The sequence below is a fragment of the Kytococcus aerolatus genome, from assembly GCF_900187395.1.
Lineage (GTDB): Bacteria > Actinomycetota > Actinomycetes > Actinomycetales > Dermatophilaceae > Kytococcus > Kytococcus aerolatus.
The window spans coordinates 169,647-626,399 of sequence record NZ_FYEZ01000001.1 but is presented as its reverse complement, the minus strand read 5'-3'; the positions used below and the strand labels follow the sequence as shown (position 1 = coordinate 626,399).

The following is a 456,753-nucleotide window of genomic DNA, read 5'->3' as shown; positions in this document are numbered from 1 at the left end:
GGCCATTCGGTGGTCGTGGTAGGTGCTGAAGCGCCCGGCGTGGAGCGGCCGGGGGGTGATCTCCAGCCCGTCGGGCAGCTCGCGCACCTCGCCGCCCAGGGTGTTGATCTCGGTGGCCAGGGCGGCTAGCCGGTCGGTCTCGTGGCCGCGGAGGTGGCCGATGCCGGTGAGCGTGCTCGGTCCGTCGGCCAGGGCGCACAGCGCGGTGAGGACGGGGGTCAGCTCGCCGCAGGCGCCCAGGTCGGCCTCGATGCCGTGGAGCCCGCTGCCACCGACGTGGTGGGCGGCGGGGCCGGTGACCGTCAGCCCGTCGGCGTCGAGGACGCACCGGGCGCCCATGCGCTCCAGGAGCCCGCGGACGTGGTCGCCCCCCTGGGTGGTCCGCTCCGGCCAGCCGGTGACCGTCACCCGCCCTCCGGTCACGGCGGCCGCAGCGAGGAAGACGGCGGCGCTGCTCAGGTCGGGCTCGACGGTCACGTCCACCGGGTCGGGGCGCTTGCCCTCGACCCACCACGAGCCCTCGCCGCGCTGCTCGGTCCGCACGCCGGTGTGCGCCAGGGCGGCCCGCGTCATCTCGACGTGGGGGAGGCTCGGGACCTCGCCGGTGGCGGTGATCGTCAGCCCGTCGGGGAGGGTCGTCCCGGCCAGCAGCAGGGCGCTCACGAACTGGGAGGAGGCGCGGGCGTCCAGCTCGACCCGGGGGTCCGCGGGGTCGGGCGGCGCGAGGCGGCCGGTCAGGGTGAGCGGGAGGACGCCGTCGGCCCCGGGGGCGCTCTGGGCCCGCACGCCCAGCGAGCGCAGCGCGTCCAGGAGCCCGGTGAGTGGGCGGAACCCCAGGTGCGTCTCGCCGGTGAAGGTGACCGGTCCGTCGGCGAGGCTCGCCAGCGGGGCGAGGAAGCGCAGCACGGTCCCGGCCTGGTCGCAGTCGATCGGGCCGGCGGGGGACCGCCAGTCGGGGGAGGGGGTGACGCTCCACGGCCCGTCCGCAGGAGTGGTGACCGTGTGCCCGAGGGCGCGCAGGGCGGCGGCCATGGCGCGGGTGTCCCGGGCGTCGAGCGGGGCGTGGAGGTGGCTGGTGCCGGTGGCGAGGGCCGCCAGGGGGAGCCACCGGTTGGTCCACGACTTGGACCCCGGGACGGTCACCGTGGCCTCGACGGGGCTGGTCGGCGTGGGTGCTGCCCAGGTGTGGGGGGACGCAGCAGGGCGCGGGTCCGCACCGGAGTGCAGCCCGCGCCCTGGGGTGTGATCGGTCACTGGATCGATCAGGCGTTGACGGTCTTCTTGGCCTGCTTCACGGCGTCGTCGACGGCGTCGGTGAACCGGTCCATCATCGAGTCCTTGCGCTTCTTGGCGGCGAAGGCCTTCATGCTGCCACGGCCACCGACCTTGGCGGTCTTGGCGCCGGCCTTGGCCTGCGTGCCGAGGAGACCGGCGGCGCCGGAGGCCTTGCCGGCCTGCGCGGCGAGGGAGGCCTTCGCGGCCAGACCCTTGTTCTCGGCCTGCAGCTTGGCGATGTCCTTCTTCAGGCCGGCGATGGTGCTGGCGTGGTCCGCGCGGGCGGAGGCCTGGTCGGCCAGCATCTGGGCGCGGTAGCCCAGGCCCGGCTTGCCGGCGGTGTCGGCCGCGGCGATGAGCAGGCCGCCAGCGATCGCGAGGTCCTTCATGAACTGGATCTGGGTGCCCTGGCGCTGCTCGCCGTCCTGCTCCCAGAATCGGTTGGCGGTGAGGTTCACGGCGGTGACGTCGGCGGCCAGCGCGAGGGCGCAGAGGCGGGGGGCGATGCCCAGGGCCAGGCCGGCACCGGCGACCACGGACACGTAACCGTGGGCCTTCATGAGCGTCTGGCCGTCGGTCTCGACGCCCATCGGCTCGAGCACGTTGTCGGCGGCCTGCTGGGCCACCTCGGCACCGTGCTCGGGGCTCTTGACGTGGTTGATGCCGGAGGCGACGAACAGGCCACCGAGCATCGGGCGGGCGATTATGCGGATGAGGTCCATGCTGTCCTCCTCGGGACGGGTGATGGTGTGCTTCGAGCCTATCGTGCAGGCATCTGGACCGCCGCCGCACGCGACGTGTAACACGTCACCCGGGGGGATGGGTCGCTCAGCAGTTGCCGACGCCGAACCCGAGGGCCAGTCCAGCCAGACCGCCGAGGGCCAGGCTGCGCGCCGGCAGCGGCTCCGAGGGGGAGGTGGGCAGCGTGGCCGTCTCCAGCGGCACCAGCTCCAGCTCGGTCTTTCCCCCCTCGATCTCCACGGCGCGGTCGGCCGTCGCCTGCATAGCCGCGTTCGCGATCGCCCGGGGTGGACGCCTTGGCCGTGATCGTCAGGTTCACGCTGCTCTCGGGGCCGCGGCCGTCAGCCAAGAGGCGATGGTGGTGGGGCTCTCCTCCAGCTGGAGGGCCTCGCGCACCTGCTCGACCACAGGCAGGCTGCTCACCAGCGGCAGGTAGGGCTGGGTGCGCTTCTCCGCCAGCAGGGTGGCGGAGTACGACTGCGTGGTGGACTCGCTGTTCGTGCCGTGGACGAAGCCCACGGCGTGCGCGGTGTAGCGGACCGGTTGCAGAGCGGTTCACACGGCGGCGGCTAGGAGGCCCAGGGCCAGCAGGCGAGCAGGACGTGGGCCTGTCGCCGGGCCGGCCGCATGAGGTCGGTGGTGGTCGACGGGTTCCCTCCTGCGTGTCGTCCGGCCCATTATTTTCGGCACTGCTGTCACGGCGCTGTCACGCGGGTGGGAAGGGCTTTGTCGTGGATGCGGCTCAGCCTACGGTGGGGGAGTCAGTGTCCACAGGGGACAGACACCATGCTCTCAGAAGGGGAAACACCATGACCATCTCGCGCCGCACGCTCGTCCAGGGCGCCGCCTGGACCGCGCCCGCCATCGCCGTCGCCACCACCACCCCGGCCCTGGCTGCCTCGCCCACCCCGGAGACCCCCATCGTCATCGACGGGGAGGCGGAGGGCAGCTGCAAGTTCCCGGGCCGGAGCCGGGGCCAGAAGGCCTACCGCATCGCCGTCCACTTCTCGAATGAGTCCGAGGTCACCGGCACGGTGACCATCGTCGACATCGTCGGCCCCGACGGCAAGGAGCTCACCTGGGCGAACGACCAGAACCGGGACAGCTACACCATCCAGCCCGGCGGCGGCGACGTCGTCTTCTTCCTGCTCTCGGACAACTCGGCCAACATCTCCGTGGAGGTCACCTACACCGTGGCCGTCGACGGCAAGGTGTACACGCTCACCGAGACGGTCGCCATCCCCGCCTTCCCGCCCTGCGAGAAGGACATCTGGTCGCCCTGGGAGTGAGTCCTGCGCCCCCGCACCGCGGGTGGCTCCCCGTGGTCCCCGCGTCACCCCCGTCTCGGAGGGTGGCGCGGGGACCGCGTCGTCGCGGGCGCTGACACTGGGCCCACCGCCCGGCGGGCCCAGTGGGTCCGGAGGGTCACGGGCGAGACGGCGCGCCGAGCAGCTTGTGGGTGCCGTCGCACCAGGGGAGCCTGCCAGAGGACTCGCACCGGCACACCGCGACGACGGGGCGCGTGACCGGGTGCGTCTCACCCGCCGCGTCGACCACGTGGGTGGCGCCGCGCAGCAGCGCCGGCCCGCCGGGGCAGTCCAGGACCCGTACCCCCTCGGCGGGGAGGACCTCCACCGGCAGGCCGGGGGAGTCAGCGGCGGTCACCCGGCCACCGCGACGGGCGCCGGGCGCAACGCGCTGTCCCCTGCGTCCCAGCGGGCGATGGCCTCCTGCCCCACCCGTCCCTCCAGGTAGAGCCCCGCCAGGAATCCGAAGAGCAGCCGCTCCGGACCCTCGGCCCGGGCCACCGCGGGGCACATCTGCCGCAGGGCCACCTGCTCGTGGACCGCGTCGGCCTCCACGTGCTCGTCGAAGTACGCCCACGCCTCCCGGTCCAGCCCCAGCCGTCGGGCACCGGCCACGTACTGCTGGCAGGGCAGCGAGCTGGTCGTCTCGATCATGGCCAGGTGCCCCGCCACGGCCCCGGCCCAGTCACGCCGGGAGGCCCACCACCCGAGGGCGACGTTGGCCGCGAGCACCGGGGCGGGCCAGGCATCCACGTAGGCGCCGTAGGTGGGGTCCAGCCCGACGGCGGTCATCGCCCGGGCGAACAGCCCCGAATGCACGTCCTCGGCGCGGCAGTTGCCGTACTCGTCGACCTGGATCTCCAACATCGCCAGCTTGGCCGGCATCGGCAGGCGCGGCAGGGCGAAGGTGTGCGGGTCGGCCTCCTTGAGCTGGTAGGCGGACTTCAGGACCAGCACCTCCCGCCACTGCTCCAGGGTCAGCGAGCGCCGGGCCCGGACCGCCAGCGAGGGCGCGTCGGTGAACTCGGCGTCGGGCAGGGCGAACAGTGTGGTCGCGAGGTCCTCCCGCGCCGCGGCCAGATGCCGGGCCACGGCCGGCTCGATGAGGGGGCGCAACGCCCGCTCGAGGGCGTCCTCCAGGGCCACCCGCAGGTGCACGAGGCGGTGGTCCACCTCCCACCGACCGTCGACGCCGTCGAAACCGTGGTATGCCAGCCCCTGCAGGGTCCACAGGGCCAGCAACGCGTCCTCGTCCTGGAGCACCGCCGTCCCCGCCAGGGAGTCGGCGGCGGTGAGGGCCTCGGCCAGGGCGGCCCGGTCCTCTGGCCCCTTCTGGTGCGGGTCCGTTCCCAGGAGCGCGACCACGGTTCCGGAGAGCAGGCCGCGCGGGGTGGGCAGGGTGGGCAGGGTCTGACTCACGCCGCGAGTCTAGTGGTGATCCTCCTGGCCCGCCGCCGGGGGAACCTCCAAAGCCGTTACGTCTCAACCCGCGCCACTCCCAGCAGGAGTAGCGTGGCAGGGGCAGCGCCCGGGCCGGTCGGCGGTCGGGGTCCCACCAGCACCGGGAGAGCACCATGATCCCCTCCACTGACACCGGCAGCACCGTCGGTCAGGCCCGTGCGGACGACCAACCGCCCAGCATCCAGCTCCCCGGCATCCTGCTGGGGGTGGGACTGGGCGGGTTCCTCGACGGCATCCTGCTGCACCAGATTCTGCAGTAGCACCACATGCTCAGCGCTTCCGAGAGCGCGAACGTCGACATCGGCTCCTACCCGGTCACCTCCGTCCACGGCCTGCAGATGAACACGCTGTGGGACGGGCTGTTCCACACCGCCACCTGGTTGGCGGTGCTCGCCGGCCTGGGCGTCCTCTATGCCCGGGTGTCCCACGCGCGCGGCCGGGTCTGGGCCTCCCGGGTGCTGTGGGGGTGGATCCTCGTGGGCTGGGGGCTGTTCAACCTGGTGGAGGGGGTGGTGGACCACCACCTGCTGGGCATCCACCACGTCATCAGCGGCCGGTACCAGACGGTGGCCGACCTCGCCTTCCTCGCCCTCGGCGCGCTGCTCGTGCTGGGCGGGTGGCTGCTGCAGCGTGGGGGCCGTCCGGCCGAGCCCGCGGCAGCCTCCGCCCGGCCGTGAGCCTGTACCCCGTCAGGGGCCTGCACCCCGGCACGGACCCTGGGCACGGCGGCCACGCGCACCCCGCGGGCTCCGGCACCGACTGGGCCGTCGTGGGACCGGTGGCGGTGGTGGTGGCCGTCGCGGTCGGCTACCTGGTGCTGTCCCTGCTCCGGCGGCGGGAGCACCGTGGGTGGAGCGGCTGGCGGGTGGCCAGCTTCTCCGCCGGCTGCGCGCTGCTGGTGGCCGGCCTGGTGCCGGCCCTCATCCCCTTGCCCCACGGCTCCTTCGCCGCCCACATGTACCAGCACCTGCTCATCGGCATGTACGCGCCGCTGGCCCTCGTGCTGGGCGCCCCGGTCACGCTGCTGCTGCGCTCGCTGCCGCAGCGCCGTGCCCGGGTCCTGGGGCGTCTGCTGGGCTCGGCCCCCCTGGGGGTGCTCGCCCACCCGGTGACCGCGCTGGTGCTGAACGTCGGCGGGCTCTACCTGCTGTACCTGGCGCCCCTGTACCAGGCCACCACCGAGCAACCGGCCCTGCACCACGTGGTGCACCTGCACTTCTTCTTGGCGGGCTACCTGTTCGCGTCCTCCATGGCCGGGCCGGATCCTGCCCCGCACCGTCCCTCGGTGCCCGCGCGGCTGGTGGTGTTGGGGGTGGCCGTCGCCGGCCACGCGGTGCTTGCCCAGCTGGTGTACGCCGGGGTGCTGCCGCACGTGCAGGCACCCGCCGACGACCTGCGGGCCGGCGCCGACCTCATGTCCTACGCCGGGGACATCGCCGAGCTGCTGCTGGCCCTGGCCATGGTCAGCACCTGGCGCCCCCACCCCCGGGAGCGGGCGTGGCGTGTCCCTGGCCCCCGGCCCCGCCCCGGGCGGGATCACGGCGCCGTGGCCGAGCCGCTACCGTCCCAGGGGTGGGGTGGGGCTGAGGCGGTGCACCACGCCAGGTCCGCCCCGAGCACGCCGGGGACCGCACGTCCCTGCGGGGCGGAGTGCACCAGGGTCCACCGCAGGGCACCGTCCGGCAGGTGACCCGGCTCCGGCTCCGGAGGGGTGGCGCTGCTGGACTCCTCAGCGGTGCAGGCGGCGTCGACCAGGCCATCCAGGCGGCGGGCGTACCCGGGGTCCAGCCGGCGCCCGGGGTTGATCACCACCCGCTCCCAGTCGGGCCGCAGGAGCTCGAGCATGCGCAGCGAGCGGTCCACCTGCTCGGGGTGCTCGTCGCCGCTGCACCACTCGTCCAGCATGAGCGTGCGCAGCCCGTCACGCTGTCGCCAGGTGGCGGCGTCCGCCAGCACCGCCTCGACGGCTCGGAGCCCCCACCCGGTGTGCACGTACCCCGCGACGCAGGGGGCGGGGGCCGCCGTCGTGAGGGCACAGAGGGCGGGCTGGTAGGCCTGCCACGACCGCTGGTCACCGGGACCGTCGTGGACGTTGACCACCACCAGGCCGTCGCCCCACTGCCGCCAGCTGGCCGCCATCGCGGTGGCGCGCTCCCACACGGCGGGGTGGGTGACGGGGTGGGCGTACAGCGGCCACCCCGGCGCGGGGCGGGGCACCCGGACGTGCTCCGGCGTGGTCACACGAACACCCGCGCGTCGTGGAAGTGGCGGATGCTGTACAGCAGGCTCACCGCGGTGCACAGGGCGGCGACCACCACCACCCACAGGGCCCGGTCCAGCGCCAGGGCCGCCCAGGCGGTCACCAGGGCGCCGACGGCGGGGACCAGGGGACCCCACTTGTCACCGAACGCCGCCAGCAGGGCCGAGAGGGCCGCCGGCACGCCGAACCCGGCCGCGGCGTAGGCGGCCCCCCGCGCCCCGGGGGAAGGGATCTGCAGGAGGGGGGGCGGCCAGCAGCACGGCTCCGGCGCAGACCAGTGCGGTGGCCACGGAGGTGGCCAGCACCAGCGACCACGCGGCGCTGCGGGACCACCCCAGGGACGTGCTCCGGTGGGCGACGTTCGCGAGGCTCACCCGGACGCCGGTGATCCACGGGTCCAGCAGGCACATGGCCCCGACGATACCCGCGACCATCGCGGTGGTCGCGTTCGCGGGGGCCGCGTTCAGGGCCAGCAGGAGGGCCACCACCAGCACCAGCGCCTGCAGCAGGGGAGGCACCGCGGCGCGGGCCTCGGTGCCGGTGGGCGCGGGCACCCGCCAGACGTGGGTGGTGCGGAGCACCACGGCGCAGGCCACCCCCAGCACGCAGGTGAGGGCGACGCCGGCCACGGCCCACTGCTCGGCCCGCCCGTCCAGCGGCCACTGCAGGAGCCATGCCAGCCCGGCCGCGGCCCCGCAGGCCAGTAGCGCGCCGCCGTAGCGGTTGACCACCAGCAACAGGGACAGACAACAGGTCAGCACCATCCACCCCAGGCAGACCAGCACCATCTCCACCCGGTCCGGGACCAGCGTGGCGTACAGCAGGACCAGCACCAGGCTGCCCTGCCCCAGCCGCTGGGCCAGCCACCAGCCCACGTCGAGCGCGCGCTGGGGCTGGCCGGCACCCAGGGCGTGCCAGGAGGTCCCGGCCACGGTCTGACCGGCGACCCACCCCAACCCGCCGGCCGTGCCCATCGCCAGCACCGAGATGCCCAGGGCGTGCTGGACCGCGGCCGAGAGCAGCGCGCACGCCACGATGAGCAGGGCCCGCCGCAGGGAGGCGGTCATGAGCCGCCGCTGCACCATGGCGTGCCGCCGGGTGGGCGGGGCCTCCTGCTCTGCGTAGATCTCCTCGGCCACGGAGAAGACGTCCGGGTGCCCCCACAGTGCGCGCGCCGTGCGGTCGGTGACGCCGGCCGCCTCGATCCGCGCGGTCATGTCCCACGCGTCCACCGCCCCGGCGGCAGCCTGGGCGACGTCCGGCCCGGGGTCCACCGGGGGGCGGGGCGCGACGGAGGAGGGCATCAGCGGGTCCGGGTCTCGGCTGCGTGCAGGTACTCCTCGTGGTAGGCCTCCAGGCACTGGCGCAGGTCGAAGCGCTCGCGCGCCCACACCGCGGCGCGGCGCCCCATCGTGTGGCGCGCCTCGTGGTCGGTCAGCAGGTGGGCCAGCTCGTCGGCCAGGGCCTGCGGGTCACGGGCCGGGACCAGCGCCCCGACGGTCTGTTCCTCGTCCACGCAGTCGGACACCCCGCCGACGTCGGTGGAGACGGTGGCGCGGCCGCACATCATCGCCTCAATGAGGCCGAAGGGCAGGCCCTCGCTGATGCTGGACATGGCCACTACGTGGCCGGTCTCGAAGCCGGGGCGGCTGCCGGGGGAGGCCCCCTCGAAGGTCACGCTGTCGCCCACCCCCAGCTCGTCCACCACCTGCTCCAGGCTGGCGGCGTACTCACGGTTGGCGTCGTTCAGCGGGCCGAACAGCCGCAGCCGTGCGTCCGGCACCCGCTGGCGCACCAGGGCGTGGGCCCGGATCAGGGTGGCCAGGTCCTTCAGCGGGTCGATGCGGCCGACGAAGGCCGTGGTGGGCACCTCCGGCTCGCGCTCGATCACGGGGTACCGGTCCACCTCCACCCCGTTGTGGATGACCCGGATGGCGGACGCCGGGGCCCCAAGGCGCCGTTCCCACCGCGCGTTGAACTCGGTGACCGGCAGCAACCGGTCGGCCCGTCGGCAGGCCAGCCCCGCCAGATGCCGGTGGAAGGAGGTGACGGCCCGGCGGACCGACCAGCTGCGCTCGTCCGCGGCCGCCAGGTAGCGCTCCCGCAGCTGCACCCCGTGCTCGGTGAGCAGCCACCGGGCACCGGTGCGGGCCTCGTGCGCCATCGCCACCAGCGAGGTGGGGCCGCTGCCGGTGGCGTGGACGACGTCGATGTCGTCGGCCAGCCGCGTGTCGGCCAGGGCCAGGGTGCGGTCCACCAGGCCGCAGGCGCGTGCGGCCTCGGCCACCGAGAGGGGCGGCAGGTCCCCGGCGTGCCGGTTCCAGGCATCCAGAAGCCCGCCCAGGGACCCCTCGCGGGTGAGCAGCGCGCTCACCGACGTGTCCCGGGCCAGCTCGAGCCAGTCCGCGATCGCGGCGTCGAACTCGTCGGTGCGCTCGTCGGAGGGCGCGATGGCCGCATCCCACATCCGGGTGGTGACGTCCCGCAGGGCCCGGCGGTGCTCCCGTCGGGTGCGTGTGGGTTCCCAGCGTGCCCACACGCCCACCTGCTGCACGCTTCGGACCGAGGCCGGCAGCTCCCACCGCAGCTCCTCGGTCCCCGTCCCGGTCAGGGCGACCAGGTCGAAGGACACGTCGATGCCCTGCACCAGCTGGTCACACCACGTGCTGACGCCGCCGGTCGTGTAGGGATAGGTGCCCTCCGTGACCATCGCCACCCGCACGGGCGGCGCGGTCACGAGGACCTCGTGGCCGAAGCACCCCATCCGTCGCCGGGAACGGTGAGGGTGCGCGGCAGCCAGGTGCCAACCTCGTAGGTGCCCACGGCCTTGCCGGCGTACTCCTGGGGCAGGCGGGACCAGCCACTGGTGGTGCCGGCCGGCATCGAGACCGGGATGGTGGCGCCGTCGCCGGTGGCGCGCAGCTGCACCCGGCCGCCGCGCCAGGTGGCGCGGGCGTCGCCCTCGGCCTGCCAGGCCGCCGCAGCGCGCAGCTGCTCACCGGCCTCCGCCTGGGTGGGGTTCACCAGCGGCGTGTTGTCGGCGAAGATCGCGCGGTAGTCGGTCAGCAGACGCTCCAGCACCGGGTAGATGATGCGATCGCCGGTCTGGTTGGCCTGGTGTACGTAGTGCGGGCGGGCGTCGTTGTTCACCACGCGGGAGAGGGCGTTGGCCGCCTCCCGGGGCACCAGCACGTCCTGAAAGTCCTCCGCCCCGCTCAGCGGGGGCAGGCAGGTGGTGCGGGGGTCGGTCTCGCAGTGGCCGGAGCCACCGTCCGCCCGGGAGGAGTAGATCCAGGTGTACTCGTCCACCTGCTGCTCTTCGGTGGCCGCGTTGTAGAAGATGTTCATCGGGTGGCGGGGCACGGTAAGGGCCGGGCCCACCGGGCGCTGCCACGGGTCGCGGCTGTTGTCCGCGGCGATCCACCGCACCCCGGTGCTACGCAGCGCGCCGCCCAGGTTCGGGTTGTCGGTGGACAGCTCCGGGTCACCCAGCAGGCCGGAGTGTTCCCCGGTGATCAGCTCGGTGCGGTCCACCGGCAGGCCGTTCCAGAACGCAAAGTCCAGATTGCGCCGGATCTCCTCGACGAGGGTGGCCCGGGGCACGGTCACCACGGCGCCGGCGGCATCCCGCTGGCAGCTGGCAGCGCCGGTCACCGGGTCGTACTGGCGCTCGCAGCCCAGGTGGCGGTGACTCCAGGTGTGGTTGATGAAGCGAAAGTCGCGGGGTCGGGTGCGCAGCGCGGCCAGCAACGGGTCGGTGCCGTGGGTGGCGGCGTACTCCCGGGAGCCGGCGCCGTTGAAGGCCTGGTCGATCTTCAGGCCCCACTGCTGCTGCCAGGAGCGCATGAACTCCACGTCGGCCGCGTCCATCCGGGCGGTGGCCGGCTCGTCGGGGAGCACCTGGGCCGGGTCGCACCCGGCGCCGATGGTGCAGTTGCCGTGGGGGCTCCACAGGCTGCTGGCGCTGAACGTGTCGTCGGAGTGCACGGAGAACGCGTTGCTGTAGCTGCCCAAGTGGATGCCGCGGGTCAGCCACTCGATCTGGCCGTGGACCAGGATGCGGGTGTGAACCTGGTAGCGGTTGAAGGAGAAGGTGTTGAACATCTCCTCCCGGCCGTCGGCGCGGTGGATGCCGGTCATCACCGCGGTGGCTCCCGACGGCGCGCTGCTGGTGGCCACCGCCTCGGCGCCTCCCTCCAGCGCGGCGGCGCGGTACCCGTAGGTCTCGGTGACCGCGGGGTTCACGTCGTCCACCGGCACCGGGCCGTCAAGGTAGCTGAACGCGCCGGCCCGGGCGCTGGGGGTCACCTGGAGGGTGCTGTCGTCCAGGGGCCCGGCGGCCTCGGGGGTCTGCAGGCCGACGGCGGCCGAGGGGTAGACGTAGGCCGAGATTTGGCGGATGGCGAAGCGCGCCTGCCAGTCGCGCAGGGCGTCCGCCTCCGCCTCGGAGAGCTGCGCGGGAGCCGAGTTGGGGGTGATGACGCCCTGGAAGGCGGCGTGGTCGGCGCGACCGCCGACGGTCAGGAAGGACGCGTCGATGGTGGGCCGGTCAGCGGCGTTCAGGTTCACCAGCCGGTGGGGCACGCCCTCGCGGACCAGTCGGTCGGTGTACGCGTCCATCGTCGGCGACCCGTCATCGAGCACCAGCACCACCAGCTCGATGCTGGGGTCGGCGACGACCTGCACCGAGGGGGCCGGGGCGTCAGCGGCCTGGGCGGTGGCCGGGGTGATCAGGCCCAGGGAGGTGAGGGTCAGGGCGCTCAGGGCGCGCGAGAGCAGGGGGCGGGGGGGCATGAGGAGGGCTCCTTGCTGATGGGGGGACGCCCGCAGCGTAGGGGATCCGGGCCGCGCGGGGGATCAGCCAGCGGCCCGAGCAGCGGTGGGACTGCGTCCAGGTGTTGTTCAGTGTGACCCTCGTGCGGGCCCCGGCGCAACGCTGATTCTGTCAGCGCGCTGTCGCCCCCGTGCAAGCCTTTGCCACACAGGGGTTTTGAGCAACATCGAACCCTTGTGTGAGACCTGTCACGAACGTCCTCCCGCCCCCCCCGCCGGGGTCCCTGCGGCTCGGGGGGGGTGCGTCGTGACCCCGGCGGACGGCTAGCATGGGCCCATGCGCATCCTGGTGACGGGCGGAGCCGGCTACATCGGCTCCCACACGACCCTGCTCCTGCTGGCCGAGGGCCACGAGGTGGAGGTGCTGGACAACCTGTCCAACTCCTCCCCGGTGGCCCTGGAGCGGATGGGCCACATCGCCGGCGGGCCAATCACCTTCCACCAGGTGGACCTGCTGGACCGCGACGCCACCGACCAGGTGGTCTCCCGCGGGTTCGACGCGGTCATCCACTTCGCCGGCCTGAAGGCGGTGGGGGAGAGCGTGGAGCAGCCCCTGCGCTACTACCGCACCAACCTCGAGTCAACGTTCAACCTGCTGGAGGCCATGACCCGCCACGGGGTGCGCCAGCTGGTGTTCTCGTCCTCGGCCACCGTCTACGGCCCCGATGGGGTGTCGCCCCTGGCGGAGGACGCCCCCACCGGGGCGACGAACCCGTATGGCTGGACCAAGGTCTTCATCGAGCAGGTGCTGCGCGACCTGGCCGCCGCGGACGCCACGTGGCGGATCGCGCTGCTGCGGTACTTCAACCCCATCGGGGCCCACGAGTCCGGGCTGATCGGGGAGGACCCGCAGGGCATCCCCAACAATCTGGTGCCCTACATCGCGCAGGTGGCGGTCGGGCGCCGCGAGCACCTGACGGTTCACGGGGACGACTACGACACCGTGGACGGCACGGGGGTTCGGGACTACATCCATGTGGACGACCTGGCGCGGGGCCACGTGGCGGCGCTGGACCAGCTGGCGCGAATGGACCACCCGGTGGGCGTCTGGAACCTGGGCACCGGGGGAGGGGTCTCGGTGCTGCAGATGGTGGAGGCATTCCGCCAGGTCACCGGCCGGGAGATCCCGGTGCGGGTGGGCCCGCGCCGGGCGGGGGACCTGGCGCAGGCGTTCGCCTCGGTGGACAAGGCGGCGGACGAGCTGGGCTGGCGGGCCGAGAAGCGGCTGGCGGAGATGGCTGCCGACACCTGGCGCTGGCAGCGAGGCAACCCGCGGGGTTATGAGGGCTGACTCCCTCAGCCGATGACGCGGGCGGGTACCCCGGCCACGGTGACCCCGTCGGGCACGTCGCGGGCGACCACCGCTCCCGCACCCACCATCACGTCGGCTCGACCGTCATCCGTGTGGCCCGCTCCCGCAGCTCGTCGGGGTACTTCCATGGTGCTGGCATGCTCTGCATCCTTCCGTGGGATCAGAGCCTCCACCAAAACCGGGGCGATTCAGAGGGTGCACGTTCTTGGGACTTCCGTAGGGCGTCCACGGTGTGTGGGTAGGCTGTGACCATGCGCATCCTCGTCACTGGTGGGTTGGGGTACATCGGGTCACACACGTCCATCCATCTGCTGTACAGGGGTCATCAGGTGGAGGTGATTGACAACCTGTCCAACTCGTCCCCGGTGGTCTGGCAGCGGATCCAGGAGATCTCCGGTGAGGAGGTCGTGTTCCACGAGGTGGACCTGATGGACCCGAAGAGGCTGGACGCCGTCCTTGCGCGGGGGTTCGACGCAGTCATGCATTTCGCGGGATTGAAGGCGGTGGGTGAGAGTGTCGAGCAGCCGCTGAAATACTACCGACAAAACGTCGTGACAACGCTCAATCTTCTGGATGCGATGGCGAGCCACGGGGTCCGTTGTCTGGTTTTCTCCTCCTCGGCCACCGTCTACGGCGAGGACGGGGCGAGTCCGCTGACCGAGGAGCTTCCAACGTCGGCCACCAACGCATACGGATGGACCAAGGTCTTCATCGAGCAGATCCTCCGGGACCTGACGGTTGCGGACCCTGACTGGCGCATCGCGTCCCTGCGATACTTCAACCCGGTGGGAGCGCACAGTTCCGGGCTCATCGGGGAGGACCCACGGGGTACTCCCAACAACTTGGTGCCCTACATCTCTCAGGTCGCCGTGGGGCGTAGGGAGCATCTGACGGTGCATGGAGCTGACTACGACACGCCGGACGGGACGGGCGTGCGGGACTATATCCACGTCGAGGACTTGGCAGCCGGCCACTCAGCCGCTCTGAGGCGGCTGCAGGAGACCTCACAGCCCTTCTCGGTCTGGAATCTTGGAACGGGAGCGGGGGTATCGGTCCTTGAGATGGTGGAGGCGTTCCGGGCGGTGAGTGGTCATCCTGTTCCCGTGGTCATCGGGCCACGCCGCCCTGGGGACCTCGCGGTTGTGTACGCCTCGGCGGACAAGGCGCTGGACGAACTCGGGTGGAGTGCTCGTCATGGACTGAGGCGCATGGTGGAGGATTCGTGGCGCTGGCAGCGGTCCAACCCGCAGGGGTACTCCTCGGTGGCTGGGTGACGTGGCGGTGAGTTCTCAGATCCAGGCGGGTGCACTAACGATCGCCGAGAGGGTGGAGATTGCACATGTGGCTGTGGGGGACAGCCTGACTGCAGCCGGGATACGTCATCTGTTCATCAAGGGGCCGGTGGTCTCCCGACAGTTCCCACGAGCGGCCGATGGGATCCGGCACGTCTCCTCGGATGTGGACGTTTGGGTTGACCCACTGACGGAGAGGGCCGTCATGCGAGCGCTCGTGGCAGATGGGTGGGAGACGCCCCATCTTCATTGGCTGCCATCGCTGGCCGACCATGCAGTGGTGCTCACCCACGACCTGTGGGGCCTCACCGTCGACGTGCATCGCACCTTCCCCGGGGTGGGGGTCGCCCCCATTGTTGCCTTCGAGTTCTTGTGGGCCCGACGAAGCTGTCTGCTGCTCGCCAATCGACCGGTGCCTGTGCCGGCTCGGTCTGAGCACTGTCTCCTCCTGATGCTCCATGCACTCAGGAGCCCAGTGGACTCGAAAACCCAGATAATCGCTGATCGAGCCCTGGCTGAGCTGGGCGATGGAGAGACGGGAGATCTGCAGCGGGCAGTCCAGACTCTCGGTGCTGGTCCGGCCCTCAACGTGCGGTCTGAGTTCTGGGGTACGTGGGGAAGCGGGTGGGATGAGATGTGGGCCCTTCGCAGCGGGCAGCGCTCCGGAGCGGCGATGTGGATGATGCGTCTCAAGGCTGCCCGGAGCTGGCGTGAGCGCCTAACGCTCGCGATATCGGCCCTCGTTCCGCGTCCCAGAGGGCAGGACCGTTGGAGGACGGGGGACAGGTTGAGGGCACTGCCGGCTCACTGGGCTCGAGGCGCGAGCCAGTTGCCAGCGGCTGTGCGACAACTACGGGCTGCCCGCCAACCCAGACACCAAGACGAGAAGGGCTGAGTCGTGAAGATCATCGCCGTCCACCGCTACTTCTGGCCGGACACGCCGCCCTACGCCAGTCTTCTTCGATCCATCGCAGGCCGCTGGTCCGGGGACGGGCACCGGGTCACGGTGCTCTCCTCGCCGCCGTCGTACACCTCGTCCCAGCGAGTCGAGGACGTACCGCGCAGCCAGGAGCTCGACGGCTTCACCGTCACTCGCGTGCCCGCCCTGAAGGAGCGTGGGGGCGGGTGGCGTCAGCTGGTCAACCTGGTGGGCTTCCCGGTGACGATCGCTTCTGCCGTGGCACGCCGTGATGCGGATGTCCTGATGTGCTCCACCGTGCCGCAGGTCACCCTGGGCGTGGCCATGGCAGCCGTTGCCAGGCTGCGGGGGATGTCGTTCGTCTACCACTGCATGGACCTGCAACCGGAGATCGGTCGTCTCTCGGGGGAGTTCGCGCACCCTGTCGTGTACCGAACCCTGCTGGCGGCCGACACCTGGGCCATGCGTCAGGCCACTCGCATCATCGTCCTCTCCGAGGACATGGCAGCCGCCGTTCGTCAGCGGGACGAGACGCTTGCCGAGCGTGTGGTCATCCTGAACAACTTCTCCCTCCCGGGGGGTGACGAGCCGGTCGGGAGTCCGCTGCCCCCGCCGGAGACAGGCACCCTGCGGGTGGTCTTCACCGGCAACGTCGGGCGCTTCCAGGGGCTTGACGCAGTGGTTGACGCCATGGCGCAGATCCCGGGGGAGACACCGGTCCAGCTGGTCTTCATGGGCGAGGGGCGGGCGAAGTCCGAGCTCGTCGCCCGGGCGGAGGGGCTCGACCTGCCTGCCGGAGTGGAGATCGTCTTCCTGCCTCACGGTTCGCCGGCCAGTGCCAAGGCCCTGATGCGTTCGGCCCACGTGGGCTTGGTCTCGCTGCAGCCCGAGGTGGTCCGCTACGCCTTTCCGTCGAAGACGGCGACCTATGCTGAGCAGGGCCTGCCGATGCTGGTCGTCTGCGAGGGCGACTCCGAGCTGGCCGGGACGGTCGTCACCGAGGGCTTGGGATGGCACGCCGCCCCCGGTGACGCCGCTGCGATCGCCAGCGGTCTCATGGAGGCCGCCCGGGAGCTGCGCGACGGGATCTGGCGTGAACGGCACGAGCGTGTGCGGCGTTACGCTGTGGCGGAGTTCGACGCAGCGGTCGTGCTGGGCAGGTGGAGTCGACTGCTGGACCAGATCGCCGAGGAGAGGGCAGCGCACCAGTCATGAACAAGCTCATCATCATCGTGGGTGCGCCGCGCTCCGGCACCAACATGTTGCGGGACGTCCTCACGTCCCTCGAGGGCGTCTCGACCTGGCCCTGCGACGAGATCAACCCGATCTGGAAGCACGGCAATCTCGATGTCCCGCACGATGAGCTGCTCCCGGAGCATGCTCGGCCGGAGGTCGTGAGCTTCCTGCGCCGCAACTTCGCCCACGCGGCGGAGGAGTTCGGATGTGACGTGCTGGTGGAGAAGACCTGTGCCACCTCCATGCGGGTGGCTTTCGCGGCCAAGACCTTCCCCGAGGCGGAGTTCGTCTTCATCCATCGCGACGGTTTCGATGCAGCAGCCTCTACGATGAAGCGCTGGAACGCCCCCTTCGACCTGGCGTACACGCTGCGCAAGGTGCGCTACGTGCCGGTTGCGGATCTGCCGATGCAGATCCTGGCCTTCCTGCGTACCCGTCTGGGCAAGATCCTAAGCGGCCAGGCTGGCAGCACCGAAGCCGACCTGAAGGTCGCCACGTGGTGGGGGCCGCGGCCGCACGACTTCCGGCAGCTGCAGGAGAGCTGCACCTTGGAGGAGGTGGCCCTCACCCAGTGGGAGCGGTGCGCGTCGTTGACCCTCGACCAGCTCGCCGCCGTGGCTCCAGAGAAGGTCCACCGCGTGGCGTATGAGGACTTCGTGCAGGAGCCGGAGGCCGAGCTGCGTCGGTTGCTGGACGAGCTGGGGCTGGAGGACCGTTACGCCGCGGAGTCGGTGGCCACGGTTTCTGCGGGCAGCATCGGCAAGTCGCTCACGCAGTACCCGCCCGCCGAGAGGGAGCGTCTGGCGGACATGGTCGGCCCGACGATGCAGCGCCTGGGCTACCCAGAGGACGGCCTGGCATGACGGGACTGACCTCGCGGCAGGCGGCGGTGAAGCGGGCGTTCGACCTCACGGTGTCCTCCATCGGGCTCGTGGCTGCAGCTCCGGTCATCGTGACAGCCACGGTGGTCGCCACGGTCGACACCCGTGAGTGGGGCATCTTCAGCCAGCGGCGCATCGGGCGACACGGTGAGCCGTTCACCGTGCACAAGATCCGCACCATGCGCAGCACCACCACGCCCGGCACCACGGTGACCGCCAGTACCGACCCCCGGATCACCCGGTCGGGGGCGTTCATGCGCCGGACCAAGATCGACGAGCTCCCTCAGCTGTGGGACGTGCTCAGGGGGGCCATGAGCTTCGTGGGCCCTCGCCCCGACGTCCCCGGGTTCGCTGATCGGCTCGAGGGTGAGGATCGACTGCTGCTCTCCATCCGCCCGGGCATCACCTCGCCGGGAACCCTGGCGTTCCGCAACGAAGAGGAGATCTTGGCGGAGCAGGATGACCCCGAGCGCTACAACCGGGAGGTCATCTGGCCGGAGAAGGTTCGGATCAATCTGGAGTACATCCGGAACTGGTCGCTCCTCAAGGACGTGCAATGCATCCTCCAGACGGTGCGTCCCGGGCGCTGAGGGCCATCCACACAGGTGCGGCTCCCCACACGTCGGTGTGGGGAGCCGCATCAGCGTGTGGAACTACTCTGAGTCGCGACCTCGTGCGGCCTTGGGCCGCCCTCCGGGCAGGTGCTCGTTCTCGAAGGCAGGCAGTCCGTGGTGCATGCGCAGCAGTCCCCACACCACGGGGCCGAGGATCAGCAGGGCGGCTCCGCTGAAGCCCACCCACAGCGAGGGGACGCCCAGCATGGCCAACGAGCTGACCGTCAGGACGATGACGATGCCGCGGCGCACGATGGACTGGGGCACGACGGCGGCCAGTCTGGCCCCCAGGAAGGTCCCCGGCGCGCCACCGATCAGCAGGGGGACGAGGATGCTCCAGTCGACGCCGTTGACGATGACGTGACCGATCGCGGCCGAGACGACGAGGGGAATGGCCTGGACGAGGTCGGTCCCCACGAGCTTGACAGCGCTCAGGGCGGGGTAGAGCAGCAGGAGCAGAACCATGATGAGGGTGCCGGACCCGACGCTGGTGATGCCGACCAGGAGACCACCCAGAGTGCCGATCAGGAGGGTCGGGATCGGGCGGACCTCGGGGTCTGGGGCGTTTGGGTCGTCCAGGATTCCGCGGGCCAGCTCCAGGTACATCCGGAGGAAGTACGTGGTCGCGGTGATCAGCAGGGTGCACCCGATGGCTGTCTTGAGGAAGGTCTGCTGGACGTCGAAATCCCCCAGGTTGTCGATGATGAAGGCACCCGCAAAGGCCGTCGGCACCGATCCGATGATGAGCCATTTTGCCAGCTTGAAGTGCGGTGAGCCGTGCTTGGCGTGCACGGTCGCTCCCACACTCTTGTTGACGGCCGCAGCCACGAGGTCGTTGGCCACGGCCGTGCTCGGGGGGATGCCCAGGAACACCAGAGCAGGCGTCATGAGTGCCCCACCACCCATGCCGGTCAACCCGATGACCACGCCGATCAGGCTGCTCACGAGGAGCAGCGGGAGGAAGTCTCCGGTGAACAGTTCCGTCATGAGGCGTCCTTGTCAGGCGTGTCGGCGGTGGTCAGGCCGTGGGCAGCCAGGAGGTCCCACACCTCGGTACCGACCTCCTCGATGGTCCGGCCCGTGGTGTCGACGCGCAGGTCAGGGTGGGCCGGGGTCTCGTAGGGAGACGAGATGCCGGTGAAGTCCGGGATCTCACCCGCACGGGCTCGTGCGTAGAGGCCCTTGCGGTCACGGCGCTCGCACTCCTCCAGCGGAGTGGCGACGTGGACGAGGAGGAACTGGACGCCGTTCTCGGCGCACATCGCGGCGATCTCCTGCCGGTCCACCTCGAACGGGGCGATCGGGGAACAGATGGTCAACCCGCCGTGAGAGGCGATCTGGGTGGCCACCCAGCCGATCCGGCGCACGTTCGTCTGCCGGTCCTCGGCGGAGAAGCCGAGCCCCTTCGAGAGGTGGTGCCGCACGACGTCACCGTCCAGGAGGGTGACCCGGTGGTCGCTCGCCTCCACCAGCTGGTCCCGCAGGTGGCGGGCGAGGGTGGACTTCCCGGACCCGCTCAGGCCGGTGAAGAGCACAACCCCGGCGCCGGGCAGGGGTTGTTGCGCTCCCCCCTTTGCGGTCCGGTGGGTGCTGCCCGCCCCGAGCGCGGCGAGCACTCGTCGGCGGAGTGAGTGATCGCGGCCGGCGGCCGGCACGTGCAGCACCCGGGCGTTGGAGCACTCGCTGAGCCGGCGGAGCGTGTCGGCGCCCCGGGGGTCGATCCCCCCGTCATCGGTGCGTAGCGGGACGGTGGTCAGGACGAGGTCGTCGGCATTGAGATCCGTCACGTCAGCCGGTGGGGGCGTGGGCAGGAACCCCTCGAGCACGGTGACGGTGCGGGGAGGGGCGCTGGGCCACCGGCGGAGGTGGGCGAAGGGGAGCGGGGACGCCTCGGAGAGCCACTCGACGGTCGCTGTCAGCAGATCGTCCCCACCGCCCTCGATGGGCTGGGGGGACAGGCGCGCGACCGGTACGCCCTCGGGGTCCAGGACGACCGTGCTGCCGTCCGGGGCAGCGGCCCCTCCCGCTCGGGGGAGGTGCTCGACGCCTCCCTCCTCGGGTGCGAGCTGGCGCAGGGCGTCCAAGTGGTCCAGGAGCCGGGCGTCACCGGTCAGGGATGTCTGCGGAGAGGTACTCACATCTCGTGAGTATGGCACCTTCCGGGCCGTCGACCGAGCAGCTCCGCACGGGGTGCGACCTACCGGGGCGGGGGCAGTGATTCTGGGCGGTATGGTGAGTTGGACAACCCGCCCGCCAGCAGAGAGGTCGCACATGTCGACTCTTCCTGACTACCGGCTCTCGCAGCTCGACGAACTCGAGGCCGAGTCGATCCACATCTTCCGCGAAGTCGCTGCGGAGTTCGAGAAGCCGGTGCTCATGTTCTCCGGTGGGAAGGACTCCATCGTGATGCTCCGCCTCGCGGAGAAGGCCTTCTACCCCGCCAAGGTGCCCTTCCCGGTCCTCCAGGTGGACACCGGCTACGACTTCCCCGAGGTGCTGGCCTGCCGTGACCGGTGGGTGGAGCGTCTGGGGCTGCGTCTGCACGTGGCGTCGGTCGAGCAGGCCATCAAGGACGGCATCGTCGTGGACGACGGGAAGACGCCGCGCAACCGACTCCAGATCGGCACCCTGCTGAATGCCCTGGAGACCGAGGGGTACACCGCCGCCTTCGGAGGCGGACGGCGGGACGAGGAGAAGGCGCGCGCCAAGGAGCGCGTGTACTCCCACCGTGACGAGTTCGGCCAGTGGGACCCGAAGAACCAGCGTCCCGAGCTGTGGAGCCTGTACAACGGGCGCATCCACGAGGGTGAGCACATGCGCATCTTCCCGCTCTCCAACTGGACCGAGCTGGACATCTGGGACTACATCGGCCGGGAGAAGGTCGACATCCCGGAGATCTACTTCGCGCACCAGCGCCGTGTCTTCGAGCGCGGTGGCATGCTCTTCACCGAGACGGAGAACAACCCGCTCCGCGAGGGCGAGACGGTCTCCGAGCGCACGGTGCGCTTCCGTACCGTGGGGGACATGACGCTCACCGGCTGTCTGGAGTCCGACGCCGACACCGTGGAGAAGGTCATCGAGGAAGTGGCCGCTTCCCGTATCACCGAGCGCGGGGCTACCCGTGGCGACGACAAGTTCTCCGAGGCCGCCATGGAGGACCGCAAGAAGGAGGGCTACTTCTGATGGGCAACGAACTTGGCTTGGACCTGCTCCGCTTCGCCACCGCCGGCTCGGTGGACGACGGCAAGTCGACCCTCATCGGTCGCCTGCTCATGGACTCGAAGTCGATCTTCGAGGACCAGATGGAGTCGGTCGAGAAGACGTCTCAGGACAAGGGCTTCGACTACACCGATCTGGCACTGCTGACCGATGGTCTGCGCTCCGAGCGCGAGCAGGGCATCACCATCGACGTCGCATACCGCTACTTCGCGACCCCGAAGCGCAAGTTCATCATCGCCGACACCCCGGGGCACGTGCAGTACACCCGGAACATGGTGACCGGTGCCTCCACCGCCGACCTGGGCATGGTGCTGGTGGATGCGCGGAACGGACTCAGCGAGCAGTCGCGGCGCCACGCGGTGCTCCTCTCCCTGTTGCGGGTGCCCCACATGGTGCTCTGCGTCAACAAGATGGACCTCGTGGACTACTCCCAGGAGCGTTTCGAGGAGATCCGCGACGAGTTCGAGGCCTTCGCGACCAAGCTCAACGCTCCCGACCTGGAGATCATCCCCATCTCCGCCCTCGTCGGCGACAACGTGGTCCACCGCAGCGAGAACATGCCGTGGTACGAGGGGCCCTCCCTCCTGCACCACCTGGAGAACGTCTACGTCGGCGCTGACCGGGACATGACGGACGCCCGCTTCCCGGTGCAGTACGTGATCCGTCCGAAGTCCGACAAGTGGCACGACTACCGCGGGTACGGCGGGCAGGTCGCCGGTGGCGTGTTCAAGAAGGGCGACGAGGTGATGGTGCTGCCCAGCGGCATGACCTCGACCGTCGCGGGTGTCGACCTCGCGGAGCAGGAGATGGACGAGGCGTTCCCGCCGATGTCGGTCACCCTGCGCCTCGAGGACGACGTGGACATCAGCCGCGGCGACATGATCTGCCGTCCGCACAACGCCCCGGAGCCGATCCAGGACATCGACGCGATGGTCTGCTGGATGGACGGCGCGAGGACGCTCAAGCCGAAGTCGAAGCTGCTCATCAAGCACACGACCCGGCAGGTGAAGTGCCTCGTCAAGTCGGTGGACTACCGGCTGGACGTGAACTCGCTGCACCGTGACCTGGAGGCCGGGGAGCTGGCCCTGAACGAGATCGGCCGTGTGCAGATCCGTTCGGCGCAGCCGCTCATGGTCGACCCGTACGAGCGCAACAAGACGACGGGCTCGTTCATCCTCATCGACGAGGCCACCGGAGTCACCGTCGGCGCGGGCATGGTGAACGGCTGAGGGGTGACTCACCGCAACGATGGTCCATCGGGACTACGGGCACCGGGCGTCTCGCGACGCCCGGTGCTGGCGGCTGTGCTGGGAGCAGGAGTGACGGTCGTGGCAGCGTGTTCGACCCCTCCAGAGGAGACGCCCGACCGGCCGGGCCTCAAGCAGATTCGCGACCAGCTCCGCGGTGCGCGGCCTGGGGAGACGGTGCGTTTGGAGAGCCGCGAGGGCGGGCACCGCCTCAACAGACCACTTCAGGTCCCAACGGGGGTGACTCTGGCCGGGGACGAGGGCGCTCTTCTCTACGCCGCCGGTCGGCTGAAGTCCGCAGTGATCCTGGAGTCGGGCGCCCACTTGTCGGGTCTGAGGATCGAGTCCCGGGGGGCTCCCCTGATCTCCGGCATTCAGGTGGTGCGCGAAGCGAGGAACGTCCAGATCGAGAACTGCGAGGTGGTGGGCACCTCAGCCGCGTTGGGCATCATGGCGCACGGGATGCCGCGAGATCTGGTGGTCAAGCAGTGCCTCCTCGACGGGCCAGCTACTGGCGTGAGCCTTGTGGGCGGGGGCTCCGGGGTCCGGCTGGAGGGTGTCGAGGTCGCCAACTGGTCACAGCGGGGGATCTACCTGCAACAGAAGAGGAACCAACGATTCTCCCAGGTGAGTGTTGCCGATTGCCGCATCAGTGATCTCCGGGCCGGTGGTTCGTCCAGGTACCCGCTGGTCGTGACTGGCACCCGGGGATACGTCACCAAGAGCTTGAATATCACCCGTTGCGAGGTCACGGGGCCAGGTAGGTCATATCGAGACGAGAAGGAACCGGGCACGGCTGACCAGATCGCGGTCCGGTTCGCCCAAGATGTGGAGGTGGCGGACAACACCTCAGTGGGTGGCGGCGACGTGGGTATCACCGTCGCGCACTCTCGGAAGGTCCGCGTCGTGCGCAACGAGGTGCGCGAGAACGACACCGCAGGAATATATGTCGGCTCTCGATTCGATTCCACTGCCGCGGACATCTTGGTGGAGGAGAATGTTTTGGTTGACAACGGCCAGAATCGCATGGGTGATCGTAAGGACCACGGTCGGGTGGGCATCCGCGTGACGTCCGCCAAGGCGGTTCGGGTCCGTCGGAACAAGGTGGTGAACACTCAGGGCACCCAGATCTCGGGGGTCACCTTGGAGAATTCGCCAACCACGACGCTCGATGATAATACGATCGAAGGGGCCCAAAATCAGATCGTCCGAATCAAAGAAGTTGCGGGAGACGCAGATGGTTGATCACTCTGAGGTTGGGTCCCCCTCATACCCCCGGACCATCTACGTGACGGGTGCGGCCAGAAGTGGGTCGACCCTGATCGGCGAGGTCATCGGAACGCAGCCGGGCGTCCTGACGATCGGCGAGATCTCGCTCTTCTGGCGCGATGTGGCTCGTGGCAACAGGTGTGCGTGCGGTGAGGTGCTCACGGATTGCCCGCTCTGGTCGTACGCGCTGCAGGAGGTCTGCGCGAGGATTGGAATCTCGTCCGCCGATTACGGAGACCTGGCCGCGACACGGGCCCGACTGGCTCGGACCACTCGACCCACCGAGCTCCTGCGTCTTCGCCGTACCCCTGCTCACGCGTGGCCGGATGACGTGCGACTGCTGGTCGCGGCAACGACCTGGCTCGTGGCGGCGGCCGCCGAGAAAGCGGGGGCGGACGTCGTGGTGGACACCTCCAAGACGACGCCTGGTGCGCTCTTCCTCGACCTGTGTGGGGCTGAGTACTCACTGCTGCACGTCATGCGCCGCCCGGAGGCGGTCGTGTCCTCCACCCTCAGGTCGCGGGGGGTGGAGCGGGGGAACGCTGAGTCCGCACCGCCCGGAGGAAGTCTTGCGGTCGGGGTGGCGCGCTGGGTGTGGGCGAACCTCAATGCGGTCCTTGTTCTCAAGATCTCCAGGGCTCGCAGCGCCGTGAGATGGGACTACGAGCGATTCGTGGAGAACGCCGAGCAGATGACGCTCGAGCTGGTTGCGTCCCTGGGCATCCCCCCGGACTCGTCGCCCTTTGTCGGGCGCACGGTGGAGCTGGGGGAGAGCCACTCGGCCGTCGGAAACCCGGGCCGTGGCGGCGAGCGGATCACCCTCCGTGAGGACCACCGGTGGAGAAGTGAGCTGTCGGCAACGGATCAGAGGTTGATCCAGACCATGACGTGGCCCGTGGTGTCGTGGCTCGGGGGGCAGGTCCGATGACGGCCATCACGGCGGCGGTGGAACATGCAGAAGGTGCCCAGGAGGGCCGCTCGGTTCTCCCGAACCTGCTCCTCCTGGGCTGGTCTCTCGTCGCTGCGGTAGCGGGGATCATGGCGATGGGAAACCCCTCGCTGTGGCAGGTGTGTCTCGGTGCGGCCGCGTCGGCCATCGTCACGCTGCCCGCCACGCAGCGGGGTTACACGGCCTACGGGCCTTGGACGCTGGTGATTGCCATCACGTACGTCGCCTGCGGTATCAGGCCGATGTACGTGCTGACTGGAGATTCTCCTGGGCGCTCGGTGGACGAGCTGTTCCTGCTCGGGCAGCCGCCTGAGTTCTTTCTGGACAACGGCTTGGTCTACCTGCTCGGCATCGCTCTCTTCACCGCAGGTTACATCTTTGCGGGGCCTGAGAAGGAATTCAAGGGCTCCCCGCTGCGGATTCTCAGCAAGCCGGTTCTTGGACCCAGCACGCCCGTGGTGGTGTTGTTGTGTGCCCTCATAGGTCTCGCGGCCCTGTACATGTATGTCTCTGCCGCCGGTGGCGTCAACTTGTCCGACTTCTCCAGCAAGGCACGAAGTGGGGGGACCGAGATCTCCCAGGACTATGAGAGCCACGGGGTGGCGCGCTCCCTCACCCAGTTCTCGGTTGTGGCCTTCTGGCTGCACGTCGCCTACTCCCTTCGGCCCGGCAACAAGATTCGTCTCCTGTCGACGGAGGTGGTCGCGGGCGTGCTGCTCTTCATCCTGAGCTGCCTCTTCCCGATCATCACCAACGCGCGCTCGGACATCGCGTACACGGTTTTCGTCGCCCTCGCGATCGCGTCTCTCCTGAAGCGTCCGCCCAAGCTGATCGCTCTCTTGCTGGTCACCGTCGTGGGCATCGGCGTGATCAACTTCCTGACGCTGTCCCGCGGGTCGAGCACCTCGGAGGTTGAGCTCTCGGATGTCCTCGCGGTGAGCGTCATCGAGGAGTCAGTGATCTACAACCGGAACTTCGCGGACCTCTACAACGCATCCCACATCATTGCCAACACGCCGGAGGTGCTCCCCTCTGCGAACGGCTCCACGATCACCGGGTGGCTTGCCGCGCCCATCCCGCGCGCGCTGTGGCCTGAGAAGCCCCTGGTGAACCCGGGTCCCATCGTCGGGGAGTACATCTACGGGAACGGTCGCTCGGGCGTCCCTCCGGGCATCGTGGCTGAGATGTGGTGGAACTGGCAGTGGCCAGGGATCGTGGTGGGTACTTTCGTGGGTGGGATCTTGGTAGGGCTCGTATCGCGACTCAAGAACATCTCGAGCGCCAGTACTGCCTGGATTGCGCTCTTCGGTGGTGGCCTCCTCCGTTTCGGGGCGTTCGCCCTGACCTCAGGGATTGGGGGTGCCCTCTTCAAGTCCCTCGAGGCCTCCGTGTACATGTTCCTGGCCGTCTCGCTGTGTGCAATCGCCGCAGGGGCGTTCCGGAGTGGGGTGCACCACGGAGCCGCTGGCTCCTGAGGTGGTGTCGGCGCCCTTCCTCGTGAGGTGGCGCCGCTTCCCGGGGTCACAGAGCTAAGGGGGCTCTTCCGATCTGAGGGTGTAGCAGTGGTGGTGTGACCGGGTCGAGGTAGGGGTCGAGGTCCCCTGATGATGGGGGTTCCTACACCGACCCGACCAGAAGACCTCGACGTGCGTGAACTTACCTTTGATGCCCCTGATCTGACGACCTTCGCCCGCCTGGACGAGCTTGGCCTCGTTGCGGTTGGCCAGCGCGTGGAGCCTGACCGGGCGGTGCTGGAATGCCGGGTGGTCGCGGGCGATGACGACGCGTTCTGCCGGCACTGCGGGGCCGAGGGCGCCGCGCGGGGCACGGTGACCCGGCAGCTGGCGCATGAGCCGTTCGGGTGGCGGCCCACCACGCTGCTGATCCGGGTGCGTCGCTTCGGCTGTCAGGCGTGCCGGCGGGTGTGGCGCCAGGACACCACTGCGGCGGCGGACCGGCGGGCGAAGCTGTCGCGTGCAGCGGTGCGGTGGGCGCTGGTGGCCCTGGTGACCCAGCACCTGACTGTCGCCAGGTTGGCCGAGGCTCTGGGAGTGGCCTGGGACACCGCCAACGACGCGGTCCTCGCGGAGGGCAAGCGGGTCCTGATCGACGACCCGGCCCGGTTTGACGGCGTCACCGCGATCGGCGTGGACGAGAACGTCTGGCGCCACACCCGGCGTGGCGAGAAGTACGTGACCGACATGGTTGACCTGACCGGCATCCGTGACGGCACCGGCCCAGCACGGCTGCTGGAGATGGTCGAGGGCCGCTCCAAGCAGGCGTTCAAGACCTGGCTCGCCGAACGTCCCCATGCCTGGCGTGACCGGGTGGAGGTCGTCGCGATGGACGGGTTCACCGGGTTCAAGACCGCCACCACCGAGGAGCTACCGGACGCGGTGGCGTTGTGACGGACCCGTTCCACGTGATCCGCCTCGCCGGAGACGCGCTGGAGGAGTGCCGGCGCGGGTCCAGCAGCAGCTGCATGGGCACCGCGGCCGCAAGGGCGACCCGCTCTACTGCGCGCGGCGGACCTTGCACACCGGCGCCGACCTGCTCACCGACAAACAGACCATCCGGCTCACCGCGCCCTTCGCGACAGAGGACCACGTCGAGGTTGAGGCGACCTGGGGGATCTACCAGCGCATTATCCACGCCTACCGGCACCCCGACCGGACAACCGGACGCGTCGAGATGAACTCCGTGATCGAGGCCCTCACCGCCGGCGTCCCCGAGCCACTGGCCGAGCTGCGCAAGCTCGGCCGCACCCTGACCCGCCGCGCCGAGGACGTCCTGGCCTACTTCGATCGGCCACACACCAGCAACGGCCCCACCGAGGCGGTGAACGGTCGCCTGGAGCACCTACGCGGCTTGGCCCTGGGCTTTCGCAACCTCCCCCCACTACATCACGCAGCCTCCTCGAAGCAGGCGGCTTCAGACCCTAACTACACCCTCGATTGTGAAGAGCCCCCTAAACGTGCATCAGTCCCTTGAGGCCGGTGAGTCAGGCATTGTGTTAACAAGTTTAACGACCATTGCGAGGACCACGGCTGTTCCCAGCAGGAATCCCATGGTGAGGGAGTGGGCGGCGCCGAGCGCACCGAACTTGGGGATAAGAACCACGCTGGCCAGCGCCACTGTGGCGAGTGTGACGCTATCTACCAGCATGTAGCGGGTGAATGCAGTGGATGCTTCGAGTGCCTTGGACAGCATACGCTGGAGGGTAATCACAGTAGACGAGAGGAGCAGTGCCATGAGCAGCGGGCGATTCACATACTCCGGGCCTAGGGCGCGGGCGATTACCCAATCCCCAATCGCCCACGCTGCCACCATGGCAGCGGCAGATACCCCTGCCCCGAAAGCGACCAGCCTCACTAGTGATCGAACGAAGTATTTCCGGCGCCCTTCATGGTAGGCGCGGGACATCGGTGAGATGAGCGTAGTGGCCATGGCTGAGGTGATGCTGGAGATCAACTGGGCGAGGTAGGCCAGTGGGACGAATCCACCGAGTGCGGCGCTACCGGCGGTGGCCTGCAGAAGGTACCGCGGGGCGTTGATGGACAGGGAACTCACGCCCGCATCCACGCCCAGGGGAAATCCCTTGGTGAGCATCGCTCGAAGGGCAGGGACTGTGCGGGGCTCTTCTGGCCGGGTGGCCTGTGGGTCGTTACGGATCAATCGCTGAACCCGTGGCTTGTCGAGGAGCAGCTGGGGGATGACCCACCCGACCATCAAGCCGACGGCGGACCACGCCAGGCTGTCCGTGAGGAAGGCGGCGAGAGCGACCATCATGGGGCCAAGAAGTGCCCTGCTGAGTAGTGACTGGGCGACGTAGTCCAGTCTGTCGTGCACTTGGAAGTACCCGTAATTCAACTGCCCACGCGCCTCCACGGCCTTGGCGCCGCAGACAGCCACCAGGGCTGCGAGCAGACCCATGTCGGTGAAGGTGAACACCCCAATGAGGAAGGAGATCCCCATGGCAACGGCGTTAAGTAGGTGCCGCATTCGCTCGAATTGGGACACACTCCAGCGCCTGCGGGCATCGGTGGCCTGGATGACTCGTAGGTTGAGGCCCGTCAATAGGAAGACCGGTGCCGTCAGGGCCAGCAGCAGCGAGTACTCACCGACCGTAGCCTGGGAGAAGAGACGGCCGAGGATTGCCAGAACAAGCCATTGGGAGAAATTATAGAGTGTGGTGCCGGCAAAGTTCCAAGCGAAGGCGGAACGCCGTGATCCCGCCTCAGCCATTCGAGTGCAAGGGGCGTAGTGCGTTCACCGTGGCTTGGAGGTCCCACCATCCGTCAAGGTTGAGGAGGCTCTCGAACTGCTGAACATCCTCGCTCAGCTGGTCCTGCAGCCACTCGAGTGTCTTGCGGGACGGTGTCGCAGGGCGAGGCGGGGCCTTTGGCAGCACAGCCTTCATCAGCCGCTTCCGCCCCGCCTCGGGAACCAGAGGGCGAATCCGCTTGCGGTACAGGCTACTGTTGCTAATCACGGACCACGGGCCACGCGCCACGACCTTGGTGCCGGCTGCGTTATGGGCTATGCCGGTGGCATGTCCCAAGGTGGGGTCGACGCCCAGGAAGTTCAGCGCCTGCTTCAGCGTCTCCTCTCGACGGGTCGTGAAGTGCTCGAACCGGATAGGGAGGATTCGTTCGACCCCCACGAGGTCGATCCAAGGGGAGATCTGAAAAGCGTACCGTGAGTTGTCGACCATCTCTGGAATGGTGCGCACGGCGGTGTCTGCGTCCGCGGGGGCTCGCCCGAGCGCGTAGTCGTGGTGGTGGTGACTGAGCGTTCGGCGGAGGGGGTCCCGAACGATGTAGATGACGCGCAGGTCCCGTAGGTGGGCCGCGTTGCCGATCACCTCGGGATGCACCGTGCGCATGCTGTAGGTCGTGTCAACCTCCCCGATCAGGGCGGTCGTAGGCGTCGTCGGAATCGTTGCCAAAGCCGCGTGAACCTCGGCCGCAGACAGAGTGCGGCCTGATAGGAAGGAAGACTCCTTGTCGGGTAGCGCCAGTTGCGGGTGGGAGCGCAGGTCTTCATAAAAACTGGTGGTCCCGCATTTCTGCGCTCCGATGACCAGGAAGTGGGCGTGGCTCACAGTGAATCCTCAGGTGGTGGGCAAGGGGGCTGGCGTCGCTCCCTCAAGAGTGGAGGAGTGATACACCTCAGGCCAGCGGTTGTCCGTGACCGTCGACAGTCGGGCGCTTCTGGCGATGAAGTAGTCCATATGCGCGTCAGGCCACTCTGTCATGAGGTGCTCTCGGCGGATGCACAGGGACTCCGGCGGCCCCTCGTGACGCACCGTGTGCGCACCGCGAGTAGCCGATGCGGCCGAGACATGTCCCGCGGCAAATACATCCTTGGCCGCGCGTGATGTAAAGTGTTCCCAGCGGCCATTGGGCCACGCGAAGTGTTCGCTGGCTCCGAGTCGGCGGCGGAGGAGTTCCGCCGCCGAGTAGACTTCCTCCGTGGCTTCCGCCGGGGTCAACTCTGCGACTGTTCGGTGGGTGACGGTGTGATTGCCGATCTCGTGCCCGAGGGTCAGCAGTTCCTCGAGGTCCCCCCAAGTCATGGCCACCTCATCACAGCCTCTAGTGAAGCCGAAGAACCGCCGGGCCGCTGCGGTGGAACTCGTATCGACAAATCCTGTCGGAATATAGAACATTCCAGAAATGCCATGTTCGGCGAGGATTCGGCCTACCTGCAGGTTGCTTGCGAAACCATCGTCGAAACTGAACGATGCGATAGGATGATCGATTGGCCCCTCCTGCACTAGGCGCACAGCTTCGCTGTGGCTTACGACACGGTGCGTGGCAGCCACCCTTTGGACGAGTCTTCTAAAGGAGTCCATCTCTTGGGCCGGCACGGCATGGAGGTAGAGAAAGTGCACCCGTGGAAGGGACCACGCCTCCTCGATTTCCCCGTTGAGTCGCGCCTTTGTGGAGAGCGCATCCAGGGTGGCCTTTCTCCCGACTTTCCTTAGGGCGGAAGTCGGCTTCATGAGTGCGTTCACAAATTACTCCTCTTTGCGGGGGAGGGGGTCATGGGCGGGGAATCGGGATTTCAAGGGACTCCAGCCATCTGGCAAGCTCATCCCCCCAAACCAGCCGTTCCTGCTCACGCTGGGCGTGTGTCCTCAGGGCACGGTGCCAGTCGGCGGAGACGTCAGGAGGCGTCCACAGGGCTCGGGCCAGAGCTGCGGGAGAGTCCGGGTCGAAGAATGCCTCGTCGTCAGCGGTCTTCAGCCGCAGGAGGATCTCGCGGACACCAAGGGCTGCACTAGGTATGACTCGCGGCTGCAGGGACACGGCCTCGAGGACGGAGAACGGAGATGCCTCTACTCGGCTCGGGATCACCACGGCGTGCGCTTCTCGCAAGGCGGCCAGGGCCACGGGGCGGCTAAGGGCGCCGGGATGGAACTCCAGGTCGGGGATGCCCTGGGCCTGGGCTTGGAGGCATCTAAGTACCTCCGGGGCCTTTGGCGGCCCTGCGACGTAGAGGCCATGGGTGCCGCCACCCTCGCGGTAGCGGCGATAGCCCTCGAAGAGCGTGCTGACGTTACGGTAGGAGTTGAGCGACCCGATGGCTACGAATCGACCACGTGCGACAGGGACGCTTTCGTCCTCGCTGGCAGCCAGGGCTTCTTCGAACCCCGTGTCGAGGGGGTTGTGCATCACAGGCGAGTACTTAGCGGGATCTCCGAGCGTGGGGATTGCCCCGGAGATTCGGTGGATGGCGGAGGCGCGGCGCATGTGCCACTCGGAGGCCGCCCGGAGGAGCAAGACCCGGCGCAGTTCGGACTTCGCCGCCCCTCGGATCGCCCAAGGCCAAGCGTTCTGTGGGGCCAGCAGGTATGTCTCAGGCAGATTTCGTCCGTGGGGAACGTTCCGGGGAAACACCGGAATCGCGCCTGGGCCACCGGCTAAAATGGAGTGGCGGGCGGCAGCATGGGCTACATTGTTGAAGTAGGCGCCACCACCGCCGGACCAAGCACCATCGGAAACGAACTCGAAGCGCTTCATGCACAACTCCTCGTGGGGGTGGGAGTGGGGTTCCCGTAGGCGTGTCGATGGGACTCGTGTGAAGAGTGAGTCATGCGACTGGCACCTCGTCGACCCACGAACGGTCCTGCTCGTATCCCATGGCGACGAGGGCATCGCCTGCCAGCGAGTCAAAGACCTCCGCCGTTTCTCGAGTGTAGTGGTTCCGCCAGTCGCCAGCCTGCCCCTTGCGCTGGAAGCTTCTGCGGTCCTCCTGGCCACCGCCACGACCTGTGGCGGTGGCGAACGAGTGTCGGTCGACGGCGCAGCGAACGCGGACGGGGTCGGCCTCCTCGCCGGTCATCTCACCCATGAGTCGGCTCAACTCGGTCGTAGTGTCACGCAGGAGAGCCTCGTAGGTGGTGGTATGCACCTGAGGGCGGTCAGCCCAGTCCAGAATGTGTTGGGACCAGGTGAGTCCGCGCGTCGCCCGCGGACGGCTAAGAATATGCTCGACAAAGACTGGCATGTTACGTTGCGTATCAGATGGGTCGAAGGAGTCGCCGTAAAGATGTTGGAAGAGGTCGCGCAATTGGTGTTTGCGTGCGGGAGACTTGTCCAGAGAAAGGGCGCGCAGGTAGTAGAAGTATGTTGAGACAGTTATGTCGCGCCCGTCGCGTGCTATGTACGCAGTCGTCGGCATCCTGGGATCATAGGGCCAGTGGGCGTGAATGACCGACGACATGGCGATCGGCAACCGGTAGTTCTTCGGATAGGGGACACCCAAGTAGGTGGCCATGAGATCGCACAGCCACACGGTTCCTGACTTCGGGAAGCCACAGCCGATCCACATGGGAAGGGAGGACCCGAAGCGTAGCGCGATGCGACGCGTGGACTCAGCACTGGCGCGGCGCATTTGTTCATCGAGAGCCTGGCCCGCTTGACGTTGCAGGGATTCAATGTCCATAGTGCACTCCTTGGTGTGTGCTTTCCATGCCTCGGCTCATCATGCCCCCACCCGGATCCCCGCCCACTGGTGGTGGCGGTGCGCGGTCGAGAGGATGAACTTCACGGTCCGCTCGCTGGTGTTGTCGATGAGGTAGTCGTCCGGGGTGAGGTGGGAGACGCCGTCCCGGGTGTAGCCGGAGTCCATCGCCACCTGCACGGCGGCCACGCAGTCCTCGGCGTGCAGGCCGGTCATGATGATCCCGCCGGTGTCCAGAGCCTCCGGCCGCTCGATCGAGTCGCGCAGGGTGACCGCGGGGAAGCCGAGCAGGGAGCTCTCCTCGGCGATCGTGCCCGAGTCGCTGAGCACGCAGGCGGCCGAGAGCTGCAGCTTGTTGTAGTCGTGGAAGCCCAGCGGCTCGCTGAAGATGATGCCCTCCGGCTCCTCCCAGTCCGGCAGGGCCTCCAGTCGCTTGCGGGTGCGCGGGTGGGTGGAGACGAAGACCGGCAGGTCGAACTTCTCGTGCACCGCGGTCAGGCAGTCCAGCAGCTGCTGGAGGCGCTCCGGGCGGTCCACGTTCTCCTCACGGTGGGCGCTCACGAGGAAGTAGCCGCCCTCGCTCAGGCCCTTGTCCTCGAGCACCGTCGAGGCGTCGATCTGCTCGCGGTAGGCGTTGAGCACCTCGCGCATGGGGGAGCCGGTCTTCAGGATGCGCCGCGGGTGCAGCCCCTCCGCGAGGAGGTTGCGGCGGGCGTGCTCGGTGTACACGAGGTTGAAGTCCGAGACGTGGTCGACCATGCGCCGGTTGGTCTCCTCCGGCACGTTGAGGTCGAAGCAGCGGTTGCCGGCCTCCATGTGGTAGGTCGGGATCCGCAGTCGGCGGGCCATGAGCGCCGCGATGCAGGAGTTCGTGTCACCCAGCACCAGGACGGCGTCGGGCTGCTCCTCGCGCATGACCTGCTCGGCGGCGATGAGGGTGCCGCCCAGCACGGCGCCCAGGGAGGAGGTGTCTACTCCGAGCATGTGGTCGGGCTTGCGCAGCCCGAGGTCCTCGAAGAACACCTCGTTGAGGGTGTAGTCGTAGTTCTGCCCGGTGTGCACGAGCACGTGCTCGACCCCGGCGGTGTCGTCGAGTCGGTGGATCACTCGCGCCAGGCGGATGAGCTCCGGGCGCGTTCCCACCACGGTCATGACCTTCATCGGGCGTTCTCCTCGGCGTCGGTGGCCGGGCGGACCGGCTCGGGGAAGGTGTCGGGGTTCTCGGGGTCGAAGAACTCGTGCACCCAGAACTGGGTGATCAGGGTGTCATCCCCGGTGTTCGTGATGTTGTGGACCCACCCGACCGGCATGTCCACCGCGGTCGTCTCCTCGCCGGTGACGTGGAAGTCGAGGACCTCGTCGGTGAACATCTTGCGCAGGCTCATGCGGGCGGTGCCCTGCACGACGGCGAAGCGCTCGATCTTGCTCAGGTGGTAGTGCTCACCGCGGGTGATCCCGGGCACGGTGGTCGAGATGGACGACTGGCCCTGCCCGCCGGCGCAGCGGACGGTCTCCACGAAGAAGCCCCGCGGGTCGGCGTGGGGCTTGAGCTTGATGGGGTAGTGCTCGGGGAAGAGGGCAGTCCGGTAGCTGTTGAACAGGTCGATCCGGAAGTCGGTCGACAGGTCGGGGATCTCACCGCGGCCCACGTACGACTCGTGGAACTCCACCAGCAGGTCCCAGACCTCCTGGACGCCGACGTCCTCGCCCTTCGGCTCGAGGACCGTCTCGGTCGTCTCCAGGCCCTCCAGCAGCGCGGCGGCCGCCTTCTGCGCGTGGAGCAGGTTGACCGGGTTGTCGTTGATCGTGGGCTCCTCGCCCTTGATCACCTTGTCGATGAAGGTGGCGGTGAAGGAGTTGTAGTTCGGGCGGCAGTGCTCCCCGAAGAGGTTCGGCAGCATCACCTCGGTGAGGTGACCGCCGGTCGACTCCACCGCCTCGCGCAGGACCTCGCCCGCCCGCTGCTTGCCCGCCCCGTAGGGCGTGCCGTTGCCGGCCTGGATGGAGTTGGCGTAGACGACGCGCACGGGCCTGCCCGCGCCCCGGACCGCCTCCGCGAGCTCCTCGGCCAGGCGGACGTTGCCCAGGTTGACCTGCTCGTCGGGGGAGAGGCCCCCTTCCTCGTCCCGAGCCCGGTTGACGCCGGCGATGTGGATGACCGCGTCAGCCTCGGCCACGAGGGTCGGGAGGTCGGGCCACTCCTCTCGGCCGACAGGGGTGATCTCGTGCTGGGTCAGGGCGTGGGCGCGCAGCCGGGTGTGCCAGCCCATGAAGCCACGCGCCCCGGTCAGGACGATGCGCATCAAATGCCTCCGTTCGCGAGGATCTCCTGGACCTCGGGCAGCTGGCGGACGACCTCCGCGGTCTGCTCGACGTCCATCTGGTCGGCGTTGTTGGAGTCGAACTCCTCCTCGAGGACGGGCAGGTCCTCCCCCTCGTCGACGTACTTGGAGTAGTCGAGCTCGCGGGCGTCCAGCGGGACGCGGTAGTAGTCGCCCTGGTCGGTGGCCTTGCGCATCTCCTCACCGGAGAGCAGCGTCTCGTACATCTTCTCGCCGTGGCGGATGCCGATCTTGCGGATCTCGTGGTCCGGGCGGTCGAAGACCACGGCCACGGCCCGCGCCAGCGTCCCCACGGTGCAGGCCGGGGCCTTCTTCACGAAGAGGTCGCCGGGCTCGGCGTGGAAGAAGGCGTGCTTGACCAGGTCCACCGACTCGTCGAGGGACATGAGGAAGCGGGTCATCTTCGGCTCGGTGACCGTGAGCGGCTTACCCTCGCGGAGCTGCTTGACGAACAGCGGGATCACCGAACCGCGCGAGTACATGACGTTGCCGTAGCGCGTGATCGACACCGTGGTAGGGGAGTCGGGGTAGTTCCGGGCGAAGGCCTGGGCGGTCTTCTCCATGAGGGCCTTGCTCATGCCCATGGCGTTCACCGGGTAGACGGCCTTGTCGGTGGAGAGGCACACGAGGGACTTCACGCCGGCGTGGTGGGCGGCCTCGATGACGTGCTGGCTGCCGGTCACGTTCGTCTTGACGGCCTGGTCGGGGAAGAACTCGCAGCTCGGCACCTGCTTCAGGGCGGCGGCGTGGAAGGCGTAGTCGACGCCGACGAAAGCGCTGTCCACGCTGTGGCGGTCGCGGATGTCGCCGAGAAAGAAGCGCAGGCGCGGGTCGGCCAGCTGGTGGCGCATCTCGTCCTGCTTGGCCTCGTCGCGGCTGAGGATGTTGATCTGGTCCACGCCCTCGGTGAGCAGGGCCTTGACCATCGTCTTGCCGAAGGAGCCGGTCCCCCCGGTGATGGCGATGCGGGCTCCGTTGAGGTCAGTCATGAATGTCGTCTCCGTGCTCGTGGTCAGGCGTCCAGCAGGGTGGTGACCGCGTCGATCACGCGCTCCTGCTGCTCATCGGTCATGGTGCTGCTGCTGGGGAGGTTGAGCCCGCGCGCGAAGAGGCTCTCGCACACCTCGCCGCCCACGACCGGGGCGTCGGCGAACACCGGCTGCATGTGCATCGGCTTCCACAGGTGGCGGGCCTCGATGCCCTGCTCGGAGAGCGAGGCCTGGACGGCGTCGACGTCGAAACCGGGGCGGTCCACCACGATGGACGTGAGCCAGCAGTTGTCGAAGTGCTCGTCGTCCTCCGCTCCCAGGACACGGACCCCCTCGAGCCCACCGAGCGCCTCGACGTAACGGGCCCGGATCTCTCGACGGCGGCCGATGAGCTCGTCCAGGCGCCCGAGCTGCGCGCGTCCGATGGCGGCGAGGATGTTGGAGAGCCGGTAGTTGTACCCGTGCTCGGTGTGCTCGTACCACGGCACAGGCTCGCGGGCCTGCGTGGAGAGCTTGCGCGCATGGTTGATGAGTGCCTCGTCGTCGCTGACGAGCATGCCGCCACCGGAGGTGGTCATGATCTTGTTCCCGTTGAACGAGAAGGCCGAGGCCAGCCCGAACGAGCCGGCAGCACGGTCGCCCAGCCGGGCGCCGAGGGACTCAGCGGCGTCGCAGAACAGGGGCACCTCGAGCTCGGCTAGACCCGGCTCCAGGACGTCGTAGTCGCAGGCGCGGCCGAAGAGGTCCACGGGCACGGCGGCCACCACCTCCTCGCCGCGGTCCTTGAGGTCACGCACGGCCTGGAGCATGAGCTCGGCGTCCACATTGGCGTCGGACTCCTGCGAGTCGACGAAGACCGGGGTGGCACCGGTGTAGGCGATCGCATTCGCCGTCGCGGCGAAGGTCATGGAGGAGGTCACCACGTGGGTGCCGGGGCGAGCACCCAGGTGGATGAGGCCGAGGTGGAGGGCGGCGGTGCCGGAGGCGAGCGCGAGGGCGTGCTTCGCGCCCACCCGCTCGGCGATCTCGGCCTCGAACGCGTCGACCTCGGGGCCGAGCGGGGCGACCCATCCGGAGCGGATCGCGCGGACGACGGCGTCCTCCTCGGCCTGGGAGATGTTGGCCATGGAGAGGTGGATGCGGTCCGTCATGGGCTGCCTTTCGCGCAAGGGGGGCTGACTGTGGTCACGGTACCGCGCGTCGAGCGCCGTCCCGCACGGCCTGCGGTGCCCCGGGTGCGCCGTGGGCGAACAGCCGGGTGCGGGCAGGGATGCGGGCTCTAGCATGGGTGCGATGAGTGCCCGTGAGGAGATCCGGTGATGACGCCCACCACCCGTGAGATGCCCGCGTCGGCCGCGGCTGACGAGGTCGTCGACGTGGCCACCGAGACCCCCGAGGAGCGCGCTGCTCGCTTCGAGCGGGAGGCGCTGCCCCATCTCGACCAGCTCTACAGTGCGGCGCTGCGCACCACCCGCAACCCCACGGACGCGGAGGACCTGGTCCAGGAGACCTATGCCAAGGCGTTCGCGGCCTTCCACCAGTACAAGCCGGGGACGAACCTCAAGGCCTGGCTGTACCGGATCCTCACGAACACGTACATCAACTCCTATCGCAAGAAGCAGCGGCAGCCGCTGCAGTCCGACGCCGCCGAGGTGGAGGACTACCAGCTCGCGGCGGCCGAGTCCCACACCTCGACGGGACTGAAGTCGGCGGAGGCGCAGGCGCTGGACCACATCGCCGACCGGCAGGTGGTGGAGGCGCTCGCGGCGCTCAGCGACGACTTCCGCATGGCGGTCTACCTCGCCGATGTGGAGGGGTTCGCGTACAAGGAGATCGCGGAGATCATGGACACCCCCATCGGGACCGTGATGTCGCGCCTGCACCGGGGAAGAAAGCAGCTGCGGGAGATGTTGGCCGAGTACGGAGCCGAGCGTGGCTTCGGAACCCAGGATGCCGACAGCGAGCAGGAGGTCTCCTCGTGAATCGCATGTGTCACGAGTTCATGGAGGAGCTCTACGCCTATCTCGACGGGGAGATGTCCGCCCAGGACTGTGAGGACATCCAGCAGCACCTGCGGGAGTGCGCGCCCTGCCGCGCCGAGTACGAGCGCGATGTGCGGCTCAAGGAGCTGATCCGCCGGTCCTGTGCCTGCCAGCCGGCCCCGAGCGAGCTGCGGCAGCGCATCGTGACCTCCATCCACACCTCGGTGACCGTGGTCCGCCGCCAGGGGTGAGGGGCCCCGATCGTGGGTGAGTGAGTCGAGGATTGGTAAAGACTTGCTCAAGAAGTGCCAGAAGGGCTTGGGATCGACGGTGCCTGCGAGGCAGTATTGAGGCGTCCTGCTCCGGGTCGCCGACCTGGGGAGTTCCCTCCGAAGGAGCACACCATGTTCGCTGACATCCTCTCCGCCCTCCCGCAGGTCGCCTCCGCCGCCGGTGACATCGTGAACACGATCACCAACATCACGGTGGAGTGCTGATCTGATCCCACTGGGGAGCATCGCCCAGGGCGGGAACCAGTCGGCAGATCCTGCATGAGGCGCACACTCCAGTTCTTGGTGCCGGCGGCGTTGGCCGTCGGCACCTTCAGTTTGTTCGCGCATCCGAGCGCGCCGGTGACTCCTGGACAATGGGCGTTCGCCGGCGTGCTTCTCGTGCTCGCGGTGTGGTCCCAGACCATGACGGCAGTCACCCGGTGGTTGGGGCTCGGACAGTCCTTGATGGGTGCCGTGCAGGCAGTCAGCTGGATGGTCGCTGGCCCATGGGTGGCGGTGCTGTCCAGTGTTGCTGCGCTGTTCTGGTCCAGGGCGCCGAAGTTGAGTACACGAGCGTACAACTGGGCGGGGCTGATGATCTGTTCGTGCGCTGGTTACTGGATTTTTGTTCTCGCGGGCGGGCAGAACATCGCGTCCGTTCGTGTACCGCTGTCAGAACTCGCGGTTCCCGTGGCCCTGGGTTCGTTTGCACAGCTCTGTGTGAACCTTCTGCTGGCCTTATGGGGGCTCTGGGTCGTCAGGGGGGTCGGGATCGTCAGGGCGTTCGGTGATGGCATCCGAGCGCTCAACCTTGGTTCCCTGAACCAAGTGGTCGGTGCCGTGCTTTGGGCCCTGCTGGTGTGGGCGGTCAAGCCCGATGGAATCGGCCTCCTGCTCGGTGTTGTGCCTCTGCTGGTCCACATGGCGCTGCTGCGTCGCATCGGGCTGGCGGAAAGGACCCAGCAGCAGACGGTGGCCACGATCGTGGGTGGAGCCAACACGAGCGACCCCTACGTGGTGGGCCACGGGGAGCGGGTCGCCCGTTACGCCCAGACCCTCGGGCGGCAGGGGCGGCTGGGGCCCTTGGAGATCGAAAGGCTCGACTTGGCGGCTCGGCTCCATGACGTCGGATTCATCGCCCCGACCCCCCGTGGCCACGACCCCCGTCCCGGTCACGCGGAGTGGGGAGCGAAGGTGGTGTCGGGCCTCGACCTTCTGGAGGGGACGGCAGATCTGGTGCGACGGAGCCACCAGCCGCTCGGAGACAAGGCCGGATCGGATCGAGAGGAGCTGGTGCTGGGGATTCTGCAGGTCGCTGACGCTCTGGACGCGTGTGTGGCCGATGATCCGGCAACGACTCTGGACGAGGCGCTACGCCGGATGGCTGCCGCCGGCACGTACCACCCGATGGCCCTGCACCTGTTGGAGCGGGCCCGGCCGCCGCTCCAGCCCGTGCCCGAGGACCTGCCCGGGTGGTTCGTGCACGACCTCCCCGCGGCGCGGGAGGGCACACGATGACGGGGGCGACTGCTTCCTGCCTCCTGCTGGCAGGGCTACTTGTGGGCTGTGTCGTCGTCACTCTCCGTGGAACCGACCGTCCCCTGCTGTGGTGGATACTGGGCCGCTGGGCACAGGCCTGCGTGCTGGGTCTCCTGGCGAGCTCCATGGGCCCCTCGTGGCAGGGCCTCGCCCTCCTGGCGGGGATGGCGGCCGTCACCGGGGCGGCGGGCTGGACTCTTCACGGCCCCGGGGGCGAGCGAGGCCGGTACCTCGCGCCGGTCTGGTGGGCGGGGACGGGGACTGGTACGGGCATCGCCCTGTGGCTTGGCGAGAGGGTTCCCGGCCTGGAGCCCTGGGGGCCGCTGGTGCTCCTGGCGTGGCTCGCGCTCGCCCTGGGGCTTGAGGTGGCAGCCGGCGGCGGTGCGCCGTGGCCCGGCCGTGGGGAGTCGCTCGGTGTGTTCGACGCCGAGCTCGTGCTTGCCCTGTCGGCGACCATGACGGCCACCGTGGTCGGGGCGCCGACCGTCGGCTGGTGGTTCCTGCCACTGGTGACGGTGAGCCTCGTGGCCCTGAGCAGTGCCCTCGTCGGCCGCATTCGTGCGGTCGCGGTGGCCGACGAGACTGTGGTCGCGGCCATGCGGCTCCCGGAGGTGCTCGGCTATTCCAGGCCGGACCACGCGCAGGCGGTCGAGGGCGTGTGCGCCTGCCTTGCCGAGGAGATCGGCATCGACGCGGAGCAACGGGAGACCCTGCTCTCGGCTGCGCGCCTGCACGACGTGGGCCTGGTCTCGCTGGTGCGGCCCATCCGTGGCGGCAGCACCAGTCAGCTGGCCCCCCGCGACCAGCAGCGGGTGGCCCTGCGCTCCGCGGAGATCGCCGCCGAACTCCACTTTCCGCCGCCCGTGGTCGAGGTGCTCGAGCACCAGGCTCACGCCTACATCGACCACGTGAGCTACCGGGCGGACGTCCCCCGGCCCGCACGGATCCTCAAGGTCGCCAACGCCCTGGACGACTACACGGCGGGGGAGCGCACCCCGGAGGCCTTCGCCCGCGCCATGGAGCGCATCAACCGGCAGGCGGGGTACGAGTTCGACCCGGTGGTCGTGTCCGCCGCGCGGAAGGTGGTCGAGCGGGTCACGGCGAGTCGGGGAGGTCCACCTGCTGCAGGGCCTCCGTCAGTGCCGGGACCACGTCCGGGTGGGCCACCATGAGGTCAGGAAGCCAGGGGCTCTCACGGTTGTACTCCATCGGCGAGCCGTCCACCCGGGTGACCGTCAGCCCGCGGGATCGCGCCACGGCCACGGGGGCGGCGGAGTCCCACTCGTATTGTCCGCCGGCATGGACGTAGGCGTCGCACTCACCGGTGACCACGGAGAGTGTCTTCACACCGGCGCTGCCCATGGGCACCAGCTCGGCACCGAGCACCTCCTGCAGCGCGTGGAGGAACGCCGGAGGCCGTGAGCGGGAGACAGCCAGGCGGATCGGACGCTCCGAGCGCGTCCACAGTTCGTGCCCGGGGGAGGAGTCGTACGTGACCTCAGCAGCGGGGCGGGCCACCGCACCGGCGGTGAGATCCCCCTGTTCCCAGAGGGCCACGTGGACTGCCCAGTCGTCCCGCGGGGGCTCGCTGAACTCGCGCGTTCCGTCCAGCGGGTCGATGATCCACACCCGGTCGGCGGTGAGGCGGGCCCGGCCGTCCTCGGCCTCCTCGCTGAGGACGGCGTCGCCCGGAACGCGGCGCGCCAACTCTGCGGCCAACCACTCCTGGGCGCCTCGGTCGCCGAGGTTCTTGAGCTCCTTGGGGTCGGACCCCTTCCAGCTCTGACGAACCTGCAGGAGCACCTCCCCGGCGCCAGTCGCGAGTTCTCGGGCCATCTGAATGTCGGCGGTCATGGTCGTGATCCTACGGGGCCGCGCCCGCAACGAGAACGCGTGTCGGCCCGGCCACCGAGGTGTGGTGACCGGGCCGACACGTGGGCGGAGGCTGCTCAGGCGGCCTTCTTGGTCTCCCAGAAGATCTCGGCGATCTCGTCGATCTTGGCCAGCAGCTGGTCGGCGACCTCGGCGTCGAGGGTGCCCTTGGCGCCGGAGGCACCGGCGAGCTTGGTGGCCTCGTTGACCAGCTGGTGCAGCTGCGGGTACTTCTCGAAGTGCGGCGGCTTGAAGTAGTCGGTCCAGAGCACCCACAGGTGGTGCTTGACCAGCTCTGCGCGCTGCTCCTTGATGATGATCGCGCGGGTGCGGAAGTCGGCGTCACCGGCCTTCTCGCCGTCGACCTTGGCGATGATCCCCTTGATGGACTCCGCCTCGATCCGGGCCTGGGCGGGGTCGTACACGCCGCAGGGCAGGTCGCAGTGGGCGCTGACCTCGAGGGTCGGGGCGAACAGACGGGAGAACATGTCACACCTTTCGTCGTGAACGTGCGGTCGGCACCACGCTAGTACGCCGACCGGACACACGCGAGGGCCGGGCCCCGTGTGGGACCCGGCCCTCGCGCGGACGGCGGCGGTCAGTCGCCCTTGATGATCTGGTTGAGGCCGGTGTCGTCCGGACGGCGCTCCTTGAGGTCGAAGGTGGCCTCCTGCGTCATGTACGCCCGGGCCGACTCGTGGTCGTCGAAGCTCATCGAACCCACGACGTCGCGGTCCAGCAGGGGCACCTCCACCGCGGAGACCAGCGAGTGCTCGGTGACGCGGGCGTCATCACCCGGCTTGAAGAGCTCCTCGCTCATCTTCTCGCCGGGGCGCAGGCCCGTGTAGGTGATCTCGATGTTGCGCTTGCCCGACATGGCGATGAGGCGCTTGGCGACGTCCACGATCTTCACCGGGGTGCCCATGTCGAGCACCATGACCTCACCGTCGTGCCCGATGGCCGCGGCCTGCATGACCAGCTGGCAGGCCTCCGGGATGAGCATGAAGTAGCGCTCCACGTCCGGGTGGGTGACCGTCACCGGGCCACCGTTCTTGATCTGCGCCGTGAAGGCCGGGATGACCGAGCCACGGGAGCCCAGCACGTTGCCGAAGCGCACCGAGACGAAGCGGCCCGGCTCCTTGCGGCCGAAGTCGCTGGTGATGCGCTCGGCGAGACGCTTGGAGTACCCGAGCACGCTCGTGGGGTTGGCGGCCTTGTCGGTCGAGACGTTGACGAAGGTCTCCACGCCGGCGTCCGAGGCGGCCTTCAGCACGTTGTAGGTGCCCTGGACGTTGGTCAGCCAGGCCTCGTGCGGGTAGGCCTCCAGCAGCGGCAGGTGCTTCAGCGCCGCGGCGTGGAAGACGACCTCCGGCCGGTGCTTCTGGAAGACCTCCCGCAGCCCCTGCGGGTCGCGGATGTCCGCCAGCACCAGGTCGTCGGAGTCCAGCAGCCCGTGCCCGCGCAGCGACATCGAGGTGGCCTGGAGCGAGGACTCGTCACGCTCGAGGAGGAGCAGCTTCTTCGGGTTGAACTTGGAGATCTGGCGCGCCAGCTCGGCGCCGATGGAGCCGCCGGCACCGGTCACCAGGACCACCCGGCCGGAGAGCTCGGCGGAGATGGCGGCCTGGTCGAGCTCGATGGGGCGACGGCCCAGCAGGTCGGCGAGATTGATGTCGCGCAGGTCCGAGACCTGGGGGCGGCCGTCGGCGATGGAGGCCACCGGCGGGAGCACCTGGGTCCGCAGACCGGCCCCGTCCCCGAGCTCGGCGATTTCACGGAGCATGGCCGAGTCCGCGTTCGGCAGGGCGATGAGCAGGTGGCTCGCGTCGTGCTCCTCGGCCAGCTCCTTGATGTCGGAGCGGTTGCCGAGCACGCGAACGCCGTCGATGCGCAGCCGTGCCTTCTCCGGGGCGTCGTCGACGATGCCCACGGGCTCGAAGGCGGCGTTGGGGTCCTCGATAATCGAGCGGACCAGCTGTCGACCGGCCGAGCCGGCACCGAAGATCAGGGCCCGGTGCTCGCGCTCGGCGCGGGCCGCCTCACGGGTGTGCCGGGTCCGCACGATGAAGCGCAGTGCCATCATCGCCGCCAGGGCCAGCGGGGCGGCGATGAAGGGCACGCTGCGGGGGACGCCGTGGTTGCTCAGCAGGAAGAGGGCCAGCGCCAGCGGGATCATCGTGATGAGCACCGAGCGGCCGAGGTCGGTGACCTCCTCGAAGGATCCCCGCTGGTGGCCCACGCCGTAGGGCCCCGTCGTGAAGCCGACGACCACCTGCAGGACCGCCGCGGCGAGGGCCAGCGTGAGCGTCGGCCAGGTGAGGGTCTCCGACGGCGCGAAGTCGAAGCGCAGTCCGCTGGCCACGAAGATCGCGAGGAACCACATGAGTGCGTCGAGCGCAGCCCACGTGCGCCTCACCATCTGGTCGCGCTGACTGAGTGCGGGCACAGTGCTCCTTCGGGGTACTGGGAACGAGGAGGGGCGCCGGGACAACGCCTCAACCCCCGAAACTACCCCACCGGGGAACCCCGAACCACCACCCTCACCCGCGGGAGTAGTCGTCCTCCAAGCGCTCGATGTCGGCCTCGTCGAACTCCCCGAAGGCCACCTCGAGGATCTGGGCGGGCACCGCCCCCGGGTTGCCCAGTCGGTGGGTGGTGCCGCGGGGGATCCAGATGCGTTCACCGGCGACGGCCTCCCGCACCTCCTCACCGACCTGGGCGGTGACGGGCCCGACCGTGACCACCCACAGCTCGTCCCGGTGGGTGTGCACCTGCAGGGAGAGACGCTCCCCGGGCAGCACCGTGATGAGCTTCACAGTCGTCGCCTCGTTGTGGGTGAACTGCTCGAAACGTCCCCAGGGCCGCGCGTCCTCCACGACCTCGCTGCGCGGGTCGGGCCGGGCGGACTGTGCCTGAGCGTGCTGCACGCGGATCTCCTCGTTCGTCACTGGTGCGGAGCAGGGTAACCGTCAGGGGTTCCCCGGTGCCTCCGCCGCGAGGTGGAGGCTACGCGGCAGGCGGACGACGACGACCGCCACGACCTCCCCCTGGGGGACCGGGCCGAAGGTGCGCGAGTCCGTCCCCCGCTCGGGGGCGTCGGAGGACAGCCACCAGCACAGCTCGCCTGCGACGACGCGCCGGTGCGTGGCCCGCTTGACGCCCAGGGGGCGGGGCCCGGCGGGGCCGTCCGGCAGGCGGGCCACCACGAGCCGGCCCGGGCGGGGGCGAGCCCCGTGGAGGACGAGCACGCGGTCACCGTGCCGCAGCGTGGGCTCCATGGACCGCCCGGTCACCCGGGCCAGCCCGATGCGCACGGGGTCGTTCAGCCGCCCAGGCGCATCCAGCGCGCCCAGCCACCATTGAGGACCAGCCAGGCCACGAGCCCGTAACCGGTGCGCCCGGGGTGGCGGCCGTCACCGACGAGCAGGTCGGCCTCCCACTGCTCGTGCCCGAGCAGCGGGGTGAAGCAGTCCACGAAGGGCACCCCGCGGCGGGCGCACACGTCGGCCTGCGCGTCCACGATCGCGCGGAGCTGCTCGTTGGCGGCGTCGTTGGCCCGGGGCGTGGGGGAGACCACGAAGGTGGCCATGCCGTGGGTCGCGGCGTCGTCGAGCATGTTCGCGAGGTTCAGCCGCGAGCGGGCGGTCGTGAGGCCGGCCTCCGGGTCGTGCGCGCCGACCCCGATGACGAGGCGACGCTCGTTGCGGCCCGCCCAGCGCGGGTCGCACTCCGCGCGCCAACGGCCCAGCAGGTCCGCGGAGGTGGCGCCCAGGACCCCGAGGTTGTAGGCGGCGATGTCGACCTGGTCGAGCGGGGTGCGGGCCAGCACGCGGCCCACCCAGCCCAGCGCACGCTCGTCGCCGTAGCCGGAGACCGAGGCGTCGCCCGCGAAGCACAGACCGATGCGGCGCTGGCCCTCGGCCACCTGGAACTGCTGCTTGCTGTCGAAGGTGGGACGGCTGCTGTCGGTCGGGTAGGTGGGGCGGTCGCTCACGCCTGCTCCTCGGGTGGGGGTGATCGGGTGGTGCTGCAGGACGCCCCCGGAGGGGCGTCGTGCAGGATGACTGCGCGGCTGGCTCAGTCCACCGTCAGGGTCGCATGCCAGGTCTCGGTGACGTACTTGGTGCGCCAGCCCATCGAACTGTAGATCTCCTGGGCGCCGGTGGGGGAGTCGGCGTCGACCTCGAGGTCCACGAACTCCCGACCCCGCTCGGCGGCGTCCCGGATCACGGCGTGCAGGAGCCCCTTGGCGGCCCCGCGGCCACGGGCGGCCCGGGTGACGCCGATGTACTCGATGTACGTCCCGATCGCGGTGGGAACCTCCTGCTGCAGGCCCTCCTCGGCGCGGCGGAGCTGCTCCTGGAGGTCCCCGTCGTCGAGGATCGCCGCGGAGATCACCGCACCGGCGATGGTGCCGTCCTCCGCGAGCTCGGCCAGCCACCAGTGGTCCCAGCGGTGAGCGCGGTCCTCACGGAGCCGGCTCACGAACTCCAGGAAGGGCTCGGGGTGCGAGTCGAAGTGGTCCTGGAAGGCGTCCTCCAGGGCGGCATGGACCGCTCGGAGGTCCTCCTCGTTGGGCAGGCGCCCGGAGGTGTTCTGGTCGACCATCCGGACCACCAGACCCTCCTTGGGCGGGCCCAGCACCTCCGGGTCGGCCTCCTCCGGCGCCACCGGGCGGCGCATCTGCCACCACGTGCGGGCCTTGTGGAAACCAGCCCGCTCGAGCATCCCCAGGGTGAAGGGGTCCTCCGCGTAGGGGCTGGAGTCGAGGACGGCGCTGGAGACGCCGCGTCGCTGCGCCACCCGTTGGGCCGCGCCCCGACCCCAGGCCATGAGGGCCTGCCACAGGGCCGCGGCGTCGACCCCCGGCAGCTCCCCGGCCACGACGGCCGGGTCGAGGTGGATGTCGACCAGCACCCGGTGCACGGCGCGGTCGGCCACGCTGACCCAGCCACGGATCTCCCCGTCGGCGTCCTTGGCGATGCGGTGGAAGCGGAACTCCGCGCCCCGCCCGAGGACCTTGTCGTCCACGTCCATCCAGGCCGCGCGGCTCGTCCCGAGCACGCGCTCCTGATGCGCCGCGAGGAGCCGGGTCATCCCCGGGGTCTCCGCCGCGACGGGCTTCCGGAGAGCCCACCCCTCGGGGAGCTGGTCCTCACCGTCGGTCACCCCGTCGGTGATGTCCAGCGCCAGTGCGAGCTCTCGGTGGTAGGCCTCACGGAAGTCGTCCATCGCATCACTCCTCGAAGGCGCGACGGATGAGGTCGGCCTGCTCGATCTTGTGCTTCTTGTTGACGCCGGTGGCGGGGGAGGCGGCCGCCGGGCGGGAGACGACGCGCAGCGCACGCTCTTCCCCGTGCTCGGCCAGGGCCTCGGGCAGGTTGACGGCCATGAAGGGCCAGGCGCCCTGGTTCCTCGGCTCGTCCTGCACCCAGATCACCTCGGCGTCCGGGTAGGCGGACAGGGCCTCGGCGATCTCGGCGCCGGGCAGCGGGGCCAGCTGCTCCACCCGGATGATGGCGGTCTTGCCGTCGTCGCGCGTGGCCTGCTCGGCCGCCAGGTCGTAGTACACGCGGGCGGAGCACAGCAGCACCCGCTCGACCTTCTTCGGGTCGGGCTGGGTCGGGTCACCCAGCACCGGCTGGAAGGCGCCCTGCGTGAAGTCCTCCACCGAGCTGACCGCGGCCTTGAGGCGCAGCAGCTGCTTGGGGGTGAACACGACGAGCGGGCGGCCCGGCTCGGAGAGGGCCTGCTTGCGCAGCAGGTGGAAGTGGTTGGCCGGCGTGGACGGGTAGGCCACGGTCATGTTCTGCTCGGCGAAGAGCGTGAGGAAGCGCTCGATGCGCGCCGAGGAGTGGTCCGGGCCCTGACCCTCGTAACCGTGCGGCAGGAGCAGCACGACACGCGAGTTCTGGTTCCACTTCTGCTCCGAGGAGGAGATGAACTCGTCGATGATGCTCTGCGCACCGTTGACGAAGTCACCGAACTGGGCCTCCCAGAGGACCAGCCCCTCGGTGTTCTCCACCGCATAGCCGTACTCGAAGCCGAGCACCGCGTACTCGCTGAGCAGGGAGTCGTAGATCTCGAACTCGCCCTGCTCCTCGGCGATGTGGCGCAGCGGGGTCCACTCGTCGGCGTTGGTGGAGTCCACCAGCACGGCGTGGCGCTGGGTGAAGGTGCCGCGACGGCAGTCCTGACCGGTCATGCGCACCGTGCGGCCCTCGGCCAGCGTGGCCCCGAAGGCCAGCAGCTCGCCCATGCCCCAGTCGACATCACCCTCCCGGGTCATCTGGGTGCGGCGCTCCAGCAGCTTGGCCAGCTTGGTGTGCACCGTGAAGCCCTCGGGCACCTCGGACCAGACCTCGCCGAGGCGCGTCATGAGCTCGGCGTCCAGGGCGGTGTCGACCTCCTGGTCGTCCCAACCGTGGGTGAAGCTGGCGGCCACCTCCTCGACGTTCGCGCCGTCGCTCTCGCCGGCGGCGTTGTCCTTGAGGGCCTGCTTGGTCTCGGTGAAGACCGACTCCAGCTTCTGCTGGTAGTCCTGCAGCATCGCCTTGGCGTCGTCCTCGCTGATGTCGCCGCGACCCAGCAGGGAGTCCTGGTAGATCTTGCGCACCGAGCGCTTGTTGCCGACCAGGCCGTACATCTGCGGCTGCGTCATCGACGGGTCGTCGCCCTCGTTGTGGCCCCGGCGGCGGTAGCAGATCAGGTCGATGACGACGTCCTTGTTGAAGGCCTCGCGGTAGGCGAAGGCCACCTCGGCCACGCGGGCGCAGGCCTCGGGGTCGTCGCCGTTCACGTGGAAGACCGGGGCCTCGATCATCTTCGCCGAGTCGGTCGAGTAGCGGCTGGTGCGGCCCTCGATCGGGGAGGTGGTGAAGCCCACCTGGTTGTTCACGACGATGTGGATGGTGCCGCCGGTCTTGTAGCCGGTGAGCTGGCTCATCTGCAGCCCCTCGGCGACCACGCCCTGGCCGGCGAAGGCCGCGTCACCGTGCAGCAGGATCGGCAGCACCGGGTACTCGCCCGGGCCGGCGATGCGGTCCTGCTTGGCGCGGGCGATGCCCTCCAGGACCGGGTTCACGGCCTCCAGGTGCGAGGGGTTCGCCGCCAGGTAGACGCCGATCTCGCGGCCCTCGTCGTCGGTGAAGGTGCCCTCGGTGCCCAGGTGGTACTTCACGTCGCCGGAGCCGTGGGTGGAGCCGGTCTCACCCTCGAACTCGCGGAAGATCTGGCCGTAGGACTTGCCGGCGATGTTGGCCAACACGTTGAGGCGGCCGCGGTGCGGCATGCCGATGCAGACCTCGTCCAGGCCCTCCTGCGCGGCCTCGCGCAGGATGGTGTCCAGCATCGCGATGACGGACTCGCCGCCCTCGAGGCTGAAGCGCTTCTGCCCCACGAACTTGGTCTGCAGGAAGGTCTCGAAGGCCTCCGCGGCGTTGAGCCGGCTCAGCAGGTTGAGCTGGGTCTCGCGGCTCGGCTTCTCGAAGGACTGCTCGAGCTGCTCCTGCATCCACTGGCGCTGGCGCGGGTCGGAGATGTGCATGTACTCCACGCCGATCGTGCGGCAGTAGGAGTCGCGCAGGATCCCGAGGATGTCGCGCAGGGCGATGCGGTCGGCGCCGCCGAAGCCACCGGTGGCGAACTCACGGTCCAGGTCCCAGAGGGTCAGGCCGTGGGTGTTGATGTCCAGGTCGGGGTGGCGACGCAGCTGGTACTCCAGCGGGTCGGTGTCGGCCATGAGGTGGCCGCGCTCCCGGTAGGCCTGGATGAGCTGCTGGACGCGGGCGTCCTTGGAGAGGTCGGTCTCACGCACCGCGGCGATGTCCGGGCTCCAGCGCACCGGCTCGTAGGGGATGCGCAGCGACTGGAAGATCTCGTCGTAGAAGCCGTCCTCGCCCAGCAGGTAGCCGTGGACAAGCTTGAGGAACTCGCCGGAGCCGGCGCCCTGGATGACGCGGTGGTCATAGGTGGAGGTCAGCGTGAGGATCTTGCTGATGCCGTCCCGGGCGATGCGCTCCGCGGAGGTCCCCTGGAACTCCGCCGGGTAGTCCAGGGCCCCGACGCCGATGATGGCGGCCTGGCCGGCCATGAGACGGGGGACCGAGTGGCTGGTGCCGATGCCGCCGGGGTTGGTCAGCGACATCGTGGTGCCGGTGAGATCGGAGACCTCCAGCTTGTTGTCGCGGGCCTTGGCCACCAGGGCGTCGTAGGCGTACCAGAACTGGACGAAGTCCATCTGGTCGGCGTGCTTGATCGAGGGGACCAGCAGCGTGCGGCTGCCGTCGTCCTTCTTCATGTCGATCGCGATGCCGAGGTTCAGGGTGCCGGGGTCGACGACCTGCGGCTTGCCCTTCTCGTCGAGGCCGTAGGAGACGTTCATGTCCGGCATCGCCCGGACGGCCTTGACCAGCGCGTACCCGATGAGGTGGGTGAAGCTGATCTTCCCGCCCCGGTTCCGGGCGAGGTGGCTGTTGATGACGATGCGGTTTTCGATGAGCGCCTTGGCCGGCACACCACGGACGCTGGTGGCGGTCGGGACGCTCAGAGAGGCGTCCATGGCCTTGACGATCGCGGCAGCCGTGCCCTTGATCTTGGTGGTCTGGGCCTCGACCTCGGCCTGGACGTTCTTGGCCGCGGGGAGGTCACGGCTCAGCGGGCGGCGGCGCGGCGGGTTCAAGCCGTCGGAGAGCGGCTGGCGCTCGTCGAAGCCCGGCACGTGGGAGCGCTTCTGGGAGGGGACGACCTTCTCCGGGGCACGGCGGGCCTTGGGCTTCCGGGCGGTGCGGCCGGGGTGGTCCTGGGCCTCGGCGTCGGCGCCCTCGTCGGCACCGGTGACGCTCTCGATCTCGTCGGCCTGGGCGGCGGCGGCCTTCGTGGCGTCGTCCGACGAGCCCTTGGCGCGGCCCACCGGCACGGGACGGTCGGTCTTCGCGGTGGGGGTGGCCTTCGACCCGGTCTTCGCGGGGACGGGGGAGTCCTCGCCGGAGGGGTTCCAGGAGGCGAAGAGCTCCTGCCACTCCTGACTGACCGACTGCGGGTCCTCCCGCCACTGGTCGTACTTGTCCTCGACGAGCCAGTCGTTGGCGCCGAAGGTCGCCTGCGCGTCGGAGGTGAAGTCGTTGTCGGCCACGGTTACTGCGCCTTCTTCCCTGAAGTCGTCCGATCGAGTCGTGCGGGAGGTCCACCCGGCTGTCAGAGATCTCGTCGCAGGGCTTTCCGAGCACGTACGGAGCCAAGCCTAATGCCCCACGTCCGAGCGGTGCGGACGTGGGGCATCAGGGGCGGTGCGTGCCTCGCCGGGGCGCTCCCGACCGGGTCTCGCGGACCACCGGTGGGAGGGCTCGGCTCATGCTGTCGGGGGGATCAGTTCACGTCCCGGTTGGTGGTGAAGAGCATGCCGATCAGGGCGGCCACGGCGCCGTAGGCCAGCATCGTGAGGATCCCGCCCCACCAGGGGAGGATCTCCATTCCGAAGAGGTCTCCGAGGCCCGTCACGGCCATCGTAGCGTTCGACGGCATGTACTTCGAGACGGTTGACAGCCACGACACGTCGGAGAACGTCATGAGGCTTGTCACGATGGGCTCGACGATCAGGGCGAGCGAGACTCCCACGATGGTGGACCACAGCGGATTCGGCAGCAAGATCCCCAGGCCGACCCCGAAGAGGCACCACAGCATGATCACGGCGCCGCACCCAAGGAAGGTCTTGCCCAGCTCGAGGGGCTCCGGGAAGACGGAGATGTCGTTCATCGCCAAGGGGATGGCGCCGCCGGAGAAGGAGCCCAGCAGATAGGCGAGACCCAGCACCAGCCCGACGGTGAGGATCGCGAGGACCTTGGCGATCATGACCCGGGCCCGGCGGGGCTCAGCGAGGAAAGTGCTGGTCAGGGTGCGGTAGCGGGCGTCCGTGCCCACCACCAGCGCCCCGCCGACGAGGGCGAGGATGTAGCCGAGGGTCAGCGACATCATCTGGCCGGTGTAGACGCTGCGAGCTACTTCGAGGTGGTCCATGGGCACCTCGTTCATGTTCTGGTCATAGCTGACCGGGTTGGAGCCGAACATGAACCCGAAGAGCATCGAGATGGCGAATGCGAGGAGGAAGATCGTCAGCGCCAGCCCCCACCACATGCGGGTCGTGAAGATCTTGCGGAGTTCAGCCGTCAGGATGCCCATGTCAGATTCCCTCCGTGTTCCGGTTGCCGTGCTGCTCGGTGAGACGCACGAACATCTCCTCCAGGTCGGTGCCGGCCGAGGCCAGGCCGTGGATGGGCTGACCGGCGGCCAGGGCGGTGTCGCCGATGAGGACGAGGTCCTCGCTGGCCACCTCCACCTGGCGCGGGTCGCTCACCCGGGCCTCGAGGCCGCGCTGGGCGAAGACCGCGGCGAGGGCCTCGGCGTCGCGGGTGGTCACCCGGGTGCTCGCCCGGCCCTCGAGCTCCTTGAGCGGGCCGGCGGCGATCTTGCGACCGTTGGCGATGATCACGACGTCGTCGACCGTCTGCTGCACCTCGCTGAGCATGTGCGAGCTGATGAGGACGGTCTTGCCCAGGTCGGCCGAGAGGTGACGCAGGAAGCCGCGGAGCCAGCGGATGCCCTGCGGGTCGAGGCCGTTGGCCGGCTCGTCGAGGACCAGCAGGCGCGGGTCACCCAGGAGGGCGGTGGCCAGGCCGAGGCGCTGGCGCATGCCCATCGAGTAGCCGCCGGCCTTCTTGCGGGCCGCGGCCGGGATGCCGACCAGCTCGAGGAGCTCGTCGACCCGGCTGTCGGGGATGCCGTGGGTCGCGGCCAGGACGCGCAGGTGGTCGCGGCCGGAGCGGCCGGGGTGGAAGTTCGTGGCCTCCAGCGCCGCGCCGACGGTGTGCAGGGGCTGCTTGATGTCCCGGTAGCGCTGACCGTCGATGAGGGCGGTGCCCTCGGTGATGCGGATCAGGTCCAGCAGCATGCGCAGCGTGGTGGTCTTGCCGGAGCCGTTCGGGCCGAGGAATCCGGTGACCCGGCCGGGCTCGACGGTGAAGCTGAGGTCGTCGACGGCGCGGAAGCTCCCGTAGACCTTGGTGAGATTCCTGATGTCGACGTGGGCGCCGCGCGCATCTCCCTGCAGGGTGGACGTCCCCGGGGTGGGGGACCCCTGGAAGGCCGCTGTGCTCATGTCACCTCCTGGGGCGTGGGGACGGGCCACGCACCGGTGGGTGCGAGGCGGAGAGTTCGTCGCTGCCGACCCGGTGCGCGGTGGGCGCTCACGAGGGCGGGCGACTGGCCCATCTGATCACCGCGCCGGGCGCTGGAGTGGTGAGCCGCGGAATGAGATCTCATGACGAATGTCATCCCGTGGGAGGACGGGGCGGGGCGCCGGGCCTCGCGGTTCGGCCAGTGGGTGGGCTGCTCGGCTCGGCCAGCAGGCGGCCAGCCCTCCCTGCGGACCGGTGCGACCCATCCATGCGGCGCAGATGGTCGTATCAAGCCATCGCGGACAGCCATCTGCGTCGCATGGTGGTAGGGCGGGGGTGGGTTGTCGCGCGCCCTCATCGGTGCGGCGCAGATGGTTGCTCTTCGCCCCCTGAGGCAGCCATCTGCGTCGCATGGATGGGCTGAGCGGTGGCGAGGCAGCCATCTGTGCCGCATGGATGGTCGGCGCCGCCTGGGTGGACGCGGTGCCGGCGTGCCCGCCCCGTCCGGTGCTGTCGTCGTCAGTGACCGCCGGCCAGCCGGCGCTCCAGGTCCCGGAGCCAGGCCGCTCTCCGGGCGGGGTGCATGTCGTCCCGGGTGAGGGTCAGGTGGGACCAGCCCGCGTCCACCAGGCGCTCGCGCCGGCGCAGGGTGCGCTGCAGGTGCTCGGGGTCGTAGTGGAAGGCCCCGTCGTACTCGCACACCACGCCCTGAGCGCGCCAGACGAAGTCGACCTCTCCGAGCCAGGCGCCGTGCGCATCGCAGACGTCGGCGTTGAGCTCGGGCTCGGGCAGCCCCCACTGCATCATCGCGAACCGCGCCACCGACTCCCTCGGCGACCTCGACCCCCGCCGCACCCAGCGCCTCGCCTCGCGTGCGCGGCGGATGCCGGGCGTCCCGGCCAGCCGCTCCAGCGCCGCGTCGAGCGCCTCCAGCCGCTGCCCGTGCTGCCTGCGCACGAGGTGGTCACCGACCACGACGAGGGCTTCGGTGTCCAGGTGTCCGGGCGCGGCGAGACCCACCCACGTGTCGACGGGGGAGAGCACCCGGAGTCCCTGCACCGTCACGAGCTCGCGCCCCTCGAGGCCGGTGTGCGCCACGACCTCGGGGCGTCGGATGCGCTGTCCGGTCGGGACCATGAGGTGCACCGGCGCGGTGGGGCGGACGGGCCGGGGGAGCGGCAGCCCGTGGAGGACCGCCGCGCTGTGGCAGCTGGCTGCGGCGTCGTCGCGCACGGCTGTCATCACCGCCGCGACGTGGTGCGCGTGCTCCGTGGGGGCCGTCCGGGACCGTGCGCCGTAGGTGGGGCGGTGCCACCGGGCCGAGCGGAGCCGTGCCCGGGTCCATCCGTGGGTGCGGGCGTCGTGGACCGTGAAGTGCTCGGGTGTGCTGTCGGGCGCGGGCACGGTGCCTCCGGGCGACGGGGATGGGGCAGGGGGGGCTGGTGCCAGCGTGGCCCGACCTGCGCGTCCGGCGTCGGGAAGGCGAGCGGCCCCTGTGGACGGGCCTCCCTCGCGGGTCCGGATCCTGCGTCCGGGTCCGTCGCCCCGTCGGGAGGGTTGAGCCCCACTGGGTCATCCATGCGGCGCAGGTGGCTGTCCTCGGCGGCGTCAGACAGCCATCTCCGCCGCATCGAGGAGGGGATGCTGCTGGGGTGGTGGCAGGACGACCATCTGCGCCGCATCGATGGCCCGCGCGCCAGTCGAGTTGCGGTCTGCATCCATGCGGCGCAGGTGGCTGTCCTCGGCGGCGTCAGACAGCCATCTCCGCCGCATCGAGGAGGGGGCGTGGGTGGGGTGGGCGGGGCCCCCGTGCCGCATGGACGAGGGTGATCAGCGGGCCCTGCGGCGTACCTCCACAGGAGGTGCATGACCCACCAAAACTCCAGTGGCACAGGGTATCTCGAGCAGATTCCCCAGATCGTGGTCTCTCGCTACAGTCGCCAGTGCCCGTCCTCTACCCAGGAGAGCCATGAACCGCTCCACCTCCGCCTCCCGCTCCGTCGACCGTCGCACCTTCCTCGGCACCGCCGCCCTCGGCCTCGTGGTCGCCGGCAGCGCCTCCCCGTTCGCCTCCCACGCCCACGCGGCCCGGACCACGCGCATGGGCGCGGGGTACGGCCCCCTCCGCCCCGCCGGCCCGCTGCTCGCGCTGCCCGAGGGCTTCTCCTACACCGTGCTGGCCGAGTCCGGCACCGACACCGTCGGCGGCTACCGCGTGGCCGGCGACCAGGACGCCATGGGCTGCTTCGCCGGCCCTGACGGCGGTTCCGTCATCGTCTGCAACCACGAGGTCGGCGGCGACGCCTCCGAGGGCGTCCCGCACGTGGACGGCCTCGTCTACGACCCGGCCGGCAAGGGCGGCACCTCCACCCTCGTGGTGAACGCCGACAACGAGGTGCAGGAGCACTACACCTCCCTGGCCGGCACCGTCGACAACTGCGCCGGTGGCATCACCCCGTGGGGCACCTGGCTGACCTGCGAGGAGACCGAGGAGCGCGCCGGGACCCACGAGGACGACGGCGTCACCTACACCTTCGAGAAGGACCACGGCTACGTCTTCGAGGTCGACCCGACCAGCGCGGAGGCCAACCTCGGCAAGGCCAACGTCCCGCTGAAGTTCCTCGGCCGCTTCGCCCACGAGGCCGCCGCCGTGGACCCCGAGACCGGCTGCATCTACCTCACTGAGGACGCCGACGAGCCGAACGGCCTGTACTACCGCTGGACCCCGCCGGCCGACTACCGGCAGGGCCCCGGTGCCCTCCACGCGCTGGCCGAGTCCGGCGACCCGGAGGTGGGCACCCTGGAGGCCCTCGTCGCCTACACGCCCAGCGGCGAGCACGTCCGGGACCTCTCGCTGGCCACCCGCACCAACACCACCTACTCCGTGGAGTGGGTCGAGGTGCCGGACCGGGACGCCCGGGAGACCTCGGTGCGCGAGCAGTTCACCGACGACCAGATCACCCGCTCGCGCAAGCTGGAGGGCCAGTGGTGGGCCGACGGCGGCGCCTACTTCGTCGCCAGCTACGCCCGCAAGGACGACGGCTCCCTCCACGAGCACGACGGCCAGGTCTGGTTCTTCGACCCCGCGAAGCAGACCATCACCCTCACCACCGTCTTCGGCGTGAACCCCGACCCGGAGGCCGGCGGAGTCGACGGTCCGGACAACATCACCGTCTCGCCCCACGGCGGCATCATCCTGGCCGAGGACGGCGACGGCCTCTCGCACCTGGTGGGTGTCACCGACCAGGGCAAGGCCTACAAGCTGGCCCAGAACCTGCTCGACGACAGCGAGTGGGCCGGGCCCTGCTTCAACGCCGCGGGGGACACCCTGTTCGCCAACATCCAGGGCGAGCCGGGCCGCACCTTCGCCATCACCGGCCCCTGGGGCCGCCCGTCGAACGCCGACCCCGACCAGGTCGAGGGGCCGGTCATCGACACCGGTGCGACCGGGGGCTCGGCCTTCGGTGACGCACAGCGCCACGTCGCCGGCACGCTGGACTGACGCCGGCGCACGACGAAGGCCCCGGTCCAGTGTGGACCGGGGCCTTCTGGTGCGAGTCCTCCTCGCCGTGCGCCCCCGGCAGGATTCGAACCTGCGCACCCGCCTCCGGAGGGCGGTGCTCTATCCCCTGAGCTACGGGGGCACGTGTTGCTCCGCGGCAGCGGAACGAGGGGCGAGCATACCAGTGCCCCGGCGACCACCCAATCCGGTGCGTGCTCGACGGGGATCCACCGGCCCCCGCCACCGGCCGGGCGCCGCCACCGACGGCGGATACCCTGTGCCGCATGACGCCGGAACAGCTCGCACACGCCATCACCGCGGCCCTCCAGGCCGCCGTCGACGCCGGGGAGATCTCCGTGGAGGTCCCCGACGAGGTCCGTGTGGAGCGACCCAAGGACCGCAACCACGGCGACTGGGCCAGCAACGTGGCGCTCCAGCTGGCGAAGAAGGCGGGGATGAACCCGCGCCAGCTCGCGGAGGTCGTCGCCGAGCACCTGCGCCGGGCCGAGGGGGTGGCGGCCGTCGACATCGCCGGCCCCGGCTTCCTGAACATCACCCTCGACGCCGCGAGCGCCGGTGAGCTGGCCCGCACCATCGTCGAGGCCGCGGACACCTACGGCAGCAACGACGCCCTGGTCGGGCACACCGTCAACGTGGAGTTCATCTCCGCCAACCCGACCGGCCACCTCCACGTCGGGCACACCCGCTGGGCAGCCCTCGGTGACTCGATGCGTCGGCTCCTGGCCGCCTCGGGTGCCGACGTGACCGCCGAGTACTACATCAACGACGCCGGCACGCAGATGGACCGCTTCGGCGAGTCCGTCCTGGCCGCGGCCCTCGGGGAGCCGACCCCGGAGGGCGGCTACCCGGGCGAGTACGTGCAGGAGCTCGGGCAGAAGGTGCTCGCCGAGCGCCCCGACCTGGCCGGCCTGCCGCGGCAGGAGGCGATCACCGCCGCCCGCGACCTGGGCTACCCGCTCATGCTCGGCATGATCCAGCAGACCTTGCAGAACTTCGGTGTGCACTTCGACGTGTGGTTCAGCGAGCAGAGTCTGCACGACAGCGGCCAGGTGGACCAGGCCATCGCCCGGCTGCGGGAGCAGGGGCACGTGTACGACGCGGACGGTGCCATCTGGCTGCGGACCACGGACTTCTCCGACGACAAGGACCGGGTGCTGGTCCGGTCGAACGGGGAGCACACCTACTTCGCCAGCGACGCGGCCTACTACCTCTCCAAGAAGGACCGCGGGTTCACCGAGAAGATCTACCTGCTGGGTGCCGACCACCACGGGTACGTGAACCGCCTCAAGGCGATCAGCGCCGCCGCCGGTGACGACCCCGAGCAGAACATCGAGATCCGGATCGGCCAGCTCATCTCCATCAACGGGGCCAAGCTCAGCAAGCGTGCGGGCAACGTGGTGGACCTCGACGACATGCTCGAGTGGATCGGCGCCGACGCCATCCGGTACTCGCTCGCCCGGTACCCGGCCGACACGCCGCTGAGCCTGGACGGCGACGAGCTGCGCAAGCAGACCAACGACAACCCGGTCTTCTACGTGCAGTACGCCCACGCCCGCACCGCCAACGTCTCGCGACTGGCGGCTGCCGACGGCGTCCACCGGGAGGACGGCTTCGACCCCTCCCTGCTGGCCCACGAGACCGAGGCCACTCTGCTGGCCGCCCTCGGTGACTTCCCCCGCGTGGTGGCGCAGGCCGCCGAGCTGCGGGAGCCGCACCGCGTGGCGCGCTACCTGGAGGGCCTCGCCGGTTCCTTCCACAAGTGGTACGACGCCTGCCGCGTGCGCCCCCGTGACGGCGAGGAGGTCACCGACCTGCACCGCAGCCGGCTGTGGCTCAACGAGGCCACCGGCACCGTCCTTCGTCGGGGCCTGGATCTGCTGGGTGTCTCGGCGCCCGAGCGCATGTGAGTCGGTGGGCACCCGTCGGCCGGCGGGTGCCCCCCGTCCACCGACCCCCGCCACGCCCCAGCGCGCGTGGCGGGGGTCGGTGGTACTGTGAGCGCGTCGGTTGGGCAGTGAGTCCCTGTGGCGCCTCGGGTGCCACGCCGAATGGACGCTCCGTCCGCCGACATCTTCCGGCCGCAGGTCGTCCCCCGAGATCTCAGCGTTCGCGTTGCTCGGAGTGGTGGCGTCGACGGTTCTCCGTACTCGTCACCCCGGACCCCGCTGCCCACACGCACTGACACACGCCGCCACGCCCCGTGGGGCTCGGCGTCGGGTGCAGCAATCACACCTTCTGCGCCGCCTGCGGCGTGCGCAGTCCGGAAGGACATGCATGACTGACACCACCCAGTCGGCCGAGACCCCCAAGCGCCCCACCGCGCTGAGCGCCATGCGCCTCGCGGAGCTCCAGGAGCTGGCCGCGAGCATGGGCATCCCCACCGAGCGCAAGCGCAAGGGTGATCTCGTGGCCGAGATCCGCCAGGCCCGGGTCGAGGCAGGGTCCGCCCAGTCCGCCGGGAAGGGCTCGAGCTCCACGCAGCGGGGCGAGCAGTCCGCCGAGCAGGAGCGCGCCGAGGCACCGGCCACCGAGCAGCCCTCCCACGACCAGCCCTCCCACGACCAGCCCTCCACCGAGCAGCCGGCCGCCGAGCAGGACACCGAGGACCGGGGCCAGGCTTCCGGCGGCGATGCCGAGGACGGAGCCCGCCGCGAGTCCGAGGGGCGTACCCGCCGTGGCCGCCGTGGGGGCCGCACCCGTGGGGGAGAGGAGGGTGCGCAGCCGGAGGCCGGCCAGCAGGCCGGGAATCCGGAGCGTGGGGAGAGCTCCGCTGAGCGCGGTACCGCGTCCTCCGAGCGTTCCGAGCAGGGGGACCGTGACGACCGCCCGGAGCGCGGGGAGCGGGGCCAGCAGGGTCGCGACGACCGTGGTGGACGTGACGACCGGCACGAGGACGACGACAACGGAGGCGGCCGCAACCGGCGGAACCGTCGCAACCGTCGCAACCGCGGTCGCAACCGGGAGGACGGCGACCAGCAGGGCCGCCAGGAGGAGCGCGGGCAGCAGGGGCGCGAGGACGACGCGGACCTGGTCCAGGTGGCCGGTCTGCTCGACACCATGGACAGCTACGGATTCGTCCGCACCACCGGCTACCTCCCGGGCCCGAGCGACATCTACGTCCCGATGCAGATGATCAAGCGCTACGGGCTGCGGAAGGGTGATGCGGTCATCGGCCGCATCAAGCCGCGCCACGACCTCGAGAACGAGTCGACCCCGGCACCCTCCGGCGGCGGCCGCCGCAACCAGAAGCCGAACAAGAACAAGTTCAACGCCCTGGTGAAGGTCGACCGCGTCAACGGCCAGGAGCCCGACGAGGCGAAGCGACGGGTGGAGTTCGGCAAGCTCACGCCGCTCTACCCGCAGCACCGCCTGCGCCTGGAGACCACGCAGAAGGGTTACACCAACCGTGTGATCGACCTGGTCGCCCCGATCGGCAAGGGCCAGCGTGGCCTCATCGTGGCCCCGCCGAAGGCCGGCAAGACGATGATCCTCCAGTCGATCGCCAACGCGATCACGGAGAACAACCCAGAGGCCCACCTCATGGTCGTCCTGGTGGACGAGCGCCCCGAGGAGGTCACCGACATGCAGCGCACGGTCAAGGGTGAGGTCATCGCCTCCACCTTCGACCGTCCGGCCGACGACCACACGATCGTCGCCGAGCTGGCCATCGAGCGGGCCAAGCGCCTGGTGGAGCTCGGGCAGGACGTCGTTGTCCTCCTCGACTCGATCACCCGCCTGGGGCGCGCGTACAACATCGCCGCCCCGGCCTCCGGCCGCATCCTCTCCGGTGGTGTGGACTCCTCGGCCCTGTACCCGCCGAAGCGCTTCTTCGGTGCCGCGCGCAACATCGAGAACGGTGGCTCGCTCACCATCCTCGCCACTGCGCTGGTGGAGACCGGCTCGAAGATGGACGAGGTGATCTTCGAGGAGTTCAAGGGCACCGGAAACATGGAGCTGCGTCTCTCGCGCCAGCTGGCCGACCGCCGCGTGTTCCCCGCCGTGGACGTCAACGCCTCCGGCACCCGCAAGGAGGAGATCCTCCTGGGGGCCGAGGAGCTCAAGGTGGTGTGGAAGCTCCGCCGCGTGCTCCAGGCGCTGGACTCGCAGGCCTCCATGGAGCTCCTGCTCGACCGGATGCGCAAGACCTCCAGCAACGGGGAGTTCCTCATGCAGGTGCAGCAGACCTCCTCGATCAAGCTGGAGGACGAGGAGGACTGACCGCCTCCCGGCGAGAGCTCCTGAGCGCCAGCCCGCCCCGACCCCGATGCCGACGGCACCGGGGTCGGGGCGTTTCCGGAGGGAGCACCCGGGACCGCGGGCCGCTACCATGGGTGACATGACACCTAGTGAGCGGCTGGCAGCGAACGCGGCGACGGAGGGCGGGTTCGACCGCGACACCACCTACGTGGAGGACCGCATCACCGCGGATGCACCGCCCGGTGGGCCCACCGGGGAGCGGGTCGGGCAGATGGTCTGGCCGGTCGAGCCCGGGCGCTACCGCCTGGTCGCCGCGCGGGCCTGCCCGTGGGCCCACCGGGCCGTCATCGTGCGTCGCCTGCTCGGGCTGGAGGAGATCATCTCGCTGGGGCTGGCCCACCCGCTCCACGGGGAGCCGTCGTGGAACTTCGACCTCGACGAGGGCGGGGTGGACCCGGTGCTCGGCATCCACCGCCTCCGCGAGGCCTACGAGGCGCGCATCCCGGACTACCCGCGCGGGATCACCGTCCCGGCCCTCGTGGACGTGCCCACCGGCCAGCTGGTCACCAACGACTTCCCCCAGATCACGCTGGACCTCTCGACCGAGTGGCGGGAGCACCACCGGGACGGGGCGCCGGAGCTGTACCCCGAGGCGCTGCGACCCGAGATCGACGAGATCTCCCGGTGGATCTACACCGAGGTGAACAACGGGGTCTACCGGGCCGGCTTCGCCGCCGACCAGGAGCACTACGACGAGGCCTACGACCGGCTCTGGGCAGCCCTAGACCGGCTGGAGGAGCACCTGGCCACCCGGCGCTACCTGGTGGGGGAGCAGATCACCGAGGCCGACGTGCGTCTCTACCCGACGCTGGTGCGCTTCGACCCCGTCTACCACGGCCACTTCAAGTGCAACCGCTCCACGCTGCGGGAGATGCCGGTGCTCTCGGCCTATCTGCGGGACCTCTTCCAGACCCCCGGCTTCGGGGACAGCACCGACTTCGAGCAGATCAAGCAGCACTACTACGGCGTGCACCACGAGGTGAACCCCACCGGGGTGGTGCCGCAGGGTCCGGACATGGGCTGGCTGCTGGAGCCCCACGGGCGGGAGGCGCTGGGCGGTACCCCCTTCGGTCGGGGCAGCGCGCCGGGCCCGGTCCCTGCCGGGGAGCGGGTGCCGGCCGAGCACACCCCGCTGCCGGTGGGGTGACGCCGCCAGCTCTTCCGGCCGGCCGAGGGCGGCGGGGCAAAGAGGAAGGGCGCCTCCCTCAGGGGGAGGTGCCCTTCCTCGTCGGCAGGTTCAGGCGCGCGGCGGCAGGTCGTCCGTCGGGCCGTCCTGGCGCGGGAGGGCCTGCGTCTCACCGCCCTCGGGCGTGGGCGGCTGGGCCCCGCTCGGGGTGGAACCGCCCAGCCCGCCGGCGGCACCGCGGCGGGCGGTGCTGGAATCGGCGACCTCGTCGGTCGCTCCGCGGGCCTCGGCGCGGGCCTTGCGGAGCGCCTCGGCCGGGTCCTCCAGCGAGGCCTCCTCGATGTCGAGGCGCATCGCCTCACCCTGGGTGTTGGTCTCGTGGACCTGACCCCGGGCGCCGTCCATGCTGGCCTGGCCACCGATGACACCACCCACGCCCTTGAGGGCGTCGGTGATCTCGCTGGGGATGATGAACATCTTGTTCGCATCGCCCTTGGCGATCTCCGGCAGGGCCTGCAGGTACTGGTAGGCGAAGACCTTGGCGTTCGGGTTGCCGCGGTGGATCGCGTCGAAGACCTGCATGATCGCGCGGGACTCACCCTGCGCGCGGAGGACCGCGGCCTGGGCGTCGCCCTCGGCGGTGAGGATGGCGGCCTGCTTCTCACCCTCGGCGGTGAGGATCTGCGACTGCTTGACACCCTCGGCGTTGAGGATGGCGGCGCGGCGGTCGCGCTCGGCGCGCATCTGCTTCTCCATCGAATCCTGGACGCTGGGCGGCGGGTCGATCGCCTTGAGCTCCACGCGGTTGACGCGGATGCCCCAGCGGCCGGTGGCCTCGTCGAGGACGCCGCGGAGGCGGCCGTTGATCTGGTCACGGCTGGTCAGGGTCTGCTCTAGGTCGAGCGAACCGATGACATTGCGGAGCGTGGTCACGGTGAGCTGCTCGATGCCGCTGATGTAGTTCGCGATCTCGTAGGTCGCGGCCTTCGGGTCGGTCACCTGGAAGTAGATCACCGTGTCGATGGAGACGACCAGGTTGTCCGAGGTGATCACCGGCTGCGGCGGGAAGCTCACGACCTGCTCGCGCAGGTCGACATTCGCGCGCGGCTTGTCGATGAAGGGGATGAGCAGGTTGAGGCCGGCGTCGAGCGTGGAGCTGTAGCGGCCGAGTCGTTCGACGATGACCGCCGTGGCCTGCGGGACGATCTTGATGGATCGCACGAGGACCACGACGACGAACAGCAGGAGCAGGAGGAGCACCACTGCGGTGATCACTTCCGGCATGTCGCCTCCTTCGGTGGGGGTGGGTGCTGCGGGTCAGAGGGTGTCGGCGCGGTTCACGCGCTCGATGCGGGCGGTGGCTCCGTCGATCTCGGCGACCCGCACGACCTCGCCGACGGCGAAGGTCTCGCCGCCCCAGGCCGGGCGGGCGGTCCAGATCTCCCCGGCGAGCTTGACCGTGCCGGCCAGCTCGGTGACGGGCTCGGCCACGCGGGCCTCCTGGCCGATCAGGCCGGCGGCGTTCGTGGGGGCGTGGGGGATGGACTCGTCGAGCCGGCGTCGCAGACTGGGACGGACGAAGAGCAGCAGGAGCAGGGCGCTCAGGGCGAAGACGACGACCTGGGCGGTGAAGGGCACGCCGATCGCCGCGGCCAGGACGGCCACCAGTGCACCGATGGCCAGCATCAGGAACATCAGGTCCAGGGTGAGCATCTCGATGGCACCCAGGGCCAGGGCGGCGCCCAGCCACCAGAGCCACTGCGAGTCGGGGAGCATGTCCGTCATGGCGCCGACTCTAGGCCGCACGCGTGGTCCCCGCGTGGTCCCAGGGGTGGAGTGTCGGGAGTGCGGACCCGGCGAGACCGCCCCCGGTCGGAGCCCGTCCGGCCCGGGAGGGTGGAGACGGCGGGGTGGTCGAGATTTCCGCTGGCTGTGGTGCGCGTGGCAGAATGGCCCGTTGCATCCGGTTCACGTCACGCACGGCCCAGCCCGCTGGGCGCTGCACGCGGCGATCCGTCCACACGGGCACGCGGACGACCCGGACCCCGCCCATTCCGAGGAGATCACCATGCGCAAGGACATTCACCCCGCGTATGACACCACCGAGGTCGTCTGCACCTGCGGCAGCACCTTCACCACCCGCAGCACGAAGGAGGGTGGCCGCATGAGCGTCGACGTCTGCAGCCAGTGCCACCCCTTCTACACCGGTAAGCAGAAGATCCTGGACACCGGTGGTCGTGTCGCGCGCTTCCAGCAGCGCTACGGCAAGAAGGCCGACTGAGACTTCTCCAGCTGACGGCCGGGACACCATGCGGTGTCCCGGCCGTCGCTCGTTCCACGTCCGCAGGCGGTGGGCACGGACCCGCTGCCGACCGCACCCGTCCCACGAGGAGATCTCCCCATGAGTGAGGCCCTGCGTCGTGCTCTGGCCGAGCACGCCCGCCTCGAGGCCGAGATGTCCCGCCCCGAGGTCGTCGGTGACCCCGGGGCGCTGCGGACGGCGTCCCGGGAGTACGCGGCGCTGGAACCGGTGGTGCGGGCGGCGCGCCGGGTGGAGTCCCTGGAGGCCGATCTCGGGGCCGCACGTGAGCTGGCGGAGGAGGACGCTGCCTTCGCCGCCGAGGTCGAGGACCTGGCCACGGAGCTCGAGAGGGCGCGCGAGGCCCTCACCCGGGCCCTGCTGCCGCGCGACCCGGACGACGGGCGGGACGTCCTGCTGGAGGTCAAGGCGGGGGAGGGCGGTGAGGAGTCCGCGCTCTTCGCCGGGGACCTGCTGCGCATGTACCTGCGCTATGCCGAGCGGCGGGGGTGGAAGGCGGTCGTGCTCGAGTCCACCCCGTCGGACCTGGGTGGGGTCAAGGAGGCACGACTGGCCATCCGCGGCGGCGGGGCGTCCGAGCCGGGGGAGTCGCCGTGGGCACGGCTGAAGTACGAGGGGGGTGTGCACCGGGTGCAGCGGGTGCCGGTCACCGAGTCCCAGGGTCGGATCCACACCTCGGCGGCCGGGGTGATGGTGCTCCCGGAGGTCGACGACGACACCGAGGTGGAGATCGACCCGAACGACCTGCGGGTCGACGTCTTCCGCTCCAGCGGACCCGGCGGCCAGAGCGTCAACACCACCGACTCGGCCGTGCGCATCACCCACCTGCCGACGGGGTTGGTCGTGAGCTGCCAGAACGAGAAGTCCCAGCTGCAGAACAAGGAGGCCGCCCTGCGCGTGCTGGTCTCCCGCCTGCACCGCATGGCGGTCGAGGAGGCCGAGGCCGAGGCCTCCGAGGCGCGGCGGGCGCAGGTCCGCACCGTCGACCGCAGCGAGCGGGTGCGTACCTACAACTTCCCGGAGAGCCGCATCGCCGACCACCGGACGGGGTACAAGTCCCACAACCTCCCGGCCGTGCTCGACGGGGAGATCGACCCCGTCGTCGACTCCCTCGTGGCGGACCACGAGGCGCGGCTCCTGGCGGGGCAGGAGTGAACCCCGTGTCCGGCCCCCGCCCGGGGGGCGACGGCCCCGGGCTGCGGGAGCTCGTCGAGGACATCACTCGCCGTCTGGCGGTCGCTGGCTGCGCCAGCCCGCGTTCCGAGGCCACCCAGCTCGTGGCGGGCGTGCTGGAGGTGGAGCTCGGCGAGGTGCACCGGCTGGCCCTGCTGGGCCGTCGTCTCCCGCCGGATCTGTGCACCCCCCTGGAGGGCTGGGTCGCCCGGAGGGAGGCCCGGGAGCCCCTGCAGCACGTGCTGGGGCGGGCGCACTTCGCGGGGCTCGAGCTGGAGGTGGGGCCGGGGGTGTTCGTGCCCCGGCCGGAGACCGAGCTGCTGGCCGAGCGGGCCGCCGAGCGGGTGGAGGAGTGGGCCACGGCCGAGGGTCCCGGGCCTCGACCGGCGCTCGAGCTGGTGGACCTCTGTACCGGCAGCGGTGCGCTGGTGCTGGGGATCGCCCAGCGGGTGCAGGATCGGGGCCGGGTCCCGGTCGACCGCGAGATCCGGCTGCACGCCGCGGAGATCGACCCGGTGGCCGCCGGCTTCGCCGGTCGCAACGCGGAGCGCAGCGGGTTCACTCTCGACCTCAGGGTGAGGGATGCGGTGGGTTCCTTTCCCGAGCTGCAGGGGGCGGTCGACCTCGTGGTGAGCAACCCGCCGTACGTGCCGGCCGGCGCGGTGCCCGCCGACCCCGAGGTGCGGGAGCACGACCCGGAGCTCGCCCTGTACGGCGGGTCCGAGGACGGGCTGGCGCTCCCGCTGGCCCTCGTCGACTGGGCCCACCGGCTCCTGCGTCCGGGGGGAGCCCTGCTCATGGAGCACGACGACACCCAGGGGGAGAGCCTGCCGTCCGCCCTGCAGGACCGGGGGTGGGCAGGGGTCCGCGACCACCGGGACCTGGCCGGGCGTCCCCGCTTCGTGGAGGCCGTGCGTCCCTGAGCGGGGGAAGGGGTCAGCCTTCCAGGACGACGATCCCCAGCTGGGCGGCGACGAGGCGGGCCACCTGTGCGGGGGTGAGCACCGCCCCCTCCAGGTCGGCCAGTGCCAGGTCGTCGGGCACGCGGGCGGCGCGCAGGTCGGCGCCGTCCAGCCGAGCGCCGTGGAGGTCCGCCCCGAGCAGGTCGCAGCCGTCCAGGCGGGCCCCGCGCAGGTCGGCGCCCCGGAGCACCGCCTCGGTGAGGCGGGTGCCCTCGAAGAAGTTCTCCCGCAGGCAGGTGCCGCTGAGGTCCGCCCCGAAGGCGGTCCCGCCGCGCAGGATGAACCCGAGCCCGCGGGGGTGGGCGAGCTGCGCCCCGGTGAGCCGGCAGCGCTCGAAGCGGGTGTCGGCCAGCAGGGCGTCGGGGGCCGTCACGCCCTGGAGGTCCACCTCGGTGAAGCGTGCGTCGGTGAGGTCCGCGCCGTCCAGCCGGGCTCCCGCCCAGGTGCCTCCTCGGACGTCGAGCCCGGCCAGGTCGGCGCCGCGCAGGTCGAGATCCGCGGCGTCACCCCCGACCAGTCGCTCACCCGCGCGGGCCGTGCGCTCGAGCTGCTCGCGTGTCAGTCGCTCGGCGGCCGGGGCCTCGTCGTCACGGATCATGGGACGAGGGTAGGCGGACTGCGTCCGGGCACCGCGACGTGACAGACTGCCCCGACCGCAGTGGAGGGAACGAGGAGTGCCCGCATGAGCCCGGTGTTCGACTGCATCGACCCGACCGAGGAGCAGCGTGACGAGGCCTTCGAGGCCGCCGTCGCCTCGCTGGCCGAGGGACGGGTCGTCGTCCTGCCCACCGACACCGTCTACGGCGTCGCTGCCGATCCCTTCCACCCGGACGGCGTGCCCAACGTCCTGGCGGCCAAGCGGCGGACCGCCGCGATGCCGCCGCCGGTCCTCGTGCCCAACCAGCGCACCCTGGACGGCCTGGGCGCCGAGCTGCAGCCCTACGTGAAGCGCCTGGTCAAGGAGCTGTGGCCCGGCCCGCTCACGATCGTGGTGCAGGCGCAGCCCTCCCTCTCCTGGGACCTGGGCGACACCAACGGCACCGTCGCTCTGCGCATGCCCGACCACGACCTGGCCCTGCGCCTCCTGGCCCGGACCGGTCCGCTGGCCGTCACCAGCGCCAACATCACCGGCCAGCCGGCGGCCACCAGCGTGCTGGAGGCCGCCACCCAGCTGGGTCCGGCCGCCGAGGTCTACCTGGACGCCGGACCCACCCCCGGCAACCGGCCCTCCACCATCCTCGACTGCACCCGGCCGAGCCCCGTCATCCTGCGGCTGGGCGCGCTGTCCGTGGAGCGCCTGGAGGAGGTGCTCGGCGAGGACGTCCACCTGCGGTTGTCCCCCTCGGAGCCCGAGCCGGAGGCCGACCGGGAGGCGCTGGCCGAGCAGCTCAAGGCGGAGGGGCGCAGCATGGCCCCCGAGCCGGCGCCGCAGCCGCCGGTCGCCCAGGCCGACGGGACCGCCCCCGGCCCCGGGGTCGACCCGGAGCTGCCGCCGACCGAGGAGCTCGACGAGGAGGCCGGTCGCCGCGAGGAGGAGGAGCAGCTCGCCTGGCTGGCCGAGCTGGAGCGGCAGGAGCGCGCCGCGGAGGATCCTGCCGACGGGTCCGCCGCCCCGGACGCTCCCGAGGACGTCCCGGCCGCCCCGGCGGAGGCCGATCGCGGTGAGGACGGCATCGCGCAGGCGCACGCCCCGACCGCGAGCACCCTGCGCACGGTGGCGCTGCCGGTGGACCAGAACTTCGACATCGTGGGGGTGGACACCGAAGGGCACGAGATCCCCGAGGCCTCGCCCCGTACGCTGCGTGGTGGGCACTCGGTGACCACCGACGACGCCCCCGACACCCGCCGTGACGACGACAGGAGCACCCGATGAGCGAGCCGACCTTCTACGGTCCCGACTTCGACCTGCTGCAGAGCCAGGACCCCGAGATCGCCGGCATCCTGCTCAGCGAGCTCGAGCGCCAGCGCACGGGCATCCAGCTGATCGCCAGCGAGAACCAGACCAGTCCCGCGGTGCTCGCGGCCCTGGGCTCCACGCTCTCCAACAAGTACGCCGAGGGCTACGCCGGGAAGCGCTACTACGGCGGTTGCTCCGAGGTCGACAAGGCCGAGAACCTCGCCATCGAGCGCGCCAAGCAGCTCTTCGGTGCCGACCACGCGAACGTCCAGCCCCACTCCGGTGCCTCGGCCAACCAGGCCGTCTACGGTGCCTTCGCGAAGCCCGGCGACACCATCCTGGCGATGAGCCTGGACCACGGCGGGCACCTCACCCACGGGTTCAAGGTGAGCTTCTCCGGCAAGTGGTTCAACGCCGTCCACTACGGCGTGAACGCCGAGACCGAGCACATCGACTACGACGAGGTGGAGCGCCTGGCCAAGGAGCACCGCCCCAAGATCATCCTCGCGGGCGGCTCGGCCATCCCGCGGCTCATCGACTTCGCGCGCTTCCGGGCGATCGCCGACGAGGTCGGCGCCATCTTCTGGGTGGACGCCGCCCACTTCATCGGCCTGGTCGCCGGTGGGGTCATCCCCTCGCCGGTGCCGCACGCCGACGTCGTCTCCTTCACCACCCACAAGGTGCTGCGAGGACCCCGTGGTGGTGCCATCGTCTGCAAGGAGGAGTTCGCCTCGAAGATCGACAAGGCCGTCTTCCCGATGATGCAGGGCGGCCCGCTGATGCACGCGGTGGCGGCCAAGGCCGTGAACTTCCACGAGTGCATGCAGCCGGAGTACAAGCAGTACGCCCAGCAGGTGCTGGACAACTCCAAGAAGCTCGCGAGCGCGCTGGGTGAGCACGGTCTGCGGCCGATCTCCGGCGGCACGGACACGCACCTCTCGCTGCACGACCTGCGCGGACTGGACGTCTCCGGCAAGGACGCCGAGGCGCGCTGCGACGCCGCGGGCCTCGTGCTCAACAAGAACACCATCCCCTTCGACCCGGCCCCGCCGATGCTCGCCTCCGGCGTGCGCGTGGGCACCCCGGCCGTCACCACCCAGGGCATGGGGGTCGAGGAGATGCAGGTCATCGCCGATCTCATCCACCGCGCCGTCACCGAGGGTGACGCCGACCGCGGGTCGGCGGTCAGCCGCGAGCTGCGCGCGCAGGTCGACGAGTTGACCGCGCGCTTCCCGGCGTACGCGCGCTGATGCCGCTGCCGGTCCGGCGGGTGCGCCCGTCGGGCGGGCGCCGCAGCTCCGCCGCGGGTGAGGAGAGTGCCGGTGCGTGAGTACCTCCTCGTGCTCATGACCGCCCTCGGGGTGACCTTCTGGGTGACCCCCTGGGTGCGCTGGTTCGCCGTGCACGCGGGAGCCATCACCCCGGTGCGGGACCGTGACGTCCACGTGCGCCCGAAGCCGCGGCTCGGGGGGCTGGCGATGTTCCTGGGGCTCCTCGCGGCAGCCGTGGTGGCCTCCCAGCTGCCCTATCTCTCGCAGGTCTACCAGGACGCCCAGCTGCGCGGGGTCCTGCTGGCCGCCGGGCTCGTGACCCTCGTCGGCGCCGCCGACGACAAGTGGGACCTGGACTGGTCCCTCAAGCTCGGGGGCCAGGTGGCCGCCGCGCTCGTGCTCAGCCTCCACGGGGTCATGCTCGTGAGCCTGCCGATCTTCGGGTACACCATCCTGCCCACGCCGGTGATGGTGATCCTCACCGTGCTCGTGGTGGTCGGGACGATGAACGCGGTGAACTTCGTGGACGGCCTGGACGGGCTCGCGGCCGGGGTCGTGGGGATCGCGTCGGCCGCCTTCCTCGTGTGGAGCTACGAGCTCTCCCACACCTACGACCCGCCGAACGTGTTCTCCACGGCCACCTTCCTCTGCGCGGCGCTCGTCGGGGTCACGGCCGGCTTCCTGCCCCACAACTTCCACCCCTCGCGACTGTTCATGGGGGACTGCGGCTCGCTGCTGCTGGGGCTCCTGGTGGGGGCGGCCTCCATCTCGTTGACCGGCACCATCGACCCGGCCTCGGTGAGCGGGGCGTCCCAGGCCGCGGCGGTCATGCTCCCGGTCGCGGTCCCGGTGGCGGTCATGGCGATCCCGCTGGTGGACATGGTGCTGGCCATCATCCGCCGCACTCGGGCCGGGCTGCGCCCCTGGGACGCCGACGCCCGCCACCTGCACCACCAGCTGCTGCGCCTGGGGCACTCGCACCGGGGCGCCGTGCTGACCCTCTACCTGTGGGTGGCCGTGGTGGCCGGGGGAGTGCTCTCCTTCAACTACCTGGTGCTCGAGCTCGCCGCAGCCACCCTGGCCGGAGGCATCCTCCTGGCGGTCCTGGTCACCTGGGCGATCCCTGCCCTCATGACCCGGGGGCCCCGGTGAGTCCCGCGTGGCGGCGTGACCCCTTCGTGCTCATGGTCGGGTACGGGGTGACCGCCGGGGCCGTGGCGACGTTGGCCGGCGTCCTCGTCGCCGGGCTCGTCTCCGGTCGGGAGCAGGCGATCGCGGCGCTGGGCATCGGTCTCGTGGCGGTGATCGTCCTGACCAGCGGCCTGGTCATGGTGCGGATCATCCTCGAGGGCCCGCGGGCGCTGGTGCTGCCCATGGGGCTGCTGGTCTTCTTCGCGCAGGTGGGGCTCTTCGCGGCCGTGGTCCTGATGCTCCCGTGGCCCCGCGGTGCGGCCCAGACGCTGGTCGGCGGGATTGTCGTCGTGGTGTGGCAGGCGGGTGTGGTCCTCGGGTACGCGCGGGGGCGCCACGCGCTGACCCCCGTGGCCCCGGAGCGCCCGAGCGCGGACGGGGAGGGCTGATCCATGGCCGGACCGGACGACCGGCGGCACGACGGGCCGGGGCGCGACGACACCCGCGACACGCCGACGACCGCCCCCTACAAGGGCCCCTGGGTGGGGGACGACCAGCCGGAGGACCCCGCCGAGGCGGAGCTCTGGCGGCGCGGGGGATCGGCCGGCTCCGACCTCGGTGCCGCGGTTCTGGGGACCCTGCTCACCTCCATCCTCGCCTTCGCCGCGCTCGGGTGGTTCGCCGCCGAGCTCACCGGGTGGGAATGGCTCACCGCGGTCTGCGTCCTCCTCGGGGTGGGGATGTCCTTGTGGGTGGTGATCCTCAGGTATGGTGACCCCTGACAACGACGGAGCCTCAGGGTCGAGGCCCGCTCACCGCCGCACCTTTCCGGTGCTCGGGGGAGCGATATCGGCCCGGCCGTGAGCCGGCCGCTGGGACCCGTTCCGTCGGACCCCGTGCATCGGCGCACGTGATCGGGGTCGTGACCCATGAACCCCGTGGAGGAGTTGCACGTGAGCCACGCACCGGCCCAGCTGGCCGAGGTCGAGTTCCACTCGCCGAGCACCAACGACTTCTGGCTCCCGCTCTTCGAGGTGGGCGGCCTGGAGTTCACCCGCGGCATGCTCGTCATCGTGCTCGTCACGGGCCTGCTCGTGGCCTGGATGCTGTGGGCCGCCAAGCGTGCCGCGGTCGTCCCGAGCAAGGGCATGTTCGTCACCGAGGGCATCTACAACTTCGCCCGCAACGACATCGCCCGCGACCTCATCGGCGGCCAGAAGTTCAAGCCCTACCTGCCGCTGATCTTCTCGCTCTTCGTCTTCGTGCTGGTGAACAACCTGCTGGGTGTCATCCCGCCGGTCCAGATGCCGACGATGTCCTCCATCGCCTTCCCGCTGGCCCTCACCCTGGTGGTCTACCTGACCTACCACGTGGCGGGCATCAAGCAGCACGGCCTGGTCGGCTACCTCAAGACCTTCGTGCCCTCCGGTCTCCCGGCCCCGATCGTGCCGGTGGTCTTCCTGCTGGAGTTCGTCTCCAAGACCATCACCCAGCCGCTGACCCTCGTCCTGCGACTCTTCGGCAACATGCTCGCCGGGCACATGGCGCTCGCGCTCTTCATCATGGGTGGTTGGTTCCTCGTGAACTCCGGCCCGCTCATGGCGATCGCCGGTGCCGGCTCCTGGATCATGGGTCTGCTCATGACCTTCTTCGAGATCCTCATCCAGTGCCTGCAGGCGTACGTCTTCACCCTGCTGTCGGCCTCCTACATCGGGGCCGCCCTGGCGGACGACCACTGACCGTCCGCCCCCACCCGCGGCCCGGCCGCGACCAGACTTCCTGACCCACAACTGAACATCCCCCTGAATCCCAGCCTGCTCGGAAGGACCGCGCAGGTCCCAAGGAAAGAGGAAACAACATGGACGGCAACCTCAACCTCGTCGGTTACGGCATCGCCACCCTGGGCCCGGCCCTGGCCGTCGGTCTCATCTTCGCCGCCTACATCAACGGTGTCGCTCGCCAGCCGGAGTCCCGTGGTCTCCTGCAGCCGATCGCCATCCTGGGCATGGCCGTCGCCGAGGCGCTCGCCATCCTGGCGTTCGTGCTGACCTTCATCCTGAACTGACGGATTCACGTCCACCCGCGTGACGCCATCGGCGCCACGCACCCCCTGTCGAATCCGTTGAAGGAGTCACCGTGCACAACGTGAGTGTGCTGGCCGCCGGGGAGGGTCGTAGCGGGACCGACGCGCTGCTTCCCCACCTGCCCGAGCTGGTCTTCGGTCTCATCGCCTTCGGCATCGTGCTCTTCGTGGCCTCGAAGTTCTTCGTGCCCGCCATGGAGAAGGCCTACGCCGAGCGCCGCGATGCCATCGAGGGCGGCATGGCCCGAGCCGAGCAGGCCGAGGCCGAGGCCGAGGCAGCCCGCCAGAAGTACGAGTCCCAGCTCGCTGAGGCCCGCGCTGAGGCGAACGCCGTCCGGGACAAGGCCCGCGAGGAGGGCGACGCCATCCGCGAGGAGAAGCGTCAGCAGGCGGAGGTCGAGGCCGCGCGCGTCCTCGACACCGCCCAGAAGCAGATCGCTGCCGAGCGCCAGCAGGCGCAGGTCGAGCTGCGTGGTGAGGTCGGTCGTCTGTCGACCGACCTGGCCGGCCGCATCGTCGGTGAGTCGCTGGAGGACGAGACCCGTCAGAAGGGTCTGGTCGACCGCTTCCTGGCCGAGCTCGAGTCCGGGAAGGCCACCGGGGCCGACTCGGCTGGGGTCCGCTGATGCAGGGGACCTCGATCAGCGCATACGCCGCGAGCCGCGAGGTGCTCGAGGAGCAGGTGCGCTCCGGCGCCACCGGCCTCGAGCTGGCCGACCAGCTCTTCGGGGCGGCCGACGTGCTCGCCGAGAACGCTGCTCTGCGCCGCGCGCTGGGTGACCCGACCCGTTCCGGGGAGGACCGTGCCGGTCTCGCCGCGAAGGTCTTCACCTCGCTCTCCGAGTCGGCCCGCGCGGTGATCATCGCCGTGGCCGGTCAGCGGTGGAGCACCGAGGGGGACCTCGGCGAGGCGATCATCCGCCTCGGTGTGGAGTCCGTGCTGGCCTCCGGAGAGCAGGCGGGACACGCCGAGCGCGTGTCCGACGAGCTGTTCGAGGTCCAGGAGCGCTTCATGGAGCACTCCGAGCTGCGGTCCACCCTCAGCGACCGACGGATCGACCGGTCTCGGAAGATCGAGCTCGTCGACCGCGTGCTCGGTGACCGGGCCACCCCGGAGACCCGACGCCTGGTCGAGCAGGCCGTGGGCGGTGCGAAGTCCCTGCGCTTCGACCTCGCCCTGCAGGCCTACCGCGAGATCGCGGCGGCCCGTGCGGCCCGGCTGATCGCCGTGGCCCATGTCGCCGCACCCCTCACCGACGAGCAGCGCGAGCGCATGCGCTCCGCGCTCGCCCAGCAGTACGGCCGTGAGGTCACGCTCCACACCGAGATCGACCCTGACGTCATCGGTGGCGTCCGGGTGGAGATCGGGGAGGACGTGATCGATGGCACCGTCTCGCGCCGCCTGGCCGAGGCTCGCGAGGGGATGGTCGGGCGCTACTGAGCGCCTGGTCCGCCCCACCGACAAGAACATCGGCCGAGACACAGACCCGGGCCCGCAGCGGCCCATCAAGGAGAGATCATGACGGAGCTGTCGATCCGTCCCGAGGAGATCCGGGACGCGCTGGACTCGTTCGTTCAGTCCTACGAGCCGCAGGCGGCCGCCACCCAGGAGGTCGGCCGCGTGGCCGACGCCGGTGACGGCATCGCGCACGTCGAGGGCCTGCCCTCGGCGATGACCAACGAGCTGCTCGAGTTCGCTGACGGGACCCTGGGCCTGGCCCTCAACCTGGACGTCCACCAGATCGGTGTGGTCGTCCTGGGCGACTTCGCCGGCATCGAGGAGGGCATGGAGGTCCGCCGTACCGGTGAGGTCCTCTCCGTCCCGGTGGGCGACAACTTCATGGGCCGCGTGGTGAACCCGCTCGGTCAGCCGATCGACGGGCTGGGCGAGATCCAGGCCGAGGGTCGTCGCGCCCTCGAGCTGCAGGCCCCCTCGGTCGTCGACCGCAAGTCGGTCCACGAGCCGATGCAGACCGGTATCAAGTCCGTCGACGCGATGGTGCCGATCGGCCGTGGCCAGCGTCAGCTGATCATCGGTGACCGCCAGACCGGCAAGACCACCGTCGCGGTGGACACCATCCTCAACCAGCGCCGCAACTGGGAGTCGGGCGACCCGACCAAGCAGGTGCGCTGCATCTACGTGGCGATCGGCCAGAAGGGCTCGACCATCGCCGAGGTGCGTCGCACCCTCGAGGAGAACGGCGCGCTGGAGTACACCACCATCGTCGCGGCCCCGGCCTCCGACGCGGCGGGCTTCAAGTACCTGGCCCCGTACGCCGGCTCGGCCATCGGCCAGCACTGGATGTACGACGGCAAGCACGTCCTCATCGTCTTCGACGACCTCTCCAAGCAGGCCGAGGCCTACCGCGCCGTGTCGCTGCTGCTGCGCCGCCCGCCGGGCCGTGAGGCCTACCCGGGTGACGTGTTCTACCTGCACAGCCGGCTGCTGGAGCGTTGCGCCAAGCTGAGCGACGACATGGGTGCCGGTTCCATGACCGGGCTGCCGATCATCGAGACCAAGGCCGGCGACATCTCGGCCTACATCCCGACGAACGTCATCTCGATCACCGACGGGCAGATCTTCCTCGAGTCCGACCTGTTCAACTCGGGTGTCCGCCCCGCCATCAACGTGGGTGTGTCGGTGTCCCGAGTCGGTGGCTCGGCCCAGATCAAGGCCATGAAGTCGGTCGCCGGCCGCGTGCGCACGGACTTGGCTCAGTACGAGGAAATGAAGGCCTTCGCCATGTTCGCCTCCGACCTGGACGCAGCCTCCAAGGCGCAGCTGGCGCGTGGTGAGCGCATGGTGGAGCTCTTCAAGCAGCCGCAGTCCTCCCCGATGGACGTCGAGGAGCAGGTGGCCGTCGTCTGGGCCGGCACCAACGGCCACCTGGACGACGTGGCGGTGGAGGACGTCCGCCGCTTCGAGTCCGAGTTCCTGGACTTCCTGCGCCGCGAGCACGGCGGCATCTTCTCGAGCATCATCGAGACCGGGAAGCTCTCCGAGGACGTCGAGGCGGAGATGAAGTCCGCCGTGGCGACCTTCAAGCGCCAGTTCCAGACCTCCGAGGACGGCGGCATCCGCCCGGGCTCGGACGAGGAGAACCTCGAGGACATCGAGGACGGCGACATCAACCAGGAGCGCATCCGCAAGGCCAAGCGCTGAGACGGTGGCCGGGGTCGACCAGGCCCCGGCCACCCTCCAGCTGCGCCGGCACACGGCGCCGGTCCCCACAGGGACCATCCCGCCGCGGCGGGGACCAGACGACCAAGGCACTGACCACCGGAAGGCGGAACGACATGGCAGCGGGGCAGCGGGAGTACCGCCAACGCATCAAGTCCGTCAAGGCCACCAAGAAGATCACCAAGGCCATGGAGCTCATCGCGGCATCCCGCGTTGCCAAGGCCCGGCAGAAGGTGGCCGAGACCACTCCCTACGCGCGGGCCCTGACGCAGGCGGTCTCCGCCGTGGCGACCCACTCGCAGGAGGACCACCCGCTGACCACGGAGGTGACCGACCGCCGCCGCGCCGGTGTCGTGGTCATCACCTCCGACCGCGGTCTGGCCGGCGGCTACCCGGCGGGCCCCATGAAGTTCGCCGACCGGCTCGGCGAGCACCTGGAGGAGCAGGGCCTGGAGGTCGTGCCCTACCTGGTGGGGCGGAAGGCGGAGAACTACTTCCGCTTCCGCAACCGCGACTGGGCGCGGAACTGGGCGGGGTTCTCCGACGCCCCCACCGTGGAGGCCGCCCGCGAGGTGGCCGACGCCCTCATTGAGGCCTTCCTGACCCCCTCCGAGGAGGGTGGCCTGGACGAGGTGCACGTGGTCTACACGCGCTTCCGCACCATGGTGACCCAGGAGGTCGCCGGTGCGCGGCTGCTGCCGCTGGAGGTCGTGGAGGCCGACGACCACTTCGACGGTGACGCGAGCGCGGCCCCGGTGGAGCAGGAGGGCCTCGTCCCCGAGTACGACTTCGAGCCGAGTGCCGACGAGGTGCTGGACGCGCTGCTCCCGCAGTACGTCTCCTCGCGGATCTTCAACATGCTCATGCAGTCGGCGGCCTCCGAGCTCGCTGCCCGCCAGCGGGCCATGAAGGCAGCCACCGACAACGCGGACGACCTCATCAAGGACTACACGCGACTGGCCAACCAGGCGCGTCAGGCCGACATCACGCAGGAAATCAGCGAGATCGTGGGCGGTTCCTCCGCCCTCTCCGACTCCAAGTGACCCGAGCAGTGACGGACAAGAAGGAAACTGATCACATGAACGCCACCCCCCTTCAGGAGACGACGGCCAGCGCCCCGCAGGCCGGCGCCGTCGGACGTCTGGCTCGGAGCATCGGGCCGGTCGTCGACGTCGAGTTCCCGCCGGACGCCGTGCCGTCCATCTACAACCTGCTGCAGGTCGACGTCGAGATGAACGGCGAGACCTCCACGCTCAACCTCGAGGTCGCGCTGAACATCGGCGACAGCATGGTGCGCGCCATCTCGCTGCAGCCGACCGACGGCCTGGTCCGCGGCGCCGAGGTGCGCGACACCGGCGGCCCCATCTCGGTGCCGGTCGGCGACGTCACCCTCGGCAAGGTCTTCAACGCCACCGGTGACTGCCTCAACCTGGAGCCCGGTCAGCAGCTCGAGGTCAACGAGCGCTGGGGCATCCACCGCCCGGCCCCGGACTTCGACAAGCTCGAGTCCAAGACGACCATGTTCGAGACCGGCATCAAGGTCATCGACCTGCTCACCCCGTACGTCCAGGGTGGAAAGATCGGCCTCTTCGGTGGTGCCGGTGTCGGCAAGACGGTGCTCATCCAGGAGATGATCGCCCGTGTCGCCCGCAACCACGGTGGTGTGTCGGTGTTCGCCGGTGTCGGTGAGCGCACCCGTGAGGGCAACGACCTCATGGTGGAGATGGAGGAGGCCGGCGTCCTCGGCCAGACCGCCCTGGTCTTCGGCCAGATGGACGAGCCGCCGGGCACGCGTCTGCGCGTCGCCCTCTCGGCCCTCACGATGGCCGAGTACTTCCGTGACGTGAAGAACCAGGACGTCCTGCTCTTCATCGACAACATCTTCCGTTTCACCCAGGCCGGTTCCGAGGTCTCCACGCTGCTGGGCCGCATGCCCTCCGCCGTGGGTTACCAGCCGACCCTGGCCGACGAGATGGGCGTGCTCCAGGAGCGCATCACCTCGACCCGTGGTCACTCGATCACCTCCATGCAGGCGATCTACGTGCCGGCCGACGACTACACCGACCCGGCCCCGGCGACCACCTTCGCCCACCTCGACGCCACGACCGAGCTCTCGCGCCCGATCTCGGCGATGGGCATCTACCCGGCCGTGGACCCGCTGACCTCCACCAGCCGTATCCTCGACCCGCGCTACATCGCGAAGGACCACTACGAGACCGCGGTCCGCGTGAAGTCCATCCTGCAGAAGTACAAGGAGCTGCAGGACATCATCGCGATCCTGGGTATCGACGAGCTCTCCGAGGAGGACAAGATCCTCGTCGGCCGCGCCCGCCGCATCCAGCGCTTCCTCTCCCAGAACACCTACGTCGCCAAGCAGTTCACCGGCATCGAGGGTTCGACGGTCACGCTGGCCGAGTCGATCGACGCGTTCACCCGCATCGCCGACGGCGAGTTCGACCACCTTCCGGAGCAGGCCTTCTTCATGTGCGGTGGCCTCGAGGACGTGGAGCGCAACGCCCACGAGCTCGAGAAGAACAGCTGACCCCACAGCACCCGCGAGAGGCCCCGTCGACCAGCTGGTCGACGGGGCCTCTCGCGTGCCGGCCGGCCCCGTCAGCGTGGGGATGGGGCGCTGGGCTCAGCGGCGGTGGAAGAGGAACCAGGAGGTGGCGATGTACTTGTCGCCACCGACCGGGCGGTTCCCACGGTGGGTGTGGGTGAAGGCACCCGGGGCGATGACCAGGGCGCCCTTCTTCGGCTCCACCTTGCGGTCCTGGTAGAGGAACTCGGTGGCTCCCTCCTCGAACTCGTCGTTGAGATAGGCGGTCCACAGGCAGTGCCGGTGCAGGCTCTCGTGCGAGGAGTCCTTCGGCATGGTCTCGCAGTGCCAGTAGGGGTACCCGCCGGAGTCGGCCGTGTAGCGCTGGATGTTGATGCCCCCGGGGCGCAGCGCCGCGCCGGCCAGGTCGATGATCTCCTGGTCCGACATCTGGGCGATCCGGTCCTCGTCGATGCGGGTCACGGTCCCGTCCGGCGCCTGGTGCTGGAAGACGAGCGGGGCGATGAGGGTGTGGGGATAGGTGCGCACGTACTGCACGAGGCAGCGGCTCGCAGCCTGGACGAGCTGCGCCTCGAGGGCCTGCCACTCGGGGCGCCCGGTGATGTGGATGTCCACCGAGTCCTTCATCTCCTTGTTCACGCCGCCGCCGGTGGCGCCCGGGCGCTGGTGCGGGCTGGCCTCGAAGGCGGCCATGATCTGGTCGCAGAGCTCCGGGCTCAGGGCGTCGGGGTAGACCTCGATGAAGTCGGGGTTCGTCGGGCGGGTGCTCTCGGTCGCAGCAGACATGCTGCGCATCCTCCCACCGCCGCCACGGGTGGGTGTTGCCACCTGTCGGGGAGGGGCGCCGGGACGCGTAGGATGACCCCACCGGTCGCGTGGCCGGTGCCCCAGACGACGCAGGCCCAGACCCTGCAGACCCCTAGGAGATGCCGGTGAGCCAGTTGACCGTCGACCTCGTTGCCGCGGACCGCCAGGTGTGGAGCGGTGAGGCCTCCATGGTGACCGCCCGCACCACCGATGGTGAGCTGGGCATCATGCCGGGCCACACCCCGCTGCTCGGCGCGCTGACCGAGGGCACCGTCGGCATCCACACCGCCGGTGGCAAGCAGGAGGTCCAGATCAACACCGGCTTCCTCTCCGTGGACTCCGACCGTGTCACCATCGTGGCCGAGCAGGTCGACGCCAGCACCCTGCCGGCCTGACCGCGGTGGCGCAGGACGCACTCACGCTCGTCGAGATCGTCCTCGCTCTCGCCCTCCTCCTGACGCTCCTCTGGATCGGCTTCAGCGGCTGGCGTCGGTGGCGCATCGCCGGGGGGTACTCGACCGTCGTCGGGGTGTTCCGGCGGGGTGACGAGTCCGGGACCGTCCTCGTCCGCCTCGGACCGCGGGCCCTGGCCCTGCACCCCCTGTGGGGACTCAGCACCCGGCCGCAGCTGGCCGTGGAACGGACCAGCATCGAGCTGGAGCTCCTGGAGGAGACCGGGCCGACGCCCGGGAGCCGCTGGGTGCGCGCCCGGGGCACCGTGCTCGGCGGGGAGAGCACCAGCGTCGATCTCGCGCTGACCCCCGGGGACGGCCGGGCCCTGCGGGCCTGGCAGGAGACGCTGCCCCCGGGGCACGCCGTCCGGTTCTCGCTCTGACGGTACGCAGGAGGGGCCCGCCACCGGCGGGCCCCTCCTGCGTCAGCGGACGGTGGCCTCAGGCCTGGCGGCCCCCACCGGGCTGCCACAGGACGTCACCCTCGGCCCCCGCGGCACTGCGCGCGAGGATGAAGAGCAGGTCCGAGAGCCGGTTGAGGTACTTCGCCGGCAGCGGGGAGACGCCACCGGTGCCCTTGGGGGCGTCCTCCGCCGCAGGGTCGCTGCCGTGCACCTCGACAGCCGTCCAGGCCGCGCGCTCCGCGCGACGGACCACCGTGCGTGCCACGTGCAGGTGCGCCGAGAGCGGGCCACCCCCGGGGAGGATGAAGCTGGTGAGCCGCGTGAGCTCCTCGTTGAAGCGGTCGCAGTCGGCCTCGAGGTCGTCGATCCACTCCTGCGTGACGCGCAGCGGCTCGTACTCGTAGCTGGCGCGCAGAGGGAGCGAGAGGTCCGCCCCGACGTCGAAGAGCTCGTTCTGCACCCGACGGACCACCGCGGCGATGTCCGCCCGGTCGTCGGCGTGCAGCATCGCGACACCGAGGGCGGCGTTGGCCTCGTCGGAGTCGGCGTAGGCGATCAGCCGTGGGTCGTCCTTGCGGGTGCGGCCGAAGTCGCCCAGCCCGGTCGTGCCGTCGTCGCCGGTGCGGGTGTAGATGCGGGTGAGGTTGACCATGGGGCCACCCCATCACACGTGCGTGTCCTCGTGCGCCCCGAAGGACCGGGGAACCCTCAGAAGAGACGTGCCTCGGCGTCGTCGATGCCCTGCAGCGCCTCGTAGTCGAGGGTGACGCAGCGGATGCCGCGGTCCTCGGCGAGCACCCGGGCCTGGGGCTTGATGACCTGGGCGGCGAACACGCCCTGCACCGGGGCCAGGTGCGGGTCCCGGTTCAGCAGCTCCAGGTAGCGGGTCAGCTGCTCCACGCCGTCGATCCCGCCGCGGCGCTTGATCTCCACCGCGACGGTGGTGCCGCTGGCGTCCTTGCACAGGAGGTCCACCGGTCCGATCGCGGTCATGTACTCGCGGCGCACGAGCGACCACCCGTCACCGAGCGTCGTGACGTGCTCGGCGAGCAGCTTCTGGAGCTGCGCCTCCACCCCGTCCTTGACCAGCCCGGGGTCCACGCCGAGCTCCTCGCTGTGTTCGTGGAGGATCTCGTGGAGGTGCACGACGAGCTGGTCGCCGGACTTCGCGTGACGGACGGTCCACACCTGCCGGACCCCCTCCTCGCGGAGCTCCTCGGAGGGCTCGGACTCCATCAGCGTGCACGGCGGGGTCATCCAGTTGAGGGGCTTGTACGAGCCCCCGTCGGAGTGCACGAGCACCGAGCCGTCGGCCTTCACCACCAGCAGGCGGGTGGCCAGCGGGAGGTGGGCGGTGAGGGCTCCGGTGTAGTCGACCTGGCAGCGGGCGATGACGAGACGCACGGGGCGCACTCTAGGCGACGCCCCCCGGAACGCCCTGGATGCGCCGTGGCACAGTGGGGGACATGATGCGCATTGAGTCGGTGGGAGTGGTCGGGCTCGGCACCATGGGCGCCGGCATCGTCGAGGTCTTCGCCCGGGGCGGTGTGCCCGTGGTGGGGGTCGAGACGACCGCGGAGCTCGCCGAGCAGGGGCGGGGGCTGCTGACCGCCTCGGTGGAGCGAGCGGTGGCCCGGGGGCGGTTGGACGAGGCCGCCGGTCGCGCCGCCCTGGAGGCGGTGACCGTCACGACCGACCTGGCGGACCTGGCGCAGGTGGACCTCGTGGTGGAGGCCGTCCCGGAGCGCATGGAGGTCAAGCGCGAGGTGATGCGTCGGCTCGACGCCGTCACCGGGCCCGGGGCCATCCTGGCCACGAACACCTCCAGCCTCTCGGTCACCGAGATCGCCGCGGTCACCGAGCGCCGGGAGCGGGTGGTGGGCATGCACTTCTTCAACCCGGCCCCCGTGCAGCGCCTCGTGGAGGTCATCCGCACCGCAGTGACCGACCCCGAGGTCGTCGAGGCCGTGCGAGAGCTCGCCGAGCGGATCGGCAAGGTGCCGGTGGTCGTCGCCGACCGCGCCGGCTTCGTGGCCAACCACCTGCTCTTCGGCTACATGAACCGCGCCGGCCAGCTGTACTTCGACGGCGTCGTGAGCCGCGAGGACCTCGATGCCGCGATGCAGGTGGGCGCCGGCCTGCCGATGGGCCCGCTGGCCCTCATGGACCTCGTGGGCCTGGACGTCTGCAGCGAGATCGGCGGCGTCATCCACGCGCTGACGCACAAGGACATGCACGCCCCCAGCCAGGAGCTCGCCACGATGGTGCGCGCGGGCCTGCTGGGTCGCAAGAGCGGCGTCGGCTTCTACCCCTACTCGCCCGAGGCCAAGGCGGCCGAGGAGAGCCGGGCCGCTGCGCCCGCGACCCCGCGCGAGGTGACCTCGGTCGGTGTCGTCGGCGCCGGCGAGCGGGCCGACGACCTCGCGGCGGCGCTGGCCGGCGCGGGGGTGGAGGTCGTCCGCATCGAGGCGGCGACCGCGGACCTCTCTGCGCTGGCCGGCGTGCAGGTCGTCGTGGAGGCGGCCGAGGTCGCCGAGCCCGAGGACGAGTGGCTGGTCGACGTCCCGCTGGCGGAGCACGACGCCGAGCTCACCGAGCTCTTGATCGAGTTCGGTCGGGTGCTGCCCGAGGGCGCGGCCGTCGTGAGCCTCTCCGCGGACGGTGCGGTGGAGGTCGCGGCCCTCACCGGTCGTCACGACGCCTCGGTGCGGGGCGTGCTCCACGACGCGACCCCCGCCGGTCGGGTCATCGAGCTCGGCCGACTGGCCGGCACCTCGCCGGAGGTGCTCGCCACGCTCCGCGCGGTCCTGGGCGCGGCCGGCCTCACCCCGGTCGTCGTCCGCGACCAGCCGGGCCTCGTGGTGGAGTCCCTCATGGGCCCTTTCCTCAACGAGGCGGTCCTCATGGCGCAGTCCGGCTACGCGACGCCCGAGGAGATCGACAGCGCCATGCGCTTCGGCTGCGGCTACCCGATGGGGCCGTTCGCGATGATCGACCACTGGGGCGCCGACCGGGTGCTCGACATCGTCGACGAGCTCTTCGCCACCACCGGCGACCCCGGGCTCGCCCCGGCGGCCGAGCTCGTGGAGCGGGCCACGCTGAACCGTCCCTTCGGGGCCTGAGCGGGTGGGGAAGGGCGCACGGCGCGGCGGGTCCCGGGGGAGCGCCCGGGCCCGCCGCTCCATCGGTGCCAGCGGACCGCCGCTGGGCGCCCTCTCCCACACCCCCGACCGCACCGAGTGGCGCGGCGGGCGGGAGTTCGTGGTCCGCACCCTCCGGGGGAACAGCGAGGGGCGGGTCTACCGCTGCCCGGGCTGTCACCAGGAGCTCGCCTCGGCCGTGCCCCACTACGTGGTCTGGCCCCATGACGGCATGCTCGGCGTCGAGGACCGCCGGCACTGGCACACCCGGTGCTGGGAGATCGGGTGAGTGCTCACAGGCCCCTCACAGCGGCGGCGCGCTCGTGCACAGATTCCTCACAGTGGGTCGGCGAGGGAGACATCTCGGCCCACCTTGGCTAGGCTGGTGCTGCAAGCCGACGCCCCAGGGGGACGGGGCAGGTGAGGGGATGCCTCGCCGGGTCGGCGCGAGAGAGGGGAGAACCAATGCACGCCATCCTGCACGACGCCACCGTTGACCGTCGCCAGCTGATGCTGGGCGCTGGCGCGCTCGGAGCGGTCGGGGTCGCCGGCCTCGCCGGGGAGCCCGCCGAGGCCGTGACGGCGGCCGCCCGGCGACCGAAGCTCCGCCGGGGCTCCAGGAGCCAGTACGTCCTCTGGATGAAGAAGCGGCTCGTGGCCGCCAAGTGCTGGCCGGGCGCGATGACCACCTACTTCGGCCCGCAGTGCCAGCAGGCGGTCTACGCCTTCCAGAAGACCAACGGCCTGTACGCCGACGGCGTCGTCGGCCCGCAGACCTGGGCCGCGCTCTTCGCGCCGAAGCCTTTCGTGCCCCGGGCCACCTCCGGGCGGTGGGTCGAGATCGACCTGGACAAGCAGCTGCTGGTCTACGTCCGCCACGGCCGCGTCGTGGAGATCCACAACACCTCCACCGGCAACGGCAAGGGCTACTGGTTCAACGGCAAGTACTACCCGCACGCCGTCACCCCGCGTGGCACCTGGTACAGCATGTGGACCACGGGTGAGGACGGCTGGCGCCACGGTCAGCTCGGGAAGATGTGGCGTCCCTGGTTCTTCGCCCCTGGTGGCTACGCCATCCACGGCTCCACCTTCATCCCGCCCTACCCGGACAGCCACGGCTGCGCGCGCCTGACGGTCGCCGCCATGAACCGGTTCATCTCCTACGGATGGATCCGCGGGGACCGCAACCTGCGCATCTACGGCACCGGTCCGAACCAGGCGCCCCTGGGCGCCACCGTCCGGGCTGCCGGGGCGGGCGCCCTGCCGCCGAGCGAGTCCGCGCACGCCGCCGACCTGGGCCTGACCTCGGTGCGCCAGATCGACTGACCACGGTCACCCCGCACGAGGGGGCCGGGAGCCGTGCGGCTCCCGGCCCCTCGTCGTCCCGGCCCCTCCGGCCAGAGCGCGTCCCCCTGGCCCGGTCGGGGGAGCGGTGCACCGCTCCGGCTCAGGTCGAGAGCAGGAGGAGGAGACGAGCGATCCCACCCCAGGCGCAGGCCCACAGCAGGCTGGCGAAGGTGCCGATGATGAAGCGCTCGGAAACCGCGCCGCTCTTGGCGGTGCGCAGCTCGGGGTAGCGCCCCAGTCCCTTCACCGCGACGATCATGGTCAGGGCGTACTCCGAGCCGGCGCACACCGCGGCGAAGGCGGCGGTGCGCTCCAGGACCCCGATCCACCGCCCACCAGGCAGCTCCAACCCGTCCGGGTCCGCCGACTCCACCCGGTTCAGGAACCAGCGGACCACCGGGCTGCCCAGGGCGGCCGCCACGGCACCGCAGAGCAGGACGATGGGGAGGGCGTTCGGGTCCAGCCAGTTCATCGCTCGTCCTCGTCCTCGTCGCCCCCGTCGTCGGGGACGGGGCCGGTGCGGGTGCTCCCGACCGCTCGCCCGGCCGCTGCCGCGAGCAGGTCGGCACACAGGATCCCGCCACGGCGTCCCTCGGTCCAGCCGGCGGTGCGCAGGCGCTGGCTGACCGCGGAGGGGCTGATCCCCAGGGTGCGGGCCACCGCCTTCTGGGAGTCGGAGCGCTCCAGCAGGTCCGTGACCTCCCAACCCTCCGCGGTCCGACGGGACAGGAGGGCGGCCCACAGCCACAGGGCCCCCTCGGCGGCCAGCACCGCCTGCTCGATCCCGCCCTCCGCCGGCTCGTCAACGCCCACGTTGGCGTCCACCGCGAGGTCCTGCGGGCAGCGATGAGCGCGCTCCACGGCCCGGCGGGCCGCGATGAACGCCGGGCCGCGCGCCGAGCGGACCGACCGGGGGAGGGGCTCCTCGACCGGCCCCAGGCCGATGCCGACCTGCCACTGGCCGGTGCGCAGGAGGGTGCCGATCGTGTCCACAGCGGCCTCGGCGCTGGGCGTGACCCCCTGGATCTCGTCACCGGCGGTGCGCTCGAAGGGGAGGCTCCCCGGGAGGGTGGCGGTGGGGAGCGCGGCGAGGGCCTCCAGCGCGCCGGGCACCGCGTCGGCATGGCGGCGCGAGGCCCGCTGGTCCGCCGTGATGACGATGAGTCCCTGACCTTCACCCATGACGGTGAAGCATAGACCCTTCATGCTCGCGCCCTTCAAGCGTGGAGGGTCCGGCGTGGGGGGCGAGGCCCTGTCGCCGGAGGCGCCTACCCTGCGAGGGTGGCCGACTCACGTACCCGCACGACCTCCCCGAAGCGTTCGACCCCCCGCTCCGACTCCCGGACCGCCTCGCGCTCGCGCCGCACGACGACGGCTGCCCGCTCGACGCGCTCCGGGGGTGGTGCCGGCAAGGGGTCGGCGAGCCGTGGAGCCGCCTCCCGCAAGGGCTCCGGCGCGTCCCCGGCCCGCGGTGGCCGGGCGGCCTCACGGGCCCCGGAGCGCAGCGGTCCGGGTCTCCTGAGCCGCATGGTCACCGGCACCTGGAACGGCATCACCGGGATCTTCGGGGGGGCCGTCCGGAGCGTCGGCGGGTCTGCCCGCGGCCTGGAGCGGGACCACGCCCGGGACGGCGTGGCCTTCGTGCTGCTGGCGCTCGCGGTGGTCATCGCCCTGCGGGAGTGGTGGGGTCTCTCGGGTGCCCTCGGCGGGGCGATCCACGCGGTGGCCGCTGGCACCTTCGGTCTCGTGGCTCAGGCCCTGCCCCTGCTCCTCCTCCTGGTGGCCGTGCACCTCTTCCGGCGCCCCTCGGAGTCCGCCGACAACGCCCGCTGGGTGGTCGGCTCCACCAGCGCGATCTTCGCGGCGTGCGGCCTGACCGCCGCGGCCCAGGGCTTCCCCGACGCCGCCCAGGGACTGGGGGATGTCCGGGGGGCCGGCGGGATCCTCGGCTACCTCGTGGCCAACCCGCTGCGGGTGGGCATCACCGGCCTGGGGGCCACCATCGTCCTCTCGCTGCTGGCCTTCTTCGCGCTGCTGGTGCTGACGGCCACGCCCGTGCACCGCATCCCCGACCGGCTCGGCGAGCTCGGGGAGCGCCTCTTCGGCCGGGAGGAGGAGTGGGACGGCGAGCGGGACTCCCGGGGTCTGCCGCGCCGGCTGCGCGGTGCGGACGAGGAGGACGGACAGCCGGTCCGCGCCCGTCGCCGGGGCCGGGGGGAAGCCGAGGGCGAGGAGACGGTCCCCTTCGACCAGGCCGCGGAGGTGGACCCGAGCCCCCGGAAGTCCGTGCGGACCGCGCGCCGCACCCGCAAGGCCGATGCCGTCGACCTGGCCGACGGGCTGGGGAAGGACGACACCCGTGCCCTGGCGGTCGACGAGCAGCCCGACGACCGCGGTGCCACGCCGCTGGACGAGGCGCCGAGCGACCAGCCCGCCCGCAGCCGGCGTCCCGGCGCCCGGCCAGGTGCCAAGCCGGGCGCCAGGCCCACGCCCGAGAAGCCGGTCGACAAGCCGACCGACGCGGTGCCCCCGCCCACCTCGCAGCTGCCGCAGCGGGTCGAGCAGCTCGCCCTCTCCGGTGACGTCACGTACACCCTCCCGGACTCCTCCCTCCTCAAGCCGGGCTCCCCGCACAAGGAGCGCTCGGCGGCCAACGACGCGGTCGTCGAGGCGCTGACGAACACCTTCGAGGAGTTCAACGTCGACGCCCAGATCTCCGGGTTCACCCGGGGGCCGACGGTCACCCGCTACGAGGTCGAGCTGGGCCCCGGCGTCAAGGTCGAGCGGATCACGGCGCTGAGCAAGAACATCTCCTACGCGGTGGCCTCCGCCGAGGTGCGGATCCTCTCGCCGATCCCGGGCAAGAGCGCCATCGGCATCGAGATCCCGAACACCGACCGCGAGAACGTCTCGCTGGGCGACGTGTTGCGCAGCGAGAAGGCGCGCAACCAGACCCACCCGATGGTCATGGGCGTCGGCAAGGACGTCGAGGGCGGGTACGTCATCGCCAACCTGGCGAAGATGCCGCACCTCCTGGTGGCCGGTGCCACGGGCTCGGGAAAGTCGAGCTTCGTGAACTCGATGATCACCTCGATCCTCATGCGCTCCACGCCCGAGGAGGTGCGCATGGTGCTCGTCGACCCCAAGCGGGTGGAGCTCACCGTCTACGGCGGCATTCCGCACCTCATCACCCCGATCATCACCAGCCCGAAGAAGGCCGCCGAGGCGCTGCAGTGGGTGGTCCGGGAGATGGACCAGCGCTACGACGACCTCGCGAACTTCGGGTTCAAGCACGTCGACGAGTTCAACAAGGCGGTCCGGTCCGGTGCCGTCAAGGTGCCGCCGGGCTCCGAGCGGGAGCTGCAGCCTTACCCCTACCTGCTCGTGGTGGTCGACGAGCTCGCCGACCTCATGATGGTCGCCCCGCGCGACGTCGAGGAGTCGGTCGTGCGCATCACGCAGCTGGCGCGTGCCGCCGGTATCCACCTGGTGCTCGCCACCCAGCGCCCCTCGGTCGACGTCGTCACCGGTCTCATCAAGGCCAACGTGCCCAGCCGCATGGCCTTCGCGACCTCCTCGCTGGCCGACTCCCGCGTGGTCCTGGACCAGCCGGGTGCCGAGAAGCTCATCGGGCAGGGTGACGCCCTCTTCCTGCCGATGGGGGCCAGCCGCACGATGCGTGTACAGGGCGCCTGGGTCAACGAGTCCGAGATCGCGGAGGTCGTCGCCCACGTCAAGGGACAGCTCGCCCCGAGCTATCGCGAGGACGTCGCGCAGGTCGCCCCCAAGAAGGATGTGGACGAGGACATCGGCGACGACCTCGACGTGCTGCTGCAGGCCACCGAGCTGGTGGTGAACACCCAGTTCGGCTCGACCTCCATGCTGCAGCGCAAGCTGCGGGTGGGTTTCGCCAAGGCCGGGCGCCTCATGGACCTCATGGAGTCCCGGGACATCGTCGGTCCCTCCGAGGGGTCCAAGGCACGCGACGTGCTCGTGCGCCCCGAGGACCTACCGGCCACCCTCGCCCGGCTCCGCGGCGAGGACGTGCCGGAGGACCTGGCCGAGGACGCCGCCGGGGAGGAGCAGGCCGAGGACGCGACCGGTGGTGAGCCGGCCGCGGCGCCCCGGCCGGCCACCGACCGGTATGCCGACGTGGACACCTCCGAGTTCTCCGTCGAGTCCGAGGAGGACGACGAGGACGAGGACGCCTGGCAGCTGACGGGCCGCTGATGCTGCGCCACGGAACGCGCCCCCTGCCGCCCTGGTACGTCCGCTGGTGGCGGGCCGTGCTGGCCAACCCCTCGGCGGTGCTGCTCGCGGTGCAGCTGGTGAGCGTCATCCTCTACCCCTTCACGAGCGACCGGGGCCCGGGGCGGGTGGGGCTGGCCCTGCTCGGCCTGCTCGTGCTGGTGCTCGCGCTGCGCGCCGTGCGCCGGACCCCGACGCTCACCTGGGTGGCGGTGCTGGTGGGCGGACCCGCGGCGCTGCTCACCCTGGCCCAGGTCGTGTGGCCCGACAGCGCCGCGATCGAGCTGGCCACGATGCTGGTCAGCTCGGCCTTCTACTTCTACGTGGTCGTCTCGCTGCTGGTCTACATGTTCGCCGACAACTGGGTGACCAGCGACGAGCTGTGGGCCACGGGGGCCACCTTCACGGTGGCCGTCTGGGCCTTCGCCTACACCTACGGCGCGGTGCAGATCATCTGGCCGGGCTCCTTCTCGGCGCCGCACGGGGAGCAGCTCGCCTGGTTCGAGCTGATCTTCCTCTCGTTCACCACCATGACCGGCACCGGCCTGTCCGACATCGCCCCGGCGGGCGCGCACGCCCGGTCCGTCATCGTGCTCGAGGAGATGGCGGGGATGAACTACGTGGCGCTCGTGGTCGCGCGCCTCATGGGTCTCACCCTGACCAAGTTCCGCAACCGCTGAGCCCGGCCTCAGCCGACCCCGTCGAGCTGTTCGATCCGCCACCGGCGAGCCGGCTCGTCGGCGAGCTGCTCCGCCACGTCGTCCGCGGCCTGCAGGACCCGCAGGGCGTTCGTGCCGGCGAGCTTCGTGAGCTCCTCCCGGCTCCACCCACGATCGGACAGCGCCGCGAGCAGCCGCGGATAGCTCGAGACGTCCTCGAGCCCCTGCGGCAGCAGCGGGGTGCCGTCGTAGTCGCCCCCGAGGCCGACGTGGTCGATCCCGGCCACCTCCCGCAGGTGCTCCACGTGGGCCACGACGTCCTCCAGGGTGGCCACGGGGTCGGGGTGCTCGGCCAGGTGCCGCTCGGTGAAGGCCTCGAACTCCGGAGTGCCCGGTGCGTGCCCGGCGTCCCGGGCGGCCTCCTCCCGGGCGGTGCGTGCGTCGGCGACGGCCTGGTTGACGAAGCTGGGCACGAAGGTCGCCATGCACACCCCGCCGTTGGCGGGCAGGGCGGCGAGGACGTCGTCGGGCACGTTGCGCGGGTGGTCGGTGACCGCCCGCGCGCCGGAGTGGGTGAAGAGGACCGGGGCCCGGGTGGCGGCCAGCGCGTCGCGCATCGTGCCGGGGGCCACGTGGGAGAGGTCGACGATCATGCCGATCCGGTTCATCTCGGCCACGACCTCGGTGCCGAAGCGGCTCAGGCCGCCGATGCGCTCGACGTCGGTGGCGCTGTCGGCCCAATCGACATTGCTGTTGTGGGTGAGGGTCATGTAGCGCACACCCAGCTCCCGGAGCAGGCGCAGCGTGGCCAGGGAGCTGTTCATCGAGTGCCCACCCTCGGCGCCCAGCAGGCTCGCCACCCGGCCGGCCGCGTGGATCCGGCGGACCTCGGTGGCGGAGTCGGCCAGCTCGAGGCGCTCGGGGTGGCGGGCGCAGAGGGCACGCACCCGGTCGATCTGCTCCAGCGTGGTGCTCACCGCGGCGTCCCCGGAGAGCTGGGCCGGCACGAAGACGCTCCAGAACTGGGCCCCGACCCCGCCGTCCAGCAGGCGGGGCAGGTCGGTGTGCGTGGGAGTGTGCGTGCCGAGCGTCCCGCCGGCCAGGTCGGCGACCGTGAGGTCGGTCTCCTCGGGGTGCTCCAGCGCGAGCTCGTGCAGGCGCCAGGGCAGGTCGTTGTGGCCGTCGACGAGGGGGGTCTCGCGCAGCAGGGAGCGGATCTCGGCACAGTCGGACATGCCTTCACCCTCCCATGCCGCCCCGAGCAGGGTGCTGCACCGGGCAGACCCCGGCCGGGGGTCGCGGACCTAGACTGGGTCCATGAGCTCTCCCTCCACCGACGCCCTCCCCGAGACCGAGCGGCCCAGCGTCCACATCGCGACCCTGGGCTGCACCCGCAACGCGGTGGACTCCGAGGAGCTGGCCGGGCGGCTGGCCGCGGCCGGCTGGGAGCTCGCGGAGGAGGCGGACGGCGCCGATGTCACCGTGGTGAACACCTGCGGCTTCGTGGAGTCGGCCAAGAAGGACTCCATCGACGCGCTGCTGGAGGCGCACGACCTGAAGTCCGACGGGCGCACCGGGGCGGTCGTGGCCGTCGGGTGCATGGCCGAGCGCTACGGCTCGGAGCTGGCCGCGGAGCTGCCGGAGGCGGACGCGGTGCTGGGCTTCGACTCCTATGCCGACATGTCGGCCTCCCTGCGGGCGGTGCTCGACGGGAACGCCCCGGCCGCGCACACCCCGGGGGACCGGCGCCGGCTGCTGCCGCTGTCCCCGGTGGACCGGCAGGCCGGGGCGGCGGGGGTGGCTCTGCCCGGGCACGGCGACGTCTCCCCGGAGGAGGCCGCCGCGGCCGGGTTGGCCGCGATCACGCCGGTCGAGCCGGGTGACGCGAGCCTGGACGGGCCGGCGCCCGCCTCGGGGCCCTCGTCGGTGATCCGCCGCCGGCTCGACGACCGCCCGTGGGCGCCGCTGAAGATCGCCTCGGGCTGTGACCGGCGCTGCGCCTTCTGCGCCATCCCGTCCTTCCGGGGGGCCCACATCTCCCGCCGCCCCACCGACGTGCTCGCCGAGGCGCGCTGGCTGGCCGAGAACGGGGTCCGCGAGCTCTTCCTGGTGAGCGAGAACACCACCTCCTACGGCAAGGACCTCGGCGACCTGCGGCTGCTCGACGCGCTGCTGCCCGAGCTCACCGCGATCGGGGGCATCGAGCGGGTGCGCGTGAGCTATCTCCAGCCGGCGGAGACGCGTCCCGAGCTGCTCACAGTCATGACGAGCACCCCCGGGGTGGTGCCCTACTTCGACCTCTCCTTCCAGCACGCCTCCGGTCCGTTGCTGCGCCGGATGCGTCGCTTCGGGGACGCCGAGTCCTTCCTCGGACTCATCGAGCAGGTGCGTGCGGCCGCGCCCACCGCCGGCATCCGCTCCAACGTCATCTGCGGCTTCCCGGGGGAGACCGAGGAAGAGGTCGACCTGCTGGCCGACTTCGTGGAGCGCGCCCAGCTCGACGTGCTCGGGGTCTTCGGCTACTCCGACGAGGACGGCACCGAGGCCGAGCGGCTCGGTGACAAGCTGCCGCAGGAGGTCGTCGACGCCCGGGTCGCCCGGATCCGCGATCTCGCCGAGGAGGTCATGGCCCAGCGGGCGGCCGACCGTGTCGGGGAGTCGGTCAGCGTGCTCGTGGAGGAGATCGAGGAGCTCGAGCTCCTCGACGAGGACACCGGGGAGCCGACCGGGGAGAGCGCCCGGCAGGTCATCGGTCGCGCCGAGCACCAGGGTCCGGAGGTCGATGGCGTGACCATCCTGCAGCGCACCGACGGCTCGGCCCCCGACCTGCGGGTGGGGGAGATCGTGGCCGCCACGGTGGTCGGCTCCGAAGGGGTCGACCTCGTGGCCCGGGGGGAGCTCGCATGAGCCACCCGTCGAGCGCCCCGCGCCGGACCGGGGCCACGGAGGTGAATCCCGAGGCGAGCGCCTGGAACATCGCCAACGGCCTGACCGTGCTGCGGATCCTCATGGTCCCGGTGTTCGTCTGGCTGCTCCTGCACGATCCCGCCCCGGACGGTCAGCACCTGGCCGCCTGGTGGTCCTTCGCCGTCTTCGCCCTGGCGGCCATCACCGACCGGATCGACGGCGACCTCGCCCGGAGCCGGAATCTCGTCACCAACTTCGGCAAGATCGCCGACCCGATCGCCGACAAGGCCCTCATCGGGTCGGCCCTGGTCTGCCTGAGCCTCGTCGGCCTGCTGCCCTGGTGGGTCACCGTCGTCATCCTCGCCCGGGAGCTGCTCATCACCCTGGTGCGCTTCGTGGTCATCCGCTACGGCGTGATGGCCGCCAGCCGGGGCGGGAAGCTCAAGACGGTCCTGCAGTCGGTGGCGGTGGCCTTCATGCTCATGCCCGTCGAGCCGGTCGTCATGGTCGGCTTCTGGATCATGATCGCCGCGATGGTCGTCACGGTCGTGACCGGCCTGGACTACCTCGTGGACGCCTGGCGGCTGTGGACCCGCGGGCGCCGCGAGCGCCCCGCCCCGCAGCGATGAGCCCGGCCGCCCGGGTCGTCGCGGTGCTCACGGCCCGGGGGGAGACCGTGGCGGTCGCCGAGTCCCTCACCGGAGGGCTGGTGGCGGCCTCCCTGACGGCGGTGCCGGGGGCCTCGGTCGTGGTGCGCGGTGGTGTGGTGGCCTACGCCACCGAGGTCAAGGCCTCGGTGCTCGGCGTCGACCCCGCCCGGCTGGAGCGCACCGGGCCGGTGGATGCCGAGGTGGCCCGGGAGATGGCGCGGGGAGTGGCCCGGCTGCTGGGTGCGGACTGGGGACTGGCGACCACGGGCGTGGCCGGTCCCGGACCCGCCGACGGGCACCCGGCCGGCACCGTCCACGTCGCCGTCGCGCGGCGCGGTCGGGCGGGGCGGGAGGACCGGTGGGAGCTCACCGACCGGGTGCTGCGTCTCGACGGTGACCGGGAGGCCGTCCGGGAGGGGACGGTGACGGCCCTGCTGCTCGACTTGCACCGGCAACTAGACTTGGACGATCCCTCCCGGGCCGGCGACCTGCTCGCCTGAGCCGGGGGATCACGACGAGGAGGAGGGCCAGATGGTGGTCATGCGACGAGAGGTCGGCGACGTCCTGCGCGAGCGCCGGCTGGACCAGGGCCGGACCCTGCGGCAGGTGTCCTCCGACGCCTCGGTCTCGCTGGGCTATCTCAGCGAGGTCGAGCGGGGGGAGAAGGAAGCCAGCTCGGAGATGCTCGCGACGATCTGCCGGGCTCTGCACCTGCCGATGTCGGAGATGCTCACCGACGTGGCGATGCGGGTGGCCGTGGCCGAGGCGGAGGAGGCCATGCGGGTGCCGGACTCGCTCGCCGAGCTCCCGGCCGGGACGGTGCGTCGGCGCGAACCGGCCCCGGTGGGCTGACCAGCCGCCGATCTCACGGTGAGCCGCCCCTCGGGGCGGCTCACTGCGTTCGGGAGCTCGTGCGGGGCGTTGCCCCGGGGGTGGACGCCTGACAGCTCGGGCAGTGGAAGAACACCCGGTCGTGGGGCGCATCCCCGACCGGGTCGAGGGCGATCGGGGTGCCGCAGACCAGACAGGCCGAGCGGACCCGGCCGTGCACCCACCGGGTCTCCCGCAGGTGGCGGGGCGTGGTGCGGCCCTCCCACGGCCCCGGGGTCCGGCAGGCCGCCGCCAGCGCCATCCGGGCGGTCTCGACGACGGCCTCCAGGGTGGCGTCCGGGACCGCGCCGACCGGGCGCCAGGGGTCGACCCGGCGGAGGAAGAGCGGCTCGCTGGCGTAGATGGTGCCGATCCCCGCCAGATTGCGCTGGTCGAGCAGGGCCGCCGCGATCGGACGGTCCGGGTCCCGCCGGAGGTTGGCCAGGGCGACCGGCAGGGACCAGTGGGGGCCGAGCAGGTCCGGTCCGAGGTGGCCCACCAGGTGCTCCTCGGCCTCGGTGGGGACGAGGTCCAGCATCCCCAGGGTGTCGCCGACGGCCAGCCGGGTGGCGGTTGCCAGGACGGCGCGGGTGGTGCGGGGCAGCCGGGGCGGGCGACCTGCGGGGTGGACCCGCCAGCTGCCCTCCATGCGGAGGTGGGAGTGGAGGGTGAGCCCGCCCTCGAGGCGGTGGAGCAGGTGCTTCCCACGGGGGACGACCTCCAGCGTCCGGCGCCCGGTGAGGTCGGTGGTGGCCAGCGTCGGCCAGCGCAGCTCGCTGCGGGCCAGCTCGTGCCCGGCCAGCGCGGCGTGCAGCTGCCGGGCGGTGTGCCAGACGACGTCCCCCTCAGGCACGGAGCCTCCACCCCTTGGGAGTGGGCACGAAGCCGGCGGCCTCCAGGGCCGGGACGAGTGGTGAGTCCCCGCGCAGGGCGGGTTCGCCGTCGATCCTCTCCACCGAGAGCACGGGCACCCGCCGCTGCCGGATCGCGTGGGCCGCCACGGTGGCCGCCCGGGCGAGGAGCGCGGGGTCCTCGGTGAAGGTGAGCGCCGTGCGGCCCCCTCGCTCCCACCACACGGCGGGGAGGCCGTCCACCAGGGCCACGAGCGCTCCGGCCCGTCGGGCCGGGCGGTGGCCACCGCCGGTGGTCTCCGGCCAGGGCAGGGCGGCCCCGTGGGCGACCGCCGGGTCGCAGGCGCTCAGGAGCCGGTCGGTGCCCCGGGACTGCTCGCCGCGGACGAGGTCGACCGCCCCGGTGGTGGCGAACTGGGCCGCCCCGAGGGTGTCGACGAAGTACCCGCGGCGCACCCGTCCGGCGTCCTCGGCCGCCGCGAGCACCTTGTACAGGGCGGCGAACCCACCGTCCACCTCCTCGGCGGCGACGGCGCCGCGGGTCACGATCCCGTGCCGGTCCAGCGCCACCTCGGTGGCGGCGACGGCGCGCACCGTGGGATCGGTCTCCCGCTCGGGCAGCAGGGACCAGCGCCCGGTCAGCACCGCCGGGGTGCTGGCACCGACCTGGCTGCGCAGCCCGCCGGAGCGGGCGGGGGCGAGGCCCCGCAGGGACGTGGGGCGGCCCGAGACCCGGGACCGGCGGCCGCTCGGTCGGGACCGGTGGGTCGTGCGTCCCCCGGCGAGGCGGGCCCGGACCGGGGCGAAGGTGTCGCTCGTCAGGCGCCCGGCGCCCACGAGCTCCCAGACCGCCTCGGTCCACTCCGGGTCGGTGACCGGCCGCGCCGTCTCCTCGGCTGCTTCGCCCCCGCGCTCTTGGGCGGCCCGGAGCTCAGCGAGTCGCTGGGCGCCGCCGGCGGCCAGCAGTTGCGCCACCTGCTCGGCCCCCGGTCCCGACGGTGCCGCGTCGACCGGGGGCAGGGGCAGCGTGGCCGGTGCCTGGTCGGCCGGGTGGAAGCTCACCCAGAGATCGTCCGCGGCCAGCAGGCCGTGGCCGGCCCAGAGGAACTCCCCGCTGGCGAGGAGCTCGTCGAGCATGGCCGGGTCGTAGTCGACCACGCGAGCCGGGAGCACGAGGGACTCCACCGCGCTGGCCGGCAGCACCGCCCCGGTGAGCTGCTCCAGGGCGCGGGCCACCGCGTCGACCCCACGGCCCGGGGCGTCGAGCCCCTGCCAGCGGGGGACGAAGCGGGCGAAGTCGTCGGGGTCGACCGGCTCCACCTCGGCGCGCAGGGCGGCCAGCGAGCGGCGCCGCAGCCGGCGCAGCACCTCCGCGTCGCAGAAGTCCGGACCCACCCCGTCGACGCTCTCCCGGCCGCCCAGCGCGGTGGGCAGCAGGGCGCCCTCGACCAGGCGCCCGGAGCGGACCAGCTCCCGCAGCACCGGGAGCACGACCGCCCGGCCGAGGCCGAGGCGCTCGGCGAGCGCCCCCGGGGTGAAGGGGCCGTGGGTGCGGGCGTGGCGGATGACGAGGTCGGTGAGCGGGTCGTCGCTCGCCGCGAGGGCAGCCTGGGGGAGGCCGGGCGGCACCGGGGTGCCCAGCGCGTCGCGGAGGCGGGCGACGTCCTCCACCGCGGCCCAGCGGGGGTCCCCGGCGATCGGCAGCTCCACCGCCCGGCGGGCGGCGGCCAGCTCAGCGGTCCACGCCTCGAGATCGGCCCCCTCGACGCTGCGGGCCGCGATCTCGCTGCGGCGCAGCGGGCCGAGGACGCGCAGCAGGTCGGCCAGGTCCTCGGCGGACCGGGCGCGGCGGTCCGGTGTGGTGTGCTGGAGCTCGGCCTGGGTGGTGGCCACCGCCTCCGGGTCCAGCAGGTCGCGCAGGGCGGTGCCCTCGGAGCGTCCGAGCAGGTCGGCCAGCAGCGTCGGGTCGAGGGCGAGGGCCGCCGCCCGCCGCTCGGCCAGGGGGGAGTCGCCCTCGTAGAGGAACTGGGCCACGTAGCCCAGGAGCAGGTTCTGGGCGAAGGGGCTGGGCTGCGGGGTCTCCACCACGTGCAGCCGGACCTCCCGGGCGGCCAGGCGCCGCATGAGCTCGGTGAGCGCGGGGACGTCGTAGACGTCCTGCAGGACCTCGCGGACGGTCTCCAGGACGATCGGGAAGTCGGGGTGCCCGGCCGCCACCTCGAGCAGGGAGGCTGCTCGCTGCCGCTGCTGCCAGAGGGCCTGCCGACGGTCGGGGCGGCGGCGGGGCAGGAGGAGCGCCCGGGCCGCGCACTCCCGGAAGCGGGAGGCGAAGAGCGCCGAGCCCCCGACCAGGGCGGCCACCGCGTCGTGCACCTCCTCGGGGTCGATCGCGAGGAGCTCGCCGAGCGCGGTGTCCAGCGAGCCGGCGTCCACGGCGACGGGCCCCGGTCCCGCCGGGGTGCCGGCACCAGCCGGACCGGGGAGGGGGTCGGGCACGGCCCAGGCGTCGATCCCGCCGAGGTCGGGGATCCGCAGGACGATCCCGTCGTCGGCGTGGAGGGCCTGCACGTCCACGCCGAAGCGCTCCCGCAGCCGCTCGGCCAGCACGAGCGCCCAGGGCGCGTGGACCGGCGAGCCCCACGGGGAGTGGAGGACCACGCGCCAGTCGCCGAGCTCGTCCCGGAAGCGCTCCACCACGAGGTCCCGGTCGCCGGGCACGGTGCCCGTCGCCTCGGTCTGCGCTCGGACGTGGGCGGTGACGTTCGCCACCGACCACGCGTCGAGGCCTGCCTCCTCCAGTCGCTCCCGCACGGTGGTGGCGGGCGCGGTGGCCACCTCGCGGACGAAGGCCCCCAGGTGCGCCCCGAGCTCGGCCGGGCGGCCCAGCCCGTCGCCGTGCCAGAAGGGCAGACGGCCCGGCTGCCCCGGCGCAGGGGAGACGAGCACCCGGTCGTGCGTGATGTCCTCGATCCGCCAGGCGGAGGTGCCCAAGGTGAAGACGTCGCCCACCCGTGACTCGTAGACCATCTCCTCGTCGAGCTCGCCGACCCGCCGTCCCGGCCCGTCACCCCCGGCGAGGAAGACGCCGAAGAGCCCGCGGTCGGGGATGGTGCCGCCGGACAGGATGGCCAGGCGCTGCGCCCCCGGGCGGGCGGTCAGCAGGTCGTCCACGCGGTCCCAGACCAGCCGGGGCCGCAGGTCGGCGAAGTCCTCTGAGGGATAGCGGCCTGTGAGCATCTCCAGCACGGACTCCAGCACCGCGCGCGAGAGGTCCGACCACGGGGCCGCGCGCCGCACCATCGTGTGCAGCTCCCCGACCGACCAGTCGTCCATGGCACACGCCGCGACCACCTGCTGGGCGAGCACGTCCAGCGGGTTCGCGGGGATCCGCAGCGCCTCAATGCCGCCGCTGCGCATCTGCTCGACCACCACCGCGGTCTCCAGCAGGTCCTGCCGGTGCAGGGCGTGGAAGCTGCCGCGGCTGACCGCCCCCACCTGGTGACCGGCGCGCCCCACCCGCTGCAAGCCGCTGGCCACGCTGGGCGGGGACTCCACCTGGACCACCAGGTCCACCGCGCCCATGTCGATGCCGAGCTCCAGCGAGCTCGTCGCCACCACGGCCGGGAGCGTGCCGGCCTTCAGCGCGTCCTCGATCTCGGCCCGGTGCTCCTTGCTCACCGACCCATGGTGCGCCCGCGCCAGCACCGCGGGTGCCCCGGCCGAGGCGCCGGCCTGCGCCATCATCTCTGCGGGTGATCGGGGGCTCGATGCGGTGACTCGTCCTGCGCGGCCGCGGTCGGTGTCGCCGCCGTCTGCACCCTCGTCGGCTTCGGCTGCGCTGCCCGCGTCGGTGTCGGCCAGGGCCACCCGCTCGGCCCAGATCTCGTTGAGCCGCGCCGTCAGCCGCTCGGCCGACCGGCGCGAGTTGCAGAACACCAGGGTCGAGGTGTGGCGTGCGATCTCCTCGACGATGCGGTGCTCCACGTGGGGCCAGATGCTCGCCCGGTCGCGGGGATCGGCCCCCGCCACCTCCGGGGAGAGGTCCGCCAGCGTGAGGTGCTCCGGAAGGGAGAGCTCGGACTCGACGTCCGAGGTGCCTGGCACGCCCGGCGCTCCCGGCGCGCTGTCGCCCGCCGAGGCCACCGCACCCGCCCCGCCCGGCACGCTCCCCGCATCGGGCTGGGCGGGGGAGACCTGGGGCGCGGTGCTCAGGTCGGCCATGTCCGGCACGTCGGCGTGGACGGACAGCTCCCACGCCTTCTCGGCCGGCGGCTGGACGATCGTCACCGGGCGCCCGCCCGTCAACCAGCGCCCCACCTCGTCCACCGGGCGGACCGTCGCCGAGAGCCCGATCCGCTGCGCGGGCCGCTCCAGCATCGCGTCCAGGCGCTCCAGGGAGAGCGCGAGGTGGGCGCCCCGCTTCGTGCCGGCCAGCGCGTGGACCTCGTCGACGATCACGGTGGTCACCCCGGTCAGCTGCTCCCGGGCCCGTGAGGTGAGCAGCAGGTACAACGACTCCGGGGTGGTGATCAGGACGTCGGCCCCGCGGCTGGCGAACCGGCGGCGCTCGGCCGCCGGGGTGTCCCCGGAACGCAACGAGACACTCACCTGCGGCGCCTCGCCCCCCAGTCGGGTGGCCGCGTGCCCGATGCCGGACAGGGGCGCCGAGAGGTTGCGCTCCACGTCCACCGCCAGGGCCTTCAGCGGCGAGACGTAGATGACGCTGCACGGCGCGTCGGGGGGCTGCTGATCCCCGTGCGGGACGAACCGGTCGAGGGACCACAGGAAGGCCGAGAGCGTCTTGCCGGAGCCGGTCGGGGCCACCACGACCGTGTTCTCCCCGCGGCTGATCGCGTCCCACGCCCCGGCCTGGGCGGTGGTGGGCGCCGCGAAGTTCGCCTCGAACCACGCGCGGGTGGGAGGGGAGAACCGCTGCAGCACGTCATCGGACATCGGGGGTCAGCCTGCCACCGACCACCGACGACCCGGTGCGGGAGGATGCCCCCGTGCTGGACGTCATCGAGGGTTTCTGGACGATCGGCGTCGTCATCGGCGTCGGCTACCTCGCCGCGGCCCGGGAGCTCGTCCCCGACGGGACCGTCGAGGCCCTCTCCAGGGTCACCTTCACGCTGGGCACGCCGGCGCTGCTCTTCACCATCATCGCCGCGGCGCCGCTCCACCAGGTGCTCTCCCCGCCCCTGGTCATCACCGTCACCGCGGCCCTCCTGGTGGCCGGGGTGTTCTGGCTGCTCGGTCGGGCCTGGGGCCTCACCCCGGGGGAGCAGCTCATCGGGGCGATGGCCAGCGGCTATGTGAACGCGGCCAATCTCGGCATCCCCATCGCGGTCTACGTGCTGGGCGACGCGGTGTACGCCAGTGCGGTGCTCCTGGGGCAGCTCCTGCTCGTCCAGCCGATGGCCCTGCTGGGCCTGGACCTGCTCGACGCGGATGGCACGGCCTCCCGGTGGAGGACCATGACCCGGCCGCTGCGCAACCCGATGACGGTGGGCTCGCTGCTCGGCCTGCTCTTCTCGGTGCAGGGCTGGTCGATCCCCGGTGAGTGGGGCGCACCCCTGGAGATGATCGGGGACCTCTCCGTGCCGGCCATGCTGCTGGCCTTCGGCATGTCGCTGCGCTGGGGGCCACGGCCGCTGCGCGGGGGCGCCGGCCGGGAGGTCGTCGCGGCCGTGCTGCTCAAGATGGCGGCGATGCCGCTGGTGGGCCTGGGGCTGGGGCTGCTGTGGGGGCTCGACGCGCAGCTGCTCCTGGTGGTGGCCGTCACCTGTGCACTGCCTTCGGCCCAGAACGTCTTCGTCCTGGCCACGGTGTACCGGCAGGCCCCGGAGCTGGGCCGGGACGTCGTCCTGACCACCACGCTGCTCTCGCTGCCGGTGACCATGCTGCTCGTCCTCCTCCTGCGCTGAGCCGGTCGGCACGCACCGGGGCCCCGGACCGGGTGGTCCGGGGCCCCGTGGAGAGGAGAGATCCGATCAGGTGATCAGCGGCGGTTGTTGCCCTTGAGGTCGTCGCCGTCGAGGCGGCCGTCGCCGTCACCGAAGCGGTCGTCGACGCGGCCCTGCAGGCCGTCGTTGCGACGGTGGTCGTCGTAGTCGACGCCCTCGCGGCGGACGTCGGTCACGCCGTCGCGGCGGGTGTGGTCGTCGATGACGACGTCGTCCCGGCGGTCGTCGCGGACCGTGGTGGTGCGGTTCGGGGTGCGGTCGGTGGTGCGCACGTGGTCAGCGGTGCGCACGTCGACCTCCTTCTTCTTCTTGCCACCCAGGAGGCCGGCCAGACCCAGCAGACCCAGGAGGCCCCAGAGGCCGGTCTTGTCGCCGCCCTCGTCCTCCTTCGGGGTGGGCTCGGCGTCGGTGGTCTCCTCGCCGCCGTCGGTGGCCTCGGTGGCCACGGACTCGGCCTCGGCGGCGGCGTGGGTCGGGGCCGCGGCGGCCAGCGGGGTGGCGGCGAGGGCGATGATCAGGGCGATGGAACGGGTCGTACGCATGATGTGACTCCTTGGTGTTCGGGGTGAACGGTCGTCGGTGTCGTCAGGGGGGGTCAGCGGCGCTTGAGGAGGCCGAGGAGGCCGAGGAGGCCTGCCAGACCCGCCAGGCCCCAGATGGCCCACTTGCCGGCGTTGCTCTCCGCCTCGTCGGCGACCTCGCCGGCTGCGTCGGTGGCGTCACCCGCAGCGTCCCCCGCGGCATCCGTGGCGTCGGAGGCGGCGTCACCCGCGGTGACCACCGAGGGGGCCGCGGGGGCGGCCACGGCGGTCGAGGTGCCCGCGGCCGGGGTGAGGGCGGCTGCCAGCAGCAGTGCCGTCGTCTTCCGGTTCATCGTGAACTCCTGTGCGGTGTGGGGCAGCGTCTCTGCCCGACTGCTTCAACCCGACCACGACGAACTGGCGAATGCACGCACAGAACCGGGGAGAGGGACTTTCCGGGAGCGGAGAATCCGCATTCTCGTGCGGTGCAGGAAGTGCACTGTGTGGTCCCTCACCCAGGGCTCGCCCAGGGGGTCCTGAGCACTCGAGGGCCGCTGCCGTGCGAGGCTGTGACCGTGCGTGAGAGCCAGTTCGAGGAGTTGTTGACCGGAGAGTTCGGGAGCGTCATGGCCGGGCACCTCCGGGGGAGTCATGTGCTCTCTGGGAGGGGGGTCGCCGCGGGGCGGACGGTGGACGAGGCGCTGGCGGACGGGCTGCCTCCCCGCGCGGTCTGGGACCAGCTCTGTGAGGACTTCCAGGTGCCGCCGGAGCGCTACTGGGGGGTGGACGCGCCGTCCCGTCGCTGAGCCCTCCCGGCGGGACCGGCGACGGGGGCCCACGGGGGTGTACGCACGTCGCTTGAATGTCGTACAGATGTTCTGTATCGTGCTTCTCACGGCCCGCCCGCCGGCTCGTCCACAGGGGAACACCTGCTGGGCGGAGGTTGTCGGTGCGTGGCCCTAGCGTCTGACGCAGACCGAGCTCGACGGGTGGGGATCAACCATCGCGAAGCGCTCGGAGGAGCCTGCGTCGAAGGTGGGCGCGCACGACACGAGCGAGAAGGAAGTGGTGGACATGGCCCGGAATGCCCCGGTCGACCCGGCCACGGAGCGTGCGCGCTCCCTGGACACGGTGATGGCCCAGATCGAGAAGCAGCACGGCAAGGGTGCGGTCATGCGCCTCGGGGACGACGTCCGTCCACCGATCGCCACGATCCCCACGGGGTCGATCGCGCTCGACGTCGCGCTCGGGCTGGGCGGGTTGCCGCGTGGCCGGGTCATCGAGATCTACGGTCCGGAGTCCTCGGGAAAGACCACCGTGGCCCTGCACGCCGTGGCGAACGCGCAGAAGGCCGGTGGCATCGCGGCCTTCATCGACGCCGAGCACGCCCTGGACCCGGAGTACGCACGGAAGCTGGGGGTCGACGTCGACAACCTGCTCGTCTCGCAGCCCGACACCGGTGAGCAGGCGCTGGAGATCGCGGACATGCTGATCCGCTCCGGTGCGCTGGACATCATCGTCATCGACTCGGTCGCCGCGCTGGTGCCGCGGGCCGAGATCGAAGGGGAGATGGGCGACTCCCACGTGGGTCTGCAGGCCCGGCTCATGAGCCAGGCCCTGCGCAAGATCACCGGTGCGCTGAGCAGCACCGGGACCACGGCCATCTTCATCAACCAGCTGCGCGAGAAGATCGGCGTGATGTTCGGCTCCCCGGAGACCACCACCGGTGGCAAGGCGTTGAAGTTCTACGCCTCGGTCCGCATCGACGTGCGCCGGATCGAGACGCTCAAGGACGGGTCCGAGCCGGTCGGCAACCGCACCCGCGCCAAGATCGTCAAGAACAAGGTCTCGCCGCCGTTCAAGCAGGCGGAGTTCGACATCCTCTACGGTCATGGCATCTCCCGGGAGGGGGGGATCATCGACATGGGGGTGGAGCACGGCTTCATCCGCAAGTCCGGTGCCTGGTACACGTACGAGGGTGATCAGCTCGGGCAGGGCAAGGAGAACGCCCGACAGTTCCTGCTGGACAACCCGGACCTCACCGAGGAGCTGGACCGCAAGATCAAGACCAAGCTCGGGATCGGGATCGACCCGAACGCCCCGGTCGAGGAGGTCGACGCAGAGGCGGCCGCCCTGGCCGGCGAGGCCGGTGAGGTCGAGGTGACCTTCTGACCGTGCTGACTGCTCAGCGAGGAGCCATGGCGTGAACCACGCCCCCCAGACCCCGGACCCCGACGCGTCGACCCCGCGTCGGGGTCCGGCCCTGCCTGCGGGTGATGGCGAGCCGGGGCCGTCACCGGTGCGGAGTGGCGAGGTGGACATGGAGTCGCTCCGGCGCATCGCGGCGGGGGAGGAGCTGTCCGCGTCCGCGGGGGCTGGTGTGGCGGGAGCCAGTGCACCCCCCGCCCCGCGTGCTCCCGCCCCGGAGGACCCGGCCCGGCAGGACGCCGGGGCGGACCCCCACGAGGTGGCCAGGGTTATCGTCCTGCGCCAGCTCGCCGCCGCCCCTCGGAGCCGCAAGCAGCTCGAGGACAAGCTCGCCCAGCGGGGCTGCGAGCCGGCCGTGGCGGCCGAGGTGCTGGACCGGATGGAGCAGGTCGGGCTGGTCGACGACGCCGCCTACGCGCAGATGCTGGTGCGCTCCCAGCAGCAGGGAAGGGGGCTGGCTCGGAGGGGACTGGCCCACGAGCTGCGGAAGAAGGGCGTCCCGGAGGAGATCGCCCGAGACGCCCTGGCGACGGAGCTCTCCGCGGACGGGGAGCGGGCCCGCGCCGAGGAGCTCGTGGCCAAGAAGCTGCGCACCATGAGCGGGCTGGACCGACAGGTGAAGACCCGTCGACTGGCCGGGATGCTGGCACGCAAGGGGTATCCGGGAGAGCTGGCCTACTCCGTGATCCGGGAGGCGCTCGACCAGGACCCCGAGCACCAGCGGGACTGAACACCCGCCCCGGGGCACCCGGCGTCACCGGGGCGGGCGCCCGGCGCCGCCCGGGGTCGCCTGGGGCGGGACCGGGCGGCGCCGAGCAGGCGGGTCAGCCCGCGGAGCCGCCGGCCACGTCGTAGGACCACAGCTCGGCGCTCATGCCGACCGGCTTCTGGCGCGGGGCCTCCTGCTCCGGCGCCGCCTGCTCGTCGGCGGCGGCGTCACCCCGGGTCTGCGGGGACCCACCCTCGGCGTGGGCGCGCTGGAAGTCGCGGCCCGAGGTCCACGCCTCGAAGGAGGCCTCGTCCTCCCAACGGGTCACCACCAGCCAGACGTTGCGGCCGTCGGTAGGGCGCAGCAGCTCGAATCCCTTGAAGCCCGGCTGCCCGTCGACGGCTCCCGCCCGGGCGGCGAAGCGGCGGGCCAGCTCGTCACCGGAGTCGGCGGGCACGGTGATGGCATTGATCTTGATGACATCGCTCATGACCCCATCGTGGCAGGAGCGCTCCCCGAGCCCCCGCGCAGGGCGCGACGGCCGGGGTCCCCGACACCGCCGCGTAGAATCGCCCGGAGTATGAGCGCCTCTCCCAAGACCTATGACGTCCGCACCCACGGGTGCCAGATGAACGTGCACGACTCCGAGCGCCTCTCCGGCCTGCTCGAGGGAGCCGGGTACACCGACCTGGCCGCCTTGGAGGCCGCGGAGCGCCCCGAGACGGCGGACGTGGTGGTGTTCAACACCTGCGCGGTCCGGGAGAACGCCGCCAACAAGCTCTACGGCAACCTGGGGCAGCTCCGGCAGGCCAAGCTCCGCAACCCGGACCTGCAGATCGCCGTCGGCGGCTGTCTGGCGCAGATGGACCGCGACACCATCGTCCAGAAGGCGCCGTGGGTGGACGTGGTCTTCGGGACCCACAACATCGGCTCGCTGCCGGTGCTGCTGGAGCGTGCTCGCCACAACCGCGAGGCACAGGTGGAGATCCTGGAGTCCCTCGAGACCTTCCCCTCCACCCTGCCCACCCGCCGCGACTCCGCCTACTCCGGCTGGGTGTCCATCTCCGTGGGCTGCAACAACACCTGCACCTTCTGCATCGTCCCGTCCCTGCGGGGCAAGGAGAAGGACCGTCGCCCCGGCGACATCCTGGCCGAGGTGCGCGCCCTGGTCGAGCAGGGCGTCGTGGAGATCACGCTCCTGGGCCAGAACGTCAACACCTACGGCGTGGAGTTCGGCGACCGTCAGGCCTTCAGCAAGCTGCTGCGCTCCTGCGGCGAGGTCGAGGGCCTGGAGCGGGTGCGCTTCACCTCCCCGCACCCGGCGGCCTTCACCGACGACGTCATCGACGCCATGGCCGAGACCCCCAACGTCATGCCGAGCCTGCACATGCCGCTGCAGTCCGGCTCGGACAAGGTGCTCAAGGACATGCGCCGCAGCTACCGCGGCAAGAAGTTCCTCGGGATCCTCGACAAGGTCCGCGAGCAGATCCCGCACGCGGCGATCACCACCGACCTCATCGTCGGCTTCCCCGGGGAGACCGAGGAGGACTTCGCCGAGACCCTCCGCGTGGTGGAGGCCAGCCGTTTCTCCAGCGCGTTCACCTTCCAGTACTCCATCCGCGAGGGGACGCCGGCGGCGACCATGCCCGACCAGATCCCCAAGGAGGTCGTCCAAGAGCGCTTCGACCGGCTCATCGAGCTGCAGGAGCGCATATCCTGGGAGGAGAACCGGAAGCAGGAGGGGCGCACCGTCGAGGTCCTGGTGGCTCCCGGCGAGGGGCGCAAGGACGCCGAGACCCGGCGCCTGTCCGGACGCGCGGATGACAACCGCCTCGTCCACTTCGCCCTCCCGGCCGACCTGCCGGAGGCCGATCGTCCCCGTCCGGGCGACATGGTCACCGTCGAGGTCACCTACGGAGCGCCACACAATCTCATCGCGGACTCCGCGGTCGAGGGCGGCACCTTCTCCGTACGCCGCACCCCCGGTGGGGACGCGTGGGAGCGGGCGCAGGGGATGCCGGCAAAGAAGCCGGCCGTCGGCCTGGGCATGCCGAGCATCGGGCAGCCGCCCGCCCCGGACGTGACGGTCGTTCCCTGCGCCACCGACTCCTGATCAGGCGGTCCCGGCCCGTGGGTGCGCCGCACCCCGGACCGACTCCCGGCTCCGCCAGCCGTTGAGCAGGGCACCGAGCGCCGTGTACCGCACGAGGTACTGGTAGCTCACCAGACAGATGACCATCGCCCCGACGAGGACGACCGGCACCGTCACCCAGAACGGCAGCCCACGGCCGCCCACCAGGCCCTGGAGCACGAGCACCACGGGGAAGTGGACGAGATAGGTCCAGTACGAGGCGTCGGCCAGCCAGCGCACCCGCGGGTCGGCTCCACGCTCCCCGGCGAAGACTCGTTGGAAGAGGCCCGTGAGCATGAGGATGGTCAGCCAGGCGAAGGCCACCTGGGCCGCCTGCGACACCGGGTGCTCCACCGGCAGCGACCGCCCGGTGCTGAGGCTCACCAGGGCCGCCGCCCCCCACAGCGGCCATCGGGCCTGGGCGGTCAGCAGCCAGCTCGGCAGATGCCCGGCGGGGGCGTAGCAGGCCGCGCCCGCGCCGAAGAAGCAGCCGTAGTAGCCCACCACGACCAGGTCCAGCAGCAGCCGGTCGGTGTAGGCCGGACCGAACTGCCCGGTGGGCATGAGGAACTGCATCAGCACGCTGAGGGCGAGCATCGCCACCACGAAGAGCCCGGGGCGGGCCAGCGCCCGGGTGGTCCGTGGCGCCAGCCTCCTGGCCACGCGCCCCAGCCCCACCAGCGCTGCGAAGGCCACCACGAGGTAGCACAGCATCCACAGGAACCACAGGTGGGCCATGCCGCTGGTGGTCGGGCTGACCGGGAAGCCGGCGGAAGCCGGCACCGGGCCGGGGTCCGTCCCGGCCAGGACGCGTCCCAGGTAGAAGGACCACTCCAGGGCCGGCCGGACGGTGACCAGGGACAGGGCCAGGGGGAGGAGCACTCGGCGGGCCCGTTGCTGGAGCAGGCTCCCCAGGCCTCGTCGCTGCCAGACCAGGGCGGTGAAGTAGCCGGAGACGGCGAAGAACAAGGGCATCCGGAAGCCGTGGATGAGGTCGACCACGGCGTCGAGGACCAGGGGTGCCAGCCGGTCGGCGGTGGCGTAGTGGGGCACGAAGTCGGCACACGCGTGGATGACCACGCCCAGGAACATCGCGAAGGCCCTGAGTGCGTCGAGATCGTGTCGGCGGTGCGTGTGCATCGCCTCCGGAGGGTAGCCAGAGCTCCCACGAGCGGGGGGAGAGGCCCGTGGTGCCGGGTCCGGGAGCCGCTCCTGCGGGCGGACACGGGTGAGGGGCCCCACCCTCTCGGGTGGGGCCCCTCACCGACTCCGTGGCTCAGCCCTCCTGGGCGTCCAGCACCGCCCGCGCCGCGGCGAAGCGGGCGATCGGCACGCGGTACGGGGAGCAGGAGACGTAGTTCAGGCCCAGCTCCTCGAAGAGCGAGATGGAGGCCGGGTCGCCACCGTGCTCGCCACAGACGCCGAGCTTGAGGTCGGCGTGGGTGGAGCGGCCCTTCTCGGCACCGATGCCCACCAGGCCGCCGACACCGTCGCGGTCGATGGAGCCGAACGGGTTGCCCTCGACGATCTCCTCGTCGATGTAGTGCGCGAGGAAGGCGCCCTCGGCGTCGTCACGCGAGATGCCGACGCCGGTCTGGGTCAGGTCGTTCGTGCCGAAGCTGAAGAAGTCGGCGTGCTCGGCGATCTGGTCGGCGGTCACCGCGGCGCGCGGCAGCTCGATCATCGTGCCGACGGGGAAGTCCATGCTCTCACCGGCGGCCTGCAGCTCCTCGGCGATGGTCTCCTCGATGATCGCGCGCATCCGCTTGAGCTCCTCGGCGAAGGCCACCAGCGGCACCATGATCTCCACCTGCGGCTCGCTGCCCCGGGCCTTGGAGGCCAGGGCGGCGCGGACGATGGCGCGGGTCTGCATCGCCGGGATCTCCGGGTAGAGCAGGGCGAGGCGGACACCACGGGTGCCGAGCATCGGGTTCTGCTCGGTGAGCTTCTTCACCTGCGCGAGCAGGGTGCGGGCCTCGGCCAGCTCGGCATCGTCCTCGCCGCGGCCCTCGAGCTCCAGACGCTGCACGAGCAGCGACTGGTCCACGAGGTTCGGGAGGAACTCGTGCATCGGCGGGTCGAGCAGGCGCACGGTCACCGGCAGGCCGGTCATCGCGTCGAAGATCGCCTCGAAGTCCTCCTGCTGCAGCGGCAGGATCTCGGCCAGCGCCTGGGTGCGGGCCTCGTCGGACTCGGCCAGGATCATCTTGCGCACGGCCGGGAGGCGGTCGGCCTCCATGAACATGTGCTCGGTGCGGCACAGGCCGATGCCCTGGGCGCCGAACTCGCGGGCCTTGGCGGCGTCCGCGCCGGTGTCGGCGTTGGCCCGCACGTCCATGCGGCGGATCTCGTCGGCCCAGCCCACGATGGTCTGGAAGTCGTCGTTCAGCTGCGGCGGCACCAGGTCCAGCGCCTCGGCGTAGACCTCGCCGGTCGTGCCGTCGAGGGTGATCATGTCGCCCTCGCGCAGGACGCTCTCACCGATGGTGAGCGTCTTGGCCTCGGCGTCGATCTTGATCTTGGAGGCGCCGGCCACGCAGGGCTTGCCCATGCCGCGGGCCACCACGGCCGCGTGGGAGGTCATGCCGCCGTGGGCGGTCAGCACGCCCTGGGCCACGATCACGCCGGCGATGTCGTCCGGGGTGGTCTCCCAGCGGACGAGCACCACGCGGTCGCCGGCCTTGCCGCGCTCGGCAGCGGTCTCGGCGTCGAAGACGACCTCGCCGACGGCCGCGCCGGGGGAGGCGTTGAGACCCTTGGTGACCGGGGTCTTGCCGTGCGAGAGGTCGATGGCGGGGTGGAGCAGCTGGTCCAGCTGGGCCGGCTCGATGCGCTTCAGGGCACCGGCCTTGTCGAGCTTGCCCTCGGTGACCATGTCGACGGCGATCTTGAAGGCCGCGGGGGCGGTGCGCTTGCCGTTGCGGGTCTGGAGCAGGAAGAGCTTGCCGTCCTCGACGGTGAACTCGATGTCCTGCATGTCGCCGTTGTGCTCCTCCAGACGGTTCATGGTGTCCAGGAGCTGGGCGTAGGCCTCGGGGAGCACGGACTCCATCTCGGCCAGCGGCTTCGGGGTGCGGATGCCGGCCACCACGTCCTCGCCCTGGGCGTTGAGGAGGAACTCGCCGTAGAGCTCCTTGGCGCCGGTGGAGGGGTTGCGGGTGAAGCAGACGCCGGTGGCGGAGGTCTCGCCGCGGTTGCCGAAGACCATCTGCATGACGTTCACGGCGGTGCCGAGGTCGTCCGGGATGCCCTGCGACTTGCGGTAGATGCCGGCGCGGGGGGTGTCCCAGGAGGCGAAGACGGCGTTGACCGCGCGCTTCAGCTGCTCCTTGGGGTCGGTGGGGAACTCCTCGCCCATGTGCTCGCGGGAGACCTGCTTGAAGGTCTCGACCAGGCCCTTGAGGTCCTCGGCGGTCAGGTCGGGGTCGTTCTCGACGCCGCGCTCGGCCTTGAGGGCAGTCAGGGCGTCCTCGTACGCGTGGTGCGGCACGCCCTCGACGACGTCGCCGTACATCTGGATGAAGCGCCGGTAGGTGTCCCAGGCGAAGCGCTCACCGAACTCGGCGGCCAGGGAGCCGACCGTCTCGTCGCTGATGCCCAGGTTGAGGATCGTGTCCATCATGCCCGGCATCGAGATGACGGCACCGGAGCGGACCGACACCAGCAGCGGCTTCTCGGCGTCGCCCAGGCGGCGGTCGACGCGCTCCTCGAAGCGCGCGAGGGCGTCGGTGACCTGGCCCCACAGGTCGGCCGGCCACTCGCCGCCGTTGTTCATGGTGTCGACGCAGGCCTCGGTCGTGACCGTGAAGCCGTCCGGCACGGGGACTCCGAGCTTGATCATCTCCGAGAGGTTCGCTCCCTTGCCCCCCAGCAGGGGCTTCATCGAGAGGTCGCCCTCGGAGAGGTCATAGATGTACTTGGTCGTGCCGCTGGTCATGCGGTCCTCCGTGTCACGTCGTTGTGGCGAGGTCGATCCCCGGGCGGCCAGGAGGCCGTGACGCGGGTCACCCGCCCAGCGTAACCCGGCGTTGCTCGATGATCTCAATGACCCTGCCCGCCGACTCCTCGAGGGCCAGCTGGGTGGTGTTGATGGAGGGGCAGCCGACCCGGCGGAAGATTGCCTCGGCGTGGTCGAGCTCCTCGTAGATCTTCAGCACGTCGGCGTAGCCGTCCTTGCCCTGTTGCCCGCCCAGGGTCTTCACCCGGCGCTCCCGGATGTCCGCCAGGCGCGTCGGGTCGATCGTGAGACCCACCACCTTCCACCGCGGCACGTCGAAGAGGCGCTCGGGCGGCTCGATGCCGTTGACCAGCGGGATGTTGGCCGTCTTGTAGCCCAGGTAGCCCAGGTACATGGACAGCGGCGTCTTGCCGGAGCGGGAGACGCCGATGAGCACGATGTCCGCCAGGTCCAGGCGCTGGTCGGGGTTGCCGTCGTCGTTGGCCACGGCGTACTCCATCGCGGCGATGCGGGTGAAGTAGTCGGCGCCGATCCCGACGGGGCGGACCACGTGCTCGGCCTCCCGCTGGCTGACCCGCTCGACCGCCTTGAGCGCCGGCCCCAGCAGGTCGACGTGCTCGAGACGGGCCCGCCGGGCCAGCTCGTGGACGAGGGCGTGCAGCTCGTCGTCCACGATGGTCGAGAAGACCACCACCGGGCGGGGCGCCTCCTCGATGCGCCCCAGCACCGAGCGGAGGGTCTCCTCGGTGCCGATCCGCGGGTGGCGGACGATGTGCACGTCGCTGTGGGGGAACTGGGCGGCGGTGGCGCGGGCCACGCGGGCGGCCGTGTCGCCGGTGGAGTCGGCGACCACGTGGAGCTCGATGCGGGAGGAGGTCATGGGATTCACACTAGGCCCCGGGTCGTCGTGCTCCGTGCGGGAGAATGGCGGTGTGAGCATGTGCAGCGCCCCGTCCCCCGACCGCGACCACCCGCTGGCCGGTCCGGTGCCGATCGTCGCCGTCGTGGGCCAGACGGCCACCGGGAAGTCGGATCTCGGGCTGGCGCTGGCCGAGCGGCTCGGCGGGGAGGTGGTGAACGCCGACGCCTCCCAGCTCTACCGGGGGATGGACATCGGCACCGCCAAGCTGTCGGTGGCTGAGCGGCGGGGGATCCCGCACCACCAGCTGGACGTCCTGGAGGTCACGCAGGAGGCCACGGTGGCGCGCTTCCAGGAGGAGGGGAGGCGGGACATCGCCGGCATCCGGGAACGTGGGAACGTGCCGGTGGTGGCCGGGGGGACCGGCCTCTACGTGCGGGCGCTGCTGGATCGGCTGGAGATCCCGCCGACCGACCCTGCGGTGCGCGCGGTCTTCGAGCAGCGGCTGGAGGCCGAGGGTGTGGAGCGGCTGTACGGGGAGCTGCAGCGGCTCGACCCGCGGGCGGCCGAGGGGATCGAGCCGCGCAACGGCCGGCGGATCGTGCGGGCGCTGGAGGTCATCGAGCTCACCGGGCGGCCCTTCTCCTCGACGATGCCGACCCGCGAGTTCCTCGTGCCCAGCGTGCTGATCGGGCTCCGGGCGGACGACGAGGTGCTGCACCCCCGCATCGACGCGCGGGTGGAGCGGATGTGGGCCGCCGGCCTGCTCGAGGAGGTGCGGGCGCTGGACGCGGTGGGGCTGCGGGCCGGGCCGGGACGCACGGCACGGCGGGCGATCGGCTACTCCCAGGCCCTCGCGCAGCTCGACGGGGAGATGACGCAGGCCGAGGCGATCGCCGACACCCAGCAGGCCACCCGGCGGCTGGCCCGGCGGCAGCGCGCCTGGTACCGGCCCGACCCGCGGATCGTGTGGCTGGAGCACGACGCGGAGGGCCTGGTGGAGCAGGCGCTCGCGGCCGTGGCGGACGGCTGAGGCCGGGGCCACGGAAAATCAGTGGTGCCCGGCAGCGCGAGCCTGCTGGGATGTTCCCATGACGCAGACCTTCACCCTCGCCGTCCTGGACGTCTCGTCCGCCGACGCCCCGCCCTCGCACCTCACCGAGCAGCTCATCGAGCAGGACGCCGCGCTGGGCCGCGAGCTCCTCGGCCACGACGACTTCACCGGCAACGACGCCGAGGGTGTGCTGCGTGCGCTCCAGCCCGGGCCCTCTCGGCGCCACTGGATGGTCGTGGCCCTGGACCGCCTCCCCGCCGGCGACCTTCCGGCCGACGAGTCCTCCGGCCTGCCTCTCGTGCCGGGTCGGGGTGACGTGGATCCGGGCGTCCGCCTGCTCGGGTCGGTGCACTGCGGTGCGCCGCTGCAGGAGGACACCGAGCGACTGGACCTCGACCTCGGGGTGCTGCCCGAGGCACGGCGGCAGGGGGTCGGGGCGGCCCTGCACCGTGCCGCCGAGGACATCGCCCATCGCCACGGGCGCACCCTGCTGGGTTCCTACTCCGCGCAGATCCCGACGCCCGACCTGCCCGGCGAGCACGCCCTCGAGGCGCCGACCGGGTACGGGGTGCTCGACCGCCGGGGCGCCTCGGTGGCCTTCCCGCTGACCCAGGGCTATCGACTCGTGCAGACCGAGACGCACTCGCAGCTCGTGCCGGCCGAGGGGCTGGTCCGCTGCGGAGAGCTCCAGCGTGAGATCGAGCCCTTCGTGCAGGACTACGAGGTGGTCACCTGGGCCGGCACCACCCCGCCGGAGCACGTGGAGGGCATGTGCGAGCTGTACCGCCGCATGAGCACCGACCTCCCGCACGGAGACACCGAGCGGGACGAGGCCGTCTGGACACCGGAGCGTGTGGCGGAGAACGACCAGCGACGCGAGGAGACGGGCATGCGCACGATCTTCGCGATGGCCCGGCACCGGGAGACGGGGCAGGCCGTGGCCTACACCTACCTGGCCACCCCGCGGCGGCGCCCGCAGGCGGCCTACCAGGAGGACACCCTTGTGGCCGCCGAGCACCGCGGTCACCGGCTCGGGATGCTCGTGAAGCTCGCGGCACTGCGACGGCTCGGGGAGGAGTGGCCGCAGGTGGAGCGGATCCACACGTGGAACGCCGGCGAGAACGTCCACATGCTGGCGATCAACGAGGCGCTGGGCTATCGCCCGGTGAGCATCGAGGGCATCTGGGAGAAGCAGCTGGCCTGAAGGGTGGTGGACGGGTCGCCCGGGGGCAGGGTGGTGGCTCAGTCCTGCCGGGTGACCTCGAGCACCCAGGACTGCTTGTGCCGACCGACGCGCTCCGCAGTGAAGCCCCCGGACTTCAGTTCGTACGGTGAAGGCTTCTCGCTGAACTCTCGGTTCAGCCAGGTGAGGAGGCTCGGTGCGCCGAGCTGCTTGCCGACCACCAGCCACGCGCTCGCCCCGGGGGCCAAGCGCGGGATCCACTGCCGCAGGATGCCGTGCAGGGCCTCCTTGCCGACGCGGATCGGCGGGTTGGACCAGATGCCGTCGAAGGTCACCTCGGCGGGCACCTCGTCCGGGGTGGCCACGGTGATGCCGGGTGCGCCGGGGGAGGCGGCCAGGAGGTCGGCGGCGTGGGCGTTCTCCCGGGCCAGCTCGGCGGCCCGCTGGTTCACCTCGACCGCCCAGACCGCCGCGCCGGGGGCCTGCAGGGCCAGGGCGAGCGCGATCGGGCCCCACCCGCAACCGATGTCGAGCAGCGTGACCGGCGCGCCACCCTCGGCGCCGTCCGTCTCCGCGGCCCGGGCCACGAGCCCCTCCGGCACCGGGCAGTGCTCGACCAGGAAGGCCGTGGCGTGGTCCACGTGGTCGGGGGAGAAGATCCCCCCGGCGGTCACCACCTGGAGCTCTCTCCCGGCCAGGCGCACGGTGAGCGTGCGCCGCTGCTCGGGGGTGGCCGGCTCGGCGCTGAAGTAGTGCTCGGGGGAGGAGTTCACACCGAAAGGTTACGCAGCGGACAGGTGCCGGACACGGGCGCGTCACCCGGGCCCGGCAGCATGCCGACCATGCACATCACCGACGCCCCCCGCCCCTCTCGCCGCACCCTGCTGGCCGGATCCGCCGGCCTCGTGACCGCCGGTGCCCTCGGCCAGGCCACCGCTCCGCGCGCTGCCGGCCTGGTCACCGACCGCCCCGCCCTCACCTCCGGCCTCCAGCTCGGTGACGTCTCGGCCACCGACGGCATCGTCTGGTCGCGCGCCGACCGGCCGGGCCGCATGATCGTCCGCATCGCCACGGAGGGCGCGAAGCCCACCGTTCTGCAGGGGCCCTGGACCGACCCGACCCGCGACTGCACGGCCAAGCTGCAGCTCTCCGGCCTCACCCCCGGCGCCCACCACGAGGTGACCGTCTCCTTCGCCGACGACGAGGGTCGCGAGGGTGAGAGCGTCACGGGTTCCTTCCGCACCGCCGACGAGGCCTCCGGCGCCACCACCTTCGTGTGGACCGGGGACACCGCGGGCCAGGGCTGGGGCATCAACCCCGAGCTGGGCGGGATGCGCTCCTACGCGGCGATGGCCGCGACCGACCCCGACTTCTTCATCCACTCCGGTGACACGATCTACGCCGACGGCCCGATGGAGGAGACCGTCATCGAGCCCGACGGTCACGTGTGGCGCAACCTGCTCATCGACGAGGTGACGCACGTGGCGCAGGAGCTCGGCGACTTCCGGGGCCGCCACCGCTACAACCTCATGGACGAGAACATCCGGGCCATGTACGCCCACGTGCCGGTGCTGGCCCAGTGGGACGACCACGAGACCACCAACAACTGGTACCCCGGCGAGATCCTCGACGACCCGCTGTACGACCGCGAGAACCGGGTGGACGTGCTGGCTGCCCAGGCGCGCCGGGCCTTCTTCGAGTACCAGCCGCTGGCCGACGGCAAGGGCCGCCGCCCGTGGACCCCGGAGGGCGGCGGCCGCATCCATCGCAAGGTGGCCCGCGGCCGTCACCTCGACGTGTTCTGCCTGGACATGCGCACCCACAAGAGCGAGAACACCGCCAACACCGAGGACCGCCTCACCCCGATCCTGGGTGCCGAGCAGCGCCACTGGCTGATCCGCGAGCTCAAGCGCTCGCAGGCCACCTGGAAGGTCATCGCCGCCGACCTGCCGATCGGCCTGGTCGTGCCCGACGGCGACCTCGCCCAGGAGGGTGTCGGCAACGCCGACGCCGGGAAGCCGCTGGGCCGGGAGCAGGAGATCGCCTGGGTGCTCAAGGCGATCAAGGACGCCGGCATCCAGAACGTCGTGTGGCTGACCGCGGACGTGCACTACTGCGCAGCCCACCACTACTCGCCGGAGCGGGCCGCCTTCACCGAGTTCGACCCCTTCTGGGAGTTCGTGGCCGGGCCGATCAACGCCGGCACCTTCGGCCCCAACGACCTGGACGGCACCTTCGGGCCGCACCTGGACTTCGTGAAGCACGCCGGGGAGCCCAACGAGTCGCCGCGCGTGGGCAACCAGTTCTTCGGCCACGTCGCCATCGACGAGGCCGGTTCCTTCACCGTCTCCCTGCGCGACGCCGAGGGGGCGGTCCTCTACACGCGCACCCTGCAGCCCGCGGAGGGGTCCGAGGGCCCGATCGTCGACACCGGCCGGACCGGCGGGTCGGCCCTCGCCTCGGCCCAGCAGCAGGTGATGGGCAGCATCGTCCGCTGAGCGGGACCGTCGGGCGGCCGCCGCCCCGAGGCGCCGGCCACAACTCAACCCGGGGACTGACGCGCGCCCGGCGGCCCGTGCCTACCCTCGGGGCATGTTCGGAAGCGACGATCCCGGAGCGCCACGCTGGTCCAGCCGGACCAGCGTGGCACTCGCCGTCCTCGCCCTGGGAGGGCTGACCTCCTGCGGGGGTGGCAGCGGGTCGGCGCAGTCCACGCCCCCGTCGAAGGAGTCGCCGCAGTCGCCCGGGGACGAGGGGGCGGCGGGGACCTCCCCGGACGGTTCCGAGGGCCCCGGCCAGGGTGAGCCCTCCGCGTCCGAGGTGGACCCGCCCGACGCGCCGGGGGAGGGATCCCCCGGTGGGGGTCAGCCCGAGGAGAGCCCGTCGTCGCGCCCCACCACCGGCCTGCCCCACCCGGAGGGTGACCCGCAGCCGCACCCCGCACCCGGGGAAGGGGGTGCCCACTACCGGGGGGACTACCTGCACCCGGAGAGCATCACCCCGCACGAGGTCACCGTCGTCACCCCGTGGACCATCGTGAACCGTGTCAACGCCCTGCCCGCCGACTACGAGCCGGAGCTCGTGGAGGTGGCGGGATCGGCCCTGGAGAAGCAGCCGACCATGCGACTGGCCCCGGAGGCTGCCCGGGCCTGGGAGGCGCTGCGGGCGGCCGCTGCCGCCGACGGCGTCGAGCTGCGCCTCAACGCCGCCTACCGCTCCTACGACGAGCAGCAGAGGACCTGGAAGGAGTACGAGGCGAAGGACCCCGACCACGTCTTCGTCTACACCGCTGCTCCCGGGCGCAGCGAGCACCAGACCGGCCTGGCGGTCGACATCGCCGACATGCCGAAGTTCCCGAATCCGGTCACCGACAACGCGCGCGGCCGCTGGCTCACCCAGCACGCCGCCGAGCACGGCTGGATCCTGCGCTACCCGAAGGACCGGCAGGCCGAGACGGGATACCGCTACGAGGCCTGGCACTGGCGGTACGTGGGCCCGCAGCTGGCGCGGCAGCTGGCCGAGGAGGACCAGACCATGGAGCAGTGGGCCGGGCTGGTGGAGTGAGCCGGGTCCCGCCGATCCGGGCCGCCCCCGGCCGGTGGGGCACAAATCAGTGGCGTCCTGCGTTGACGCGGTGAGACCCTCTGGGTTCCGACGCCTCGAAGGAGACCATGACCCACACCCCCCAGAACCCGCCCCAGGAGCTCGGCCGTGCCGCGGCCCTCGCCGAGGAGAGCGAGCTGCGGCCCGGCGCCGAGCAGTGGCAGGAGTTCGACGGCGAACAGCTCGACCGCGAGGAGCGCCGCGCACTCCGCCGCGTCGACTCCCTCTCCACCGAGCTGGAGGACATCACCGAGGTCGAGTACCGCCGGGTCCGCCTCGAGCGAGTCGTCCTGGCCCACGTGCAGACCGAGGGCACCACGGAGGAGGCCGAGAACTCCCTGGCCGAGCTCGCCGCCCTGGCCGAGACCGCGGGCTCGACGGTGCTCACCGGGGTGATCCAGCGTCGGCAGAAGCCCGACCCCGCCACCTGGCTGGGCCGGGGCAAGGCCGAGGAGCTGCGGGACATCGTGGCCGCCGAGGGGGCCGACACGGTCATCGCCGACTCCGAGCTCGCGCCCTCCCAGCGCCGGGCCCTGGAGGACGTCATCAAGGTGAAGGTCGTGGACCGCACCGCGCTGATCCTGGACATCTTCGCCCAGCACGCCAAGAGCCGCGAGGGTCGCGCCCAGGTGGAGCTGGCCCAGCTGCAGTACCTGCTGCCGCGCCTGCGTGGCTGGGGTGAGTCGATGTCCCGCCAGGCCGGTGGACGGGTCGCCGGCGGTGAGGGCATCGGCTCCCGGGGCCCGGGTGAGACGAAGATCGAGCTCGACCGCCGCCGCATCAACCACCAGATGTCCGTCCTGCGCAAGCAGATCGCCCAGATGAAGACGGTGCGGGACACCAAGCGCTCCTCGCGGCGCTCGCACCACGTGCCCTCGGTGGTCATCGCCGGGTACACGAACGCGGGGAAGTCCTCGATCCTCAACCGGCTCACCCGGGCCGGGGTGCTCGTGGAGAACCAGCTCTTCGCCACCCTGGACCCGACCGTCCGCCGCGCCGAGACCGCCGACGGGCGCGCCTACACGCTGGCCGACACGGTCGGCTTCGTGCGCTCGCTGCCCCACCAGCTCGTGGAGGCCTTCCGCTCCACGCTGGAGGAGGTGGCCGAGGCCGACGTCGTCCTCCACGTGGTGGACGGATCCCACCCCGACCCCGAGGGGCAGATCTCCGCGGTGCGCGAGGTGCTCACCGAGGTGCTCGACGAGCAGGGCGCCAGCGGGATGAACGAGATCATCGTCATCAACAAGGCCGATGCCGCCGACCCCGAGGTGGTGGCCCGCCTGCTGCGCGCGGAGAAGCGGTCGATCGCCGTCTCCGCCCGGACCGGTCAGGGCATCACCGAGCTCCGCGAGCTGGTGGAGTCCGAGCTTCCGCGCCCCGACATCGAGGTGGACGTGGTGGTGCCCTACGAGCGCGGCGACCTGGTGGCCCGCATCCACTCCGAGGGCGAGGTGCTCGCGGAGCGCCACCTGCCCGAGGGCACGCACCTGGTGGCGCGCATCAACGCCGACCTCGCCGGGGCGCTGACCCCGGTGGTGCAGGCGCGCTGAGGCGTGGGCTGACCTTCCTGGCCCGCCGCCGTCAACACCCCCCTGGGTGGATGGACGGGGTCCCGCGGGACGAGCAGTGTGTCCTGCATGAGCAGGCGTGATGGGGCGGCGCCCCAGGGAGTCATGGAGGTGGTGAACACCCCTTTGGGTGACCCGATGAGAGCGCGGCCGGTTCTTGCCCTGCTCTGCACTGTTCTTCTCACCGGGACTGCCGGGTGCATCGCGCCCGACACGCCGACTCCGGTGGACCTGCCTCCCCAGTTGCGGGAGGCGGGCCCGAGCGGCTTGGTGCTGGTCCCGAAGGAACTCCCCGAGGAACTGTTCGTGTCCGCTGCCGGGGTGCTGCCGACCGAAGGTGAGGCCAGCACCTTCATCATGGACGTGAATCGGCGTCTCCAGGGCGTCTACACGGTGTGCGTCGCACAGGTGGTGGACCGGTATTCCTGCCCCATGGACCCTGAACTGGAGAACGTCCGGACCGGGACCGTTGGCGACGTGCGGTGGAGGGTCTCCAGCGGTTACACCGATGTCGCGTGGGAGCCGGAGATGACCCCCGACTGGGAGACACTCGACTGGGTGGCTCAGAACGAGGACCGCCCTGGGCGTGGATGACCCCGGGGGTCAGACGAACTGGGCGCGCCTAGCGGCGCGGCGCAGCACCGTCAGAACGGCCGGGCCCACCAGCACGATGAACACCGTGTTCGTGATCGCCCGGCCGGTGTTCCACCCCATCGCGGTGGCCAGGTTGAACACCCAGAAGCGCTGCAGGTTCTCCCAGGCGCTCAGGTCGGGGGAGTAGGACGCGTCGGTTCCCGTGCCCAGGTTGAAGGGCCAGAAGGACAGGTCCATCAACATGCCGAACATGAACGCCGACACGATGCCGTAGAGCGCCAGCAGCCCGATCTCCAGCCAGCCACGGCAGCGCGGCAGCAAGCCCGCCCCCAGCCCGACGAAGCCGGAGCTGATCATCTGGAAGGGCAGCCACGGCCCCACTCCGGCGGTCAGCAGCGCCGAGGCGAACAGCGTGGTGTTGCCCAGAATGAAGCCGAACCCCGGCCCGAACACGCGCCCGCCCAGCACCAGCAGGAAGAAGACCGTCTCGATGCCGGCCGTCCCGGCACCCAGGGGGCGCAGCACCGCACCCACCGCGGACAGCACCCCCAACATCGCCAACGCCTTGACGTCCATGCCCTCACCGGTCAGCTCGCTCAGGGCCAGTCCGATGACCACCGGCAGGATCAGCGCGAACACCAGCGGCGCCTGGGTGGACCCCGCCAGGGACGAGTCGGGCGTGACCAGCAGCGGCCAGGTGAAGGCGAGCAGGCCGACCACGGCAACGAAAGCCAACATCACCGCGCCACGCAGGTCGATGTGGACCGCCCGGCTCTCGATGCGGCCGCGCACCTCCCGCACGGGCGAGCGGTCGCCCTCGACCGGCTGGACGCCTGAGGTGGACACAGGGCTGCTCATGCCGTCCCCTGTGCCGGGCGCAGCTGCTCGGTGGTCAACACGTGGTGCGGTGCGAACACCTTGGACACCTGGGGGGCGAAGGTGGGGGAGCTGGTCGCCACCTGGGCGGTGGGCCCGTCGGCCACCAGGTCGCCGTCGGCCATCAACAGCATCCGGGTGGTGGCCCCGGCGGCGAACTCGACGTCGTGGGTGGCCACCACCACGGTGGCGCCGTCGGCGGCCAGGGTGTTCAGCATCGTGCCCAGGTGGTCCTTGGCGGCATAGTCCAGGCCGCGCGTCGGCTCGTCCAGGAGCACCACGTCCGGGGCCGCGGTGAGCTGGATGGCCAGAACCAGGGCCAGCCGCTGCCCCTCGGACAGGTCCCGGGGGTGGGCGTCGCCCGGCAGGGGGACTCCCAGCCGCTCCAGCACCTGCCACCCGCTGCCCGGCGCAGCCCCGGACTCCTGGTCGGCCTGGGCGAGCTCGGCGTCCACCGACTCCAACCACAGCAGCGAGCTGGCCTCCTGCGGCACCAGGGTGACGTGCCGTCGGGCTTCGGCGGGGGACAGGTCACTCGGGTCGGAGCCGTCGCCAGTGCGCACCCGGCCCGCGGTCCGCTTGCCGGTGCCCTGCAGCGCCCACAGCAGCGAGGACTTGCCGGACCCGTTGCGCCCCATCAGCGCCACCACCTCGCCGGCGGCGAGGTCGAGGTCCACGTCGGCCACGGCCAGCAGGTCCCCGTGCTCCACCCGGATGCCGCGGGCCGCCAGGGCTAACCGGATGCCCGGGGCCGTGCGGCGTCCCAAAGCCTGCGTGCGTCGTGAAGGCCGGGTCGGGGGCTCGGCCTCGAGGGCGCGAGACGATGACGCCACATCGGTCGCCCTCGCACCTGCCGGGGCGACGGATCCGTCGAGTGGGCCCCGGTCCGTCGGGGCGAGCAGCCGCTCCGGCCCTCCCTCATCAGCGATGCGGCGTCGTGCCTCCCGCACCGACAGGGGCACCGATCCCCATCCCACCGCGCGGGCCAACCGTGACAGGGGCGGGTGGATCTCGGCGCGGGCCAGGACGTCCCGTGGGTCCCCGGAGACGACCGAACCGTCACCGGGCACCCAGATCATCTGGTCGGCGGCGTGCATGACCCGCTCCAGGCGGTGCTCGGCCAGCACCACGGTCAAGCCCACCTCGTGCACCAGGGTGGTGACCGCCGAGAGCACGTCCTGCGCACTCGTGGGGTCAAGGGCGCTGGTCGGCTCGTCGAGCACCAGGACCCGCGGCTGGGCGGCGAGCACCGAGGCGATGGCGACCCGCTGCTGCTGGCCGCCGGAGAGCTCGGCCAGCACCCGGCGCCGCAGGTCGGCGATGCCCATCACGTCCAGGGTCTCCTCCACCCGTTTGCGCATCGCCTCGGCACCGATGCCGAGCTGCTCCATGCCGTAGGCGACCTCGTCCTCGACCGTGTCGGTGACGAAGCCGGCCAGCGGGTCCTGGCCGACGTAACCGACGAGGTCGGCCATGTCCCGCGGCGCGTGGGTGCGGGTGGAGCGGCCGTGCACGCGCACGTCGCCGGCGAGGGTGCCCCCGCTGAAGTGGGGCGTCAGGCCGTTGAGGAGACCCAGCAGGGTCGACTTACCCGCCCCCGTACGGCCGGCCACCAGCGCCAGGTCGCCCTCGTGGACGGTCAGGTCGATGCCGTCGAGCACCGGCCGGGGGGAGTCGGCGTGGCGGAAGCTCACACCGGAGAGCACGATGGCGTCGGTCACGAGGACTCCTGGGTGGTGGGGGCGTGGGGTGCGGCGTCCTGCTCGCGCGACTGCCGTCGCACCGAGGCCGGGGGGCGGGGTGCCAGCAGGACGGGCAGGACCACCAGCGTCGGCACGATCATCATCAGCGGGTGCAGCTGGGGGAAGGCGAGCGGCTCCACCGGGGGGATCAGCCAGGCCTGGCGCAGCGGGGTGTCCAGACCCACCGCCTCGAACGACCCGCTGAGCCACATCATGACGGCCAGTGCGGCCAACGCGGCGGCACACACAAGGGTCTCCGGAGCCCGCCAGGGGTCCGGCCGGTAGCGCGTGGTGCGGATGCGGCGACCGGACCACCAGAACGCCACCACCGCCAGGGCGATGCCGAGCGGCAGTGCCAGCTGCCCCGTCCACAGCGGGAGGTAGGGCACCGTCATCAGTCCGCCAGGGCTGCCGAGCACCATGAACACGCCGTAGGCGATGAGGCTGGCCGCGGCCAGCACCAGCACGGTCACCAGCCACCGCCCCCGTCCGGTGCGAGTTCGACCGAAGCCGCGGGACTCCATGCCGGCGGCCAGGGCCATGGACTGCTCGACGGCGTTCTCCAGCACCGGGATCAGGACCGCCCGCACCGCCCGCAACCCCTTCGCGCCGCCCCCGCGCAGCCGTCGGGCCCGCCGGGCCTGCACGGCGGAGACCACCAGCTGGGGGGCGACGGTCAGGGCGATCACCACGGCCACGGACACCTCGTACAGCGCGCTGGGCACCGAGCGCAGCGCGCGCCGCGGGTTTGCCAGCGCGTTCGCGGCGCCCACGCACAACAGCATCGTGCCCAGGCGCAGGGCGTCGTAGACGGTGATGATCAAGAACTCGGTGCGGACCGGTCCCCCCAGGCGGATGCCAGCTGCCCACTCGGGCAGCGGGATCTCCGGCAGCGTGAACAGCACCCCGCCGGGCCGGTCGGCGCCGACGACGATCTGGAAGAACACGCGGATGACGATGATCGCGGCGGCCAGGTAGAGGTAGGCGGCGATGCTGCGTGCCCACACGTCATCGGACCGCTTCACCAAGGTGACCACCACGACGGCGGCGGCAACCAGGAGCACCAGAAGGGGGTTGGTGGTCAAAGAGACCGCGGCGGCGGTGCCCAGGGCCCACACCCACCAGGCCCACGGGTGCAGCCGGCGGCCGACGGTGCGGGCTGAGGAGTCCCCGGCCGGCGAGTGCTCGCGCCCTGTGGCGTCCCCGTCGTGTCGCTCGCGCTCTCGCTGACCACCGGCTGCGGTGCGGCCGGGCAGCGAGGGGCGTGCTTGGTAGCTGGCGCTCACCTCCGGCCCAAACGCAGCCACGCACCGACGCCAGCGGCGACGGCGGCCAACAGACCTCCGGTCAGCAGCAGGCTGCCGTATCCGGAGCCGGGCGCCTCACCGGACGGCCCGGCGGCGTTCTCGTTGCGCGTGGGCTCGCCGACGGGGGCGGCGGGGTCGCTCGCGGCGGCCTCACTGGTGGGGACGGGCTGGCTGCTGCTGGAGGGGCTCTGCGATGAGTTCGCGGCAGCATCCGCCTCGGACTCACCGGCGGCGGACTGGGGCGGCGTCGCCGCGGACGTCGATGAGGAACTGCGCTCCTGTCCGGTGGGGTTCTGGCTCGAGCGGTCGGCCTCAGGGGTCCCTGCCTGCGCCGGCCCGGTGGGGCCGGAGTCCGCTGTGCCCGGTGCGGTGGGTTGGGGGGAAGACCGAACCGACGTGTCGTCGGTGGCCTCTCCGGAGGAGCGTGGGGCGGAGCCACCGGTCGACCTGCTGCTGGTGGAGCCTTCGGTGGAGGGCTTCGGCGGAGCGTCCGTGCCAGCGGGGCGGGAGGTCGCCTCCTCGGATGGCTTCGGTGCGGAGGTCTTCGGTGCACTGGTCGGGCGGGGGGCAGTTGACCGCGGCGCGTCCGTGCGGGTGGGCTGGGGTGACTTCGTGGTCGGCCGCGATGTCGTGGGGTCCGGCCGGGACGACGTCGGCGGTGAGGTGGGGGCCGGTGCCGTGGTGGTGGGAGAGGGCGTGAACGTCTCCCCGGGGTGGTTGGGGTCACCGTCGGAGTAGTCCCCGCCGTCCCAGCTGCCGTCGTTGACGCCGGAGTCGCCCGAAGGCACCACGCCACGAGGCATGTTCTCCGGCGGCGCCGGGGCGGGCTGCGGTCCGCTCTGCCCGGCGTACAGCGGCACGATGCCGTTGTTCGGGGTCGTGTGGCCGACGCCGAAGCGCCACCCCTCGAAGTCGTCGATGTCGGGGTCGTAGGTGATGGCGCCCCAGTCGGAGTAGTACCAGCTGTCGCCCGGGTGCTGGGCCTGCCAGTAGGACCAGTAGGGCATCGGCAGCTGGGGGCACTCCTGCGGGTACATGATGTCCCCGTAGCCGATCTGGCAGATCAGGCCGGAGTAGTTGTGCACGATGGTGAAGCCGGCCCCCTCGAGGGCCTCCTCGCCGTTGGCGGGGTCGCCCGGCGAGCAGCGCATGACGTTGTTGTTGGGGTCCTGCACGATGACGGTGACCCCCTCGCCCTTGGCGCAGGCGCCCGGCTTTCCGGCGGCGTGGGCCGGTTGCGACCAGGTGGGGCCCGCCACCGTGGCGCTTGAGACCAGGACGGCCGCGGTGAGAACCCTCCCCAGGGTGCCGGTCAGGCGGGGGGAGTTGTGTGGGGCGCGGTCGGCAGGAGTGGTCATGCGGGTCTCCGGGAGGGGGAAGGAGGGGCCCCGCCGCGTCGGGGGGACGCGGCGGGGCAGGGGGGATCAGCGGCGGCGCAGGCGCGTCGCGGCGACAGTTCCTCCGGCCAGTGCGAGCAGGCCGGCAAGGGTGGCGATGGCGAGTTCGCCGTTGCCACCGGTGGTCACGCCGGTGTCCACGACGGGGCCGGTCGGGGCGGTCTCACTCGGCTCCGGGGTCGTCGGCTCGGGGCTGGTGGGCTCCGGGGTCGTCGGCTCGGGGCTGGTGGGCTCCGGGGTCGTCGGCTCGGGGCTGGTGGGCTCCGGGGTCGTCGGCTCGGGGCTGGGCTCCACGTGGTACGGCGGAACCGTGCCGTTGTTCGGCTGTTCCTTGCCGGTGCCCCACCGCCACCCCTCCACGGAGTTCAGCGCCGGGTCTCGGTTCAGCACGCCCCACTGGGAGTACTCCCACGGCGCGTTCGGCGACGTGGTGTGGAAGTAGGCCCAGTAGATGTAGCCGCCCTCGGGGGGGAACTCCACGCACTGGGAGTCGTCGTCCAACGCACCGGCGGGGAACCACTGGCCCTCGTAGCCGATGCGGCAGATGAAGCCCTCCTCGCGGTAGTCGATCTCGAACCCGGCGTTCTCCAGTGCCTCGGCCCCGTTGTCCGCGTCGCCCAGGCCACAGCGGATGATGTTCCGGGTGGGGTCCTGCACCACGACGGTGATGCCCTCACCGTCCTTGCAGGCTCGGTCGAGACCCGGGGCGGCGGATGCGGCGGACAGGCCGGAGGCCGCCAGGCCCACGGTGACCAGGGACGCGGCACTCAGGGAGCCGATGACGCTCTTGACGTGTGCCACGGCGATCACTTCCCCTCGCGACGCAGGCGGGCAGCCGCGACGGCGCCCCCAGCAAGGACCATGAGACCACCCATGGCTGCGGCGGCCAGCTGGCCGTCACCTTCCTTGGCCCCGACACCGGTGTCGGCGACCGGCCCGCTCGGCTCGGGGCTGGTGGGCTCCGGGGTGGTCGGCTCGGGGCTGGTGGGCTCCGGGGTGGTCGGCTCGGGGCTGGTGGGCTCCGGGGTGGTCGGCTCGGGAGTGGTGGGCTCCGGGGTGGTCGGCTCGGGAGTGGTGGGCTCCGGGGTCGGCTCAGCCTCACACCCCAGATCAGCGTTGGTGTACCCGGCGCCGGCGATGGCCTGCATCCCCTGGATCGTGGCCATCACGTTGGAGGTGTCACCGTCGAGCGAGGCGGGGAAACCGCCATCCGACAGCTGCTGGGTCTTCATCCAGGCCTGCGCCTTGGAGACGTCCCGGCCGTCGATCTCCAGGGCGTGCACCACCAGACCGGTCGAGTTCACCGGCGAGTAGTTCGGCCAGTACCCGGGGGCCTCCTGGTGGGCGCGCAGCGAGTCGAGCGCGCGCTCGGCGGCCTCGTCCTCACCCGCCACCTGGAGGGCCATGGCGCCCATGGCGCCACCGTCCACGTCGTAGACCTTGCCGCCGGAGATGAAGTCGTCGTACTCGAACCCACCGTCCTCGGCGGTCTGCCAGCTCTTGAGCTTCTCCACCAGCACCGGCGGGATCTCCTGCCCGGAACGCTCCAGGGCGATGATCACCAGCGAGTGGTTGAAGGCCGAGGCGAAGCCCGGCAGGGAGCCGTCGTCCTTCATGTCCTTGAGCATCATCTGGTCGTAGGCGCTGGTGTCCATGCAGGCGGCGTCCAGGCCGATGACGACCTTCGCCGCGGCGCCCGGCTGGACACTCGCGTACTCCTTGGCCGCCGGGTCGTCCTGGAGGTAGGCGCCCAACTTGCGGGCGACGTCATCGTGGTTGCCGGCTGCGGCCAAGGCGACCAGGGCGTCCACGGTGTCACCACCAGCGGGGAAGTGGTCGGCGCCGGCGAGCTGCTCGACGATCCAGTCGGCGGCGGCGTGTGCCTCGGACTGCTGCTTGGCCGTCAGGACCGGGTGGGCCAGGGCGGGACCGCCCGGGGCGGCCCCCGCGGAGACGGGGAGGGAGAGGGCGATGCTTGCTGCAAACCCGGCAGCAAGCAGGCGATGAGCTTGACGCATGAGAGAGCCTTTCGTGACGGTCCGTCTCGAAGAGCAGCATCGACCTGCGTCGGCTGGCCCTCCCGCAGACCTCGACGGGTGTGTGAGCCGAGGGCCAGTGGGCAGTCCGACTGCGGCGCATGCGCCTCACGGTTGCGGGTCAGTGCCGGACTCTCACCGGCTTTCCCCAGATGGACCTCGCTGGGCAGGCTACCACCGGGGGGAGGGGAGCGCTCGGGTCAGCGGCGGCGGCGCAGGACCGCCGTCACGACGGCCGCTGCGAGCAGGACGACACCGCCCACCAGGGCCCAGGTCACCCAAGGGGACTGGCCCTGGTCGGAGGCCTCTTCCGCCGCGCCGTCGGCGGCCTCGTCCGATGCGGGGGGTGTGGTCGGCGACTCCTCGGAACCGGCCGGGCTCGACCCGGCGGGGCTCGACTCGCTCGTGGCGTCGCTCGTGGCGTCGCCCGTGGCGTCCGGGGTGGGCACCTCCCCATCGGCCGGCGCCTTGTTGCCGTCGCCGTGACGCCACCCGATCGCCTCACCGACCGCCGGGTCGTGCTCTGCGGCGCCCACCTGGCTGGAGGTCCACTCGGAATCCCCTTCCTCCGCGGTCCAGTAGCTCCAGTAGGTGCCGTCGAAGTCGCCGCAGGTCCAGCCGTCCTCACCCTCGACCGGGTACCAGGTGCCCTCGTGCCCGATGGAGCAGACCATGCCGCTCGTGTCGTGCTCCAGCTCGAAGCCCGCGCCGGTCAGGGCCTCCTCGCCGGTGGCCGGGTCGCCCGTGGCACAGCCGTAGTGGGTGGCGTCGGGCATCTGGACCACCACGGTCACCCCGGAGTCACCGGCGCAGGCGGCGGACGGGTCGGTGTGGGCCGGCATCGCACCCGCCGCCGGGGCGGCCACTGCGGCGGGTGCGGCGGCCATGGTCAGGCCGGCGGAAATCAGCAGGGCGGTGCGCTTCATGGTGGGCCTCCTGGAGCAGGGGTGGGGGCGTGGGTGCGGTCGGTGCACCTGCGGGAAGGTCGCCAAGTGGCCGCACCCCATCGGCCGGAGGGTCGCCGGGATCACACTCCCGACGGCCGGTGGGCAGGCCTGAGTTTGGCAGACTTGCGCCGCGTGACACAGCAGCCACCGACTCCCGACCAGCCCGAGACCTCCACGGAGCACCAGCGCTTGGCCCAGGCGCCGACGCAGGATGACGCATGGCGGTTGTGGGGGCCCTACGCCGCCGCCCGCCAGTGGGGCACCGTCCGGGAGGACTACTCCGCCGACGGGGACGCGTGGACCTACTTCCCCTTCGACCACGCCCACCAGCGCGCCTACCGATGGGGTGAGGACGGCCTGGCGGCGATCAGCGACCGCTTCGGCTTCCTGAACCTCGGGCTGGGCCTGTGGAACGGGCAGGACGACCGCCTCAAGGAACGCCTGTTCGGGCTCTCCGGGCCGCAGGGGAACCACGGGGAGGACGTCAAGGAGTACTGGTGGGCGCAGGACGCCACCCCCACCCACTCCTGGAGCTCCTACCTGTACCGCTACCCGCAGGCCGCCTACCCCTATGCGGAGCTCGTGGAGCGCAACGCCGCGGCCGGCCTGGGGCAGGAGGAGGTCGAGCTGGCCGACCTGGGGGTCCTGGACGAGAACCGCTTCTTCGACGTCGACGTCCAGCACGCCAAGGCCTCCGAGAACGACCTGGTCGTGCGCATCACCGCCACGAACCACGGGCCGGAGGCCGCCCCCCTGCGGATCCTCCCGCAGCTGTGGTTCCGCAACACCTGGTCCTGGGGGCGGGACGACCGCCGCCCCGAGCTGTGGCTCGAGCCCGCCCACGAGGGTGACGAGCGGCCCGGGGCCACGGCCCGGGTGCGGGCCCGGCACGACTGGCTGGGCACCTACGAGGTGACGGCCGCCACCGGCGAGGGTGCAGCCCCCTCCGAGATCCTCTTCTGCGAGAACGAGACCGACGAGGTCGCCGTCTTCGGGTCCGACCGCCTCGGCAGCCCCCACGCCAAGAACGCGGTGGATCGCGCCGTGGTCCACGGCGAGCAGGGGGCCACGAACCCGGGGAACCGGGGCACCAAGTGCGCCTGGCACTTCCGCTTCGAGTCGGTGGAGCCCGGCGCCCAGGTGGTCGTCGAGCTGCGCATGACCGGGCTCGCCCCGGGCGCCGAGGCGCACCTCGGCGTGGCCGGCGCCCCGCTGCCCCACCCGGCGGGCGAGGGGCACGCCGTCTCCACCGAGGGCGTGCAGGAGGTCCTGGACGCCCGCCGCGGGGAGGCCGACGAGTTCTACTCGCGGGTCATCCCCGGGGAGGTGCCCCCGGAGCAGAACCACGTCGCCCGGCGGGCCTTCGCCCAGCTCATGTGGGCCAAGCAGCTCTACCGCTACTCCGTGCAGGAGTGGCTCGAGGGAGACCCGGTCTCCCCGCCGCCGCCGGGTGCCCGTCAGGACCACGCGACGGGGCGCAACACGGCCTGGCGCCATCTCGACCTGGCCGACGTCATCTCGATGCCCGACGAGTGGGAGTACCCCTGGTTCGCCACCTGGGACACGGCCTTCCACACCGTGGCGATGGCGCACGTCGACCCGGCCTTCGCCAAGCAGCAGCTCATCCTCATGCTGCGCGAGTGGGCCCAGCACCCCAACGGCCAGCTGCCCGCCTACGAGTGGGACTTCGGGGACACCAACCCGCCGGTGCACGCCTGGGCCTGCTGGCAGGTGTACCACCTGGACGGGGCCTGGGACCGGGGCTTCCTCATCCAGACCTTCACCAAGCTCATGATGAACTTCCAGTGGTGGGTCAACCGGAAGGACCCGGAGGGCTCGTTCCTCTTCACCGGAGGCTTCCTTGGGCTGGACAACATCGCCTTCTTCGACCGTTCCGACCTGCCGGCCGATGTCCGCCTGGAGCAGAGCGACGCCACGAGCTGGATGGCCTTCTTCTCGCTGACGATGCTGCGCACCGCGCTGGAGCTCAGCCGGCACGACGAGGCCTGGGACGGCGCCTGCACCACCTTCCTGGAGTACTTCCTGCGCATCGACCGGGCGATGGAGGCACCCGGCTCCCACGGCGTCACCCTGTGGGACGAGGAGGACGGCTTCTTCTACGACGCCCTGGTCTCGCCGGACGGCAGCACCGAGCAGCTCACGGTGCGCTCCACCGTGGGGCTGCTCCCGCTCATGGCCGTCGGCATCGTGCCCGAGTGGGTGTGGGGCGAGATCCGGGACTTCCACGACGAGGTGGAGTGGCTCATCGACCGCCGCCCCGAGCTCACCAAGGGCCTCTACCTGCTGGAGCGCGAGGACCAGCGTGCCGCGATGCTCACCCTCGTGGGGGAGGAGCGTCGCCGGCGCATGCTGGCCCGGATGCTCGACGAGGACGAGTTCCTCGCCCCGCACGGTCTGCGCTCCCTCTCCGCGGCGCACCGCGACGGTGTGAAGGCCACCCTCGGCGGGCGCGAGTACGAGCTGCACTACACCCCGGGCGTCTCGGACTCGCTGATGTTCGGCGGCAACTCGAACTGGCGCGGACCCATCTGGTTCCCGACCAACCTGCTGCTCATCGACGCCCTGGCCGTCACGGCCATCGCCCACCCGGAGGCGACGGTGGAGTTCCCGACCGGCTCCGGGAACGAGGTGCTGCTCAGTGACGTGGCCGTGGACCTCCGCGACCGGCTGATCTCCCTCTTCCTCCCCGGTGAGGACGGTCGCCGCCCCGGCACCCCGGTCCACCACCCCGGCGGGGAGCTGTGGGACGTGCACCCCACCTTCTCCGAGTACTTCGACGGTGACACCGGGGTCGGCCTGGGCGCCTCGCACCAGTGCGGGTGGACCGGGCTGGTGGCCCACCTCATCTGCACCGGGTGAGCGCGGGGGCTCCTGCAGCCGGCCCGGTCCGCCGCCCGTGTCGGTGGGCCGGGCCGGACGCCTAGAGTGCTCCCCATGACTGCCCAGCCCGATGCCGTGAGGTTGGGACGCTTCTCCCTCGACGACCTGCTCACCACCGCCGTCGGGGCGGTCGGAGGACAGCCCCGGGAGGGGCAGACCGCGATGGCCCGCGCTGTGGGGGAGGCGGTGAACGGGGAGGAGCACCTCCTCGTGCAGGCCGGGACAGGGACGGGCAAGTCGCTGGCCTACCTGGTGCCCGCCATCGCGCACGCGGTCTCCACCGGCCGGCCGGTGGTCGTGGCGACCGCCACCCTGGCCCTCCAGGCGCAGATCGTGGACCGTGACCTGCCGCGCATCGCCGAGGCGCTGCGGGAGAAGGTCGGACGGCCGGTCACCTACGCGCTCGTCAAGGGCCGGTCGAACTACCTCTGCCAGCACAAGCTGCTCGGGGGCTTCCCGGAGGAGGACGACGAGGGCGCCGTGGTGCCGATGGGGGCGGTGGACGCGGAGCGCTCGCGGCTCGGGAAGGAGGTCGTCCGGCTGCGGGAGTGGGCCGAGGTGACCGAGTCCGGGGACCGGGACGAGCTCGTCCCGGGCGTCTCGAACAAGGCCTGGCGGCAGGTCTCGGTGAGCGCCCGCGAGTGCCTGGGCGCCTCCCGCTGCCCCGCGGCCGGGGACTGCTTCGTGGAGCTCTCGCGGGCCGCGGCGGCGGATGTCGACATCATCGTGACCAACCACGCCTTCCTCGCCATCGACTCGATCGAGGGCCGGTCGATGCTGCCGGAGCACCACCTGCTCGTCATCGACGAGGCGCACGAGCTGGTGGACCGGGTGACCGGCGTGGCCACCGACGAGCTGACCCCCGCCACCGTGGCGGCGGCGGCCCGCAAGGCCGGCCGGTACACCGACACGGCGCGGATGGAGGAGGCCCAGGAGGCGCTGCTGCAGGCCCTGGACGCGCTGCCCGAGGGCTCGCTGAGCACCCTGCCGGACGTGCTCACCGACGCGCTGGTGGTGCTGCGTGACTCCTCCCGGGAGATCTCGCGGGACCTGAAGCCGGGCAAGGGGGAGCAGGTCGACGGCGCCCAGCAGACCGCGCAGGCGGCCGTCGACGAGGTGGGCGACGTGGCCGAGCGACTGCTCGAGGAGCGCGAGCTGGACGTGGTCTGGGTGGCCCCCGACCGCCGTGCCACGACCTACCGCAACGCCCTGCGCGTGGCCCCGATGAGCGTGGCCATGCTGCTGCGGGACAAGGTCTTCGGTGACCGGACGGTGGTGCTCACCTCGGCCACGCTGGAGCTCGGCGGATCCTTCGACGCGGTGGCCGGGACCCTCGGTCTCCTGGGGGCGGGTGCCCCCGAGTGGCGGGGTCTCGACGTCGGCAGCCCCTTCGACTACCCGCGCCAGGCGATGGCCTACGTGGCCCGTCACCTGCCGCCGCCCGGCCGGGACGGCACCGCCCCGGAGCAGCTCGACGAGATCGAGGCCCTCGTCCGCGCCGCCGGGGGACGCACGCTGGGTCTCTTCTCCTCGATGCGGGCGGCCACCACGGCCGCCGAGGAGATGCGGGGGCGCCTCGGGGAGGACTTCCCCGTGCTCTGCCAGGGCGAGGACCAGCTGCCCACCCTCGTCCGTCGCTTCGCCGCCGACCCCCGCACCTGCCTCTTCGGCACCCTGTCCCTGTGGCAGGGGGTGGACGTGCCCGGCTCGGCCTGCCAGCTGGTGCTCATCGACCGCATCCCCTTTCCCCGCCCGGACGACCCGCTGAGCTCGGCACGCTCGCAGGCCATCGCCCGCAACGGGGGCAACGGCTTCATGAGCGTGTCGGCCACCCACGCCGCCCTCCGGCTGGCCCAGGGTGCCGGGCGCCTGGTGCGGCGGGCCGACGACCGCGGCGTGGTGGCCCTCCTCGACCCGCGCATGGTGACCGCCCGGTACGCCGGCTTCCTGCAGCGCTCCCTGCCTCCCTTCTGGCCCACCCAGGACCGGGAGCTCGTCCTCGGTGCCCTGCAGCGGCTCGACGCCACCGCGCCGGAGCCGGTGCCCGTGGCCGAGGTGGCGGCGCGCTCGCTCGTCGGGTCCGGCCGGGCGGGGGCGCCGCCGGTGGCCCGGTCGGCCCGCAGCGCGGTGACCGGGGGCGAGCCGTGGACGCCGCAGGAGGACGAGGCCCTGCGGGCTGCCCTCGAGGCCGCCCGGGGCGAGGACGGAGCCGCTGCCATCGAGGTCGTGGCCCGGGCCGTGGACCGCGCGCCGGACGCGGTGGCGGCGCGCCTGGAGCAGCTGGAGCTGAGTCTGACGTGAAGGGTGTGCCGCAGCGGGTCCTCGTGAAGGGCCCCGAGGAGCTCCTGGCCGACCGGGCCGTGGAGGAGGTGGTGAGCGCCGCCCGGGCCGTGGAGCCCGAGGTGGAGACGGTGCGCCTCGACCCGGACGGGTACACCCCGGGGGCCGTGGCGATGGCCCTGAGCCCCAGCCTCTTCGGGGGCGGGACGGTCCTGGAGGTGCGGGGGCTGGAGGTGGCGCCGGACGCGCTGGCCGAGGAGCTGCTCACCGCGGTGGCCGACCCGGGGGAGGGCAACGTCCTGGTGGTCTGGCACCGCTCGGGGAACAAGCACAAGCGGGTGCTGGACGCCCTGGCCCGCGCGCACGCCCACACGGTGGAGGCGCCGGCGCTCAAGAGCGACCGGGACAAGGTGGCCTTCGTGCAGCGCGAGTTCCGGTCCGCCCGGCGGCGCATCGAGGACGAGGCGGTGCAGGTGCTCGTGGCCGCAGCCGGGGGCGATGCCCGGACGCTGGCGGCGGCCTGTGCGCAGCTGGTGGCGGACACCGAGGGCATGGTCACCGTGGAGGAGGTGAACCTCTACCACGGCGGCAAGGTGGAGACGACCGGGTTCAAGGTGGCGGAGGCCGCCTTCACCGGGCAGCGCGCCGAGGCCCTGCGGCTGGTGCGCCACGCGATGATCGGCGGGCTGGACCCGGTGCCCCTGGTGGCGGTGCTCGCCGGACAGGCCCGGCAGATCGGCCTCGTGGCCTCGGCGGGGCAGCGTGGCTCCGGCCAGGTGGCCAAGGAGCTGGGCATGGCCCCCTTCCAGGTGGACAAGGCCCGGCGGATGCTGCGGGGCTGGGACGCCGCCCGGCTCGGGACGGTCATCGAGCGTCTGGCGCAGACCGACCACGAGGTGAAGGGAGCGGCCCGGGACCCGCAGGGGGCGGTGGAGCGAGCGGTCGACGCCATCAGCCGCCTGCACTCCTGAGTGGTTCCCCGAGGCGACGATGTCACCGAATGGCCGGGCATGAGATAACCTGTCCAGCACTGCAGGCGCGCCAGAGGGTCGTGCGCGCCCCGCACGCCGGAGAGAGCCGCTCACGCAAAGGGTGTCCCCACGCCCGGTCCCGAGCGGATCTCCAACCCTCTAGACAGGCACTTCGGCCGTCTGCCGACGAGTGCTGTCGCACTGACAGACACCAACGACCTCATTGGGAGAGACCCACGTGGCGAACATCAAGTCGCAGAAGAAGCGCGTTCTGACCAACGCGAAGCGCACCGAGCGCAACCGCGCGTACAAGTCGGAGCTGCGCACCTGGATCCGCAAGTTCCGTGCCGCCGCCGAGTCCGGCGACTCCGCTGCCGCGCAGGACGCGCTGCAGGTGGCCAGCCGCAAGCTGGACAAGGCCGTGAGCAAGGGCGTCATCCACAAGAACCAGGCCGCCAACAAGAAGTCGGCCATGGCCAAGCGCGCCGCTGCTCTCTGAGCCGGCGCCGCTCCACGAGAGGCCGGTCACCCCACGGGGTGGCCGGCCTCTCGGCTGCCCAGAGGGGCCTCCGGGGGCTACGGTGCGTAGTAGGAGCCGGGGGTCGACCCGACCTGATGCTGAGGAGCGCGGCAGATGCCCACCTGGTTGATCGTTCTCCTGGTCCTCGGAGCCGTCGTGCTCCTCCTCGGGGGGTTGGCTGGTGGGGGTGTACAACTTCCTGGTGGAGCGGCGCAACGCCTCCACCGAGATCCTGCGGGGCATCGACGCATTGCTGGAGCAGCGCTATGACGCGCTCAAGGCACAGGCCCAGGCGAAGCTGCCCGGGGCCCTGGCCTCCGGCGAGGCCTACGCCTCCAGCGGGTACGCCCAGAACGTGGAGATGATGCAGCGCACCATCAACGAGCTGGAGGAGCGCCTCGGGGCTGCCCGTCGTCACTACAACACCGCGGCCACCGACTACAACACCGCCCGCCAGTCCTTCCCCCACGCTGCTCGTCGCGCCCCTGCTCGTCGCGCCCCTGCTCGGCGTCGGCCCCCACGATCTCTTCGAGGTGAGCACCCCCGGCAAGCGGGAGGGTTACGACCTGGACGGGTACCTCGGGTGAGCCGCGCCCCGCGGCCCACGCCCCACCGGGTCAGCGTCCCGCCCTTCGAGCAGCTCTGGCCCGGGATCGCCCCGCACGCCGAGAAGGCGGCCCAGGATGCCAAGAGGCTCACCGGGTGGGGCGGCAGCGGCTGCTGGTACGGGCTCCTGATCCTGGCGGCCACCGGACTGTCGCTCCTCGGGCACGAACTGCTCGACCTGCTCGGTGGGCTCCTCGGCCTCGTCGGGATCGTGGGGTTCGGGTGGTCCTTCATCACGAGCGTGGCCGGCCTGTGGGGGGTGAAGGCGGACCACCAGAGGGGAGTCGTGGGTCCCCTCGTCGACGCCCTCGTGCAGCAGACCCACGCCCGGGACGTCGTCGGCGGTGAGCCGGTCACCCTCCAAGCGGGCTACGACCCGCGGGGGTCGATCGACCCGTGGCTCATCGCGGCCAGCGGGATCGTCCGGGAACCCGACCTGTTCGGTGAGGACCTCGTCCACGGGCGCTTCGGCCGCACCGACCTCGCGTTCTGCGACCTGAGCTGGCTGCTCCCCGGTCGTTCGAGCGAAGCCGGGAGGACCTTCGCGAAGGTCCTCCAGAACCTGCCCACGGGGGCCATCCTGGTCTTCTTCACGGCCGACTTCCACAAGGACTTCACCAGCGAGACCTACCTGTTCTCCCGGAGCACCTCGAAGGTGCAGGCCTCCTCCAGCGGTGGGGCGGGTGCGCTGCGTCGGATCCTCCCGGAGGAGGCCGCGGGGCAGGGGCTCACCCCGCTCGAGCTGGAGGGGGTGCGCTTCGGCGAGCTGTTCACCGGCTGGACCACCGACCAGCTCGAGGCCCGGTACCTCATCTCCCCGCAGACGCTGGAGGCCATCCTGACCTTCGCCGAGCACTGCGGCGCCGTCGAGTACGCGCTCTCCTTCACCGGGGGCAGACCGAGATCATCTACGACGACTTCGTCTTCTTCCTCACGGTGGTCGAGCACTTCGACCTCAACACCCGGATCTGGACCAAGCACTGAACGCGTCGGCTACCCTGTCTCCATGTCGTCGGCGACGCTGCTTCTTCGTTCGCCGCGGTGAGCACCCACCACCGCGGCCACCCCCTCCTGCGTGAGGGGCTTTTTTGTGCCGCGGCCCGCCGGGCCGCCGCCCGGCCGTCCCCGACCCACCGTCCCCACCCGGCCCGAGACTCCAGGAGGAGCGCATGAGCCAGACCGACCGCAACGAGACCCCGTTCCGGTACACCCCGGCCCTCGCGAACGAGATCGAGGCCCGCTGGCAGGAGCGCTGGGAGGCCGAGGGCACCTTCCGGGCCCCCAACCCCACGGGTGACCTGGCCCCGCAGGACCCCGCGGCCCGCGCGGCCGTGGCGGAGCAGCCCAAGATCATGATCCAGGACATGTTCCCGTACCCCTCCGGGGCGGGCCTCCACGTCGGCCACCCGCTGGGCTTCATCGCCACCGACGTCTACGCCCGCTTCCAGCGCACCACCGGCTGCAACGTGCTCTACACGATGGGCTTCGACGCCTTCGGTCTGCCGGCCGAGCAGTTCGCCGTCCAGACCGGTCAGCACCCGCGCACCACCACCGAGGCGAACATCGAGACCTACCAGCGGCAGCTGCGCCAGCTGGGGCTGAGCCACGACGACCAGCGCGCCTTCGCCACGATCGACCCGGCGTACTACCGGTGGACCCAGTGGATCTTCCTGCAGGTGTACAACTCCTGGTACGACCCCGAGGCCCCCGGACGTCGCCCCGACACCACCGGCCGGGCCCGCCCGATCGCCGAGCTGGAGGCCGCCTACGCCGCCGGCGAGGTGGAGACCCCCGACGGTCGTCCCTGGGCCGAGCTCACCGAGGCCGAGCGCGCCGATGCGGTGGACGCCCGCCGCCTGGCCTACCTGTCCGACGCCCCCGTGAACTGGGTGCCGGGTCTGGGCACCGTGGTGGCCAACGAGGAGGTCACCGCCGAGGGCCGCTCCGAGCGGGGCAACTTCCCGGTCTTCCAGCGCAACCTGCCGCAGTGGATGATGCGGATCACCGCCTATGCCGACCGCCTGGTGGACGACCTGGACCGGCTGCAGTGGCCCGAGTCCGTGGCCTCGATGCAGCGCAACTGGATCGGCCGCTCGCACGGTGCGGAGGTGAGCTTCGACCTGGCCCTGCCGCACGCCGCCCAGGTCGACGGCGCCACCGAGGGCAACCCCCACCTGCGGGTGTTCACCACCCGGCCGGACACCATCTTCGGGGCGACCTTCATGGTCGTGGCCCCCGAGCACCCGGTGGCCGAGGCGGCCCCGGCGCAGTGGCCGGAGGGCACCAAGGAGTCCTGGACCGGCGGTCACGCCACCCCGCGGAAGGCCGTGGAGGCCTACCGGCTGGCGGCCAGCCGCAAGACCGAGCTGGAGCGGCAGGCCGACGAGAAGGCCAAGACCGGCGTCTTCACCGGCGTCTGGGCGGTCAACCCGGTGACCGGCCAGCAGCTGCCGGTCTTCGTGGCCGACTACGTGATGATGGGCTACGGCACCGGCGCGATCATGGCCGTGCCCGCCCAGGACCAGCGCGACTGGGACTTCGCCCGCAGCTACGAGCTGGACATCGTCCGCACCGTGCAGCCGCCCGAGGGGCACGACGAGGAGACGGCCTTCACCGGCGAGGGGCCGGCCATCAACTCGGCCACCGACGCGATCGACCTCGACGGGATGGGCGTGGCCGAGGCCAAGGCCGCGATGATCGCGCACCTGGAGGAGATCGGCGCCGGCCGCGGCACGACGAGCTACAAGCTGCGCGACTGGCTCTTCAGTCGCCAGCGCTACTGGGGCGAGCCCTTCCCGATCGTCTGGGACGAGGACGGCCGTGCCCACGCCGTGCCGGAGGACCAGCTCCCGGTCGAGCTGCCCGAGGTGGCCGACTACAGCCCCCGCACCTACGACCCGGAGGACTGGGACACCCAGCCGGAGTCCCCGCTGGGCCGCAACGAGGACTGGGTGAACGTCACCCTCGACCTGGGCGACGGGCCGAAGCGGTACCGCCGCGAGACGAACACCATGCCCAACTGGGCGGGCTCCTGCTGGTACGAGCTGCGCTACGTGGACCCGACGAACGACGAGACGCTGGTCGACCCGGTCAACGAGGAGTACTGGATGGGCCCGGGCCGGGGTGCGGGTGCCGGCGTCGAGGGCGATCCCGGTGGCGTCGACCTGTACGTGGGTGGGGTGGAGCATGCCGTGCTGCACCTGCTCTACGCCCGTTTCTGGCACAAGGTCCTCTTCGACCTGGGGCACGTCTCCTCCGACGAGCCCTTCCGGCGCCTGTTCAACCAGGGCTACGTGCAGGCCTACGCCTTCCGCGACCACCGCGGGCAGCCGGTTCCGGCCACCGAGGTCACCGAGCGCGAGGCCCCGGAGGACCCGCAGGCCCAGGACGGCATCGTCTACGAGTGGAACGGCCAGCGCGTCACCCGGGAGTACGGGAAGATGGGCAAGTCGCTGAAGAACGTCGTGACGCCCGACGAGATGTGCGAGCAGTACGGCGCCGACGTCTTCCGCGTCTACGAGATGTCGATGGGCCCGCTGGACGCCTCCCGCCCCTGGGACACCCGGGCCGTCGTCGGTTCCCAGCGCTTCCTGCAGCGCCTGTGGCGTGCCGTCGTCGACGAGGCCACCGGTGAGCTGCGAGTGGTGGAGGACGCCCCCGACGAGGCGACCCTGCGTGCCCTGCACGGCACCATCGCCGGTGTTGCCGAGGACTACCGGGGCCTGCGCTTCAACACGGCCGTGGCCAAGCTCATCGAGCTGACGAACACGGTCACCAAGCTCGACGCGGTGCCGCGCGCGGTGGCCGAGCCGCTCGTGCAGATGGTGGCCCCGCTGGCCCCGCACCTCGGAGAGGAGCTGTGGTCGCGGCTGGGGCACGAGCGCTCCCTGGCGACGGAGCCCTTCCCGCAGGCCGACGAGGAGTACCTCGCGGCCGACACCGTCACCTGCGTGGTGCAGGTGCGGGGCAAGGTCCGGGCCCGGCTGGAGGTGGCGCCCGACATCACCGCCGAGGAGCTGGAGGCACAGGCGCTGGCCACCGACCGGGTGCAGGAGCTCCTCGACGGCGCCGAGATCCGCAAGGTGATCGTCAAGGCCCCGAAGCTCGTGAACATCGTCGTCTGATGGCGCGCACGGTCGCCCTGGTCACGGACTCCACCGCGGATCTCGCCACCCGCTCCGACCTGCCCGCGGGGCGGGTCGGGGTGGTGCCCCTGCACGTCAGGATCGACGGGCGCAGCTTCCGGGAGGGTGAGGACCTCGACGGCAGCCGTCTGGCGGCCGCGCTGGCCTCCCGCAGCACGGTCTCGACCGCCTCGCCGGGGCCGGCCGACTTCGAGACCGTCTGGTGGGAGGCCCTGCAGGCCGGGGCTCGGGAGGTGGTGAGCGTGCACCTCTCCGGGCGCCTGTCGTCCACGGTGGAGGTCGCCCGGGCGACCGCTGCCCGGACCGGTCTGCCGGTGCACGTGGTGGACTCCCGCTCGGTCTCCGGCGGGCTGGCCGCGGCGGTGCTGGCGGGCGAACGGGCCGCCGCGGCGGGCGCGGACGGTGCGGCGGTCGTCGACCTCGTGGAGCGCACGGCCCGGGACACGCAGGTCCGGTTCGTCGTGGAGTCCCTGGACCAGCTGCGTCGGGGCGGGCGGATCGGCGCCGCCCAGGCCTTCGTCGGCACGGCCCTGGCGGTCAAGCCGCTGCTGCAGGTGACCCGGGACGGCGGCGTGGACGGCTGGCAGAAGGTACGCACCCTGCGGGCCGCACGCCAGGCGCTCGTGGACTGGGGGCAGGACAGCGCTGCCGACGTGGCCGACGCGGTCGTCGACAGCATCCGGGAGGGCGAGTTCGACGAGGGGAGCGGCGTGGCGGTCGACGTGAGCATCCACCACCTGGACCGGCCCGAGGTCGCCGAGGCGATGGCGGCCGAGCTCCGGGCGGTGGGGGACGAGGTCGCTGTCGAGCTCTGCGAGCTCGGCGCGGTGGTGGGCGCCCACACGGGGGTCGGCACCGTCGGCATCGTGGTCTCCCCGCGGGTGCCCGGGGACCCGGGGCGCTGGGCGCTGGAGGACTGAGGGAGACCGCCGGGCAGGGGTGTCCGGCGCGGGGACCTGCCCGTCCACAGGCTGACCGTTCTCCCGCCACGGTGGCCACCGACCCGCGCCTAGCGTGCGGGTCCGAGGGGGTGGTGCCGATGGGGCCCAACAGGCCGCAGTGGGACGAGGAGCGAGAGCCGGTCTCGAGCTGGAGGCAGTCCGTGCGGTCCACGGTCGGGGAGGCTGTGGAGCTGCCCGAGGGGGTGCGGGACGCCCGGGTGGACCCGGGACCCTCGGCCCTCCGGGGTGTGCTCGTCGGCGTCGTGGCGGCGCTCGTGCTGCTGGGAGCCTGGGTGTGGTGGTCGGGGCGCGAGGCCGATCGGCAGACGGTGGAGGCGCCCCCGCGGGCCGCGGCGGGATCCGTGGCGGCGAGCTCCGACGGGGAGGTGCCGTCCGGGGAGGCGGCGCCCGGGGCGCTGGGGGCGGGTGGCGCACCAGTGCCCTCGGCCGTGCCGACCGGCTCCACCGTCCCTCCGGGGGCCTCCGGAAGCGGCTCTCCGGGGGAGCGTCCGTCGTCCGCTGCTGCAGCGGGGCCGGTGGTCGTCCACGTCGCCGGACGGGTCCGGGAACCGGGGGTCGTGGAGCTGCCGACCGGTGGTCGGGTGGCCGACGCAATCGAGGCCGCTGGCGGGGTGACCGGGAAGGCCGACCTGCGGGCGCTCAACCTGGCCCGGCCCCTCGTGGACGGTGAGCAGGTCGTCGTCCTGGCACCGGGGGAGGAGCCGCCGCCCCCGGCCCCAAGGGGCGTGCCGGCGAACGGTCCCGGGGGAGTCCGCAGCCCGGTGACCAGCACGGGGGAGGACGCGGGAGGTGGCGCTGTGATGGATCTCAACAGCGCCGACCAGGCCGCCCTGGAGGAGCTGCCCGGAGTGGGCCCGGTGACGGCCGGGCACATCCTGGAGTGGCGCACCCAGAACGGGGGGTTCACCTCGGTGGACGAGCTCATGGAGGTCAGCGGGATCGGGGAGAAGACGCTCGAGACGCTGCGCCCCCACGTGACCGTCGGATGAGCGGCGCCCCCGCACCCATCCCCGTGCCCGGTCCCGGGGACACGGACCAGTCACCCCGGCAGGACCTGCGGCTGCTGCTCCCCGCCCTCGTGGCCTGGGCGGTCGGGGCGGCCAGCCTGGCCTGGGGGCACCCCGTCCGCTGGGGTCTCCTGGCCACCCTGGCGCTCGGGCTGGTCGCGGCCGGTCTCCACCACCGGTTCGGTCGGGCCAGCGGTGCACCGGGCAGGGGCTGGATCCCGGGGGACGGCCCCCGCCCCTGGGCTCGCCCGGTGGCGCTGACCGCCCTGCTCACCCTGCTCGTCGTGGGTTCCTCCACGCTGGCCGACACGCACCGCCACCGGGGCGTCGTCGACGAGGCGGTCGCCTCCGAGGCGGTCGTGGAGCTCCGGCTGGAGGCCACGACCGATGCCCGGCGCGTGCGGACCGAGGGACGCTTCGGCCCCTCCGAGGTGGTCATCCTGCGGGCGCGTGCCACACGACTGGACTGGCGCGGAGGAGGGGCCCCGAGCTCCGCGCCGGTCCTCGTCATCGCCCGCCCGGACAGCGGCTGGGACGAGATCACCTGGCGGACCGGGCTGACCGCCAGCGGTCGCCTGAGCCCGGCGGAGCCGGGGGACGACGTGGTGGCGGTCCTGCGCCCGGCCCGGCCGCCGGAGCAGGTCCGCCCGCCGGGGGGCCTCTGGCAGGGCGCGGAGGGTCTGCGCGAGGGGCTCCGGCAGGCGGTCGACCCGGTCTGGGCCGACGCCCGGGGACTGGTGCCGGGTCTGGTGCTCGGCGACACCTCGCTCACCCCGCCGGAGCTCACCGAGGCGATGGTCGCCACCGGCATGTCGCACCTTTCGGCGGTGAGCGGGTCCAACGTGGCGATCGTCGTCGGGGCCGTGGTGTGGCTGTGCTCGCTGGCGGGGGTGCCCCGCCGGGCCCGCCCCTGGCTGGCGGCGGTGGCGCTGCTCGGTTTCGTGGTGCTGGCCCGCCCGGAGCCGTCGGTGCTGCGGGCCGGGGTGATGGGTGGGGTGGCCCTGCTCGGCATGGCCGCCACCCGGCGCGCGGCCTCGCTCCCGGCGCTCGCGGCCTCCATCGTGCTCCTGCTCGTGCTGGACCCCTGGCTGGCCCGCTCCTACGGCTTCGCCCTCTCGGTGCTCGCCACGCTCGGGCTGGTGCTCTTCGTGCGCCCCTGGTCCGTCGCCCTGCGGCGCCGCTGGCCGCGCCTGCCGGAACCGGTCGCGCAGGGGCTGGTCATCCCGGTGGCGGCCTCGCTCACCACCGCCCCGGTGGTGGCCATGCTGCAGGGGGAGGTGAGCGTCGTCGGTCTGCTCACCAACCTCCTGGCCGCGCCCCTGGTGGCCCCGTCCACGCTGGGCGGAGTGGGGGCCACCCTCGTCCACCCGTTCTGGCCCGCCGGGGCGACGGCCATCGCCTGGGGCGCCGCCGCCCCGGCCCAGCTCATCGGCCTGACCGCCCGGTGGGGTGCGGCGGTCCCGCACGGGGCGATCCCCTGGGCGGCCGACGGGCGGGGTGGGCTGGCGCTGGCCGTGCTCCTGGCAGGCCTGGTGCTCTGCGGCCCACCGGCCGTCCGCGGGGTGCGCCGGCAGGGGCGCCCGGCGCTGCTCGGTGGGGCGGCGGTGCTGGTGGCCACGGTCCTGCTCACCACGGGGATCCTGCCGCGGCCGGTGGCCCTGTGGCTGCCCGGAGGGTCGGCCCGTGCCGCGGACTGGCGGCTCGCGGCCTGCGACATCGGGCAGGGGGACGCGCTCCTGCTGCGGTCGGGACCCGATCGGGCCGTGCTCGTGGACACCGGGCCGCCGGAGGGGGACCTGGCCGGGTGCCTGACGGACCTGGGGGTCCGGGTGCTGGACGCCGTGGTCATCACCCACGCCCACGCGGACCATTCCGGACAGCTCGACGCGGTCGCCGGGAAGGTGCCGGTCGGGGTGGTCTGGGCGGCCCCCGGGGAGATCGCGCGCGCCCGGCAGCCCGGGCACCCGGCGGAGTGGCGGGAGGTCGCCGAGGAGCACGGGCTCCCCGTGGCCCCGCTGGCGGCCGGTCAGGAGGTGGAGGTGGGCCAGGTGCACCTGCGGGCGGTGTGGCCCGAGGCGGACGGGCCCGTCCAGACACCGGACGAGCTGCGGAACGACCTCTCGCTGAGCCTCGTGGCCACGGTCGGTCCGGAGGCGGGGCAGGGGCTGCGGGTGCTCCTCACCGGGGATCTGGAGCGCCGTGGGGGCTCGGAGGTGCAGCGTCGGACGGCCGCCGACGGGGTGGACGTGCTCAAGGTGCCGCACCACGGGTCGGCCACCCAGGGTCGGGGGATCCTCGAGCGGGGTGCGCCGCTGGCGCTGGTGAGCGTGGGTCGGGAGAACGACCACGGCCATCCGGCCCCGTCCACCGTCGAGGCGCTCGAGCGGGCGGGCAGCCAGGTCGTGACCACCCACGGCGAGGGCCACGTCCTTGTCGGGCTGGAGCCCGGTGGCACCGATGCCGAGGCCGGTGTGCGCCGGCTCTGGTGGAGCCGTTGAGCGGGTGGGACGGCGCGTGCTGGCGCGCCGGCCGGGGTCACTCCGTGGCGAGCTCCACGTCGTGCGTCTCGGCGAGCTCCGCCGCGGCCGCGACGAGGGCCCCGAGGGCGGATCCGACCGCCGGGACCCGCAGCAGGTCCTGGGTGGAGACCGCGTGGATGGTGCGGTGACTCGGGGTCGCCAGCGGACGGGTCACCACACCCTCGTGGCGGATGTGACGCAGCACCATGCGCGGCACGAGCGCCACCCCCATCCCGGCCGAGACGAGACCCAGCACGGCGACGTAGTCCTCGGTCTCGAACTCGACCCGGGGGGCGAAGCCGGCCTGGTGCCCCAGGTCCATGAGGTGGCCGCGGCAGCGGGCGCACCCGGCGATCCACGGCGACTCCTGGAGCTCCTTCATGGCCACCCGGTCCTGTCCGGCGCTGGGGTGCCCCTCCGGCATGGCGATCACCATCTCGTCGGTGAACAGGTCCCGGATCTCCAACCCGTGGAGGTCGTCCACGCCGCGACCCACGTCGGCCCCGCTGTACGAGAAGGCCACGGCCAGGTCGCAGCGGCCACCGCGCAGGGCGGCCAGCGCCTCCGGCGGCTCGGCCTCCAGCAGTGTGATCTCGATGCCCGGGTGCTCGGCGCGCAGCGAGCCCAGGGCCTGGGGGACGAGGGCGGCGGAGCTGGAGGGGAAGGCCGCGAGGCGGACCCGGCCCTTGGCCAGCCCGGCGATGGCGCTGAGCTCCTGCTCCGCGGCGTCCATCATCCCCAGCACGGTGACCGCGTGGCGGGCGAGGACTTCGCCGGCCTGGGTGAGCCGGACGGTCCGTCCCTGGCGCTGCACCAGCGGTGTCCCGATGCGTCCTTCGAGGCGTCGTACCATCTGCGAGATGGCCGGCTGGGTGTACCCGAGCGAGTTGGCCGCCGCGGTGAAGGAGCCCTGCTCCGAGATGGCGCGCATGATGCGCAGCCCTGCCGTGTCGATCATGGCCGAAACATAACCCACGCTTTGTCCTGAGTAAAGACGTGCGACATTGTGTGATCCGTCGATCTGGGGCACCCTCTGCGCATGATCTCCGTGGCCTCTCCGGGAACCCGTACCGTCGCCGAGCTCCGGGAGGAGTTCGCCACTCCCGGCGGGTACCTCGACGCCGCCACCTGTGGCCTGCCCACCCGCCGCACGACCGAGGCGATGGCGCGGGACGCCCAGCGCTGGGCGCGTGGCGAGATCTCGCCGGTGACCTACCACGAGGACGTGACCCGTGCCCGGGCCCTCTACGCCGCCCTGGTCGGGATCGCCCCCGAGCGGGTGGCCACCGGCTCGCAGACCTCGGTCTTCGCCGGGATGATCGCCGCCTCTGTGCCGGACGGCGCCGAGGTGGTCGTCATCGGCACCGACTTCTCCTCGCTGGTCTACCCCTTCCTCGTGCAGGCCCAGCGCCCCCACCCGAGCGGCAGCGGCGGCCGGATCACGGTCCGCACGGTGGAGCGGGCGGACCTGGCCGGGGCGGTCACGGAGCGGACCGCCGCCGTGGTCTTCTCCCAGTGCCAGTCGGCCTGCGGCAGCCTCACGGACCTGGCCGAGGTGGCCGCCGCGGCCCGGGCCGTGGGGGCGCTGACGGTCTGCGACATCACCCAGTCTCTGGGTTGGCGGCCGGTGGACGCCGGCCTGGTCGACATCACCCTCTGCTCGGCCTACAAGTGGATGTGCCAGCCCCGGGGCACGGCCTACATGACCGTCTCCGAGCAGGCGATGGAGCGCATCGTCCCGGTGGCCGCCGGCTGGTACGCCGGGGACGTGGTCTGGGACTCGATGTACGGCCCGGAGATGCACCTGGCCGACCGGGCCTCGCGCTTCGACGTCTCCCCGGGCTGGCCGCTGTGGCCCGGGGCGGTGGCCGCGCTGGAGGATCTCTCCAGCGTCTCGCCGGAGGAGGTGCGGGCCCACGACGTCGGGCTGGCCAACCGGCTGCGCACCGGGCTGGGCCTGGAGGCGGGGGACTCCGCGATCGTCTCCCTGGCCCTCCCACAGGCCGCCACCGATGCCGTGGAGCGTGCCGGGCTGGCCGTCTCCCAGCGGGCCGGCGGTCTGCGGCTCAGCTTCCACGTCTGGAACACCGAGGCCGAGGCGGACCGTGCCGCCGAGGTGCTCGCCCCCTTCGTGCGGCACTGAGCTCGGCCGCGGGCGCCGGGCACGCCACCCCCGGCACGGGCGGAGCTCCGGTGTGGTGTGATGCCGGGGTGCTCGAGTCACAGCTGCCCGACCCTGCCGGTGCCCAGATGGCTGCCGCGCGCGACGAGGCACACCACGGCCCCAGCTGGCGCGGACCCCGCCGCGGGACCGCCCTGTGCCTCTCCGGTGGTGGCTTCCGGGCGGCGCTCTTCCACCTGGGTGCGCTGCGCCGGCTCAACGAGCTCGGCATGCTGGGTCAGCTCCGGACGGTCTCGGCCGTCTCCGGCGGCTCCATCCCGGCGATGCTCCTGGCCGACCCGCGGCTGGAGTGGCCCAGCGCCCACGACCTCTCGGAGAGCATCGACTCGGCCGACGAGGTGGAGGCCGACCCGAGCGCCCCGCCCCTCCCGATCCCCGGCCCGGTGCCCGGTGGTCTGTTCTCCGCCCAGCGGGTCAGGGGTTTCGAGGAGTACGTCGCCGAGCCGCTCTACCGACTGACCCGCCACAACCTGCGCACCCGGGCCCTGGTGGCCGGCTGGGGGCCGCGGCTGGGACGCCGCTCGGACGCCTCCGCGCGGCGGCTGGCCGACCAGCTCGTCGAGCACATCCCCTGGTGGGCGGCCGAGATGCGCTCGGGGCAGCGCGCCAGCGGGCCGGCGATCGTCGTGGAGGCCACCGAGCTCGCCCACGGGGTGAACTGGACCTTCGCCGACGCCCGGGCCCATCCGCCGCACGGCCGGGTCGGGGACTACCGGCTCGGGTATGGCGACCCGCCCCCCGGGCTGCGGATGGCTGACGTCGTGGCCTCCTCGAGCGCGTACCCGCCCTACTTCGCGCCCTTCGACCTCGACGCCCGGGGCCTGGAGCTCAGCGGTGGCAAGGTCGGGCAGATGGACCCCACCGCCGGGGCCCGGTTGCAGCACACGATCCAGCTGCTCGACGGGGGCATCTACGACAACCTCGCGCTGGAGCCGGTCTGGCGGGAGCATGCCGGGGTGCTCGTGAGCGACGGCGGGGCCGTCTTCCGGGCGCGCTCGGCCCGGACCCCCTTCGGGCGGATCCTCCACGTCATCTCCATCGCGGCCGGTGGTGGTGAGGTGACGCGGCTGCGCTGGCTGCACTCGGCCTTCAACTGGGGGGTACTGGAGGGGGCCACGTGGGCGATGGACTCGCGGGTGCCGCAGAGCTACCCGGTCGAGGTGGCCGCGCGGATCAACCAGGTGCGCACCGACATGGACGCGTTCACCGCCGACGAGCAGAAGATCCTGGAGCGGCACGGGTACGGGGTGGCCGACTCCGCGATCCGCCGCCACGCCCCGCAGCTCATCCTGCGCGACGCCCCGGCGCAGTACCCGCACCCGGAGGTGGCCGACCCGGAGGTGGCCCTGCAGGCGCTGCGCAGGTCGGGACGGGTGTCGCTCCTCGGTCGCTCCTCGGGCACCGGCCCGGAGCGGCGGGCGGCGAGGCGGCGGCGAGGCGGGCGTCCGGGCCGGGGGCGCGCATGAGCTCCCGGATCCCGGAGCTGGGGGAGTCCGGGGGGACCCTCCCGCCGGACCAGCAGGCGGCCCCGCAGGCCGTGCACGCGCTGGCCGAGCTGCTCGCCACCCGCCCGGTGGCGGTGGTGACCGGCGCGGGCATGAGCACCGCCTCGGGCATCCCCGACTACCGCGGTCCCGACGGTGTCCGCCGGGTGGAGCCGATGACGATCGCGAGCTTCCGGGAGGGGCCCGCAGCGCGTCGGCGCTACTGGGCCCGGGCCTTCGTGGGCTGGCGGAGGTTCACCGCCGCCGAGCCCAATCCGGCGCACCGGTTGCTGGCCGCGCTGCAGACCGCCGGGGTCGACTCCAGGGCGGTGGCCGGGGTGACCGGGGTGATCACGCAGAACGTGGACCAGCTGCACCAGCGGGCCGGTTCCCCGGACGTGCTGGAGCTCCACGGCACGCTGACCCGGGTCGTCTGCCTGGCCTGTGGTGCCGTGGAGGACCGGGAGGCGCTCCAGGGGCGGCTCGCGGCGGCGAATCCCGACCACCTGGCGCTCGACCCGCACACCGGTCAGGTCCGGCCGGACGGTGACGTCGCGCTGGACGACGAGGCGGTGGCCTCCTTCGTCACCGTGGGGTGCCTGCGCTGCGGCTCGGACGAGCTGAAGCCGGACGTCGTGTACTTCGGGGAGAACGTGCCGCGGGAGCGGGTGGACCGCGCCTACGCGATGGTCGACGCCGCCGAGGGGCTGCTGGTCCTGGGGTCGAGCCTGTCGGTCATGAGCGGGTACCGCTTCGCGCGCCACGTGCACCGGCGGGGTGACCCGGTGGCGGTGGTGACGCGCGGGTGGCACCGGGCCGAGCGGGAGGTGACCCTCGGCGTCGATGCGATGGTGGACAGCACCCTCGCCGCGGTCGCCGAGACGCTGGGCGTCGACCTCCCGGCGGCACCCCGGGGCGACGAGACCCCCTGACCGCCGTGCCGGCGGGGTCGGGGGGTCTCGTCGCCCCGGGGTGTCAGACGCGGCGCAGGACCGCGGTGACCTTCCCGAGGACCGTGGCGTCGTTGCCGTCGATCGGGTCGTACTGCGGGTTGTGCGGCTGCAGCCAGATCTGGTCCTTGACCTTCTTGTAGGTCTTCACGGTGGCCTCGTCGTCGAGCATCGCCGCCACGATGTCGCCGTTGATGGCGGTGGGCTGGCTGCGCACGACGACCCAGTCCCCGTCGCAGATGGCGGCGTCGATCATGGAGTCCCCCTTGACCCGGAGGAGGAAGAGCTCGCCGTCACCGACGATCTGGCGGGGGAGCGGGAAGACGTCCTCCACGCGCTCCTCGGCGAGGATCGGGCCGCCGGCGGCGATCTGCCCGACGAGGGGGACGTAGGTGGCGGGCGGCTGGTTGTCCGCGGCCTCGGAGGGGTCCCAGGTGGACTCCTCGGGGCGGCGGTACCCGCGGTCGCCGGGCCAGGCGGCGTCGAGGATCTCCAGGGCGCGCGGGCGGTTCGGGTCGCGGCGGATGTAGCCCTTGCGCTGCAGCGCGTTGAGCTGGTGCTGGACGGAGCTGGCCGAGGCGAGCTCCACCTTCTCGGCGATCTCGCGCATGCTCGGCGGGTAGCCGCGCGAGTCGATGGAGGCACGGATGACCTCCAGCACGCGGAGCTGACGGTCGGTCAGCTTCTCCTGGTTGCGGCGCCCCGGCTCGCTGTTCGACTGGGCCATGTGGTCCCCCTTCACGGGTCTGGTCGTCTGCTGCGGTGTCCCGGTGTCGCCCGGCCACCGTCTCCGGCAGGTGATCCCGTGGCCCGTGTCGTGCTCCGTCGCCGCGGAATCGTGCGCGATCCGATGTTGTCGGTGGTCACCGCTTCACTGCTCTCAGGGTAGGCCACCGGCCCGCCTTTCGCACGGACAACCGTTCGGGCGTGTCTGGACCGGGGTCGGCCACCTGTGCTAGACATAGTACAGAGGTGCGACGGACAGGTGTTCGTCGAGCGAGAGGAGGAAGCATGAGCACGATGACGATCGACCTGCAGCGGCCGGTGGTCCGGGGTGCGGCCCGACCGCACTCGACGGCTGCCCAGCGGCTCCAGTGCGCCCGGCGTCGACGCACTCTGGCGGTGCTGCTGGCCGTGGTGTTCGTGCTGCTCGTGGCCTGGCAGGCTGCCGGGGTGGGTGGTGAAGGGGTCGCCGCGCAGGAGGTGGTGGTCGCCGAGGGGCAGACCCTCAGCCACCTGGCGTCCGAGTACCTGCCGGGGCTCGCGCCCGCCGAGGGTGTGCTGCGGATCCAGGAGGCCAACGACCTGGGCACCACTGCGGTGGAGGCCGGTCAGGTGCTGGAGATCCCCGCGGGCTGACCGCCGAGGGTGCTCGGGCGGGCCCCGGTCCCGCAGATGGGGGTCAGTCCTGGGTGACGGACTCTCCGGTGGCCAGGCGCCACATAGGGCCCAGCTGTTCGAAGGGGGCGAACCAGCCCGAGAGGTGCACGTCCATGACCAGGCCCTGGATGCCAGCGGTCATGAAGTCGGCGGCGCCGAGTACGACGTCCCGGGGCTCGCGGGCCAGCAGGTCGGCCGGCTCCTCGGGGTCGAGCATCCCCTGCTCGACGGCGAAGTGTCGGGCTCGCTCGCTGGAGCTGAAGCCCAGCAGCATCATGGCGCCCTCGATCTCGGCGGCGGCCGGTGCCACCTGGCCCTCGGGGCCGGCGGGGAGGAACCACCAGCGCGGCATGGCGAAGGCCGTGCGCCACAGGGCGGTGATCGCCTCGCGATCGGCGTTGTCGCGCGTCAGCGCGTGGAGGCGGTCGGTCTCGGTGGGTGCCGGGCGCTGCGTGTCCATGGGGGCCACTCCACCACATGGGCGTGAGTCACCGCACAGCGCCACGCGCGGGTCTCCTGTCGAGTGTCAGCAGGGGGCGCGTCGGGGCCTTCTGGTGCGGTTCCCGGGGTGTCGCGCGGCGTCCCGGGTGGGTGGATTCGGCCTGCTGGAGCCCCTTTGCATTGGGCGCCAGCCCGGCCTATTATCTACATCTAGTGGTGCCCCGATGGATTGGACACAAGATCCTGTGGATTCCAGTGGAAAACCTGTGGACAACGAGCGTGCCCACAGGCGGGATTCCGCACCGCTGCGGCAGTTCTGGGGACAGGGTGCCGTCACCGCGTCCGGTGGGCCCCGAGGGTCGCCGGCGACATCGACCGAGACGGAGGAGATGGCCGTGCACTGCCCGTTCTGCCGCCATGACGACACCAAGGTCGTGGACTCGCGCGTGCAGGAGGACGGCACCGTCATCCGCCGACGCCGCCACTGTCCCTCCTGCGAGCGACGCTTCGGCACCCTGGAGAGCGCGACCCTCAACGTCGTGAAGCGTTCCGGGGCCACCGAGCCCTTCCGCCGCGACAAGGTGATGTCCGGGGTCCGCAAGGCCTGCCAGGGGCGTCCCGTCACCGACGACCAGCTCCACCTGCTGGCCCAGGAGGTGGAGGAGAGCATCCGGGCCACCGGCCAGGCCGAGATCGACGCCCACGAGGTGGGCATGGCCGTCCTCCCGGTGCTCCGGGAGCTGGACACGGTGGCCTACCTGCGCTTCGCCTCGGTCTACCGGAACTTCGACTCCCTGGACGACTTCGCCACGGAGATCGAGCAGCTGCGTCGAGAACCCCGGCCGCAGAGTCCCGAGCAGGCCGGACGCCCCGAGCACGAATCGGTCACTGCCTGACCACCCGCACCACCCCAGAGCTGTTCAGAACCACGAGGACCGGCGCCCGTCAGGGGAGCCACCCACCGGAGGAGAGCAAGGAATGACCGACACCACGCAGGCACCCAGCGCGAGCACCACGGGCCAGGGGCTCACCATCGAGCGCATCTACACCACCCCGGGCGTCCACCCGTACGACGAGGTGACCTGGGAGAAGCGCGAGGTCGAGCAGACCAACTGGAAGACCGGTGAGGTGATCTTCCGCCAGGAGGACGTCGAGTTCCCCGACTTCTGGTCCGTCAACGCCTCCACGATCGTCACCACCAAGTACTTCCGCGGCGCCGTCGGCAGCCCGCAGCGCGAGACCGGTCTGAAGCAGCTCATCGACCGCGTGGTGCTCACCTACGTGGCGGCCGGCCGCAAGCACGGCTACTTCGCCACCGAGGACGACGCCCTCGTGTTCGAGCACGAGCTGACCTACTGCCTGCTCCACCAGATCTTCAGCTTCAACTCCCCGGTGTGGTTCAACGTGGGCACCAAGAGCCCGCAGCAGGTGTCGGCCTGCTTCATCCTGTCGGTCGACGACTCGATGGACTCGATCCTCAACTGGTACAAGGAGGAGGGCTTCATCTTCAAGGGCGGCTCCGGTGCCGGCCTGAACCTCTCCCGCATCCGGTCCTCCAAGGAGCTCCTGTCCTCCGGTGGGACCGCCTCGGGTCCGGTGTCCTTCATGCGTGGTGCCGACGCCTCCGCAGGCACCATCAAGTCCGGCGGTGCGACCCGTCGCGCGGCCAAGATGGTCGTCCTGGACGTGGACCACCCGGACATCGAGACCTTCATCGAGACCAAGGCGCGCGAGGAGGACAAGATCCGTGCGCTGCGCGACGCCGGGTTCGACATGGACCTGGGTGGCGAGGACATCACCTCGGTGCAATACCAGAACGCCAACAACTCGGTCCGCGTCTCCGACGAGTTCATGCGCGCCGTGGAGGCTGGCGACGAGTTCGGTCTGCGTTCGCGCACCACCGGCGATGTCATCGAGAAGGTCGACGCCCGCGAGCTCTTCGAGAAGATGGCAAAGGCCGCCTGGGAGTGCGCCGACCCGGGCGTCCAGTACGACGACACGATCAACCACTGGCACACCAACCCCGAGACCGGTCGCATCAACGCGTCGAACCCGTGCTCGGAGTACATGTCGCTGGACAACTCCTCGTGCAACCTGGCCAGCCTCAACCTGCTGAAGTTCCTGACGGATGACAACACCTTCGACACCGAGCGCTTCCAGGCCGTGACCGAGCTGGTCATCACCGCCATGGACATCTCCATCTGCTTCGCGGACTTCCCGACCGAGTCCATCGGCGAGACCACCCGCAACTTCCGCCAGCTGGGGATCGGCTACGCCAACCTGGGCGCGCTGCTCATGGCCACCGGCCACGGCTACGACTCCGAGGGCGGCCGCCAGCTGGCCGCCGCGATCACCTCGCTGCTCACCGGCGCCTCCTACAAGCGCTCGGCCGAGCTGGCCGCGATCGTCGGCCCGTACGCCGGGTACGCCCCGAACGCCGAGGCCCACCAGCGCGTGATGCGCCAGCACCGGGACGCCAACGCCCAGCTGGCCCCGATGCACGAGATGGACACCCACGTCCAGGACGCCGCCACGGAGGCCTGGGACGCCGTGGTGACCCTCGGTGCCGAGAACGGCTTCCGCAACGCGCAGGCCTCCGTGCTGGCCCCCACCGGCACGATCGGCTTCATGATGGACTGCGACACCACCGGCATCGAGCCGGACTTCTCGCTGGTGAAGTTCAAGAAGCTCGTCGGCGGCGGCTCCATGCAGATCGTCAACCAGACGATCCCGCGGGCGCTGCGCCTGCTGGGCTACGACGACGTGACCGCCCAGGGCATCGTCGACCACATCGCCGAGCACGGCCACGTGATCGACGCCCCGGGCCTGGACCCGGAGCACTACTCGGTCTTCGACACCGCGATGGGGGAGCGCGCCATCGCCCCGATGGGCCACGTCCGCATGATGGCGGCTGTGCAGCCCTTCCTGTCCGGTGCCATCTCCAAGACCGTGAACCTGCCGGAGTCGGCGACCGTCGAGGAGATCGAGGAGGTCTACCTCGAGGGCTGGAAGCTGGGCCTCAAGGCGCTGGCCGTCTACCGCGACAACTGCAAGGTCGGCCAGCCGCTCTCCAGCGGCAAGGGCGAGAACAAGGGCACCGCGGACGACTCCTCCGGGAAGCCCGCCGCCGAGGCGCCCGCACCGGCGGTCGAGAAGGTCGTGGAGTACCGCCCGGTGCGCCGTCGCCTGCCGAAGCGCCGCACGGCGCAGACCACGAGCTTCGCCGTGGGCGGGGCCGAGGGCTACCTGACCGCCGGCACCTACGAGAACGGCGACCTGGGCGAGATCTTCCTGAAGTTCGGCAAGCAGGGGTCCACCCTGGCCGGTGTGATGGACGCCTTCTCCATCGCCGTCTCGGTCGGTCTGCAGTACGGCGTGCCGCTGGAGACCTACGTGGAGAAGTTCAGCAACCTGCGCTTCGAGCCCGCCGGCATGACCGACGACCCGGACGTGCGCATGGCGCAGTCGCTCATGGACTACGTCTTCCGCCGGCTGGCGCTGGACTACCTGGACTTCGACACCCGTGACTTCATGGGCATCCACACCGCGGAGGAGCGGGCCCGCCACCTGGCGACCGGCTCCTACGCCCCGGAGGCCGGCACGGAGACCCGTGGTGAGTCCGAGCCGACCCAGGAGGACGACGCCGACCTGGAGTCGCAGCTGGAGTCCTACAGCCAGTCGATCGCCCCGGCCTCGGCCCGTCGCCCGGAGGGTGCCTCCAGCGTCGCTGCCGATGCCGTGGAGCCGGCGGACACGGCCGTGGAAGGTGCGGCTGCAGCGACTGACCGTGCCGCGGTGGCCGGAGGCACCACGGTCTCGGCGGAGGTCCACTCCTCGGCCGAGCTCATGGAGCAGAAGCTCGGCAAGGCCGCCGACGCCCCGCTGTGCATGACCTGCGGGATCAAGATGCGCCCGGCCGGCTCCTGCCACATCTGCGAGGGTTGCGGCTCGACCAGCGGCTGCAGCTGATCGACTGAGACCCGCCGCGCGCGGGTGACCTGAAGGCCGGGATCCGGCCCCTTCCACGGGGCCGGATCCCGGCCTTCGTGGGCCCGTCAGGCACCTATGATGAGCGCGATGCCGACGCTTCCCCATCCTTCGACCTGGTGGGCCACCCTCACCGGTCCGAGGGTGGCCCCGGAGGACCTGCTCCCGCCCCTCACGTGGTGGGAGCAGGCCCTGCGTCTGGGTGCCATCTGGGCGTTGGCCCTGGGTTACTGGTGGCTGGCGTCCTTCACGGACATCACGCTGACCGGCCTCCGCCCGGAGGACCCGGAGACCGCCGCCCGCTACGCGGTCTGGGTCTGGACGGATCTCGCGATCGGCCAGGTGGCCACGCTCATCCTCCTGTGCCGGCGGAAGCGTCCCCTGACGGTGGCGCTCGTGACCGGTCTGCTGGGCTCGTTCTCGACCTTCGCCGGCATGGTGTACCTGTACGCGCTCGGTTCCCTGGCCACGCACCGTCAGGTGAGGCGGATCCTGCTGGCCTCCCTGTTCATCCCGGCGAGATGGTTCATCTACCAGTGGGTGGGCGACACCGTGGTCTTCCACCGTGGTGAGGTGGTCTGGGACTCGATCTACTTCCTGCTCAACCTGCTGTCCACCGTCCTGCTGGGGGTGGTGTTCATCCTCCTGGGGTGGAACGTGGGGGTGCGGCGGGCGCTCATCGCCAGCTGGTCGCGGCAGATGGCGGCCGTGGAGGGCGAGCAGACCGCGCGGGAGGCCCAGGCGCGTGTCACGGAGCGCAACCGCATCGCGCGGGACATGCACGACGCCCTCGGGCACCGCCTGGCGGTGGTCTCCATGCACTCCAGCGCCCTGGCCTACCGGGTGAAGCCGGAGGGGGAGCCGTACGCCGCCGAGGAGGTCCACGCGGCGGCGACCACGATCTCCACCCAGGCCAAGGGGGCGCTGGAGGACCTGCGGGAGATCGTCGGGGTGCTGCGGGCCGACGGAGCCAATGCCGACTCCACGGTGGAGGACGGTGTGGTGGCCGGCAGGGTGGTGCCCACCACCCTGGCGGGTCTGCCGCAGCTGGTGGAGGAGACCTCGGGCGGGGCCACGCCGGTGGAGCTGCAGCTGCCGGACCGACTGTGGGCCGACGCTCTGGAGACTCTGCCGGAGTCGGTGAGCCGGCACGCCTACCGGGTGGCGCAGGAGGCGCTGACGAACGCGGTGAAGCACGGCGACGGGTCGCCGGTCCTCATGGAGGTCGGGGGGCAGCCGGGTCGGGGGCTGACCATGCGGGTGGTCAACGACATCGGGGAGCGGGGCGAGGAGCGTCCGGACCTGGGCGGTGGTGGCATGGGCCTGACCGGCATGGAGGAGCGGGTCGTGCTGGCTGGTGGCCGGGTCTCGGCGGGGGAGCAGGACGACCGCTTCGTGGTGGACGTGTGGCTGCCCTGGCCGGCGCGGAGGCGCGGCGCGTGAGCACCCTGGACCTGGCGGTGTGGGCGCTGCTGGTGGTGATGTCCGGCCTGCTGGTGCTGGACCTCCGTGCCGCCGGCAGGCCCGCGGGCTCGCTGAGCGGTGTGGTGGGCATGGAGGGGGGCCAGTCCAACCACTGCGACGCGTGCCGTCGGGCGATGGGGAACCGTCTGCGCCCGTGGCTCTTCATGGCCCTGGCGGTGCTGGCCGTGGGGCTGGTGGCCGGGCCCTGGGTGGCTCTGGCACCGGGGGCGCCCAAGGACCTGCCCCTCACCGTGATGCTCAGCAGCGTGGTGATCGCCGTGACGCCGTTCTTCCTCATGACGCGCCACGCCGCCTCCCGCGTGCGGGTCACCCAGCACGGGGACGACGAGGGCTGAGGGTCAGGCGACCGCTCGGGCGGCGAGGTGGGTCTCGGCGGGCATGGGGTGGTCAGGTCCGCAGGATCCAGACTCCACGGCCGGGCTTCTCTAGGCGACCTTCGTCGACAAGCTGCTTGGCAGCCCATCCGAGCTTGTACTGCCACGTGTAGAAGAGATCTCCTGAAGCACGGAGTTCATCCTCATGTGCGCCCCAGATGTGTTTCGCGACGTCCACCCAGTGGGCCTGTCCGCCCAGCGCCGTCAGGGCGTCTAAGATCCACGGTTTCAGGTCGGTCTGCGTAGCCATCCGCCGAGCTTCGCAGCTCGCGCGGCGCGGGGCCAGCTCGCTGGGTCGAGTTGTCAGTGGCCGGCTCTAGACTTGGCCAGCCGATCCCACTTCCGAGGAGTTTCCGGGTGTCTCCACGTAACATAGGGCATGCCGACGCCATCCCGGTGATTGACGTGTTCGCGGGGCCCGGGGGGCTGAACGAGGGCTTCGCTAGTCTTGAACGGGGGGCCGCCTTCAGCGTGGCGGGATCTTTCGAGATGGACACCTCGAGCATTGAGACGCTCACGATTCGTTCGGTGCAGAGAATCCTCCGTGGTAAGACCGGGGCGAACCACCCCGTGCACGAGCAGTTGTTGCGAGGACAGATCGACCTGGCGACGTTCCGAAACCACCCAGATGTGGTTGATGCATGGGACTCAGCCGCTGCTCATGTCCACCAGATCGAGCTTGGCGGTGCTACCCGGCGGGAATCGGACTCGCTCATCAGCCAGGCCCTTGCAGGGCTTTCGGCAGGGGACCCGTGGGTCCTCATCGGAGGACCGCCCTGCCAGGCGTACTCCATGGCGGGGCGGTCGAGGCGTCGTCACGACGAGGCCTTTGAGCAGGATGTCAAGCACTTCCTGTACCGCGAGTACCTCCACATCATCCGGAAGTTCCGGCCGGCCGTGTTCGTGATGGAGAATGTGAAGGGCATGTTGTCCACACAACACGGTGGCCAGGGCCTGTTCCAGCGTATTCGCGATGACCTGGAGAACCCACTGGGCGGTGAGCTGGAGCGATACCACCTCCGCAGCCTGACAGTGGCGACCCCGGTTGTGAAGCAGCCGCGTGACTTCGTGGTGAGGGCAGAGAATCACGGAGTGCCGCAGGCCCGCCATCGTGTGATCCTGGTGGGTGTTCGACATGATCTCCATGAGAAGTCCAAGAACGCGTGGAGGCCTCTCGACGTGCAGTTCCACGTCCCCACCCTGTCGGACGTGCTGGCTGACCTCCCCAAGCTCCGGTCCCGGCTCTCTCCCCGGAGGAGCGATTCGGCCGCTGCGTGGAACGAGATTCGGCGCGAAGCATTTGCCAGTGTTCACCGACCCCTGCCCGAGGCCGTCCCGCCCTTGGGAGGAGCTTGGGTCCCAGCTTCCGAGTATGCGGAGCACCGCCCAGCGGTGAAGGAACTCATGGAGTGGCTGCGGCACTCTCCAGAGGGGTATTCGCAGCATGAGACTCGGTCACACATGGCACCGGATCTGGTGCGGTACGCATACTTGGCCCACTTGGCGGAGGAGGGGGATCGCCCTCACGTCCAGGACCTGCCCGAGGCGCTACGTCCTCAGCACAAGAACGTGACCAAGAAGAAGGTTCCGTTCTCCGACCGTTTCCGTGTGCAGCGGTGGAACCACCCCTCGTCCACCGTTGTAGCTCACCTGTCCAAGGACGGGCACTACTTCATCCACCCCGATCCCGCGCAGATGAGGAGCATCACCGTTCGTGAAGCTGCGCGCCTGCAGACCTTTCCGGATGACTACTTCTTCGCGGGCAACCGAACGAAGCAGTACCAGCAGGTGGGAAATGCGGTGCCGCCCTTCTTGGCCCGCCAGATCGCGCAACGTGTATACGAGCTTCTGACTGCCTGAGTGACGATGGCACCCTCTCCGGTCTCGAACTCCGTGTCATTGCGCATGCAGCGTCAGAGGCGTGCGGGGACAGGGCCCGAGATGCGGTTGCGTAGGGCCCTTCATGCACGGGGGTGGCGCTTCAGGGTCGGATTCAAGGTTCCAAGGGCGCCGCGCCGCACCATCGACGTGGCCTTCCCCAAGCGCAAGGTCGCTGTCTTCGTTGACGGTTGCTTCTGGCATGTGTGCCCCGAACACGGCGTTCGACCGAAGAGCAACGCGGAGTGGTGGCACCGGAAGTTGATGGACAACGTGGTGCGCGACCGCACCACGGACGAGGTTCTCGTCGCACAGGGCTGGGTTGTGGTGCGGGTGTGGGAGCACGCCCCACGCATGGAAGCGGTTCATGCGGTGGAGATGGCACTTCACCTGGCCGAGTCCTCAGCGTGCCTCTAGTGTGGCCGAAGCCACATCGCCATCGAGGAGGGTCATGGAGACGAACTACGACGACCAAGCCGTTGAAGAGGTCTTCATGCAGTTGAGGGCGATGGTCCACGGCGGGCAGTCCGTGGAGACCGCCTTGGGCTGGATGAGCTTCGTCCCGCAGGAGGTGAAGGAAGCCGCCCGTGCGCGCTACCTCCAAGCGCGGGAGGCTGTCATCTCGATCCCTGATCCAGGGGCGGTTCTGCGTCGGCAAGAGGGGTTCGACTGGTACGTGCCGTCAGAAAGTGACAATTTCTTCCATGCGCTGATGGAGAGGTTGCGGGACAATGGGATGCCAAGGTCGGCGCTGGAGGAAATTGATCAGAGTTCAACCCGCATCATCAACGACCTGCGGCCGCCGGGGGAAGACTCCTTCAATACGCGGGGGCTGGTTCTTGGTCACGTTCAGAGTGGCAAGACCACCAGTTTCATGGCGGTCGCGGCCAAGGCGGCCGATGTCGGTTATCGGTTCATTATCGTTCTCTCGGGCATCACGAACTCGCTGCGAAAGCAGACTCAGGAGCGACTCGAACGGGATCTTGTCGGGCAGGGTGCGCAGCGGAATCTCTGGTATGTGGTGACGACCGCGGATGACGACTTCCGGCGCGAGAGGAATGCGGGGACCATCTTGGGGAACCCGGACCACCGGATCTTGGCGGTGGTGAAAAAGAACCCCACGACATTGAAGAATTTGCTCCAGTGGCTTCGGGACGCTGGGCAGGATGCTCAGGCGTGCCCCATTTTGGTGATCGATGACGAGGCGGACCAAGCCTCCATCAATATTGCGCGCAATGAGCACGTTTCGCGCATCAATGATCAGATTCGTCAGATCCTAGCTTTCCCCAAGGCGGCGTATGTCGCCTACACGGCCACCCCGTTTGCGAATCTTCTGATCGACGCATCGGTGAAGGATGACCTGTATCCGCGAGACTTCGTGCGCTCCCTGCGCCCGGGTGAGGGGTACTTTGGGCCGGAGCAGTTGTTCGGTAGGGCGCTGCTGGACCACGAGGACGGCGAGTCTTCGGATGGTATGGACGTGATCCGCAGCGTGTCCTCTGCCGAGGCGGACGGTGTGCGGCCGCCTCGGGGTACGCGACCTGAGCAGTGGGAGCCGGACGTGCCTGCATCGCTTCGTGCTGCTTTCATCTGGTTCCTCGTGGCCACCGCGGCCCGTCGCGTGAGGAGGCAGGCGAGCAAGCACTCGTCCATGCTGGTGCACACGAGTATGAACACCGGCGTTCAGGAAATGATAGCGGAGGAGCTGGACCGCCTGCTTGAGGGATTCCGAAAGCGCTGGAGTGCCGAGGATGATGACCTCCGAGAGGCGGTGCGATCCCTGTGGGAGGAGGAAACCGGCCGTCTGCCCTTGGAGGATCCGGTGGCTTGGGAGGAGATCGAGGGGGCGATCGGCGATGTTCTGTCTCTGTGCACTGTGGTCGTTGACAACTACCGATCAGACCGCCGTTTGGCGTACTCCGAGGAGGAGCCCGCGGTGATGATTGCGGTGGGAGGGAACACCCTCGCGCGGGGTTTGACCCTAGAAGGGCTCGTCGTCAGTTACTTCGTGCGGGCATCGACCACCTACGACACGTTGTTGCAGATGGGGCGTTGGTTCGGGTATCGGAGCGGATACTCCGATCTCGTGAGGATCTGGATGACGGATGAGTTGGCGGGGTGGTTCCGCGATCTGGCCCTCGTCGAGGCCGAGATTAGGGAAAGAATTCATGACTTGGCGGTGGAGGGAAAGACCCCACTGCAGTTGCCGGTCGCGATTCGCACGCATCCGGCGATGAGTGTCACCTCCGCTGCCAGGATGCGCAGCGCGGTGCACGCGAGCTTGAGCTACTCCGGGCAGCGGGAACAGACGATCCTTTTCGAGGTTGACGATGTGGATCTGCTCCGGAAGAACTGGCAGGCGGCCGAGGACTTGGTCCAGGCAGCGCGGCACATCTCCTCGACGACGGAGGACGAGTGCCCGCAAGGGCCAGCGCAGATTCTTCTGCGGGACGTCCCCGCGGGCCTAGTTCGGGATTTCTTGGAGTCGTACGACTTCTATACGGGAGCACGTCGACTCCGGCCCGAGCCGTTGCTGAAGTACATCCAGGAGGCGGGGGCTGACCTCGGGAAGTGGGACGTCTTCCTGATGGGCCGCCGCACCGGACCCTCCGCAAGTTTCGCGGGGCAGGAGATCACGCTCATCACTCGTACACGGTTGGAGCCCAGCGAACCCGGGGTGGCGGACATCAAGGTACTCGTGGGTTCTCACGACCGAGCAATCGGACTGCCCCCGGAGTTGATGCAGCGTCTGACTGGTGCGACCCCGTTGTCGGATCGACGAATCCTCGAGGAGAGGGACAAGATCGGGGCGAATCCCATGGTCGGTCTCTATCCAATCGCGCGGACATCGACCCCTCCGGAGTCCGACCCGGTGGACGACACCGGCGGTCGGCGGCGTCGTCGTCGACCTCTTGACGCGGTGCACGACGTGATGGGGGTCGCCCTCTTCTTCCCCACCTCCAAGCGTGTGTCGAACGCTGTGAGCTATGTCGCGGCGCCGGTACCCGAGGACGAGCTCTACCAGGCCGACTACGAGGCGGCGTGGGACGAGGTCACTGCCACGGAAGGAGCATGAGCATGGACAGGGTCTCGACAGCGGTGATCTTTCGTGAGGTTGCGCTCGTCAGGGCGCAGGAGCTCGGGTCGCAGCAGGCAAACCTGCATGTGCGCAGGGTTGTTGAAGGCGAGGGCGGTCCGGAGATCTTTGTCGGTTACGACGCGGAGGGCAGGCGTGTGCTGTACGTCGAGATGCCCTTGGTGCCCAACTGTGGTGTCCTCTGGCGTTCCAGTGGGCTCATCGTCGAGGGGCACGACACGCCGGCTCTCATCGTGCGCCATGACTCAGACCGTGGTGAGGCACAGTTCGCGCTCTTGTGTGACCAACTGCGTGAGGATCTCGAGGGCTCCCCGGCAGAGTCCGTCGAATCGGTCGTTCTCACCACGATCCAGGAGTGGGCGACACTGTTCGGTCGTGAGGCTCACGAGATATCCCCGGAAGGTGTCCTGGGGTTGCTGGGGGAGTTGCTGACCCTTCGTGAACTCGTCGGTGCGCTCGGGGCGTCTGCTGCCCTCGCGATGTGGACGGGGCCGGATCGAATGCGTCATGACTTCGTGGGATCCACCGGAGCGCTGGAGGTCAAGACACTCGCGGCGGAGGACGGTCTGAAGGTGACTTTCCACGGCCTGCGGCAACTCGTTGAACCCAAGAAGGGGGGCCTCCACCTGGTTGTCCACCAACTGGAACGTACGCCGCAGGGTGAGTTGACTCTGAGCGGTGTGATCGCAGATCTTCCGCAAGTCGTCAGGAATGATGAAAGGTTGCGTCTGGCCTTGGCGATGGCAGGGTGTGAACCCGACGCGCCCGAGCAAGCGGACCGCTTGCGCTTCTCCCACCGCTCATCCCGTGTTCTCGCTGTGGACGCAGAGTTTCCTAGGATTTCTCCTGACACGCTGTCGCGTCCGGAGTGGGCGGATTCGCTCATGGCCGTCAGGTACACGGTTGATGTGTCTGCCGTCCCCCCGGTGAACACTGCACTGGAAAACCTCATCGAGGCGCATGATGTCGACTGAGTCCCCTCACCTCTACAGCGAGCCGTACCAAGCCAGTGGAAATATCGACGCTAGAGCGGCAACCAAGACCTTGGGGCGGCCCAACCTGCCGCATTGGCACGTATTTCTGCGTGAGACGATCCAGAACAGTTGGGACGCTCGACTGGGGGGCGCTGTGGATTTTCGTGTCGACGCCCGGACTCTGGGGGCTGCTCACATGTCGGGGCTGCATCAGTTCTTCTCCAGTACCCCGCCGCAGTCGGCCTTCGAGGGCGACCTCTCCTTGGATGAATTCCTCCACACCCAGTGTGGCACCGTACTGGTGGTCAGTGACAGGGGGACCTCCGGGTTGGGAGGGCCCACGCGTGCTGACGTGCAGACCGGGAAAGAATCGAACTTCGTCGACTTCGTCAGAAACATCGGTCGGGACGCGGCGAAGGCGATTGGGGGGGGAACGTACGGTTTCGGGAAGGGGATTCTGTGGTCTTCAAGCACTTGCCGGACAGTCCTCGTGTATTCGAGGGCGCAGGGTGAGCAAGGACTGGAGTCCCGCCTGATCGGCGTCACTCTTTCCGGCAGTTACACCCAGGGCGGAAAGCGGTACACGGGGCGTCACTGGTGGGGGGTTGCTGATCCCGCGACGGGGGCTGAGCCGTTCGTGGAAAGTGAAGCGGATGAATGGGCAGAACGGGTTGGTTTCCTCCCGTTCGAGGCCGGTGAGACGGGTACGTCCCTCATGGTCTTGGGGCCAGTGCAGGATGAAGACGCCTCGTCATTGGCCGACATCGTGGAGAGCATCCGTGACGCGATTCTTTGGTGGTGCTGGCCACATGCTGTGGATGGAACAATTCGTGTCGTTGTGACCCACGAAGGGAAGTCGGTGGCTGTACCGGACCCACGACACCATCCCATCGTGGGGGTGTATTGCGAGGCGTACGAGCGAGCCACGGGGGACGAGCCGGTGGGGTGGCCGTGGTACCGAACTGCCATTGCAGGTCGCCGAGGTCTCGGTTCCTTGGGAACTCTCGCCTGGCGGGCCAAGCGTCGCGTTGGCTCCTCAGGGGGATGGGTGCCGGAGGGGGGCGCGGAGTGCCATGTCGCCTTGATGCGCCGGCCTCGTTTCATTGTCAAGTACAGGGCTGTGGAGCCACTGCCGGATGGGAGCGGCAACCTGGGCGTGTTCGTTGCGGACGACGAGAGGGACGCGGACTTCGCGGCCGCGGAACCCGTGGCTCACGATGACTGGTCGCCAGCGGTGATGGGGGTGGCGAAAGGGGAGCAGAACGCGGTGCGCGTCGCATTCCGACGAATGACCGAGGAGATCGCTGATGCAGTCCGAGCAGCCGCCCCACCCAGCCGAGAAGCCGAGCATTCCTCGGTCGTCAACCAACTCGCAGGAGCGCTCGGTAGTCACATTGGATTGGGTGTGGACGCCAGCAGTCAGCCCCTGACTTCGGGTTCAGCGCGATCCGCAACGGGTGGGCCGCGTTCCCCTCGTCAGTTGTCCGTCGACCCAGCCGGGTCCCTGAAGTTGATCGACGGGGTGATGGCAGCCGAGTTCACGCTCATCGTACGTTCGGCGAGTGAGGGGGATGCGGTAGTAGTGACTCCGCGGTTCGTGCTGGACGGAGGTGGTGTGGACAAACAGGTCACTCCTTCCTTGGTCGGTGTCGTGCTCAACGGCAGTCGCGTGGAATCCGGTCAGTGGAGCCGTCTTGAGGTGCCGGAGGGCGACTCCGTCGTGACGGTCGAGGTCGGAACCATGCCTCTCAGGGGAGTGACTATCGAAGCGGGGTGGTGCTGATGGCCAAAGCGGTGGTGCCTGGGTTCCTTCTTGCCGGGAGCAATGTCACCGGCGGTCCTTGGTCGGTGTTGGCGGGTGGGCGTGATGTGTCCGGTGCTGCGCAGGTCGAGGGGTGGGATCCATCAATCGACCTGATGGTGAGTCGGCCGCTCGAGGTGGATCTTCCGGGATTGTTGGCCGCTACGGGACAGGGCCAGGGTGCACGCTTCAGAAGTGTGTTGATGTGGCATGCCACGGGGTCAGGGCTGCGAGGCGTGAGCGAGTCCGTCCCGGCAGTCGATGGTGTGGTTCATCTTCAGTTGGATCTCGAGGGGGCGGTCCTTGGGGGGACGCTCACCGTGGAGTCGGTTGTCATCCTCGACCTTCCCGACCCGGGGCATCCCTTGGCTGCGACTGCTGCGGGGGTGGTGGTCTGGCGCGAACAGACCTCATACACGCTGGAGGGCGACGGGAACCGGCTGCAGACGCAACAGCTTTCATTCAGTGAACAGGGCTTGGGCCTCCCGGCGGCGGCATGGCGTCTCCACGTCGAGGAGGAAGCGGGGTTGGATGACCTCGCAGGAGCTCAGGTGTTCCTCTACCTGAACAGTGATCACCCCCGGTTGACCTCCCTGCTCGAAGGTGACGCGCCCGATCCCCTTCTCCTCAGCGCCCTGAGGCTGGAGATGGAACGGCGGTTGGTCGAGGCAGCGCTGGATCGTTTCGAGGAGTTGGAGACTCGGTCGACGTATGACGAGGGCAGTTTCGGGGAGGCGCTTGACCGTGCTCTCAAGCGCAACTTCCCGGGCCAGTCGCCGGCTGAGATCGCGGCGCAGAGGGACCGCGACCGTGGATGGTTCGAGATGACGCTCCAAGCACGTACGAGGTTCTTGGCATGACTTTCGCCGCGTATCCCCGGCTCGATGCTTGGGGCGCGAATCGCCTTCTGGAGCAGTTGAGACCGCTGGGCGTCGAGGAGCTGGCCCGGCGTGCGGAGACTTCCCATCCCCGTACTCACTTCCAACCGACAGCTCTCTCCCGTAAGAGTGACGAAGACCTGCGAGATCTTCGCCAGCAGGCACTCGCGCTTGTGGCGGGTCTACCAGCCACAAGGGAAGGCTTCCGTGCCTTTGACGCTCGTATGGGCCGTCTCATGGGTTCCTTGGTCGATTTGTCACCGGCGGAAGGCGGGCGCCCTGAGGTGTGGAACCACATGTCCTTGGTTCTGCTTCCGGATCTCACGCTCTGGCGGTGGCGCTCCTCCGGCGATGGATCCCTGCACCGGGACCGTCTGTTGGGGGGACCTCGTAACGCACTTCGGCGGCTGTGGTGGCGGAACCTTCTCCTCGGGGAGGAGCTGGTGGACTTCCTCTCCGAGGACGAGCTCGTCGGGATCACTGAGAGGCCGGGAAGTTTGGGATCCTGCCCGCTGGTTGCCAGAGCCTTCGCGGAGGTTCTTCGGAGCCAAGTGGCAGCGGGTCACGTGCCTGCCGGCATGCGCGAGGCCGTGAGTCGTGCATACGCGCGCGCGGCCCTGAGGCGTGGTGCGGTTCTGGCACTTCCCGCCATGGCGGAGAAGCAACTCGAGTCCGTCTTCCGGGGGGCCATCCGAGAGGCCACACTCGAGGTCTTGGGTCCGGCGTCGTCCAGAGCGGGGGGCTCGTACAGGTTGTGAAAGCGCGAAGCCCCGCCCCGCATCGCTGCGGGACGGGGCCTGTCGGCGTGTGAATCGGCTCAGGCGCGGTAGGCCCCCCACTGGGCCTTCATGCGGTCCACCTGACCGGGGGTGAAGTGGTCCATGCAGTCGTCGTGCGAGTAGTCCATGAAGTTGCGGACCGGGTCCAGGCCGGGGGCGGTGCAGGAGTCCTGGCCCTCGGGGCAGCCGCTGGCCGGCTGGGCCTCGGCCGGGGTGTCGGCCACGTAGTCGCCGTCGGCGCAGCCGCCCTGGAAGGTGTGGTAGAGCCCCATCCAGTGGCCCACCTCGTGGGTGCCGGTGTCGCCCAGGTTGTACGGGGCGGCCGAGCCGCCGGGCAGGGACTCGTTGAGCACCTGGATCTGCTGGTCGATCTGCGACTGGGTCACCGCACCGTTGCCGGGGGAGTCGGTGATCACGTGGAAGTAGACGTCCACCACGACCGGGCTGGTGGTCACCCGGGTGCCGGGCTTGCCCTTGCCGTTCCCCTTGCCCTGCTCGGCGTTGGCAGAGCGCAGCGCGCCGTCCTTCCCGCGGGCCAGGCCCTTGGCGGCCAGCGCCTTGTCGAGGGCGGCCTCCTGGGCCCGGGCCTGGCGCGGGGTGATCGTGTTGGGGTCGAGGTTCTTGTCCGCACCGGGGTGCAGGCGGGCGTTGGCGGCCGGGGTCTCGCAGTCCTCTGCGGCGGCTGATGCGTGACAGTGGAACGGCAGGAGCCCCTCGCGCCAGCGCGCGAGAGGCTCCTTGACCGATTCCGGGGGGAAAAGGTGACCTCGTCGTGATCTCCGGACCCGGCAGGTCACAACCAGGGGGCGAGGGAGATCACCACTCTCAGTTCCACGGCCCGCGCTGGTCGTGACGCAGATCCGTCGGCGCGTACGGGTCCTGGCCGTACCCGCCCGGCGCCGACTGCTCCGGCGCGGGAGGCGCCGGCGGAGGGCCGGGGTTGTGCTGCGGACCCGGGGGCGGTCCGTAGCCCCCGCCCGGCTGGCTGGGGTAGCTCGGGCCAACCGGCATCCCCGGTCCGCCGGGTCCACCCCCGTGCCACTGCCGGGCCTGCTCCTCCCGCCGCGTCCGGTTGCCGCCGACCACCCAGAGCACGATCCCCAGGACCAGCCCCAGGAAGGCCAGACCACCGAGGAGGACACCGCCGAGCATCTTCATGCCCATCGTGGCCCACTCCATGTCGTCCACGGGTTCCGACAGGGTGACCTCGGCGGCGCCGGTGCAGGTGAACTGGTACTCACCGGACTCCTCGACGTCCAGGGCGCCCACCAGCGTGGTCTCCGGGTCCTCGAAGATCGTGTTCTCCTCCGACGGGGTCAGGTCCACCGTCCCGGTCGGCCCGGAGGCCGAGCAGGAGGCGTCGGCCCCCTCGCCGTCCGCGGTGAGTACGTGGGTGTCCCCGGCCTGCAGGGTCTCGGTGAGGGAGCCCTCCACCACCGGGCCGCCGTACACCCGGGAGTCGATGTCCATGGCGTGCTGGATCGACCACCCGCACAGCACCAGGGCGACGATGCCACCCAGCACCGAGAGCGCGGTCAGGATCTTGCCGAAGGTCTTCACTGCCTTCCCTTCCTCGAGGTCTTCTCTGGGGCGCAGTCTGCGGGACACCCCGGCACTCACCCCTGCCACCAGGGGTGGAGCCCACCGGGCCGTGGTCGGACGGCAGACTGTCCGCATGGCCCTGGACCCCAACTCGATGACCCCGCAGGAGTACCTCGCCCACCTCAACGCCGAGGCCGAGCGACGCAGCCGGGAGCAGGCGGCCGAGCTGCTCGCCGCCCGGGGGATGGTGCGGGGGGACGAGCCCGTGGCCCAGCACCAGCCGCCGCCCTCGCACGAGGCTGCCGGTCCGGCCGTCCGCGCGTCGGCCCCGTCCCCGGACCGGGTGGACACGACCACGTCGGTCGACACCACCGTCGACGCCTCCCGGTCGGGCACGGTCACCTCCCCGACGGTCTCCCGCGCCGCCGGGGACAGCGGACCCAACTGGACCGGACGGATCGTGTGGGGCGCGATCGCCGCCGGCGTGGGCGTCGTCTGGCCCGCCGTCGGCCAGCTCCTGGCCGGCAACTGGGTGACCTTCTTCGCGCTGCTCTTCGCCGGGGACGTCGTCGAGGGCTGGGTCCGTGACCTGGCCGTCGACCTCCAGCTCGACCTCGGTGGTCAGGACCCCTGGCAGCTGGTCGTCTACCTCCTGGCCGCCCGGGCCTTCCTCAGCGTGCTGACCTGGAAGCACGAGCCCGACGAGTCCGACGAGTCCGTCGGCCAGGAGTGACGCCGGAGGACGAAGGGGCCGGTCTGTACCTGCAGCCCGGCCCCTTCACCTCGTGCGGGGATCACAGCCCCAGCAGCCCGCCGATCTTCGGGGCCAGCTCGACCACCTGCTGCACCGCCAGGTAGGCGAACAGGGCGGTGCACACCAGCAGCGCCAGGTTGCTCAGCGGGCCGTTGCGCCACCCGCGCGGCACTCGGTCGGAGTTGAGGATCCACAGCAGCGTGACCGACATGAAGGGCATGAAGAAGGCACCCAGCACGCCGTAGGCCAGGATCAGCCAGATCGGCTTGCCGAGGAACATCATGAGCATCGGCGGGAAGGTCAGCCACAGCACGTAGGCGGTGTACCAGCGCCCGCCCGCCTGCCGGTCGGGGTGGTCCTCCGGCTTGCCCAGGGCGTCCCCGGCGAAGTCCGCGAACATCATCGAGACGCCGTTCCACACGCCGATGAGCGAGGACATCGCCGCCGCCCAGAAGCCCATCAGGAAGAGCGTGCCCACGGCCTCGCCGTACCGGTCGGCCAGCACCGTGGAGAGCTGGAGCAGGCCCTTGTCGCCACTCTCGACGGCCTGGTTCGAGGAGTACAGGAGCTCCGCGCCGACGATGAGCGTGGCCGTCACGAAGAGGCCGGTCACCACGTAGGCCACCGTGTTGTCCACCCGCATGAGGCGCATGTGGCGCTTCGTGGTCCAGCCCTTCTCCCGGATCCAGTAGCCGTAGGCCGCCACCGTGATCGTGCCGCCCACGCCGCCGGCGACCGAGAGCAGGTTCACCAGACCGCCCTGGGGGATGGTCGGGACCAGGCCGCGCAGCAGCTCGGGGATGTTCGGCAGGGTGAAGGCCGCCGCGGTCACCATGACCACGAACATCAGCCCGACCAGGGCCGCGCAGATTTTCTCGAAGACGTCGTAGCGGCTCAGCAGCACCAGGGCCATGCCCGTCAGCCCGGAGAGGATGCCCCACCAGGTGACCGACAGTGCGGGGAAGAGGGAGTGCAGGGGGAGCCCGGTGCCCGCCATGGCCGCCGAGCCGTAGACGAAGCCCCAGATGACGATGTACGGCGCGAAGTACCAGCTCGTCCACCGGCCCAGGCTGCGCCAGCCCTCGTAGATCGTGTTGCCGGTGGCGAGCGTGTACCGGCCCGCCCCCTCCACGAGGGCGATCTTCAGCAGGCAGCCGACCACGACCGCCCAGAGCAGGGCGTAGCCGAACTTCTGGCCGGCCACCACGGTGGCCACGAGGTCGGCGGCACCGACACCGGTGGCCGCGACGACCAGGCCGGGGCCGACGAGGGAGAACCCGCCGATCTGACGATCGTCGGTGGACGGGGGAGAGGCAGTGCTCATGGGGCCTCCGGGGTCGGGGACGCGAGGGGTGGCCGTCGGGGATCGACAGCAGGGTTGTGGGGCGAATCACACCACGCCGACGGGGGGCCTGACGAGCTCAGCGGTTCACGCGCCGGTGCCGGGCGCGGCGTCGACGAGGGACTCCGCCGTGGCGCGCCCCGCGGCGATCGCCTGCTCGGACGGTCCGCGGAGCATCAGCGCGAGCATGCCCTCGTAGGCCACCTCGACGTGCCCGGCCAGCCGCTGGGCGCGTGCCGGGTCGTCGGGGTGCAGCGCCGTGGCGGCCTGCGCCAGCCGGGTGCGCAGCCGGTCCCGGTCGGCTGCCAGGACGCGGGCCACCGCCGGGGCGGGATCGGGCTGCGCCGAGGCCGTGGCGTGGAAGGAGCACCACCGCTCCTCGAGCCGGTTGTGGTGGTAGTCCTCCATGGCCGCGAACACCGAGAGCAGCTGGTCCCGGGGGGAGTCGCCGGCCGCTGCCCAGTGGCGGTCCCACACCCCGGACCACACCTCGAGCCGCCGCTCGAGCGCCTCCGCCAGCAACCCGTCCTTGTTGCCGAAGTGCGCGTACAGGCTGGCGGCCGAGGCACCGGCCTCCTTGAGCAGCACGTCGACGGGGGTGCTCACCGAGCCGTCGACGAACATGAGGCGGGTCGCGGCATCGAGGAGGCGCTCACGCACCGGCACCTTGGCGGACATCCCCGCATCCTAGGACAGTGAAACGTGCGTTACAGTGAAACGCACGTTACTGCTCCTCGGGTGTGCCCTCGGGGAGCTCCACTCGCCCCCCCGACCCAGGAGGAACCCATGTCCGAGCTGTTCATCGACGGACGGTGGGAGCCCGCGGAATCCGGCGCCACCCGAGAGATCGTCTGCCCGGCCGACCAGTCCCACGTGGGCACCGTCGCCGAGGCCGGCGCGGCCGACGCCGAGCGCGCCATCGCCGCCGCCCGGCGGGCCTTCGACGCCGGCGACTGGTCGACCCGCCCCACCCCCGAGCGGGCCCAGCTGGTGGCCGATCTCGCCGACGCCCTCGAGGCCGAGAAGGAGGAGGTCGCCCGCGCCGAGACCCTCGACACCGGCAAGCGCCTCGTCGAGGCCCGCATCGACATGGACGACATCATCGGCGTCTTCCGGCACTTCGCCCGGCTCGGCCAGCAGGAGGCCGGCCGCGTCGTGGACACCGGCATGCCCGACGTCCAGTCGAAGGTGGTCACCGAGCCGGTCGGCGTCTGCTCCCTCATCACGCCGTGGAACTTCCCGCTCCTGCAGACCGCCTGGAAGGTCGCCCCCGCGCTCGTGGCCGGCAACACCTTCGTGCTCAAGCCCAGCGAGCTGACCCCGCACACCGCCGTGTGGCTGCTGCGCACCCTCGAGCGCCTCGGCATGCCGGCCGGGGTCGGCAACCTCGTCCTCGGCCCCGGTGACCCGGTGGGCGCGGTGATGACCGAGCACGAGGAGGTCGACCTGGTCTCCTTCACCGGTGGCCTGCACACCGGCCGCCGCATCATGGCCGCCGCCGCCGGCACCGTGAAGAAGGTCGCCCTGGAGCTGGGCGGCAAGAACCCCTTCGTCCTCTTCGCCGACGCCGACCTCGACGCGGCGATCGACAACGCCCTCACCGCGATCTTCCTCGACTCCGGCCAGGTCTGCTCCGCCGGCAGCCGCCTGCTGGTCGAGGAGTCCGTCCACGACCAGGTGGTCTCCGAGCTCGTGCGCCGTGCCGGCCGCATCCGCCTCGGCGGCCCCTTCGACGAGGACGCCGAGACCGGCCCGCTCATCAGCGAGACCCACCGCGAGAAGGTCCACGCCTACGTGCAGTCCGCCGTGGCCGAGGGTGCGCAGCTGCTCTGCGGTGGCGAGATCCCCGGCGGCGAGCTCGCGGGGGGCTGGCACTACCCGCCGACCATCCTCGACGGCTGCCGCACCGACATGGAGTGCGTGCAGACCGAGAGCTTCGGCCCGGTGCTCACCGTGGAGACCTTCTCCGGCAGCACCCGGGAGGAGGCCGAGGACGCGGCTGTGGCGCTCGCCAACGACACCATCTACGGGCTGGCCGGGGCCGTCTGGACCGAGAACGCCGGGCGCGCCACCCGCGTCGCCGCCCGCCTGCGCCACGGCACGGTCTGGATCAACGACTTCCACCCCTACGTGCCGCAGGCCGAGTGGGGCGGCATGAAGCAGTCCGGCGTCGGCCGGGAGCTCGGCATCGCCGGCCTGGGGGAGTACGTGGAAACCAAGCACGTCTGGCACAACACCCGCCCGGCCCGCGCCGACTGGTTCGCCGACCGCGGCTGACCCGACCCGAGGGTGGCGCACCCCGCGCCCACGCACCCCGACAACAGCTCGCACGACCGAAGGAGACGACCATGAAGAAGCGCTACGACTACGTCATCGTCGGCGGTGGCTCCGCCGGCTCCGTCCTGGCCAACCGCCTGTCCACCGACCCCTCCACCAGCGTCCTGGTGCTCGAGGCCGGCCGCGCCGACTTCGTCTGGGACCCGCTGATCCAGATGCCGGCCGCCCTGGTCTTCCCCAGCGGCAACCCGCTCTACGACTGGGCCTACGAGTCCGAGCCCGAGCCGCACATGGGGGGCCGCCGGGTGAAGCACGCCCGCGGCAAGGTGCTGGGCGGTTCGTCCTCCATCAACGGCATGATCTTCCAGCGCGGCAACGCCGGCGACTACGCCAAGTGGGCGCAGAACGAGGGCATGGAGCACTGGGACTACGCCCACGCCCTGCCCTACTTCAAGCGCATGGAGACCTGCCTGTCCGGTGCCGACGCCTGGCGCGGTGGGACCGGCCCGCTGGAGCTCGAGCGCGGCCCCGCCAGCTCCCCGCTCTTCCAGGCCTTCTTCGAGGCCACCCAGCAGGCCGGCTACCCCCGCACCGACGACGTCAACGGGTACCGCCAGGAGGGCTTCGCCCCCTTCGACCGCAACGTGCGCCACGGCAGCCGTCTCTCGGCCTCCCGCGCCTACCTGTGGCCCATCCGGAAGCGGAAGAACCTCCACGTGCGCACCCTCAGCCACGTCACCCAGCTGCGCTGGGAGGGCAACCGCGTGACCGGCGTCGACTTCGTCCGCGGCCCCCGCCGCACCCCCCACTCGGTCGAGGCCGGCGAGGTCATCCTCTGCGGTGGCGCGTTCAACACCCCGCAGGTCCTCCAGCTCTCCGGGGTCGGCAACCCCGAGACGCTGCAGGCCGCCGGGGTCACCCCGCGCGTCGACCTGCCCGGCGTCGGCGAGAACCTGCAGGACCACCTCGAGGTCTACCTCCAGCACACCTGCACCCAGCCGGTGTCCATGGCCCCGTGGCTGGACATGAAGAAGGCCCCCTTCATCGGTGCGGCCTGGCTCTTCGGCAACCGCGGGCCCGGCGCCACCAACCACTTCGAGGCCGGTGGCTTCATCCGCACCAGCGACCGGGTGGACTACCCGAACCTCATGTTCCACTTCCTGCCCATCGCGGTGCGCTACGACGGCACCGCCTCCGGCGGGGACCACGGCTATCAGGTGCACATCGGGCCGATGAACTCCGACGTGCGCGGCGACCTGCGCATCCGCAGCACCGACCCCTTCGAGCACCCGGCCATCCGGTTCAACTACCTCTCCACCGAGAACGACCGCCGCGAGTGGGTGGAGGTCATCCGCGCCGCCCGCCACATCCTCTCCCAGCCGGCCTTCGCCCCCTTCAACGGCGGCGAGATCTCGCCCGGCCCTTCGGTCCAGACCGACGAGGAGATCCTCGACTGGGTGGCCCAGGACGCCGAGACCGCGCTGCACCCCAGCTGCACGGCCAAGATGGGCCGCGACCGGATGAGCGTCGTGGACCCCGACACCATGGCCGTGCACGGCACCGAGGGCCTGCGCGTGGTGGATGCCTCGGTGTTCCCGTCCATCACCAACGGCAACATCTACGCCCCGGTGATGATGGTCGCCGAGAAGGCCGCCGACCTCATCGCGGGCAACACACCGCTCGCGCCGGAGCACCCGCCGGTGTACCGCGCCAACGCCGGGATGCCGCTCTACCCGCAGGGCGACCCGCGCAACGAGGCCTGGGACGCCCGGGCGAACGTCCCGACGGCCGAGGAGGCCGTGCGGGCCGGCGGCACCACCGCCTGAGCCCCCCCACACCGCCGAGGCGGGGACCACCCGGTCCCCGCCTCGGCGCACGTCGCCCCCGACATCCCGAGGGGTGCTCCGCAGCCCCCGTTCCCATCACCACCCTGCACCCGGGCCACCCGCGCACCGGGAGGAAGGAATCCATGAGCTCCGCCATCTCCGAGGAGTCGATCGCGCCGCCGGACCACGCGGGGGAGGGGCCGCGCGTCGTCTGGCCGGTCCTGGTCTCCGCCGGCCTGGTGACCGCGCTGGTCGCCGGCTGGGCCCTCGTCGCCCCCGAGCAGGCGGCGACCCGGCTGGGGGAGGTGGTCGGGTGGATCGCGAACTGGTTCGGCTGGTTCTACATCGCCCTGGCCACCCTCGTCCTGGTCTTCGTGGTGTACCTGGCCGTGCGGCACTCCGGCGTCCGTCTCGGTGCCGACACCGACCGGCCGGAGTTCTCCACCTTCGCGTGGGCAGCCATGCTCTTCGCCGCCGGCATCGGGACGGACGTCATGTTCTTCGCCGTCGCCGAGCCCGCCACGCAGCTCCTCGCCCCGCCCCAGGCCGAGCCCGGATCGCTCGACGCGGCCCGCGAGGCCACGGTCTGGACCCTCTTCCACTACGGCATCACCGGGTGGGGCATGTACACCCTCATGGGGATCGCCCTGGGCTACTTCGCTCACCGGCGGGGGCTGCCGCTCGCGGTGCGCTCGGCCCTGTACCCCCTGCTCGGGCGCCGCGTGCAGGGTGCAGCCGGTCACGCGGTCGACACCGCCACCGTCCTCGGCACCATCTTCGGCGTGGCCACCTCGCTGGGCATCGGCGTGGTGATGCTCAACGTCGGCATCGACATCCTCTTCGGCACCGGCCAGGGGATCGCCCAGCAGGTCGGCCTGGTCGTCCTGGCCGTGGTGGTGGCCACCATCTCGGCCACCACCGGGGTCGACCGCGGCATCCGGGTGCTCTCCCAGCTCAACGTGGTGCTCGCCATCGCCCTGGCCGCCTGGGTGCTCGTCACCGGGGAGACCGCCTTCCTCCTGCGCGCGGTCACGATGAACGTCGGGGACTACGTCGCGCTCTTCCCGGGCATGACCCTGGACACCATGGCCTTCGAGGACCAGTCCGAGTGGATGAGCGCCTGGACCCTCTTCTTCTGGGCCTGGTGGGTGGCCTGGGCCAGCTTCGTGGGCATGTTCCTGGCCCGCATCTCGCGGGGGCGCACCATCGGCCAGTTCGTCTTCGGCACCCTGACGATCCCCTTCTGCTACATCGTGATGTGGGTCTCGATCTTCGGGAACTCGGCGGTGGAGCGGATCCGCTCCGGTGACGCGGACTTCGGCGAGCTCGCGATGGGCTCCCCGGAGCTGGGATTCTTCACCCTCCTGCAGGACCACCCCCTCCCGCTGCTCCTGGTGGCCGTCGCCACCTTCGTCGGGCTGCTCTTCTACGTGACCTCCGCCGACTCCGGGGCGCTGGTCATGGCCAACCTGTCCTCCCACCTGCCGGACCCGGAGTCCGACGCCCACCCGGTGCTGCGGATCCTCTGGGCCGTGGCCACCGGTGTGCTGACCATCGCCATGCTCCTGGTGGGCGGGATCCCGGCTCTGCAGAGCGCCACCATCGTCATGGGTCTGCCCTTCGCCGTGGTGATGATCCTCGTGATGGTCGGGCTGCACCGGGCGCTGGAGGCCGAGCGCGCCCGGGCCGACGCCCACCGCGCCTCGCTCACCGGGCAGCTCGCCGGGCCCGACGGCCACGGTGAGTCCTGGCGACGCCGCCTCGGCCTGGCCCTGGGCTCCGTGAGCGTCGCACGGGCCACCGAGCGGCTGGAGGGCACGGTGCTTCCGGCGCTGGAGTCGGTGGCCGCCGAGCTGTGCGGGCGCGGGGTCGAGGCCCACGTGCGGGCCAGCGAGGAGATCGAGCAGGGCCGGGTGAAGCGGCGGGCGGCGCTCGTCGTGCCGGCCCCGGAAGGCGCCACGAACGGTGCCGCCGCCGACCCCTTCCGGTACCCGGTCCAGGTGCGCGTGGTGCCCCAGCCGAGCTACGGCGCACGGCTCCTGGAGGCCGACGACACGACCACCCGGCTGGAGGTGGCCCTCCCCACCGGGGAGGTGTACGACGTGCTCGGCTACGACGCCGACGCCCTCTGCCACGACGTGCTCGACCACTACGAGCGCTGGGCCTCTGCACGATCCGCCCTCCACGTCGCGGCCACCTGATCGGCCGAGCTCCGACGCCGAAGGGCGCCGTGCCCCCCTTTCGCGGGGCGCGGCGCCCTTCGCCGTCGACTGGATTTTCCGGCACCTTTCGTCGATTTGCCTCCACGATGCCGACCGTCTACTGTTGCGGCCACGACATCCAGAGCGGTGGAGAGATCTGGCTCTTTGAAACCGCAGCAACCCCCCTGCACGGGCGAGGGTGCTCACGCCAGAAGCGATGGAGGAACCATGCGAATGCACATGCACCAGAGGTCCTGAGCCTCGTACACCCTCGTGGTGACGGGTCAGGCCCTCAGAACCCACCCCCGGAGACCCCGGACGCACCGGTGAGCCCTGTCGGCTCCCGGGAACCGGTCATTCTCCGCCCCCTTTTTCTGTCGTGAGCAGGCCCTTTCGGGGGTCTTTTCGTCGACCCTTCTTCCCGTCCCGCAGGAGTTTCCGTTGATCACCCTGGAGAACGTCTCCAAGACCTACCCCGGACGCCGGGGGAGCGAGCCCGTCCAGGCGCTCACCGAGGTCGACCTCGAGCTCGACCGTGGACTGCTCCACGGCGTCGTCGGCCCCAGCGGGTCCGGCAAGTCCACCCTGGTGCGCCTTCTCAACCTCCTGGAGCGCCCCACCACCGGCCGCGTCGTCGTCGGCGGCCAGGAGCTCACCGCCCTGAGTGCCCGCGAGGTGCGCGCCGCTCGCCGCAGCATCGGCATGATCTTTCAGCACTTCAACCTGCTGGACTCCCGCACCGCCCTGGAGAACGTCGCCCTCCCGCTCGAGCTCGCCGGGGTGGGCCGCGCCGAGTGTCGGGAGCGTGCCGGGGCGCTGCTCGAGCGGGTGGGGCTCGGCCAGCGCGCCGCGGCGCACCCCCGCCAGCTCTCCGGGGGCCAGAAGCAGCGCGTCGCCATCGCCCGTGCCCTGGTGACCGACCCGACGGTCCTGCTCTGTGACGAGGCCACCAGCGCCCTCGACCCCGCGACCACCGCCAGCGTCCTGGACCTGCTGCGCGAGCTCACCGACGACCTCGGCCTCACCACCGTGCTCATCACCCACGAGATGGACGTCATCACCCGGGCCGCGGACACCGCCACCCTCCTGGCCGAGGGGCGCGTCGTGGAGACCGGCCCGCTGGCGCAGGTCGTCAGCCCCGGCCACCGTCTCGCCCAGACCCTCGTGCCCCGCCCGGTCCGCCCGGTGGAGGCCGCCGACCTCCCGACGGATGCCACGGTCCGCACGGTCGACCTCGCCCGGGAGGAGCTCTCCACCGTGCTGGCCGAGCTCGCGGCCACCGGCCACCACGCCGAGGTCCTCGCGGCCCGCGTGGAGAACATCCAGGGTGCCCGCGTCGGCACCATCGACCTCGCCATCCGACAGGGGGCCCGCGCATGACCCGCGAACGACTCACCGACGCACTCGTCGAGGGCACCCTCGACACCCTCTACATGGTCGGGATCTCCTCGGCCGTCGCCGTCCTGCTCGGCGTCCCGCTGGGCGTCCTCCTGGTCATCACCGCCCCCGGCGGCCTCCTGCCCAACCGGTGGGTCAGCGGCGTCGTCGGCGCCCTGGTCAACGCCGGCCGCTCCATCCCGTTCATCATCCTGCTCGTGCTCATCGGCCCGCTCACCAAGGCCGTGGCCGGCACCACCATCGGGCCGGAGGCCGCGGTCGTCCCGCTCACCGTCGGCGCGATCCCCTTCCTGGCCCGCCTCGTCGAGACCGCGCTGCACGAGGTCGACCCCGGCAAGGTGGAGGCCGTCAGCTCGATGGGAGCCACCCGCGCCCAGGTCATTCGCTCGGTCCTCCTCCCGGAGGCCCTGCCCGGACTGATCTCCGCGACCACCGTGATGGTCGTGGCCCTCATCGGCTACTCGGCCATGGCCGGAGCCGTCGGTGGCGGGGGTCTGGGTGACCTGGCCATCCGCAAGGGCTACCAGGCCTTCGACCTCACCGTCACCCTCTGGTGCGTCGCGATCCTCATGGGACTGGTGATCGCCGTGCAGTTCCTCGGCGACCTCCTCGCCCGCGCCGCCCGCCACTGATCCCAGGAGAACGCCATGATCACCCGCCGCCACGCCCTCGCCCTCGGCCTCGGAACGCTCACCCTCCCCGCCCTCAGCGCCTGTGGAGGAGCAGGGGCGACATCGACCACCGGTCCCCTGCGAGTCGGCACCACCCCGGTGCCCCACGCCGAGATCCTCACCTGGATCCACGACCGGGGACTGGACGCCGAGCACGGTTTCGAGCTCGAGGTCGTCGAGTTCACCGACTACGTGCAGCCCAACGTCGCCCTCGACGAGGGCTCGATCGATGCCAACTACTACCAGCACCGACTCTTCCTCGCGGCCCAGGAGGAGGAGGCCGGGTACGCGTTCGACATCGTGGCCCCGGTCACGAACCAGCCGATGGGGATCTACTCCGAGTCCATCACCGACCTCGCCGACCTGCCGCGGCGGACCCGGGTGGCGGTGCCCAACGACCCCGCCAACGGTGCCCGTGGTCTGTGGCTCCTCGAGGAACAGGGGATCATCACCCTCGCAGAGGGCGTCGAGACGCCGCTCCCGGAGGACGTCATCGAGAACCCCCACGAGCTGGACATCGTCCCGCTGGAGGCCGCCCAGCTCCCGCGATCGCTCGGGGACACCGCCCTCGCCGCCATCCCGGGGAACTTCGCGGTCCAGGCGGAGCTCGACCCGCGGACGGCCCTGGTCACCGAGGACCCGGCCGACGAGCGGTTCGCCATCAACGTGGTCACCCGCCCCGAGCTCGTCGAGGACCCCCGGGTCACCGCACTGGTCGAGGTGCTCGGAAGCCGCGAGGTCGGCCAGTTCATCCAGGACACCTGGAAGGGCGTCGTCGTGCAGCTCTGACCCGCCCGTGCCCCGTCCCCACCCCCGTCGACAGCTCTCCACCACCTGACCGAAGGAGCCCACCATGCACCGCACCCTGACCCGCCGCACCGCCCTGGCCCTCACCGCCACCCTCGCTCTCGGCCTCTCCGCCTGTGGCGGGGACGAGCAGGCCGGTGGGGGAGAGAACCCCACCCTGCGCATCGGGGTGAGCCCGGTGCCACACGGCGAGATCCTCCAGGAGGTCGCCGACAGCCTGCCGGAGGACGCCGGCTACTCCGTGGAGATCGTCGAGTTCACCGACTACATCCAGCCCAACGAGGCGCTGGAGGCCGGGGACCTGGACGCCAACTACTTCCAGCACCAGCCGTACCTCGACGAGCAGGTGCAGGCCCGCGGGTACGACTTCGAGGCCCTCGGCCCGGTCCACCTGGAGCCGCTCGGCCTGTACTCGGAGCAGGTCGATGCCCCCGACGCCCTGGGCGAGGACAGCGAGATCGCCATCCCCAACGACCCCTCCAACGGTGGCCGGGCCCTCCAGCTGCTCGCCGACCACGGGATCCTGGAGCTCGCCGACACCGGCGACAAGGCCCCGACCGTCGACGACGTCACCTCCGGGCCGGAGATCACCGAGCTCGAGGCCGCCCAGCTGCCCCGCTCCCTCGGGGACGTCGACGCCGCGGTGGTCAACGGCAACTACGCGATCGAGGCGGACCTCTCCCCGAAGGACGACGCCCTGGCCGTCGAGGACGCCCAGGACAACCCCTACGCCAACCTGCTCGTGACCACCGCCGACCGCAAGGACGACGAGCACCTCACGAAGCTCCTCGAGGCGCTGCAGTCGCAGGAGACCGAGCAGTTCATCGACGAGCAGTACGACGGCGCGGTCATCGCCGCGAGGTGACCGGGGCGCCCCGCGCATGAACCGGCCCGCCACGGAAGGCTCTTCCGTGGCGGGCCGGTTCATGCGCGTCAGGCGCGGATCAGCGGGTGATCAGGCGCTGGGCGGGGGCGGCGGCGGGGTCTGGCCGCCACCGGTCGGGCCGTCGTCACGACGGTCGCCGAGGTCGTCGGCGTCCCAGCGCTGGGCACCGTGGACCTGGCCGCTGGACTCGTTGAAGGACGGGCCCTGCTGGCCGGCGTCCGGCTGGCCGTACGGGGAGGAGCCACCCTCGGTCTGACCGTACGGGGCCTGGCCGTAGGAGGACGAGCCACCCTCGGTCTGGCCGTACTGGCCCGGGGCCGGGGGAGCGGTCTGCTCCGGCGTCGACTGGCCGTACTGCGGGGCGGCCGGCTGACCGTAGGTCTGCTGGCCGTAGCCCGGCTGGCCCTGGTCGTACTGACCCGGGGCCGGCGGCACGGCGCCACCCTGGGTGTACGGGGCCGAGCGGGAGAACTGGTCCTGGTAGGTGCCCGAGGTGTAGCTGGTCTGGGCCTGGTTCTTCTTGCGGCGGCCGAAGAACCACAGCAGACCACCGACGACCAGCAGCAGCAGGCCGAGCGGGATCAGCAGGATGGCACCCAGGGCACCCAGGCCGATGGCGATCATGTCGCCGAGGGAGGCGGGACCGGTGATCTCCATGCCAGACCCGTCACAGGTCACCGCGTAGCTGCCTGCGGACTCGGCCTGCACGACACCGACGATGGTCTCCTCGCCGGCGGAACCGCTGGTCCCCGACGGGGGGGCGGTGAAGGTGGCGCCCTCGGGGCTCACGGTGCACGTCGCGTCGGCCGAGTCGCCGACCACCATCCGGGTCTCGCCCTCCTCCATCTCCACGGTGGCCGGGAGCGGCTGCGCGGCGTTCAGAGCATCCGCGAGGTCGTTCCCCCGCATGCCGGCCAGGACGGCGCCGATGATGCCGAGGATCAGTGACAGGACCCCCAGTGCGGTCAGAATCTTGCCGAACAGCTTCATCGGCATCCCTCCTCAGGTTGTGTGGGCACCGGGCGTGCCCTGTGGGAGGACGGTACCGCTCTCAGGCGCCGGTCGGCCGGGAGGTGAAGCCCATGCTGCTGCCCGGGGAGCTCACCGGCGGCACCGGCGGACGCGCCTGACCCTCCACCGATGCCAGCTCGGCCTCGATGTCGTCGATGAACGACACCGCCGTCGGCGCCCCGGCCACCGGGCCGCCGGCCAGCAGCTGGTCGGCGCCGAGCAGCACCGCGCTCGGGGAGCGGTGGACCTGGAACATCGTCCGGAACTGGCCGTGCTCGTCCCAGGCGAGCTCGCACCCCTCCGGGATGCGCTCGTCGTCCTGCGCCGTCGGGGTGGTGGCCACGAGCATGACCCCGATCTCCGGATGCTCCCGGGCGAACCGTCCGGCCCGCTCGATCGCCGGGACGCAGCTGCCGCACCCCAGCGACACCCACAGCATCAGCCAGGCGCGCCCGGCGGCCAGGTCCCGGACCTGGACCGGCCCGTCGGCACCGGTCACCTCGGCGAAGGGGACCGGCAGCCGCAGGTAGTCCTCCAGCTCCTCGTCGGGGACCTCGCGGCTCGCCGCGCCGCCCCCTTCCGGTGCCGACTCGTCCTCGCCACTCCCGATGAGGCGGGTCAGCGCCACCGCAGCCAGCACGACGAGCAGCCACCACCAGGTGCCCGTGTCTCCCAGGCGGGCGAGGACGCTGCCGCCGGTCGCCGCGTCGGCCACCGCCACGGCACCCAGGACGACCAGGAGGAGATTGCGCACGACCGTGGTGCGGGTGACCGTGCCCTGGCCCAGCCTGCCGAAGCAGCCGCAGGTCACCGGCACATCGAAGCCCAGCGCCCGCACGATGAGCACCGTGTAGACGATCCCCAGCCCCAGGGCCGCCACCGCCGGCAGCCAGAACCACGGGTGCGGCAGCACCAACAGCAGCACGGCGAGCAGGATCTCCGCCGGGCCGAGCAGCCGGGGCGCGAAGGACTCGCTCAGCCAGCGGGGCAGGCGCAGCTCGCGGAAGGCGCTGCGCGTGCTCTCCCCGTCGAGCACCTTCGCGACCCCGCTCGTGCCGTAGACGAGAGCCAGCAGGAGGGCCGCACCTGCCGCGGCGGTGGGGAGGGTCGCAGAATCCATGTGCAGATCATCCCACCCGGCACCGGCTGGGATCTCCCACGCTCACCAGGTGCGTACGACCGGAGTTCCGCCGGAGACAGGGGGTGTCCTTCCGGGGGCGGAGATCGGCGACCTGCGGTGCAGAAAAGCGGGGGTGTGCGCGCTCGCACTGGCACAGTGCGGGGTGGAGGCGCCCTGCGCCGCACGACAACCCACCCCCGAGGAGCCACTTTCCCCATGAGCACCCCCCAGCCCGGCAGCTACCCGCCCCCACCCGGCCAGGGGCCCGGAGGCGGGCGCGACCCATACGCCCAGCCGGCGGGTGAGCACCCGTACGGCGACCAGGGAGCCCACGGCGGGCAGCCCCAGTACGGGGTGCAGAGCCCCTACGCCGGTCAGGGCGCTCCCGGGGCCCCGCCGCAGTACGGGCAGCCGGCTCACGGTGCCGGTGCTGCGTCCGGGCAGCCTGGCCAGTACGGGCAGTACGGGCAGTACGGCCAGCCCGGTCCGGCAGGGGACGGAAGCCGCCCGAAGCCGCTCTCCCTGGCGGTGAAGCTCATGTGGGCCGGCGCGCTCGCCTCGCTGCTGCACGGCCTCACCTGGCTGCTGGCCCGGGGGGAGTTCGTGGAGGGCTTCCTGGAGTCCGCGCAGGAGGACAGCGCCGACTTCACCACCAGCGACCTGGAGGCTCTCGCCAACGCCATCTTCGTCGGTCTGCTGCTCTTCTTCGTGGTCTGTGCCGCGCTCTGGGCGCTGCACGCCTGGGCCAACGGCAAGGGCCACATGTGGGCCCGCATCACCGGCACCATCCTCGGCGTGCTGTGGATCATCGCCACCCTGCCGGCCTTCCTCGGTCTGCTCGCCGGGGACCTCGCCTCGATCCTCATGTCCCTGACGGCCATGCTCATCGGGTTCATCGCGCTGGTGACGATCATCCTGCTCTGGAACCCGAGCAACCGGGTGTACTTCCAACGCCGCTGACGGACCTCCTGAGCCCCTTCTCCCTTCCCCCTGAACCCTGTCCGAAACCAGAAAGGACTCACCATGAGCCAGAACCCCAACCCCGGTGCCTACCCGCCCCCGCCCGGCCAGGGCGGCCAGCCGGGTTACGGCGGCCAGCTGAACCAGAGCGATCAGCCGAGCTACGGCGGCTACGCCCCTGCCCCGGGCACCGACGACGCCTACGGCGCCCGTCAGCCGGTCGCCCGCCCCAAGGCCGTCGACACCGCCGTGAAGCTCATGTACGCCGGCGCCGGCCTGTGGCTGCTGAACCTCATCGTCCCCTTCCTCATGAAGGGACAGATCGAGGAGCAGGTGCGCGAGCAGCTCGAGGCCAGCGGCGAGGTGGTGGACCAGAGCCTCGTGGACACCACCCTGATGGGAAGCCTGATCTTCGGGGTCGTCCTCGGCCTCGTGGGTGTGGGGCTGTGGCTGCTGCACGCCTGGGCGAACGGCAAGGGCATGAGCTGGGCCCGCATCACCGGCACGATCCTCGGTGTCCTGTCGGTCCTCTCCACCCTCCTCGGCCTGGTCGGGATGGGGATGGGCATCGGTGCCGGCGGGAACGTCCTCAGCATGATCCTCAGCATCCTCGGCCTGCTCATCTCGCTGGGGGCCATGTGGTTCATGTGGCGCCCGGAGAACAAGGCCTTCTACGGCCAGCGCTGACCCGCGCGGGGGCCATGCCCGAGCCCCGAGGGGCCTTCGCCAGCAGGTGCTGGTGGGGGCCCCTTCTCCGTGCGAGGATCCCGGCATGAGCCCCCACGCCGCGACCCCGTCGGGACCGGTGCAGCAGTCGCCCGCGCACCGAGTGCCGGGGCCGGTGCGTGCTTCCCAGGCGCTGCTGCTCGTCGGGTTGCTCCTGAGCGGCCTGTGGGCCTTCGGCGCGACGCAGGGGTGGTGGGTCGACCTCGAGGCCACCAGCACCGCCGTCGACGAGACCGAGATCAGCACGGCCGCGAGCGGGCGTGGGTGGGACCTCCCTGACGACGGCGAGGAGTTGCGCCGGATGCTCAACGGGACCTCCGTCGTGCTGGCCGTGGTCAGTGGGCTGGGCTGGGTGGTCGCGCTGCTGATGGTGCGCCAGCGGGTGCCCATGGCCCGGGGATTCCTGGCGGGTCTGTGGGTCGTCGGGGTCCTGCTGCTCGGCCGGTGGGTGGCCGGCGCGGGTCTCGTGAACTCCGCCGCCCTGCAGGCTCTGGCGCTGGCGATGCTCGGCGTGGGGCTGGCGGCCACTGCCTTGCTCTTCCTGCCATCGGCTCGTCGGTGGACCGAGGCCGCCACCGCCTACCGGCCGGTCTGACCGTGGGGGTGCTGCGGGCCGGGCAGGTCTTCGACGGGGAACGTCTCACCGGGCCGGGGGAGGTTCGTTGGGAGGGCGACCGCCTCACGCTGGTGGGGGCGCCGGAGACTGGTCGGGCAGTGGAGGGCCAGGGCGCCGGGGGTGGGCGCAGGGAGCCCTGCCTGGAGCTGCCCGCCGGGTGGACCGTGGCGCCGGGCTTCGTCGACGTCCACTGCCACGGCGGGGGTGGGGCCGCTTTCACCGAGGGCGCCGAGGCCGTCCGACGGGCGGTGGGCACCCATCGCCGGGCCGGTACCACGTCCGTCATGGCCTCCACGGTCACCGCACCCCTCCCTGCCCTGCGCGAACAGCTGGCGGTGCTGGGTGAGGCTGTGGTCGAGGGTGATCTGCTGGGGGTGCATCTGGAGGGGCCGTGGCTGGCGCCGGGCAAGGCCGGGGCGCACGACCCGGGCTTGCTGCGGGCGCCCGACGTCGCGGAGTTCGATGCGATGCAGGCGGCGGCAGGGGGCACGGTCCGGATGGTCACCGTGGCGCCCGAGCCGTCCGGCGGGGAGGAGCTCGTGCGGCACCTGGCGGAGCGCGGCGTGGTGGCCGCCGTGGGCCACACCGAAGCGACGCTCGAGGAGGCTCGCCGGGCCCTGGGCGCAGGGGCGAGTGCCTTCACGCACCTCTTCAACGCGATGCGACCGCTGCACCACCGGGAGCCGGGGCCGGTGCTGACCGCCCTGCAGGACGACCGGGCGTGGGTGGAACTCATCGCCGACGGGGTGCACCTCGCCCCGGACGTGCTCGGGTGGGCCCTGCGGGCGCTCGGGGAGCGGGCCGTCCTGGTCTCGGACGCGATGGCCGCCGCGGGTGCGCCCGACGGGGACTACCGGCTGGGTAGTCTCGACGTGCGTGTCGAGGCTGGTGTGGCACGGCTGGCACCCGGGGACGGGGACGCCGGGGGCGGGGCCATCGCCGGAAGCACGCTCACGCTGGAGCGGGCGGTGCGCTTCGCGATCGAGGGGGCGGGGGTGGAGCCGGTCGCGGCCCTGCGGGCGGCCACCTCGGCGCCCGCGGCCATGGTCGGCGCAGCGGACGTCGGTCATCTGCGCCCCGGGGCGTGGGCCGATCTCGTGGTGCTCGACGCCGGGTGGACGGTCCGCGGCGTGCTCCGGCACGGTCAGTGGGTGCGGCCCCGGGAGGTCCCCGGGGCCTGAACCCACCACCCCCACCGCAGGCCCCCACCGCCGCCACCACAGGCTCACCGCCGCCACCACAGGCCCACGGTTCTGCAGAGGAATCACGGTTCACTCAGGGTGGGACTGGACGAGAACGGTGATTCTGGCCGGGGCCCACTCAGACGGCCCCGGGCCGCTCCAGACTTCCGTCCGATGCCGCGCCCCCTCGCCCACCGGCCCCAGCGCCCCGGCCCTGCGGCCATCCACACCGCCCAGTGCCGCACCGGGTCCGTCCTCGATCCATCCACAGGCACATCGCGCCCCACCACCGGGGAAACGGACGGCCGGGCACGCTCGCAGCGTGGACATCCCACCTAGACTCTTCTCCCGGGGGGTCGTCTGGCGCGACGACCTGGCCCGGCTGAGCACGATCCGCGCGCACGGGATCACCGACGCAGCGGTCCACCGTGCGATCGCTCGGGGCGCTGCGTGGCGACCGGCTCCCGGCGTGCTGGCCGCCGGCCCTCCTCCTGCTCGCGCCGCCGAACGGCACCTGCTCCGGACCACAGCCCATCTGCTCAAGCGCCCCGGGCACTGCGCCACCGCGACCAGCGCGCTCGTGCTGCACGGCCTGCCCGTCCTGGGGGACGACGAACCAGTCCATCTCGGTGCCCCTCACCACCGGGACCGGCGCCGGGCCATGGGCCCCGTGGTGCTGCATCGTCATCAGGAGGAACCGGAGGTCGTGACCCCACCGGGGTGCACCTCGCCCTGGCCCGTCACCCACCTCACCCGTGCGCTGGTGCGGCACGCGATGGAACCGGGTCGTCACCTGCCCTGGGCGGTGGTCCCGTGGGACGCGGCCCTCCACGCCGGGATGGTGACCCGGACCGAGATCGCCGCCGAGCTGACCACCGGGTTGAAGGGCGTGGGCACGGCGAGGGCGGCACTGGCTCTCGTGGACCCTGCGTGCGAGTCACCGGGCGAGACGTTGACGCGCGTCCCCTTGGTCCTGGCTGGTCTGCGACCGCGCTCGCAGGTGGTGCTGCGCACACGCCGCGGTGAATTCCGGGTAGACCTGCTGCTGGAGGACGAGGGCGTGATCGTGGAGTTCGACGGTGTGGTGAAGTACGGCTCGGCAGGTGGTAGGGAGGCCCTCGTCCTCGAGAAGGACAGGGAGGACGCACTGCGGGAGCTCGGCTACACCGTGGTGCGGGTGCGTTGGCATGACGTCGTCAGCGAGCAGGGGCGGAAGCAGCTGGTGCAACGGGTGCGGCAGGCCGCGACCGGGCCATGGCGGAGTGGTCGGCTGCCTGGGTGATCCCCAGGCGTCGGCTGGGTGGCTTCGGGGGGCTGGCCGGGTGGGTCCCGATAGAAGCCGTCGGCTGAGGCGGCCCGACCAGGATCACCGTTCTCGTCCAGACCCACCATGAGTGAACCGTGATTCCTCTGCAGAACCGTGGACCTGCGGCGGGGGCGGTGGATCTGTGGCGGGGGCGGCGGGCGCCTCAGCACTCGATGACGTTCACCGCCAGCCCGCCGCGGGCCGTCTCCTTGTACTTCACCTTCATGTCCTGGCCGGTCTCGCGCATGGTCTTCACGACCTTGTCGAGGCTCACGATGTGCGAGCCGTCACCGCGCAGGGCGGTCCGGGCCGCGGTGATCGCCTTCACCGAGGCCACCGCGTTGCGCTCGATGCAGGGGATCTGCACCAGGCCGCCCACCGGATCGCAGGTGAGCCCCAGGTTGTGCTCCATGCCGATCTCCGCAGCGTTCTCCACCTGCGCCGGGGTTCCCCCGATGACCTGGGCGAAGGCGCCGGCCGCCATGGCGCAGGCCGAGCCGACCTCACCCTGGCAGCCCACCTCGGCGCCGGAGATCGAGGCGTTCTCCTTGAAGATCACGCCGATGGCCCCCGCGGTGAGCAGGAAGTCCACGACCCCCTCCTCGTCGGCGCCGGGGAAGAACTCCACGTAGTAGTGCAGTACCGCCGGGATGATGCCGGCTGCACCGTTCGTGGGGGCGGTGACCACCCGGCCGCCGGAGGCGTTCTCCTCGTTGACCGCCAGCGCGTAGACGGTGATCCAGTCCATGCCCGACAGCGGGTCGTGCGCATCGCCCTCGGTCTCCTGCAGGTGACGCCACAGCCCCGGGGCGCGTCGCGGCACCTTGAGCCCACCCGGCAGGGTGCCCTCGGCATGGGTGCCGTTGCGGACGCACTCGCGCATGACCTCCCAGATCTTCAGCAGACCGGACCGGACCTCCTCCTCGGAGCGCCAGACGGTCTCGTTGGCCATCATCACCTGCGGGATGGTCAGGCCGGTCTCGCGGCAGATCTCCAGCAGGCGGTCACCGGTCGTGAAGTGATGGGGCAGGTCGGTGTCGTCCTCGACGATCTGCGTGGACCCGTCAGCCCCCTCGTTCACGACGAATCCGCCGCCCACCGAGTAGTAGACGTGCTCGCTGAGCACCTCCCCGGCGGCGTCGTAGGCGGTGAAGCTCATGCCGTTCGGGTGGACCGGCAGCGTCTTGCGGCGGTGCAGGACGAGATCGCGGTCCTCGTCGAAGGCGATCTCGCGCCCCCCGTTGAGCGGCAGGCGCTTCTCGGTGCGGATCCGCTCCAGCGTGCCCTCCACGGCGCGCGGGTCGCAGATCTCCGGGCGCTCGCCGGACAGGCCGAGCATGACGGCCTTGTCCGACCCGTGGCCCACGCCGGTGGCGCCCAGCGAGCCGAAGAGCTGGGAGTGGATCCGCTCCACCCGGTCCAGCACGCCCTCCTCCTCGAGCCGCTCGGCGAACATCACGGCCGCCCGCATCGGACCGACGGTGTGCGAGCTCGAGGGGCCGATGCCGATGGAGAACAGGTCGAAGACGCTCAGGGCCACGGGCGCTCCTTCTGAGGTGGGATCCGTGCCGACGGTGGCCGGCACCGCCCGCAGTCTCGCACGCGATCACCGCGGAGGACAGGGCCTGATCCGCGTCGCGGGGGAATCGGCCCCCTGGCGTAGGATTCGTCCACAGCCGCGGCGTGCGCGGGCCCCTCCCCGGACGCCACCGAGCACCCTCCATCCCGATCAGCCAGGAGCCCTGGATGCCCACCGATCAGTCCACCCGCACCACCGGAACAGCGCGCCCCCTGGGGCGGCGTCTGACGGGTGTCGCGGTGGCCGTGGCCATGACGGCGACGCTCTCCGGCTGCGGCACCATCTCCATCGGGGGGTCGGGGGAGACCACGGCCTCGGAGAGCTCGACCACCTCCGGGGCGTCGGTCGAGCCGACGACGGCCAGCTCGACCGACACCGCCTCGAGCGCCCCGTCCTCCACCTCGTCCCCGAGCGGGAGCAGCAGCTCGGCCGAGCCCACCTCGCAGGGCTCCGTGAGCTCTGACGCGGACCCCTCGCCCTCCTCCGGCGAGGAGACCTGGGGGAGCAGCTCGGCCGCCTCCGGGAGCAGCGCCTCCCGCGACGCCTCGCCCTCCTCCGGCGAGTCCTCGCGGGAGTGGAAGGGTTCGTCCTCCAGCGGCTCGGAGTCCGGTTCCGAGTCCGCCTCCGAGTCCGCCTCCGAGGAGTCGTCCGGCTCCTCCGGGCAGGACGACGGCTCCACCCCCGCCGATGCGCGCGGTCGCGTGGTGGAGTCCCCGGGCATCCCGCACCGGGGGGAGGCCTACCGCTGGCCCTCCGGCCTGGTGGTCCACGTCTCCGAGGGCGAGTCCTACTTCCCGTCGCTGGCCGCCGCCGGCACGGAGGGCTACTCGGACTTCATGCGCTACGAGATCACCCTCACCAACCGCTCCCACGAGGCCTTCCGGCTCAGCGACCTGCGCATCGGCGGCCAGAGCGGCGGGGACAAGGCCTCCCCGGTCTACGACTCCGGCAACGGCATCAACTCGCTGCCGGCCTCCAAGCTCGAGGTCGGCCAGACCACGAGCTTCCCGGTGGCCTTCGGCGTGCGCGATCCCGAGGACACGGTCCTGGACGTCGTGCAGGCCTTCGACCTGTCCGACCGGGTGGTCTTCCTCCAGCCCGCGAAGTGAGCGCTCCGGCGGTGACCGCCTGGCCGGGCGCTCACCGCCGGAGGGTGACCCCTCAGCCGTAGAGGGCGTCGATCTCCTCGGCCCACTTCTCGGCCACCACCCGGCGCTTCACCTTGAGCGTCGGCGTGAGCTCGCCGCCCTCCATCGTGAACGGCTCGGGGGCCACGAGCACCTTGGTGATCCGCTCGTAGCGCGCCATGCCCGCGGTGAGCGCGGTGACGCGGCGGGTCGCCTCGGCCTGGATCTCCTCCGCGCTCGCACCGGGGAGCAGCTCGGCCTGGACCGCCTGGTCGAGCGAGACGACGGCGGTCAGGTAGGGCCGGTTGTCGCCCACCACCATCGAGTACTCGATGAGGTCGTCGCTGTCGATGACGTTCTCGATGCCGGCGGGGGAGATGTTGCGCCCGCCGTCGGTGACGATGATGTCCTTCGTCCGGCCGGTGATGCTCAGGAAGCCCTCGTCGTCCAGCTGGCCGATGTCGCCGGTGCGGAACCAGCCGTCCTCGGTGAAAGCGCCCGGGGCGGGGTCGTTGCCCTCGAGGTCGGGCAGGTAGCCGGCAAACACGCCCTCGCCGCGGACCTGGATCTCGCCCTCTCCGTCCTTGAGGTCGTTGTCCTCCACCGGCACGAGGCGGATCTCCATGCCCTGGATGACCTTGCCGACCGTGCCGAAGCGCCACTCCTCGGCGCCCCGGAAGCTGATGACCGGCGAGGTCTCCGAGAGGCCGTAGCCCGGCGAGACCAGCACGCCGGCGGCGAGCAGGAACTCCTCGATCTCGCGGCGCAGCGCGGCGCCGCCGGAGGCCATGCACACCTTGTCGCCGCCGAGGGCGTCGCGGATGTTGTGGAGCACGAGCAGGTCGGCCACCTTGTACGCGGCCTCGGTCACCGGGTCGACCGGCTTGCCCGTGAACCTCAGCATGTTCCGGCGGCGGCCGATGGCGAGCGACCACCGCATGAGGGCCTGCTTGACCGGCGAGCCGGCCACCTTGGCCTGGGCGCCGGAGTACACCCGCTCGTAGAGGCGCGGCACGCTCACCATGACCTGCGGCTGCGCGGCCACGAGCAGGTCCGCCACCTCGCGCGGGTTACGGCAGTAGGAGATCGAGAAGCCCTGCTGCACGCCGAGCGCGGTCCAGGCGCGCTCGAAGGCGTGGGAGAGGGGCAGGAAGCTCAGCGAGCGCAGCCCGGGCTGGTAGGCGAAGCCGTCGATGATGGGCTGGAACTGGGTGGTGAAGTTGCGGTGCGTGAGCGGCACGGCCTTGGGGGTGCCGGTGGTGCCGGAGGTGTAGAGGATCGTCGCGAGCGCGTCCAGGTCGGCGTTCTCGAGGCGGCGGGCCAGCTCGTCGTGGGCGGCCTGCGGGGCGCGACCGCCGGCGGCGATGGCCTCCTCGAGGTCGACGACCGGGATCCCGCCGAGGTGGGCGCCGGCGGCCTCGTCGCGCGCCTCGGGGCTGCACTCCACGGCGACGACCACCCGCACGGAGGTTCCCCGCACCATGTCCGAGACCTTGCCCAGCTCCTCGTCCCCCAGGGTGGCCACGACCGAGGCGTCGGAGTGCTTGAGCACGTAGTTCTTCTGCTCCGCCCCGGAGGACAGGTGCACCGGCACCAGGGTGCCGCCGGCGCTGGTGGCCGCGTAGTCCACCACCGTCCAGGCGGGGCAGTTGGGGGCCACGAGGGCCACCCGGTCGCCCACGGCGAAACCCCCCTCCACGAGCCAGGCCGCGAGATCCGTCACCCGCTCCAGGAGCTGGGCGTAGGTCCACTCGTGCCAGGTCCCGTCGACGAGCTCCCGCTGGGCCACGAGCTCCGGGTGCGCCCGGGCGGTGGCCGTGAGCTGGTGGGGGAGCGGGGCGAGAGAGTTCATGAGCTGCCTTCCACCGGGGACGGCCGGCCCGGTGGCCGGCCCGCGGACCCTCGCCGCGGTGGGGCAAACCCTACGTGCCCCACCTCGCACGGTGCGGGCACGAGGGGTGAGGATGGCCCCATGAACGCCACACGGGTGGAGATCGGGGCCGCGGCGGCAGGGTCCGCAGGGGCAGCACCGGTGCGCCGCATGCAGCTCATGGCCACCGGACTGCTCGGGCTGGCGGCGGTGGTCTTCCTGGTCACCCCCGACGACGGGGCCTGGGGCTACCTGCACGCCGCGGCGGAGGCCGCCATGGTCGGCGCGATCGCGGACTGGTTCGCCGTCACCGCCCTCTTCCGGCACCCGCTCGGGCTGCCGATCCCGCACACGGCGATCATCCCGCGCCGCAAGGACGACATCGGGGCCGCGCTGGAGGACTTCGTGGCCCAGAACTTCCTCACCCCCGCCGCGATCGGACAGCGCTGGCGGCAGGCCGAGGTCTCGCGACGCGTGGCCGGCTGGGTGGCCCGCCCGGAGAACGCCCGGTCGGTGGTCACCGAGGCGCTGCCGGCCCTCCGCCGCGGGCTGCGGGCCGCGGACCGGGAGTTCGCCCGGGACCTGGCCGGCGAGCACCTGCTGCCCCGCCTGGCCCGCGAGCCGCTCGCCCCGCTGGCCGGGCGGTGGATGGAGGAGGTGCTGCGCACCGGCGCCCACACCCGGGCGGTGGACCTTGTCGTGGACGAGGTGGAGGCCTGGCTGACGGCCAACCCGGCCAAGGTCCAGTTCATCCTCCGCACCCGCGCCCCCTGGTGGTCCCCGCACTGGGTGGACGAGCAGGTGGCCGGACGGGTGCACGCCGAGCTGCTCGCCTGGGTGCGGGACGTCCAGCGCACCCCCGACCACCGGGTGCGGGCGAGCGTGGACGAGCTGCTCACCGAGCTGGCCCGGGACCTCCAGCTCGATGCCGGGACCCAGGAGGCGATGGCCGCGATGCAGCTGCGCGTGCTCACCGACCCGGCCACCGCCGGTGCCGTCGCCGACCTGTGGGAGGGCCTCCAGACCGTCCTGCTGGAGGAGCTCGCCGAGCCGGACGCGCCCATGCCCCGCCGCCTGGCCCGGGCGCTCGCCGAGGCGGCCGGGAGCCTCGCGGACGACGCCGGGGCCTGCCGGGGGCTCGACGACCGCTCGGCCGAGGTGGTGTCCGGGCTGGTGGACCGTCACGGGGCCGAGATCGCCGGGGTCATCGGCTCCACCGTCGAGAGCTGGGACGCCCGGGAGACCGCGGACCTGCTGGAGTCCTACGTGGGCCGCGACCTGCAGTTCATCCGCATCAACGGCACCGTCGTGGGTGGCCTGGTCGGGCTCCTCCTGCATGCCGCTGGTCAGTTCCTCTGAGGGTTTCCGTAGACTCCCTCCACGTCCCGCCCGTCGTCGACCCCCTGGGGGTGCCTGTGCTCGCGCTGATCGTCGCGCACCTCGTGGCTGCCCTGCTCGCACCCCTCCTGGTGTCGCGGATCGGCTCGAAGGCCTTCATCCCGCTGGCGATCCCCTCTGCCGTCTCCGCCGGCTGGCTGCTCACGAAAGCACCGGTCGTCCACGGTGGGGGAGCCCACCCGCAGCACGCGGTCGGGCGCGGCACCGAACACCTCCCGCCGGCCGTCACCGAGCACCACGCCTGGGTGGCCGAGCTCCAGATGCACCTGGACTTCCGGCTCGACGCCCTCTCCTGGCTGCTGGCCATGGTGGTCGTGGCCGTCGGCACCCTCGTCCTGCTCTACTGCGTCGGCTACTTCGACGACGACGAGCCGGGCCTGGGCCTGTTCGCCGGCTCCCTGACGGCCTTCGCCGGGGCCATGCTCGGCCTGGTCACCACGGACAACCTGCTCGTCCTCTACGTCTTCTGGGAGCTCACCTCGCTGCTGAGCTTCCTGCTCATCGGGCACCGCATCGCCTCCCGCCACTCGCGCTCGGCGGCCATGGAGGCCCTGGTCATCACCGCATCGGGCGGTCTGGCCATGCTCGTGGGCATCATCGCCCTGGGGCAGGCGGCCGACACCTACCTCATCAGCGAGATCCTCGCCGACCCGCCGGCCGTCGACACGCAGGTCACCTGGGCGGTCGTCCTCCTGCTGGCCGGTGCGTTCACGAAGTCGGCGATGGTGCCCTTCCACTTCTGGCTGCCCGGCGCCATGGCCGCCCCCACCCCGGTGAGCGCCTACCTGCACGCCGCGGCGATGGTGAAGGCCGGCATCTACCTCGTGGCCCGCCTCGCCCCCGTCTTCGCCGACCTGGCCGTGTGGAAGTGGGCCGTGCTGCTGCTCGGCGGACCGACCATGCTGCTCGGCGCCTGGCGATCCCTGCGGCAGGTCGACATCAAGCTCGTCCTGGCCTACGGCACCGTCAGCCAGCTGGGCTTCCTCGTGCTCGTCGTCGGCCACGGCACGCAGTCGGCCGCCCTGGCCGGCCTCACCCTGCTGCTGGCCCACGCTCTCTTCAAGGGCTCGCTCTTCCTCGTGGTCGGTGCGATCGACCACTGCACCGGCACCCGTGACCTGCGCCGTCTCTCCGGGCTCCGGCGCTCGATGCCGATCCTCTTCGTGACCGCCTGCGTCTCCGCGGCCTCCATGGCGGGCCTGCCCCCGCTGCTGGGCTTCGTGAGCAAGGAGGGCGCCTACACGACCTTCGACCCCACCGTCCACGGGTGGTGGTCCCTGGAGGGTGCGACCTTCGCCTTCCTGCTCGTCGGCTCGATGATGACCTTCGCCTACTCGGCGCGGTTCGTCTGGGGCGCCTTCCGCACCCAGCGGCACAAGGAGCCGACCCCGGTCCACGCCCCCGGGTTCTTCCTGCAGCTCAGCCCGGCGCTGCTCGCCGTGGCCACGGTCGTGCTCGGTCTGACCAGCAAGACCGTGCTCGAGCCGCGCCTGGCCAACTACACGGCCTTCTGGCAGCCCGACGAGCACCCGCTGCACCTGGGGCTCTGGCACGGGTGGACGCCGGTGCTGGCCTTCACCGCCGTGACCTTCGCGGTCGGTCTGCTGCTCCACCTGAACCGGCGCACGATCAACGACTTCCAGCGCGCCATCCTCGAGCTGGAGCTGCCCAGCGCCAACCGGGGCTTCGTGCTCTCGATGCGGGCAGTGGACTTCCTGGCGCTCACCCTGACGGGTGCCGTCCAGCGCGGCTCGCTGGCCGTGAGCCTGGGGATGATCTTCACCGTCTTCGCCGCGATCCCGCTGGGTGTGTTCGTCCTGCAGGACGTCCCGGTGCCGACCCACTTCCGCCTCATGGACTCGTGGGCCCAGTTCGGCGTCTGCCTCGTGGTCTGCGCCGCGGCCCTCTGGGCGGCCGCCTCCACCCGCCGCATGCGGGCGGTGATCCTCACCGGTGTCACCGGGTACGGCGCTGCCGCCCTCTTCATGCTCTACGGCGCCCCGGACCTGGCCCTCACCCAGCTCATGGTCGAGAGCATCTCCATCGTGGTCTTCGTCCTGGTGCTGCGGCGCATGGCCGGCCGCTTCCCGGACACGGCCCGCCCCCGCGAGCAGGGGGCCCGCATCCTCATCTCCGTGGGCGTGGCCGGTCTGGTGGCCGCCGCCGGCCTGGTCGCCGCCGCGGCCCGGATGCACGAGCCGGTGTCCACGCAGTTCCACGAGACGGCCTACACCAAGGGTGGCGGGCACAACATCGTCAACGTGATCCTCGTGGACACCCGTGGCTGGGACACGATGGGTGAGATCGCGGTCGTGCTCGTCTGCGCCACTGGTGTGGCCAGCCTGATCTTCCTCCGGGAGGAGGTCCTGGAGAACTACCGGGCGGCGATGTCCGCCGCCCGCGGGCGGCGTGCGGACCACGTGGAGCCCAGCAGCGGTGGGAGCCGGTGGCTGGCCGACGCCTCGCACATGCGCCCGACGCGCCGTTCGGCCCTGCTCGAGGTCGTCACCCGCCTGGTCTTCCACGGCATGGTGGTGTGGAGTCTCTACGTGCTGCTCGTGGGCCACGACGCCCCCGGCGGCGGTTTCGCCGGCGGCCTCATCGCCACCCTGGCTCTGACCGTCCGCTACCTGGCCGGCGAGGGGGACGAGCTGCGGGCGGCCGCCCCGGTCCTCTCCGGCACGCTCATGGGCAGCGGCCTCTTCCTGGCCGTCACCACCGGTGTGCTGGGCATGATGGCCGGCGGAGAGCCGCTGCAGAGCTGGACCTTCGATCTCGACTTCCCCGTGCTCGGGCACCTGCACCTGGTCACCCCAGCGTTCTTCGACATCGGCGTGTACCTGGTCGTGCTCGGCATGGGCGTGGGGCTGCTCACCAGCCTCGGTGACGGCATGGACCGCCAGATCGCCGCCGAGAAGGAGGGCACGGACCGCGACGCCCTCTCGCGCCACGCGGACGACGAGTTCGAGCGCTACGGCCTGCGCCACACCGATCTGCCCGTCGAACGTCCGGAGGTCGACGCATGAGCACCGCCATGGCCCCCTCGCTCATCCTGGTGCTCACCGGCGCCCTCCTTGTGGGGTGCGGGGTGTACCTGCTCCTCGCCCGGTCGATGGTGCGGATGCTGCTGGGCTTCGTGCTCCTCGGCAATGGGGTGAACCTGGTCTTCCTGGCCGTCTCCTCGCCCCCTGGCCTGCCCCCGCTGGTCGGGGAGGTCGACCCGGAGCGGATGGCCGACCCGCTGCCGCAGGCGATGATGCTCACGGCCATCGTCATCTCGCTGGGACTGGTTTCCTTCCTGCTGGCGCTGGCGCACCGCTCCTGGGAGCTGTCGGGCACCGACCGGGTGACGGTCGACCCGGAGGACCTGCGCATCGTCATGCGGGCCGACCGGCAGGACATGTCCGGCTCGGACTTCACCGGGGACGACGACCTCACCCCGGACGACATCGATGACGAGGACCTCGACGCCGAGGGCGACCACTACATGCAGATGGCCGTCCGCCGCTACCGGGAGCGCCGCCGCGAGACGCGACAGGCCCGGGCCCGGGCCTTCCGGCCCCGGGAGGGGCGCGGGAGCCCGGTGGTGGTGCCGCGCCTCGGGGCGCGGCGTCTCAAGGACGACGAGGAGGGACGACCGTGACGATGCCGCACGAGGTCTCCTTCATCGTCCCGCTGCTCGTCATGCTGCCGCTGGTGGCCGCCGGGCTGACGCTGGTGGCCGCCAACCGGATCACCGTTCAGCGGGCCATCTCCACCACGGTCATGACCGTCTGCCTGGCCGGCTCCGGGGTGCTCCTGTGGGCCGCCGACACGCGGGGCCCGCAGGTGGTCCCTACCGCCGGCTGGGTGCCCTACGAGGGCTTGGTCCTCGTCGTGGACCGGCTCTCGGCCCTCATGCTCATCGTCGGGTTCACGGTGATCCTCGGCGTGCTGCTCTACTCCAACGGCGAGGGCCGCGCCGCCTTCGACCACGAGCAGGGCGGGGAGTCGCCGCTGCCGGTCTTCCACCCCAGCCTCATGGTGCTGGCCGCCGGTGTGGCCACCACCTTCGTCTCCGGCGACCTCTTCCACATCTACGTCGGCTTCGAGGTGCTGCTCGGCGCGAGCTTTGTGCTGCTCACCCTCGGCGGGACCGCCTCACGCGTCCGGGCGGGTGTGACCTACGCCTTCGTCTCCCTGCTGAGCTCCACGATCTTCCTGCTCTCGGTGGCCCTCATCTACACCGCCACCGGCACGGTGAACCTCGCCCAGCTGGCCGACCGGATGGCCGACCTGCCGCAGGGGACCCAGATCCTCCTGCAGGCCATGCTGCTCGTCGGCTTCGCGGTCAAGGCAGCGGTCTTCCCGATGTCGAGCTGGCTGCCGGACTCCTACCCGACGGCCCCGGCCCCGGTCACGGCTGTCTTCGCCGGGCTGCTCACCAAGGTGGGCGTCTACGCGATGATCCGCACCCAGACCCTCGTCTTCCCCGGGGACGTCATGCAGGACCTCCTGCTGTGGGCGGCCCTGCTCACCATGGTCGTGGGCATCTTGGGCGCCGTGGCACAGACCGAGATGAAGCGCATGATCAGCTTCACGCTCGTGAGCCACATCGGCTACATGCTCTTCGGCCTGGCCATCGGGACCGCCGCGGGCGTCGGGGCGGCGATCTTCTACGTGATCCACCACATCATCGTCCAGGCCACCCTCTTCCTGGTGACCGGCATGGTGCAGCGGCGGACCGGGGTGAGCACGCTCGACCGCCTCGGCGGGTTGATCCGGACCGCCCCGTGGATCGCGGTGCTGTGGTTCGTGCCGGCCATGAACCTCGCGGGCATCCCGCCCTTCTCGGGTTTCATCGGCAAGGTGGGGCTCATGGAGGCCGCCGCCGAGGTGGGCACCCCGATGATGTGGCTCATGATCGTCGCGAGCGTCGTCACCTCCGTGCTCACCCTGTACGCCATCGCCAAGACCTGGGCGAAGTCCTTCTGGGGCGCCGAGGCCAAGGAGCCGGGCATGGGTCAGCGCCGGGAGCACATCGGGGCGGGGCTGTTCGTGCCCGCCGGTGCGATGGTCCTGGTGAGCGTGGCCCTCACCGTCTTCGCCGGGCCGCTCTACGCCGTGTCCGAGCGGGCCGGGCAGGACCTGGTGGACCGTGAGCCGTACACCGACGCGGTGGCCGACGTCGCGCGCGACGTGGCCCAGCACTACCCGGAGCCCGCGGGAGGTGACCACTGATGCCCGGACGTCTCCAGGCGCTGCCCCTGCTCTGGCTCGTACTGCTGTGGATGGTCTTCTGGCAGAGCTGGTCGCCGATGGTGGTCTTCGGCGGGCTGGTCTTCGCCGTGGCCGTCTCGAGGCTCTCGCCGCTGCCTCGCATGCAGGTCAACGCCACCCTCCGTCCGTGGCCCTTCGTAGTGCTCGTGGCCGTCTTCCTGAGGGACCTCGTCCTGGCTGTGCTCCAGGTGGCCGCGATGGTGCTGCTGCCCGGCCGGCGCACCGACGCGGCGATCGTCGAGGTCGTCTTCCAGGCCGAGGAGGAGCTCTTCCAGACCATCGCCTCGGAGCTCATCACCCTCGTGCCGGGCACCATGGTCATCGACGTCGACGTGGAGCGGCGCCTGGCGACCGTCCATGCCCTGGGCGTGCGCACCCCGGAGGACGCCGAGGCGATCCGCCGGGACTGCCTGGCCCAGGAGGAGCGCGTCCTCGCCGCCTTCGACGCCGACCACGACCCGCGGAAGGGGAACTGACGTGGACGCACTCACCGTGCTGCTGGCCGTCTCCGCCGGGGTGCTTGTCCTGGCCTCGGCCCTGGCGCTGTACCGGATCGCGGCCGGACCGACCGCCCTGGACCGGATCGTGGCCTCGGACGTGCTCGTGAGCGTGCTGCTGGGGATGTTCTGCCTGGTGGGCGCCTGGTGGCGCCTGCCGCAGGTCGTGACCGTGCTCATGTCGCTGGCCCTGGTGGCCTTCCTCGGCGGGGTCGCCGTGGCCCGCTACGCCGCCCGGGACCGAGACTCCGGCTGGGCCCGGGACGACCGGGTCGACATGTCCGCCGACGGGAGGCCCTCGTGATCGAGATCGTCGAGACCACCGGGGGTGTGCTGATGCTCCTGGGGTCGCTCACCTCGCTGCTGGCCGCCGTGGGTCTGCTGCGCTTCCCGGACCTGCTCACCCGCATGCACGCCGCCACCAAGCCGCAGAGCCTGGGGCTGATCCTCCTGGCGGCTGGGCTGGGGTGTGTCCTGCGCGACCCGTGGGTCTGGGTGCTGCTGACTCTCGTGGTGCTCTTCCAGTTCCTCACCGTGCCGGTGGCCGCCCACATGGTGGGCCGCGGCAGCCTGCGCACCGGTCAGGTGCGACTGCCGGTCCACCGGGACCCGGCGGATCGGCATGACTGAGGGTTCCCCGCGCCGCGGCAGGGGGAGGGGCCGGGGCCGTGGAGGCCGTGGGGGACGGGGTGCCCCGCGGGGTGGCCCCCGCCCGCTGACCCCCGAGCAGGTCGAGGCCCGTCGGGCGTCGGTGCCGGAGCTCACCTGGCCCGACCTGCCGGTCGTCGAGCGCAAGGACGAGCTGGCCGCGGCGATCCGGGACCACCAGGTGGTCGTCGTCGCCGGTGAGACTGGATCGGGCAAGACGACCCAGCTGCCGAAGATCTGCCTGGAGATCGGCCGCGGCGTCACCGGGATGATCGGCCACACCCAGCCCCGCCGCATCGCGGCGCGCTCGGTGGCCGACCGCATCGCCGAGGAGCTGGGCGTCGACCTGGAGGACCCGAAGGGGCCGGTCGGCTACCAGGTGCGCTTCACCGACACCTCCAGCCCGGCCACGCTCGTCAAGGTGATGACCGACGGCATCCTGCTCAACGCGATGCAGCACGACCGGGACCTGCGCGCCTACGACACGCTGATCATCGACGAGGCGCACGAGCGCAGCCTCAACATCGACTTCATCCTCGGTTACCTGCACCAGCTGCTGCCGCGGCGCCCCGACCTGAAGGTGATCATCACCTCGGCGACGATCGACCCGGAGCGCTTCGCCGCCCACTTCGCCGACACCGACGGGGAGCCCGCGCCGATCATCGAGGTCTCCGGGCGCACCTACCCGGTGGAGATCCGCTACCGCCCGCTGAGCCACGAGGACCGCTCGAACGTCGACGCGCTGGTCGAGGAGGGCTACGACGAGTCCACCTACGCCGAGGACGAGATCGACCAGGTCACGGGCATCGCCGAGGCGGTCCAGGAGCTGTGGACCGAGGACATCCCGGCCGACGACCCGCGCCCGCAGGACCGGGACGTCCTGGTGTTCTGCTCCGGGGAGCGGGAGATCCGCGACGCCGCCGACCACCTGGAGGGGCTCAAGCTGCCCGGCACCGAGATCCTGCCCCTGTACGGGCGGCTCTCGGCGGCCGAGCAGCAGCGCGTCTTCAAGCCCCACGGCGGGCGCCGCGTGGTGCTGGCCACGAATGTCGCCGAGACCTCCCTCACCGTGCCCGGCATCCGCTACGTGGTGGACACCGGGACCGCGCGCATCTCCCGCTACAGCCAGCGGCTCAAGGTGCAGCGCCTGCCCATCGAGAAGATCTCGCAGGCCTCGGCCAACCAGCGCGCCGGCCGCTCCGGCCGCGTCTCGGCGGGCATCTGCATCCGCCTGTACTCGCAGGAGGACTTCGAGGCCCGCCCGGAGTTCACCGACCCGGAGATCGCCCGTACCTCGCTGGCCAGCGTCATCCTCCAGATGGCCCACCTGGGGCTGGGCGACGTGGAGCGCTTCGGGTTCGTGGACCGCCCGGACCCGCGGCAGGTCACCGACGGCCTGCGCCTCCTCCACGAGCTGGGGGCCGTCACCCGGGAGACCGCCTCCCGGGGCGGCGTCATCCGGCTCACCAGGCTCGGCCGGGAGCTGGCCCGCATCCCCGCCGACCCCCGGCTGGCACGGATGCTCGTGGAGGCCCACCGACGGGGTGCCCTGGCCGAGGTGCTCGTCATCGTGGCCGGGCTGTCCATCCAGGACCCGCGGGAGCGCCCCGCCGAGAAGCGCGACCGGGCCGACCAGCTGCACGCCCGGTTCAAGGACGAGGAGTCGGACTTCGTCGCCCTGCTCAACCTGTGGCAGTACGTGCGGGAGCAGAAGGGCTCGCTGTCGGGCTCGGCCTTCCGGCGCATGTGCCACCGGGAGTTCCTGCACTACCTCCGGCTGCGCGAGTGGGTGGACGTCCACCACCAGCTGCGGCAGGTGGTGCGGCAGATGGGCTGGGAGGACTCCTCCCTCGGCGTGGAGGGCGGGGACTCCCGCCGCACCGAGCACGGCTTCGACCCGGTGGAGCCCGGCAAGGCCGAGCAGATCCACCGCAGCCTGCTGCCCGGCCTGCTCAGCCAGGTGGGGCTGCGGGACCGGGAGACCCGCGACTACCTGGGAGCCCGGGGGGCGCACTTCTCCATCCAGCCCGGCTCCGGGCTCTTCCGCACCCGGCCGGACTGGGTCGTCTCGGCCGAGCTCGTGGAGACCACCCGGCTCTGGGCCCGCACGAACGCCGCCATCGACCCGGCCTGGGTGGAGGAGGCCGCCGAGCACCTCGTGAAGAAGCAGTACTCCGAGCCCCGGTGGTCGGCCAAGCGGGCCTCGGCCGTGGCCGACGAGCGCGTCACCCTGCTCGGCATCCCGCTGGTGGCCGGTCGGATGGTGGGGCTGGCGAAGGTCGACCCGGCGCTGGCCCGGGAGCTCTTCATCCGGCACGCCCTGGTGGAGGGGGACTGGAGCACCGGACACGCCTTCTGGGCCCACAACAAGAAGGTGCTGGCGGAGGTCGAGCAGCTCGAGGCCCGCTCCCGCCGCCGCGACCTGCTGGACGACCAGGCCCTCTTCGACTTCTACGACCAGCGTCTCCCGGCCGAGGTGGTCTCCAGGGCGCACTTCGAGAGCTGGTGGAAGAAGCACCGCCGGGAGGAGCCGGAGCTCCTCGACCTCTCGCTGGAGGCCATCACCGGGGACGATGCCGAGACGGTGGACGCCGGGGCCTTCCCGACGAGCTGGGAGCAGGGCGAGCTGGTCCTGCCGCTGACCTACCAGTTCGAGCCGGGCAGCGACGCCGACGGGGTGACCGCCCACCTCACCCTCAGCCAGCTCAACCGGGTGGTCGACGAGGGCTTCGACTGGCAGGTCCCCGGGCTGCGCGAGGAGCTGGCCGTGGCCCTGCTGCGCTCCCTGCCCAAGGCGGTGCGGCGCTCCTTCGTGCCGGCCCCGGACCACGCCGCGGCCGCGATGTCGGATCTCCGGGCCGAGCTCGACGAGCAGGCCGGGCAGGCCGCGGCGGTGGGGAACCCGCTGCCGGCGCCGGTGCGGGGGAGCGGCTCCTTCGCCGCCGCCCTGGCCCGCACCCTGATCCGCCGCACCGGCACCCCGCTGGACCCCGCCGACTTCGACCCGACGGCGGTGCCGGCGCACCTGCGGATGACCTTCCGGGTCACCGAGGACACCTCGGCCCGGGGCGGCGGGAAGGCCGGTGGGGGTGGGAGCCGCCGACGGGGGCGGCAGCGTCCGAAGGTGCTGGGGGAGTCCAACGACCTCGCCACCCTCCAGGCCGAGCTCGCCGGGCACCTCCAGCAGGCGGTGGCCGGCGCGGCGGCAGAGCTCACCGCGACCGGCCTCACCGACTGGACGATCGGGGAGCTGCCTGCCCACTTCGAGGCCGATGGCGTGCAGGGCTGGCCGGCCCTCGTCGACGAGGGGCGGACCGCCGGTGTGCAGGTCCTCGCCGACCGGCGGGAGGCCGAGCACGCCCACGCGCTGGGCCTGCGCCGGCTGGTGCTGCTGGCCTTCGACCCGCCGTGGTCGCGGATCCAGCGGACCATCGACAACCGCACGAAGCTGGCCCTCGGGGCGGCCCCCCACGGGTCCACCCAGGCCCTGCTCGAGGACGCCCTGGCCGCCGCGGTGGACTCGGTGGTCGCCGAGCGCCTGGAGCGGGCCGGCGAGGTGCGCGACCGGGCTGCCTTCGACGAGGTCGTGGCGACGGTGAAGCAGCAGTCCGCACCGCGGGTGCTGGAGATGGTGGAGGCCGCCGGCAAGGCGTTGAGCGTGGTGCCCGAGGTCCAGCGCGCGCTGGAGGCCATGACCAGCCCCCGCCTGGCCGGGCTGCGGGCGGACCTGGAGGGGCAGCTGGCCGGGCTGGTCCACCCGACGATGCTCACCGAGATCGGCTACGAGCGGGCCCGCCACCTGCCGCGCTACCTGCAGGGCATGGCGATGCGCGCGGAGAAGGCCCCGACCGACCTGGGTCGGGATGCCGACCGGATGGCCGTCGTGGCCACGGTGGAGCGGGAGCGCCGTGACCTGCTGGCCGGGCTCGACACCCACGAGCGCCACCGCCCGGACGTGCGTGCCCTGCGCTGGATGACCGAGGAGTTGCGGGTCAGCCTCTTCGCCCAGCAGCTCGGCACCGCGCACGCCGTGAGCGAGAAGCGGATCTACGCGGCGATGGACGCCGCGGAGGCAGCCGTGGAACAGACCCGCGCGCAGGGGCGTTGAACCCAGCACCCCGGGGCTCCGTGCCGGGGGAGCAGGACTGACCGGGCCCACCGGCCCGACCGAGGACGCCGAGGAGGACCCGTGCAGGATCCCGCTGAGCTCTTCCGCGTGGTGAACACCGCGGACATCGACCCCCGCACCGTGCGCACGCCCGTCATGTGGCTGGCGACCGGCGGTCTGGTGGACGCCGGCGAGGTCGAGCGCCACGCCGTGGACCACCTGCTGAACACCCTGGAGTCCCGGGTGGTCGCGGAGTTCGACGTCGACGCCCTGCTGGACTACCGGGCCCGCCGCCCGCCGCTCACCTTCCAGCGGGACCGCTACGTCTCGGTGGACTCCCCGCACCTCACCGCCCACCGCGTCACCGACCCGGAGGGGCAGCACTTCCTGCTCGTCACCGGGCCAGAGCCGGACTACCAGTGGGAGCGCTTCACCGCGGCCCTGCTGGAGCTGGCGCGCCAGTTCGGGGTGCGTCGACTGGTCTCCGCCAACGGGGTGCCGATGCAGGTGCCGCACACCCGCCCGACGGGTCTGACCGCCTACGCCTCGGACGCCCGCCTCATCGCCGACCACGCCTCCGTCTTCGGCACCATGCAGGTGCCCGGCCATCTCGACGGCCTGGCCCACCTGCGCTTCGGCGAGGCCGGCTTCGAGACGGTGGGCTTCGCCATCCACGTGCCGGGCTACCTGGCGGACCGGGCGCTGCTCGACGGGACGGTGGCGGCCCTGCACGCGGTGTCCGAGGCCACCGGGATCGTCGTGCCGATGGAGGACCTCGAGGAGCGGGCCGAGCTGAACCGGCGGGAGATCGACACCTTGGTGGAGTCCAACCCGGAGGCGCTGGAGGTGGTGCGCACGATGGAGCAGCAGTTCGACGAGTTCATGAGCCAGCAGCAGCGCCGCAGCCTCACCCCCCATGACGTCGCCAAGCTCCCGAGCCCGGACGAGATCGCCTCCGACCTGGAGAAGTGGCTGGCCTCCGGGGCCACCATGGAGGACGCCCCCAACGAGCAGTCCGTCGGGGAGGAGGAGCCGGGTGACCAACCCGACACCGGCGGCCCGGAGGAGCCGGCCGGAGAGGGTGGGGAGGGCGGTTCGCTCAGCGTGGAGCCGGCTGGGGAAGCCACTGCGCCGGAGGAGGATTTCGGCGGTCCCGGAGCTCCCGGGGACGGCTCGCAGGACGACCCGGAGGAGGGCCCCGAGCCCCCTGCCCGGGGTGGGTCGACCTCCCTGTGGACCTGAGGCCCGGCGGGAACTCGACTAGTTTCGGTACCCGGACGGGCGGCGCCGCGGCGCCGGCCACCTGACCTGACCCAGAGTGACCCACAGGAGGAGTCATGGGGATTTTCTCGTTCGGCAAGGACACCGAGACCAAGCAGCTGGAGCGTCGCGCTGCCGCCGAGGCCGCGATGCAGGCCCAGGACCCGGGGATGGCCGACAAGGCCGCCCGGGCGATGGCCGACCGCCTCCTCAAGCTCGGCATCGACGGTGTCGGGCCCGTCGACTCCGCCAAGGAGACCGCTGAGAAGGCCCTCCTGGAGGCGAAGGGCGATCGTGGCCGGGCCGAGGAGATCATCGCCAAGCAGCACTTCCGGAAGATCGCGGCCGGCGGCTTCGTCACCGGTCTGGGTGGCCTCATCACCATGCCGGTGGCCATCCCCGCCAACATCCTGGAGTTCTACCTGCTCACCACGCGTGCCATCGCCTCGATCGCGCACCTCCGTGGTCACGACGTGGACCAGCCCGAGCTCCGGTCGGCGGTGCTGCTGAGCCTCATCGGGTCCGACGCCCGCGACGTGCTCGTGGCGGCCGGCCTGCCGGGCACGATCGCCGGGGGCGGGCGCCTGTCCTCGCTGGCCTCGCGGCAGCTGCCGGCCCCGGTGCTCATGGTGGTCAACAAGGCCGTGGGCTTCCGCCTGGTGGCCCAGGGCGGGCAGAAGATCCTCTCCCGCCTGGGCAAGCTCATCCCGGTCGCCGGCGGTGTCATCGGGGCCGGTCTGGACAGCTACCTGTTCAACCAGATCCTCGACAACGCCCGCACCGAGTTCCCGGCGAAGGCCTGACGGGCGGGGCCCCTCGGCCGGGTGCCGCTACTCGGCCGAACGCCCCGTCTGCACACCCACAGGTCCCGGCCCCGCACCCTCCGCAGGAGGGCGCGGGGCCGGTGTCATGGGGGCATGACGACGACAACGAGAGTCCGAGACGTCCCCGACCTGCTGGCCGTGGTGCCGCTGCTGCTGGGCTTCGAACCCGCTCGCGCGGCGGTGCTCCTGAGCCCCACGCCCAGCGGCCACGTCGCCCTGCAGCGGGTCCCGCTGCCGGATGACCCGCTGGCCCTGGGGGAGGACCCCCTGGAGGCGGCGGTCGGCCTCCTGGGCGCGGTCCGGGCGGGGCTGCCCGAGCCGCCGGCGGGCCCCACCTCCCTGGTGGTCTATCTCGACGACCCGGGGGACCTGCTGGTCGTGGGGCCGGTGCTGGAGCAGGTGGCCGACCGGCTGTGGGCCGCCGGCCGGGAGGTGGTGGGCCCGGTGGTGGTCTGCGAGGGGGTGTGGTGGGTCCCGGAGTGCTCCTGCGACGACCCCTTCTGCGGTGAGCCGGCCCCGGTGCCCCTGCCCCACGAGTCCGCCGCGGCCACGGCGCTCGTGGCGGCCGGGGCGGTGGTCCACGGGAGCGTCGAGGCGATGCTGGCACCGTGGTCCGTCCGGGACGAGCGGCCCGCGGGGGAGGAGCTCCTGGCTGGGGCGGAGGCAGCCTGGACCTCGGGCCGACCGGCGGAGGAGCTGTGGCCGGAGGCCTTCGCGGCCGTGGGGCGGATGCTCGTCGAGGGCGACTGGGCACCGGACGACGGGGAGCTCGCCCGGGTGCTGCACGTCCTGGCCGACGTGCAGGCCCGGGACGCGGTCATCGCCTTCGTGCGCCCGCAGGACCTGCCGGCCTCCCTGCTCGACGAGCGGGTGTGGGCCGTGGCCTCCGAGGTGCTCACCGAGGCCGTGGACGGGCACGAGACCCCGTCGACGGCGGAGAGCTGGCGCGCCCACCCCCTGACCAGCAATCTCCGTGCGGCCCTGGCCAGGACCCCCTGGTCGATGAGTGCCCCCCTGGCCTGCCTGGCCGCGGTGTGGGCCTGGGGGCACGGCGACGGGCTGGTGGCCCGGCACCTGTGCGAGCGGGCCCTGCGCGCCGACCCCGCGCACCGGCTCGCCGGACTCGTCCTGCAGCTGGTCCACCACGGCATCCGGATGGACGGCACCCGTCCCGGTCACGATCCGGACACCGATCCCGCCCGACATGGTGCGGAATCCGGCGGTCGCGCCTAGGGTGAGCGCACCACCCGATCCAGGAAGGGCTGAGATGGCTGTCATCGTGGGATACATCGCCTCCGACGAGGGGCGAGCCGCACTGCGGCACGGCACGCAGGAAGCGATTCGTCGCCAGGAGCCGCTGGTCGTCGTGCACACCGTGCGCAGCGGCAAGGGTTCGGGGGCGGACGCCACCCGGGCCTTCGTCCGGGAGCTGGAGAACGCAGAGGACGCCCTCCGGGACGCCGGTGTCGAGCTCAAGCGACTGGACTTCGACCGGGGCAACGAGCCGGCCGAGGACCTCGTGGAGGTGGCCCGGGACGAGATGGACGGTGATGCCCAGCCGATCATCGTCATCGGTCTGCGTCGGCGCACGCCCGTGGGCAAGCTGTTCCTGGGGTCCAACGCCCAGCGCATCCTGCTCGAGGCGCCCTGCCCGGTCGTCGCGGTCAAGGCGGCCTGAGGCCCGCCCCGCCGCGTGCGGCAGCGGCTCGGCGAGGGGTCCCGGAGCGGTTCCGGGGCCCCTCGCCGGCGTCTGTCAAGGGGGTCCGGGAGACAATCCCCGGAGCGTTTTTTATAATGGTGGTGTACTCCTCGGATCCAGCACCGGATCCACCACCGGATCCACCCGACAGGAAGTCCCCTCCGGGACGGGTGGGCGACATGTTCGCCCTCCCCGCCACGTCCTCCGTCGTTCTGACGGTCGGACTCCTCATGTTCTCGTCGCGGTGATCCGTCGTGCCCTCATCGTCGCCCGGAAGGACCGAAGACCGTGGCCTCCAAGACCTCCGACACCAGCAGCACCGAGCAGGAGCGCGAGGTGAGCGAGCCCGTCACCGCCGTCCTGGGGAAGCAGCTGCTGGACAAGCCGGGCCTCATCGAGTTCGTGGAGGGAGCCGTCCAGGACGGCAAGGTCTCCACCGACAAGGTCAAGGCGGCCATCGAGACCGCCGGCCTGACCGTGCACCAGTCGCAGCGCTTCCTGAAGAACCTCAGCTCGCAGGGGGTGGACGTGCACTTCGACCAGGAGACGGCTGCCCGCCTCGCGCAGGAGCAGAAGGGCACCACGCGCCGCCGCTCCACCACGCGCAAGTCCTCCACGGCGAAGACGACCACCACGAAGTCCTCGACCGCCAAGTCCGCGACGACCAAGACGGCGACGAAGTCGACCACGGCCAAGTCGACGACGGCGAAGAGCACGGCCAAGAGCACCACCACGTCGGGCGGTTCCGCGGCCGCGAGCACCACCCGCAAGACCACGAAGGCCGCGGCGGGCACGAAGTCGACGGCGAAGAAGACCACCGCCAAGACCACCGCCAAGAGCGCGGCGAAAAAGACGAACGCCCGCAACGCTGCGGCCGACGCCCCGGAGCTCGACGAGATCGCGGCCGAGGACGAGGCCGAGGAGCTGGCCGCCCAGGGGGAGAAGAGCACGCGGGAGCTCGTCGCCGGCGAGATCTCGCAGGCGGCTCCCAAGAAGGTCACGAAGAGCGACGGGTCCGAGTCGGAGTCCACCGGGTTCGTCCTGCGCGCCGACGACGAGGACGACGCCCCGGCCCAGCAGGTCGTCACCGCCGGCGCCACGGCCGACGCGGTGAAGGACTACCTGAAGCAGATCGGCAAGGTCGCCCTGCTCAACGCCGAGCAGGAGGTGGACCTGGCCAAGCGCATCGAGGCCGGCCTGTTCGCCGAGCAGAAGCTCAACTCCGGGGAGAAGATCGACGCCAAGCTCAAGCGTGAGCTGTGGTGGATCGCCTCGGACGGCAAGAACGCGAAGAACCACCTGCTGGAGGCCAACCTGCGTCTGGTGGTGTCGCTGGCGAAGCGCTACACCGGGCGCGGCATGCTCTTCCTGGACCTCATCCAGGAGGGCAACCTCGGCCTGATCCGTGCGGTGGAGAAGTTCGACTACACCAAGGGCTACAAGTTCTCGACCTATGCCACCTGGTGGATCCGGCAGGCGATCACCCGTGCGATGGCCGACCAGGCGCGCACGATCCGCATCCCGGTACACATGGTGGAGGTCATCAACAAGCTGGCCCGCGTGCAGCGCCAGATGCTGCAGGACCTGGGCCGCGAGCCCACCCCGGAGGAGCTCGCCCAGGAGCTCGACATGACCCCGGAGAAGGTCGTCGAGGTGCAGAAGTACGGCCGTGAGCCGATCTCCCTGCACACCCCCCTGGGTGAGGACGGCGACTCCGAGTTCGGTGACCTCATCGAGGACTCCGAGGCCGTGGTGCCCTCGGACGCGGTGAGCTTCACGCTTCTGCAGGAGCAGCTGCACTCGGTGCTCGACACCCTCTCCGAGCGTGAGGCCGGTGTCGTCTCGATGCGCTTCGGCCTGGCCGACGGTCAGCCCAAGACGCTGGACGAGATCGGTCGGGTGTACGGCGTGACGCGTGAGCGGATCCGTCAGATCGAGTCCAAGACGATGTCCAAGCTGCGCCACCCGAGCCGCTCCCAGGTCCTCCGCGACTACCTGGACTGAGATTCGGTAGCCCCGCCCCAACCGAGAGCAACCGGTCGACCCCACGACAGTCGTGGGGTCGACCGGTTGCTCTCGGTTGGGGCGGGGCCGGGGGGTCAGCCGGAGGCCGAGGCGGGGAAGAGCGTCCGCCGCCACCGGGCCGCGCCCGACTCGTGGGCGTCCAGCTGCTCCACCAGCTCCTGCCGGGTCGCCTCGGCCTCGGCGCTGCTGCCGGGACCGTCCTCCGCCGTCTCGGTGTCCACCACCGGGGCGGCGTAGCGCTCCTGCTGCACACCCTCGACGAGGCGCTCCAGCGCAGCCCCCTCGGCCTCGGGCCGGGCAGCCACCACGTCGGCGGCCTGCCGCGTCACGGAGTCCACCTCCCGCGTGGCGACCCCACGGTCGAGCAGGTCCAGGCGCAGCTGTTCCCAGGCGGTGGACCACGGTCCGGCCTCCCGCTCCGCGACGGCCGCGCGTGCCCGACGGGCCCGCCAGGGCAGGTAGGCCAGACCCAGCGCCACGAGGGCGGCCAGCCCCAGCAGCAGGAGCAGCGGCACCAGCCAGGCCGGGCGCCCACCCTCCTCCTGCGCATCGTCCTCGTTCGTCGCGGACGACGGGCTGGGGGACGGGCTCGGCGAGGCGGAGGACTCGCTCGGGCTCGGGCTGGGGGAGGGGCTCGGCGAGGCGGAGGACTCGCTCGGGCTCGGCGAGGGGCTCTCCGTGGACCCCACCGGCTGGGAGTACCCCGGGGCGGCCCCGGCCCGGTCGGAAGGGGTCGGCTCGAAGCGGAGCCACCCCACGCCCTCGAAGTAGAGCTCCGGCCAGGCGTGCGCGTCGGCCCGGCGGACCACCCGCTCGTCGCCGAGCTCGGAACCGCGACCCATCTCCTCGCCGAAGGTCTTCTCCCCGGGCAGCAGGCCCATCGCCATGCGCGCCGGGATGCCCTCCTGGCGGGCCATCATCACCATCGCGGTCGCGAAGGGGACGCAGTAACCCTCCTTGGTGCGGAAGAAGGTCTGCACCATCGACTCGCCCTCCTGCGGCTCACCGGCGGAGAGGGAGTACTCGAAGTCGCCGTTGCGCAGGTGGGCCTGGATGGCGCGTGCCTTGTCCAGCGGTGCGGCGTCGGCGGGGACCACCTCGGCGTTCACCTCGGCGAGGGTGGACTGCAGCTCATCCGGGACCTCGAGGGAGGCGGTCGCGTCCTCCGGGAGGCCCCGCTCGTCCTCGGGGAGGTCCTCGGGCACCTCGGGCAGCAGCGAGCTCCCGGTGTAGCGGTTCACCGGCTCCTGCCCCCAGATCGTGTCGGTGAGCGGGTCGGCGACGACGGCGGAGGGGGAGCGCAGGTCCACCGGGAAGGAGGGCGTGGTGACGAACGGGCGCTCGATGCCGTTGGCCGTCACCTCGAAGTCCGTGGTCTCGTGCTCCAGCACGTCCCGCCAGCTCACGGCGGGCAGGGCGTCGGGGGCGGCTCCCTCGACGGCGGCCGGGTCGCGGCGGACCTCCTCGGCCCCGCGGCCCTCCATGGGCACCCACCGGTCGTCCTCGAAGCGCGAGGTGGCGGTGACCCGCAGCGGACCGGGGTCGGCCTCCTCGGTGTGCCAGAGCATCACCGGTCGTTCGTCACCGCTCGCGAGGTCCGAGCGCAGGTCGAGGCTGTCGGTGAAGTCCACCGTCGCCAGGTCCACGCCGTCCACCAGACCACGGCCCACGTGGGCGCTCTCCCGCTCCGGCAGCACGCTCGGCACGGCGAGGGCGGCGACCACCGCGACGCTCGTGACGGCGGCGGCGGTGGCCAGGGCGGCCCCGCGCCCGGCCCGACGGGCGCGGCTGTTCGGGCCGCCCAGGGCGGAGATCTCCGCGGTGTGGTGCGCTGCCAGCAGACCGGCGAAGAGCACCGCCACGAGCACGAACCACCACCACGGCTCGGACTCGCCCCGGTTGGCGGCCAGGGTCACGAAGACCAGCAGCGGGGGCACCACGCCCAGCAGGACGGAGCGGGTCACGTGGATCCCGGCGTCGGACAGCACGACCACCGCGGCGATCACGCAGAGCAGCAGGAGCGTCAGGTCCTCGCGCGCGGGGACGGGCACCGTCTCCGTCGAGAGGTACTCGCCGGCCGACCGGAAGCTGTCGACCACGTGCGTGAGGGTCGAGGGGGTGGGCAGGAAGCCGGCCGCCAGGCTGTCCCCGGCGCCGCGCACCAGGACGTAGCCGAGCGCCCCCACCAGCTGGGTGACGGCGCCGGCCACGCGCGAGCGGGTCAGGGCACGGACCACCGCGGCCAGGGTGACGAGCCCGAGCACCAGGACGATGGCGTCGCGCCACCAGCCGTCGGCGGAGAAGAGCCGGGTGCCCGGCCACATGGTGGCCAGGAGCAGCGCGGCCAGGGCGATCGAGGAGAAGGGCTCCATCGCCTCCCAGCGGTCGAGCCGGTCGCCGGTGTCGCTCTGGGCGCCGCCCGGGTCGAGGGGCTGCGAGACGGAGGGCTGGGTCGGGGTCGTCATCGGCGGTCACCTCGGCTGCTGCTGCGCGTGAGCAGGTCCATGGCCCGCACCACGTCGTCGTCCGTCAGGGACGCGCCGGGGTCCACCGGCCAGTCCATGACCTGCCACCCACCCCGCCGCAGCGCGTGGGCCGCACCACCGCGATCCCGGGTGTCGTTGGCCGCCGCCTCGTCGGCCGGGCGGGCGAGCAGGGCGAACCCACCGTGGGGTGGGTGGCGCTCCCCGAGCTCCCCGACCTCGTCGGCCCGGGTGCCCGCGGTCAGGAGCACGGTGTGGGAGCCGCGGCTCGCGGCGCGGGTGGCCTCCAGGACCAGGCCCTCGGGCCGGTCGGCCACGGGGCGGGCGGCGGAGAGGAGCTCGGCCAACCGGGGGGCCTTCACCGCGGTGCCGTGGTCCCGGCCCGCCAGCGACCCGGTGCAGAGCAGGCGGACCTCCAGGCCCACCTGCTGGGCCGAGCGGGCCAGGGTGGCGGCCACCCGCACCGCTCCCTCGAAGGCCGGGGCGGCGGGGAAGGGGCCGCTGGAGCCGGCCGGGGCCTCGCCCCAGTCGGCTGCCTCGTCGAGGACGATCACCAGCGAGGGGCGGGGCTCGGAGTCGTCCTGACGCACCATGAGCTCTCCGGTGCGCGCGGAGCTGCGCCAGTGGATGCGGCGGATGTCGTCGCCCCGGGAGTACTCGCGCACGTGCGTGGCGTCGACCGTGTCGGTGCTCGGCCGCATGCGGGTGGTCCGCTGCGTGGAGTCGCGCACCACGCGCTGCAGCTGGCGGGCGGGGTGGTCCACCGGCCGGGGGGCGACCGCGACCGTCACCGGCTCGCCGGAGCGGGTCAGGGCCTGGTGGGTCAGACCGAAGGGGTCCGAGCGGTCGATGAGGAGCGGTCCGACCTCGTAGCGGCCCCGGGCCAGCGGCCGCAGCGGGACCTCCACCTGGGTGCCCTCGGCGTCGAGGGTGGTGGTGCCCAGCGTCTGGGCGCCGCCCCAGGTCTCGTGCACCGGCAGGTGCAGCCCCACCGGTTGCCCGGGGAGGGAGGCCGAGGAACGGGTGTCCAGCCGGGCCAGCAGCTCGTCACCGGCCACCGGTGCGCTGGGCTCGACGGTGAGGCGGGTCTGGGTGGAGCGGCTGGCGCCGAGCCCGAGGAGCCAGGTGAGGAGTGGCAGGACCAGCAGGAGCAGGCCGAGCCGGGTGAGATCGGCCAGGGCGAACCACTGACCCACCCCGATCATCACGAGGCCGGCGAAGACCAGGACCCAGCCCCGCAGGGTCAGGCCGGGGAGCTGGCGGGAGTGGGCTCGGGAGCTGACGTGTCGGTGCGGCATGGTGCGGCGGTCAGGCGCCCGGACGGTGCACCGGCACCGAGGACAGGACCTGGGCCACCAGCCGCTGGGCGTCGACGTCGTGCTCGAGGATCAGGCGGTGGGCCAGCACCCAGGGGGCCACGCGCTGGACGTCGTCCGGGGTCACCGCGTCGTGCCCCTGCACGGCGGCGTGGGCGCTGGCGGCGCGCAGCAGCTGCAGGGAGGAGCGGGGGGACGCGCCGAGCACCACGTCGGGGTGCTCGCGGGTGGCGGCGATGAGGTCCACCACGTAGCCGCGGAGGCCCTCGGAGGCGTGGACGCGCTGCGCCCCGGCCACGAGCTCCCGCAGCTGCTCCACGGTCATCACCGGGCGGAGGGCGGCCAGCGGGTCGGCGGTGGCCTGCTCGCCGAGCATCGCCATCTCGGCGGCGCGGGTGGGGTAGCCCAGGGAGGTCTCGCACGTGAAGCGGTCGCGCTGCGCCTCCGGGAGGGCGTAGGTGCCCTCCATCTCGACGGGGTTCTGGGTGGCCATCACGAGGAAGGGGCGGGGGAGGGCGCGGGTCTCCCCGTCGACGGTGACCGTCTGCTCGGCCATCGCCTCCAGCAGCGCGGACTGCGTCTTCGGCGAGGCACGGTTGATCTCGTCGGCCACCACCACGTTCGCGAAGACCGGGCCGGGGTGGAACTCGAACTCGCTGCGGTCGTTGCGCCAGATGCTCACCCCGGTGACGTCGCCGGGGAGCAGGTCGGGGGTGAACTGGATGCGCCCGACGGTCCCGCCGGTGGCCGTCGCCAGGGCGCGGGCCAGCGTGGTCTTGCCCACCCCGGGGACGTCGTGGAGGAGCAGGTGCCCGCCGGCGAAGAGGGTGACCAGGACGGTGTCCATGACCTCGTCGCTGAGGTGCACCACCGAGGAGACGGCGCGCCGCAGGGCGTCCGCTCCCTCGCGGACCTCGGAGACCGGACGAGCGTTCAGGGGTGTCGACATGGGCTCCATGCTGCCACCACCCCGGACGGACCCGCACCCGCCACCCCGTTCCCCACTTTCCTCCACCTCGCCTCCTCCACCTCGCTCCACCGGACGTGCTCATGCGGAATCCGGCGGGGTGTGCGGGGGCGGGGCGGGTGGCCTCGCCCGGAGGAGGGATACGGGCGGGGGCAGCAGATTCCGCGCCATGCCGCGGCGTGATGGGTGCGATGGAGCGACGGTGGGTCGGGGGGTGGGGAAGTGGGGGAAAGTGGAGTAGGGTGGCGATCACTTGGACACCACTGTCTGGTCCACCGGACGACACCGCCGAAGGAAGCGAGGTGAGCGCCGTGTTCCTCGGAACCCACACGCCTCGCCTCGACGACAAGGGGCGGATGTTCCTGCCCGCGAAGTACCGGGACAAGCTCGCGCACGGCCTGGTCATCACCCGCGGTCAGGAGCGTTGTCTCTACGTGTTCCCGATGGCGGAGTTCGAGCGGATCGCCACCGCCATGCAGTCCACCCCGGTGAGCAGCAAGGCGGTGCGTGACTTCCAGCGCGTGTTCCTCTCCGGCGCCTCGGACGAGATGCCGGACAAGCAGGGGCGGATCACGATCCCCCCGACCCTCCGCGAGTACGCGGGGCTCACCAAGGACTGCACGGTCATCGGCACGGGCAACCGGGCCGAGATCTGGGACAGCGCCGCCTGGGACGCCTACCTGGAGTCCACGGAGCAGTCCTTCTCCGACCAGTCGGAGGAGGTCGTCCCCGGACTCCTCTGAGCCCGGACGACCCGGCCCCCGCCGCGTCGTGCCCCCGGCACACCTTCCCCGGTGCCGGACCACGACCGGAGGGGACCGGATCGCCCGGTCCACCCGACCGAGGACGCCCGAGCGCAGCGGACCAGCACGACACCCGGCGCACGACAGCAGCACGACCACCGAGCCAGCCACCGGAGAGGGGGAGCGATGACCGACCAGCCGCAGGGCGAGCCCACGAGCGCGACCGTGCAGGTGCCCACGAGCGAGCGCCACGTGCCGGTCATGCTGCCCCGCATCCTGGAGCTGCTGGCCCCCGTCTTGGAGGCCGCCGAGCACCCGGTGCACGTCGACGGGACGCTCGGGATGGGCGGGCACGCCGAGGCGGTGCTGGAGCGCTTCCCGCACGCCCGGGTGGTCGGGATCGACCGCGACCCGCAGGCCATCGCCTTGGCAGGCCAGCGCCTGGAGCGCTTCGGCGGCCGCTTCCGGGCCCACCACGGCACCTACGACGAGGTGGCCGCGGCCCTCGCCCTGCACGAGGTGGGGGAGGCCGACACCCTCCTGTACGACCTGGGCGTCTCCTCGCTGCAGCTCGACGAGGTGGAGCGCGGCTTCTCCTACCGGCAGGACGCGCCCCTGGACATGCGCATGGACCCGACCACCGGACGCACCGCCGCGGAGATCCTCAACACCGCCGAGCACGGCGAGCTGGCGCGGATCCTCAAGGAGTTCGGCGAGGAGCGCTTCGCCGGGAAGATCGCCTCGGCCGTCCTCCGGGAGCGCGAGGTGGAGCCCTTCCACGGGTCCGCCCGGCTCGTGGAGCTGCTCGAGCGCACCGTCCCGGCCGCCTCCCAGCGCAGCGGCGGGCACCCGGCCAAGCGGACCTTCCAGGCGCTGCGCATCGAGGTGAACCGGGAGCTGTCCATCTGGTCCACGGCGGTGAACCACGCCCTGGACCACCTGACCGTGGGAGGTCGGCTGGCCGTGCTCTCATACCACTCGCTGGAGGACCGCATCACCAAGCGGGCGATGGCCGACGGTGCCACCTCGTCCGCGCCGCCCGACCTGCCCGTGGAGCTGCCCGAGCACGCGCCCTGGCTGCGTCTGGTGACGCGCGGGGCGGAGAAGCCGACCGCCGACGAGGTCGCCGCGAACCGCCGCTCCTCCTCGGCCCGCCTGCGGGTGGCCGAGCGGACGCGCGCCACCGCCCCGATCAGCCCCACCGGTTCGACCCGACCCACCCGGAGGAGGTGACCCGATGACGACAGCACCCTGGTCCGGCCCCCGGGGCCTGCGCCACCGCGCCGATGTCGACCGTCCGCGGGTCCAGCTGCCCACCCTGCGTCCCGCCGAGTGGGGGCAGGGCGTCCGGGACGCCGCCGCCGGTCGCGCCGGTGCCCTGCAGGACACCGTCGCGAGCTGTTCGCGGGGCGCCTTCGGGGTCCTCCTGGGGGCCATCGTGCTCCTGGCCCTCGTGGCCTCCCTGCTGCTCAACACGGCCCGGGGCGAGGGAGCCTTCCGGCTGGCTGAGTCCCAGGAGCAGCTCACCGCGGCCCAGGAGCGTCGCTCCTCGGTGTCCGGCGACGTCGCCCGGCTGAGCTCGCCGGAGCGCATCGCCGGGCGGGCCGAGGCGCTGGGCATGGTCCCGGCCGGCGCGGTCGGGTACGTGGACCCGCAGCGGGGCGAGATCATCGGCGAGGCCGAGCGGGCCGAGGCCCCCGCCCGTCCGGAGGGCTCCAGCGCGGCGTCGGGCTCCCGGACGTCCCGGGGCTCGACGGAGAAGGCCTCGTCGGCGAAGAATGAGCGGGCGACGAAGGCGACCCGGAAGAAGAAGACCGGGGAGAAGACGGTCCGGGAGCAGACGTCGGAGCGCGAGCCTGCGCAGGCCGGCAGCACGAGGTCGTCGTCCACCAGCCGTCGCGACGGCTGACCGGATCGCAGGAGGACCGCACATGGCTCGACGGGGTGGCACCCGGCGCACCAGCAGCGCGGCGCCGGGGCACCCCGTCCGCCGCGCGCGCTGGATGCTCGTCGTCCTCACCTTCGTCATGAGCCTCTTCGTGGGGCAGCTCTTCCGCCTGCAGGCCCTCGACGGCCCGGCCCTGGCCCAGACCGCCACCGCCTCGCGCATGGTCACCGAGCGCGTCCCCGCCTCCCGGGGGACCATCGAGGACTCCCGCGGCACCGTGCTCGCCCGCAGCGTCGCCACCCGTCACGTCACCGCCGACCCGGGCCTCCTCCGGGACTTCGAGGGCAGCGAGAAGCGGGGGATCCGGCCCGGGGCCAAGGGGTCGGCCGAAGCCCTGGCAGAAGTCCTCGACCTGGACCCGTACACCCTGCAGCAGCGCATCCAGAAGGCCCCGGGGCGCTTCCTCTACCTCGCGAAGGACGTCCGCCCCGCCACCTGGCGCGAGGTGGAGAAGCTCCGCCTGCCCGGCGTGAGCTCCGAGCCCTCCAGCGTCCGGAGCTATCCCCAGGGAGCCAGCTCGGCCCCGCTCATCGGCTGGGTCAACGCGCAGGGAGTGGGCAGCGGCGGCATCGAGGCGATGCACGAGGAGACCCTCACCGGGGAGGCGGGCACCATCGCCTACCAGCGCTCCGCGGCCGGTGGTCGCATCGCCACCACGAAGATGGACCTCGTCGAGGCCGCGGCGGGTGACGACCTGCGGCTCACCCTCGACGCCGACATCCAGTTCAAGGCCGAGCAGCTGCTCACCCAGCAGGTCGAGGACATGGGGGCCCTCTCCGGCACCGCCATCGTCCAGCGGACGAACGGGGACCTGCTGGCGGTGGCCTCCACCCCGGGCTTCGACCCCACCGGTCCGGTCGAGGACCCCACGGAGCGCCAGAACCCGGCCTTCACCGAGGTCTTCGAGCCCGGCTCCACGGGCAAGGTCATCACCATGGCGGCCGTCCTGGAGGAGGGGCTGGCAGCTCCCGCCACGCGAGTGGTCGTGCCCAACCGACTGCCCCGCTCGGACAAGGAGTTCAAGGACTCCCACGACCACCCGACGCAGTACCTGACGCTCGCCGGTGTCCTGGCCACCTCGTCGAACATCGGCACCATCCTCGCCGGGGAGGGGCTGGGGCGCGAGACCCTGCACCACTACCTGGAGGCCTTCGGACTGGGGCAGCCCTCCGGGCTGGGCTTCCCCGGCGAGTCCGGCGGGATCCTCGCCGACCCCGAGAGCTGGAGCGCCACGCAGTACTACACGGTGATGTTCGGCCAGGGCGTCTCCACCACCGCGATCCAGCAGCAGAGCGTCTTCCAGACCCTGGCCAACGACGGGGTGCGGGTGGACCCGCGCCTGGTGCAGGCCCGCCGAGCCCCCGGCACCGACTGGGAGGAGAACCCGACCGCCGCGGGGGAGCAGGTCGTGTCAGCCGACACGGCCCGGGCCGTCACCCGGATGCTGGCCGCGGTGCCCACCGAGGAGGGCACCGCCCCCCAGGCCGCCGTGCCCGGGTACGCCGTGGCCGGCAAGACCTCCACCGCCCAGCGCTACGACACCGAGAAGCGCCGGTACGACGGCGTGACCTCCTCGTTCGCCGGCTACGCCCCGGCGGACGACCCCGAGCTCGTCGTGACCGTCACCCTGCAGAAGCCCGAGGTGTCCCCGTGGGGCGGCGTCGTGGCCGGCCCGGTGTTCTCCGAGCTCATGGGCTACGCGCTGCGGCACGAGGGCGTCCCGGCCAGCGAGCGCCCGGCCGAGCACCCTCCGCTCTCCTTCGACCCGCAGGAAATCGTTGCGGCGCAGAAGAAGTCGAAGGCCTCCAGGAAGTCCTCCGAGTCCCCCTCTGCCACGTCGTCGACCACCGGTGGTGCGTCGGGTGGGGGCCCGGGTGAGAATGGGCCGTCCACCACCGGACCCGAGCAGACCTCCCGCAGCCGTCCCCCCGAGGAGCAGACACAGTGATCGACCTGACCGCGCAGCAGATCGCCGAGGTGGTCGGGGGAACCCTCGTCGGGGACCCTGCGGTGATCGTGACCGGATCGGTGGTGACCGACTCGCGTCTCGCCGAGCCCGGCTCCCTCTACGTCGCCCGCATCGGCGAGCAGGCGGACGGGCACGACTTCGTCCCCGCCGCCCGGGAGAACGGTGCCGTGCTGAGCCTCACCCAGCGCGAGGTCCCGGGGAACCACGTCGTGGTCGACGACGTGCAGGACGCATTCGCCGGGCTCGCGCGCTGGCTGGTCGACGAGGTCGAGGGGCTCGACGTCGTCGCGGTCACAGGGTCCTCGGGGAAGACCTCCACGAAGGACCTCCTCGGGCAGGTGCTGGGGGCCGTGGCACCCACCGTCGCCCCGATCGAGTCCTACAACTCCGAGGTCGGGGTGCCGCTCACCGTGTGCCGGATCGACCGGGACACCCGTTACCTGGTGGCCGAGATGGGGGCCTCCGGCCCGGGGCACATCGCCTACCTGACCGCCATCGCCCCGCCGCGCGTGGGGATCGTCCTGAACGTCGGCTCGGCCCACCTCGGGGGCTTCGGCAGCCAGCAGGGGATCGCGGACACCAAGGCCGCGATCGTCGAGGACCTCCCGGCCGACGGCCTGGCGGTGCTGAACGCCGACGACCCGCTGGTGAGCGCCATGGCCGAGCGGGTCCACTCCGGGGAGGTCTCCTTCTTCTCCCTCGACACCGAGCGGGGTCGCACCGACGAGCGGGTCCACGCGTGGGCCGAGGAGCTGCGGCTCGACGAGTCCGGCCGTGCCCGCTTCACCGCTGCGCTGCGGGACCCGCAGCACCCCGGGGCGGAGGAGCGCCACGCCGTCGCGCTGCAGGTGCGCGGGGCGCACATGGCCGGCAACGCCCTGGCCGTCCTGCTCGCGGCCCGGCACGTGGGCGTCGCCCCCGCGCAGGCGGTCGCCGCCCTCGCCGAGGCGACCGCGCTGAGCCGGTGGCGGATGGAGGTCACCCAGCGCGCCGACGACGTGACCGTCGTGAACGACGGCTACAACGCGAACCCCGAGTCGATGCGGGCCGCTCTCGAGGCGGTGCGTGACATGGCCCACGGTCGCCGCACCTGGGCAGTGCTCGGTGGCATGCTGGAGCTCGGTCCGGAGTCGGCGGCGCACCACGCAGCCGTCGGCCGCCACGCCGTGGCCACCGGGACGGACGTCGTCCTGGTGGTCGGCGAGGTCGCCGCGCCGATCGCCGACGGGGTGCGCGAGGCCACCGCCGAGGCAGGGCAGGATGGGCCGGAGCTGTTGACCGCCAAGGATTCGGAGGAGGCCCGGACGATGCTCAACGAGCGACTGCGCCCCGGGGACGTCGTGCTGTTCAAGTCATCCCGGGACTCGGGCATGCGCGTCCTGGGTGACCTCGTGGCGGGGATGATGCCGTGATCGGGGTCGTCGTCGGCGCCGCGGTCGCGCTCGTGGTCGTCCTCACCGGGATGCCCGCGTTCATCCGCTACCTTCAGGCCAAGCGCTACGGGCAGTACATCCGCGAGGACGGGCCCACCTCGCACCACGTGAAGCTCGGGACCCCCACGATGGGTGGTTTCGTCATCCTCACCGGGGCCTTCCTCGGCTGGGTCGCCGCCCACCTGGCGCTCTGGCGGATGCCCTCCTGGTCGGCCCTGCTGGTGATCTTCCTGATGCTCGGCATGGGGGCCATCGGCTTCGCCGACGACTACCTGAAGATCGCGCGCAAGCACAATCTCGGGCTGACCTCCGGGCAGAAGCTCCTGGGGCAGTTCTCCATCGCCACGATCTTCGCGGTGGCCGCGCTGCAGCGCCCCGACGCGTACGGGCAGACCCCGGCCAGCACGGCGATCTCGTGGGCTCGCGACGTGCCGCTGGACCTCGCGGTCCTCGGCGGGGTCGGCGGCACGATCGCCTTCGTCCTGTGGGCGAACCTCATCATCGCCGGGATGTCGAACGGCACGAATCTCACCGACGGCCTGGACGGTCTGCTGACCGGCCTCTCGGCGATCGTGTTCGCGGCCTACACGCTCATGACCTTCTTCCAGTTCTCCCAGCACTGCGGAGGCACCGACGCCCCGGGCTGCTACGAGGTCCGTGACCCGCTGGACCTGGCGATCATCTGCGCGGCCATCGCCGGAGCCTGCATCGGCTTCCTCTGGTGGAACGCCTCCCCGGCCAAGATCTTCATGGGGGACACCGGCTCGCTGGCCATCGGTGCCGCCCTGGCCGGTGTGGCGATCGTCAGCCGCACCGAGCTGCTCGTCGTGGTCATCGCCGGGGTGTTCGTCCTGGAGACGCTCTCGGTGATGATCCAGGTGGCCTCCTTCAAGAGCACCGGCAAGCGCGTGTTCAAGATGACCCCCATCCACCACCACTTCGAGATGCTGGGCTGGCCGGAGGTGAACATCGTCATCCGCTTCTGGATCCTCGGTGGCCTCTGCGTCGGCGTCGGCATGGCGCTCTTCTACGCCGACTGGCTGGTGCGCTGATGCCGGCCCTCGAACCGATCGAGAGCTCGTTCGAGGTGCCCGAGCCGCGGGAGGGCTCCCTCACCTGCCGGGAGGCCGACTGGTCGGGGCTGCGCGTGCTCGTGCTGGGGCTGGGCGTGAGCGGCTTCGCCGCCGCGGACGGCCTGCTGGAGCAGGACGCCGTCGTCCGGGTGGTGGAGCGGCAGGAGCCGCAGGAGGGCTCCGAGCTCGAGGAGCGGGCCCGCCTGCTGGACATCCTCGGCGCCGATCTCCTCACCGGGGCCGAGGGCGCCGCCTGGTTCGAGGCAGACGGGGAGCGGGCGGCCGAGCTGCTCGCCGAGCACGGCACGGAGCTGCTCGTGACCTCCCCTGGGCTCCCGCCGAGCTCGGCCCTGCTGACGGCCGCCCGGGAAGGGGGGGTGCCCGTCTGGAGCGAGGTCGAGCTGGCCTGGCGGCTGCGTCCCCGGGAGGGCGCCGCGCCGTGGCTCTGCGTGACCGGGACGAACGGCAAGACCACCGTGGTCCGCATGCTCGTGGCCATGCTGGAGGCACACGGCGAGCGCGCCGTCGCCGCCGGCAACGTGGGCAAGCCGGTCATGGAGGCCGTGCTCGACCCGACTCCCTGGGGAGCCGTCGTGGTGGAGCTCTCGAGCTTCCAGCTGCACCACACCTGGACCGTCTCGCCGCAGGCCTCGGTGGTGCTCAACATCGCCGCCGACCACGTGGACTGGCACGGGTCGATCGAGCACTACGCGGGCGACAAGGGCCGGATCCACCACAACGCGCAGGTGGCCGCGGTCTACAACATCGACGACCCGGTCACCCGCCGTCTGGTGGAGCAGGCCGATGTCGTCGAGGGCTGCCGGGCGATCGGCTTCGGCCTGGGCGCCCCGGGGCTCTCCGAGCTCGGACTGGTCGAGGACGTGCTCGCCGACCGCGCCTTCGTCGAGGACCGGGCGCACGCCGCCGCCGAGCTGGGGGGTCTGGCCGACCTGACCCGGGAGGGCCTCGCCCCGGCGCCGCACCTGGTTGCCAACGCGCTGGCCGCGGCTGCCCTGGCGCGGGCCCACGGGGTGAGCCCCGCGGCCGTCCGGGCCGGGCTGCGCGCCTTCCGGGCCGACCCGCACCGGATGGAGCCGGTGCTCCGGGACCGGGGGATCGCCTGGGTGGACGACTCCAAGGCGACCAACCCGCACGCCGCCGCCGCGGCCATGGGCTCGGCCGAGTCCATCGTCTGGGTGGCCGGGGGAGATCTCAAGGGTGCGGAGGTCGACGAGCTCGTTGCCGGTGTGGCCGGACGACTGCGCGCCGTGGCGCTGCTCGGCAAGGACGCCGAGGTCCTGGCGGCGGCGCTGGCTCGCCACGCGCCTGACGTCCCGGTGGACCGGATCACGACCACCGAGCCCGAGACCGCCATGCGGGAGGCCGTGGCCGCCGCCGCCGGGCACGCCCGCCCGGGTGACGTGGTGCTCCTCTCCCCGGCGGCCGCCTCGATCGACATGTTCGGCAGCTACGGCCGCCGGGGGGAGCTCTTCGCGGCGGAGGTCCGACGACTCCACGAGGACCCGCCCGCCGATGCCTGAGCCCGAGCCGACCCTCCGGGAGCGCGCGGCCGAGGTCCTGGCCCGGCCCAGCACCGTCACGAGGGTCGCGGCGGCGACCCCGCTCGTCCTCCTCGCCCTCGGACTGGTCATGGTGCTCTCGGCCTCGTCGGTGACGGCCTACGCCGAGTCGGGGTCCAGCTACTCGGAGCTCCGCAAGCAGCTGGTCTTCGCCGGACTGGGTCTGGCCGGAGCCCTCGTCCTGGCCCTCCTGCCGGTGGTGTGGATCCGGCGGCTCGCCCTGCCCGCGCTGGCGGTGACGATCGTCCTGCAGGCGCTGGTCTTCTCCCCGCTGGGCATCGACTACAAGGGCAACCGGAACTGGATCCTGCTGGGCAGCCAGACCCTCCAGCCCTCGGAGCTGCTCAAGCTGGGCCTCGTGCTGGGCGGCGCCCACCTGCTGGCCCACAAGATCAAGCGGCTGGGGGAGGCCCTCCACCTCATCGTGCCCTTCATCGTGCCGGTGGCGCTGGTGGCCCTGGGGCTGGTCCTCGGCGGGCGCGACCTGGGGTCCGGGCTGGTCATCACCGCCATCGTCATCGGCATGCTCTGGGTGGCCGGGGCCTCGCTGTGGTGGTTCGTCGCCGCGCTCGGGGCGGCCGGGGTCATGGCCACCGTGCTGGCCCTGACCTCGGCCAACCGCATGGGGCGCATCGCGGTCTGGCTCAACGGCTGCGCCGGCCCCCAGGAGGAGGCCTGCTACCAGAAGGTGCACGGCGAGTACGCCCTGGCCGACGGCGGCTGGTGGGGCGTGGGCCTCGGCGCGAGCCGCGAGAAGTGGTTCTACCTGCCCGAGCCCCACAACGACTTCATCTACGCCGTGATCGGCGAGGAGCTGGGCATGGTGGGGGCCACCTTCGTGCTCCTGGCCTTCCTGGTCATCGGGTGGGTCGGCTACCGGGTCATCGCCGGCACCCGGGACCCCTTCGTCCGCATCGCCACCGCCGGGATCATGGCCTGGCTGCTGGGACAGGCGCTCATCAACATCGGGTCGGTCATCGGCCTGCTGCCGATCATCGGCGTGCCGCTCCCCTTCGTCTCCTCGGGTGGTTCGGCCCTGGTGGCGGCCCTCGGTGCGGCCGGGGTGTTGCTCGCCTTCGCCCGGGAGCAGTCGCGTCCGCCGCGCCGGGGCCGCGGTGGTCGGGCCCGCGCCGGCTCGACGGGGGGCCGTTCCGCGCGCCGGGCCCCGGCTCCGCGCGCCCGCCCGTCCCGAGTGGGAGAATGACCCGACCGAGCCCCGGCCCGTCCGGGCCCTGACGAACACGGGAGCAGTGCATGACCTCGTTGACCTCCGTCGTCCTCGCCGGAGGCGGGACCGCCGGCCACGTCTCCCCCCTGCTGGCGACCGCCGATCTGCTGGCCGAGCGCCACCCCGGAGTCCGGCTGACGGTGCTGGGCACCGCCGAGGGGCTGGAGGCCCGCCTCGTCCCGGAGCGGGGTCTGGACCTGCGCACCATCCCCAAGGTGCCCTTCCCCCGCCGCCCGAGCCCGGCCGCGCTCATGATGCCGGGGCGCCTCACGCAGGCCATCCGGAAGGCCGGGGCGGTCCTCGACGAGGTGGACGCCCAGGTGGTCGTCGGCTTCGGCGGGTACGTCTCGACCCCCGCCTACCTGGCGGCGCGCTCCCGGAAGCTGCCGGTGGTCATCCACGAGCAGAACTCGGTCGCCGGTCTGGCCAACAAGCTCGGGGCGCGGTTCACCCCGCACGTGGCCACCACCTTCGAGCAGACCCGGCTGCGGGGCTCCCGGGTGCTCGGCATGCCGCTGCGTCGGGAGATCACCGAGCTGGACCGGGCGGGCCTGCGCACCGAGGCGCTGGCGGAGTTCGGCCTCTCGGAGCACCTGCCCGTCCTCCTCGTCACCGGCGGCTCGCTGGGGGCGGCCCGCCTGAACGCGGCCTTCGCCGAGGCCGCGCCGGACCTGGTCGGGGCCGGGATCCAGGTCCTGCACCTCACCGGGCGGGGCAAGCTCCCCGAGGCCCTCGGGGAGGGGGTCTTCCACGAGGGCACCGGGGCCCGCTACGTGGTGCGCGAGTACTGCGACCGGATGGACCTGGCGTACGCCGCCGCCGATCTCGTCGTCTGCCGCGCCGGGGCGAACACCGTGTGCGAGCTGGCCACGGTCGGTCTGCCCGCGGTCTACGTGCCGCTGCCCATCGGCAACGGGGAGCAGCGCCGCAACGCCGTCGACGTCGTCGAGGCCGGGGGAGGGCGGATCGTGTCCGACGAGGAGGTGACGGCCGACTGGGTGCGCGGGGAGCTGGCGACGCTGGTGAAGGACCGTGCCCAGCTGGGAGCGATGGCCCGCGGGGCCGCCTCGGTGGGGTCCGGCCGGGCCGCCGCGGACCTCGTGACGATGATCGAGGGGGCCGTGCGATGAGCGCCATCCCCGCCGGCGGCACCATCGCCGGGATCCCGACCCGTTTCGACTTCCGCGCGGAGCTGCCCGACCTGTCGGAGGCCCGCCGGGTGCACCTGCTGAACGTCGCCGGCTCCGGGGTCTCCCGGGCGGCGCGTCTGCTGGCGGCGCGGGGGGTGGCCGTGAGCGGGTCCGACCCGGCGGACCTGCCGGTCCTGGCTGAGCTCCGTGCGGCGGGCATCGACGCGCAGGTGGGCTGGGACCCGGCGCGGGTGGCCGACGCGGACGCCGTCGTGGTCTCCTCGGCCACGAAGGAGGAGGTCCCCGAGCTGCAGGAGGCGCGTCGTCGGGGGCTGCCGGTGCTCCACCAGGCGCAGGCGATCACCCTGGCCACACAGGGGCGGCGGCGCGTGGTCGTGGCCGGGGCCAACGGCAAGACCTCCACCTCGGCGCTGGTGACGGCGGCGCTGCGGGCCGGTGGGCGGGACTGCGGGTATGCCATCGGGGCGGCGCTGGCCGACACCGGGCTCAACGCCGAGCCGGGGACGGCTCCGGAGTTCGTCATCGAGGGGGACGAGTCGGACGGCTCCTTCGTGGGCTACCGCCCGGAGGTGGCCGTGCTCACCAACGTGCGCCCCGACCACCTGGACCTCTACGGGGACTACGCCACCGTGCAGCGGGCCTACGACGAGTTCCTCGACACCGTGCCCGACGGGGGGACCCTCGTGGTCTGCACCGACGACCCGGGTGCCCGGACCGCCGCCGATCGTCAGCGCGATCGCCTCCGAGTCCTCGGCTACGGCTTCGAGGACCACTCCGCCGAGGCCGGACCGGGGGGACCCGAGCTGCTCCTGTCCCACCCGAACCACCAGGGGATGGAGTGGGAATGCGTGCTGCAGGACCGGATCTCAGGTGTCACCCTTGACTTGAAGTTGACTGTTCCGGGGCGGCACAACCTGCTCAACGCAGCGGCCGCCTACGCGGTGGCGGTCCATGCCGCAGCGGATCCCGCGCCGCGGCCCGCGGAGCCGGTGCTGGAGGGGCTGCGCGCCTTCGGGGGTGCCTCCCGGCGGTTCCAGGTCCGGGGTGAGGCCGGAGGGGTCGTGGTGGTCGACGACTACGCGCACAACGCCGACAAGGTGCACGCCGTGGTCGCCACCGGGGCCGCGCTGGCCCACGAGCAGGGGCGCCGGGTCGTCGTGGCCTTCCAGCCCCATCTCTACTCCCGCACCCGGGACTTCGCCGCGGGCTTCGCCGCCGGGCTGGACGCCGCCGACCACGTGCTCCTGCTGCCGGTCTTCGGTGCCCGCGAGGAGCCGATCGAGGGGGTCGGGTCGGCGCTCATCGGCGACCTGCTCACCACCGGTCGGCAGGACCTGGGCTCCCTGGACGAGCTGCCCGCCGCGGTCGCGGAGCTGGCGCGGCCCGGTGATCTCGTGCTGCTCGTGGGGGCGGGCAGCATCACGACGGCGGCCGGTCCGGTCCTCGAGGCCCTCGGTCAGGCCCGGTGAGCCGGGATCCCGGCGTGCGTCGGCGCGTGGTGCCCGAGCCGGGCGCCCCGCGCGGTGCCCGGCGCTGGTGGTGGGTCCTGCCGCTGCTGCTGGCTGTGCTCGTGGCCGGTGGGCTCTGGCTGGCCCACCGGACCGACCTGTGGACCGTGCGCGCGGTCGAGGTGGAGGTCGAGGCCCCGGAGGGCGCGGCCGGGTGGCGGGAGCAGCTCGCGTCGCCGAAGAAGGTCCGGGAGCAGGCGGGCATCGGCCTGGGGGACCGGGTGGTGGAGCTCGACCCCGGCGCCGCGAAGCGCCGGCTCGAGGAGCTCCCCGGTGTCCGGTCGGCGGAGGTCGGTCGTGGCTGGTCCCGCACCGTGGAGGTCCGGGTCGTCCTCAGCGAGCCGGTCGCCCAGGTGGAGCGCGACGGGGCCTGGCGGGTGCTCGACGTCTCGGGGCGACGCATCATCGACCTGGACGAGCGGGCCGCGGGGACGCCCGTCATCGAGCCCGCCCCCGGTCTGCCGGAGCGCGAGTACCGGTCCGCCCTGCGGCGCGCGCTGCCGGCCCTGCGGGCCCTCTCCGGGGAGACCCGGGAGCAGGTCCGGGAGTTCCGGGTGAGCGAGTCGGGGCTGATCACGCTCCTGCCGGACAGCCACGTCGTCATCTGGGGCGACGGAGTGGATGCGGACGCCGTCCGGGAGCAGGAGAAGAGCGTGCGGGCGGTGCTGGAGGAGCAGCCGCCCGAGCCGGGGGCGACGCTGGACGCCTCCCAGCCCGGCCAGGTCGTCGTCCGTCCCTGACAGGGGGAGCGGGGGCCGCGGTGCGAGTAACCCTCAAGTGAAACCTCAGAGTGGTGTGTGCGCCGCCGGCAACATACCCTCGGTCGGCAACCGCTGCATCTCCTGCACCCGCTTCACCCCGGGCGCCGGCTGTGCGGCGCAGAGAGTTACCCTCATGTAGAGCGTTGGGGCGGCGTGCCGGTCACGTCACGGTCCCGCGGCACCCGAACTCGAGTACAGGAAAGGCCACCCCTCCATGGCAAACCCGCAGAACTACCTGGCCGTCATCAAGGTCGTCGGGATCGGCGGCGGTGGCGTCAACGCCATCAACCGCATGATCGAGGTCGGCCTCAAGGGCGTCGAGTTCATCGCCATCAACACCGATGCGCAGGCGCTCCTCATGAGCGACGCCGACGTGAAGCTCGACGTGGGCCGGGAGCTGACCCGTGGTCTGGGGGCGGGCGCCGACCCGGAGGTGGGCCGCCAGGCCGCCGAGGACCACGAGGCCGAGATCGAGGAGGTCCTCAAGGGGGCCGACATGGTGTTCGTGACCGCCGGTGAGGGTGGCGGCACCGGCACCGGTGGTGCGCCGGTCGTGGCCCGGATCGCCCGCTCGCTGGGTGCCCTGACGATCGGTGTCGTCACCCGGCCGTTCACCTTCGAGGGGCGCCGCCGGGCCAACCAGGCCGAGTCGGGCATCGGTGCCCTCCGCGAGGAGGTCGACACCCTCATCGTCATCCCGAACGACCGTCTGCTCTCGATCAGCGACAAGGCCGTCACGATGCTCGACGCCTTCCACTCGGCCGACCAGGTGCTCCTCTCGGGTGTCCAGGGCATCACCGACCTCATCACCACGCCGGGTCTGATCAACCTCGACTTCGCCGACGTGAAGTCCGTCATGCAGGGCGCCGGCTCGGCCCTCATGGGCATCGGCTCGGCCCGCGGCGAGCACCGCGCGGTGGAGGCGGCCGAGCTGGCCATCTCCAGCCCGCTGCTGGAGGCCAGCATCGACGGCGCCTACGGCGTCCTGCTCTCGGTCCAGGGTGGCTCCGACCTCGGCCTGTTCGAGATCAACGAGGCCGCCCGTCTGGTCCAGGAGGCCGCGCACCCCGAGGCCAACGTCATCTTCGGCACGGTCATCGACGACTCGCTCGGCGACGAGGTGCGCGTCACCGTCATCGCCGCGGGCTTCGACGGTGGCGAGCCGCTGCCCCGCAAGGACGAGCAGGAGCCCGGCGGGCACGTGGCCGGCCAGGGTGGTCACCTGGGCGGGGGCGTCGCCCCCCAGTCGCGTCCGGCCGTGCAGCGTCCCGCCCCGCAGCAGCAGGCCCAGCGCCCTGCGCCGCAGCAGCAGGCGCAGCGCAAGCCGGCCCAGCAGGCCGCCCCGCAGGCCCAGCGCCCCGCCCCGCAGCGGCAGGTCCCCGGTACCCAGCCGGCGCAGCGTCAGGCGCCCCAGCAGCGGCGGCAGGACCTGGACGTCCCGGACTTCCTCAAGTGACCGCCCGCCGGGACGGTCGGTGACGACCGGTCCGGCGGAGGCCGCGCAGGGGCCCGGTGGACCACGTGTCCACCGGGCCCCTGCGCATGCTCCCGGAGGGCGCCGGAGGCGTGGGGGTGACAATGGGTCGGACCCGTCCCCGATCCCGTGAGGTCCCCGTGACGCCCACCCCTGCCCCGCGCGGCCCCCGGACTCCCGTCTGGTGGCACGAGTCCCTGCCTGCGGTCGACGACCTCTGGGGGGTGGAGTGGCTCTTCACCCGGCGGGCGGTCGACCACTTCCCCGGAGCAGGTTCCCTGGCGGGTTTCAACCTCGGCGACCACGTGGGCGACGACCCGGTCCGGGTCGCCCGCCACCGGCGCATCCTCGCGGCCGGTCTCGGGGTGGGGGCGGAGGACCTGCACTGGATGCACCAGGTGCACGGTGCGACGGTCCGCGTCCTGGACGCCGACGCCAGCCGGCACGTGCCGGCCGGCTCGCACATGCTGCCCGAGGGGGACGGGCTCGTCCTGGACGCCGTCGGCCGTCACGGTGGGGGGCTCGAGCCGGGGGCCGCGGTCGTCGTGGTGGCCGACTGCACGCCGGTGCTGCTCGTCGACCGTCGCCGCGGGCTGCTCGCGGTGGCGCACGCGGGACGTCCGGGGATGCTGGCCGGGGTGGTCCCGGCCACGGTCGCCGCCCTGCGCGCGCGGGGCGCGACGGACCTGGAGGCCGTCGTGGGCCCCTCGGTCTGCGGTCGCTGCTACGAGGTGCCGGAGCGGATGCGGGCCGAGGCCATGGCCGCCGAGCCCACCTGCGGCGGGCGCACGGCCTGGGGCACCCCCTCGATCGACGTGGCGACCACGGTGGTCGAGCAGCTGGTCCGCGAGGACGTGCTCCTGCGTCACTGGGTGCAGGAGTGCACCCTCGAGGAGGAGGACCTCTTCAGCCACCGCCGGGACGGCAGTCCCACGGCCACGGGACGGTTCGCCGGGGCGGTCCGGCTGGTGGCGCCGAGCGGGGTGGGTGCCTGATGGTCTCGATCCTGGACGACGCACGCCACCGGGAGCTCGCCGGGCGCCTGGAGGAGGTCCGCGGGCGCATCGCCGCCGCCTGCAGGGCCGCCGACCGCGCGGAGGACGAGGTGGCGCTGGTGGTGGTGTCGAAGTTCTTCGGGGCCGACGACGTGGCCCGCCTCGTGGACCTGGGGGTGCGGGACCTGGGGGAGAACCGCGAGCAGGAGGCCACTGCGAAGTGGGAGCGGTGGCCGGCCCTCCTCGCGGCCGAGGGGCGGGCGGTGCCCGCGGACGTGCGGCTGCACTTCGTCGGACAGCTGCAGTCGAAGAAGGACGGTCACGTGGCCCGGGTCGCCCGCGTGGTCCAGTCCGTGGACCGGGCGAAGATCGTGGACCGGCTGGCCGCCGCGGCCCAGCGCGAGGGCAGGGTGCTGGGGGTCTGCGTGCAGGCCGACCTGCGGGAGGGACTCGGCGTGGCGGTGGACCCGGAGGAGGACGTCCGTGGGGGTGTGGGGCGTGGGGATCTGCTCGCGCTTGCCGACCGGGTCGCGCAGGCCGAGGGGCTCGAGCTCCGCGGAGTGATGACCGTCGCCCCGCGGTCGGTCGATCCTGCCGAGGCCTTCGGGCTCCTGGCCCGGTGGCACGAGGAGCTCCTGGCAGCTCACCCCGGGGCCACCTGGCGGTCGGCGGGGATGTCGGGCGACCTGGAGCAGGCCGTCGCGGCGGGGGCGACACACGTCCGTGTCGGCTCGGCGATCCTCGGGAGCCGTCCGGCACTGGGATAACCTTCGGAGCCGGTGACGCCTCTGCGGGGCGCGTCCAGACGAGCAGTCGATCCGCGCGAGTGCGCACGAGGAGCAGCCATGGCAGGTGTCTTCAACAGGACGATGGAGCTGTTGGGCTTCAGCGAGATCGACGAGCGCGAGCGCCGCCCCGAGGGCGAGTACGACGAGTACGAGGGGTACGACGAGTACGACGAGCGCGAGGACCTGGACGAGGCCCCCGTCGCCCCGGGGCCCCGCGGTGACGGCCGCGGTGACGACCGGGGTGCCCATGCGCTGGGGGAGGACGACGAGATCGACGAGCGCCCCGCCCGCCGGGCACCCGCCCCGGTCCGCCGTGCGGCCCCGACCCCCGAGCACACCCGACGACCCGAGTCCCGCCGAGCAGCAGGAGTTCCCATGGGCGGCATCCACCGCATCACGACCATCCACCCCGCCACCTTCAACGAGGCGCGCCTCATCGGGGAGTCCTTCCGTGAGGGCGTCCCGGTGATCATGAACCTCACCGATCTCTCCGACGGTGACGCCAAGCGCCTGGTGGACTTCGCCGCCGGTCTGGTCTTCGGCCTGCACGGCTCGATCGACCGGGTGACGAACAAGGTCTTCCTGCTCTCCCCCGAGGGCGTGGAGACCGAGGGCGGCCAGGGCGACCCGACCGGCGCCTCGGACCACTGACCGTGCCGGTCCTGCTGGCACTGCTCCACCTGGTGCTCTTCTGCTTCCTGGTGGCGCTCCTGGTGCGCCTGGTGTTCAGCTGGGTGCAGGGCTACGCGCCGCGGTGGCGCCCCTCCGGTGCGGCGCTGGTCCTCGCCGAGGGGGCCTACACGGTCACCGACCCGCCGCTGAGCGCCCTGCGCCGGGTGCTGCCGCCGCTCAACCTGGGCGCGGTGAGTCTCGACCTGGGCTTCCTCGTGCTGGCACTGGGCACCAGCCTCCTGCTGGGCGTGGTGCAGAGCGCGATCTTCTGAACCGGACCGTCCACAGGGCGCCCGGCCGGCTGGGTCATCCGAGTGGTCCGCGTGCCACACTCGTGACGACGTGAAGTGGAGGAACTCATGACGCTGCGCCCCGATGAGCTGTTCGAGCGGGAGTTCGACGAGACCCGTCTGCGCCCCGGTTACGACAAGGAGCAGGTGAACACCTTCCTGGACCGGGTCCAGGGGGAGCTGCGGCGCCTGGTCGCCGAGAACGAGTCCCTGCGTGACGCCGCGGAGGGACGCACCGACGCGCCCGAGTTCCACGGGGGCTGGGAGGGGCCGGTGGAGATGCCGGCCCGAGGCAGCCAGCCGGCCGACGATGGCTTCATCCCGCTCGGCGGTCCGGTGAGCAGCGGGCAGGACCCGGACGTGGTGCAGCGGGAGGCCGACCAGCGGATCATGGCGGCCATGCACGCCGCCGAGAGTGCGGAGTTCGACAGCCACCACCGGGTGCAGGCCGCCCAGCGGGCCGAGGCCGAGGCCCAGGAGCGGCTCGACGAGGTCCGGGCCCGGGCGGCCCGTCTCACCGAGGCCGTCGACCGTCTCGCCGCAGGCGGTGACGCCGCCCTCCTCCTGGAGGCGGCGCAGACCGTGCACGACGACCGGGTGGAGCAGGCCGAGGCCGAGGCCGCGCGACGCACCGAGCACGCGCAGCGGCAGCTGGAGGCGCTGGAGGCCCGGATCGCCGACGCACGAGAGCGGCTGGTGGAGGCCGAGCAGATCCTGCGGCAGCGGGCCGATCAGTTCACCCACTGGGCCGAGGAGCAGCGCACCTTCCTCCACTCGCCGCACGACCCGGCCTCGCTGGCGGCAGGGCGTCGCGGCCGGTCGGCCTCCCAAGGGGCCACCTCCGCCTGGAGCTGAGCCACCACGGTGAACACCGGGAAAACGGCCGGTGACGATTTGGTGACGAAGTGGGCGTGGGCTTGGTCGGGCACCGGGCTTCACCTAGGGTTCCCGCAACATCCGAAGAGGATGTCACTCAAGGGGGATCAGCCGTGTGTGGATCCCCGGACCCAGGGCGTCGGGACCGGCGGCCGGGACCGCACGTTCTGAGGAGATCTGGTGGCCACGACCACGGCGAAGAAGCCGACGACCAAGAAGACCTCGCCGGCGAAGGCGGCCTCGAGCAAGACGTCGAGCGCGAAGGCCGAGAAGGGGGAGAAGGCCGGCAAGGCGCCGAAGAAGGGCTCCGAGAAGGAGACCAAGGCCCCGAAGAAGGCGTCCAAGAAGACCGCCGCCGAGGCCACGGCGAAGACCGGTTCCAAGGACTCCGCGAAGAAGGACTCGGCGAAGAAGACCACGAAGTCGGCGGCCAAGTCCTCGAAGGGAGCCGCCAAGAGCTCCAAGACCGCTGCGAAGAAGCCGGCCACCGTCGCCGAGCGCCTCACCGGGCAGAAGTCCGCCAAGGCCAAGTCGCTGGTCGTCGGCAGGGCCGAGGAGCCGTGGTCGAAGTCCGAGCTGGCGGAGGTCCGGGTGGAGCTGGAGGCCGAGCTGGCTCGCCTCACCCGCGACCTGGAGCTGGCCGAGAGCGATCTCCTGACGCTGGTCAGCGAGAACATCGACTCCACGGGTGACGAGGCTGACGCCGGGTCCTTCAGCTCCGAGCGCCAGCACGAGATGAGCGTCGCGCAGAACTCCCGCGATCTCCTCCTGCAGACCACCCACGCCCTGACCCGGATCGTGGACGGCACCTACGGGCAGTGCGAGAGCTGCCACGAGGCGATCGGCAAGATGCGGCTGCAGGCCTTCCCGCGTGCGACCCTGTGCGTGCCATGCAAGCAGCACCAGGAGCGCCGCTGAGCGCACAGACGTCCGACCACCCCACCGCCGGAGCCCCTCCCGCCCGGCCGCGGCGTGGGCACCTCGGCCTCGTCGCGGGGATCGTCGCCCTGTGGGCGGTCCTCGACCAGGTCACGAAGGAGTGGGCCCTGCGGGAGCTGGAGCGGGGTCAGCCCGTCGAGCTCCTGGGTGACCTGCTGCAGCTCCGGCTGGTCTTCAACCCCGGCGCCGCCTTCAGCCTGGGGACCGGTATCACCCCGGTCATCACGGCCTTCGCGGCGATCGTCCTCGTGGCCCTGCTCTGGTTCTCCCGGCAGCTCGTCTCCAGCACCTGGGCCGTCGCGCTCGGGCTCGTCGGGGGAGGGGCGCTGGGCAATCTCGTCGACCGCCTGCTCCGTGCCCCGGGTGTCGCCCGCGGCCACGTGGTCGACTTCCTCGAGCTGCCGAACTGGCCGGTCTTCAACGTCGCCGACATCGGCGTGACCTGCGGGGCGGCCCTGGTGGTGCTCCTCGCCCTGCGGGGGATCGAGCCCACCGAGGCCCCCGAGACCACCGACCCGACCGATCAGGAGGCCCGCCGTGGCTGAGTCCCGCACCGTCGTCGTCCCCGATGGGCTGGAGGGCGAGCGCGTCGACCTCGGGCTCTCCCGCCTGCTGGGGCTGGGCCGCAACCGGATGGCCGACGTGGCCGCCACCGGGGGCGTGGAGATGGGCGGGCGCACCCTGGGCAAGGGGGACCGCCTGGTGGCCGGTGAGCTGGTCACGGTGACCCTGCCGCAGGAGAACCGGGCCGAGCCCGTCCTGCCCTCCACGGAGCCGATCCCGGGCATGCGGGTGGTCCACGAGGACACCGAGATCATCGTGATCGACAAGCCGGCCGGGGTGGCGGCGCACCCGAGCGTCGGGTGGAAGGGCCCGGACGTGGTGGGTGGCCTCGCCGCCGAGGGCTACCGCATCTCCACCTCCGGGGCGGCCGAGCGGCAGGGCATCGTCCAGCGCCTCGACGTGGGCACCTCCGGGCTCATGGTGGTGGCCAAGTCCGAGCGGGCCTACAGCGTGCTCAAGCAGGCCTTCCGGGACCGGGTGGTCGACAAGACCTACCACACGGTCGTGCAGGGCCTGCCCGACCCGCTGACCGGCACCATCGACGCGCCGATCGGCCGCCACCCGGGGCACGACTACCGGTTCGCCGTGATGTCGACCGGCCGTCCGAGCATCACCCACTACGAGCTGCTGGAGGCGCATCGCAGCGCCTCCCTGCTCGAGGTGCAGCTCGAGACCGGACGCACCCACCAGATCCGCGTCCACTTCTCGGCGATGGGCCATCCCTGCGCCGGGGACCCGACCTATGGCTCGGACCCGACGCTGGCCCGGAAGCTGGGGCTGGATCGGCAGTGGCTGCACGCCGTCCAGCTCGGATTCACCCACCCCGGCTCCGGGGAGCACGTGAGCTTCACCAGCGAGTACCCCGAGGACCTGCAGCGCGCCCTGGACCGCCTCCGCGGCTGATCCGCGCACGGGCGCCGAGGCGGTCGGTGGGCGGTCCTAGGATGGCCCGCGATGAGCGCACCCGGAGCCCCCTCGAAGGGCGAGAACTTCGTCCACCTGCACAACCACACCGAGTACTCGATGCTGGACGGTGCAGCCCGCATCGACGACCTCTTCGCGGCCGCCGACGAGATGGGGATGCCGGCGGTCGCCACCACCGACCACGGTTCGGTGTTCGGGGCCTACGAGTTCTGGTCCAAGGCCCGCAAGCACCAGGCCAAGCCGATCATCGGTGTGGAGGCCTATGTCACCCCGGGTACGCACCGCACGGACAAGACCCGCGTGAAGTACGGCGACGGTGGCCGCAACGACGTGTCCGGCTCCGGTGCGTACACCCACATGACCCTCTGGGCGGAGAGCACCGAGGGCATGCACAACCTCTTCCGGGCCTCCTCCCTGGCCTCCATCGAGGGCTTCTACTTCAAGCCCCGCATGGACCGTGAGCTGCTGGAGCGCTACGGCAAGGGCCTCATCGGCACGACCGGTTGCCCCTCGGGGGAGATCCAGACCCGCCTGCGCCTGGGCCAGTACGACAAGGCCCGCGAGGCCGCCGGCGAGCTGCGGGAGATCTTCGGGCCGGAGAACTACTACCTCGAGCTCATGGACCACGGGCTCGACATCGAGCGCAACGTCCGGGCCGACCTGCTGCGTCTGGGCAAGGAGCTCGACCTGCCGCTGGTGGCCACCAACGACCTCCACTACACGAACAAGGAGGACGCGAAGGCCCACGGCGCCCTGCTCTGCGTGCAGTCCGGGGCGACCCTCATGGACCCCAACCGGTTCAAGTTCGACTCCGACGAGTTCTACCTGAAGTCCGCCGCGGAGATGCGCCACCTGTGGCGCGAGCTGCCCGAGGCCTGCGACAACACCCTGCTCATCGCCGAGCGCTGCAACGTGGAGTTCACCGAGGGGGAGGGGCGCTACATGCCCCGCTTCCCCTGCCCGGAGGGCCACGACGAGACGAGCTGGTTCATCCACGAGGTGACCACCGGCCTGCAGGCCCGCTTCCCCGAGGGGGTGCCCGACTACGCCCGCAAGCAGGCGGAGTACGAGCAGGAGGTCATCATCAACAAGGGGTACCCCGGGTACTTCCTCGTGGTGGCCGACTTCATCAACTGGGCCAAGGAGAACGGCATCCGCGTGGGGCCGGGGCGTGGCTCGGGTGCTGGTTCGATGTGCGCCTACGCGATGGGCATCACCGACCTCGACCCGGTGCCGCACGGCCTGATCTTCGAGCGCTTCCTCAACCCCGAGCGCCAGTCGATGCCGGACTTCGACGTCGACTTCGACGAGCGCCGGCGCCCCGAGGTGATCCAGTACGTCACCGAGAAGTACGGCAACGACCGGGTGGCGATGATCGTCACCTACGGCACCATCAAGGCCAAGCAGGCCCTGAAGGACGCCAGCCGGGTGATGGGCTTCCCGTTCGCCACCGGGGAGAAGCTCACCAAGGCGATGCCGCCGGCGGTGATGGGCAAGGACATCCCGCTCTCGGGGATCTTCGACGAGAGCCACCCGCGCTACGCCGAGGCGATCGAGTTCCGGGAGCTGCACGCCAACGACCCCGAGGCCCGCGAGGTCTACGACACCGCGGTCGGGCTGGAGGGGCTGAAGCGCCAGTGGGGCGTGCACGCCGCCGGCGTCATCATGGCCAGCGAGCCGCTCATCGACCTCATCCCGATCATGAAGCGGGAGGCCGACGGGCAGATCATCACCCAGTTCGACTACCCCTCCTGCGAGACGCTCGGCCTGGTCAAGATGGACTTCCTGGGCCTGCGGAATCTCACGATCCTCGACGACGCGATCAAGAACATCGAGTCCAACCGGGGCGAGACGATCGACCTCGACGCCCTGAGCAAGGACATGACCGACCCGGCCACGTACCGGCTGCTGGCCAAGGGCGACACCCTGGGTGTCTTCCAGCTCGACGGTGGTGGCATGCGTTCGCTGCTGCGCCTCATGCAGCCGGACAACTTCGAGGACATCTCCGCCGCCCTCGCGCTCTACCGCCCCGGCCCGATGGGCGCCAACGCGCACACGAACTTCGCCCTGCGCAAGAACGGCAAGCAGCCGGTGGACTACATCCACCCCGAGCTCACCGAGGCGCTCGAGCCGATCCTGAAGATGACCTACGGCCTGATCATCTACCAGGAGCAGGTCATGGAGATCGCGCAGAAGCTGGCGGGGTACACGCTCGGCAACGCCGACCTCCTGCGCCGCGCGATGGGCAAGAAGAAGAAGGAGGTGCTGGACGCCGAGTACGTGCACTTCGAGAAGGGCATGCTCGACAACGGCTACTCCGCCGAGGCCGTGAAGACCCTCTGGGGCATCCTCCTGCCCTTCTCCGACTACGCCTTCAACAAGGCGCACACCGCCGCCTACGGTGTGGTCTCGTACTGGACCGGTTATCTCAAGGCCAACTACCGCGCCGAGTACATGGCGGCCCTGCTCACCAGCGTCCAGGACGACAAGGACAAGTCCGCCCTCTACCTCGGCGAGTGCCGGCACATGGGCATCAAGGTGCTCCCGCCGGACGTCAACGCCTCCATCGGCCAGTTCGCGGCCGTCGGGGAGGACATCCGCTTCGGTCTGGAGGCGATCCGCAACGTCGGTGGCAATGTCGTCAAGGCGATCATCGAGACCCGGGAGGAGAAGGGTCGCTTCACCTCCTTCGAGGACTTCCTGCGCAAGTGCCCGGCCGTGGTGTGCAACAAGCGCACCATCGACTCGCTCATCAAGGCCGGCGCCTTCGACGACCTCGGCCACCAGCGGCAGGCGCTGGTGAGCGTGCACGAGGCGTACGTGGACGCCCTGGTGGGGGAGAAGAAGGAGCAGGAGCGGGGGCAGGAGTCGCTCTTCGCCGCGCTCATGGGTGAGGACGACGAGGGTGCCTCCAGCCTGGGGGGCATGCCGGCCATCCCCGACATGGAGTGGGACAAGCAGACCCTTCTGGCCTTCGAGCGGGAGATGCTCGGCCTCTACGTCTCGGACCACCCGCTCTTCGGCATCGAGCACGCCCTGGCCCGGGCCAGCGACACCTCCATCGCCCACCTGAACTCCGAGGAGGGGCGACCCGACGGGGCGGAGGTCACGATCGCGGGGCTCATCACCCAGGTGGTGACCAAGCGCAACAAGCGCGGTGAGCTGTGGGCCATCGCGACGGTGGAGGACCTGCAGGGCTCGGTGGAGTGCCTCTTCTTCGCCCGCACCTACATGACGGTCTCGACGATGCTCACCCAGGACGTCGTGTGCGTGGTGACCGGGCGGGTGAAGCGCAGCGAGGACGGGGTCTCGATCTTCGCCAGCGACCTGCGCCTTCCGGACCTGGACGACGGTCCGCGGGGACCGGTGATGATCCACATGGCCATGAACCAGACCACCGATGCGGTGGTGAGCAAGCTCCGGACGGTGCTTGGTGAGCACCCCGGGCCCACGGAGGTGCAGATCCACCTCACCCAGCCCGGGCGGCGCGTGGTGATGCGGGTGGAGGACGACCTGCGGGTGACGGCGTCGAACTCGCTGTTCGGCGATCTGAAGGCGCTGCTCGGCCCGGGCTGCCTGCCGGTGGGGTGAGGGTGTTGCGCACCGTCCACCTGTTCCTGGGGCTGGCAGGTTCCGGCAAGTCGACGCTGGCCCGTCAGCTCGCTGCGGACGGTGCGGCGGTGCGCTTCACGCTCGATGAGTGGATGATCCGGCTCTACCCGGGGCTGGGCATCGACGCACCCGGGTACGGGGAGCGCGCCTCGGCTGCGCGTGAGCTCATCTGGTCCGTGGCGGAGCAGGTGCTCGTGACCGGCGCCGACGTCGTGCTCGACTGGAACAGCTGGTCGCGCGAGCGCCGGGCCTGGGCCGTGGAGCGAGCCGGAGCCGTGGGGGCCCAGGTGGTGCTGCACGTGCTCGGTGTATCGATCGATCTCGCGAGCAGCCGGGCGGCAGACCGGACCGCAGCGGGCGCGCCCCACAGCCACGCCGTGACCCGTGCGGGGAATGTCCACCTGGAGCGCCTCATCGAGCCGCCGGACGAGAGCGAGGGGCTGGTCATCGTCCGGCACTGAGCGGCTGCACACCGCGACCGGGGCCGTCCGGCACACGATGTCCTGTCTCACTCACTGCGCCACGGTGCTGTGCGGCCCTGGCTCAGCGGAGCTCCGCGGCGAACCCCGCCACGGCCTCGGTGAGCTCGCGCAGCACCTCGAGCTCACGCCGCCAGTCACCCGTGTGCCACCCGTGGTCAGCCCCCTCGATGCGGTGAGCCGGCGCCTCGATCCGTGCGACCGCCGCGTCGTCCCACGCTGCGTCCTCGGTGCCGGCGACGAGGAGCGCCGGGGCAGTGGCCCGGGCGAGGTCACGGACGCAGCCCTCGTCGGTGAGCAGGGGGGTGGTCCACACCGCCGGGATGCCGTGGTCAGCGACCCAGCCGGCCCCCATCGTGCCGATGGACTTGCCCACCACCAGGTCGGGCGGGCCGGACTGGCCGGTGTCCCACTGCGACAGGACGCCCTCGACCACGCCGCGGGCGTCCTCGCGCGACCCGCCGGACAGGGACCACTGTGCGTGCCACACGTCCCAGCCGTCCAGGGTCAGGGCCCGCATCGGCAGGGCGAGCCCCGGCATCGACGCGTTGTACCCCGCACCGGGCAGCACCAGGACGCGGCGCGCACCCGGGGAGGACTCGCCGGTCCCCGCCCAGCGGGTGAGCTCGCCGGCCATCAGACGGACCCCTGCTTCTCCACCACGAGGATGCGGGCCGGGCCCTGCGGGTGGGCCACGTGCTCGTCACCGACCCCAGCGATGCAGATGCGCCCCGGGGTGAGGCGCTCCACGTGCTCGGTGCCGTCGGAGCGGTAGTGCATGTCCACGATGCCATCGAGCACCACGAACACCTCCGTGCCGTCGTTCACGTGCCAGATGTAGGGCTCGTCGGTCCAGTGCAGGCGCACCGAGGCGCCCTCCACCAGTGCCAGGTCCTGGGCGCCCCAGGCGCGGTCGGCGGTGTACTCGGCGGCGGAGAGGAAGCGCATGGCGCAACGGTAGCGGCGGAGCGTTCCCGTCGGTCCGCCCGTAGGCCACCTGCCCCGCCGACTGACCGTAGGGTGAGCCGCATGTCTGCTGTCACCCCGCCGGTTCCCCCGGGCCCGCCCGTCGCGCCCCGTCGTCCGCTCGAGCGCCAGCACCACGGCCAGCTGTTCACCGACGACTGGGAGTGGCTGCGCGACACCGAGGACCCCGAGGTGGTCGCCCACCTGCAGGCCGAGAACGCCTGGACCGACGCCCAGCTCGCGCCGCAGGATGCGCTCCGCGAGCGCATCTTCGGCGAGATCAAGGCCCGCACCCAACAGACCGACGTCTCCGTCCCGTCCCGCCACGGCCAGTGGTGGTACTACACGCGCACCGTGGAGGGCCAGCAGTACCCCCTCCACGCCCGCGTGGCCGCCACCGGCGAGTACGCCACCGACCGACCCCGACTCGATGCGGGGAACGTCCCGGCGGGCGAGCAGGTGCTGCTCGACGGCAACGCCGAGGCCGGGGACTCCACCTTCTTCTCCCTGGGCGGTTTCACCGTCAGCCGCGACGACGCCCGGCTGGCCTTCGCCGTGGACACCGCCGGCGACGAGCGGTTCGCGGTCACGGTGGTGGACCTGGCCACCGGCGAGCGCATCGACGAGTCGATCACCGGGGTCGGCTACGGGCTGTGCTTCAGCCACGACGCCACCCAGCTCTACTACGTGCGCGTGGACGAGTCCTGGCGCCCGCACGAGGTGTGGCGACACACCATCGGCGCCGACCCGGCCACCGACGAGCTGCTGCACACCGAGTCCGACGAGGCCTGGTGGATGGGGCTGGACAGCTCCGGTGACGAGCGGTGGGTGCTCATCGGCAAGGCGTCCTCGGACTCCAGCGAGTGGTGGTTGGTGGACGCCACCGACCCGGCCTCCCAGCCGCAGGTCGTGCAGCCCCGCCAGGACCGGCTGGAGTACGACGTCGACGTCGCCGGCCGCGACCTGCTGCTGGTGCACACCCTCAACACCCGCGAGGGGGAGCTGGCCACCGCCACCGTGGACGCCCCGGGGCTGGAGCACTGGCAGCAGGTGTCCCCGCCGGCCGAGGGGGAGCGCCTGCTGGGGTGCGAGCTGTTCGAGCACTTCGCCCTGGTCTCGATGCGCCGCGACGGGCTCACGGGCCTGCGCCTGCTGCCCCGCGGCGGGCAGGGCGAGCCCGCCACGTCCGATGACGGCCTTGCCCTCGGCGCCCCGGTGGACGTCGTGCCCGATGAGGCGCTCTACACCCTCGGCGCCGGCACCAACCCCGAGTTCACGGCCACGACCCTGCAGGTGGTGACCGAGTCATTGGTCACCCCGCCCACCACCAGCGAGTACGACCTCGCCCCCCTGCTGGCCGGCGACCCGCTGCCTGCACCCACGGTGCTGCGCCAACAGCCGGTGCTCGGCGGCTACGACCCGGCCGCCTACACCCAGGAGCGCCTGTGGGCGACGGCCCAGGACGGCACCCGCATCCCGATCTCGCTGGTGCGGCGCAACGACGTGGAGCCCGACGGCACCGCCCCGGGCCTGCTCACGGGCTACGGCGCCTACGAGGTGTCGAACGACCCGGACTTCCGCATCAGCCGCCTGTCCCTGCTCGACCGGGGCGTGGTCTTCGCCATCGCCCACGTGCGCGGCGGCGGCGAGATGGGCCGCGCCTGGTACGAGGCCGGCCGCATGGAGCACAAGGCCAACAGCTTCACCGACCTCAACGCGTGCGCCCACGCCCTGGTCGATGCGGGGTGGGTCGATGCGGGGCGTCTCGCCGTGGAGGGTGGGTCGGCCGGGGGCCTGCTGCTGGGTGCGGCGATCAACCTGGAGCCGGACCTCTACCGGGCGGCCCACCTGGCGGTGCCCTTCGTGGACGCGCTCACCACCATCCTCAACCCCGAGCTGCCGCTCACCGTGGGGGAGTGGACCGAGTGGGGAAACCCGCTGGCGGACTCCGCGGTCTACGACCGCATGGCGTCCTACACCCCGTACGAGAACGTGCGGCAGGCGCAGTACCCGGCCATGCTGGCGACCACCAGCCTCAACGACACGCGCGTGGGGTGCGGGGAGCCGACCAAGTGGGTGCAGGCGGTGCGCTCGCAGGTGACGAACGACCCCATCGAGCGTCCCGTGCTGCTGCGCACGGAGATGGTCGCCGGCCACGGCGGGCGCTCCGGCCGGTACGACGCCTGGCGCGACCGGGCGCTGGAGCTGGCCTTCCTGCTCACCCACATCGGGGTGGAGTCGTGACCGAGCACGATGCGGGCAGCGGGCCCGACGTCGTGCTCCCCGAGGGGCGGGAGATCACGCGCCTGCAGGTGTTGAGCACCATCTGGTCGGTGGTGGACCACGCCTCGGGCATGCAGGACGACGTCCCCGCCCTGTGGGCACGGTGCGCGACCGACGCGGAGCCCACCCGGGTGATGCGGCTCCACGCGTCGGGGAGCGTTCCGCCGGCGGCCGCTGGGGGTGAGGGCGGATCCGGTGCGGCTGACGCGCTGCCGGAGGAGTCGCTCACGGTCACCGACGAGCAGGCCGGGTACCGGTTCGCGTCGCGGCTCATCTCCTCGTCCATCGCCGAGCACGTGGGTCAGGCGCTGATGCTGCACGCCGGCGCCCTCACCGCCCCGGGCAGCAGTCGTGCGATCGCCCTGGTGGCCGCGTCCGGCACGGGCAAGACCACTGCCAGCCGGGTGCTGGCCCAGGCGGGATGGGGGTACCTCACCGACGAGTGCGTGGCCGTGGGGGAGGACCTGGTCATCCAGCCGCTGCCGAAGCCGCTCTCCATCGTCACCGACCCGGCCGTCGGCGGGCACCTCAAGCACCAGGTGGGTCCCGACGAGCTGGGCATGGCCCTGCCGGAGCACCCCGCATCGTTGGGTGGGCTGGTGCTGCTGCGGCGTCTGCGCACCCAGGAGGAGGTGCAGCAGGATGGAGGCACGCTGCCGCGGTTGGAGCAGGTCGACCTGGCCGAGGCGCTGGGGCGTCTGGCGCCGCAGAGCTCGGCGCTGAGCCGCACGCCCGGGGGGCTGGGCCGGATGGTCGAGGTGGTCCGCGAGGTGGGGGTGGTGGAGCTGGTCTACGCCGAGATCGAGGAGGCCTCGGACCTGCTGGCCGAGTGGGTGGCGGGTCAGGTGCACCATCCGCGGCGCGCGGCGGACGAACCGAACGTGCTCGTCGGCGGGGCCCCGTGGGACCAGGTGCCCGAGCGGTCCACCGACGACGAGCCGCTGCCGTCCACGGCCCGGGTGGAGCGCGTCGACTTCTCCACCGCGGTGCTCACCACCGACGGCCAGGCCGTGGTGATGACCGGGTCGGAGGTCACACAGCTGGGTCCGTTGGGTCGGGTGCTGTGGGAGCAGCTCGGCGAGCGACCCCGCTCCCTGGCCGAGCTCCAGGAGGTCCTGGTGGAGACCTTCGGGGAGCACCCGCAGGCGTCCCTCATCACGGCCGACGCGCTGGCGTCCCTCCGGCGGCAGGGTCTGGTGCGCGTGGTCTGACGCGCCCACGCGACCGCCCGCTGCCCGCGAGTGCGGACAACGGGCGGTCAGCGGTGCTGTCCCTGGGGGAATCGTTGTGCCCCAGGGGATCATCCTCAGATGTGGTAGTAGAGCTCGTACTCGTACGGGTTCGGGCGCAGGCGCATGGGCTCGATCTCGTGGGTGCGCTTGTAGTCCACCCAGGCGGCGATCAGGTCGTCGGTGAACACGTCACCCTCGGTGAGGAAGTCGTGGTCGGCCTCCAGCGCCAGCAGTGCGTCGTCCAGCGAGAAGGGCAGCTGCTCGATGGCGTCCTGCTCCTCCGGCGGCAGCTCGTACAGGTCCTTGTCCACCGGCTCCGGCGGCTCGATGCGGTTGCGGATGCCGTCGATGCCGGCCATCAGCTGCGCCGCGAAGCACAGGTACGGGTTGGACGACGGGTCCGGCACGCGGAACTCCACCCGCTTGGCCTTGGGGGAGGACCCGGTGATCGGGATGCGGATGCAGGCCGAGCGGTTGCGGGCCGAGTACACCAGGTTGACCGGGGCCTCGTAACCGGGGACCAGGCGCCGGAACGAGTTGATGGTCGGGTTGGTGAACGCCAGCAGCGCGGGGGCGTGCTTGAGCAGACCACCGATGTACCAGCGCGCGGTGTCCGAGAGCTGGGCGTACCCGTTCTCGTCGTGGAACAGCGGCTCGCCGTCCTTCCACAGGCTCTGGTGGGTGTGCATGCCCGAGCCGTTGTCGCCCATGACCGGCTTGGGCATGAAGGTGGCCGAGCGGCCGTCCTCCCACGCGGTGCCCTTGACGACGTACTTGAACTTCATCATGTCGTCACCGGCGTGGAGCAGGGTGTTGAACTTGTAGTTGATCTCCTGCTGCCCGGCGGAGCCCACCTCGTGGTGGCTGCGCTCCACCTCGAGGCCCACGTCCGACAGGTTGGCGCAGATCTGGTCGCGCAGGTCGGTGTAGTGGTCGGTGGGGAAGACCGGGAAGTAGCCACCCTTGGTGCTCACCTTGTAGCCCTGGTTGCCGCCGAGCTCCTCGGCCCCGGTGTTCCACGCGGCGGCCTCGGCGTCGACGGCGTAGAAGGAGCTGCCGGGCTTGGTCTCGAACCGCACGTCGTCGAAGACGTGGAACTCGGCCTCGGCGCCGATGAACACGGTGTCGGCGATCCCGGTGGAGGCCAGGTACTCCTCGGAGCGGCGCGCGATGCTGCGCGGGTCACGACCGTAGGGCTCGTCGGTGAAGGGGTCGACCACGGCGTAGTTCAGGACCAGGGTCTTGGCCTCGCGGAAGGGGTCGACGAAGGCCGTCTCGAAGTCCGGGAGCAGCTTCATGTCGGACTCGTGGATGCCCACGAAGCCGCGGATGGAGGAGCCGTCGAACATCTGGCCCTCGGCCAGGGCGTCGATGTCCACCGACTTGGCCGGGATGTTGAAGTGCTGCATCACCCCCGGGAGGTCACAGAACCGGATGTCGAGGAACTGCACCTCCTCGCGCTCGATGTAGTCGATGACCTCTTGCGGGCTCTTGAACACCTCGGTGCCCTTCTGCTGGCGTGGTGGGGGGGGACGGGATCCAGCGTAGTCTCCGGCGCCCTGCCGCGAGAGCAAGGGAAGCCGGACACGCCACGTGCGACCGGTCACAGGACCGGTCGCCGGAGGCCGGGCCCCGCTCCGTACCCTGTGCGGGTGAACAGACGAGAGATCGGTTCGTGGCTCAGCGGCCCCCGGGCGGCCCTCCCGGAGGACCAGCAGGAGGACCTCGGGTACCCGGGTGAGCGGCTCGGCCTGCCGGAGTCGGGGGTCGGCTCCGTGGCACGCTTCGGTCCCCGCGTCGTGGCCCTCTTCATCGACTGGTTCGCCTGCCTGATCATCGCCGGGGCCACCTGGGGGAACATGCACGCCGGGGGGAGCGGGCAGATCGTCGCCCACCTGATCTTCCTCGCCGAGAACGTGGTGCTGGTGGCGGCGGCGGGCGGGACGCTGGGGCACCGGCTGCTGGGGATGCAGGTGGTGCGCCTGGATGGCCAGCGGGTGGGGGTCCTCGAGTCCCTGCTCCGCGGCGTGTTGCTGGCCCTGGCGCTGCCGGCGCTCGTCTGGGACCGCGACCAGCGCGGCATGCACGACTGGGTGCCGCGCACCGTCCTCCTGCGCACCCGCTGACCTCCCGGGGCCACCACCCCGGATCCAGGAAGGGGCCCCGCAGCAGTGCTGCGGGGCCCCTTCCGGCGGTGTCGCCTCAGCGGATGGTGGAGCGCTTCGCGGTGCGCATGCGCTGCGGGTCGACACCCTTGGGCATGCCGGCCTGCTTGGAGATGCCCCCCATGGCGGTCAGGCGGCGGTGCACCGCCTCGGCCTCGGGCTCGGTGATCTGCTTGGGCAGCTTCTTGGCCTGCTGGACGACCTCGCTGAGGCGGGTCCGGTCCTCCCCGGAGCCCACCAGGTAGGTGGTCACGGGGACCTCCGGCCCGGCGATGCGGTGGACCTGCTTCTCCTGCGCGGTGAGCATGCGCTGGGCCGGACCCTTGGGGCCCTCGGCCACGAGCAGCACGCCACGCCGGCTGACGCCGCGGAAGACCATCGCGGCCCCGCTCATGTCGTTCATGGAGCGGGCCCGGCGGGGCATCTCGGCGGCCACCGGCTCCTGCTCGTACCACCAGCCGCGGCCCAGGGCCTGCAGGACGGCGCCGGCCTGACCGGGCTGGCCCTCCACCTGCGTGTAGGCGGCCTTCTGGGCGATGCGGCCGAGGGTGAAGGTCGTCGCCAGCACGGCCACCGGGAGGCCGAGGACGAGGAAGTACACGAACAGGTCGAAGAGCAGACCCAGGGCACCGAAGAGCACCATGACGCCGAGGAAGACCGCCAGCAGGATCAGCGGCGTGTTCGGGTTGGCCGCCTTCGACATGTCGTAGACGGAACGGATCTGGGTCCCCAGGCCCTTCACGCGCTCGGTGAGCTTGGGCTTGTTCTTCTTGTCGGTCGCCATGCGGCTGTCGTGTCCTCGCGTTCGCAGGGGTGGGTGTCTTCGCAGGGGAGAGGGGCTCAGGCGGAGGCGCCGAGCCGCTTCTCGACCAGCGTACGGGCCTCCTGGCGGGCCCCGTCGTCGACGGCCTCGCCGAGATGGGCCAGGTGCTCGGGGATCGGGCGCCCCAGCTTGCGCATGGTGGTCGCCCACAGGCGGCCGGCGCGGTAGGAGGAACGCACCAGCGGGCCGGCCATGATGCTCATGCCGAGCTCCTCGCCGTACTCCGAGAGGGCGAGGAACTCCTCCGGCTTCACCCACCGGTCGATCGGGTGGTGCAGCTTCGAGGGGCGCAGGTACTGGGTGAGGGTCAGGATGTCGCAGCCGGACTCGCGCAGGTCGCGCATCGCCTGGCGGATCTCCTGGTCGTCCTCGCCCATGCCCAGGATGAGGTTCGACTTCGTGAGCAGCCCGTCCTCCTTGGCCATCTCGATGACCTTGAGGGACTTCTCGTAGGTGAACGCCGGGCGGATCTGGCGGAAGATGCGCGGCACCGTCTCCAGGTTGTGGGCGAAGACCTCCGGCTTGGCGTCGAAGACCTTCTGCACGAGCTCAGGCTTCGCGCCGAAGTCCGGGGGCAGGATCTCCACGCCGGTGTTCGGGTTCTGCTCGTGGATCGCGATGATCGTGTCGGCGTACAGCTGGGCGGCGCCGTCGGGCTGGTCGTCGCGGGCCACCCCGGTGACGGTGGCGTAGCGCAGCTCCATCTGGGCGACCGAGCGCGCGACCTTCATCGGCTCGGCGGGGTCCAGGGCCATCGGCTTGCCGGTGGCGATGTCGCAGAAGTCGCAGCGGCGGGTGCAGGTGTCACCGCCGATGAGGAAGGTCGCCTCGCGGTCCTCCCAGCACTCGAAGATGTTCGGGCAGCCGGCCTCCTGGCACACCGTGTGCAGGCCCTGGCCCTTCACCATCGAGTTGATCTCCCGGTACTCCGGGCCCATCTTGGCCGTGGTGCGGATCCACTCGGGCTTCCGCTCGATGGGGGTCTCGGCGTTGCGGGCCTCGACGCGCAGCAGGCGGCGGCCCTCGGGGGCGACGGTCACGGGTTCTCCCAGCGGTTGACGGTGACTCGGTCTGCGCGCCTCGGGGCCCGGCGGTCTCCCGCCGGCGGTGGGGGCACAGTTGGTGCTCAAGGATACGCCGCGGGGGTCGGGAACATTCCCGGCGCCCGCGGCGTGCCGGCGGGTCGTGAGCGTCCGCCCCTCAGAGGGCGGGCCAGCCCTCCAGGAGCTCGCGCAGTTGACGCTCCACGCGGGGCACGACCTCGGTCACGGTGATCTCCCGGCCGAGCTCGGCGGCCAGGCTGGTGACCCCCGCGTCGGCGATGCCGCAGGGGACGATCGTCTCGGCCCAGGAGAGATCGCAGTCGACGTTCAGGGCGAAGCCGTGCATGGCGACGTCGCGGGACACCCGGATCCCGATGGCGCCGATCTTGCGGTCCGGGCCCTTCTCGTCGGCGAGCACCCAGACGCCGCTGCGGCCCTCCACGCGGGCGGTCTCGACCCCGAGCTCCGCGCAGACCCGCATCATCATCTCCTCGAGGCGGCGCACGTAGGCCACCACGTCGACGGGGTCGGGCAGCCGGACGATCGGGTACCCGGTGAGCTGCCCGGGGCCGTGCCAGGTGATCTTCCCCCCGCGGTCGACGTCGACCACCGGGGTGCCGTCCAGCGGGCGCTCGTGCGGGGAGGTGCGCTTGCCGGCGGTGTAGACCGCGGTGTGCTCCAGGAGGAGGACGGTGTCCTCCCCGCCGTCGGCGACCCGGGCGTGGGTCTCCCGCTGGAGGTCCCATGCCGCGAGGTAGTCGACGGTGTCCGGTGCGAAGCCCACGTGCTCGATGCGCATGGGGAGAGGCTACGCCTGTGGACGACGGCCGGCACGGGGTGGGTGCCCCGCTCCACAGTGGGGGGCATGACACGGCTCAGCGAACTTCTCGACGAGGGGTGGACGCCCTCCGCCCCCGAGGTGTGCGACCTGCTGCGGCAGGTGGGGGCGGACCTGGCCCGGCTCCACACGGCGGGGGCGGTGCACGGCGGGGTGACCCCGGCCTGCCTCGAACGCACCCTGGACGGGGGCTTCCGGCTCCTGCCGGCCGACCCCGCGGGGGCCGACCCGTGGTGGCGGGGCGCCCCGGAGGTGCTCGACGGGGACGCACCCTCCCCGGCCTCCGACACCTTCGACCTGGCGGCCACGGTGGAACGGCTCGTGCAGGACGTGCCCTGGGAGCTGCCGGACTCCCTGCGCACGGCGCTCTCCCGTGCTCTCCGCAGCGTGCCGGAGGCTCGCCCCTCCATGACGGCACTGGTCGTGTGCGGCACGCAGGAGCTCGGGGACGCGCCGGTGGCGGGGCCTGGCGAGCCGGGTGACCCCGGGACGGACCGGCCGGAGGGGGCCGGTCCGGCGGGGGAGGCCGGGCCGGCGCCGCTGGGGCTGCTGCTCCCCGGGGAGTCGTCGCGGGCGGAGGCGGACGACCGGGCAGGGGAGGCGCAGCGGGACGAGCTGGCCGCCCTGGTGGCCGACTTCCGGGCGGCGGCCGACGGGGAGCAGCAGCCCCGCCGGCCGCGGGGTTGGCGGCGACCGGTGGTGGTGGCGGCCGCCCTCGTGCTGGTCGGGGTCGCGGGGGTCGCCCTCGTGGCCCCGGACGGTGGGCAGGACGGGGCGGCCACGGCGGTGGAGGCGCCCGCCCCCAGCGCCACCTCGGAGGCGGCTCCGACGGGGGACGCGGAGTCCGCTGAGCCGAGCGAGCCGTCCGGGGCGGGCGAGGTGGCGGAGCCCGCTGGGCGAAGCGCTGCCCCACGTCGCACCCCGTCGGCCTCCTCCACCTCCACCGGCGTTCCGGTGCCGGTCGAGAGCCGTGCCGCCGAGGAACCCACGGCCCGGCAGGTGCAGCAGCTGCTGGACGGACGGGCCCGGGCGTGGGCGGAGCAGGACGAGGAGGCGCTGGCGCGGGTGCTCCACCCCGGGGGGCCGGCGTGGCAGCGTGACCTGGCCGCCTGGGAGGCCAGCACGGAGGGTCGAGCGGGAGCCGCCGAGGGAGAGCTCCTGGGGCAGGTCGTGTACAGCGTGGACGGGTTGAGCGTGGAGTCGGTCGAGGGGCGGACCCACGAGGTCCTGGCCACGGTCACCCGCCGGGTGGGGCGGCAGGAGGTCACCGAGGCGATGCGGCTCACCCTGCGACCGACCGGGGACGGGTGGCGTCTCGTCGACTGGACGAGCTGACCCGCGCTGCGACCGGGCGCCCTGCACGCCCGCAGGCCCCCACCGCGCGTGCGGTGGGGGCCTGCGGGAACCAGGGGCCGGGAGGGATCAGACCTCGAAGTGGCCCTCCTCCAGACGCTGCTTCATGGTGTTCAGGAAGCGGGCGGCGTCGGCGCCGTCCACGATCTGGTGGTCGTAGGACAGGGCCAGGTACACCATCGAGCGGATGGCGATGGTCTCCAGGCCGTCCTCGTCGGTGGTCACGACGGGGCGCTTGACGACCGCACCGGTACCGAGGATCGCGACGTTCGGCTGGTTGATGATCGGCGTGTCGAACAGGGCGCCGCGCGACCCGGTGTTGGTCAGCGTGAAGGTGGCGCCGCTCAGCTCGTCCGGGCCGATCTTGTTGTCCCGGGTGCGGTTGGCCAGGTCATCGATCTTCCGGGCGATGCCGGCGATGTTCAGCGAACCGGCGTCCTTGATGACCGGGACCAGCAGACCCTTGTCGGTGTCGACGGCCATGCCCAGGTTCTCCTGGGCGTGGTAGACGATCTCGTCACCCTCCAGCGAGGCGTTGACGGTCGGGTGCTCCTTGAGCGCGTCGATCGCCGCCATGGCGAAGAAGGGCAGGAAGGAGAGCTTGACGCCCTCGCGAGCCTGGAAGTCCTTCTTGGCGCGGTCGCGGAGGCGGGCCACCTTGGTGACGTCCACCTCGACGACGGTGGTCAGCTGGGCCGAGACCTGCAGCGACTCCATCATCCGCTGGGCGATGACCTTGCGCAGGCGGCTCATCTTCTCGGTGGTGCCGCGCTTGGCCTGCAGGTCCTGCAACGCGCCGGAGCTACCGGAGCGGGCCGGCTGCGAGGCCTTCTGCTCGCTCTTCGGAGCCTGCTTCGGGGTCTCCTGGGCAGGCTTCTGCTCGGTCTGCTCGGTCTGCTCGGTCTGCCCGGGGGCCTTCTCCTCGGCACCCGCGCCCTCGGCGGCAGCCAGCACGTCCTGCTTGCGGATGCGGCCACCGATGCCGGAACCCTCGATGCTCGCCAGGTCCACACCGTGCTGCTTGGCCAGCTTGCGGACCAGCGGGGTCACGTAGACGTCGGCGTCGATCGCGTCGCCCTTGCCCGCCGGCTTCTTCGGCTTCTCGGCCGGGGCGGACTCCTTCTTCGGGGTGTCCTGCTTCGGGGAGGCCTTCTTCGGCTCGGACTTCTCCGACTTCTCCTCGGCCTCCTCGACGGCCTCCTCCTGGAGCTCCTCGTCGGCGTCCGCGGCACCCTCGGGGTCCGTGGTCTCTTCGTCGGACTCCGTGTCGTTGGACTCGGAGGCACCGGCCTCACCGCCGATCACGCCCAGCTCACCGCCGACCTCGACGGTGTCGTCCTCGCCGGCGATGATCTTGCTCAGGACACCGGCGTAGGGGGAGGGGATCTCGGTGTCGACCTTGTCGGTCGAGACCTCGAGCAGCGGCTCGTCGACCTCGACCTCGTCACCCTCCTCCTTGAGCCAGCGGGTGACGGTGCCCTCGGTCACCGACTCGCCGAGCTCCGGCATGGTGACGGTCTGGCCGCCCTCGCCGCCGGAGGACTTCTTGGCCGGCTTCTCCTCGGCCTTCTCCGCCTTCTCGGGCTCCTCGGCGGGCTCCTCGTCCTGCTCGGGCTCCTCGTCCTGCTCGGGCTCCTCGGCCTCGGCCGGCTCCTCGTCGGCGGAGTCGTCGGACCCGCCAGAGGCCTCGCCGTCGCCGATCACGGCCAGCTCGCCGCCGACCTCGACGGTGTCGTCCTCCTCGGCGAGGATCTCCTGGAGCACACCCGCCACGGGGGAGGGGATCTCGGTGTCGACCTTGTCGGTCGACACCTCGAGCAGCGGCTCGTCGACCGCCACCTCGTCACCCACGGCCTTGAGCCAGCGGGTCACGGTGCCCTCGGTCACCGACTCGCCGAGCTCCGGCATCGTCACCTTCTCGGACATGAAGTACTCCTCATTGGATCGTCAACGGTCCTGGCAGGCCCTTTGCTCACCCATTGTCCACCTTCGCAGGCCGGCGGCTCCACCTGGGTGAGGAACCGCCGGCCTGGCTGGGTGTCCGGACGGGCCGGCGGGTCAGGCGTGGGCGTGCAGCGGCTTGCCCGCGAGCGCCAGGTGGGCCTCGCCGAGCGCCTCGTTCTGGGTCGGGTGGGCGTGGATGAGGGCCGCGACCTCCTCCGGCAGGGCCTCCCAGTTGTAGATGAGCTGGGCCTCGCCGACCTGCTCACCCATGCGGGCGCCCACCATGTGGATGCCGACGACGGGACCGTCCTTCTGGCGCACCAGCTTCACGAAGCCGGCGGTGGCCAGGATCTGGCTCTTGCCGTTGCCGCCCAGGTTGTACTCCAGCGCCTCCACGGAGTCGGCGCCGTACTTCTCCTTCGCCGCGGCCTCGGTGAGGCCCACGGAGGCGATCTCCGGGTCGCAGTAGGTGACCCGCGGGATGCCCGACTCGTCGATGCGCGCGGGCTCCAGGCCGGCGATCTTCTCGGCCACGAAGATGCCCTGGGCGAAGCCGCGATGGGCCAGCTGCAGGCCGGGGACGATGTCGCCGACCGCCCAGACGTGCTCGACGTTCGTCTGCAGGTCCTCGTTGGTCAGGACGAAGCCGCGGTCCATCTCGACGCCGGCCTCCTCGTAGCCCAGACCCTCGGTGACCGGGCCGCGGCCGATGGCCACCAGGAGGATGTCGGCCTCCAGGGAGGTGCCGTCCTCGAGCTGGACGGTCACGCCGTCCTCCCGGTTCTCGACACCCTGGAAGCGGACGCCGGTCCTCACGTCGATCTTGCGCTTCTTGAAGGCGCGCAGGAGGGTCTTGCTCACGGCCTCGTCCTCCGCCGGGATGATGCGGTCCAGGCCCTCGACGACGGTCACCTGGGCGCCGAAGCTCGTGAAGACGCTGGCGAACTCCACCCCGATGACGCCGCCGCCCAGGACGACGACCTTCTCCGGGACCCAGTCGAGCTGCAGGGCCTGCTCGGAGGTCATGACGCGACCCCCGACCTCGAGGCCGGGGATGAGCTTGGGGCGCGACCCGGTGGCCAGGACGACGTCCTTGCCGACGAGTTCGCGGCCGTCGACGGTGACGGTGTTCGGGGCGGTGAGGCGGCCCTCGCCCTCCACGTACTCCACCTTGCGGGCCTTGACCAGGCCCTGCAGGCCCTTGTGGAGGCGACCGATCACACCGTCCTTGTAGGCGTTGACGGCCGGCATGTCGATGCCCTCGAAGACCGAGCGCACGCCGAAGCTCGCGCTGTCCCGGGTGGAGTCGGCCACCTCGGCGGCGTGCAGGAGGGCCTTGGTGGGGACGCAGCCCTGGTGCAGGCAGGTGCCGCCCAGCTTGCCCTTCTCGACCAGGGCGACGGTCAGGCCGAGCTCGGCGGCGCGCAGGGCGGCTGCGTAACCACCGCTGCCTCCTCCGAGGATGACCAGGTCGTGCGTCGGCTGCGTGCTCGGCATGCGTGCTCCTTGCGGGGATCGGGTGCGGCGGCCCGCCCTGTGCAGACCGCTGATCGGGGTCATCGTGCCATGGGGGAGTGACCCCGCTCACGCCGCGGCCGTGAAAACCGGTGGACGCGCCGCTGAGGGGGCCAGGGCACGGTGGACCGTCCGCGCGCTCCGGACACCTCGGGCGCCCAGCAGGTGTTCGGGCGGAGGAGCGTCTGACCCTCGCACGCACGAGACGGCCCCACCGCCAGCTGGCGGTGGGGCCGTCTCGTCGGTCCGGGGCGTGCCTCAGGCGAGCGGCAGCTCCTCGGCCAGGGCCAGCAGGGTGCGGACACCCGAGCCGGTCCCGCCGGCGGGGGTGTAGCCCCACGGGGAGCCCTCGTGGAAGGCCGGGCCGGCGATGTCCAGGTGCGCCCACATGATCTGCTCGGCGTCGCCCGTGACGTGGTCCTCGCCGCCGACGGCGCCGACGAAGCGCTGCAGGTAGGCGGCGGCGGACTGCATGCCGCAGGGCTTGCCGTAGCCGGTGATGTTCTTGAGGTCCGCCACCGGGGAGACGAGCTGCTCGGGGACCTCCTCGGGGATCGGCATCCCGACGATCGGTTCACCGGTGCGCTCGGAGGTCCCGGCCACGGCGGCGCGCAGCTCGTCGTCGTTGGACATCACGCCGATGGTGCGGTCACCCAGGGCCATGACGGCGGCACCGGTCAGCGTGGCGATGTCGACGAGCACGTCGGGGTTCTCGCGGGAGGCCATGACCAGGGCGTCGCACATGGCCAGGCGACCCTCGGCGTCGGTGTTGAGCACCTCCACGGTGAGACCGTTGAGGGCGGTGACGACGTCGCCGGGACGCTGGGCGTTGGCCGAGGGCATGTTCTCGGCGAGGGCCAGGTAACCGGTCACGGCGTTCTCCAGCCCCAGCTCGGCCGCGGCGAAGACGGCGCCGGCGACGGCGGCGGCACCACCCATGTCGCACTTCATGGTGGTCATGCCCTGCGCCGGCTTCAGCGAGATGCCGCCGGTGTCGAAGGTGATGCCCTTGCCCACCATGGACAGGTGCTTGCCACCCTTGCCCCGGTAGCGCAGGACCGCCACGCGCGGCTTGCGGGCCGAGCCCATGCCGACGCCGTAGATCGCGCCGGCGCCCATCTCCCGGAGCTGCTCGTCGTCGATGACCTCGATCTCGACGCCCTCGGGGGCGTGGGCCTGCACGGAGGCCACGAAGGACTCGGGGTACAGGAGGTTGGCCGGGGTGTTCACCAGGTCGCGGGTGTAGGCCATCTGGCGGCCCAGGACGAGGGCGCGGGCGAGGCCCTGCTCCAGGCCCTCACCCGCCGGGGCGCACACCAGCAGGCGTCGCGCCTCGGGGGCCTCGGCCTCCACCTCGTCGTCGGCCCCGATCGTGCTCTTGAACCGGGTGTCGGCGTAGACGCCGAGGACAGCGCCCTCGGCCGCGGCGACCGCTGCGTCGGTGTCGGCAGCTGGCAGGGCCAGGGCGACGCTCTCGGCGCCGGCAGCGGCGCGGACGGCGGCACCCGCGGCGCGGCGGATCCGCTCGTTGGTGGTCGACGCCGCGGCGCCCTGCTCGCCCAGCCCGGCCACGACGACCAGGGGGGCCTTCACGCCAGCGGCCCCGGCCAGCACGGTGGTGCTGTCCTGCTTGCCGGTGGCCTTCAGGGTGGTCAGGGCGGCGGTGATGGCCTCGGTGGCCTCGGCCGGCAGCTCCACGTCGGCCAGCTGGGCCCTGCCGTCCACGGTCCACGCGCCGAGCACGAGGGCCTTGGCCTCGACCTCGGCGGGGGAGGCCCCGGCGGCCGTGAGCTCGAGATCGAAGGGGTTGAGCTCGAAGGGCGCGTTCGACATGCGTACTCCTGTCATCGGTGGTGCGGCGTGTGGTTCCCCAGCCTACGTGCGCCGCGTCCCGCGACGTGACGGGCGTCACCGGTACCGTCGGGGCATGACTGATTCCGCGCTCAAGCACTCGCCCCTCCACGACCGCCACACCGCCGCCGGCGCCAAGATGGCCGACTTCGGCGGCTGGGACATGCCGATCGAGTTTCCCGGTGGCGGCGTCAAGGCCGAGCACCACGCCACCCGCCAGGCCGTGGGCCTCTTCGACGTCTCCCACATGGGCAAGGTCCGGGTGACCGGCCCGGGCGCGGCGGAGCTCGTCAACCGCTGCCTCACCAACGACCTCTCGCGCATCGAGCCGGGGAGGGCCCAGTACACGCTGTGCTGCGCCCCCGACGGTGGCGTCGTCGACGACCTCATCCAGTACCTGCGCAGCGACGAGGAGGTCTTCCTCGTCCCCAACGCCAGCAATGCCACCGAGGTGGCGACCCTGCTCACGGAGGCGGCCGCGCAGGACGCTCCCGGGGTCACCGTGGTCGACGAGCACACCGAGCACGGCATCGTCGCCGTCCAGGGACCGAAGGCGGACGAGGTCATGGGGGCCGTCGGCCTTCCCACCGACCACCCGGACTTCATGTCCTTCCTCGATGCCGAGTGGAAGGGGCACGCGGTGCTGGTCTGCCGCTCGGGCTACACCGGGGAGAAGGGCTACGAGGTCGTGCTCCCGTGGGGGGCCACCGGTGAGCTGTGGGACGCCCTGATCGCGGCCGCGGCCGAGGTGGGCGGGCTGCCCGCCGGGCTGGGGGCCCGCGACACGCTGCGCACCGAGATGGGCTACCCCCTCCACGGGCACGAGCTGAGCCGGGAGATCACCCCGGTCATGGCCCGCACCGCGTGGGCGGTCGGCTGGGAGAAGGAGACCTTCTGGGGGAAGGAGGCGCTCGCCGAGGCCCGCGCCGCCAAGGCCGGTCGCCTGAACCGTGGCATCCGGGTCACCGGGCGCGGCATCCCGCGCGAGGGCAACGAGGTGAAGGACACCGAGGGTGCGGTGATCGGCGTGGTCACCTCCGGCACCTTCTCCCCGACGCTGGGCCAGGGCATCGCGATCGCGCTGGTCGACCGCAGCCACACCTTCGGTGACGAGGTCGTCATCGACGTGCGGGGCCGTGAGGTGCCCGGTGAGCTGGTCAAGCCCCCGTTCGTGGAGGTCGGGGTTCGTTCCTGAGCTCGTCGGCGGAGTCGTCCCGTGAGCTCGCCACGCGCCGCTTCCGGGCGGTCCGTGGCGGCAGGGGGCGAAGCAGGGCCCACAGGCCAGCGCCCAGCGCGAGCAGGAGCCCGGTCACGGCCCACCAGGGCAGGAGCGGCCGCACCCGCACCGGGTCGGCCGGTCCGTCGTCACTCTCCCCGGCGTCATCGGCCGGGGAGGTCGGGGACTCGGTGCTCCCGGGGTCCGCTGCGCCGGCCGCCGAGGAGGTCGAGCTCTCCTCGGTGGGCGGGGCGGTCCCGGCGGACTCCTCGGTGACACCCCCCTCGTCCTCCTCGCCGGCGGCGGACTCCGCAGCGCCCGGCGTGGTGTTCTCCGGCAGCTCGGGCGCCTCGAGCGCCTGCTCGGGGGTCAACAGCTCGGCCTCCACCGGATCCTCGCGCGCCTCCAGGACCGCCGGGTCCGCGTCGTGCTCCCAGTTGCTGGAGCACCCGTCCTCCGGGTGCCCGTGGACCGAGCAGATCCCCTCGGTGCCCTCGGAGAGGTCGAGCACGGCGCGGAACACCTGCTCGGTGGAGAAGACCTCGGGCACGTGTGCGCAGACCACCTCGGCCTCGGGGCGGCTCGTGTCCCGCGGCGTCACGGACTCCCCGGGCCGTCCGTAGTCCACGACCACCTGGACGCGCTTGAGGCCCGGCACGGGGTCGGCCTCGGCGCAGGTGGTGGCGACGTCGGGCAGGGCGCGCGGGGGCCGTCCTGCGTCGGCTCCCTGGCGCACCAGCCCGTAGCGAAGGCCGATGGTGCTGCCCTCGCCGGGGAAGGCTGCACGGGGCGCCTCGGCCGGTTCGGCCCACTCGCCGTCGTCCACCTGCCAGGTGGACCAGTACCGGACGGCGGGGTCGGCGAGGGCGGGGCCGGCGAGGGCGGGCAGCAGGCACAGCGCCCCGGCCAGCGCCCGCGGCGCGCGGCGGCGGGGCACGGAGTTCGTCGCGGGATACACGCAGGGAGTATCGCACCCCGCCGTATCCTTGGCCCATGGCCAAGCGCATTCCGACCGACCCTGCCCGCGACCCCCAGCACGGTGCCACGCCGCTGGGAGAGGAGGGGACGGGGCGCCCGGCGTCGGGCGATGGCAGCAGCACCCGCCCCCGAGGGCAGGAGAAGAAGGGCCGTCCCACCCCGAAGCGACGGGAGGCTGAGGCCGCCCGTCGCAAGCCCTTGGTCGTCACCGACCGCAAGGCCGCCAAGAAGGCGGAGCGGGAGGAGCGCGCCGCGGAGCGGGCCCGGGTGCGCCAGGGGATGCTCGACGGCGACGACCGGTACCTCGGAGCGCGCGACCGGGGACCGGTGCGCGCCTACGTCCGGGACCGGGTGGACGGTCGTTTCACCGTCGGTGAGGTGATGCTCCCGGTCCTGCTCCTGCTGCTCGTCGGCACCGTGGCCATGATGTTCCTGCCGAACGTCGCGCCGTGGGTCCGGACGGTGGTCTTCGTCGCCGTCTACGGGCTGCTGCTCTACGGCCTGCTCGACGCGGCGCTGCTGGCACGGCGGCTGCGGGCGGAGATCCCCCGGGTCTTCCCGAAGCGGGCCGACGAGGCGTCGGGCCACCTGACCTATGTCGTGCTGCGTTCCTTCCAGATGCGTGGTGCCCGGACCCCGCGGGTGCGCGTCTCCCACGGTGAGCAGCCGCTGGCCCTGCGCTGACCGGACGGCCGGTGGGCTCGGGGCGGCCGGAGGGGGCATGACCGGGTCCGGGGCCGGGCAGCACCTACTCTCGACTCCATGGAGAACACCCCTGTGACCGACCCCGCCCGCTCCGAGGAGCTCCGTCAGCGCGTCCTGGCGGACATGCCCCGCGTCATCGACGAGCTCGTCGAGCTGGCACGGATCCCCAGCGTCTCGATGACCACCTTCGACCAGGAGCCCGTCCGACGCTCGGCCGAGGCGACCGCCGAGCTGCTGCGCGGGGTGGGCATGGAGGTGGAGATCGTCGCCGAGGGCGGGGCCCCGGCGGTCATCGGCACCCTGCCGGCCCCGGAGGGTGCTCCCACCGTCCTGCTCTACGCCCACCACGACGTGCAGCCGCCCGGCGACCCGGCGGAGTGGGACAGCCCCGCCTTCGAGCCGACCCGCCGTGGTGACCGCCTCTTCGGTCGCGGGTGCGCCGACGACAAGGCCGGGGTGCTCGCGCACGTGGCCGCCCTGCGCGCCCACGACGGGAGGCCCCCGGTCGGGGTGACCGTCTTCGTCGAGGGGGAGGAGGAGTTCGGCTCGGAGTCCCTCCCGGTCATCCTCGAGCGCCACGGCGACCGTCTGGCCTGCGACGCCATCGTGCTGGCGGACTCGGCGAACTGGAAGGTCGGCGTCCCGGCGCTGACCACCTCGCTGCGCGGCATGGTCCGGGTTGAGCTCATCCTCTCCACGCTGAGCCACTCGGTCCACTCGGGCATGTACGGCGGCCCGGCGATGGACGCCCTCACCGCCTTCTCCCGGCTCGTGGCCAGCCTCCACGACGAGCACGGTGACGTGGCCGTGGACGGTCTGGTGACCGACCCGGTGACGGACCTGCCCATGGAGGAGGCGGACTTCCGGGCCGAGGCGGGGATGCTCGAGGGGTCGGAGCTCGTGGGCTCCGGCAGCCTCCCGGCGCGCCTGTGGGGCAAGCCCACCGCCAGCCTCATCGGCCTGGACGCTCCCCGCGTCGACGAGGCCTCCAACACGCTGGTCGCCTCGGTCCGCGGAGCGCTCTCCTTCCGGCTCGCCCCCTCCCAGGACCCGCAGGAGGCCTACGCCGCCATCGAGCGGCACCTGCGGGAGCACGCCCCGTGGGGGGCCCGGCTGGAGATCTCCCTGGCCGACTCCGGCTCCGGATTCAGCGCCGAGGCGACCGGGCCTGCCTACGACGCCGCCCGGGAAGCCTTCGCGGAGTCCTGGGGGGCCGACGCGGTGGACGTCGGCCTGGGCGGGTCCATCCCGTTCATCGCGATGTTCTCCGAGCGCTTCCCGGAGGCCTCCATCCTCGTGACCGGGGTGGAGGACCCCGACACCCGTGCCCACGGCGCCAACGAGAGCCTCCACCTGGGGGAGTTCGAGCGGGTGTGCGTGGCCGAGGCGCTCCTCCTGGAGAAGCTCGGGACCGCCCGGGGCTGAGGGCGGGGCGTCGACGGGCGTACGCTGGCCGGGAACAACCTCCGAGGACGAGGCGTTCACCGCACGACCCTTCGGCGAGCCCGCATCGCCATCGCACGCATCGGCACTGAGAAGGAATCGACATGACCGTTCAGGACCAGTCCCAGGCGACGCACGGCGTCACCCTGACCCCCGTCGCGGCCGAGAAGGTCAAGAGCCTTCTGGAGCAGGAGGGGCGGGACGACCTGCGTCTCCGCATCGGTGTGCAGCCGGGCGGCTGCTCCGGCCTGATCTACCAGCTCTACTTCGACGAGCGCACGCTCGACGGTGACGCCGTCCGCGAGTTCGACGGTGTCGAGGTCGTCGTCGACCGCATGAGCACCCCGTACCTCGAGGGTGCCTCCATCGACTTCGCCGACACGATCGAGAAGCAGGGCTTCACCATCGACAACCCCAACGCGGGCAGCTCCTGCGCCTGCGGCGACTCCTTCAGCTGAGCGGCTGCGGGAGCCTTCGGGGTCGACAGGGCGTGCGCCTCACCAGCGAGTACGACTTCGCCGGACTGGTGGCCACGGCCGACCCGGAGCAGGACCTCATCGGTGCCGGGGGCGATCTCGCCCCCGGCACCTTGCTGTCCGCCTACTCCCACGGGGTCTTCCCGATGGGGCTCGGTCAGCACGGGCGGGGCCCGGTGGGCTGGTGGTTCCCGGTGGAGCGGGGGGTGCTGCTGCCCGACGAGGTCCACGTCAGCCGCTCCCTGCGGCGGTCGATGCGAGGGTTCACCCTCACCGTCGATCGCTGCTTCGACCAGGTGCTCCGGGGCTGCGCGGACCCGGCGCGGGAGGGGGCCTGGATCACCCCGCGCATCCGCCGCGCCTACGGTCGGCTGCACCGGCTGGGGCACGCGCACAGCATCGAGGTGTGGGCGGGGCGACCGGGGGAGGAGCTGGCCGGGGGGCTCTACGGGGTCGGTCTGGGCGGGTTCTTCGCCGGGGAGTCGATGTTCCACCGGCGCACCGACGCCTCGAAGGCGGCGGTCGTGGCCCTGTCCCGGGTCCTGGGGGCGCTGGGGGAGGAGGCCCTCGTGGACGTGCAGTGGGCGACCCCGCACCTGCGCACCCTGGGTGTTCGCAGCATCCCCCGCACCGAGTATCTTCTGCGCCTGAGGACGGCTCGGGAGCTGCCCGACCCGTGGCGGCGAGCCTCCCTCATCCTGAACAACGACGTTGGGTAGCATGTCGGCGCAAGCCCACTGACCACCCTGATCCACGGAAGGCGGCATCGAGTGCACAGGCACCCCGAGCACACACGGCGTTGGAAGCGCCCCGCGGTCCTTGCTGGTATGGCCACGCTGGGTGCCACCGCACTCTCCGGCTGTGGCACCGCGGACGAATTCAAGCGCGCATATCTCCCCGAGAGCGTCACCGAGAACGGTGACGGCATCCACACCTTCTGGGTCGGCATGTGGATCGCCGGTATGGCGATCGCCGTCCTCGTCTGGGCGCTGACGGCCTGGTGCATCGTGATGTACCGCCGTCGCCACGAGGACGAGGTGCCCAAGCAGGTCCGGTACAACGTGCCGATCGAGATCCTCTACACGGTCGTGCCGATCGTGATGGTCGCCGGCCTGTTCGTCCAGAACGTGAAGCTCGAGAACGACCTGCTCAACATCGACGAGGAGCCGCAGAACACGGTCAACGTCGTGGGCAAGCAGTGGAGCTGGGACTTCAACTACCTCGACGACAACGTCTACGAGACCGGCCAGCAGGCCGTCCTCACCGGCAAGGACGGCGTGGCCGAGAGCCTGCCCACCCTCTACCTGCCGGTCAACGAGCGCACCGAGTTCGTGCTGACCACGCGTGATGTCATCCACTCCTTCTGGGTCCCGCAGTTCCTCCAGAAGCTGGACATGATCCCCGGTCGTGTGAACCGCTTCCAGGTCGTCCCGACCGAGGAGGGCACCTACCAGGGCAAGTGCGCCGAGCTCTGCGGTGCGTACCACGCCGAGATGCTCTTCCAGGTGAAGGTCGTCTCGCGCGAGGAGTACGACAAGCAGATGCAGGCGCTCGAGGACGAGGGCCAGACCGGCTTCCTCAACGAGCAGTACGACCGCAAGGAGCTCATCAACGGTGAGCCCGCGGTCGAGGATCGCGACCCGGGGCACAACGACTGGATGCTCCAGGGCGGGAAGGACGAGAACTGATGGCCACCATTTCGCACCCCGGGGCAACCCACCGCGTGGCTGAGTCCACGACCTCGGTGGCAGCCCCCCAGACCAAGGTCGGTTCGCTGGCCTACAAGTACCTGACGACGACCGACCACAAGGTCATCGGCAACCTCTACTTCATCGTCACCGTGGCGTGGTTCTGCCTCGGCGGACTGATGGCCCTGCTGATCCGTGCCGAGCTCTTCGAGCCGGGCATGCAGGTGCTGCAGTCCAAGGAGCAGTTCAACGCGATGTTCACGATGCACGGCACCGTGATGCTCCTGCTCTTCGCGACGCCCCTTTTCGCGGGCTTCGCCAACGCGATCGTCCCGCTGCAGATCGGCGCCCCGGACGTCGCCTTCCCGCGGATGAACATGTTCGCCTTCCTGATCTTCCTCTGGGGCGGCATCATCGCCATGGGTGGCTTCCTGACCCCCTCCGGTGCAGCCTCCTTCGGGTGGTTCGCCTACCAGCCGCTGGCCGGTCCGACCTACAGCCCCGGACTGGGCGGTGACCTCTGGGTCATGGGCCTGGGCCTCGCGGGCTTCGGCACCATCCTCGGTTCGGTCAACTTCGTGACCACCATCATCTGCATGCGCGCGCCGGGCATGACCATGTTCCGCATGCCGGTGTTCACCTGGACCGTCCTGATCACCTCGATCCTGGCGCTGCTGGTGTTCCCGGTGCTGACCGCCGCGATGTTCGCAATGGCCGCCGACCGCATCGTCGGCACCCAGATCTACGACGTGTCCAACGGTGGCGCGATGCTCTGGCAGAACCTGTTCTGGTTCTTCGGTCACCCCGAGGTCTACATCATCGCGCTGCCCTTCTTCGGCATCATCTCCGAGGTCATCCCGGTCTTCAGCCGCAAGCCGGTCTTCGGCTACAAGACCCTGGTCATCGCCGTGATGGCGATCGCAGCCCTGTCGGTCTCGGTGTGGGCCCACCACATGTACGCCACGGGCCAGGTCCTCCTGCCCTTCTTCGCGATCATGACGATGCTCATCGCCGTCCCGACCGGTGTGAAGTTCTTCAACTGGATCGGCACCATGTGGCAGGGCTCGCTGAGCTTCGAGACCCCGATGCTCTGGGCGCTCGGCTTCCTCGTGACCTTCCTCTTCGGTGGTGTCACCGGTGTCGTGCTCTCCGCCCCGGCGGTCGACCTGCACCTCACGGACTCCTACTTCGTGGTGGCCCACTTCCACTACGTGGTCTTCGGCACCGTGGTGTTCGCAATGTTCGCCGGTTTCTACTTCTGGTGGCCGAAGCTGACCGGCAAGATGCTCAACGAGACGCTGGGCAAGATCCACTTCTGGCTGCTCTTCGTGGGCTTCCACACGACCTTCCTCGTGCAGCACGTCCTGGGTATCGAGGGCATGCCCCGTCGTTACGCGGACTACCTGGTGGAGGACGGCTTCACCTTCCTGAACCAGGTCTCCACGGTCGGTTCCTTCATCCTGGCCTCCTCGATGCTCCCGTTCTTCTGGAACGTGTACATCACGGCCAAGAAGGCTCCGAAGGTCGAGGTCGACGACCCGTGGGGCTGGGGCTCCTCCCTCGAGTGGGCCACCAGCTGCCCGCCCCCGCGTCACAACTTCAACTCGATCCCGCGCATCCGCTCGGAGCGTCCGGTGTTCGACCTGAACCACCCGGAGGTCGCTGGGCTCGATGCCCCGACCCCGGACGGGAAGGTCATCGGCGAGCTGGTGGACGAGCCGGATCTGGCTGGTGTGCACGGTGGCGGTTCCGCCCACAGCAACGCCACGTACACCAACGACGTCGCGCGCGACGGGAAGTGAGGAACACATGAAGGTCGAGACCAAGCTCTTCTGGTACCTCACGCCCGCGTACGTCATCTTCTTCCTGCTGTACGGCTTCTGGACCGGGTGGAACGAGCCGGTCGGTGCCATCGCCCTGGGCCTCAGCGTCGTGTTCTGGGTGATGATCGCCTGGTACCTGGGCGTGACGGCGAAGACGATCGACGGCATCCGTCCCGAGGACGACCGTTTCGGTCACCAGGACCAGGTTGCCGGGCACTACGGTCACTTCGCGCCGTACTCCTGGTGGCCGCTGTGGCTGTCCCTCGCCTGCGCGGTGGTGTTCACCGGCGTGGCCGTCGGCTGGTGGATGTTCGTCATCGGTCTGTTCATGCTGGTCATCGCCGTCGTCGGCTGGGTCTACGAGTACTACTCGGGCCCGCACCACGTGTGAGCCGCTGACCGCCTGACGGTCATCTGAAGAGGGCCCCTCCCCACCGGGAGGGGCCCTCTTCACGTCTGCGCCACACCGCGTGCGCGGCCCCCCGGGGTGCGGGGCGCAGGGAGAACGGGTGGTGCGCCGCCAGCTCCCGGGCGCGCTCGTGGATCCTCCGGAGGGCGCCGTCCGGAGCCAGCACGCGGAGGGGGTCTCCACACGGCAGCAGGCCAGGGTTCCTGTGTCCGTGCGTGCGGCATCCAGCGTGTGTCGGATCCGTGCACGCGGTTCTTCGAAGCCCACCTGACCCACTCGGCCTGGATCCAGCCCGACGGCTGGTTGCGGCTGGAGCTGCCATGGATCGAGCCAGCTCAGGTCCGGACGAGACGTGGAACGAGGACGATGACCTCGTGACGCCCCCTCGCGGCGTGGGCGGGCAGCCCCGCCGTAGAGAGGGGACTCCGGCTCCCAGGAGCCTCCGGCGGGACAGCTCCAGCCTCTGGGCCAGGTCACGACGGGCCATGCGTCATGCGGCCGTTCACCTGGACCGGGAGACGCTCGTGTTGTGCTCCGAAACCGTCGTCGTCGATGTCACCGCCCGGTCGTCGGCCTTCTGTTCCGCGCTCTTCCACATGCCGCTCCACGTCACCAGCCCACGGTGCGTGGAGTGCGAGCTGGCACCGGGAGCCGGGATGGAGCTTCGCCCCGTCGACCCCGTCTGATCCCGGTCAGCCCCAGCCGAGCTCGTGAAGCCGCTCGTCGCTGATGCCGAAGTGGTGGGCGACCTCGTGGATCACCGTGCGTGCCGCCTCCTCGCGGAGGCGCTGAGGTGACCGGAACGCACGGGAGAGCGGCCCTCGGAAGATGCTGATGCGGTCCGGGACCGTCGGTGGGTAGAACTCGCCGCGCTGGGGGAGCGGCGTGCCCTCGTAGAGCCCGAAGAGCGATCTGCCGGACCCGTGGGCGCCGGGGAGATCGACGCTGCGCAGCTGCTCGGGGGTCGGCTCCTCCTCCACGAGGATCACCACGTTGTCCATGCGGTCCAGCAGCGCCTGGGGGAGTCGGTCCAACCCGTCGCCGACCGCGTCCTCGAACTCCTCGGGGGACAGGGCGTAGCGGTCAGGGTCCATGACGGTCACTGTACGGGCCGCCCGCTGACGACCGTCTCAGACCTTCCCGCCTGACGACGGTCACCTCGTGCCCGCGGGCATCGCCTGAACCGGTGATGCCCGCGGGCACGAGGTGACCTGTGTTGCAGGCGACCGGGCAGACAGAAGGGCCCGTCCTCCGGAGGGAGGACGGGCCCTTCTAGGGAGAGCTGCGTCAGTGACGCTTCTGGCCGGTGAGGCCGCTCTCCACCGCCTGGACCTCGGCCTGGGCGGCCTCGGCCAGCGCGTGATCCTGAGCGTGGTGCTCGTCCGCGTGAGCGGCGGCCAGCTCGGCCGGGGTGACCGGCGCGATGCGGTCCTTGAAGAAGAAGTGCGTCATCTTCGAGCGGGCCTTGTCCATGAAGGACGGGTCCTTCGGGTTGCCGTGCTCGTCGACGCCCGCGACCTCCTCCGGTGTGAGCGCCCGGTAGTCCGGGTGCTGGACCAGGTTCCAGCGCTCGTAGGGCGACAGCTCCTCGTGCGCCTCGAAGAAGCGACCCTCCGGGGTGCGCACGATGCGGCCCGACTCACGGCCGTGCAGGACCTTCTCCCGGTCACGACGCTGCAGCGAGACACAGATGTGCTTCACCACGAGGAACACGATGATCGGGCCGAGGAAGAACGCGGTCCGCAGGAAGATCGTGATGTCGTTGATCGAGAGGCCCAGCTTGATGGCCATGAGGTCGTTGCCGGCAGCAGCCCACAGCACCACGTAGACCGTGATGAACGCGGCGCCCATCCCGGTCCGGACCGGCGCGTTGTACGGGTACTGCAGCAGGTGGTGCTCACGGTCGTCACCCGTCACCCAGGACTCGAGGAACGGGTAGATCATGGCGAGGCCGTACATGAACGGGATGAGGAACAGCGAGCCCGGGAAGATGTTCATGGAGAACGTCCGGTCGAACAGGACGAACTCGAACGAACCCGGGAGCAGACGCAGCGCACCGTCGGCGAAGCCCATGTACCAGTCCGGCTGCGAGCCGGCGGTCACCTGCGAGGGCTCGTAGGGGCCGTAGGCCCACACCGGGTTGATCGTGATGAGCGCGGAGAGCAGCACGATCAGACCGAAGACGATGAAGAAGAATCCACCGGCCTTCGCGGCGTACACCGGCATCACGCGGAAGCCGACGACGTTGTCGTTCGTGCGGCCCGGTCCGGGGTACTGGGTGTGCTTGTGCACGGCCACCAGGATGATGTGGACCGCGAACAGGCCGACCAGGATGGCCGGGATGATCAGCACGTGGAAGGCGTAGAAGCGGGGGATGATCATCTCGCCGGGGAAGGTGCCGCCGAAGAGCATGTAGGACATGTAGGTGCCGATGACCGGGGTGGACATCAGGAAGCCCTGCATGGCGCGGACACCGGTGCCGGAGAGCAGGTCGTCCGGCAGCGAGTAGCCCATGAAGCCCTCGAAGATGGCGATCATCGACAGGGCGCAGCCGATCACCCAGTTGATCTCACGGGGCTTGCGGAACGCGCCGGTGAAGAACACGCGGCAGGCGTGCAGCATGATCGCCGCCACGAAGATCAGCGCGGCCCAGTGGTGGATCTGCCGCATAAGCAGACCACCCTTGATGTCGAAGCTGATCGCCAGCGTGGAGTCGTAGGCCTCGGACAGGCCGATGCCGCGCAGCGGCTCGTACTCACCCTGGTAGACGGTGTGCGCCATCGACGGGACGAACCACATCGTGAGGAAGACACCGGTGATCAGGCAGATGACCATGGAGTACATGGCGATCTCACCGATCATGAACGACCAGTGGTCGGGGAAGACCTTGCGCATCAGGTACTTCGTGAAACCAGCGCCGCCGGTGCGGGCGTCCACCCAGCTCGCAACGTTGCCGATCGGGCCGCTCTGGGCGGGCTCGATGACGGGCGCCGGGTTCTTGAGGCGCGCCTTGTGGGATCCAGCAGTCGTGCTCACAGCTCACGCTCCCAGTAGCTCGGTCCGACCGGCTCGGAGAAGTCCCCGAGCGCGGTGAGGTAGCCCTCGTCGTCCACGGCGATCTTCAGCTGCGGCAGCGGACGCTTGGCCGGACCGAAGATCACCTTGCAGTCGTCCGTCACGTCGAAGGTCGACTGGTGGCAGGGACAGAGGAGGTGGTGGGTCTGCTGCTCGTACAGCGCCACCGGGCAGCCCACGTGGGTGCACACCTTGGAGTAGGCGACGATGCCCTCGTAGCCCCACTCACGCTGCTTCTCGGACTTGATGTCCGACGGGTTCAGACGCATCACGAGGACGGAGGCCTTGGCCTTCTCGTTGAGCGGGTACTCGGCCTCCATCACGCCCTCCGGCATGATGTGGAAGACGGAGCCCAGCGTCACGTCGGCGGCCTTCACGGGCAGGCCGTCCGGGTCGGTGACCAGGCGGGTGCCCTTCTTCCACATGGTGACGGCGAGGTCGTTGCGGGGGAGCGGGCCCATGGAACCGACCAGCTGGATGCCCAGAGGGAGGGCGAACAGACCGAGCGCGCCGCCCAGGGTCCACTTGATGAGGGGACGGCGCATGATCTGCGAGCTCTCGAGGCCCTCGGCGACGGTGTCGGCGAACGCGCGGCGGGTCTCGCCGTCGGCCTCGAGGACGTGACGCTCCTCGGTCACCTCCTCGTCGTCCATGAGGGTCTTGGCCCAGTGCACGACACCGAACCCGATGCCGAGCAGGGACACGGCCATGGTGAGACCGAGAGTGAAGTGGTACAGCTTCTGGGTACCGATGCCGGGGATGACGCCGGTGGCCTCCTGGTCCATCCAGAAGTACGCCACGATGAAACCGAGCGTGCCGAGGATGGACAGCAGGAACAGGAAGGCGACCTGGCGCTCGGCGCGGCGAGCAGCGGCGGGGTCGACATCGCTCCAGCGGAGCACGTGAGGCGGGTGCCCGGGGTTCTCGAAGTACTCCGGGATCTCGACCTCACCGTGGGGAGCGTCATCGAAGCGCGCCGGGTGGGAGCCGTGGGACATCTTGTCCTCTCCGTGGGCAGGGGTGGGTGCGGGGGTCATCAGCTGGACTTCCGGGTGAGCCAGATGGCCGAGGCCAGGAAGATGCCGATGCCGATGGTCCAGATGAAGACACCGTCAGCGACCGGGCCGAGGTTGCCCAGGTCGTTGCCGCCCTCGTTCGGGGCGCTGTGCATCTCGTCCAGGTACGCGGAGATGTCCTCCTTGTCCTGCGGCGACAGGTTGGTGTCGGAGAAGACCGGCATGTTCTGCGGGCCGGTCTCCATGGCCTCGTAGAGGTGGGTGGGGCTCACGCCCTCCAGCGAGGGGGCGTACTTGCCGCGCGTCAGGGCGCCGCCGGAGCCGTTGAAGTTGTGGCACATGGCGCAGTTGACGCGGAAGAGCTCGCCACCGTTGGCCGGGTCGGCGCCCTCGAGGTCCGTGTACTTGGCGTCCGGGACGGTCGGGCCGGCACCGAGCGAGGCGACGAAGGCGGCGAGCTGCTTGGTCTGCTCCTCGTCGAACTGCGGCTCCTTGCGGGCGGCCTGCACGTTCGGGGCGGCCAGCGGCATGCGGCCGGTGCCGACCTGGAAGTCGACGGCGGCCGCGCCGACGCCGGCGAGCGACGGGCCGGCCTCGGTGATGCCCTCGCCCTGCTCGCCGTGGCAGGTGGCGCAGTTGGCCTGGAAGAGCTTGTCGCCCTCCTTGACGTCCTCCTCGGAGTAGGAGGCGGACTGTGCGCTCACGTCAGTGGGCTTGAGGGCCGTGTACAGGCCGCCCATGGTCGCCAGGGCGGCGAGGAGCAGCACGACAACGGCAGCCGGGTGGCGCCGGTACTCGAGCAGGGAGTTCATCGATCGGACCAATCGTCGGAGGACACGGGAGGAGCAGGGGAGGTGACGGTTGGGCTGGTCACCGCAGGAGGTAGATCGAGGCGAAGAGCACGATCCACACGATGTCGACGAAGTGCCAGTAGTAGCTGGTCACAATGGCGCCGGTCGCCTGCGAGTGCGAGTAGTGCCGCGTGGTGAAGGTGCGGCCGATGATCAGCAGGAAGGCGATCAGGCCACCCAGCACGTGGATGCCGTGGAAGCCCGTCGACAGGTAGAAGATCGAGGTGTACGAGTCGGTCTGCATCGTGAAGCCGTGCCCCACGAGCTGCGCGTACTCCCACACCTGGCCGGCGATGAACACCGAGCCGAAGATGTACGTGAGCACGTACCACTCGCGCATGCCCCACTTGCCGATCTCGAGCAGGCCACCGGTGCGCGACGACTGGCCGTGCTCGGCCTTCATCACGCCGATCTGGCACCAGACGGACGAGATCACGAGGATCAGGGTGTTGCCAAGCGCGAACGGCACGTTCAGGTCCGGGGCGTGCAGCTCCCAGAGATGGGGTGCCACCGCGCGGAGCGTGAAGTAGATCGCGAAGATGCCCGCGAAGAACATCAACTCGGACCCGAGCCAGACGATGGTTCCCACCGCCGCCATGTTGGGTCGCGTCACCGGGCCGAGTGCGCTGTTGCGGATCTCGGCTTGAGCTGGGGGATAGGTCACTGTCGCCACGGGAGCATTATGGACCATGGGTCGGAGGGGGTGTGGGAGGGGTGCCTCGGCCGCGTGGCGGGCGCGCCGGCCTCACTAAGATGCGGTTCATGGCACCTGCACCCCGAGCCCTGACCTGGCGCTCCGTCCTCGCCGACCTGCTGGCGGGCGAGGACCTCACGACCGATGCGACGCGGTGGGCCATGGGGCAGGTTATGTCCGGTGAGGCGAGCGACATCGAGGTCGCGGGTTTCCTCGTGGCCCTCCGGGCCAAGGGGGAGACGGTCGCCGAGGTGCGGGGTCTCGCGGACGTCATGGTGGAGCAGGCGCTGCCGCTCCGGCTGGACCTGGGAGGGCGGGCGGTGCTCGACATCGTGGGCACCGGGGGCGACGGGTTCGACACGGTGAACATCTCCACCATGTCCTCCATCGCCGCCGCGGCCGCGGGGGTGACCGTGGTCAAGCACGGGAACCGTGCGGCCTCCAGCCGCTCGGGCGCCGCTGATGTCATCGAGGCCCTCGGGGTGGACCTCGGCCTGGGCCCGGGAGACGTGGCCCGGGTGGGGCGGGAGGTGGGCATCACCTTCTGCTTCGCCCAGACCTTCCACCCCTCGATGCGCCACGCGGCCCCGGCTCGCCGTGGCCTGGGGGTTCCCACGGCGTTCAACCTGCTGGGTCCCATCACCAACCCCGCCCGGCCTACGGTCTCCGTGGTGGGTTCCGCCCGGGCCGAGGTGATGGACCTGCTGGCCGGGGTGTTCGCCGGCCGGGGGACCACGGCAGCCGTCGTCCGGGGGCGCGAGGGTCTCGACGAGGCGAGCACGGCCGGGCCGACCGACGTCCGCTGGGTGAGCCGGGCCCAGGTGCGCTCCTTCACTCTCGAGCCCGAGCAGGTGGGGGTGGAGCGCCACCCCGTCGAGGCCCTGCGGGGCGGCGACGCCGAGCACAACGCCGAGGTGGTGCGGGAGGTGATGGCTGGCAGGCCCTCCCCGGCCACGGAGGCGACCGTGCTCAACGCCGGGCTCGCGCTGGCGGCCGTGGACGCGGGCTCGCTGCCGGAGGAGGTCTCGCAGCAGGACTTCACCGCGCACGTCGCGCGCCACGTCGAACGGGTCCGGGAGGTGCTCTCCGCCGGGCAGGCGGAGGAGAAGCTGCGGCAGTGGGGTGAGGTCAGCCGCGGCTGAGCTCAGTCCATCCCGAGGGCGAAGCCCTCCTCCACGTCCGACGGCGAGTAGGTGCGGAAGGCGATGTGGGTCTCGGTGTCCCGGACCCCCTCGACCTTGTTGAGGCGGTCGGCGATCACGCCGGCGAAGTCCTCGTGCCGCGCCACCCGGGCGATCGCGATGAGGTCCACGCTCCCGGCGGTGGAGTAGACCGTGTCGATGCCGGGGATCTCGACCACCTGCTCGGCGACCTGCGGGATCTTGGCGGACTCGGCGTGGATGAGGACGACGGCGGAGATCATGCGCTCGAGGTTAGTCGGTCTCCTCGGTGGCGCTCCGCTCAGCCGCCAGCGCGGCCTCCAGCCGCTGCAGCGTCCGACCTGGGCCGTGGAGCGGGACGGCCCAGCCGGTCTGGCTGTGGACCAGGCGGACTCCCGGGCCCTCGAGCCAGTGCAGGACGAGGTCCGCCTCGCCGGGGAGGCAGGCGGGCGAGCCCTGGGGGCCCGGGGCGGTCACCTCGGCCGTGCTCCGCAGGGCCTCGGCGACCAGCATCGGATCTGTCCCCCGCGGAGCCACCGCGCTGCCGGCCAGCCGCCCGTGGCGCACGCACACGAGCTCCCACCCACCGGCTGCGAGGCGCCGGGCGGCCACCAGCTCCGGGATCCGGGCGAGTGCGGTGTGGCGCTGCCGGCGGTCCGCGGCGCGCAGCCAGGCGCGGGCCGCGTCGCGCAGGATCCGTGCCTCCTCGTAGCGCTCGTCCGCGGCCAGGGAGGCCAGGCGCTCGGAGATGGCCCGCCAGGCGGGGCGGTGGTCCGCCCCCATCGCCCGGCGTGCCTCCTCGGCCGCTGCGGCGTATCCCTCCTGCGAGATCCTCCCGGTGCACGGGGCGTCGCAGCGGCCCAGATCCGCCAGCAGGCAGGCCGTGGTCTCCCGGGCCGCGGAGGCGGGGGTGATGCGGGGGGTGCACTGCCGCAGGCGCAGGGCGGAGTGCAGGGCCTCCACCGCCTGCCGGGCTGCCGAGGTCGTGGGGAGGGGGCCGATGTAGGTGCCCCCGTCCTCGCGCACGCTGCGCACCACGGACAGGCGGGGGAAGGGCTCGTCGGTGAGCTTGACGTACGGCTGGGAGCCCGCGTTGCGATCGCGGCGGTTGTACCGGGGGCGGTGCTCGGCGATCAGGCGCAGCTCGCGGACCGCGGCCTCCAGGCCCGTCTCGCAGACGATGGGCACGCACCGCTCGGCCAGCCGCACCATCTCCTCCATCCGCCGCCGCTTCTCCGAGGCGGTGAAGTACTGCGCCACGCGGCGGCGCAGGTCGACGGCGGTGCCGACGTAGAGGACCTCGCCGCGGTGGTCCTCGAAGCGGTAGACGCCGGGAGCGTGGGGGAGGCCGTCGGCGAGGGTGCGCTTGCGGCGCCGGGACTCGCTGACCGTCCGGCCGACCCCCTGGAGCTCCTCCAGCGAGGTGACCCCGAGGGTGCCCAGACGCCCGACGAGGGCGTGCAGCAGGTCGACGGTGGCCCGGGCGTCGTGGAGGGCCCGGTGGTCCGGTGGGGTCGTGACACCCAGGTGCTGGGCCAGGGTGGCCAAGCGGTGGTTGGGGACCTCGCCGCGGGGCAGGACCGCCCGCGCGAGTCGCAGCGTGTCGACGACCGGGTTGGTGGGGTGCGGCCGGCCCGTGGCCTCGCAGGCGCGGCGCACGAAGCCCGTGTCGAAGCTGGCGTTGTGCGCCACGAGCACCGCCTCGCCGCAGAACTCCAGGAAGGAGGGCAGCACGTCCGCGAGGGGCGGGGCGTCGACCACCATGGCGGTCGTGATGCCGGTGAGCACCTGGATGCGGGGCGGGATGCCCCGGGTCGGGCGCACCAGGGTCTGGAACTCCCCGAGGACCTCCCCGCCCCGGACCTTCACCGCGCCGAACTCGGTGATCTCGCTCTCGGTCCCGGTGCCCGTGGTCTCGAGGTCGAACACGACGAAGGTGACCTCCTGCAGCGGTGTGCCCAGGTCGTCGATGCTCAGCTGCACCCCCTGCCCGGCCGGGGCCGGGAGGGTCACCGCGGGGCTGGGTGGGAGGGGGTGTGCGGACATGTCTGCGGAGGGTAGGTCGCGGCGGTGACAACCTCGCCCCTGGGGACGGACGCGGACGGGTGTCGGACGGTTGTTCTACGCTGGGTGCATGATCGAACAGATGGTCGAGGAAGAGGTTGGGCGTCGCACCGGGGAGGGCGGGGACCCGAGCGGCGGCCCGGGGTTCCGGGAGGTGGGTGTGGCGGGTGCCACGGAGCGGCTCGACGCCCGGGAGCGGGCGGCGGTGGCCGCACTCGTGCGGGCTGGGGTCGTGGACCCCTGGGAGGCCTGGTCCGCGCGGGCCCAGGTCCACGGGGAGCTGTGGGCGGGTGGGCTTGCGACGATGTCCGGGTGACCTGCGAACCCCACTTCCGCCGGCTGGCCCGCCGCGATCTCCTGCGATGGGCCGGGGCCGGGGCGCTGGTGGGCCTGGGCGCGTGCGCGCGGAGAGGGAGTGGTGGGGGACCGGGCGTGGCTGCTCCGCCGGGCGTGCCGTGGCCGGTCGAGGTCCAGGATGCAGCCCTGGCGGTGGAGAGGGCCTGGGGGCGGCGGATCACGGAGCAGCCGGAGGTCGTGCTCGTCGACGAGGCGCGGTGGGCGGGGGCCGGGTACTCGGACGATCAGCCGGCCGTGACCACGGGGCTGCGGGTGGTGACAGCACGGGGCGCCCGGGAGGACGCCGCGGGGTCCCCTCGAGTTCGCGTCCTGCTCCACCCCGCGGTCGACCGCCTGTCCCCCGAGGAGCGTGGACTGGTCCTCCGTCACGAGCTGGCCCACTGCCTCCTGGACCGGGAGATCCCGGCGGCTGAGCCGTGGTGGTGGAGAGAGGGGCTGGCCGAGTGGGTGGCTCATCGCCCGACCGGCAGCCAGCCCCGGGGGGAGGGGGAGGGACTCACGGAGCGTCAGCGCGACTACGCGCGCTCCCTGGCAACGGTCGCGCAGCTGCACCGGGTCGGTGGGCGGGAGCTCCTCCAGCAGGTCGACGCTGCCTGGGGGACCCCGCAGCTCCCCGGGCCCACGGGCCTGCCCCGTTTCCTGGCCCGGCGGGGGCTGGAGCCCGGTGACCTCCCGTCCACGAGCGGGCTTCGGGCAGACTGACGGCAGCACCCCCTCGCCGGCCGTGCCGCGGCCCTCACCCCTTGGAGGAGACATGACCCTGGCCATCGGGCTGGACATCGGTGGAACGAAGATCGCCGGCGCCCTGGTGCGCGACGGGGAGATCCTCGAGCGGGCCCGGGTGGAGACGCCCGCGGACGAGGTCGGGCACATCATCGACGCGGTGGTCTCCGTCATCGAGATGCTTCAGCGGGAGGCGGCCGGTGAGGAGATCGCCGGGGCGGGGATCGCCTGCGCCGGCTTCGTCGACGTGATGGGGGAGCACGTGCTCTTCGCCCCCAACCTCGCCTGGCGCAACGAGCCGGTGCGCGCCCAGGTCATGGAGCGGGTGGACCTGCCGGTGCGCCTGGAGAACGATGCGAACGCCGCGGCCTGGGGCGAGTTCCGGCACGGGTCGGCCAAGGAGTTCGACGACATGACCCTCATCACCGTGGGCACCGGGATCGGTGGGGGGATCGTCCACGACGGTGTCCTGCTGCGCGGTGCTGCGGGGATCGGTGCGGAGATCGGGCACATGCGAGTCGTGCGCGAGGGGCACCGCTGCGGTTGCGGGAACCGGGGCTGCTGGGAGCAGTACGCCTCCGGGACGGCCCTGGTCCGGGAGGCCCGGGAGCTCATCCGCTCCGGGACGCCGCACGCGGAGCGACTGGCGGAGATCTGCGGGGGAGACCCTGAGCAGCTCAGCGGGGAGGACATCACCGGTGCGGCCGAGCAGGGTGACCCGGCTGCGCGGGAGCTCCTCCACGAGCTCGGGGTCTGGCTCGGGGAGGGGGCCGCGAGCATCGCGGCGATCCTCGACCCGGCCGCCATCGTCATCGGTGGGGGTGTCAGCGCCGCGGGTGATCTCCTGCTGGCCCCGACCCAGCGGGCCTTCGAGCGTCATCTCACCGGTCGCGGGCACCGCCCCTGGCCCCAGGTGGTGCTGGCCGGCCTCGGCAACGACGCCGGGGTCATCGGGGCCGCCACCATCATGGTGGACGCCCCGGGGACGTCCGGCGCCCCGGCCTGAGCGGCTCGCCCAGGGGTGGCTCAGCCCAGGACGCGGCGCACGAAGTCGGTCGACTCGGAGCAGACCACGCCCGCCTCGTGGTCCAGCGTGGCCACGTGGTGGCTCCGCACCAGCACGACCTCGGTGACGTCCGGGGAGGAGACACCCTGCAGGATCTCCCGGCTGCTGCGGGCCGGGACCACGTGGTCGGTGGCCGAGCGCAGGAGCAGCACCGGGCAGGTCACCTCGCCCAGGCGGGTGCGGACGCCCGACCACAGCCGCAGCTGGGAGGCCAGGGCGTGCACCGGGACCCGGTCGTAGGCGATCTCCGCCGGGGCGGCGGGGTCCGCGATGTCGCTGGCGATCCCCGGCGCGCTGGGCAGCACGTGGCGCAGCACCGGGGCCAGCGGCACCAAGGGGTTCGCCGCACGGACGGCGGGGTTCACCAGCACGAGCCCGGCCACCCGGCGCGGGTGGGCGATGGCCAGCGCCAGGGCCAGGGCCCCACCCATCGACAGCCCACCCACCACGGCGGGAGAGTCGACGGTCGATCGCAGGAGCGAGCGCTCCGTGGCGCGGTACCAGTCCTGCCACCCGGTCCGATTCGCCCACCGCCAGCTGCGTCCGTGCCCCGGGAGCCGGGGCACGTCCACCCGGTACCCCGCCTCGGCCAGCGCGTCGGGCCACCGCCCCAAGGACTGCACCGTGCCGGTGAAGCCGTGGCAGAGGACCACCGGGTGCCCCTGGCGTGGCCCCAGCTCGCGGGCGGCGGAACCGGGCACCGTCGCCGGGACGGGGAGCGGGGCGGGCTGGGCAGGCATGTCCCGATCCTGTCACGGGGCCAGGAGCCCGTCGTGAAAGGATGGGGCGGCGGTGCCGCTCGGCGCCGTGCTCGACGGAGGCAGGAGAACTGGTGCTCTACTGGACCTTGAAGAACGTGGCCCTGGGACCGGCGCTCAATCTGGCCTACCGCCCCACCGTCCACGGCCTGCACCACGTGCCCCGCAACGGTCCGGCCATCATCGCGGCCAACCACTCCAGCTTCTTCGACTCCATCGCCCTGCCGATGATCGTGCCCCGGCAGCTGCGCTACCCGGCCAAGGCCGAGTACTTCAACCAGCCCGGGGTCAAGGGGCGGGCCATGGCGACCTTCTTCCGCGCGGTCGGGCAGATCCCCACCGACCGGTCCGGTGGTCGCAAGAGCCTGGCCGCCCTCAGCGAGGCGGAGCAGGTGCTCAAGGACGGTGACCTGTTGGGCATCTACCCGGAGGGGACGCGCTCCCCGGACGGGCGCCTCTACCGCGGGCGGACCGGCGCGGTGCGCCTGGCCCTCTCCACGGGCTCGCCCATCATCCCCGTGGGCCTGGAGGGGATGACCGAGATCCAGCCCATCGAGGCGAGCCTGCCGAAGGTGCGCACCTTCACCGCCACCTTCGGGGAGCCGCTGGACGTCGTGGAGCACCTGCGCGCCCTGCACGCCGGTGAGTCCGAGGAGGCGCTCGACGAGATGATCCGCCACCCGCGCCGGGACGACCTGCGGGCGGCCACCGACGAGGTCATGCGGCGGATCCAGGCCATCACCGGGCAGGAGTACGTCGACGAGTACTCCAGCGTCGTGAAGGCCCGACGGGCGGTGCAGGGGGCATGAATCCGGCGCCGAACCGTCCCGTCCAGGCCGGTGCCGTCACCGGCATCTGGCCCGACCTGCCCGCCCGCCAGCAGCCCAGCTGGCCGGACGAGGCCGAGGCCGAGCGGGTGCGGGAGCGGCTGGGCCAGTTCCCCCCGCTGGTCTTCGCCGAGGAGTGCGACACCCTCCGTGACCAGCTGGCCGGGGCGTCCCGGGGGGAGAGCTTCGTCCTGCAGGCCGGCGAGTGCGCCGAGACCTTCGACCAGGTGACGGCCGCCAACATCCGGGACCGGGTGGGCGTGCTGCTCCAGATGGCCGCCGTGCTCACCTACGGGGCGGGCCTGCCGGTGGTGAAGGTCGGCCGCATCGCCGGCCAGTTCGGCAAGCCCCGGTCCCAGGACACCGAGACCCGCGACGGGGTCGAGCTGCCCACCTACCGCGGTGACATGGTCAACGGGTTCCCGTTCGACGAGGCCAGCCGCCTCCACGACCCCGATCGGATGCTGGAGGCCTACAACGCGAGCGCCTCGACGCTCAACCTCGTCCGAGCCTGGGTCAGCGGCGGTTACGCCGACCTAGAGAACATGGTCACCTGGGGTGCTGGGACTCCCCGGACCGAGGCCGTCCGGCAGTACGACGAGGTCACCGAGGGGGTCGCTCGTGCGCTGCGCTTCAACCGGGCCATCGGTGTGGACTCGCCGCTCTTCCACTCGACCACCGTGTTCGCCAGCCACGAGGCCCTGGTGCTCGACTACGAGCGGCCGCTCACGCGCATCGACAGCCGGACCGGGCTGCCCTACGCCACCTCCGGGCACTTCCTCTGGGCCGGGGAGCGGACCCGTCACCCCGACGAGGCCCACATCGACTTCCTGGCTCGGGTCATGAATCCCGTGGGGGTGAAGCTCGGACCGACCACCAGCGCCGACGACGTGCGCCGGCTGGTCGACCGGCTGGACCCGGACCGCACACCGGGCCGGCTCACCTTCATCACCCGGATGGGCGCAGGGGTGATCCGGGAGGCGCTGCCCCCGATCGTCGAGGCGGTGCAGGCCCTGGGGGCGGCCCCGCTCTGGCTCACGGACCCGATGCACGGCAACACCTTCACCTCCGCCAGCGGGCACAAGACGCGTCACTTCGACGACGTCGTCGACGAGGTGCGCGGCTTCTTCGAGGTCCACGGTGCCCTGGGCACGGTGCCCGGTGGCGTGCACGTGGAGCTCTCGGGGAACGACGTGACCGAGTGCATCGGTGGCGTGGTGCCCGTGCTGGAGGGGGATCTGGGGCAGCGCTACGAGTCGCCCTGCGACCCCCGTCTGAACCGTAACCAGTCCCTGGAGCTCGCGCTGCTCGTGGCGCAGATGCTCCGTGAGAGCGACCCCACCGGAGGCGTGTCATGACCGACCAGGACCTGTTCGACAGCATCGAGTGGACCACCGTGCCCGATCTCGCCGAGCGGTTCGACCTGCCGCTGACGACCGTGCGGCAGTGGATCAAGGACCGCGAGGTCGTGGCGCTGCGCCGCGGCGAGCGCGATGTCGTGCAGGTGCCGGCACGCTTCTTCGACGACCGGGGCGTGGTGAAGGCGCTGCCCGGGACCATCACCGTGCTGGCCGACGGCGGGATGTCCGACGAGGACGTCATCCGGTGGCTCTTCGCGCCGGACGAGACGCTGCGGGAGGGGTCGCCGATCGAAGACCTCCACGCCGGGCACAAGACCGAGATCCGTCGCCGGGCCGCCGAGACCGCCTGGTGAGACCGGGCGCGGCCGGCTGAGCGCGCCGTCCGCCCCCCCGGGGTCAGGCGGCGCGCTGCGTCGTGAGGTGGGCGAGGTCCACGAGGGCCCGGACAGCGGTCGGCTCCAGGGTCGGGCCGGCCTGCTCGAGGGCGCTCAGGGCGCGGGTGAGGTGGTGGTCGATCTGCCCCTCGACGCGGTCGACCGCCCCGGAGGACTGCAGCAGGCCGCGCATCCAGCCGATCTCCTCAGGGCTGAGCGCGGGGGATCCCAGGAGGGCGGAGAAGCGCTCGGCGTCGGCGGGGGCGGCGGCGTCCAGCGCGCCGACGACCAGGGCGGTCCGCTTACCCTCGCGCAGATCGTCCCCGGAGGGCTTGCCGGTGGCTTCCGGGTCGCCGAAGACACCGAGGACGTCGTCGCGCAGCTGGAAGGCCACGCCGAGGTGGAGCCCGTAGTCGCTGAGGAGCTCGCGGGTGGCGGGGTCGACACCGGCGGCGTCGGCGCCGATGAGCAGTGGGTGCTCGATGGAGTACTTGGCGCTCTTGTACTGCATGACGCGCAGGACGCGGGCGTCGCGCTCGGCGGTGGACTCGTGCTCCCAGGGGCGGGCGGCGTTGAGGATGTCGAGGAACTGGCCCCCCATGAGCTGGGTGCGCATGAGATCCCAGGTGGGGCGGGCGCGCTCGAGGGTTGCGGGGTCCCAGCCGCAGCCGGTGAAGGCGGTGTCGGCCCAGACGAGGCAGAGGTCGCCGGCGAGGATCGCCCCGGCACGTCCGTGCTCCTCGGGTGACCCCTCGAGGCCGGAGCTGCGGTGGCGGTCGGCCCAGGCGCGGTGGGCGGCGGGAGCGCCGCGGCGGGTGTCGCTGTCGTCCATGACGTCGTCATGGATGAGCGCGGCGGCCTGGAAGAACTCCATCGCGCTGGCGGCACGGGTGGTGGCCGGCCCGGCGCTGCCACCGGCGGCGAGGTGGCCCCAGTGGAGGAAGCCCGCGCGGAGGCGCTTGCCGCCACGCAGGAGGGAGGCGATGGCCTGGGCCAGCTCGTCGGCGTCGGGGTCGATCTCGGCGAGCTGGGCGCGGTGGGCCTCGATCTGCTCCGTGATGGTGCGGTGGAGGTCGTCGCGGAACGCCTGATCCAGGGGGTGGGGACTCACGCGGCACAGCCTAGTGCGGCCTGATTCTGCGGATCCCGGGAGGTTGTCGGTGCCCGGTGGATCAATGTCCCTTGACGGCGGTGTGGTACATATGTACTGTCCGCACGTACGGTAAGAAGTAGAACGAAAGTTCGACCGGAGGGTCGCCGGTCATGACTCTCCCGCCCGCTGCGGGCGGGAGGAAGGAGCGGTCATGAGGCGGTGTGCTGAGGCGGTGGAGGTCCGCACGGTGCAGGAGATCGGGGCGGAACGGCCGGATGCCTTCGTCTGGCGGGGGCGGTTGTACGTGGTCTGCGAGGTGGTCGACCGGTGGTTCCGGCGGCACCCGTGGTGGCGTCATGTCACCGAGGACGACGGGCTGGCCTGGGAGACCGGTGCCGACGAGACGGTCTGGCGGGTGGAGGCACGGGCGGGGAGGCACCAGCCGATGGGCGTCTTCGACCTCGTGGCGCCTCCGGCAGGGGTGGCGGCCGGGTGGCAGCTGGACCGGGTCCTGGACTGAGGGCCCGGTGGGCCGGGTCAGGGAATGCCGGAGGAACAGGGAAATCAGAGCAGGGAGGGAGACCATGACGACGATGACGATGCAGGGAGCGATTCCCGGAGGGTGTGCGGGGACGGTGCTGTCCCTCGTGGAGCGGGCCCGGGAGAGCCTGGCCGAGGCCTGTGCCACCCCGGAGCCCGAGCTGCGTTACGAGGCGGCGCACCTGGGGGCTTTGCGGGCGGCGGCCGCGGTGGTCGCGGCACGCAGCGTCCCGGGGGAGAGGGGTCGTCCACGCAGCGTCTGGGAGCTGTTGGTCGGGGTGGCCCCGGAGCTCCAGGAGTGGGCGGTCTTCTTCGCCGACTCGGCTCGGCGCCGGTCGGCGCTGGCGGGCGGGCAGCGGTGCTCCCAGCGGGAGGCCGACGACCTGGTGCGTCAGGTCGAGGAGTTCGAGGCCACGGTCCGTCGTGTGGTGGGGCTGCCCGTCCTGCCGCCGGCCACGGCGATGCTCGTGGGTGCTGGCGTGGTCGGGGGGCGTGGGTGAGCGCGGAGTTCGCCCACCTCCACGTGGCCTCGAGCTTCTCCTTGCAGTACGGCGTCTCCTCGCCGCAGGAGCTGGTGGACCGGGCCGCGGCCTGGGGGCAGTCGCATCTCGCGCTCACCGACCGGGACGGTCTCTACGGGGCGGTGCGCTTCGCGCAGGCGTGCTCCGGGGCAGGGCTCTCCCCGGTGATCGGCGTGGACCTCACCATGGCCCATGCCGCTCCGCGGCAGAGGCCGCGGAGCGCGGTGCGGGGTGGGCAGTGGGTCGACGAGAGCCATGACCGGATCCGAGTGCTGGCCGCCGGCCGGGAGGGCGGGGGAGGCGGCGGTGTGGGGTGGGCCGCCCTGTGTCGGCTGGTCTCCCGGGTGCATGCCGTCGGGGAGCGCGGGGCTCCGCGGGCCACGCCGGAGATGGTGGCCTGGGCTGGCCCGGCCGTGCGCGTGCTGCTGGGGCCGGACTCCGATGTGGGGCGGGCGGTACTGGCCCGGCACCGTGACCGAGCGCGATCGCTGCTGGCGGGTTGGTGCGAGCGGCTGGGTGTCGCACCCGGTGAGGGAGGACGGCTCGTGGTGGAGCTGGTGGCTGCTGGCACTCCGGCAGGAACCGAGGGGTGCACCGAGCAAGCGGTCGGGATGTGGCACCTGGCGGAGGAGCTCGGGCTCCCGGTGGTGCTGACCGCCGCAGTGCGGCACACCGACCCGGAGGGCGTGGTGGTGGCCGACGTGCTGGACGCCGCCCGACGGCGCGTCCTGCTGCGCCCCGAGCAGCTCGGGCAGCGCACCACCCACGGCCACCTGGCCTCCTCGGTGGCGATGGCCCAGCAGGCCGCCTGGCTCGCCCAGCGGGCCGGGTTCCACTCCGCCTCGCGGGCTGCAGACCGGCTGCTGACCAGCACCCTGGAGGTGGCGGCGGAGTGTGCGCTCTCGGCGCGGGATGACCTGGGAATCGGGGCGGTGCACCTCCCGGAGCCCGCGGTGCTGGGTTTCCGGGACTCCGCGGACGCGATGGAGGGTCTGGTGCACCGGTGCCGGGGCGCGCTGGCCGACCGGAGGCCGGGAGGGAGCGCGGGGCGGGAGGCCGAGGACCGGCTGGAGGCTGAGCTCGCGACGATCCGGCAACTGGGTTACCCCACCTACTTCCTCACGGTGGCCCGCGTGTGCGAGCTCATCCGCTCGATGGGCGGCCGGGTGGCGGCCCGTGGCTCGGGGGCCGGGTCCCTGGTGAACCACCTGCTGGGGATCAGCCAGGTCGATCCGCTGCGGCACGGGCTGCTCATGGAGCGCTTCTGCTCGGTGCTGCGGGCCGAGCTGCCGGACATCGACATCGACGTGGAGTCGGCTCGGCGCACTGAGATCTACGAGCGGGTGCTGGAGGACTTCGGGGCCGACCGGGTGACCTGCGTGTCGATGATGGAGACCTATCGGGTGCGACACGCGGTCCGTGACGTCGGGTCGGTGCTCGGCATGCCACCGCAGGAGATCGACGCGCTCGCCAAGGCCTTCCCGCACATCCGCGCCCGGGACGCCCGCTCGGCGGTCCGTGAGCTGCCCGAGCTGCGGGCGGCGGGGCTGGACGCTCCCCGGCTCCAGCGGATGCTGGAGCTGGTGGAGCGACTGGACGGCCTGCCCCGGCACGTCGCCCTGCACCCCTGCGGGGTGGTCCTCTCCAACCTCGGTCTCCACGACCGGACGCCGGTGGAGCGCAGCTGGATGGGCTTCCCGATGAGTCAGTTCGACAAGGACGACGTCGAGGACATGGGGCTGCTCAAGCTCGACGTGCTGGGGATCCGGATGCAGTCGGCGATGGCCCACACGGTGGATCTCGTGGAGTCCACGACGGGAGTGCGGATCGACCTCGACGACGAGGAGATGATCCCGTGGGACGACGCGGAGACCTACGGGCTCATCGCCTCCACCCGGACCCTGGGGTGCTTCCAGATCGAGTCTCCCGGCCAGCGGGAGCTCATCGGGAAGTTCGGGCCCCGGAGCCTGGAGGATCTCATCATCGACATCTCGCTGTTCCGTCCCGGCCCCGTGAAGTCGGACATGGTGACTCCCTTCCTCGCGGCCCGGCTCGGGTGGAGCGAACCGCTGCACCTGCACCCCGCGCTCACCGGGTACCTGCGGAGCACCGAGGGGGTGGTGGTCTTCCACGAGCAGGTCCTCCAGATCATCGCTGCCACCACCGGGGTGGGTCTGGCCCACTCCGATGAGGCGCGGCGTGCGATGGGGACGCCCCAGGGGCAGGAGCAGGTCGAACGGTGGTGGCGTGCCGCTGCGGCTCTCCAAGGGTTCACCGGGGAGGTGGCCGACCGGATCTGGGAGGTGCTGGCGTCCTTCGCCTCCTTCGGTTTCTGCAAGGCGCACGCGGCGGCCTTCGCGGTGCCCACCTACCAGTCGGCCTGGTTGAAGACCCACTACCCGGCGCACTTCCTGGCCGGGGTGCTCACCCACGACCCGGGCATGTATCCCAAGCGACTCATCCTCGACGACGCCCGGGAGCTGGGCGTGACCGTGCTCGGGGTCGACGTGAACGCCTCCGGGGTGGGCTACGGCGTGGAACGGGTGGGAGAGCCTCCGCTGCTGGGGGAGCTGTCGGAGCGAGCACCCGGTGAGGTGGGCGCCGAGGAGGCCCTGGCCCGGGTGCGCCAGCGTGCCCGCCCCTGGGGGGTGAGGGTCGCCCTCACCGAGGTCAAGGGGCTGGGGGAGGACGACGCCCGGCGTGTCGTGGCTGGTCAGCCGTACACCTCGGTGGCGGACTTCTGGCACCGAGCGCGCGTGGAGCGCCCGGTCGTGGAGCGGATGATCCTGGCCGGGGCCTTCGACTCCTTCGCCGCCCCGGAACGCCGTCGGGACCTGCTCGTGGAGCTCCTGGAGCTCGAGCGGTGGAGGGATCCCCGGCAGCGTCGCCGCCGCGAGCGCAGCGTGAGTGGACGGGCCGCCCAGGACCGGGCAGCTGCCGAGCAGGGAGTGCAGTCGATGCTGGACCTGCCGGCTCCGGGGGCGTCCGCCGGCTCCGGGCTGCCGCCCATGACCGTCGAGGAGAGAGTGGCCCACGAGCTGGAGGTGCTGGGCCTGGACGTCAGTGCCCACGTGATGGACCCGCACCTGCCGACCCTGCGGGCGTTGGGGGTCACCCCTGCGCGGGATCTCCTCGCGCAGCGCTCCGGGGCGGAGGTCCTCGTGGCCGGGGTGCGCGTGGCCACGCAGACCCCGCCGGTCCGGTCCGGGCGGCGGGTGGTGTTCGTGACGCTCAACGACCCCACCGGGGCGAGTGACGCCACCTTCTTCGAGGACGTCCAGGGCAGCTGCGCCCCGGTGCTGTTCTCCTCGTGGTTCCTGCTCGTGCGCGGGACCGTGCGCAGGGCCGGGGCCCGCGGTGTCTCGCTGCGAGCCACCGGGGCCTGGGAGCTGACCGCCCTCACCGACGCCCTGCGAGTCGGTGGTGTGGAGGGGATGCATGCTGCCTGGGCGGCGGCCGACTCCCACTCGGCGGTGCGAGGACTCACCCAGCAGACCCATGACGCTCAGGTCGAGGGTGAGGAAGGTCGAGGGCTGCCCCTGCGTTCAGGGGTGCCGAGCCGGAAGCTCTGGCACAGCTCACCCGGGAGCTCGGGGTGGTGACCCCGGAGGCGGCCGTTCTGCACGTGGACATGGACGCCTTCTACGCCGCGGTCTCCCTGGTGGACCGTCCAGAGCTGCACGGACGACCGGTGATCATCGGAGGCGGCGGCCGGGCGGTGGTCCTCTCGGCCACCTACGAGGCGCGGGCGCTCGGGGTGCGCTCGGCCATGCCGATGGCCAGGGCCCGCCGCCTCTGCCCGCAGGCGGTGGTGGTCCACCCTGATCACGACCGCTACGCGGCGGTCTCCGGGGCCGTCATGGAGGTCTTTCGTCAGGTGACCCCGCTGGTGCAGCCCACCTCGGTGGACGAGGCCTTCCTCGACCTCACCGGGACGGCTCGCCGCTGGGGGACCCCGTGGGAGGTGGCCGAGTGGCTGCGGGGAACGGTGGCCGCCGAGCAGCAGATCACCTGCTCGGTCGGGATCGCGCCGAATCCCTTCGTGGCGAAGGTGGCCTCGGGGCAGGCCAAGCCTGACGGGATCCGGCAGGTGCGCCCCGAGGAGGTCGTCGGCTTCCTCCACCCGCTGCCGGTGGGTGTGCTCTGGGGCGTCGGGGAGCGGACGCAGGAGCAGCTGGCCCGGTTCGGGTTGACCACGGTGGGGCAGGTGGCTCACACGCCCCGGTCGACCTTGCAGCGCATCGTCGGCGAGGCGACCGGGGCCGCCCTGGCCGAGCGGGCCTGGGGGCGGGACCGGCAGCGGGTGCGGCCCCGGGTGCGGGAGCGGACGATCGGCAACGGGCAGACCTTCCGGCAGGACGTCGACTCCCCGGAGGTGGTGCTCCGGCGCCTCCTGCTGCTCTCCGAGCGGGTGGCCGCCCGGGCGCGTGCTGCCGGCGAGATGGGGCGAACCGTCCAGCTGACGGTGAGGTTCGCGGACTTCACGACGCTCAGCCGGTCACGGACCATGGCCCGCCCCAGCGACGTGAGCCGGGAGATCTTCGCGGCGGCCCGGCAGGCCTTCGAGTCCCTGGGGCTGCAGCGGGCCCGGGTGCGGATGGTCCGGGTCACCCTCTCGGGGCTCACCCCGGCGGGTGACACCCCGGTGCAGGGCTTGCTCGACGAGCCGGAGGTGGGGTGGCGGGAGGCCGACCGGGCGGTCGACCGGGCGAGTGCGCGCTTCGGCGCCGGGGTCATCCGGCCGGCCAGCCTGCTGCCTGCCGCGCAGGAGGTGGCCCCCGCGTAGACTGCCGCAGCACCGGCCCCGTGCGTGCCTGACGCGTGGGTCCGAGAGTCCACCGGGTGGGGAGTGCCCCCGGGCCCGGGCCCCACGGAGGTGAACATGTCACTGTCGGACGACGAGCGTCGCAGGCTGGCCGAGCTCGAGCGATCCCTGCTCTCCCCGGAGGCGGCCGACGCCCCGGGGATGCCGGAGTCCGAGCGCGCGGTCGGCCCCGAGCACGACCCTTTCGCCGAGCTCTTCGGTTCCCGGGCCGGGGCCACGCCCGCCGGTCCGCCCCGGCGCCGGAGCACCCTGACCGCCGGGCGCATGACAGCCGTCGCCGGGCTCATGGTGCTGGGGCTGGCCCTGTACGCCGTCGCGCTCACCACCCGGGTCCCGTGGTGGGGTGCCGGCGGTTTCGTGGCGATGGTGCTCGGAGTGGCACTGTGGCTGAACGCCTCCCAGGGGCCTGGGGCACGAGGCGGTGACTCCCTCCCCGCAGGAGGTCCCGGCCGCCGGGGCCGTGACGCGGAGGGTCGGCCGACCGTCGGGCGGCAGGGGCAGACCGGCCGTTTCCGTTCCGGTGGTGCCCGCCCCTCCGGTCACTCGGGCGCGTCCGGGGGGCTCATGCGTCGCCTGGAGGAGCGCTGGGACACCCGGCGCGACCAGCAGGGCGCCTGATCCGGACCGATTGCGCCCACGGCGAAACCGGGAAGCGACAGCGCCCGGGGCCGGTTGGCCGGGGTGAAGGAACAACCGGCCGAATCGTCTCCCCAGGAGGAACCGTGGACACCGCCACCGCCCCCACCCCGACGCTGACCCCCGCCGACCGCTGCGACCGCTGCGGCGCCCGCGCCTACCTGCGCGCCACCGTGTCCGGCACCCACCTGCTCTTCTGCGCCCACCACGGCCAGGCCCACCTGCCGGCCCTGCGCGAGCGCTCCGACGTCGAGATCCTCGACGAGACCCACCAGCTTCAGGGCTGACCACCGTGGAGCACGAGGTCCTCTGGGCCGTCCTGGTCGGCCTCGTGATGCTGGCCGGCCTGGTCGGCAGCGCCTTCCTGGTGCTGCCGGGGCTGGCCCTGGTCTGGGCCGCCGCCCTCTGCTGGGCCCTGGTCGTGCAGAGCACCGCCGGCTGGGTGGTCCTCGCGGTCGCCACCGTGGTCGCCGCCGGCGCCAGTGCGCTCATGATCCTCGTCCCGGGCCGGGGGATGAAGCGCGCCGGGATCGACAACCTCACCCTGCTGGCCGGGGTCGTCGGAGCCATCGTGGGCGCCTTCGTCATCCCCGTGGTCGGCCTGTTCGTGGGCTTCGTGGCCGGCATCTTCCTCATGCAGCTGACCCGCCCCCGCAGCTCGGGTCTCACCCCCTGGCAGGCCACCGTGCACGCCCTGCGTGCGGTGGGCACGAACATCCTCATCGAGCTGGCCGCCGACCTGCTGATCATCGGGGCCTGGCTCACGAGCCTGTGGTGGGTGCTGCGCTGAACCGGTGGACGCCCACCGGCCCGCCCCTCCGGGCCCGCGCCCGATGTCGTCGGTGCCACCACGTAGGTTGACGCCCGTGACTCCCCGCAAGACCGCCGCCCCGACCGCCTCCGACTACGACGCCCGGCACCTCCAGGTGCTCGAGGGGCTCGAGGCGGTCCGCAAGCGCCCCGGCATGTACATCGGCTCGACCGACTCCCGGGGTCTCATGCACTGCCTGTGGGAGATCATCGACAACTCGGTCGACGAGGCCCTCGGCGGCCACGCCACGGGCGTCGACATCACCCTCCACGCCGACGGGTCGGTCGAGGTGGGGGACGACGGGCGCGGTGTCCCGGTGGACGTCGAGCCCCGCTCCGGCCTGACCGGCGTGGAGCTCGTCTACACGAAGCTCCACGCGGGCGGGAAGTTCGGCGGGGGCTCCTACACGGCCTCGGGTGGTCTGCACGGTGTGGGCGCCAGCGTCGTCAACGCCCTCTCGGAGCGCCTCGACGTCGAGGTGGACCGGGCGGGGACCACCTGGGCCATGAGCTTCCGTCGCGGCGAGCCCGGTGTCTTCGACGACGGGTCCGGCGAGCCCTCGCCGAGCAACGCCTTCAGCCCCGTCACCAGCGGCAGCGCGCTGCAGAAGGCCGGCCGGGCGAAGAAGGGGGTCACCGGGACGCGGGTGCGCTACTGGGCCGACTCGCAGATCTTCCTGGCCGACGCCGAGTTCTCCTACCAGCAGCTGGTGGACCGTGCCCGCCAGACCTCCTTCCTCGTGCCCGGGCTGCGCCTGTCGGTCACCGACAAGCGCCGCCTGCCGGGCACGCCGGGGGAGCACGCCACCCACACCGAGACCTTCCACCACGACGGCGGCATCGCGGAGTTCGCCGAGTACCTCGCGCCGGACGAGGCGGTGACCGACACCTGGCGGCTGCAGGGCAGCGGCAGCTTCACCGAGACGGTCCCGGTCCTGGGGGAGGACGGGCAGATGGTGCCCACCGAGGTCGACCGCGAGTGCGAGGTGGACGTCGCGCTGCGCTGGGGCACCGGCTACGACACCACGACGCGCTCCTTCGTGAACATCATCGCCACACCCAAGGGCGGTACCCATCTGACGGGTTTCGAGCAGGCCCTGCTCAAGGTGGTCCGCAAGCAGGTGGAGGCGAACTCGCGGAAGCTCAAGCCGGGCAAGGACCGCATCGAGAAGGACGACGCCCTGGCCGGGATGACCGCCGTGGTGACGGTGCGGCTGGCCGAGCCGCAGTTCGAGGGGCAGACCAAGGAGATCCTCGGCACCAACGCCGTGCGGTCGATCGTGGCCCGGGTGGTGGAGCGGGAGCTCACGGAGGTCCTCACCTCCACCGCCCGTGCCCGCAAGCAGCAGTCGGCGCTGCTGCTGGAGAAGATCGTCGCGGAGATGAAGTCCCGGGTCTCGGCGCGCATGCACAAGGAGACGCAGCGCCGGAAGAACGCGCTGGAGACCTCCTCGCTGCCGACCAAGCTGGTGGACTGCCGCTCGACGGACACCGAGGCCTCGGAGCTGTTCATCGTCGAGGGGGACTCGGCGCTGGGCACCGCGAAGCTGGCCCGGCAGAGCGACTTCCAGGCCCTCCTGCCGATCCGCGGCAAGATCCTCAACACGCAGAAGGCCTCCGTGGCCGACATGCTGGCCAACGAGGAGTGCGCCGCGATCATCCAGAGCATCGGGGCCGGCTCGGGGCGCAGCTTCGACCTGTCGGCGGCCCGCTACGGCAAGGTCATCATCATGACCGACGCCGACGTGGACGGCGCCCACATCCGCACCCTGCTGCTCACCCTGTTCTTCCGCTACATGCGGCCGCTGGTGGAGGCCGGTCGGGTGTACGCCGCGGTGCCGCCGCTGCACCGCATCGAGGTGGTGAACCGGGGCAGGGCCAACGACTACGTCTACACCTACTCCGAGACCGAGCTGCACCAGCAGCTGGCGCGGCTGCGGAAGAACGGGCGCACCCTCAAGGACCCGCTGCAGCGCTACAAGGGTCTGGGTGAGATGGACGCCGACCAGCTGGCCGAGACGACGATGGACCCGGCGCACCGGACGCTGCGCCGGGTGACCATGGCCGACGCCCAGGTGGGGGAGCAGATGTTCACCCTGCTCATGGGCTCCGAGGTGGCGCCCCGCAAGGAGTTCATCATCAGCAACGCCGCCGCCCTGGACACCGAGCGCATCGACGCCTGACCGTTCGCGGGAGCCGGGCCCGCTCCGTCGCAGGGGCCCGGTCAAGATCTCAAGCACACAACGATGTGCGTGTCGTGGTGGCCGATCTGCTGTGCTGTGCCTCACGCTAGCCCCCATGAGTACTGTCTCGCGCGACGCCGCCCCCGCTGAGGCGCGGTCGTCCACCGGAGAGGTGGACACCGAGCTCAAGCGTGTCATGACGCCCAAGCTCCTCCTGCTCTTCATCATCGGTGACATCCTGGGCACTGGCATCTACGCCATCACCGGCAAGGTCGCCGGGGAGGTCGGCGGTGCCGTGTGGGTTCCCTTCCTCATCGCCTTCGCGATCGCCATCGTCACGGCCTTCGCCTATCTCGAGCTCATCACCAAGTACCCGCACGCCGGTGGTGCCGCCAACTTCATCCACCAGGCCTTCGGGATCAACTTCCTGACCTTCATGGTCACCTTCACGGTGATGGCCTCGGGCATCACCTCCGCCTCCACGGCGGCCAAGGCCTTCGCGGCCAACCTGGCCGCCGGCATCGGGGCGGACTGGGCGCCGGAGGGCACCGCGGTGCTGCTGCTGGCGGTCGCCTTCATGCTCGTGGTCGGCCTGGTGAACTTCCGGGGTGTGGCCGAGTCGATCTGGCTCAACGTGGTCCTCACCATCATCGAGCTCACCGGTCTGCTCCTGGTGATCTTCGTCGGCCTGTGGGCCGTCACCGGCATGAGCGGTGCGGAGGTCGACTTCTCCCGGGCGATGATGTTCGAGACCGAGGGCGACAAGAACGCCTTCCTGGCCGCCACCGCGGGCACCTCGCTGGCCTTCTTCGCGATGGTCGGCTTCGAGGACTCCGTGAACATGGCCGAGGAGACCAAGGACCCGGTCAAGACCTTCCCGAAGATCATGCTCACGGGTCTGCTCATCACGGCCGTGATCTACGTGCTCGTCTCGGTGACCGCCGTGGCGCTGGTGCCGGTCGGTGAGCTGAAGGAGGGGGACACCCCGTTGCTGCAGGTCGTCCAGGCCGGCGCCCCGAACCTGCCGATCGACACGATCTACCCCTTCATCGCCATGTTCGCCGTGGCCAACACCGCCGTGATCAACATGCTCATGGCCTCGCGCCTGCTGTACGGCATGGCCAACCAGGAGGTGCTGCCGCGTCAGCTGGCGCTGGTGCACAAGGGCCGTCAGTCGCCCTGGGTGGCCATCATCGTCACCACCCTGCTGGCGGTGGGTCTCATCACCTTCGTCGGCAAGGTCTCGGCGCTGGGCGGCACCACCGCGCTGCTGCTGCTGGCCGTGTTCGCCCTGGTGAACATCGCCTGCATCGTCCTGCGCAAGCGCGACCACGAGATCGGGCACGAGTTCTTCCGGGCCCCGTCCTGGCTGCCCTGGGTGGGTGCCGCCGCCTGCCTGTACATGCTGGGCCCGTGGACCGGTCGCGACCCCGAGCAGTACGTGGTCGCCGGGTGGTTGATGCTCATCGCCCTGGTGCTCTTCGCGATCACCTGGTTCCTCAACCGGGCGCTCTACGCGCACCCGACGAAGCTGCGCCACCCGGAGCAGCTTCCGACGCAGCGCGAGTTCAACCACCACAACGACCCGCGCTGATCCGGTGGGTGGGGTGCACCTGCCCACCCCGCCAGAGCGTGGCAGCGGGCCGCACCCCACCGGGTGCGGCCCGCTGCGTGGTGTGTCACGATGCGCCGTCGTCCGCTGATCCCGCGCCAGGAGGCCCTCCCGTGTCACCGACCTCACCGTCCTCCGGGGAGGACACCACCGCCGGCTGCCTGGGGTGTGGGTGCCTGCTGATCCTCCTCGCCGCCCTGGGTGCCGCCGTCGTCTTCGTGTTCGGGCTGGTGTCCGGCGGCGGGGGCGATGCGGGCGAGTCCGGCGCCGGGGCCCCGCCCTCGGTCGCGGCGACGGCCAGCCCGACCTCGGAGCAGCACCCCTCGGCGAGCACGACCTCCCGGGACGCGCAGAGCCTCGCGTCCTCGCCCACCTCCACCACCCGGGGCAGCGCTCCCGCCTCGCCCACCTCCACCACCCGGGGCAGCGCTCCCGCCTCGCCCACCTCCACCACCCGGGGCAGCGCTCCCGCCTCGCCCACCGGCTCGGCCACTGCGGGCGCGTCGTCGGAGCCGGTGTCGGAGCCTTCCGCCTCCGTGAAGCCGACCGTGGGGGTCGCGGCCCGACCGACCGCCCAGGGGCCCTCCGCGGACCGGCCGAGCGCGTCCCGGCCTGCCGCAGACCGTCCGCATCGTCGGGAGCCGGCCGATCCGAGTGCGTCGAGGTCGCCCGGTCCCGCCCAGTCGGAGCGCCCGGTGAGCAGCTCCCGCCGGGGGCCGGTCACGCACGTCGTCGACGGCGACACCCTCGACGTGCGCCTGTCCACCGGCGTGGAGCGGGTGCGGATCATCGGCCTCGACACCCCGGAGGTCGGGGAGTGTGGCTTCCAGGAGGCGACCGCAGGGATGCGTGACCTGGTGGGTGGCACGACCGTGGCCCTGGAGCGTGACCCCACGCAGGACGACCGGGACCGGTACGGGCGGCTGGTGCGTCACGTGCGGATGGGCAGCGGGGAGTCGGCGGCGGTGGAGATGATCCGGCAGGGTCTCTCCACGGAGTACCTCTACGGCGCGGTCTACCAGCATCGGGGAGAGCACCTGGCGGCGGAGCAGCAGGCCCGGGCCGCGGGCCGGGGACTGTGGTCGGGCAGGTGCCCGGCCTCGCCGACCCCGGTGCCGACGCCCACGCCCAGCGCGGAGCCGGCCCCTGCCCCGGCGCCCGCCGCGCCGACGACCGCACCGGGTCGGGGTCCGGCCGCCCCCGACCCGGGAGCCTGCCGCATCAAGGGGAACATCGCCAGCGACGGCGAGAAGATCTTCCACTCGCCGGGCCAGCAGCACTACGAGAAGACCAAGATCTCACCGGCCAAGGGGGAGCGCTGGTTCTGCTCGGCGGCCGAGGCGATCGAGGCGGGGTGGCGCGCGGCCAAGCAGTAGGAAGCCGGCAGCAGGAGGCACCCAGCAGGGCACCGGTGCGCATTTCGACCGTCGAGATGCGCACCGGTGCGGTTCTGGCGAGGGCCTCAGACGCCGGGGCCGACCAGCAGCATCGTGGCGGCCAGCACCACGCCCACGGAGAGCAGGATCATCGTGGTGTAGCCGAGGATGTCGCGGATCCGCAGCCCGGCGATGGCCAGCAGCGGCAGGGCCCAGAAGGGCTGGATCATGTTCGTCCACTGGTCACCGTAGGAGATGGCCATGACGGCCACGGCCGGGTCCACGCCCAGGCGCTCGGCGGCGTCGAGCAGGATCGGCCCCTGGACGGCGATCTGCCCGCCACCGGAGGGCACGAAGAAGTTCACCAGCCCGGCCGAGAGGAAGGCCAGCAGGCCGAAGGTCTGCGGGGTGGAGGTGCTGACCACCAGGTCGGAGAGCTTCTCGATGAGCCCGGTGCCGGTCATGATCCCCATCACGCCCGCGTACAGCGGGAACTGCACGAGGATCTCCCCGACGTTCGAGGCGGCGTCCTTGACCAGCTCCACGAGCTCGGCCGGGGAGGCCACCACGAGCAGGATGGCCGCCAGGAAGGTCCAGTTCACGATGTCCAGGGTCAGCGTCCCCCCGTTGCTGAAGTGCAGCACCAGGTAGGCCGTCAGCATCAGGCCGAGCAGCAGGGTGACCACTCGGGAGGCGTCCAGGGCGTCGGCCGGGGTCTCCCGCGGCGGGGTGAAGCGGGTGGGCTCGGCGTGGCCGTCGGCGGGCATGTCGACGACCTCGGCGCCGGCCTTCGGGGCCATGAGTGCCACGGTGCCGAGGATCGCCAGCAGCGCCACGGCGATGGCGGTGAGATTCCACCAGGAGAAGGTCGTCTCGGTGATGCCGATGGTGTGCCCGAGCTGCTTCGCGACGAAGGAGTCCGGCGTGGCGGCGGTCAGCGGGGCGGAGCCCGAGTAGCCCATGTGCCAGATGCTCATGCCGGTGTACCCGGTGGCCACGAGCAGCGGGAAGTGCAGGGGCTCGCCGCGGCGGGTGGCTTGGGCGGCCACCTCCTTGGCCAGCAGCGCACCCACCACCAGGCCCAGGCCCCAGGTGATGAGCGTGGCCAGACAGGTGACCAGGGCGACGAAGACGTAGGGCAGGACCCGGCCGCGCGGGATCGACGCCAGGGCGGAGAGACCAGCGCGGACCGGGCCGGTGTTCGCCAGCACGTGCCCCAGCAGGAGCACCAGGCACATCTGGGTCATGAAGTCGAGCAGGCCGGAGAGCCCGTCACCCCAGGAGGTGACGACCGTCGTGGGGCCGGCGTCGGTGAAGAGCACCGCCCCGAGGGCCACCACCAGGGTGAGGACGATGGCGAAGACGAGGGCCGAGGGGATGAACCGCTCGACGAGGGCGTTGATCGGTCCCATGAGCCCCTGGCCCCGGCGGGGCGGGGTCGGTGCGGGAGCAGCGGTGGTGGACACGGCGGACCTCCTGGGGGGTGAGGGGACGGAGCGCCGCACAGTCTCCTGCACCTGTGGTGCAGGTCACGTCAGGACTCGCCGCCTCCGCTTCCTTCAGCCGATCCCCACCGGTGCCGTCACCTCAGTCCTCGAGCAGCCGGGTGTCATCGATCCGCAGGCGCCGAGTGGTCAGGGCATCGAGGTCCTCGCTCCGATGGCTGGTCATGAGCAGGGTGCCCCCATCGCGGTGGAAGTCCTGCAGCATCGTGGTCACCCGCTCTGAGCTCGAGCTGTCCAGTGCGTTGAAGGGCTCGTCGAGCACCAGCACCCGGGGCCGCTCGAGGATGGCCTGCGCGATCCCGAGCTTCTGCTTCATGCCCAACGAGAAGTTCTTGGCCTTGGTCTGTGAGGTCGGGTCCAGCCCCACCGTCTCCAGAACCTCCACGACGCGCGCTTCGTCGGCCACCCGGCGAATGCTGGCGAGTTCCCGCAGGTTGTCGCTGGCAGACAGGTGCCCCAGGTAGCCCGGCCGGTTGATCATGACACCGAAGGCCTCTGGATACCTCCTCCCCGGACCCATCAGGGAGGGATCGATCGTCACGGTGCCGTGGTCCGGCCGAGTGAAGCCGACCAGCAGCTTGAAGAGGACGGACTTTCCGGACCCGTTGGGCCCGGCCACGCCGATGGAGTCGCCCTCCTCGACGACCAGATCGACGTCGCGCAGGATGTCGCGGCCGCGAAAGGCCTTGGACACGCTGTCACAGGTGATGTGGGGCATCTCAGAGATCACGTCCTTGTCCGGGAACGGGGGAGCGGTGCAGCACGAGGATCAGGCCGAGTGCTGCGGGTACGGGCCAGAGCAGGGCGGGGGAGAATGCGGCCTGTTGGCCCAGTGCGGCAAGGCCGAGGGGCAGGCCTGTCCTGCTCCAGGGGGCGAGGGGAGCCAGCAGAAGGGTTGCCAAGACGGACAGCTGACCGGCCAGGGGGTTGCCCGACCACCAGGTCGCGGTGAGGCCGACTGCGCACCAGAAGACGGTGTGGGTGAACCAGCCGAGTGCGAACTCGACGGTGGTGACGGCACCGGACGGGGTGAGGGACCCGTGCAGGGCGAGCGCGGTCACGGTCGAGGCGAACGCGCCAGCGAGACTGAGATGGGCTGCGTCCTCCAGTGCCCTGCAGGCGAGTGGCCCCGGTGAGCCGTGCCTCAGGACCCGTGACGGTGCCTGCTGCAGCCAAGGCCGGTCCCAGGTGTTGAGCACGAGGAGAACCGGCAGGGAGGTCACGAGCCAGTGCGCGGTGTAGACGAGGGGGTCGAACAAGCCTCCGCCGTGTCCCCACCAGGTGAGTACCAGCTGGTCCTGAGCATCTGGAGCGGGGCTGGCGATCAGTCGAGGGGCGGCCAGGGTCCACAGGGTAGAGGTGAGCAGGACGAGCAGCAGGTCGCCACGGTGTCGCCACCAGTGGAGCCCTTGGAGCGCGCTCCAGAGCACTGCCAACGTCATGAGAGGCGCAGCATGCCGGAGGGACAGCCCCTGGCTGGTGTCCGGCAGGCCCCACGAGACCGGACCCCCGGAGGGAATCAGGCTGGGCAGTCCGATCTCACAGATTCCCCAGAGGAGCAGGACGCCGGCGACCGCCAAGCCCAGTCCGGTGTGACGGTGGGTCACCCACGCCACGAGGGCGGCGACCACGATCGTGGTGGGGCCCAGGGCCAGCAGGAGGGAGGCGATCTCTGCCGCGGGCTGGGTGCTCAGCGTCGCGGGAAGGCCAGTTCCGCTCGCGGCAAGACCAGCGAGGAGACCCATGAGGGAGACCAGCGTGCTCCTGGCGCTCTCCGCGAGACCTGTCAGCGCCTGCTGGCGGCGGCTCCCGTGCCTGCCCAACACCTCGGGGCTGCCATGCCAACGAGCTCGCCAGGCGATCACGAGCACGATGGTGGGCAGGAGGACGTAGGCCCAGGGGCGGGGGTCCGAGAGAGCCGTGCTCACGTGGGTGCCCAGATCCACCGGGTGCCGTGAGCGGGCTCGAAGGCCGTAGAGGCAGCCCGTCACGACGCCGACAAGGCATGTCGCCCACATCGTCGTGAACGTGCGCATCAGACCTCAGGAAGATCTGGGAGACGTCGGGCGACCCACCACCAGGCGGCGCCGGTCGCCAGAATCATGCCGAGCGCTGCGGGCAGTACGTGCCACCACGGGAACCTGGAGAGGAAGGTCGGAAACTGTGAAGCCGTGGGGGTGAACGTCTCGAGTCGTGCCAGTGCGAGCGCCACGGAGGTGACGGTCACGCAGGCCATCGGCACCAGGAATGCCGTGAACGGCCGGCGGACGATCAGGAGGAGAGCCTGGGTAAAGGTGGCGAGAAGGGCGCACCACAGGCCGACCCAGAGCGAATGGACGACGACGAAGAGCCACGGGTGGGCGGCGGCCAGTTCTCCTGCAGCCACTGCCTGCTGGTTCCAGGTTCCGATCTCGTGGGCCTGCACGTAGTAGCTGTCGGGATGGAAGGTGTATCCGCGGGCGGGCAGCAGGGTGAGGGTGAGCAGCCCGGTGGTCAGGGGGACGCTGGCACCGAGCAGACCTCCCGCCAGCGCGGTCGGCCAGCAAGCGCGCCGCAGAGTCCTGGCGAGGGGAGCGCGGGTCCGTGTGTTGTCCAGGTGTCTGTCGGCCAGCAGCTGACGCAGTTGCCACCCCCCGATCAGCGAAGCGGCCACGGGCAGGGCAAAGCTTGCTGGGCCACTCACGGCACTGAGGTAGGCATGGAATGGCCCGACGAAGGCCATGCCCTCGACCGTGGTGAGGGTGAGCACTGTCAGGACTCCGAGGACACCGAGGGCGACGATGCCGGGGACGAGCCACGGGTGGCTCGTCCCCGGCGCCGTCCGGCTCAGTTGCTTCGCCACGTACCGGTCACCTGGACGTCCACGGGCGTGAAGATGCCGTTGTTGAACTCCACCCGGGTGCTGTCACCACGGGAGATGGTGTTGTTCAACTTGTACGAACTGCTGTCGGTGACGCCGGAGATTCCCGTTCCACCGGGCAGCATGCGGGCGTCCACCTTGTAGCTGCCGCCGACAGTCCGGGAGTGCAGGTCACCCGCACGGTTGGACGCGTACTTCTTCTGGTAGCCCGTGTAACCCTTCCCGTTGTTGTTTCCCACCGTGGTGTTGTAGGTCGAGAAAACGGTGCCGGCGAAGGCTGAGGTGCTGCCGAGGGCCGTGATGAGGGCAAGGCCGATGGCGGCTGCAGCGCGACGGTTCTTCTGCATGGTTCCCCTTTCGTGGTCACCCCCTGTGACCGGGATCATGGAAGCATCGGGGGGGGGACGCGCAAGACGACCCCTGTCGAATGGCTGTCGTGGATCAGCCGATCCCCACCGGCGCCGCGGCCACCGGGCTGCCCGAACCGTCCCGGCGGTCGGTGACCTCCGGCAGCTCCACCGGCACGCCCCCGGCGGCCACGGCGTGCGGGTCGGCGCCGACCCAGGCCATCACCAGCCCGTCCTCACCGCGCAGCAGCCGGTGGCAGCGCACACCACCGGTGGCGCGTCCCTTGGCCGGGTAGGCAGCCAACGGCGTCACCTTCACCGAGACGTCACCGGCCCCCGGAAGGGCGCCCGCGGCTCCGGCGACCGTCACCACCATCGGCACGGCGGCCGAGGCGCTCCCGCCCTCGACCTCCTCGCCGCCGGCGTCCACCGCGGCGAAGACCAGCACGCGCGCGTCCGCGGGCACCTTGATCCCCGCGACCCCGCCACCGGTCCGGCCCTGCGGGCGCACCAGCTCGGCGGAGTAGCGAAGCAGGTTGCCGGCGTCGGTCACGAAGACGAGCTCCTCGGTGCCGGTGGCGAGCTCGGCGGCGCCGACCACCTCGTCCCCGTCGGCGAGCGTGATGACCTCGAACTCGTCCTTGCCGCCGGGGTAGTCCGGGCGCACCCGCTTCACGACGCCCCGCGCGGTGCCCAGCGCCAGCCCGGGGGAGTCCTCCACCCCGTCGACCCGGACGAGGGCCAGCGGGCGTTCCCCGGTGGCCAGGTCCACGAAGGCTGCCAGCGGCGCACCCCCGGAGAGGCCGAGGCTGCCGGTGGCCGGGAGGCCCGGGAGGTCCACCACGGAGAGCCGCACCAGCCGTCCGGCGGAGGTCACCAGGCCCACCTGCCCGCGGGCGGTGGCGGCCACCACGGAGGTGATCGCGTCGTGGTCCACCCGGCCCGCGGACGCCCCCCGCGCCTCCGGCACACTCAGCACCGGCGCCGCGTCGGCCGGCACCCCCTCGGCCACGGTCCGCGGCACGCGCGCGATGAGACCCGTCGCCGAGAGCACCACCGTCACCGGGTCGTCCGGCACCTCCAGCGGCGCCGCAGCGGAGGTGGGCTCGGCGGCCTCGGACTCCAGCAGCACGGTGCGGCGCGGGGTGCCGTGCTCGGCGGCCACGGCGGCCAGCTCGTCGCCGACCACCCGGCGCAGCAGCGCCTCGTCGGCCAGGATCGCCTCGAGCTCCTCGATGGCGGCGTTCAGCTCGTCGCGCTCGGTCTCCAGCTCGATCCGGGAGAATTTCGTGAGCCGCCGCAGCTGCAGCTCCAGGATGTAGCCGGCCTGGGCGTCGGAGAGGTCGAAGACGGTCATGAGCCTCCCGCGGGCCTCGGCGGCGTCGTCCGAGGCGCGGATGAGCTGGATGACCTCGTCGATGTCGAGGATCGCGACGAGCAGGCCCTCCACCAGGTGCAGGCGGTCGCGGCGCTTGGCCAGGCGGTGCGCGGTGCGGCGGCGCACCACCTCGCACCGGAAGTCCACGTAGACGCTCAGCGCGTCCTTGAGCCCGAGCGTGCGGGGCTGGCCGTCCACCAGGGCCACGGTGTTGATGCCGAAGGACTCCTCCATCGGCGTCTGCTTGTACAGCTGGGCCAGCACGGCCTCGGGGTTGAAGCCGTTCTTGATCTCGATGACCAGGCGCAGCCCGTTGTGGCGGTCGGTGAGGTCCTTGACGTCGCTGATGCCCTGCAGCTTCTTGGCCTGCACCTGGGTCTTGAGCTTGGCGATGACCTTCTCCGGGCCGACCAGGTAGGGCAGCTCGGTGACGACGATGCCCTTGCGGCGCGGGGTGACGTTCTCGATGGAGACCTTCGCCCGGGTGCGGAAGGAGCCGCGCCCGGTGCGGTAGGCGTCCCGGATGCCGTCCAGGCCGACGATCCGGCCGCCGTTGGGCAGGTCGGGCCCGGGGACGAAGCGCATGAGGTCCTCGGTGGTGGCCTCCGGGTGCTCCAACAGGTGCCGGGCAGCGGCGACGACCTCGCCGAGGTTGTGCGGCGGGATGTTCGTGGCCATGCCCACCGCGATGCCCGAGGCGCCGTTGACCAGGAGGTTCGGGTAGGCGGCCGGGAGCACCTCGGGCTGCAGGAGCTGGTCGTCGTAGTTGGGCACCATGTCCACGGTGTCCTCGTCCAGCGAGCGCGTCATGAGCAGCGCCGCGGGGTCCATCCGGGCCTCGGTGTAGCGGCTGGCGGCCGGGCCGTCGTCCAGCGAGCCGAAGTTGCCGTGGCCGTCCACCAGTGGCACGCGCATCGTGAAGGGCTGGGCCAGGCGCACCAGGGCGTCGTAGATGGCGGTGTCACCGTGCGGGTGGTACTTGCCCATCACCTCGCCGACGACGCGGGAGGACTTCACGTAGCCCTTGTCCGGGCGCAGGCCCAGCTCGTCCATCCCGAAGAGGATGCGGCGCTGCACGGGTTTCAGGCCGTCGCGCGCGTCGGGCAGGGCGCGGGAGTAGATCACCGAGTAGGCGTACTCGAGGAAGGCCGAGCTCATCTCCTCGGCGACGTCGATGTCGATGACCGTGTCGGCCACCTGCGACGGCTCGGCGGGCTGCTGGGACTTCTCGGACTTCTTCGGCACGGGCGACATCATCGCAAGCGCCGTCCCGCCCCCTGACGCAAGGTGCCGGGCGGGTCGGGGAGACGCCCCGACCCGCCCGGCACCCCGGGCGGCTCAGCCCTTGAGGTTCGGGAAGTCGCTCTCCCAGAACTCCCACTCGCTGGCGCGCTCGGTCGGGTCGTCGCCGACCGGGTGGAACTCCACCTCGCGGGCCTTGAGCTCCACGCGGCGGATCTTGCCCGAGACGGTCTTCGGCAGCTCGCCGAACTCCAGGCGGCGCACGCGCTTGTAGGGGGCCAGGTTGACGCGGCAGTAGGAGAGGATCGACTCGGCGATCTCCTTGCTCGGCTCCACACCCTCGCGCAGCACCACGTAGGCCTTCGGCACGGAGAGGCGGGTCGGGTCCGGCGAGGGCACGACCGCGGCCTCGGCCACCAGCTCGTGCTCGATGAGCACCGACTCCACCTCGAAGGGGCTGATGCGGTAGTCGCTGGCCTTGAAGACGTCGTCGGCACGCCCGACGTAGGTGATGTAGCCCTCGTCGTCCTTCATGGCCATGTCACCGGTGCGGTAGGCGCCGTCGCGCATCACGGTGGCGGTCTTCTCCTCGTCGCCGTGGTAGCCGACCATGAGGCCCACCGGGCGGCCCTTCGGCCCGTCGAGGCGCAGCGAGAGCTCGCCCTCCTCGCCGGGGGTGGTGACCTCCTCGCCGGTGGCCGGGTCGAGCAGGATCACGTCGTAGCCGGGCAGCGGGCGGCCCATCGAGCCGGGCTTCAGCGGGCGCCCGGGGGTGTTGCCGATCTGCGCGGTGGTCTCGGTCTGGCCGAAGCCGTCGCGGATGGTGATGCCCAGACCGGACTCGACGCGGGCGATCACCTCGGGGTTCAGCGGCTCGCCGGCGCCGACCATCTCGCGCAGCGAGAGCTTCTCGCGCCAGGTGGGCAGGTCCTGCTGCATGACCATGCGGTACACGGTGGGCGGGGCGCAGAAGGTGGTGGCCTCCTCCTCGGCCAGCACCTTGAGCAGGTTCCCGGCGTCGAAGCGCGGCTGGTTGATCATGAGGATGGTGGCCTCGGCGCTCCACGGGGCGAAGAGGGAGCTCCAAGCGTGCTTGGCCCAGCCGGGGGAGGAGACGTTCACGTGGACGTCACCGGGGCGGAGGCCGATCCAGAACATGGTCGACAGCGAGCCCACGGTGTAGCTGTAGTGGGTGTGCTCCACGAGCTTCGGCGCCGAGGTGGTGCCGGAGGTGAAGTACAGGAGCATCGTGTCGGCGGCCTTCGTGGGGGCGTCCGGGGTGAACTCGGCGCTCGCGCCCTCGGAGTCCTCGAAGCGCAGCCAGCCCTCCGGGGTCTCCTTCTCGCCGCAGACGGCGATCTTCTGGTAGTCGCCGGCCACGCGGGCGAAGGTGTCCGCCTCGTGGGCGTTGGTGATGACGTGCTTGACCCGGCCGCGGGCCACGCGGTCGGTGAGGTCCTCCGGGGTGAGCAGGGTGGTGGCCGGGATGACCTCCACGCCGAGCTTGATGCAGGCCACCATGGCCTTCCAGAGCTCGAGCTGGTTGCCCAGCATGACGAGCACGCGGTCGCCGCGGGCCACACCGTTCTCCCGCAGCCAGTTGGCGACCTGGTTGGAGGTGCTGGCGACCTCGGCCCAGGTGAGCTGGTGGGCCTGCTGGCCGTCCTTGAGCATGTCGATGATCCGCAGGGCGGGCTCCTGCGCGCGGGGGCCGGCGGCCACGGCGTTGAGGTGGTCCAGCGCCCAGTTGAACTCGTCGAACTGGGGCATCACGAAGGCGTCGACGGCGGCGTCGTCCTGGTCGTGCAGGGCGAGCACGGCGTCACGTGCGGCGGCGAACTTCTGGGAGTTGGTGTCCATGTCGGCACGCTACCGGGTGGGTGAAGCAGGTCACATCCGACCCGCGGGTGCCATAGTGGATCCATGAGTGACGTCGGCGAGACCACCGAGGCCGTCCGGATCCAGCGCGCCGCCACCTGGGAGGCGGACGTCGTGCTCACCGACGGCGCAGTCGCCCACGTGCGCCCGATCTCCACCGACGACCGGGAGGCGATCGCCGAGTTCCACCGCCGGCAGTCGGAGCGCTCGCGCTACCTGCGCTTCTTCGCGACGATCCCCGAGATCTCCTCGCGCGACCTGGACCGCTTCACGCAGGTGGACCAGGACCAGCGGGTCGCCCTGGTGGCCGAGATCGGCGGCGAGCTCCTGGCCATCGCCCGCTTCGACCGGGTCACCCCCACCTCCGCCGAGGTGGCCTTCAACGTGGCCGACGCCCACCAGGGCCGGGGGCTGGGGTCGGTGATGCTCGAACACCTGGCGGCCATCGGTGACGAGCTGGGCATCCAGCGCTTCGTGGCCGACGTGCTGCCGGAGAACCGGCAGATGATGAACGTCTTCTCGGACGCCGGCTACGAGGTCGCTCACCAGTTCGAGGACGGGGTCATCGCCGTCTCCTTCGACATCGAGCCGAACGAGGCGGCCCGGCAGGTGCGGGAGTCCCGGGAGCAGCGTGCCGAGGCGCGCTCCATGAGCCGGGTGCTGCGCCCGGAGTCGGTGGTGATGATCGGTGTCTCCCGCCGCGCCGAGACGATCGGCAACAAGGTGCTCGCCGAGATCGTCGCCGGTGGGTACACCGGGCGGCTGGAGGTGGTGCACCCGGAGGTCGAGGAGATCCACGGCGTGCGCACCACCCACCACCTGGACGACCTCGAGGGCCCCTTCGACCTCGCGGTCATCGCCTTGCCGGCGGAGAAGGTGAACGACGTCGTGGCCGACTGCGCCCGGCTGGGCGTCCACTCGGTGCTCGTGGTCTCGGCGGGCTTCGCCGAGTCCGGGCCGGAGGGGGCGCGCCGGCAGCGGGAGCTGGTGCGCCTGGTCCACTGGCACGGGATGCGCCTGGTGGGGCCGAACTCCTACGGGCTGAGCAACTCCGCCGAGGGGGTCTCGCTGAACGCCACCCTGGGTGCCCCCTCGGTCCGCGGCTCGTTCGGCCTCTTCGCCCAGTCCGGTGCGCTGGGCGTGTCGGTCACGCAGACCGCCCGGCAGCGCGGGGTGGGCCTGTCCACCTTCATCTCGGCGGGCAACCGGGCGGACGTCTCGGGCAACGACGTCATGCAGTACTGGATGGACGACACCGACACCACCGCGGTGGGTCTCTACCTGGAGACCCTCGGCAACGCCCGCAAGTTCTTCCGCATCGCCAGCCGGCTCTCGGCCAAGAAGCCGATCATCGCCATCAAGTCGGGCACCTCCGGCTACGGCGTCCCACCGGGTCACCTCATCCGGCAGAGCGAGGCCCGGCCGGAGGCGCTGGACGCGATGCTGCGCCAGAGCGGCATCATCCGGGTGGCGAACATCCACCAGATGTTCAACGTCGCCCAGCTGGTGCTCCACCAGCCCCTGCCGGAGGGGCGCGGCGTGGCGATCCTCGGCAACTCGACCTCCTTGGCCGCTCTCACCGCCGACGCCTGCGTGGGCCGCGGGCTGGAGGTCGTGCGGGAACCGGTGACCCTGGCCCACGACGCCTCGATGGAGGAGACAGCCGCGTCCCTGCACGAGGCCTTCGAGGACCCGGCCGTCCACTCGGTGCTGGCCGTGTTCATCCCGCCGCTGGTGGGCGGCTCCGAGGAGCTCGCCCGGACCGTGGCCACGGTGGCGTTGACCCACGAGAAGCCCTGCCTCACGACGATGACCGGCATGGACGGGCTGAGCGAGACCCTCAAGGCCTCCAAGGAGACCGACGAGGGCACCGTCAGCGAGCTCGTCCCCGCCTACATGGTGCCGGAGGATGCGGTGCGCGCCCTGAACGCCGTCGAGCGCTACGCCGCCTGGCGACGGGCCGACCGGGGCCAGCACGAGCTGCCCGAGGGCGTGGCCTGGAAGGATCTCGACGCCGCCCGCGAGATGACCGAGGAGATCCTGCTGCGCACCCCGCGGGGCCGTGAGCTCACCCGCGAGGAGGTCGAGCGGCTCCTCGGCTGCGTCGGGGTCTCCCTGCACGACGGCGGGACGGGGGAGATCCCGGCCCGCTGGCCCGAGGACGTGGTGCCGATGGTGGTGGCCTCCCGGGAGGACCCGCTCTTCGGGCCGGTCGTCTCGCTGGCCCTGCACGGACCCACGGCCGACCTGCTGGGCACGCCCAGCCATCGCGTGCCGCCGCTGACGGACGTCGACGTCCGTGACCTGGTGGACAGCCTCCGGGGGGCGGAGCTGCTGGAGCACCGGGGCGCCGACCGGGCGGCCCTGGAGGAGCTCGTCACCCGCCTCTCGCTGCTGGCCGACGAGGTGCCGGAGGTGGCCGCACTGAGCCTCTCGCCGGTCACGGTGACCGCGGACGGGGCGCGGGTGCACCGGGCCGCCGGGACGGTGCGCCGGGCGGACGTGCGGCACGACGCGCGCCGGCGGGTCATCAGCGGCGTGCACATCGCCTGAGGCGCTCTCGCCGGCGCCCCCTCGCGGCAGGAGCACGCCCCGGCGGGCTGGGGAGCGCCACCCCGGGCCGTCGGACCCGGGTGGCAGGATGTGCGCCATGCCCGGACGCCTCCAGCACCCCCACGTGCCCGCCGACGCCCTGCCTCCCGCCCTGGCGCAGGACATCGACGCCGCCGGCTACTACCCGGAGCTCGTGGCCGACGTCGTCGGCCTGGCCATCGCCGGGCAGGAGGTCATCTCGCACGTCGTGCACCAGGAGGCCACCTTCGACACCGAGACGGTGCGTCGTCACCTCACGGTGCTCGTCCTGACCCCCGGTCGGCTGGTGATCTGCCACGCCGACGACCGGGAGGCCGAGCACGTGGAGTCCGCCCCGGTGGCCATGGCCACCACGGAGACGGTGCCGCTGCACCGGGTCCGGGGAGTGGTGCTCTCGCACGTCATGAGCCACCCGGAGCACTACCGGCCCGGCAGCCTCGGCCGCGAGGTGACGCTGACCCTGGGCTGGGGCGCCATCAGCCGGCTCGACCTCGTGCCGGCGCAGTGCGCCGATCCGACCTGCGAGGGGGACCACGGCTACGAGGGCACCGTGGCCGGGGACGACATCAGTCTCCGGGTGAGCGCCGAGGTCTCCGGCGGGCAGGCGGTCGAGCAGGTCCTCGAGTTCGCCCGCGCCGTGCAGGCCGGGCTGGGGCGGTGAGCGACGTGTCGGGCCTGCCGCTGCTGGACCCGCACCCACGCCGGGGATACGCCCCTGACGGGCTGCAGGGTCACCTGGGCTCGCTGGCGGCCAGCCTCGGGGTCGGCGTGCCCGCCCCGGGGGCTGCCCCGGTCCGGGAGCTCCCGCCGGCCCAGGGGGTGGTCTCCGTGCTGCTCGACGGCCTGGGCTGGTCCCTCGTGGAGCGCTACGCTGGGCACGCCCCTTTCCTGCGGCAGCTGCTGCGATCCGGCGGGCCGGAGGTGACGGCCCGCCCCATGGTCTGCGGGTACCCGAGCACCACCGCCGCCTCGCTGGCCACCCACGCCACCGGTCTCGCCCCCGGCGAGCACGGTCACCTCGGCTACGCGGTCCGGGACCCGCAGCGGGACGTGGTCTTCAACCACCTCTCGTGGAAGGACGGCCCGGACCCGCTGGAGTGGCAGCCCCGCCCGACCCTCTTCGGCCGGCTGGCCGACGCCGGGGTGCGCGTGGCCCGGGTGGGGCACCAGCGTTTCGCCACCACCGCCCTGACCCGGGCCGCCCAGCGCGGGGGCAGCTACCTGCCGGCCGACGACCTGGACGCCTGGGTGTCCACCGGGCTGGAGGTCGTGCGCGGTGCGCGGCCGACGGAGCCGGTGGTGGCCTTTCTGTACTGGCCGACCCTGGACCAGGTCGGGCACCGGACGGGGCCGGGCTCGATGGAGTGGACCGCGGAGCTGGAGCGGATCGACGCCGCGCTGGCCGAGCTGGTGCGGGGTCTGCCGCGCGGGGTGCACCTGGGGCTCACCGCCGACCACGGGATGCTCGCCATCGACGCGAGCGCCGGATTCACCACCGCCGACCACCCCCACCTGCTGACGGGCGTGGCCGCCGTGGCGGGGGAGCCGCGCTGTCGGTACCTCTACCTGCCGCGCGAGGACGAGTCCCCGGCCGGGCGGGCTCTGCCGGCCGACCCGTCCCGTCTGGCCGACGTGGCCGCCACCTGGCGCGAGACGATCACGACCCACGCCGGGCCGGATGCCGCGCTCGTGCTCACCCGGGAGGAGGTGGTGGCCGACGGCTGGTTCGGCCCGACCGTCGCCCCCGAGCACCTGGCCCGGATCGGGGACGTCGTCGTCGCCGCGACGGATCCGACCTTCACGGTGGTCGACCCGAGTGCCGACCCGCAGAGCATCACCGCCATGCGCGGCTGGCACGGTGGGATCCACCCCGAGGAGCTGCTCGTGCCGGACGTCGTGGTGCGGGGGGCCTGAGGCATGGCCGAGCTCGCCTTCTTCACCGGCACGATGGACTGCGGCAAGTCCACCCTGGCCCTGCAGATGGACCACAACCACCGGGCGCGTGGTCGCCACGGGCTGATCTTCACCTCGAACGACCGGGCTGGGGAGGCGACGGTCAGCTCCCGGCTGGGCCTGCAGCGGGAGGCGCTGGAGGTGGACGAGACGGTGGACTTCTTCGCCCTCGTGGTCGCCGAGGCCACGCAGGGCAGAGCGGTGCACTACCTGATCTGCGACGAGGCGCAGTTCTACACCCGCGAGCAGGTGGACCAGCTCGCGCGGCTCGTCGACGAGCTGGAGATCGACGTCTTCGCCTTCGGCATCACCGCTGACTTCCGGGCCCAGCTCTTCCCCGGCTCGAAGCGGCTGCTGGAACTCGCCGACCGGACGCACGTCCTGCAGGTGGAGGCGCTCTGCTGGTGCGGGCGCCGAGCCACCCACAACGCGCGGGTGGTCGACGGGCACATGGTCACCGACGGTGACCAGGTGGCCGTCGGTGACGTCGCGGGTGGGGACGAGGCGCCGACCGTGGAGTACGAGGTGCTGTGCCGCCGCCACTTCATGCGGCGGGTCACCTCGCGGCGGGCGTCCGTCCCCGGCCCGGAGGGTGCGCTGCTGCCCTTCGACCTCGACGTGTGCGCCGTGAAGCCGCCGGTCAGCCCTTCGGACCGCCGAACATGATGTCGTCCCAGCTCGGCACCGAGGGGCGGCCGCGGCGGCTCTTCGGCTGACGCTGCCGGGGGGCGATCTCCGGCGCCAGCCCGGCCTCGGGGGAGCCGTCGAGCTCCTGCTCGTCGGGCTGGTCCGACGACGCGTCCTCCACCGCCGCGGAGCCGTGCTCGGAGCTCTCCTCCTGCTCCGGGGCGGGGTCGGGCACCGGGATCGCCCCGGTGAGCGGGTCACCGGCCCGCAGTGCCCGCGTGTGGTCGCTGCTGCTGTGCGTGGCGTGGCTGACGGCCTCGTGGCCGGTGGCCTCGGCGCTGCCCGCGCTCTCCTCGTGCTCCGGGCTCGTCCCGCCACGCCCTGCGGCGGCGGGCTCGTCCCCCTCCGCGGTGCTCAGGGCACGGGCCTCGTCGTCGGCGGGGTCGACCGAGTGGGTCTGGGGGTCGAAGTGCCACACGGCCCGGCGCTGCTGCCCGTCGGCGGTGAAGACCAGCCCCACCGACCACGGACCGCTGGCCAGGCGCCAGGCGTCCCACCAGGCGTCGTCGGTGCGCAGCCCGCGCATCACCAGCCGCTCCTTGACCCGCTTCTCCAGGGTGGGCGAGGAACCGTGCCCGAGGGCCGGCAGGTGGACGCCCCGAGCCAGCCCGGCCACGTGCTCGCGCTCGGCCAGGATCGGGGCCTCGTAGCGGGAGATCTTCTCCACCGGCCAGCCGGAGGCCTGGGCCACCTCCTCGGTGCTGCGCCCGGCACGGATCATGGCCTGCACGTCCCGCGGGGTGAGCTCCACCGAGTTCTGGTCGGTGGAGGCCGGGGCGGGTCGCTGCCGCAGGGCACGGCGGAGCTCCTCGCTGATCTCCACCCGGTGCTCGGTGCCGTCCTGGGCGGCGAGCAGCAGGTGGGTGCCGGTGTCGTCGACCCCGGTGAAGTGCAGGTCTGCCATGGCGTCCTCCTCGTCCCGGTGCGCCCCGCGCGGTGGGGCACGGGCCCGCCCAGACTGCCATGTCGTGGTGCCACGCGCCGCAGGGGCACGCCTACACTCCGTGGGTGCACGTCCTCGACCCCACCCTGGCGCTCCTCCTCGACCTCATCGGGGTCTTCGCCTTCGCCCTGTCCGGCGCGCTCGTGGCGGTCCGCCGGCAGCTCGACCTCGTGGGGGTGCTCCTCCTGGCCTGGCTCGCCGGGCTGGGTGGGGGGACCGTGCGGGACCTCCTCCTGGGTGCCACCCCGCCGGTGGGGGTGTCGGACTGGCGCCTGGTGGGCACCGCCGTCCTGGCCGGGCTGCTCACCTTCGCCAGCCACGTCGCCCTGCACCGGGTGCGGCGGGCGATCCGTGTCTTCGACGCCGTCGGCCTGGCCTTCTTCTGCGTGACCGGGTCGCTCAAGGCGCTCACCCTGGGGGCGGGGCCGCTCACCGCCGTCATCGTCGGCGTGGTGACCGCTGCCGGCGGGGGTGTGATGCGCGACGTGGTCGCCGGCCAGGTGCCCGAGGTGCTGCGCCGGGAGCTCTACGTCCTGCCGGCCCTGCTGGGCTCCTGCCTGACCGTCCTGCTGCACCACCTGGGCGTGCTGGGATCCTTGACCGTGTGGATCGTCGTCGCCGCGGTGTTCGCGCTACGGATGGCCTCGATCGCCCTGGACTGGCACGCCCCGTACGCCCTCACGACAGGAGACGACCTGTGACCGACGACCTGCTGGCGCCCTACGACGCGGTGCTCCTCACCTCCTTCGGCGGTCCGGAGGGGCCGGACGAGGTCCTGCCCTTCCTCCGCCGCGTCACGGCGGGCAAGGACATCCCCGACGAGCGGCTCGCCGAGGTGGGGGAGCACTACCACCTCTTCGGGGGCCGCAGCCCGATCAACGACCAGTGCCGGGCCCTGCAGTCCGCCCTGACCGCCGAGCTGCGGCGGCGCGGCATCGCCCTGCCCGTGCTCTGGGGCAATCGCAACTCTGAGCCCTTCCTGGACGACACCGTCGCGCAGGCCGCGCGGGACGGCCAGCGGCGGCTGCTGGCCCTGACCACCAGCGCCTACTCGAGCTACTCCTCCTGCCGCCAGTACCGGGAGAACCTGGCCGACGCCGTGACCTCCGGGCACGAGGCCGGCGACCCGGTGGTGCAGATCGACAAGGTCCGTCCCTACGCCCACCATCCGGGTTTCTCCGCGACCAACAGCCGCTTGGTCACCGAGGCCGTGCGCGGCCTGCTGACCGAGCACGAGGCCGGGCAGGTGGCCCTCGTGACCGTCACTCACTCCATCCCCGACACCATGGACGAGACCTCCGGCCCAGGGGACTCCGACGGACAGGTCTACCGCGCCCAGCACGAGCAGCTCACCGCCGCGATCGAGGACGAGGTGCAGGCCACCCTCGGCGTCGAGCTGCGCACCGACCTGGCCTACTGCTCCCGCTCCGGCCCGCCCTCGGTGCCGTGGCTCGAGCCGGACGTCAACGACCACCTCCGGGAGCTGGCCGCGCTCGGCGTCCGGGCGGTGGCGGTGGCCCCGATCGGCTTCGTGAGCGACCACATGGAGGTGGTCTACGACCTCGACGTGGAGGCGAAGCAGACCGCCGACGAGCTCGGGCTGACCTTCGTTCGCGTGCCCACCGTGGGGGTGGCCCCGGAGTTCGTGAGCGGTCTGGTGGACCTGCTCGAGGAGCGGGCCGCCGAGGCCCGGGGGGAGGGGCCGGAGGCGCGCCAGTGGCCGCCCTCGCGCCCGATGCCCGCCGTCTGCGCCCCCGGGTGCTGCCCCAACCTGCGCGCGGCCCGACCGGCCCTCTGCGGGGCCGCGGACGAGCAGCCCGACTGGTACACCGCGGCGGCCGGCGGTGCCTGAGCGCACGCAGCCCGCGAGCGCCCGGACGGTCGACCGCCGGGCCCTGCTCGCCGCCGGCGGGCACGACCTGCCGGCCCTGCGCGAGCTGGCCGCCGGGCTGGCCGAGGAGGCCGGGGAGCGTCTGCTCGCCCAGCGCCCGGACCGGGTGGACGTCGCGGCGACGAAGTCCAGCAGCACCGACGTGGTGACCGCCGCGGACCGAGCCAGTGAGACCTGGCTGCGCGAGCAGCTGGCCCGGTGCCGACCGGACGACCTGGTGCTCGGCGAGGAGTTCGGTGGTGCCGGCACCGAGACCGGTACCGAGGTCACCGACGGCGCCCCGGACGCCCGCGAGGCCGGGTGCTTGACCTGGGTGCTCGACCCGATCGACGGGACGGTCAACTATCTCTACGGCCTGCCCTCCTGGGCGGTCTCCGTGGCCTGCGTGCTCGGTGACCCGACCCGCCCCGGGGCGTGGGCGCCGGTCGTCGGGGCGGTGTACGCGCCGGTCACCGGCGAGCTCTTCCACGCCGGGCACGGCGCCGGGGCGGTCCTCGAGACGCCCCCGGCCGACGGGCGTGCTGGGGAGCGTGCCCTTCGGGTGGCCGCCACCACCGATCCCGCCCTGGCGCTGCTGGGCACCGGTTTCGGCTACGACGCCGGGGTCCGGGCCGAGCAGGGGCGGGTCGTCGCCGAGCTGCTCCCGCAGGTCCGCGACATCCGGCGCCTCGGCTCGGCCGCCCTCGACCTCTGTGCGGTCGCCGCGGGACGCCTCGACGCCTACTACGAGCGCGGCACCCACGTGTGGGACCACGCTGCGGGCCTGCTCGTCGTCGAGGAGGCCGGGGGAGTCGTCCACGGGCCGGTGGGCGGGTTCCCCGGGCGCTCGCTGCTCGTGGCCGGCCCGGAGCCGCTCGTGGCCTGGCTCGGGACGCGGCTCGACGAGCTCGGCGCCGCCGGGCCGGAGGGCTGACCGGCGCCTCCCGGCGTGGGGTGGGGTGGGACCGGGGAATGTCTCCGGCGTGTCGTGGGTTGCACTTTCACCGCGGATGGTGCACTCTCCGCGCGTGCTGCGCCGTCTCGGCCAGCGAGCCCCCCAGGTCAGGAGAAGCCGTGGCGACCGACTACGACGCCCCCCGCAAGAACGACGACGACATCGAGACCGACTCCATCGAGGAGCTCAAGAACCGTCGCGGTGACACCAACTCCGGCCAGGTCGACGTCGACGAGACCGAGCAGGCCGAGGGCTTCGAGCTGCCCGGGGCCGATCTCTCCAGCGAGGAGCTCTCGGTCCGCGTCCTGCCCACCCAGACGGACGAGTTCACCTGCTCCTCCTGCTTCCTGGTGCACCACCGCAGCCAGCTGGCCAAGGAGAAGAACGGCCAGCTCATCTGCTCCGAGTGCGACTGATCCCGTGATCTCCGAGCCCGCCGTTCCCCTGCGCGCGACCCGACTGGTCGAGCACGCGCAGCTGCCCACCCGGGCGCACCCCACGGACGCCGGGCTGGACCTGTACGCCGCCGAGGCGGTGACCATCGCCCCGGCGGCCCGCGCCTTGGTGGGCACCGGCATCGCGCTGGGTCTGGCCCCGGGCACGGTGGGGCTGGTGCACCCCCGGTCGGGACTCGCCGCCCGGCACGGGGTGACGGTGCTCAACGCCCCCGGGACGGTCGACGCCGGCTACCGGGGCGAGGTGAAGGTGTGTCTGCTGAACACCGACACCCGGGATTCCTTTACCGTGGCCGTCGGTGATCGCATCGCCCAGCTGGTGATCCAGCGGGTCGAGCTGCCGGACCTCCAGGAGGTCGCCGATGCGGACGCGCTCGGCGCGACCGACCGGAGCGACCGGGGGCACGGCTCGACGGGCCGGTGACCACCCGCCGGTGACGGCACCGTCCGCGGCACACGCCGTGGGCAGCGACGAGGAGAGGCGTGAGGCATGGGACTGTTCGGTCGTTCGCAGGACGAGGGGGCGCGCACCGCACCCGGGCCGGAGGGGCGCACCATGGGCTCCGACCTCACCGAGGCCGAGCTGCGCGAGCTCGGCCTGTCCGCCGACGAGGTGGATCGGATGGGCGGGCTGGAGGCCATCGCCGCCAGCGGGGAGCCGGAGGCCGCTGACCCGCAGGACGAGGTGGACCGAGCGGAGGAGGAGCTGGCCCCCGAGCAGCGCGACATGATGCGCCAGGAGGCCGAGGAGGCCATCGCGCTGGGGCTGCCCCGCCCGGAGGGTGCCCGAGAGAAGGGGCCGTTCGACGCCTCCGAGGTGCCCGGCCCGCGCAACCGGGTGGACCTCGGATCGCTCTGGGTCCCGGGGGTCCCCGGCATGCAGCTGCGGCTCGAGACGAACCGGCAGAGCGGTCAGGTGACGGCCGTCAACATCGCCCTGGCCGAGTCGAACCTGCAGCTGCAGGCCTATGCCGCCCCGCGCTCCGGCGGCCTGTGGGAGGAGATCCGCCAGGGCCTCGTGGACGGGCTGGAGAAGTCCGGTTCGCACGGCGCCGTGGTGGAGGGCCCCTTCGGCTCGGAGATCCACGCCCGGATGCCGGTCTCCGGTCAGCTGGGGGACAAGCAGACCTCGCAGCGCACCGCGCCGGTCCGCTTCCTCGGCATCGAGGGACCCCGCTGGTTCCTGCGTGCCGTGATCTCGGGGAAGGCCGCGGTCGACCGGGAGAAGGCCGCCCTGATGTACGCCCTGGTGCGGGCCTGCGTGGTGCACCGGGACGACACACCCCGCGAGCCGCGCTCCCTGCTGCCGCTGAACATTCCCTCGGAGGACCCTGAGAACGGTTCCATGGCGGCACGGGCCGAGCAGCGTGCCGGCTGACGCGCTGACCGGCGACCGGGTCGCCCCGGTGCGCCTGGCCGTGGTGGAGGAGACCGTCGAGGCGGTCATCCGGCACCGGCTGGCCGACGCCCTCGGCGGGTGGCGGGGCTCGCTGGAGACGGCTCTGCCGACCCTGGCCTTCGTCCTGTGGTGGCTGCTGCGAGAGGACCTGCGGGGGGCGGTCATCGCCTCCGGTGTCCTCGTGGTCGTGCTCTTCCTCCTGCGGCTCGTCACCGGGGGCACCCAGCGCTACGTCGGCAGCGCGCTCTTCGCCACCGCCCTGGCCGCGTTCTTCGCGCTGCGCTCGGGCAACGCCGAGGACGCCTTCCTGCCGGGCATCCTCATGTCCGCCGCCTGGCTGGTCGTCTCCCTGGCCTCGATCCTCGCCCGGTGGCCACTCATGGGCTTCCTCGTGTCCATCGGCGACCCCGACTTCGAGGAGAACCCCCTCGGCTGGCGACGCTCGCGGGCCATGGTGCGGGCCTGCAGCCACCTCACGTGGCCGCTGGTGGCGCTCTACGCCCTGCGGGTGGCGGTCATGCTGCCGCTCTACCTGCAGGAGCAGGTGGCGGCCCTGGGCATTGCGAAGGTCGTCATGGGCTGGCCGCTCTACCTGGTGGCCGTCGCTGCGATGGTGTGGATCCTCGTCCGAGGCCGCACCCCGGTCGACGCCGAGGTGGGGGCCGGCGCCTGAGCGCTCGGCCGTCGGCGCCGAGCCGGTCGGCGGCCAGCCCTAGACTCGCCGCCATGTCATCCCGCGCGTCCCGCCCGCACGCCCGCTCGTCCGCGCTCGTGGGTGCGGAGGCGGAGCTGGAGGTGGGGCCCGTCGCCCACGGGGGGCACTGCGTCGCTCGGTGGGAGGACGGTCGGGTGGTCTTCGTCCGCCACGCCCTGCCGGGAGAGCTCGTCCGGGTGCGCGTCACGGGGGTCGGGCCCCGGGAGCGCCACCTCTTCGCCGATGCCGTGGAGGTCCTGCGTGCCGCGGAGGGGCGACGGGAGGCGCCCTGTCGGTACGCCGGCCCCGGCGGCTGCGGGGGCTGCGACCTGCAGCACGCTGAGCTCCCGCTGCAGCGGGAGCTCAAGGCGCAGGTGGTGCGGGAGCAGCTGCAGCGGCTCGCGGGGATCGACCTGCCGGTGGAGCTCCGGGAGCTGCCGGGGCCGCCGGGTGCTGCGCCGGGGGAGCGGTGGCGCACCCGGGTGGAGTTCGCGCTCGACCCGGCGGGACGCCCGGGCCTGCGGCGGCACCGGAGCCGGGAGGTGATCCCGGTGGAGGACTGCCGCATCGCCACCGAGGAGGTCGTGCGCATCGCCGCGCCGGGGCGGCCCCGGCCGCAGCAGGGGCTGGCGGCCCTGGACGCCGTGGGCCCGGCCGGCTCCCCGGCGGTGGCGGTCCCCGTGGACGCCCGCGGTCGGGTCCTCGGGCGGGAACCCGTCATCACCGAGGCGACCCGTGGGGCGGCGGGGGAGTCGTTGCCGGTCCGGCTGGGGGCCCGTGGCTTCTGGCAGGCGCACCGCGGTGCGGTCGCCGCCTATGTCGACCACGTCGTGGCCGGTCTCGAGCCGCGGCCGGGCGAGGTGGTGTGGGATCTCTACTGCGGGTCCGGGGCGTTCACGGTGCCCCTGGCCCGGGCCGTGGGGGAGCGCGGTGCCGTGCTGGGTGTCGAGGGGTACGAGCCCGCGGTGGACGCCTGCGCTGCGGCGCTCGAGGAGCACGCCCCCGCCACCCCGGCCGACCTGCTGGTCGGGGACGTCGGGCGGATGCTGGCGGCCTGGGAGGACCCGGAGGGTCGTTCCGCGGACCTGGTCGTGCTCGACCCGCCGCGCGCCGGCGCGGGGCGCGAGGTGATGGCGCAGGTGGCCGCGAGCGGGGCCCGCCGCGTGGCCTATGTGGCCTGCGACCCGGCCGCCCTGGCGCGTGACCTGGGGACGGCTCGTGACCTGGGCATGACCGTGGAGTCGGTGGTCGGCTTCGACGCCTTCCCGAACACCCACCACGTCGAGGCGATCGCGCTCCTGGGCGGGCCCGTCTGATAGTCTCTTGACGTCAAGATAAAAAGCGTCGGCCCCGGGGAGGGGCAGCACCCGGCCGCGCAGGCGGCCCTCGGTGGACCTCCCGCACCCTCGGGGCCACACTGGGAAGCAACGCCGGCCCCGTTGACGCGGGCGCCGGACCACCACCACACCGCTGCCCACCACACCACCGGGTGACCGTGGCGCCAGCGGACGACGAAGGGAATCCGCGTGAGCGACAGCTTCGGAGCCAAGTCGACCCTGCAGGTCGGGGACGCCGAGTACCAGATCCACCGCATCAAGGACGTGGAGGGCCTCGAGGGCGCCGCCACGCTGCCCTACAGCCTCAAGGTGCTGCTCGAGAACCTCGTGCGCACCGAGGACGGCGAGAACATCACCGCCGAGCACATCAAGGCGATCGCCGACTGGGACGAGACGGCCGAGCCCAGCACCGAGATCCAGTACACCCCGGCCCGCGTGATCATGCAGGACTTCACCGGTGTGCCCTGCATCGTCGACCTCGCCACCATGCGCGAGGCGATGGCCGAGATGGGCGGCGACCCGGCGAAGATCAACCCGCTCGCCCCCGCCGAGCTGGTCATCGACCACTCCGTGATCATCGACGTCTTCGGCAGCGCCGACGCCTTCCAGAAGAACGTGGAGCTCGAGTACGAGCGCAACGAGGAGCGCTACCAGTTCCTGCGCTGGGGCCAGACCGCCTTCGAGGACTTCAAGGTCGTCCCCCCGGGCACCGGCATCGTCCACCAGGTGAACATCGAGCACCTGGCCCGCACGGTCATGACCCGCGAGATCGACGGCGTGAACGTGGCCTACCCGGACACCTGCGTCGGTACCGACTCCCACACCACCATGGTCAACGGTCTGGGCGTGCTGGGCTGGGGCGTCGGCGGCATCGAGGCCGAGGCCGCCATGCTCGGCCAGCCGGTCTCCATGCTCATCCCGCGCGTGGTCGGCTTCAAGCTCACCGGTGAGATCCCGGCCGGTGCCACCGCCACCGACGTGGTGCTCACCATCACCGAGATGCTCCGTGAGCACGGGGTGGTCGGCAAGTTCGTCGAGTTCTACGGCGAGGGCGTCGGCTCCGTGCCGCTGGCCAACCGCGCCACCATCGGCAACATGTCGCCGGAGTTCGGCTCCACCGCCGCGATGTTCCCGATCGACGAGGTCACCCTCGACTACCTGCGACTCACCGGCCGCTCCGCCGAGCAGGTCGCCCTCGTGGAGGCCTACGCCAAGGAGCAGGGCCTCTGGCACGACCCGTCCGTCGAGGCCCGCTACTCCGAGCGCCTCGAGCTGGACCTCTCCACCGTGGTGCCCTCGATCGCCGGCCCGAAGCGCCCGCAGGACCGCATCGCCCTGACCGACGCCAAGGCCGCGTTCCGCAACGAGCTGCCGAACTACGCCACCGCCGAGGCGGAGCCGGCCGAGGCCATGGAGAGCGAGGTCGACACCGCCTCCGCGCTGTCCTTCCCGGCCTCCGACGCCCCGGCCACCGACGGCGAGCAGGTCGACCACGCTGCCGAGCAGCCGGCCGCCCCCGCCACCGACCCGGCCGCGGGGCGCACCTCCAAGAAGGTCGCCATCACCCTGGCCGACGGCACCGAGACCGAGCTGGACCACGGTCACGTGGCGATCGCCTCCATCACCTCGTGCACCAACACCTCCAACCCGTCGGTCATGATGGCCGCCGCCATGCTGGCGAAGAACGCCGTCGAGAAGGGCCTGCAGCGCAAGCCGTGGGTCAAGACCTCGATGGCCCCGGGCTCGCAGGTCGTCACCGACTACTACGAGAAGACCGGCATGTGGCAGTACCTCGAGGCGCTGGACTTCCACCTCGTCGGCTACGGCTGCACCACCTGCATCGGCAACTCCGGCCCGCTGCCGGAGGAGGTCTCCGCCGCGGTGCAGGAGAACGACCTCTCCGTCGTCTCCGTGCTCTCGGGCAACCGCAACTTCGAGGGACGCATCAACCCCGACGTGAAGATGAACTACCTGGCCTCCCCGCCGCTGGTCATCGCCTACGCCCTGGCCGGCACCATGGACTTCGACTTCGAGTCGCAGCCGCTGGGCCAGGACCAGGAGGGCAAGGACGTCTTCCTGAAGGACATCTGGCCGGCCGCGGACGAGGTGGAGAAGGTCATCTCCGAGGCGATCACCACCGAGATGTTCACCAAGGACTACGCCGGTGTCTTCGAGGGTGACGAGCGCTGGAAGGCGCTGTCGACGCCGGAGGGCGACACCTTCGCGTGGAACGACGAGTCCACCTATGTCCGCAAGCCCACCTTCTTCGACGGCATGGGTGCCGAGCCGGAGCCCGTCTCCGACATCACCGGCGCCCGCGTGCTGGCCCTGCTGGGTGACTCGGTGACCACCGACCACATCAGCCCGGCCGGTGCCATCAAGGCCGACAGCCCCGCGGGCAAGTACCTGCAGGAGCACGGCGTGGAGCGCAAGGACTTCAACTCCTACGGCTCGCGCCGCGGCAACCACGAGGTCATGGTGCGCGGCACCTTCGCCAACATCCGCCTGAAGAACCTGCTGCTGGACGACGTCTCCGGCGGGTACACGCGGAACTTCCTGGCCGGTGGCGAGCAGACCACCATCTTCGAGGCCGCCGAGGCCTACGCGGCCGCCGACACCCCGCTGGTGGTGCTGGCCGGCAAGGAGTACGGCACCGGTTCCTCGCGCGACTGGGCCGCCAAGGGCACCCGCATGCTGGGCGTGAAGGCCGTCATCACCGAGAGCTACGAGCGCATCCACCGCTCCAACCTCATCGGCATGGGCGTCCTGCCGCTGCAGTTCCCCGAGGGTGAGTCCGCCGAGTCCCTCGGTCTGGACGGCACCGAGACCTTCGACATCACCGGGATCGAGGCCTTCAACGAGGGTCGCAACCCGGGCACCGTGAAGGTCGTCGCCCGCAAGGAGGGTGGCGAGGAGATCACCTTCGACGCGAAGGTCCGCATCGACACCCCCGGTGAGATGGCGTACTTCCGCAACGACGGCATCCTGCAGTACGTGCTGCGCCAGCTGGCCAGCGCCTGACCCAGGGCGTCGCGCACCCGGCAGCGCCGGGGAACGCCGGAGGGCGGGACCACCACGTGGTGGTCCCGCCCTCCGGCGTTGGTGTGCGTGGGGGCGATCAGCTGTCGTCGGCGTCGTCGTCGCCCTGGTCGTCGGCGTCGTCGTCACCCTGGTCGTCCGCGCCGTCGTCGCCCTGGTCGTCGCTCTGGTCGTCGGCGTCGTCGTCGCCCTGGTCGTCACCCTCCTGCTCGGCGGCCGGGGCGTCGTCGCCACCCTCCTCACCGCCGCCGCAGGCGGAGAGGAAGAGGCCGGTGGACGCGGCCAGCGCGGCCAGAGTGCGGACGGTGGTGCGACGGGTGGTCGTGGTGCGCATGGTTCTCTCCTTCTCGCTGCCGGCGGTTCGGCCGCTGGCGGGATCGGTCCGTCCACCGTAGCCGCGTTCGAGGGTTCTGTCCCGGGTGCGGTGGTCGGGAGGGGTCCGGTCGGGGTCGGACCCGTATCCTCGGCACGCCGGAGCCGGCGGTACGGCGCTGTCGGTGGCGCGCCCTATCCTGTGCCCCGGAGCGGGCACCAGAGGGGTGCGCCCGCGGGAACCGAGGAGCACTGAGGGTGAGTCGACGGACGCGCGTCTCCCGAGAGGGCCATCCGGACACCACGCCCGTGGCGGGCTTCGGGTCCGGTTCGGCCGACTCCGGGCGGATCCGCGGCCTCGACGGGCTGCGAGCGCTGGCCGTCGTGCTCGTGCTCGTCTTCCACTTCGCCCCGTCCCACCTGCCCGGAGGCTTCATCGGGGTGGACGTCTTCTTCGTCATCTCCGGGTTCCTCATCACCACGCTGCTGCTGCGTGAGGTGCGGCGCAACGGGTACATGAACATGACTACCTTCTGGCTGCGGCGCATCCGACGCCTCCTGCCCGCGCTGGTGGTGCTCCTCGTGGTGTGCACCGCCCTGGTGCTCGTGGTCGACCTCTGGCGGGGCGGTGACCTGCGGGTCGGGCTGGGGCGGCAGATCCTCGGAGGGCTCACCTTCACCACCAACTGGGTGGAGATCCTCCACGGCACCTCGTACTTCGACCAGAACCAGCCGGTGCTGTACAAGACGCTCTGGTCGCTCTCGGTGGAGGAGCAGTTCTACCTCTTCTGGCCGATCATGCTCGCGCTGATCCTCGTGACCTGCCGCCGGTGGCGCACCCGGGGAGTGGCCGTGGCCGTTCTCGGTGTGCTCTCCGCGCTGTGGATGGGCGTGCTCTACTTCCGGGCCGACGACGTGACCCGCCCCTACTACGGGACGGACTCCCACCTCTTCGGGCTGATGCTCGGGGTCCTCGTCTCGTTCTGGTGGATGTCGCGGAACAGCTGGCTGCGCTCCGAGCGCTGGAACGTCCTGCGTCTCCCGGTGGCCCTCGGGGGGCTGGTCCTGCTGGTGCTCCTGAGCGCGGTGATGCCCGCCGACCGGGCCGTGACCTACCTGGGTGGCCTCTTCCTGGCCTCGCTGGTCAGCGCCGCGCTGGTGGCGGCGGTCATCCCGGGGCACACGGCGCTGCACCGGGTGCTGGAGCTGCCTGCCGTGGAATGGGTGGGGGAGCGCTCCTACGGCATCTACCTCTGGCACTGGCCGCTGCTCCTGCTCGCCCAGGCCGCGCTGCCCGCGCAGGCCGAGGGCAGCGTCGGCTTCTGGTTGCTGCGAGCCCTGGTGCTGGTGGTGACCCTCGTGGCCGTGGAGCTGAGCTACCAGCACGTGGAGAAGCCGATCCGGAAGCTCGGTGTCCGGCAGTGGGCGCAGGGGCTCCTCCAGCGGGGTCGGCGGGAGCGGACCGTGGGGCCGGTGCGCCTGGCGGCCGGGGCCGGCCTCGTGGGTGCGCTGATGGGCACCGCCGCGGTCGCCACCGCCCCGGAGAAGACCGAGGTGCAGCAGTCCATCGAGGCCAACGAGCAGATGCTCGCCGAGCAGGACCTGCCCACCGTGCCGGCCACACCCTCGGCCGAGCCGACCTCCGGGGGGTCCTCGTCGGGGGCCACCGGTGAGGCGCCCTCCGGTGCCCCGTCCGGAAGCGGTGGGAAGGGCTCCGCCGAGGGCAGGGGCAAGACCTCGGGCACGGGGAGCAGCGGGTCGGCCGGCGCCGGGCCCTCGGGTTCCTCGTCGTCCTCGGCCGGCCAGAGCCCGTCCGGCTCCTCCTCGGCTCCCTCGAGGGAGTCGGCGAAGGGCGGCGACTGGTCGGTGCCGGCGGGGGACCAGCTCTCCGTCTTCGGGGACTCGCTCGTGGTGACCAGCGCCCACGGCGTGCAGGGCACCTTCCCCGGGGTGCTCATCGACGCCCGCTCGAACCGGCAGTGGATCGATGGTCGAGCCGTCGTGAAGGCCCATGTCGACGCCGGCAGCGTCCGGGACTCGGTGGTCCTGTCCTTCGGGACCAACGCCGGCATCCCGGACCGGCAGGTGGTGCGCGACACGATCGAGATGCTCGGGCCCGACCGGCAGGTGGTCCTGGTGAACCTCTACGGCAAGTCCTCCTGGATCGGGGACGCGAACAACGCCCTGCAGCAGATCGCCGACGAGTACCCGAACGTCGAGGTGGCCGACTGGCACGGGGCCATCAAGAGCCGGCCCGACCTGCTCCAGAGCGATGGTGTGCACCCCGGCATCGAGGGCGGGAAGCTCTACGCCGAGACGGTGCGGCAGACCTTCGAGGGGCGCGCGGGGGGGTGAGCCCCGCCGCGGCACGCGGCACGCTGGCTGCCCGGCGGGGGAGGGCCCGCACTTGAACTGCGACGCGTGTACGACGATCATGTCGTCCATGAGTTCGACGATTCCCGGATGGCCTGCCGCTGTGCGTCCGCCGGACGCCCCGGGGTGGAGGGAGGACGCCGTGGCCTGGCTGCTCGACCTCTGCCCGGCCGACTTCAGGGCCTACACCGGCTGGCGTCGGCACCCGCTGATGCTGGCGTGGATCGCCGAGCGCCACGTGACCGGTCAGGTCGAGGTCATGCGGCAGGCCTGGCGGGACGTCCGGCTGCAGGTCGGTGTCCACGTCCCGCCGGAGGCGCTGCCGGGTCTCCTGGAGCACATGACCACCGAGGGCAGGCGGCTCGCCGAGGCCCAGCGGGGCGCCCGGCTGCTCGTCGAGGCGCTGCGTGGGGAGCGCTGGGTCCCGAGGCTGTGAGCCGTCACCGACCGTAGAATGGACGCTTCCACGACCGAACGGAACATTGCGTGAGCACGTTGGACCAGATCAAGGGCCCCGCCGACCTCAAGGCCCTCCCCGCCGGTGAACTCGACGGCCTTGCCGCAGAGATCCGCGCCCGCCTCATCGAGAGCGTCTCCCGGACCGGTGGCCACCTCGGCCCCAATCTCGGCGTCGTGGAGCTCACCATCGGTCTGCACCGCGTGTTCAGCTCCCCGGAGGAGCCGATCGTCTTCGACACCGGGCATCAGAGCTATGTGCACAAGATGCTCACCGGGCGGCAGGACTTCACCACCCTCCGCCAGGCCGGGGGGCTCAGCGGCTACCCCTGCCGGGCCGAGTCCGAGCACGACATGGTGGAGAACTCCCACGCCTCGACCTCGCTGAGCTGGGCCCACGGCATGGCCGTGGCGCGTCGTCTCCAGGGCGAGACCCGGCCGACCGTCGCGGTGATCGGCGACGGGGCCCTGACCGGTGGCATGGCCTGGGAGGCGCTGAACAACATCGCGGCGGACAAGACGCTGCCGCTGGTCGTCGTCGTCAACGACAACGAGCGCTCCTACGCCCCGACCCTCGGGGGCATGGCCGAGCACCTGGCCACCCTGCGCACCCAGCGCCGCTACGAGCAGGCGATGAGCTGGACGCGCCGCAGCGTCCAGAGCGCCCCGGTGGTGGGCCACGCCGCCTTCGACGTGCTCCACGGGCTCAAGAAGGGCGTCAAGGACTTCCTCGCCCCGCAGGGACTCTTCGAGGACCTCGGCATCAAGTACGTCGGGCCGGTCGACGGGCACGACCTGGGGGACGTGGAGAACGCCCTGCGGCTGGCGCAGCGCTTCGGCGGCCCGGTGATCGTCCACGTCATCACCCAGAAGGGGCGTGGGTACGACCCGGCGACGAACGACGAGGCCGACCGCTTCCACGCCGTCGGGAAGATCAACCCCGAGACGGGCCTGCCGCTGGAGGTCTCCGGCCGGGCCTGGACCGAGGAGTTCTCCGAGGAGCTCGTGGAGATCGCCCGGGAACGGCAGGACGTCGTGGCGCTCACCGCGGCCATGCTCATCCCGGTGGGCCTCGATCGCATGCAGGCGGCCTTCCCGGAGCGGGTCTTCGACGTCGGCATCGCCGAGCAGCACGCCGCCACGATGGCCGCCGGGCTCTCCCACGCGGGGATGCACCCGGTGGTGGCCATCTACTCGACCTTCCTCAACCGCGCCTTCGACCAGCTCCTCATGGACTGTGCGCTGCACCGGCAGGGAGTCACCTTCGTGCTGGACCGCGCGGGCATCACCGGCTCCGACGGCGCCTCCCACAACGGCATGTGGGACCTGTCGCTCCTGGGGATCGTGCCCGGGCTGCACCTCACCGCTCCGCGGGACGGGGTGCGGGTGCGGCAGGCGCTGCGCGAGGCGGTGGCGGTGAGCGACGCACCGACCGTCCTGCGCTTCCCCAAGGGCACCGTGCCCGAGCCGCTGGAGGCCGAGACCCACCGTGATGGCGTCGACGTCATGACCGAGGATGGTGACGGGGAGGTCGACGAGCTGCTCGTGGCCGTCGGGTCGATGGTGCCGACGGCGCTGGCGGTGGCCGAGCGGCTGCGTGCTGCGGGGCGGACCGTCCGGGTGGTGGACCCGCTGTGGTTCCTCCCGGTGACCGACGGCCTGCTGGCCGAGCTCCGTCGCTCCGGGAACGCCCGGGTGAGCGTGCTCGAGGACGGCCTGGTGGTCGGTGGTCTGGGGCAGCGGATCGCCGCCGAGCTGCCGGAGCGCCGGGTGCGACCCTTCGGCGTCCCGCAGCGCTTCCTCGACCACGCCTCCCGCGGCGCTCTGCTGGCCGAGCTGGGCCTGGACGTCGAGGGGATCAGCACCGTCCTGCTGGGCTGACCCGTCGATCGGTGGATGGGCCGCGGGATCAGCCCGCCGCCCGGCGCTCCACCACGCCCAGGGCGAGGTCCGCCCGGTCGGTGACCAGACCGTCGACCCCGAGGTCGAGCAGGCGCTCCATCGTGGGCTCGTCGTTGACGGTCCACACGTGCACCTGGGCGCCGGCGAGGTGGGCGGCGTCGAGGAAGGCGTGGTCCACCACGCGCAGTCCCTTGAACTGCTCCGGCACCTGGTAGGCGTCGATGCCCCGTGCAATCCGGTGGATGAGGCGGTGGGCCCACTCCTCGGTCGCCGTGGCGATGTGGCACCCCGGGGCAGCCATCCGCCCACCCGCGGCCTCGGCCGTCCCGACCCCGATCCCGGCGGCCACCACCAGCAGTCGGCTGGCGCCCCAGAGCAGGGCCGTCCGAGCCTGCCCGGCCGAGGTGGCGACGGGGCGGCTGAGCATCCCCAGCGCCCGGAGCCGGCGGCCGTCGTCGAAGGAGGTCAGCAGGACCCGGTCGTGCACCCCCAGCCGCTCGACGACCTCCACGGTGGGCTCGACCGCCCCGTCGGCCTTGAGATCGATGTTGAAGCGCGTCCCCGGCAGGGCCAGCAGGAGCTCCTCGAGGGTCGGCACCGGGTGGCCCCCCGTGATGCGGGCCCGCTGCACCTCGGCCCAGGGCAGCTCGGACACCCGGCCGGTCCGGTCGGTGACCCGGTCCAGCGAGTCGTCGTGGAAGGCGATGACCACCCCGTCGGCCGTGGCGTGCACATCGGTCTCCACGTGGGTGCATCCCAGCTCCACGGCCGCCTCGAAGGCGGCCAGGGTGTTCTCGCCCCCGTCGGGCGCGAACCCGCGGTGGGCCAGCACGAGCGGCCCGCTGCCCGGGAGGTACGGGGCGATGCGGTCCTGCGCCGGGCTGGCCTGCGGGGTGTCGGGGTGAGGTTCCATGGCCGGAGTGTCACCGACCGGGGTGAACGGCACGTGACGAACCCTCTGCGGAGGGTCGGAGGGCCGGGGACGCACGAGGGGCCCCGCCGGTGGCGGGACCCCTCATGGCCGGGTGCGCGGCAGCGATCAGGCGTCGATCAGATGTCGCGGAAGACCGTGATGTTGGCGCCGAGCTCGTTGAGCCGCTCGGCCAGGGCCTCGTAACCACGGTTGATGACGTACACGTTGCGCAGCACCGAGGTGCCCGGTGCGGCGAGCATGCCGAGCAGGATCACCACACCCGGGCGCAGGGCCGGCGGGCACATGATCTCGGCGGCGCGCCAGCGGGTCGGGCCCTCGACCATGATCCGGTGCGGGTCCATGAGGTGGACCTTGGCGCCCAGCGTGGAGAGCTCGGTGAGGTGGATCGCCCGGTTCTCGTACACCCAGTCGTGCACGAGGGTCTTGCCCTCGGCCATCGCACCGATGATCACGAAGAAGGGCAGGTTGTCGATGTTGAGGCCCGGGTAGGGCATCGAGTGGACCTTGTCCTGCGGCGCGACGAGCGGGCCGGGCTTGTAGGTGATGTCCACCAGGCGGGTGCGACCGTTGGCCGAGGTGTACTCCTCGGACTTGTCGTACTTCATGCCCATGTGCTCGAGGGTCGCGAGCTCGATCTCGAGGAACTCGATCGGGGCCCGGTTGATGGTGATCTCCGACTGGGTGACGATGCCCGCGGCCAGCAGGCTCATCGCCTCGATCGGGTCCTCCCCGGGGGTGTACTCGACGTCCATGTCGATGTCCTCCACGCCGGTGATCTCCAGCGTGGTGGTGCCGACGCCCTCGATCTTCACACCGAGCTTCTCGAGGAAGAAGCAGAGGTCCTGGACCATGTAGTTGCTCGAGGCGTTGCGGATCACGGTGGTGGTCGGCTGCATGGCGGCGGCCATGATCGCGTTCTCGGTGACCGTGTCACCACGCTCGGTGAGCACGATGGGGCGCGAGGGGCTCTTGGGGGTCACCGTGGCCTGGTACTGGCCCTCGGTGGCGAGCACCTCCAGGCCGAAGGGCTTCAGCGAGTTCAGGTGCGGCCCCACGGTCCGGGTACCCAGGTCGCAGCCGCCGGCGTACGGGAGGGCGAACTCGGGGTAGCGGTGGAGGAGCGGGCCGAGGAACATGATGATCGACCGGGTGCGGCGGGCCGCGGCCTCGTCGATCTCGTCGAGCTTCAGGCGCTCCGGCGGGCGGATCTGGAGGTCGTTGGAGCCTCCGAGCCACTTGGTCTCGACCCCGAGGGAGTTGAGGACCTCCAGCAGGCGGTTGACCTCCTCGATGCGGGCCAGCGAGCGCAGGGTCGTGGTGCCCTTGTTGAGCAGGGAAGCGCACAGCAGGGCGACGGCGGCGTTCTTGGAGGTGCGCACGTCGATGGACCCGGAGAGCTTGCGGCCGCCCTCGATCCGGAGGTGCTGCGGCATGGCGGCAGGGATGACGATGTCGTGGTCCAGTGCCTCGCTCACCCGGGCGATGGTGTCCAGGGAGAGGTTCTGCTTGCCCTGCTCCATGCGCGCCACCGCGCTCTGGCTCGTGTTGAGGATCTCGGCCACCTGCGCCTGGGTCATCCCACGGTGCAGACGAGCGTCTCGGATCAGGGATCCGATGCGTGCCAGGTAGTCGTCAGTCATGGCGAAGAGGCTATCTCATGGATGAGATATGGGCCCGTGGGGGATCTCGTGGAGGCCCGGGGGAGAGGGGGGGTCAGGCGTCCTCGGGGGTGCGATCCTCGTCACTCCCGGACGGTCCGGCGAGGGCGCGGAGGATCACCGGAACCGCGGCATCACGCTGCCAGGGGCGGGCGCCCCGCTCGGCCAGGGCAGCGTCCACGGCCTCGTCGGTGGCCTGTGGGGGACACCACAGGACCTCCCTCAGCACCGAGGGGGTCAGGAGGTTCTCCAGCGGCACGCCGAGGGACTCCGCGTGTCGGCCCAGCTCCTCCCGGGCCCGGGTGAGCCGTTCGGCGGCCTCCGGGTCCCGGTCGGCCCAGGCCTTCGCCGGGGGCGGGCCGGTGGCGGGCAGACGGGCAGGGGGCAGCTCTTCCTCGGGCAGGGCACGGCCCCGCTCGACGGCCTCCCACCAGCGCTCCCGGTGGCCGTTCAGGGTGGCCAGCGCACGCTGCACGCGCCGTTCGGCGGAGCCCGAGGAGCGCCGCTGCTGCCCCCGGCGTCCTCCGTTCTTCGCGGCCACCGCGAATCTCGCCACCGGCGCCATGTCCGCCGGTTCCACCAGCGGAGCGGTGGCCAGGGCCACCAGCACGTCGTCGGTGACCACCTTCGAGGGCGTCACGTCCCGCTCCCGAGCCATGGCGTCGCGGACCTGCCACAGCTCCCGCAGGACGGCGGCCTGACGGGGGCGGCGGACCCGGTGGGAGCCGGAGGTGCGGCGCCACGCGTCCTCCCCGTGGTCCTTCGGGCGGAAGTCGAGGAGGTGGTCGAACTCCTGCCGCGCCCACTCCCCGCGGCCCAGTCGGGCGAGGTCCTCGGCCATCGCCGCACGCAGCTCCACGAGGACCTCCACGTCCAGGGCCGCGTAGAGGAGCCAGTCGGTCGGCAGGGGACGGGTGGACCAGTCCACGGCCGAGTGCTCCTTGGCCAGGGTGAGGTCCAGGTAGTGCTCGACCACCGCGGCCAGGCCGACCCGGGGGAGGCCGGCCAGCCGGGCGCCGAGCTCGGTGTCGAAGAGCTTCCGGGGCCGGAGCCCCAGCTCGGCCAGGCAGGGAAGGTCCTGGGTCGCGGCGTGGAGGACCCACTCCGGACCGTCGAGTGCCTCGGCCAGGGGAGTGGTGTCCGTGAGCCCGGTCGGGTCCACGAGCACCGTGCCCGCACCGGTCCGGCGTAGCTGGACGAGATAGGCGGCGTTCCCGTACCGGTACCCGGCTGCTCGTTCGGCGTCCACGGCCACCGGGCCGGTGCCGGCGGCCAGGCGCTCGGCGGCCTCGACGAGGGCGGCGTCGTCGGCCACCACCTCGGGCAGGGGCTCGGCCGGGGTGTTCAGGGGGGTGGGCATCAGCGGGCACCTCGCAGCGGGGTCACACCCGTCGGCACCGGAGGCGTGCCGCCCACCATCGCCAGCAGGTCGCGCCAGGCCTCCAGGTGTCGCAGCAGGTCGCGGTCCAGCGGCGTCCACGAGGCGCGGATCTCCAGCTCCACCTGCGGTGCCTGCTCCTCCCGGGCTCCGAACGCGGTGGAGGTCGACCGGGTCACCGTCCCGCTCTCGGCCACGTAGGTGCAGTGCTGCATCGCCAGCGCCTCCCGCAGCCACTCGGCGCCGACCTCGGCGAAGAGCGGGTCGGTGGCCAGCTCGGGCTCCACCTGGGCCCCTACGTAGACCACGACGCGCCACGGGCCCTCCCACTCCTCGGGGGCCTCGGGGTCGTGGAGCAGGACGAACCGTCCGGTCGCCAGCGGCTCCTCGGGGCACCCCCCGACCACCTGGCCGCTGAAGGCCAGCGAGGTGGGGGCGATGCGCGTGGGGGAGTCCATCTCCTCCAGCTCGATGCCGGGCCGGGGCAGCGCGGCCCGCACGGCGGCGAGGGCCGTCTGCGGGTCGGCGTGCTGGGGTCCGCGCACGAGTCGAGAGGTCACGGGAGAGACAGTAAAAGCCGGGCCCGACAACCTCCGGAAGGCGCGCCGGACGGCGGTGGGAGCGGCCGGGAGGCCGCGTGGGACCATGCGGCCATGGATCCCAACGTCCCGCAGCACCCCACCGGCACCTCGACGAGCGCCGAGCAGAACACCGCTCCCGGCGGCGAGGGCGGCGTGGTGCCCACCCTCGTGGCCGCCGCCCGGGGCGAGGCCACCCCGCACACCCCGGTGTGGTTCATGCGGCAGGCCGGTCGCTCCCTGCCGGAGTACCGGGCCCTGCGCGAGGGCAACGCCATGCTCGAGGCCTGCCGCCGCCCCGAGCTGTGCACCGAGATCACCCTGCAGCCGGTGCGGCGTCACGACGTGGACGCCGCGATCTTCTTCAGCGACATCGTCGTGCCCGTGCAGGCCGTCGGGGTGGACCTGGACATCGTCCCGGGGGTGGGACCGGTCGTGGCCGAGCCCTTCCGCACCCGGGCCGACCTGGACCGGCTGCCGGAGCTGACACCGGACATGGTCACCGACATCACCGAGTCCGTGGCCGGGGTGCGGGCCGCGCTGCGCTCCGACCAGGCCCTCATCGGCTTCGCCGGGGCTCCCTTCACCCTGGCCAGCTATCTCGTGGAGGGCGGGCCGAGCAAGAACCACGAGAACACCAAGGCCCTCATGCACGGCGACCCCGAGCTGTGGAACGACCTCTGCGAGCGGCTGGCGGCCATCGCCGGGGCCTTCCTGCAGGTGCAGGTCGACGCCGGGGCCGACGCGGTCCAGCTCTTCGACTCCTGGGTCGGCTACCTGAACCGTGCGGACTACCAGCGCTTCGTCGCCCCCCACTCCGCCCGCGTCCTGGCCTCCGTGGAGGGACGCGTCCCGCGGATCCACTTCGGGGTGGGGACCGGCGAGCTGCTCGACCTCATGGGCGACGCCGGGGCCGAGGTGGTCGGGGTGGACTACCGCGTCGACCTCGCCGACGCCCTCGAGCGCACCGGTGGCCGCCACGCCCTGCAGGGCAACCTCGACCCGGCCCTGCTCTTCGCCCCGGACGAGCCGCTCATGGCCCGGGTGGACGAGATCGTCGAGGCCGGCCGGAAGGCCCCCGGTCATATCTTCAACCTCGGTCACGGCGTGCTGCCGACCACCGACCCGGACGTCCTGACCCGTGTCACCGCACGGGTGCACGAGACGAGTGGTCGCTGAGCCCGTGGCCGGCGCACCCAGCTGCAGCGTCATCGTCGTCGGGGGTGGCATCAGTGGCCTGGTGGCCGCCCGCTCCCTCGTCGTGGAGCACGGGGTGCCCGCCGAGCAGGTGACACTGCTCGAGGCGTCCGAACGCGTCGGGGGGGTGCTGCACCGGCGGGAGATCGCCGGGAACCCCGTCGACGTGGGGGCGGAGTCCGTGCTCACCACCCGCCCGGAGGCCACCGCGTTGCTCGCCGAGCTGGGGCTGGACGGCGAGCTCCGGCGCCCCACCGGCGTGCCGGCCTCGGTGTGGACGCGGGGTGCCCTGCACCCGGTCCCGCGCGGCACCCTCATGGGGATCCCCGGCGACCCCTCCGGGCTCGCCGGTCTGCTCACCCCCGCGGAGGTGGAGCGGGCCGACGACCGCGGGCGCGAGCACACGCCGGTGACCGGTGACCTCTCGCTGGGCGAGCTCGTCGAGGAGCGCCTCGGCGCCGCCGTGGTCGACCGCCTGCTGGAGCCGCTCCTGGGCGGTGTCTACGCCGGGCAGGCCCGCCGCCTCTCCGCCCGGGCCTGCCTGCCCCGCGTGCACGAGGCCGCCAGCGCGGGAGCCTCGCTCACCGCGACCGTCGCCGAGCTGACCGCCGGGACCGGGGGCACCCAGGCCTCACCGCGCGCTGCGACCGACGGGGCGCCCCGCCCCGCGCCGCCCTTCGCCTCCCTGCCGGGAGGACTCGCCCGCCTGCCCGAGGAGATCGCCGAGGACCTGGCGCGCCGGGGGGTGGATCTGCGTCTGGGCGTGCCGGCCGAGGCGCTGGAGCAGACCGCGGGCGGTTGGGTCGTGACCACGGGCGCGGGCGAGCGCCTGGAGGCGGAGCGGGTGGTCGTGGCGCTCCCCGCGCCCGCTGCCGCGCGGCTCCTCGCCCTCGCCTCCCCGGCCGCCGCGGAGCAGCTGGCCGGCATCGAGACCGCTTCCATGGCGGTGGTCACCTGGGCCTACGAGACCGCCGCGCTGCCCGCGCTGGAGCGCTCCGGCTTCCTCGTGCCCCCGGTGGACGGACGGGCCATCAAGGCGGCCACCTTCACCGCGGCCAAGTGGGGGCCAGTCGGGGACGGCACCGCCAGCTATCTCCGGGCCTCGCTGGGACGGGCCGGGGACGCTGCCGTCCTGGACCACGGGGACGACGAGCTGGCCGCCCTGGCGTTGGCCGACGTGCGGGAGGCGGTGGCCCTCCTGGAGGGCGCCCCGAGCCTGCCGGAGCCGGTGGCCACGCACGTGCAGCGATGGGACGACGCCCTGCCGCAGTACGCCGTCGGGCACGTCGAGCGGATCGCGGCGGTGCGCGCGGCGGTGGCCGGGCTCCCCGGGTTGGAGCTGGCCGGTTCGGCCTACGACGGGGTCGGCATCCCGGCCTGCATCGGCACCGCCCGGGCCGCTGCCGCGGCGCTGGTGGCCGGTGGGACAATGGCCCCATGAGCGATCGCGATCGAGTCAGCCCTGCCAAGGTCCGGGAGATCAACGAGTCCCTCCGGTACACCATGTGGTCCGTCTTCGAGGTGCCCACGGTCCTCCCGGCCGACCGGATCGAGCTCATCGCCCACGAGGCCGAGAGCTACCTGGAGTCGCTCGCCGAGCAGGGGGTCGAGGTCCGAGGCGTCTACGACCTGGCCGGCATGCGGGCCGGGGCGGACTACCTGATCTGGTGGCACGCGGAGTCCAACGACCAGCTCCAGGAGGCCTTCAAGGGCTTCCGCCGCACCGAGCTGGGGGCCCGTTCGCGCCCCACCTGGAGCGTCTCTGCCCTGCACCGCCCGGCCGAGTTCAACAAGAGCCACGTCCCGGCCTTCCTCGCCGGCGGGCGCGTCCGCGACTACCTGTGCCTCTACCCCTTCGTGCGCACCCCGGAGTGGTACCTGATGGACCCGGAGAAGCGCCGGCAGATGCTCGTGGAGCACGGTGTGGCCGCCCGCGACTACAAGGAGGTGCGCGCCAACACCATCCCCGCCTTCGGCCTGGGGGACTACGAGTGGGCGCTGGCCTTCGAGTCCGACGACCTGAGCCAGATCGTCGACCTCATGCGCACCATGCGGGAGACCGAGGCCCGCCGGTACGTCAAGGAGGAGGTCCCCTTCCACACCGGCAAGCGCACCCCGGTCGGTGAGCTGGTCCGCTCGCTGCCCCACCACCCCGCGGTCTGAGCAGGCCCGGGTCCAGCCGCCCGGTCCGCACACCGGAGCCCCGCCGTCCACCAGGACGGCGGGGCTCCGGTCGTCTCCCGGGCTCGCCGGTCAGGCGTCGTGGGCGCCCCGGACGGAGGCGGACCCGTCGGCCGGGGTGAAGGTCAGGCAGACCGAGTTGATGCAGAAGCGGGCGTCGGTGGGGGTGTCGAAGCCCTCCCCGGTGAAGACGTGCCCCAGGTGGGAGCCGCAGGCTGCGCAGCGCGTCTCGATGCGCGGGCGGCCGGGGATGGACTCGTCGTGCAGGTACTCGATGCGGTCCTCGGCCAGCGGGGCGTAGAAGGCCGGCCACCCGCAGCGGGCGTCGAACTTCGTCGAGGACCGGAACAGCTCGGTGCCGCAGCCGGTGCACGAGTAAGTGCCCTCGGCGTCGAACTCGTCGAACTTCCCGGACCCGGGGCGTTCGGTCCCCGCCTGGCGGAGCACGGCGTACTCCTCGGGGGTGAGTTCCCGACGCCACTGCTCGTCGTCCCGGCCGAGGGCGTGCTGCGTGGAGGAGGTGAGGGGGATGTCCATGGCCCCAGTCTCCCACCGTGGCGGAGGGCAGACCAGCGTCGGGGCCGGGTCAAGGGGGTGCCCCTCCCGGACGAGGTCCGGAAGGGGCACCCGCGCCCCGTCTCAGGGGTGTTCCTGCGGGGTCAGCGCAGGGCCCGACGGTCGATGCTCACGACCTGCGGGTCGTGGTCGCTGAGCTGGTCGTGGAAGTCGGCGTTCACGTGCACCACGTCGTGTCGGTAGGGCGTCACCGGCTGCTGGCCCTGGGTCGCCTCGGTAAGGTTCGGCGAGACGAGCAGGTGGTCCAGCACCTGGCTGTTGCCCTGGTAGTTGTACGTGTAGCGGTCGGCCGGGTCGAGCTCGCGGGGGAGGTCGCGCAGGGCGGTGGCCCCGGAGCCCACCAGGGTGTCGACCACCGGGGAGAACTCGAAGTCGTTCACGTCACCGGCGACGATGACGTTCGCGTCGGCGTCCTTGGCCAGCAGCGAGTCCACGAAGCCGCGCACCTCCTGGGCCTGGGCCATGCGCTGCTCCTCGGAGGAGCGCACCGGCTGCTGCCAGCGACCGAAGAGCGGGTCGTCGCCGCCCTTGGAGGCGAAGTGGACGCCGATGACGAACACCGGGCGGCCCTGGTACTTGTACTCCACGGCGAGCGGCTTGCGGGAGTCCTCCCAGGCGCTGCTCAGCGGGTTGATGCGCCCGGGGCTCGCCGAGAGGGCAGCCCAGCGGCCCCGCGAGACGGCCTCGGTGGCGGTGGTGGCGTCGGCCTCGCCGCGCTCGACGAGCTCCAGGCCGTCGACGTCGGTGCGATGCAGCATCACGTTGCGGATGTTGCCCCCCGGCCGCCCGCCGTCCTGACCGTCCTCGGGGTTCACCCAGGTGGCCTCGTAGCGCGGGCCACCGGCGGCCTCGATGGCGGCGATGAGCTTGTTCACGGTGGTGGTGGAGTCCACGGTCCCGTCGTTCTGGGCGCCGTTGTTGTCCTGCACCTCCTCCAGGGCCACGATGTCCGGGGCCTGCAGGTTGTGCACCAGCTGCTCGGCCAGGCCCTCGAACTTGCCGGAGTCGTCGGTGGGGGAGAGGTTCTCCACGTTGAAGGTGGCCACCTCGAGCGCGTCGTCGCGGTTGGCGGCGGTGACCTCGCGCAGGAAGGGGCTGGGGGCGACCCGGCCGAGCTCGGTGACCTGCACCTTGAAGTTGGCGTAGGAGTAATCGAGGACGCCGGTGGTCAGGCCGGCGATGCGGGCACCGGTGTCCACCTGCGGCAGGGCGCCGTTGCCGAGGATGCCGTCGTCCAGGTGCAGGCGCTGGGCGTTGGGCTGGTCGTAGCCGCCGTGGACGACGCCCCCGGCGATGCTGCGCCGGGCCTCGACGTTCGTGCCCGGCACCACCGGGATCTCCCCGAAGGAGGCGGTCGGGCCGACGGCCTCGGCGTCGCGGACGGCGACCTGCATGCCCTCCAGCGACTCGTAGCTGTCGATGGCGTCCCGGGCGGGGTCGAAGTCGGCGGAGTCGTACTCCACCGAGCCGGGATCCCCGGCCTCGATGGTCTGGGCCGGCACGACGACGTCCTCGCCGAGCACGACGGGTGCGGGGATGTCCGCGGTGCCGGTGACCTCCACCTGCGGGGAGGTGATCTGGGTGGTGGTGAGGTTGTCCCAGCCGCCGTTGCCGCCGGCGCGGTACTCGGTGACGGTGCCGGCGAGCTCGACGGTCTGCCCGGGCTCCAGGTCGTGGGCGCCGCGGTCGTACACGTACAGACCCTCGGAGGTCGCGTCGTCCTCGTCCGGGGTGGTCGAGTGGATCCAGAAGCCGTTGCGATCGGTGGCGGTCACCACACCGGCCACGCCGATGACGCGCTCGCCCTCGAGCGGGGAGCGGTGGGTGGCGCCCTGGATCTCGGCCACGGTGGTCGGCTCCGGCTCCGGGGTGGGTGCGGGGTCCTCCACGAGGGAGCAGTCGATGGTCTCGGTGGACGAGTTCTGCGGGGTGGGGGTGCCCACCTGGAAATCCGCGGCGTTGTTGTCCGTGTCGTGGCAGGGCTGGGTGCGGAACACCGAGGTGGTGTTCGAGGTGGCGTCGGCGGCGGCGCCCTCGGCCTGGTTGGCCGAGCCCCACCCCAGCAGGTCGACGACCTTGCCGGAGGGGGAGACCAGCTGCAGCTTGGCCCCGGAGGAGGACATGTGCACCGATCCGATGGCGTCCGGGGTGGGCAGGGGGTCGGCGGAGGTGTTGCGGCCGGCCTGCTGCTGAACCAGGTAGCGGGCGCCGGGGGCGACCTGGCCGGAGAGCTGGGTGACCTGGGCGCTCGTGCCGCTGGCGGAGCGGTACTCCAGCGTCCAGCCGGTGAGGTCGACCGACTCGCCGGAGCGGTTGAACAGCTCGACGTAGTCGTGGCTCAGCGGGGCGCCGGAGTTGCCCCCGCCGCCGTAGGCCTCGGAGATCACCATGTCCTGCGAGACGGCCTGGGCAGCGGGCTGGACGGCGGCCACGCCGGCGGTCGGGAGGAGCAGGGCGAGAGTCAGGGGGAGGGAGGTGCGAGTGAGAGATCGCATCGGGGAACACTCCAGTGAGGGAGGGGAATCGGACGCGTCACCGTGACAGGACCAGGTGTGCGGCAGGTGTTCTCCGTGTGACGCCTCGGTGAACAGGCGCTCTGCGTCCGGCCTAGGCTGGGTGCGGCGCGAGATCCCGCGCCCCACGGACGACGGCAGCGGGCCTGCCGGGGCAGGAGCACCATGGCGAGCACGGCCGTCATCCTCGAGATCCCGGCGCCGGACGGCAGCGTCCGGGCGGTGCGCCTCTCCAGCCCGGACCGGGTGATGTGCCCGGCCGGGGACCAGCCGGGCTCGGTGGACGTCACCAAGCAGGACCTCGCCGAGTACCTCCTGACCGCCGGGGAGCGCTTCCTGGCCGCCCATGCCGACCGACCGGTGACCCTGCAGCGCTTCCCGACGGGCATCACCGGGGAGGAGTTCTACTCCAAGAACCCGCCGAAGGGTGCACCCGAGCACCTGCGCACCACCACCTGCACCTATCCCAGCGGGCGCTCGCACGAGCAGGTGGTGCTCGAGGAGCTGGCCAGTGCCGTGTGGGCCGTGCAGATGTCCACGGTGACCTTCCACCCGTGGCCGGTGCGCACGAGCGACCATGCCGGCGAGCTGCTCAACGACTGCCCCGACCAGGTGCGGCTGGATCTCGACCCGATGCCGGGGCGTGGTTTCCGGGACGTGGTGACCATCGCCCGGGCGGCGCGCGAGCTCCTCGAGGAGCTGGGGCTCAGCGCGTACGTGAAGACCTCCGGCCACCGGGGGCTGCACGTCGTCGCACCGATCCGCCCGGAGCGGGAGTTCCTCGACGTGCGCCACGGCGTGATCGCCCTGGCCCGGGAGCTGGAGCGCCGTCTGCCGGAGCTGGTGACCACCCGCTGGTGGAAGGAGGAGCGGGGGGACAGGTGCTTCATCGACTTCAACCAGCACTGCCGCGACCGCGCCCTGGCCGGGGCGTGGAGCCCCCGCGCGCTGCCCGGGGCGCCGGTCTCACTGCCGGTGGCCTGGGAGCGTCTCGACGACCTGGTGCCCGGCGAGGTGGTGGTCCCCACCATCGGCGAGCACCTGCAGGAGCCCGACCCGTGGGCCGGCATGCTGGAGCACCGCGGCGACTTCGCGCCGGCGATGGAGATGTGGGAGGCCGACCTGGAACGCGGCCTGGGGGAGGAGCCGTTCCCGCCGGACCACCCGAAGATGCCTGGCGAACCGGTCAGGGTGCAGCCCAGCCGGGCGCGGAAGGGCTGAGGGTCGCGGCCCGGCACGCCGGTCGCACCGCAGCGTCCGACAGGCGCACCGGTCCGCATGTCGCGTGTCACCCTCCGCTCAGATGCGTACTGGTGCGCACTTCGACCGTCGAGATGCGCACCGGTGTCCCTCTCGGGGTTGCACGGACCGTGGGCGTCCGAGATGCGTACTGGTGCGCCTGTGGGCCTGCTTTCCATGTCCGCGAGCACGTGAGATGCGTATTGGTGCGCATTCCGTGTGTCGCCGTCTGCTCAGGTGTGTTCCGGTGCGCACGCCAACTGTCGAGATGCGTACCGGTGCGTACCTCGGGGTCGGGCGGGCCGTGAGCCCTCGGGGCCTCAGTCGCGCGGCGAGGCGTCCCGCTCACGCCGCACCCGGGCGGCGCGGGTGGCCAGGAAGCCCGTCCCGGCCAGGAGGAGCAGCAGCGAGACGAGGGTGACCAGCGCCAGCGGCAGCCAGGTCATGCCCTGCCAGCCCAGCACGAGGAGCGACAGCGCCACGAGCAGGGCGACGATCCCCATCGAGCGCACCACACCCTTCACCGGTACCGGCTGAGCACCGCTGCGGGCCAGCATGGCCACACCGACGAGTCCCACGACCACCGCCGCCACGATGCCGGCAGTGGTCGAGCCGGCGGCGTCCTGGGTGGTCTCGAGCAGCATCAGGGGGCTCCTGGGAGTCGGGGTGACGGGGCGTGCACGGTCCGGGCGGTGATCAGGAGTCGCCAAGGACCAGACGCAGATCGTAGCCGGAGGCCACCTCCACCTGGTCGAGGGTGCACTCCTGCGGCGCCTTGTCGTCACGCCAGCGCACGAGCCGCACGGTGTGCCGGAATCGGCGGCCCTCCAGCTGGTCGAAGGCCACCTCCACCACCCGCTCGGGACGCAACGGGACGTAGGAGCTGTCCCGACCCGACGAGAAACGGTTCCGCTCCCGCGCAGCGTGGACGACCTGCCCGTCGGCGTCCCGCTCCACGAGCGGTTCGAGCTCTTCCACGAGCTCCGCCCGCCGGGCCGTCGGGAAGGCCGAGATGCCCCCGACCGGCAGCAGCTCGCCCTCGTGGAACATCCCCAGCAGCAGGGAACCCACGCCCTGCCCGGACCGGTGGACCCGGTACCCGACCACCACGGCATCGGCGGTCCGCTGGTGCTTCACCTTGAGCATCGTGCGCTTCCCGGGCTCGTAGGGCGTGTCGAGACCCTTGGCCATGACCCCGTCGAGCCCGGCCCCCTCGAAGCGGGTGAACCAGTCGGTGGCCTCGACCGGGTCGGTCGTCGTGCGGGTCAGGTGCACGCCGCTGGCGTCGGGGACCCCTGCGAGCAAGGCCTCGAGCCGAGCCCTCCGTTCGCGGAAGGGGGCCGCCACCAACTCACCGGCCGCGTCGGCGAGCAGGTCGAAGCAGACCACCTCGGCCGGGGTCTCGACCGAGAGTCGCTCGATGCGGGAGGCCGCCGGGTGCACCCGGGCCGAGAGGGCGTCCCAGTCGAGCCGCTCCGCGCCGGGCTCGCCGGAGCGCACCACGAGCTCCCCGTCGACGATCACCGGGGCGGGCAGAGCCCGGACGACCTCGAGGACCTCCGGGAAGTACCGGGCCAAGGACTTCCCGGAGCGCCCGAGCAGGTCCACCGCCTCGTCGCCCTCGCCGACCGCGCCGGGACAGGACAGGGCGGGAGCGCCCCGCACCACGAGCACCCGGTAGCCGTCCCACTTCGGCTCGTAGCTGCACCCGCCCGGCAGGGCGTCGGGGGCGGGAACCGCGCGGGCGGCCTTGGCCAGCATCACACCGGGCACGTCACAGGGGGCGTTCATGCCCCCAGTCTCCACCGGGTCGTGGCAGGGTGCGCCCATGAGCGAGCCGCGATTCGTCCTGGCCGTGGACCAGGGGACCACCAGCACGCGGGCGATGGTGCTCGACCACGCCGGGGAGGTCGTGGCCTCCCACCAGCTGGAGCACGAGCAGGTCCTGCCCCGGGCGGGCTGGGTGGAGCACGACCCGATGGAGATCTGGCGCAACACTCGCATCGCCATCGGGGCCGCCCTCACCGCGGCGGACACCAGCGCCGCCCACGTCGCCGCCCTGGGCATCACCAACCAGCGCGAGACCACGGTGGTCTGGGACCGCCGCACCGGGGAGCCGGTGTGCAACGCGATCGTCTGGCAGGACACCCGCACCCAGCGGGTCGTCGAGGAGCTCGCCGCCGAGCCGGGGCCGGACGGGGAGCCGCTGGGGGTGGACCGCTTCCGCGAGGTGTGCGGGCTGCCGCTGGCCACCTACTTCGCCGGCCCCAAGCTCCGCTGGGTGCTGGACAACGTGCCCGGTGTCCGGGAGCGCGCCGAGGCCGGGGACCTGCTCTTCGGCACGGTCGACTCGTGGTTGGTGTGGCAGCTCACCGGCGGCCCCGCCGGTGGGGTCCACGTCACCGACGTCACGAACGCCTCGCGGACCATGCTCATGGACCTGCGGACCCTGGCCTGGGACCCGGACACCTGCGCGACGCTGGGCATCCCGGTGTCGATGCTCCCCACCATCCGCTCCTCCTCGGAGGTCTACGGCGAGGTGAAGGTGGACAGCGTCCTCACCGGGGTGCCCGTGGCCGCCGCCCTGGGCGACCAGCACGCCGCGACCCTGGGGCAGGCCTGCTTCACCCCGGGGGCGGCCAAGAACACCTACGGCACCGGCAACTTCCTCCTGCTCAACACCGGGGCCACGCCGGTGGACTCGCAGAACGGTCTCCTGACCACCCTGGGCTGGAAGCTGGGGGAGGCCGAGCCGGTCTACGCCCTGGAGGGGTCGATCGCGGTGACCGGCTCCCTCGTCCAGTGGCTGCGGGACAACCTGGGCCTCATCCGCACCGCCGCGGAGGTGGAGGAGCTCGCGCGTTCCGTGGAGGACAACGGCGGCGCGTACTTCGTCCCGGCCTTCTCCGGCCTGTTCGCCCCCTACTGGCGGCCCGACGCCCGGGGTGCGCTCGTGGGGCTCACCCGGTATGTCACGAAGGGGCACCTGGCCCGGGCGGTGCTGGAGGCCACGGCCTTCCAGACCCGTGACGTGGTGGAGGCGATGCTCGCCGACGCCGCCGCCAGCGGCCTGGAGGTCAGCGAGCTGCGCGTGGACGGGGGCATGACCGTCAACGACCTCCTCATGCAGATCCAGGCCGACCTGCTCGGGGTGCCCGTGGTGCGCCCCCGCACGGGGGAGACCACGGCGCTGGGTGCGGCCTATGCGGCGGGTCTGGCGGTCGGCTTCTGGGGTTCGACGCAGGAGATCGCCGACCACTGGCAGGAGGGGAGCCGGTGGGAGCCCGAGCTGGACGAGGAACGGCGCGCGGCGGAGATCCGCCGCTGGTCGCGTGCGGTGGAGCGCTCGCTGGACTGGGTGGAGGAGTCGTGAGGACGCCCGGGAACGCCTTCCGCGGCGAGGCTCCTAGGATCGCCCCATGGAACTGACGGCCGCGATGTGGCGACGGATCGGGGCGGTGACCGGTTGGGTGATCGGGACCACCGCCGCAGTGAGCGGCGCCGCGGTGGTGGGGACGGCGGCCTATTTCGGTCGACGTGTGCTGACCCCCGACGTGGTGCACCCCGACGACTGCGAGCTGCTGGGGGTGGACCCGCAGGCCGGCACGGTGACCCTGGCGGCCAACCACCTCACCACGCAGCCGGGACGCTACGGCCTCTGGCTGGACGGGGGGCGCTCCCACCTGCGCTTCAGCGAGATCCTCGAGCGGGACGAGGAGGCCGACGGGGGACCGACCGTCACCCGGCGTCTCGACGCCCTGGACGAGGTGCGTCCCGTCGACGCGCTGGACGCCACCCGGGAGCCGGGGACCCAGGAACCGACCGCCCCCCGGCTGGGTGGGGCACGGCTCAACCCGTACTACTTCCCGCGCGACCCGCGCTCGGCGCTGGGCGTCCCGGCCCGGGATCTCACGCTGCACTCCGACGTGGGCGACTTCCCGTGCTGGTACCTGCCACCGGACCCGGCCACGAGCGCCTTCGACGCGGGGGAGCACCGACGCTGGGCGATCACCGTGCACGGCCGGGCGGCCCGCCGCGAGGAGGGCTTCCGGGCGGTACGGACCCTCCGGGAGGCCGGATACGCCACCCTGGTGCCGGCCTATCGCAACGACACCGACGCGCCGCGCAGCGAGGACGGCCGGTACAACCTCGGGCTCACCGAGTGGCGTGACATCGAGGCTGCCATCGAGCACGCGGTCGAGCACGGGGCGGAGGAGATCGTCCTGATCGGCTACTCGATGGGCGGTGCGATCGTGCTGCAGACCTTGGTCCACTCCGCCCACGCCGACCGGGTGACCGGGGTGGTCCTGGACGGCCCGGTGGTGGACTGGGGGCGGGTGCTCTCGCACGCGGCGAGCCGCAACGGGGTCCCGGTGGCGGTGGAGCAGCTGGCCCGTCACCTCATGGGTCGGCAGGAGACGACCTTCCTCCTGGGGATCACCGAGCCGCGGGATCTGGCGCTGCTCAACTGGCTGGCCCGGGCCGAGGAGCTGCGGCACCCGATCCTGGTGATCCACTCCGAGCAGGACGAGGTGGTGCCGGTGGAGTCCTCCCGGGAGCTCGCCGAGCTGCGCCCGGACCTGGTGCGGCTGGAGGAGTGGTCCCAGGGGATGCACTGCCGGGAGTGGAATGTCGACCCCGAGCGCTGGGAGCAGGTCGTCGGCGAGTTCCTCGCCGGTCTGGTCGACTGACCCGCGGAACGGCCTCCCGGGAGGGGTGGCGGGCGATCATGGAACGGGTGGCAGAGTTGCCCCATGACGAAGAAGAAGCCGCTGGAGCCCGACGCCGCTGATCTCGACCAGGCGGTCGAGGAGATCGCACCCGGGGCGACCCCCTTCAGCGACGCCCTGCGCGTCGGGACCGGCTTCCGCCTCGCGGACGTGGACCCCCGTTCCACGCCGGCCTTCGACGGTGACAAGGCGGACGGCCAGCTGGCGATGCACGCCACCGGCGACGAGCTCGCCGACCTGCAGGAGCGGCTGTGGGCGAACGGGGCCCGCGGCGACCGTCGTCGGCTCCTGCTGCTCGTGCAGGGGATGGACACCTCCGGCAAGGGCGGCGTCATGCGGCACGTCGTCGGGGCGATGGACCCGCAGGGCATCCAGATCACCGCCTTCAAGAGCCCGACCGCCGAGGAGCTGGAGCACGACTTCCTGTGGCGGATCCGCAAGGCCCTGCCGGACCCGGGCCACATCGGCGTCTTCGACCGCTCCCACTACGAGGACGTGCTCATCGTGCGCGTGCACGACCTGGTGCCCCGCGACCAGTGGCAGCAGCGCTACACGCAGATCAACGCCTTCGAGCGCGAGCTCGCCCGCCAGGGGATCACCCTGGTCAAGGTGATGCTGCACATCTCGCCCGAGGAGCAGGCCGAGCGGCTCATGGAGCGGCTGGAGCGCCCGGACAAGCACTGGAAGTTCAACCCCGGTGATCTCGACGAGCGCGAGCACTGGGCGGACTACCAGGAGGCCTACCAGGTGGCCCTGAGCCGGTGCTCCACCAAGGGCGCTCCGTGGTTCGTGGTGCCGGCCGACCGGAAGTGGTACGCCCGGCTGGCGGTGCAGCAGCTGGTGCTGGAGCACCTCCGGGCGATGGACCTGGAGTGGCCGGAGGCCGACTTCGACGTGGAGGCGGCCACCGAGCGCCTGCAGGCACAGGTCGAGGTCGCCAGCCGCCACAGCGCCTCGCTGGCGAAGGCGGCGGCGACGAAGGAGAGCGCGAAGGAGGCCGACCGGAAGAAGGTGGAGGAGGAGCCCGAGGAGACGTCGAAGAAGGGCAAGCCCGCCGGCAAGACCACGAAGGCCAAGAAGAGCAAGAAGTCCAGGAAGCCGAAGGAGTGACCATGTCCCAGGTCCCGATGATCACGCTGAACAACGGTGTCCAGATCCCGCAGGTGGGTTTCGGCACCTTCAAGGTCGACGCCGCGGTCACCCAGCAGGCCGTCGAGAACGCCCTGGAGGCCGGGTACCGCCACATCGACACCGCGGCCGTCTACGGCAACGAGGAGGGGGTCGGCGCGGCGCTGCGGGCCGTGAACCTGCCCCGCGACGAGGTCTTCGTGACCACCAAGCTCCGCAACGGCGAGCAAGGGCGGGATCTCGTGCAGCGCGCCTTCGAGGAGTCCTTGGGCAAGCTCGGCCTGGACCGGGTGGATCTCTACCTCATCCACTGGCCCGCCCCGGCGCTGGGCACCTACACCGAGGCCTGGGCGGAGCTGGAGTCGATCCACCGGCAGGGTGGGGCCCGGGCCATCGGCGTCTCGAACTTCCTGCCCCACCACCTGGAGACCCTCGTGGAGGGCGCCGAGGTGACCCCGGCGGTCAACCAGATCGAGCTGCACCCGAGCTTCCAGCAGCCGGCCACCCAGGCGGCCAGCCGGGAGCACGGGCTGGCCGTGGAGGCCTACGCCCCGATCGGACAGGCGAAGGATCTCGACCTGGAGACGGTCACCGGCATCGCCCGGGAGCACGACGTGACCCCGGCCCAGGTGATCCTGCGCTGGCACCTGCAGCAGGGCACCGTCGTCATCCCCAAGTCCGTCACCCCGGAGCGGATCGTGGCGAACATCGACCTCTTCGGCTTCGAGCTCGACGAGGAGCAGGTGGCCGCGATCACCGCCCTGGACTCCGAGGAGCGGATGTTCCCGCACCCGGACGAGGGCAACTTCACGATGCTGGACTGAGCCGGCCCGTGATCCCCCACCTGGAGCACAGCTGTGCCGCGGCCCTCCCGGAGCTCTCGCAGCCCTGGGAGGCCGCGTCGGTGCCCGAGCCCACCCTGCTGGCCCTCGACGAGGGGCTGGCCGCCGAGCTGGGCTGGGACCCGGTGTGGTTGCGCAGTCCCGAGGGGGTGCGCTTCCTCGTCGGCGGCAGCGACGACCCCGCTCTCCCACGACCGGTCGCCCAGGCCTACGCCGGCCACCAGTTCGGCCACTACTCGCCGCTGCTCGGCGACGGGCGGGCCCTGCTCCTGGGGGAGACCACCACCACCGACGGGCGCCGGGTGGACGTCCACCTCAAGGGCTCGGGGCGGACCCCCTACGCCCGCGGTGGGGACGGCCTGGCGGCGGTCGGCCCGATGCTGCGCGAGCACCTCATGGGGGTCTTCGCCCACGCCGTCGGCCTGCCCACCACCCGTTCGCTGGGCGTGGTCGGCACCGGGGGAGTGGTGCACCGGGAGGAGCCCCTGCCCGGAGCGGTTCTGGTGCGGGTGGCGGCCAGCCACCTGCGGGTCGGGACGGTCCAGCACGCGGCGGCCTCCCACGGCCGGGAGGTGCTCGAACGGCTCGTGCACCACGCCCTGTGGCGGCACCACGCCGAACGGGCGGAGGTGGGAGCGTCCGCCGGGGAGCCGGAGGCCCTCACCCTGCTGCGGGCGGTCTGCGAGGCCCAGGCCCGTACGGTGGCGCAGTGGATGGGGCTGGGTGTCGTCCATGGGGTGATGAACACCGACAACATGACCCTCTCGGGCGAGACCATCGACTACGGGCCGGTGGCGATGCTCGACGCCCACGACCCGCAGGCGGTGTTCAGCAGCATCGACCACGCCGGCCGCTATGCCTACGGCAACCAGCCGGCCGCTGCGCAGTGGAACCTGGCCCGGCTGGCCGAGGCCCTGCTGCCCCTCGTCGACGAGGACCCCGAGCGGGCCGTGGACCGGGCCACCACGGTGCTGGGGGACTTCGCGGAGTGCTACCGGGCCGAGCACACTGCCCTGTTCTCCGCGAAGCTGGGGCTCACCGAGCCCGACGAGCAGCGGGTGGGGGACTTCCTCCTGCGGCTCGCCGCCGAGGGCGGCGACCACACCGGGACCTTCGACCGGCTCACCCGGGAGGCTGCCGCGGCGGGGGAGACCGAGCGAGCCGCCCGGATGCGGGCGGTGAACCCGGTGGTCGTCCCGCGCAACCACGTCGTCGAGCAGACCCTGACGGCCGCCACCGCGGGGGACCTGGGCCCCGTCCACGCGGTGGCGGCCGCCCTGGCCGACCCGTTCAGCACCCCTGCCGACACCGCGCCGGAGGTGCAGGCCCTGCTGGCACCGTCGCCGGTCGGCTCGCCGCGGCACGTGACCTTCTGCGGCACCTGAGGGGCGGACCATCCCGCCCCTCAGGTGCCGGGTCGGTCAGTCCTCGGAGGACTCGCCGCCCTTCTGCTCCGAGGAGTCCTCGTCGGCGTCCTTCCCGGACTCCTCCGGTGCGGAGTCGCCGTCGGTGACGCTCCACGTGACCGTCGCCTCGGCAGGGTCGCCGGTGATGACGTCCAGCTTGGGCTTGGCCTTCGGGGTCAGGCGCACGGTGGCCTCACCGGCGTCGGCCGGGACGGAGAAGGTCATCGGCCCGTCGAAGCCCCGAACGAGGGAGGAGTTCTCCGCCTCCGGCTCGATGGTCGTGCCGTCGGGCATCTCGACCTGGATGGTGCTCTTGTTGTCGTGGTTCTTCGGCTCGTCGACGGTGACCACGAGGAAGAGCTCACCGGAGCGCGACCACCCGTGCTCGGGGTGGTAGGGGGTCAGGTGGGCCTGCTCGACCTCACCGCGGATCGTCTCCGGGGCGCCGTTCATTCTCTCGTACGGCAGGTTCATCGACTCCGCGTCCGTCAGCTCGACCTCGAACCCGTCCACGGTGTATAGCTGCGGAGCGTCATCGCTGGTGCGCGTGCCGTCCACGAGGCTGAGGGACTGCGTCAGCCCGTCCTCCTCGCCGGTGGTCACCTCCAGCACCAGGTCCTCCGGGGAGAGCTCCTCCGGCGCGGAGACCACCAGCGTCCCCTGCTGACGGTCCCCCTCACCGGTGAAGACCGACCCGGCCTCGCTGCCCTCCACCCGCACCATGGCGTTCGAGCGGGGGATCTCCTCGACCCCGGGCAGCTGCGGGTCCGTGCTCTCGTAGCGGGCGACGTGGAAGACCTTGCCCTCGGCCGGCTCGACGGTCGACACCTTCTCGGAGTCCTGGGTCAGGATCTCGCCGCCGGCCTGCTCGAAGGCCTGGACCGGGAGCTCCTCCAGCTGCCCGACCTCCGTGATGCGCAGGTCCAGACCGGGGGCCAGAAGACGAGCGTCATCGGACTCCTCGACCGCAGTCGTCTCCGCCTCGAGGGAGGATGCCGTGCCCATGAACCCGGCCTCGGCCGTGTGGGTGCTGGAGCCCTCGCTCGCGTCCTCGTCGGACGAGGGGCCGTCCGTGCCCTCCTGCTCGTCGGAGTCCGTGCCCTCCTCGGTCGCCTCCCCGTCGCCCTGCTCCTCGGCGGGGGAGGGGGTCGTCTCGGACGTGTCCTCGAAGGCCGCCTCTTCCTCGGACTGTCCGGAGCAGGCCGTGAGCGCCAGGCCCAGGCTCGCGAGCAGGGCGATGCTGGAGGTGCGTCGTCGGGTCGTGGTCATGGGGTCCTCCTGGTTCGTGGACGACGGGCCGGCGGCCCGTCGCGGCGGGTGCGTTCACCCCGTCTGTCGGAGCCCACCCCCGAAAAGTTGCATCCGGCTGTCGCGGGAGCGGAAAGCCTTCGACGCGAACGCTATCTGTCGGGTGTCGAAAGGCGGGGCCGGGGCGCCGGTAGCCTCCGCACCATGCCTCCCGCTCCTGCCCGTGCCGACGACGCCGTGAGCTCCCTCCACCGTGCGGTGGTCGACGGGGACGGGACCACGGCCCGCCGGGTGCTGGCGGAGGCCGGTGAGGAGGTCCACGAGCTGCTGCTCTCCGCGCTCGCCCGGGCCGCGGGTCGAGAGGGCACGGGGGCGCTGGCCACCGAGCTGCTCGTGGAGGAGCTCGACGCCGCCGGGACCGTCCGCCGCATGGTCGGGGCCTCGCTGCTGGACGGCTCGGCCGTCGACGACGTCAGCCAGGACGTCCTCATCTCGGTGGCGGAGTCCCTCCCGTCCTTCCGGGGTGGCTCGAAGCTGTCCACCTGGGTGCACAGCATCGTGCGGCGGCGGGTCGCCGACCACCTGCGCCGTCAGCGAGCGAGCGCTCCGCTGCCGGAGGAGGAGGCGCACCCCGCCGCCCGGATGAGCTCGATGATCGCCACCCGGGCCACGGTGCAGGAGGCGCTGGCCCAGCTGCCGGAGCTCTACCGGGAACCGGTGGTGCTCCGGGACGTCGACGGGCTGCCCTACGCGGACGTGGCCGAGCGGCTGGGTCGGCCGCTCGGCACGGTGAAGGCCCAGATCGCCCGGGGGCGAGCCATGGTGGCTGCGCGGATCCAGGCTCCCGAGCGTGCTCCCGGGGACCGCTCGTGACCGAGCGGATCGGACGCTACGAGCTGCAGGGTGTCATCGGGACGGGGTCCTTCGCGACCGTCCACCGTGCGCATGACCCCGTCCTGCACGGAACGGTCGTGCTCAAGGTCCTGGCCGAGAACCACTCGCTCAACCCGGAGGTGAGGGAGCGCTTCATCGCCGAGGGAAGGGCCCTGCGCAAGGTCCGCAGCCCCCACGTGGTGACCGTCCACGACCTGGGGGAGACCGACCGGCAGCAGCCATACCTGGTGCTGGAGCACGCCGACCGGGGCACCGTGGCCGAGCGGGTGGAGGCGCACCGCCGCGCGGGCCGGGCCCCGGAGGTCGGGGACGTCCTCCTCGTGGCGCAGCAGCTCGCCAGCGCGCTCGGTGAGCTGCACGACGAGCAGCTGGTCCACCGTGATCTCAGCCCGGCCAACGTGCTCATCACCTCGCGGGGAGGCGAGGTGCGGGACGACGACGGGGCCGTGGACCCGGGAGGTCTGCTGGCGCCGGACGAGCGGCTGCTCCTGGCCGATCTCGGGCTCTGCAAGGACCTGGCCCTGAACAGCGGGCTGACGGTGGCGGCGGGGACCCACGGGTTCCGGCCCCCGGAGCTAGAGAACGGCCCCGCGGTCATCGACACCCGGGCCGACGTCTGGGCGCTGGCGGCCCTGCTCGAGTGGCTCGGGGGTGAGGCCCTTCCACCCCCGAGCCACGAGGTGTTGCGCTGGGGACGGGCCCCGGCGGTCGAGGACCGTCCGGCCACGGTGGCCGCCCTCGTGGAGGCGATGGAGGACGCCGTGGACTTCCCGAGGCCACCCTCCCCTCCGGCCGCGGCCGTGCGGGGGAGCCGGGCCGCGCCGAGGGGCGGTCGGCACCGGCTCCTCACGGGGTTCGCGGTGGTGGGGGCGGTGCTCCTCGCCGGGCTCACCGGGTGGACCGTCCGCGGTGACGGGCAGCCGCCGGAGGCGACCGGGGACGCCAGCGTGGGCGTCGCGGGGCCCGACACCCTGCGGGTCGGACAGACGGGCACCTTCAGGGCCGAGCTGACCGGCGTCGACGACTGGGTGTGGGTGCTGCCGGACGGCCGGTACAGGGCGGGGGACACCGAGGTGACCCTCCACCCGAGCAGCCCCGGGGTCGCCACCATCGCGCTCGAGGGACGGGACGAGGCAGGGGACCCGCTGCGGGCCACCCACGAGCTCCGCGTGGAGGAGTGACGGGGGCAGAGCAGGCAGAAGGCCCCGCTCCCTGGGGGATGCGGGGCCTTCTCTGGAGCGGACAACCGGGCTCGAACCGGCGACCTCAACCTTGGCAAGGTTGCGCTCTACCAACTGAGCTATGTCCGCGGGGCACCGGCGCCCCGACCGATCTCTCGGCCGGGGCGCCATCGTGCTGGTGGGCGATACTGGGTTTGAACCAGTGACCTCTTCCGTGTCAAGGAAGCGCGCTACCGCTGCGCCAATCGCCCGTACCGGATCGCTCCGGTGTGGCAGCGAGGAATCCCGCCGCCTCGAGGTGGAGACGGGATTCGAACCCGTGTATACGGCTTTGCAGGCCGCTGCCTCGCCTCTCGGCCACTCCACCATCAGAGGTCGGAGGACCTCAGAGCGGACAACCGGGCTCGAACCGGCGACCTCAACCTTGGCAAGGTTGCGCTCTACCAACTGAGCTATGTCCGCCTGCCGTTCTGACCCGCCCTGTGAGGGGCTCGTCCGTACGGCGCTGGGAAACAATAACCAACTTCCGCCCCGGTGCCAAGTCGGGCCCTTCGGAGGGGCGATCCACCGCTCGTGACGGGGAAGGTGCGGCAGGGCGAGCCGGCCGTCGGGCCGGGGCTCAGAGGGACTCGGGCATCGGCCGGACGGTGAGGGACTGCTCGATCCGGGCGAAGGGGCCCTGCTCGTCGTGCATCCAGCTGGAGGTCAGGCCGGCGCCGGTCGGGCCCCAGGCCACCTGGCCGTCGAGTCCCACCCAGCCGTTCACGGGCTGGCGGAACAGGTGGAGGGTGATCTCCACGTTGGGGAACATCCACTCCGACGGGTCCCGCCGCGGGCCGGTGCCGTTGGCGACGTCGGACAGGGCAAGCACCTGGGCGGTGGGGGAGACCTCCTGCCCGGCCAGCAGCGGGGTCGTGCTGCGCAGCCAGGCGCGGCCCCGCCCCGGGCCGTGGCCGGGCACCTCGCGGAACTCCACCGTGTCCAGGAAGGCGCCGCTCCACACGCCCATGCCGTCCCACGCCGGCAGGGAGTCCGGGGCGGGGAGGTGTTCGATCTCGTGCCCCGCCACGGCGGCGGTGTCCGCCACCGCGATGCGCCAGGCGTGGGCCCGCACCACCACCCGGTCGGCGATGGTCATCGTCGCTTCGAGCAGCTCGATCGTCCGCCCCGGCCGCACGGTGCGCACCTCGATCTGCGAGGGCAGGGCGGGCATGACGCCGTAGGCCTCGAGCGTGATCCGGGAGAGCTGGACGTCCTCCCGCGGGTCGTGGGAGAGCATCTCGTGGGTGAGCAGGCCGACGACCGGGGCCAGATGGTGCTCCCAGTCGCGCCAGGCTCCCTGGACGTGGACCGTCGGCTGGTACCGGCCTTCCCCCAGCGGGACGAAGTAGGCCTCGACGTCGGTGGGCAGGTCGGCGACGATCTGCGCGGGCTCGGGAAGTGCAGTCATGCCCGCAGGCTAGGCCGGATCGGTCCGCTCCGTCGGGAGCCCGCCCACCGGGAGATCTAGAGTTGGCCCATGAGCGACAACATGCTGCAGATCTGGGTCAACGGCCGGCTCGTCGCCGCCGAGGAGGCCGCCATCCTGCCCATCGACCACGGCATCACCGTGGGGGACGGGGTCTTCGAGACCGCTGAGGTGCGCGACGGCGTGGTCTTCGCCCGCACCCGCCACCACGACCGGATGGACCGCTCCCTGGCCGGCATCGGACTCGCTCCGCTGGACCGGGCCCGCCTCGACGAGGGCATCGACGCCGTGCTCGAGGCCTCACTGGCCGCGCACGGCGAGCACCCGCCGCTGCAGCGCCTCCGCTACACCGTGACCGGCGGTCGCGGCCCTCTCGGGTCGGGGCGCTTCGAGGCCGAGCCCACCTACATCGTGGCCCTGCAGCCGGACCCCGGGATGGACGGACCGGCCACCGTGGCCGTCGGGCCCTGGCGCCGGAACCTCCACTCGACCATCACCGGGCTGAAGACCACTTCCTATGCCGAGAACGCGGTGATGCTGCTGGCTGGCTCCCGCCTCGGCGCCTCGGAGACCCTCTTCGCCACGAGCGAGGGGGACCTCTGCGAGGGGACGGGGTCGAACACCTTCGTGGTCACCGACGGCGTGCTGCGCACCCCCGGGCTGGACCGTGGTCCGTTGGCCGGCGTGACCCGGGGGCTGGTGCTGGAGTGGGCTCGGGAGGCCGGCATGGACGTCCGTGAGGAGCAGGTGCCCATGGCCGACCTGGCCGCGGCCGACGAGATCTTCATCACCAGCTCGATCCGGGGCGTGCAGCCCGTGACCCGGCTGGTGGAGATCACCGAGTCGCCGGTCACCGCGGCGCCCGGGCTGGCCGAGCCGGAGGCACCCTCTGCGCAGCACGGCGTCTCCTTCGACCGCGAGCTGGAGGTGGGGCCCCTCACCCAGCGCCTGGCCGCCCTCTTCCGCGAGAACGCCGCCGCCACGCCGGACCCGTGAGCTCCCACCGCGCCGACTGGTGGGAGGGCCCCCGCACGGTGCCGCTCCACGAGCGGGACTGGGCGTGGCGCAACCGGCTGCGCGCCCTGCCGCTGATCGGCCCCTCCTATCGGGCCCTGGTGGGGGCGGTGGGCCTCATGGTGGTTTGCCTGGGACTGCTGCTGGTGCCCTTCCCCGGCCCCGGGTGGGCCATCGTCTTCTCCGGGGTGCTGATCTGGGCCACCGAGTTCGAGCCCGCCTCCCGCCTCCTCCACTGGGGGCGGGGCCGGTTGGCGGCCTGGGGCCGGTGGTTCGGACGCCAGGAGTGGGGGGTGCGGCTGGGGGTGCTGGCGGTGACCTTCGGGGCCGCCACGACGATTGTCTGGTGCGTGGCCTTCCTCTGCGGGCAGCCGCCGGGGCTCCCCGCCTCCTGGGCGGCCCTCCTGGAGCGCTGGGGGCGGGTCCCGACCGAGCCGATCTGGCGGCGCTGACCGCCCCGCCGCCGGAGATTCGCCAACCGGGCCCGGGGTGGGGTACAGTCTCCCGTCGCATCAGGTTGCAGCACGCAGCCGGATGAGCATCCGGGCGCATAGCTCAGTTGGTTAGAGCGTTCGCTTCACACGCGAGAGGTCAGGGGTTCGAGTCCCTTTGCGCCCACTCCCGGAAGACGCCCGTGAGGCCCCACCGCACACCGTGGTGGGGCCTCACGGCATTCCACGGTGTCTGCCGGTCCGGGGGTGATGGGGGTCGCCGGCGCGCCGTAGACTCGCGCTCACGGCGCCGCACCCCGTGGTCCGCCCCGACCCGGCCCTGCCCGGACTCGACACCGACGCAGCCAGCTGCTGCACGAACAGGAGTGATCCATGGCCCCCATCAGTCTGACCGTGAACGGCGAGCACCGTACGGCCGAGACGGGGACCACCGGCACCGACCTGTTCGAGGGCGACCGTGCCGTCGTGGCCCAGCGCGTCAACGGGGAGCTCCGCGACCTGTACCGCGAGCTCGGCGACGGTGACGTCGTCGAGGGCGTCCTCATCAGCGAGCCCGACGGCCTGGACATCCTGCGCCACTCGACGGCCCACGTTCTGGCCCAGGCGGTGCAGGCCGAGTTCCCCGAGGCCAAGCTCGGCATCGGCCCGCCCATCACCGACGGCTTCTACTACGACTTCGACGTCGCCGAGCCCTTCACCCCCGAGGACCTCAAGAAGCTCTCCAAGACGATGCAGCGCATCATCAAGGAGGGGCAGACCTTCGTGCGGCGCGAGGTGGCCGACGCCGACGCCCTCACCGAGCTCGCCGCCGAGCCGTACAAGTGCGAGCTGGTGGGCCTCAAGGGCGGTGCGGCCGAGGACGCTGCCGAGGGGGCCTCGGCCGAGGTGGGCGGCTCCGAGCTGACCATCTACGACAACGTCCGCCGCGACGGCACCGTGGCCTGGGGTGATCTCTGCCGCGGCCCGCACCTGCCGAGCACCAAGCTCATCGGCAACGGCTTCGCCCTGACCCGCTCGGCGGCGGCCTACTGGCGCGGGTCGGAGAAGAACCCCCAGCTGCAGCGCGTCTACGGCACGGCGTGGCCCACCAAGGACGAGCTCAAGGCCTACCAGGAGCGCTTGGCGGAGGCTGAGCGCCGCGACCACCGCAAGCTCGGTGCGCAGCTGGACCTCTTCAGCTTCCCCGAGGAGGTCGGTCCCGGGCTGCCGGTCTTCCACCCCCGGGGCGCCATCCTCCGCAAGGAGATGGAGGACTACGTCTACCAGCGGCACCTGGAGGAGGGCTTCTCCTACGTCACGACGCCGCACCTGTCCAAGGAGGAGCTCTTCCACACCTCCGGCCACCTGCCCTACTACGCCGAGGGCATGATGCCGGAGCTCGACGACGACGGGCAGGCCTATCGCGTCAAGGCCATGAACTGCCCGATGCACAACCTCATCTTCCGCAGCCAGCAGCGCTCCTACCGCGAGCTGCCGCTGCGCTACTTCGAGTTCGGCACCGTGTACCGCAACGAGAAGTCCGGGGTGCTCCAGGGCCTCACCCGCGTGCGGATGATCACCCAGGACGACTCGCACTCCTACGTCGCCAAGGAGCAGGCGGCCGGCGAGGTGAAGCACCTCCTGGACTTCGTGCTCTCCCTGCTGCGGGACTTCGGGCTGGACGACTACTACCTGGAGCTCTCCACCCGGGACGAGGACGGGGACAAGAAGGACAAGTTCATCGGCACCGACGAGCAGTGGGCGGAGGCGACCGCCGTCCTGCGTGAGGTGGCCGAGGAGTCCGGGCTGGAGCTCGTGCCGGACCCGGGCGGGGCCGCGTACTACGGGCCGAAGATCTCGGTGCAGGCCCGGGACGCCATCGGCCGTACCTGGCAGATGTCGACCATCCAGTACGACTTCAACCAGCCGGAGCGCTTCGAGCTCGAGTACCAGGCCTCCGACGGGTCCCGTCAGCGGCCGGTGATGATCCACTCGGCCAAGTTCGGCTCGATCGAGCGTTTCATCGGTGTGCTCACCGAGCACTACGCCGGTGCCTTCCCGGTGTGGCTGTCCCCGGTCCAGGTGCTCGGGGTGCCGGTGGCTGAGGAGTTCCTTCCGTATCTCGAGGAGGTCACCGCGAAGATGCGGGCACTCGGGGTCCGCACCGAGGTGGACGCCAGCGACGACCGCTTCGGCAAGAAGATCCGCAACGCCAGCACCTCCAAGGTGCCCTTCGTCCTCATCGTGGGCGGGGACGACCGGGACGCCGGTGCCGTGTCCTTCCGCTACCGCGACGGCTCGCAGGAGAACGGCATCCCGGTGGACGAGGCCATCGACCGGGTGGTCGAGGCGATCGCCACGCGCGCCCAGGTCTGAGCTCGTCCTGCCCCCGGGGGCTCCAGCAGCGTGAAGGCCCCCACCGTCACGGTGGGGGCCTTCACGCTCACCGTCAGGTTGCGACGGTCACCGGGCTCAGAAGGCGCGGCGGGTCGTGTAGCGCCAGGTCCAGATGCGGTCCAGCGAGACGGTGCGACCGGGCCGCGGGGCGTGGAAGATGTAGTTGAGCCCGTTCAGCGGCACGTAGAAGCCGACGTGGGAGGCGTGCGTCCAGTTGCCGATGAAGAGCAGGTCGCCCAGGGTAACGGTGCTGCGGGCGATGTACCGGGTGGCCCGGAACTGCTGTGCGGCGGAGCGGGGGAGGGCCAGGCCGTACTGCTTGTGCGCCCACTGGGTGAGGCCGGAGCAGTCGAAGGCATTCGGGCCGGCGGCGCCGTAGACATAGGGGCGCCCCTGCTTGGTGCGCGCGGTGTAGTAGATCTGCCGGCGCCGGGTCTGGGTGATGGCGCCCGCCTCGTCGGCGGAGGCCACCGAGAGGGCGCCGGCACCGGCGGTCACCGCGGCGCCGGTGAGGAAGGCACGGCGGTCGAGGGAGGGGGAGTCGATGAGCGACATGGAGGGATCTCAGGATCGCCTCGGGGCATGACCTGTCGGGTTCGGCTCCTGTGAACCGGCTGTCGGGGCGGAAGAGACCCTTCCCCATGGCTTCACCCCAAGACGTCCGGGACGTCGTGCTGCTCGGGTACTCCGCTCCCGCCGTCCGACTCTCGTCGGTTCACTGGCCACACACCTGGCGGGACTCGGCGGGGTGCGGCGCCCGGCATCGGTGCGCGGGCGAGCTGAATCTAGGGGAGCCGCTCCGACAGGTCAACCTTGGGGAGGAGGAATGCAGCGACGGGCTCCACCCGGAGGTGGAGCCCGTCGTCAGATCCTTCGTGGGAGAGGAGAACCCGTCGCTCAGAAGGCGCGGCGGGTCTTGTAGCGCCAGGTCCAGATGCGGTCGCAGGACAGGCGGCGACCCGGACGCGGAGCGTGGTAGATGTAGTGACGGCCGTTCCATGGCACGTAGAAGCCGACGTGGGACGCGTGGCTCCAGTTGCCGATGAAGAGCAGGTCACCGAGGGTGGCCGAGCTGCGGTAGATGGAACGGGTCGCGCGGTACTGCTGTGCGGCGGTGCGGGGGAGGGCCAGGCCGTACTGCTTGTGCGCCCACTGGGTGAGGCCGGAGCAGTCGAAGGCGTAGGGGCCCTCGGCGCCGTACACGTAGGGCAGGCCTTCCTTGGCGCGTGCCTTGCGGTAGATCGCCCGGCGGGTGTACTGGGTGATGGCGTTCGCCTCCGACGCGGTGCCGAGGGCCAGTGCGCCGGCGCCGGCGGTGGCAGCGGCGCCCGTGAGGAGCGCGCGGCGGTCGAGGGCAGGGGTGTTGACGTCGATCATCGACATGGAGGGATCTCAGGATCGCTTACGAAGCATGACCTGTCGGGTTCGGCTCCTGTGAACCGGCCATGAGGGCACATGGCTTCACCCCAAGACGCCTGAGGGGGGCGTCATGTTGCTTGGGTACTCCGCTCCCGCCATCCGACTTTCGTCGGCAGGAGGCACACGTTCATGGCGGGACTCAGCGGGAACGTGCCACCCGGGCGTTTCTGCCCGGGCAGGCCACAACGTAGGGGATGTGTCCGTCAAAATCAACCCTTGGGTGGATGCCCTGTGGGGTGGCCTTCTGTGCCGCCGGGAATCCCGCACCATGATGCGGCACAGCGTGCTCCGGAGGGACGCGGAGCACTAGAGTCTGCGCATGGACCTGCCTGAGGATGCCGCCGACCTGCCCGGTGTGCCGGACGCCTTCCAGCGCCTCTGGGTACCTCACCGGATGGCCTACCTGGACGCCAATCCCGCCCGTGGTGGGGCCGAGCCGCCCTGTCCCTTCTGCGCCGCTCCCGCCCGGAGCGATGCCGACGGGCTGGTGATCGCGCGGGGTGAGCACTGCTACGTGGTGATGAACCTCTTCCCCTACAACCCGGGACACCTCCTGGTCTGCCCCTACGAGCACGTCCCCGAGTATCTCGACATCGACGGGGACGCGCTGGCCGAGTTCTCGGCCATGACCCGGCAGGCGATGCGCACCCTGCGCTCGGTCACCGGGTGCCACGGCTTCAACCTCGGGATGAACCAGGGGCAGGTGGCCGGTGCCGGAGTGGCCGCGCACCTCCACCAGCACGTCGTGCCGCGGTGGACGGGGGACGCCAACTTCTTCCCGATCGTGGCCCGCACCAAGGCGGTGCCCCAGCTGCTCGAGGACGCACGCGCCCAGCTGGCCGCGGCCTGGCCGGAGCACGCCGCGGCCTGAGCAGGCCCGCCCTTGGGCTCTTCCCGACCTCCCGGACGGCCACGACGTGCACGAGGGCCCCGTCGCGACTGCGACGGGGCCCTCGTGGGGAGTGCTGGGGTCAGCGACGACCAGCGACCTTGCCCACGATGAAGAGCAGCAGGCAGGCACCGACGATGGCGCCGATGAACGAGGAGATGCTGAAGGCCTCACCCAGCACGTCGCCACCGGTGAAGAGGCTGACGAGGAAGCCGAGCAGGGCGGCACCCACGATGCCGACGATGATGTTGGCCGGGATGCCCATGGCGGCGTCCGTGCCCATGATCTTGGAGGCGATCCAGCCGGCGATGCCGCCGACGATGATCCAGGCGATGATGGTCCCCATTGGAGGACTCCTTTCAGTCGTTGCTGCGGCGCGGAGGCGCTGCAGCGGGGTCAGAACTGCTTCGAGCGTAGGTCGCTGACTCCTCGATGTCTCGCTCACGAGGCAACTCGTGAGCGGACTCACGTTCCCCGGCACGGGCTCTGCGGGTCGTCTGGTCGGGCTGTCGGCCGCAGCGGACTAGGCTGCGCGGGACATGCTCAACCGCCACGCCCGACCGCTGCTCAGCCGCGTCGTCGACCCCCTCGCGCGCGCCCTCCTGCGGCTCGGCGTCGGGCCCGACGCGGTGACGATCGGTGGCCTCCTGGGGGTCGTCCTGGCCGCGCTGTGGTTCTTCCCCCGCGGAGAGCTCCTCACCGGCACCCTGGTCGTCACCGTCTTCGTGCTCGCCGATCTCCTCGACGGTGCGATGGCCCGTCAGCTGCGCCGGAGCGGGGGGTGGGGCGCCTTCCTGGACTCCACCTGCGACCGGGTGGGGGACGCGGCCGTGCTCGGCTCCCTCGTGTGGTGGGCCCTGGTGGGGACGGGCCAGGGGCGTGGCCCGGAGATCTCTCCCGCGCACGCCCAGCTCCTCGGGGCGGGTGCCCTGAGCGCCCTCTGTCTCGGATTCCTCGTGAGCTATGCCCGGGCCCGGGCCGAGGGTCTCGGGGTCCGGGCGGACGTGGGCCTCGCCGAACGGGCGGAGCGACTCATCGTCGTCCTGGTCTCCACCGGACTGGTCGGGCTGGGGGCGCCGGTGGCCCTGCTGACCGTCGCGCTCTGGGTCCTGGTGCTCGCCAGCCTGGTCACGGTCGCCCAGCGGATCAGCGCGGTGCGTCGAGGCGTCGCATGACCCCCTCCCAGGTGGGCACGGTGACCGTCCCGCACCCGGACGGCAGCCCGCAGCGACACGTGGGCCTGGTGTGCCCCTACCCGGTGGACGCGCCGGGGGCGGTGCAGGCGCACGTCCGGGAGCTGGCGCGCAGCATCCGCTCCGCAGGGCACCTGGTCAGCGTCCTCGCGCCGGTGGAGGGGACGCACCCCCGGCTCCGTCTCGCCCTCGCCGGCGAGGGCGACGAGGGGGCCGATGCCGTGGCCGCGGACCTCTGGGGGCTCACCGAGGGCATCGACCTGACGGTCGTGCCGGGTACGGTCCGGGTTCCCTACGCCCGGTCGGTCTCCCTGGTGTCCGCCGGAGCACGTGCGCAGCAGGTGGTGGACGCCTGGCTGCAGTCCACGGAGCCGGACCTCGTGCACGTGCACGAGCCGGTCGCCCCGAGCCTGCCGCTCATCACCGCCCAGCGCGTGGGAGGCCGGATCCCGCTGGTGGCCACCTTCCACAGCGGGCTCAAGCCCTCGCACGCCCTGGCCGAGATCCTGCCGGTCCTGCGGAGCGCCCTCGAGTCGGTCGACGCCCGGATCGCGGTCTCCTCCCAGACCCGGGCCACCGTCGTGGAGACGCTGGGGGGCGATCCCTTCGTCATCCCCAACGGGGTGCGGGTGAAGCGGCTGGCCCGTAGCGAGCCCCGGGCGCCCTGGCAGGAGGGCCCGGGACGTCCGACGATCGCGTTCGTGGGGCGGTCCAGCGAGTCCCGCAAGGGCCTGGGCCTGCTCCTGCGCGCGCTGCCCCGGATCATCGAGCGCTCTCCGGGCACCCGCGTGTTCATCGCCGGCCCGGGGCAGGAGCATGCCCGGGAGCTGGTGGCCCGGGACCACGCCGAGCTGCGCAACTCCATCGTCTGGGTCGGAGAGCTCAGCGAGCGGGACAAGGCGGCCCTGCTGCACAGCGTCTCGGCCTTCGTGGCGCCGCAGCTGCAGGGGGAGAACTTCGGTCTGACGATCGTCGAGGCGATGGCCTCCGGTGCGCCGGTGGTGGCCTCGGACCTGCCCGCCTTCCGCTCGGTGCTGCGTGGCGCCGGGCGACTCTTCCGGGCCGGTGACGCCGAGGACCTCGCCGATGTCCTCGAGGAGGTCGTCCTGGACCCGCACCTGCGCGAGGAGATGCGGCAGACCGGACGGGCGCGGGCCGCGAGATTCGACTGGGAGGTCATCGGCCGCGAGGTCATGGCCGTCTACGAGGTGGTGATGGAGCGATGAGTCCTTCGCTGTGGTGGATGGTGCTGGTGGTCGTGCTCCTGCTGGCCGGAGCGGCTGTCCTCTGTCGGGAGCACTGGGCCGGTGCGGCGCGGCAGGACGCCGCGGAGCTCGAGGCGAGCGGCTCGGCCCTCGACGCCGAGCTCATGCGACGGACCCTGGCGGCCCGGGAGCTGGCGACGGCCGGCGGGCTCGACCCGGCCAGCGCCGTCATCGTGCTGCGCTGCGTGGGCGACGTGCTCGACGCCGTGGACGCCGGGACCCGCGCCGAGGGCTCCGGGGTCGGACCGATGGGGCCGGAGCGCCTCGAGGCCGAGGAACAGCTCACCGAGGCCCTGCGGCGAGCCTTCGACGACCGTCACGGCGGGGCGGGGGAGTCCTGCGAGTCCCTCGGGGGGCAGGCCGCCCACGCCCGGGACGTGCTGGCCCTGGCCACCGAGAGGGTCCACCGGCGCCGGGTTCACCACAACGAGCTGGCCGCCCGGGTCCGCCGCCGGGCGCTCGGGCGCACCGGGCGACTGCTGGGGCTGGGGCCCGCGAGGGACCTGCCCGAGCTGGTCCAGGTGGAGGACGACATCCCCGCCCTGCGCCCCGGCTCGGAGCAGCAGCCGTAGACTGAGGCGCTCCCAGCGGGCGCTGTGCCGTCCCGCCCCCGAGGGGGCGGCCAGCACGCAGACCAGCGAGAAGACCAGCGAAAGGCACTCCCGTGACCGACCAGAACACCGTGACCGGCACCGCCCGCGTGAAGCGCGGCATGGCCGAGATGCTCAAGGGCGGCGTCATCATGGACGTCGTCACCCCCGAGCAGGCCCGTATCGCGGAGGACGCCGGCGCCGTGGCGGTGATGGCCCTGGAGCGCGTGCCCGCCGACATCCGTGCGCAGGGCGGCGTCGCCCGCATGAGCGACCCCGACCTCATCGACGGGATCATCGAGGCCGTGTCCATCCCGGTCATGGCCAAGGCCCGCATCGGCCACTTCGTCGAGGCCCAGGTGCTGCAGTCCCTCGGGGTCGACTTCGTCGACGAGTCCGAGGTGCTGACCCCGGCCGACTACGCGAACCACATCGACAAGTTCGCCTTCGACGTGCCCTTCGTCTGTGGCGCGACCAACCTGGGCGAGGCGCTGCGCCGCATCACCGAGGGCGCGGCGATGATCCGCTCCAAGGGCGAGGCCGGTACCGGTGACGTCTCCAACGCCACCACCCACATGCGCACCATCCGCGCGGAGATCCGTCGCCTGCAGACGATGGCCGAGGACGAGCTCTACGTGGCGGCCAAGGAGCTGCAGGCGCCGTACGAGCTGGTCAAGGAGGTCGCCGAGGCCGGGAAGCTGCCGGTCGTCCTCTTCACCGCCGGCGGCATCGCCACCCCCGCGGACGCCGCGATGATGATGCAGCTCGGCGCCGAGGGCGTGTTCGTGGGCTCCGGCATCTTCAAGTCCGGCAACCCGGCGGAGCGCGCCAAGGCCATCGTCCAGGCCACCACCCACTTCGAGGACCCGGCCAAGGTGGCCGACGTCTCCCGGGGGCTGGGCGAGGCCATGGTCGGCCTCAACGTGGACGCGATCCCGGAGCCGCACCGCCTGGCCGAGCGCGGCTGGTGACCACCCTGCGCGTCGGCGTCCTGGCCCTGCAGGGCGACGTCCGTGAGCACACGGCCGCCCTGCAGGCCTGTGGCGTCGACGCGCCGGCCGTCCGCACTGAGGAGGATCTCGCCGGGGTGGACGGGCTCGTCCTGCCGGGCGGGGAGTCCACCGTCATCGACCGTCTCGCACGGCTCGAGGGCCTGTCCGGACCGCTCCGGGAACGGATCGCCCACGGGCTGCCCGTCTACGGATCCTGCGCCGGGATGATCCTGCTGGCCGACCGGTTGCTCGACGGACACCGCGAGCAGCAGACCTTCGGTGGGATCGACATGACCGTCCGGCGGAACGCCTTCGGCCGGCAGGTCGACTCCTTCGAGACCGAGCTGCGCCTGTCCTTCCTCCCCGACGGGGCGGCACCGGTGACCGCCGTGTTCATCCGCGCCCCCTGGGTGGAGCAGGTGGCGCCCGAGGTCGAGCTGCTGGCCCGCGTCCCGGCCTCCTCGGTCGAGCGGGACCTGGGCACCCGGGAGGCGGCCGGACGGATCGTGGCGGTGCGCCAGGGCAACCTGCTGGCGACGAGCTTCCACCCGGAGATCACCGGGGACCGACGGGTGCACGAGCACTTCGTCGAGATGGTGCGCGACGCGGCTCGATAGCATCGAGAACCCGCGACACAGCGCGACGAACCCGCCGCAGGAGCACCTGCGGCCCCTGACATCAGCCAGACGACGAGAGAAGGAGCACCGTGGCCGGTCACTCCAAGTGGGCAACCACCAAGCACAAGAAGGCGGCGATCGACGCCAAGCGCGGCAAGCTGTTCGCCAAGCTCGTGAAGAACATCGAGGTCGCCGCGCGCATGGGCGGCGGTGACCCGGCCGGCAACCCGACCCTCTACGACGCCATCCAGAAGGCGAAGAAGAGCTCGGTGCCCAACGACAACATCGACCGTGCGGTGAAGCGCGGCTCCGGCGCCGAGGCCGGTGGCGCCGAGTACCAGGCCCTCACCTACGAGGGCTACGCCCCGGGCGGTGTCGGCCTGATCATCGAGTGCCTCAGCGACAACAAGAACCGTGCGGTCATGGAAGTGCGCACGGCGCTCTCCCGCAACGGGGGCCAGATGGCCGACTCCGGCTCGGTGGGTTTCAACTTCCAGCGCAAGGGCGTCATCGTGGTGCCCAAGGGGGAGCACACCGAGGACGAGATCCTGGAGATCGTGCTCGAGGCCGGGGCCGAGGAGCTCACCGACATCGGGGAGGCCTTCGAGGTGACGACCGAGCCCTCCGACATGGTCGAGGTGCGGACCGCGCTGCAGGCCGCCGAGGTGGACTACGACTCGGCCGACGTGAAGATGCTGCCGATCACCCCGCTGGTGCTCGATGCCGACGGTGCGCGGAAGATGTTCCAGATCATCGACGCCCTCGAGGACTGCGACGACGTCCAGGAGGTCTACGCCGCGGCCGAGGTGCCGGACGAGGTGCTCGCCGAGCTGGACCAGGACGACTGATCGCGTGCGGGTGCTCGGCGTCGACCCCGGCCTGACCCGCTGCGGTCTGGGCGTGGTCGAGGGGCGGCGCGGAGGCACCCTGCGCATGGTGGCTGTCGACGTCGTGCGGACGGCGCCGGAGGTCCCGCTGGAGCAGCGGCTGCTGGCGGTCTCGCAGCGGATCGAGGCCTGGATCGCCGAGCACGGGCCGGACGCGGTGGCGGTCGAGCGGATCTTCGCCCGCTCGGACGTCAGCACCATCATGGGCACGGTGCAGGCCAGCGGCCTGGCACTGGTGGCCGCCGCCCGGGCGGGCGTCGAGGTGGGCACCCACACCCCGAGCGAGGTGAAGGCCGCGGTCTGCGGCAACGGGCGGGCCGACAAGGCCCAGGTCACCGCGATGGTGACCCGCATCCTGGCGCTGGACAGCCCACCCCGCCCGGCGGACGCCGCCGACGCGTTGGCCGTGGGCATCGCGCAGATCTGGCGGGGTGGGGGACAGCGCCGGCTCGACGCGGCGGCCGGGACCGGCCGCCCTGTCGGTGCCGGGTGGGACGATGCGGTGGCCGCGCAGGCGCCGGCCCGGCAGCGGGCGGCGGAGCGGTGGGCGGAGGCCGAACGGCGGGCCCGTCAGAGCACGAGGAGGAGTCGATGATCGCGTCGTTGAGCGGGCGGGTGGCCCACGTGGGGCTGGACCACCTCGTCGTGGAGACCGGGGGAGTCGGGCTGCGGGTCCTGGTCCCCGCCCAGCTGCCGGCCGAGGTGCGCACCGGGCAGGAGGTCCGCCTGGCGACCTCGCTCGTGGTCCGCGAGGACTCCCTCACCCTGTACGGATTCCTCACCGAGGACGTCCGGGAGGTCTTCGAGACCGTCCAGGGCGTCTCCGGGGTGGGGCCACGCCTGGCGTTGGCCCTGGTCTCCGTCTTCACCCCCGGCCGGCTCGCCGCCGCGGTGGCCGGCGAGGACGTCGCGGCGCTCACGAAGGTCCCGGGCATCGGGAAGAAGGGCGCGCAGCGCCTGGTCCTCGAGCTGGCCGGGAAGCTCCCCGCGCTCCCCGAGGAGGAGCTCGCCGAGGGCCCCGAGGCCGGCCCGGCCCCGGCGGCGCCGGCCGACGGACCGGCCTGGGCGGCTCAGGTCACCGAGGCGCTGGAGGGGCTCGGCTGGAGCGCGGCGGTGGCCGGCCGGGCGACCGACGCTGTCGTGGCCCGGCACGCCGACGACACCCCCGCCGAGCTGCCGTCCCTGCCCGAGCTGCTCCGTGAGGCGCTGCGGGAGGTGGCCCCGTGAGCGACCCCTGGGACCTGTCGGGCGAGGAGGCCCCCCGGCTGGTCGACCCGGTCGCCGGCGAGGGAGAGGGCGCGGCGGACGCCGCCCTGCGCCCGAAGCGCCTGGCGGACCTCGCCGGCCAGGACCGGGTCCGGGACCAGCTCTCCCTGGTGCTCGAGGCCGCTCGTCGACGGGGTGCGCCCGCCGACCACGTCCTGCTCTCCGGCCCGCCCGGCCTGGGCAAGACGACGCTCGCCATGATCATCGCCGGCGAGATGGGGGCTCCGCTGCGGATCACCTCCGGGCCGGCGATCCAGCACGCCGGCGACCTAGCGGCGATCCTCTCCTCCCTGGCGGAGGGCGAGGTGCTCTTCCTCGACGAGATCCACCGCATGTCCCGGGCGGCCGAGGAGATGCTCTACCTGGCCATGGAGGACTTCCGCGTCGACGTCGTCGTCGGCAAGGGGCCCGGGGCGACGGCCATCCCGCTGGAGCTGCCGCCCTTCACCGTCGTCGGGGCCACCACGCGCTCCGGGCTGCTGCCGGCCCCGCTGCGGGACCGCTTCGGCTTCACCGGGCACCTCGACTACTACACCGCCGGCGACCTGGCGAGCATCCTGGCGCGCAACGCCACCCTGCTGGGGGTGGAGAGCGACGCCGACGGCATCCGGGAGATCGCCGGACGTTCCCGCGGCACCCCGCGCATCGCCAACCGGCTGCTCCGCCGGGTGCGCGACTGGTCCCAGGTGCACGGCCACCACCGGATCACCCGGGAGGCCGCGCAGGAGGCCCTCGCGCTCTTCGACGTCGACCTGGTGGGGCTGGACCGGCTCGACCGGGCGGTGCTGGAGGCGCTGTGCCATCGCTTCGACGGCGGACCGGTCGGGCTCACGACGCTGGCCGTCGCCGTGGGGGAGGAGGCCGACACGGTGGAGACCGTGGCCGAGCCCTATCTCGTGCGGGAGGGCTTCATGGTGCGCACCCCGCGGGGCCGGGCGGCCACCCCGGCCGCCTGGCAGCACCTCGGGGAGGAGCCTCCCTCCTCGCCCGCGGGTCGGTTCGGTCAGCAACCGCCCCTCGCCTAGACTCCACCGAGCTGCCGGCCCAGCCCTGTCGGCTGTCATCAACCAAGATCCGAGGTACGCCGATGCCGCTGTGTGGCGAACGAGTCCTCCCGGGGGTGGCGCGATGAACATGCGCACCCAGCGGGCGAAGGCCGTGAACACCCTGCTGACCCTTGTCCTGCTGCTGATGCTCCTCGTCGGCGGACTGGGGGCGGCCCACCTGGCCGGCAACCCGCGTGCACAGCTCACCCCCCTGCTGGGGCTGGACCTCGAGGGCGGTCAGCAGATCATCCTCGAGCCCGAGGTCCAGGGCCGGGAGGTCACCTCCGGGCAGGTGGACCAGGCGGTCGACATCATCCGCCAGCGCGTGGACGGCTCCGGCGTGGCCGAGGCCGAGGTCTCCACCCTCGGCGGCACGAACATCTCGGTGGCCATGCCCGGCACCCCGGACCCGGCGGTCCTGGAGTCCCTGCAGGCCTCCTCGCAGATGACCTTCCGTGAGGTCCTGGCGGCCGAGCCGGTCTCCGGAGCAGGTCAGACCGACACCCTCCCCGGCTTCGGTGCCGACGAGGAGGGGGGGAAGAAGGACTCCGGGGAGGGCTCGGACCAGAGCTCGGCCACGACCTCGTCCTCCGGCAAGGAGCCCTCGAGCAAGGCCACGAGCGCCGAGGGAGTGTGGCCCGCGCAGTCCACCCCGGACTCCTCCACCAGCAGCTCCGGGAAGAAGACGTCGGAGTCCTCCCCGTCGTCCGGCTCGGGGACCTCCTCCAGCTCCGACAAGTCCTCGAAGTCCGCCGAGAAGTCCAGCTCCACGCAGGGGACCAAGGCTCCGGTGGACAAGGAGGCCAAGGACATCACCGTGCCCCCGGCCGTCCTGGAGGAGATGGAGTCCCTCGACTGCACCGACCAGGCCGCGCGGGAGAAGGCCCAGCAGGCCGGTGACGACGAGTTCGTCGTGACCTGCAGCTCGCAGGGCCACGAGAAGTACGTGCTCGGTCCGACCCGCATCGCGGGTTCGGCCATCACCGACGCCTCCTCCGGCCCCGAGATGGGCCAGCAGGGCGCCCCGACCGGCCGCACCGCCGTGAGCCTCGAGCTCGACGAGGCCGGTTCCGACATCTTCGCCGACCTGTCCGCCCAGATGGTGGCCGAGCCGAAGGACTCCCCGCTCAACCGCTTCGCCATGCTGCTCGACGGCGAGGTCATCAGCGCCCCGGGCATGAACCAGGCGATCACCAACGGCGAGGCCCAGATCACCGGCGCCTTCACCCCCGAGGAGGGGGAGGCCCTGGCCGACCAGCTGAAGTTCGGCGCCCTGCCCTTCAGCTTCAACCTCCAGTCCTCGGAGCAGATCAGCCCCACCCTCGGCGACGAGCAGCTGCGCTGGGGCATCTGGGCCGGTGTCATCGGCCTGGTCCTGGTGGCCGTCTACTCCCTCTTCCAGTACCGGGCGCTGGGCCTGGTCACGCTGGCCTCGCTCGCGCTGGCCGGGCTGCTGGCCTACCTGTGCGTCGTGCTCCTGGGGTGGGCCTACAACCTGCGCCTCACGATGGCGGGCATCACCGGCCTCATCGTGGCCATCGGTGTCACCGCCGACTCGTTCATCGTCTACTTCGAGCGCATCCGCGACGAGGTGCGTGAGGGGCGGCCGCTGCGCAACGCCGTCGAGACCGGGTGGGCCCGCGCCAAGCGGACCATCCTCGTCTCCGACGCGGTCAACCTGCTGGCGGCCGTGATCCTGTACCTCATGAGCGAGGCCAACGTGAAGGCCTTCGCGTTCATGCTCGGCCTCACCACGCTCATCGACCTCGTCGTCGTGATGCTCTTCACCCACCCTGTGGTGACCCTGCTGGCCCAGACCCGCTTCTTCGGCGACGGGCACCCCCTGTCCGGCATGAACCCCGAGAGCCTCGGGGCGCGCCGCAGCACCTACGTGGGTCGTGGCCGCTTCCGCGACCCGGAGCCGGCGGGAGCCACCGCCACCACCTCGGAGGTGACCGCCTGATGATCGGCACGAACGCGTTCGCGCGGCTCGGCAACGACCTGTACACCGGGCGCCGCCAGTTCGACTTCATCGGCCGGCAGAAGATCTGGTACCTCGTCTCGTTGGGGCTCATCCTGCTGAGCCTCGTCGGCCTCTTCGGGCGGGGCATCAACCTGGGTCTGGAGTTCACCGGTGGCTCGGACTTCCGCGTGGCCGGGGTCGAGGACAGCTCGGGCTACGAGGCGGCCGCCCAGCGCGCCCTGGAGAGTGCCGGCGCGGGGGGTGACACCGTCCGCTCCAGCGTCATCGGTGGGGACACCGTCCGGATCCAGACCAGCGCGCTGGAGGAGGGCACCACCGCTCTGGACAGCGCCCGGAAGGCGGTGGCCCAGGAGTTCGACGTGCCGGAGAAGGACGTCGCGGCCTCCCTGGTCGGCCCGTCCTGGGGCGAGGCCGTCAGCAAGAAGGCCCTGACCGCCCTGGTCGTCTTCCTGAGCCTCGTCTCGGTGCTGCTGGCCCTCTACTTCCGGACGTGGAAGATGGCGCTGGCGGCCATGGTCGCGCTCTTCCACGACATGATCTTCACCGTCGGTGCCTACGCACTGGCCGGGTTCGAGGTCTCCCCGGCGTCCGTGATCGGCTTCCTGACCATCCTCGGCTACTCCCTGTACGACACCGTCGTGGTCTTCGACAAGGTGCGGGAGAACACCGAGGACGCCCGGGCCCACCACACGAAGACCTTCGCCCAGGCCGCGAACATGGCCATGAACCAGACCCTCATCCGGTCGATCAACACCTCGGTCGTGGCGCTGCTGCCGGTCGGGGCGATCCTCGTGGTCGGTTTCGCCAAGCTGGGGGCCGGCACACTGCTCGACCTGAGCCTGGCCCTGTTCATCGGCATGGCCGTGGGGACCTTCTCCTCGATCTTCATCGCCACCCCCGTGCTCGTGGCCCTGCGCCAGCGGGAGCCGGAGGTGCAGGCGCACGACGTCGAGGTGCGCCAGCGCCAGCGCGCCCGCGCGGCGGCGATCCTGGAGCGTCGTCGGCAGGACGCCGAGGAGGTCGGCGGCTCGCAGGCCCCTGCCGGTGGGGCGCACCCCGCCGGTGCGGTCTCGGACGCCACCCAGGCCATCCCGGTCCCGGAGTCGGCCGGGGAGCAGGCCGCCGCCGAGCAGGAGCGCCCGGGCCGCGGGCGTGATCTCACCGACGAGGTCGTCGGGGCAGGTCGTACCATCGCTGCCGGGGGGCGGGAGCGTCACCCCGCGTCGTGGGCCGGGCAGTGAGTGGAGGACCCATGAACCAGGAGCAGGACTCCGGCGCGCCGGGGACGACGAAGGAGACCACGGTGACCACCTGGGATGTCGATGCCGAACCGCAGGGCGAGGAGCTGCGTCAGCTGGTGGCCTCGCGGCTGCGGGCCATCCCGGACTTCCCGGAGCCGGGCGTGGTCTTCAAGGACTTCACGCCGCTGCTGCGTGACCCCGCCGCCAGCCGGGCCGTGGTGGCCGACGTGGTCCGGCGCCGGGCCGGGGCGGTGGACGTCGTGGTGGGCATCGAGGCCCGCGGGTTCATCCTCGGCTCGGTGATGGCCCACGCCCTGGGCGTCGGGTTCGTGCCGGTCCGCAAGGCGGGCAAGCTGCCCGGCGAGACCCACCGGGTGAGCTACTCGCTGGAGTACGGCGAGGCCGTCATCGAGATGCACCAGGACGCGCTGCAGCCGGGGGACCGGGTCCTGGTCGTGGACGACGTCCTGGCCACCGGGGGGACGGCCGCCGCGTGCTGCCAGCTGGTGGAGGCCTGCGGGGCCACCGTCGCCGGGGTCGAGGTCGTGCTCGAGCTGGCCTTCCTCCACGGCCGTGACCACCTCCCCGGATACGACGTCGTGAGTCTGCTGGTCGACGAGGCCTGACCACCCCCCCGGAGGGCGACCTCGCGAGCTGGCGGGGGAGAGACGCCTCACACCCGGGGACCACGGCGCCCCCGGGTGGACGACGCCGCGTATCCTCGCGTCATGTCGCAGCAACCACGGAGCGCCCCCGGGTGGACGGTGCGCGAGCGCCTCGCCCGCTTCGGGACCGCCCGCACCGAGACCCCCGAGCTGGCCCCGGTACTGCGGCAGCTCCGGCACCGCGGTGACCGGGCCGACCTCGGGGTCGTCGAACGCGCCTACCGGGTGGCGGCCGAGGCCCACGAGGGCCAGTTCCGCAAGAGCGGCGACCCGTACATCACCCACCCGGTCGCCGTCGCCGGGCTGCTGGCCGATCTCGGCATGGACGCCGCCACGGTGGTCGCGGCCCTGCTCCACGACACGGTCGAGGACACCAGCTACTCCCAGGAGCAGCTCGAGAAGGACTTCGGCCCCGAGATCGCCCTCCTCGTCGACGGCGTGACCAAGCTCGACAAGGTCCGCTACGGCGACAGCGCCCAGGCCGAGACGGTCCGCAAGATGGTCGTGGCCATGTCCCAGGACATCCGGGTGCTGGTCATCAAGCTGGCCGACCGCCTCCACAACGCCCGCACCTGGCGCTACGTCTCCCCGGAGAGCGCCCGTCGCAAGGCGCAGGAGACGTTGGAGATCTACACCTCGTTGGCGCACCGCATGGGCATGAACGCCATCAAGTGGGAGCTGGAGGACCTGTCCTTCCGGTTCATGCTCCCGGACGTCTACGAGGCGGTCGTGAACCAGGTGGCCGAGGCCGCCCCGGCCCGCGAGCACTACCTCGGGCGCATCCGCACCGAGCTGGAGCGGGCGATGGCCGAGGCCCGGATCCCGGTGGTCATCACCGGGCGGGAGAAGCACTACTGGTCGATCTACCAGAAGATGACCGTCCGCGGACGCAGCCTCGACCAGATCCACGACCTCGTCGCGTTGCGCCTCCTGGTGGACGACGTGGGCGACTGCTACCACGCACTGGGCCTCGTGCACTCGCTGTACACGCCCCTGCCGAGCCGGATCAAGGACTACATCGCCACGCCGAAGTCCAACGGCTACCAGTCGCTGCACACCTCGGTGATGGGCCCCGGCGGCAAGCCGGTCGAGATCCAGATCCGGACCCACGAGATGCACCGCTTCGCCGAGTACGGGGTGGCCGCCCACTGGCGCTACAAGAGCCCGGGGCAGAAGGCCGCGGCCACGGGGCGCCGGTCCACCCAGGACCTCTCCTGGCTGCGCGAGACGGTGGAGGTGGCCCAGGACACCCGCGGCGAGGACTTCCTGGACACCCTGCGCTTCCAGATCTCGTCCGCGGAGGTCTTCGTCTTCACCCCCAAGGGGCGGGTCATCTCGCTGGTGGAGGGGGCCACCCCGGTGGACATGGCCTACAGCGTCCACACCGACGTCGGGCACCGGGCCGTGGGCGCGAAGGTGAACGGACGCATGGTGCCCCTGGACACCGTGCTGCAGAACGGCGACTCGGTGGAGATCCTCACCTCGAAGGACGAGGGGGCGGGGCCGAGCCGCGACTGGCTCGCCTTCGTGGCCACGCCCCGGGCGCGCTCGAAGATCAAGCAGTGGTTCAGCCGGGAGCGGAAGGCCGAGGCCACCGCGCAGGGGCAGGACGAGCTGATCCGTGCACTGCGCAAGGCCGGACACCCGGTCAAGCAGTGGACCTCGGCCGACGGGATGGCACCGGTCGCGGAGAAGCTCTCCGTGGGGGACCGGGACGGTGTCTTCCAGGCGATCGGGGAGCGCCGGGCGTCGGTCGAGCACATCATCGACCAGCTCAAGGCCGTCCACGCCCCGGAGGAGCCGCCGGAGCCGACCGCGTCGACGCCGGTGGTGCGCAACCGGGCGCCGGGGGAGGCCCCGGTCCACATCGTGGGCTCGGACGACGTGTGGTCCCACCTGGCGATCTGCTGCGCCCCGGTGCCGGGGGACGAGATCCTAGGCTACGTGACGACCGGGCGGGGGGTGTCCGTGCACCGGACCGACTGCCCCAACGCCGAGAGCCTCCAACAGAGCCCGGAGCGACTCGTGCGGGTGGCCTGGGACGACAGCTCGCGAGGGAGCTTCACGGTGCGCCTCGACATCGAGGCGCTGGACCGGCTGGGCCTGGCCGCCGACGTGCTGCGGGCCACCGGTGAGCTGGGGCTGGTGCTCTCGGAGATGTCCTTCACCTCGCCGGACGCCCGGACGGCCTTCGGCCGGCTGGAGTTCGAGCTGGCCGACGTGGAGTACCTCGACCACGTCATCACGACCCTGCGCAAGGTCTCCGGGGTGTACTCGGTGAGCCGCGCGTCCTGACCGCCCCGGCTCCGGCGGCCGGGCGGCAGAGCACCGAGGGGGCGCCCACCGTCTGGTGGACGCCCCCTCGGTGCTGCGGTGCGGGGGTCAGGCCGGGTCGAGGAAGGCCGCGAGACAGGCCGCGTACATGGCCTGGTCGGCGGTGCCGACGAGCTCGCGCACGCTGTGCATGGCCAGCGTCGGGGCGCCGAAGTCGACCGTCGTGGCCCCGGAGAGCGCGGCGGTCATCGGGCCCACGGTGGACCCGCACGGGAGGTCCGAGCGGGTCACGAACTCCTGCATGGGCACCCCGGCCTGCTGGCAGGCCAGCCGGAAGGCGGCGATGCCCACCCCGTCGGTCGCGTAGCGCAGGTTCGTGTTGACCTTGAGCACCGGGCCGCCGTTCAGCGAGATCCGGTGGCCGGGCTCGTGGCGGTCCACGTAGTTCGGGTGCGTGGCGTGGGCCATGTCGCCCGAGGCGATGACCGTCGCGGCCAGGGCCCGGAGGTGGTCCTCCCGGGTGCCGCCGCGGCTGGCCACAACCCGCTCCAGGACGGCCGGGAGCAGCTGCGAGAAGGCCCCGCGCTCCGACATGGAGCCGATCTCCTCGTGGTCGAAGAGGGCGATCGCCGGGATCGCCGTGCCGGAGCCCGTCGGGTCGTCCACGGCGTCCACCAGCGCTCGCACGGCGGCGTAGGTGGTGGCCAGGTTGTCCATCCGGGGGGCGGAGATCAGCCCGCCGTCGATCCCGATCCGGCGCGAGGGCGCGAGGTCGTGGGTCATGAGATCCCAGCCGAGGACGTCCGAGGCGGGCACCCCCAGCTCCTGGGCGAGCCAGTCGACGAAGGCCGGGGCGTCCGGCGAGACCGCCCAGTGCGGCACGAGGTGCTGCTGGGCGTTGAGATTCTCGCCCTCCTTCACCGAGCGGTCCAGATGGATCGCCAGGCGGGAGATCCGCAGGATCGGTTCATCGGTCCGGAAGAGCACCGAGTGGGTACCGGCCACCCGGTCACCGCCGAGGAGGGGGTCGTCACCCTCCCCGGCCAGGGTCACCCGGCCGGCCAGGCCGAGATCGCGGTCCAGCCACGAGTTGGTGATGAGTCCCCCGTAGGGCTCCACCGCCAGCTGGGCGTGCCCGGCGCTCCGGACGTCCGGGCGCGGCTTGATCCGGAAGTTGGGGGAGTCCGTGTGGGCGCCGACCAGCCGGAAGCCGGTGGCCGGGTCTGCCGGGGCGTCCTCGCTGCTCCAGGCCACCAGCGAGCCGCCGCGCACGAGGAACCAGCGGCCCGGCTCGCTCGGCAGGGCCGCGGTCTCGTCCACGGCGGTGAAGCCGTGGTCGGTGAGGATGCCCGCGGCGGTCTCCACCGCGTGGAAGGGGGTGGGGGAGGCGTCGGTGAAGGCGATGAGGCCGTCAGCGACCTCGTCAGTGTCGAAACGTGCCAGACGATTGCTCACCGGCCACCCCCGAACTCCTCGAGCCCGGACTGGGCCTGCTCGAGCCACTGACGCTTGGTCTCGAGCTCCTGCCGGACCTTGGCGGCCCGCTTCTCGTCACCGGAGGTCTCCGCCTTGGCGAGCTTGGCCTCCAGCTCCTGCACGGCACCCTCGAGCTGGGTCGCGAAGGCGCTGGCGCGACGGGCCTGCTCGGGCTTCGTCTGCGTCCACTGGGCGTCCTCGGCGTCACGCACCGCCTGCTCGACGGCGCGCATGCGGCCCTCGATGCGCTTGACATCCTTGCGGGGAACCCTGCCGGCGGCCTCGAAACGGTCCTGGATGGCTCGGAGCCGCTTCTTGGTGGCCTCCAGGTCCTTCACCGGGAGCAGGGCCTCGGCCTCGACGAGGAGGGCTTCCTTGGCCGGCAGGTTGGCGGCCAGCTCCTCGTCCTCGGCCGCGGCCCGGGCGTCCTTCGCGTCGAAGAAGGCGTCCTGGGCGGCGCGGAAGCGCTCCCAGAGCTGGTCGTCCACGGTGCGGGGAGCCCGCCCGGCCCGCTTCCAGTCCTGCATCAGGCGTTTGAAGGCACCGGGGGTGGCGTCGAAGTCGGTGCTCGTCGAGAGCCGCTCGGCCTGGACGACGAGCTCCTCCTTGCGGCGGCGGGCCTCCTCGCGCTCGGCGTCCAGCTGGGCGAAGTGGGCCTTGCGCACCTTGTCGAAGGTGTTGCGCGCGGCGGCCAGACGCTGCCAGAGCTCGCTCTCGGTCGGCTTGTCGAGGCGGATCTGCGCGCGCTGCATCGCCTTCCACTCCTCGACCATGCCGCGCATGCGGGCGCTGGCCTGCTTCCACTGCATCTGCTCCGGGGCGGTGGCGGCGATCGTCTCGGCCTCCACCACGAGCTTCTCGCGCTCGGCGGCAGCCTCTGCGCGGGCCTCGGCGCGCTGCTGCTGGTCGATCCGCTCCTTCTCGCGCAGCGCCTCGGTGAGCTCCTCCAGCACCCGGTGGAGAGCCGCGTAGTCGCCGACCATCGGGGTCTCCTCGACCTGCTGACGGATCGCCTCGAGCGACTGGCGCCCCTCGGCGGCCATCACGCTGCCGGCGTGGATGCGCTGGGCCAGGAGGGTGGCCGAGGCGGCGACCTCCTCGAACTTGCGCACGAAGTAGCCGACGGCCTGCTCGGGTGCGGCGTCGGGATAGCTGCCGACCACGGTGGTGGTGCCGTCGGCGTCGGTGCGCACGACCTGTCCGGACTCGTCCAGCGAGCCGAAGCGGGCCATGTCACCCGAGAGCTCGGAGGTGTCCACGAGGGGACCGGGCACCGGGGTGGGCACGAAGGTGGCGTGCTGGGGGGTGGTGCGCTGCTTGCGTCCGGCGCGCTCCGGGCTGCCGGCGGGGCGCTGATCGGACTCCGCGGAACCGTCGGCCACGGGGGTGACCGGGGGCGCCGGGCGCCGCCCGGCGAGGGCGCCGGGGGTCGGCATCGCACCGGGCGTGGGGCGCGGGGCCGGCGCTGCCGGTGCCTGCGCAGGGGCCTCCTGGGCAGGGGCGCCCTCGGAGGGGGCCTGCTCAGGGGCCTCCTCGGCGGGTGCCGGGGCGGTGGCCCGCTCGGGCGTCTCCTCCCGGGTCACTGCCTGCTCGCCCGTCGGGTCCTGGGGTCCCTCGGGGGTGGACGTGGTCTGATCAGCCGCGTTCATTGGTGCCTCTCTCGGCGGACGGTTCGCTGGGGCCAGTCTAGGTATGGCCCACGCCGCAGTGTCCCCTAGTCTGCACGCCATGCTCACCGTCGCCATCCCCGCCACGGCCTTCGGCACCAACTGCTACGTCGTCGCCCCCTCCGAGGGGGAGGAGTGCCTGGTCATCGACCCGGGCTTCGGGGTGGTCGACCGGGTCCGCGAGACCCTCGCCCAGCACGGTCTCCGCCCGGCGGCCGTGCTCCTGACGCACGGGCACCTGGACCACACGATGAGCGTCACACCGGTCTGCGGCGGAACGGTGGGGGCCTACGTCCACGGCGACGACCGCTACCGCCTCCGCGACCCGCGGGCCGGGCTCTCGGCCCCCATGGTGGCCATGCTGCAGCAGGAGTTCGGCCCCGCCTTCCAGTGGCAGGAGCCGGAGGTCGTCCACGAGGTGCACGACGGTGCCCGGCTCGAGCTGGCAGGCCTGTCCGTCGGCGTCCGCCACGCCCCGGGGCACACCGAGGGCAGCGTGCTCTTCGATCTGGACGGCATCCCGCAGCCGGTCCGTGACGCCGGGTCCGACCTGCGGGCGACGACCTTCAGCGGGGACGTGCTCTTCGCCGGGTCGATCGGCCGGACGGACCTCCCCGGCGGCAGCGGGGAGGCGATGCGTCGTTCCCTGCGGGACGTCGTCCTGGCGACCGCCGACGACACGATGGTGCTCCCCGGCCACGGACGGGCCACGACGATCGGCCACGAGCGGGCCACCAACCCCCACCTGCAGGGGCTCTGAGCCCGACTCAGCCCCGCGGTAGGCGGACGCCCAGGTCCCGCGCCTGGGCCCGGGCGAGCCGTGCGACGACCTCCCGGTCGTCGCGGCGCCACGCCGCCACCGGGTCCGGGTCGATGGCGGCCAGGGTGCCGACCGGGAGCGAGGAGAGGGCACGCAGGGCCAGCAGCGCCTCCGGGTCCTCCACCCGGCGCAGCTCCTCCGCGGTGCGACGCGAGCGCAGGGCGAAGCGCACTCGGAGCGGGAGCCAGAGGAGCAGGACGGTGAGCATCGGCCCGCCGCTGACGACCAGCCACAGCATCTCCGCCAGGGACTCCCCGGACTCCAGCAGGTCCTGACCGGTCTGGCTCACCGGGTCGCCCACCCCGAGCAGCCCGTCGAGCACGCCGCCGAGGTGGTCGCCCACCATCGGGATCTCGCCCAGCTGCCCGTCGGCGCGGTCGATGCCGTCGTTGATGGTGCGACCGGTGTCCACGAGGCGCTCGGCGGGGGAGAAACGCTCGATGGTCGCGTCGTGCACCGCCCGACCGACGAGGACCCAGAGCACGCACCAGGCGAGGACGAGGAGGTCGACGAGCACCTGACCGGCGCGACGTCCGGGGGCGGAGGAATACCACGGCATGTCGGCCAGTCTGCCGCACACTGGGGGGGATGACACAGACGCCGACCGCGCAGGAACCGTCCGCCGCCCTCACCGAGCCGGTCGAGGAGTGGCTGGCTCACCTGCGCGTAGAGCGGGGGCTCTCGCCCCACACCGTGGCGGCCTACGGGCGCGATCTCCGGGCCTATCTCGACCACCTCGCCCGCGAGGGGCGTCGGTCGTGGGTCGAGGTGACGGCCGAGGACGTCCGGGAGCACCTGGTCGCCCTGCGCCACGAGGGGCGGGCCGCGAGCACGGTGACCCGCATGGTGGTCTCGGTGCGCCGCTTCCACGCGTTCGCGCTGGCCGAGGGGTTGGTTCCGGTGGACGTGGCGGCGGAGGTCTCACCACCTCAGCAGGGGGAGCGGTTGCCGAAGGCGCTCACCGTCGGGGAGGTCTCCCGGTTGCTCGAGGCGGTGCCCGAGGAGACGGGGGAGGACGCCCTCGCCGGGGCGCTGGCCCGCCGTGACCGGGCGCTGCTGGAGCTGCTCTACGGCACCGGCGCCCGGGTCTCGGAGGTGACCGGGCTCGACGTCGATGACCTCGACCTGGAGCAGCGGGTGGTGCGCCTGGTGGGCAAGGGCGGCAAGGAGCGCCACCTGCCGGTGGGTGGGGCGGCCGCCCGGGCGGTCGGGGACTGGGTGACGGCTGGACGGCCCGTCCTCGCGCGGCGCGGTGCGGCGGGTGCGGCCCTGCTGCTCAACCAGCGGGGTCGCCGGCTGGGCCGGCAGAGCGCCTGGCAGGTGGTGACCAGGGCAGCCGATCGGGCTGGCATCACCCGGGAGGTCAGTCCGCACACCCTGCGCCACAGCTTCGCCACGCACCTGCTGGCGGGGGGAGCGGACGTGCGCGTGGTGCAGGAGATGCTCGGCCACTCCTCGGTGTCCACCACGCAGATCTACACGCGGGTCACGCCCGAGCACCTGCGCGAGGTCTTCCTCACGACGCACCCGCGGGCGCGCTCCTGAGGCGGAGCCCCGGCGCCGCGAGCAGCCCTTCACGGCGCCTCGACAACCAGAAGTCGAACCCTTGACTCGAGGATGATGTCGAGTGGAGGTCGAGGGCCGGCATACGGTCCGGTGGGACTCCGGGCGGTACCCTCTGGGGCGTCGGTCAGGAGAGGAGACGCCCATGGACCTGCAGGCGCAGCACGAGGAAGAGCCCGCTGCCCAGCCGTCGATCGACGGACTGGTCATCCCCCGCGAGGGCTCCGGGAGCGGTGCCTCCGGCGGAGCGGAGCAGCCCCAGGAGTTCCCGGTGCCCGCACCGCTCGACCGTCACGGTCCGGCGCGGGTCATCGCGCTGTGCAACCAGAAGGGCGGGGTCGGCAAGACCACGACCACGATCAACCTGGGGGCGGCGCTGGCCGAGTACGGCCGTCGCGTGCTCCTCGTGGACTTCGATCCGCAGGGTGCCCTCTCGGTCGGCCTCGGTGTCCGTGCCCATGACGGTCGGGACACCATCTACGACCTCCTCATGGCCCCGGCCCGCGAGCTCGACACGCCGGCGGCCGTCCGCACCACCTCCGTGCCCGGGCTCGACGTCCTGCCGGCCGACATCGACCTCTCGGCCGCCGAGGTCCAGCTGGTCAACGAGGTGGCTCGCGAGCACGCCCTGGAACGGGTGCTGCGCCCGGTCCTGGGCGACTACGACGTCGTCCTCATCGACTGCCAGCCCTCCCTCGGCCTGCTCACGGTGAACGCGCTCACCGCCGCCCACGGCGTGCTCATCCCGCTGGAGACGGAGTACTTCGCCCTGCGCGGTGTGGCGCTCCTCGTCGAGACCATCGAGAAGGTCACCGACCGCCTCAACCCGCTGCTGCGCATCGACGGGATCCTCCCCACGATGGTGGACGGACGCACCCTGCACAGCCGGGAGGTGGTCGCCAGCGTGACCGACCACTTCGGCGAGCTCGTGCTCACCACCCCCATCCGACGCACCGTGAAGTTCCCCGACGCCACGCTGGCCTCGGAGCCGATCACCACCTACGCGCCCTCCCACGCGGGGGCCGAGGCCTACCGTCGGCTGGCGCGCGAGCTCGTCGCCCGCGGCGCCTGCGCGTGACCCATCCGCTCCCGGCGGACGCAGGGGGCGCGGGGGAGTCCGCTGCGAGGCCGACCACCCCCGGCGGGGTGCTGACCCGTGCACCCCGGGAGCCCTTCCACGTCCACCAGGAGGCCTTCGACGGCCCCTTCGACCTGCTGCTGGGCCTCATCGCCAAGCACCGGCTCGACATCACCGAGATCGCCCTGGCGGAGGTGACCGACGAGTTCGTGGCGCACCTGCGCCAGGCCCAGCAGGCGGCCAGCGAGGCCCGGGAGGCCGGCGACCGCAAGGCCGCGCAGTGGTTGCTCTCCGAGCTCACCGAGTTCCTGGTGGTGGCCTCGACGCTGCTGGAGCTCAAGGCCCGGCGGCTCCTGCCCCAGGAGGGTGGGGCCGAGGTGGAGGACCTCGAGTTCATCGAGGCCCGCGACCTGCTATTCGCCCGGCTGCTGCAGTACCGCGCCTACAAGGAGGTCGCGGCCTGGCTGCAGGAGCGCTCTGAGCACGCCGGGGGAGCGGTGCCGCGGATGGCCGGCCTGGAGGAGCGCTTCGCCGAGGTCCTGCCCGACCTGGTCATGGAGATCACCCCGGAGCAGCTGGCGCTCGTGGCCGCCGGGGCGCTGGCGCCGCGCCCGGAGCCGGTCGTGGGGGTGGACCACCTGCACGCCCCGACCGTGGACGTCGCCGCCCAGGTGCGGCTCATGGCCGAGCGGCTGCGGGACGCCGGCTCCCTGCCCTTCGCCGAGCTCATCGCCGATGCCCGGACCCGGCTGGAGGTGGTGGGGCGCTTCCTGGGGGTGCTGGAGATGCTGCGCGACGGTTCGGTGGAGGTCGACCAGCCCGCCCCCCTGGCGCCGATGGAGGTGCGCTGGCTCACCGGGTCGCACCCACCACCGACAGCCCGGACCGGGCAGACTGGCCCCCGTGAGCCCTGATCCCGTGACCCACGTCCCGCCCGCCGGTGCCGCCCCCGTGGCACCCGGCGGTGGCGTGCCGGAGCGGGCGGTGCTCGAGGCCGTGCTCATGGTGATCGACGAGCCGGTGAGCGCCGCCGAGGTGGCCGAGGGCCTGGGGGGCACGGCCGAGGAGGTCGAGGCCGCCCTGGAGGAGCTCGCTGCCGCCTTCACCGCCGAGGGGCGTGGTTTCGACCTGCGGCGCGTCGCCGGTGCCTGGCGCATCTACTCGCGCCCGGAGCACGCGGAGGCGGTGGAGCGCTTCCTCGTGGGAGGCCGGCAGGCCCGGCTCACGCAGGCGGCCTTGGAGACCCTCGCCGTCGTCGCGTACCGTCAGCCGGTCACCCGCAGCCGTGTCGCCGCGGTGCGCGGCGTCAACGTGGACGGCGTGATGCGCACCCTGACCACTCGCGGTCTGGTCGCCGAGGTCGGGACCGAGCCCTCCGGTGCAGTGCTCTACGGCACGACCCACCTCTTCCTCGAGCGGATCGGGCTGCGGGACCTGGGCGAGCTGCCCGACCTGGCGCCCCATCTCCCCGAGGCCGGCGAGCTCGACGAGATCGCCGCCGCGATGACCGCCCCCGTGCGCCCCGAGAGCGCCCCGCAGGCACCCCCCGAACACCCAGCAGCAGGAGAGTGAGAACGCATGAGTCGTCGACAGGACGCAGGGCCCGGTGGGCCGCGCCGCGCCGACGGGCGAGGCCGTCGGGGCACCGGTGGCTTCGGCCCGGTGCGCCAGCAGCGCCGCCGCCCGTCGCGGGACCAGCAGGAGCACGACGTGCACGACGCGTCGGGGGAGCGGCTGCAGAAGGTGCTGGCCGCCGCCGGGCTGGGCTCCCGCCGCGCTTGCGAGCAGATGATCCTCGACGGGCGGGTGCAGGTCGACGGCGTCCCGGTCGTCGAGCTGGGGGTCCGGATCGACCCGGCGCGGCAGAAGGTGGCCGTCGACGGGCTCCCGGTCCAGCTCGACGAGTCGAAGGTCTACCTGGCCTTCAACAAGCCGCTCGGCGTGGTCTCCACCATGGAGGACGACGAGGGCCGCCCCTGCCTGGGCGACTACACGATGGACCGCCCCGAGCGGCTCTTCCACATCGGCCGGCTCGACGTCGAGACCTCCGGGCTCATCCTGTTCACCAACGACGGCGAGTTCGCCCACCGCATGCAGCACCCCAGCTACGGGGTCCTCAAGACCTACGTGGCCACGGTGCCCGGCCCGGTCCGCAAGGGTCTGGGCAACCAGCTCCGCGAGGGCGTTGAGCTCGAGGACGGCCTGATCAAGGTCGACGACTTCTCGGTGATCGACTCCCAGCCCGGGTGGGCCATGGTGCAGGTGATCCTCCACGAGGGCCGCAAGCACGTGGTCCGTCGCCTGCTGGAGGAGGTCGGGCACCCGGTCCGCGAGCTCGTGCGCACCCAGGTCGGCCCGATCCGCCTGACCGACCTGCGCCCGGGGAACATGCGGGCCATCACGCCCGACGAGCTGGCCCGTGCGATGAAGGAGGTCGACCTCTGATGCGTCTGCCCTACTCCGAGACCCGCCGCCACCCCCGGCTGGGGGAGCTGACCACCCCGGTGACTGTCGCCGTGGACGGCCCCAGCGGGTCCGGCAAGTCCACGGTGTCGCGGACGGTCGCGCTGGGCTTCGACCTGGCCTACCTGGACACCGGGGCCATGTTCCGTGCCCTCACCTGGGCTGCCCTGGAGCAGGGCACGGACCTCACGGACGTCGACGCCGTTGCCCATCTGGCGCGCACCGTCGAGATCGACCAGTCCACGGACCCGGCCCGTCCCGGGCTGGCGGTGGCGGGGACGGACATCACCCGGGCCATCCGGGAGAGCCGCATCTCCTCGCAGGTCTCCGCGGTGGCCACCAACCTGGACGTGCGGGGCGAGCTGGCCCGCCGCCAGCGCGAGCTCATCGCCGACGCCCGCCGTCGCGGTCGCGGGATGGTCGCCGAGGGGCGGGACATCACCACCGTCATCGCCCCGGACGCCGAGGTCCGCATCCTGCTCACCGCCGACGAGGAGGCGCGCCTGCGCCGTCGGCAGCGGCAGAGCGGTGGCTCGCAGGTCACCGACGCCACCCGGGACGAGGTCCTGCGTCGCGACCGGGACGACTCGACCGTGTCCAACTTCACCACCGCCGCCGACGGCGTGACCCACATCGACACCTCCGCGCTGGACCTCCAGGGATCCATCGACGCGGTCGTGTCGGTGCTCCTGGAGCGCGCCGGGGGCAGCCCGCGAGGAGACGCATGAGCACGCACGACGAGAACACCGACCCCACCGGCACCGCTGAGGACCCGGGGGCCACCGAGGTCGTCCAGGTGACGCCCGAGGGTGAGGAGACCGCCCTCGAGGCGGGGATCGGGTCGGTCGCCGAGCCGGAGACCGAGACCGAGCTCGCCTACACCGAGGCGCTCCGGGCCGGGCTGGGCGAGTTCGACCTGGCCGAGGAGGACGTCGCCCTCCTCGAGGGGGAGGCCGAGCTCGACGCCGCGGGCAACCCGGTCACCTCACTGCCGGTGGTGGCGATCGTGGGCCGGCCGAATGTCGGCAAGTCCACGCTGGTGAACCGCGTCCTGGGCCGTCGTGAGGCCGTCGTGCAGGACGAGCCGGGCGTCACCCGCGACCGGGTCTCCTACCCGGCGGAGTGGAACGGCGTTCCCTTCATGGTCATCGACACCGGGGGCTGGGAGATCGACGCGCGCGGCATCGCCCGCCACGTGGCCCAGCAGGCCGAGGTGGCCGTGGAGATGGCTGATGTCATCGTCTTCGTCGTGGACGCCACGGTGGGCGCCACCGACGCCGACGAGGACGTCGTGAAGCTGCTGCGCCGTTCCGGCAAGCCGGTGGTGCTGGTGGCGAACAAGGTCGACGACGTGCACGTGGAGGGCGAGGCCGCGGCCCTGTGGTCGATGGGCCTGGGGCAGCCGTTCGCCGTCTCCGCGCTGCACGGCAAGGGCTCCGGTGACCTGCTGGACGAGATCCTGGCGAACTTCCCCGAGGACCCGCACTCCGAGGCCGGCCGGGTCGTCGGCGGACCGCGCCGGGTGGCCCTGCTGGGGCGCCCGAACGTCGGCAAGTCCTCGCTGCTCAACCGTCTGGCCGGCTCCGAGCGGGTGGTGGTGGACAACGTCGCCGGCACGACGCGCGACCCGGTGGACGAGTACATCGAGCTCGGCGGGCGCACCTGGATGTTCGTCGACACCGCCGGTATCCGTCGCCGCGTGCACCAGACCCGTGGCGTGGACTTCTACGCCTCCCTGCGCACCCAGAGCGCGCTGGAGAAGGCCGAGGTGGCCGTCGTCCTCATCGACGCCGGCGAGGAGATCGCCGAGCAGGACATCCGCGTGGTGCAGCAGGTCATCGACTCCGGCCGCGCCCTGGTGATCGCCTACAACAAGTGGGATCTCACCGACGAGGAGCGTCGCCACTTCCTGGAGCGCGAGATCGAGCGGGAGCTCGTGCAGGTGCCGTGGGCGCCGCGGGTGAACATCTCGGCCTCGACCGGTCGGCACGTGGAGAAGCTCGTCCCGGCGCTGGAGACGGCCCTGGAGAGCTGGGACGCCCGGATCCCCACCGGCAAGCTCAACGCCTTCCTCGGGGAGATCGTGGCGGCCAACCCGCACCCGGTGCGTTCGGGCAAGCAGCCGCGCATCCTCTTCGCGACGCAGGCCTCGACGCGGCCGCCGAAGTTCGTGGTCTTCGCCTCGGGCTTCCTGGAGCACTCCTACCGGCGCTTCCTGGAGCGGCAGCTGCGCGAGCGCTTCGGGTTCGAGGGGTCGCCGATCGAGATCTCGGTCCGCGTGCGCGAGCGCCGGCGCCGCTGAGGGCCGACCGGCGCCGCGCTCCGGCGGTGCCGGTTGGGGGAGTGGACCCCTCATGGGTTATGGTTCTCTCCGCTCCGCTCGCGGAGTGATCGGGCTGTGGCGCAGTTTGGTAGCGCACTTGACTGGGGGTCAAGGGGTCGCAGGTTCAAATCCTGTCAGCCCGACCAGCAGGAGCCCCACCTTCGGGTGGGGCTCCTTTGGCGTTGGGGGATGGGGGGCGAAAGCACGGAGAGGACGACCCATGGTCCTTGGGTTGAACGCCCTGACCGAGGACCAGCGCCGGTTCGTCGAGGGGCACCTCGGTGCGGGGAAGGTCGTCACCGACCACTCGTGGGGACAGACCGACACGGTTGTCCTGGAGGTCGCGAGCGACCGCGGGCGCGTGATCGTCAAGGCAGCGGGGCCGTCGAACGGTCACATTGCCCGAGAGATCCGGGTTCACCGCGCGTGGACGGCTCCGTGGGTCGCCTCCGGGAGGGCGGCCCGGCTGCTCGCGGCCGACGAGGAGCTGCGCGTGCTGATCACGGAGTACCTGCCGGGCGAGCTCGTCGAGGGGACGCCGGCGCAGGAGGATCCCTTCACCTACGAGCAGGCGGGCCGGCTGATCGCTGCCTTCCACGCCCAGCACTCCACCGTCGACCCCTCCTGGAACGACTCTCTCCGGGGGCGGGTGGAGCGTTTCCTCGCGATGCCGCACCGCATCGACGCCACCATCGCCGAGCGGGTTCGGGACGAGCTGGCGGGCTGGCCGACAGGGGGTGCCACCGTGGTCCCGACGCACGGTGACTGGCAGCCGCGGAACTGGCTGGACGACCACCTGGTGCTGCGAATCATCGACTTCGGGCGGGCCGACCTCCGGCCACCGGAGGAGGATCTCGTGCGCCTCGGACGTCAGGACTTCCTGCGCCGACCCGAGCTCGAGGCGGCATTCCTGGCCGGCTACGGCCGGGACCCGCGGGAACCGGGCGCGTGGCGGCGCATGAACGTCGCCGAGGCCGTGGGGACCGCCGTTTGGGCGCTGCACGTCGGCGACGAGGAGTTCGAGGCGGTCGGACACGCCCACCTGGCGCGGCTCTACCCCAGGTGACCCGATCGGGCGGCTGCCCGACGTTCGGGGTGACGCCCTTCACCTCGACGGACCACATTCGTCCTTTCCGCACGGCACTGGGACAATCCGCCCCATGCCTGCTTCTCTCGCGGCTGCTGCGCGTGATCCCCTGCGCGCCGGCCACCTCGCTCCTGCGCCGCGCACCCTCGTCGACCTCTTCCTGGCCACCGTCGCCTCCGCCGGCGACGCCCCCGCCATCCAGGCCGGTGGCAGCGCCCTGACCTACGACGAGTTCCACGAGGCCTCCGCCGAGGTCGCCGCGCGCCTGGCGGAGCTCGGCATCGGGCGGGGCGACAAGGTGGGCGTCCGCGTCCCCTCCGGCACCGCGGACCTGTACGTCGCGATCATGGGTGTCCTGCTCGCCGGGGCGGCCTACGTCCCGGTCGACGCCGACGACCCCGACGAGCGCGCCCGCACGGTCTTCGAGGAGTCGGCCGCCGCCGCCGTCGTGGGGGCCGACCTGGTCATCTCCTCCCGGCTGGCCGAGGAGCGCGAGCCCGTCGAGCCCGAGCTCCCGGACCTGCAGGACGACTGCTGGGTGATCTTCACCTCCGGCTCCACGGGCAAGCCCAAGGGGGTGGCCGTCACGCACCGCTCGGCGGCCGCCTTCGTCGAGGCCGAGTCGCGCCTCTTCCTCCAGCAGGCACCCATCGGCCCCGGCGACCGCGTCATGGCCGGCCTCTCGGTGGCCTTCGACGCCAGCTGCGAGGAGATGTGGCTGGCCTGGGCACACGGCGCCTGCCTCGTCCCGGCCCCGCGCTCCCTGGTGCGCTCCGGGGTCGACCTCGGTCCGTGGCTCGTCGCCAACGACATCACCGTCGTCTCCACCGTGCCCACCCTGGTCTCCATGTGGCCGGCCGAGGCGATGGACCGCGTCCGCCTGCTCATCGTCGGCGGCGAGGCCTGCCCGCCCGAGCTCGGCGCCCGCTTCGCCACCGCCGAGCGCGAGGTGTGGAACACCTACGGTCCCACCGAGGCGACCGTCGTGGCCTGCGCCGCGCAGATCACCCCCGAGCCGCCGGTCCGCATCGGTCTGCCCCTGGACGGCTGGGACCTGGCCGTCGTCGACGCCGACGGCCACCCGGTCGGGCCGGGGGAGGAGGGCGAGCTGATCATCGGCGGCGTCGGCCTGGCCCGGTACCTCGATCCGGAGAAGGACGCCGAGAAGTACGCCCCGATGCCCACGCTCGGCTGGGAGCGCGCCTATCGGTCCGGTGACGTGGTGGTCAACGACCCCGAGGGCCTGCTCTTCCGCGGCCGTGCCGACGACCAGGTGAAGGTCGGCGGGCGTCGCATCGAGCTGGGGGAGATCGACTCCGCCCTCCTCCAGCTGCCGGGCGTGGCCGGGGCCGCCGCCGCGATCCGCAAGACCGAGTCGGGCAACACCCTCATCGTCGGCTATCTCACCGTCGACGAGGGCTTCGACCGGGCCGCCTCCGTAACCCGTCTGCGCGCCGACATGCCCGCCGCGCTCGTCCCGCGACTGGCCGTCGTGGACGACCTGCCCACCCGTACCAGCGGCAAGATCGACCGGGACGCCCTGCCCTGGCCGCTGCCGGACGAGGACGGCGCCGACACCGCTGCGCTGAGCGAGACCGAGCAGTGGCTCGCCGAGATCTGGAACACCGTCCTGGGTGCCCGCCCCACCAGCCCCGAGGAGGACTTCTTCGAGCTCGGCGGCGGCTCGCTCACCGCGGCGCAGATCGTCGCCCGCGTCCGGGAGCGCTACGTGAACGCCACGGTGGCGGACGTCTACGAGCACCACACGCTCGGTTCCTTCGCCGGCTGGCTCACCGGGCTCGACAGCCCCACCGGCCGGCTCAACGAGCAGGTGCCCCCGGTCGGCCGGGGCACCCAGCTCGCCCAGCTGACCGCGCTGCTCGGCCTGCGCACGATCAGTGGTCTGCGCTGGGTGTTCTGGGTGGCCCTCGGGGCCCGCGTCGCCCACGAGCTGGGCTGGGAGGCGGCCTCGCTCGTCCCGGTCGCTCCGTGGTGGCTGCTGGGCGTCCTCTGGCTGCTGCTGGTGCTCCCGGCCGGCCGGCTGGCCCTCTCCGCCCTGGTGGCCCGCCTGCTTCTGCGGGGTGTCGTCCCGGGCAGCTATCCCCGGGGCGGCGGGGTGCACCTGCGGCTCTGGCTGGCCGAGCGCTTCGCCGACGAGGCTGGCGCCGGGACCATCTCCGGGGCCGGCCTGGTGCGCTGGTACGCCCGCCTGCTCGGGTGCCGGGTGGGGCAGGGCGTCGACCTGCACGCCATGCCGCCGGTCACCGGCCTGCTCACGCTCGGTGACGGCTGCTCCGTCGAGCCCGAGGTGGACCTGCAGGGTCACTGGGTGGACGGGGCGACGCTGCACGTCGGCGCGATCCGGGTCGGGGCGAATGCCCGGGTCGGTGCCCGGTCCACGCTGGTGGGGGGCTGCCGGCTCCGCAAGGGGAGCGAGGTGGTCCCGGGTTCCACGGTCCTCGGCGAGGTCAAGGCGGACGAGCGGTGGTCCGGCTCCCCGGCCATCCGCACCGGCACCGCCCGGGGCCCCTGGGCCGAGTCCCCGCGATCGCGACCGCTCTTCATCGGCCTGTACGCCCTGACCGGTGTGGTGATCTCCCTGCTGCCGCTCCTCGCGATCGCGGTGGCGGGCCTCGTGATGTGGCGCCCCCTGGCCGGCGCCGACGACTTCCGCGAAGCCTTCTGGACCGCTTTGGCCTGGCTGCCGCTGGCCGGACTCGTCGGCTACGCGACGCTGGTCCTGCTCGTCCTGGGCCTGGTGCGCCTGGCCAGCATCGGCCTGGAGGGCGGGCACTACCCGACGCAGAGCCGGAAGGCCCTGCAGGCCTGGGCCACGATCCGGCTCATGGACGAGGCCCGCACCTGGCTCTTCCCGATGTACGGCGGGGCGATCACCACCGTGTGGCTCCGGGCGCTGGGCGCCAAGGTCGGCAAGGACGCCGAGGCCTCGACCGTCCTCATGATCCCCAGCCTCACCCGGGTCGGGGCCGGCGCCTTCCTCGCCGACGACACCTTCATCGGCGGTTACGAGCTCGGTGGCGGTTGGCTGCGCGTGGAGCGGGTGAAGATCGGCCGCGGTGCCTTCGTCGGCAACTCCGGCATGACCGCCCCCGGGCGCAAGGTGCCCAAGGAGTCCCTGGTGGCCGTCCTCTCGGCGGCCCCCCGCCGCAAGAAGGCCAAGGCCGGTGCCTCCTGGGTGGGCTCGCCGCCGGAGAAGCTCCGCCGCGCGCCGTCGGAGGTGGACAGCTCCCGCACCTACGCCCCGCCCTTCCGGCTGCGCCTCCTGCGCGGCCTGGTGGAGAGCTGCCGCGTGATCGCCCTGCTGGCGCACCTGGTGCTCCACCTGCTGGGTGCGGCGGCCCTGCTGTGGGTCGCGGCCCGCTGGGGCTGGCTCGTGGCGGCCGCCGTGTCCGGGCTGGTGCTGCTGGCCTGCGGCCTGGCGGCCGTGGGCATCGCCGTGCTGGCCAAGTGGCTGGTGGTGGGGCGCTTCAGGCCCTCCGAGCACCCGCTCTGGTCCGGCATGGTGTGGCGCAGCGAGCTGGCCGACTCCTTCGTCGAGTCCGTGGCCGTGCCCTGGCTGCTGCGGGCCGTCCCGGGCACGCCCCTGGTGAATCTCTACTTCCGCGCCATGGGTGCCCGGGTGGGCCGCGGCGTGTGGTGCGAGACCTACTGGCTGCCGGAGCACGACCTCATCGCGCTCGGCGACGGCGCCACGGTCAACCGCGGGTGCGTCGTCCAGACCCACCTCTTCCACGACCGCGTCCTGGCGATGGACACGGTGCGCCTGGAGGCCGGGTCCACGATCGGTCCGAACTCCGTCATCCTCCCGGCGTCCACGCTGGGCCGGGACGCCACCGTGGGCCCGGGCTCGCTGGTCATGCGCGGCGAGTCCGCGCCGGACAGGACCCGGTGGGTCGGCAACCCCATCGGCCCGTGGGTCGAGGCGTAGGGTGACCGTTCCTCCCCACGTCCAGTCCCCGCACACCTCCCGGAAAAGGCGGCCATGATCCACCCCGACCCCTATCTGCCCGCTCACGGTGACACCCGGTACCGGGTCGAGCACTACGAGCTCGAGCTCACCTATGCCGTGGTGACCAACCGGCTCGATGAGCGAGCGCGCCTGCACGTGCGCATCGTCGAGCCAACCACCCGGATCGACGTGGACCTGCGCGGTCTCCAGCTCGGCGGCGCGAGCGTCGACGGGAAGCCGGTGAAGTACCGCCGGAAGGCGGGTGGCTGGGGGATCCTCGTGGGGGACCGGCAGCCGGGGGACCGGTTCGTCCTGGAGCTCCGGGTCTCCGGCAAGCCGCGCCCGGTGCCCGGGACGCACGGCGAGGCCGGCTGGGAGGAGCTCACCGAGGGCGCCATGGTCGGTTCGCAGCCGCAGGGCGCCCCCTCGTGGTTCCCCTGCAACAACGACGCGGCGGACAAGGCCACCTACCGCATCGACGTCCTCACCGATGTCGACTACCAGGTGATCGCCAACGGCACCCGGACCCGGAGCATGCAGGAGGGACGCCGGCGTCGCTGGGTGTACGAGATGGATCAGCCGATGTCGCCCTATCTCGCCACGGTGCAGATCGGTCGCTATGTCGAGACGGAGTGCTGGTCGTACGTCCCGGTGAGCATCGTCCACCCGCCTGCGGTCCGGGTCGGGGAGGGGACCGCCTTCGAGCACCAGGGGCGCATGGTCGACCACTTCTCCGAGCTCTTCGGCCCCTACCCGTTTACGGAGTACCGGGCGGTCGTCGTCGACGACGAGCTGGAGATCCCGCTGGAGGCGCAGGGTCTGAGCACCTTCGGGCGCAACTTCACCGAGCCGACCTGGGAGAACGAGCGCCTCGTGGCCCACGAGCTGGCCCACCAGTGGTTCGGCAACGCGGTGACCGGCCAGCTGCTGCAGGACATCTGGCTGCACGAGGGTTTCGCCTGCTACGCCGAGTGGCTGTGGTCGGACCACCGGCGCGCCTGGTGCGAGAGCCCCAGCGTCCAGGAGCGGGCCGCGCATCACCACGCGCAGCTCGAGGAGCTCGACGAAGGGGTGACCCTGGCCGAGCCCGGCATGAAGACGATGTTCGACGACTGGGTCTACAAGCGGGGCGCCCTGACCCTCCACGCACTCCGGGCAGTGGTGGGTGACGAGACCTTCTTCGGGCTGCTGCGCAGCTGGGTGGAGACCCACCGCGGCGGCACCGCCTCGACCGCTCAGTTCGAGGCCCACTGCGTCGAGGGCGCCGGCGAGCTGGGCGAGCGCGTGGGGGAGACCCTCCACGCCTGGCTGCACGAGCCGGAGCTGCCGCCGCTGCCCGAGCTGCCCTGATCGACGCCGCCCCGGCCGGGGCGCGCCCTCAGTGCCAGCGGACGTGGAGCGGGCCCGGGGGAGTGACCGCGACGGCGCCGATCTGGTCGTCGAGCCCCAGGTCGACGAGGGTGCCGGCCGGGCCGGCGACGACCTGCCCGTCCTCGCCCAGCCAGACCTCTCGCGGGTCGGTTATCAGGCCGGTGCCGTGGGCCTTGAGCAGCGCCTCCTTGCGGACCCACAGCCGGGTGCGGGCGTCGTCGTCCGCGCAGCGTTCCTGCGGGTGGAGGGCCACGGCGTCGAACCCGTCGAAGGTGGCGGCCCCGGTGTTCTCCACGTCCACGCCCACTCCGGCGTCCGCGCAGAGGGCGACCAGCGCCGGTCCGGGCGTGCGGGGGCGGGACAGGGAGACGGACACCCCCTCGACGCCGCGGAGCACCGGCCGGCCGTGGCGGTCCGCGCCACAGCGGGGGCAGGCCCGGGTCAGGCGCAGGTCCTCCACGCCGGTGACTGCGTGCGCGAGGGCCAGCAAGGCGTCGTCGGCAGCGCCGGTGGTGCGGGCCAGGTGGACGACGGGCACAGGGGGTGCCTCAGCCCACCCGGTGCGCTGCCGCCGCCCGCTGCCGCCGCACGCGGACCCAGGCCGGCTGGACGATCGCGCCCCGCCGCACGAGCACGACGCCCAGCACGAGCACCGCCGGGTGGAGCATGATGCGCCGCCAGGTGGGCCGTGCGGCCTGGGCGGGCAGGGACATGTCGACGGCGTCGACGGGTCGGTGGTCGGCCGCGCGCAGGTGGGGGAACCCGGCCGCCCCGTCGGCATCGTGGGTCATGTCTCCAACCTAGCGTGCGGCCGGCGCCGTGACTCCCTCCGGATTTCCCCCGGTACGGCCCGCCGGCACGGTGAGGAGCGTCTCAGTGCTCCTCGAGGACGCGCCGGACGCTGGCGATCGCCTCCTCCGCGCTCATCCCCCGGGCCACGGCCTGCCCCACGAGATAGGTGGTGATCGGGCCGGCCACGCGGGTCACGCCGTGGGCCACCTCGCGGGTCACGTCCAGCAGCTCGTGGAGGGGCACATCGGCCTCGAGGTCGAGGGCGGCGGCCAGGTCCTCGACCCAGCGCACCAGGGGAGCGCCCCCGGGCTGGGGGTCCGGCTGCTGCGCCTCCGGCGCGGAGTCCGTGCCGACCATGGGTGCCTCCTGGGCTGAACCTGCGGTGGATGATCCGGCTCACCCTACGTGGCCGCCCGCGTGGCACGCTTTGCCCATGGGACGCATCACCACCCGCCGGCCGGTCACCACGATCGAGATCGGCGCGCCGACACGGAGGAGGGCGGACACCCTCGCCGTCGAGGAGCCGCTGGAGATCCGCCTCGCCGGCTCGCCCTACGTGGTGACGATGCGGACCCCGGGACACGACCTGGAGCTGGCGGCCGGCTTCCTGGTCTCGGAGGGGGTCGTCCGGCAGCAGCAGGACGTCACGGGCAGCATCCACTGCGGGGGGCCGGGCACGAGCCCCGCCGGGCAGCCGAACACGCTCAACGTGCTTGACCTGGCTCTCGCCCCCGGCATCACCCCCGAGCCAGGGGCCGCCCGGAGCTTCTACAGCACCAGCAGCTGCGGGGTGTGTGGCGTGGCGAGCCTGGAGGCGGTCGAGAAGATGTCCACGTTCGACCTCGCGGAGGACGACACCCGGATCACCCCGGAGCAGCTGGCCGCCCAGCCGGACGCCCTGCGCGCCCGCCAGGAGGCCTTCGAGCGCACCGGGGGGCTGCACGCGGCCGGGCTGTTCGACGCCGCCACCGGCGAGCTCCTCGTGGTCCGGGAGGACGTGGGCCGGCACAACGCGGTCGACAAGGTCGTGGGCTGGGCGCTCCTGGAGGGCCGCCTGCCGCTGCGCGGGACGATCCTCCAGGTCTCCGGTCGGGCCAGCTTCGAGCTGGTGCAGAAGGCGGCCATGGCCGGCATCCCCGTCCTCGCCGCGGTGTCCGCCCCCTCGTCGCTGGCCGTCGACCTCGCGGTCGACCGCGGGATGACGCTGGTGGGCTTCCTGCGCGGCCCGCGGATGAACGTCTACGCCGGACACGACCGGGTGGAGCAGGGTTCCACGACCGGCGGCCGCTGAGGGGTAGCCTCCTTCGACGGCGACCAGGGGCCCGGTCGGGGCCGCGAGGACAGGAGGATCCGATGCCACCACAGCGTCGGCAGACCCCTCGTGCTCCGCGTGTCCCGAACGTCATCGAGCAGCTGCTCCGCGACCCGACCGATCACGGCTACCGCCACGAGGCCGAGCGTCGGGCCCGGACCGGGGAGCAGGAGTCCGCGGGCCAGCGGGCCGCGATGGGGGTCCTGGCCGTGGCCGTCGCCGCGCTCATGGGGTGGACGGGTGTCACGGGCTATCTCGCCCAGCAGGCGGAGGCCAGCTCGCCGGACTCGGCGCGCGCCCGGCTGGCACGGGAGCTCCACGTGCGGCAGCAGGTCCTCGACGACGAGGCCGCCCTGCTGGCGAAGGAGCAGGACGCCCTGAGCTCGCGCGCGCGGCGCGCCCTGGAGGCCGGCGGTGGTGACGGCCTGGCCGACCGGCTCGAGGCCAACCTGGCCGCGGCCGCCGGATCCCCGTTGGAGGGAGACGGCGTGCGCATCACCCTGGACGACCCCACCGACCCGGAGACGCCGCAGGAGCGCGTCACCTCCGGCGACCTCCAGCAGGTCACCAACCGCCTCTGGCGCTCCGGGGCCGAGGGCATCGCGGTCAACGGCATCCGGCTCAGCCCGACCGCCTCCATCCGGTACGCAGGGGAGGCTCTCGTGGTCGACTTCCGGGCCCTCCGGCCGCCCTACGTCGTGGAGGCGGTGGGCCCCGACGACCTGCACCAGCGCTTCGAGGAGACTGGAGGCGGGGAGCACCTCGAGGAGCTCACCCGGCAGTACCGGGTGCGGACCTCGGCCTCCGGTGCGAGCGATCTCGTGCTGCCCGCCGACACCACCCTGACCGTCCACCACGCCCGCCCCGTCGACCTGGAGAACTCGTGAAAGCCCTGATCGGCCTCGTCATCGGCATCCTGCTCGGCCTCTGGCTGCAGCCCGAGGTGCCGCTGTGGCTCGAGCCCTACCTGCCGGTGGCGGTCATCGCCGCCCTCGACGCGGTCTTCGGTGGCCTGCGTGCCCACCTGGAGGGCATCTTCTCGGAGAAGGTCTTCGTCGTCTCCTTCCTGTCCAACGTGGTGGTGGCCGCCGTGATCGTCTACCTCGGGGACCAGCTCGGCGTGGGCTCGCAGCTGACCACCGGCGTGGTGGTCGTGCTCGGCCTGCGGATCTTCTCCAACGTGGCCAGCGTCCGGCGGTTGGTGTTCGGTGCCTGAGCGTCGCAGCGCCGTGGTGCGGGAGGGGACGAACCCGGAGGACCTTCAGTCCTCGCGGCGCCCGCCCCTGTTCACCTGGGGGGCGGCCCCGTGGACCGTCGGCCTCCTGCTGGGGCTGCTCGGCTTCGCCCTCTCGGTGACCGCCCTGGACCGGCGGGAGGACCCGACGCAGAACCTCACCGAGACCGAGCTCGTCCAGCTCCTCAACGGCGTGCGTGCCCAGGAGGACGCCCTGGACGCGGAGCGGGACGCCCTCCTGCAGCGCAAGCAGGCCTACGAGAACGACCGCGACCTCTCGGCCGCCCAGCGGGAGGCGCGCGAGCGCTCCCAGGAGCTGGGCATCCTCGCCGGCACCCTGCCGGCAGGTGGCCCCGGGGTGGTCCTGGAGCTCCGGCCGGGGGACGACCAGGAGGACCTCGCCCCGCTCCTGCTGGACGCCGTCCAGGAGCTGCGCGATGCCGGCGCGGAGGCCATGCAGGTCAACGGGCACCGCATCGTCGCCTCCACCTGGTTCCTCGACGGGGGATCGGGCACCGTGGTGGTGGACGGGGAGGAGCTCGAGCCGCCCTACCGGTTGGAGGCGATCGGCCCGGCCGACACGATGCGCACCGCCATGGAGATCCCCGGTGGCGTCGTGGAGAGCGGGCAGGAGGCCGGGGCCACCGTCACGGTCGCGAAGGTCGGCCAGGTCACCGTGGACGCCACCGTGCCCGCCCGGGGGCGGTGACCGGTCCGAGCGGGCCGCCCCGCGTCCCGTGGACGAAAGTGGCCCACCGACTAGGATGACGTCGACCCATCACCCCGAAGGAGCGTCATGAGCGAGCTGGAGTACCCCGCAGACCTGCAGTACACCGACAAGCACGAGTGGCTGCGGGAGGTGTCCGAGGGCACCTACCGTGTCGGCATCACCTCGTACGCCCAGGACGCCCTGGGTGACGTGGTCTTCGTGACCCTGCCCGCCGTGGGGGACACCTTCGACCGTGACGACGCCGCCGGCGAGGTCGAGTCCACCAAGTCCGTGAGCGACGTCTACTCCCCGCTCTCCGGTGAGATCACCGCCGTCAACGACGAGCTGGACGCCACCCCCGAGGCCGTCAACAACGACCCCTACGGGGCCGGCTGGATGTTCGAGATCAAGGTCTCCGACGCCGCCGAGCTCGAGGGGCTCCTCGACGCCGAGGCGTACACCTCCTCCCTGGACTGACCCCGGTGGGCCGGCCCCCCGTCGGGCCGGCCCACTCCCTGTGAAAGGACACCACCATGAACCACCCCGAGGGTCCCGGCCAGCAGGCCTGGGGGCCGGCCACGGCCCGGATCGACGTGCGGGACGACCTGCCGTCGGCCGGTCACGGTGGGGTGTCCGAGGGCGTGCCGGAGGACCTGGAGCAGGTCCTCGACGCGCTGCGCCCGGGCACGGCCCTGCTGGTGATCCCGGCCGGGCCGTCGGCCGGTTCGCGCTACCTCCTGGACGAGGACCGGGTCACGGTCGGGCGTGCGCCGGAGGCCGAGATCCTCCTCGACGACGTGACCGTCTCGCGCCAGCACGCTGCCTTCGAGCGGGGTGCGGAGGGCTTCTCCGTCGTGGACACGGGGTCCACCAACGGCACCTACGTGAACGGTGAGGAGACCGGCTCCAGCCCGCTGGTCGCCGGTGACCTCGTGCAGATCGGCAAGTACCGCCTCGTCTTCCACCCGGCCCGGACCGGTGGGGGCGCCTGAGCGTGTCAGGACGCCACACCATCGGTCAGGTGGTCCGCAGCCTGCAGGGTGAGTTCCCGGACCTGACGATCTCCAAGGTCCGCTTCCTGGAGGGCAAGGGGCTCATCGCCCCGGAGCGGACCGCCTCGGGCTACCGCATGTTCACCGACGCCCAGGTGGACCGCCTGCGCTTCATCCTCGAGGCCCAGCGGGACCGCTTCTGGCCGCTCAAGGTGATCTCCGACGCCCTCGACCAGATGGACCGGGGGCTGGAGGTCGACCTGGACGCGCCGGCGCCGGGACGTCCCGCACCGCCCCCGCAGGGGGCGCTGCCGCCCGGTGCGCCGGAGGTCGTCTCGGCCGCCGACCTGGGCGCCGTCGACCCGACCCTGCGGATCAGCCGCGCGGAGCTGTGCCGGACCGCCGAGGTGAGCCCTGCCCAGGTGGACGACATGGAGGCCTTCGGGTTCGTGACGGCCGACAAGGACGGTTGGTACACCGCCGTGGACGTGGACATCGCCCGGGCCATCGGGACCTTCGCGGCGCACGGGCTGACCGCCCGTCACCTGCGGGCCTTCCGGCTCGCCGCCGATCGGGAGGCGGCACTGGTCCAGCAGACGCTCACGGCCAGCCGCCCGCCGGAGTCGGAGCGCGAGGCCCGCAAGGCCACCCTCGCCGCGGCCTGCCTCAACCTCCACGTGGCCCTGGTGCGCGCCGAGCTGGGCTGAGCCTCGACCAGCTCACCCTGAATCTCGCCCCGAGGGTCAGGGATGGGTCGGGCTCCACCCGGGTCCCGCAACACGCCGCACCCCGTCATTGCACCCCGGAGGGGCGGGGGATACCTTCATCCCTGTGACCCCCCAGCACCCCACCTCCGGCGACGCGCCCCAGCAGGCGCCGCTCTTCGAGGACCCCGCCGCCGCCCAGCGCGACGCCGTGGGATACCGGGGGCCGCAGGCCTGCGCCGCCGCGGGGGTGACCTACCGGCAGCTCGACTACTGGGCCCGGACGGGGCTCCTGCGCCCGAGCATCCGCGGCGCCAGCGGCTCGGGGAGCCAGCGCCTCTACTCCTTCCGCGACATCGTCGTGCTGAAGATCATCAAGCGCCTGCTCGACACCGGTGTCTCCCTCCAGCAGATCCGGGTGGCCGTCGACGCCGTCGCCGAGCGCGGCGCGGAGGACCTCGCCGCGCTCACCCTGATGTCCGACGGGGCCTCCGTCTACGAGTGCACCAGCGACGACGAGGTCATCGACCTGGTCCGCGGTGGTCAGGGCGTCTTCGGCATCGCGATCGGCAGCGTCTGGCGCGAGGTCGAGGGGACGCTCGAGGAGCTGCCGGGGGAGGACCCCTCCGAGCAGGTCGTCGACGAGCTGGCGGCACGCCGGGCCCGCCGCGGCGCCTGAGACGCGCGCCACATCCGGCACTACACTCGGTCCCGCTGTTGATCCCGCGGGGGAGAGTCCCCGAGCACGGGGCGCCGAAGGAGCAAACTCCCCGGAAACTCTCAGGCGCACGGACCCCGCGGACGAGGCGACTCTGGCCGGCCCGGAGCCCACAGAGGGGGAGACCGCCCACTTGAGACCCGCAGGAGCATCCATGGACCAGCAGGGCACCACTCCGACCCCCGCCCACGAGGCCACCGAGGCCCCCGTCTTCGACGCCACCGACCAGCTCGGGGTCGACCACGAGCCCGACTTCGTGTCGCGCCACGTCGGCCCCCGGGAGGAGGACGTCGCCCGGATGCTCGAGGTGGTGGGGCAGCCGAGCCTCGACGCGCTCGTCGAGACCGCGGTCCCGGCCGGCATCACCGGTGACGAGCAGCTCTCCATGACCGCCGCCCCGACCGAGCAGGCCGCCGCCGCCGAGCTGCGCGCCCTGGCCGCCCGCAACACGGTGGCCCGCTCGATGATCGGCCTGGGCTACTACGGCACCCACACCCCGCCGGTCATCCTCCGCAAGATCCTCGAGAACCCGGCCTGGTACACGGCGTACACGCCCTACCAGCCGGAGATCTCCCAGGGCCGGCTCGAGGCCCTGCTGAACTTCCAGACGATGTGCTCCGAGCTCACCGGCCTCACCACCGCCGGAGCCTCCCTGCTCGACGAGGGCACCGCCGTGGCCGAGGCCATGACGGTCATGCGCCGCACCTCCAAGGTCGGGGCCAAGGACAACTCGGCCGTCCTGCTCCTGGACTCCCAGCTCATGCCGCAGTCCATCGCGGTGACGGAGACCCGCGCCAAGCCGCTGGGGATCCCGGTGGTCGTGGCGGACCTGACCGGTGTGGACTCGGTGGAGGCCCTGCGTGCCGCCGCCGGTGACCAGGACGTCTTCGGCGTCATCGTCCAGTACCCGGGGGCCGATGGCGCGATCCGCGACTGGCGGGCGCTCACCGAGGCCGCCCACGAGGTCGGGGCCCTGGTGACCGCCGCCGCCGACCTGCTGGCCCTCACCCTGCTCACCCCGCCGGGGGAGTGGGGCGCCGACGTCGCGGTGGGCACCACCCAGCGCTTCGGCGTGCCGATGGGTTTCGGCGGTCCCCACGCCGGCTACATGGCTGTGCGTGCCGGCCTGGAGCGCACTCTGCCGGGGCGCCTGGTCGGTGTCTCCATCGACGCCGAGGAGCGGGTGGCCTACCGCCTGGCCCTGCAGACCCGTGAGCAGCACATCCGCCGCGAGAAGGCCACCTCCAACATCTGCACCGCGCAGGTGCTGCTGGCCGTCATCGCCTCGATGTACGCCGTCTGGCACGGCCCGGAGGGGCTGCGGAGCATCGCCCGTGACGTGCACGGCAAGGCGCTGCGCCTGGCCGACTCCTTCCGCGCCGGGGGGCTCGAGGTCCTCCACGAGGACTTCTTCGACACCGTGGCCGTCCGGGTGCCCGGCCAGGCCCGGGCGATCGTCTCCGCGGCCCGCCGGCAGGGCGTGCTGCTCTGGGCCGCCGACGACGACACGGTGCTCGTGAGCACCGACGAGACGACGCTGGAGTCCGACCTGCGCACCGTGGCCGAGGCCTTCGGGGTCTCCCTCGGCGAGCGCCGGGGCCCGGCCATGGAGCTCGGCTGGCCGCAGCAGCACCAGCGCACCAGCGACTTCCTCACCCCCGAGGTCTTCCACGTGCACCGCTCCGAGACCCAGATGCTGCGCTACCTGCGCACGCTCTCGGGCAAGGACTACGCGCTGGACCGCGGCATGATCCCGCTGGGCTCGTGCACCATGAAGCTCAACGCGACCACCTCCATGGAGCCGATCACCTGGCCGGAGTTCGCCGAGATGCACCCCTTCGCGCCGGCCGAGCACTCCGAGGGCTACCGCGAGATGATGGCCCAGCTCGAGCAGTGGCTGTGCGACATCACCGGGTACGACGCGGTCTCCCTGCAGCCGAACTCCGGCGCGCAGGGCGAGCTGGCCGGGCTCATGGCGATCGCGGCCTACCACGCCTCCCGGGGCGAGGAGCACCGCAACGTCTGCCTCATCCCGGCCTCCGCGCACGGCACGAACGCCGCCTCGGCGGCGATGGCGGGCATGAAGGTCGTCGTGGTGAAGACCGCCGAGGGCGGTGACATCGACATGGACGACCTGCGCGCCAAGATCGAGAAGCACCGCGAGGACCTCGCGGCGATCATGGTGACCTACCCGTCCACGCACGGCGTCTTCGAGGACACCATCTCCGAGCTCTGCGAGCTGGTGCACGAGGCCGGCGGTCAGGTGTACGTCGACGGGGCGAATCTCAACGCCCTCATCGGTGTGGCCCGGCCGGGCAGGTTCGGCGCCGACGTCAGCCACCTCAACCTGCACAAGACCTTCACCATCCCCCACGGCGGTGGCGGTCCGGGCGTCGGCCCGATCGGCGTGCGCGAGCACCTGGCACCCTTCCTGCCGAACCACCCGCTGGTCCCGGGGGCCGGTCCGGAGACGGGGGTCGGGCCGATCGCGGCGGCCCCGTGGGGCTCGGCGAGCATCCTGCCGATCCCGTGGAGCTACATCCGGATGATGGGCTCGGCCGGCCTGGCCCGCGCCACCCGCGTGGCGATCCTCTCGGCGAACTACCTGGCCGCCCGCCTCAAGGACCACTACCCGGTCCTCTACGCCGGCAACGAGGGCCTGGTGGCGCACGAGTGCATCCTCGACCTGCGGCAGATCACCAAGGACACCGGGGTGACCGTGGACGACGTGGCCAAGCGCCTCATCGACTACGGCTTCCACGCCCCGACGATGTCCTTCCCGGTGGCCGGGACGCTCATGGTGGAGCCGACCGAGTCGGAGTCGCTGGCCGAGCTGGACCGCTTCGTCGACGCGATGGTGGCCATCAAGGCCGAGATCGACGCCGCGTCCGCGGCGGGCACGGTGGAGGACTCGGTCCTGCGCCACGCCCCCTTCACGGCGCTCTGCCTGGCGGGGGAGTGGCCCCACTCCTTCACGCGCACCGAGGCGGCCTACCCGGAGGGCGTGGACCCGTCCCGGAAGTACTGGCCGCCGGTGCGCCGCATCGACGGCGTGCACGGTGACCGCAACCTCGTGTGCTCCTGCCCGCCGCCGGAGGCCTTCGAGGACTGACCCGCGGAGCCCGCGACGGAGGGGCCGGTCACCGCAGCGCGCGGTGGCCGGCCCCACCGAGTCGCTCAGACCGGGGCGGCGAGCGTCGGGGCGAGGTTCCAGTGTCGGAGCGTCGGCGTGGTGCGGTGGTGCCCCAGCACGCAGAGGTGCCCGGCCTCCAGCTCCAGGGAGTTGGCCAGGTAGGGCGTCTGCCGCAGGTAGACCGCGGTGAGGACGCGCAGGTGGTGGCCGTGGCCGGCCAGGACCACGTCGCCCCGGTCCAGGTGCCCCCAGAGACGACCCAGCACCCGGGAGGCGCGGGAGGCCACGTCCTCCACGCTCTCCCCGGGGGTCTCCCCGGGCGGCACGCCGTCGAAGACCGACCATCCGGGGCGGCCCTCCTGCCGTGCCTGCTCGGTGGTGCGCCCCTCCTCGGCGCCGTAGTCCCACTCCATGAGGTCGGCGTCCAGCGCGTCGACGGTCAGACCGGCCAGCTGCGCGGTCTCCGCGGCCCGCTGCAGGGGCGAGGCGCGCACGTGCACGATGTTGTAGGGCTCCAGCAGACCCGGCAGGCCGGCCGCGCCTGCGCGCCCCCGCTCCGTGAGCGGGAGGTCGGTCCACCCCGTGTGGCGGCCGACCCGGGACCACTCGGTCTCGCCGTGCCGCAGGAGGACCAGCCGGCCCGGCCCCGGGCGCACCGGGCGGACGTCCACCACGTCCGCGGAACGGTGCCGCTCCCGGGCCACCGCCACCTGGGCGGCGGTCAGCGGCCGGGTGGGTTCTTCGCCCAGCGGCGGGGTGAACGGGCCGGGTGTCGTCTGCGCTGTCATGTGAGGCAGGCTAGGCCCCATGAGCGACGCCACCCCCGCCCCGCAGCACGGTCCCACGTCCGTCCGCCTCGAGCGGACCGGTTTCGCCGAGTTCCGCATCACCAACGCCCGTGGGGCCGAGATCACCATCGGGCAGGGCGAGGGGGCGGACTTCACCCCGGTGGAGCTGCTGCTCGCGGCGATCGCCGGCTGCTCGGCGATCGACGTCGACCACATCGTCTCCAAGCGCGCCGAGCCGCAGGAGTTCTCCGTGGAGGTGCAGGGCACCAAGGTCCGTGACGAGGACGGGAACCACCTCACCGACGTCGCCGCCGACTTCGCCCTGGGCTTCGCCGAGGGGGAGACCGGGGAGCAGGCCCAGGAGGTCGTGCCGCGGGCGGTGGCCATGTCCCGTGACCGGCTGTGCACCGTGAGTCGCACCGTGGTGCTCCCCACCCCGGTGGACTTCACGCTCGCGGACGGCCGCTCCGTCTGATGCAGCGGCGCCTCACCTTCGGCGACGCCCTGACGATCGGGCTCGCCGCGATGATCGGTGCCGGCGTCTTCGCCGTCTGGGGACCGGCCACGCAGGCCGCCGGGACCCTGCTCCTGCCGGCCCTGGCCCTGGCCGGCCTGGTCGCCTGGTGCAACGCCAGCTCCAGCGCCCAGCTGGCCGCCCGGTACCCGGGCGCCGGCGGGACCTATCTCTACGGCCGGGAGCGCCTCTCCCCGTTCTGGGGCTATCTGGCGGGCTGGTGCTTCGTCATCGGCAAGTCGGCCTCCTGCGCCGCGATGGCGATGGTCGTCGGGGCCCACCTCTGGCCCGGGCACGAGCGGCTCGTGGCCGTCCTGTCGGTCCTCGCCCTCACGCTGGTGACCATGGGCGGCATCACCAAGTCGGCCCGGGTGGCACGCATCATCGTGGCCGTCGTGGTGCTCGTCCTGCTCGCCACGCTCGCGCTCTGCTGGGTCTACCCGCCGGACCCGACCCTGCTGCCGGCCGGGCAGGCTCCGGAGGCCCCGGGCGCGCGAGGCGTCCTGCAGGCGGCCGGCCTCCTCTTCTTCGCCTTCGCTGGGTACGCCCGCGTCGCCACCCTGGGCGACGCGGTGGTCGAGCCCGCCCGGACGATCCCGCGCGCCATCGGGTGGGGCATCGGGCTGGCCCTCAGCCTCTACGCGCTGGTGGCCGTCACCCTCAGCAGCCGGCTGGGGACCGACGCGCTCGCCGGGGCGACGGCGCCGCTGCGTGCCCTGGGGGAGGGGATCAGCCCGTCCTGGGGGACGATCCTGGGCCTCACCGCCGGGCTCGCCGCCCTCGGTTCCCTCTGGGCCCTGCTGCTGGGCGTGGGCCGGACCCTCATGGCGATGGGGGAGCGGCGCGACCTGCCACGCTCCCTCGGGGTGACCGTGACGACCGGCACCGGGGAGGTCGTCCCGCGCTTCGCCGAGCTGCTGGTGGCCGGCGCGGTCGTCCTGCTGGTCCTCGTGGCGGACCTCCGGGGGGCCATCGGCTTCTCCAGCTTCGGCGTGCTGCTCTACTACGCGGTGGCCAACGCCTCGGCCTTCACGCTGCGGCGGGAGTGGAGGATGGGCTGGGTGGTGCCCGTCGTGGGTCTCCTCGGCTGCCTGCTGCTGGTGCTCTCCCTGCCCCTGGCCAGCGTCCTGGGCGGTGGTGTGCTGCTCGCCGTCGGTCTGCTGGTGTGGACCCAGCGCTCCCGCTGGGCGTGACCCCGTCGGGGGAGGAGTTCCGGAGAGATCAGACCTGAGTCCAACGCTGCTGTCCCCAGTGACCGCCATACTGGAGTGGATCCATCCGGGAGAGAAGGGATTGACCATGAAGACCACGAAGATCTGGGCCGGTCTGGCTGTGGCCGGTGTCCTGCCGGCGGGCTGTGGCGGGGACGAGGAGGGCGGCTCCACCGCGAAGAGCGACGAGTCGAAGGCCGAGAAGGTCGACGAGAAGGAGCAGGACGACCCGAAGGCGACCTTGATGGACGCCCTGGAGAAGTCCCAGCAGGCCCAGGACCTCACCACCGTCATGAAGCTGGACACCAGCAGCGAGCTGCTCCGCGCGCTGCAGGACGAGAGCGGGTCCACCGACCCCTCGGCCGACAAGTTCATGGACCTGCTGCCGAAGAGCTCGCTCACCGTGCACCAGTTCTCGCGGGACGAGGCCCTCGCCGAGGAGCAGGACCCGCAGGACCTCGACACCGACATGGTCCTGCAGCTCGGCTCGGCCAAGGTCGAGATCCGCATGGTCGAGGGCGGTCTCTACGCCCGGGCGGACGTGGAGAAGCTGGGCCAGGAGACCGGCCTCTTCTCGGCCGACGAGCTCCGAAGCTCCCTCGGCCAGGCGCCCTCCGGCGATCCGACGGCCCAGCTCGCCCACGACCTGCTGGCCGGCAAGTGGGTCGGCATGACGGCCGAGCAGGTGGAGGCCGCCGGTCTCACCGAGACCCTCGAGCAGTCCGTGGCGGGTCAGTCCGAGGTCGCCACCGACCCGGCCCAGCAGCAGGCCATGCTCAAGGACCTCGAGGGCCTGGTGGACGAGCACGGCGAGTTCACCCGGGACGGCGACGTCATCACCGCCGCCCTGCCGGTGGAGAAGTCCTGGGACGACTTCGCCAAGGTGGTGAACAAGTACAACCCGGACGCCGCCGAGGACGAGAAGATGCCGATGCTCGACGACGAGGCGCGCCAGCGGATCAAGGACGACGCGACGGCCGAGATCGAGTTCACCGTGCAGGACGGTGACCTGACGGGTACCACGATCGACCTCGCCCAGTTCACCGGGTGGATCGACGAGTCCAGCCTCGAGGACGACGAGAAGCAGGAGTTCGCCGAGGTGAAGAAGAGCTTCGACGAGGGGCCGCTGAAGATCGTCTCCGAGACGCAGATCGACCAGGGTTCCCCGACCGCCCCGGACTCCTTCACCGAGGTCCCGCAGGAGCTCGTGGACGGCATGGCCCAGGGCGCCCAGCAGCCCGGTGCCGCGTCGTCGAGCACGCTGGACGGCTGAGGACACCGGCCGTCCCTCACGGAGGGGCCCCTGCACCGCGTGGTGCAGGGGCCCCTCCGCCGTTGTCCTGCCCCTCGGGGTACCCAGCCGTCTCCGCCGACCGGGAGCGGACGGGGCTCAGGCGGGGGAGCGGCGTCCGGTGAGCAGGAGGAGGGAGAGCACGAACAGTCCCTCCCAGAGGAGCTGGGCGGGGGTGATCCCGACGCCCTGCTGCCAGATCTCGTGCACGGCCACCCCGGCGACCAGGCTGCCGAGGACGCCACGAACGGTGGAGCGGGTGGGCTCGAACCGGGCGAACCACAGCTCCCAGCGCAGGGCCGCCCACACCAGCCCGGCGAGCATCACCCCGGAGAGCACGAACCAGACCGGGCGCACCATCCACCACCCGCTCGTGCTGGCCGGCAGCAGCACCTCCGGCCAGAGCAGGCCCACACCGATCATGAGCGTCATGGCCGGGACGTGCCACAGGTAGACGAGCATGGCCAGGGCGTTGCCGACCCCGATCCGCCGCTGCCAGGCCGGCGAGGGGAGCGGCCGAGCAGCCGACTCCCCACACCGGTGAGCAGGGCCCACTGGGCGATCCCCAGGACCACCAGCGCGGCGGTCGGGGGTGCGAGATTGGAGACCGGGGCGTCCCGGACCCCCAGGTTGGTCGGGAACCAGGGGCCGGGCAGCACCATCAGCACGAGCACCGCGACGCAGAGGGCGACGACGCCCAGCAGCACGGCCCAGGAGACACCCCAGAGCCGGCGCCGGGCGTACGCGATGCCCAGCTGGTGGCAGGCGGCCCAGACGAGGAGCAGGTTCAGGTCCGCGATGTCCACCTCGCCCCAGAAGCGCAGGGCGTCCACGGTGAGGGCCCCGGCGAGCAGCACCGCCACGGTGGCCCACCCGAAGCGGTCGAAGGCGGCCACGGCCAGCGGGGCCGTGGCCGTGCAGAAGAGGTAGATGGCGAGGAACCAGAGCGGGTTGGCCACCTGGTCGCCGACCGTGCCGGTCAGGGAGGGCGCCACCCACGAGCCGACCGCGACCACGGCGAGGGTCACACCCAGCAGCGGGAGCACCGGGGAGGTGAGGCGGCGGGCACGCAGGCCCAGGTAGGCGCCCAGCGGGTCCCCGGACGCCCGCCAGCGGTCGACCAGGAGGGTGTTGGTGAAGCCGCCGGCCACGTAGAAGGCCGGCATCACCTGCAGCACCCAGGTCAGGGCCCAGATCACGGGTCCGGAGAGGGCCAGCTGGATCTGCAGGCCGTCGTCGACCCAGAGGTGCAGGTAGCACCAGTGCATGACCACGACGACGAGCATCGCCACCAGACGCACCACGTCGACGACCCAGTCCCGCTCGGTGCTCCGTCCGGTGGCCATGGCGTGATTCTGCCTGCTGCGGGTCCCGTCACCGGGTCCGCCCCGGGTCGGGGATCGGCCCCGTCGGGTGGCCTCCCGGTCAGTCGGCGCTGGTGCCGGGCTCCAGGCGTGCTCCGGCCTCGACGCGAGCGCCGTCGGCGACGGTGCTGTCAGCGCCCAGGAGGGCGATCTCCTCGTCCGCCGGCTCGTCGGCGGCCCGCGCACCGACGACGGCACCGCGGCCGATCCGGCAGCGGTCGTCGACGATGGCCGACACGACCCGGGCCCCCGGGAGGACCTCCACCGCGTCGAACAGGATGCTGTCGACCACCTCGGCCCCGGGGTGCACGACGCACCCCGGCCCGATGACGCTGCCGCGCACCGCGCCCCGGACCAGGGAGCCCGCCGCGAGGAGGGAGTCGCTGACCTCGGCCCCGGTGGCGACCCTGGTGCGGCCCCGGGCGGCCAGGCGGGGGAGCACCTCCTCGGGCAGATCGCCGGGCCCGTGCTCCTCGTCGTCCTCCCCGCCGCCGGGGGACGCGGCCCGGACCTCCTGGAGGACCTCCCGCAGGACGGGCCAGGACATGACGAGCACCTCGGCCGAGATCAGCTCTCGCGCGCCGGTCTCCTCGGGCTTCTCCGCGACCTCCAGCAGCCGGTCGCCGTCCACCGTGAGGACGGCCTTGTGCCGGGCGGTCGCGCCGTCGACCTCGAGGGCCAGGACGGTGGCTTCGGCGCCGCTGGCCCAGTGGTCGGCCAGCACCCGACCCAGGTCGCACAGGAGCACCTGGTCGGCGCTCATCGTCACCACGAGGTCCGGGTCCTCCCGGTCGAGCTCCACGGCCATGCCCAGCAGGTCCTCGGTGTTCGAGCCGGCGAAGCCGGTGTGCCCGCCGCTCTCGGGCACCATGCGCCGATAGCCGCCCCGGACCCGGTCCAGGTCCCACGGGCGGCCGTGCTGCAGGTGCTCGTCGAGCGTGGAGGCCATGAACTGCACCGACACCCACACGTCGCCGATGCCGGCGCTGGTGGCCAGGGAGAGCGCCAGGTCCACGAGTCGGTAGGTACCGGCGTAGGGCAGGGCGGGCTTGGCACGTTCCCGGGTGAGCACGTCCATCCGGGAACCCTGCCCACCGGCCTGGACGACGGCGACCACGTGCGGGGAACCCGGGGCGGGGATGCGCGTCATGCCGACAGCCTCGCAGGGCGGAGCTCGACGAGCACTTCGGCGTGCTCGGTGTGCGGGAACATGTCGAAGAGCTGCGCCCGGGTCACCCGCCAGCCGGTCAGGCCCGCCAGGTCGCGGGCGAGGGTGGCCGGGTTGCAGCTGGAGTAGACGAGGGTCCGCTGCGTGCCGGCGGCCAGCGCGGCGACGAGATCGGCTCCCAGACCACGCCGGGGCGGGTTCACCAGGACCGCGTCCACCTCCCCGGCCGCCGCCGTCACCGAGGCGGGGTCGGCGGCGTCGGCGCACACGAACCGGGCCGGCAGGTCACCGGCAGCCGACTCGGCGGCCCGCACCGCGTCGGCGGAGATCTCCACGCCCACGGCCTCGAGCCCGGCGTGGGCGGCGTGGAGGGCGAATCCGCCCACCCCGCAGTAGAGATCGGCCACGGTCCGGGCGCCGGACTCCATCAGCCACCCGGTGGCGCGGGCGTAGAGGGCCTCGGCCACCTCGGTGTTCGTCTGGAAGAAGCCGTCCGGTCCCAGGCGCAGGGTCACCGGCCCCATCGGCATGCCCAGCAGGGTGGCCTCGGTGAGGGGGATCTCCGTGGGGCCGGCGAGGACGGCTGCGTGCGCCGGGTGCAGGTTCGCGCTCACCACGCGCAGCCGGGGCAGGTCGGCCAGCAGCCCGGGCAGGTGCTCCTCGACGCGCGGGAGCGGCGCCTCCGAGCGCAGGACGATCCGCAGCATGAGCTCGCTGGCGGCCGACCGGGTGAGGACGAGGTGCTTGAGCTCGCCCCGCCGCCGGGCGAGGTCGTAGGGCGGCAGGGCGGCCCGGGTCACGAAGCGGGCCAGCCGGTCGAAGACGGGAAGCAGGTCCGGCGGGTAGAGGCCGCAGGTGCGCAGGTCCACGCCCCGCCCCTGCTCGTCACGGATGCCGAGGGTCGGCTCGGCGGCGGTGCCGCCGACCACCAGCTTGGCCTTGTTCCGAAAACCCCACGGGGCGCTGCCCCGCGGTGGCTGCCAGGCCACGGACGGCACGTGATCGGCCAGCCGGGCGGCGACCGCCTCCTGCTTGCGAGCCAGCTGGGTGGTGAGCGGGGTCGGCAGCAGGGTGCACGAGCCGCAGCGACCGGCCTCGTGGTGCGGGCAGTGCAGGGGGAGGGCGGACATGGGCCCCATTCTCGCGCGGGTGCCCGTGGGGGCGCAGGACGGGACCGGGAAGAATGGCGGTCCGGCCGGGGAGTCACCGGCCTCCCCACCCCTCAGGAGCAGCGATGACCCAGACTCTGCACACCACCAGCATCCCCGGCGGCCCGCAGCGCGTCGTCTTCCTCCACGGGCTCATGGGGCAGGGACGCAACTTCGGCACCGCCGCCAAGGCGGTCAAGGATCTCGCGAGCTCGCTGCTGGTGGACCTGCCCAACCACGGGGCGTCCCCCCGCACCGAGGAGTTCGACTATGTCGACATGGCACGGTCCACGGCCGCGGCCGTCCGGGAGCACTGGCCAGAGGGCCCGGTCACGGTGGTCGGCCACTCGATGGGAGGCAAGGTCGCCATGGTGCTGGCCCTGCTCGAGCCGGAGCTGGTGGAGCGTCTCGTGGTGGTCGACATCTCCCCGGTGAGCACCGACTCCCACAGCGAGTTCGAGCACCTCCTCGACTCGCTGCTGGGGCTCGACCTCGAGGCGCTCGAGAGCCGCAGCGAGGCCCACGAGGCGCTCGCCGAGGCCATCCCCTGGGACACCACGCGGGCCTTCCTCCTGCAGAATCTCGACCGCACCGACGACGGGTGGGCGTGGAAGGCGAACCTGGCCATGCTCCGGGAGCAGCTGCCGCAGGTGATGGGCTTCCCGGCGGAGGTCGAGGAGCTCAGCTACGCGGGCCCCGTGCTCTGGGTGGCCGGTGGCCGCTCCGACTACGTGCAGGAGGAGTTCAGGCCGGTCATGGAGGGCTACTTCCCGGCCACCCGACTGGTCACGGTGAAGGATGCCGCCCACTGGGTGCACTCCCAGCAGCCGGAGGTCTTCCACAGCATCCTGCGCCGCTTCCTGGAGGCATCCACCGAGGACTGAGGCCGCGAGCCCGGGGCCGCCTCAGGCCGCCGTCGGCGCGCCCGCCGGCCGACGCACCAGCAGCGTGAGCGCGGTGGCGAGCACGAAGATCGCCGCCCCGATGCCCAGCGCCGCCGAGACACCACCGGACAGGGCGTGGACCGGGTCCTCACCGGCCTGGACGAGCCCCGCCGTGCGCGCGGTCATGACCGTCACGGCCAGGGCGGTTCCCGCAGCGGCGGCCACCTGCTGGAAGGTGCCCATGATCGCCGAGCCGTGGCTGTACAGGTGGGGCGGCAGGGAGGCCAGGCCGGAGGTGAACAGGGGCGTGAACATGAGGGCCAGTCCCAGGCTCAGCAAGGGGTGGACGACGAGGAAGAGCCACCAGGGGGCGTCGTGGGTGCCCAGGAACCCGATGGCCAGCGAGCTCGTCGCCAGGACCGCTCCGGGCAGGACCAGCGGGCGTGGCCCGATCCGGTCGTACCAACGCCCCACGGGACGGGCCAGGAAGGCCATGAGCAGTGCACCGGGGAGCATCACCAGACCCGCCTGGAGCACGGTGAGCCCGCGGGCCTCCTGCAGCCAGATCGGCACGAGGATCAGCGTGCCGAGCATGGCCATCATCGCCACGCACATGATCGCCATGGTCACGGCGAAGCCACGCTCGCCCAGGGCGCGCAGGTCCAGCAGGGGAGCCCGCTCGGAGCGGATCAGGGCGAACTGGCGCAGCACGAGGGCCACCAGGGCCGCCACGGCCAGGGCGATCACGAGCGCCGGCGGGAGGACCGGCCCGGCCCCCTCGACGGCAGGCACACCGACCTGGGTCATGCCGTAGATGAGGCCGCCGAAGCCGAGCGCGGCCAGCGGCAGGCTCAGCAGGTCCAGGGTGTCGGTCGGGTTGGCCTCGTTGGCCGGCATCATCCGGTAGCCCACCACGGACATGACGACGGCCAGGGGCAGCACCAGCAGGAAGAGCCAGCGCCAGGAGGCCAGCTGGAGGATGAGCCCGGAGCTCGTCGGACCCAGGGCCGGGGCCGCGGAGATCGCCAGCGAGACGTTGCCCATGGCCCGGCCGCGCTGCTCCAGCGGGACGAGGGTCATGACCGTGGTCATGAGCAGCGGCATCATCATCGCCGTGCCGGCCGCCTGGACGATGCGTCCCACGAGCAGGACGGCGAAGACCGGGGCCACCGCGGCGAGCAGCGTGCCGAGGGTGAAGGAGCCCATGGCGAGGGCGAAGACCGTGCGCCGTTGGAAGCGCTGCATGAACCAGCCGGTGGTCGGGATGACCACCGCCATCGTGAGCATGAACGCGGTGGAGAGCCACTGGGCGTCCGCGGCGGTCACGTCGAAGGCGTGCATGAGCTGGGGGATCGCGTTGACCAGGAGGGTCTCGTTGAGGATCACCACGAAGGTGGCGACGGTGAGGATGGTCAGGACACGACCGTGGTCCGAGGTGGCGGGCATGCGCGGGGGCTCCAGGGGAAGGACGGGGTGCGGCCGGTGGACCGGCGACAGATCATACGGCTCCCCGGGAGCGGGTCAGGACCGTCGCGTCCCCGCCGGGTTCCCGTGGCGGAAGACGATCCACCGCATCGCGCAGTACATCCACACGGCCTCGCAGAGACCCGCGGCCAGCCGGGCGATCGTGAAGTGCACCCCCCAGGCCTCCAGGCCGGAGTTCAGCAGCAGGATGAAGGCGAGGTAGTTCACGGCCACGACGAGCACGTAGCGGAGGGACTGCCTCCCGGGGTCCCCGTGCGACTCGAAGTTGAAGCGTCGGTTCACCACGAAGGCGGTCGCCAGGGCGATGACGTAGGCGACGGTGGTGGCCACCGGGTAGGCCAGGTGGAAGACCGTGTGGAAGATCCCCAGGAGCACGAGGTCCAGCGCGAAGGTGCACAGGTTGAGCATGGCGAAGCCCACGGCGGTCGGGGGGATGTGGCGACGCAACGGCTGGGGGATCCACCCCCAGACGCTGTTGCGCAGCGCGATGAAGCGCTCGACGGAGCGCGAACGGGTCGGGACCGTCGACGTCATCTGGCTACCGTACGTCCTGCCCGGGGGCGTCCCGCTCGGTGACCTCCACGACGCCCCGAGCACCACGCTCGGCGTCGACCATGACGTGCGAGACGAACGGATAGCGCCCCGCCTCGGGGAAGGTGAGCTCCACGAACCCGCCCTGGGCCGGCTGGAGCCCCAGCGCCTGCGAGCCGGTCCCCTCGGCTCTCGGCCCGAGCTGGTAGCCGCCCTCGAACCAGACGGTGTCGAACTGGCCGCCGATGACGTGGAAGGAGCTCGGCCGGTTCGGGCCGGCGTTGAGGACCCAGAACCGCACGCGCTCGCCCACGGTGGCGGTCAGGGGGTGCTGGACGTACTGGTCGGCGACGCCGTTGAAGGTCACCAGGGCCGGGTCCTCGGCCTGGACGGCGGACGCGTCCGTCAGCCCCCCGTCCTCCGCCTGGTACACCTCCGACTGGACCATCACGTACTCGCGGTCCACCTCCGGCAGCCCGCCCTCGGGCTCGATGATCACTGCGCCGTGCATGCCCGCCGCGATGTGGGTGCTCATCGGCGGGGTGGAGCAGTGGTACATCCAGATGCCTGCCCGGGTGGCGGTGAACCGGTACTCCAGGGACTCCCCGGGGCCGATCGTCCGCATCGGTCGGTCGGGGGCCAGGGCTCCGGCGTGGAAGTCGATCGAGTGCCCCATGGACCCGTCGTTGACCAGGGTGACGACGAAGGTGTCGCCGACCTTGCCGCGCAGGGTGGGGCCGGGGGCACGGTCGTTGAAGGTCCAGCGCTGCTGGGTGATCCCGGGGCCGACCTCGAGCTCGAGCTCGCTCGCGCGGAGGGTCACCTCGTGGGTGTCGCCCTTCGGAGGACGCGGGGCCCGGGGGTCGGCCGGTTCGGCGACGGTGGCCTCCGGGTCCGGCGTCACCTTCGCGCGGGACGGCTCGGCGCTCGACCCCTTGCCGCTGCCGGGGGTGGAGGGGTCGGTCACGTCGATGCTGAAGGTCATCCCCATCTGCCGGTGGCCCACGAGCGTGCACCAGCCCTCCTGTTCCGTGCCGATGACGCCCAGGTCGAGGGTTGCCCTCTCCCCGGGGGCCAGACGCGGGGTCTGCTGCCCGGCGATCTGCAGGTCGTGGGCCTGGTCGTCGGCGTTGACCACCTCGAGCACGACGCGGTCCCCGGCCTCGATCTCCAGGGTCGAGGGGGTGAAGTGCATGTCCCGCGCCTCCACGGTCACCTTCTCGGTGTGGCCGGTGGCCTCCACCTGCTCCGCACCGGTGTCGGCCGGGGTGCCGCCGCCCAGCAGCGGGGTGGCCGATCCGGCGAGCGCCACGGCCAGGGCGAGCGTGGAGAGGGCCGCCGCGACGCGCCCGGCGGACCAGATGGTGGGGCGAGTGGCGGGGCCCCGCGGGGCGGGCGAGGAGGTCTGCTCACCGGACGCGGCCACTGTTCCAGGCCGCTCTCCGGACCCCTCGGCACGAGGGGCCACCTGCTCGCGGCGCACCCGCCCAGCCGCACGGACGGCCCGGAACATCAACGGGACGAAGGCGGCCAGCGAGGCCAGCACGAGCACGGAGACCAGCACCCGGACCAGGCTGGGGACCGGCAGGAGGCAGATCAGCAGACCCAGGTTGGTGGTGACCAGACGGAAGGCCGCGCCGCGGTTGAACCAGTCCCCGGCTGCCCGTGCCACGCGGGGGCCACCGCCGATCACCACGGGCATCAGGTAGGACAGGGCACCGGTGAGCAGCTGGGCGGCGAAGCCCACGGCCAGCACCGGGGTCACCAGGTCGAAGCGGGCCGCCACCTCCTCCCAGCCGGGGGCGGTGGCCACGGTGACCAGCAGGATGACCAGGCCCCCACACCACCAGACCAGGGCGGCACCCACCGAGGCCGGTGCGAACTCCCGGGGCGGCGCCTGCCGGACCACGGTGAGCACTCCGGAGGCCCACCAGACCAGGGCGAGTCCGTAGAGCGCCAGACCGATCCCCGCGAGGGGCTGCCACCCACCCAGGGCCCCGGCCACGAGAACCACGAGAGCGGTCGCGAACACCGGGAGCGCCTGCCGCGCCCTGGCCTCCGCGCCAGGGGACATGCGGGTGCGCAGCATGGTCGGCCACAGGGTCAGCAGGGTGCCGGTGACGGTCAGGCCCACCCAGCCGAGGAGGTTGACCATGGTGTGCGCCAGCAGGACCCGGCCGTGCCAGCGGTCGTCCAACCCCAGGGCGAGCGTGGCCCCCAGGGCGGCACCGACCGGCAGGCAGCACGCGGCGGCGAGGTAGTGGTGGACGGTGGTCCGAAAGCGCCCGGGCAGGGCCGCCCGGAGCCGGAGCCCCAGCTGCCGTCCGTGGTCGAGGACGGCCACCGACACCGCGGTGGCGCCCAGCACCGTGAGCCACCACCAGGTGGTGGGGACTCCCACCAGCACGCAGGCGGTCCCGACCAGCAGGGTCCACAGGCGACGTGACTGGGTGCGTCGGTCGTCGACCTCGGGGGAGCCCTTGAGCAGGGCGTTCGTGAAGTGGGTGCTCCACACCATCACCGAGTGGGTCAGGGCACCCAGCAGGACCAGGTGGACCATGAGCCACCGGGACTCGGGGACGAAGGGGTGCCCGAGGGAGACCAGGTGGGCCAGCAGCAGCCAGAGGACGCCGGGGCGGTCGCGCAGGAGCCAGCGGCCCCTCACGGCAGGTCCGGCGCAGCGGGGGTGTTCTCGTGCACCCGGTCCCACTGGGGGCCGTCGAGGGCGATCGCCGCGGCCGGGAAGAGCCCGTTGTTCTCGCGCTCCATGTGCTCCCGGAGGGCGTGGACGAACTCGGGCGCACGGGCGTGGGCGCCGGCACGCACCTCGGCGAGGAGGCCGTCGAGGGACGCGTGCTCGGCGCACAGGCTGTCCACGTGGGCGGCGATGAGCTCGTCCTCCTTGCGCAGCTCGGTGAAGAGCCCGACCTCCTCGGCGTGGGTGTGCGGGGAGAGGAGGGCCTCGAGACGCCCGGCGGCGGTGTCCAGCGCCTCGGCGTCACCGGCGGCGGCCGCCCGCAGGAAGGGACCGGTGAGGTCGACCAGCCGGTCGTGCTCGGCCATGAACCGGCCGATGACCTCGATGGACTCGCAACCGCAGTAGCTGCACATGCTGTCTCCTTCGTGCGCGGCCGATGGGGCGGGCGTGTACGCGCTCGTTGGAAACGCTACGCCCGCCCGGTCAGACCACCGCGGGCTGGGGGTTCCCCGCATCGGCGATGCCGCGGCGCACGTCCACCCGCGCCAGGAGGAGGCCGCCGACCACGAAGAAGACGAGCAGCGCGAGGATCGCCGGCCGGTAGGAGCCGGTGGTCTGGAAGACCAGCCCGAAGACGAGCGTGCCGAACCACGAGGTGCCGCGCTCCATCGCCTGGTAGAAGGCGAAGAACTCCGACTCCCGTCCGCGGGGGACCAGCTGGCTGTACAGCGAGCGCGAGAGGGCCTGCGTCCCGCCCATGACCAGACCGATGAGGGCGGCGCAGAACAGCCAGGTGAGGAAGGCGCCTCGCGGCACCAGGTAGGCCCCGGCGACGATGAGCGTCCAGGCCGCCACCCCGCCGAGGATCGTGCGACGGGCACCGAAGCGAGCGGCCAGGCGCCCGAACACGAGGGCCCCGGCGGCGGCCACGAACTGGACGAGCAGGATCGTCACCATGAGCTGCCCGGTCTCGAAGCCCAGCGCCACCGAGCCGTAGATGCTCGCCGAGGAGATGACGGTCTGGATGCCGTCGTTGAAGAACAGGTAGGCGAGCAGGAAGGTGAGCGTCTGCGGGTAGCAGCGCAGGTCGGAGAAGGTGTCCCGCAGCTGGCGCAGGGAGCCGCCGAGGGCCCCGGCGGAACGGGCGACCGGCACCGCTGTGGTGCCCCGCAGCCGGCGCAGACCGACCACCGGGATGAGGGTGAAGAGCGCCCACCAGAGCCCGGCGGAGAAGAGGCACAGGCGGACGGCGCTCTCCAGGGTGAGCCCGAGGGACTCGTGGAGCTGCACCACCGCCAGGTTGGCGACGAGCAGGAGCCCGCCCCCCACGTAGCCCATGGCCCAGGCCCGGGAGGAGACCCGGTCGCGGTCGTCGGGGGCGGCGATCCGCACCAGCAGGGCGTCGTACACCACCGTGGAGGCACCCAGGCAGACGTTGGCCACGAGCACCAGGAGGACTCCGAGCTGCCAGCTCGTCCCGGCGAGCAGGACCATCGCCATGGCCGCCAGCGAACCCACCCACGCGAGCACCCCCAGGAGGCGCGTCGGACGCGGGGAGCGGTCCGCCATCGCGCCGACGAGGAGCACCACGACCACGGAGAAGATCGTGGCCAGGGTCACCGTGTACGAGGCCAGGGAGCCGGCGGCCACCGGGATCCCCAGGAGGCTGACCGTCTCCGTGCAGGCCTGGTCGCTGGGGAGCTCCGGGCAGGCGTCGGCGGACGCCAACTGGGTCAGGTACGGACCGATGAGGACCGTGCCGGTGGTGGTGACATAGGCCGAGTTGGCCCAGTCGTACCAGCCCCAGGCACGCTGGTGGGCCCGGGTCATCTCGGAGGTGGGCGCCGCCGGGGTGTCCGGGAGGGTGGAGGTCACGTGGGCAGCATCGCACGGCCTGGAGCCCGCCGGACCTCCACCGCTGGTGGGGTGCCCGCGGGCGGTTCCGGGCGTGATGATGGGGCCGTTCGTCACCGGCGCCCACGCACCCAGCAGGAGGACCATGAGCACCCCGCCGCAGCCGCCGTACCCGGGTCACTCCGGTGGTCCGCCCCCGGGGCACCCCGGGGGCGCCTATCCGGTGGCCGGGCCGCCGGGATGGCCCCGCAGGGGGCGGAGCGGGCAGGAGTGGGGCACCGACCTCCTGCGGGTGCTGTGCGCGGCGATCACCTACGCGCTGCTCGTCTACGTGGGGGTTCGTCTGCTGGCGGGCCACTTCGACGCGCAGGAGAGGCCCGACTGCGGGATGTTCTGCGGGGCCAGCGCGGTCTGGGGAGGCTTCCTCGGGGCGCTGGGCGCGATGACGGTCTCGAGCATCCTGCCCCTGCTGTGGGGCCTGCGCTGGTGGTGGGCGCTGCTGGTCTGGGTGGTCACCCCCGTGTTCTCGCCCTTTTTCCTCGTCTTCGGGGCCCACGCCTTCTGGGCGCTGCTGCTGGCGGGCATCCTCATGGGGTCGCTGAGCTTCCCCCGTCGACGGTCCTTCACCCGCTGAGCCCGCCCCGTCGTTCCGGGCTGTGGACGGCCGCAGCAGGGGAGTGGGGCGGTGCTCCACGATGGGGGCCCGGGGCCACCGGCGGTCTCGGGCCAGAACGTTGACGGGGGAGGAGAGGGGCATGCAGTGCAGGACGGTCGCCGTGCTGGCGGCGCTGACGGTGATGAGCGGGGCCGGGTGCTCAGCGGCACGCGGTGGGGGGGATCCCGTGGTGGACGTCCCACGGGGCGGGATCCCAAGCTCCTCGTCCGAGCCCTCACCGTCCAGCCCCAGCGTCGAGGGGTCCTCGTCCGCCGCGACGGACGAGTCCGCGACCACCGCGCCGGAGGACGAGCTGGCCCCGTCCGCGACCGGCCTGCTCCGCCCGGGAAAGGTGCCCGGTGGCTCCGGGGAGGGGCGGCGTCTCCCTGACGCGCTCACCGGTCACCCGGTGACGCTGACCCTGGACGGCCCGGTGGGAGAGGACTGCCGCCGGGCGGTGGTCTCCTTCAACGAGGCCGAGCACGCCCTGACCGGCGGTGGGCTGCTGCAGACCTCCCTGGCCGGCGACCCGTTGAGCACGGTGCACGTCGTGGTGGGGGAGACGCGGCAGGCCGGGGAGATGGTCGGCTCCCTGGGCAGGGTCGCCGACAGCTGTGCGGGAACGTCCACCGCGGGCGATGCTCTGGACGTGCGGTCACTGCCGGGTGCCGACGCCGCCTACACGGCCCGCACCGGGCCGACCGGTGGCGGCAGAGCGTTCGGGATCGCGCTGGTGCGCACCGGGACCGACGGGGTGGTGGGCGTCATCGCCGAGGGACGGGACGAGACGCGGGTGCGGAAGGTCACGGACATCGCCCGCGCCCAGGCCGAGGCGTTGGACGCGGGCGAGGGGGAGCGGCGCGGGGGAGACTCTCTCAGATGACGCCCTGGGCGTTCATGGCGTCCGCCACGCGCAGGAATCCACCGATGTTGGCGCCGGTCACGAGATCACCGGGCACGTCGTAGGCCTCGGCGGTGTCCACGCAGGTGCGGTGGATGCCGGCCATGATCTCCCGCAGGCGGGCGTCGGTGTGGTCGAAGCTCCACGAGTCACGGGTGGCGTTCTGCTGCATCTCCAGGGCGGAGACGGCCACCCCACCGGCATTCGCTGCCTTGCCCGGGGCGAAGGCCACGCCGGCCTCGCGGAGCACCTCCACCGCCTCGGGGGTGGCCGGCATGTTGGCGCCCTCCGCGACCACCTGGCAGCCGTTGCGCGCAAGGTGGTGGGCGCCCTCGGCGTCCAGCTCGTTCTGGGTGGCGCAGGGGAGCGCGACGGTGCAGGGGACCTCCCAGATGGATCCCCCGCTCACGTGCCGTCCACCGTGGGTGTCGGCGTACTCGGAGATGCGGCCGCGCCGCTTCTCCTTGAGACCGATCATGGCGGCCACGTCGATCCCGTCGGTGTCCACGAGGTACCCGCCGGAGTCGCTCATGGCCACCACCCGGCCCCCGAGCTGGGTGACCTTCTGGGCGGCGTAGAGCGCCACGTTGCCCGCGCCGGAGACCACGACGTCCAGGCCCTCGAGGTTCCGTCCCTGCTCGGCGAGCATGTGCTCCACGAAGTAGACCGTGCCGTAGCCGGTGGCCTCGGTGCGGGCCCGAGCGCCACCCCACGCCAGACCCTTGCCGGTCAGCACGCCGGCCTCGTACCGGTTGGTGATGCGCTTGTACTGGCCGAAGAGGAAGCCCACCTCCCGCCCGCCGACGCCGATGTCGCCGGCGGGGACGTCGGTGTACTCGCCCAGGTGGCGGTAGAGCTCGGTCATGAAGGACTGGCAGAAGCGCATGATCTCGCCCTCCGAACGGCCCTTGGGATCGAAGTCCGACCCGCCCTTGCCCGCACCGATGGGCATGCCGGAGAGGGAGTTCTTGAGGATCTGCTCGAACCCGAGGAACTTCACGATGCCCAGGTACACGCTGGGGTGGAAGCGCAGGCCGCCCTTGTACGGGCCGAGGGCGGAGTTGAACTCCACCCGGAAGCCGCGGTTCACCTGGACGCAGCCGTTGTCGTCGACCCACGGCACGCGGAAGATGATCTGCCGCTCCGGCTCGCAGAAGCGCTCGATGAGCGAGTCCTCCACGTAGTCCGGGTGGCGCTCGATCATCGGGGTGAGGCTCAGGAGCACCTCGTCGACGGCCTGGTGGAACTCGGCCTCACCGGGGTTCCGACGGTGGATCGTGTCGCGGACGTCGGCCAGCTTCGGGTGGAGTGTGCTCATAGGGCCTCCTGGGCTCGTCGGATGCCCCACTCTTGCAGCAGGCCGTCGGCGGACCTGCAGGCAGGTTCGCCTCACCCCCGGGCGCGCAGGACGGTGAACTCCCGGTCACGGTCCACCACGGTCACCTGTGAGAACACCTCGCGGGTGGTGCGCAGGTAGGGGAGGTGGGAGTTGAAGACGCACCACAGCTCGCCCTCGGGGCGAAGCACGCGGCGGGCGTCGCGGAGCATCCCCAGGGTGGGGGTGGAGTCCTTCGCGGCCCCGACGTGGAAGGGAGGGTTGGTCACGATGAGATCCGCGCTGGCGGCGTCCTGCTCGGTCAGGCCGTCGGTGAGGACCACGATGCCCGGGAGGTCGTTGGCAGCCAGCGTGGCCCGGGTGGAGGCGACGGCGGCGCGGGAGACGTCCAGCCCGGTGACGTGGGCGCCGGAACGGGCCAGGACCGCAGTGAGGATGCCGTTGCCGCAGCCCAGGTCGAGGGCGTCGAGGCCGGTGAGGGCTCGATCAGCCTGGGCCGAGAGGGCCTTGAGCAGCAGGGAGGTGCCGCGGTCGAGGCGGGGGCCGGCGAAGACCGGGCCGTGCGCAACGAGGGTGAGCCCGGTGGTCGGTTCGATGGCGCTCCGGGGCTCCGGCGAGGGCGCATCGCTGCGCAGGCCCGCAGCGTGGAGCGCCCGGCACTTGCCGACACCCCGCTGGGGCTGGACCTCGGTGAAGGCCCGAGCCAGGACGGTGTTCTGGGAGGGGGTCATGTGCTTCACCCGGCCGGCGGCCACGAGCACGGCCTGCGGGGCGGCATGGGCGGCGATCGTGGCGACCTGTTCCTGCAGGGCAGCCAGGGAGGTGGGCAGGTGGAGCAGCACGAGCTCCGCGCCCTGGACGGCCTCGGCGAGGGTGTCGGTGGACGGCCCGGTGTCCAGGCGGTCCCGGTGGCTGCGAACCCTCGGCCACAGAGAGGCCGCCGGCGCGTCGGCATCGTCGGGCAGGTCGAGCAGCGTGACCGTCTGTGCCTCAGGGGCCAGCCGGTGACCGTCGGCGAGCAGGAGACGGGCGACCGGGTCGGCGCTCGGGGCGCTGGGGTCGGTGGGCGCAGGGGAGTCGGTCACAGTGGCAGCGTAGGCGGTGCCGACGAGGAGTTCTGTAATGACATAATGTTGATTATCGGCACTCCATGTCACTCTGCGTTCCACGTCGCACTCGGGCTCAGGCCACCTCCTGGGTCCGTGGATGGTCGGCTGGCGGGTCCGGTGACGGATCGACGCCGGATGAGGCGTCCGCCGGCCGGACCCTGGGTGTCGGGCTCGCGTACCGGTGGCCGGTCGGCGTCGACACGGCGACCCCTTGCTGCACCCCGTCAACCGACAGGCTGGCCTTGGAGTCCCAGCCCGGGTGCTCCTTGGCGTTGTTGCAGTGCTGACACAGGCCCTGACCGTTCTCGACGACTGTCTCGCCGCCCCTTGCCCACGGCACCACGTGGTCCGCCGCCCGCACCGGTGCATCGCACCACGGGGTCCTGCAGGTCTGGTCCCTGGCCAGCAACAGCTCACGGTCGGCCTGCGAGAACCGGCGGCTCCGGGCGTCGCGGGCCACGATCGTGCCGCCCTCCGGGTCAGCCAGGAGCCGGCGCAGTCGCACCTCCGGGCTGGAGCGGACCAGCTCCCTGGCCATCGGTGCCGGCAGCGGGCCGCCTCCGGTGAGCACCGCCGGGCTGCGGGAGTCGCCCGCCACCTTCCGCAGGGCCGCCGCCCCGAAGGCTCCACCGGCCGGCATCACCAGCTGCAGCTCGATCCGGGGTGCCTCATCCCGCCCGAGGCCGGTGATGCGTTCCACGAGCGCGTCGGCGCGCAGCTGGTCCAGCGAGCGCTCGTCCCCGGCGGCCCGCAGCGTCCGTGCCTCCCGGTCCAGCACGCCCCACAGGGCGATCGCCTGCGTCATCGGCAGGTAGGCCGACACCAGGGCCATGGTGTCCGGCTGCGGTTGCATCGAGACCCGTCGCTGCGCGTGCTCCAGGGCTGCGTGCCGCACGTGGGCCTCGGGGTCCAGCTCGTACGCGCGTGCGCACGCCCGCTTTCCCAGGGCCCTCGGCGAGAGCTCGTCCAGCCGTGGGCCGAGCTCCTCGTCCACCCGCCCCCGGTCCTCGCGCGAGAGGAACACGGTGTGGCGGGCCATGGTCTCGGCGTGGTGGCGCCCACCGCGACCCGCCAGCATCGCCTCGCGCGTCCGTGGGAGCTCGTCCCGGAGCACGGCTGCGAGGTTCCGGTCTCGCGCGCCGCGGTGCGGTGACTGGCGCCGGGCCAGGCCGATCATGGACGCGATGGCACGGTCGCTGGCCTCCTGGTCCACCCCGGCCTCGGCATCCAGCGCCCGCTGGGCCACCGTGAGCTCCCGCACGGCGTCCAGCTGCACCGCGGCGGCAGTGTTCGCCAGGGCCTCCAGCCCCCGGATCAGGTTGACCAGCTCGCCCGGAGGCGACCCCGAGCACCTCTCCCCCAGCTCCCGGAGTCGTTCCCGCAGCTGGATGACGACCTCGTGCGCCGTCTGGTCCATCCCATCCATCGAACCCTCCCTTCGATGCGACAAACGTACCAACACCCCTCGACAGCCTCCGGCCGGTCCATCAACGCTGTGGACAGGTCTCCCCGAAGGCGCCGGAACCGGCCCGGGCTGTGGACCGCGCACCCGCCCCCCCGGGTCGCCCCCTGCGCTACCCGTGCCGCAGGTCCCGCACGCTCCGGATCAGTGGTGTGTCCGGCAGCGGGTGCACCACGTCCTGGGTCGCGGTGGGGTGGAAGTCCGGCCCCGGCTCGAAGGGGGTCGTCCGGTCGAAGAGCTCCCGGGCGGCGTGCTCCCCCGCGGCGAGGGCCAGCCCGGCCAGCTCTGCGCTGAAGGTGCCGGCCGCCACCGCGGCCTCCAGCTCGTCCTCGTCCTTGAGCCACAGTTCGTGCCGTCCGTCCGCCGCGCGCCGGACGAAGAGGTCGAGCGCGAGATCCCGGCTGTGCGTGCGGGCCGGCCCCGGGGCCTGGCCGCCCGCCCCGGAGGGGGTGGCGGCCATGGCGTCCTCCTCGACCGGCCGGCGATGGGGCAGATCGAGGTTGACGTAGACGCCGCCCAGGTCCTCCCCCTGCGCCTGGAAGTACTAGAGCGACCACGGTCGTCCGGTCGGCGCCGACCGCAGGATGCCCGGGCCCTGCCAGGCCCCCTCGGCCACCTCCGAGGGGCTGAGGAAGCGCTCGACGAGCCCCAGATCCCGGGGGCTCCGCCGGCCGACGGGGCGGCGCAGCAGCGTGGCCGAGCCGCTCGGGATCCACACCGTCAACCCCTCGGCGTCGTCCTGCACCGTCGTGGCGAGGTTGAGCCCGACTCCTTAGAACCACAGCACCGGGACGCCTGCCGGGAGGAAGGGGCCCGTGCCCGCCGGGCGGAGCTCCCCGTGCAGGTGCGCCGGCAGCGGGTCCAGCGGGAGCTCGGCCACCCTGGCCATGACCTCGGCCAGTGGTGGGGCGTCTCGCTGGATCGGGACCCGCCCCTCCCCCATGCGTCCGATGAGTCACATGGAGCCGCCGCTGGTGGACCGGTCGAGGCTTCCGAGCGGGCGCGACGGGTCGAGGGGCTGCACCGCCGCATCGTGGCACACCCAGGGCGCCCCGAGGTGACCGACCGACCGTCGGTCGGGATGGTTGGAGCGGAGGGGATGCACCCCTCCCGAGAGGGACGCATGACACCGGGGACATCGCCAAGGGGACCTTCTACCACCACTTCTCCTCCAAGGAAGCGGTCATGGAGGCCGTCATCGCCCGCCGGGTGGACGCCCTGAGAGCCGCGGCGGAGGAGGTCGCGAGCCAGGACGAACCGGCCCTCGACCGGCTCCTCCACCTCCTGGGCGGCCTCGAACCCGCCGGCCACGACGAGCTGACCGAGGAGCTGGCCCGGGACGGCAACGAGCTCCTGCACCAGCGGGCGCTCCACGGGTGTGCTCTTCGAGCAGACCACCGTGCCCCACCTGGTGCAGATGCACGCCGACGAGCCCACCGGCGCCCTCGACTCCGCGAGCGCCGCGGAGGTCGTCGCGGTGCTGCACGCGGAGGGGCTGAGCATCGTGATGGTCACCCACGACCCCTCGGTGGCGCAGCGTGCCCAGCGCATCGTCCAGCTCGTCGACGGCCGCGTCGGGTCCTCCGTGTCCCCCGCCGACCAGCTGGCCGGCGCAGCCGGCTGACGGCCCCCGGTCGGGACCGGCCGGCCGGGCCCGACCGGGTGAGACGATGCGGGCATGTGCTCCACGCCGACGCTGCTGCCTGGACTCCTCCTCGCAGGGGGCGTCGCCCTGGTGGCGACGGTCTTGGGCACGTGGATGCCGGTCGTCGGCGCCCCGGTCTTCGGCATCCTCCTCGGTGTGCTCGTGGCCGGCCTGCTCCCGGCCGCACGCGGCGAACGCACCGCCCCGGGCCTCGCCTTCGCCGCGAAGAAGGTCCTGCAGGCCTCGATCGTCGTGCTCGGCCTGGGGCTCTCCCTCGGCCAGGTGCTGCGGATCGGGGGCGAGTCCCTGCCGGTCATGCTCGGGACCCTTGTCGTCGCGCTCGTCGCCGCCTGGCTGCTGGGGCGCTGGCTGGGCACTCCCCGGGACGTCACGACGCTCGTCGGGGTGGGCACCGGGATCTGCGGGGCCTCGGCCATCGCCGCGGCCAGCGCCGTCATCAAGCCCCGCCAGGAGGACGTCGCCTACGCCATCGGCACGATCTTCACCTTCAACATCCTCGCCGTGCTGCTCTTCCCGCCGCTCGGCCACGCACTGGGCATGGACGAGGCGGCCTTCGGGCTGTGGGCGGGAACGGCGATCAACGACACCTCCTCGGTCGTGGCCGCGGCGTACTCCTACGGCGACGAGGCCGGCCCGCACGCGGTGGTCGTGAAGCTCGTGCGCACGCTCATGATCATCCCGATCGTCCTGGTCCTCGCCTGGGCGACGGCCCGCCGGGAGCAGGGCGGCGCGGAGCGGGTCCCGCTGCGGAAGGTCCTGCCCACCTTCATCCTGCTCTTCCTCCTGGCCGCCGCCCTGCGCTCCCTGGGACTGGTCCCCGACGCCTGGCAGGAGGGCGTGACCACGCTGGGTGTCCTGCTCATCACCACGGCCCTGGCCGCCATCGGGCTCACCCTGCGGGTGGACCAGGTCCGGGCGGCCGGGCCCCGTCCGCTCCTGCTCGGTGGCATGGTCTGGGTCCTGGTCAGCGTCTCCAGCCTGGGGCTCCAGGCGCTCACCGGGACGCTCTGACGGTCCCCCACCGCAGCACCGGCAGCATCGCCTGCCCGAGGGCCGCGCCGAGGAGGGCCAGGCCCGGGAAGCTCGCGGCAGCGGCGACCACCCCCGAGGAGGCCCCGGCGGTCGCCCCCGAGAGGGCGATGAGCACGTCGACGGCGCCCTGGGTGCGGGGGCGGATCGACGGGTCGGTGCCGTCCACCACCAGGGCGGTCCCGGAGATGACGCCCAGGTTCCACCCGAGGTCGAGCAGGACGAGGGCGAGCACCAGCCACCAGAGCGACTCCCCCGGCGCCAGGGCGGCCACGACCCCGGCGAGCAGCAGGGTGAGCCCGGAGGCCGCCGCCATGACCAGCTTTCCGGTGCGGTCGATGAGGCGGCCGGTCACCAGGGAGGGCAGGTACATGGCTGCGATGTGCAGCCCGATGACGAAGCCGACCGCCTCCAGGTCGTGGTCGTGGGCCCGCATGTGCACCGGAGTCATCGTCATGATGGCGACCATGACGACCTGGGCGGTGACCATGACCCCGGCGCCGACCCAGGCCCGTGGTCCGGGGCGGGGCGGGGCGTCAGCGGTGGTGGACTCCGCCGCGCCGGGCTCCGTCTCCCCCGTGTCCGCGGCCAGCCGCCGGCCCAGCAGGGAGGGGTCGGGGCGCAGCAGCAGCCAGAGCACGGCCCCGGCCGTCAGGTAGGTCACCGAGGCGAGGAGGAAGGGACCGGCCAGCGCGGGATGCCCCAGGCCGTGGCCAACCGGCCCAACGGACCGACGAGATCGGGGCCGGCCACCGCCCCCAGGGTGGTGCTGACCATCGCCGTGCTCACCGCGGTGGCGCGCTGCTCCGGGGCGGCGAGGTCGGCACCCGTGTACCGGGTCTGCAGGTTGCTCGCCGTGCCCGCGCGCGTAGACGAACAGCGAGCCGAAGAGCAGGGCCACGTTCCCCAGGACCGCGGCCGCGATGACGCCGAGACCTCCGATCCCACCGACCACGAAGCCGGCCGCCAGCCCCGGGCGGCGGCCCCGGGCCTCGGTGAGCCGGCCGATGAGATAGGCCGCCAGGGCGGAGCCCGCGGTCAGGACCGCCACCGGCAGACCGGCCAGGCCGCTGCGGCCGAGCATGTCCTCAGCCAGGAGGGCGCCCACCGTGGCGCCGGCGGCCAGTCCCGCTCCGCCCAGCACCTGCGCAAGCACCTCCACGCGCAGCGTGCGGCGCTAGATCCGGGCCACCTCGGCGGCCGTGGGCAGGGGCCGGGTCCGGCCCTGTGCGTGGGGGATCACCCGGCCTCCCCGGGGCTCGTGAGGGCCGGGTCGTCGAGCTCGTCGTCGACGGTCGTCGGGGCGGCGGCCCGCCAGCCGGTGAGGGCCAGCCCGACCCCGGAGGCCGCGAGCAGCCCCAGCAGGACATCCGTGCGTCCGGTGGCCGAGACGAGGGCTCCCGCGGTGAGCGGGCCGACCGCCGCCCCGAAGTACCCGATCGGCTGCACGATGCCCGACAACCTGGCCGTGACGACCGGGTGACGGGTCCGGGCCGGCAGGAGGGCGAGCACCATCGGGAAGGCGAACCCACCCACCCCGAGCACCAGGGCCCAGAGCAGCCCGAGCTCGGCGGGGCGCCACAGCAGCCCGAGGTATCCGATGGTGGTGAGCACGCCCCAGGCCACGGCCAGCGGCCGGGCGTCGTCCAGGCGTGCGATGACCTGCGGCATCACCCAGCCGCCGAGGATGCCGCAGGTGGCGATGATCCCGGTGTAGAACCCGGCGAGACCGGCCCCCACGTCGGCTCCCGTGTAGATGCGGGGCAGCCAGCCGAACTGGGTGTAGGCATTGAGGGACTGCAGGGCGAACATGCCCGTCAGCGCCACCGCGGTGGGCGAGCGCCAGATCGGGACGGGGCGGCCGGTCGTGGTGGCCTGGGCCGGGAAGTCGTGCCCGGCCCGGCGCCAGACGACGAACCAGAGCAACATCGGGACGGCGGCGAGCACACCCCAGGCGGCCAGCGAGGTCCGCCAGGAGGATCCGGGCAGCTGGGCCAGGGGGACGGCGAGGAAGGCCCCGGCCGCTCCCCCGACCGAGAGCACGGCGACGTAGACGCTCGTGAGCCGACGCTGCAGGACCCCGGTGCTGTGCCGCTTGATCCAGGCCGGCAGCAGCACGTTCCCCAGCGCCCCGCCGACCAGGGCCAGGGTGCTCAGGGCGAGGAAGACCGGCATCGACCCGACCCAGGGACGCAGCAGCAGCCCGGCCACCGCGATGGCCGCCGACGCGAGCAGGGCCCCGCTGAGCCCGAGGCGTCGGGCGACGGGGACGGCCAGCAGCCCCATGACGCCGAAGGCCAGCGGTGGCAGGGCGGTGAGGAGCCCGGCTGCCACTCCCCCACCCCCCAGCGCCTCCGAGAGCTCGGGCAGCACCGGGCCGACGGAGGTGGCCGCCGGCCGGAGCAGCAGCGCCAGGACGGCCACCACCACCAGCGCGAGGACGGGCGAGACCGGGGGGAGACGCCGCCCCGCGGCGGGCGGGGCGACAGGAGGCGTCATGCCGGGAGTCTAGGCCGACCATCCGACCCGCCGCCGGTGGGAAATTCGTTGGCGGCGGGTCGGGTCCTCGCCGAGGATGGGCGCATGCTCGAGAGCCTGCCGCCCGCCGCCCGCACCGACCTGGAGGTCGACCGCCTCGGGGGCACGGTGGTCACCGACGCCGGCGACCACCTCGTGGTGCGGACGCCGGACAACCCCGGCTACCACTGGGGCAACTTCGTGCAGGTCACCAGCGGCGACTCCGACGACGTGGAGCGCTGGCTGGCGCTCTTCGCCGAGCACTTCCCCACCGCCCGGCACCGCGCGTTCGGTCTGGCCCGGCCGAGCAGCTGCCCGGAGGTGTGGGGGTCCCACGGGCTGGCGGCCGACGACGTGGAGGCGCTCACCGCCACTCGCTCCCCCAGCCCGACGCCGGTGCCCCAGGGGTACACGGTGCGGACCCTCCAGGAGGAGGACGAGTGGGAGCAGCGCCTCGCGGCCGAGCTGGCGGAGAACGCGGCCTCCGGCGAGCACCCCGCCAACGAGTACGCGGAGTTCATGCGCCAGGACCATCTCGTCCGCCGGCGGCTCCAGGCCGCGGGCACCGCCCGCTGGATCGGGGCCTTCACCGGGGATGGGGCGCTCGCCGCATCGCTGGGCATGGTCGACCTCGACGGCCGGGCGCGCTACCAGTCGGTGCTCACCGCGCCGGAGCACCGCCGCCGGGGCCTGGCCCGGCACCTGCTGGCGGTGGCCGCCGACTGGGCGGTGGAGCGTGGGGCCGCGGAGATCGTCATCGTCGCCGAGGCCGACTCCGACGCCGGGCGGCTCTACCGGCGGGCCGGGTTCGCGCCGGGCCCGCTCTCCCACGGCTGGTACGCGCCCAGCTGGCCGGTGACCTGACCGGTCTCAGCCCCGGGCGGGCTCCCCCCGCAGGAGGGCGACGGTCTCGGCCACGGCGGTGGGCGGGCCGGCGACCGACCACGTGTACCCGCACAGCTCGATCTGCTCCCAGACCCCACCGGCCCCCTCGACGAGCGCGCACCCGGGCATCCAGTCCCACTCCGGCACGCTGTGGTGGAGCCACAGGTCCATCCGGCCGTCGGCCACGGCGGCCAGGTCCATCGAGCCCGAGCCGTTCATGCGCATCACCCGCGCCGCACCGGCCACCGCGGCGAAGGGCTCGGCCACCTCGGGCACGCCCCACCAGGTGGTGTGCAGGTAGGTCGCCAGCGCGCAGTCGGCCAGCGGCCGGTCGGTGATGCGGGCCACCGGCTGGCCGTCGCGGGTGGTCGGCAGGTCGGGGCCGCCCACCCAGGTCACCGCGTCGTGGGGGTGGTGCACCGCCCCGAGCAGCACCTGCTCCCCCGCGGCCAGGGCGAGCGCCGAGCACCACCAGTCGAGCCCCTGCACGAAGTTGAAGGTCCCGTCGACCGGGTCGACGACCCACCGCCTCCCGGTGGAGCCCTCCCGGGCGGCCCCCTCCTCCCCGACGATCCCGTCCCCCGGGCGCTCGGCGGTCAGCCGCTCCACGACGAGGGCCTCGGCGGCCTCGTCGGCGGCCGTCACCACGTCGCTGGCGGAGGTCTTGGCACGGACGTCGAGGGTGCCGGTACGCATCCGGTGGGCCAGACCGCCGGCGTCGCGGACGAGGGAGGCGGCGAGGTGTGCGTCCCAGGCGGACGAGGAGCTGCTCATGCCCGGACGGTACTGCCGGTGGCGGTGGGCCGGCCCGGCCAAGGGCAGACTGTCCGCGTGAGCACCCCGAACTCCCCCCAGGACCCGGCCCCGACGAGCACCTGGCCGGGCCTCGCCGACGACGGCAGCCACTCAGCCTGGTACGTGCAGCGGATGCGTGGTCTGGCGGCCGACGGGAACGACGTCGAGGGCGAGTCCCGGCTGGTGGACACGCTCGCTCCGCGCGGTGCCCGGTTGTTGGACGCGGGGTGCGGGCCGGGGCGCCACGCCGGTCACCTGGCCCGGTTGGGGCACGACGTCGTGGGGGTCGACATCGACCCGCGGCTCCTGGAGGCCGCCGGGGCCGACCACCCCGGGGTGACCTGGGTCAACGCGGACCTGGCCACGCTGGACCTCGCCGCCCACGGGCAGAGCGACCCCTTCGACGGTGCCCTGCTGGCCGGGAACGTGCTCGACTTCGTCGCCCCCGACCACCGGGGCGCGGTCCTGGAGCGGATCGCGGCGCACCTGGTGCCCGACGGCTTCCTCGTCGTGGGCTGCCGCACCACCACCGGGTTCGGCACGACGGCGCTCGACGCCCTCCTGCCGGCGGCGGGGCTGCAGCTGGAGCAGCGCTTCGCCACCTGGGACCTCCGTCCCTGGCAGGAGGACGCCGAGTTCGCCGTAAGCGTGCTGCGCCGGCGGGCCTGACCGCCTGCACCCGGTTCTGACCGCACGGATCGGGAGCCCCCAGGACAGCACCACCCCCCCGATCGCGCCGGACACGCTCGGCTGCGCTGCAACGCGGTGGAGTGCACCTGGCGCGACAGAGGGTGGGACGGGGAGCCGTGCCCCGGCACGGCGTCCCGTGGGGCGGCCTGCCACCCAGCCGGATCACAGGCACCGGCCGTATCCTCCGCGCATGGAGAACGCGGTACCCATGACCTCGATCGACCTCGTGATGGCCCTGGCCGGCGAGGACGCCCAGGAGCGCGACCCGGACGTGGTGGCGCGCGAGGTCGGGTCGCGACTGGCGAGCTTCCGCCAGCACTACAAGTTCGCCCTGGACCAGGTGCTCACGAAGATCGACATCCTCCGCGAGGAGGCCGAGTCCGGACCGCAGCGCGGCCCGATCGAGCACGTCAAGCACCGGCTGAAGTCCTTCGACTCGATCCTGGCCAAGATGAACCGCCTCGGCACCGGGCCGGACCTGGACGCCATGGCCGAGCAGATCCGCGACATCGCGGGCATCCGCGTCACCTGCCCCTACGTGGAGGACACCTACCGCCTGGCCGACACGCTCATGGGCCAGCCCGACCTGCGGGTCCTCGAGACCAAGGACTACATCTCCCACCCCAAGCCGAACGGCTACCGCTCCCTGCACCTGCTGGTCAGCGTCCCGGTCTACCTGGCGGCGGAGGCCCTGGACATCCCGGTGGAGATCCAGATCCGCACCATCGCGATGGACTTCTGGGCCAGCGTGGAGCACGAGATCCGCTACAAGTACGCCGGGCAGGTGCCCGAGGAGGTGGGACAGACGCTGCTGGACTCCGCCGCCACCGCCTGGGAGCTCGACCGGATGATGACCGGTCTGCACGAGCGCGTCCACGGCAGCCACGACTGAGCCCCACGACACGGGCCGCGGGGCTCAGGAGCTCGGGGAGGCGGGGGTCAGCCCTCGTCGGGGCGTCCGGCCATGCCCTCGACGTCACCGAACAGATCCACTCGCGGAGGACGCAGGATGGACCGGGAGACGTTGTTGAAGTCGAAGCGCGCCAGGATCCGGGCGGCGTCCTCGTCCTCCAGGTCGTAGGCGTGCGCCAGCATCCGGACGTTCTCGGTGTAGAAGGCGTGGAGCTTGTCCACGTTCTTGATGAACTCGATCTCGTTGCTGGCCATGGGGGTTCCTCTCGTTGACGAATGGTTGCCACCGGGGCGGGGCCTCGCCGGTGGCGACCACCTCGAGCATCCCACACCGTCGGGGGGACGGCACCTCCTCGGCGGCCTAGTGTGGAGTTCGTGATGATCACCATGCCCGACGCCCCCAGCCCGGCCAGCAGCTCTGCAGGAGCAGGATCCTCACCCCTTCCCCGGGTCGGCATCGTGCACAACCCCGTCCACCCGGCCGGGTCGGCGGCGCTGCAGGCCGCGCGGCGGCTGGTCGCCGAGCTGGGCTGGCCGGCACCCGTGGTCTGGACCACGAGTGTCGACTCCCCCGGGGCCCAGCAGGCCCGGGAGGCCCTGGCCGCGGGGGTGACCCGGCTGCTCGTCATCGGGGGCGACGGCACGGTGCGGCAGGTGGCCGACGTGCTGGCCGGGACCGACGTCGTCCTGGGCATCGCCCCCACCGGGACGGCGAACCTGGCCGCACGCAATCTGGGGCTCACCGCCGCCGCCCGTCACGGTGTGGACCACCTCGTGACCGCCGCCCTCACGACCTCCGGACAGCCCGTCGACATCGCGCGGGCCACCTGGGAGGGCACCGCGGGCCTCGGCCGGGGCAGCTTTCTGGTGGCCGCCGGGCTGGGGCACGACGCCGCGATCATCTCCAGCGTCTCCCGCCGGGCCAAGGAGCAGCGCGGCCCGCGGGCCTATGTGCGTCCTGCCCTGGGTCGAGCGCTCGACGCCGGCTGGCCGATGCGGGTGGATGGGCGGGAGAGCGAGCCCTGGAGCCTGCTGGTGACGAACGGGGGCGCCATCCCGTGGGGGCTCACCGTCTCCGCGGCCCAGATGGCCGACGGCTCCCTCCAGGTCGTGGAGGTGGACCCCGATCCGGCCGTGGAGTGGACCACCGTCGCCCTGGCCGGGCTGCTGCCCGGGGTGTCGCGCCTGCCCGGCATCGAGCGGCGCAGCGCCCAGGAGGTGACGCTGGTGCCCGACTCCCCCACCCCTGCGCACCTGGACGGGGACCCCCTCGGCGAGGTGCGTTCGCTGAGCGTCAGCGTGGAGCCCGGTGCCCTCCTGGTGGCCCACGCCGGTGGCGGGGAGGCTGCGCTGGACCCGTCGGTCCTCGAGCACGGCAGCGCGGAGGGGGTCGTGGCCGTGATCAACGGTCTGCGCGTCGGGGGGATCGACGCCCACGAGACGGAGCGGGTCACGCAGGCGCTCACCTCCCGGACCGGCTCGGAGCTGGAGGACGTGAAGTACCTCCTGAACTCCGGCGGCGACGGGCACGACCTGGAGCACGTCGTCTACTCCGTCCTCGACGCCGGGCAGCGGCAGCGCGTGCTGGAGCACCTGGCTCGGGAGGCCCGGCCGCGCGACGAGCTGCGCGTGCTCTGTGACATCGACGACACCGTCCGGTCCGCCCTGCACGACCGGGAGGTCCCCCGCGGCACGGTGTACCCCGGCATCGTGGAGCTGCTCCGGGCCCTCGACCTGGCCGACGCCGACGGCGACCCGAACCGGCCCGGGGACCTCACCTTCGTCACCGCCCGCCCCGGCGGCTTCGGCGGCCTGGTGGAGCGCTACAGCCGGGACGGCCTCGACGACCTGGGCCTCCCGCCCCACACCATCCTCACCGGCAGCGTGCGGGGGCTGCTCGACCGGCCCAGCATGGCCGCCGGGAAGGTCCGCAACCTCCGCCGTGACGCGGCGCTCTTCCCCGAGTGCCGGCAGGTGTTCATCGGCGACTCCGGGCAGGCGGACGCCGACGTCGCCCTCCAGCTGCGTCGGGAGCACCCCGAGAGCCTGGTGGCGGCCTTCATCCACTGCGTCACCGAGGTGCCGGCCGACACCCGCGCCGCCTGGCGGGCGGCCGGGGTGCACGCGGTGGACGACTACGCCGAGGCGGCCCGGGTGGCCGAGGAGATCGGCCTGCTGGACGCCACCGCGCGGCGGCGGGTGGAGCGGGCGTTGGCCGCCGGCCTGCCCGGGCTCCCGGCCTGACCCGACGGGCCGGGAGCCCGGGGGGGCTCACTCCGCGAGGGACTCGATGAGCTGCAGCACCCGGCGCCCCTCGGCGGAGTCCTCCGCCAGTGCCTGCGGGTAGCCCCCGTCGAGCACGACCGGGGTCCACGAGTGCTCGGTGACCCCCTGGTCGTCGATCGTCAGGTGGAGGATCGCCGAGTCGTTCTGCTCCGCCCCGGCGGGATAGCCGTCGAAGACGAAGTTGCCCAGCCCCCAGGCCGTGAGCTGTCCGGTGTCGGGGTGCTCGCGATGCCCCTGGAGGACGTGGGCGTGGTGGCCGATCACCGCGGTGGCCCCCGCGTCGAGGGCCGCTTCGGCCACCCGCTGCTGCACCTTCCCCGCCGGCCGCGTGTTCTCCACCCCGGCGTGCAGGAGGACCACCACGTCGTCGGCCTCGGCCCGGGCGCGCTCGACCTCCGCCGCCACCTGCTCCGGGACCGCCCAGAAAACGCCGGGGCGGTCGTCGGTGGCGGCCCACTGGCTGTTGTCGTACGGGATCTTCGCGTTGTCGGCGGCCACGTCGAGGGTGTTGATGACCGCGATGCGTCGGCCGTTGGCCTCGAGGACGGCGGGCTCCCGGGCGCTGGCGAGATCCTCGCCGGCCCCGGAGAAGGGCAGCCCGGCCTCCTCCAACGCCTCGAGGGTCGAGCGGATGCCCGCGGCCCCGAAGTCGTAGACGTGGTTGTTCGCCAGGGCCATGTGGTCGAAGCCGGCCTCCTGCAGCTCCGCGGCGAAGGCCGGCGGGGCCATGAAGGTGTAGCGCTTGGGCTCCGGCGTCCCGCCCTCCCCGAGCGCGGTCTCCAGGTTGCCCAGCGTGAGGTCGGCCGCGAAGAGCTCGTCCGCCACCCGGCGGAAGGGAGCCTGCGGGTCCCCCGCCCGGAGGTCCTCGGCGGCCCGATGGGCCAGCTTGAGATCGCCGACGACGGACAGGGTCACCGGGCCCGCGTCGGGATCGTCGGGCCGGTCGGCGGGCATCACGGGCTGGCTGGGGTCAGCGGGAGTCGGCGCCGTCGAGGAGGAACCGGGAGACGAGCTCGTGGGCGACTCGCTGCTCCGGGTGCCGGTGGACGCGGACCTGGCGGAGGAAGCAGAGGGTGACCCGGTGGCCTGCGGGTCGGACGATCGATCCGTGCCGGTCGGGTCGGTGGGTGAGCCGTCGTCGGTCGGGCCCGAGCCGACCGCGCCCGAGCCGGTGCTGCTCGGGGCGCCATCGCCTCCGGCCGCCTCGCCCCCACCCGTGTCGGCGCAGGCGACGAGGCCCAGCGCCCCCAGTGCGGCTGCGGCCACGGCGTGCGTGCCACGGCGGATCGTCGTTCCTCCCCGGAGATTCCCCATGAGCGCAGGCTATCCCGGCTGCAGCGCCGAGGACGCCGTGGGACCATGTGCGGGTGAATCCGCTCAAGACCGTGCAACGTGCCATCGGAGGATTCGTCTCCGGCGGTGACCAGGACCTGACCGCCTCGCAGGAGCACCCGGCGGTCCTCCCTGGGGACGACTGCGACACCACCCGTGACCGGGGCGAGGTCCTCGGCGCCGGCCTGAAGTGGCTGGCCAGCTGGTCGCTCCGGCTGCTGCTCATCGTCGGCGCCCTGGCCGCCGTGCTCTGGCTGGTCGGCAAGTTCTGGGTGGGTGTGCTGCCGCTGCTGCTGGCGCTCATCCTCACGACCGTGCTGGGACCGGTCGCGCGCTGGCTCCGCCAGTGGATGGGCGACGGCCTGGCCGCGGCGCTGGCCGTCCTCGGCGGATTCCTCGTGCTGCTGGGCGTGCTGGGATCGATCGTCCCCTCCCTGGTCGACCAGGTGGCCGATCTCGCGCAGAACGCCACCGACGGCATCCGTCAGGTGCAGGACTGGGCCAGCGGTCCGCCGCTCAACGTCCAGGACGCGCAGGTCGACAAGGCCGTCAAGGAGCTCAACACGAAGATCCAGGAGGCCTCCGGGCAGATCGCCGGCGGCGTCTTCACCGGGGTCTCCGCGGTGGCCTCCGCCTTCGTCACCGGGCTGCTGACGCTGGTGCTCACCTTCTTCTTCGTCCGCGACGGGCACCGCTTCCTGCCCTGGCTGAGCCGCCTCACCGGCCGCAACACCGCGCCCCACGTCACCGTCCTGGGGCAGCGCCTCTGGCGGACCCTCGGCGGCTACGTGCGCGGGCAGGCGGTGATCTCCTTCGTGGACGCGGTGCTCATCGGCATCGGGCTGCTGGCGGTCGGGGTGCCGATGTGGGCCTCCCTGGCCGTCCTCACCTTCCTCGCCGGGTTCGTCCCGATCGTCGGTGCCGTGGTCGTCGGCGCCCTCTCGGTCCTCGTGGCGTTGGTCACCGTGGGCTTCACCAAGGCCCTCATCGTGCTGGCCGTCGTCCTCCTGGTGCAGAACGTGGAGGGGAACATCCTCCAGCCGATCGTCCAGGGCAAGGCCATGGAGCTGCACGAGGGGCTCGTGCTGCTCTCGGTGGCGGTCGGCAGCTCCCTGTTCGGGGTGGCCGGGGCCTTCCTCGCCGTCCCGGTGGCGGCCAGCATCGTCGTGGTGCTGCGCTATCTCAACGAGCAGATCGACGCCCGCTCGCAGGATGATCCCCTCTCCCCGCAGGTGGAGGGGCGACACCTGGAACCCGAGGAGGCCGTCCACCTGGTCGAGGAACGCCCCGGCACGAGCGGGCTCGACCCGGCAGCCGAGTCCGACGACGTCGCCCCGGGCCGTGACGGGGCCGGGGCGGAGGGTGCCACCCGGGCGTGAACCCGGAAGGGCCCCGAGCACGACCGAGCGCCGGCACCCTCAGGGGTGTCGGCGCTCCGTCACGTGGCAGGCGGGCCGAGGAGGCTCGCCCGGTGGCTCAGCTGGCGCGCTTCTTCTTCGTCGCGGTCCCCCGGCGGTCGCGGAGATACTGCAGACGCTCCTCCAGCAGCTCCTCGAGCTCCGGGATGGAACGACGCTCCAGCAGCATGTCCCAGTGGGTGCGGACCGGCTTGGTCTTCTTGGCCTCCGGCTCGGGGCCGTTCTCCAGCTTGGCCTCGGCGCCGCAACGGCACTCCCAGAGAGCGGGCAGCTCGGCCTCCACCGAGAAGGGCAGCTCGGTGACGTGGCCCTGGGGGCAGTTGTAGCGGACGATCTGGCGCTCGCTGAAGGTGACGTTCTCGTCGCTCTCCATCGAGAGCGCCGAGAGGTTGGTTCCGCGCAGGGAACGCTCGGCCATTTCTCACTCCTGTGGTCTGCGAGGCGACCGGATCGGGTCGCCCGTGGTGCTCCCACGCAGCGGGGCGCGGGACGAGGCAGGCGGTGCGGACCGCATGCCGGGTGAACGTCACGTGAACGGATGACATTCCTGCGGTCCCTGGTCGGCGCAGTCAGCGCCCTGGGAACCGGCGACCCTTCAGTGTGGCAGAGGTTGCCTGTTCACCGCCAGTTCACACGGTGTGGTCGCCGCCACGGTCCTCGTCGTCGACCACCTCACCGCTGATCACCGGGCCGGCGCCTCCCGGAGCGGACCCGGCCGGGCCCCTCCCTCGGGTGCCGCCCGGCGTCCCCCACGGGTCCCCGACGTCGGCGAAGGAGCCGAAGCCCGTCGGGTCGTCGAACCCACTGGTCTCCCCGACGAGCCCGCCCCCGATCACGCCACCGAGCAGCTTCTTCTCCACCACGCGCTGCAGGGCCCGGCGGGTGATCGGCCGGGTCAGCGGCACCACCAGGAAGAGACCCATGGCGTCGGTGATGAAGCCCGGTGCCAGCAGCAGGGTGCCCCCCACCAGGACCAGGGCGGCGTCGGTCAGCTGGCGGGAGAGCTCGTGGCCCGTGCTCAGGGAGCCCTTGAGCGCCCGCCACGTGCGTGCACCTTCCCGGCTGACGATCCAGGCCCCCAGGGAGGACCAGAAGATGAGCAGACCGATCGTCCACCACGCGCCGACCTGGCGGCCGACGAACAGGATCGCGGCGACCTCCAGCATCGGCATGATGAGCAGTGCCGCGCTCAATCCGATGATCCAGGGGGAACGCCGCTTCCGGCGGCTGCGGACGGGGCTCACGCGGACCCTCCGGGCAGGGCGCGGCGCACCTGGCCCAGCCGGTGCTCCACCGCCCAGCGCGACACCCGGACCAGGGACTCACGCACGATGTCACCGTTCATCTTGGAGTTGCCCCGCTCCCGCTCGATGAACTCGATCGGCACCTCCACGACCCGCAGCCCCCCACGGACCGCCCGCCAGGCCATGTCGACCTGGAAGCAGTAGCCCACGGAGTCCACGGTCGTGAGGTCCATCGAGCGCAGCGCCTCGGCGCGGTACACGCGGTACCCACCGGTGGCGTCGTTGAGCGGCATCCCCAGGGCGATCTTGATGTAGAGGTTGCCCAACCGGGAGATGAGCTGGCGGTCCACCGGCCAGTTCACGACGCTGCCACCGGGGATCCAGCGGGAGCCGAGCACCAAGTCGGCCCCGGCGTCGGCGGCGGCCAGCAGGCGGGGCAGCTGCTCGGGCTGGTGGGAACCGTCGGCGTCCATCTCCACCGCGGCGTCGTAGCCGTTCTCCAGCGCCCACGCGAAGCCGGCCAGGTAGGCCCGGCCCAGACCCTCCTTCCCCTTCCGGTGCAGCACGTGCACCTGCGGGTCGGCGGCGGCCAGGCGGTCCGCGATCTCCCCCGTGCCGTCCGGGGAGTTGTCGTCCAGCACCACGACGTCCACCTGCGGGGTGGCTGCCCGCACCCGGCCCACGATCCACTCGATGTTCTCGGCCTCGTTGTAGGTCGGGATAAGGACGGCGACGCGCTGCAGCGGCGCGGTGTGCTGGGTCACGAGGTGCTCCGGAGGGGGTTGACGGCAGGGAGGGCGGCTCGTCAGACGGGCCGCCGGTTGGTGGACACCCCATCATGCCGGGTGCCCTCGACGGGTGCGCCCACGGGCTGACGCGGGCGCAGCAGCCCGGCCGCCCCACCGGCCAGAGCCAGTGCGGTGAGCACCCAGGTGGGCCAGTTCCCCAGGCGGGTGGCAGGGGTGATGCGCTGCGAGAGGGGCAGCTCGGCCTGCAGCAGGGCCGGCTCGAACAGGCCGGTCACGCCCCCGGGGACCTCCGGCAGGTCCACGACCGAGCCGTCGGGGGCGACGAGGGCGCTGGTGCCCACCGTGGAGACGTGCACCACCGAGCGGCCGTGCTCCATCGCCCGGACCCGGGAGATGGCCAGCTGCTGGGCGGACTGGTCGGTGTGGCCGAAGGAGGCGTTGTTCGTGGGGATGAAGAGGATCTCGGCGCCGTCGGCCACCGGGCCGCGCATGAGGTCGTCGTAGGCCACCTCGAAGCAGATGCCGATCCCCACCGGCACGACGCCCTGCCGGGTCCCGACGTCCATGCGCCCGGGCGCGGAGCCGGCGGCGAAGTCGCGGGGGACGAGGTCGACCTTCGGCGTGAGGCGGCGGATCAGGTCGCGCTCCGGGATCCACTCGCCGAAGGGCACGGGGTGCTGCTTGTCGTAGCGGGCGGTGATCCCCTCCCCCGGCTGGTACTGCAGGACGGCGTTGCTGAGCATCGGCGAGGGCTCGCGGAGGATGGCGCCGACCAGGAGCGGGCTGTCCACCTCCCAGCTGGCCCGGGCGAGGAGCTGGGAGGCCTCGGCATCGCGGGTGGGGTCCAGATCGGCGGCGTTCTCGGGCAGGAAGACCACGTCCGGGGCGGGACGGCGGCCGGCCCGGACCTCCTGGGCGGCCTGCGCGACGAGCTCGGTGTGGTTGGTCAGCACCTCCCGGGCGTCGCCGTCGAAGCGGAACCCGCTCACCGGGGCGTCTCCTTGGACGGCCAGCACCTCCAGGGTGCGCCCGTCGGGCCGCGGGGCGGGCAGCAGCAAGGGACCGGTGAGCAGGCCGAGGGCGGCCACCAGAGCCGTCGGGGCGGCCCAGCGGGGCACCGGAGAGCCCTCGAGCAGCCGGACCCGGTGCCCCAGGGCGAGGGCGGAGAGCCCCAGGAGCGTGCCGGCGGCTGCCACCCAGGCGCTCGTGCCGGCGGCGGTCAGGTACCGGGCGGTGGCCAGGGTGGGTGCGTCGGCCTGCGAGAAGGCCAGCCGGGCCCAGGAGAACCCGCCCCACGGCTGGCTCCCCCGGAGCCACTCCTGCGCCACCCAAGCCCCACCGGTCAGGGCGGGCAGCACCACCATCTCGGCGCCTCGGGAGAGGCGCGCGCTGGCACGCTGCACGGCGACGAGGAGCACCCCCAGCGGCGCCAGGTAGAGCGCCTGGACCACCCCGAGGGCGAGCCAGGCGTCGGCGCCGACGTAGATCCCCGACCAGCGCAGGAGGGGCAGGAAGAAGGCCAGGCCGGTGAGGAGGCCGAGGCCGGCACCGGCCCGGAGGGAGGCACCGCGGACGGCGAGCAGGCTCAGGGCGACGCCGATCGGGGCCGCCCACCACAGGTTCGCCTCGGGGAAGGAGAGCCACAGAGCGGTCCCCGCAAGGAGGGAGGCGAGAACACGCTGGAGGAGGGCCACGCCGGGAGTATAGGCAACGCCACTGGGTGCGACGCCGCCCGCACTCCCCGGGTCGTGTGCCGGGCTCTCGGGGGGGTGCAGGGCGGGAACCGCGCCGTTGGGGCCGTGGTCGAACCGGCTGGCTGCCGATGCGTCCACGTTTTCTACTAGGCGCGGTCCCCGCGAGCACCGCGGAAGCCCGAGAACTCGTCGGCGGCCCCGAGGCGCAGCTGGTTGGGGCCGCAGCTTCGGGGTCGTGACGGAGGGTCCCAGGTGATGGGTTCCTCGCGGTGGTGTGGAGAAACTACCTCGCAGGGCGGCACAGTCAAACCCGGCCTGACCTGCAGCGATGTGTGTTTCCGCAGGTCAGGGGCAGGTTGTCGGGGTGCGAACTACAGCCGGGGAATTCCGCCGAGCGGCCGGGGCGGGGGCCGTCAGAGCCCGGCGTCGTGGACGAGGTGGCCGTCCACGACGGTCAGCAGCGCCTCACCCGGGTCCGTGGCGGCCACGAGCTCGTCGAGGAGACGATCGGGGTCGGCGCCGCTGGAGCTCGCCCGGGTCAGGGCCGTCGTCCAGTCCAGGTCCCAGAGCGCGAGATCGGCCTCTCCCCCGACCCGGAGGCGCCCCCCGACGAGGCCGGCGGTGGTCCAGCCGGCCTCGGTGTGGAGGCTGAGCGCCCGCGCCGCCGGGAGCCGGCCGGCCTCGTTGCGTGGCTCCACGCAGGCGCGCAGGGCGCCCCACGGGTCCCAGGGGGTGACCGGGGAGTCCGAGCCGAAGGAGACCGGCACGCCCAGGTCGTCGAGGCGCGCCCAGGGGTTGGTCCGTCGCCAGCGGTCCCCCAGCCGGAGGGCGTAGAGGTCGTCCGGTCCGCCCCAGAGCGCCTCGAAGCGCGGCTGCATCGCGCAGGTGACCCCGAGCCGGGCGAAGGTCTCCACGGCCCGCCGCGAGGGGAGCTCCACGTGCTCCAGCCGGTGGTGGGCGGAACGCACCGCCTCCACCCCCAGCCGCTCGATCGCCTTCTCCAACGCCTCGGCGGCCAGCTCGATCGCGGCGTCCCCGATGCAGTGGAAACCGCCCTGCACCCCGGCGACGGTGCAGGCCACGAGGTGCTCGGTCGCCTGGCTCACCGTGAGGTAGAGGTCCCCGGTCGTCGACGGTCGGTCGGTGTAGGGCTCCAGCACCCCGGCGTTGTGGGCCCCGAAGCTGCCGTCCAGGTAGATGTCTCCCCCCAGACCGGTGACGCCCAGGGCCTCCCGCAGGTGCACGGCGTGGTGCGGCTCGCTGACCACCTCGCCCCAGTAGCCGACGGTGCGCGGGGCCCCGTCGCCGCCGGCCTGCACGACCTCCCGCACGTCGTCCCGGCTGCTGAGGTTCGGGGTGCCCATCTCGTGCACGGTGCCGATACCGGCGCGGGCGGCGGCGTGCAGCGCCAGCTCGATGTTGCGGCGGCGGGCGTCGGGGCCGACGCTGGCGGCCCAGGCGTCCACGACCGCGTCCTGCGCGGCCCGGGTGGCCATCCCCCGGCCGTCCCAGCCGTCCTTGGTGGTCACGGCCGCGACGGCGGCCAGCGAGGAGGAGACGCAGGCGGCGTGCAGGTCCACGCGCGGTGCGTGCACCACCCCGTCGCCGGAGGCCCGGTCCAGCTCCTCGCAGGTGAAGGGACGGTTCTCCGGCCAGTTCGTCTCGTCCCAGCCGTGGGCGAAGATCGGCAGCCCGGGCCGCGCGGTGGCCGCCTCGGCGACGAGGTCCAGGGCCTCGGTGAGGCTGCGGGTGGCCGAGAGGTCCACCCCGCCGAGGACCTCCCCGGTGGTGGAGACGTGGGCGTGGCTGTCCACGAAGGCCGGGGTGAGGAGCCGGCCCTCGGCCTCCACCTCACGGTAGGGGTGCAGCTCGGCGGTGGTGGGAGCCTCGGCGTCCGGGCCGATCCACTCCACGCTCCCTCGCTCCACGACGATCGTCTGCCCGGGGACGGGCAGCGAGCCGGGGTTCCACAGGGTCACGGAGCGCAGGACGAGGGGGTGCATCCAGAGAGTGTGCCACCACCGGTCCGGGGCCGTCTGGGAGACTCCCCGGATGCGCATCCCGACCACTCCCGCGACCCGTGCCCTCGACGCTGCCGGGGTGCCCTGGACCGGGCACGCCTTCGGCCACGAGGACGACGTGGAGGGCTACGGCGAGGAGGCCTCCGAGGCCCTCGGCATCGAGCCCGAGCGGATCTTCAAGACCCTCGTGGTGGACACCGGTGGCCGCCGGCAGAGCTCGCTGGCGGTGGGCGTGGTGGCCGTCGCCGACCGGCTCGACACCAAGGCCGTGGCCCGTGAGCTGGGCGTGAAGCGGGTGTCGATGGCCGACGTCGCGCTGGCCGAGCGGGCCACCGGCTACGTGGTGGGCGGGATCAGTCCCTTCGGGCAGCGGACCCGGCTGCCGATGCTCGTGGACCGGCGGCTGGAGGAGCACGCCACCGTCTTCCTCTCCGGTGGGCGGCGCGGCTTCGACGTCGAGATCACGCCCGCCGCCTTCCTGGAGGCCACGGGGGCGAGAATGGTGGACATCCGCGCCTGACTCAGCGCTCCCAGTCGGCGAAGGCCCCGCGGTGCTCCCAGGGTGTGGTGAGGACCATCGTCGTCGTGGTCGAGCAGCGGGCTGTGGACCGGATCTCGGCGATGAGGCCCTCCAGCACGCTCGGGCGACTGACCCGCACCAGCAGGACATAGCTCGCGGCGCCGGCGACGCTCCAGCAGGCCTCGATGGCCGAGATGTGCGCCAGCCGGTCCGGGATGTCGTCGGGGGCGCCGGGGTCGAAGGGGGTCAGGGAGAGCAGCGCCGTGACCGGCAGGCCCGCCGCCTCCGGGTCCACCACCGCGGTGAAGCGGCGGATGACGCCGTGCTGTTCCAGCCGCCGCACCCGTTGGTGGGCGGCCGAGGTGGACAGGTGCACCAGGGCCGCCAGGTCGGTGAAGCTGAGGCGGCCGTCGCGGGTGAGCTCCGCGATGATGTGGTGGTCGGTGGCGTCGAGCTCGATGTCGGTCACCGGGTCAGCCTAGGCTGAGCGCCGTGAAGCCCTCCCCCGTCCTCCTCGTCGACGCCGCGAGCCTCTACTACCGCGCCTTCCACGGCGTGCCCGACCGGCGGCGCGACCCGGCCGCGCCGCCGAACAACGCGGTCCGCGGGCTGCTGGACATGACCGCCTCCCTGCTCACCGCCCGGGGTGCCTCCGGGCTGGCGATGTGCTGGGACGAGGACTGGCGGCCGGCCTTCCGGGTGGAGGCGCTCCCCAGCTACAAGGAGCACCGGCTGGCCGAGGGCGAGGAGAAGGCGGAGGACACCCCGCCGGACCTGGTGCCGCAGGTCCCCGTGATCTGCGAGCTGCTCGCCGCCCTCGGCATCGCGCGGATCGGCTCCCCGGGCCACGAGGCCGACGACGTGCTCGGCACCTTGGCCAGCTCGCTGGCGGGGCAGGTGCCGGTGGAGGTCGTCACCGGCGACCGCGATCTCTTCCAGCTCGTGGACGACGAGCTGGACGTGCGGGTGGTGTACACGGCCCGGGGCGGGGTGCGGGACGCTGACGCGGTCGACTGCTCGTGGCTGCAGCAGAGGTACGGGGTGGCCAGCGGTGAGCGCTACGCGGATCTTGCGGTGCTCCGGGGCGACGCCTCGGACGGGCTGCCGGGGGTCCGGGGCATCGGGGAGAAGACGGCCGCCGCGCTGCTGGAGGAGTTCGGCTCGCTCGCGGGGATCCAGCAGGCCGTCACGTCCGGTGACCCGCGGATCAAGGGCGCCCGCCGTGCCCGTCTCGAGGAGGGCGCCGGGTACCTGGCCGCGGCCCCGCGCGTGGTGCACGTGGTGCGTGATGCCCCGCTGCGCCTGCTCGGTGGCGCCGGACCGATCGGGCCGGTGGCCGACCCGCTGGGCGCGGTGGCGCTGCCGGTGGAGGTGGCTGACCCGGACACCCTGGAGGCGCTGCGGCAGAGCCACGACCTGGGCGGCTCGGTGGACCGGGTCCTGGCGGCGCTCGGGCTGGCCTGACCCCTCCGGTCAGTCGAGCCGGTCGGTCGCCACGACCCCCCGCAGCATGAGCCCCATCGCCTTGCGGGCCGTCCCCTGCACGGCCGGGTGCGGGGCGGCCTTCTCGATCTGCCCGAGGAGGTCCACCACCTGCTTGGCCCGGCGCACGAAGTCACCGGCGGAGAGCTCGCTGTCGCGCAGCACCACCTCCAGTCGTGCCCCGGCGGCCCAGCGGTGCATCATCCAGGCGATCCCGGCGTCCGGCTGGGCCGTCACCGGGAGGTCGTGCTCGATCTCGGAGTCCTCGATCCGCGACCACAGGTCCAGCATGAGCTCGTGCGCGCGCTGCACCCGGGTGGTGGGCATGGCGGGCTGCACGTCCACCTCGCCGCGCCGCGACTCGTGGATGACGATGCCGGCCACGGCCGCCAGCTCGGAGGCGTCCAGACCCCGCCAGACGCCCTGCCGCAGGCACTCGGCCACCAGCAGGTCCTTCTCGCCGTAGATCCGCTGCAGGGTGCGGCCGGCGTCGGTGACCTCCTGACCGTCCTCGCTGAGATAGCCCCACTCGGCCAGCATGGAGCAGATCCGGTCGAAGGTCCGGCTGATCGTGTGCGTGCGCCGGGCCACCTTGCGGCGCAGCCCGGAGGTCTCCCGCTTGAGCTGTTGCAGGCGCACCGCCCAGCGGGCGTGCTCCTCCCGGTCCGGGCAGGCGTGGCAGGGGTGCCGCCGCAGGGCGGCCCGCAGGCTGTCGATCCGCTCCCCCGCAGCCCCGCCCAGGCCGGGCTCGTCGGTCCCGGTGGTGTCCTGGCCACGGCGTCGCGCCGGCGGGTCGGTGTCCGGCACCTTCGCGCGCATCGTCGCCGCGAGGTCCTTGCGGTCCTTCGGCTTGCGCGGGTTGAAGCGTGGCGGGATGGCGATGGATCCCTGCACCACCGGTGGCTCGGTGAGGTCGTCGGCGGTCATGGTGCGCAGTCGGCCGGAGTCGTTGACCACCGCGACGTCGTCGTGCCGCTTGCTCACCCCGTGCGTGCCGGTGATCACCACGGCCCGCCCGGCCTTCCACCCGGACCCGACCCGGATCACGTCGCCGACCGACAGCTCCTCGAGGACCCGTTGGACGTGGGCCCGCTTGGCGGCGCCACGCTGCTTGGCGGCGTCCTTCTCGGCCTGGGTCAGCTGGTGGCGCAGCTCGGCGTACTCGGCGAAGTCGCCGAGGTGGCAGGACATGGCCTCGGCGTAGCCGGCCATCGCCTCCTCGTTGCGCTCCACCGCGTGGGAGTGGCCGGCCATCGCCCGGTCGGCCTGGAACTGTGCGAAGGACTCCTCCAGCAGGTGGCGCGCCTCGTCCCGGCCCATCCGGTCCACCAGGTTGACCGCCATGTTGGCCGAGGGACGGAAGCTGGAGCGCAGCGGATAGGTCCGGGTGGAGGCGAGCCCGGCCACCTGCAACGGGTCGACGCGGGGCCCGGCGAGCACCACCGCGTGGCCCTCGACGTCGATCCCGCGCCGTCCGGCCCGGCCGGTGAGCTGGGTGTACTCGGCGGGGGTGAGATCGGCGTGGGTCTCGCCGTTGTACTTCACCATCTTCTCGATGACGGTCGTGCGGGCCGGCATGTTCACCCCGAGCGCGAGGGTCTCGGTGGCGAAGACGGCCTGGATCCGCCCGGCGGCGAAGAGCTCCTCGACGATCTCCCGGAAGAGCGGCAGCATGCCCGCGTGGTGGGCGGCGAAGCCGCGGGTCAGCCCCTCGACGAAGTCGTGGTACCCGAGCACGCCGAGGTCCTCCGGGGCCACCGAGAGCACCCGCCGCTCCACCTCGTGGTGGATCCGCTCCCCCTCGGCGGTGTCGATGAGGCGCGTGTCCGTGGCCAGCAGCTGGCGCACCGCCCCGTCGCAGCCGTTCCGGCTGAAGATGAAGACGATGGCCGGGAGCAGGCCGGCGTCGTCGAGGGTGGACACGACCTGGGCGCGGGAGGGCGTCCCCACGGGGCGCCGGCTCCCCTCCCCCGCGGGCTGCTCGAACCGGTGCCCGGCAGCATGCCCGCGGCGCTGCTCGCGGGCGGAGGGTCCGCCCCGCCCGCGCTTCCTCCCCCGGCGCCCGCGCGGTGCGCCGGCGTCCTCCCGGTGCCAGCCGGTGTCGGCGGCCCGCGCGCTGCGGAGGCGGGCCATGAGCTCGGGGTTCACGCCCCGGCTCCGCCCGGCCCGGGCCCCGGCCCCTCCCTCGCCGAAGAGGTCGAAGAGCTCGGTGCCGACCATCATGTGCTGCCAGAGCGGGACGGGGCGCACCTCGGAGACGACCACCTCGGTGGTGCCCCGCACCTGATCCAGCCAGGCGCCGAACTCCTCGGCGTTGCTCACGGTGGCCGAGAGCGAGATGACCTGCACGTCCTGCGGCAGGTGGAGGATGACCTCCTCCCAGACGGCGCCGCGCATCCGGTCGGCCAGGTAGTGGACCTCGTCCATGACCGTGAAGCCCAGCCCGGCGAGCGTGGGCGAGTCCGCGTAGAGCATGTTGCGGAGCACCTCGGTGGTCATGACCACCACCGGGGCGTGCCCGTTGACGGAGCTGTCCCCGGTGAGCAGGCCGACGTTCGCCTCCCCGTAGGCCTCGGCGAGGTCGTGGTACTTCTGGTTGCTCAGCGCCTTGATCGGGGTGGTGTAGAAGCACTTGCGCCCGGTCGCCAGCGCGAGGTGGACGGCGAACTCCCCCACCACCGTCTTGCCCGCCCCGGTGGGTGCGGCCACCAGGGCGCCCTTGCCCTCCTCGACCGCCTCGCAGGCCACCTGCTGGAAGTCGTCCAGCTCGAAGGGATGGTGCATCGTGAACTCGGCCAGGTGCGTGAACCGGCTGCGGCGGCGGGCCGCGGCGTAGCGTTCGGAGGGGCTGGACATGGCTCCACCCTAGGCGCAGCCCCCGGCGGTCGTCGGAGGAGCGCCCAGGGTGGGCGGTGGTGCTGGGGAGCCGGGCCGGGGCGGCGCTCAGAGGGCGCTGGCGACGTCCGGGTCGGTGTCCAGGTACTCGGGCCGCTTCTTGGCCCGGTGCTTGTCCCGGGTCACGGCGATGCCACAGGCCACGAAGTACAGCATCATCATCGGGATGGTCAGCGTGATCATGGAGGCCGGGTCCGGCGCGGCCAGGGCCGCGAAGACGAGCACCAGCACGACGGCCCAGCGCCAGGAGCGGAGCATCAGGCGGCCGCTCATGAGCCCGGCGTGGTTGATGCCGACCATGATCACCGGCAGGAGGAAGGCCACTCCGAACCAGAGGATGAAGTTGCCGACGAAGGCGAAGTAGGGCTCGGCGGCGGTGAGGTTGGATCCCCCGTCGGGGATGAATGTCCCGAGCAGGGTCTCCACGGCCGTCGGGAGCGCCCAAGCCGCCAGTGCGCATCCGGCGATGAACATCGGGACCGCGGCGAAGAAGTAGCCCAGCGCGATCTTCTTCTCCCGGGGGTAGAGCCCCGGGAGGATGAAGGCCCACGCCTGCCAGAGCCAGATGGGGCTCGAGATGATGATGCCGACGAAGAAGGCGACCTTCATCTTGATGGTGAAGGGCTGCGTCACGCCGGTGGCGCCGTAGTTGACGCTCAGATCCTGGTTACGCTGCTTGGCCACCTCGACGACCGGCGCCATGAGGTACTCCGCCACCGGGGTGTAGTAGTACCAGCCCACGCAGAGCCCGATGAAGACCGCGGCCGCGGAGATCAGCAGACGGGTGCGGAACTCCCGGACGTGGTCCATGAGGGCCATGCGGCCCTCCGGATTCTTGGCCTTGTCGGAGAAGGGAACCTTGGGCACGTGCGTGCGCCCGGTCAGTTGAGACGGGTGCCGTCGCTGGGCTCGTCCGAGATGCCCTGCTCACGGGAGCGGGTCGGGTCGGCCAGACGGGAGTCGGGGCGCTGGGCCTCGTAGTCACGGGCGTGCGCGTCCGGGCTCCAGTTGCCCTCGGCGTCCTCACCGGCGGCGCGCTCACGGCGCACCTCGGTGGCGTCACCGGTCACGGTGTCGTCCTTCTTCTCGTTCTTCATCTCACCGACCTCGGACTTCAGCACGCGGGCCGAGCGGCCGAGGTTGCGGGCCATGTCCGGCAGCTTCGCGGAGGCGAAGACGAGAACGATGACGATGACGAGGATCAGGATCATCCACGGGTTGTCGAAGAGGCGTGCGCCCATGACGGCTCCTAGGTTGGGACTCGGCCAGGGGCCTGACTGGCCCCATCACATTCACTCTACGGTAAACCCGGGGCCGGACAGGACCCGGTGAACCGCTTCGGAAGCACCTTCGCACACCCGGCTCGCCAGATCCGCAGGGGACACGACGCGGACCGCTCCCCCGGTGCTCCACACCAGCGGTGCGACCCACGCCGGGTCCGCCGCCCGGACCGTCACGCGCTGCCAGCCCGGTGCCGTCGTGCAGGGGGCCCCCGGGGCCTCCGGACCGCCCTCCACGGGCTCACCGCCGTAGTACTCGGCCACCCACGCGGCCTCCGGGGCGAGGTCCAGCACGACCACCCGGTCGTCCGGTCCCCCGCCGTAGACCCCGGCCGACAGGTCCCGGGGCTCGGCCCTGCTGGGCACGGCGGCGGCCTCGGGGGTCACCACGGCCGACTCGATGCGGTCGAGCCGGAAGAGCCGGACCTCTTCCGCCCGGTGGCACCACGCCTCCAGATAGGTGTTCCCGTCCACCGTGACCACCCGCATCGGCGAGACGGTGCGCTGGGTGACCTCGGCACGGCCGCTGGCCCGGTGGCGGAGCGCCAGCTGCCGCTGGTCCTCCACGGCTCGGCGGAGCTCGGCGGCGAGCCGCTCGTCCGGGGCGGCAGGCGTCTCCGCCACCACCGCGGCGCTGGCCAGCGCCTGCAGGTCCCCGGCCGCCCCCTCGATCCGCGCCACCAGGCCGGCGACCCGTGCACGGTCCTCCTCCGTCAGCCCGGGGGTGGCCTGGAGCGCCCGCAGCCCGGCCACCAGGGCCAGGGCCTCGTCGGGTGCCAGCCGCAGCGGGCGGCCGATGGTCTCGGCGTTCCGCAGGTACACGTGCCCGTCGTCCCACTGGGCGTCGATGAGGTCGTCCGGCATCCGCCCCGGCAGGCCGCACATGAAGACCAGGGAGAGGTCGCGCTCCAGGGTGGTGGGGCTCACGCCGAAGGTGCGGGCCGCCTCCTCGAGGTCCACTCCCTGCCGTCGCAGGAGCCAGGGCACCATCGCCAGGAGCCGCTCCAGGCGGGCGGTCGCCGACTCGGCAGCCATCAGTCCTCCTCCCGGGTGCCGGCGGCGGCGCGCCAGCGGTCGACGACCTGCTCGCGGATCTCGGCCGGCTCGATGGCCAGCACCTCCGGCGCGATCTCGGCGACCTGCCCCACGACGCGGGAGCGATCGGCCTCGCGCAGGTGCAGCACCTCGCCCTGCGCGGGGTCCGGCAGCGGCTCGATGGCATCGGCCAGGCGACGCAGGCTGCCCCCGCCCCCGGGCCGGAGGGTGAGGCGCAGCTCCACGGTCTGCGGGGCGTCGTGGGCGGTGAGCAGGGCCGAGGGGTCGTGGTCGGCGGGGACCTGCACGGCACCGGCGCGGCCGTGGGCGCGGACCGGGCCGGTGATCCGGTCGAGGCGGAAGATGCGGGGCGCGTCGCGGTCGGTGTCGTGGCCGGTGACGTACCAGCGGCCGCGGCGGAGGAGCAGCGACCAGGGCTCCACCCGGCGCAGGGTGGGCTCGGAGCCGCTGCGGCGGTAGGGGAAGGTGACCGCGCGCCGGGCGGTGATGGCCTCCCGCAGCGGGGTGAAGGCCTGCTCGGGGGTGCGGATGACCGGCTGGAGGCCGACCCCGGGCTCCTCGACGGCGGCGTCGGGATCGGCGTCGTCCACCGCCTCCGGGGCGTCGGCGGAGACCTTCTGCAGGGCCCGCCGGGCGGCGCCGGCGAGGCTGGCCTGCCCCCACACCCGGGCCGCCACGCCCAGGAGGCGGAGCTCGTCGGCGTCGACGACCAGCTCCGGCAGGGCGTACTCGGCCGGGTCGACGCGGTAGCCCTCCTCGTCGTCGAAGCCGGCGTCCACCGGGGCGGTGGTGATGGGGACACCGAGGGCCCGCAGGTCGGCCTTGTCCCGCTCGAAGGTGCGGTCGAAGGCCTCGGTCGAGCCCTCGGCGTACTCCGGCATCGCGCGCCGGATCTCGGCCTTGGTGAGGGGGCGCCGCGTGTGCAGCAGGGCGATGAGGAGGTTCAGCAGACGCTCGGTCTTGAGATTCGGGTCGTGCCCGCGTCCGGTGACCATGCCCACTCCCCTCCTCGGTGCGTGCGCGGCGGGCTGCCGCTGCGCTGGTGCCTCAGTCCTGGGCGACGCCGAGCAGGTCGACGACGAAGATCAGCGTCTCACCCGGGGCGATGACGCCGCCGGCGCCCCGGTCACCGTAGGCCAGGTGGGCCGGGATGACGAGCTTGCGCCGCCCGCCGACCTTCATCCCCTGCATGCCCTGGTCCCAGCCGGGGATCACCTGGCCGACGCCGAGCTGGAACTGCAGCGGGGCGCCACGGTCCCAGGAGGCGTCGAACTGCTCGCCGGTGGACCAGGCGACGCCGACGTAGTGGGCGGCCACCATGTCGCCGGCCGCGGCCTCGGTGCCCTCCCCCTCGATGAGCTCCTCGACGACCAGCTCGGTGGGGACCTCGCCCTCGGGGAAGTCGATCTCGGGCTTGCTGCGCGGGGCGTCGGTCATGGTGGGTCCTCTCGGGGTGGACGGTGGGGTGGCCGGGCCGTGGGGCCCTGCCGGGTGGCCCGGTGGGCCGAAGAGACAGTCTGCCACCGAGGTGATTTCCCCGCCCCCGGCAGCCCCCTCCCCTGTCGCGCGAGACGCGCCTGCCCGCGCTACAGCCCGGCAGAGTGCACCTGCCGCGACACCCCGTCGCGCGAGACGCGCTTCCCCGTGCTGCAGCAGGGGGAAGCGCGTCTCGCGCGGGAGGAAGCGGGCGGTGGAGGCGGAGGCACGGAGGGATGGGGGGGCTGGAGTGCCGGGCCCTGCCTCCCCCCTGCTGGCCGCCTCAGTGGGTCACTTGCCCTCGTCGCTCTCCTTCTTCTCGGGCTGCTCCTGCTCCTTCGGCTGATCCTTCTGCTCCGGCTGCGGGGGGAGCTCCTGCTCGGGGGTGGGCTTGGTGTCCACGATGTCGACTACGAAGACCAGAGTGTCGTCGCCCTTGATCCCGGCCTGCGGCATGCCCTCCTTGCCGTAGCCCTTCTTCGGCGGGATGACGATCTCCACCCGGTCGCCGACCTTCTTGCCGACCAGGCTCTCGTCCCAGCCCTTGATGACAGCCCCGGTGCCGATGGGGAAGGAGACCGGCTGTCCCCCCATCTTGGAGGAGTCAAAGACCTCGCCCTGCTTCCCGTTCTTCCACTTCACGCCGGTGTAGTGAACGGAAATGGTGTCGCCCTTCTTGACCTTCTTGCCGTCACCCTTCTCGAGGAGGGTGTCCTGAAGCTTCTTGGGCGCGTCCGACTTCGGCATGGTGATGACATCAGGGCGCTTGTCGTAGAACTCCACCGTGGGGAAGCCCTTCGGAACGTCATCAGCCGTGTACGAGTCGGTCGGCTCAGAGTCGTCGACCTTCATGAGGTAGACCACCGAGTCGCCCTTCTCGAAGCCGAACTGCTCGCCACCACCCTCGGGGAAGTGCTCCTCGTACGGGATGGCGATCGCCACGGTGTCGCCGGGCTTCTTGCCCTCGAACTCCGGGCCGAGCGCGTCAGGCTGGGACTGGTTGGGGATCAGCGGCGCGAGTCCCTTGCCGAAGGCGTTCTGGATCTCCTTGCCGGTGGTCCCGTTGTAGACCGCGAACTCCACGTAGAACTCGGTGTCCTTCGCGATCTTCTCACCGTCGCCCTTGCCCTCCTCGACCACGGTGGACTGCGTCTTCGAGACGGTGAAGGGCTTGTCGCCGAAGGTCAGCTTCGGCTTCTTGCCGTCCTCATACTTCACGTCCTCGATCTTGCCGGCGGCCTTCGGGTCCGGGTCCTTGCCGTCGGACTCGGCGGAGCCGCTGCTCTCGGAGCCCGGGGACTCGTCGCCCCCGGCGCCCTCGGAGGCCTTCTCGTCCGAGGCCTTGTCATCGGAGGCCTTCTCGTCCGAGGCCTTGTCGGACTCCTCGGAGCCCGCCGCATCGCCGGCGGCCTCGGAGCTGGCGGCGGTGGTCTCCGAGGACTCACCCTCGGCGTCGTCCCCACCACAGGCCGAGAGCGCGAGGCTGGCGCTGGCGGCGAGGGCGATCAGGCGGGCGGAGGTTCGCTTCACGGTGTTGATCCTCACGATTCGGTGTCAGGTCCTGGTCCGGCCGGTCCGGTCGGTCGCGGCGGTGAACCGCACCGCATCGTAGGCACAGGAGTCTGGGCACTGGCTGGGAGCATCCTCGGTGCGGCGCGGGGCTAGGCTCCGGCGCATGGCCACCGACCCGCGCACCCCGTCCTCCCGCTCCGCCCGGAAGCTGCTGCCCGGCTGGCTCGCCGGCGTGTTCGACGCCGGGCTGATCGGCCTGTTCACGGCCATCGGTCGGCGTTCTCACGAGCAGGGCGTCACCCTCACCGGCGTGCTCGAGACGGCCTGGCCGTTCTGGGCCGGTGCGGCGCTGGGCTGGGTGGCCACGGCCGTGACCCGCCGCCGCGCGCCGCGGACGATCGGCGACGGTCTGGTCGTCCTGCTCTCGACCGTGGTGGTGGGCATGGCGCTGCGTCAGCTCACCGACCAGGGCACGGCGTGGTCCTTCGTGGTCGTCACCACGCTCGTGCTGGCGGCCTTCCTGCTCGGCTGGCGCGCCCTGGCCGCCCTCCTGCGCCGCTGACGCGGCGGGGGCTCAGCCCTCGCCGGTCTGCTCCGCCGGGGTCGCGTCGTCCTCTCGCGGCGGGGCCACGTAGCGGGTGGACCCGAGCGCCTCGTGCCGCTCCTGCTCCCGCCGCACCCGTCGCAGCTTCTTCGGGGAGATCCAGCGCTCCCCCAGGTTCTCGCCGGTCCAGTCCTCCTCGGCGGCCTGCTCGGTCCACCCCCCGGCCGAGACGTCGGCGTCGGCCCCGGCCTTCTGCGGGCGGCGGGCGAGCTCCGGGGCGGCGGTCTGCGGGGCCATCCGGCGCATCGAGATGAGGAAGCCGGTGTGCCCGTGCATCCGGTGCTCGGGGCGCACCGCCAGGCCCTCGAGGTGCCAGCCGCGGACCATCGACTCCCACGCGCGCGGCTCGGAGAAGCCCCCGTGGTCCCGGGAGGCCTCGGCGACCCGCGAGAGCTGGGTGGCGGTGGCCACGTAGCAGATGAGCAGACCGCCGGGAATCAGCGCGTCGGCCACGGCGTCCAGGCAGTCCCAGGGGGCCAGCATGTCCAGCACCACGCGGTCGACGCTGCCCGGCTCCAGGGTGCGGGGGAGCTCCTCGGCCAGGTCACCGAGGTGGATCTGCCAGGCCGGGTGGTCGCCACCCAGGAAGGTTCGTGCGTTGGAGCGTGCGATCTCGGCGAACTCCTCGCGCAGCTCGAAGGAGTGGAGCTGCCCGGTCTCGCCCACCGCGCGCAGCAGGGACATGCTCAGCGCGCCAGAGCCCACGCCGGCCTCCACCACCACCGCCCCGGGGAAGATGTCGCCCATCTGGACGATCTGCCCGGCGTCCTTCGGGTAGACCACGGCGGCCCCCCGCGGCATCGACATGACGTGGTCGGAGAGCAGCGGGCGCAGGGCGAGCCACTCGGCACCGGTGGAGTGGATGACCACGCTGGCGTCGGGGGCGCCGATGAGGTCGTCGTGCTCGATGTGTCCGCGGGTGTTGTGGAAGCGCTTGCCCGGCTCCAGGACGATCGTGTGCATCCGCCCCTTGGGGTCGGTGAGCTGCACGCGCTCCCCGACGCGGAAGGGGCCGCGACGCCCCTGCTCGCCCTGCCAGGGCACGCCGTCAGCGGTCTCAGGCGTGGGCTGGGCGGGGTCGGGCTGGGGCTGCGTCATGCGCGCAGCCTACGGGCGTCGGGAGCCCGGGTGCTCAGGCACCGTGGCGGGTGGCGTCGTTGCGGCGCATGCCCTCGGTGAGGGATCCGTGCGTGGCCAGGCCGGTGATGCGCGGCGGGAGCGGCCGGCCCTCCGGGGTCCACCCGCCCGGCTCGCGGACGGCTGCCTGCTCCAGCGGACGCCCGCCGAGGGCCTCCAGCAGCTGGGTGAGGTCCGCGCCGTGCGGCAGGTCCACGGTCCACTCCCCCTCCACGACGCGGTGCACGGCCCGCAGCGGGGTGCTCGCCCGCTCCCCGGCGGGCACGAGGGCCAGTGCGGAGGGGTCCACCAACCCGACGGCGTCCCCCTGCTCGTCCGTGGTGATGACGCGCACCGGGACCGGGAAGCCGTCCACCTGCTCGAGGGCGGCCACCGGGGCCTCCTGCGGGATCCCGACGGCCGGGTGCACCACGGAGGCCGTGCTGTGACGGCTGTACCGCTGGCGGATGGCCCCCAGCTGGAGGGCCTGGCTGGCCCCCTGCCACATGATCCACGCCAGCAGCCCGCCCCACAGGGCGTAGACGATCCCGCCGCCGGTGCCCACCATGACGGCCACGAGGACCAGCACCAGGACCGCCAGCACGCGGCCGCTCCACCCGGCGACGCGCAGGCCCGTGCCCCGGTCGCCGGTCATCGCCCAGACCGCGGAGGCCAGCGCGTGCCCACCGTCGAGCGGCAGCCCGGGGAGCATGTTGAAGACACCCACCAGGCCGTTGACCCAGACCAGGCCGAGCAGGACGTAGTGCAGGACGCCGGTCGGGTCCAGGAGGAGCAGCGCGAGGAGGCCGAGGGCGGCGAGCGCCAGTGACGCCAGCGGCCCGGCGATGGCCACCCAGGCGTTGCCCCACGGGCTGTTGTCCCCCTCGTGGACGGTGTGCCCGCCGATCAGGGTGAGGTGGATGCCGTGGACCCTGTGCCCACGCGAGCGGGCGGCCGCGGCGTGGGCCAGCTCGTGCACGAGGACCGACAGGACGAGCATGACGGCGTAGGCCAGACCCAGGGCGTAGGCCAGGGGGGCACCGAGGGCGTCGGTGAGCTGGGAGCCGTTGAGCACGACGATGAGGACGACCAGCAGCGGCCAGGTGGGCCCGAGGTAGAGCGGCGCGCCGAAGACGGTGCCGATGCGCCAGCCGTTGCGGTCGTTCATGGGCTCAGGGTACGTGTCGGTGCCTGCGCCTAGGCTGTCGGCCATGCCCAGTCCCGCCCTCTCGCCCAGTCGCGCCGCGGACTTCATGCAGTGCCCGCTGCTCTACCGCTTCCGGGTGGTGGACCGGCTGCCCGAGCCGCCCAGCGCCGCGGCGGTGCGAGGCACCTTCGTGCACGCCGTGCTGGAGCGGCTCTTCGACCGGCCTGCCCATCGCCGCACGGTGGAGGACGCGCTGGAGATCCTGCCGGGGACCTGGGAGGACCTGGCCGTCGAGGAGCCGGAGCTGGTGACCGTCGTCGGGGAGGGCGACGAGCCCACCGAGGCCGAGCTGACCGCCTGGTACGCCCAGGCCGAGGCGCTGGTGCGCACCTGGTACACGCTGGAGGACCCGAGTCGGCTGGAGCCGGCCGAGCGGGAGCTCTACGTGGAGGTGCCCATCGAGCGCGACGAGGGGCAGGGCGAGCTCGTGATGCGCGGCTATGTCGACCGGTTGGACATCGCCCCGGCTGACGGCGCGCTGCGGGTGGTGGACTACAAGACCGGCCGTTCGCCCTCCCCCCGGTTCGAGGCCAAGGCCCTGTTCCAGATGAAGTTCTACGGGGCGGCCGTCTGGCGGCTGCGGGGGCGGGTCCCGGCGCTGCTGCAGCTGGTCTACCTCAAGGACGGGACGATCCTGCGCCACGCCCCCACCGAGGATGAGCTGCGGGCGACCGAGCGCAAGGTGCTGGCCATCCACGACGCGATCGAGGCCGCCTGGGCCCGGGGCGACTGGCAGCCCAGCCCGAGCAGGCTGTGCGACTGGTGTTCATTCAAGGACATCTGCCCGGCCTGGGGTGGCACTCCCCCGCCCCTGCCGGGCGTGGGGCAGGCGTCCGCGGAGCGGGACGGTGGCGCCACGCCGCTGGAGGCTGCCGAGGGCGACTCAGCGGGCGAAGCGACTCCAGAGTGAGGCCAGGTCCTCACCGGCCAGCGTCGGCAGGGTGACGGTGTTGGGGGTGGGCGGCAGATCCACCATGTGGGGAATCGCCACCAGGCAGGTCCCGGCCGCCGAGGCCGAGCCCACCCCGGAGGGCGAGTCCTCCACCGCCAGGCAGCCGGCGGGGTCCACCCCCAGCTGCTCGGCGGCGGTCAGGTAGGGCTCCGGGTCGGGCTTGCCGGCGCGCACCGCGTCCCCGGTCACGACGGTCGCGAAGGCCCCGGCCGGCAGGGCGCTGGTGAAGGCGTCGGCGAGCATCGTCCAGGACATGGTGACCAGCGCGGTCGGGACGCCCAGGGCACGGCACTCCTCGAGCAGCTCCCGGGCGCCGGGACGCCAGGGCAGCCGGTCTCCCAGCCCGGCGGTGACCTCCCGCAGCAGACGGTCGATGATCTGCTCGGCCGGCAGGTCCACCGGTGTGCGCTCACGGATGATCTCGGCCGAGCGCTCCAACGGGTTGCCCACCATCGCCAGGGCGTCCTCGTGCGTCCACACGCCGCCGTGGTCCTCGACCAGCCGGGTCTCGGCGGCCATCCACAGCGGTTCGGTGTCGATGAGGGTGCCGTCCATGTCGAACAGGACGGCCTGGGGCAGGTCGGACGGGCGCATGCGGTTCAGGGGCGTGGTCGGGGACGTCACCAGCTCAGTCTCGCAGCCCCGCCGCATAGGGTGGGGCAATGGTTGACGAGGATCCCCAGGAGCTGCGTGACCCGATCGTGCTGGCGGCCTTCGCAGGGTGGAACGACGCCGGGGAGGCGGCCACCTCCGTGATCGAGCACCTCGCCGAGATCTGGCAGGCCGAGGTGGTGGCCGGCTTCGACCCGGAGGACTACTACGACATGCAGGTCCACCGTCCCTCGGTGGTGCGCCGCGGTGGGCGTCGCGTCATCGAGTGGCCGACCACCAGCCTGCTCGTGGCCCGCCCGGCTGGCTTGGACCGGGACGTGCTGCTGGTGCGTGGGATCGAGCCCTCCATGCGCTGGGGCAGCTTCACCCAGGAGCTCATCGACTGGGTGGTCGAGGCCGGTGCCCGCGAGATCGTCACCCTCGGCGCGCTCATGGCCGACGTCCCCCACACCCGGCCCCTGCCGGTCCAGGTGAGCGCCACCGCACGGGCCACGCAGCGCCGGCTGGACGCCACCCCGAGCGACTACGAGGGCCCCACGGGCATCGTCGGCGTGGTCGACCAGATGGCCGACGCGGCGGGACTGGAGAGCGTCTCGGTGTGGGTGTCGATCCCCCACTACGCCGCCGGGTCGCCCTCGCCACGAGCCACCTGGTCGCTGCTCACCTCGCTGGAGGAGGTGCTCGACTGCGTGATCGACCTCGGGGACCTGGAGGAGCTCGCCGACGCCTGGACCCGTGGGGTGGACGAGCTCATGAGCGACGACGACAGCGTGGCCGACTACGTCCGCGCGCTGGAGGAGGCGGTCGACGAGCTGGCCTCCCCCCAGGCCTCCGGCGACGCCCTGGCCAAGGAGTTCGAGCAGTACCTCCGCCGGCGGCAGAGCGACGGCGGGAACACCCCGCCGGTCTGAGGCTCAAGCCTCCAGGTCCACGCCGAGCAGGGCGTCCACGACGCACAGCACGGTCGGTCCCTCGGCGAGCGCACCGGCCTGCTGGGCGCCGGTTCCCTCGAGGACGGCCTCCGTCCACCGGTCCACCAGGCTCAGCGCCCCCGGGGTGTCGAGGTCGTGGGCGATGGTCGAGGCCAGGTCGCGGGCCACGGAGTCGCCCTCCCCGCACTCCTCGTCCCCTGCCGTGGTGGCGGTCTCAGGCCCCCGGGCCCGGGTGGTGGCAGCGGCCTCCAGCCAGCGGCCCAGACGCTGCTGCGCGTCGGCGAGGTGCTGGTCGGTCCAGGACCACGCGGTGCGGTAGTGCTGGCTGAGCATGGCCAGCCGGATCGCCCGCGGGTCCTCCCCGGTCTCCCGCAGCCGGGAGACGAGGACGAGATTCCCCTTGGACTTGCTCATCTTCTCGCCGTCCAGGCCGACCATCGCCTGGTGGACGTAGTGCCGGGCGAAGGCGTCGTCGGTGAGTCCCCGGCTCTGGGCGGCGCTCATCTCGTGGTGGGGGAAGACGAGGTCGTCGCCGCCGCCCTGCACGAGGAAGGGGGTGCCCAGGTGGTCCCGGGCGATGGTGGTGCACTCGATGTGCCAGCCGGGGCGACCGTCTCCCAGGGTGCCGCCCTCCCAGTGGGGCTCTCCCTCGCGGTGGGCGCGCCAGAGCAGCGGGTCCAGCGGGTCGCGCTTGCCCTCCCGGTCGGGGTCACCGCCCCGCTCGGCGAAGGCACCCAGCATCTCCTCGCGCGTCCAGCCCGAGACCTCCCCGAAGGTCGGCACCTGCGCCAGGTCGAGGTAGACGTCGGTGGCTCCCTCGGCGACCCCGTCGGCCGGCACGGTGTACGCCCGCCCGCTCGCCAGGAGCTGCTCAACCGCGGCGACGTCGGAGGGGATGCCCTCCACGGCGCCGACGTAGGCGTCCGGGGCGATCATCCGCAGCGCCACCATGTCGCGGCGGAAGAGGTCGATCTCCCCCGCGGCGAGGTCCTCCCAGTGGACGCCGTCCCGCTCGGCGCGCTCCAGCAGCGGCTCGTCCACGTCCGTGACGTTCTGAACGAAGCGCACGGTGTGCCCGGCGGCACGCAGCGCGCGGTTCAGCGTGTCGAAGGTCAGGTAGGTGGCCGCGTGGCCCATGTGCGTGGCGTCGTAGGGGGTGATCCCGCAGACGTAGAGGCCGGCGCCCTCGGCCCCCGGCTCGAGGGTGACCAGCTCCCCGGCGGCGGTGTCGTACACCTGGGGCAGGGCCGCCACGAAGGGCAGGTCGGGCACGGTCGGCTGGGTCCAGGATTCCACGGGCACAGCGTAGGTGAGGTCCGGCTGTCAGAATGCCTCGCATGATCGTGGACCAGGCCGTGTACGCCGACGGGGTACGGCACCCGTGCAGCACCCCCGCCGAGGGGCTGGCCATGGCCCAGCGTTTCAACGCCCGACCCGAGGGCGGTCACGGTGGGGCCCCGGCCGAGGCGTCGGGGGCCGAGCAGTCCCCTCGGGGGCGCGCCTTCGTGTGGGTGGGGCTCTTCGACCCCTCCGAGGCCGAGGTGAAGCGCATGGCCCAGGTCTTCGACCTGCACCCCCTGGCCACGGAGGACCTCCTCACGGGCCGGCAGCGGCCCAAGCTGGACGTCTTCGACGACAGCGCCCTGGTGGTGTTCCGCACCCTGCGTTACTACGACGCGAACAGCGACGTCGAGACCGGCGAGGTGATGCTCGGGATCGGTCCGGACTGGGTGCTCACCGTGCGGCACGGCCCGCACACCCGCCTGACGGGCGTGCGGCAGCGGCTCGAGTCCCGCCCGGACCTCATGGTCCAGGGGCCGGCCTCCGCGCTCTTCGTGGTGGCCGACCACATCGTGGACCGGTACACGGAGGTGGACGCCGAGCTGCAGCGCGATCTCACGGAGATCGAGGAGGCCACCTTCGCCGTCGGTACGCGGATCGACGTGGAGGAGATCTACCGGCTGAAGCGGGAGATCCTCGAGGCCCGCGGGGCGGTGCAACCGTTGGCCGAGCCGCTGCGCCACCTGCTCGGCGACGAACGGGTGGTCCCGCGCTCCATGGACGCCTACTTCTCCGACGTCCAGGACCACCTGCTCCGGGCGGAGGAGCACGTCAGCAGCTACGACCAGTCCCTCACCGACATCCTGCAGGCCCACCTGGCGATGGTGGCGGTGCAGCAGGGCGATGACACCCGGAAGATCTCCGCCTGGGCGGCGCTGGCGGCCGTCCCCACGCTCATCGCGGGGATCTACGGGATGAACTTCGAGTTCATGCCGGAGCTCGACGAGCGATGGGGCTACCCGGCGGTCCTGACGCTGATCTTCACGATCTGCGCCTTCCTGTGGTGGCGCTTCCGTCGGTCCGGGTGGCTCTGAGGGCTCACTCCTCGTCGTCGTCGGTGTCGTCCTCGTCGAGGTCCTCGTCCGCTTCGTCGTCGTAGTCGGTCCGGGTCGAGCGGCCCGTGGCCGGTGCGGCGACCTCGTCGCCGGAGGACTCCAGGTCGTCGTCCATGTCCTCGAGGTCGTCGTAGTCCTCGTCGTCCTCCTCGTCGGAGAAGACCTCGAAGGGCGTGACCTCACCGTGCGCCTCGAGCAGGGCCTCGTCGTAGTCCTCGAAGGCGTCGGCGAGGTCGTTGTAGGCCGCGATGACGCGCGGGTCCTCCTCACCGTCACGGGTGGCGCAGGCGTCGAGGTGACGCTCCAGGGCAGTCACGAGGGTGGTCAGCGCGGTGCGCGGGTCAGTAGCCATGTGGCCACCGTAGCGCGCTCCGGGCGCTGCGGGTCAGGGCTCGACGGTGGTTGGCAGAATGCGGGCATGATCCGCCCGCCCGAGATCCCCAGCGCGCACCGCAAGGCGAGGGCCGCCGCGGTGTGGGAATACCGCACCGTGCACGCCGATCGGGACATGAGCAGGTCCGACCTGCGCCGCCTCCTGGCCGAGATGGCCGAGTACGAGGGGTGGACGCTGCACCGGGTGGCGCTCTACCACGGCGGCGGGCGTCGGGTGTCGCTGCGACGCAAGAAGATCAAGGTGCAGCGCACCGTCTGAGGGGCTGGTGCGCCGGGACCGTCGACCGTCCCGGCGCCGCTCAGCAGTCGAGGACGAAGCGGTGCAGCACCCGCGCTCCGAACTCCAGCGCGTCGAGCGGCACGCGCTCGTCGACGCCGTGGAAGAGCGGGGCGAAGTCCAGGTCGGCCGGGAGCGCCAGGGGCACGAAGCCGTACCCGGTGATGCCCAGCCGGCTCAGGTGCTTGTTGTCGGTCCCGCCAGAGAGGCAGTAGGGCAGCACCTCGCAGTCGGGGTCCTCGGCCCGCAGGGCGGCCGTCATCCGCTCCACCAGCGGGGCGTCGAAGGGCGCCTCGAGGCTGGTCCCGGCGTTGTGGACGGCCACCTCGACCTTGGGCCCGCACAGCTCGCGGACGGTCTCCATGAGGTGCTCCTCCTGGCCCGGCAGGTAGCGGCAGTCCAGGCCGGCGGTGACCGTCTGGGGCACCACGTTGTGCTTGTAGCCCCCGTTCACCATCGTCGGGTTGAAGGTGTTGCGCAGGGTGCCGCTCACGAAGGCACGCGCGCCGCCGGTGGCGTTGACGACCTCGGCCAGGCTCACCGGGTCCTCGACCGACCAGTCGACCCCGGCCTGCTCCCCGACCCCCTCCAGGAGGAGGCGGACCGACTCGATGGTCTCGGCCGGCCACTCGTGGTCGTGGAGCGCGGCCAGGGCCCGGGCCATGTGGGCGACCGCGTTGTCCTGGGTGGGCACCGAGCCGTGGCCGGCGGTGCCGTGGGCGGTGAGGGTGAGCCAGACCTTGCCCTTCTCGGCGGTCTGCACGAGGAAGGTGCGGCGCGGCTCCTCCCCCTCCGGGACGTCCTGCCCGGGCACGGTGATGGAGAAGCCCCCCACCTCGCTGACGGCCTCGGTGCACCCGTCGAAGAGCTCCGGGTGGTGGTCGACCAGGTGCCCGGCACCCTTGACACCGCCGGCCTCCTCGTCGGCGAAGAAGGCCACCACCAGATCGCGTGCGGGCTTGGTCCCGGTCCGGGCGAGGTGGCGCACGACGGCCAGGATCATCGCGTCCATGTCCTTCATGTCCACCGCGCCGCGCCCCCAGACCATCCCGTCGCGGATCTCGGCGGCGAAGGGGTCCACCGACCAGTCCTCGGCCTCGGCGGGCACGACGTCGAGGTGGCCGTGGAGGACCAGCCCGGGGCGGTCGCGATCCTCTCCCTCGAGACGCACCACCACGCTGGTGCGGCCCGGATCGGACTCGAAGACCTGCGGCTCCAGCCCCACCTCGCGCAGCCTCTCCACCACCCAGGCAGCGGCCTCGGCCTCACCCGGGCCGGAGCCGTCACCGAAGTTGGTGGTGTCGATGCGGATGAGCTCGCGGCAGAGCTCGACCACCTCGTCGGCCGGGGCGGGGACGGACTGGGGCTGTGCGGTGGTGTCCATGGACCCACGGTACGCACCGGGGAGGCGGCGGGCACCAGCCCCACACGGGTCCCCCCCGGAGGTCGGCCTCCCCGCCGGGGGGGTCAGGCTTCCGCGCGTGTGGCGAGGCTGTCGTCGAGACGCAGGAGGCCGGGGCCGTCATCCCCCACGCGCTCGATGCTGGAGAGGATCTCGGACACGGTGGCCTCCTCCTCGATCTGCTCGGCGACGAACTCGTTGAGCAGCGGACGGGCGTCCCAGTCACCGGCGGACTCGGTGGTGCTGTACAGCTCACGGATGGCCGCCGAGACCCGCTCCTCGTGCTCCAGGGCAGCCCGGAAGGCGGCCAGCGGGGTCGAGTTCTGCAGCGGGGTGCAGGCCGGGATGGCACCGATCACCGGGCGGCCGCCGCGGTCGACGACGTGGTCGATGAAGCGCTGGGCGTGGGTGACCTCCTCGTCGGCCTGGGTGCGGAACCAGGTGGCCATCCCCGGCAGGCTCTGGGCGTCCATCTCGATGGCGAGCTGGCGGTAGGTCATGGCGGCCTCGAGCTCGAGGGTGATCTGGTTCTCGAAGGCCTGGGCGATGTCGTCGGTGATCTTCATGGGGCGGCACGGTAGGGGCCGGCTGCGGTGTTGTCACTGCTGCGCAGCCTTGCCTTCGCTGCAGAGGGCCACGTGATTGACTGCCGCGCATGACGGCCCCCTCCCCGCGCGAGCTCACCGAGCAGGCTGCCCTGGCGCAGCACACGGCGGCCTCACAGCGGGCCGCCGAGTGCGTGATCCGGGAGTACTCCACGAGCTTTCGTGCCGCCACCGGCCTCCTGGGCCAGCCCGTCCGGCGCCGTGTGCGGGCCCTCTACGCCATGGTGCGGGTCGCCGACGAGATCGTCGACGGGGCCGCGGCCGGGGCGGGGCTGGGGAGCGAGGCCGTCGGCCGGGTCCTGGACCGCTACGAGGCGGACTGCCGGGCGGCGATGGCCACCGGTTACTCCCCCGATCCTGTGCTGCACGCCTTCGCCCACGCCGCCCGGGCCACGGGGATCGGTGCGGAGTTGGTGGAGCCCTTCTTCGCCTCGATGCGCTCGGACCTGGAGCGGACCACCCACGACGCCGAGAGCCTCGCCCGGTACGTGCACGGGTCCGCGGAGGTGGTCGGCTTCATGTGCGTCCGGATCTTCGTGACGGACCGCTGCCCGGAGCCGGTCGCCCCTCCCCCGCACCTGGAGGAGGGGGCGCGGCGGCTCGGGGCGGCCTTCCAGCAGGTGAACTTCCTCCGCGATCTCGCGGCCGATGCCGACGGACGCGGCCGCTCCTACCTGGACGGTGGCGTGGAGGACTTCGACGACGCCGCGCGGGACCGGGTGGTCGCCGGGATCCGGGCCGACCTGGCCGCGGCGCGTGCGGTGGTCGAGGAGCTGCCCCGCTCCTCCCGGGCGGGGGTGCTCGCGGCGCACGACCTCTTCGCCGCGCTCACCGACCGGTTGGCGAGCACCCCGGCGTCGACCCTGCGGACCACCCGGGTGCGGGTGCCCGACGCGCAGAAGGCGTTCGTCGTGGCCCGGGCCGTCCAGAGGGCGCGATGAGCGGGGCAGGTGGGCCGCGGCGGGGCGAGGGCGCCCCGCGAGCGGTCGTCATCGGAGCCGGGGTGGCCGGGCTGGCCACCGCCGGACTCCTGGCCCGGGACGGCTACGCGGTGACCGTGCTGGAGCGGAACGCCGTGGTCGGCGGTCGGGCGGGGTCCTGGGAGGCCAGCACCGAGGCGGGCACCTGGCGCTTCGACACCGGGCCCTCCTGGTACCTCATGCCCGAGGTGTTCGAGCACTTCGCCGCGCTGATGGGCGCTGACCTGCACGAGCACCTGCGGCTGGAGACGCTCGACCCGGCCTATCGTGTCTTCGCCGAGGGCTACGACGGCCCGCTGGAGGTCCGTTCCGGGCGGGAGGAGTCGGCCGCCCTCTTCGAGTCGGTGGAACCCGGCGCGGGGCGGCGGCTGGTGGCCTACCTGGACTCGGCGCGCGAGACCTACGAGATGGCCCGGGAGCACTTCCTGAGCACGACCTTCAGCCGCGTCCCGGCCGCCACGGTGCGGGCGGTGCTGCCGCGTCTGCCGCTGCTGGTGCGTCTCCTCACCGAGTCCCTGCACTCCCGGGTGGCGCGCACGGTGCGTGACCGGCGGCTGCGGCAGGTGCTGGGCTACCCGGCGGTCTTTCTGGCCGCCACCCCGCGGACGGCGCCGAGCATGTACCACCTCATGAGCCACCTGGACCTGGCCGACGGGGTGCGCTACCCGCAGGGTGGGTTCGCTGCGCTCGTCGAGGTCATCGCCCGGCTCGCGGCGGAGGCCGGGGCGGAGATCCGGACCGGGGTGGAGGTCACCGGCATCGAGACCGCGTCGGGGCCTGGCGGGCGCGCACGGGTGACCGGGGTCCGGACGGCCACCGGGGAGCTGGTCCCGGCGGACGTCGTCGTGAGCTGCGCGGATCTGCACCACACCGAGACGCGCCTGCTGCCGGAGCACCTGCAGACCTACGGTGAGCGGTACTGGGCTCGGCGGCAGTCCGGGCCCGGCGTGGTCCTGGCCCTGCTCGGGGTGCGGGGACGGCTGCCCGAGCTGACCCACCACAACCTGTTCTTCACGGCGGACTGGGACGCCAACTTCGACGCCGTCTTCGGCGAGCAGCCGGTGGTGCCGGACCCGGCGAGCACCTATGTGTGCATGCCCTCGGCCACGGACGACTCGGTGGCGCCGGCGGGGCACGAGAACCTCTTCGTGCTCGTGCCCGTCTCCCCCGACGCGGCGGGCGGAACCTCGGTGGGCGCTGGCGGTGTCGACGGGGCGGGTGACCCGGCTGCCGAGGAGGCCGTGGACCGGGCGATCGCGCAGATCAGTCAGTGGGCGGGCGTGCCGGACCTGGCCGAGCGGGTGGTGGTCCGGCGCAGTATCGGCCCGGCCGACTTCACCGCGGACTACCACGCGTGGCGGGGCAACGCCCTGGGGCCGGCGCACACGCTGTGGCAGTCGGCCTTCCTGCGCGGGCGGAATGTCAGCCGGCACGTGGAGGGGCTGCTCTATGCGGGGGCCACGACGGCGCCGGGTGTGGGGCTGCCGATGTGCCTGATCAGCGCGGAGAACGTCGTGAAGCGCCTGCGGGGTGACCACTCCGCGGGCCCGTTGGACCCGACCACCTGGCTCGCCGCCGGCGGATCGGAGCAGGGCGCCGACGGCCGCAACGACTCGGGCGGTGGTGCGTGATGCCCGGGCTCTACCTGGCGGCCATCCTCGCCACGGAGTGCTGCATGCTCCTCATCGACCGGCGCTGGCGGCTGTACCTGTTCGCCGACCTGCCCCGGGCGCTCGCGGTGCAGGCGGTGGGTGTGGGGATGTTCCTGGCCTGGGATGTGCTCTGCATCGAGCTGGGCATCTTCTTCCGCGGGCCCGGGCCGTGGCAGACCGGGGTGACCCTCCTGCCGGAGCTCACCCTGGAGGAGCCCTTCTTCCTGTGGTTCCTGTGCCACTTCACGATGCTGCTCTTCACCGGGCTGGAGCGGCTGCTGGGCGGCGGTTCCCAGGGTGGCCCTCGAGCTGGGGACCGCTCCCCCACCCCGGAGGTGGCCCGATGACTTACCTGTGGGTGAACTTCGCGGTGCTCGTCCTCGTCGGCGCGGTGAGCGCGGTGCTGTGGCGGGGGCTGGGCGCATCGGCCCGGCGGCGGACCCTCCTGCTCGGCGCGGCCACGC

General features: G+C 72.1%; 406 protein-coding genes, 7 tRNA genes, 4 pseudogenes and 2 riboswitches (2 of these 419 running past the window's edge). Of the genes and pseudogenes, 251 read left to right on the top strand and 166 right to left on the bottom strand.

Annotation, left to right across the window (positions count from 1 at the left end; all coding sequences use genetic code 11):
• The 4 genes from aroA to CFT82_RS02840 form a co-directional block, all read right to left on the bottom strand.
• Positions 1 to 1,254, bottom strand: partial view of a 3-phosphoshikimate 1-carboxyvinyltransferase gene (gene aroA, locus CFT82_RS02850; RefSeq protein ID WP_407656018.1) — the 5' portion only. 123 nt of this gene lie to the left of the window's left edge; the window shows 1,254 of its 1,377 coding nt (coding positions 1-1,254); it begins with the start codon at positions 1,252 to 1,254; its stop codon lies off the left edge, out of view.
• 8 nt (positions 1,255 to 1,262) lie between these two features.
• Positions 1,263 to 1,997 carry a DoxX family protein gene (locus CFT82_RS02845; RefSeq protein ID WP_234994246.1) on the bottom strand — a complete coding sequence of 245 codons (735 nt, stop codon included), beginning with the start codon at positions 1,995 to 1,997 and terminating at the stop codon, positions 1,263 to 1,265.
• Positions 1,998 to 2,103: 106 nt separating this feature from the next.
• A complete protein-coding gene (locus CFT82_RS11665) occupies positions 2,104 to 2,280 on the bottom strand; it encodes a hypothetical protein (RefSeq protein ID WP_159461832.1) in 177 nt (58 codons plus the stop codon).
• 51 nt (positions 2,281 to 2,331) lie between these two features.
• Entirely contained in the window at positions 2,332 to 2,535 is a 204-nt protein-coding gene (locus tag CFT82_RS02840; RefSeq protein ID WP_088817557.1) for a YveK family protein, read from the bottom strand.
• 290 nt (positions 2,536 to 2,825) lie between these two features.
• Here CFT82_RS02840 and CFT82_RS11660 point away from each other — a divergent pair, with 290 nt between their 5' ends.
• The gene (locus CFT82_RS11660; protein ID WP_088817556.1) at positions 2,826 to 3,305 is read left to right on the top strand and encodes a hypothetical protein; all 480 of its coding nucleotides are present in this window, start codon (positions 2,826 to 2,828) and stop codon (positions 3,303 to 3,305) included.
• Positions 3,306 to 3,441: 136 nt separating this feature from the next.
• On the opposite strand, the gene CFT82_RS02830 is transcribed toward CFT82_RS11660, so the two are convergent.
• Together CFT82_RS02830 and CFT82_RS02825 are read right to left on the bottom strand one after the other, a co-directional pair.
• Complete coding sequence (locus tag CFT82_RS02830) at positions 3,442 to 3,681, bottom strand: CDGSH iron-sulfur domain-containing protein (protein WP_234994245.1); 240 nt, start codon at positions 3,679 to 3,681, stop codon at positions 3,442 to 3,444.
• A complete protein-coding gene (locus tag CFT82_RS02825; RefSeq protein ID WP_234994244.1) occupies positions 3,678 to 4,742 on the bottom strand; it encodes an iron-containing redox enzyme family protein in 1,065 nt (354 codons plus the stop codon). Before CFT82_RS02825 ends, CFT82_RS02830 begins: the two co-directional genes overlap by 4 nt.
• 155 nt (positions 4,743 to 4,897) lie before the next feature.
• Here CFT82_RS02825 and CFT82_RS02820 point away from each other — a divergent pair.
• Positions 4,898 to 5,461, top strand: a pseudogene (locus CFT82_RS02820) (DUF2243 domain-containing protein).
• The gene (locus tag CFT82_RS02815) at positions 5,458 to 6,474 is read left to right on the top strand and encodes a cytochrome c oxidase assembly protein (RefSeq protein WP_200815029.1); all 1,017 of its coding nucleotides are present in this window, start codon (positions 5,458 to 5,460) and stop codon (positions 6,472 to 6,474) included. Before CFT82_RS02820 ends, CFT82_RS02815 begins: the two are co-directional and overlap by 4 nt.
• Before the next feature lie 8 nt (positions 6,475 to 6,482).
• Here the strand turns inward: CFT82_RS02815 and CFT82_RS11985 are convergent.
• The 5 genes and pseudogenes from CFT82_RS11985 to CFT82_RS02795 all read right to left on the bottom strand — a co-directional run.
• Positions 6,483 to 6,923 (bottom strand): annotated as a pseudogene (locus tag CFT82_RS11985) (spherulation-specific family 4 protein); the annotation flags it as partial.
• A 98-nt stretch (positions 6,924 to 7,021) separates the two neighbouring features.
• Entirely contained in the window at positions 7,022 to 7,225 is a 204-nt protein-coding gene (locus tag CFT82_RS11655; protein WP_159461830.1) for a hypothetical protein, read from the bottom strand.
• A complete protein-coding gene (locus CFT82_RS11650) occupies positions 7,185 to 8,348 on the bottom strand; it encodes a hypothetical protein (protein WP_088817554.1) in 1,164 nt (387 codons plus the stop codon). The genes CFT82_RS11655 and CFT82_RS11650 overlap by 41 nt, the downstream gene beginning before the upstream one ends.
• Entirely contained in the window at positions 8,348 to 9,781 is a 1,434-nt protein-coding gene (gene pelF, locus CFT82_RS02800) for a GT4 family glycosyltransferase PelF (RefSeq protein WP_159461829.1), read from the bottom strand. The genes CFT82_RS11650 and pelF overlap by 1 nt, the downstream gene beginning before the upstream one ends.
• Positions 9,778 to 11,838 (bottom strand): hypothetical protein, encoded by a 2,061-nt coding sequence (locus CFT82_RS02795; protein WP_088817552.1) that lies wholly within the window; start codon positions 11,836 to 11,838, stop codon positions 9,778 to 9,780. The genes pelF and CFT82_RS02795 overlap by 4 nt, the downstream gene beginning before the upstream one ends.
• 316 nt (positions 11,839 to 12,154) lie before the next feature.
• Here CFT82_RS02795 and galE (CFT82_RS02790) point away from each other — a divergent pair, with 316 nt between their 5' ends.
• From galE (CFT82_RS02790) to CFT82_RS02765, 6 genes are all read left to right on the top strand, one after another.
• On the top strand, positions 12,155 to 13,168 hold the full coding sequence (galE, locus tag CFT82_RS02790; protein WP_088817551.1) for a UDP-glucose 4-epimerase GalE: 1,014 nt from the start codon (positions 12,155 to 12,157) through the stop codon (positions 13,166 to 13,168).
• Between the two features lie 272 nt (positions 13,169 to 13,440).
• A complete protein-coding gene (galE, locus tag CFT82_RS02785; protein WP_088818292.1) occupies positions 13,441 to 14,463 on the top strand; it encodes a UDP-glucose 4-epimerase GalE in 1,023 nt (340 codons plus the stop codon).
• 1 nt (position 14,464) lies between these two features.
• Positions 14,465 to 15,376 (top strand): nucleotidyltransferase family protein, encoded by a 912-nt coding sequence (locus CFT82_RS12315; protein WP_407656017.1) that lies wholly within the window; start codon positions 14,465 to 14,467, stop codon positions 15,374 to 15,376.
• Positions 15,377 to 15,379: 3 nt separating this feature from the next.
• Positions 15,380 to 16,615 carry a glycosyltransferase family 4 protein gene (locus CFT82_RS02775; RefSeq protein ID WP_088817549.1) on the top strand — a complete coding sequence of 412 codons (1,236 nt, stop codon included), beginning with the start codon at positions 15,380 to 15,382 and terminating at the stop codon, positions 16,613 to 16,615.
• The gene (locus CFT82_RS02770) at positions 16,612 to 17,499 is read left to right on the top strand and encodes a sulfotransferase family protein (RefSeq protein WP_088817548.1); all 888 of its coding nucleotides are present in this window, start codon (positions 16,612 to 16,614) and stop codon (positions 17,497 to 17,499) included. The genes CFT82_RS02775 and CFT82_RS02770 overlap by 4 nt, the downstream gene beginning before the upstream one ends.
• Positions 17,496 to 18,107, top strand: coding sequence for a sugar transferase (locus CFT82_RS02765; protein ID WP_088817547.1), 612 nt, complete (start codon positions 17,496 to 17,498; stop codon positions 18,105 to 18,107). The genes CFT82_RS02770 and CFT82_RS02765 overlap by 4 nt, the downstream gene beginning before the upstream one ends.
• A 63-nt stretch (positions 18,108 to 18,170) precedes the next feature.
• On the opposite strand, the gene CFT82_RS02760 is transcribed toward CFT82_RS02765, so the two are convergent.
• Both CFT82_RS02760 and cysC read right to left on the bottom strand, forming a co-directional pair.
• Positions 18,171 to 19,118, bottom strand: coding sequence for a sulfite exporter TauE/SafE family protein (locus CFT82_RS02760; RefSeq protein WP_088817546.1), 948 nt, complete (start codon positions 19,116 to 19,118; stop codon positions 18,171 to 18,173).
• Entirely contained in the window at positions 19,115 to 20,269 is a 1,155-nt protein-coding gene (gene cysC / locus CFT82_RS02755; protein ID WP_234994243.1) for an adenylyl-sulfate kinase, read from the bottom strand. The genes CFT82_RS02760 and cysC overlap by 4 nt, the downstream gene beginning before the upstream one ends.
• Positions 20,270 to 20,402: 133 nt before the next feature.
• On the opposite strand from cysC, the gene cysD reads away from it, so the two are divergent.
• The 6 genes and pseudogenes from cysD to CFT82_RS02725 all read left to right on the top strand — a co-directional run bounded on the left by cysD (position 20,403) and on the right by CFT82_RS02725 (position 27,757).
• A complete protein-coding gene (gene cysD / locus CFT82_RS02750; RefSeq protein WP_088817544.1) occupies positions 20,403 to 21,314 on the top strand; it encodes a sulfate adenylyltransferase subunit CysD in 912 nt (303 codons plus the stop codon).
• Positions 21,314 to 22,579 (top strand): sulfate adenylyltransferase subunit 1, encoded by a 1,266-nt coding sequence (locus CFT82_RS02745; RefSeq protein WP_088817543.1) that lies wholly within the window; start codon positions 21,314 to 21,316, stop codon positions 22,577 to 22,579. Before cysD ends, CFT82_RS02745 begins: the two co-directional genes overlap by 1 nt.
• A 90-nt stretch (positions 22,580 to 22,669) precedes the next feature.
• Entirely contained in the window at positions 22,670 to 23,842 is a 1,173-nt protein-coding gene (locus CFT82_RS02740; protein WP_088817542.1) for a right-handed parallel beta-helix repeat-containing protein, read from the top strand.
• 355 nt (positions 23,843 to 24,197) lie between these two features.
• Positions 24,198 to 24,794: a hypothetical protein gene (locus CFT82_RS11425; RefSeq protein ID WP_143469459.1), complete on the top strand. Its 597-nt coding sequence runs from the start codon at positions 24,198 to 24,200 to the stop codon at positions 24,792 to 24,794.
• On the top strand, positions 24,791 to 26,290 hold the full coding sequence (locus CFT82_RS02730) for an O-antigen polymerase (RefSeq protein WP_088817540.1): 1,500 nt from the start codon (positions 24,791 to 24,793) through the stop codon (positions 26,288 to 26,290). The genes CFT82_RS11425 and CFT82_RS02730 overlap by 4 nt, the downstream gene beginning before the upstream one ends.
• Positions 26,291 to 26,422: 132 nt before the next feature.
• Positions 26,423 to 27,757, top strand: a pseudogene (locus CFT82_RS02725) (ISL3 family transposase).
• A gap of 37 nt (positions 27,758 to 27,794) precedes the next feature.
• Here the strand turns inward: CFT82_RS02725 and CFT82_RS02720 are convergent.
• From CFT82_RS02720 to CFT82_RS02680, 9 genes are all read right to left on the bottom strand, one after another.
• Positions 27,795 to 29,060, bottom strand: a complete 1,266-nt coding sequence (locus CFT82_RS02720; RefSeq protein WP_088817539.1) for a lipopolysaccharide biosynthesis protein — start codon at positions 29,058 to 29,060, stop codon at positions 27,795 to 27,797.
• Positions 29,053 to 29,919 carry a sulfotransferase gene (locus CFT82_RS02715; RefSeq protein WP_088817538.1) on the bottom strand — a complete coding sequence of 289 codons (867 nt, stop codon included), beginning with the start codon at positions 29,917 to 29,919 and terminating at the stop codon, positions 29,053 to 29,055. Before CFT82_RS02715 ends, CFT82_RS02720 begins: the two co-directional genes overlap by 8 nt.
• 9 nt (positions 29,920 to 29,928) lie before the next feature.
• A complete protein-coding gene (locus tag CFT82_RS02710; RefSeq protein WP_088817537.1) occupies positions 29,929 to 30,834 on the bottom strand; it encodes a polysaccharide deacetylase family protein in 906 nt (301 codons plus the stop codon).
• Between the two features lie 28 nt (positions 30,835 to 30,862).
• On the bottom strand, positions 30,863 to 31,843 hold the full coding sequence (locus CFT82_RS11420) for a glycosyltransferase (protein WP_143469458.1): 981 nt from the start codon (positions 31,841 to 31,843) through the stop codon (positions 30,863 to 30,865).
• Positions 31,844 to 31,913: 70 nt separating this feature from the next.
• On the bottom strand, positions 31,914 to 32,768 hold the full coding sequence (locus tag CFT82_RS02700; protein ID WP_088817535.1) for a sulfotransferase domain-containing protein: 855 nt from the start codon (positions 32,766 to 32,768) through the stop codon (positions 31,914 to 31,916).
• 39 nt (positions 32,769 to 32,807) lie between these two features.
• Complete coding sequence (wecB, locus tag CFT82_RS02695; protein WP_088817534.1) at positions 32,808 to 33,947, bottom strand: non-hydrolyzing UDP-N-acetylglucosamine 2-epimerase; 1,140 nt, start codon at positions 33,945 to 33,947, stop codon at positions 32,808 to 32,810.
• Positions 33,944 to 35,089: a polysaccharide biosynthesis C-terminal domain-containing protein gene (locus CFT82_RS02690; RefSeq protein ID WP_088817533.1), complete on the bottom strand. Its 1,146-nt coding sequence runs from the start codon at positions 35,087 to 35,089 to the stop codon at positions 33,944 to 33,946. Before CFT82_RS02690 ends, wecB begins: the two co-directional genes overlap by 4 nt.
• Positions 35,089 to 36,117, bottom strand: coding sequence for a polysaccharide biosynthesis protein (locus CFT82_RS02685; protein WP_088817532.1), 1,029 nt, complete (start codon positions 36,115 to 36,117; stop codon positions 35,089 to 35,091). Before CFT82_RS02685 ends, CFT82_RS02690 begins: the two co-directional genes overlap by 1 nt.
• A 23-nt stretch (positions 36,118 to 36,140) precedes the next feature.
• The gene (locus CFT82_RS02680) at positions 36,141 to 37,268 is read right to left on the bottom strand and encodes a DegT/DnrJ/EryC1/StrS family aminotransferase (RefSeq protein WP_088817531.1); all 1,128 of its coding nucleotides are present in this window, start codon (positions 37,266 to 37,268) and stop codon (positions 36,141 to 36,143) included.
• 168 nt (positions 37,269 to 37,436) lie between these two features.
• Between CFT82_RS02680 and CFT82_RS02675 the strand changes: the two genes are divergently transcribed.
• The 4 genes from CFT82_RS02675 (at position 37,437) to CFT82_RS02660 (ending at position 41,082) form a co-directional block, all read left to right on the top strand.
• Positions 37,437 to 38,099 carry a sigma-70 family RNA polymerase sigma factor gene (locus tag CFT82_RS02675; protein ID WP_088817530.1) on the top strand — a complete coding sequence of 221 codons (663 nt, stop codon included), beginning with the start codon at positions 37,437 to 37,439 and terminating at the stop codon, positions 38,097 to 38,099.
• A 5-nt stretch (positions 38,100 to 38,104) separates the two neighbouring features.
• Complete coding sequence (rsrA, locus tag CFT82_RS02670) at positions 38,105 to 38,350, top strand: mycothiol system anti-sigma-R factor (RefSeq protein WP_234994315.1); 246 nt, start codon at positions 38,105 to 38,107, stop codon at positions 38,348 to 38,350.
• A 300-nt stretch (positions 38,351 to 38,650) separates the two neighbouring features.
• Positions 38,651 to 39,889 carry an HD-GYP domain-containing protein gene (locus CFT82_RS02665; RefSeq protein WP_088817528.1) on the top strand — a complete coding sequence of 413 codons (1,239 nt, stop codon included), beginning with the start codon at positions 38,651 to 38,653 and terminating at the stop codon, positions 39,887 to 39,889.
• 146 nt (positions 39,890 to 40,035) lie between these two features.
• Complete coding sequence (locus CFT82_RS02660; RefSeq protein WP_143469457.1) at positions 40,036 to 41,082, top strand: HD-GYP domain-containing protein; 1,047 nt, start codon at positions 40,036 to 40,038, stop codon at positions 41,080 to 41,082.
• Here the strand turns inward: CFT82_RS02660 and CFT82_RS02655 are convergent.
• The 11 genes from CFT82_RS02655 to CFT82_RS02605 all read right to left on the bottom strand — a co-directional run bounded on the left by CFT82_RS02655 (position 41,006) and on the right by CFT82_RS02605 (position 54,357).
• On the bottom strand, positions 41,006 to 41,764 hold the full coding sequence (locus CFT82_RS02655) for a 3'(2'),5'-bisphosphate nucleotidase CysQ (RefSeq protein WP_088817526.1): 759 nt from the start codon (positions 41,762 to 41,764) through the stop codon (positions 41,006 to 41,008). The two genes, CFT82_RS02660 and CFT82_RS02655, sit on opposite strands and share 77 nt — an antisense overlap.
• Positions 41,765 to 41,859: 95 nt before the next feature.
• Positions 41,860 to 42,270 (bottom strand): superoxide dismutase, Ni, encoded by a 411-nt coding sequence (gene sodN, locus CFT82_RS02650; protein WP_088817525.1) that lies wholly within the window; start codon positions 42,268 to 42,270, stop codon positions 41,860 to 41,862.
• A gap of 110 nt (positions 42,271 to 42,380) precedes the next feature.
• Positions 42,381 to 44,201 carry a nucleoside-diphosphate sugar epimerase/dehydratase gene (locus CFT82_RS02645; RefSeq protein WP_088817524.1) on the bottom strand — a complete coding sequence of 607 codons (1,821 nt, stop codon included), beginning with the start codon at positions 44,199 to 44,201 and terminating at the stop codon, positions 42,381 to 42,383.
• A 121-nt stretch (positions 44,202 to 44,322) separates the two neighbouring features.
• Entirely contained in the window at positions 44,323 to 44,709 is a 387-nt protein-coding gene (locus CFT82_RS02640) for a phosphomannose isomerase type II C-terminal cupin domain (RefSeq protein ID WP_088817523.1), read from the bottom strand.
• A 42-nt stretch (positions 44,710 to 44,751) separates the two neighbouring features.
• Complete coding sequence (locus CFT82_RS02635; protein ID WP_200815028.1) at positions 44,752 to 45,096, bottom strand: S24/S26 family peptidase; 345 nt, start codon at positions 45,094 to 45,096, stop codon at positions 44,752 to 44,754.
• A gap of 8 nt (positions 45,097 to 45,104) precedes the next feature.
• The gene (locus CFT82_RS02630) at positions 45,105 to 45,776 is read right to left on the bottom strand and encodes a GDSL-type esterase/lipase family protein (protein WP_088817522.1); all 672 of its coding nucleotides are present in this window, start codon (positions 45,774 to 45,776) and stop codon (positions 45,105 to 45,107) included.
• 83 nt (positions 45,777 to 45,859) lie between these two features.
• Positions 45,860 to 47,014 carry a GNAT family N-acetyltransferase gene (locus CFT82_RS02625; RefSeq protein ID WP_088817521.1) on the bottom strand — a complete coding sequence of 385 codons (1,155 nt, stop codon included), beginning with the start codon at positions 47,012 to 47,014 and terminating at the stop codon, positions 45,860 to 45,862.
• Positions 47,015 to 47,018: 4 nt separating this feature from the next.
• Complete coding sequence (locus CFT82_RS02620) at positions 47,019 to 50,915, bottom strand: multifunctional oxoglutarate decarboxylase/oxoglutarate dehydrogenase thiamine pyrophosphate-binding subunit/dihydrolipoyllysine-residue succinyltransferase subunit (protein ID WP_088817520.1); 3,897 nt, start codon at positions 50,913 to 50,915, stop codon at positions 47,019 to 47,021.
• Positions 50,916 to 51,148: 233 nt separating this feature from the next.
• On the bottom strand, positions 51,149 to 51,958 hold the full coding sequence (locus CFT82_RS02615) for a hypothetical protein (protein ID WP_088817519.1): 810 nt from the start codon (positions 51,956 to 51,958) through the stop codon (positions 51,149 to 51,151).
• Between the two features lies 1 nt (position 51,959).
• Positions 51,960 to 52,934: an ABC transporter ATP-binding protein gene (locus tag CFT82_RS02610; protein ID WP_088817518.1), complete on the bottom strand. Its 975-nt coding sequence runs from the start codon at positions 52,932 to 52,934 to the stop codon at positions 51,960 to 51,962.
• Positions 52,935 to 53,472: 538 nt separating this feature from the next.
• A complete protein-coding gene (locus CFT82_RS02605) occupies positions 53,473 to 54,357 on the bottom strand; it encodes a hypothetical protein (protein WP_088817517.1) in 885 nt (294 codons plus the stop codon).
• Between the two features lie 565 nt (positions 54,358 to 54,922).
• On the opposite strand from CFT82_RS02605, the gene CFT82_RS02595 reads away from it, so the two are divergent.
• A complete protein-coding gene (locus CFT82_RS02595) occupies positions 54,923 to 56,455 on the top strand; it encodes an alkaline phosphatase PhoX (RefSeq protein WP_088817515.1) in 1,533 nt (510 codons plus the stop codon).
• 70 nt (positions 56,456 to 56,525) lie between these two features.
• Here CFT82_RS02595 and CFT82_RS02590 read toward each other — a convergent pair.
• A tRNA-Arg gene (locus tag CFT82_RS02590) sits at positions 56,526 to 56,597 on the bottom strand.
• A 142-nt stretch (positions 56,598 to 56,739) separates the two neighbouring features.
• Between CFT82_RS02590 and argS the strand changes: the two genes are divergently transcribed.
• The 3 genes from argS to CFT82_RS02575 all read left to right on the top strand — a co-directional run bounded on the left by argS (position 56,740) and on the right by CFT82_RS02575 (position 61,880).
• Complete coding sequence (gene argS, locus CFT82_RS02585; protein WP_088817514.1) at positions 56,740 to 58,383, top strand: arginine--tRNA ligase; 1,644 nt, start codon at positions 56,740 to 56,742, stop codon at positions 58,381 to 58,383.
• Positions 58,384 to 58,750: 367 nt separating this feature from the next.
• Positions 58,751 to 60,694, top strand: coding sequence for a transcription termination factor Rho (gene rho, locus CFT82_RS02580; RefSeq protein WP_088817513.1), 1,944 nt, complete (start codon positions 58,751 to 58,753; stop codon positions 60,692 to 60,694).
• 109 nt (positions 60,695 to 60,803) lie between these two features.
• Positions 60,804 to 61,880, top strand: a complete 1,077-nt coding sequence (locus CFT82_RS02575; protein ID WP_088817512.1) for a glutathione S-transferase family protein — start codon at positions 60,804 to 60,806, stop codon at positions 61,878 to 61,880.
• A gap of 90 nt (positions 61,881 to 61,970) precedes the next feature.
• On the opposite strand, the gene CFT82_RS02570 is transcribed toward CFT82_RS02575, so the two are convergent.
• The gene (locus tag CFT82_RS02570; RefSeq protein WP_234994241.1) at positions 61,971 to 63,143 is read right to left on the bottom strand and encodes an SPFH domain-containing protein; all 1,173 of its coding nucleotides are present in this window, start codon (positions 63,141 to 63,143) and stop codon (positions 61,971 to 61,973) included.
• Between the two features lie 33 nt (positions 63,144 to 63,176).
• Positions 63,177 to 63,644 (bottom strand): NfeD family protein, encoded by a 468-nt coding sequence (locus tag CFT82_RS02565; RefSeq protein WP_234994240.1) that lies wholly within the window; start codon positions 63,642 to 63,644, stop codon positions 63,177 to 63,179.
• A 283-nt stretch (positions 63,645 to 63,927) separates the two neighbouring features.
• On the opposite strand from CFT82_RS02565, the gene rpmE reads away from it, so the two are divergent.
• The 3 genes from rpmE (at position 63,928) to CFT82_RS02550 (ending at position 66,275) form a co-directional block, all read left to right on the top strand.
• Positions 63,928 to 64,140: a 50S ribosomal protein L31 gene (gene rpmE / locus CFT82_RS02560; protein WP_088817510.1), complete on the top strand. Its 213-nt coding sequence runs from the start codon at positions 63,928 to 63,930 to the stop codon at positions 64,138 to 64,140.
• Positions 64,141 to 64,260: 120 nt separating this feature from the next.
• Positions 64,261 to 65,334, top strand: a complete 1,074-nt coding sequence (gene prfA / locus CFT82_RS02555; protein WP_088817509.1) for a peptide chain release factor 1 — start codon at positions 64,261 to 64,263, stop codon at positions 65,332 to 65,334.
• Positions 65,335 to 65,339: 5 nt separating this feature from the next.
• The gene (locus tag CFT82_RS02550; RefSeq protein ID WP_234994239.1) at positions 65,340 to 66,275 is read left to right on the top strand and encodes a N5-glutamine methyltransferase family protein; all 936 of its coding nucleotides are present in this window, start codon (positions 65,340 to 65,342) and stop codon (positions 66,273 to 66,275) included.
• A 13-nt stretch (positions 66,276 to 66,288) separates the two neighbouring features.
• Here the strand turns inward: CFT82_RS02550 and CFT82_RS02545 are convergent, their stop codons facing one another.
• A complete protein-coding gene (locus CFT82_RS02545) occupies positions 66,289 to 66,912 on the bottom strand; it encodes a pentapeptide repeat-containing protein (protein WP_088817508.1) in 624 nt (207 codons plus the stop codon).
• An 84-nt stretch (positions 66,913 to 66,996) separates the two neighbouring features.
• Between CFT82_RS02545 and CFT82_RS11825 the strand changes: the two genes are divergently transcribed.
• From CFT82_RS11825 to atpD, 12 genes are all read left to right on the top strand, one after another.
• Entirely contained in the window at positions 66,997 to 68,187 is a 1,191-nt protein-coding gene (locus tag CFT82_RS11825; protein WP_088817507.1) for an L-threonylcarbamoyladenylate synthase, read from the top strand.
• Positions 68,184 to 69,461, top strand: coding sequence for a serine hydroxymethyltransferase (locus tag CFT82_RS02535; RefSeq protein ID WP_088817506.1), 1,278 nt, complete (start codon positions 68,184 to 68,186; stop codon positions 69,459 to 69,461). The genes CFT82_RS11825 and CFT82_RS02535 overlap by 4 nt, the downstream gene beginning before the upstream one ends.
• Positions 69,462 to 69,533: 72 nt before the next feature.
• Positions 69,534 to 70,634 (top strand): MraY family glycosyltransferase, encoded by a 1,101-nt coding sequence (locus CFT82_RS02530; RefSeq protein WP_088817505.1) that lies wholly within the window; start codon positions 69,534 to 69,536, stop codon positions 70,632 to 70,634.
• Entirely contained in the window at positions 70,631 to 71,062 is a 432-nt protein-coding gene (locus tag CFT82_RS02525) for a hypothetical protein (RefSeq protein ID WP_143469456.1), read from the top strand. The genes CFT82_RS02530 and CFT82_RS02525 overlap by 4 nt, the downstream gene beginning before the upstream one ends.
• Positions 71,063 to 71,065: 3 nt before the next feature.
• Entirely contained in the window at positions 71,066 to 71,395 is a 330-nt protein-coding gene (locus CFT82_RS02520; protein WP_088817503.1) for an AtpZ/AtpI family protein, read from the top strand.
• Between the two features lie 171 nt (positions 71,396 to 71,566).
• Positions 71,567 to 72,352: a F0F1 ATP synthase subunit A gene (gene atpB, locus CFT82_RS02515; protein ID WP_088818289.1), complete on the top strand. Its 786-nt coding sequence runs from the start codon at positions 71,567 to 71,569 to the stop codon at positions 72,350 to 72,352.
• A 119-nt stretch (positions 72,353 to 72,471) separates the two neighbouring features.
• Complete coding sequence (locus CFT82_RS02510) at positions 72,472 to 72,678, top strand: ATP synthase F0 subunit C (RefSeq protein WP_088817502.1); 207 nt, start codon at positions 72,472 to 72,474, stop codon at positions 72,676 to 72,678.
• A gap of 71 nt (positions 72,679 to 72,749) precedes the next feature.
• Positions 72,750 to 73,322 (top strand): F0F1 ATP synthase subunit B, encoded by a 573-nt coding sequence (locus tag CFT82_RS02505; protein ID WP_088817501.1) that lies wholly within the window; start codon positions 72,750 to 72,752, stop codon positions 73,320 to 73,322.
• Positions 73,322 to 74,137: a F0F1 ATP synthase subunit delta gene (locus CFT82_RS02500; protein ID WP_088817500.1), complete on the top strand. Its 816-nt coding sequence runs from the start codon at positions 73,322 to 73,324 to the stop codon at positions 74,135 to 74,137. Before CFT82_RS02505 ends, CFT82_RS02500 begins: the two co-directional genes overlap by 1 nt.
• A 78-nt stretch (positions 74,138 to 74,215) precedes the next feature.
• Entirely contained in the window at positions 74,216 to 75,859 is a 1,644-nt protein-coding gene (gene atpA / locus CFT82_RS02495) for a F0F1 ATP synthase subunit alpha (RefSeq protein ID WP_088817499.1), read from the top strand.
• A 134-nt stretch (positions 75,860 to 75,993) separates the two neighbouring features.
• Positions 75,994 to 76,920 (top strand): F0F1 ATP synthase subunit gamma, encoded by a 927-nt coding sequence (locus tag CFT82_RS02490; protein ID WP_088817498.1) that lies wholly within the window; start codon positions 75,994 to 75,996, stop codon positions 76,918 to 76,920.
• A gap of 35 nt (positions 76,921 to 76,955) precedes the next feature.
• A complete protein-coding gene (gene atpD, locus CFT82_RS02485) occupies positions 76,956 to 78,419 on the top strand; it encodes a F0F1 ATP synthase subunit beta (RefSeq protein ID WP_088817497.1) in 1,464 nt (487 codons plus the stop codon).
• Positions 78,420 to 78,515: 96 nt separating this feature from the next.
• On the opposite strand, the gene CFT82_RS02480 is transcribed toward atpD, so the two are convergent.
• On the bottom strand, positions 78,516 to 79,223 hold the full coding sequence (locus CFT82_RS02480) for a 2OG-Fe(II) oxygenase (protein ID WP_234994238.1): 708 nt from the start codon (positions 79,221 to 79,223) through the stop codon (positions 78,516 to 78,518).
• A 146-nt stretch (positions 79,224 to 79,369) separates the two neighbouring features.
• Here CFT82_RS02480 and CFT82_RS02475 point away from each other — a divergent pair, with 146 nt between their 5' ends.
• The gene (locus CFT82_RS02475; protein ID WP_088817495.1) at positions 79,370 to 79,639 is read left to right on the top strand and encodes a F0F1 ATP synthase subunit epsilon; all 270 of its coding nucleotides are present in this window, start codon (positions 79,370 to 79,372) and stop codon (positions 79,637 to 79,639) included.
• A 5-nt stretch (positions 79,640 to 79,644) separates the two neighbouring features.
• On the top strand, positions 79,645 to 80,079 hold the full coding sequence (locus tag CFT82_RS02470) for a DUF2550 family protein (protein ID WP_159461827.1): 435 nt from the start codon (positions 79,645 to 79,647) through the stop codon (positions 80,077 to 80,079).
• A gap of 58 nt (positions 80,080 to 80,137) precedes the next feature.
• Here CFT82_RS02470 and CFT82_RS02465 read toward each other — a convergent pair whose 3' ends face one another.
• A complete protein-coding gene (locus CFT82_RS02465; protein WP_088817493.1) occupies positions 80,138 to 80,752 on the bottom strand; it encodes a cob(I)yrinic acid a,c-diamide adenosyltransferase in 615 nt (204 codons plus the stop codon).
• Positions 80,753 to 80,808: 56 nt separating this feature from the next.
• The gene (nucS, locus tag CFT82_RS02460; RefSeq protein WP_088818288.1) at positions 80,809 to 81,504 is read right to left on the bottom strand and encodes an endonuclease NucS; all 696 of its coding nucleotides are present in this window, start codon (positions 81,502 to 81,504) and stop codon (positions 80,809 to 80,811) included.
• A gap of 62 nt (positions 81,505 to 81,566) precedes the next feature.
• Here nucS and CFT82_RS02455 point away from each other — a divergent pair, with 62 nt between their 5' ends.
• The 3 genes from CFT82_RS02455 to CFT82_RS02445 all read left to right on the top strand — a co-directional run bounded on the left by CFT82_RS02455 (position 81,567) and on the right by CFT82_RS02445 (position 84,566).
• The gene (locus CFT82_RS02455; RefSeq protein ID WP_088818287.1) at positions 81,567 to 83,222 is read left to right on the top strand and encodes a 3-hydroxyacyl-CoA dehydrogenase NAD-binding domain-containing protein; all 1,656 of its coding nucleotides are present in this window, start codon (positions 81,567 to 81,569) and stop codon (positions 83,220 to 83,222) included.
• A gap of 4 nt (positions 83,223 to 83,226) precedes the next feature.
• Positions 83,227 to 83,529 carry a hypothetical protein gene (locus tag CFT82_RS02450; protein WP_234994237.1) on the top strand — a complete coding sequence of 101 codons (303 nt, stop codon included), beginning with the start codon at positions 83,227 to 83,229 and terminating at the stop codon, positions 83,527 to 83,529.
• Between the two features lie 176 nt (positions 83,530 to 83,705).
• On the top strand, positions 83,706 to 84,566 hold the full coding sequence (locus tag CFT82_RS02445) for a L,D-transpeptidase family protein (protein WP_088817492.1): 861 nt from the start codon (positions 83,706 to 83,708) through the stop codon (positions 84,564 to 84,566).
• Positions 84,567 to 84,687: 121 nt separating this feature from the next.
• Here the strand turns inward: CFT82_RS02445 and CFT82_RS02440 are convergent, their stop codons facing one another.
• Complete coding sequence (locus CFT82_RS02440) at positions 84,688 to 85,059, bottom strand: hypothetical protein (RefSeq protein WP_088817491.1); 372 nt, start codon at positions 85,057 to 85,059, stop codon at positions 84,688 to 84,690.
• Positions 85,056 to 85,769, bottom strand: coding sequence for a hypothetical protein (locus tag CFT82_RS02435; RefSeq protein WP_200815026.1), 714 nt, complete (start codon positions 85,767 to 85,769; stop codon positions 85,056 to 85,058). The genes CFT82_RS02440 and CFT82_RS02435 overlap by 4 nt, the downstream gene beginning before the upstream one ends.
• 345 nt (positions 85,770 to 86,114) lie before the next feature.
• Here CFT82_RS02435 and CFT82_RS02430 point away from each other — a divergent pair, with 345 nt between their 5' ends.
• Positions 86,115 to 88,817, top strand: coding sequence for an FtsK/SpoIIIE family DNA translocase (locus tag CFT82_RS02430; protein ID WP_200815066.1), 2,703 nt, complete (start codon positions 86,115 to 86,117; stop codon positions 88,815 to 88,817).
• Positions 88,817 to 89,515, top strand: a complete 699-nt coding sequence (locus CFT82_RS02425; protein WP_088817489.1) for an ion channel — start codon at positions 88,817 to 88,819, stop codon at positions 89,513 to 89,515. The genes CFT82_RS02430 and CFT82_RS02425 overlap by 1 nt, the downstream gene beginning before the upstream one ends.
• Positions 89,516 to 89,523: 8 nt before the next feature.
• On the opposite strand, the gene CFT82_RS02420 is transcribed toward CFT82_RS02425, so the two are convergent.
• Complete coding sequence (locus CFT82_RS02420) at positions 89,524 to 90,729, bottom strand: dipeptidase (protein WP_088817488.1); 1,206 nt, start codon at positions 90,727 to 90,729, stop codon at positions 89,524 to 89,526.
• A gap of 82 nt (positions 90,730 to 90,811) precedes the next feature.
• Here CFT82_RS02420 and rimO point away from each other — a divergent pair, with 82 nt between their 5' ends.
• Genes rimO through CFT82_RS02400 form a run of 4 tightly spaced genes read left to right on the top strand, consistent with a single transcriptional unit; the run spans position 90,812 to position 93,903 of the window.
• Positions 90,812 to 92,401, top strand: coding sequence for a 30S ribosomal protein S12 methylthiotransferase RimO (rimO, locus tag CFT82_RS02415; RefSeq protein WP_088817487.1), 1,590 nt, complete (start codon positions 90,812 to 90,814; stop codon positions 92,399 to 92,401).
• Positions 92,398 to 93,030, top strand: coding sequence for a CDP-diacylglycerol--glycerol-3-phosphate 3-phosphatidyltransferase (gene pgsA / locus CFT82_RS02410; protein WP_088817486.1), 633 nt, complete (start codon positions 92,398 to 92,400; stop codon positions 93,028 to 93,030). The genes rimO and pgsA (CFT82_RS02410) overlap by 4 nt, the downstream gene beginning before the upstream one ends.
• Entirely contained in the window at positions 93,027 to 93,551 is a 525-nt protein-coding gene (locus CFT82_RS02405) for a CinA family protein (RefSeq protein ID WP_088818285.1), read from the top strand. Before pgsA (CFT82_RS02410) ends, CFT82_RS02405 begins: the two co-directional genes overlap by 4 nt.
• A 31-nt stretch (positions 93,552 to 93,582) precedes the next feature.
• Positions 93,583 to 93,903: a helix-turn-helix domain-containing protein gene (locus tag CFT82_RS02400; RefSeq protein WP_088817485.1), complete on the top strand. Its 321-nt coding sequence runs from the start codon at positions 93,583 to 93,585 to the stop codon at positions 93,901 to 93,903.
• Positions 93,904 to 93,943: 40 nt separating this feature from the next.
• On the opposite strand, the gene CFT82_RS02395 is transcribed toward CFT82_RS02400, so the two are convergent.
• Positions 93,944 to 94,774, bottom strand: coding sequence for an Fpg/Nei family DNA glycosylase (locus CFT82_RS02395; RefSeq protein ID WP_088817484.1), 831 nt, complete (start codon positions 94,772 to 94,774; stop codon positions 93,944 to 93,946).
• The gene (locus tag CFT82_RS02390; protein WP_088817483.1) at positions 94,767 to 99,725 is read right to left on the bottom strand and encodes an Lhr family helicase; all 4,959 of its coding nucleotides are present in this window, start codon (positions 99,723 to 99,725) and stop codon (positions 94,767 to 94,769) included. Before CFT82_RS02390 ends, CFT82_RS02395 begins: the two co-directional genes overlap by 8 nt.
• A 53-nt stretch (positions 99,726 to 99,778) precedes the next feature.
• Here CFT82_RS02390 and CFT82_RS02385 point away from each other — a divergent pair, with 53 nt between their 5' ends.
• Positions 99,779 to 100,696: an AEC family transporter gene (locus tag CFT82_RS02385; RefSeq protein ID WP_088817482.1), complete on the top strand. Its 918-nt coding sequence runs from the start codon at positions 99,779 to 99,781 to the stop codon at positions 100,694 to 100,696.
• A 74-nt stretch (positions 100,697 to 100,770) separates the two neighbouring features.
• On the opposite strand, the gene CFT82_RS02380 is transcribed toward CFT82_RS02385, so the two are convergent.
• Positions 100,771 to 101,277, bottom strand: a complete 507-nt coding sequence (locus CFT82_RS02380; protein ID WP_088817481.1) for a WGxxGxxG family protein — start codon at positions 101,275 to 101,277, stop codon at positions 100,771 to 100,773.
• A 53-nt stretch (positions 101,278 to 101,330) separates the two neighbouring features.
• On the bottom strand, positions 101,331 to 101,609 hold the full coding sequence (locus CFT82_RS02375; RefSeq protein ID WP_088817480.1) for a hypothetical protein: 279 nt from the start codon (positions 101,607 to 101,609) through the stop codon (positions 101,331 to 101,333).
• A 222-nt stretch (positions 101,610 to 101,831) separates the two neighbouring features.
• On the opposite strand from CFT82_RS02375, the gene CFT82_RS02370 reads away from it, so the two are divergent.
• The 3 genes from CFT82_RS02370 to CFT82_RS02360 all read left to right on the top strand — a co-directional run bounded on the left by CFT82_RS02370 (position 101,832) and on the right by CFT82_RS02360 (position 104,194).
• The gene (locus CFT82_RS02370; protein WP_088818284.1) at positions 101,832 to 102,062 is read left to right on the top strand and encodes a DUF3046 domain-containing protein; all 231 of its coding nucleotides are present in this window, start codon (positions 101,832 to 101,834) and stop codon (positions 102,060 to 102,062) included.
• 268 nt (positions 102,063 to 102,330) lie between these two features.
• The gene (gene recA, locus CFT82_RS02365; protein WP_088818283.1) at positions 102,331 to 103,428 is read left to right on the top strand and encodes a recombinase RecA; all 1,098 of its coding nucleotides are present in this window, start codon (positions 102,331 to 102,333) and stop codon (positions 103,426 to 103,428) included.
• Positions 103,429 to 103,459: 31 nt separating this feature from the next.
• Complete coding sequence (locus CFT82_RS02360; protein WP_234994236.1) at positions 103,460 to 104,194, top strand: regulatory protein RecX; 735 nt, start codon at positions 103,460 to 103,462, stop codon at positions 104,192 to 104,194.
• Between the two features lie 94 nt (positions 104,195 to 104,288).
• Here CFT82_RS02360 and CFT82_RS02355 read toward each other — a convergent pair whose 3' ends face one another.
• Entirely contained in the window at positions 104,289 to 104,663 is a 375-nt protein-coding gene (locus tag CFT82_RS02355; RefSeq protein ID WP_088817478.1) for an antibiotic biosynthesis monooxygenase family protein, read from the bottom strand.
• Positions 104,664 to 104,753: 90 nt separating this feature from the next.
• On the opposite strand from CFT82_RS02355, the gene miaB reads away from it, so the two are divergent.
• Positions 104,754 to 106,286 (top strand): tRNA (N6-isopentenyl adenosine(37)-C2)-methylthiotransferase MiaB, encoded by a 1,533-nt coding sequence (gene miaB / locus CFT82_RS02350; RefSeq protein ID WP_088817477.1) that lies wholly within the window; start codon positions 104,754 to 104,756, stop codon positions 106,284 to 106,286.
• Here the strand turns inward: miaB and CFT82_RS02345 are convergent, their stop codons facing one another.
• The 3 genes from CFT82_RS02345 to CFT82_RS02335 all read right to left on the bottom strand — a co-directional run bounded on the left by CFT82_RS02345 (position 106,287) and on the right by CFT82_RS02335 (position 111,142).
• A complete protein-coding gene (locus CFT82_RS02345; protein ID WP_088817476.1) occupies positions 106,287 to 107,444 on the bottom strand; it encodes an acyltransferase family protein in 1,158 nt (385 codons plus the stop codon).
• A gap of 136 nt (positions 107,445 to 107,580) precedes the next feature.
• Positions 107,581 to 110,241: a pyruvate, phosphate dikinase gene (gene ppdK / locus CFT82_RS02340; RefSeq protein ID WP_088817475.1), complete on the bottom strand. Its 2,661-nt coding sequence runs from the start codon at positions 110,239 to 110,241 to the stop codon at positions 107,581 to 107,583.
• 67 nt (positions 110,242 to 110,308) lie between these two features.
• Complete coding sequence (locus CFT82_RS02335) at positions 110,309 to 111,142, bottom strand: pyruvate, water dikinase regulatory protein (protein WP_088817474.1); 834 nt, start codon at positions 111,140 to 111,142, stop codon at positions 110,309 to 110,311.
• A gap of 58 nt (positions 111,143 to 111,200) precedes the next feature.
• Here CFT82_RS02335 and miaA point away from each other — a divergent pair, with 58 nt between their 5' ends.
• Together miaA and CFT82_RS02325 are read left to right on the top strand one after the other, a co-directional pair.
• Positions 111,201 to 112,154, top strand: coding sequence for a tRNA (adenosine(37)-N6)-dimethylallyltransferase MiaA (miaA, locus tag CFT82_RS02330; RefSeq protein ID WP_088817473.1), 954 nt, complete (start codon positions 111,201 to 111,203; stop codon positions 112,152 to 112,154).
• 58 nt (positions 112,155 to 112,212) lie between these two features.
• Positions 112,213 to 113,379, top strand: a complete 1,167-nt coding sequence (locus CFT82_RS02325) for a GNAT family N-acetyltransferase (RefSeq protein ID WP_088817472.1) — start codon at positions 112,213 to 112,215, stop codon at positions 113,377 to 113,379.
• Positions 113,380 to 113,417: 38 nt separating this feature from the next.
• On the opposite strand, the gene CFT82_RS02320 is transcribed toward CFT82_RS02325, so the two are convergent.
• Positions 113,418 to 114,131 carry a class I SAM-dependent methyltransferase gene (locus tag CFT82_RS02320; RefSeq protein WP_088817471.1) on the bottom strand — a complete coding sequence of 238 codons (714 nt, stop codon included), beginning with the start codon at positions 114,129 to 114,131 and terminating at the stop codon, positions 113,418 to 113,420.
• A 69-nt stretch (positions 114,132 to 114,200) separates the two neighbouring features.
• On the opposite strand from CFT82_RS02320, the gene CFT82_RS02315 reads away from it, so the two are divergent.
• The 4 genes from CFT82_RS02315 to CFT82_RS02300 all read left to right on the top strand — a co-directional run bounded on the left by CFT82_RS02315 (position 114,201) and on the right by CFT82_RS02300 (position 119,123).
• Positions 114,201 to 115,856, top strand: a complete 1,656-nt coding sequence (locus CFT82_RS02315) for an alkaline phosphatase D family protein (protein WP_088818282.1) — start codon at positions 114,201 to 114,203, stop codon at positions 115,854 to 115,856.
• A gap of 94 nt (positions 115,857 to 115,950) precedes the next feature.
• Entirely contained in the window at positions 115,951 to 116,922 is a 972-nt protein-coding gene (locus CFT82_RS02310; protein ID WP_088817470.1) for a D-alanyl-D-alanine carboxypeptidase family protein, read from the top strand.
• A 107-nt stretch (positions 116,923 to 117,029) separates the two neighbouring features.
• Positions 117,030 to 118,511: a GTPase HflX gene (gene hflX, locus CFT82_RS02305; RefSeq protein ID WP_088817469.1), complete on the top strand. Its 1,482-nt coding sequence runs from the start codon at positions 117,030 to 117,032 to the stop codon at positions 118,509 to 118,511.
• Positions 118,512 to 118,598: 87 nt separating this feature from the next.
• A complete protein-coding gene (locus tag CFT82_RS02300) occupies positions 118,599 to 119,123 on the top strand; it encodes a hypothetical protein (protein ID WP_143469455.1) in 525 nt (174 codons plus the stop codon).
• A gap of 9 nt (positions 119,124 to 119,132) precedes the next feature.
• On the opposite strand, the gene CFT82_RS02295 is transcribed toward CFT82_RS02300, so the two are convergent.
• From CFT82_RS02295 to CFT82_RS02265, 7 genes are all read right to left on the bottom strand, one after another.
• A complete protein-coding gene (locus CFT82_RS02295) occupies positions 119,133 to 119,981 on the bottom strand; it encodes an ECF transporter S component (RefSeq protein ID WP_081439807.1) in 849 nt (282 codons plus the stop codon).
• Positions 119,978 to 121,720 carry an ABC transporter ATP-binding protein gene (locus CFT82_RS02290; RefSeq protein ID WP_088817467.1) on the bottom strand — a complete coding sequence of 581 codons (1,743 nt, stop codon included), beginning with the start codon at positions 121,718 to 121,720 and terminating at the stop codon, positions 119,978 to 119,980. The genes CFT82_RS02295 and CFT82_RS02290 overlap by 4 nt, the downstream gene beginning before the upstream one ends.
• Entirely contained in the window at positions 121,717 to 123,048 is a 1,332-nt protein-coding gene (locus tag CFT82_RS02285; protein WP_159461826.1) for a CbiQ family ECF transporter T component, read from the bottom strand. The genes CFT82_RS02290 and CFT82_RS02285 overlap by 4 nt, the downstream gene beginning before the upstream one ends.
• On the bottom strand, positions 123,024 to 124,406 hold the full coding sequence (locus tag CFT82_RS02280) for a hypothetical protein (RefSeq protein WP_088817465.1): 1,383 nt from the start codon (positions 124,404 to 124,406) through the stop codon (positions 123,024 to 123,026). The genes CFT82_RS02285 and CFT82_RS02280 overlap by 25 nt, the downstream gene beginning before the upstream one ends.
• A gap of 66 nt (positions 124,407 to 124,472) precedes the next feature.
• Positions 124,473 to 125,246, bottom strand: a complete 774-nt coding sequence (locus tag CFT82_RS11645) for a hypothetical protein (RefSeq protein ID WP_159461825.1) — start codon at positions 125,244 to 125,246, stop codon at positions 124,473 to 124,475.
• 5 nt (positions 125,247 to 125,251) lie between these two features.
• Complete coding sequence (locus CFT82_RS11820) at positions 125,252 to 126,463, bottom strand: prenyltransferase/squalene oxidase repeat-containing protein (protein ID WP_088817463.1); 1,212 nt, start codon at positions 126,461 to 126,463, stop codon at positions 125,252 to 125,254.
• Between the two features lie 218 nt (positions 126,464 to 126,681).
• Entirely contained in the window at positions 126,682 to 127,407 is a 726-nt protein-coding gene (locus tag CFT82_RS02265; RefSeq protein WP_088817462.1) for a hypothetical protein, read from the bottom strand.
• 153 nt (positions 127,408 to 127,560) lie between these two features.
• Here CFT82_RS02265 and CFT82_RS02260 point away from each other — a divergent pair, with 153 nt between their 5' ends.
• The 9 genes from CFT82_RS02260 (at position 127,561) to CFT82_RS02220 (ending at position 143,318) form a co-directional block, all read left to right on the top strand.
• Positions 127,561 to 130,308: an MGH1-like glycoside hydrolase domain-containing protein gene (locus CFT82_RS02260; protein ID WP_088817461.1), complete on the top strand. Its 2,748-nt coding sequence runs from the start codon at positions 127,561 to 127,563 to the stop codon at positions 130,306 to 130,308.
• A 75-nt stretch (positions 130,309 to 130,383) separates the two neighbouring features.
• Complete coding sequence (locus CFT82_RS02255) at positions 130,384 to 132,630, top strand: ATP-dependent DNA helicase (protein WP_088817460.1); 2,247 nt, start codon at positions 130,384 to 130,386, stop codon at positions 132,628 to 132,630.
• A complete protein-coding gene (gene holA / locus CFT82_RS02250; protein ID WP_088817459.1) occupies positions 132,627 to 133,580 on the top strand; it encodes a DNA polymerase III subunit delta in 954 nt (317 codons plus the stop codon). The genes CFT82_RS02255 and holA overlap by 4 nt, the downstream gene beginning before the upstream one ends.
• Positions 133,581 to 133,818: 238 nt before the next feature.
• Positions 133,819 to 134,079 carry a 30S ribosomal protein S20 gene (rpsT, locus tag CFT82_RS02245; protein WP_088817458.1) on the top strand — a complete coding sequence of 87 codons (261 nt, stop codon included), beginning with the start codon at positions 133,819 to 133,821 and terminating at the stop codon, positions 134,077 to 134,079.
• A 202-nt stretch (positions 134,080 to 134,281) separates the two neighbouring features.
• A complete protein-coding gene (locus tag CFT82_RS02240) occupies positions 134,282 to 135,751 on the top strand; it encodes a DUF3137 domain-containing protein (RefSeq protein WP_088817457.1) in 1,470 nt (489 codons plus the stop codon).
• Between the two features lie 124 nt (positions 135,752 to 135,875).
• Positions 135,876 to 138,830, top strand: coding sequence for a leucine--tRNA ligase (gene leuS, locus CFT82_RS02235; RefSeq protein WP_088817456.1), 2,955 nt, complete (start codon positions 135,876 to 135,878; stop codon positions 138,828 to 138,830).
• Complete coding sequence (locus CFT82_RS02230; RefSeq protein ID WP_088817455.1) at positions 138,830 to 139,771, top strand: DegV family protein; 942 nt, start codon at positions 138,830 to 138,832, stop codon at positions 139,769 to 139,771. The genes leuS and CFT82_RS02230 overlap by 1 nt, the downstream gene beginning before the upstream one ends.
• A gap of 182 nt (positions 139,772 to 139,953) precedes the next feature.
• Positions 139,954 to 140,802: a helix-hairpin-helix domain-containing protein gene (locus CFT82_RS02225; protein WP_234994235.1), complete on the top strand. Its 849-nt coding sequence runs from the start codon at positions 139,954 to 139,956 to the stop codon at positions 140,800 to 140,802.
• A complete protein-coding gene (locus tag CFT82_RS02220; RefSeq protein WP_088817453.1) occupies positions 140,799 to 143,318 on the top strand; it encodes a ComEC/Rec2 family competence protein in 2,520 nt (839 codons plus the stop codon). The genes CFT82_RS02225 and CFT82_RS02220 overlap by 4 nt, the downstream gene beginning before the upstream one ends.
• Before the next feature lie 37 nt (positions 143,319 to 143,355).
• Here CFT82_RS02220 and CFT82_RS02215 read toward each other — a convergent pair whose 3' ends face one another.
• A complete protein-coding gene (locus tag CFT82_RS02215; RefSeq protein WP_088817452.1) occupies positions 143,356 to 144,297 on the bottom strand; it encodes a LysR family transcriptional regulator in 942 nt (313 codons plus the stop codon).
• 81 nt (positions 144,298 to 144,378) lie between these two features.
• Between CFT82_RS02215 and CFT82_RS02210 the strand changes: the two genes are divergently transcribed.
• From CFT82_RS02210 to CFT82_RS02200, 3 genes are all read left to right on the top strand, one after another.
• A complete protein-coding gene (locus CFT82_RS02210; RefSeq protein ID WP_088817451.1) occupies positions 144,379 to 145,482 on the top strand; it encodes an aminotransferase class V-fold PLP-dependent enzyme in 1,104 nt (367 codons plus the stop codon).
• Positions 145,483 to 145,550: 68 nt separating this feature from the next.
• A complete protein-coding gene (locus CFT82_RS02205) occupies positions 145,551 to 146,987 on the top strand; it encodes a patatin-like phospholipase family protein (protein WP_088817450.1) in 1,437 nt (478 codons plus the stop codon).
• Entirely contained in the window at positions 146,984 to 147,937 is a 954-nt protein-coding gene (locus CFT82_RS02200; RefSeq protein WP_088817449.1) for a Sir2 family NAD-dependent protein deacetylase, read from the top strand. Before CFT82_RS02205 ends, CFT82_RS02200 begins: the two co-directional genes overlap by 4 nt.
• Positions 147,938 to 147,980: 43 nt before the next feature.
• Here the strand turns inward: CFT82_RS02200 and lexA are convergent, their stop codons facing one another.
• Positions 147,981 to 148,682, bottom strand: a complete 702-nt coding sequence (lexA, locus tag CFT82_RS02195) for a transcriptional repressor LexA (RefSeq protein WP_088818281.1) — start codon at positions 148,680 to 148,682, stop codon at positions 147,981 to 147,983.
• 284 nt (positions 148,683 to 148,966) lie between these two features.
• Between lexA and CFT82_RS02190 the strand changes: the two genes are divergently transcribed.
• Positions 148,967 to 149,314, top strand: coding sequence for a LysM peptidoglycan-binding domain-containing protein (locus CFT82_RS02190; protein ID WP_088817448.1), 348 nt, complete (start codon positions 148,967 to 148,969; stop codon positions 149,312 to 149,314).
• Positions 149,315 to 149,357: 43 nt separating this feature from the next.
• Here CFT82_RS02190 and CFT82_RS02185 read toward each other — a convergent pair whose 3' ends face one another.
• The gene (locus CFT82_RS02185) at positions 149,358 to 149,795 is read right to left on the bottom strand and encodes a hypothetical protein (protein WP_143469454.1); all 438 of its coding nucleotides are present in this window, start codon (positions 149,793 to 149,795) and stop codon (positions 149,358 to 149,360) included.
• A 376-nt stretch (positions 149,796 to 150,171) separates the two neighbouring features.
• Between CFT82_RS02185 and nrdR the strand changes: the two genes are divergently transcribed.
• The 4 genes from nrdR to CFT82_RS02165 all read left to right on the top strand — a co-directional run bounded on the left by nrdR (position 150,172) and on the right by CFT82_RS02165 (position 155,583).
• Positions 150,172 to 150,672: a transcriptional regulator NrdR gene (nrdR, locus tag CFT82_RS02180; protein ID WP_088818280.1), complete on the top strand. Its 501-nt coding sequence runs from the start codon at positions 150,172 to 150,174 to the stop codon at positions 150,670 to 150,672.
• 82 nt (positions 150,673 to 150,754) lie between these two features.
• Positions 150,755 to 153,745, top strand: a complete 2,991-nt coding sequence (locus tag CFT82_RS02175; protein WP_088817446.1) for a vitamin B12-dependent ribonucleotide reductase — start codon at positions 150,755 to 150,757, stop codon at positions 153,743 to 153,745.
• A gap of 108 nt (positions 153,746 to 153,853) precedes the next feature.
• Entirely contained in the window at positions 153,854 to 155,206 is a 1,353-nt protein-coding gene (locus tag CFT82_RS12180) for a sensor histidine kinase (RefSeq protein WP_159461824.1), read from the top strand.
• A complete protein-coding gene (locus tag CFT82_RS02165) occupies positions 155,203 to 155,583 on the top strand; it encodes a hypothetical protein (protein WP_143469453.1) in 381 nt (126 codons plus the stop codon). Before CFT82_RS12180 ends, CFT82_RS02165 begins: the two co-directional genes overlap by 4 nt.
• A gap of 52 nt (positions 155,584 to 155,635) precedes the next feature.
• Here the strand turns inward: CFT82_RS02165 and CFT82_RS02160 are convergent, their stop codons facing one another.
• Entirely contained in the window at positions 155,636 to 155,872 is a 237-nt protein-coding gene (locus tag CFT82_RS02160; RefSeq protein WP_088817443.1) for a hypothetical protein, read from the bottom strand.
• Positions 155,873 to 156,018: 146 nt separating this feature from the next.
• Between CFT82_RS02160 and CFT82_RS02155 the strand changes: the two genes are divergently transcribed.
• From CFT82_RS02155 to CFT82_RS02130, 6 genes are all read left to right on the top strand, one after another.
• Positions 156,019 to 157,482 carry a DNA cytosine methyltransferase gene (locus tag CFT82_RS02155; RefSeq protein ID WP_234994234.1) on the top strand — a complete coding sequence of 488 codons (1,464 nt, stop codon included), beginning with the start codon at positions 156,019 to 156,021 and terminating at the stop codon, positions 157,480 to 157,482.
• A 6-nt stretch (positions 157,483 to 157,488) separates the two neighbouring features.
• Entirely contained in the window at positions 157,489 to 157,917 is a 429-nt protein-coding gene (locus CFT82_RS02150; RefSeq protein WP_088818278.1) for a very short patch repair endonuclease, read from the top strand.
• 34 nt (positions 157,918 to 157,951) lie between these two features.
• The gene (locus CFT82_RS02145; RefSeq protein ID WP_159461823.1) at positions 157,952 to 160,576 is read left to right on the top strand and encodes a Z1 domain-containing protein; all 2,625 of its coding nucleotides are present in this window, start codon (positions 157,952 to 157,954) and stop codon (positions 160,574 to 160,576) included.
• A 2-nt stretch (positions 160,577 to 160,578) separates the two neighbouring features.
• Complete coding sequence (locus tag CFT82_RS02140) at positions 160,579 to 161,571, top strand: PD-(D/E)XK motif protein (protein WP_159461822.1); 993 nt, start codon at positions 160,579 to 160,581, stop codon at positions 161,569 to 161,571.
• A 196-nt stretch (positions 161,572 to 161,767) separates the two neighbouring features.
• On the top strand, positions 161,768 to 163,354 hold the full coding sequence (locus CFT82_RS11400; RefSeq protein ID WP_143469452.1) for a hypothetical protein: 1,587 nt from the start codon (positions 161,768 to 161,770) through the stop codon (positions 163,352 to 163,354).
• A gap of 254 nt (positions 163,355 to 163,608) precedes the next feature.
• Positions 163,609 to 164,232, top strand: coding sequence for a hypothetical protein (locus CFT82_RS02130; protein ID WP_088817439.1), 624 nt, complete (start codon positions 163,609 to 163,611; stop codon positions 164,230 to 164,232).
• A gap of 835 nt (positions 164,233 to 165,067) precedes the next feature.
• On the opposite strand, the gene CFT82_RS02120 is transcribed toward CFT82_RS02130, so the two are convergent.
• Both CFT82_RS02120 and CFT82_RS11640 read right to left on the bottom strand, forming a co-directional pair.
• Complete coding sequence (locus CFT82_RS02120) at positions 165,068 to 165,826, bottom strand: zinc metalloprotease (protein WP_234994233.1); 759 nt, start codon at positions 165,824 to 165,826, stop codon at positions 165,068 to 165,070.
• Between the two features lie 28 nt (positions 165,827 to 165,854).
• Entirely contained in the window at positions 165,855 to 166,589 is a 735-nt protein-coding gene (locus tag CFT82_RS11640) for a hypothetical protein (RefSeq protein ID WP_088817437.1), read from the bottom strand.
• 115 nt (positions 166,590 to 166,704) lie between these two features.
• On the opposite strand from CFT82_RS11640, the gene CFT82_RS02110 reads away from it, so the two are divergent.
• Entirely contained in the window at positions 166,705 to 167,304 is a 600-nt protein-coding gene (locus CFT82_RS02110) for a hypothetical protein (protein WP_088817436.1), read from the top strand.
• A 61-nt stretch (positions 167,305 to 167,365) separates the two neighbouring features.
• On the opposite strand, the gene CFT82_RS02105 is transcribed toward CFT82_RS02110, so the two are convergent.
• Both CFT82_RS02105 and CFT82_RS02100 read right to left on the bottom strand, forming a co-directional pair.
• Positions 167,366 to 168,649 carry an Nramp family divalent metal transporter gene (locus tag CFT82_RS02105; RefSeq protein ID WP_088817435.1) on the bottom strand — a complete coding sequence of 428 codons (1,284 nt, stop codon included), beginning with the start codon at positions 168,647 to 168,649 and terminating at the stop codon, positions 167,366 to 167,368.
• A 105-nt stretch (positions 168,650 to 168,754) separates the two neighbouring features.
• Positions 168,755 to 169,345 (bottom strand): TetR/AcrR family transcriptional regulator, encoded by a 591-nt coding sequence (locus tag CFT82_RS02100; RefSeq protein WP_088817434.1) that lies wholly within the window; start codon positions 169,343 to 169,345, stop codon positions 168,755 to 168,757.
• Between the two features lie 108 nt (positions 169,346 to 169,453).
• Between CFT82_RS02100 and CFT82_RS02095 the strand changes: the two genes are divergently transcribed.
• The 7 genes from CFT82_RS02095 (at position 169,454) to CFT82_RS02065 (ending at position 178,712) form a co-directional block, all read left to right on the top strand.
• Positions 169,454 to 170,944, top strand: a complete 1,491-nt coding sequence (locus CFT82_RS02095) for an aldehyde dehydrogenase family protein (protein ID WP_088817433.1) — start codon at positions 169,454 to 169,456, stop codon at positions 170,942 to 170,944.
• A 71-nt stretch (positions 170,945 to 171,015) separates the two neighbouring features.
• A complete protein-coding gene (gene betA / locus CFT82_RS02090) occupies positions 171,016 to 172,770 on the top strand; it encodes a choline dehydrogenase (protein WP_088817432.1) in 1,755 nt (584 codons plus the stop codon).
• A 143-nt stretch (positions 172,771 to 172,913) separates the two neighbouring features.
• Positions 172,914 to 174,971, top strand: a complete 2,058-nt coding sequence (gene betT / locus CFT82_RS02085; protein WP_088817431.1) for a choline BCCT transporter BetT — start codon at positions 172,914 to 172,916, stop codon at positions 174,969 to 174,971.
• Between the two features lie 132 nt (positions 174,972 to 175,103).
• Positions 175,104 to 175,195: riboswitch (SAM riboswitch) on the top strand.
• A gap of 217 nt (positions 175,196 to 175,412) precedes the next feature.
• On the top strand, positions 175,413 to 176,351 hold the full coding sequence (locus CFT82_RS02080; protein WP_234994232.1) for a methionine ABC transporter ATP-binding protein: 939 nt from the start codon (positions 175,413 to 175,415) through the stop codon (positions 176,349 to 176,351).
• Positions 176,348 to 177,001, top strand: coding sequence for a methionine ABC transporter permease (locus CFT82_RS02075; protein WP_088817430.1), 654 nt, complete (start codon positions 176,348 to 176,350; stop codon positions 176,999 to 177,001). The genes CFT82_RS02080 and CFT82_RS02075 overlap by 4 nt, the downstream gene beginning before the upstream one ends.
• A 15-nt stretch (positions 177,002 to 177,016) precedes the next feature.
• Positions 177,017 to 177,829 carry a MetQ/NlpA family ABC transporter substrate-binding protein gene (locus CFT82_RS02070; protein ID WP_088817429.1) on the top strand — a complete coding sequence of 271 codons (813 nt, stop codon included), beginning with the start codon at positions 177,017 to 177,019 and terminating at the stop codon, positions 177,827 to 177,829.
• Positions 177,830 to 177,893: 64 nt separating this feature from the next.
• Complete coding sequence (locus tag CFT82_RS02065; RefSeq protein ID WP_088817428.1) at positions 177,894 to 178,712, top strand: MetQ/NlpA family ABC transporter substrate-binding protein; 819 nt, start codon at positions 177,894 to 177,896, stop codon at positions 178,710 to 178,712.
• A gap of 90 nt (positions 178,713 to 178,802) precedes the next feature.
• Here CFT82_RS02065 and CFT82_RS02060 read toward each other — a convergent pair whose 3' ends face one another.
• The gene (locus CFT82_RS02060; RefSeq protein WP_088817427.1) at positions 178,803 to 179,729 is read right to left on the bottom strand and encodes an immunoglobulin domain-containing family protein; all 927 of its coding nucleotides are present in this window, start codon (positions 179,727 to 179,729) and stop codon (positions 178,803 to 178,805) included.
• A 55-nt stretch (positions 179,730 to 179,784) separates the two neighbouring features.
• Positions 179,785 to 180,864 (bottom strand): MauE/DoxX family redox-associated membrane protein, encoded by a 1,080-nt coding sequence (locus tag CFT82_RS02055; RefSeq protein ID WP_088817426.1) that lies wholly within the window; start codon positions 180,862 to 180,864, stop codon positions 179,785 to 179,787.
• Positions 180,865 to 181,080: 216 nt separating this feature from the next.
• On the opposite strand from CFT82_RS02055, the gene CFT82_RS02050 reads away from it, so the two are divergent.
• From CFT82_RS02050 to CFT82_RS02030, 5 genes are all read left to right on the top strand, one after another.
• On the top strand, positions 181,081 to 181,824 hold the full coding sequence (locus tag CFT82_RS02050) for a hypothetical protein (protein WP_088817425.1): 744 nt from the start codon (positions 181,081 to 181,083) through the stop codon (positions 181,822 to 181,824).
• Positions 181,825 to 181,887: 63 nt separating this feature from the next.
• Entirely contained in the window at positions 181,888 to 182,511 is a 624-nt protein-coding gene (locus tag CFT82_RS02045) for a hypothetical protein (RefSeq protein WP_088817424.1), read from the top strand.
• An 85-nt stretch (positions 182,512 to 182,596) separates the two neighbouring features.
• Complete coding sequence (locus CFT82_RS02040; protein WP_088817423.1) at positions 182,597 to 183,145, top strand: hypothetical protein; 549 nt, start codon at positions 182,597 to 182,599, stop codon at positions 183,143 to 183,145.
• Positions 183,109 to 184,347: an N-acetylglucosamine-6-phosphate deacetylase gene (nagA, locus tag CFT82_RS02035; protein ID WP_234994231.1), complete on the top strand. Its 1,239-nt coding sequence runs from the start codon at positions 183,109 to 183,111 to the stop codon at positions 184,345 to 184,347. Before CFT82_RS02040 ends, nagA begins: the two co-directional genes overlap by 37 nt.
• Positions 184,348 to 184,669: 322 nt before the next feature.
• On the top strand, positions 184,670 to 185,629 hold the full coding sequence (locus tag CFT82_RS02030) for a hypothetical protein (RefSeq protein ID WP_088817421.1): 960 nt from the start codon (positions 184,670 to 184,672) through the stop codon (positions 185,627 to 185,629).
• A gap of 187 nt (positions 185,630 to 185,816) precedes the next feature.
• On the opposite strand, the gene CFT82_RS02025 is transcribed toward CFT82_RS02030, so the two are convergent.
• Positions 185,817 to 187,193 (bottom strand): L-serine ammonia-lyase, encoded by a 1,377-nt coding sequence (locus tag CFT82_RS02025; RefSeq protein WP_088817420.1) that lies wholly within the window; start codon positions 187,191 to 187,193, stop codon positions 185,817 to 185,819.
• 217 nt (positions 187,194 to 187,410) lie between these two features.
• Positions 187,411 to 187,671 carry a hypothetical protein gene (locus tag CFT82_RS11635; RefSeq protein ID WP_159461821.1) on the bottom strand — a complete coding sequence of 87 codons (261 nt, stop codon included), beginning with the start codon at positions 187,669 to 187,671 and terminating at the stop codon, positions 187,411 to 187,413.
• A gap of 13 nt (positions 187,672 to 187,684) precedes the next feature.
• Between CFT82_RS11635 and CFT82_RS11630 the strand changes: the two genes are divergently transcribed.
• Complete coding sequence (locus tag CFT82_RS11630; RefSeq protein ID WP_159461820.1) at positions 187,685 to 188,341, top strand: hypothetical protein; 657 nt, start codon at positions 187,685 to 187,687, stop codon at positions 188,339 to 188,341.
• Positions 188,342 to 188,393: 52 nt separating this feature from the next.
• Here CFT82_RS11630 and CFT82_RS02010 read toward each other — a convergent pair whose 3' ends face one another.
• Positions 188,394 to 190,211, bottom strand: a complete 1,818-nt coding sequence (locus tag CFT82_RS02010; protein WP_088817417.1) for an AMP-dependent synthetase/ligase — start codon at positions 190,209 to 190,211, stop codon at positions 188,394 to 188,396.
• Between the two features lie 120 nt (positions 190,212 to 190,331).
• Here CFT82_RS02010 and CFT82_RS02005 point away from each other — a divergent pair, with 120 nt between their 5' ends.
• From CFT82_RS02005 to CFT82_RS01945, 13 genes are all read left to right on the top strand, one after another.
• Positions 190,332 to 191,588, top strand: coding sequence for a DUF445 domain-containing protein (locus tag CFT82_RS02005; protein ID WP_234994230.1), 1,257 nt, complete (start codon positions 190,332 to 190,334; stop codon positions 191,586 to 191,588).
• A 56-nt stretch (positions 191,589 to 191,644) separates the two neighbouring features.
• Positions 191,645 to 194,653: a Na+/H+ antiporter subunit A gene (locus CFT82_RS02000; protein ID WP_088817416.1), complete on the top strand. Its 3,009-nt coding sequence runs from the start codon at positions 191,645 to 191,647 to the stop codon at positions 194,651 to 194,653.
• Positions 194,650 to 195,270 (top strand): Na(+)/H(+) antiporter subunit C, encoded by a 621-nt coding sequence (locus CFT82_RS01995; protein ID WP_088817415.1) that lies wholly within the window; start codon positions 194,650 to 194,652, stop codon positions 195,268 to 195,270. Before CFT82_RS02000 ends, CFT82_RS01995 begins: the two co-directional genes overlap by 4 nt.
• Before the next feature lie 2 nt (positions 195,271 to 195,272).
• Positions 195,273 to 196,847, top strand: coding sequence for a Na+/H+ antiporter subunit D (locus CFT82_RS01990; RefSeq protein WP_088817414.1), 1,575 nt, complete (start codon positions 195,273 to 195,275; stop codon positions 196,845 to 196,847).
• Positions 196,847 to 197,362, top strand: a complete 516-nt coding sequence (locus tag CFT82_RS01985) for a Na+/H+ antiporter subunit E (RefSeq protein WP_088817413.1) — start codon at positions 196,847 to 196,849, stop codon at positions 197,360 to 197,362. Before CFT82_RS01990 ends, CFT82_RS01985 begins: the two co-directional genes overlap by 1 nt.
• A gap of 1 nt (position 197,363) precedes the next feature.
• Positions 197,364 to 197,687, top strand: a complete 324-nt coding sequence (locus CFT82_RS01980; RefSeq protein WP_234994229.1) for a monovalent cation/H+ antiporter complex subunit F — start codon at positions 197,364 to 197,366, stop codon at positions 197,685 to 197,687.
• Complete coding sequence (gene mnhG, locus CFT82_RS01975; protein ID WP_407656016.1) at positions 197,684 to 198,013, top strand: monovalent cation/H(+) antiporter subunit G; 330 nt, start codon at positions 197,684 to 197,686, stop codon at positions 198,011 to 198,013. The genes CFT82_RS01980 and mnhG overlap by 4 nt, the downstream gene beginning before the upstream one ends.
• Positions 198,006 to 202,139, top strand: a complete 4,134-nt coding sequence (gene hrpA, locus CFT82_RS01970; protein ID WP_088817411.1) for an ATP-dependent RNA helicase HrpA — start codon at positions 198,006 to 198,008, stop codon at positions 202,137 to 202,139. Before mnhG ends, hrpA begins: the two co-directional genes overlap by 8 nt.
• 81 nt (positions 202,140 to 202,220) lie before the next feature.
• A complete protein-coding gene (locus tag CFT82_RS01965; RefSeq protein WP_088817410.1) occupies positions 202,221 to 203,381 on the top strand; it encodes a PAC2 family protein in 1,161 nt (386 codons plus the stop codon).
• A 95-nt stretch (positions 203,382 to 203,476) separates the two neighbouring features.
• Positions 203,477 to 204,202 (top strand): EcsC family protein, encoded by a 726-nt coding sequence (locus CFT82_RS01960; protein WP_088817409.1) that lies wholly within the window; start codon positions 203,477 to 203,479, stop codon positions 204,200 to 204,202.
• A gap of 114 nt (positions 204,203 to 204,316) precedes the next feature.
• Complete coding sequence (locus tag CFT82_RS01955; protein ID WP_088817408.1) at positions 204,317 to 205,456, top strand: DUF4192 family protein; 1,140 nt, start codon at positions 204,317 to 204,319, stop codon at positions 205,454 to 205,456.
• A gap of 34 nt (positions 205,457 to 205,490) precedes the next feature.
• A complete protein-coding gene (locus CFT82_RS01950; protein WP_088817407.1) occupies positions 205,491 to 205,901 on the top strand; it encodes a universal stress protein in 411 nt (136 codons plus the stop codon).
• Between the two features lie 393 nt (positions 205,902 to 206,294).
• On the top strand, positions 206,295 to 207,926 hold the full coding sequence (locus CFT82_RS01945; protein ID WP_088818273.1) for an RNA polymerase sigma factor: 1,632 nt from the start codon (positions 206,295 to 206,297) through the stop codon (positions 207,924 to 207,926).
• Between the two features lie 95 nt (positions 207,927 to 208,021).
• Here the strand turns inward: CFT82_RS01945 and CFT82_RS01940 are convergent, their stop codons facing one another.
• The 3 genes from CFT82_RS01940 to CFT82_RS01930 are packed head-to-tail and all read right to left on the bottom strand — an operon-like array spanning position 208,022 to position 212,695.
• Positions 208,022 to 210,412, bottom strand: a complete 2,391-nt coding sequence (locus CFT82_RS01940; RefSeq protein ID WP_088817406.1) for a transglutaminase family protein — start codon at positions 210,410 to 210,412, stop codon at positions 208,022 to 208,024.
• Positions 210,409 to 211,728, bottom strand: a complete 1,320-nt coding sequence (locus tag CFT82_RS01935) for a DUF58 domain-containing protein (protein WP_088817405.1) — start codon at positions 211,726 to 211,728, stop codon at positions 210,409 to 210,411. The genes CFT82_RS01940 and CFT82_RS01935 overlap by 4 nt, the downstream gene beginning before the upstream one ends.
• A 10-nt stretch (positions 211,729 to 211,738) precedes the next feature.
• Positions 211,739 to 212,695: an AAA family ATPase gene (locus CFT82_RS01930; protein WP_088818272.1), complete on the bottom strand. Its 957-nt coding sequence runs from the start codon at positions 212,693 to 212,695 to the stop codon at positions 211,739 to 211,741.
• A gap of 329 nt (positions 212,696 to 213,024) precedes the next feature.
• On the opposite strand from CFT82_RS01930, the gene mraZ reads away from it, so the two are divergent.
• The 22 genes from mraZ (at position 213,025) to CFT82_RS01825 (ending at position 237,702) form a co-directional block, all read left to right on the top strand.
• Positions 213,025 to 213,456, top strand: a complete 432-nt coding sequence (gene mraZ, locus CFT82_RS01925; RefSeq protein WP_088817404.1) for a division/cell wall cluster transcriptional repressor MraZ — start codon at positions 213,025 to 213,027, stop codon at positions 213,454 to 213,456.
• Positions 213,457 to 213,642: 186 nt separating this feature from the next.
• On the top strand, positions 213,643 to 214,689 hold the full coding sequence (gene rsmH / locus CFT82_RS01920) for a 16S rRNA (cytosine(1402)-N(4))-methyltransferase RsmH (RefSeq protein ID WP_088817403.1): 1,047 nt from the start codon (positions 213,643 to 213,645) through the stop codon (positions 214,687 to 214,689).
• A 4-nt stretch (positions 214,690 to 214,693) separates the two neighbouring features.
• Entirely contained in the window at positions 214,694 to 215,365 is a 672-nt protein-coding gene (locus CFT82_RS11625; protein ID WP_159461819.1) for a hypothetical protein, read from the top strand.
• Positions 215,366 to 215,387: 22 nt separating this feature from the next.
• Positions 215,388 to 217,352, top strand: a complete 1,965-nt coding sequence (locus tag CFT82_RS01915) for a peptidoglycan D,D-transpeptidase FtsI family protein (RefSeq protein ID WP_159461818.1) — start codon at positions 215,388 to 215,390, stop codon at positions 217,350 to 217,352.
• The gene (locus tag CFT82_RS01910; protein ID WP_088817401.1) at positions 217,349 to 218,785 is read left to right on the top strand and encodes a UDP-N-acetylmuramoyl-tripeptide--D-alanyl-D-alanine ligase; all 1,437 of its coding nucleotides are present in this window, start codon (positions 217,349 to 217,351) and stop codon (positions 218,783 to 218,785) included. Before CFT82_RS01915 ends, CFT82_RS01910 begins: the two co-directional genes overlap by 4 nt.
• Entirely contained in the window at positions 218,782 to 219,858 is a 1,077-nt protein-coding gene (mraY, locus tag CFT82_RS01905) for a phospho-N-acetylmuramoyl-pentapeptide-transferase (RefSeq protein ID WP_088817400.1), read from the top strand. The genes CFT82_RS01910 and mraY overlap by 4 nt, the downstream gene beginning before the upstream one ends.
• Positions 219,858 to 221,420: a UDP-N-acetylmuramoyl-L-alanine--D-glutamate ligase gene (gene murD / locus CFT82_RS01900; RefSeq protein ID WP_088817399.1), complete on the top strand. Its 1,563-nt coding sequence runs from the start codon at positions 219,858 to 219,860 to the stop codon at positions 221,418 to 221,420. Before mraY ends, murD begins: the two co-directional genes overlap by 1 nt.
• Positions 221,413 to 222,663 carry a putative lipid II flippase FtsW gene (ftsW, locus tag CFT82_RS01895; RefSeq protein ID WP_088817398.1) on the top strand — a complete coding sequence of 417 codons (1,251 nt, stop codon included), beginning with the start codon at positions 221,413 to 221,415 and terminating at the stop codon, positions 222,661 to 222,663. The genes murD and ftsW overlap by 8 nt, the downstream gene beginning before the upstream one ends.
• A 50-nt stretch (positions 222,664 to 222,713) precedes the next feature.
• Positions 222,714 to 223,817 (top strand): undecaprenyldiphospho-muramoylpentapeptide beta-N-acetylglucosaminyltransferase, encoded by a 1,104-nt coding sequence (murG, locus tag CFT82_RS01890; RefSeq protein ID WP_088817397.1) that lies wholly within the window; start codon positions 222,714 to 222,716, stop codon positions 223,815 to 223,817.
• Positions 223,814 to 225,307, top strand: a complete 1,494-nt coding sequence (murC, locus tag CFT82_RS01885) for a UDP-N-acetylmuramate--L-alanine ligase (RefSeq protein ID WP_088817396.1) — start codon at positions 223,814 to 223,816, stop codon at positions 225,305 to 225,307. Before murG ends, murC begins: the two co-directional genes overlap by 4 nt.
• Before the next feature lie 14 nt (positions 225,308 to 225,321).
• Entirely contained in the window at positions 225,322 to 226,086 is a 765-nt protein-coding gene (locus CFT82_RS01880) for a cell division protein FtsQ/DivIB (RefSeq protein WP_159461817.1), read from the top strand.
• A 235-nt stretch (positions 226,087 to 226,321) separates the two neighbouring features.
• A complete protein-coding gene (gene ftsZ, locus CFT82_RS01875) occupies positions 226,322 to 227,563 on the top strand; it encodes a cell division protein FtsZ (RefSeq protein ID WP_088817394.1) in 1,242 nt (413 codons plus the stop codon).
• A gap of 158 nt (positions 227,564 to 227,721) precedes the next feature.
• The gene (locus CFT82_RS01870; protein ID WP_234994227.1) at positions 227,722 to 228,576 is read left to right on the top strand and encodes a polyphenol oxidase family protein; all 855 of its coding nucleotides are present in this window, start codon (positions 227,722 to 227,724) and stop codon (positions 228,574 to 228,576) included.
• Entirely contained in the window at positions 228,576 to 229,343 is a 768-nt protein-coding gene (locus CFT82_RS01865) for a YggS family pyridoxal phosphate-dependent enzyme (RefSeq protein ID WP_088817393.1), read from the top strand. The genes CFT82_RS01870 and CFT82_RS01865 overlap by 1 nt, the downstream gene beginning before the upstream one ends.
• Before the next feature lie 78 nt (positions 229,344 to 229,421).
• Positions 229,422 to 230,015 carry a cell division protein SepF gene (locus tag CFT82_RS01860; RefSeq protein WP_088817392.1) on the top strand — a complete coding sequence of 198 codons (594 nt, stop codon included), beginning with the start codon at positions 229,422 to 229,424 and terminating at the stop codon, positions 230,013 to 230,015.
• A 2-nt stretch (positions 230,016 to 230,017) separates the two neighbouring features.
• A complete protein-coding gene (locus tag CFT82_RS01855) occupies positions 230,018 to 230,308 on the top strand; it encodes a YggT family protein (RefSeq protein ID WP_088817391.1) in 291 nt (96 codons plus the stop codon).
• A gap of 87 nt (positions 230,309 to 230,395) precedes the next feature.
• Complete coding sequence (locus CFT82_RS01850) at positions 230,396 to 231,181, top strand: DivIVA domain-containing protein (RefSeq protein ID WP_088817390.1); 786 nt, start codon at positions 230,396 to 230,398, stop codon at positions 231,179 to 231,181.
• Positions 231,182 to 231,382: 201 nt separating this feature from the next.
• Positions 231,383 to 232,120, top strand: coding sequence for a TraR/DksA C4-type zinc finger protein (locus tag CFT82_RS01845; RefSeq protein WP_200815025.1), 738 nt, complete (start codon positions 231,383 to 231,385; stop codon positions 232,118 to 232,120).
• Positions 232,093 to 232,686 (top strand): signal peptidase II, encoded by a 594-nt coding sequence (gene lspA, locus CFT82_RS01840; RefSeq protein ID WP_088817388.1) that lies wholly within the window; start codon positions 232,093 to 232,095, stop codon positions 232,684 to 232,686. The genes CFT82_RS01845 and lspA overlap by 28 nt, the downstream gene beginning before the upstream one ends.
• Positions 232,679 to 233,608, top strand: coding sequence for an RluA family pseudouridine synthase (locus tag CFT82_RS01835; protein ID WP_088817387.1), 930 nt, complete (start codon positions 232,679 to 232,681; stop codon positions 233,606 to 233,608). The genes lspA and CFT82_RS01835 overlap by 8 nt, the downstream gene beginning before the upstream one ends.
• 51 nt (positions 233,609 to 233,659) lie before the next feature.
• Complete coding sequence (gene dnaE, locus CFT82_RS01830; RefSeq protein WP_088817386.1) at positions 233,660 to 237,220, top strand: DNA polymerase III subunit alpha; 3,561 nt, start codon at positions 233,660 to 233,662, stop codon at positions 237,218 to 237,220.
• A gap of 2 nt (positions 237,221 to 237,222) precedes the next feature.
• A complete protein-coding gene (locus CFT82_RS01825) occupies positions 237,223 to 237,702 on the top strand; it encodes an AAA family ATPase (RefSeq protein WP_159461816.1) in 480 nt (159 codons plus the stop codon).
• Positions 237,703 to 237,784: 82 nt separating this feature from the next.
• Here the strand turns inward: CFT82_RS01825 and CFT82_RS01820 are convergent, their stop codons facing one another.
• Together CFT82_RS01820 and CFT82_RS01815 are read right to left on the bottom strand one after the other, a co-directional pair.
• On the bottom strand, positions 237,785 to 238,357 hold the full coding sequence (locus CFT82_RS01820; RefSeq protein ID WP_088817384.1) for a hypothetical protein: 573 nt from the start codon (positions 238,355 to 238,357) through the stop codon (positions 237,785 to 237,787).
• On the bottom strand, positions 238,357 to 238,668 hold the full coding sequence (locus tag CFT82_RS01815; protein ID WP_088817383.1) for a cupin domain-containing protein: 312 nt from the start codon (positions 238,666 to 238,668) through the stop codon (positions 238,357 to 238,359). Before CFT82_RS01815 ends, CFT82_RS01820 begins: the two co-directional genes overlap by 1 nt.
• 81 nt (positions 238,669 to 238,749) lie before the next feature.
• Between CFT82_RS01815 and CFT82_RS01810 the strand changes: the two genes are divergently transcribed.
• Together CFT82_RS01810 and CFT82_RS01805 are read left to right on the top strand one after the other, a co-directional pair.
• Positions 238,750 to 240,930, top strand: a complete 2,181-nt coding sequence (locus CFT82_RS01810) for a S9 family peptidase (RefSeq protein WP_088817382.1) — start codon at positions 238,750 to 238,752, stop codon at positions 240,928 to 240,930.
• Positions 240,927 to 242,180, top strand: coding sequence for a hypothetical protein (locus CFT82_RS01805; protein WP_088817381.1), 1,254 nt, complete (start codon positions 240,927 to 240,929; stop codon positions 242,178 to 242,180). The genes CFT82_RS01810 and CFT82_RS01805 overlap by 4 nt, the downstream gene beginning before the upstream one ends.
• A 95-nt stretch (positions 242,181 to 242,275) precedes the next feature.
• Here CFT82_RS01805 and glnA read toward each other — a convergent pair whose 3' ends face one another.
• Positions 242,276 to 243,700 (bottom strand): type I glutamate--ammonia ligase, encoded by a 1,425-nt coding sequence (gene glnA, locus CFT82_RS01800; protein ID WP_088817380.1) that lies wholly within the window; start codon positions 243,698 to 243,700, stop codon positions 242,276 to 242,278.
• A 153-nt stretch (positions 243,701 to 243,853) separates the two neighbouring features.
• On the opposite strand from glnA, the gene CFT82_RS01795 reads away from it, so the two are divergent.
• Positions 243,854 to 244,327, top strand: a complete 474-nt coding sequence (locus tag CFT82_RS01795) for an RDD family protein (protein WP_088818270.1) — start codon at positions 243,854 to 243,856, stop codon at positions 244,325 to 244,327.
• 76 nt (positions 244,328 to 244,403) lie between these two features.
• Here the strand turns inward: CFT82_RS01795 and CFT82_RS01790 are convergent, their stop codons facing one another.
• The 3 genes from CFT82_RS01790 to lipB all read right to left on the bottom strand — a co-directional run bounded on the left by CFT82_RS01790 (position 244,404) and on the right by lipB (position 247,031).
• On the bottom strand, positions 244,404 to 245,150 hold the full coding sequence (locus tag CFT82_RS01790; RefSeq protein WP_088817379.1) for a DUF4191 domain-containing protein: 747 nt from the start codon (positions 245,148 to 245,150) through the stop codon (positions 244,404 to 244,406).
• Positions 245,151 to 245,206: 56 nt separating this feature from the next.
• Positions 245,207 to 246,229 carry a lipoyl synthase gene (gene lipA / locus CFT82_RS01785; RefSeq protein WP_088817378.1) on the bottom strand — a complete coding sequence of 341 codons (1,023 nt, stop codon included), beginning with the start codon at positions 246,227 to 246,229 and terminating at the stop codon, positions 245,207 to 245,209.
• A gap of 160 nt (positions 246,230 to 246,389) precedes the next feature.
• Positions 246,390 to 247,031, bottom strand: coding sequence for a lipoyl(octanoyl) transferase LipB (gene lipB / locus CFT82_RS01780; RefSeq protein ID WP_088817377.1), 642 nt, complete (start codon positions 247,029 to 247,031; stop codon positions 246,390 to 246,392).
• A 66-nt stretch (positions 247,032 to 247,097) separates the two neighbouring features.
• On the opposite strand from lipB, the gene CFT82_RS12175 reads away from it, so the two are divergent.
• The gene (locus tag CFT82_RS12175; RefSeq protein WP_143469449.1) at positions 247,098 to 248,405 is read left to right on the top strand and encodes a serine/threonine-protein kinase; all 1,308 of its coding nucleotides are present in this window, start codon (positions 247,098 to 247,100) and stop codon (positions 248,403 to 248,405) included.
• Positions 248,406 to 248,492: 87 nt separating this feature from the next.
• On the opposite strand, the gene sucB is transcribed toward CFT82_RS12175, so the two are convergent.
• The 3 genes from sucB to CFT82_RS01760 all read right to left on the bottom strand — a co-directional run bounded on the left by sucB (position 248,493) and on the right by CFT82_RS01760 (position 253,715).
• Positions 248,493 to 250,349, bottom strand: coding sequence for a 2-oxoglutarate dehydrogenase, E2 component, dihydrolipoamide succinyltransferase (sucB, locus tag CFT82_RS01770; protein WP_088817375.1), 1,857 nt, complete (start codon positions 250,347 to 250,349; stop codon positions 248,493 to 248,495).
• 132 nt (positions 250,350 to 250,481) lie between these two features.
• Complete coding sequence (gene lpdA, locus CFT82_RS01765) at positions 250,482 to 251,864, bottom strand: dihydrolipoyl dehydrogenase (RefSeq protein ID WP_088817374.1); 1,383 nt, start codon at positions 251,862 to 251,864, stop codon at positions 250,482 to 250,484.
• Positions 251,865 to 252,140: 276 nt separating this feature from the next.
• Positions 252,141 to 253,715: a leucyl aminopeptidase gene (locus tag CFT82_RS01760; protein ID WP_088817373.1), complete on the bottom strand. Its 1,575-nt coding sequence runs from the start codon at positions 253,713 to 253,715 to the stop codon at positions 252,141 to 252,143.
• 94 nt (positions 253,716 to 253,809) lie between these two features.
• On the opposite strand from CFT82_RS01760, the gene gcvT reads away from it, so the two are divergent.
• A complete protein-coding gene (gene gcvT / locus CFT82_RS01755) occupies positions 253,810 to 254,928 on the top strand; it encodes a glycine cleavage system aminomethyltransferase GcvT (protein WP_088817372.1) in 1,119 nt (372 codons plus the stop codon).
• Here gcvT and CFT82_RS01750 read toward each other — a convergent pair.
• A complete protein-coding gene (locus CFT82_RS01750; RefSeq protein ID WP_088817371.1) occupies positions 254,891 to 255,907 on the bottom strand; it encodes an SCO2322 family protein in 1,017 nt (338 codons plus the stop codon). The two genes, gcvT and CFT82_RS01750, sit on opposite strands and share 38 nt — an antisense overlap.
• Positions 255,908 to 255,942: 35 nt before the next feature.
• Between CFT82_RS01750 and CFT82_RS01745 the strand changes: the two genes are divergently transcribed.
• The 7 genes from CFT82_RS01745 to CFT82_RS01715 all read left to right on the top strand — a co-directional run bounded on the left by CFT82_RS01745 (position 255,943) and on the right by CFT82_RS01715 (position 262,453).
• Positions 255,943 to 256,611, top strand: a complete 669-nt coding sequence (locus CFT82_RS01745) for a DUF3043 domain-containing protein (RefSeq protein ID WP_088817370.1) — start codon at positions 255,943 to 255,945, stop codon at positions 256,609 to 256,611.
• Positions 256,612 to 256,689: 78 nt separating this feature from the next.
• Positions 256,690 to 258,057: a dipeptidase gene (locus CFT82_RS01740; protein ID WP_088817369.1), complete on the top strand. Its 1,368-nt coding sequence runs from the start codon at positions 256,690 to 256,692 to the stop codon at positions 258,055 to 258,057.
• A gap of 122 nt (positions 258,058 to 258,179) precedes the next feature.
• Positions 258,180 to 258,533, top strand: coding sequence for an iron-sulfur cluster insertion protein ErpA (gene erpA, locus CFT82_RS01735; RefSeq protein WP_088817368.1), 354 nt, complete (start codon positions 258,180 to 258,182; stop codon positions 258,531 to 258,533).
• A gap of 32 nt (positions 258,534 to 258,565) precedes the next feature.
• Positions 258,566 to 259,270: a leucyl/phenylalanyl-tRNA--protein transferase gene (gene aat / locus CFT82_RS01730; RefSeq protein WP_088817367.1), complete on the top strand. Its 705-nt coding sequence runs from the start codon at positions 258,566 to 258,568 to the stop codon at positions 259,268 to 259,270.
• Between the two features lie 108 nt (positions 259,271 to 259,378).
• Positions 259,379 to 260,239: an aa3-type cytochrome oxidase subunit II gene (ctaC, locus tag CFT82_RS01725; protein WP_200815024.1), complete on the top strand. Its 861-nt coding sequence runs from the start codon at positions 259,379 to 259,381 to the stop codon at positions 260,237 to 260,239.
• Positions 260,239 to 262,041: an aa3-type cytochrome oxidase subunit I gene (gene ctaD / locus CFT82_RS01720; protein WP_088817365.1), complete on the top strand. Its 1,803-nt coding sequence runs from the start codon at positions 260,239 to 260,241 to the stop codon at positions 262,039 to 262,041. Before ctaC ends, ctaD begins: the two co-directional genes overlap by 1 nt.
• Before the next feature lie 7 nt (positions 262,042 to 262,048).
• Positions 262,049 to 262,453: a cytochrome c oxidase subunit 4 gene (locus CFT82_RS01715; RefSeq protein ID WP_088817364.1), complete on the top strand. Its 405-nt coding sequence runs from the start codon at positions 262,049 to 262,051 to the stop codon at positions 262,451 to 262,453.
• A gap of 710 nt (positions 262,454 to 263,163) precedes the next feature.
• Here the strand turns inward: CFT82_RS01715 and CFT82_RS01705 are convergent.
• The 5 genes from CFT82_RS01705 to ctaE all read right to left on the bottom strand — a co-directional run bounded on the left by CFT82_RS01705 (position 263,164) and on the right by ctaE (position 268,086).
• A complete protein-coding gene (locus CFT82_RS01705) occupies positions 263,164 to 263,565 on the bottom strand; it encodes a metallopeptidase family protein (RefSeq protein WP_088818269.1) in 402 nt (133 codons plus the stop codon).
• A 193-nt stretch (positions 263,566 to 263,758) separates the two neighbouring features.
• Entirely contained in the window at positions 263,759 to 265,507 is a 1,749-nt protein-coding gene (gene qcrB, locus CFT82_RS01700) for a cytochrome bc1 complex cytochrome b subunit (RefSeq protein WP_088817362.1), read from the bottom strand.
• Positions 265,504 to 266,544 carry a cytochrome bc1 complex Rieske iron-sulfur subunit gene (gene qcrA, locus CFT82_RS01695; RefSeq protein WP_088817361.1) on the bottom strand — a complete coding sequence of 347 codons (1,041 nt, stop codon included), beginning with the start codon at positions 266,542 to 266,544 and terminating at the stop codon, positions 265,504 to 265,506. Before qcrA ends, qcrB begins: the two co-directional genes overlap by 4 nt.
• Positions 266,545 to 266,582: 38 nt before the next feature.
• Positions 266,583 to 267,374 (bottom strand): cytochrome bc1 complex diheme cytochrome c subunit, encoded by a 792-nt coding sequence (gene qcrC, locus CFT82_RS01690; RefSeq protein WP_088817360.1) that lies wholly within the window; start codon positions 267,372 to 267,374, stop codon positions 266,583 to 266,585.
• Between the two features lie 58 nt (positions 267,375 to 267,432).
• Positions 267,433 to 268,086, bottom strand: coding sequence for an aa3-type cytochrome oxidase subunit III (ctaE, locus tag CFT82_RS01685; RefSeq protein ID WP_407656015.1), 654 nt, complete (start codon positions 268,084 to 268,086; stop codon positions 267,433 to 267,435).
• Positions 268,087 to 268,175: 89 nt separating this feature from the next.
• On the opposite strand from ctaE, the gene trpD reads away from it, so the two are divergent.
• Positions 268,176 to 269,249, top strand: a complete 1,074-nt coding sequence (gene trpD, locus CFT82_RS01680) for an anthranilate phosphoribosyltransferase (protein ID WP_088818268.1) — start codon at positions 268,176 to 268,178, stop codon at positions 269,247 to 269,249.
• Positions 269,250 to 269,251: 2 nt separating this feature from the next.
• On the opposite strand, the gene CFT82_RS01675 is transcribed toward trpD, so the two are convergent.
• The gene (locus CFT82_RS01675; protein WP_088817358.1) at positions 269,252 to 269,530 is read right to left on the bottom strand and encodes an Lrp/AsnC family transcriptional regulator; all 279 of its coding nucleotides are present in this window, start codon (positions 269,528 to 269,530) and stop codon (positions 269,252 to 269,254) included.
• A gap of 10 nt (positions 269,531 to 269,540) precedes the next feature.
• Positions 269,541 to 271,313: a DEDD exonuclease domain-containing protein gene (locus CFT82_RS01670; RefSeq protein ID WP_088817357.1), complete on the bottom strand. Its 1,773-nt coding sequence runs from the start codon at positions 271,311 to 271,313 to the stop codon at positions 269,541 to 269,543.
• Between the two features lie 88 nt (positions 271,314 to 271,401).
• On the opposite strand from CFT82_RS01670, the gene CFT82_RS01665 reads away from it, so the two are divergent.
• The 3 genes from CFT82_RS01665 to CFT82_RS01655 are packed head-to-tail and all read left to right on the top strand — an operon-like array spanning position 271,402 to position 273,417.
• Positions 271,402 to 271,647: a hypothetical protein gene (locus tag CFT82_RS01665; RefSeq protein WP_088817356.1), complete on the top strand. Its 246-nt coding sequence runs from the start codon at positions 271,402 to 271,404 to the stop codon at positions 271,645 to 271,647.
• Entirely contained in the window at positions 271,644 to 272,390 is a 747-nt protein-coding gene (locus tag CFT82_RS01660; protein WP_143469448.1) for a hypothetical protein, read from the top strand. Before CFT82_RS01665 ends, CFT82_RS01660 begins: the two co-directional genes overlap by 4 nt.
• Positions 272,391 to 272,442: 52 nt before the next feature.
• Complete coding sequence (locus tag CFT82_RS01655) at positions 272,443 to 273,417, top strand: ROK family glucokinase (RefSeq protein ID WP_088817354.1); 975 nt, start codon at positions 272,443 to 272,445, stop codon at positions 273,415 to 273,417.
• Positions 273,418 to 273,437: 20 nt separating this feature from the next.
• Here the strand turns inward: CFT82_RS01655 and CFT82_RS01650 are convergent, their stop codons facing one another.
• Complete coding sequence (locus CFT82_RS01650) at positions 273,438 to 274,217, bottom strand: alpha/beta hydrolase (RefSeq protein ID WP_088817353.1); 780 nt, start codon at positions 274,215 to 274,217, stop codon at positions 273,438 to 273,440.
• A 92-nt stretch (positions 274,218 to 274,309) separates the two neighbouring features.
• On the opposite strand from CFT82_RS01650, the gene CFT82_RS01645 reads away from it, so the two are divergent.
• Genes CFT82_RS01645 through CFT82_RS01635 form a run of 3 tightly spaced genes read left to right on the top strand, consistent with a single transcriptional unit; the run spans position 274,310 to position 276,776 of the window.
• A complete protein-coding gene (locus CFT82_RS01645; RefSeq protein ID WP_088817352.1) occupies positions 274,310 to 275,044 on the top strand; it encodes a lysophospholipid acyltransferase family protein in 735 nt (244 codons plus the stop codon).
• Positions 275,041 to 276,420: a class II 3-deoxy-7-phosphoheptulonate synthase gene (locus CFT82_RS01640; protein ID WP_088817351.1), complete on the top strand. Its 1,380-nt coding sequence runs from the start codon at positions 275,041 to 275,043 to the stop codon at positions 276,418 to 276,420. The genes CFT82_RS01645 and CFT82_RS01640 overlap by 4 nt, the downstream gene beginning before the upstream one ends.
• Positions 276,417 to 276,776: an Rv2175c family DNA-binding protein gene (locus CFT82_RS01635; RefSeq protein ID WP_088817350.1), complete on the top strand. Its 360-nt coding sequence runs from the start codon at positions 276,417 to 276,419 to the stop codon at positions 276,774 to 276,776. Before CFT82_RS01640 ends, CFT82_RS01635 begins: the two co-directional genes overlap by 4 nt.
• Before the next feature lie 43 nt (positions 276,777 to 276,819).
• On the opposite strand, the gene CFT82_RS01630 is transcribed toward CFT82_RS01635, so the two are convergent.
• Positions 276,820 to 277,908, bottom strand: a complete 1,089-nt coding sequence (locus tag CFT82_RS01630; RefSeq protein ID WP_088817349.1) for a polyprenyl synthetase family protein — start codon at positions 277,906 to 277,908, stop codon at positions 276,820 to 276,822.
• Between the two features lie 193 nt (positions 277,909 to 278,101).
• On the opposite strand from CFT82_RS01630, the gene CFT82_RS11620 reads away from it, so the two are divergent.
• The 10 genes from CFT82_RS11620 (at position 278,102) to CFT82_RS12170 (ending at position 290,393) form a co-directional block, all read left to right on the top strand.
• Entirely contained in the window at positions 278,102 to 278,410 is a 309-nt protein-coding gene (locus CFT82_RS11620; RefSeq protein ID WP_159461815.1) for a DUF6504 family protein, read from the top strand.
• A 64-nt stretch (positions 278,411 to 278,474) separates the two neighbouring features.
• Positions 278,475 to 278,930, top strand: coding sequence for an SAV_6107 family HEPN domain-containing protein (locus CFT82_RS11815; protein WP_200815023.1), 456 nt, complete (start codon positions 278,475 to 278,477; stop codon positions 278,928 to 278,930).
• Positions 278,927 to 282,553 (top strand): DNA polymerase III subunit alpha, encoded by a 3,627-nt coding sequence (locus CFT82_RS01620; RefSeq protein WP_200815022.1) that lies wholly within the window; start codon positions 278,927 to 278,929, stop codon positions 282,551 to 282,553. Before CFT82_RS11815 ends, CFT82_RS01620 begins: the two co-directional genes overlap by 4 nt.
• A complete protein-coding gene (dinB, locus tag CFT82_RS01615) occupies positions 282,547 to 283,737 on the top strand; it encodes a DNA polymerase IV (protein ID WP_268807406.1) in 1,191 nt (396 codons plus the stop codon). Before CFT82_RS01620 ends, dinB begins: the two co-directional genes overlap by 7 nt.
• Positions 283,738 to 283,833: 96 nt before the next feature.
• Entirely contained in the window at positions 283,834 to 284,394 is a 561-nt protein-coding gene (locus CFT82_RS01610) for a DUF3040 domain-containing protein (RefSeq protein ID WP_088817346.1), read from the top strand.
• Positions 284,395 to 284,498: 104 nt separating this feature from the next.
• Positions 284,499 to 284,699 carry a DUF7455 domain-containing protein gene (locus CFT82_RS01605; protein WP_088817345.1) on the top strand — a complete coding sequence of 67 codons (201 nt, stop codon included), beginning with the start codon at positions 284,499 to 284,501 and terminating at the stop codon, positions 284,697 to 284,699.
• 5 nt (positions 284,700 to 284,704) lie between these two features.
• Positions 284,705 to 285,202, top strand: coding sequence for a DUF456 domain-containing protein (locus CFT82_RS01600; protein WP_088817344.1), 498 nt, complete (start codon positions 284,705 to 284,707; stop codon positions 285,200 to 285,202).
• A 43-nt stretch (positions 285,203 to 285,245) separates the two neighbouring features.
• Positions 285,246 to 287,405, top strand: a complete 2,160-nt coding sequence (locus tag CFT82_RS01595; protein ID WP_088817343.1) for a DNA gyrase/topoisomerase IV subunit B — start codon at positions 285,246 to 285,248, stop codon at positions 287,403 to 287,405.
• A gap of 115 nt (positions 287,406 to 287,520) precedes the next feature.
• Entirely contained in the window at positions 287,521 to 288,999 is a 1,479-nt protein-coding gene (locus CFT82_RS01590) for an APC family permease (RefSeq protein WP_088817342.1), read from the top strand.
• 131 nt (positions 289,000 to 289,130) lie between these two features.
• Positions 289,131 to 290,393, top strand: coding sequence for a thermonuclease family protein (locus CFT82_RS12170; RefSeq protein ID WP_268807405.1), 1,263 nt, complete (start codon positions 289,131 to 289,133; stop codon positions 290,391 to 290,393).
• Positions 290,394 to 290,479: 86 nt separating this feature from the next.
• Here the strand turns inward: CFT82_RS12170 and CFT82_RS01575 are convergent, their stop codons facing one another.
• The 7 genes from CFT82_RS01575 to CFT82_RS01545 form a co-directional block, all read right to left on the bottom strand.
• Entirely contained in the window at positions 290,480 to 291,805 is a 1,326-nt protein-coding gene (locus CFT82_RS01575) for a short-chain fatty acid transporter (protein WP_088818266.1), read from the bottom strand.
• Positions 291,806 to 291,980: 175 nt separating this feature from the next.
• The gene (locus CFT82_RS01570; RefSeq protein ID WP_234994226.1) at positions 291,981 to 292,592 is read right to left on the bottom strand and encodes an ATP-binding cassette domain-containing protein; all 612 of its coding nucleotides are present in this window, start codon (positions 292,590 to 292,592) and stop codon (positions 291,981 to 291,983) included.
• A 25-nt stretch (positions 292,593 to 292,617) separates the two neighbouring features.
• A complete protein-coding gene (locus tag CFT82_RS01565; RefSeq protein ID WP_143469446.1) occupies positions 292,618 to 293,826 on the bottom strand; it encodes a hypothetical protein in 1,209 nt (402 codons plus the stop codon).
• Between the two features lie 107 nt (positions 293,827 to 293,933).
• Positions 293,934 to 294,740, bottom strand: coding sequence for a hypothetical protein (locus CFT82_RS01560; protein WP_088817337.1), 807 nt, complete (start codon positions 294,738 to 294,740; stop codon positions 293,934 to 293,936).
• Entirely contained in the window at positions 294,725 to 295,105 is a 381-nt protein-coding gene (locus CFT82_RS01555) for a hypothetical protein (protein WP_088817336.1), read from the bottom strand. Before CFT82_RS01555 ends, CFT82_RS01560 begins: the two co-directional genes overlap by 16 nt.
• A gap of 94 nt (positions 295,106 to 295,199) precedes the next feature.
• Positions 295,200 to 297,737 (bottom strand): DNA gyrase/topoisomerase IV subunit A, encoded by a 2,538-nt coding sequence (locus CFT82_RS01550; protein ID WP_088818265.1) that lies wholly within the window; start codon positions 297,735 to 297,737, stop codon positions 295,200 to 295,202.
• Between the two features lie 84 nt (positions 297,738 to 297,821).
• Positions 297,822 to 299,585, bottom strand: coding sequence for an AMP-binding protein (locus CFT82_RS01545; RefSeq protein ID WP_088817335.1), 1,764 nt, complete (start codon positions 299,583 to 299,585; stop codon positions 297,822 to 297,824).
• Positions 299,586 to 299,648: 63 nt separating this feature from the next.
• Here CFT82_RS01545 and CFT82_RS01540 point away from each other — a divergent pair, with 63 nt between their 5' ends.
• From CFT82_RS01540 to CFT82_RS01525, 4 genes are all read left to right on the top strand, one after another.
• Positions 299,649 to 302,156 carry a bifunctional acetate--CoA ligase family protein/GNAT family N-acetyltransferase gene (locus tag CFT82_RS01540; protein WP_088817334.1) on the top strand — a complete coding sequence of 836 codons (2,508 nt, stop codon included), beginning with the start codon at positions 299,649 to 299,651 and terminating at the stop codon, positions 302,154 to 302,156.
• Between the two features lie 97 nt (positions 302,157 to 302,253).
• Complete coding sequence (locus CFT82_RS01535) at positions 302,254 to 302,856, top strand: DUF5998 family protein (protein ID WP_088817333.1); 603 nt, start codon at positions 302,254 to 302,256, stop codon at positions 302,854 to 302,856.
• Positions 302,853 to 304,109 (top strand): alkaline phosphatase family protein, encoded by a 1,257-nt coding sequence (locus CFT82_RS01530; protein WP_088817332.1) that lies wholly within the window; start codon positions 302,853 to 302,855, stop codon positions 304,107 to 304,109. The genes CFT82_RS01535 and CFT82_RS01530 overlap by 4 nt, the downstream gene beginning before the upstream one ends.
• Positions 304,110 to 304,112: 3 nt before the next feature.
• Positions 304,113 to 304,814: a thymidine kinase gene (locus tag CFT82_RS01525; RefSeq protein WP_088817331.1), complete on the top strand. Its 702-nt coding sequence runs from the start codon at positions 304,113 to 304,115 to the stop codon at positions 304,812 to 304,814.
• Here the strand turns inward: CFT82_RS01525 and sepH are convergent.
• On the bottom strand, positions 304,789 to 305,739 hold the full coding sequence (sepH, locus tag CFT82_RS01520; RefSeq protein WP_088817330.1) for a septation protein SepH: 951 nt from the start codon (positions 305,737 to 305,739) through the stop codon (positions 304,789 to 304,791). The two genes, CFT82_RS01525 and sepH, sit on opposite strands and share 26 nt — an antisense overlap.
• A gap of 104 nt (positions 305,740 to 305,843) precedes the next feature.
• Here sepH and CFT82_RS11965 point away from each other — a divergent pair, with 104 nt between their 5' ends.
• From CFT82_RS11965 to acnA, 9 genes are all read left to right on the top strand, one after another.
• Complete coding sequence (locus CFT82_RS11965) at positions 305,844 to 306,479, top strand: trimeric intracellular cation channel family protein (RefSeq protein WP_234994225.1); 636 nt, start codon at positions 305,844 to 305,846, stop codon at positions 306,477 to 306,479.
• Entirely contained in the window at positions 306,476 to 307,630 is a 1,155-nt protein-coding gene (locus CFT82_RS11960) for a ferrochelatase (protein ID WP_088817328.1), read from the top strand. Before CFT82_RS11965 ends, CFT82_RS11960 begins: the two co-directional genes overlap by 4 nt.
• Positions 307,623 to 308,582, top strand: a complete 960-nt coding sequence (locus CFT82_RS01505; protein ID WP_234994224.1) for an inositol monophosphatase family protein — start codon at positions 307,623 to 307,625, stop codon at positions 308,580 to 308,582. Before CFT82_RS11960 ends, CFT82_RS01505 begins: the two co-directional genes overlap by 8 nt.
• Positions 308,583 to 308,722: 140 nt before the next feature.
• Positions 308,723 to 309,019 (top strand): DUF4193 domain-containing protein, encoded by a 297-nt coding sequence (locus CFT82_RS01500; RefSeq protein WP_088817327.1) that lies wholly within the window; start codon positions 308,723 to 308,725, stop codon positions 309,017 to 309,019.
• Positions 309,020 to 309,023: 4 nt separating this feature from the next.
• On the top strand, positions 309,024 to 309,482 hold the full coding sequence (gene dut / locus CFT82_RS01495; protein ID WP_088817326.1) for a dUTP diphosphatase: 459 nt from the start codon (positions 309,024 to 309,026) through the stop codon (positions 309,480 to 309,482).
• A 66-nt stretch (positions 309,483 to 309,548) separates the two neighbouring features.
• Complete coding sequence (locus CFT82_RS01490; protein ID WP_088817325.1) at positions 309,549 to 310,436, top strand: DUF3710 domain-containing protein; 888 nt, start codon at positions 309,549 to 309,551, stop codon at positions 310,434 to 310,436.
• Positions 310,426 to 311,130 carry a DUF3159 domain-containing protein gene (locus tag CFT82_RS01485; RefSeq protein WP_088817324.1) on the top strand — a complete coding sequence of 235 codons (705 nt, stop codon included), beginning with the start codon at positions 310,426 to 310,428 and terminating at the stop codon, positions 311,128 to 311,130. The genes CFT82_RS01490 and CFT82_RS01485 overlap by 11 nt, the downstream gene beginning before the upstream one ends.
• 53 nt (positions 311,131 to 311,183) lie before the next feature.
• Positions 311,184 to 312,467, top strand: a complete 1,284-nt coding sequence (locus CFT82_RS01480; protein WP_088817323.1) for a class I SAM-dependent RNA methyltransferase — start codon at positions 311,184 to 311,186, stop codon at positions 312,465 to 312,467.
• A gap of 204 nt (positions 312,468 to 312,671) precedes the next feature.
• The gene (gene acnA, locus CFT82_RS01475) at positions 312,672 to 315,509 is read left to right on the top strand and encodes an aconitate hydratase AcnA (protein WP_088817322.1); all 2,838 of its coding nucleotides are present in this window, start codon (positions 312,672 to 312,674) and stop codon (positions 315,507 to 315,509) included.
• A 97-nt stretch (positions 315,510 to 315,606) separates the two neighbouring features.
• On the opposite strand, the gene CFT82_RS11615 is transcribed toward acnA, so the two are convergent.
• Positions 315,607 to 315,861, bottom strand: a complete 255-nt coding sequence (locus tag CFT82_RS11615; RefSeq protein ID WP_159461814.1) for a hypothetical protein — start codon at positions 315,859 to 315,861, stop codon at positions 315,607 to 315,609.
• A 236-nt stretch (positions 315,862 to 316,097) separates the two neighbouring features.
• On the opposite strand from CFT82_RS11615, the gene CFT82_RS01470 reads away from it, so the two are divergent.
• From CFT82_RS01470 to dxs, 3 genes are all read left to right on the top strand, one after another.
• Positions 316,098 to 318,194 carry an acyltransferase family protein gene (locus CFT82_RS01470; protein WP_159461813.1) on the top strand — a complete coding sequence of 699 codons (2,097 nt, stop codon included), beginning with the start codon at positions 316,098 to 316,100 and terminating at the stop codon, positions 318,192 to 318,194.
• An 88-nt stretch (positions 318,195 to 318,282) separates the two neighbouring features.
• Positions 318,283 to 318,648: a hypothetical protein gene (locus CFT82_RS01465; RefSeq protein WP_234994223.1), complete on the top strand. Its 366-nt coding sequence runs from the start codon at positions 318,283 to 318,285 to the stop codon at positions 318,646 to 318,648.
• A gap of 50 nt (positions 318,649 to 318,698) precedes the next feature.
• Positions 318,699 to 320,549, top strand: coding sequence for a 1-deoxy-D-xylulose-5-phosphate synthase (dxs, locus tag CFT82_RS01460; protein ID WP_088817319.1), 1,851 nt, complete (start codon positions 318,699 to 318,701; stop codon positions 320,547 to 320,549).
• Between the two features lie 28 nt (positions 320,550 to 320,577).
• Here the strand turns inward: dxs and CFT82_RS01455 are convergent, their stop codons facing one another.
• The 4 genes from CFT82_RS01455 to CFT82_RS01440 all read right to left on the bottom strand — a co-directional run bounded on the left by CFT82_RS01455 (position 320,578) and on the right by CFT82_RS01440 (position 325,100).
• The gene (locus CFT82_RS01455; protein WP_088818263.1) at positions 320,578 to 321,483 is read right to left on the bottom strand and encodes a glycerophosphodiester phosphodiesterase; all 906 of its coding nucleotides are present in this window, start codon (positions 321,481 to 321,483) and stop codon (positions 320,578 to 320,580) included.
• A gap of 137 nt (positions 321,484 to 321,620) precedes the next feature.
• The gene (locus CFT82_RS01450) at positions 321,621 to 323,144 is read right to left on the bottom strand and encodes a helix-turn-helix domain-containing protein (protein WP_088817318.1); all 1,524 of its coding nucleotides are present in this window, start codon (positions 323,142 to 323,144) and stop codon (positions 321,621 to 321,623) included.
• 73 nt (positions 323,145 to 323,217) lie between these two features.
• A complete protein-coding gene (locus CFT82_RS01445; RefSeq protein WP_088817317.1) occupies positions 323,218 to 324,522 on the bottom strand; it encodes an HRDC domain-containing protein in 1,305 nt (434 codons plus the stop codon).
• Complete coding sequence (locus CFT82_RS01440; protein WP_234994222.1) at positions 324,522 to 325,100, bottom strand: DUF3000 domain-containing protein; 579 nt, start codon at positions 325,098 to 325,100, stop codon at positions 324,522 to 324,524. The genes CFT82_RS01445 and CFT82_RS01440 overlap by 1 nt, the downstream gene beginning before the upstream one ends.
• Before the next feature lie 93 nt (positions 325,101 to 325,193).
• Between CFT82_RS01440 and hemE the strand changes: the two genes are divergently transcribed.
• Genes hemE through hemQ form a run of 3 tightly spaced genes read left to right on the top strand, consistent with a single transcriptional unit; the run spans position 325,194 to position 328,478 of the window.
• Complete coding sequence (gene hemE / locus CFT82_RS01435) at positions 325,194 to 326,297, top strand: uroporphyrinogen decarboxylase (protein ID WP_088817315.1); 1,104 nt, start codon at positions 325,194 to 325,196, stop codon at positions 326,295 to 326,297.
• Positions 326,287 to 327,756: a protoporphyrinogen oxidase gene (gene hemG / locus CFT82_RS01430; RefSeq protein ID WP_088817314.1), complete on the top strand. Its 1,470-nt coding sequence runs from the start codon at positions 326,287 to 326,289 to the stop codon at positions 327,754 to 327,756. The genes hemE and hemG overlap by 11 nt, the downstream gene beginning before the upstream one ends.
• On the top strand, positions 327,753 to 328,478 hold the full coding sequence (gene hemQ / locus CFT82_RS01425; RefSeq protein ID WP_088817313.1) for a hydrogen peroxide-dependent heme synthase: 726 nt from the start codon (positions 327,753 to 327,755) through the stop codon (positions 328,476 to 328,478). Before hemG ends, hemQ begins: the two co-directional genes overlap by 4 nt.
• Positions 328,479 to 328,568: 90 nt before the next feature.
• Here hemQ and msrB read toward each other — a convergent pair whose 3' ends face one another.
• Both msrB and CFT82_RS01415 read right to left on the bottom strand, forming a co-directional pair.
• Entirely contained in the window at positions 328,569 to 329,033 is a 465-nt protein-coding gene (gene msrB, locus CFT82_RS01420; protein WP_088817312.1) for a peptide-methionine (R)-S-oxide reductase MsrB, read from the bottom strand.
• 122 nt (positions 329,034 to 329,155) lie between these two features.
• The gene (locus CFT82_RS01415) at positions 329,156 to 331,567 is read right to left on the bottom strand and encodes a lamin tail domain-containing protein (RefSeq protein ID WP_088817311.1); all 2,412 of its coding nucleotides are present in this window, start codon (positions 331,565 to 331,567) and stop codon (positions 329,156 to 329,158) included.
• 183 nt (positions 331,568 to 331,750) lie between these two features.
• On the opposite strand from CFT82_RS01415, the gene CFT82_RS01410 reads away from it, so the two are divergent.
• Complete coding sequence (locus CFT82_RS01410; protein WP_088817310.1) at positions 331,751 to 332,806, top strand: DNA polymerase domain-containing protein; 1,056 nt, start codon at positions 331,751 to 331,753, stop codon at positions 332,804 to 332,806.
• A 338-nt stretch (positions 332,807 to 333,144) separates the two neighbouring features.
• Here the strand turns inward: CFT82_RS01410 and CFT82_RS01405 are convergent, their stop codons facing one another.
• Positions 333,145 to 333,468, bottom strand: coding sequence for a hypothetical protein (locus CFT82_RS01405; protein ID WP_088817309.1), 324 nt, complete (start codon positions 333,466 to 333,468; stop codon positions 333,145 to 333,147).
• Positions 333,469 to 333,520: 52 nt separating this feature from the next.
• Positions 333,521 to 334,615, bottom strand: a complete 1,095-nt coding sequence (locus CFT82_RS01400) for an ATP-dependent DNA ligase (RefSeq protein WP_200815020.1) — start codon at positions 334,613 to 334,615, stop codon at positions 333,521 to 333,523.
• A gap of 37 nt (positions 334,616 to 334,652) precedes the next feature.
• Between CFT82_RS01400 and glpK the strand changes: the two genes are divergently transcribed.
• From glpK to CFT82_RS01375, 5 genes and pseudogenes are all read left to right on the top strand, one after another.
• On the top strand, positions 334,653 to 336,197 hold the full coding sequence (gene glpK, locus CFT82_RS01395) for a glycerol kinase GlpK (RefSeq protein WP_088817308.1): 1,545 nt from the start codon (positions 334,653 to 334,655) through the stop codon (positions 336,195 to 336,197).
• A gap of 46 nt (positions 336,198 to 336,243) precedes the next feature.
• Complete coding sequence (locus tag CFT82_RS01390; protein ID WP_234994221.1) at positions 336,244 to 337,515, top strand: alpha/beta hydrolase; 1,272 nt, start codon at positions 336,244 to 336,246, stop codon at positions 337,513 to 337,515.
• 63 nt (positions 337,516 to 337,578) lie between these two features.
• Positions 337,579 to 338,478, top strand: a pseudogene (locus CFT82_RS01385) (polyphosphate kinase 2 family protein); the annotation flags it as partial.
• Positions 338,479 to 338,666: 188 nt separating this feature from the next.
• Positions 338,667 to 339,506 carry an aldo/keto reductase gene (locus CFT82_RS01380; RefSeq protein WP_088817306.1) on the top strand — a complete coding sequence of 280 codons (840 nt, stop codon included), beginning with the start codon at positions 338,667 to 338,669 and terminating at the stop codon, positions 339,504 to 339,506.
• A gap of 8 nt (positions 339,507 to 339,514) precedes the next feature.
• Positions 339,515 to 340,909 carry a protein adenylyltransferase SelO gene (locus tag CFT82_RS01375; RefSeq protein ID WP_234994220.1) on the top strand — a complete coding sequence of 465 codons (1,395 nt, stop codon included), beginning with the start codon at positions 339,515 to 339,517 and terminating at the stop codon, positions 340,907 to 340,909.
• Positions 340,910 to 340,945: 36 nt separating this feature from the next.
• On the opposite strand, the gene CFT82_RS01370 is transcribed toward CFT82_RS01375, so the two are convergent.
• Positions 340,946 to 342,199: a hypothetical protein gene (locus tag CFT82_RS01370; protein ID WP_088817304.1), complete on the bottom strand. Its 1,254-nt coding sequence runs from the start codon at positions 342,197 to 342,199 to the stop codon at positions 340,946 to 340,948.
• A 183-nt stretch (positions 342,200 to 342,382) separates the two neighbouring features.
• On the opposite strand from CFT82_RS01370, the gene CFT82_RS01365 reads away from it, so the two are divergent.
• Positions 342,383 to 343,051: an RNA polymerase sigma factor gene (locus tag CFT82_RS01365; RefSeq protein WP_088817303.1), complete on the top strand. Its 669-nt coding sequence runs from the start codon at positions 342,383 to 342,385 to the stop codon at positions 343,049 to 343,051.
• The gene (locus tag CFT82_RS01360) at positions 343,048 to 344,253 is read left to right on the top strand and encodes a serine/threonine-protein kinase (protein WP_088817302.1); all 1,206 of its coding nucleotides are present in this window, start codon (positions 343,048 to 343,050) and stop codon (positions 344,251 to 344,253) included. The genes CFT82_RS01365 and CFT82_RS01360 overlap by 4 nt, the downstream gene beginning before the upstream one ends.
• A 53-nt stretch (positions 344,254 to 344,306) precedes the next feature.
• On the opposite strand, the gene CFT82_RS01355 is transcribed toward CFT82_RS01360, so the two are convergent.
• The 5 genes from CFT82_RS01355 to CFT82_RS01335 form a co-directional block, all read right to left on the bottom strand.
• Positions 344,307 to 344,382 (bottom strand) — tRNA-Gly (locus tag CFT82_RS01355).
• 47 nt (positions 344,383 to 344,429) lie between these two features.
• Positions 344,430 to 344,504, bottom strand: a tRNA-Val gene (locus tag CFT82_RS01350).
• A gap of 45 nt (positions 344,505 to 344,549) precedes the next feature.
• Positions 344,550 to 344,620: transfer RNA gene (locus tag CFT82_RS01345), tRNA-Cys, on the bottom strand.
• Positions 344,621 to 344,642: 22 nt separating this feature from the next.
• Positions 344,643 to 344,715, bottom strand: a tRNA-Gly gene (locus CFT82_RS01340).
• 157 nt (positions 344,716 to 344,872) lie between these two features.
• Positions 344,873 to 345,703: a thioesterase family protein gene (locus CFT82_RS01335; RefSeq protein ID WP_088817301.1), complete on the bottom strand. Its 831-nt coding sequence runs from the start codon at positions 345,701 to 345,703 to the stop codon at positions 344,873 to 344,875.
• A gap of 69 nt (positions 345,704 to 345,772) precedes the next feature.
• Between CFT82_RS01335 and CFT82_RS01330 the strand changes: the two genes are divergently transcribed.
• The 4 genes from CFT82_RS01330 to thrS all read left to right on the top strand — a co-directional run bounded on the left by CFT82_RS01330 (position 345,773) and on the right by thrS (position 349,542).
• Positions 345,773 to 346,717, top strand: coding sequence for an aminotransferase class IV (locus CFT82_RS01330; RefSeq protein ID WP_088817300.1), 945 nt, complete (start codon positions 345,773 to 345,775; stop codon positions 346,715 to 346,717).
• The gene (locus tag CFT82_RS01325) at positions 346,714 to 347,187 is read left to right on the top strand and encodes a TIGR02611 family protein (RefSeq protein ID WP_088817299.1); all 474 of its coding nucleotides are present in this window, start codon (positions 346,714 to 346,716) and stop codon (positions 347,185 to 347,187) included. The genes CFT82_RS01330 and CFT82_RS01325 overlap by 4 nt, the downstream gene beginning before the upstream one ends.
• Before the next feature lie 92 nt (positions 347,188 to 347,279).
• A tRNA-Val gene (locus CFT82_RS01320) sits at positions 347,280 to 347,353 on the top strand.
• Between the two features lie 206 nt (positions 347,354 to 347,559).
• On the top strand, positions 347,560 to 349,542 hold the full coding sequence (gene thrS, locus CFT82_RS01315; protein WP_088817298.1) for a threonine--tRNA ligase: 1,983 nt from the start codon (positions 347,560 to 347,562) through the stop codon (positions 349,540 to 349,542).
• A gap of 96 nt (positions 349,543 to 349,638) precedes the next feature.
• On the opposite strand, the gene CFT82_RS01310 is transcribed toward thrS, so the two are convergent.
• Together CFT82_RS01310 and CFT82_RS01305 are read right to left on the bottom strand one after the other, a co-directional pair.
• Complete coding sequence (locus CFT82_RS01310; protein WP_088817297.1) at positions 349,639 to 350,118, bottom strand: C40 family peptidase; 480 nt, start codon at positions 350,116 to 350,118, stop codon at positions 349,639 to 349,641.
• A 342-nt stretch (positions 350,119 to 350,460) separates the two neighbouring features.
• Positions 350,461 to 350,946 carry a C40 family peptidase gene (locus tag CFT82_RS01305; protein WP_088817296.1) on the bottom strand — a complete coding sequence of 162 codons (486 nt, stop codon included), beginning with the start codon at positions 350,944 to 350,946 and terminating at the stop codon, positions 350,461 to 350,463.
• 355 nt (positions 350,947 to 351,301) lie between these two features.
• On the opposite strand from CFT82_RS01305, the gene CFT82_RS01300 reads away from it, so the two are divergent.
• Complete coding sequence (locus tag CFT82_RS01300; RefSeq protein ID WP_088817295.1) at positions 351,302 to 351,853, top strand: HIT family protein; 552 nt, start codon at positions 351,302 to 351,304, stop codon at positions 351,851 to 351,853.
• 100 nt (positions 351,854 to 351,953) lie between these two features.
• Here CFT82_RS01300 and CFT82_RS01295 read toward each other — a convergent pair whose 3' ends face one another.
• Complete coding sequence (locus tag CFT82_RS01295; protein WP_088817294.1) at positions 351,954 to 352,217, bottom strand: GlsB/YeaQ/YmgE family stress response membrane protein; 264 nt, start codon at positions 352,215 to 352,217, stop codon at positions 351,954 to 351,956.
• Positions 352,218 to 352,410: 193 nt separating this feature from the next.
• Between CFT82_RS01295 and pgsA (CFT82_RS01290) the strand changes: the two genes are divergently transcribed.
• The 13 genes from pgsA (CFT82_RS01290) (at position 352,411) to CFT82_RS01230 (ending at position 365,912) form a co-directional block, all read left to right on the top strand.
• Positions 352,411 to 353,046, top strand: a complete 636-nt coding sequence (gene pgsA, locus CFT82_RS01290) for a phosphatidylinositol phosphate synthase (RefSeq protein ID WP_088817293.1) — start codon at positions 352,411 to 352,413, stop codon at positions 353,044 to 353,046.
• Complete coding sequence (locus CFT82_RS01285) at positions 353,043 to 354,290, top strand: glycosyltransferase family 4 protein (protein WP_088817292.1); 1,248 nt, start codon at positions 353,043 to 353,045, stop codon at positions 354,288 to 354,290. Before pgsA (CFT82_RS01290) ends, CFT82_RS01285 begins: the two co-directional genes overlap by 4 nt.
• Positions 354,287 to 354,901 (top strand): hypothetical protein, encoded by a 615-nt coding sequence (locus CFT82_RS01280; RefSeq protein ID WP_143469445.1) that lies wholly within the window; start codon positions 354,287 to 354,289, stop codon positions 354,899 to 354,901. The genes CFT82_RS01285 and CFT82_RS01280 overlap by 4 nt, the downstream gene beginning before the upstream one ends.
• 92 nt (positions 354,902 to 354,993) lie before the next feature.
• Positions 354,994 to 355,890, top strand: coding sequence for a pyridoxal 5'-phosphate synthase lyase subunit PdxS (gene pdxS / locus CFT82_RS01275; RefSeq protein ID WP_088817290.1), 897 nt, complete (start codon positions 354,994 to 354,996; stop codon positions 355,888 to 355,890).
• On the top strand, positions 355,887 to 356,528 hold the full coding sequence (gene pdxT / locus CFT82_RS01270; RefSeq protein WP_088817289.1) for a pyridoxal 5'-phosphate synthase glutaminase subunit PdxT: 642 nt from the start codon (positions 355,887 to 355,889) through the stop codon (positions 356,526 to 356,528). Before pdxS ends, pdxT begins: the two co-directional genes overlap by 4 nt.
• An 89-nt stretch (positions 356,529 to 356,617) precedes the next feature.
• Positions 356,618 to 357,376: a YebC/PmpR family DNA-binding transcriptional regulator gene (locus CFT82_RS01265; protein ID WP_088817288.1), complete on the top strand. Its 759-nt coding sequence runs from the start codon at positions 356,618 to 356,620 to the stop codon at positions 357,374 to 357,376.
• A 4-nt stretch (positions 357,377 to 357,380) separates the two neighbouring features.
• Positions 357,381 to 358,010 (top strand): crossover junction endodeoxyribonuclease RuvC, encoded by a 630-nt coding sequence (locus tag CFT82_RS01260; RefSeq protein WP_088817287.1) that lies wholly within the window; start codon positions 357,381 to 357,383, stop codon positions 358,008 to 358,010.
• Complete coding sequence (ruvA, locus tag CFT82_RS01255) at positions 358,007 to 358,642, top strand: Holliday junction branch migration protein RuvA (protein WP_088817286.1); 636 nt, start codon at positions 358,007 to 358,009, stop codon at positions 358,640 to 358,642. The genes CFT82_RS01260 and ruvA overlap by 4 nt, the downstream gene beginning before the upstream one ends.
• Positions 358,639 to 359,706: a Holliday junction branch migration DNA helicase RuvB gene (gene ruvB, locus CFT82_RS01250; protein ID WP_088817285.1), complete on the top strand. Its 1,068-nt coding sequence runs from the start codon at positions 358,639 to 358,641 to the stop codon at positions 359,704 to 359,706. Before ruvA ends, ruvB begins: the two co-directional genes overlap by 4 nt.
• 103 nt (positions 359,707 to 359,809) lie before the next feature.
• Positions 359,810 to 361,690 (top strand): protein translocase subunit SecD, encoded by a 1,881-nt coding sequence (secD, locus tag CFT82_RS01245; protein WP_088817284.1) that lies wholly within the window; start codon positions 359,810 to 359,812, stop codon positions 361,688 to 361,690.
• Positions 361,690 to 362,952, top strand: a complete 1,263-nt coding sequence (secF, locus tag CFT82_RS01240) for a protein translocase subunit SecF (RefSeq protein WP_088817283.1) — start codon at positions 361,690 to 361,692, stop codon at positions 362,950 to 362,952. Before secD ends, secF begins: the two co-directional genes overlap by 1 nt.
• A gap of 11 nt (positions 362,953 to 362,963) precedes the next feature.
• Positions 362,964 to 363,578 carry an adenine phosphoribosyltransferase gene (locus tag CFT82_RS01235; RefSeq protein WP_088817282.1) on the top strand — a complete coding sequence of 205 codons (615 nt, stop codon included), beginning with the start codon at positions 362,964 to 362,966 and terminating at the stop codon, positions 363,576 to 363,578.
• 102 nt (positions 363,579 to 363,680) lie between these two features.
• Positions 363,681 to 365,912 (top strand): RelA/SpoT family protein, encoded by a 2,232-nt coding sequence (locus CFT82_RS01230; RefSeq protein WP_088817281.1) that lies wholly within the window; start codon positions 363,681 to 363,683, stop codon positions 365,910 to 365,912.
• 87 nt (positions 365,913 to 365,999) lie between these two features.
• Here the strand turns inward: CFT82_RS01230 and CFT82_RS01225 are convergent, their stop codons facing one another.
• Together CFT82_RS01225 and CFT82_RS01220 are read right to left on the bottom strand one after the other, a co-directional pair.
• On the bottom strand, positions 366,000 to 367,346 hold the full coding sequence (locus CFT82_RS01225; protein ID WP_088817280.1) for a M18 family aminopeptidase: 1,347 nt from the start codon (positions 367,344 to 367,346) through the stop codon (positions 366,000 to 366,002).
• A complete protein-coding gene (locus tag CFT82_RS01220) occupies positions 367,343 to 369,016 on the bottom strand; it encodes a DUF349 domain-containing protein (RefSeq protein WP_088817279.1) in 1,674 nt (557 codons plus the stop codon). The genes CFT82_RS01225 and CFT82_RS01220 overlap by 4 nt, the downstream gene beginning before the upstream one ends.
• Positions 369,017 to 369,095: 79 nt before the next feature.
• On the opposite strand from CFT82_RS01220, the gene CFT82_RS01215 reads away from it, so the two are divergent.
• On the top strand, positions 369,096 to 369,794 hold the full coding sequence (locus CFT82_RS01215) for an MBL fold metallo-hydrolase (RefSeq protein ID WP_088817278.1): 699 nt from the start codon (positions 369,096 to 369,098) through the stop codon (positions 369,792 to 369,794).
• Between the two features lie 7 nt (positions 369,795 to 369,801).
• Here CFT82_RS01215 and CFT82_RS01210 read toward each other — a convergent pair whose 3' ends face one another.
• On the bottom strand, positions 369,802 to 370,413 hold the full coding sequence (locus CFT82_RS01210) for a hypothetical protein (protein ID WP_143469444.1): 612 nt from the start codon (positions 370,411 to 370,413) through the stop codon (positions 369,802 to 369,804).
• Positions 370,414 to 370,442: 29 nt separating this feature from the next.
• On the opposite strand from CFT82_RS01210, the gene CFT82_RS01205 reads away from it, so the two are divergent.
• The 11 genes from CFT82_RS01205 (at position 370,443) to CFT82_RS01155 (ending at position 383,688) form a co-directional block, all read left to right on the top strand.
• Entirely contained in the window at positions 370,443 to 371,399 is a 957-nt protein-coding gene (locus CFT82_RS01205; protein WP_088817276.1) for a site-specific tyrosine recombinase XerD, read from the top strand.
• 163 nt (positions 371,400 to 371,562) lie between these two features.
• The gene (locus CFT82_RS01200) at positions 371,563 to 372,495 is read left to right on the top strand and encodes a ParA family protein (RefSeq protein ID WP_088817275.1); all 933 of its coding nucleotides are present in this window, start codon (positions 371,563 to 371,565) and stop codon (positions 372,493 to 372,495) included.
• The gene (locus CFT82_RS01195) at positions 372,492 to 373,409 is read left to right on the top strand and encodes a segregation and condensation protein A (protein WP_234994219.1); all 918 of its coding nucleotides are present in this window, start codon (positions 372,492 to 372,494) and stop codon (positions 373,407 to 373,409) included. The genes CFT82_RS01200 and CFT82_RS01195 overlap by 4 nt, the downstream gene beginning before the upstream one ends.
• A complete protein-coding gene (gene scpB / locus CFT82_RS01190) occupies positions 373,399 to 374,067 on the top strand; it encodes an SMC-Scp complex subunit ScpB (RefSeq protein WP_200815087.1) in 669 nt (222 codons plus the stop codon). Before CFT82_RS01195 ends, scpB begins: the two co-directional genes overlap by 11 nt.
• A 6-nt stretch (positions 374,068 to 374,073) precedes the next feature.
• Positions 374,074 to 374,940 (top strand): pseudouridine synthase, encoded by an 867-nt coding sequence (locus CFT82_RS01185; protein ID WP_088817273.1) that lies wholly within the window; start codon positions 374,074 to 374,076, stop codon positions 374,938 to 374,940.
• Positions 374,940 to 375,686 carry a (d)CMP kinase gene (gene cmk / locus CFT82_RS01180; RefSeq protein ID WP_088817272.1) on the top strand — a complete coding sequence of 249 codons (747 nt, stop codon included), beginning with the start codon at positions 374,940 to 374,942 and terminating at the stop codon, positions 375,684 to 375,686. The genes CFT82_RS01185 and cmk overlap by 1 nt, the downstream gene beginning before the upstream one ends.
• Positions 375,683 to 377,260 carry a ribosome biogenesis GTPase Der gene (gene der / locus CFT82_RS01175; protein ID WP_088817271.1) on the top strand — a complete coding sequence of 526 codons (1,578 nt, stop codon included), beginning with the start codon at positions 375,683 to 375,685 and terminating at the stop codon, positions 377,258 to 377,260. The genes cmk and der overlap by 4 nt, the downstream gene beginning before the upstream one ends.
• Positions 377,261 to 377,350: 90 nt before the next feature.
• Positions 377,351 to 377,427: transfer RNA gene (locus tag CFT82_RS01170), tRNA-Pro, on the top strand.
• A gap of 74 nt (positions 377,428 to 377,501) precedes the next feature.
• Complete coding sequence (locus CFT82_RS01165; RefSeq protein WP_088817270.1) at positions 377,502 to 378,347, top strand: aminoglycoside phosphotransferase family protein; 846 nt, start codon at positions 377,502 to 377,504, stop codon at positions 378,345 to 378,347.
• Positions 378,348 to 378,441: 94 nt separating this feature from the next.
• Positions 378,442 to 382,317 carry a Pls/PosA family non-ribosomal peptide synthetase gene (locus CFT82_RS01160; protein ID WP_088817269.1) on the top strand — a complete coding sequence of 1,292 codons (3,876 nt, stop codon included), beginning with the start codon at positions 378,442 to 378,444 and terminating at the stop codon, positions 382,315 to 382,317.
• Positions 382,318 to 382,371: 54 nt separating this feature from the next.
• Positions 382,372 to 383,688, top strand: coding sequence for a M1 family metallopeptidase (locus CFT82_RS01155; RefSeq protein ID WP_088817268.1), 1,317 nt, complete (start codon positions 382,372 to 382,374; stop codon positions 383,686 to 383,688).
• Between the two features lie 28 nt (positions 383,689 to 383,716).
• Here CFT82_RS01155 and CFT82_RS01150 read toward each other — a convergent pair whose 3' ends face one another.
• The 3 genes from CFT82_RS01150 to CFT82_RS01145 form a co-directional block, all read right to left on the bottom strand.
• Positions 383,717 to 384,247 (bottom strand): 4'-phosphopantetheinyl transferase family protein, encoded by a 531-nt coding sequence (locus CFT82_RS01150; protein WP_159461812.1) that lies wholly within the window; start codon positions 384,245 to 384,247, stop codon positions 383,717 to 383,719.
• Positions 384,248 to 384,257: 10 nt separating this feature from the next.
• Positions 384,258 to 384,500, bottom strand: a complete 243-nt coding sequence (locus CFT82_RS11610) for a hypothetical protein (RefSeq protein WP_159461811.1) — start codon at positions 384,498 to 384,500, stop codon at positions 384,258 to 384,260.
• An 82-nt stretch (positions 384,501 to 384,582) separates the two neighbouring features.
• Positions 384,583 to 384,858 carry a DUF6457 domain-containing protein gene (locus CFT82_RS01145; RefSeq protein ID WP_234994218.1) on the bottom strand — a complete coding sequence of 92 codons (276 nt, stop codon included), beginning with the start codon at positions 384,856 to 384,858 and terminating at the stop codon, positions 384,583 to 384,585.
• Positions 384,859 to 384,934: 76 nt separating this feature from the next.
• On the opposite strand from CFT82_RS01145, the gene fdhD reads away from it, so the two are divergent.
• The 9 genes from fdhD to gcvP all read left to right on the top strand — a co-directional run bounded on the left by fdhD (position 384,935) and on the right by gcvP (position 393,282).
• The gene (gene fdhD / locus CFT82_RS01140) at positions 384,935 to 385,792 is read left to right on the top strand and encodes a formate dehydrogenase accessory sulfurtransferase FdhD (RefSeq protein ID WP_088817266.1); all 858 of its coding nucleotides are present in this window, start codon (positions 384,935 to 384,937) and stop codon (positions 385,790 to 385,792) included.
• Positions 385,793 to 385,854: 62 nt separating this feature from the next.
• The gene (locus tag CFT82_RS01135) at positions 385,855 to 386,700 is read left to right on the top strand and encodes a DUF881 domain-containing protein (RefSeq protein ID WP_088817265.1); all 846 of its coding nucleotides are present in this window, start codon (positions 385,855 to 385,857) and stop codon (positions 386,698 to 386,700) included.
• On the top strand, positions 386,697 to 387,029 hold the full coding sequence (locus CFT82_RS01130; RefSeq protein WP_088817264.1) for a small basic family protein: 333 nt from the start codon (positions 386,697 to 386,699) through the stop codon (positions 387,027 to 387,029). The genes CFT82_RS01135 and CFT82_RS01130 overlap by 4 nt, the downstream gene beginning before the upstream one ends.
• Positions 387,022 to 387,756 (top strand): DUF881 domain-containing protein, encoded by a 735-nt coding sequence (locus tag CFT82_RS01125; RefSeq protein ID WP_088817263.1) that lies wholly within the window; start codon positions 387,022 to 387,024, stop codon positions 387,754 to 387,756. Before CFT82_RS01130 ends, CFT82_RS01125 begins: the two co-directional genes overlap by 8 nt.
• Before the next feature lie 87 nt (positions 387,757 to 387,843).
• Positions 387,844 to 388,233: a glycine cleavage system protein GcvH gene (gcvH, locus tag CFT82_RS01120; protein ID WP_088817262.1), complete on the top strand. Its 390-nt coding sequence runs from the start codon at positions 387,844 to 387,846 to the stop codon at positions 388,231 to 388,233.
• Positions 388,234 to 388,289: 56 nt separating this feature from the next.
• On the top strand, positions 388,290 to 388,748 hold the full coding sequence (locus CFT82_RS01115; protein WP_088817261.1) for an FHA domain-containing protein: 459 nt from the start codon (positions 388,290 to 388,292) through the stop codon (positions 388,746 to 388,748).
• A gap of 2 nt (positions 388,749 to 388,750) precedes the next feature.
• Entirely contained in the window at positions 388,751 to 389,455 is a 705-nt protein-coding gene (gene ftsR / locus CFT82_RS01110) for a transcriptional regulator FtsR (RefSeq protein WP_234994217.1), read from the top strand.
• A gap of 124 nt (positions 389,456 to 389,579) precedes the next feature.
• A complete protein-coding gene (locus CFT82_RS01105; RefSeq protein ID WP_088817260.1) occupies positions 389,580 to 390,131 on the top strand; it encodes a MerR family transcriptional regulator in 552 nt (183 codons plus the stop codon).
• A gap of 39 nt (positions 390,132 to 390,170) precedes the next feature.
• A riboswitch (glycine riboswitch) is annotated at positions 390,171 to 390,258 on the top strand.
• Between the two features lie 66 nt (positions 390,259 to 390,324).
• Positions 390,325 to 393,282 carry an aminomethyl-transferring glycine dehydrogenase gene (gcvP, locus tag CFT82_RS01100; RefSeq protein ID WP_088817259.1) on the top strand — a complete coding sequence of 986 codons (2,958 nt, stop codon included), beginning with the start codon at positions 390,325 to 390,327 and terminating at the stop codon, positions 393,280 to 393,282.
• Positions 393,283 to 393,347: 65 nt separating this feature from the next.
• Here gcvP and CFT82_RS01095 read toward each other — a convergent pair whose 3' ends face one another.
• A complete protein-coding gene (locus tag CFT82_RS01095; protein ID WP_088817258.1) occupies positions 393,348 to 394,091 on the bottom strand; it encodes a histidine phosphatase family protein in 744 nt (247 codons plus the stop codon).
• Between the two features lie 19 nt (positions 394,092 to 394,110).
• Here CFT82_RS01095 and CFT82_RS01090 point away from each other — a divergent pair, with 19 nt between their 5' ends.
• The 3 genes from CFT82_RS01090 to CFT82_RS01080 all read left to right on the top strand — a co-directional run bounded on the left by CFT82_RS01090 (position 394,111) and on the right by CFT82_RS01080 (position 397,089).
• Positions 394,111 to 394,566, top strand: coding sequence for an OsmC family protein (locus CFT82_RS01090; protein WP_088817257.1), 456 nt, complete (start codon positions 394,111 to 394,113; stop codon positions 394,564 to 394,566).
• Complete coding sequence (locus CFT82_RS01085) at positions 394,566 to 395,798, top strand: APC family permease (RefSeq protein ID WP_088817256.1); 1,233 nt, start codon at positions 394,566 to 394,568, stop codon at positions 395,796 to 395,798. Before CFT82_RS01090 ends, CFT82_RS01085 begins: the two co-directional genes overlap by 1 nt.
• A 106-nt stretch (positions 395,799 to 395,904) precedes the next feature.
• Complete coding sequence (locus CFT82_RS01080; protein ID WP_088817255.1) at positions 395,905 to 397,089, top strand: hypothetical protein; 1,185 nt, start codon at positions 395,905 to 395,907, stop codon at positions 397,087 to 397,089.
• Between the two features lie 117 nt (positions 397,090 to 397,206).
• Here CFT82_RS01080 and CFT82_RS01075 read toward each other — a convergent pair whose 3' ends face one another.
• From CFT82_RS01075 to CFT82_RS01060, 4 genes are all read right to left on the bottom strand, one after another.
• The gene (locus CFT82_RS01075) at positions 397,207 to 397,569 is read right to left on the bottom strand and encodes a hypothetical protein (RefSeq protein WP_088817254.1); all 363 of its coding nucleotides are present in this window, start codon (positions 397,567 to 397,569) and stop codon (positions 397,207 to 397,209) included.
• Positions 397,536 to 398,453 carry an acyltransferase family protein gene (locus CFT82_RS01070; RefSeq protein WP_088817253.1) on the bottom strand — a complete coding sequence of 306 codons (918 nt, stop codon included), beginning with the start codon at positions 398,451 to 398,453 and terminating at the stop codon, positions 397,536 to 397,538. Before CFT82_RS01070 ends, CFT82_RS01075 begins: the two co-directional genes overlap by 34 nt.
• A gap of 79 nt (positions 398,454 to 398,532) precedes the next feature.
• Entirely contained in the window at positions 398,533 to 399,621 is a 1,089-nt protein-coding gene (locus CFT82_RS12165; protein WP_088817252.1) for a glucose-1-phosphate adenylyltransferase family protein, read from the bottom strand.
• A complete protein-coding gene (locus CFT82_RS01060; RefSeq protein WP_234994216.1) occupies positions 399,618 to 400,769 on the bottom strand; it encodes a methyltransferase domain-containing protein in 1,152 nt (383 codons plus the stop codon). The genes CFT82_RS12165 and CFT82_RS01060 overlap by 4 nt, the downstream gene beginning before the upstream one ends.
• A 104-nt stretch (positions 400,770 to 400,873) precedes the next feature.
• Between CFT82_RS01060 and CFT82_RS01055 the strand changes: the two genes are divergently transcribed.
• Positions 400,874 to 401,671: an alpha/beta fold hydrolase gene (locus tag CFT82_RS01055; RefSeq protein WP_088817251.1), complete on the top strand. Its 798-nt coding sequence runs from the start codon at positions 400,874 to 400,876 to the stop codon at positions 401,669 to 401,671.
• Positions 401,672 to 401,692: 21 nt separating this feature from the next.
• Here the strand turns inward: CFT82_RS01055 and CFT82_RS01050 are convergent, their stop codons facing one another.
• From CFT82_RS01050 to CFT82_RS01030, 5 genes are all read right to left on the bottom strand, one after another.
• Complete coding sequence (locus CFT82_RS01050; protein ID WP_088817250.1) at positions 401,693 to 403,117, bottom strand: DHA2 family efflux MFS transporter permease subunit; 1,425 nt, start codon at positions 403,115 to 403,117, stop codon at positions 401,693 to 401,695.
• A gap of 75 nt (positions 403,118 to 403,192) precedes the next feature.
• Complete coding sequence (locus CFT82_RS01045) at positions 403,193 to 403,690, bottom strand: GtrA family protein (RefSeq protein WP_088817249.1); 498 nt, start codon at positions 403,688 to 403,690, stop codon at positions 403,193 to 403,195.
• A gap of 4 nt (positions 403,691 to 403,694) precedes the next feature.
• Positions 403,695 to 406,352 carry a multicopper oxidase domain-containing protein gene (locus CFT82_RS01040; RefSeq protein ID WP_234994215.1) on the bottom strand — a complete coding sequence of 886 codons (2,658 nt, stop codon included), beginning with the start codon at positions 406,350 to 406,352 and terminating at the stop codon, positions 403,695 to 403,697.
• Positions 406,349 to 406,798 (bottom strand): hemerythrin domain-containing protein, encoded by a 450-nt coding sequence (locus CFT82_RS01035; RefSeq protein WP_088817247.1) that lies wholly within the window; start codon positions 406,796 to 406,798, stop codon positions 406,349 to 406,351. The genes CFT82_RS01040 and CFT82_RS01035 overlap by 4 nt, the downstream gene beginning before the upstream one ends.
• A 70-nt stretch (positions 406,799 to 406,868) precedes the next feature.
• Positions 406,869 to 408,260, bottom strand: coding sequence for an MFS transporter (locus tag CFT82_RS01030; protein WP_327078675.1), 1,392 nt, complete (start codon positions 408,258 to 408,260; stop codon positions 406,869 to 406,871).
• Between the two features lie 124 nt (positions 408,261 to 408,384).
• Between CFT82_RS01030 and CFT82_RS01025 the strand changes: the two genes are divergently transcribed.
• Positions 408,385 to 408,873: a hypothetical protein gene (locus CFT82_RS01025; RefSeq protein WP_088817246.1), complete on the top strand. Its 489-nt coding sequence runs from the start codon at positions 408,385 to 408,387 to the stop codon at positions 408,871 to 408,873.
• A 121-nt stretch (positions 408,874 to 408,994) separates the two neighbouring features.
• A complete protein-coding gene (locus tag CFT82_RS01020; protein WP_088817245.1) occupies positions 408,995 to 409,777 on the top strand; it encodes a hypothetical protein in 783 nt (260 codons plus the stop codon).
• Here the strand turns inward: CFT82_RS01020 and gdhA are convergent.
• The 5 genes from gdhA to CFT82_RS00995 all read right to left on the bottom strand — a co-directional run bounded on the left by gdhA (position 409,770) and on the right by CFT82_RS00995 (position 414,447).
• The gene (gdhA, locus tag CFT82_RS01015) at positions 409,770 to 411,113 is read right to left on the bottom strand and encodes an NADP-specific glutamate dehydrogenase (protein ID WP_088817244.1); all 1,344 of its coding nucleotides are present in this window, start codon (positions 411,111 to 411,113) and stop codon (positions 409,770 to 409,772) included. The two genes, CFT82_RS01020 and gdhA, sit on opposite strands and share 8 nt — an antisense overlap.
• A gap of 71 nt (positions 411,114 to 411,184) precedes the next feature.
• On the bottom strand, positions 411,185 to 412,216 hold the full coding sequence (locus CFT82_RS01010; protein WP_159461810.1) for a class I SAM-dependent methyltransferase: 1,032 nt from the start codon (positions 412,214 to 412,216) through the stop codon (positions 411,185 to 411,187).
• Positions 412,217 to 412,313: 97 nt separating this feature from the next.
• On the bottom strand, positions 412,314 to 413,657 hold the full coding sequence (locus CFT82_RS01005) for an HNH endonuclease (RefSeq protein WP_159461809.1): 1,344 nt from the start codon (positions 413,655 to 413,657) through the stop codon (positions 412,314 to 412,316).
• A gap of 157 nt (positions 413,658 to 413,814) precedes the next feature.
• Positions 413,815 to 414,162, bottom strand: a complete 348-nt coding sequence (locus CFT82_RS01000; protein ID WP_088817241.1) for a hypothetical protein — start codon at positions 414,160 to 414,162, stop codon at positions 413,815 to 413,817.
• 84 nt (positions 414,163 to 414,246) lie between these two features.
• Positions 414,247 to 414,447, bottom strand: coding sequence for a hypothetical protein (locus tag CFT82_RS00995; protein ID WP_088817240.1), 201 nt, complete (start codon positions 414,445 to 414,447; stop codon positions 414,247 to 414,249).
• A 654-nt stretch (positions 414,448 to 415,101) separates the two neighbouring features.
• Here CFT82_RS00995 and CFT82_RS00990 point away from each other — a divergent pair.
• Together CFT82_RS00990 and CFT82_RS00985 are read left to right on the top strand one after the other, a co-directional pair.
• The gene (locus CFT82_RS00990) at positions 415,102 to 415,326 is read left to right on the top strand and encodes a hypothetical protein (protein ID WP_143469442.1); all 225 of its coding nucleotides are present in this window, start codon (positions 415,102 to 415,104) and stop codon (positions 415,324 to 415,326) included.
• 54 nt (positions 415,327 to 415,380) lie between these two features.
• Entirely contained in the window at positions 415,381 to 416,379 is a 999-nt protein-coding gene (locus tag CFT82_RS00985) for a YeiH family protein (RefSeq protein WP_088817238.1), read from the top strand.
• On the opposite strand, the gene CFT82_RS00980 is transcribed toward CFT82_RS00985, so the two are convergent.
• Together CFT82_RS00980 and CFT82_RS00975 are read right to left on the bottom strand one after the other, a co-directional pair.
• Positions 416,363 to 417,559, bottom strand: coding sequence for an MFS transporter (locus tag CFT82_RS00980; RefSeq protein WP_234994214.1), 1,197 nt, complete (start codon positions 417,557 to 417,559; stop codon positions 416,363 to 416,365). The genes CFT82_RS00985 and CFT82_RS00980 overlap by 17 nt on opposite strands.
• Before the next feature lie 77 nt (positions 417,560 to 417,636).
• Positions 417,637 to 418,896, bottom strand: a complete 1,260-nt coding sequence (locus CFT82_RS00975; RefSeq protein WP_088817237.1) for an MFS transporter — start codon at positions 418,894 to 418,896, stop codon at positions 417,637 to 417,639.
• An 84-nt stretch (positions 418,897 to 418,980) separates the two neighbouring features.
• Here CFT82_RS00975 and CFT82_RS00970 point away from each other — a divergent pair, with 84 nt between their 5' ends.
• Positions 418,981 to 419,778, top strand: coding sequence for a GNAT family N-acetyltransferase (locus CFT82_RS00970; RefSeq protein ID WP_088817236.1), 798 nt, complete (start codon positions 418,981 to 418,983; stop codon positions 419,776 to 419,778).
• Between the two features lie 6 nt (positions 419,779 to 419,784).
• On the opposite strand, the gene CFT82_RS00965 is transcribed toward CFT82_RS00970, so the two are convergent.
• The gene (locus CFT82_RS00965) at positions 419,785 to 420,573 is read right to left on the bottom strand and encodes an inositol monophosphatase family protein (RefSeq protein WP_088818255.1); all 789 of its coding nucleotides are present in this window, start codon (positions 420,571 to 420,573) and stop codon (positions 419,785 to 419,787) included.
• Between the two features lie 57 nt (positions 420,574 to 420,630).
• Between CFT82_RS00965 and CFT82_RS00960 the strand changes: the two genes are divergently transcribed.
• On the top strand, positions 420,631 to 421,263 hold the full coding sequence (locus tag CFT82_RS00960; RefSeq protein WP_234994213.1) for a class I SAM-dependent methyltransferase: 633 nt from the start codon (positions 420,631 to 420,633) through the stop codon (positions 421,261 to 421,263).
• A gap of 211 nt (positions 421,264 to 421,474) precedes the next feature.
• Positions 421,475 to 422,176 carry a GTP pyrophosphokinase gene (locus CFT82_RS00955; RefSeq protein WP_088817235.1) on the top strand — a complete coding sequence of 234 codons (702 nt, stop codon included), beginning with the start codon at positions 421,475 to 421,477 and terminating at the stop codon, positions 422,174 to 422,176.
• Positions 422,177 to 422,223: 47 nt separating this feature from the next.
• Here CFT82_RS00955 and CFT82_RS00950 read toward each other — a convergent pair whose 3' ends face one another.
• Positions 422,224 to 422,451 carry a hypothetical protein gene (locus tag CFT82_RS00950; protein WP_088817234.1) on the bottom strand — a complete coding sequence of 76 codons (228 nt, stop codon included), beginning with the start codon at positions 422,449 to 422,451 and terminating at the stop codon, positions 422,224 to 422,226.
• A gap of 123 nt (positions 422,452 to 422,574) precedes the next feature.
• On the opposite strand from CFT82_RS00950, the gene CFT82_RS00945 reads away from it, so the two are divergent.
• Positions 422,575 to 424,440 carry a diacylglycerol kinase family protein gene (locus tag CFT82_RS00945; RefSeq protein ID WP_159461808.1) on the top strand — a complete coding sequence of 622 codons (1,866 nt, stop codon included), beginning with the start codon at positions 422,575 to 422,577 and terminating at the stop codon, positions 424,438 to 424,440.
• Between the two features lie 27 nt (positions 424,441 to 424,467).
• Here the strand turns inward: CFT82_RS00945 and CFT82_RS00940 are convergent, their stop codons facing one another.
• Positions 424,468 to 425,796, bottom strand: coding sequence for a CapA family protein (locus CFT82_RS00940; protein WP_088817232.1), 1,329 nt, complete (start codon positions 425,794 to 425,796; stop codon positions 424,468 to 424,470).
• A 53-nt stretch (positions 425,797 to 425,849) separates the two neighbouring features.
• Here CFT82_RS00940 and CFT82_RS00935 point away from each other — a divergent pair, with 53 nt between their 5' ends.
• Positions 425,850 to 427,193, top strand: a complete 1,344-nt coding sequence (locus CFT82_RS00935) for an AI-2E family transporter (RefSeq protein WP_234994212.1) — start codon at positions 425,850 to 425,852, stop codon at positions 427,191 to 427,193.
• A gap of 97 nt (positions 427,194 to 427,290) precedes the next feature.
• Here the strand turns inward: CFT82_RS00935 and CFT82_RS00930 are convergent, their stop codons facing one another.
• From CFT82_RS00930 to CFT82_RS00910, 5 genes are all read right to left on the bottom strand, one after another.
• Positions 427,291 to 427,650, bottom strand: a complete 360-nt coding sequence (locus CFT82_RS00930; protein WP_088817231.1) for an RNA polymerase-binding protein RbpA — start codon at positions 427,648 to 427,650, stop codon at positions 427,291 to 427,293.
• Between the two features lie 211 nt (positions 427,651 to 427,861).
• On the bottom strand, positions 427,862 to 428,476 hold the full coding sequence (locus CFT82_RS00925; protein WP_088817230.1) for an FxsA family protein: 615 nt from the start codon (positions 428,474 to 428,476) through the stop codon (positions 427,862 to 427,864).
• The gene (locus CFT82_RS00920) at positions 428,473 to 429,240 is read right to left on the bottom strand and encodes a polyprenol monophosphomannose synthase (RefSeq protein WP_088817229.1); all 768 of its coding nucleotides are present in this window, start codon (positions 429,238 to 429,240) and stop codon (positions 428,473 to 428,475) included. The genes CFT82_RS00925 and CFT82_RS00920 overlap by 4 nt, the downstream gene beginning before the upstream one ends.
• Before the next feature lie 41 nt (positions 429,241 to 429,281).
• A complete protein-coding gene (lnt, locus tag CFT82_RS00915; RefSeq protein ID WP_159461807.1) occupies positions 429,282 to 430,919 on the bottom strand; it encodes an apolipoprotein N-acyltransferase in 1,638 nt (545 codons plus the stop codon).
• A 413-nt stretch (positions 430,920 to 431,332) separates the two neighbouring features.
• Positions 431,333 to 432,922, bottom strand: coding sequence for an amidohydrolase (locus CFT82_RS00910; RefSeq protein ID WP_159461806.1), 1,590 nt, complete (start codon positions 432,920 to 432,922; stop codon positions 431,333 to 431,335).
• Between the two features lie 49 nt (positions 432,923 to 432,971).
• On the opposite strand from CFT82_RS00910, the gene CFT82_RS00905 reads away from it, so the two are divergent.
• Positions 432,972 to 433,460: an aminoacyl-tRNA deacylase gene (locus CFT82_RS00905; protein ID WP_088817226.1), complete on the top strand. Its 489-nt coding sequence runs from the start codon at positions 432,972 to 432,974 to the stop codon at positions 433,458 to 433,460.
• 1 nt (position 433,461) lies between these two features.
• Here CFT82_RS00905 and CFT82_RS00900 read toward each other — a convergent pair whose 3' ends face one another.
• Positions 433,462 to 433,929 carry an Lrp/AsnC family transcriptional regulator gene (locus tag CFT82_RS00900; RefSeq protein ID WP_088817225.1) on the bottom strand — a complete coding sequence of 156 codons (468 nt, stop codon included), beginning with the start codon at positions 433,927 to 433,929 and terminating at the stop codon, positions 433,462 to 433,464.
• Between the two features lie 23 nt (positions 433,930 to 433,952).
• Between CFT82_RS00900 and CFT82_RS00895 the strand changes: the two genes are divergently transcribed.
• Complete coding sequence (locus tag CFT82_RS00895) at positions 433,953 to 434,924, top strand: 5'-3' exonuclease (RefSeq protein ID WP_088817224.1); 972 nt, start codon at positions 433,953 to 433,955, stop codon at positions 434,922 to 434,924.
• A 9-nt stretch (positions 434,925 to 434,933) separates the two neighbouring features.
• Here CFT82_RS00895 and CFT82_RS00890 read toward each other — a convergent pair whose 3' ends face one another.
• The 7 genes from CFT82_RS00890 to CFT82_RS00860 form a co-directional block, all read right to left on the bottom strand.
• Positions 434,934 to 437,798, bottom strand: coding sequence for a DEAD/DEAH box helicase (locus tag CFT82_RS00890; RefSeq protein WP_088817223.1), 2,865 nt, complete (start codon positions 437,796 to 437,798; stop codon positions 434,934 to 434,936).
• An 87-nt stretch (positions 437,799 to 437,885) separates the two neighbouring features.
• Positions 437,886 to 438,704 carry a twin-arginine translocase subunit TatC gene (gene tatC, locus CFT82_RS00885; RefSeq protein WP_143469441.1) on the bottom strand — a complete coding sequence of 273 codons (819 nt, stop codon included), beginning with the start codon at positions 438,702 to 438,704 and terminating at the stop codon, positions 437,886 to 437,888.
• A 14-nt stretch (positions 438,705 to 438,718) separates the two neighbouring features.
• Positions 438,719 to 439,078: a Sec-independent protein translocase subunit TatA gene (gene tatA, locus CFT82_RS00880; protein WP_088817221.1), complete on the bottom strand. Its 360-nt coding sequence runs from the start codon at positions 439,076 to 439,078 to the stop codon at positions 438,719 to 438,721.
• A 51-nt stretch (positions 439,079 to 439,129) separates the two neighbouring features.
• Positions 439,130 to 440,152, bottom strand: coding sequence for a helix-turn-helix transcriptional regulator (locus tag CFT82_RS00875; RefSeq protein ID WP_088817220.1), 1,023 nt, complete (start codon positions 440,150 to 440,152; stop codon positions 439,130 to 439,132).
• Complete coding sequence (locus CFT82_RS00870) at positions 440,152 to 441,168, bottom strand: helix-turn-helix transcriptional regulator (RefSeq protein ID WP_088818252.1); 1,017 nt, start codon at positions 441,166 to 441,168, stop codon at positions 440,152 to 440,154. Before CFT82_RS00870 ends, CFT82_RS00875 begins: the two co-directional genes overlap by 1 nt.
• Positions 441,169 to 441,220: 52 nt before the next feature.
• Positions 441,221 to 441,610, bottom strand: coding sequence for an FKBP-type peptidyl-prolyl cis-trans isomerase (locus CFT82_RS00865; RefSeq protein WP_088817219.1), 390 nt, complete (start codon positions 441,608 to 441,610; stop codon positions 441,221 to 441,223).
• Positions 441,611 to 441,940: 330 nt separating this feature from the next.
• Complete coding sequence (locus tag CFT82_RS00860) at positions 441,941 to 443,179, bottom strand: FKBP-type peptidyl-prolyl cis-trans isomerase (protein WP_088817218.1); 1,239 nt, start codon at positions 443,177 to 443,179, stop codon at positions 441,941 to 441,943.
• Between the two features lie 145 nt (positions 443,180 to 443,324).
• On the opposite strand from CFT82_RS00860, the gene CFT82_RS00855 reads away from it, so the two are divergent.
• Positions 443,325 to 443,723, top strand: a complete 399-nt coding sequence (locus tag CFT82_RS00855) for a DUF3054 domain-containing protein (protein WP_088817217.1) — start codon at positions 443,325 to 443,327, stop codon at positions 443,721 to 443,723.
• A 12-nt stretch (positions 443,724 to 443,735) separates the two neighbouring features.
• On the opposite strand, the gene CFT82_RS00850 is transcribed toward CFT82_RS00855, so the two are convergent.
• Together CFT82_RS00850 and CFT82_RS00845 are read right to left on the bottom strand one after the other, a co-directional pair.
• Positions 443,736 to 444,863: a tRNA (adenine-N1)-methyltransferase gene (locus CFT82_RS00850; protein ID WP_088817216.1), complete on the bottom strand. Its 1,128-nt coding sequence runs from the start codon at positions 444,861 to 444,863 to the stop codon at positions 443,736 to 443,738.
• A 34-nt stretch (positions 444,864 to 444,897) separates the two neighbouring features.
• Positions 444,898 to 446,049 carry a M50 family metallopeptidase gene (locus CFT82_RS00845; protein WP_159461805.1) on the bottom strand — a complete coding sequence of 384 codons (1,152 nt, stop codon included), beginning with the start codon at positions 446,047 to 446,049 and terminating at the stop codon, positions 444,898 to 444,900.
• Positions 446,050 to 446,092: 43 nt separating this feature from the next.
• Here CFT82_RS00845 and CFT82_RS00840 point away from each other — a divergent pair, with 43 nt between their 5' ends.
• Entirely contained in the window at positions 446,093 to 446,998 is a 906-nt protein-coding gene (locus CFT82_RS00840; RefSeq protein ID WP_088818251.1) for a RecB family exonuclease, read from the top strand.
• Here CFT82_RS00840 and CFT82_RS00835 read toward each other — a convergent pair.
• Positions 446,972 to 447,664 (bottom strand): HAD family hydrolase, encoded by a 693-nt coding sequence (locus CFT82_RS00835; RefSeq protein ID WP_234994211.1) that lies wholly within the window; start codon positions 447,662 to 447,664, stop codon positions 446,972 to 446,974. The genes CFT82_RS00840 and CFT82_RS00835 overlap by 27 nt on opposite strands.
• A gap of 38 nt (positions 447,665 to 447,702) precedes the next feature.
• On the opposite strand from CFT82_RS00835, the gene CFT82_RS00830 reads away from it, so the two are divergent.
• A complete protein-coding gene (locus tag CFT82_RS00830; protein ID WP_088817213.1) occupies positions 447,703 to 448,563 on the top strand; it encodes a PAC2 family protein in 861 nt (286 codons plus the stop codon).
• A gap of 3 nt (positions 448,564 to 448,566) precedes the next feature.
• On the opposite strand, the gene mshC is transcribed toward CFT82_RS00830, so the two are convergent.
• On the bottom strand, positions 448,567 to 449,880 hold the full coding sequence (gene mshC, locus CFT82_RS00825) for a cysteine--1-D-myo-inosityl 2-amino-2-deoxy-alpha-D-glucopyranoside ligase (RefSeq protein ID WP_088818250.1): 1,314 nt from the start codon (positions 449,878 to 449,880) through the stop codon (positions 448,567 to 448,569).
• Positions 449,881 to 449,921: 41 nt separating this feature from the next.
• Between mshC and CFT82_RS00820 the strand changes: the two genes are divergently transcribed.
• Positions 449,922 to 450,959: a magnesium and cobalt transport protein CorA gene (locus CFT82_RS00820; RefSeq protein WP_088817212.1), complete on the top strand. Its 1,038-nt coding sequence runs from the start codon at positions 449,922 to 449,924 to the stop codon at positions 450,957 to 450,959.
• Positions 450,960 to 450,963: 4 nt separating this feature from the next.
• Here CFT82_RS00820 and CFT82_RS00815 read toward each other — a convergent pair whose 3' ends face one another.
• A complete protein-coding gene (locus CFT82_RS00815) occupies positions 450,964 to 451,332 on the bottom strand; it encodes a hypothetical protein (RefSeq protein ID WP_088817211.1) in 369 nt (122 codons plus the stop codon).
• 66 nt (positions 451,333 to 451,398) lie between these two features.
• On the opposite strand from CFT82_RS00815, the gene CFT82_RS00810 reads away from it, so the two are divergent.
• On the top strand, positions 451,399 to 451,632 hold the full coding sequence (locus CFT82_RS00810; protein WP_088817210.1) for a DUF5703 family protein: 234 nt from the start codon (positions 451,399 to 451,401) through the stop codon (positions 451,630 to 451,632).
• Positions 451,633 to 451,672: 40 nt separating this feature from the next.
• Here the strand turns inward: CFT82_RS00810 and CFT82_RS00805 are convergent, their stop codons facing one another.
• Both CFT82_RS00805 and CFT82_RS00800 read right to left on the bottom strand, forming a co-directional pair.
• A complete protein-coding gene (locus tag CFT82_RS00805; protein ID WP_088817209.1) occupies positions 451,673 to 453,034 on the bottom strand; it encodes a M20/M25/M40 family metallo-hydrolase in 1,362 nt (453 codons plus the stop codon).
• Positions 453,035 to 453,117: 83 nt separating this feature from the next.
• Positions 453,118 to 453,618, bottom strand: a complete 501-nt coding sequence (locus CFT82_RS00800) for a ferritin (protein ID WP_088817208.1) — start codon at positions 453,616 to 453,618, stop codon at positions 453,118 to 453,120.
• A gap of 89 nt (positions 453,619 to 453,707) precedes the next feature.
• Between CFT82_RS00800 and CFT82_RS00795 the strand changes: the two genes are divergently transcribed.
• The 4 genes in view from CFT82_RS00795 to CFT82_RS00780 are tightly spaced (each overlapping or abutting the next) and all read left to right on the top strand, a layout consistent with a single transcriptional unit that may run on beyond the window.
• Complete coding sequence (locus CFT82_RS00795; RefSeq protein ID WP_088817207.1) at positions 453,708 to 454,598, top strand: phytoene/squalene synthase family protein; 891 nt, start codon at positions 453,708 to 453,710, stop codon at positions 454,596 to 454,598.
• Positions 454,595 to 456,268 carry a phytoene desaturase family protein gene (crtI, locus tag CFT82_RS00790; RefSeq protein WP_088817206.1) on the top strand — a complete coding sequence of 558 codons (1,674 nt, stop codon included), beginning with the start codon at positions 454,595 to 454,597 and terminating at the stop codon, positions 456,266 to 456,268. The genes CFT82_RS00795 and crtI overlap by 4 nt, the downstream gene beginning before the upstream one ends.
• Entirely contained in the window at positions 456,268 to 456,636 is a 369-nt protein-coding gene (locus CFT82_RS00785; RefSeq protein WP_088817205.1) for a C50 carotenoid epsilon cyclase, read from the top strand. Before crtI ends, CFT82_RS00785 begins: the two co-directional genes overlap by 1 nt.
• Positions 456,633 to 456,753 carry the 5' end (the start) of a lycopene cyclase domain-containing protein gene (locus tag CFT82_RS00780; RefSeq protein WP_088817204.1) on the top strand. The gene runs 200 nt beyond the window's last position, so 121 of the gene's 321 nt are visible here — the first part of the coding sequence; it begins with the start codon at positions 456,633 to 456,635; its stop codon lies beyond the right edge, outside the window. The genes CFT82_RS00785 and CFT82_RS00780 overlap by 4 nt, the downstream gene beginning before the upstream one ends.

Coding starts and splice junctions, on each gene's coding strand:
- CFT82_RS00850 (WP_088817216.1), bottom strand. CDS start 444,863: ATGACGCAGCCCCAGCCCGACCCCGCCCAGCCCACGCCTGAGACCGCT.
- CFT82_RS00930 (WP_088817231.1), bottom strand. CDS start 427,650: ATGGCCGAGCGTTCCCTGCGCGGAACCAACCTCTCGGCGCTCTCGATG.
- secD (WP_088817284.1), top strand. CDS start 359,810: ATGAACATGCGCACCCAGCGGGCGAAGGCCGTGAACACCCTGCTGACC.
- CFT82_RS02455 (WP_088818287.1), top strand. CDS start 81,567: ATGATGCGCATTGAGTCGGTGGGAGTGGTCGGGCTCGGCACCATGGGC.
- recA (WP_088818283.1), top strand. CDS start 102,331: ATGGCCCGGAATGCCCCGGTCGACCCGGCCACGGAGCGTGCGCGCTCC.
- CFT82_RS02315 (WP_088818282.1), top strand. CDS start 114,201: ATGCACATCACCGACGCCCCCCGCCCCTCTCGCCGCACCCTGCTGGCC.
- CFT82_RS00970 (WP_088817236.1), top strand. CDS start 418,981: ATGCTCGAGAGCCTGCCGCCCGCCGCCCGCACCGACCTGGAGGTCGAC.
- CFT82_RS02065 (WP_088817428.1), top strand. CDS start 177,894: ATGCACCGCACCCTGACCCGCCGCACCGCCCTGGCCCTCACCGCCACC.
- CFT82_RS00785 (WP_088817205.1), top strand. CDS start 456,268: ATGCCCGGGCTCTACCTGGCGGCCATCCTCGCCACGGAGTGCTGCATG.
- CFT82_RS00800 (WP_088817208.1), bottom strand. CDS start 453,618: ATGAAGATCACCGACGACATCGCCCAGGCCTTCGAGAACCAGATCACC.
- CFT82_RS01490 (WP_088817325.1), top strand. CDS start 309,549: ATGGGACTGTTCGGTCGTTCGCAGGACGAGGGGGCGCGCACCGCACCC.
- CFT82_RS02430 (WP_200815066.1), top strand. CDS start 86,115: ATGGTCACCGGCACCTGGAACGGCATCACCGGGATCTTCGGGGGGGCC.
- CFT82_RS01740 (WP_088817369.1), top strand. CDS start 256,690: ATGGAGAACACCCCTGTGACCGACCCCGCCCGCTCCGAGGAGCTCCGT.
- CFT82_RS01210 (WP_143469444.1), bottom strand. CDS start 370,413: ATGCCGTGGTATTCCTCCGCCCCCGGACGTCGCGCCGGTCAGGTGCTC.
- lexA (WP_088818281.1), bottom strand. CDS start 148,682: ATGGCCCAGTCGAACAGCGAGCCGGGGCGCCGCAACCAGGAGAAGCTG.
- CFT82_RS02535 (WP_088817506.1), top strand. CDS start 68,184: ATGAGCGAGCCGACCTTCTACGGTCCCGACTTCGACCTGCTGCAGAGC.
- CFT82_RS01815 (WP_088817383.1), bottom strand. CDS start 238,668: ATGCGCTTCCTCTCCGCCGCCGAGTACACCGCCGACCGCGCCTGGGGC.
- CFT82_RS01675 (WP_088817358.1), bottom strand. CDS start 269,530: ATGATCTCCGCCGTCGTCCTCATCCACGCCGAGTCCGCCAAGATCCCG.
- qcrA (WP_088817361.1), bottom strand. CDS start 266,544: ATGTCCCACGGCTCCCACCCGGCGCGCTTCGATGACGCTCCCCACGGT.
- CFT82_RS11660 (WP_088817556.1), top strand. CDS start 2,826: ATGACCATCTCGCGCCGCACGCTCGTCCAGGGCGCCGCCTGGACCGCG.
- CFT82_RS01960 (WP_088817409.1), top strand. CDS start 203,477: ATGGGGATTTTCTCGTTCGGCAAGGACACCGAGACCAAGCAGCTGGAG.
- CFT82_RS00890 (WP_088817223.1), bottom strand. CDS start 437,798: ATGTCCAGCCCCTCCGAACGCTACGCCGCGGCCCGCCGCCGCAGCCGG.
- CFT82_RS12175 (WP_143469449.1), top strand. CDS start 247,098: ATGACACGGCTCAGCGAACTTCTCGACGAGGGGTGGACGCCCTCCGCC.
- CFT82_RS11825 (WP_088817507.1), top strand. CDS start 66,997: ATGAGCCCGGTGTTCGACTGCATCGACCCGACCGAGGAGCAGCGTGAC.
- CFT82_RS01930 (WP_088818272.1), bottom strand. CDS start 212,695: ATGTCGACACCCCTGAACGCTCGTCCGGTCTCCGAGGTCCGCGAGGGA.
- CFT82_RS11615 (WP_159461814.1), bottom strand. CDS start 315,861: ATGCGCACCACGACCACCCGTCGCACCACCGTCCGCACTCTGGCCGCG.
- CFT82_RS00795 (WP_088817207.1), top strand. CDS start 453,708: ATGACGGCCCCCTCCCCGCGCGAGCTCACCGAGCAGGCTGCCCTGGCG.
- CFT82_RS01200 (WP_088817275.1), top strand. CDS start 371,563: ATGGACCTGCAGGCGCAGCACGAGGAAGAGCCCGCTGCCCAGCCGTCG.
- CFT82_RS01935 (WP_088817405.1), bottom strand. CDS start 211,728: ATGCCGCACCGACACGTCAGCTCCCGAGCCCACTCCCGCCAGCTCCCC.
- CFT82_RS02380 (WP_088817481.1), bottom strand. CDS start 101,277: ATGCGTACGACCCGTTCCATCGCCCTGATCATCGCCCTCGCCGCCACC.
- galE (WP_088817551.1), top strand. CDS start 12,155: ATGCGCATCCTGGTGACGGGCGGAGCCGGCTACATCGGCTCCCACACG.
- CFT82_RS01940 (WP_088817406.1), bottom strand. CDS start 210,412: ATGACGACCCCGACCCAGCCCTCCGTCTCGCAGCCCCTCGACCCGGGC.
- CFT82_RS01555 (WP_088817336.1), bottom strand. CDS start 295,105: ATGCAGAAGAACCGTCGCGCTGCAGCCGCCATCGGCCTTGCCCTCATC.
- CFT82_RS02325 (WP_088817472.1), top strand. CDS start 112,213: ATGACGCAGACCTTCACCCTCGCCGTCCTGGACGTCTCGTCCGCCGAC.
- CFT82_RS02490 (WP_088817498.1), top strand. CDS start 75,994: ATGGCAGCGGGGCAGCGGGAGTACCGCCAACGCATCAAGTCCGTCAAG.
- cysD (WP_088817544.1), top strand. CDS start 20,403: ATGTCGACTCTTCCTGACTACCGGCTCTCGCAGCTCGACGAACTCGAG.
- trpD (WP_088818268.1), top strand. CDS start 268,176: ATGGCACCTGCACCCCGAGCCCTGACCTGGCGCTCCGTCCTCGCCGAC.
- hemQ (WP_088817313.1), top strand. CDS start 327,753: ATGAGCGATCGCGATCGAGTCAGCCCTGCCAAGGTCCGGGAGATCAAC.
- miaA (WP_088817473.1), top strand. CDS start 111,201: ATGTGCAGCGCCCCGTCCCCCGACCGCGACCACCCGCTGGCCGGTCCG.
- CFT82_RS01860 (WP_088817392.1), top strand. CDS start 229,422: ATGGCAGGTGTCTTCAACAGGACGATGGAGCTGTTGGGCTTCAGCGAG.
- CFT82_RS02040 (WP_088817423.1), top strand. CDS start 182,597: ATGAGCCCCCACGCCGCGACCCCGTCGGGACCGGTGCAGCAGTCGCCC.
- CFT82_RS01095 (WP_088817258.1), bottom strand. CDS start 394,091: ATGACAGCGCAGACGACACCCGGCCCGTTCACCCCGCCGCTGGGCGAA.
- CFT82_RS01540 (WP_088817334.1), top strand. CDS start 299,649: ATGAGTGACGTCGGCGAGACCACCGAGGCCGTCCGGATCCAGCGCGCC.
- CFT82_RS01300 (WP_088817295.1), top strand. CDS start 351,302: ATGGACCTGCCTGAGGATGCCGCCGACCTGCCCGGTGTGCCGGACGCC.
- CFT82_RS01915 (WP_159461818.1), top strand. CDS start 215,388: ATGGCTCGACGGGGTGGCACCCGGCGCACCAGCAGCGCGGCGCCGGGG.
- CFT82_RS01445 (WP_088817317.1), bottom strand. CDS start 324,522: ATGCCCACCCCCCTGAACACCCCGGCCGAGCCCCTGCCCGAGGTGGTG.
- CFT82_RS02625 (WP_088817521.1), bottom strand. CDS start 47,014: ATGGACGACTTCCGTGAGGCCTACCACCGAGAGCTCGCACTGGCGCTG.
- miaB (WP_088817477.1), top strand. CDS start 104,754: ATGAGCGCCTCTCCCAAGACCTATGACGTCCGCACCCACGGGTGCCAG.
- CFT82_RS01550 (WP_088818265.1), bottom strand. CDS start 297,737: ATGTCGCCCGTGCCGAAGAAGTCCGAGAAGTCCCAGCAGCCCGCCGAG.
- CFT82_RS02310 (WP_088817470.1), top strand. CDS start 115,951: ATGTTCGGAAGCGACGATCCCGGAGCGCCACGCTGGTCCAGCCGGACC.
- CFT82_RS02050 (WP_088817425.1), top strand. CDS start 181,081: ATGAGCACCCCCCAGCCCGGCAGCTACCCGCCCCCACCCGGCCAGGGG.
- CFT82_RS01455 (WP_088818263.1), bottom strand. CDS start 321,483: ATGGAACCTCACCCCGACACCCCGCAGGCCAGCCCGGCGCAGGACCGC.
- CFT82_RS00905 (WP_088817226.1), top strand. CDS start 432,972: ATGCGCATCCCGACCACTCCCGCGACCCGTGCCCTCGACGCTGCCGGG.
- CFT82_RS01665 (WP_088817356.1), top strand. CDS start 271,402: ATGATCGAACAGATGGTCGAGGAAGAGGTTGGGCGTCGCACCGGGGAG.
- CFT82_RS01370 (WP_088817304.1), bottom strand. CDS start 342,199: ATGACCACGACCCGACGACGCACCTCCAGCATCGCCCTGCTCGCGAGC.
- CFT82_RS02610 (WP_088817518.1), bottom strand. CDS start 52,934: ATGAGCACAGCGGCCTTCCAGGGGTCCCCCACCCCGGGGACGTCCACC.
- crtI (WP_088817206.1), top strand. CDS start 454,595: ATGAGCGGGGCAGGTGGGCCGCGGCGGGGCGAGGGCGCCCCGCGAGCG.
- CFT82_RS01045 (WP_088817249.1), bottom strand. CDS start 403,690: ATGACGTCGACGGTCCCGACCCGTTCGCGCTCCGTCGAGCGCTTCATC.
- CFT82_RS00975 (WP_088817237.1), bottom strand. CDS start 418,896: ATGACGCCTCCTGTCGCCCCGCCCGCCGCGGGGCGGCGTCTCCCCCCG.
- CFT82_RS01115 (WP_088817261.1), top strand. CDS start 388,290: ATGAACCACCCCGAGGGTCCCGGCCAGCAGGCCTGGGGGCCGGCCACG.
- CFT82_RS02615 (WP_088817519.1), bottom strand. CDS start 51,958: ATGGGCATCCTGACGGCTGAACTCCGCAAGATCTTCACGACCCGCATG.
- CFT82_RS01865 (WP_088817393.1), top strand. CDS start 228,576: ATGGTCTCGATCCTGGACGACGCACGCCACCGGGAGCTCGCCGGGCGC.
- CFT82_RS01055 (WP_088817251.1), top strand. CDS start 400,874: ATGACCCAGACTCTGCACACCACCAGCATCCCCGGCGGCCCGCAGCGC.
- CFT82_RS02295 (WP_081439807.1), bottom strand. CDS start 119,981: ATGAGCAGCCCTGTGTCCACCTCAGGCGTCCAGCCGGTCGAGGGCGAC.
- CFT82_RS01215 (WP_088817278.1), top strand. CDS start 369,096: ATGCTCACCGTCGCCATCCCCGCCACGGCCTTCGGCACCAACTGCTAC.
- CFT82_RS00955 (WP_088817235.1), top strand. CDS start 421,475: ATGGAGAACGCGGTACCCATGACCTCGATCGACCTCGTGATGGCCCTG.
- CFT82_RS02685 (WP_088817532.1), bottom strand. CDS start 36,117: ATGACTGACCTCAACGGAGCCCGCATCGCCATCACCGGGGGGACCGGC.
- CFT82_RS01850 (WP_088817390.1), top strand. CDS start 230,396: ATGACGCTGCGCCCCGATGAGCTGTTCGAGCGGGAGTTCGACGAGACC.
- CFT82_RS12165 (WP_088817252.1), bottom strand. CDS start 399,621: ATGACGCGCATCCCCGCCCCGGGTTCCCCGCACGTGGTCGCCGTCGTC.
- CFT82_RS02105 (WP_088817435.1), bottom strand. CDS start 168,649: ATGAGCACTGCCTCTCCCCCGTCCACCGACGATCGTCAGATCGGCGGG.
- CFT82_RS01760 (WP_088817373.1), bottom strand. CDS start 253,715: ATGTCGAACGCGCCCTTCGAGCTCAACCCCTTCGATCTCGAGCTCACG.
- CFT82_RS01050 (WP_088817250.1), bottom strand. CDS start 403,117: ATGCCCGCCACCTCGGACCACGGTCGTGTCCTGACCATCCTCACCGTC.
- CFT82_RS01955 (WP_088817408.1), top strand. CDS start 204,317: ATGACGACGACAACGAGAGTCCGAGACGTCCCCGACCTGCTGGCCGTG.
- CFT82_RS01310 (WP_088817297.1), bottom strand. CDS start 350,118: ATGTCGCTCATCGACTCCCCCTCCCTCGACCGCCGTGCCTTCCTCACC.
- CFT82_RS01985 (WP_088817413.1), top strand. CDS start 196,847: ATGCCCGGACGTCTCCAGGCGCTGCCCCTGCTCTGGCTCGTACTGCTG.
- lspA (WP_088817388.1), top strand. CDS start 232,093: ATGCAAGCAGCACCAGGAGCGCCGCTGAGCGCACAGACGTCCGACCAC.
- betT (WP_088817431.1), top strand. CDS start 172,914: ATGAGCTCCGCCATCTCCGAGGAGTCGATCGCGCCGCCGGACCACGCG.
- CFT82_RS02575 (WP_088817512.1), top strand. CDS start 60,804: ATGGGTGACATGACACCTAGTGAGCGGCTGGCAGCGAACGCGGCGACG.
- CFT82_RS02265 (WP_088817462.1), bottom strand. CDS start 127,407: ATGAAGCGCACCGCCCTGCTGATTTCCGCCGGCCTGACCATGGCCGCC.
- CFT82_RS01820 (WP_088817384.1), bottom strand. CDS start 238,357: ATGGCCGGCGAGCTCACCCGCTGGGCGGGGACCGGCGAGTCCTCCCCG.
- CFT82_RS02545 (WP_088817508.1), bottom strand. CDS start 66,912: ATGATCCGTGACGACGAGGCCCCGGCCGCCGAGCGACTGACACGCGAG.
- pgsA (WP_088817293.1), top strand. CDS start 352,411: ATGCTCAACCGCCACGCCCGACCGCTGCTCAGCCGCGTCGTCGACCCC.
- CFT82_RS12180 (WP_159461824.1), top strand. CDS start 153,854: ATGCCGACGCTTCCCCATCCTTCGACCTGGTGGGCCACCCTCACCGGT.
- CFT82_RS00845 (WP_159461805.1), bottom strand. CDS start 446,049: ATGAACGACCGCAACGGCTGGCGCATCGGCACCGTCTTCGGCGCGCCG.
- CFT82_RS01610 (WP_088817346.1), top strand. CDS start 283,834: ATGTCACTGTCGGACGACGAGCGTCGCAGGCTGGCCGAGCTCGAGCGA.
- pgsA (WP_088817486.1), top strand. CDS start 92,398: ATGAGCCACCCGTCGAGCGCCCCGCGCCGGACCGGGGCCACGGAGGTG.
- CFT82_RS01655 (WP_088817354.1), top strand. CDS start 272,443: ATGACCCTGGCCATCGGGCTGGACATCGGTGGAACGAAGATCGCCGGC.
- CFT82_RS02185 (WP_143469454.1), bottom strand. CDS start 149,795: ATGGACACGCAGCGCCCGGCACCCACCGAGACCGACCGCCTCCACGCG.
- ppdK (WP_088817475.1), bottom strand. CDS start 110,241: ATGACCAGCGGCACGACCAAGTACATCTATGACCTCTCCGAGGGCGAC.
- CFT82_RS01465 (WP_234994223.1), top strand. CDS start 318,283: ATGAGTTCGACGATTCCCGGATGGCCTGCCGCTGTGCGTCCGCCGGAC.
- CFT82_RS01230 (WP_088817281.1), top strand. CDS start 363,681: ATGTCGCAGCAACCACGGAGCGCCCCCGGGTGGACGGTGCGCGAGCGC.
- gcvT (WP_088817372.1), top strand. CDS start 253,810: ATGACTGATTCCGCGCTCAAGCACTCGCCCCTCCACGACCGCCACACC.
- tatA (WP_088817221.1), bottom strand. CDS start 439,078: ATGGGCGCACGCCTCTTCGACAACCCGTGGATGATCCTGATCCTCGTC.
- CFT82_RS01295 (WP_088817294.1), bottom strand. CDS start 352,217: ATGGGGACCATCATCGCCTGGATCATCGTCGGCGGCATCGCCGGCTGG.
- CFT82_RS00815 (WP_088817211.1), bottom strand. CDS start 451,332: ATGGCTACTGACCCGCGCACCGCGCTGACCACCCTCGTGACTGCCCTG.
- CFT82_RS00820 (WP_088817212.1), top strand. CDS start 449,922: ATGATCGTGGACCAGGCCGTGTACGCCGACGGGGTACGGCACCCGTGC.
- CFT82_RS02770 (WP_088817548.1), top strand. CDS start 16,612: ATGAACAAGCTCATCATCATCGTGGGTGCGCCGCGCTCCGGCACCAAC.
- rsmH (WP_088817403.1), top strand. CDS start 213,643: ATGACCGACCAGCCGCAGGGCGAGCCCACGAGCGCGACCGTGCAGGTG.
- CFT82_RS02355 (WP_088817478.1), bottom strand. CDS start 104,663: ATGAGCGATGTCATCAAGATCAATGCCATCACCGTGCCCGCCGACTCC.
- CFT82_RS02200 (WP_088817449.1), top strand. CDS start 146,984: ATGAGCTCCCGGATCCCGGAGCTGGGGGAGTCCGGGGGGACCCTCCCG.
- CFT82_RS00870 (WP_088818252.1), bottom strand. CDS start 441,168: ATGGTCACCGGACGCGGGCACGACCCGAATCTCAAGACCGAGCGTCTG.
- CFT82_RS02690 (WP_088817533.1), bottom strand. CDS start 35,089: ATGCGCATCGTCCTGACCGGGGCGCGTGGCTTCATGGGCTGGCACACC.
- sucB (WP_088817375.1), bottom strand. CDS start 250,349: ATGTCCGAGAAGGTGACGATGCCGGAGCTCGGCGAGTCGGTGACCGAG.
- ftsW (WP_088817398.1), top strand. CDS start 221,413: ATGCCTGAGCCCGAGCCGACCCTCCGGGAGCGCGCGGCCGAGGTCCTG.
- CFT82_RS02060 (WP_088817427.1), bottom strand. CDS start 179,729: ATGCCGATGAAGCTGTTCGGCAAGATTCTGACCGCACTGGGGGTCCTG.
- CFT82_RS01990 (WP_088817414.1), top strand. CDS start 195,273: ATGCCGCACGAGGTCTCCTTCATCGTCCCGCTGCTCGTCATGCTGCCG.
- CFT82_RS02795 (WP_088817552.1), bottom strand. CDS start 11,838: ATGCCCCCCCGCCCCCTGCTCTCGCGCGCCCTGAGCGCCCTGACCCTC.
- CFT82_RS02175 (WP_088817446.1), top strand. CDS start 150,755: ATGACCGACACCACGCAGGCACCCAGCGCGAGCACCACGGGCCAGGGG.
- CFT82_RS02405 (WP_088818285.1), top strand. CDS start 93,027: ATGAGCCCGGCCGCCCGGGTCGTCGCGGTGCTCACGGCCCGGGGGGAG.
- CFT82_RS01640 (WP_088817351.1), top strand. CDS start 275,041: ATGAATCCGGCGCCGAACCGTCCCGTCCAGGCCGGTGCCGTCACCGGC.
- CFT82_RS00810 (WP_088817210.1), top strand. CDS start 451,399: ATGATCCGCCCGCCCGAGATCCCCAGCGCGCACCGCAAGGCGAGGGCC.
- erpA (WP_088817368.1), top strand. CDS start 258,180: ATGACCGTTCAGGACCAGTCCCAGGCGACGCACGGCGTCACCCTGACC.
- CFT82_RS01650 (WP_088817353.1), bottom strand. CDS start 274,217: ATGCCTGCCCAGCCCGCCCCGCTCCCCGTCCCGGCGACGGTGCCCGGT.
- CFT82_RS00805 (WP_088817209.1), bottom strand. CDS start 453,034: ATGGACACCACCGCACAGCCCCAGTCCGTCCCCGCCCCGGCCGACGAG.
- ruvA (WP_088817286.1), top strand. CDS start 358,007: ATGATCGCGTCGTTGAGCGGGCGGGTGGCCCACGTGGGGCTGGACCAC.
- CFT82_RS01995 (WP_088817415.1), top strand. CDS start 194,650: ATGAGCACCGCCATGGCCCCCTCGCTCATCCTGGTGCTCACCGGCGCC.
- atpD (WP_088817497.1), top strand. CDS start 76,956: ATGAACGCCACCCCCCTTCAGGAGACGACGGCCAGCGCCCCGCAGGCC.
- CFT82_RS02570 (WP_234994241.1), bottom strand. CDS start 63,143: ATGCCGGAAGTGATCACCGCAGTGGTGCTCCTCCTGCTCCTGCTGTTC.
- CFT82_RS02500 (WP_088817500.1), top strand. CDS start 73,322: ATGCAGGGGACCTCGATCAGCGCATACGCCGCGAGCCGCGAGGTGCTC.
- CFT82_RS00830 (WP_088817213.1), top strand. CDS start 447,703: ATGGTTGACGAGGATCCCCAGGAGCTGCGTGACCCGATCGTGCTGGCG.
- CFT82_RS01090 (WP_088817257.1), top strand. CDS start 394,111: ATGAGCGACGCCACCCCCGCCCCGCAGCACGGTCCCACGTCCGTCCGC.
- CFT82_RS02595 (WP_088817515.1), top strand. CDS start 54,923: ATGAACCGCTCCACCTCCGCCTCCCGCTCCGTCGACCGTCGCACCTTC.
- CFT82_RS01705 (WP_088818269.1), bottom strand. CDS start 263,565: ATGGACCCTGACCGCTACGCCCTGTCCCCCGAGGAGTTCGAGGACGCG.
- CFT82_RS01590 (WP_088817342.1), top strand. CDS start 287,521: ATGAGTACTGTCTCGCGCGACGCCGCCCCCGCTGAGGCGCGGTCGTCC.
- CFT82_RS01575 (WP_088818266.1), bottom strand. CDS start 291,805: ATGGGACCGATCAACGCCCTCGTCGAGCGGTTCATCCCCTCGGCCCTC.
- CFT82_RS02280 (WP_088817465.1), bottom strand. CDS start 124,406: ATGACCACTCCTGCCGACCGCGCCCCACACAACTCCCCCCGCCTGACC.
- CFT82_RS01410 (WP_088817310.1), top strand. CDS start 331,751: ATGGCGAGCACGGCCGTCATCCTCGAGATCCCGGCGCCGGACGGCAGC.
- CFT82_RS01330 (WP_088817300.1), top strand. CDS start 345,773: ATGAGCGACAACATGCTGCAGATCTGGGTCAACGGCCGGCTCGTCGCC.
- CFT82_RS01450 (WP_088817318.1), bottom strand. CDS start 323,144: ATGACTGACGACTACCTGGCACGCATCGGATCCCTGATCCGAGACGCT.
- CFT82_RS02140 (WP_159461822.1), top strand. CDS start 160,579: ATGGACAGGGTCTCGACAGCGGTGATCTTTCGTGAGGTTGCGCTCGTC.
- CFT82_RS01025 (WP_088817246.1), top strand. CDS start 408,385: ATGAGCACCCCGCCGCAGCCGCCGTACCCGGGTCACTCCGGTGGTCCG.
- CFT82_RS02520 (WP_088817503.1), top strand. CDS start 71,066: ATGGCCGGACCGGACGACCGGCGGCACGACGGGCCGGGGCGCGACGAC.
- CFT82_RS11815 (WP_200815023.1), top strand. CDS start 278,475: ATGACGACGATGACGATGCAGGGAGCGATTCCCGGAGGGTGTGCGGGG.
- CFT82_RS11665 (WP_159461832.1), bottom strand. CDS start 2,280: ATGCAGGCGACGGCCGACCGCGCCGTGGAGATCGAGGGGGGAAAGACC.
- CFT82_RS01220 (WP_088817279.1), bottom strand. CDS start 369,016: ATGAACGCGGCTGATCAGACCACGTCCACCCCCGAGGGACCCCAGGAC.
- CFT82_RS01305 (WP_088817296.1), bottom strand. CDS start 350,946: ATGTCGATGATCGACGTCAACACCCCTGCCCTCGACCGCCGCGCGCTC.
- CFT82_RS01415 (WP_088817311.1), bottom strand. CDS start 331,567: ATGCGATCTCTCACTCGCACCTCCCTCCCCCTGACTCTCGCCCTGCTC.
- CFT82_RS01160 (WP_088817269.1), top strand. CDS start 378,442: ATGCCTGCTTCTCTCGCGGCTGCTGCGCGTGATCCCCTGCGCGCCGGC.
- CFT82_RS01020 (WP_088817245.1), top strand. CDS start 408,995: ATGCAGTGCAGGACGGTCGCCGTGCTGGCGGCGCTGACGGTGATGAGC.
- CFT82_RS02420 (WP_088817488.1), bottom strand. CDS start 90,729: ATGTCCGACTGTGCCGAGATCCGCTCCCTGCTGCGCGAGACCCCCCTC.
- CFT82_RS02400 (WP_088817485.1), top strand. CDS start 93,583: ATGGTGGTCATGCGACGAGAGGTCGGCGACGTCCTGCGCGAGCGCCGG.
- hrpA (WP_088817411.1), top strand. CDS start 198,006: ATGACTGAGGGTTCCCCGCGCCGCGGCAGGGGGAGGGGCCGGGGCCGT.
- CFT82_RS01335 (WP_088817301.1), bottom strand. CDS start 345,703: ATGACTGCACTTCCCGAGCCCGCGCAGATCGTCGCCGACCTGCCCACC.
- qcrC (WP_088817360.1), bottom strand. CDS start 267,374: ATGAACTCCCTGCTCGAGTACCGGCGCCACCCGGCTGCCGTTGTCGTG.
- CFT82_RS01810 (WP_088817382.1), top strand. CDS start 238,750: ATGTCTGCTGTCACCCCGCCGGTTCCCCCGGGCCCGCCCGTCGCGCCC.
- secF (WP_088817283.1), top strand. CDS start 361,690: ATGATCGGCACGAACGCGTTCGCGCGGCTCGGCAACGACCTGTACACC.
- CFT82_RS02720 (WP_088817539.1), bottom strand. CDS start 29,060: ATGGCTGAGGCGGGATCACGGCGTTCCGCCTTCGCTTGGAACTTTGCC.
- glpK (WP_088817308.1), top strand. CDS start 334,653: ATGAGCGAGCCGCGATTCGTCCTGGCCGTGGACCAGGGGACCACCAGC.
- CFT82_RS00965 (WP_088818255.1), bottom strand. CDS start 420,573: ATGAGCAGCTCCTCGTCCGCCTGGGACGCACACCTCGCCGCCTCCCTC.
- rho (WP_088817513.1), top strand. CDS start 58,751: ATGACTGACACCACCCAGTCGGCCGAGACCCCCAAGCGCCCCACCGCG.
- CFT82_RS02215 (WP_088817452.1), bottom strand. CDS start 144,297: ATGATCGACACGGCAGGGCTGCGCATCATGCGCGCCATCTCGGAGCAG.
- CFT82_RS02230 (WP_088817455.1), top strand. CDS start 138,830: ATGGCGCGCACGGTCGCCCTGGTCACGGACTCCACCGCGGATCTCGCC.
- hemE (WP_088817315.1), top strand. CDS start 325,194: ATGGATCCCAACGTCCCGCAGCACCCCACCGGCACCTCGACGAGCGCC.
- murD (WP_088817399.1), top strand. CDS start 219,858: ATGCCGGCCCTCGAACCGATCGAGAGCTCGTTCGAGGTGCCCGAGCCG.
- CFT82_RS02445 (WP_088817492.1), top strand. CDS start 83,706: ATGCACGCCATCCTGCACGACGCCACCGTTGACCGTCGCCAGCTGATG.
- CFT82_RS02300 (WP_143469455.1), top strand. CDS start 118,599: ATGAGCAGGCGTGATGGGGCGGCGCCCCAGGGAGTCATGGAGGTGGTG.
- thrS (WP_088817298.1), top strand. CDS start 347,560: ATGGCCCCCATCAGTCTGACCGTGAACGGCGAGCACCGTACGGCCGAG.
- CFT82_RS02435 (WP_200815026.1), bottom strand. CDS start 85,769: ATGGGTGAAGGTCAGGGACTCATCGTCATCACGGCGGACCAGCGGGCC.
- CFT82_RS02055 (WP_088817426.1), bottom strand. CDS start 180,864: ATGGATTCTGCGACCCTCCCCACCGCCGCGGCAGGTGCGGCCCTCCTG.
- CFT82_RS01715 (WP_088817364.1), top strand. CDS start 262,049: ATGAAGGTCGAGACCAAGCTCTTCTGGTACCTCACGCCCGCGTACGTC.
- CFT82_RS02765 (WP_088817547.1), top strand. CDS start 17,496: ATGACGGGACTGACCTCGCGGCAGGCGGCGGTGAAGCGGGCGTTCGAC.
- wecB (WP_088817534.1), bottom strand. CDS start 33,947: ATGAAGGTCATGACCGTGGTGGGAACGCGCCCGGAGCTCATCCGCCTG.
- CFT82_RS00940 (WP_088817232.1), bottom strand. CDS start 425,796: ATGGGGAATCTCCGGGGAGGAACGACGATCCGCCGTGGCACGCACGCC.
- CFT82_RS02150 (WP_088818278.1), top strand. CDS start 157,489: ATGGCACCCTCTCCGGTCTCGAACTCCGTGTCATTGCGCATGCAGCGT.
- CFT82_RS02220 (WP_088817453.1), top strand. CDS start 140,799: ATGAGCGGCGCCCCCGCACCCATCCCCGTGCCCGGTCCCGGGGACACG.
- msrB (WP_088817312.1), bottom strand. CDS start 329,033: ATGGACATCCCCCTCACCTCCTCCACGCAGCACGCCCTCGGCCGGGAC.
- CFT82_RS02425 (WP_088817489.1), top strand. CDS start 88,817: ATGCTGCGCCACGGAACGCGCCCCCTGCCGCCCTGGTACGTCCGCTGG.
- CFT82_RS00910 (WP_159461806.1), bottom strand. CDS start 432,922: ATGCACCCCCTCGTCCTGCGCTCCGTGACCCTGTGGAACCCCGGCTCG.
- CFT82_RS02745 (WP_088817543.1), top strand. CDS start 21,314: ATGGGCAACGAACTTGGCTTGGACCTGCTCCGCTTCGCCACCGCCGGC.
- CFT82_RS01185 (WP_088817273.1), top strand. CDS start 374,074: ATGAGTCGTCGACAGGACGCAGGGCCCGGTGGGCCGCGCCGCGCCGAC.
- gcvP (WP_088817259.1), top strand. CDS start 390,325: ATGGACCAGCAGGGCACCACTCCGACCCCCGCCCACGAGGCCACCGAG.
- betA (WP_088817432.1), top strand. CDS start 171,016: ATGAAGAAGCGCTACGACTACGTCATCGTCGGCGGTGGCTCCGCCGGC.
- CFT82_RS02680 (WP_088817531.1), bottom strand. CDS start 37,268: ATGACGGACCGCATCCACCTCTCCATGGCCAACATCTCCCAGGCCGAG.
- atpA (WP_088817499.1), top strand. CDS start 74,216: ATGACGGAGCTGTCGATCCGTCCCGAGGAGATCCGGGACGCGCTGGAC.
- dnaE (WP_088817386.1), top strand. CDS start 233,660: ATGAGCGCACCCGGAGCCCCCTCGAAGGGCGAGAACTTCGTCCACCTG.
- CFT82_RS02100 (WP_088817434.1), bottom strand. CDS start 169,345: ATGTCCGCCAAGGTGCCGGTGCGTGAGCGCCTCCTCGATGCCGCGACC.
- hflX (WP_088817469.1), top strand. CDS start 117,030: ATGACCCACACCCCCCAGAACCCGCCCCAGGAGCTCGGCCGTGCCGCG.
- CFT82_RS02005 (WP_234994230.1), top strand. CDS start 190,332: ATGAACGCCACACGGGTGGAGATCGGGGCCGCGGCGGCAGGGTCCGCA.
- CFT82_RS01005 (WP_159461809.1), bottom strand. CDS start 413,657: ATGGACCAGACGGCGCACGAGGTCGTCATCCAGCTGCGGGAACGACTC.
- gdhA (WP_088817244.1), bottom strand. CDS start 411,113: ATGAGCACACTCCACCCGAAGCTGGCCGACGTCCGCGACACGATCCAC.
- CFT82_RS00945 (WP_159461808.1), top strand. CDS start 422,575: ATGATCACCATGCCCGACGCCCCCAGCCCGGCCAGCAGCTCTGCAGGA.
- CFT82_RS02190 (WP_088817448.1), top strand. CDS start 148,967: ATGAGCACGATGACGATCGACCTGCAGCGGCCGGTGGTCCGGGGTGCG.
- CFT82_RS01535 (WP_088817333.1), top strand. CDS start 302,254: ATGCCCGGACGCCTCCAGCACCCCCACGTGCCCGCCGACGCCCTGCCT.
- CFT82_RS00840 (WP_088818251.1), top strand. CDS start 446,093: ATGCCCAGTCCCGCCCTCTCGCCCAGTCGCGCCGCGGACTTCATGCAG.
- CFT82_RS11620 (WP_159461815.1), top strand. CDS start 278,102: ATGAGGCGGTGTGCTGAGGCGGTGGAGGTCCGCACGGTGCAGGAGATC.
- CFT82_RS02145 (WP_159461823.1), top strand. CDS start 157,952: ATGGAGACGAACTACGACGACCAAGCCGTTGAAGAGGTCTTCATGCAG.
- CFT82_RS01075 (WP_088817254.1), bottom strand. CDS start 397,569: ATGCTCGTCTACCTGTGGCACGTCCCGGCCATGACGCTCATGATCGGT.
- der (WP_088817271.1), top strand. CDS start 375,683: ATGAGCACGCACGACGAGAACACCGACCCCACCGGCACCGCTGAGGAC.
- cmk (WP_088817272.1), top strand. CDS start 374,940: ATGCGTCTGCCCTACTCCGAGACCCGCCGCCACCCCCGGCTGGGGGAG.
- CFT82_RS02335 (WP_088817474.1), bottom strand. CDS start 111,142: ATGACCTCCTCCCGCATCGAGCTCCACGTGGTCGCCGACTCCACCGGC.
- sepH (WP_088817330.1), bottom strand. CDS start 305,739: ATGGCAGACCTGCACTTCACCGGGGTCGACGACACCGGCACCCACCTG.
- CFT82_RS01745 (WP_088817370.1), top strand. CDS start 255,943: ATGGCCAAGCGCATTCCGACCGACCCTGCCCGCGACCCCCAGCACGGT.
- rsrA (WP_234994315.1), top strand. CDS start 38,105: ATGTGTCACGAGTTCATGGAGGAGCTCTACGCCTATCTCGACGGGGAG.
- ctaC (WP_200815024.1), top strand. CDS start 259,379: ATGGCCACGCTGGGTGCCACCGCACTCTCCGGCTGTGGCACCGCGGAC.
- CFT82_RS02095 (WP_088817433.1), top strand. CDS start 169,454: ATGTCCGAGCTGTTCATCGACGGACGGTGGGAGCCCGCGGAATCCGGC.
- CFT82_RS01405 (WP_088817309.1), bottom strand. CDS start 333,468: ATGCTGCTCGAGACCACCCAGGACGCCGCCGGCTCGACCACTGCCGGC.
- prfA (WP_088817509.1), top strand. CDS start 64,261: ATGAGTGAGGCCCTGCGTCGTGCTCTGGCCGAGCACGCCCGCCTCGAG.
- CFT82_RS02110 (WP_088817436.1), top strand. CDS start 166,705: ATGGCCCTGGACCCCAACTCGATGACCCCGCAGGAGTACCTCGCCCAC.
- CFT82_RS00855 (WP_088817217.1), top strand. CDS start 443,325: ATGGCCACCGACCCGCGCACCCCGTCCTCCCGCTCCGCCCGGAAGCTG.
- CFT82_RS11400 (WP_143469452.1), top strand. CDS start 161,768: ATGTCGGGGCTGCATCAGTTCTTCTCCAGTACCCCGCCGCAGTCGGCC.
- galE (WP_088818292.1), top strand. CDS start 13,441: ATGCGCATCCTCGTCACTGGTGGGTTGGGGTACATCGGGTCACACACG.
- CFT82_RS11420 (WP_143469458.1), bottom strand. CDS start 31,843: ATGAAGCGCTTCGAGTTCGTTTCCGATGGTGCTTGGTCCGGCGGTGGT.
- CFT82_RS01135 (WP_088817265.1), top strand. CDS start 385,855: ATGCCACCACAGCGTCGGCAGACCCCTCGTGCTCCGCGTGTCCCGAAC.
- CFT82_RS02565 (WP_234994240.1), bottom strand. CDS start 63,644: ATGACGGACATGCTCCCCGACTCGCAGTGGCTCTGGTGGCTGGGCGCC.
- CFT82_RS00985 (WP_088817238.1), top strand. CDS start 415,381: ATGTGCTCCACGCCGACGCTGCTGCCTGGACTCCTCCTCGCAGGGGGC.
- CFT82_RS01205 (WP_088817276.1), top strand. CDS start 370,443: ATGACACAGACGCCGACCGCGCAGGAACCGTCCGCCGCCCTCACCGAG.
- CFT82_RS02345 (WP_088817476.1), bottom strand. CDS start 107,444: ATGCACACGCACCGCCGACACGATCTCGACGCACTCAGGGCCTTCGCG.
- murC (WP_088817396.1), top strand. CDS start 223,814: ATGAGCGCCATCCCCGCCGGCGGCACCATCGCCGGGATCCCGACCCGT.
- CFT82_RS01285 (WP_088817292.1), top strand. CDS start 353,043: ATGACCCCCTCCCAGGTGGGCACGGTGACCGTCCCGCACCCGGACGGC.
- CFT82_RS01670 (WP_088817357.1), bottom strand. CDS start 271,313: ATGTCCGCACACCCCCTCCCACCCAGCCCCGCGGTGACCCTCCCGGCC.
- CFT82_RS01060 (WP_234994216.1), bottom strand. CDS start 400,769: ATGTCCGCCCTCCCCCTGCACTGCCCGCACCACGAGGCCGGTCGCTGC.
- CFT82_RS01035 (WP_088817247.1), bottom strand. CDS start 406,798: ATGTGCAGCTACTGCGGTTGCGAGTCCATCGAGGTCATCGGCCGGTTC.
- CFT82_RS01390 (WP_234994221.1), top strand. CDS start 336,244: ATGGAACTGACGGCCGCGATGTGGCGACGGATCGGGGCGGTGACCGGT.
- CFT82_RS01070 (WP_088817253.1), bottom strand. CDS start 398,453: ATGGCCACCGGACGGAGCACCGAGCGGGACTGGGTCGTCGACGTGGTG.
- CFT82_RS02255 (WP_088817460.1), top strand. CDS start 130,384: ATGACTGCCCAGCCCGATGCCGTGAGGTTGGGACGCTTCTCCCTCGAC.
- CFT82_RS02665 (WP_088817528.1), top strand. CDS start 38,651: ATGAGGCGCACACTCCAGTTCTTGGTGCCGGCGGCGTTGGCCGTCGGC.
- CFT82_RS01085 (WP_088817256.1), top strand. CDS start 394,566: ATGCAGCGGCGCCTCACCTTCGGCGACGCCCTGACGATCGGGCTCGCC.
- CFT82_RS11650 (WP_088817554.1), bottom strand. CDS start 8,348: ATGCCCTCCTCCGTCGCGCCCCGCCCCCCGGTGGACCCCGGGCCGGAC.
- CFT82_RS01480 (WP_088817323.1), top strand. CDS start 311,184: ATGTCATCCCGCGCGTCCCGCCCGCACGCCCGCTCGTCCGCGCTCGTG.
- CFT82_RS01235 (WP_088817282.1), top strand. CDS start 362,964: ATGAACCAGGAGCAGGACTCCGGCGCGCCGGGGACGACGAAGGAGACC.
- sodN (WP_088817525.1), bottom strand. CDS start 42,270: ATGTTCTCCCGTCTGTTCGCCCCGACCCTCGAGGTCAGCGCCCACTGC.
- CFT82_RS01400 (WP_200815020.1), bottom strand. CDS start 334,615: ATGAACGCCCCCTGTGACGTGCCCGGTGTGATGCTGGCCAAGGCCGCC.
- CFT82_RS01365 (WP_088817303.1), top strand. CDS start 342,383: ATGCCTCCCGCTCCTGCCCGTGCCGACGACGCCGTGAGCTCCCTCCAC.
- ftsZ (WP_088817394.1), top strand. CDS start 226,322: ATGGCAAACCCGCAGAACTACCTGGCCGTCATCAAGGTCGTCGGGATC.
- argS (WP_088817514.1), top strand. CDS start 56,740: ATGACGCCGGAACAGCTCGCACACGCCATCACCGCGGCCCTCCAGGCC.
- CFT82_RS01280 (WP_143469445.1), top strand. CDS start 354,287: ATGAGTCCTTCGCTGTGGTGGATGGTGCTGGTGGTCGTGCTCCTGCTG.
- CFT82_RS02675 (WP_088817530.1), top strand. CDS start 37,437: ATGACGCCCACCACCCGTGAGATGCCCGCGTCGGCCGCGGCTGACGAG.
- CFT82_RS02390 (WP_088817483.1), bottom strand. CDS start 99,725: ATGTCCGATGACGTGCTGCAGCGGTTCTCCCCTCCCACCCGCGCGTGG.
- CFT82_RS02375 (WP_088817480.1), bottom strand. CDS start 101,609: ATGAACCGGAAGACGACGGCACTGCTGCTGGCAGCCGCCCTCACCCCG.
- CFT82_RS01145 (WP_234994218.1), bottom strand. CDS start 384,858: ATGGTCGGCACGGACTCCGCGCCGGAGGCGCAGCAGCCGGACCCCCAG.
- ctaD (WP_088817365.1), top strand. CDS start 260,239: ATGGCCACCATTTCGCACCCCGGGGCAACCCACCGCGTGGCTGAGTCC.
- CFT82_RS02510 (WP_088817502.1), top strand. CDS start 72,472: ATGGACGGCAACCTCAACCTCGTCGGTTACGGCATCGCCACCCTGGGC.
- CFT82_RS11610 (WP_159461811.1), bottom strand. CDS start 384,500: ATGACCCACGATGCCGACGGGGCGGCCGGGTTCCCCCACCTGCGCGCG.
- fdhD (WP_088817266.1), top strand. CDS start 384,935: ATGGGACGCATCACCACCCGCCGGCCGGTCACCACGATCGAGATCGGC.
- CFT82_RS02210 (WP_088817451.1), top strand. CDS start 144,379: ATGATCTCCGTGGCCTCTCCGGGAACCCGTACCGTCGCCGAGCTCCGG.
- CFT82_RS02075 (WP_088817430.1), top strand. CDS start 176,348: ATGACCCGCGAACGACTCACCGACGCACTCGTCGAGGGCACCCTCGAC.
- CFT82_RS02465 (WP_088817493.1), bottom strand. CDS start 80,752: ATGGTCAACCTCACCCGCATCTACACCCGCACCGGCGACGACGGCACG.
- CFT82_RS11625 (WP_159461819.1), top strand. CDS start 214,694: ATGACGACAGCACCCTGGTCCGGCCCCCGGGGCCTGCGCCACCGCGCC.
- CFT82_RS02845 (WP_234994246.1), bottom strand. CDS start 1,997: ATGGACCTCATCCGCATAATCGCCCGCCCGATGCTCGGTGGCCTGTTC.
- CFT82_RS01525 (WP_088817331.1), top strand. CDS start 304,113: ATGGCCGAGCTCGCCTTCTTCACCGGCACGATGGACTGCGGCAAGTCC.
- CFT82_RS02700 (WP_088817535.1), bottom strand. CDS start 32,768: ATGGACATTGAATCCCTGCAACGTCAAGCGGGCCAGGCTCTCGATGAA.
- lipB (WP_088817377.1), bottom strand. CDS start 247,031: ATGCGCATCGAGCACGTGGGCTTCGCACCGGACACCGTCGACTACCTC.
- CFT82_RS02730 (WP_088817540.1), top strand. CDS start 24,791: ATGACGGCCATCACGGCGGCGGTGGAACATGCAGAAGGTGCCCAGGAG.
- CFT82_RS01165 (WP_088817270.1), top strand. CDS start 377,502: ATGGTCCTTGGGTTGAACGCCCTGACCGAGGACCAGCGCCGGTTCGTC.
- CFT82_RS01595 (WP_088817343.1), top strand. CDS start 285,246: ATGTCGTCGGTGCCACCACGTAGGTTGACGCCCGTGACTCCCCGCAAG.
- CFT82_RS01545 (WP_088817335.1), bottom strand. CDS start 299,585: ATGGACACCAACTCCCAGAAGTTCGCCGCCGCACGTGACGCCGTGCTC.
- CFT82_RS00875 (WP_088817220.1), bottom strand. CDS start 440,152: ATGGCTGCCGAGTCGGCGACCGCCCGCCTGGAGCGGCTCCTGGCGATG.
- CFT82_RS02655 (WP_088817526.1), bottom strand. CDS start 41,764: ATGACCGCCGACATTCAGATGGCCCGAGAACTCGCGACTGGCGCCGGG.
- lpdA (WP_088817374.1), bottom strand. CDS start 251,864: ATGCCGAGCACGCAGCCGACGCACGACCTGGTCATCCTCGGAGGAGGC.
- CFT82_RS01155 (WP_088817268.1), top strand. CDS start 382,372: ATGATCCACCCCGACCCCTATCTGCCCGCTCACGGTGACACCCGGTAC.
- CFT82_RS01635 (WP_088817350.1), top strand. CDS start 276,417: ATGACCGACCAGGACCTGTTCGACAGCATCGAGTGGACCACCGTGCCC.
- CFT82_RS02010 (WP_088817417.1), bottom strand. CDS start 190,211: ATGAACTCTCTCGCCCCGCTCCCCCACCAGCTCACGGCCACCGCCCGG.
- CFT82_RS02045 (WP_088817424.1), top strand. CDS start 181,888: ATGAGCCAGAACCCCAACCCCGGTGCCTACCCGCCCCCGCCCGGCCAG.
- CFT82_RS01000 (WP_088817241.1), bottom strand. CDS start 414,162: ATGGCCGCCACCCCCTCCGGGGCGGGCGGCCAGGCCCCGGGGCCGGCC.
- CFT82_RS01790 (WP_088817379.1), bottom strand. CDS start 245,150: ATGGCGACCGACAAGAAGAACAAGCCCAAGCTCACCGAGCGCGTGAAG.
- CFT82_RS01380 (WP_088817306.1), top strand. CDS start 338,667: ATGTCCCAGGTCCCGATGATCACGCTGAACAACGGTGTCCAGATCCCG.
- CFT82_RS02660 (WP_143469457.1), top strand. CDS start 40,036: ATGGGCCCCTCGTGGCAGGGCCTCGCCCTCCTGGCGGGGATGGCGGCC.
- CFT82_RS02645 (WP_088817524.1), bottom strand. CDS start 44,201: ATGGTGAGGCGCACGTGGGCTGCGCTCGACGCACTCATGTGGTTCCTC.
- gcvH (WP_088817262.1), top strand. CDS start 387,844: ATGAGCGAGCTGGAGTACCCCGCAGACCTGCAGTACACCGACAAGCAC.
- CFT82_RS02440 (WP_088817491.1), bottom strand. CDS start 85,059: ATGAACTGGCTGGACCCGAACGCCCTCCCCATCGTCCTGCTCTGCGGT.
- CFT82_RS00865 (WP_088817219.1), bottom strand. CDS start 441,610: ATGACCGACGCCCCGCGCAGCAAGCCCGAGATCGACTTCCCCGAGGGC.
- CFT82_RS01950 (WP_088817407.1), top strand. CDS start 205,491: ATGGCTGTCATCGTGGGATACATCGCCTCCGACGAGGGGCGAGCCGCA.
- CFT82_RS02070 (WP_088817429.1), top strand. CDS start 177,017: ATGATCACCCGCCGCCACGCCCTCGCCCTCGGCCTCGGAACGCTCACC.
- CFT82_RS00950 (WP_088817234.1), bottom strand. CDS start 422,451: ATGGCCAGCAACGAGATCGAGTTCATCAAGAACGTGGACAAGCTCCAC.
- CFT82_RS01080 (WP_088817255.1), top strand. CDS start 395,905: ATGAAGACCACGAAGATCTGGGCCGGTCTGGCTGTGGCCGGTGTCCTG.
- CFT82_RS11820 (WP_088817463.1), bottom strand. CDS start 126,463: ATGCGTCAAGCTCATCGCCTGCTTGCTGCCGGGTTTGCAGCAAGCATC.
- CFT82_RS02760 (WP_088817546.1), bottom strand. CDS start 19,118: ATGACGGAACTGTTCACCGGAGACTTCCTCCCGCTGCTCCTCGTGAGC.
- leuS (WP_088817456.1), top strand. CDS start 135,876: ATGAGCCAGACCGACCGCAACGAGACCCCGTTCCGGTACACCCCGGCC.
- CFT82_RS02160 (WP_088817443.1), bottom strand. CDS start 155,872: ATGGCTACGCAGACCGACCTGAAACCGTGGATCTTAGACGCCCTGACG.
- CFT82_RS02480 (WP_234994238.1), bottom strand. CDS start 79,223: ATGTCTGCTGCGACCGAGAGCACCCGCCCGACGAACCCCGACTTCATC.
- rimO (WP_088817487.1), top strand. CDS start 90,812: ATGAGCTCTCCCTCCACCGACGCCCTCCCCGAGACCGAGCGGCCCAGC.
- murG (WP_088817397.1), top strand. CDS start 222,714: ATGACCTCGTTGACCTCCGTCGTCCTCGCCGGAGGCGGGACCGCCGGC.
- rpmE (WP_088817510.1), top strand. CDS start 63,928: ATGCGCAAGGACATTCACCCCGCGTATGACACCACCGAGGTCGTCTGC.